Origin of the sequence: Jeotgalicoccus saudimassiliensis (genome assembly GCF_000756715.1) — a bacterium.
GTDB classification, from domain to species: Bacteria; Bacillota; Bacilli; order Staphylococcales; family Salinicoccaceae; genus Jeotgalicoccus; species Jeotgalicoccus saudimassiliensis.
This window is the reverse complement of the sequence record NZ_CCSE01000001.1, coordinates 922,747-1,267,500: the sequence shown is the minus strand read 5'-3', so window position 1 is coordinate 1,267,500 and position 344,754 is coordinate 922,747. Positions and strand designations below refer to the sequence as shown.

Below are 344,754 nucleotides of genomic sequence, written 5' to 3'. Positions count from 1 at the left end.
TTGGAGGACACCTGGAGAACTGAAACATCTTAGTATCCAGAGGAAGAGAAAGAAACATCGATTCCCTAAGTAGCGGCGAGCGAACGGGGAAGAGCCCAAACCAGCTTCGGCTGGGGTTGTAGGACATTCACAACGGATTTAAAGACTTAGACGAATGGTCTGGGAAGGCCAACCGCAGGGGGTAAGAGTCCCGTAGTTAAAAAGTTGATAAATTTAGAATGTATCCTGAGTACGACGGAACACGAGGAATTCCGTCGGAATCCGGGAGGACCATCTCCCAAGGCTAAATACTCCTTGCTGACCGATAGTGAACCAGTACCGTGAGGGAAAGGTGAAAAGCACCCCGGGAGGGGAGTGAAATAGAACCTGAAACCATGCGCTTACAAGTAGTCAGAGCCCGTTAATGGGTGATGGCGTGCCTTTTGTAGAATGAACCGGCGAGTTACGAATATATGCAAGGTTAAGCAGCGAATGTGGAGCCGCAGCGAAAGCGAGTCTGAATAGGGCGACTGAGTATATGTTTGTAGACGCGAAACCAGGTGATCTACCCATGACCAGGCTGAAGTTCAGGTAACACTGAATGGAGGGCCGAACCGACTTACGTTGAAAAGTGACCGGATGAGTTGTGGGTAGGGGTGAAATTCCAATCGAACCTGGAGATAGCTCGTTCTCTCCGAAATATATTTAGGTATAGCCTCATATTAGCATCGTGGAGGTAGAGCACTGTTTGGATGAGGGGCCCATCCCGGGTTACCGAGTTCAGACAAACTCCGAATGCCACAGATGTGATGTATGGGAGTCAGACAGTGGGTGATAAGGTCCATTGTCGAGAGGGAAACAGCCCAGACCACCAGTTAAGGTCCCCAAATATATGTTAAGTGGAAAAGGATGTGGCGTTGCACAGACAACTAGGATGTTGGCTTAGAAGCAGCCATCATTTAAAGAGTGCGTAATAGCTCACTAGTCGAGTGACGCTGCGCCGAAAATGTACCGGGGCTAAACATATTACCGAAACTGTGGATTAAAATTTATTTTAATGGTAGGAGAGCGTTCTAAGTGCGGCGAAGCATGATCGTAAGGACATGTGGAGCGCTTAGAAGTGAGAATGCCGGTGTGAGTAGCGAAAGACGGGTGAGAATCCCGTCCACCGAACGACTAAGGTTTCCAGAGGTAGGCTCGTCCGCTCTGGGTAAGTCGGGACCTAAGCCGAGGCGAAAAGCGTAGGCGATGGACAACAGGTAGAAATTCCTGTACCAGTAAGATTGCATTTGAGTGATGGAGTGACGCAGAAGGAAAAGATGAGCGCGCGGAAGGAAGAGCGCGTCCAAGCCATAAGGCTGCATGTTAGGCAAATCCGGCATGCATTAAAGCTGAGTGGTGATGGGGAGCCGAAAATAGTAGGCGAAGCATACGGACTCACACTGCCAAGAAAAGCTTCTAGCAAGTAATCCTACTGCCCGTACCGTAAACCGACACAGGTAGTTGGGAAGAGAATTCTAAGGTGAGCGAGCGAACTCTCGTTAAGGAACTCGGCAAAATGACCCCGTAACTTCGGGAGAAGGGGTGCTTATAGAAATATAAGCCGCAGTGAATAGGCCCAAGCGACTGTTTACCAAAAACACAGGTCTCTGCCAAACCGAAAGGTGAAGTATAGGGGCTGACGCCTGCCCGGTGCTGGAAGGTTAAGAGGAGTGCTTAGCGCAAGCGAAGGTACGAATTGAAGCCCCAGTAAACGGCGGCCGTAACTATAACGGTCCTAAGGTAGCGAAATTCCTTGTCAGGTAAGTTCTGACCCGCACGAAAGGCGTAACGATTTGGGCACTGTCTCAACGAGAGGCTCGGTGAAATCATAGTACCTGTGAAGATGCAGGTTACCCGCGACAGGACGGAAAGACCCCGTGGAGCTTTACTGTAATTTGATATTGAATCTTGACTCCACCTGTACAGGATAGGTGGGAGCCAATGAAGCATGGACGTCAGTCTATGTGGAGGCACTGGTGGGATACCACCCTGGTGTGGTTGAGATTCTAACCCGCAGCCGTGATCCGGCTGGGAGACAGTGTCAGATGGACAGTTTGACTGGGGCGGTCGCCTCCTAAAGAGTAACGGAGGCGCTCAAAGGTACCCTCAGAATGGTTGGAAATCATTCACAGAGTGTAAAGGCATAAGGGTGCTTGACTGCGAGACCTACAAGTCGAGCAGGGTCGAAAGACGGACTTAGTGATCCGGTGGTTCCGCATGGAAGGGCCATCGCTCAACGGATAAAAGCTACCCCGGGGATAACAGGCTTATCTCCCCCAAGAGTTCACATCGACGGGGAGGTTTGGCACCTCGATGTCGGCTCATCGCATCCTGGGGCTGTAGTCGGTCCCAAGGGTTGGGCTGTTCGCCCATTAAAGCGGTACGCGAGCTGGGTTCAGAACGTCGTGAGACAGTTCGGTCCCTATCCGTCGTGGGCGTAGGAAATTTGAGAGGCGCTGTCCTTAGTACGAGAGGACCGGGATGGACATACCACTGGTGTACCAGTTGTCGTGCCAACGGCATAGCTGGGTAGCTACGTATGGACGGGATAAATGCTGAAAGCATCTAAGCATGAAGCCCCCCTCAAGATGAGATTTCCCCAATAGATGCCTCAGAGACTATGAGGTTGATAGGTTTGGCGTGTAAGTGTGGTAACACATTCAGCGGACAAATACTAATCCATCGATGACTTATTCAAGTAAATAATGAACAATTTAAAGAGTGCGTTCACTCTTTTCGATACTTCTATCCGGTTTTGAATGTATATGACATTCAACCAAATAGTCTGGCGGCGATGGCGGAGAGGCCACACCTGTTCCCATGTCGAACACAGCAGTTAAGCTCTCCAGCGCCGATGGTAGTTGGACTGACGTCCCGCAAGAGTAGGACGCTGCCAGGCGAATATGACATTCAACCAAATAGTCTGGCGGCGATGGCGGAGAGGCCACACCTGTTCCCATGTCGAACACAGCAGTTAAGCTCTCCAGCGCCGATGGTAGTTGGACTGACGTCCCGCAAGAGTAGGACGCTGCCAGGCTGTTACATAATTTTTAAAAATAAATAAAATAATGATTGATTTATCGATCAATATATAAGATAATAGTATCTTACATGGAGAATTAGCTCAGCTGGGAGAGCATCTGCCTTACAAGCAGAGGGTCGGCGGTTCGAACCCGTCATTCTCCACCATGTAGCCGGCCTAGCTCAATTGGTAGAGCAACTGACTTGTAATCAGTAGGTTGGGGGTTCAAGTCCTCTGGCCGGCACCATCTCTTAACAGGAGCCATTAGCTCAGTTGGTAGAGCATCTGACTTTTAATCAGAGGGTCGCAGGTTCGAATCCTGCATGGCTCACATTCTAATATGCGGGTATGGCGGAACTGGCAGACGCACTAGACTTAGGATCTAGCGCTTCACGGCGTGGGGGTTCGACTCCCTTTACCCGCACCATTTTTAAAATAATGATTTACCAATAGTATAGTCAGCGGAAGTAGTTCAGTGGTAGAACATCACCTTGCCAAGGTGGGGGTCGCGGGTTCGAATCCCGTCTTCCGCTCCAGTTTTAAGCCGGGGTGGCGGAACTGGCAGACGCACAGGACTTAAAATCCTGCGATAAGTGATTATCGTACCGGTTCGATTCCGGTCCTCGGCACCATATTGAATTTTATATTGTAATGCGCCCATAGCTCAATTGGATAGAGCGTCTGACTACGGATCAGAAGGTTAGGGGTTCGACTCCTCTTGGGCGCGCTTATAGAAACGGGAAGTAGCTCAGCTTGGTAGAGCACTTGGTTTGGGACCAAGGGGTCGCAGGTTCGAATCCTGTCTTCCCGACTCTTTTAAAAATGTAATACCTATTAATTAATGGGGGCTTAGCTCAGCTGGGAGAGCGCCTGCCTTGCACGCAGGAGGTCAGCGGTTCGATCCCGCTAGTCTCCACCATTATTTTTTAAAAAGTCTTAGTTATAGTGATACTTAATTTAACTCGGCGGCGTAGCTCAGCTGGCTAGAGCGTACGGTTCATACCCGTGAGGTCGGGGGTTCGATCCCCTCTGCCGCCACCATAATTGGACCTTTAGCTCAGTTGGTCAGAGCAAACGGCTCATAACCGTTGGGTCGCAGGTTCGAGTCCTGCAAGGTCCACCATAGCTTAAACTTTATATCGCGGAGGAATACCCAAGTTCGGCTGAAGGGATCGGTCTTGAAAACCGACAGGGGCTTAACGGCTCGCGGGGGTTCGAATCCCTCTTCCTCCGCCATTTTTATTTTAATATTATTATCGCGGGATGGAGCAGTGGTAGCTCGTCGGGCTCATAACCCGGAGGTCGTAGGTTCGAATCCTTCTCCCGCAATTATTTTTATGTAAGAATATATTAAGGTCCCGTGGTGTAGCGGTTAACATGCCTGCCTGTCACGCAGGAGATCGCGGGTTCGATTCCCGTCGGGACCGCCATTTTTTTATTTTGAAAAATTCATGAAGTGGTTTAGTAGCTCAGTTGGTAGAGCATGTGATTGAAGCTCACAGTGTCGGCGGTTCGATTCCGTCCTGAACCACCATTTAAGCCGGCCTAGCTCAATTGGTAGAGCAACTGACTTGTAATCAGTAGGTTGGGGGTTCAAGTCCTCTGGCCGGCATTCTTTTACGGAAGGGTAGCGAAGTGGCTAAACGCGGCGGACTGTAAATCCGCTCCTTCGGGTTCGGCAGTTCGAATCTGCCCCCTTCCATTAGTATAGGGGTATCGTATAATGGTAATATAGAGGTCTCCAAAACCTTTGATGTGGGTTCGATTCCTACTACCCCTGCATATTTCTTAAAATGGCGGTTGTGGTGAAGTGGTTAACACACCGGATTGTGGTTCCGGCATGCGTGGGTTCGATCCCCATCAGCCGCCCCATTTTTGGGCTGTAGCCAAGCGGTAAGGCAACGGGTTTTGGTCTCGTGACGCGAAGGTTCGAATCCTTCCAGCCCAGTTTTTATTTCCTTTTGGCGCCATAGCCAAGTGGTAAGGCCGAGGACTGCAAATCCTCTATCACCGGTTCAAGTCCGGTTGGCGCCTTTATATTAATTTTATGCGGAAGTAGTTTAGTGTTTAGAACATGCTTCTTCCTGAAGCAAGACATAGGTTCAAATCCTATCTTCCGCTTTATTATTTAAACTAATTAGACAGCTAATTAGTCTTTTTTTTTACTTAGCCACCGTGGCGGAACAGGCAGACGCGTTGGACTCAAAATCCAATTCTCGTTAGAGAGTGTCGGTTCGATCCCGACCGGTGGTATACAGAAACACTGTGTTTAATTACACAGTGTTTTTTTGTTTGCCAATTTATGTTTACTTTCTTTGTTATTACAGGGTAATTAAGTGTATATTTAGAATAGAATGTTACTCTTATACCGTTTTAGTGAAAAAATTCTCATTATTTTATGTTATTTTGTTAATTATTCACAAAATAATCAGTGTTTTGTGTTAAAATAAGTTTTTATTGCTTAAATAGCTATTTATAGCAGTAAAAAGTAAGTCAGGAGGATAACAATGCATCCTAAAGAAAATGACGTTTTAAAATACATAAAAGATAACCCGTTTATTTCACAAACTGAGCTTGCGAGAAAAGTAGGACTGACGAGTTCAGCTGTAGCTGCGATAGTATCTGACCTTGTTAAGAAAGAGTTTATCCAGGGCCAGGCTTATGTACTGAACGCAGAGTATCCGATTGTCTGTGTAGGTGCTGCAAACGTGGACCGTAAGTTTTTCGTACATAATGAACTTATCCACGGTACATCAAACCCTATACAGTCTGCACATTCCGTCGGAGGTGTTGCGCGCAACATTGGTGAGAACCTGGGCAGGCTTGGTGAAAGTGTTGCGTTAATCACAACGCGAGGCGATGATGGTGAATGGAAGACCATAGAGGAACAGACATCTACTTTTATTAACCTTGATTTTGCAGAACATGTTGAAGGGCAGAGTACAGGATGCTATACAGCATTAATCAGTCACGAAGGCGAGATGGAATACGGCTTTGCAGATATGAATATATACGATTATCTGACGCCTGAAGTGTTGATTAAACAGACATATATATTAAAGCGTGCAAAATGTATCATCGCTGATTTAAACACGCCTAAAGTTTCACTGGACTTCTTGTGTGCCTATGCAGAGAAGCACGACATTAATCTTGTGCTTATTCCTGTATCAGGACCTAAGATGAACAGACTGCCGGAGAACCTTAATCCGGTCGATTGGCTGATTGTGAACAGAGATGAAACTGAAGCTCATTTTAATATTAAGATTAACAGCGACGAAGATCTGCTTAAAGCAGCTGAAATGTGGAATGAATCCGGTGTCAGTCACGTAATTGTTACGAACGGCGTCAAATCGATAGCTTACAGCGGTAAAGAGGACGGCAGTAAGATTTACAGCATTATACCATCAGAAAAAGTTGTAGACGTCACAGGTGCAGGAGATTCATTCTCAAGCGCAATTGTCTTCGGCTGGCTTAAAGGTTATCCTGTAGATGATATTGTGAGAATGGCGATGGTTAACAGCAGTAAAACTATAGAGACAGAATATACTGTCCGTCAGGACTTAACAGAAAAACAACTTATTAAAGACATGGAGGAAGTTAAATGAATCATTTAATCGAATTACACCCTGATGTAAAAGAAGCTTTAGAAAACAATAAACCGGTAATTGCTTTAGAATCAACTATTATTTCACACGGTATGCCTTATCCGCAAAACGTTGAGATGGCTAAAACTGTTGAGAGCATCGTTCGCGAAGGCGGAGCTGTTCCGGCAACAATTGCAATTATGGACGGTAAGATCAAAGTAGGTCTTGATGAAGCTTTACTTGAGAAGTTAGGAAACTCTGAAGGCGTAGCTAAAGTTTCACGCCGTGACCTTGCAGAAATTATTGCAACGAAACGTATCGGTGCAACGACTGTAGCATCTACGATGATTTGTGCAGAAATGGCCGGTATTAAGTTCTTTGTTACAGGCGGAATCGGCGGCGTTCACCGCGGTGTTGAAGAAACTATGGATATTTCAGCAGACCTTGACGAGTTAGGAAAAACTGATGTAGCTGTAATCTGTGCAGGTGCCAAATCAATTTTAGATCTTGATAAAACGATGGAATACCTGGAAACGAAAGGTGTACCGGTTATCGGTTACAAGACTGAAGTGCTTCCGGCGTTCTTCACACGCACAAGTGATATTAAATTAAACACTGTTGCAGAATCTACTGAAGATATCGCTGCAATTATTAAAGCGAAACATGACCTTGAGCTTGAAGGCGGAACAGTAATCGCAAACCCTATTTTAGAGAGCGATGAACTGCCTAAAGAATACATCGACAAGATCGTTGCTGAAGCAGTTAAAGAAGCTGAAGAAAACGGCATCGGCGGTAAAGATTCAACGCCGTTCCTTCTTGGCAAAATTGTAGAGAAAACTGAAGGCAAATCACTCGAAGCCAACATCAAGTTAGTATATAACAATGCTAAAGTCGGTACAGAAATCGCTGTAAACTACTTCAATATGCAATAATTATAAAAATGAGCCCTAATCCTTACAATTCAGTGAGCATTAGGGTATTTTTGTATATAAGGACAACATAATTTAAAGAGGGTGCCGAAGTGACGGAGTTTACAAAATATCTATCATTGAAAATGGATAAGAGCGAAGAGAATTTATACGTTATTTCTGATGAGACGGGAAAACGCGAACTGCACAGCTACAATATACAAAGTCAGCGTTATGTAAAAGTGTCTGATGAACAGGAAAATGTTAAGAATTACTGGTTTGCTGACGGCGGTCTGCTGCTTGCAACAGACTTAAATGGAAACGAACGCGAACAGCTGACATATTTCAAAGAAGAAGAAAAATATCAGCTGACAGCGGATGATAATTACTATCACCATTACGGTGTTTATATGAACAGCAGTTTTATCTATTTAAGACATCATAAGGACGGCAAGATATTTGAACTGATGGACCATTCTGATGGACATGAGACCGTGCTGAATTCATTTGAAGTGCCATCATCGATAATCGGTAAATTTGATGATAATCACATTCTGATGAGCCAGGCAGTGGATAATCTAGATAAGACAATACACCTGTATAATATTAAAACTGCTGAGCTGAAAGATACCGGACTTCCGGCCGGCCGTTTCGGCAACTACCATTCATTGAGTGATTCAGAAGCGTTGTTTACGAGTGATTATCTTGAAGGTAACCTGAATTTATATAAGCTGAATAAAAAGACATTTGAATTTAAGAAACTGACTTATTTTAAATGGGATATACAAAAAGTTAAAGTACTGGAAGATAAAAATACAGTGATATTTGAAGTGAATAAAAAAGGTTTTTCCAAACTGTTTAAATATGACGTGGAGAATGATTTTCTTGAAAAACTTAAGTATAAAAATAACGGGGTAGTGCATTCGCTGGTTCACTCGGCTGACAAACTGTATGTTCTGTATTCAGATATGACAACGCCTCACGCGGTGTACGAATATGATCTGGCTGACGGCAGCACAGAGAAGCTGTTTGGCAATGACGAAGCAGATACAGCTGTGGAAACGATGCATTCAACCTATCCGTCATTTGACGGGCTGGATGTCCCTTATTATCTGTATGTACAAAACAGCAGTAATGCGCCAACTGCGATACATGTACATGGTGGTCCGGAATCACAGGCACGTCCGGAGTTTAACGAACTGTATTATAAGCTGTACAAGGAAGGATATCAGATTGCTGTACCGAATATAAGAGGTTCGACGGGGTATTCGAAATTCTATATCGGTCTCGATAATAAAGAAAAACGCATGGATGCTGCAAAAGATGTTGTGGAGTTAAGAGAGCATCTGATTAACCATCATAGTGCAGACAAGAATAACATCTTTATTATGGGCCGGAGCTACGGTGGATTTATGACGCTTCTGTTAATCACACAGTTTCCGAAATTGTGGAAGGGGGCAGTGGATATCGTCGGCATTTCACACTTTACAACGCTGCTTTCAAACACGCCTGCATGGCGCCGTGAACAGCGATCGCACGAATACGGATTTATCGGTGAACACGATGAATTCATGCAGTGTATTGCACCGCTGAATAACAGTCAGCGCATACGCTGTCCATTAAGAATTTTCCATTCACATAACGATGTGAGAGTACCGTATTCCGAGTCTCTGCAGATGTATGAAAAAATGAAAGAGCAGGATAAAGATGTCGAACTGACTGCATATGAAAATGAAGGGCATCAGTATTTATATACTGACAATCAGGACGACATGAACACGAAATTAATTGCATTTTTTAACGACCAGACAGAAAAATAAAAAACAAGCCGTTTCACCGTGATTTCGGTGAAGCGGCTTGTTTTATTCCATTAAGCTGTTGAATTTTTTCATCAGACGGGTGAATTCTTCAATTTCTGCCTGATCCCATTCGTCGGTCATTTTAGAGAAGCGCTGCTGTCTGCTGTGTCTGATGTAAGTCATCATATCCAGCCCCTTATCGTTAATTGCATAAAGGTAAGAGCGTCCGTCAGTTTCCGAAGGCTTTTTATAAAGCATATCATCAGCAAGCAGGTCGGCAGCCTGTCTGCTGACAGTAGAAATATCGAGATGAAGTTTACCGGATATTTGTTTAACACTCATCGGGCCGTTTTTAGTAATAAGGAGAAGGATTAAATAACTGGCCCGTTTTAATTCCTGTTTTTTATCGAGCTCCACGCTTCTCGTTCTTAAAGCCCGTACCATCATCGCAAGTTCAAGTTCCAGTGTTTCCAGAGTTTCATCGTTCGTCATTTGTATACACAGCCTTTCAAATACAGTTCTTGACATCTTATATAGTTGTATCATACAATTAATTACTGTGAATGTCTACGAAAGAAGGAAAATTGATGTCTTTGGAAAATGAAAGCGGCGGTAAGCTCACCGCCGGGAATAGAACGATACTGATGGCAGTGCTCTTATCCGGAGCATTTGCAGCAATTTTAAACCAGACACTTCTTGCCACAGCGATACCTCATATAATGGAGGATTTGAAACTCGATGCCGATGTAGCACAATGGCTGCAGTCGATTTTTATGCTCGTGAACGGGATTATGATTCCCATTACAGCCTTTTTAATTAATAAATTCTCAACGAGAGCGTTATTCTTTACTGCATTATCATTATTCGGGCTGGGTACGCTGATCTGCGGTATTTCTCCGTCATTTTCAGTGCTGCTTGCCGGGCGGATTCTGCAGGCTGCAGGTGCAGGGATTATCATGCCCCTGATGCAGACGATTCTGTTCCTTGTATACCCGCGTACCGAACGCGGTAAAGCAATGGGAATATTTGGCCTTGTAATCAGCTTCGCACCGGCAATCGGTCCGACGCTGTCTGGATGGTTTATCGACATGTATCCGTGGCGCGGACTATTCTATATGCTGCTGCCAATCGTTGTGATTGACCTGATTATAGCGTTTTTTGTTTTAAGAAATGTTACAGAGAAAACAAATCCGAAAATGGATATTCTTTCTATTATATTATCCACATTTGGTTTTGGCGGACTCTTATACGGCTTCAGTGCTGCTGGAAGCAGCGGCTGGCTGAGTGTTACGGTACTCGTGCCGATTATCATCGGTGCGGTGACACTTGTACTGTTCATTAAGCGTCAGAACAGACTGGAAGAACCAATGCTTGAATTTGGTGTCTTTAACGACAAAATCTTTACACTGTCGACATCACTTGGCATGATTGTATTTATGTCAATGATTGGCGGGGCAGTGATACTGCCGATATTTATGCAGACGATGCTTGGATTCACAGCCATGGAGTCGGGGCTGATGCTGCTGCCGGGTGCATTGATTATGGGCTTTATGAGTCCTGTCACCGGCAGACTGTTTGACAGATACGGGGCAAAATGGCTTGCTGTAATCGGACTCGGTATGCTGACTGTGACGACGTTGATGTTTTCGAACCTGAATACAGAAACGACATTTACTTATCTTGCTGTCGTAAACAGTTTCCGGATGATCGGTGTGGCGATGGTTATGATGCCGGTCACAACTGAAGGATTAAACCAGCTGTCGAACAGACTGGTTCCTCATGGTACAGCGATGAACAATACGATGAGACAGGTGGCCGGTGCAGTAGGGACTGCACTGCTTGTATCCATTATGACGAATACAATGAGGCCGGACGAAGGAATTCCGGGAATGATTCACGGGGTGAATATGTCATTCCTGTTTGCGGGAATACTGGCCTTTATCGGATTTATACTGGCATTCAAATTAAGAAAAACGAATGAAATAGAGTAAATAAAAGCTTACTGTCAAAAATGACAGTAAGCTTTTTATGATTCGCCGGTACTTTTAGATCTTAAGTACTGGGCAATAATAATAATGATTAATCCGATGAACATAAAGTACTGGACGATGAATGACGATAACCCGTTAAGAACATCAAACGGATAAATCAATCGGCCCGCACTGTATATAAACAATACGATAAATATGATTCTGCCTGCCCATGAGTCAGTGCTGAACATAAAGTAAAGTGAAGCGGCTGCTGTCATAACAAAAAGAATGTAGAGCAGAATATCCGCAAGTGACGCATCGTAAGCGGCGACTTTTAAAGGGCTGAGTGTATTTGAATTCATAAAAAGAATTAACAGGTTGGCACCGGCAAACAGTACTAAAAATAAAATACCCGCAATCATCTGTTTGTTGCCGCGGCCAGATGACTGGTGTTTAATACCGTGATTCATAAAAGGAACCATAGCGAGTATTAAAATGACGACTGCCGGCAGGACGAGTGAAATAACGATTTCGCCAAAAAGAAAAATAGTAGCTGAAAACAGCAGGGCGAAATATACACCGAGAATTGCAGCATCCGACCAGTATTTACTGCGGTACTTTGGCAGTTTCTTTGAAGCAACACGGGCAACATCTTTTGTTTTGGCATTATAGTATTCTGTATAATTCTGTCCGGAATCTATCATGGAAACAGCCATAATATGCAGCTGTTCGTACTTCGCATCTTCAGTAACGAAGTGTTTATCAAATTCGCTGTCGAGTGAATTAAATGCAAGCTGATCATCTTCTGGTAACCGGCTGAAAACTTTTTTATATTCATTTTTATAATTCGTCATAGTAACATCCTTGTGTAGTTTGTATTACTCATTATTATATCAGACAACATGTTAAATGACGGTATTTTACCTGGGAGAACTTTCAGCCCGGAGATTCTTTGTAATATTTTCAACATCATCTCTGGAAGTTGCGATAACCTTTTGGTTCAGAAAGATAAGAGTGATAGTAATAAGTGCGATAAAGCTGACGGAATGTATAAGCCAAAACGGCATGTAGTCGTAGGCAAAGCCGTACAACAGAGTACCAATCGGGGCAATCGAGGAAGCAAAAAGACCGATTGCCGCAAATACTCTGCCTTTAATATGCTGAGGTACAATCAGCTGTACATAAGTAAAGAAAGGAACGTTGATGACCTGGAAATATGTGCTGGAACACTTTTCGTACAAAATGTATGAGCGTCCGCAGGCACAGCATCCGCTGGACAGAATCATGTTTGCGGTATTCAGCCTTGTGTATCCGTTGAGTCTGTTTGAAACAGGGAAAGTTGAAGCGGCAAAAAAAGCGTATTATATAATTGAAGAGACAGTCGATGATATTAAAGACTCGGTATATGCTAAAGAAATGCACATGATAAAAGATATTATATTTAAATAGGGAATGAGACGGGATATGCCGAGGTGTATCTCGTTTTTTGATTTGATTCGGGTGGTCCGGATGACAACGGCGCTTCCCCGTTGTAAACCGGCAGGCCTCGGATGACAACGGCGCTTCCCCGTTGTGAACCGGCAGTCCCTGGATGACAATGGCGCTCTCCCGTTGTAAACCGCCAGTCCCCGAATGACAACAGCGCTTCCTTGTTGTGAACCGGCGGTCCCCGAATGACAACGGCGTTTCCCCGTTGTGAACCGACAGGATCCGAATGACAACGGCGCTCTCCTGTTGTGAACCGACAGGCCCCGAATGACAACGGGGCTCTCCCGTTGTGAACCGGCAGTCCCCGAATGACAACGGGGCTCTCCCGTTGTGAACCGGCAGTCCTCGAATGACAACGGCGTTTCCCCGTTGTGAACCGACAGGATCCGAATGACAACGGGGCTCTCCCGTTGTGAACCGGCGGGCCCCGAATGACAACACCGCGCCGCCGTTGTAAACCGACGCACCACCACCATCCACCCATCAAAACACAAGAAAACAGGTGCAGCTAATGCTGCACCTGGACACATCTATCTATTCAACTTCTCTTTTAGAATATTTTCTCGGAAAACCGATCAGTATTGCAACAATGCCGCTCACAATTAACAGTATCGGATAAATTGAGTAGGGCATGATCTCAACTGGTGAGATTCCTGCTGCGAGTCCCGAAGCGGCAAGCATTTGACCGCCGTAAGGTATCAGACCCTGAAAACCTGCAGCGAATGTATCGAGTATACTTGCAGATTTTCTCGGATCCACTTCGTATTCCTCAGCAATGTTCTTCGCCAGCGGTCCTGTCATAATAATTGATATTGTATTGTTGGCAGTGGACATATCAGTCACACTGACCAGACTTGCGATACCAAGTTCTGCACCTTTTTTCGTTTTAATTCTGCTCATAATGGTTTCAAGCAGATACGTAATTCCTCCGTAATGACTGACAAGTCCAATCATCCCGGCAATCAGGATAGTGATAATTGCTATTTCCTGCATCCCGGCAATACCTTCGCCTGCTGCCGAAACCAGTGTCAGAACATCGAATGCGCCTGTAAACAATCCGAGTATCCCGGCAAATACTGCACCGCTAAGGAGGACGATAATTACATCGACCCCAAGAAGAGCTATAATCAGTACGGCAAGATAGGGCAGTACTTCTATAAAGCTGTAATCATAACTACCGGTTTCATTAAGAGATACATCCGCAGACAGCAGGTAGAGAATAATGATTGTCAGCAGCGCTCCCGGCAGTACAATCCAGAAGTTCACTTTAAACTTATCAATCATTTTTACACCCTGTGTGCGTGTAGCAACAATTGTAGTATCAGATATAAACGATAAATTGTCTCCGAACATTGAACCGCCGATTACTGTAGCAAGTGCCAGTGCAAGTCCGATATCCGTCTGGTCTGCAATACCGATTGCAATCGGAGCAATCGCAACTACAGTCCCCATACTTGTTCCCATCGATAATGAGACAAAGCAGCAGATGATAAAAATCCCGCTGAGTAACAGACTGCCGGGAAGCAGAGTCAGTCCCATGTTCACTGTAGAATCTACAGCACCCATTGCACCGGCAATACCAGAGAATGCACCTGACAGAAGGAAGATGACTACGATTAACATAATATTTTCCTGAGCTGCGCCTTTTAAGTATGCTGAGAGTTTATCTTTAAACGGCACTTTAAAATATAAAAAGAATGCAAAAACTGAAGCGATTAACGCCGCGACTGTTATCGGCATTGCATTGAAATCTCCCGCGATCAGTCCTGTCCCGATAAATAATGAGACGAATAAAATTAACGGCAGCAGTGATATAAAACTGCCTTTATGTTTAGACATATAATTCCTCCTATTGAAAAATCCCCATCCATTATCTGTAAAGATAAGAGATGGGGAAGTCCTCGGCTTATCTTCGAGCAGATACTGCTCCTGGAATTAGCACAGTACCTTACGGTCTGTTGCTGAGGTATCAACGGGCCAGTCCCTTCACCTCTCTGGATAAGAAATTATTTAATTATTGAGATTAAGGATACATGTTTAATAATTAAAGGTCAACAAATTAATTTTATATGATAATTAAGGTTTAATTTATTTGATAGAGGTAATTCTTTAACTATGATAATAAATAAATTGTATCAAAATTAATTTATTTAAGTTTGTTACTCGCTTTTAGTAACCAAGTATATTAATATAATTAATGTGATAGTTCGAAAGCGAATTATTGTACGACAAAACAAACTTTGGAGGATGAAATAATTATGGCTAAATTTGCATTAGACACAGCACACTCGGAACTTGAGTTTACGGTAAAACATATGATGGTAACTAAGGTTAAAGGGACATTCGGTGACTGGACAATTGACATCGATGTTGACGATATGGAAGATCTTTCAACAGCGAAAGTAACGGGAAGAGCAAGCACAGCGACAATCAACACTAAAGTTGCAGATCGTGATGCGCATTTAACATCAGCTGATTTCTTCGATTCGGAAAACTATTCGGATATTACATTTGAATCAACTAAAGTTGAAGGTTCAGGTTCAAGCTACGAAGTCACTGGTAACTTAACTATTAAAGATGTAACTAAAGAAATTACAATTCCTTTAGAATTCAACGGTAAAGCATTAAACCCGTGGGGCGTTGATGTTTACGGATTTGAATCAAACTTCTCAATCAACCGTGAAGAATTCGGATTAACTTGGAACCAGGCACTTGAAACAGGCGGCGTAATGGTTTCTAAAGATGTTAAAGTTAATCTTGAGCTGCAGTTCAATCCTGCAGAAGCAGAATAATAAACAATATAAACAGCTGAAAATGATTTTAATATAAATGGGTCAATACTCCGTGAAATTCTTAAATGAATCACACGGAGTATTTTTAATTTATAACAACGATATAAAAGACGGGAGCTATTGGAATTGTGTTTAGACAGTAAATGTAAACAGGACAACAGTGCAGAAATTATTGATATGTTATATAAAATACTGTGCTGTTTTGGTCAGTCTGCTTAAGGGTAAATACAAGAAATGAGAATCTTAAGTATGTACTTTATTTAAGGAGAGGCTGCAGTTGACACATTTTGATGTAATAATTATCGGTTTCGGTAAAGCGGGAAAGACACTGGCGGGTGACCTCGCTGAGCGCGGCTTTAAAACAGCATTAATCGAAAAAGATAAATCGATGTACGGCGGGACATGTATTAATATCGCATGTATTCCGACAAAAACTTTAATGCATGACGCATTAAACGGCTGGGAATACAGAGCAGCTGTACAACGTAAAAATGGTGTGATTACACGTCTCCGCGATAAGAATTATCACAGCATTCAGGATCTTAATAATGCCGCAGTATATGATGCGAAAGCGAAATTTATCAGTGACAGTGAAATTGAGATAGAAGCGGATGACGGCTCAAAAGAGGTGTTGAGTGCCGATAAAATATTCGTCAATACCGGCGCTGAAAACATTATTCCACCGATAGAGGGTGATATTAATTCGGACAAAGTGTATACGAGCACAACACTTATTGACGAAGAGATACTTCCTGAAAAGCTGACGATTGTCGGCGGGGGATACATCGGTCTTGAATTTGCGGTTATGTACAATGCATTTGGATCACAGGTGAGTGTTATCGTCCCCGACGATGAAATTCTGACAGACGAGGACCCTGAAATCAGAGATGAGATTACGAAGGACATGAAAGAGAGCGGTATTAACTTTATGTTCGGGGAGCGGGCAGAAAAAGTGACTGAAGAAGACAGCAGTAAAATTACTGTGACACTGTCAGGAGGCCGAGAACTCACTTCGAACGCTGTGCTGTTTGCGACAGGACGACAGGCAAAGACAGAAGGACTCGGGATTGAAAATACATCTGCCGGGCTGACAGAAAACGGTGAAATTGAAGTGAACAAACACCTGCAGACTAAAGCGGAGAATATTTATGCGATGGGTGATGTGAAAGGCGGAATGCAGTTTACCTACACGTCTCTAGATGATTACCGCATCGTGAAAAGCCATTTATTTGAGGATGGTTCATATACGTATGGCTCCCGTACGAATGTCCATTACACGATGTTTACAGACCCGCCATACTCACGTGCAGGTATGACACTCGATGAAGCGAAAGAAGCGGGATATCAGGCGGCCGAAAACAGCATGCCGATGTCAGAACATCCGAGATCACACGTCAACAACGAACTGCGCGGTTTATTTAAAGCGGTCGTTGATACCGAAACGAAAGAAATTTTAGGGGTACATTTATACGGAGTGAATTCAGAAGAACTGATTAACACTGTTAAACTTGCGATGGGTACCAGTATTCCTTACACGGTGCTCCGTGATCAGATGTACAATCATCCGGTAATGAGCGAAGCGTTTAACAATTTATTTGATATATAGAAAATCCCGCGGGTGTTATAGCCCGCGGGAAGTTTTTATAGATTATACTTTTTTAATGCTCTGTAGACTTTTGACAGGGGAAGACCCATCACTGTGTTGTAATCGCCTTTTATCTCTTTGACGAACACCGCACCGAAGCTCTGAATGCCGTAACCGCCGGCTTTGTCGTAAGGTTCGTCTGTGTGAATATATGCTTCGATTTCTTCATCGGACAGTTCGAAAAATGTGACTTCCGTGCGGTCCATAATAATTTCTTCAAAGTCTCTTGACTTTAATATGACACCGGAGTACACTTCATGAGTGCTTCCGGATAAAGTACGAATCATTTGACGTGCGTCATCAACTGTGTCCGGTTTTTCATAGATCACATTGTTGTGGCTGACTACTGTGTCGCAAGTTAAAAGAACAGCGTCATCATCAATTTTCAGAACAGAAGATTTTAATCTGGCAGTTTCAATTACTTTAGTTTCGGGATCGCTGCTCGTAATTTGTTTTTCATCAGCATCGGGAATTTGAATTTCATAATCAAGTCCTGCCTGTGAAAGCAAAGTACGGCGCCGCGGTGACTGGGAACCGAGTATTAGTTTCATTAAAGTTACCTCCGGTACATAAATTAAATAAAGACATTCATATAGATTGTCTTTGGCCGTAAAAGCGTTATAATGGCGTTAAAGCATTATGAACGGCCTGTAAATATAAAAACTGGTTAATATTATAATACATAGGTTAAACCTAAATAGATAGTCGTGATAAGAGGGGAGCAATCATGAGAGTAGAATTGACGAAGTACAGAGTTAAAGAAGGTAAAAGCGAACTGGTAGACGAGTGGGTAGAGTACATGCATAACCATATGGATGATGTTCTCATGAACCTCGAAGGCGAGAAAATGTTCGTTGAAACAATCTTCCGTGAAGCCTTCAATAATGTAGAGTACTTATACTGGTACAGTGTTCAGGATGACGTGGAGTCAGATGATGCAGTTTCCAAAACAGACCTGGATGAAAAACATCTGGAATATTGGGAAAAGTGTATTGATAAAACATTCAGACCTGAGGATATGAAAGCTGAAATTGTAATGATACCTGAACGTATCAAACGCGCTATGAATTACAGCAACGACTAAAAAGGCATCCCATAAATTGGGAAGCCTTTTTATTTTGGGGTTGGGTGACAACGGCGTTTCGCCGTTGTGAATCGAGTGGGGCCGGATGACAACGGCGGTTTCCTGTTGTGAACCGGGAGTGTCCGGATGACAACGGCGGTTTCCTGTTGTGAACCGGGAGTGTCCGGATGACAACGGCGTTCCCCCGTTGTGAATCAAGGGTGTCCGGATGACAACAGCGTTTCCCCGTTGTGAATCAAGCGTGTCCGGATGACAACGTCGTTTCCCCGTTGTGAACCGAAAGAGGCCGGATGACAACAGCGTTCCCCCGTTGTGAATCAAGCGTGTCCGGATGACAACGGCGGTTTCCTGTTGTGAATCGAAGGGTGCCGGATGACAACGGCGGTTTCCTGTTGTGAACCCGGAGTGTCCGGATGACAACGTCGTTCCCCCGTTGTGAATCAAGGGTGTCCGGATGACAACGTCGTTTCCCCGTTGTGAACCGAGGGCTGCCGGTTAACAACAACGCCACCCCGTTGTCATCCTATCTCCGATTCAACTCGTTTTTCTCTTTTATCAGCCGTTCAAACTCCGATTCAAGCTCAGGAGTCAATCCTTCGGCGAGTTCTCCGAGTACACGGATAATTTGAGTTTCAAGTACCATCAGTTCGTCCTTCGTCGTATTTCTCGGCGCAGGCTGATCGGGATGAATAAGACTGTAATCGTTAATGTCATAGGAAACCGGTGTGATGCTTTCCCAAAAACGTTTATCGTGTGAGACCAAAATAATCAGTCCCGGGTAATTTCTCAGCATCTCTTCCAGTGCTTCGATTGAGTGGACATCCAGAAAGTTTGTCGGCTCATCGAGTATCAGCACCTGGCTGTCTGCCATCAGCAGTTTGACGAGCTGGACTTTTACGCGTTCTCCGCCGCTTATAACAGACACTTTTTTGTGCACATCATCATCTTTAATATTCAGACGGGCGAGAGCAGTTCTGACTGTTGTTTCATCATATCGGCTCGTACTCATAATGTTGTCCAATATTGAAGAGTCCAAATCAAGGGATTCAAGCTGCTGATAAAAATATCCGACAGCAAGGTGTGAATCCTGATACTTTTCGTAAATATAATTCAGCAGTGTCGTTTTACCTGAACCGTTCCGCCCGGTAATGCTCACTTTATCTGTTGCTTTTAAATAGAGAGAAACGTTTTTAAGCAGTGTCCTGCCCTGTCTTGTAATATTTTCCCGTTCAAGACGGATTACAGTCTTGCCGCCGAGTTTCTCAATTTCCTGCGAGTAAAAAATAACCTGTTTGTCATCTTCCGGTTTTTCTTTTTCTTCAAGCTGATTCAGGCGGGATTCCATCGAAGTACGGACTTTGTCGAGTTTTTTCTGCATTTTATTGTAATAGGGTGTTTCCATAGTGACATACCGCTTTTTACCTTTATCATAAATGCGGTTCGATAATGCAGCCTGTTTCGACTTGTTTTCAACGGCCTTTTCCAAATGCTGCTTCTCACGTATATATTTTTCGTATTCATCCCGGGCGCGCTGACGGTTGTGCGTCTCAATTTTCTTATAGTGCGTGTAATTACCCGGGTATATAACAACTTTTGTATCTTCCACTGCCCAGATTTCATCGGCAATCTGGTCGAGAAAATCCCGGTCGTGTGATGCGATAATTTTAATTGCTTCCTTTTGTTTCAGTTCATCGAGAAGCCATACAGCATTCGTGTCGTCGAGGTGGGTGGTAGGTTCGTCCAGCAATATTACGCCGCCTGCATTATTCAGTTCCTGCTGCAGATAAAATTTAGTCGTTTCACCGCCGCTTTTTTCAATGTTATTTTCTTTCAGCTGCGGTATATAGGTAATCCTCTGGCTGGTATAGAGGGCGGCATTGTTAACGATATGCTCAAGCAGTGTCGTTTTACCTGAACCGTTCCGGCCGATCAGTCCGATTGTTTTTTGTTCCTGCACGGTAATGTTATCAATCGAGATAATTGTTTCACCATTAATGTCCAGAATAATGTTATTAAAGTTCATCATAAAAAAACCTCATTTCGTTGTCGAAATAAGGCCTCACCAAGTATAATACAGAATATACATTCAGTACTCCCGACAATTAAAAAGGGGAGTAGTGTTAAAGTATATATTTTTATATTATAAATGAACTGCAGAGATTACCCTATTTCGACATAATTTTTCGCATAATAAATAAGCTTGAATATGTCATAAGAAAAAGGATAATCTACTTCATTGTCCTGCAGTTCACCTCGCACGTGTATTTGTTAATTTCAATATAAAGCACATCAGAATATTTTGCAAATAAAGGATGGGGAAATATGGACCGTCATGAGTTTAAACGACGCGTAATTGAATATGCTGAAACAATCGGTATCGATGACATCGGATTTACGACGGCTGAACCGTTCACTGAGTTTAAAGCGAAGCTGATCGACTACTATAAAAATGGCTATGAATCCGGATTTGAAACTGGAACGATTGAAGAACGGACGAATCCAAAAGCAAGTCTGCCGAATGCACAGAGTATAATTTCGATTGCTGTCGGTTATCCAAACAAACTGCGTAATGCACCGAAATCGAAAAAGGGCGAACGCCGCGGAATTTTCGCGAGAGCATCATGGGGGACTGATTACCATACGCTGCTCCGAAAGAGACTGGAAAAACTCGAAGCTTTCATTAAAGAACTGGATCCGTCAGTGGACTGTAAATCGATGGTGGACACAGGTGTTTTAAGCGACAGGGAAGTGGCGAGACGAAGCGGTCTCGGTTTTACGGGCAAGAACGGTTTTGTGATTAATCCAAAGCTCGGGACTTATTCATACCTCGGTGAGATGATCGTATCCTATCCGTTTCCGGCCGATGAAGAACTGCTGGATTCATGCGGCGACTGCAACATTTGTGTGGACCGCTGTCCGACAGGTGCACTCGTCGGCAACGGCCAGGTGGACTCTCAGAAATGTATCTCTTTTTTGACACAGACAAAAGGGTTCATGCCTGTTGAGTACCGTTCAAAAATGGGGAACAGGCTGTACGGTTGTGATACGTGTCAGCAGGTCTGCCCGAGAAATAAAGGGATCAATACGGAACATCACGAAGATATCGTTCTTGAACCGGAAATTTTAAAACCGGAACTGACAGGGCTGCTGCAGATTTCCAATAAGGAGTTTAAAGAAACCTACGGACATCTTGCAGGTGTCTGGCGCGGTAAAAAACCGATTCAGCGCAATGCAATAATTGCACTTGCTCACTTTAAAGAAGAGGGAGCAGTTGATATACTTAAAACTGTTGCCGAGACGGATGTCCGTCCGGTTATTAAGGGGACCGCCTACTGGGCAATAGGACAGATTGCCGGTGACGGGGCGCTTGAATATATTTATGAACGTTACGGTATTGAAACAGATGCCGATGTAAAAAAAGAAATGCTTATGGGAATCCAGGAAGCTGGATAGGAAGAAGGAAAAAGTAATGAATCACGTTGTACTTTATCAGCCGGAAATACCGCAAAATACTGGAAATATCGCAAGAACATGTGTCGCAACAGGCACACCGCTGCACCTGATCAAACCTTACGGGTTCAGCCTGGAAGACAAGTACGTTAAACGTGCGGGTCTCGACTACTGGAAAGATCTTGAGCTTTACGAATACGATTCGATTGAAGATTTTTTCGAAAAGAACAAAGGCAGCTACTATATGATTTCAAAATTCGGTAAAAAGAACTTTACCGACATGGACTACAGCAAGACTGATGAAACACATTACTTCATATTCGGACGTGAAACGAAAGGGCTGCCGGACTGGCTTAAAGATGAATATGAAGAATCACTGATGAGAATTCCGATGACTGACAAGGTGCGTTCGCTGAACTTATCTAACACAGTCAGTATACTGGTATATGAAGCATTAAGACAGCAGGAGTATCCTGGACTGAAATAGGAGGATTTTTTGATGAATGATGTTGTTAAGTTATTAAATAATCACCGCTCTTTAAGAAAGTTTACCGATGAAAAATTATCTGATGAAATGATCAGAACACTGGTGGGTGCGGCGCAAAGTGCGAGCACATCAAGTTATGTACAGGCGTATTCAATTATGGGTGTTACAGATCCGGAAAAGAAAAAGGCGCTGCGTGAAATCAGTACGCAGAGTTATGTGGAGCATAACGGTCATCTGTTTGTATTTATCGTAGATTTTTATCGTCATAAAGAACTGGCAGAACAGGCCGGGGAAGAGATTTCATACGATAAAACAGAAAACCTGATTGTCGGCGTTGTGGATGCAAGTCTTGCTGCCCAGAACATGGCGGTTGCAGCTGAAAGCATGGGACTTGGAATATGTTATATAGGTTCTCTCCGCAATGATATTAAAAAAGCCGGAGAAATTCTCGGACTGCCTGAAGGGACATTCGCATTGTTCGGCATGGTGGCAGGATTTCCCGAAGATGAAGGCTCTCAAAAAGAACGTCTGCCGTTTGAAGCGGTGTACCACGAAAATACTTACCGGCGAATCGATGAAGTTCAAAGTGATATCGATGCGTATGACCAGCGTATCAGCGATTATTACAGCGAACGGACAGATGGTAAGCGTGCGGACAAGTGGAGCGAACAGATTATCGGCATGCTGGGCAAAAAACAGCGTCTCGATGTGGATGCAGTATTAAAAGAACAAGGCTATTTAGGCCAGTAAAAATAAAAGCACGCCCTGCAGAATAATTCTGCAGGGCGTTTTACAATCAGCCGGCAAATATTTTTTCTCTCTGGCTTTCGTGCTTGTCGAGCACAATCTGATGATTTGGAATACCGTTTCTTAACAGAACTTCGATATTTTGTTTTAAGAACTCATCGCTGCCGACAACGTAAAATAAGGCATCTTTGTCTGCGGTAAGCTTTTCAGCTTCACGGTAATATTCAGCGCGGCTGTCCGTGAAATGAGCCGTGAGGTTTTTCTCTTGTATAGTCTGGAATATATCCGTAAACAGGTAATCGCGGGTTGAGTCGATGTTCAGCGAGTGTATTTTAGTGACGTTCTCACTGTTATTCAGATAGTCGAGTGCCAGCGGTCTGAATGTCGCGAGGCCGACGCCTGAAGACAGCATGTAAATATTTTTACCGTCGCGTTTTAACGGTACGTTTGTATGTGTTTTGAAAATCGCAGCTTCGCTCCCGATCTCCATGCTATTTAAAATTTGTTTAAATTTCGACGGCTCTTTTCTGATGCGTGTCGTAATACCGATTTTCTTCTCATCCATTAAAGTGGAAATGGACATATGCCTGATCAGGCTGCGGTCCGGTTTTTCACCTGCATTAAAACCTTCGAATGCAAGGTGAATGTGGGAACCTTCCTCCCATGTATAACCTTCGGGACACTCAAAAACGAAAGTTTTCACTTCCGGTGACTCTGTAACTATATCTATTAATCTGCTCCAGTAAATCTGCATGTATGTATTCTCCTTAATAATGCTTAATATGTATGATTTACCTAGTATTATATAGTGATTGAGAATTGTTATCAATTATTCGGATTGTACCGGGAATTATATAAAATTAGAATGAAACAAAAAAACTGAACAACGCAATGCTGTCCAGTTTAAAAATTTATTGAATAAAACTATTCTCTAATTTTTGTCTCCCCGTCGTCTTTATATCCCCAGTCAGTTTCGCGACCCGCTGTAAGGATAGAAGTCAGGAAGGCTGCACAAACCATTAAAATAAGAAATGCTTTCATTATTGATTTGCCTCCAGTACTTATATTAATTACATTTATTATAAACCATAATGCTGAGATTAAAAAGGCTTTCCTGTAAAAAAAGTGTATTCTCATTATTAATTTGTATTTCATGAAGAGATTACGTTATTTTAACCGGCGTTTAGGGTAAGATAAATGTAATAATAAGATTAAACTACAATGCGACGATTATTGGAGGATAAAAATTATGGCAATGAATTTAAAAATATTTGAAACTAAAGAGCTCGCAGACATCTTTGTCGCGGATTTATTACGTAAGCAGATTCACAACAATCCGGAAAGTATTTTAGCGCTGGATGTTAATGAAGACCTGTCACAGGCTTATGAAAAATTTGTTGGTGAAGTAAAGAACCATCCGGCAGATTTATCTGAAGTGCAGGTATTTGCTGTAGGCAGAGGCAATCTCGATGTGTTCAAAAATCTTGATATTCCTTCATCACAACTGAACAGCGGCGGAACAGCCGATGATCTTGATGACAAAGGCAAAAAGAAAGTGAATGTTGCACTGCTGAATTTAAACCCGAATAAAAAAGTCGGTTTCAATAACGGTAACGATGAACTGTTTAAAGCAAAAGAACTCTTCATTTTTGCTTCCGGTGCAGATAAGAGCGAAGTCGTCAGAAATCTCTACGATGCAAATCTGACAGGTAACGGCTCACTGAGTGAAATTAAGAATCACAGAATGGTAACGGTAGTACTGGATAAAGCGGCAGCAGCTGATTTAGACCAGGATATTGTGGAATATTACACTTATAGGTTCGCATAATTGTTTTCTTAATGAATCCTTTCGCAATATAGTATAAACTATTAGGTGATTACTATATTTCGGGAGGATTTTTGTATGTCATTTAGAATTGAGCACGATACGATTGGTGAAATTGAAGTACCTGCAGATAAGTTTTGGGCTGCGCAAACAGAAAGAAGCCGTCAGAACTTTCCGGTAGGTAAGGAAAAGATGCCGATTGAAGTTATCGTGGCATTTGCTCACTTAAAGAAAGCAACTGCGATTGTTAATAACGATTTAGGGAAGCTTTCATCTGTGAAGAAAGATGCGATTGTATTTGCATGCGAAAAAATAATTGCACGTGAACTGGACGAGCATTTCCCGCTTGTTGTCTGGCAGACTGGAAGCGGTACGCAAAGTAATATGAACGTTAACGAAGTTGTAAGTTTCGTTGCAAACCAGTATTTAAAAGATCAGGGCAGTGATGAAGTCGTTCATCCAAACGACGATGTTAACAAGTCGCAAAGTTCAAACGATACTTATCCGACAGCAATGTACGTTGCATTAAACCAGGCGGTTAACCACCAGCTTATTCCTGCGCTTGAAAATCTGCACGGTACATTTAGCAAACAGGTGGAAGAGTACAAAGATATTATTAAAATCGGACGTACGCACCTGCAGGATGCAACACCTGTAACGCTTGGCCAGGAAATCAGCGGCTGGGCTTACATGCTTGAAAAATCCAAAGAGATGATTGAACAGTCCAAGAAACAGCTTGAAAACCTTGCTATCGGCGGAACTGCTGTAGGTACAGGATTAAATGCTCATCCTGAGTTTGGGGACAGAGTGGCAGCACAGATTTCAAAACAGACAGGTCTGAATTTTGTCTCATCACCTAACAAGTTCCACGCTTTATCTTCTTATGATGAAGTCGTGTACGTACATGGTGCATTAAAAGCATTGGCTGCAGACTTAATGAAGATTGCCAACGACGTGAGATGGCTTGCATCAGGTCCGCGTGCGGGTCTAGCAGAAATTGAAATACCATCAAACGAACCGGGTTCTTCAATCATGCCTGGTAAAGTTAACCCGACACAGTCGGAAATGCTGACGATGGTCGTTGCACAGGTATTCGGAAACGATACTGCTGTAAGCTTCGGTGCATCTCAGGGTAACTTCGAACTGAACGTATTCAAGCCGGTTATTTTATTTAACACGCTGCAGTCAATTTATCTGCTGTCTGACGGAATGAATACATTTAACGATAAGTGTGCTGTAGGAATTAAGCCGATTCACGAAAATATCGACAGATTCCTGAATAACTCGCTGATGCTCGTTACAGCATTAAATCCGCACATCGGATACGAAAATGCTGCGAAAATTGCGAAGAATGCACATGCTAAAGGAATCACGCTGAAAGAGTCTGCACTCGATTCGGGGTTACTGACAGAAGCTCAGTATGATGAATGGATCAGACCGGAGGACATGATTCACTCTAAAGAGTAGGAGTTTTTCGATGAAAAAAATAAGCTTGATTGACATCGGTTCGAATACGATCCGGCTGGTACTTTTTGAATACACTAAAGAACACGGCATTAAGGAAATTAGAAACATTAAAACACCTGCACGTTTAGCTCAGTACATCGATGATGACGGCTATATGTCTGAAGAAGGTATTTTAGCGTTATTAAAGGTCCTGAACAGTTTTAAACAGATTTCGGAAAAATATCATATAAATGAGATTTATCCGGTGGCCACTGCCGCAATCAGACAATCCAAAAACCGCGATGACATTATTGACCGTATTAAATCAGAGCTTGATCTGGATGCGGTAATTATCAGCGGCGAGGAAGAAGCAACGCTTGGGTTTGAAGCGGCTGTCCATACGATCAGTTACTATGATGCCGTGACAATCGACATCGGTGGCGGAAGTACAGAGCTTACTTTTTACGAAGATAAAGAAATTGTTTACCGTACGAGTTTATCGTTTGGTGTCGTAACGCTGAAAAAAATGTTTTTTGAAGGTAAAAAACATAATGATAAAGCCGCGATTAAACAGACGAAACAGTTTGTCGAAGAAGAGCTAAACAAAGTTAACTGGCTGCGGGACAGAAAAGTTCCGATACTTGCAATCGGCGGGAGTGCGCGTAACATTGCGCGCATTCATCAGTCGATGATCAGTTATCCCATCGCAGGAGTTCACGGCTATACGCTCATGAGTCATAATCTTCAGGATGTTTATAAACTGCTGAAGAGGACAGATACAGAAAATCTGGATGATATTGACGGTCTGAGTAAAGACCGTGCGGATATTATTCTGCCGAGCACCATCGTCTTCAGAACACTGCTTGATGTCGTTAATGCGAAAGAATTCAAGTTCAGCCGCAAAGGGCTCCGTGAAGGAATGGCGATGCGTATTTTCAGTCAGGAATACCCTGTGGCATTTAATAAGTACAGAGTATTTGAAGACTCGATTGAACAGCTGGCGAATGATTTTAATCTGGACCCGCTGGATACAGAGAAACGGACTGAAATTGTAGACCGCCTGTACCATGAACTGGAACGTCTCGATATCATTTCGCTGTCCCGGACAAATAAAATGATTATGAAACATGCAGCCGGGATATATTATTTAGGGGACTTTATCGACAGGGACGCGTCCAGTCAGCATACGTATTATTTAATATCGAACAGCAATATTAACGGCATCGGTCACCGGGACCGCGTCAGACTTGCTCTGATTGCCAGTTATAAAAATAAGACGCTGCTCGATTTTTATGCGAAGGAAACAGGCTGGTTTAACGATGAAGAGCTCGATGAGATTCAGTCTCTCGGCGCTCTCGTTAAATTCTCGAATGCGCTGAACATTTCCAATACGGAAATTGTCGATAACCTTGAGTTATCTAAAACAGGCGGGGACTTCAAACTGAATATCGAATACAACGGAGATCCTATCGCAGAAGAGTATCACTCGGTACGCCAGAAGAAACATATAGAGAAAATTCTCGGCGGAGATTTGTGGATAGAATTTACAGAATCTTAATATTCACACGCTATAATTGCAAGAGGCAGGAGGATTATAATGGCTTATAAATTAAATGATAAATCATATTACAACAACCGCGAATTGAGCTGGTTGAGATTTAATTACAGAGTATTAACAGAAGCAGGCGACACGCGTAATCCTCTTCTCGAGCGATTGAAATTTATAGCAATAGCAAGCTCAAACCTCGATGAGTTTTTCATGGTTAGAGTTGCCGGTTTAAAAGACCAGGTTAAAATGAACTACGCTGAGCCTGATACGAAAACAGGAATGACTCCGGAAGAACAGCTTCGCGGCATCGGGGAACTGAACCGTGAAAACTGCCGGATCCAGTACGATATGTATCATGAACTGATGGAGGAGCTGGAAAAGCTGAACGTCTTTTTAATGAGACCGCACCAGCTGGAACAGCCGCTGCAGGACAAACTTGAAACGCTTTTTGACGAAGAGATTCTGCCGTCATTAACGCCGCTCGGCATCGATGCATACCGCCCGTTTCCAAAACTGATGAATAAAAAAATAAATATATTCGTAGATTTATCCAATGAACTGGGCAGGCAGACGGCAATTGTGCAGCTGCCGACAGTAATCAAGCGGTTTTATGAACTGTCTCATGAAGGCAAAACATACTTTGTACTCGCAGAGGATATTATTGAAGAATATGTATATAAGCTGTTTAACGGTTATCAAATAGACAGAACATTCCCGTTCAGAATTACGAGAAATGCCGATTTAACGATACATGAAGAAGGCGCTGCCGATTTACTTATTGAAATCGAGCGTTTCTTAAAAGAACGTACGAAAGGTGCTGCGGTCCGCCTTGAAATAGACCGGAGCCGCGATATAACGATTAACGGCTCATTTCTTGAAGAACAGCTGTCGCTGCATCCGGAAGACGTTTATCGTTTTGACGGCCCGCTTGATCTGACGTTTCTGTTTGAAATGACGGATAAGTTAAAGCACAGATTTCCAAAGCTCGTTTTTAAGTCGTTTTTCCCGCAGCAGCCTAAGTTTCTCGGCAACCGCAATGTGTATGAAGCGGCACTTAAGGAAGATGTATTTTTCCATCATCCGTATGAGACATTCCAGCCGATTGTTGAGTTTGTCCAGCAGGCTGCTACGGACAACGATGTACTGGCAATTAAACAGACATTGTACCGTGTATCGAGCGACTCGCCAATTATTGAATCATTAAAACTGGCAGCGGAAAATGGCAAGCAGGTTACAGTACTTGTTGAGCTGAAAGCACGCTTTGATGAGGAGAATAACGTGCACTGGGCGAAAGAACTGGAAGACGCCGGCTGCCATGTTATATACGGAATGAACTACTTGAAGACACACAGTAAAATTACGCTCGTTGTTAAAAAGGTAAATAAAAAAATCGTTAAGTTTGTTCACCTGGGAACAGGGAATTATAACGACTCAACAGCGAAATTGTATACGGATATGGGGATTATTACGACGGATCCGCGTATAGGTGACGATGCTGTTAACTTCTTTAACTACTTAAGCGGCTATTCGCTTAAACCGGAGTATAAAGAACTGCATGTTGCACCATTTGAAATCCGGGATATGTTTGCAGAGCGGATCGATCTGGAAATTGAGAGTCATAAAAAACACGGCAACGGTTATATCTTTGCGAAGATGAACTCTTTAACTGACAAGAGAATTATCGATAAACTGCTGCAGGCGTCGCAGGAAGGCGTTAAAGTGGATCTTGTAATCCGCGGAATATGTTGTCTGAAACCGGGAATTGAAGACGTCAGTGATAATATCAGAGTTATCAGTGTAGTCGGGCGCTTCCTTGAACACACGAGAATTTATTATTTCTATCATAACGGCGACAAGAAAATGTTCTTATCATCGGCGGATATGATGACGAGAAATATGATTAAGCGTGTGGAAATATTATTCCCGATTAACGATCCTAAAATTGTCGAAGAACTGATTGAAGTTAATGAATTGTTCTTAAAAGACAATATAAAAGCCCGTATACAGCTGCCTGACGGCACGTACGAATATGTTAAAAATGATTTGCCGCCGTTAAGCGTACAGGATGAACTTATGAAGCGCGCAATTGAAAACGGTGAGCATAAGAAAACAGAATTACTGGAGGAACACAGCAACATACTTGAGCGGATTAAGAGCCGGTTCAGGAAGTAGTGTTCAAAAAAACTGCCATTCCCGACAGGGAATGGCAGTTTTTAATTTACACATCCAGTGTGACGCTTATTACTTCGTCTGTCACCGGGTGATTAAATGATACTTTATAGCCGTACAGGTGAAGATAGGGCGACGGCGGTCCGCCGTACAGTTTATCTCCGACAAGCGGAGCATTCAGGTGTTTCATGTGCGCACGAATCTGGTGCGTACGGCCGGTTTCCAGTTCGATTGTCAGTTCTTCGTATTTGTCCGTCACTTTTTTACCGATGATATGAGTCACAGCAGATTTACCTGTTCTCGTTACATGGAAAATATTCGTGTGAGGTTTTTTACCAAGAGGCGCGCTGACTCTCTGCGGAGTAATCTTACTGTTTTTCTTTACGTGCCCCATATAAATACGTTTAATATTATTTGCACTCAGCATATAGTCGAGCATTTTTTTCATATATGCGTTTTTCGCCATCAGCACAAGTCCTGTCGTATCGACATCAAGACGATGTACCGGCTCGATATATTTACTGTCGACGGTGTTGATTACATCGTTGACGAGAGTATTGTGTTCGCCGGGTTCGTTCGGATGAACTTTCTGGCCGGGCGGTTTCGATGCGACGAGCAGATTATCATCCTCAAAAAGTATCACTGCCGTTTTCGTGCTTTTTTTATAACTGCTTGCTTCGCTGAAGTCCGGGAGAGTAACGGCATCACCCGTTTTAAGTTCCGATTTCAGCGTTATTGTTTCTGCATTAGCAGTGATGTCTTTTGACATACGCAGCCAGTGCATTTCTTTTTTTGGAATATGAAGCGCAATCAGTATCGCTTCCAATGTCAGTCCGTGGAATTTCTCCGGTACGTTAAATTTCATCTTATTCACCTGCAGCTGCAGTCATGAATTGCTCGAAACCTTCAGCTGACCCCGGGTTGCCTTCCAGGCGCTCAACTTCTTTACCGTCTTCAAAGTAAACGAGTGTCGGTGTAGAATTAATATTCCAGTCAGCCCATGCATTTTCATATTCCAGCACGTTAAGCTGTGTAACTTCTTTGTCAATGTTGTCCAGTGCATCTGTCAGCATTGGTGTTGCTTCCTGACAGTGTACACATGTCGGACTCCAGAAATAAACGAATTCAGCTTCACCTGAATTTACAATCTCCTCAACTTCAGCAGGTGTTTTGTTGCTCTGGTAATTTTCGTTATCCAGCAGGTCAATTGTAGGACCGGTCAGCTCATCCGGCTCTTTATCCGTGTATGGATAGTAGCCCGATTCACTTAAGCTTTCCGGATCCGATGACTGGTTGTTCATAAAAATAAATACGCCGACGAATAGAACGACGATTAAACCGATAATGCCGTAAAAAACTTTGTTACCCATAATTATAATCTCCTGTTCTTTAATTTTTTTTAATTAAAAATGATAAAATGAAAATAATGATAAACGCCGTTAATGCAAGCAGTGGAATCGTTATAAATCCAGCCCAATTTATATATTGTACTGTACAGGATACACCCATACAAGCATTGGTGCTTTCACCGAGGGCAGGAATTTTCTGCAGCGCATAATGGTAAGTTGACACCAGCAGTCCGATACCGCTCATTACACGGATGTACAGTCTTGCATTAATGTCATATTTAACGAGCCCGATGAGTGACAGCAGAACGATAGGATACATTAAAATACGCTGATACCAGCACATCTCGCAGGGTTCATACAATCTGATTTCACTGAAGTACAGTGAACCGAGCATGGCAACCAGTGACACGATAAAAATCATTTGCATGTACAATTTGTTATTTTTCATATCAGTGCCTGACCTTTCATTTTAGTTTTGTAACTTACTTTTTTATTATAAGTGTTTACGTCTGACTTAAGTGTAACAAATTTCTTACAATTTATTTAATGAGGTGATAACCGTGAAGAGTAAATTACAGCTGTTAAAAGATATCGCTGAGTTTTTAAACACCGAAACACACCGTCAGTCAGTTATAGACGGTGCACTGAAGATGCTCATTGACCATACAAATTTTAAAACGGGATGGATTTTCTTCATCAAAGAAGACGGCAGGCATGAACTGAGTGCACATTATCAGCTGCCGCCGACACTGCAGCATGATAATCATACTTACTTATGCAATGACAAATGCTGGTGTGTCAATAAGTTTAATAAAGGGGAACTGTCCAACGCAACGAACATTGTTGCCTGTTCACGTCTTGAAAAAGCAGCGAGGGAAATGCCTAACGAAAATGATAATATTACCCATCATGCGACAGTACCGCTGATTTCAGGTGATGAATCATTCGGCATGCTGAACGTGGCAAGCCCGTACAGTACAGAATTTCAAAAAGATGAACTGGACCTGCTGGAATCTGTCGCATTTCAGCTCGGTTCTACTTTGAAGCGACTCGATTTAACAACCCGCGAAAAAGAAAATATGATTATAAAAGAACGCCAGCGTCTCGCCCGTGAACTGCATGACTCGGTTAACCAGATGCTGTTTTCAATAGGCATTACATCCCACGCGGCAAAAGCACTTAAAGACAATAATCAGAGCAGGATGGCGTTTGAGCGGATTGAGAACACTTCGAAATATGCGATGAAGGAAATGAAGGCGCTGATCTGGCAGCTAAAACCGATTGGGCTGGAAAATGGTATTATTGAAGCAGTAAAGCATTACGCGAAAATTCTTGATCTGAACCTCGAAATTTCGGTGAACGGCTTTTATAATATAGAAGATAAAATGGAAATTGAGCTTTACCGCGTAGTTCAGGAAGGGCTCAACAATATTAGAAAGCACGCTAGTACGAAAAATGCAGAAGTACTGTTTGAAATTACTGATGAAGAGCTGATGCTCGTTATAAGCGATAAGGGGACGGGTTTTATCCCTTCGGAAAAAACAGGTCTAAGCCACGGTCTGACAAACATGCATGAGCGTGTACAGAAAATGAACGGTGAGCTGACCATTCAGTCTGATAAAGGTCTTGGAACTACATTGATAACTCGTATAAAACTCGGGAGGGAACGAAATGTATAATATTATTTTGACTGATGATCACCATGTAGTCAGAGAAGGCATGAAATTTTTACTGTCGACAACGTCTGACATTAATGTAGTCAAAGATTTCGATAACGGTGCCGAAACGCTTGAATATCTGGAAAATAATCATAAGGATATTCATCTGATTCTGACCGATCTCGTTATGCCGGAAATGGACGGAATTGAGCTGACAAAGCTGCTGAAAGAAAAATATAAGCATATTAAAGTACTCGTACTGTCGAGTTACACGAGCGAAGAATATATCCGTCCGGTATTCCGTGCCGGGGCTGACGGGTATATTATTAAGGAGATGGAAGTCGATGAACTGATACAGTCGATTAAAAATGTTATAGAAGGGGACAGGGTCGTGCACCCGGAAATTTCAAAAGTCATCGATAAAACGGGAAATTTGCCTCATGAAAGAAATATATTGTCAAAACGTGAAACTGAAGTGCTTAAAGAAATAGTTAAAGGCCAGTCGAACAAAGAAATCAGTGAGGCGTTGTTTGTCAGTGAAAAAACAGTCAAAACACACGTCAGTCACATCCTGAATAAGCTGGAAGTATCCGACCGGACACAGGCAGTCATTTATGCAATAAAATTCAATATTATCGATTTTTAGTGTATAAGAGTAAAAATAGTTTTATCTTTGAAAACGCTTAACAGTGCGGTTTATAGCGGTTTAACGATAATTTAACATTAAATTTTATAGACAAATCTCCGACTGTCCAAGTATACTTGAATACACAATCATGATTTATTAGCTTAGGGGGATTAATATGAAAGTAGGAAACAAACTCACAATCTATATTGTAATCGCTTTAATAGCGGGTATTGCAGTGGGGTCAATATTTAATACAATGGCGGACGCTGCATGGGTCCAGTGGATTGATCAGTACATATTCAACGTTTTAGGACAAATATTCTTAAATCTTATATTTATGGTAGTTGTACCGGTAGTATTCATTTCTATTGTCCTTGGTGTCGTCAGTGTCGGTGACCCGAAACAGCTCGGACTTATCGGGATTAAAACAATGCTGTTTTATCTTGCAACAACAGCAATTGCTATTTCACTGGCAATTAGTGTAGCACTGGTACTGAAACCGGGTGATGGCCAGGCAGACTTACTGAATACAGAAGAAGTATCGGAATACCGTTCAACAGAACTTGAAGGCGGAGATACTGAACTGGCTATGCAGACAACATTTGACCAGACTTTAATCAATATCATTCCGGACAACTTATTTATGGCAATGGCAGATCAGAACATGCTTCAGATTATTGCTTTTGCAATCTTTATCGGTGTCGGATTAATTGCTGTTAAAGAAAAAGCGGAAGGCATTATAAAATTATTTGAACAGGCCAACGAAGTTATTATGTGGATCGTACTTGCAATCATGAAATACTTTGCAGCACTGGGTGCATTCGGGCTGGTTGCAACTGCATTTACACAGGCGGGATTCGGAGCAATCCAGCAGCTCGGCATGTACTTCATCTGTGTACTGCTTGCGCTGTTCATTCACTTCGCGGTTGTTTACGGTTCTGTAGTTCAGTTCCTTGGGAAGAAGAGCTTCGTATGGTTCATTAAAATGTTTGCACCTGCTATGTCAGTTGCATTCAGTACATCATCATCAAGTGCCGTATTACCGGTGTCACTCGAAACTGCTCAGAACAAACTTGGAATCCGTAAGAGTATTTCAAGTTTCGTACAGCCGTTAGGTGCCACGGTAAACATGGATGGTACTGCAATTATGCAGGGTGTTGCGACAGTATTTATCGCACAGCTTTCAGGTATTGATTTAACAATTGGCCAGATGGCAACAGTGGTTATCATTGCAACAATTGCAAGTATCGGTACTGCAGGTGTTCCGGGTGTCGGACTTGTAATGCTAGCGATGGTGCTTACAGCGATAGGGCTCGATCCGGCAGCGATCGGTATCATTATCGGTATTGACCGTCTGCTTGATATGACACGTACTGCTGTTAACATTTCAGGTGATGCATCAATCGCACTTGTTATTGACCACCAGCAGAATGTTAAAGAAGGTAAATTTATTAAAGGTAAAAGTAAATATGTTGACGGTAAAATTGTCAGCAAATAATTAACACTGCAGGAAGTATGAAAGGCATTTAAATGCTGTCCTTTCATACTTCTTTTTTGTTTTATAAAGTAGATTGAAATGTATTGTTCAATAGTGAATAATTAGTGAATTTTTTCATAATCTCTTTAATTTGTAATCATTATCATTTACAATAAGTAACAGGTAAATTGATATACAGGCATGATTAACTAAGATTTAATCGCGGTGCTGTGAAGGGACGATTTTAATGGATAAGCAGGAATTTACAGAGATTCTACAGTCTAAGTTCAAGATAGTTCGAACGGAGGCTGGATACACTCAGGATGCTATGAGCCACACCATTGGATTATCCAAAAAAACGCTGGTACAAATAGAAAAAGAGCGAATATTACCCAACTGGACAACATGTGTCTCGCTTTGTGCACTGTTTAGAGATAGTGAAGTACTGACGAATATTTTTGGTGGAGATCCACTGGAGCTTACACAGGTTTTATCAAGAGGCTCAGCAATATATCCCAATTACGAGAAAGAGAATATATATTGGGAAACGGTAGAATCAAACAATGGCTATAAATTGGAATTCAACAAAACGAATTCAATTTACAGAGTCCTAAATGCAGAGAACCAGCCGGTTCATGCATCATATATTGAACGTGAAATAAGAACTTACTTCGAGCGCAAAAGCAATCGATAAATTTAAGCACCCGTAAGGGTGCTTTTTTCTTTTATTTCTGTAAAAAGTAATATATAGTTATTAAGTTGAACGGGGAGTGAAATCATTATGAATCCAATAATCCAGGTACTTCTGATGGCATTGGTCGGAGCACTTATCGGCGGCATGACAAATACAATCGCCATTAAGATGCTGTTCAGACCGTATGAAGCTAAATATATTTTCGGCAAAAGACTGCCCTTTACACCGGGTGTTATACCACTGAGACGCGATGAAGCATCGACGAAGCTCGGTGAAATTATAACCGGACATCTGCTGACACCGGAAGTATTTGAAAATAAATTGAGAAGTCCGGAAACAGACAGATTGATTATGCACTTCATAGACAGACAGATAGAAACGATTGAGACTGAACGACTGACACCGTCGTATTTCCTCGAACGGCTGTCAGCCGGCCTGACAGATAAGATCGTTGATTCTTTTAATGATGAAATAAGAACGAAGGTCACAGAAGAAGGGCAGAAACTGTACGTCAGAACGATTGATGATATTATGCCTGACGATGCGCTGAACGCCGTGGATTATAAAGTCTCAAATCTCGCTTATGATATAAACGAAAAAATTATTCAGTACATTTCATCGGATAAAGGTTTCGGGGATATTTATACTATGGTCGACGAATTCACTGAAAACCGGGGGCGTCTTGCCCGCAGCCTGAAGTATGTCATGACGAAAGAATCTCTGACAGAACGTGTGCAGTCCGAGCTCTTAAAACTCATCAGGCAGGAGAAGATGATAGATATAGAGACGCGTGTAATTGAAGATGAGTATGGTAAGCTGAAAGAGAGTGCATTATCGGAACTTGTTACAGATTCAGATCTCGATAATATATTAAACAGTATTATAGAAGTAATGCAGCAGAAGATTGATATCAGAGAAATTTTAAACACACCGATTATCGATTTCAACAGGGAAATGTTTGACCGCTTTAAAGAAAAAGGCAAGTATACGCTTAAAGATAATTTTATCGAGTATTCAGGAAAGAATATGAGTAAAATCATGAATAAGCTGCAGCTCGCAGAAGTCATTAAAAAACAGATTGACAGTTTTGAAGTGAGCAAACTGGAAGAACTTGTGATGGATGTGGCAAACAAAGAGTTTAAAATGATTATGATGCTCGGCTATGTACTCGGTGGAATTGTCGGTACAGCCCAGGGAATATTAGTATTGTTTTTCTAAACAGTAAATTTGTGTTAATGTAACACTATCAAACTTAAAGGAGTTTTATATTAATGGTTAATGTATACGATCAGGCAAATGCACTTGAAAGTGCACTGCGCGAATCAGAAGAATTTCAGCAAATGAAGGAACTTTACAGCAAGGTAAACGACAACGCTGAATCTAAACAATTGTTTGATGATTTCAGAGACATTCAAATGACTTTACAGCAAAAACAAATGCAGGGTGAAGAACTTTTAGAAGAAGATATTCAAAAAGCTCAAAACTCAGCGCAGGAAATTGAAAATGATGAAAACATTAAAGGTCTAATGGAAGCTGAACAAAAAATGAGCCAGCTTATCCAGGACTTAAACCGTGTGATTATGAAGCCGATCGAAGAGCTTTATGAAATTAACAACCAATAATTAAAAATATCAGTTTGAGAGGCCATGCCGGCCTCTCTTTTTTGTTATAATGTTGAAGAATAGAGTTTTTGAGAAGGAATGGTGAACCCAATGGTTAAATTTATCCATGCGGCAGACCTGCACCTGGACAGTCCATTTAAATCCCGGTCCAAAATGCCAAACAATATACTCGAAATATTAATGACAAGTACATATAAAAGTGTGACGCGCATGGTCGACTTTGCGATTAAAGAAAATGTGGATTTTCTGCTGATTGCAGGGGATGTTTTCGATCAGGCAAACCGCTCTTTAAAATCTGAAATTTTTCTGAAGAAAGAGTTCAACAGATTAAAAGAGAAAGGTATTTTCGTCTATATGATTCACGGGAACCACGATCCGATTTCGACCGGATTTAAAACGACGTGGCCGGATAACGTTTCAGTGTTTAAGGAGAACGTTGAAACATATGAAATGCTGAGTTCAAAAGGTGAGCGTATTTACCTCCACGGTTTCAGTTATTTGCTGGATGAATCATACGAAAACAAACTGGATGAATATCCGACAAATACGGATAACCGGGGTATTCATATCGGTATGCTTCACGGTACGTATGCGAAGACTAAATTCGATGCGAAGCGATACACTGAATTTAATCTGGAAGCACTGAACAACAAGTTGTATCATTACTGGGCGCTTGGACATATTCACGTGCGCTCCCAGCTGTCGGATCTGCCGCAGATTCACTATTCAGGGAATATTCAGGGCCGTCATAAAAATGAAGCGGGAGAAAAAGGATTTTTGCTTGTTGAAGGAGATGACGTTTCTTTATCGGCAAACTTCGTACCGGTTCAGGAAGTAATCTTTGAGAACCTGGAACTCGATACCGATTCGCTGCGTAAAGAGACACTGTATCAGCAAATTGTTGAGTTTAAACAAAGTCTGCGTGAACAGAGCAAATACATCATTAACCTTCAGCTGAACTACGACGGGGAAGATGAAATTTCCCAGGGCGATTATATCGAACTGCTCGAACTGCTGCAGGAAGATGAAGTGAATATTACACAATTCGTCTGGATTGATAATATTAATGTCTCATATAATAATGAAGAGCAGATAGCATTGCTTAAAGATATTAAAACGAGCTACTCAGATAACGAAGAATTATTCAGAAATGCGGTTAACACGATGTATATGGACCCAAACATTAACCGTTATCTGCCGCCGATCGGTGAAGTATCACCGGGCGAACTTCTGAAAATGGGTGAGGATCGTCTAAAAATGTTGATGAGGAAGTAGTGAAATTATGAAAATCCTATCAGTAAATATATACGGCTACGGTAAAATTATTAAACAGGAATTTAATACGAATCAGGACTTCCTCCAGATATTCGGAGAAAACGAAGCCGGCAAGTCGACGATGATGTCCTTCATCCATTCAGTACTGTTCGGATTCCCGACTAAAAAAGAGCAGGAACCGAGACGCGAGCCCCGTATGCACAATCTATACGGCGGCAAGCTGACAGTACAGTTTAAAGATGAGCCGGAACCGGTGGAAATCGAAAGACTTAAAGGGAAAGTCCAGGGCGACCTGAAAGTGTACTTTAAAGACGGTACAACAAAAGGTGAGGAATGGCTCGCTAAAAAAATGAACTATATCGACAAGCGCACATACCGCTCGATATTTTCATTTGATGTGCTCGGCCTTCAGGACATTCATAAAAATATGACTGAAGACAAACTGCAGGAGTACCTGCTCCGCGCAGGCGCACTCGGTTCCCACGAATACGATGAAATGCTCAGTGCCATCGACAAGGAACTGAAAACACTGTATAAGAGAAACGGTATTAATCCGGTAATCAATACAGAGCTCCAGGATTTAAATGAGTTAAGTGACAAAATCCGCGGACTTGAAAAGCATGAAGACGACTATAAGACGCTGATCAACGATCAGGTTAAAACGCTTGAAAGCTTAAATGCCAAAAAGCATGCGATGCACCAGATGGAAATGATCCGCAAGCAGAAGATGAAAGAAGTTATGTATCATAAAGATATTAAGGACTGGAAACAGCTTGAGAGCAAGCTGAACATCGAACCGGTCACTTTCCCGGAACGTGGGATTGAGCGCTATGAGTCGCTGTATAACCACGTTAAACAGTCTGCAAGGGATATTGGTCTCCGCCAGGAGAAACTGAAGTCGCTGATTGCTGAAATCCAGCACGTTAAACTGCCGGATAAAGCGATGGTCAGCTATCTTGAAGCACTGCAGAAAGATGAGCCGGAAATTAAACAGCAGAACCTTGAAGTAGTGCGCTTAAAAAACTCCACGGCAAATCTCGAAAATGAGATTATGAATCTGCAGAAAGATATCGGCTGGCAGGAGGAGCATCCGGATGTTGATGATTCGAACATCGTCCGTGAATCGGTCCAGTCACTGCTGTCGAAATACGATGAGATAATGCTGGAAGAACAGTATTTAATCCGTGAAATCGACCATCTGAGAGCGGATATTAAACAACTCGATGCGGAAATCGAAGAGTCTGAGAAAAACCAGATCGATGATATCCGCATGAAGAAAAAACGCGAAGTGCTGGACCGCGAGTTTGAACTCGTCGAGAAAAAACGCATGTACCAGCTGATTGAAAAAGATTACGAACGCGAAAAACGCGAACGTGACAGAGTGAAAAACTGGCAGGCAGCACTGATTATAACAATCAGTGTAATTGCGATAGCAATCGGTGTGATGTTTATTATTAACAACAGCTATCTGTACGGCGGGCTCGGACTTGCTGTCGGAGCGGCTGCGCTCTTTATCCTTGTGATTACAAATAACAGGGAGCAGGACACGCTGAAGACCGATTATCAGCAGGAAGTCGAATCGCTGCAGAACGATATTAATACGCTTAAAGAAGAGTACAATATCGATTTCGACATCGACGATGCAAAAGACCTGCGACAGGAACTGAAGAGTCTGCGCGCGAAGCGCAACTCGTTTTCTGTTAAGCTTGATGACCTGAAAGAAACGCTGTCCGTTAACGAAGCGAATCAGGATCATTTGAATGTTCAGCTGGCAGAAGTGAAACAGAAATTAAAAGTAAATCCGGAGCTTGAAGATAAATATATTGTCGATGCGATTTACACAATCCGCCAGATTAAACAAAAGCGTCATCAAATTAACCGTGAACAGCAGGAACTCGATAATATTACACAGAGACTGAATGATTTTGATACACGTGTCAGCGAGGAAGTAAGCGCGTTCGGTATTCATTACAACAAGACGTCAATATTCCATGAAGCGGGGCAGCTGGCAGCTAAACTGCAAAAGGACGAGTCGATGTACTACCGTCTCCGCGAACAGGCTGACCTTCTGGAAAATGAAATTACCGTACTGGAAGAGCGCAATGCATCATCGCAGCGCGAACTGAATCAGCTGCTCGATTACGTCGATGCGGATGATGAAGAAGAATACTATTACTATGCACGGAAACACAGTGAATACACTGAGAACGTCAGCCGCTTTAAAGAGCTGAGCGATAAACTGGACGAGGAACATTTCGATTACGACATTAGAAATGAACTGTCCGGCCGTCTGCTTGCTGACTTAAAAACTGATGAAGAGAACATCAACGAGCAGATTGATAATCTGAACGGACAGATTCAGGGAGAACAGCAGGCACTTGTTGAAATCAACAATGAAATCAAGCTACTTGAAAGCGACGGCAAGCTCAGTGAGCTGAACCACCTTTACGGTATGCGTAAAGGCGTAGTGCAGAGTCTGGCGGAAGAATATATGTCATTAACATATATCCGCATCCTCATTGAAACGCATATTAAGGCGATTAAGGATGAACGTCTGCCGATAGTAATAGAAGAGGCGAGAGAAACGTTTGAATTTGTAACGAAGGGCCGTTATATTAATGTCATTTACAGTGACGAAGGTATTTTCGTTAAACATAAAAACGGGCAGGTCTTCCATCCTCTTGAACTGTCACAGTCGACGAAGGAAATGCTGTACATCAGCCTGCGTCTCAGCCTCATCAGGGCATTGAAAGGCTACTACCAGCTGCCGATTATTATCGACGATGCATTCGTCCATTTCGACAGCGAGCGTACGAGAACAATACTTGATTACTTCAGAAGTAAATCAGACGATCAGGTACTGTACTTCACATGTAATTTAAATACGAGTATTCCATCTGCCCAAACGATCAAACTAAAAGAAAAAACGAAGTAGGAGGGTTCGGTAGTGAATAATATTTCATCATTACAGCCTGGAGATTCAGTAGATACATTTTTCTTAATTAAACGCAGCCAGCAGGGCGTGACAACACAAGGTAAGCCGTACATGACAATTGTACTGCAGGACAGAACCGGTGAAGTCGAAGCGAAACACTGGAATGTGTCACCAAAAGATATCGAAGTACTCGTACCGGAAACACTTGTAAAAGTTAAGGGCGATATTATCGATTACCGCGGTAAAAAGCAGATGAAAATCGCAAACTTCCGTCTGGCAACACCGGAAGACGGACTTGCAGCAAAAGATTTCGTAGAGAAAGCACCGATTGACGGTGACGAACTCTACGATAAAATTCTGGACTACTGTCTGAAAATCGAGAACGGCAGCCTGCAGCGCATTACACGTCAGCTGCTGACAAAATTCCGTAAAGAATTTTCATACTATCCGGCTGCAATGACAAATCACCACGACTTCGTGTCGGGGCTCGCATACCATGTATATTACATGCTTCGTGTGGCGGACTCATTATGCGATATTTATCCGACGTTAAACAGAGGTCTTCTGTTCAGCGGAATTATTCTGCACGACATCGGTAAAGTAAAAGAGCTGAGCGGACCGATCGGGACAACGTACACAAACGAAGGAAATCTGATCGGGCACATCGTTATTGCAACAGAGGAAATTACGAAAGTGGCAGACCAGTTAAACATCGAAGGTGAAGAAGTGATGTTATTAAAACACTTGATTCTGAGCCATCACGGTAAACTGGAATATGGTTCACCGAAAGTGCCGATGATTAAAGAAGCGGAAATTCTCCACTTTATCGACAACATCGATGCACGTATTATGATGATGGATAAACACATTGATAAAGCGAATAAAGGTTCATTCACAGAAAGAATCTTCCCGCTTGAATCACGCAACTTCTATCGTCCGGAAAGTTTTTAATATGAATTGAATTTGTTCCCCGCACAGGAGATGTGCGGGGCTTTTTTGTTGGTGTTGGGTGGTGTTTGTGATTGGGTTTGGAGTGATCGGGTCGGATGAATGACAACGGTGCGGCGCCGTTGTGAACCGGGGTGGCTTGAATGACAACGGACATCCGCCGTTGTGAACCGGGGTGGCTTGAATGACAACGGGCGTCCGCCGTTGTGAACCGGGGTCGGTGGAATGACAACGGGCATCCGCCGTTGTGAACCGGGGAGGCTGGAATGACAACGGACAGTCACCGTTGTCATCCGAAACATCCACATTAACTACTACAAACAAAAAACGCAAAACCGCTCAGGGTTTTGCGTTTTCCGTAGTCATTACTTAGCGTCTTCTTCAGTGTCTGCTGATTCTTCTTCGCCTTCAGCAGCGGCATCTTCTTCGGCGTTTTCCTCTGTTGGAGCACCTTCTGATTCTTCTTCAGCTGCTGCGTCTTCCTGTTCCTGCTGTGCTTTTTCTAAAGCTTCGTCAGCGCTCAGGAATGTTTCTTCGATGTAGCTTTGAATTTCTTCGTTCTCGAATGAGACATTATATTCTTCTAAAAGATCGCGGTAGGCCTGCAGTGCCTGGCTTGGATCTTCTTTAATTTTTTCGTTTACAAGCGTAGATTTAATTTTATTTACTTCTTCTTTCGGTGTGTCTTCACCTGACATTTCTTCGTTCAGAATGATGTGGTAGCCGAATTGTGATTCTACCGGTTCTGAAATCTGACCGGGTTCAAGTTCGAACAGCGCTGTTTCGAATTCTTCAACCATTTGTCCTTTACTTACGTAGCCGAGTTCACCGTTGTTCTGTGCACTGCCTGTATCGTCAGAGTGCTCAGTGGCAAGTTCGCCGAAGTCAGCGCCGTCATCAAGCTGTGCTTTTAAGTCATCAGCGTGTGCTTTTGCTTCTTCTTTAGTCATTGCCGGTTCTTCTTCACCTTCGGCAGCTTCTTCTCCTTCTTCTCCTTCTTCAGCGAACGATACGAGAATATGAGATGATTTTCTCACGCTGTCGAGTGCTTCTTCGTCAGTGATTTCGAAGTAATCTGCAAAGTATAAGTCGTTTAATGTATTGGATACACGCTGTGATTTATATTTATCGACAGTCATTCCCGGCTGTGATTGCTGCAGCATCATTGCGAAGTTATCCTCGCCGCCGTACTGTTCGATTTCAGCTTCTATTTCTTTATTCAGTTCATCCATACTTAATTCTTCACTGTATTTATCAGTCAGAACTTTATCAAGTACTAATTGGAAAGTCTGGTTCGCGACCTGATTTGTTCCGATTTGATTCAGAACATCGTCCGCTGTAATATCTCCCGCGTCACTCGTTGCAAGAACGCTGCCGAATTCCACATCGCCTTCTTCATTGGAAGCAGATTCTGTGTTTTCTTCGCCCTCGTTACTGCACGCAGCGAGACTGACTAAACCTAACCCTAATATAAATGGTGCCAACTTCTTCTTCATTCTCAAACTTCTCCTCCCGGTTGCATATACAAGGCATAATATATCATATAAAAAGGACGGTGCACAAACTTAAACACACCGTCCTTTGTAAATATTCTGTTTTTTATGAACAGCGCTTAATTATCGCTGTCATCCTTCTTGTCATCGCCCTGTACTTCGGCCATCACAGTTTCTGCTTTGTTCGAGATATTCTCGATATTTCCCTGCAGCCTTTCGATATTTGGATTGATGTCCGCCTGGAAGTTTGAAATCATCGATTTCACTTCGTCGCCGAGAGTAGAGAAGACTTCGCTTGATTCATGTTTCGTTTTAAGGAAAGAGTTTTTAATGTCTTCACCTTCAATTTTCAGTTGATCCATTTGGGATTTTAAGTCATTTGAACCTGTTTTTAATGACTGCTGAAGTTCTTTACCTGATTTAGGTGCGTTTAAAAAGGATATGAGCATGCCTCCTGTAATTCCGACTGCGAATCCTACACCGATATTTTTAAGTTTCATAAATTCATTCACATCCTTATCTCAAATATAATATACCCTGATTGAATCCTAATTATTCATTTAATTTATTTTTAATTGCCGTTTCTACATCCGAACGGATTTCCGGCGTGTTGTTCTCATCTTCCACGCTGACCCATTTGTAGCCGAAGCCGTCATGTTCTTCTTTGTAACGCGGAATGATGTGGAAGTGAAGGTGGAATACCGACTGTGAAGCATAAGCGCCGTTATTCTGAACAACGTTTAAACCCGCAGGTTCGAATGCATCTCTGACTGCAGTTGAAACTTTAGTAATAACACTCATTACTTTTGCGCCTGTTTCTTCATCGAGGTCGAAAATATTTTCAATCGGCTGTTTAGGAACGACCAACGTATGACCTTTAACGATAGGGAACGCATCCATAAATGCAATGACGTAATCATCTTCGTACACAATGTTGGCAGGTATTTCTCTGTCGATAATTTTTTCGAAAATTGTCTTGTTCATCTCAATATCCTCCATTAAAAACTTATGATATAGTTTTACTTAAGTATCAGTATACAAATAATTAGAATTATTTAAAAGGAAGTCAGACGATGGTATTAGAAATTAATCAGCTAACAGGCGGGTATTCGAAAGAACCTGTCATTCACGATATCTCTTTCAATATAAAATCAGGTGAAATTATCGGATTGATCGGCTTAAACGGAGCGGGTAAAAGTACGACGATAAAACATATCCTCGGCCTGCTCAGACCGCATGCCGGTGAAATTAAAGTAATGGATAAAACAATTGAAGCGGATGTTGAAGCTTACCGCAGACACATGGGCTATATTCCAGAATCACCGATTCTTTACGAAGAGCTTACACTCCGCGAACATATTAATATGACAGCGATGGCATACGGCCTGACACCGGAAGAAGTAGAGGAACGTAAAGGTCCGCTGCTCAGACGTTTTCGTCTGGATGATAAGGAAGACACATTCCCGAGTCACTTCTCAAAAGGCATGAAGCAGAAAGTCATGCTGATCTGTGCATTTATCGTTGAACCGGAACTCTATATTATTGATGAACCATTCTTAGGGCTGGATCCTCTCGGTATCGAATCATTAATAGAACTGATGATTTCCGAACGCGATAAAAACCGGTCCATTTTAATGAGTACACATATTCTTGCTACGGCAGAACGTTACTGTGACCGGTATATCATCATCGACCAGGGACGCAAAATTGCAGACGGGACGCTTCCTGAGCTGAGAGAGCTTACAGGGCTTGCCGGCGGTACGCTTGACGATGTGTATATTAAACTGACTGGCGGGATCCGTCATGAGCAGTAAACTGTTTAACACACGCATGGAGGAAGACGTCAAAATACGAAGCTATTACGGCAAGTATATTTTTAACAGCCACTTCCTCGTATTCATGATGATTGCAGGCGGAGTGCTCTTATACACGCTGCTCGGGTTACGTGAAACACTCAGTCCGAGTGTATATATCGATGCACTGTGTGCGTTGCTGATGGCAGCAGTGCTGCTGCCGAAATACAGAACGCTGCTGAAAGAAGCGGACATGCTGTTTTTACCGCCGTATGAAAAGAAAATGACCGCTTACTTTAAACGGGCGGACATATACAGTCTGTCGCTCGGTCTCGCACTGCCTGCCACTGCAGCAGTTGCAGTACTGATTCTCTTATCAATCGGGCACGGTTTAACACCGATTGTAATATTCTTTTTGCTGGCAGTTCTGTTATATTTCAGCGCCTTTAATATCAGACGTCTGTCAGTCAATACGGAGTTTAATAAATGGACAGTCACAGCGGCTTTAATTGTTATTAATTTTGTATCGCTGATGCTTGTGCTAATCAATCCGGCACTTTTAGTCGCAGGATTATTATTCATTATTATATTTACAGTGGTAATGAAGAATAATTCGTTTAAAACACTGTCATGGCTGAATTACGTGCAGTATGAAAAAGAAGCGCTGCAGCAGTATTATCAGACTGTCAGCATGTTTACGAACGTGAAGCGGATCGATAAGGCATTTAAACGGAGACGCATTCTCGATGTACTGCTATGGGAACCGAAATCAGATAAATTTAATAAGAAGTATATGTACGAATATTTATTTTACCGTTCGTTTATGCGTGACCATGATCTGCCGATGATTGTGCTCCGCATCATAGTATTGTTCTTCATTATTATGTTCTGGATCGGCAACCTGTATGTTTCATTAATCTTCAGCCTGTTCGGTATTTATTTAATCGTGCTGCAGATGTCGCAGATTTATACAGCGCAGGCCTATCTGCTCTGGCCGAAAGTCTGGCCGGTCTCAAGAACGTATATACAGGACAGCTATATCAGATATTCCCATAAAATTGTGTTTGTCATTACGCTGCTGTTTGCAGTCATGTTTATTGTGACGCATCCCGCACAGTTTATCTATGCATTGGCATTTCCTCTGTGGGGCTACATGTTAAACAGAGTATTATCAAAATCAATCTATAAAAAAGAAAGAGAACTCAGCGATTAATCGCCGAGTTCTTCTTTTTCTTCATCAGTATATTCATTGTCTTCAATGTTGTAGTAAAGCTTAGATGATAAAAAATCGCCGAACAGTGACTCTTCGTTGCGGAAACTTTTCAATGATTCGGATGTTAAGTATTTTTCATAAACGTCAGTGTGTTTAAAGTCGTTGTAAATACTCATGTCTGCCCATTTAATCAGTACGAGATAATTTTCATCACGTGTGTTAATTCCGACTCTGTATGAGACAACACCGTTAACTGTTCTTAATTTTTCAGCAAGATCACTTAAATGGCCGCGTAAAGAATGCGTACCGTCTCCTGCAGCAGGAATATAATACATGGACAATGGCAGCTCTTCATCAAGTGAACCCTGCTCATTTAATACTTCATAAGTCATATTCGTTGAGAAGATTGATTTTTCATTATTATCCTCATAGTATAAAATAGCTTCCGGTCCTCTTGCACTGATGGATACATGAGGGTTTTTCTCCTGAAGGGACGTCATAAAATCAATCGTTCCCGTAGTTGCGTGTAAATACACTGTGCTTCACCTCTTGTTTTTAGTTATGTTAACCAGTATATACCTGAAATAATGCAATGTTAAACAAATCTCAAATAGAACGATTTTTTGACAACTTGCCCGTAATTAATAATTGTTCTAAAGAATGTGTTAAAATGTGTAACTGTATGAACATATAAATATTAGGGGGTACCACTGTGTTTAATGATACACTCATTCGAGCAGCACGCGGAGAAAAGACAGAACATACACCAGTTTGGTTTATGAGACAGGTTGGGCGTTCGCAGCCGGAATATAACAAAGTTAAAGAAAAGTATTCTTTAATTGAAATTACAAAACAACCTGAACTGACTGCTTATCTCACGGCTACACCTGTAGACAACTATAATGTCGATGCGGCAGTGCTATATAAAGATATAATCACACCGCTTGCACCAATCGGTATCGATGTCGAAATCAAGGCTGGAGTAGGGCCGGTAATACATAACCCTGTCCGTACCGAGCAAGATGTGGAAAAACTTGGAGAGCTTGATCCGTTTAAAGATCTTGATTATGTTTACAAAGCGATCCAGATTTTAACTCAGGAAAAATTAAATGTACCGCTGATCGGATTCTGCGGTGCGCCATTTACTGTGGCGAGTTACATGATCGAAGGCGGACCGTCTAAAAATTATCACCGTACGAAAACGATGATGTATTCGAACCCGAAACTGTGGTTTAAATTAATGGACAAGCTTGTTGAAACGAGTATTGCTTACCTGACTGCACAAATTAAAGCAGGTGCAAGCGTTATTCAGATCTTTGACTCATGGGGCGGTGCGCTTAACGAGGCGGACTACAACTTCTACCTTGCACCCGGCATGAAGAAAATTATTAACGCTGTAAAAGCACAGAACGTACCGGTTATCGTTTTCGGTATCGGAGCAAGCCACCTGGCAGCAGAGTGGGACAAGCTTGGCAGTGACGTACTTGGACTCGACTGGAGAATGTCGATTACACAGGCACGTGAACTTGGAATTACGAAAGCATTGCAGGGTAACCTTGACCCGGCATTGTTATTATCGGACTGGTCAGTAATCGAAGAGCGCGCGAAGAAAATTGTTGAAGAAGGAAACCGTACAGGTCACATCTTTAACCTTGGACACGGCGTCTTCCCTGAAGTAGATCCGGATGTCTTAAAACGACTGACAGAATTAGTACACACACACAGTAAAGGATTGTGATTTTAAAGATGGCTGAGAAAAAAGCATTATTAGTAATGGCTTACGGTACGCCGTACAAAGAATCGGATATAGAACCATACTACACACATATCAGACACGGCAGAAAGCCGAGTGAAGAAGCATTACAGGATTTAAAAGACCGTTACGAAGCAATCGGCGGTATTTCACCGCTTGCAGATACGACGGAACGTCAGGCAGAGGCGCTTATTGACGCTTTAAATGAACAAAGTGAAGATGAGTTCGAGCTGTTTATCGGCCTGAAGCATATCCACCCGTTCATCGAAGATTCTGTGAAAGCAATCAGTGAAGCGGGCATTAAAGAAATTTACAGTATAGTACTTGCACCGCACTTCTCGGAGTTTTCTGTCGGGTCATATAACAAACGTGCAGTGGAAGAAGCTGAAAAATACGGTATTACAGTTAAATCCGTAGACTCATTCTTTGAACAGAAGCCGTTTATCGACTTTTGGGTTGATGCACTTGAAACGACTTTAGAAAAAGACATTCCTGCTGATGAAGCAGACCAGACTGCGATTATCGTAAGTGCACACAGTCTTCCTGAAAAGATTAAAGAGCACAACGATCCGTACCCGGATCAGCTTGAAGCGACTAAAGACTTAATTAAAGCCCGTTTTGATAAAGGGAACTACTTTGTCGGCTGGCAGTCTGAAGGAAATACGCCGGATCCATGGCTTGGACCGGACGTGCAGGATTTAACACGCGACTTATATAACGAACACGGCTTTAAGCACTTCGTATATATTCCGCTTGGATTCGTGTGTGAGCACCTTGAAGTGCTATACGATAACGACTACGAGTGTAAAGTTGTAACGGATGAAATCGGTGCTGTATACCACAGACCGGCAATGCCGAACACGGATTCACGTTTCATTCAGGCAATGGTTAACGAATTAATTAAACTGTAATAAGCGAGGCGTTTAAGAGTGAAGAGAGTAGCGATAGTAGGTGCAGGAATAACAGGATTATCGGCGATGCATTATCTTCTTAAAGACGGTGCTGACCTGACGGTTGATTTATACGAAGCGTCGGACCGTGCCGGAGGCAAGGTCAATACTCATATCCGGGACGGTTATACGATCGAGCTCGGACCCGAGTCTTATTTAGCGCGTAAGGAAATCATGACAGAGCTCGCTCACGAAGTGGGGCTTGGTGATACACTGGTCCGCAACCAGACGGGACAGGCGTATATCTATGCAAAAAATAAGCTGTCACCGGTGCCTAAAGGCACGATGCTCGGTGTACCTATGGAGCTGTCTCCGCTCTTAACGACTGATTTAGTGTCATGGACAGGAAAACTGCGTGCGGGATTTGATTTTATCAAGCCTGCCATGCCGTTGTATAAAGATATTTCAGTCGGTGAATTTTTCCGTGCGCGTTTCGGCAACGATTTGCTGGAGCATATGATTGAACCGCTTTTAGCAGGTGTATACGGTACTGATATTGACAAGCTGAGCTTAATGTCGACGTATCCGAACTTCAAAGAGACGGAACAGGAGTATGGCAGTCTGATGAAAGGGCTGATGGCTTCTAAAAAAAATCAGCCGAAAGCACAGAAAACTAAAACCGGTGCGTTTTTGCAGTTCAAAGGCGGACTGCAGTCGTTTATCGACCGTCTGGTCAGTGAGAACGAAAAACGCGGCGGACAGATTCACTTTAATTTCGATGTTACTGCAATCGAAAAAACTGAAGACGGCTATCTGCTGACGGCAGACGGGGGTACGCATCATTATGATGAAGTAATCGTAACGACGCCTCATTTCCAGTACAAACGCTGGTTTAAAGATAAAGAATTTGAGTACTTCAAACATATGGAAGCAACGAGTGTTGCGACAGTTGTGATGGCATTTGATGCCGAACAGGTGAAAAATACGATTGAAGGTACAGGATTTGTTATCAGCCGTAACATGGATACATCGATTACGGCATGTACGTGGACGAACAAGAAATGGGAACACTCGACACCGGAAGGCAAGGCGCTTCTCCGCGCATACGTGGGCCGTCCCGGGGACTTTATCGTGCAGGAAAAGTCGGATGAAGATATCGTCCGTCTCGCACGCGAGGACCTTGATAAGATTATGGAACTCGACGGTGAACCTGAATTCACAATCGTTACGCGTATGATGAATGCCATGCCTAACTATTTTGTCGGACATAAATATATCATCGATGAAATTCAGGCATACGTTGAAAAAAACTATCCGGGACTGCATTTAATCGGTGCGTCACACTATGCAGTCGGGCTGCCTGACTGTGTACAGACTGCGAAAAATACTGCAGAGAAAATTTTAAATAAGTAAAATATGATTTTAAGACCTGTTTCTATTATAATTGAGACAGGTCTTTTATTATGTACCAGGGGGAAAAATCAATGAAGTTTATTTCAAACAATGACATCAAAGATCCGATGATTAATCTGGCGATGGAAGAATATATATTAAGAGAAATCCCGACGGACGACTCTTACTTTCTGTTCTATGTAAACCAGCCGTCAATCATTATCGGTAAAAACCAGAATACGATTGAAGAAATTAACGAGCCGTACATTAAAGAACACGGCATTAAAGTTGTGCGACGTGTATCAGGCGGGGGAGCGGTATACCACGATGAAGGTAACCTGAACTTCAGCTTCATTACCGAAGACGATGGAGACAGCTTCCACAACTTTAAAAAATTCACGCAGCCGATCGTTGAAGCATTGAAAGAAATGGGTGTTGATGCTGAACTGTCCGGACGAAACGACATCGAAATCGAAGGCGGCAAAAAAGTGTCGGGGAATGCAATGTTCACACAAAAGGGACGTATGTTCTCGCATGGTACTTTAATGCTTGAGAGCGATATTTCCGAAGTACAGAACGCGCTGAAAGTAAACCCGAAGAAAATCCAGTCAAAAGGTGTTAAATCTGTAAGTGCACGGGTCGGAAACATTAACGACTACCTGGATGAGAAAATTGATATCGAGGAATTTAAAGAGAGAATACTGGATAAAATATTCGGCGGGCTGGAAAACGTTGAAGAATACAAACTGACAGGCGATGACTGGGCGAAAATCAACCAGCTGTCTGAAGAAAAATACCAGACGTGGGAATGGAACTACGGCAGAAATCCTAAATACAACTACGACAACTCGCACAAATACCCGGCAGGACTGCTGGACGTGAGACTGGAAGTACGCGGGGGACGCATTGAACACGCGAAAATTTTCGGAGACTTCTTTGGAGTCGGTGAAGTAGTGGACGTTGAGAATCTGCTTATCGGAGTGGAACACAACCGTGACGCGATTGCAGAAGCAATCAAAGACGTGGATATCAGCCACTATTTAGGACGAATTACGAGAGAAGAATTTTTAGATTTAATTTCATAATTGGATTTTTTTGGACCGGTGCTTTGAAGTGCCGGTTTTTTTGTTTTTTTGGAATGAGTGTGTTGTCTGGTGTACTTCGCAGGATTGACGAGGTGCACCGGCGTTGTTTGGTGTACTTCGTGTGATTGACGAGGTGCACCGGCGTTGTTTGGTGTACTTCGCAGGATTGACGAGGTGCACCGGCGTTGTCTGGTGTACTTCGCAGGATTGACGAGGTGCACCGGTGTTGTTTGGTGTACTTCGTGTGATTAACGAGGTGCACCGGGATTGTCTGGTGTACTTCGTGGAATTGACGAGGTGCACCGGCGTTGTTTGGTGTACTTCGCAGGATTGACGAGGTGCACCGGTGTTGTTTGGTGTACTTCGTGTGATTAACGAGGTGCACCGGGATTGTCTGGTGTACTTCGTGGAATTGACGAGGTGCACCGGTGTTGTTTGGTGTACTTCGCGGAATCGACGAGGTGCACCGGCGTTGTTTGGTGTACTTCGCGGAATCGACGAGGTGCACCGGTGTTTTTTGGTGTACTTCGTGTGATTGACGAGGTGCACCGGCGTTGTCTGGTGTACTTCGCAGGATTGACGAGGTGCACCGGTCGCCAATATAAGTAAATTCGAACACAAAAACGCCCGGCCTGAATAGGGCCGGGCAATCTATATGTACATCTATTACAGTTCTTTTAGTAAATTAGTGTACTTCATGAATTTCTCTTCATCTTTTTCGATGAGTGATTCTTCTATTTTTTGGTTATAGTATTTTACATTAAAATGGTTCATTGATTCTTGCAAAACAAGATCTGCTGACAGGTCATTAATTGTGTTGATGAAGCCTCTTAATTGATTTGCAGGATAAACTGGTCTGCCCATAATGTATTACCCCTCTCAAAAATCTATCTTTACAAGAATTATATACCACATTCTCAATTAGGTCAATGATAATGAGAATCCCCTTTTTGTATATTCTGACAATTAACATTAAATCGTTTACATTAAACATTAAATAACATTTATAAATAATAGTTAACATTTTAAATATTCTGTGTTATATTGATTATAATAAAATAACAGGGGGGAAAATATGAGCCGACAGCATTATATTATTAATGATGAAACGATGTATATTATTGCAAAAACCAATGGGCGCTATACGGAAAGCACTGTAGGGGAATTATATGGAGAGCCGATATCTTGTCTTTCTATTCCGAATAAGATTTTAGAGCACAACTGTAAGTATCACTTCCAGACTTATGCTTCACGTAAAGATCTGACTAGAAGTTTATCGGGTATACGTTCTAAGCATCCTATCATTTTGGACTTATTCGGTTCATATGTTTATTTCTGCACGCATTCAGACCGTGTAATGGAGAACTCCTGGTTTAATTTAAGATACATTGACAGTTATTATGATTATAATGGGAATACAAAAGTTAAATTTGAGAACAATGAAGAGCTGGAAATTGATATTTCATACAGTTCATTTAACAATCAGTATTTAAATGCAGTGAAGCTGCACTATAAATTCAACCTGGCTAAAGAAAAAACATACCGTAAGGATGAATCTGCGAAGTTTTCGTATGAACACCAGCAGCAGGAAATGCAGTATATCAACGAAGCAGCACGTGAAACGTACTTAAAATACATGCGTGGAATCGACCAAATCAATAAAGTATAGCCGGTTTATACACAGAAAAGATTAATTATTTATCAATGTTGTAAATTTTACTTAACAAATATTAAAAAGACGGTTGCTTTAAATAATATTCGTTGCTATAATGAATCATGTTCGGTTGAAACATACATACTATTCCACAGTAGCTCAGTGGTAGAGCTATCGGCTGTTAACCGATCGGTCGTAGGTTCGAGTCCTACCTGTGGAGCCATATGGGGATGTACTCAAGTGGCTGAAGAGGTGCCCCTGCTAAGGGCATAGGTCGCATTGCGCGGCGCGAGAGTTCAAATCTCTCCATCTCCGTTAATATATTTGCTCAATCCTGAAAAGGATTGAGCTTTTTTATTGTTCTTTAAATAACTTCTTCTATTTGAAAGTTCTTTCCCAAATTCCAGTCCTCAGCTACATCTTTTTGATTGTGAATTTTTTAGAAATCTCAACTTTAATCTCCCGGAAGGTGATATGATAAATGTATCCAAAGAGGGGGAACCACGTGAATAATATTTTAGATTTAATTAATTCGAGATACTGGGTTGTCGTATCATCGACGGATGATGAGATTGTTTTTTCTACCGAGCGACATGAGTACACTATTTCTAAACGCCCGATTCTCGGTTACCGTTTAACTATCGCGTCTTTCAACAGCGTCGATCGCGATAAGACAATTTTTAAAGATGAAGAGGAACTGATTTCATTTATAAAATCCAATAAGCCGGTCTGGGAAGAGAAGGTTATCAATCCGCTCGTGTAGTTGGCAGATTCGGACTGAAATATAAAAAGCCGCCTTTCACAGGCGGCTTATTTTTTTTGATTTAAAGACACTTTTTTGCAGGATAAAAACCGGTAAATATTAAACTGATAGATTCACAGAATCCTCGTATTTTGTCTGAGTTATTCCATATTAACAAACGGTTTGTCGGAGTCCAGTTCACCTTTAATCTTCGTAATATTAATATTCTCTCCCTGCAGCCATTTATTAAAGTCAAAAATAACAGGTTTTCTGTCGAGACCGATTACAAACATTGCTTTTAATTCTTTCGGCAGATAAACCGATGTGTGCAATGTGCCTGCGGATGCCTCATATTTAGTTGATGCAATTCCTTCATCCAGGCTGTTCATAATTTTAAACGCTTCGTATGCGCTGCCTGAGGGCTGCTGTTTTCTAATGATATTCTGCTCCCTGATCCTCGTTTCTTCCTGTCTGTAGCGGTTTTCCTCATGCAGTAGATGGAAATGGTTCGTACAGACATTTGACTGTCTTGCGATGACTTTTCTTGGAGATGCTTCTACTACATATGGAATACCCCGTTTATCCTGCACGACATAGCTGAATGAATGTCGGTGTGGTATTTCTTTTAACATGGCGACAGCTTCGTCAGTGTCCGCACATGTTTCAAGTACCATTCTCGCAATCATGCTGCACATAAAACCGTCAGCTGATTTCTTCGTATGGGTAAAGTTATAGCCGATAACGAGTCCTTTTTCATTCATGCCGTCGATACGGCCGGTAATTTGCATCGTCGGGCCCATCAGAGCGTAGCCCCGGTCTGTCGGCTGATAAAATATATAACGGCCTTCATAACCCCGTGGATGGCTGTCGTAATTTCTGACAAAGAAATCATCGCCGGCAAATATAGAACAGCCGCTCAAGGTCAGCTCAAGGTAATAGCCGCCGAATTTTTTAAACGCTTCTGTCATATTCAGTTCCAGTGCATCGGCGAGTCCGCGTATTTCATCAACTATTTGAGGAGCGAGCTTTTTTAGCATCGCCATCGATGTTTCCGGATCAGTAATGAAATGCCGTTTTTCTCTCGGGCGCCACTGTTTTTCACGATTCGGTAAAATCGGTGAATGTATGAGCTTTTTACCCTGAAAATAACCGAAGTCATAATGACTGCCTCTGAACTGGAGCACATCGCTGTAGTATGGTTTCATATCTTTGCTGCTCCTTTCATCAGATTAATATCAGTGTAGTATGAAGTATTACATGCTGGAAATTTAATGCCTGTAATGTATAATCGGAGAGTAATTTTACTTATTTAGTAGAAAATAAATGGCACTTTTATAATCTTAAGGGCAAAAAGTGACAAGGTACGAGAATTGCCAAAATTAGATGGTAGTTTTATGTGTTTTTTCTGTTAGAATAGTAAAGGCTTAATTTTGATACATAAAGAGATATATCACTTAAATAAGTAAAAGAAAATTAATATAAATTTGGTGAAAAAAATGAACCACAGAAAAGGTGACGGTAAATTGATTACATTAGCAGGAACAATCGGAGCAGGTAAAACAGAGTGGGGTAAAGTCATTGCAAAACACTTTGATGTAGAATTACTCGAAGAAAAAGTGGACGGCAACCCGTTTTTGGCAAAATATTATGATGAGCCGGACAGATACAGCTTCCACCTTCAGGTATTCTTCCTGAACCACAGATTTAAGGCTATTAAAAAAGCGATGGCACACCCGAACTCGGTGCTTGACCGTTCAATTTATGAAGATGCAATGATCTTTGCAAGACTTCAGTACGAAAACGGTTCGATGGATGAAGCGGAGTACGAAACTTACCTGGATCTTCATGAGAACATGATGGAGGAACTGAACGATTTATATAAACAGCAGGTGCTGTTCAAAAAATCACCGGATCTGATGGTGATGGTTCACGGTTCATTTGAGGAAGTAATGAGAAGAATTAAACGCCGCGGCAGAGAATTCGAGCAGATTGAAGGCAATCCGGGATTATACAAATACTATCAGGATTTATACAATCTGTACGAGAATGAATTCATTGCAGAGTACAACAGCAAGAACATTTCTCCGGTATATGTTATCGACATCGACAAGATGGATTTATTTAATCCGGACGACGTTCAGACAGTGGTAAAAGGCATCGAAGAGACGCTGAAAAGCCACAGAGGCTTCGTGCATCCGGAAGAACTGGAGTAAGATTTGTATAAAAGATTGACTTTTACACAAAGACACTGTAATATATAAAGAGTAGTTTTTAAGTAAGAAATATTTTAATTGTTTCATTCGTTTGAAAAACTCTTAAAATTTTTACATTAATAATTGCAAATATTTAAGTGCAAAAGCACTAGGAGGTTTTTTCTATGAACGAAGGAACAGTAAAATGGTTTAACTCAGAAAAAGGATTTGGATTTATCGAGCAGGAAGCTGGAGACGACGTATTCGTACACTTCTCAGCAATCCAGGCTGATGGTTACAAATCATTAGAAGAAGGACAAAAAGTTAACTTTGAAATCGAAGAAGGACAACGTGGCCCACAAGCTACTAACGTTACTGCGATATAATATAGAACTTTCAGGAGACAGCCCCGGCTGTCTCTTTTTTTAACTCTTCGATAAATAACATTTTATTCTCCGGGGAGATTTTCAGACTGCCGGAGCCGATACTTCTCGAATGAATCCTGCTGCAGCTATCGCAGCAATTGAGAGAATCATCATAATGATAAAAGGCAGATCAATTTTTGATTTAAATGTCATGGGTTTAACTCACTTTTCAGCCGGTTATATTCATTGTAAACAAGTATACAAAAAAGCTATACCCTGGGTCTGGGTATAGCTTTATAAATGTGCGTACATTAGATTAAAGTAGCTGAAAATGATTTTTTTTATTAATAAGAGGGGGCCTATTAATTTCTAACTGATAATCATTTTCAATTACTAATATACAATCTCAATGAGAATGAGTCAACCCTAATTGAGAATCTATTTCAATTAATTGTGAATGTTTTGTGTCTGCATTCTGATGTGACTGCCTGACGGATCTTTTGTCAGTACATAGCCCGCGTGCTTTTCAACAGTGTATCCAAGTGCTGTAAGTCTTGATACTGCTTCATTCAGCGCATCATCCGACGGATAAATCAGAGTATAGTAATCCAGTCCTACGCTGCCTTTTTCAGGTGTCGGGGCTCCAAGGCCGTTCCATACATTCGCAGCGATATGGTGATGGTATTTCTCAGTTGCCATGAATAATGCCTGACCGCCGAAATTAAGAATTATTTCCATGCCAAGTCCTTCTGTGTAAAACTCACCATTTTTCTGAAGATCATTTACGTGAAGGTGAATGTGTCCCATTATAGTATCTTTCGGCAGGCCTTTAAAGTCTGACGGATCCGGTCTGTCTTTCAACAGATCTTCTGCATTTAGCGCTTCAGTAACCATGTGTACCTCGCCGTCATTCCAAATCCATTGTTCCGGATCTCTGTCTACATAAATCTCAATACCGTTGTCGTCCGGATCATTTAGATAAAGTGCCTCGCTGACGTGATGGTCTGCAGAACCTAAAGGTACTCTGTTTGCAGCCAGATGCATTGTGACTAATGCAAGATCATCTCTTGACGGAAGCAGAAGTGCAAAGTGATAAAGACCTGAAGCACGGCGGTGAGTACGCTCTTTATCGACCTGATTTAAAATAACCAGTACATTCTCGCCGTCTGCAGTAAGTTCAGCGCGGGTGTCATCCTGTCTTTTGACAGTCAGTCCGATCATTTTTGTATAGAAATCGATTGAACGATTTAAATCTTTAATATTCAGTGATACTGTTTCAACATATGTTGCGTTTTTACTATGGAATGCCATAATATTCCTCCTATATACTAACTTAATGTAACTAAGTATATAATATAAATTATATTATGGCAAGTAATGAGTTTTACTTTTAATAGATGTGATTTTGTGGTATTATATTTTAATAAGGAGTGATAGCCATGTTACAAAATGAAATTTGCCCACGCTTTGAAAAAGCGGTAAATATATTAAGTCAAAGATGGACGGCGCTGCTGATTTATCAGATGCTGGATGGCCATTCCAGATTCGGTGAAATACAGGCAGCGACCGGCGTCAGCGGGAAAGTATTATCAGACCGCCTGAAAAGCATGGAACAGGAAGGCCTCATCAAGCGTGATGTCATCCCGGAAACACCTGTAGTTATCAAATACACTTTAACAGATAAAGGCCATTCACTTGAGCCGGTGTTAAAAGATATTGAGAAATGGTCGCAGGACTGGATTGACTCGGACAACAAAGTTGAAGCTTAAACATAAAAACAGGGAATCCCAATCGGGATTCCCTGTTTTTATGTTACTCTGACCACATGCCGACACCTTCACTTTTAGCTTGGTCTTCTGCTTCTCTCAGCAGATCTTCGTATTTATCGTTCGGAGGATGAACATAATCCACTGAAGCGAGACCTTCTCTGACAAGTGTTTCATTCACCATTTCACCATCTGCATATACATAGGCTAAATAGCGGTCGTAATGGTCTGTTTCTTCTTCATCGAACTCTACTGTAATCGTATCAGCATTATCCAGCAGCTCCTGGGTACGTTCAAAAGCTTCCTGCGCGTATGGATCATCCTGTTCGCCGTCTCTGCCGATTTCAGGCGTATTAATAATTAAGTATCTGAAGCTTTCGGTACCGCCGTTGTAATTAAAACGCGTCGTATCCCCGTCGATATGCTGTTCGACAGTAACTTCATTCCCGGCAGCAGTTTCCTCGCTGCTGCTGGTGCTTTCACCGGCGAAATTATCATTGTATACTGTCACTCCGATAAATAGGAGCAGTATAACAATCATTCCCGGCAGGCCCAGTCGCTTCAAATGTCTGGGACGGATAAATTTATTATTTCTGTTATTTTGTGATGCCATTAAGAATCATCCCCGTAAAGTTAAATAGTAACTCTATCTTATAGTTTCTCACTGGTACTGACAATAAAAATAAAAGTATTTCATAATAATTGTTGACCTTAACGTAACGTTATAGTTTACACTCGGATTGAAGAGGTGAGGAAATGAAAATAAAAGAACTGGCTGACTTGTCAGGAGTGAGTATCAGAACGCTGCATCATTACGATGAAATCGGGCTGCTGACACCAAAAACGGATCCAGGGAACGGTTATCGGAATTATTCGGATGAAGATATTTCAAAACTGCAGCAGATACTTTTCTTCAGACAGCTGAATTTTAAACTGGGCCGGATTAAAGAAATGATGGACAGTCCGGATTACGATACGAAAGAAGCGCTTCAGATGCAGAAGGAAATTATTTTAAAGGAACAGTCGCGTCTGAATGATATTCTGCAGCTGATTGACAAAACGATTAAAAATAATGAAGGCGGAATTATTATGACAAATGAAGAAAAATTTGAAGGTGTGGACTTCTCACAAAATCCTTATGAAAAAGAAGCGAGAGAAAGATGGGAAGACCGGGCAGTTGATGAATCAACTAATAAAATTAAACGTATGGGTCAGAAAGAAGCAGAACACAGGTTTAATGAAATCTATAAAGAACTTGCAGACGTCAGACACTTATTACCGGACTCGGCAGCTGCACAGAACTGTATTCATGAGTGGTATGTATTCTTAAATGAAGTGGGGGAGTATACACCTGAAATGTTTAAAGGACTTGGGGATATGTACGTGGAAGACCGGAGATTCACTAAAAACATTGATAAATATGGTGAAGGACTTGCAAAATTCATGCAGCAGGCAATGACTGTATATTATGAAAGAAACCAAAAATAATCCCGTACCGGGATTATTTTCTGTTGCTACGGTTTTATAACAGCGGTGAAATTCAGCCGTTTATATGTAATAATTAAGAAAGTGTAAATTTGTCATATGAAAATAGTTAAAAAGGCTTGAAATATTCGTCAGAAAGCTATAGTATATATAACAGACATTAAATATATGTTAAATAATTATTGACGCGGGATGGAGCAGTGGTAGCTCGTCGGGCTCATAACCCGGAGGTCGTAGGTTCGAATCCTTCTCCCGCAATTACATAGAATTGGTCCCGTGGTGTAGCGGTTAACATGCCTGCCTGTCACGCAGGAGATCGCGGGTTCGAGTCCCGTCGGGACCGCCATTTTAAAAACAGAATACATATCAAGGTTCAGTAGCTCAGTTGGTAGAGCATGTGATTGAAGCTCACAGTGTCGGCGGTTCGATTCCGTCCTGAACCATATTTACTTAATTACCTTTGCGGGTATAGTTAAATGGTATAACCTCAGCCTTCCAAGCTGATGTTGTCGGTTCGATCCCGTCTACCCGCTCCATATTATTATTCCACAGTAGCTCAGTGGTAGAGCTATCGGCTGTTAACCGATCGGTCGTAGGTTCGAGTCCTACCTGTGGAGCCATGGCCCGTTGGTCAAGCGGTTAAGACACCGCCCTTTCACGGCGGTAACACGGGTTCGAGTCCCGTACGGGTCATACTCAGAAGTGTAATTGCACTTCTGTTTTTTTTCATTCTGGACAGTTGGCCGAGCGGCTGAAGGCGCACGCCTGGAACGCGTGTAAACGGCAACCCCGTTTCGAGGGTTCAAATCCCTCACTGTCCGTTACAACCCATTGATATATCAAGCATTAGAGCGGATACGTGCCCGACACGTGTCCGCTTTTTTGTTTTGTATAAATAATAGAATGAATTTTATGCAGGGAAGAGTTATTTTTATGTACAACTTATGATGACATATAAATCAGCGTGGACGGACCAATTTGGCCATTTTTCATCATGAAAGTCAAGTGAAAACATTTCATTATTAACAATAGAAAACCATATGATAAATAATTGTCGATGAACACCTATGAAGCTTACTGTATCAATGGTATCAGTGGTTATAGGTTAATTACTAGTAGTAACTCCTAATAGTAAGTATGAAATTATATAATAAAATTATTTATTAAAATATGAAATGAAACCGTTTACATTTAATAAACATGATGATACATTTGAAATAGTGAAGGGGATAAAAATTGAAAGGGTTATATGCTCAGGTTTTAACTGAATATAACAATGTCGGGAGAATAGAATATGGAGATTATTTCATATAACGATTTAAGAAATATTGTTAAAAGCGGCGATGTTATTTCAATAGCTGCGTTATCCACAGGTAATTTACCTATGGAAGTGCTGAAATATCTTGCCGAACAGTATGACGAAGACAGCAGAACTGACAATTTAACTTTTGTCGTGTCGAATGATATCAGCGATTTTGATGACGGGTTTGATCTCGACTCATTCGTATCGCGCGGCATGGTCAAAAGAATTATTGCAAGCCTCGTCATTGCTTCTCCTGTAACGGTTGAAGCAATTAAAAACAACGAAATTGAAGCTTACTTCCTGCCACAGGGTGTTATCGCAACTTCCTACCGCGAACAGGCGGCTTCTTCACCGGGAATGATAACTAAAATCGGTTTGAATACGGTTGTGGATCCAAGAATGTCCGGCGGCAAAGTCAATGATATTACCCGTGACGATTTAGTTTCTTTAATTGAAATTAATAACGAGGAATATCTGCATTACGATTTTCCGAAGATTGATGTATGTCTGTTAAGAGGCACATATGCCGATGTGAAAGGAAACATCTTTATGGATCACGAATCCCATCTCGGTGAAGGGTTCAGTGCAGCTTCTGCCGCGAGACAGAATGGCGGTAAGGTCATCGTTCAGGTAAAGGAAGTTATTGAGAACGGCAGTTTCAATCCGCGTGAAGTGTTTATACCTTCGGAGCTTGTAGATTACGTAGTAGTAAACAAAAATCCAAAATATCATAAGCAGGTGATACAGACATATTATGATCCCGCTTTATCCGGCCATCACAGAATTACACAGAGTAAGGAAAAGTTTTTAAAGTTTGATTCCAGAAAAATCATATTAAGGCGTTCTGCCCAGTTTTTAAAGCCCGGCCATGCTGTCAGCATCGGTTATGGCATTAACAACGAGCTGTCCAACGTACTTCGGGAGGAAAGGGCCGAAGATCTTGTTAAATTGAATATCGATACCGGTATATTTGGGGGAATGATCGGCAGCGGTAATCATTTTGGCATGAACTACAATCTCGACGCGAGATTACGCCACGACATGACTTGGGATTTTATCTTTAACGGGGGACTCGATATAGCATTTTTAAGTTTCGCTGAAATCGACAGCGAAGGCAACGTCAACGTTTCAAAATTTGGGAGAAGAATGAACGGCAGCGGGGGCTTTATCGATATCAGTCAGACAATCAAAACATTAATCTTTTCAGGAACGATGGTCGTGGGGAGCAAATCGCACTGTGAAGATGACGGGCTGGTTATCGATGAAGAAGGTCATTCCAAAAAGTTTGTCGACACCGTGCAAAGTATGGATTTTAACGCACGTTATTCAAGGGAACTTGGTCAGGATGTATATTACGTTACCGAGCGTGCGGTGTTCCAGCTGACGGATGAAGGCATGGAAATGATCGAAATTGCTCCGGGTCTGGATCTGGAGAGAGAGGTATTGTCACAGATGAACTTTAAGCCTTTAATTTCAAAGGATTTAAAGATCATCGACAATGAACTGTATAAAGAAACATGGGGGAAGTTAGCGCAATCTATTAAAAATAATCATTAACAAAGGGGAAGATGTAAATGAATTATGACTGGATTAAAACAAGAGCGGACTACGATGAAGTCAAGGCAGCGATTATTGACCCGGCGAAGGGGACGAAGTGGTCTTATCAGGACTTAAACGCACGTGCTGATAACTTAGCGCACTATTTACAGGATCAGGGAATTAAACGCGGGGATGTTGTCGGTATTTTTGCACCGAATGACGTGGCGATATTCGACCTGTTATTTGCTTCATTTAAGATGGGCGTTGTCTATCTTCCGATTAACTGGCGCTTAAAACCGAAAGAAATACAGAGCATTATTGAAGACTCGGGCGTTAAGATGATTTTCTACTCGCTTCGTCATAAGGAAAGTTTAACCGGGACGCCGGATGAACTGCTTCATATGGATATCGATTCACCGGAGTACGATGAAATCTGTAATCCAAAAAACCACAACCTGTTTAAAGCAGTGGATGTGGAAAGTGAAGATCTTGCTTCACTGATGTATACAAGCGGTACAACGGGGATGCCGAAAGGGGTAATGTTCACATACGAGTCTTTCGTATCGAATGTGATTAACGCAGCTCTGACATACAAGGTGACAGGTGATCAGACGACGATTATCTCGACACCGACATTCCATGTACTTGGTCTGAATGATACGGCACTGCCGTTAATTATGGCCGGCGGAACACTCGTATTACACCGCTACTTTGACGGTGCACAGCTTAATGATCTGATGAGCCAGTTCAAGCCGGACTACCTGATTATGATTCCAACGATGTACTACGGTATGCTCGTAGCGGATAACTTTGACATTAAAAACTTTGAAAATATTAAGTATCTGATTCAGGGCGGATCATCACCGCTGCCGGCTGTGCAGAAGAAATTTGAAAGCATGGGGCATACGCTGATTAACGGTTACGGTCTGACAGAAGCACCGCTTACAATGGTAAACACACCGCATAACTCTAAAGTTAAGCCGATGAGTATCGGTAAATCTATTATGTACGTAGAAAGCAAACTGCTGGATGATGACGGCAACGAAGTCGGCGTCGGAGAAATCGGGGAGCTTGCTGTTAAAGGGAAGAACGTTACACCTGGCTATTGGAATAAACCGGAAGAAACAGCCAAAGTATTTAAGAACGGTTATTTCCTGACGGGAGACCTTGCGAAAAAAGATGAAGACGGGGATATCTTTATCGTTAACCGTAAGAAAGAACTGATTATTACCGGCGGGGAAAACGTACTGCCTTCAGAAGTAGAAGCGGCACTGTCCGAACATCCGATTGTCCGTTCAGCGATTGTTGTCGGTTACGACAGTCCGGAGTATGGTGAATCGGTATCAGCAGCAATTGTTCTAGCAGAGGAAACAGAGAATTTCGAAGAAATACTCGACAAACATGTGAGAGAACGTATTGCGGGATACAAGATTCCGAGACTGTATCTTGAAATGAAGGATATTCCATTAAACTCGACAGCTAAACCTGACAGACTGGAAATTCAGCGTTTAATGAACGAGAAGGCTAAAGAAAACGGTGTGGCATAAATTTTTTAACTTAAATTGAAAGCGTTATCATATAAAGCGGAGGGAAAGACTATGACGGAAAAAGAACAGATACTGAAAGAATTATATCCTGAGGATATTTTAAATAATGCGAAAGAACTTACTGACGGGGAAGTTAAATTTTTAAAACAGCTCGATGACCTGCTTGAGTCCAAGTACCGTGATTCAATTAATGACCACTGGGCGAATGCAACAGTGCCGGAAGAATTTTTCGATGATATGGGTAAATTGAATTACTTCAGAAATCCGTTACTGTTTGAAGGGCGTGAAGGTGCCAAAACACCGAGCCAGCTGTTCCAGTTCTTTATGTCGTATACAATCGCGCGTTTTGACGTGTCGCTTGTAACATTACTGGGTGTACACCAGGGACTTGGCCACAATGCCTTTTTATTCGGCGGATCAAAAGAACAGATTGCGAAATATATTCCGAAACTGCAGTCGCATGAACTGAGAACATGTTTTGCACTGACTGAGCCGGATCACGGTTCAGACGTAGCGGGCGGCCTTGAAACGACAGCTAAATTCGACGGTGAAAACTGGATTATTAACGGTGCGAAAAAATGGATCGGCGGAGCCAATGTATCAGACGTTATTCCGCTGTTTGCAGTAGATGTGGATACAGGTAAACCGAAAGGGTTTATTATCCGTCCGGAACAGGACGGCGTCGATATCGATGTAATTGAGAATAAAATTGCACTGAGAATTATTCCGAATACTAATATCCGCCTTGATAATGTCATTGTGAAAGAAGAAGACCGGCTGCAGAATATTAACAGCTTTAAAGATATTGCTAAAATCCTTTACTCTACTCGTGCAGGTGTATCCTACATGGCAACCGGTGCCATGGCAGGTGCACTTCGTGCAACGCTGGATTATGTTACACAGCGTAAACAGTTTGGTAAGGAAATCAGCAAGTATCAGCTTATTCAGGAAAAACTGGCGATGATGCAGGGGAACCTGGCGCATGCGATTTCGATGTCGGCACAGCTGGCACGAATGCAGGAAAATGGCGAGTACGATGAAGTGGCAACTTCCACAGCCAAAATGATGAATGCATTAAGACTGCGCGAATCGGTGGCGATGGGACGCGGGATTACCGGCGGTAACGGAATTCTTGCCGAATATGATATCGCAAGATTCTTCTCCGATGCTGAAGCTGTATACACATACGAAGGCACACACGAAATAAATGCACTGGTAATCGGCAGAGCACTGACAGGCGATTCAGCATTTATTTAACGAAAGGTGTCCTGAAAGTATAAAGATAAAATAATTTGGAGGGTTCTTCATGACGATAAGAAAAGCAACCGTGCTTGGCGGGGGAGTAATGGGCAGCCAGATCGCTGCCCTCCTCGTTAACGCAGGCTTAAAAGTAAAAATACTCGATATAGTAATTGATGAAAAAGATCCGAACAAAATTTCGAGAAAATCATATGAGATGATTACCGATAAAAAACGTCCTCATCTGTTTGATTTGAATTTTGCTCCGAATTTAACATACGGCAACTTCGAAGAGGATCTGCAAGGTGAAAATGATTCTGATATTTTCATCGAAGCAGTTAAAGAAGAGCTCGATATTAAACATAATGTCTGGAACAAAGTAAAAGCTGTGGCAAAGGACAATGCACTGTTTGCAACGAACACTTCCGGTATTCCGATTGAGTATATTGCAAAAGTATTCGACGGGGAAGAGCGTAAGAGATTTTTCGGTATGCACTTCTTTAATCCGCCGCGTATTATGAAACTTGTTGAAATCATTCCGCTGAAAGATACAGCAGAAGAATCGGTAAAAGCAGCACAGACGTTTGCTGAAGAAAAACTCGGTAAAGGTGTTATTGTGGCGAACGATGTACCGGGGTTTGTAGCGAACCGTGTCGGAACACAGACGATGAACGATATTATGGCACGTGCAGAAGAACAGGGGATTTCGATTTCCGATACTGATGCACTGACAGGCAGAGCCATTGGCCGTCCGGGCACAGGAACTTACGGGTTGAGTGACCTCGTTGGAATCGATATCGCAGTAACTGTCACAAAAGGCATGCAGCAGGTGCCGGGAGAAGAGAAGTTTTTCAGCAGTACGAAAATTGCTGAAAAATTAGTCGAAGCAGGAGCGCTCGGCAGAAAAACCAAACAGGGCTTTTATAAAAAAGTGAAGAATAAAATTCTCGTATTCGATCCGAAAACTAATGATTATGTTGAACAGGAAAAACCGATGTATCCGGTTCTTGCGAAGTTCGGGAAAGACTTAAAAGCAAATATGGATGTTATTTTCAATGCTGACGATGAAGCGGGGCTGTTCATGTGGGAGACGATGCGCAACAATTTCTATTATTCAGCACTGAATGTCCCGAAAGCAGCCGCGGATTATAAAGATATCGACCGTGCGCTCGTATGGGGCTTTAACTGGAAGAAAGGGCCGTTCCAGCTCTGGGATATGATGGGCTTTGAACGTGTTAAAGACCGTATGAAAAAAGAACTTGGAGCGCTTCCGGAATGGATTGAAAACCGGACTGAAGGATTTTATGCAGAAGGGGAAACAATTGAACGTGTGACGCCGGTCAGCGAACTGATTGAAAGTGAAATCTGGGACCGCGAAGACTCAAGCCTGTCGGTAGTTCACTCGGATCAGCTGCTGCTGAAACTTCAGAGCGGCAATAATATTATTTCAGACGGCTTTGCGAAAGATTTAATCGAAGCAGTCGATTTACTTGAGGCAGAAGGCTTTTCAAGTATGGTGCTGTACGCAGACGGCAGAAATTTCAGTGTCGGTGCGAACCTTTACATGATGAAAAAAGCACATGAAATGAAAAAGGTCGATGAGTTGGTCGGGCCTGCAATTGATACACTGCATGAAAGTTTCAGCCGGATGAAATATTCACTGAAACCCATTGTTACCGCTGTGCAGGGCAGGGCACTCGGCGGCGGCTGTGAATTAGTACTACACTCACCATTTGTAGTCGCAGCGAGCGAAACATACATCGGTATGGTTGAAGCGGGTGTCGGACTTCTGCCAAGCGGCGGCGGACTCGCTGAAATGTCGGACCGCATATTAAGTACGAACCATAAACACGATGACAAGCAGCAGTCGATGACTGAAGTACTGACAAATATCGGTATGGCGAAAGTAACAACCAACGCATATGAAGCAAAACGCTACGGCTATTTAAGAGATACGGATTCGATTATCCTGAACGTTGAAAAACGTGTGGAAGCTGCTTTAAACAAAGCGCGTCTGGAATCCGAAATGAACTATATTCCTAAACCGAAAGGCAAATATATTGCTCTTGGTAAAGACTTTAAAGCTCTTGCAGAAGGAATGCTCGACGCGCAGCGTCTTGGAAACTTTATCAGTGATCACGATTACGAAATTACATTGAAAATTGCAGAAGTGTTATCGGGCGGAGATGTACCGCGTAATACGTATGTAAACCAGCGTTATTTACAGAAACTTGAAAGAGAAAGGTTCTTAGCGCTCTTAAACACAGAAAAAACATATGAACGCATCAGTCATATGCTTGAAACGGGCAAACCGCTCCGTAATTAGTCACACGTATGAACAGGGAAAGGATGAAGTTAAATGCAGGATGCATATATAGTAGCTTACGGACGTTCAGCTGCCGGGAGAGCAAAAGGCGGCGCAATGTTCCACGACAGACCGGATGAGGTGGCAGCACAGGTGCTTAAAGGTGTGCTGAAACGCGTAGATGGTAAATTCAGTCCGGATATGGTTCAGGATGTTATAGTCGGCAACTCATTCCCGGAGGGATTGCAGGGTCAGAATATAGCACGCTCAATCGCACTGCTTGCGGGTATGCCGAATGAAGTACCCGGACAGACGGTAAACCGTTACTGTTCATCAGGGCTTCAGACAATTGCTATCGCAGCGAATCAGATTATGGCAAAACAGGCCGATGTGTTAGTGGCAGGCGGCGTTGAACTGATGAGTGCCGTACCTATGGGCGGTAACGAACCAACGAACAGTCCGGTGCTTCAGGATGAGGACTCGGGCGTGTCTTATCCGATGGGTCTGACGGCAGAAATGGTCGCTGAAGAATTTAAAGTATCGAGAGAGGACCAGGATGCGTACGCAGTGCAAAGTCATCAGCGAGCGAAAGCAGCATTGGATGCAGGAAGATTTGAAGATGAAATCATTCCTGTTGAAGTGAACAAAGTGTCATATAACGAAGAAGGACCGGTTGTATCGAAAGATGAATTTAAAATTGATGAACATATCCGTCCGGACACGAATATGGAAGGACTGGCGAAGCTAAGAACTGTTTTTAAAGCAGACGGTACAGTTACAGCCGGGACATCGGCTCCGCTGACAGACGGCGCAGGGTTTGTTGTACTGATGTCAGGAGAAAAGGTGAAAGAACTTGGCGTGACGCCAATCGCGAGATTTGTCGGCTTTAAAGCAGTCGGTGTTGATCCGAAAATCATGGGGATCGGCCCGGCATATGCAATACCGGAAGTACTTGAACAGGCCGGCTTAACGGTGGACGATATGGACTTAATCGAACTGAACGAAGCATTCGCTTCCCAGACAGTCGCATCGATTAGAAAAGCGGGGCTTGATATCGAGAAAACGAATGTGAACGGCGGGGCAATCTCGCTCGGCCACCCGCTCGGTGCATCCGGTGCAATGCTGACCGCCAGACTGCTGTCAGAAATGAAACGCAGACCGGAATCGAAATACGGTATGGTAACAATGTGTATCGGCGTCGGCATGGGTGCAGCAGGAATATTTGAATACGTAAGATAAAAATAATCTCTCCGGTATAAACCGGGGAGGTTATTTTAGTTTGGTGAGAATTTCTTTTGGTGTACTGAACTGGATCTGATTGCGGCCGAGTTTCTTCGCAAAATACAGACGCTCATCAGAGGTATCATACAGGTTTTTAATCGAATCAGTTTCTTCCGGGTAACTTGAGATACCGATTGAAACCGTAACTTTTAAAGGATGATCGATTTCATCAATATTTATATTCAGTTCTTCTACTGAACGTCTGACATTTTCCGCAATAACTTTAGCTTCATTCATCGTACTCTTTCTTAAAATTACTGCAAACTCTTCACCGCCGGTTCTTGCAATGGAATGTTTATCTGTAATTTCTTTTTTCAAATCAGTGGCAACTGCCTGCAATACAGCATCACCGGCACTGTGACCGTATGTGTCATTAATATTTTTAAACTTATCAATATCCAGCATGAGCATTGAAACAGAATTTTCAGGCTTCAGTTCATTGATGCACAGATTGAAATGACGCCTGTTTAAAAGACCGGTCAGTGCATCATGCATGGATTCAAATTCCATCTGATCAAACATTTTTTTATAGTTCTGCATATAGGTGATTAATATTACGCCTGCAAAAACACCAATTGTGGCCAAAATAATATATAAAGACATCGATAATGCGGTGAAAGATATATCACGGCTCACCAGATAAATAAAAAATGCAGATAAACCTGCATACGTGATTACGGAAATTATCGCTTTAAAATAAACAGAGAGATATCTGATGGGATGATTGACTGAAACAAGCACCAGACCGATAATTAGGTACGACCAGAAATCCAGTGTAGGGGAGCCGTTTGGATTAAGAAAATACCAGAAACCATAAAGTACGTATCCGATAGTAAAAGTTAGTTGTCCGCTGTATATTAAGCCGATTATAAGACTTGTCACAGCCAGCCCGATCGATATGCCATATGAGAACTCAATTGCATAAAAGCTTAGTATTACAGCCATTAAAGCACTGAATACCCCGCTCAAAACTTTTTCATAAATATTGCTGGCCATTGCGAGTTTTAACCTGATTTTAATCTGATAATAAATTGCCTGAAGCGCCATCATTACGCAAACCAGTGTGAACACTTGTAAAATCACGGAAAAACCTCCAAATTGTAACATTTTTCAGGAAATGTAACTATACATTTTTTATTTAAAGTATAATATTGTAAATGATAGTTAGCAATAATTTTAAAGATAATACTTACTATGAGCGTTAATCTATACAAGAAGGATGATAATCATGACAGTTAATAATGTTGATATTTATATACTTGAGCCAGATGATTTATTCCGGAAAATTATATACCGGACGATTAAAGATATAAAAATGGATGCGCAAATTAATATATACACATATGCTGACGGTTATGAATTTATCAGGGATGTAAAGGGTGTTGATAATTTCGCTCTATATATAGTCAACGACATACTGCCGAAGAAAAATGGACTGGAAGTTGCAGGGCATATTCGTTCGTTTGATAATAAATCGATCATCTATTTTATGACACGTTCCGAAACAGAAGAAGATATGCTCTACGCCCTGAATCTCGGTGTCGATAATTACTTTGTGAAACCGTTGAATTTAAAGCTGTTTCAATCTATTATTAAAAACCGGATTATAAGAGGTGGACTGGCATGACAGGTATTACCCAGATTATTTTATCCATTTTAATTGTCCTTCTTATAATACTGGCGATTCTTGTTATTTACACAATTATACGGACATCCGGATTAAACAGAGACCGGGAAGAAATTGAAACATACATCAATGACCATATCGAACAATGGTATGACTATTTATATTACGGAAGTAAACAGCCCGAGACAAGACATCACAGCAGAAATCAGCAGCATGCCATCGAAAAAATATTTTCCACATTTTTAAGTAACGGAAAAACTACTGACGCTGAACGCAGAATTTCATCGTATGTAAGAGCCTATTTCTCTAATGAATACAGAAAAGAATTGAGATCACCTTTATGGGCGCATCGCGTTAACACATTAAATAAAATATCAGAATTTAAAGTTCCCGGGTTCGGTGATATATATTCGACAAGAGAAATTAATGCGATGGAAAATTTCGAATTCTATTTATTTTTAATCTATTTATCGATTTATGATTTTGAAAGATTTCGTCATATGTTCCTTAAAACGAGAGTGATGACTGAATATGAGAACAAAAAAATACTGAGTCGCTTGAATGATGAATCTGTGTTATCACTGATTCCTGCTTTCAATGAAATGTCTCATGCGAAGAAATATGCTTTTCTGCGCAGAATGGCGCAGGTTGGGGATCATCAGTCTGTTGAATGGCTGGAATCCTTGTTTGATGATGAAGATCGTGAGACAAGAATCAGAGCTTTAAAAACGATTCAGCTGATCGGTACCGTGTATAACCCTGAAAAGTATACAGGACACTTTGGTTCCATTGTGTGGGAAGAACGCATGATGGTTTCACGTCTGGCACCGGTAATCGGTGAAAGTACTGTTCCTTATTTAAAAGTATGCGCAAATGATAAAAACCGCCTGGTTCAAAACGCAGCACTGGACTCGCTGAGGTACTTTGAATTTAATGAACCCGGCTGGGCAGTAGAAACAGATTTGCATCAGGATGAAATGAAAGAGGTGTCCAATCTGAGATGGACTTAACTTATATCGGGAATATTGTCGGCATGCTCATCATACTTTATATGGCAGCTATCATAATTTTTTATTTACTTATGATGGCAGTTGCTTATAAGACTCTTGCGAAGAGAAAGCGGCTTGACCATGACTGGCTGGAAGAAGAATTTCAGATGAACGTATTTACCAAACCTGTTTCCATTCTGGTACCGGCATTTAATGAAGAGCTTGGGATTATTGAGTCACTGCATTCACTTATTACACTGAAGTATCCGGAAACTGAAATTATTGTGATTGATGATGGTTCAACGGATCAAACAGCGCAAATTGTTATTGAAACATTCGATATGGTAACGAGCACGAGAAGCCTTAACACAGATTTACCGACTGAAAAAATACTGTGTGTTTTTCAGTCGAAGCTGCACCCAAAAGTATTTTTAATTAGAAAAGAAAACGGCGGAAAGGCAGATGCACTAAATGCAGGTATAAATTTCTCACGTTATCCGTATTTTTGTTCAATCGACGGTGACTCTATACTGGATAGTAACTCACTGCTCCGGGTAATGCGCCCGATTATCGAATCTGACGGCAAAGTAGCTGTGGCGGGCGGCAACGTCCGCATTGCAAACGGCAATGATATTCATTTTGGTGCGATGGTACAGAAGGAGCTGGGGAACCATCCCCTTGTTCTGATGCAGATTATAGAATATCTTCGTGCATTTATGCTCGGCAGAATATTTTTTAGCCGCTTTAATATGGTCCTGATTGTATCAGGTGCGTTCAGTATTTTTAACAAAAGAATTGTAATAGAAGCCGGCGGCTATGCAAAAGATGTTATTGGTGAAGATATGGAGCTGGTAGTAAAGGTTCACGCTCATATAAGAAAAAATAAAATGGATAAGCAGATTGAGTTTGTACCTGATCCTGTCTGCTGGACGGAAGCACCGACAAGTTTCCCGGTGTTGCGAAGACAGCGGAGACGCTGGTCACAGGGACTGTTTGAAAGTCTGTGGAAACATAAATACATTACGATGAATCCTAAGTTCGGCAGACTCGGCTTTATTGCATTTCCTTACTTTTGGTTGTTTGAAGCGCTTGGGGCGCTCGTCGAACTTGCAGGATATATTTATATGATAATTGCATTCAGTACAGATCAGCTGAATACTGAATTTGCATTAATAATACTGCTTACTCTGGTTATATACGGCTCGTTATTTTCATCGCTGTCTCTCTTAATAGAATCATGGACGACGAATAGATATATCAATCCGAAGAGTATAATTAAACTGGTCTTAATCTCACTGACAGAAACATTTTGGTACAGACCGCTGACAATAATGTTCCGACTTGAAGGGATGATTCGTTTTATCTTTAAAAAGCAGGACTGGGGCAATATGGAAAGAAAAGGACTGGGGAGAGACAGGAATCAATGAAGAAACTATTAATTACTTCACTTTGTGCGGCAGCGGCTATCGCAGGAGTATTTGCACTGATGAATGTATTTGCCGACGACACGAAGGAGGCATATGAAATGCAGCCTGCCAGAATACATGACGGGAAAATCGAAATTAATTCTAAAGAAGGTTTCGAACCGATGATTGTTAAAGGTGTCAATATGGGTATGGCTAAACCTGGATATTTCCCCGGGGAAGCGGCAATTACCGAAGATGAATACTTCAGATGGTTTGAACATATCGGGAGAATGAATGCGAATACTGTACGAGTGTACACGCTCCATCCGCCGGGATTCTATTCGGCATTAAAAGATTATAACGAAAAACATCCGGCTAAACCGATATATATCATGCACGGTTTCTGGGTGGATGAAGTGAAAATGCATGAAGATCTCGATGCATATGAAAAGAAATTAAATAAAGAATTTGATGAAGATATAAAAAGTATTATTAATGCCGTGCATGGGAATGCAAATATTGCTGAAACATCCGGGAAAGCACATGGTAAGTATAAAGATGATGTTTCTGAATATGTTATCAGCTGGATTCTCGGTGTAGAATGGTATCCGCCGCTTGTTGTAAACACGAATGAAGTTCATCATGATGCAGGGCAGTTTGACGGGACATACTACAGTACTAAAGATGCTTCACCATTTGAACGGTGGCTGGCAGAGAAAATGGAATTTGCGACACGTTTAGAACATGAAAACTATGGGTCATTAAGACCGATGAGTTTTACAAACTGGGTAACGACGGATCTTTTGGAACACGAATCTGACTCATCTGATATGGAAGACATGGTGACAGTTAATCCAAATGTGATTTACACTGAAGGACCGATGACAGAGATCGGACAGTTTGCTTCATACCATATCTACCCGTACTATCCGGATTTCCTGAATTATGAAAAAGAGTATGTGGAGCATGTTGATCACCGGGGCGAAAAGAATAACTACGCAGGCTATTTAAAGAAACTGCATAAGGAACATACAATGCCTCTGCTTGTTGCTGAATTCGGTGTTCCGGCTTCCCGCGGAATGACACATAAAAATCCGTACGGATGGAATCAGGGATTCCTTTCTGAGAAAGAACAGGGAGAAATAGTGACACACCTTTTTGAAGATATCATGCATGAAGAAATGATGGGCGGTCTCGTATTTACTTGGCAGGACGAATGGTTCAAGCGTACATGGAATACGATGGATTACGATAATCCGGACCGCAGACCATACTGGTCGAATGCGCAGACCAATGAACAGCAGTTCGGGCTGCTGAGTTTTGACACACATAAAATCGGTGTGGATGGTAGTACAGACGACTGGCAAACAGATTTAATGTATGAAGGAAACGATGAACTTAAAAGTTTGTCGATGGATACTGATGAAAGGTATTTATATTTTAAAATAGAACACGAACCGGGATTTAACGGTGAAATTGATATTCCGCTCGACATTATTCCAGGGCAGGGGAATACTGCAGTTAACGGTGTGTATACAGAGAACGCGGTTGATTTTATTATCCAGCTCCGTGAGGATGAATCACGGGTAGTGGTTGATGACTACTATGACTTTTTTAACATTCAGTACGGTCATACACTCGGAATGATTAATCCCGGGAAGGAACTCGAGAAAAATTCCGGAAGATTCAATTCTATACGGTTCGCACTGAACAAGGAACTTTATCTTCCTGACCGTGATGAACTGATTCCTTTTGAATCATACGAAACAGGTCTGTTGAAAGAGGGGAACGGTAATCCGGAACATGAAGATTATAACTCATTAAATGATTATTATTGGGACAGGGAAAATGGAGTTATAGAAATTAGAATACCTTGGATGCTGATCAGTGCGAAAGACCCGTCCCAGCATGAATTTATAGGAAATATTGCAGAGAACGGACTGGAAGCCGAAATTACTCAGGATAGTATAAAAGCGGGGGTCATTATGAAAAACCGTGATGTCACAGTCGACAGCTTCCCACAGATTTTCGGCGGTAAGCTAAGTGAGATGAAAGAATTTACATGGGAGAAATGGGATTTACCGGCTTCTAAAGAGAGAGTTAAGAAGTCATATGATATCCTTAAGGAAACTTTCAGTAAATACTAAAAATTGTATTGGAATCACCTTTCAATAACAGCAGGTCGTATCATTTAAATATGTTAACTGGTATATGTTGAATGTTGTCACTAAATGAACTTAAAATATACAGTCATGTATAAATGCTTCTGATAAAATAAATCCATACATAATAACGGCGGAGGATTATTTTATGAGAAAACTTTTTATACTTTCGGGTCTGACATTAGCACTGGCAGCATGCAGTAACAGTTCTGAAGAAGCGCACAGCGATGAAACTCACGAACCGCATGATGAGAGTGCAGAACATCACCATGAACATGTGCTGGATATGAATCTAACAGTAGATAATGACTCAGATCCTGCAGTAATCAGTGTTGAACTTTTACAGGAAGACGAAGCTTATGAAGCGGACCGTGTACGTTTTGAAATTCAGGAACCTGAAACAGAAGAGATTACATGGCTGAATGCTGAACATCAGGGCGAGGGTGTTTACGCTGCGGAAGCATCAGAAATTGCAGCTGGAGAATACAGTATTACCGCGCACATTAACGGGCCGGATGAGCTGCACGAACATACAGATGATATGTTTGAAGTAGAATAATACAAAAGCACTCAATCCGCGGATTGAGTGCTTTTTACTTAATCAGTTTCGGTATCAGCTTAATGTAGAATAACTCACCGATGAGCTCGGTGATCGTCTGTGTTACGATAACTGCAGAAGCAATTACTGCCCATTCACCGGGGAGTGCAAGTGCGAGCGGCAGAACGACCAGAGAATTTCTCGTTCCTGCACTGAATGCGAGTGAACGTCCCGCTGCGGGTGTGAGTTTAAATGACGAAGCAGTGAATTTGGAAATAAACGGTGTAATTATCAGATAAAATATATAAACCGGTACGACACTTAATATAAGATTGAAATCATCATATACTTTACCAATCTGGGCTGCAACAACTGTAAACAGTACTGCCGCCATCAAGAATTCCGGCAGTTTTCCGGCTGTTTTAATCAGTAATTTACCTGCTTTTGTCTTTTTTGCAGCAAGCTGTGTAACGACCGCTGCAGCGAGCGGCAGAACAATCAGCAAAAGAAACGCCTCAACAAACGGGCCGATGCTGACCACATTTGTAATTTCCCGGCCGATAAAAATTGTCAGGTATACCGGGAGCAGCAGTATTTGTATAATAAACAGCAGCGGTGTTGACGCGAGTACGAGGTTTTCATCTCCCTTACCAAGCTTCGTAAACGGTATGACATAATCGATGCACGGGGTGAGCAGTACGAGGCACACACCTAACAGTATCGCCGCCGGCAGAGGAAATATTATTATTAGTATCCAGACGAGCAAAGGTACGAAGATAAAGTTTGTGACCAGCAGTGCCAAGATAAATTTTGTCTCGGATAATATATTACGTAATGTTAAAAATGGAATCTGTGTAAACATTACATAGAGAAGCATGGCGATTAGCGGGGAAATCAGCGGGCTCAGCAAATTGCTGATGTCAGTAATGAGTAAACCCGTAACACCACCGGCAACTATTGCGAATGCATATAAAAAGATTTGGTTATCTGTTATAAATTTCAATTTCGTCCTCACTTATTAAAATATTTTTGGAAAGAGTGTCAGCAATGAGAAACAGTCTGGTAATAATTATATTTGCAGCAGTTATATTTTATGTACTGTCAATGTTTTACGAATGGTTTCATTACGGATCGTTTATTTATACTGCCGCACCGATTGTCATCCTTCTGTTAATCAGCCTCATTTCTTTTATGGATGCTTTCAGAAAAGAAATTACGCCTGAGCAGCGCAGATTATTTATGGCGGGCGGGATTATTGCGATTATTCTGGGGATAATTCTCATAGTCATTTCATTTTAAAAATCATTTACTTTGATGGACGGCAAGCAGGATGGAAATGCCGATAATAACAAAAAGTATAAATGCAAGGCCGATGCCGCTGAGTATTTCAATCATAAAACCGACTCCTTATTTGTGTGCTCTCAATGTAACATAATTGTTTTTATCTTACATATAATGATAAAATTATAGAAATGAAAATAATCAGAGAGTTGGAAAATAAATGGATCCGTTATTAGTTTGGCTTAATGTAATTATTTTACTCGTGGCTTCTATTGCACTATTTGTTGGTCTCGGTATATATGTTTCCAGAAAACGGAGCGAGGTTATGGAAACGCAGCCCCTGTTAATGATTGACGAAGTGGGCTGGAGAGAAAACGAGCGAGGAGAATACAAGATGTTCCGTGTTGAGAACAAAAATAACAACCCGTTCCACATTGAGAAGGTTTATATTAAAGGATACGACTTCACGACCAAATATCACTATATCAAAGAAGAAGGCGAAAATGATGTAGTGATTCTGAAGTTCTACATGCAGCCGGATCAGACGATGAATTTCCGCATCCGCATTCTGTACCGTGACTTTAATAACAAACCGCATATCATGCAGTCTGTAAGAATGGATATGGAAGACGGAGAACTGACGTACGAAGCAGAAGGTACGAAGTTTATCCTGACGAAAACAAGATAAGTATACTTGGAACCGTCCTGTGTAGAGCAGGACGGTTTTTTTTGTTTGCGGGCGGTGTTGGTGTTTTATACGGAGGCGTTCTATGAAGAGCGCTCAAAGGAATCCGAGCGGTTTAGGCGTTCTTTGAAGAGCGCTCATAGGAATCCGAGCGGTATAGAAGTTCTATGAAGAGCGCTCAAAGGAATCCGGGCGGTATAGAAGTTCTATGAAGAGCGCTCAAAGGAATCCAAACGGTTTAGAAGTTCTATGAAGGGCGCTCAAAGGAATCCGAGCGGATTGGAAGTTCTATGAAGAGCGCTCATAGGAATCCGAGCGGTATAGAAGTTCTATGAAGAGCGCTCATAGGAATCCGGGCGGTATAGAAGTTCTATGAAGGGCGTTCATAGGAATCCGAGCGGTTTAGAAGTTCTATGAAGAGTGCTCATAGGAATCCGGGCGGTATAGAAGTTCTATGAAGGGCGTTCATAGGAATCCAAACGGTTTAGAAGTTCTATGAAGAGCGCTCATAGGAATCCGAGCGGTTTAGAAGTTCTATGAAGAGTGCTCATAGGAATCCAAACGGTTTAGAAGTTCTATGAAGAGCGCTCATAGGAATCCGAACGGATTGGAAGTTCTATGAAGAGCGCTCATAGAACGCCCCCCACCAAAACCCCATAAAAAAAGCAGCACCATCGTAAAATGGTGCTGCCAAAGCAACAAATTTATTCTTCTGATTCCTCTTCACCGTCTTCAGCGGGCTTCAAATCAAGTTCTAATTCATGATCCATTGATTCTGTTTCTTCAAGCGGATTTTCTCTCGCCTGCAGGTGTGTTGCAAGTTCGGGATCCAGCGGACCGTATGCAACTACAGCTGTTGCGCTTTCGCCCGGCTCAACGAGTTCTGTAGCAGCGGCTTTACCGTCTGCGAATTCTCCCTCATCTTCAAGGTCCATCGTATAGTTTTCTGTCGGTGCTTCACCATCTTCGCTGACTTGTCTTATCGCTAAATCAAGACTGAATGCTTCTGATGGTGTAGCCGTGCGGTCTGATGTGTTTTCAAATTCAAATTCTGCGGCAACTGCCTGAATTGTCGTGTCGTTGCCTTCAGCGTCCTGCGCCGGAATTTCCACCAGTGTAAAGTTTGTGAAGCTGTAATCACCGTTAATACCTGAATAAGATACGCCTTCTGATGATCCTTCATCTGTTGTTTCTTCAGCCGGTTGTTCTCCTTCAGCACTTTCTTCTTCGGTACTTTCCCCATTACATGCGGCGAGTAACAGCATACCTGCAAGACCACCCGCTAATAACATACGTTTTAACTGCATGATAAATCCCCCTAAAATTGTTTGTTTCATCTATCATTATATTCTTCAATAACATGAAATTCAATTTTATGGGATTTATTTTAAATACCTGTCACGCCGTACAAAATAAGTCCAATCGTTAAAAGCAGTCCCATAACGGTATTCAGTTTACCCATCGAAGCCATTGCCGGAATCAGTTCCACCGGTGTGTTGCCTTTACGCATCAGCATAATTGTCTTCATCATTAATGGAATCGACAGCAGCGGAATGAGCAGAAACAGCGAGCCCATCGGCGTAAAGAATGTAATATAGATTAAGAAGATGTAACTGAACACAAGCAGTGCCGCAGCTGTCATTACAGCGAACGGCTTGCCGACGAGAATGACATATGTTTTACGTCCGCTCTCTTTATCTTTTTTTCGGTCGCGTATATTATTTGCCATGTTCAGCAATCCGATCGTAATCGCCGGGGGAACTGACATTAACAGCGGGAAAATATGCAGCGTGCCGGTGTGGATGTAGAACGTAATCATAATAATTACAGTGCCCATAAACAGTCCTGCAAATATTTCTCCGAACGGTGTCCATGAAATCGGGAACGGGCCGCCTGTGTACAGGTAGCCGACTGCCATTGATACGGCCCCGATAACGAGTATCCACCAAGATGAGTTCACAGTGATGATAATACCGATTACTGCAGCAATTGCATAAAATATAAAAGCGATGGTCAGCACGAGGCGGGGACTCATCCCGTTACGGACGATCGCGCCTGCGATACCGACGGATTCATGTGAATCCAGACCGCGTTTGAAATCATAATATTCGTTAAACATATTGGTTGCCGACTGTATTAAAATCGTTGCGATGAGCATCAGGAAAAACATTCCCCAGCGTATATCGCCAAATAATAATACACTTGCTGTCCCGACAAAGACCGGTATAAAACTCGCAGTCAGTGTGTGCGGACGTGTCAGCATCAAATATTTTTTAAAACCTGTATGTACTTGTGCTTCCTGCATGACTTTCTCCTTTAAAACATGATGGCTATAATTTTATCATATTTAAGAGTTGTCCATACACACAGTAGTTAAAAAATGATAAAATAAAGCTAATTATGATGAAAGTAGTGTGACTCATGAAATTACAATCGTCTCGAACGTTTATAGAGAGTATCAGTCTGGATTCCGACAGGCAATATCTTACGCTGCATATTCCTATGGATGAGTATAATATTGACGAAGAAAAAATATTTACATATTTTAACGAATCAAAGGGCTCACGCTATTGGTTCAAGTCAAAAGACAATGCCTATAATGTAATCGGCATTCATTACATCGAAAGTATATGGCGGGACAAGTTCCAGCCGGATGCTGTTGCAGAAAGCAAGAGAGTGCTTTTTGAAAAAATCCAGCAGGAAAAGCTCGGTGAAGATTTAAAATCTAAACTGAGCTTATTTGGCGGGACTTTATTCGATGATAAAGATACGACGGATGAATGGAACGACTTTAAAATGGTCGAATTCCATCTGCCTGAATGGCAGTTTGATCTTAACAACCGTGAGCTGTTTTTAACGAGGGACAAATCTGAATTAAATATGGACGGACTGCTCGATGAAGTAGATGAAGTGCTGACGGCTATAGAAAATGCTGAAATCAGTGAGAAGGAAAAACCGGTTGTGAAAAGCAAGCGTGATATTTTCCCCAATGAATGGAAGCTGCTCGTTGAAGAAGCAGTAAATAATTTAAACGACGAATTTAAAAAAGTTGTTCTTGCACGCCAGAAACTGATTACGTTCGAATCGAAAGCGAAACGTCTGTATCTGATCAGGCGCCTGAAAGATGAAGCGGATACGTATACGATTTATTTTGAAAAAGGGAAGTCGACGTTCGTTTCGAAAACTCCTGAGAAGCTGTTTTCCATCAGCGGTGAAGAACTGACAACGAATGCTATTGCAGGTTCAATTCAGCGTGTTGAAGACAATCAGGAAAACACGGTGCAGAAAGATTTCCTGTTAAACGATGACAAAAATCTGTTTGAACACCGCGTGGTCAGAGAATCGATTGTCAGCGATCTCGCGCCGTTTTCAGAAGGGCTGAACTATAAAAAGAATCCGCTCCTTATGGAAAATAAATATATTTATCATTTATTTACGCCTATTCAGGCAATGCTGAAAAAAGATGCGGATGAGTTTAAAATTTTAAAACAGATTCACCCGACACCTGCAGTAGGCGGACTGCCGAAAAATCTGGCAAAAGATTATATTAAAGAACATGAATACGGTACAAGAGGACTGTACGCAGCGCCGCTTGGCGTGATTCATGAAGACAAGGATTGTGAATTTGCCGTCGGACTCCGTTCGATGCTGATTTCTGCACGAAGTGCAACACTGTTTGCCGGCTGCGGCATCGTTAAGGGATCGGATCCGGAAGCTGAATTTTTAGAAACGGAAGTCAAATTCACACCGATGTTGAACGTCTTGGAGGCGACTACTAATGAACTACACGGAAGCACTAACGGTACAAACGTTTAGTATTATAGATGCACTGTACGAGTACGGCATGAATGAACTGGTCATCAGTCCGGGATCACGCTCCACACCGCTTGCTATTGCGGCTGAGCTGCACGAGGGTATTAAGACTTACATTCATCCTGACGAACGCGGTGCCGGGTACTTTGCCGTCGGACTGACTAAAAAAAGACGTCAGCCGGTAGGCATATTATGTACATCGGGTACAGCAGCGGCGAACTATACGCCGGCAGTCAGTGAAGCGGGATTAAGTCATCTGCCGCTGATCGTTCTGACGTCGGACCGCCCGCACGAACTTAAAAATGTGGGTGCGCCGCAGGCGATTGAACAAAATAATATGTACAACAATTTCGTCCGCTATCAGACAGAACTGCCGATCGCGGATAATCACGACAGTGCGGAATCGTTAATCAACGATAAAGTGCTGCAGGCGAGCCAGTACTTCCACGGGGTTAATATGGGACCGGTGCATTTTAATATTCCGGTCCGTGAACCGATTATGCCGGATATTGACCGTCTGGATTTATTTAAGCGTACTCAGAAATCCATCGTTCCGGCATTAACAATTCCTGGGAACATAAAAAAATTAACAGGTACGGGGCTCGTAATTATCGGGGAGACAGCAGAAGACCTGTCACCGCTAAAACCGGTACTGGAGCAGGGGAATATTATTACAGTATGCGATCCGCGCCAGAACATCAGAACAGATGTTAAAGGTGCGATTGTGAACCACGATATGATGTTCTCGAATTTCAGTGACAGCCATTACGATTATATCGATGGAAATATCGATTATATTATCCGTATCGGTGAACCTGTGACATCCAAACAGACGAATGCGTTTTTAAAACGCACATCAGTGCCGCAGTACTTAATCAGTGAGTTTCAGGATATTAAACCGTTCCCGGTAACACCGGATGAGACGTATGCCGGAACGATTAACGAAATACTGCCACGACTTATAAGCGATTCGTTCGACAGCAGTGTAAAGACACGCTTTACTGCGTTATCACAGGACATTCACAATTATATCGATGAGCATATTGATCAGTACGATGACGAAGGCAGGTACGTTTACGATATTATTCAGGGTACCGGCGAAGCGCGTACGTTCTTCCTGTCGAGCAGTATGCCGATCAGAGATTTTGAACGTTACGATACCCGTGTCATTCATGATGTGTTTGCAAACCGCGGTGCCAACGGTATCGACGGTGTGATTTCAAGTGCACTTGGAATCGGCACGAAAGAACAGGTGACGATGCTGATCGGTGACGTGTCGATGAACCATGACATTAACAGTCTGCTGATGGCAAAGCTTGAAAACATCGACTTTACGATTATCGTATTCAATAACAACGGCGGCAACATTTTCAGTTATCTGCCGCAGTATGCACATAAAGCGCATTTCGAAAGACTGTTCGGCACACCGCTTGATCTGGATTTCGAACATGCTGCGAAATTATACGATTATGACTATGTTCATATCGACAGTGCAGAAAAACTGACGTCAGAAATGCTGAATCAACCGGGCCGTCAGATGATTGAAATTACGACGGACAGAGAACATAATCTGAACAGCCATAATGCACTGAAAAGTCAGCTGAAAAAGCTGGTGGACAATGCTGAATTTTAATTATGAGCTGATCGATAACAATCAGGACAGCACGATTATGCTGCTGCACGGGTTTTTATCGTCTAAAGAAAGCATGAGAGATATTGCAGCAGGTTTAAGCGATTTACGGAACATCATTTTGGTCGATCTGCCGGGATTCGGCGGAACGAACAGTACAGCACAGCAGTACGGCATGAAGGATGTTGCAGCAGGACTCGTATCTGTTGCAGACAGGCACGGTATCAAAACGTTTGATGTGCTCGGCTACTCGATGGGCGGACGTACAGCACTGGCGTTAACGGCTGAGTTTACGGAGCGTATCGGTAAATGTATTCTGGAGAGTGCGTCACCGGGTATCCCCGGTGAGCAAAAGCGTGCTGACAGGCTGACTGTCGACACAGAGCGGAGTGAATTCATCGTGAATGATTACGATAAATTTCTCGCATTCTGGCAGGACATGCCTTTGTTTCACACACAGCAGCGTCTGAGTCAGCCGGTGCTTGATGCCCAGAGAGCTGAACGGCTTCAGCAGATTCCTAAAGAAGCGGCGGACAGTCTTTTAAAATACGGTACCGGTGTTCAGCCGTCATACTGGGATGTTTTAAGCAGTCTTAATAATGATTTTTACCTGATTACCGGCAGTGTAGACAGTAAATTCATTGCCATTGCAGAATCCATGTCAGAACAGCTGAAAAGTGCTAAACTGGATATAGTTGAAAATTGTGGTCACAATATTCATCTTGAGAATTTTGAAGTGTACATAAACACAGTACGAAAGTACCTGGAGGAGGATAACTCATGACAAGAGTTTGGGAAACAATTAAAGAATACAAAGAGATTAAATATGAATTTTATAACGGTATCGCTAAAGTAACAATCAACCGTCCGGAAGTGCGCAACGCATTTACACCGGATACTGTTGCTGAAATGATCGATGCATTTTCACGCGCACGCGACGATCAGCGTGTATCAGTAATTATTTTAACTGGTGAAGGGGATCTTGCGTTCTGTTCTGGCGGAGACCAGAAGAAACGCGGTCACGGCGGATATATCGGTACAGATGAAGTACCGCGTCTTAACGTTCTTGATTTACAGCGCCTAATCCGTGTAATTCCTAAGCCGGTTATCGCAATGGTCGCAGGTTATGCTATCGGCGGCGGACACGTGCTTCACGTAGTATGTGACTTAACAATCGCTGCTGAAAATGCACGCTTCGGTCAGACTGGACCAAGAGTCGGTTCATTTGACGCAGGATACGGTTCAGGCTACCTGGCACGTATTATCGGTCATAAAAAAGCGCGTGAAATCTGGTACTTATGCCGTCAGTATGACGCACAGGAAGCGCTGGACATGGGTCTCGTAAACACGGTTGTACCTTTAGAACGTCTCGAAGACGAAACTGTTGAGTGGTGTGAGGATATTATGAAACACTCTCCAACTGCACTTCGTTTCCTTAAAGCATCAATGAATGCGGACACTGACGGATTAGCAGGACTTCAGCAGCTTGCAGGAGACGCTACATTACTTTATTACACGACGGACGAAGCGAAAGAAGGCCGTGATGCGTTTAAAGAAAAACGTGAGCCGAACTTCGATCAGTTCCCTAAATTCCCGTAAATTTCATATTTTTAAAATATAACACCCGTCTATGATGGGTGTTTTTGAGGTGAAGCGAATGTCTTACAAATGGCTTGAAACAGCAAGTTTCACTTATCCTGATAACATTGCTGTGAAGTATAATAATGAATCTCTGACGTATCAGATGCTTTACATGCATGCCCATTCACTCGGCACGCATTTGCAGGCGCTTAAATTAAAACGTGTCGGCCTGTATATCGACAACTCGATGGAATCGGTAAAACTGATCCACGGACTGATGATGCTGGGTGTGGAAATGGTTATGCTGAACACGCGTTTAACACCTGCTGAACTTGAGAGTCAGCTGGATGATGTGTCAGTATCGACGGTGATTGCGACACGACCGGTGGAAATCCCGGGTGTTGACGTGATTCAGTACGATGATTTATTTGAGCTTGAGACACAGACTTTTATCGTCAATCAGCCGCAGCCGGATGATATTTTATCGATTATGTTTACGTCCGGAACGACGGGGCGGGCAAAAGCCGTGCCTCAGACATATAAAAATCACTTTGCATCACATCACAACTGCCAAAAACATTTTGAGTACGACAGTGAGAGCACATGGCTGATGGTCAATCCGATTTTCCATATTTCCGGATTGTCGATATTGTTCAGAGCAGTCATCACTGGCTGTACACTGATAGTTGAAAATAAGTTCGACGAGAAACGTGTATGGGAAATACTGGACAGGGACAAAGTCAGTCACACGAGCATGGTCCCGGTAATGCTGAACCGTTTAATGAAAACAGCAGGCAGTCATCATCTGAAAGGGCTGCTGCTTGGCGGGGCGAGCACGACGCCGTCACTGTTAAAAAAAGCAATGGACAAAAATCTGCCGGTGTATAATTCATTCGGCATGACAGAAACGTGTTCACAGATCGTCCAGATTTCATATAAAGACGAGAAAATACTGACAGGTGCTGTCGGTAACGTAAACGGATATGACATTAAAATAGACGAAAGTTCGGATGAACTGCTGATCAGAGGCGACAGCGTGGTCAGTGATTATTTAAATGCCGATTTAAAACTTGAAGACGGATACTTTAATACCGGAGACGTTGCAGCTGTAGATGAAGACGGATATTTGTATATTTTAGACAGAAGGACAGATTTGATAATCAGCGGCGGTGAAAATATTTATCCGAAAGAGATTGAAGATGCGGTATATTCGCTGTGCGGAGTGGAGCGCTGCGTGGTAATTAAAAAAGACGATGATGAGTGGGGCAGTGTGCCGGTACTGCTGCTTGAAGAAGCAGTGGATGAGGCATTGCTGTTAAATCATTTGAGTGAAAAGCTGGCGAAATATAAACTGCCGAAAGAAATTCACTATGTCGATAAAATTATTATGACATCGACCGGGAAAATATCACGCAGCCGGAACAGAAAAATGTTTCTCGACCGCTAAATACAGGTATGGACAACTAAAGATATCATCAGCGGTGTTTCATTTGTTTCTTTTTGTTTACAGGAACCGGGTCAAAGCCGCCTTCGTGGAAGGGATGGCATTTTGAAATACGTTTTGCGGCCATAAAAGTGCCTTTGGCCGCCCCGTGTTCGGCAAGCGCTTCAAGCGCGTAATTGGAACATGTTGGGTAGAAACGGCATGTTGGCGGTGACATTGGCGAAATATATTTCTGATAGAAATGAACGGAGCCGATCAATATTTTTTTCATTGCAGCATCACCTTTTAAAATTTAATACAACTATTGTAAGCTGATATCCGAATGAGTGCAACCGGGAGGATTACTATGAAAACATTTACTGATTTTGAAGGCAGACGTGTCACATTGGAAAACAGTTACGTTGAGAATACGAAACATGTTCTGATTATACCTAAATTTAACGGGCAGTTTTTACTGACAAAACATAAAGAACGGGGTGTGGAATTTCCAGGAGGCAAAGTAGATGAGGGAGAATCACTTGTCGAAGGAGCACAACGGGAATTGTATGAAGAAACCGGCGGACTCGTCGGCAACCTGCATTTCGTCGGTACATATACCGTTCACGATGATGAAGAAACATTCAGTAAAGCAGCATTCTGCTGTAACATTGAAAGACTGGATGAGCTGAAGCACTATTACGAAACACATGGTCCGATGCTTGTCGATGATATAGATGACATTGCAGATGACGATAAGAGTCTGCTGCTGAAAGATGATTGTATTGTATATTTATATAATGAAGTAAGAGAGAATGGCTGTCAGTAGGTGGGAACTCCCCGGAACATACTTAATGTTCCGGGGAGTTGTATTTGTATTGATATCGTCACAACAAATCAAAAAGGTACCCCGGGATATTTAATATCCCGGGGTACCTTTTTACAGTTATTATTAGAATCCGCCTTTTTCAGCAATCTCCGCTGATTCCGGTCCAAATTTCTTGAAGTTTTCGATGAACTTATCTTTAAGTCCCTGTGCTTTTTCGTTATAAGCATCAGTTGATTCCCAAGTGTTAATCGGTGCAAGGATTTCTGAAGGAACGCCTGTTACCGATGTAGGGATTGACAGACCAAACATTTCATCCTTAACGAATTCACCTAATTCAAGGTCTCCGCTGATTGCACGACGTACCATTGAGCGTGTGTGTGCAAGGTTCATACGTTTACCAACACCGTATTCTCCGCCTGTCCATCCTGTATTTACAAGATAAACGTTAACGTCGTGCTTGTCGATTAAGTCACCAAGCATGTTAGCGTACACTGTAGCGTGTAACGGTAAGAATGGTGAACCGAAGCAAGTTGAGAATACAGGCTGTGGTGTAGTAACACCGCGCTCAGTTCCTGCAAGTTTCGAAGTGAAACCGCTCAGGAAATGATACATTGCCTGGTCTTTTGATAATTTAGCGATTGGAGGTAATACTCCAAATGCGTCTGCTGTTAGGAAGACGATTGTCTTCGGATGTCCTGCTACTGAAGGAATACGTGCGTTGTCGATGTGATCGAGCGGGTATGCAGCACGTGTGTTTTCAGTCAATGAACCATCGTCGTAGTCTGGATTTCCTTCTTCGTCGATAACAACGTTCTCAAGTACTGCACCGAACTTAATCGCTTCAAAGATTTCAGGTTCTTTTTCTTTTGATAAATTAATTGTCTTAGCGTAGCAGCCGCCTTCGATGTTGAATACACCGTCGTCGTTCCATCCGTGCTCATCGTCACCGATAAGATCGCGTTCAGGGTCTGCAGATAATGTCGTTTTACCAGTTCCTGATAAGCCGAAGAATAATGCAACGTCTTTGTTTTCACCGACGTTCGCACTGCAGTGCATGCTCATAACGCCCTGTTCAGGAAGCAGGTAGTTCATAATAGAGAAGATTGATTTCTTCATTTCTCCGCCGTACTCAGTACCGCCGATAAGGATGATTTTCTTTTCTAATGAAACGAGTACAAATACCTCTGAACCTGTACCGTCTACTTCAGGATCAGCTTTAAATGTAGGCGCTGATACGATTGTAAATTCAGGATCGATTCCTGCAGCTTCTTCTTTAGTTTCAGGACGGATGAACATTGTTTTTGCGAACATGTTGTGCCAGCTGAACTCATTGACAACCTGCAGCTGAAGCTGTGTATGCGGGTCTGCGCCTGCATAGCCGTTAAAGACAAATAATTCCTCTTTGTCATTTAAATATGTAGTAACTTTCTCAAATAAGTTATCGAAGATTTCCTGTGAAATAGGCTGGTTGACTTCGCCCCAGTCAATCTTGCTGTCGGATACGCTGTCTTTTACAATGAAACGGTCTTTCGGGCTGCGTCCGGTGTACTCGCCTGTCTGTGCGCGAAGTGCTCCTGTATTTGTAAGTACGGCCTCACCGCGACGGATTGATGCTTCCACCAGTTCTGCATTTGATAACTGTTTCTGTGTAGAAGGTTTGTTAACAAGACCTTCGATTAAACTCTTATGATTAACCATGATTCGCCTCCAAGATATTTGTCATTAACGAACTATTTAGAAATTAGTATAACACATTAGTTTTTAGGTTTACACAGATAAAGGGACAACATTCACACATTTTGCTTTAATTTTTGCAAATTATTAACATAAGATATGTTTATGGTGATTTATAATTATGGTAAGAATATATTTATTTTATGTGGTACTAAATGCCGTTATTTAATACAAAATATTACGCAGTTTAGACGAATTAAACTCTATATATTGTAGAAATTATCTCCATCTGTTCCAAACCGCAGCACAAACTCCCGGTTAATCTTGATTTGAATTTCACAATAATGTAAGATGTATATAAGTTATCTCTTATCAAGAGGTGGTGGAGGGATCCAAACCCTGTGAAGCCAGAGCAACCTCCTTTTCAAGAAAGGTGCTAAAGAATGCAGAGTAATTCTGACCGATAAGAGAAAAGGGCGAGCCTTTTTCTCTGTTTAATATGGAGAAAAAGGTTTTATTTTTTGCTTTTGAGAGATGGCTAAATGAGCTGTAAAAGGAGATTTTTATAAATGTCAGAACGTAAATTATTTACATCGGAGTCAGTCACAGAGGGACACCCGGATAAAATTGCAGACCAGATTTCGGATGCAATTCTCGATGCAATACTTGAAGGTGACCCGTACGCGCGTGTTGCCTGCGAAACTGTAGTAAACACAGGCCTTGCGATGATCGTCGGGGAAATCAGCACGGAGACTTACGTGGATATTCCGAAAACTGTCAGAGAAACAGTTAAGGAAATCGGCTATGTCGATGCGAAGTACGGTTACGATTTTAAAACAATGTCAGTATTAACAGGTATCGATGAGCAGTCGGAAGACATCGCTGTCGGTGTAAACAATGCATTTGAAACACGCGAATCACAAGGTGTCTCTACAGGTGCAGGTGACCAGGGCTTAATGTTCGGTTATGCAACAAACGAGACGAAGGAATTCATGCCGCTGCCGATTTCACTGGCACACAAAATCTCACGCCGCCTGACAGAAGTGCGAAAAGACAATACAATTTCATATCTGCGCCCGGACGGTAAATCACAGGTGACTGTTGAATACGGAGAAGACGGCAAACCGAAGAGAGTCGACACAATCGTTATCTCTACACAGCACCACGAAAACATTCCGGCAACACAAATTTATGATGATCTTCTGAAATACGTAGTACAGGAAGTTGTTCCTGCCGAACTGCTTGATGAAGAAACTAAATACTTCATCAATCCTACCGGCCGTTTCGTTATCGGCGGACCGCAGGGTGATGCGGGGCTTACGGGCCGTAAAATCATCGTTGATACGTACGGCGGATATGCCCGTCACGGCGGCGGTGCATTCAGCGGGAAGGACCCGACTAAAGTTGACCGTTCTGCAGCATACGCAGCACGCTACATTGCAAAAAACATCGTAGCGAGCGGTATCGCAGAAAAATGTGAAATTCAGCTGGCGTACGCAATCGGCGTATCACAGCCTGTATCTATCGCCGTTGATACTTTTGAAACAGGGAAATATGACGAAGCAAAAATTACAGAAGTCATCAGAGAACTGTTTAATTTATCACCAGATGGTATTATAGATATGCTAAACTTAAGAAGACCAATTTATAAACAGACTGCAAGTTATGGACATTTTGGTCGCACGGACATCGACCTGCCATGGGAAAGACTGGACAAAGTCGATGCACTGAAAGATCTTCTTAGAAATAGCTAATTCATGCAGTTGCGAAAGAGAGGAATAAAATGAATACTGATATTTTTACAGATCCGATATTTATCGCGGTCGCAGCAGTACTTCTTATCATTGTAATCTGGTTTTTAGTGTATTACTTTAAACACCGCAATGAAGTGAAGACTGTAGAACAAACATATTCGAAAGAAAAAGAGTCACTCGTTGAAAAATACGAGAGTGAACAAGAAGAAGAGCGTTTAGAGCACAAGAAAGAAATGTCTACTTTAAACGAAAAGTATCATAACGATACGACGCTTCTCGATAACAAACTTTCGAGCCTGCATCAGTTTACTGTAGATAAAGGCGAGTATTTGACTGACCTTTCTTTAATTCAGTTAAAAGACAAACTTGTTAAAGATGAAAAAATCCGTGAGACGGATATGATTATTCTGTCGAACATTTATTTACCATCAAGAAACTACACAAACACTCGTAAAATTGATCACCTTGTATTAACACGTACAGGTATTTACATGATTGATTCGAAATACTGGAGCGGTCATATTTTACACGGGATTAATGAAAACCAGTTTGAGTCGGTACCTTACGTAGAATCATTCTTCGATTTACTGGAGCTCGACAAACAGAAAGAACAGACATTAATCTTTGAAAAAGCAGATTCTGAAAATGTTTCGGTTAACCATTACAATGGTATTATCGACGAAACGAAAGTGACTGCTGAAAAACTTAAAAACAAATTTAAATTACAATACGACATCGTACCGATTATTTACTTTAATCCGAAAGACAACGGCAACTATTCAATTACCAACTATTCGGAAGATCCTTCGATCAGAGTGTTAGTCGGTCAGGAAGACCTGGAAGCATTCTTCCTGAAATATGTATTCCACGGCAGATTCCAGTACACGGTAAAAGACCTGGATGAAATTGCGAATGCATTAATCGATCAGAGCCTGTAATTTTGTAAATTGATATTAATCGTCCTATAATTATTTATAGGACGATTTTTTATATTTTGGAGGGGAATGGAATGTCAGAAGAAATTATCGTAATGAACCCGGCGACTCAGGAAGAAGCGGGACGTGTTAAGAAAGACAGCAAAGAAACTATTGAAGATAAAATTAATACCGCACACGAAAAATTTCAGAGCTTTAGAAAAATGAATGCACAGGACCGTTCAGATTTACTTTTCAAATGGGCAGAAAAAATCGAAGAGAATAAACAGGAAATCGCAGAACTTGTAACACTTGAAGGCGGCAAGCCGCTGGCTGAAGCAATGGGTGAAGTCGATTACGCCAACAGCTATATTAAATATTATGCAGAAGAAGCGAAACGTATATACGGACGCACTGTACCGGCGAATAATGATGAGACGAGAGTTGTTGTAACCAGACACCCGATTGGTGTTGTTGCGGCGATTACACCGTGGAATTTCCCGGTTGCCATGATGGCGCGTAAAGCAGCACCGGCTGTGGCAGCAGGGAACACATTTATCGTTAAACCGGCAAGTGCGACGCCGATGTCAGCGGCGAAGTTTATCGATTTGGCAGTGGAAGCAGGATTCGATGAAGGAATCATTCAGTACGTCAATGCATCGGGCCGTGAAGCCGGCGAAGTGTTTACACAGTCCGATAAAATTATGAAGCTGACATTTACCGGTTCAACGGAAGTCGGCAAGCAGCTGATGAGCGATGCAACGGTAACAGTTAAAAATGTCACGATGGAACTTGGCGGGCACGCACCGTTAATTGTTCACAGTGATGCGGATATCGATAAAGCTGTTGAAGGTGCGCTTGCATCGAAATTCAGAAACTCAGGACAGACATGTGTATGTGCGAACAGATTTTACGTGCATGAAGATGTGCTGGATGAGTTTACAGAGAAATTTACGGCTGAAGTTAAAAAGCTTAAAGTCGGCAACGGTATGGATGACGGTGTGAAAATCGGTCCGTTAATTGATGAAGATGGTTATGATAAAGTAATGAAACACATTGAAGATGCTGTTGAAAAAGGCGGTAAAATTACAACAGGTGGTGAAGGCGACAAATCAGACGGCTACTTTGTGGAACCGACGGTGATTACCGGCGTGACAGACGATATGATCTGTATGAGCGAAGAAACATTCGGTCCTCTTGCGCCGATTCAGAGCTATTCGAATCTCGATGAAGCAATTAAGAAAGCAAACGGTACAGAATACGGGCTTGCAGCTTATTACTTCACTGAAAGCTACAAGACAGGTATCAGATTAACAGAAGAACTGGACTTTGGAGTACTCGGCTGGAACAACGGTGCACCAAGTGCAGCAAATATTCCGTTCGGCGGCATGAAAGAAAGCGGCATCGGCCGCGAAGGTGCGCCGGAAGGACTGGAGCCGTATACTGAAACGAAAGTAACATCGATAAAAATATAAAGTGAAATCTAAAGGAGCGTAGCCGATTTGGCTACGCTCCTTTTCAATACCTATTTCTTTTTGCCCATAAACTCGTTTCTGCGTACTTCTTCCTCTTCTTTTTTAACATTGGATCTGACAGCCAGTGACAGAAAGGCAACAACTGCAGGCATAAACAGCGAGTTCAGAATGCTGACTTCATCAAGAAATGCATACTGCACACCGATTAGAATGGCGAACACAATTATGTACATATATATAAAGCGCATAATTTTCTCTTTTTTCATGAATGCTCCTTTGAAAGCGTATTCTTATATATCATTTTCTCAATAAAATGGAATAATATCAATCGGTAAATTATACAACGGCCTGAAATCTGTGATACTTTATATAATACAAACATTTTTACAAAGAGATACAAGGAGAAGATGAAATGAATGACACAGGACTTGTTCTCGAGGGCGGAGGCATGCGCGGTCTGTATACTGCGGGCGTTCTTGAGTATTTTGCACAACACGATATACATTTCCCTTATATTATCGGCGTATCTGCGGGTGCCTGTATGGCGGCATCCTACCTTTCGGAGCAGCAGGGAAGGAACCGTACGGTCAGTATTGATTTCGTGAATGATAAAAGATATTTATCATTCAGCAACTTTATACGAAAAGGAGAATTATTCGGCATGGATTTCATTTTTGATGAGATTCCAAATAATATAGTTCCGCTCGATGTTAAAAAGATTATTAACGGGCCGGATGAGTTCGTTGTCGTAACTACGAATTGCGAGACGGGTGAGCCGATGTATTTTTATAAAGAAGATTACGATGAAAAAACGCTCGGCAAATTGCTGCGTGCCTCAAGCTCAATTCCATTTTTTGCAGATGCTGTGGAACATGAAGGTCGCTATATGCTGGACGGCGGCATTGTGGATCCGCTGCCGATTATTAAAGCTGAAAGTGACGGCTATGCGAAAAATGTCGTCGTGCTGACGAAACCGAAAGGTTATTATAAAAAACAGAGCAGAATGTCGACAATGATTAACTATAAAAAGTATCCGAAAGTCGATGAACGCATGAAAGTAAGATATAAACATTATAACGAAAGACTGGATTATATTTTCGAGCAGGAGAAAACAGGCAATATTATTGTGATTGCGCCAAGTGAGGATTCAGGTGTCGGAAGAACGACGCGCAACAAGGAAAAGCTCGAAAATTTATATGAATTGGGCTACAAAGATGCAGCAGAAAAATTCGAAGCAGTAAAATCGTTAATGAATGTATAATCGTGGTAAGCTTTAGCAGGTGCTGAAGCTTATTTTTTATATTATTATAGAGATATGAATATCATTGGAGGTGTTGTGAGTGAAAGTTGAAAAACTTCATATCAACGATCATGAGGAACAGGTTAAAGATGTTGTCATGCTCGCAGCACGCATACTGCTTGAAGCGGGTGCTGAAGGAACGCGTACTGAAGACACGATGAATTACATAGCTTCACATTACGGTTTCATTCAAAATAACAGTTTTGTCACAAACACTGTGATTAACTTTATACTGCATGACCAGTCATATCCGAGAATATACCGGATTAAAGAAAGAAACACCAACTTAATCAAAATTTCCAAAGTGAACAGTGTGTCACGAAAACTGGTGCGGGATGAACTGACGCTGGAAGAAGCGTTTGGTCTGCTTGAAAAAATATATATCACCACAAAAGACCATCCGGTCTGGTTTAAAACGATAGCGGGTGCACTGATTGCGCTCAGCTTCCTGTATTTACAGGACGGTCTTCCGATAGATATTTTCACGACACTTGCCGGCGGGGCGCTTGGTATTTGTATCACGGAAATTATTAAAAGACGGACGCCAACCCAGTTTATACCGGAATTTTTCGGCGGACTTACCATCGCATTAACAGTCGTCACCGGACATTATTATATTCCCGGCGGGGATTTATCGACGATGCTGATTTCGTCGGTTATGCCGATTGTTCCTGGTGTGCTGATTACTAACGCAATTCAGGATTTATTTGGCGGACATATGATGATGTTTACAACTAAGTCATCGGAAGCACTGGTCACGTCATTTGCGATAGGTGCAGGCGTATCTTCCGTTCTAATATTCGTTTAAGGAGGAATAATGATGGATTGGATATTCAATTTACTGTTTAGTTTTACTGCGTCTTACTTTTTTGCGGTTGTATTCGATGCTCCGAAAAAATTATTTCTCCCTGCGGGTATTGTCGGAGCCGCCGGCTGGATGATGGGGCAGACGTTTGGAATTGTTTTTGATCTGCCGCTCGTTATGGTGAATTTCATCGGTGCATTTACACTCGGGATAATGAGTCATATAATGGCAAGGGTGTATAAAGAGCCGTCGACAATCTTTTTAACGCCGGGTATCATTCCGTTTGTCCCGGGAGGCATGGCATATGATGCAACAAGCAGCATTATTTTATCGGATTACTTTGGTGCGGTAAATATAATTATGGAAGTCATTATCAGTGCAGGTTCGATAGCAGTGGGAATACTGTTTGCCGAACAGTTTGCATCGCTGTTTATAGGAAAGAGAAGACTGTTATTCAATAAAAACAGATAACTGAAGGAGCTTATTATGGAAATTAGAAAGTATGAATCAACTGATGAAAAAGGATGGGTCAGATGCCGCGTATTATCCTTCCTGGATACTGCGTATTATGACGATGTTCACAGAGAGAAAGAAAGATTCGAGAATCCGAGTATTGAACTCGTTGCGATAGAAGAAGACCAGGTTGTCGGTCTGATCGATATCGAATACGATACAGAAGACGATAAAGTATGTTCCGAAGAAGGTGCGGGCGGGATGATATGGCATTTAGCGGTACATCCTGACTTTCAGGGACAGGGTATCGGTAAAGCATTGATGGAAAATGCTGTTGAAGAAGCAATTAAGCTGGACCTTGAGTTCCTCGAAGCATGGACACGTGACGCGGGCAATTCAGCTGAATGGTTTGAAAAGAATGCATACAGAAAAGTTGATGAATATTATCATCTTTACTTATCTGATGAAGATATGGCGCACAATGTGGAACCGGACGACAAAGCACTTCACCCGCTGTATATGTTCGCAGAGTATACAGGCAGTGACATCGAGCAGTTCGATGCGATTGAAAGAAAGTACAAGTGCATGTGCTACATTAGAAATCTGTAATTAAATGGGTTGTTTAACTTCCGGATATTGATGGTATTAATATATAGATTCTGGAGGTGTTCGAATGTTTACAATAGCAGAAGCACTTATATTACTCGGTACGGATGACGACAAAGGCACGGCAGTCTCCTCGGCATCATCATCGCTGAATTACGGGCTGGTCGGTTCGATATTATCCGAGCTCACAATGATGGGGCGCATCGAATTAAAAGAAGGCAAAGTTGTCATTGCCGATGATACATTAACCGAAGTTTCATACTTCAATACTGTAATTGATGAAATTAAAGAAGATCATAAAGAACGGACAGTCGAGCATTGGATTAATCACTTTGCAGGCAAGACGAAAGCGATTAATGATCCGGTGTATTTATCACTCGTGGATAAAGGGATTTTAAAAGAAGAAGATAAGACATACTTTTTCTTTTTCAATACGAATGTCTATCCGACAGTTGATGAACGTCCGGAACAGGAAATCCGCAAACACGTTAATGATGTGGTATTTAATAACGCTGAACCGGATCCTGAGATTGCGATGCTGCTCAGCTTAATAAAAACGTGTGATTTAACAGCCGAAGTATTCGGCAAAGAACGGAAAAAAGCAGCTGAGAAAAAACTGATTGAACTGATTGAGAACAATGAATACGGCAAAGCTGTCAGTAAAACTGTGGAAGACATGGAAGCGGCCATCCTGATGGCAACGACAACAGTAATTACAACGACAGTCATCATGAATAATAATTAAATTACAGTAAACCGGAGTATAATGCTCCGGTTTATTTTTATGTAAATTACCCGAGTTAAAATATTAATCAACCTTTACAATATATTAAACAAATATAAATATTCGTTCTGTAAGATTTGAAAGGCAGCAGCAAAGAGAGACAAAATTACAGGAGGTTTTTATTTATGAAAGACGAATTACAAAGCAGCAGGCCGCTGTTTACAAAACTGTCAGTTGGTTTAATGGCAGCAGCACTTGGAGTATCAGCAGTATTCAGCCCGGTTGCCGAAGGTGCAGGCGGGGGCAGTCCAAATGGAACGGAATCAAGTGCACCTGTGGAACAGACAGCGGAACAGGAAGAATTTTCTCCGGTACTTTCAGATGAGAAACCTGCTGTGGCGGCAGTGTCTGTAAACAACATGCCAAACCGTATTATCACGACAATAAACGGTAATACTCAAACGGAAATGGCTTTTAACTGGTATACAACTGATTTATTTGAAGATGCTAAAGTATGGGTTTCTAAATCAGGGAACTTCGATGATACTTTAGAATTTAAAGCGGAAGCGACAAAAGTCACTTCAAGTTACGGTGAACGTGACAAAACCGGAAATTACATATTTGCTGAAGTTAAAGAAAACTCGGAAGGGGAGCCGGTTGAAGACGAAAATGGTGAACCTGTACTCAATGGATACTATACTGACCGGCAGGCACACGGTGACGACTGGATGTCCGGAGATTACGGACATATCGAACTTACTGATGTAACGGAGTATTCATATAAAGCAAAAGCGACAGACCTTGAGCAGAATACGGATTATTATTACCAGGTCGGCAGTGAATCAGGTAAAGTCAGCGAAACAGGAACATTCAAAACATCAGGGAAAGCGGGAGATCCATTTAAATTCGTTCACTACACAGATACACAGAATGCTTTCTGGAACGAAAACGTACGGAATGAAGCAGCATTCGGTGCGAACACGTTAATGAATGCACTCGAAACTGCAGGCGATGCAGATTTCGTTTTGCACACAGGTGACGTAGTTGAAACAGCTGAAGTGGAAGATGAGTGGGTGGACTTATTCGGCCAGTCACAACCATACTTCATGCAGACGGCAATGGCAGTCGCATCAGGTAACCACGATGAATATGCTCTTGAATACGGCGACGACCCGCTGACAGAGAAATTCAACGAACACGTGAACGTACCGGCAGCAAACAATAAAATCGACGGCGGTTCTTACTACTCATTCGATTATAATGGCGTGCACTTTGTTACATTAAACACGAATGATAACAAAAAATCCGAAGATAATCCCGAAGGAAAAGCAATCGGTGAAGAGCAGATGGAGTGGATTCGTGAAGACGTTGAACAGGCACGTGCGAACGGTGCAGAGTGGATTGTTTTAAACTACCACAAACCATTGTATTCTAAATCGTATCACTCACTGCAGGATGAAGATGTCCAGAAAGTAAGAGAGGAACTGACTGCATTAATCGATGAACTGGATATCGACCTGGCACTGCAGGGGCATGACCATGTTATATCAAGAACACACTCATTAACGCATGTACCGACAGAAGAGAACTTCTCAAACGCTGAAGTTGAAGATGTTGAAACATTCGTCGGAGACAACGGAGTTGAGTATATGGAGGACCCGGACGGTACAGTTTATGTACTGCCGAACACAGGCGGTACTAAAGAGTATGACGATGTATACTCTAAAGGACTTGACCACCTTCACGAAGTGAGACCTGATCTTAACTGGATGACGCAGGAAAACATGGATCACTACAGCAGCTTATTCGGTTTTGGCGGCCAGCCGCAGGACACAGATGCATTTGATGATTCACACTCGAACAACCGTGATTCATCTACACAGAACTTCGCAATTTACGAAGTGGAAGACGATGAAATGATCGTCAGCATGTATCAGTTAAGCGGTGACTTTATGCTGGGTGAAGAAAGAACTGTAGAACTCGTAGACCAGTTCGGAATTCAAAACGGTGAAGATTAAAATTTAAATTAATATAAAAGGGTAGGACATGAGTCTTACCCTTTTGCTGTTTTCAACAGTCCTCTACTGTTGTATTATTAATAAGTTGTTAATAATACAAATACGGAAGGTGCGTTCATATGGAGTACGGTTTTTTATCGCTTTTACCACCGCTACTCGCAATTATTATTGCCATTCTGACCAAACAGACCGTCGCCGCACTATTTTTAGGTGTCTGGTTTGGTGCTACGGTAATGAACGGATGGAACCCTGCCTCAGGTTTTACATATACAGTTAATGAGATAATGGTTCCGTCGATTGCAGATCCGTGGAATGCATCATTAATACTGCTCGTTGTCTTTACGGGCGGATTCATTAACGTGCTCAGAACGACAGGAGCAGGCAGGGCATTCGGAGAATTTGCGACGCGTAAAGTCAATACACGCCAGAAAGGACAGAATTTTGTCTGGGGCAGTGCATTCTTATTCTCCTACACAGAGCCGGTGTTGATTTTAGGTACTGTAACGCGGCCGATTACGGATAAATTAAAAATTTCGCGTGTTAAACTTGCGTACATTGTCGATTCGATGGGCAGTCCTGTTGCCTCGATGTCGCCGATCAGTGTGTATGCACCGTTTATTACGGGACTCATTGCAACACAACTTGCTGCGCTGAGCCTGTCGGAAAACCCGTGGTCATTATTCATTCAGATGATTCCGTTCCACTTATACGGTATATTTGCGATTCTCGGTGTGCTGCTTGTCGTGAATATGAAAATCGATATCGGACCGATGTATAAAGCAGAGCAGCGTGCGATTAAAACCGGTAAACTATACGGTGAGCACGATAAACTGATGATTAACGAAAACGGTGAAGAAACTAATGTGGATGCGGATATTTTCAGCTTCCTGATTCCTCTCGGACTGCTGTTTACAGGAATATTCGGAGTGATATTCTGGACCGGTGATATTGCGTCAAACGGACTGGCAGGCGCATTTTTAAATGCCGATATCATCTTTGCGATTACGACGGGATTCTTCCTAGGTTCACTCGGTGGAATGCTGTATGCGAAACTGCGCTACAACCAGCCGCTCATAGATCTGTTAAACGGTTATGTAGACGGGATTATGCAGGTGATGATAGTACCGGTTATTTTAGTAATGGCATGGTCGATCGGAACTGTCGCTACCGAAATGGGACTTGGTGAAGTAATCGCTCACTATGCGGGTAGTTACCTGCCGGCATTTTTAGTACCGGTAATCATTTTCTTATTAGGCGGTTTAATTGCCTTTGCGTCGGGAAGTTCATGGGGCGTGTTCTCGATTATGATTCCAATCGCAATTCCGATGGGTGCTGCACTTGATCTGGAGCTTGCACTGGTTATCGGTGCAGCAATCAGCGGCGGTGTGTTTGGAGACCACTGTTCACCGATATCCGATACGAGTATTATGTCATCTACAGGATCTGCAGCAGACCATATGGAACATATTCGTACGCAGCTGCCGTATGCAATTATGATTGCACTGGCAGCGAGCACAGGATTCCTGATGACGGGGGTGACACAGAACTCAATCCTCGGAATTGTGACGACAGCAGTTGTACTGGTTGCAATTCTTCAGTTTGTTAAAAAACGAATGCAAAAGAAACATGCCGCTTTTGACGGATAAAGTAAAAGCACTGAATTCCTGTATCAGGATTCAGTGCTTTTTTGTGTTTTTCTAGTAGTAGGAGGTGAAGAATTCTCATTCTTAATGATTCTCATATTTCCTGTACCATTTTGGAACAGTCAGTTCAAAGTCGTCGTACCAATTTAGAAGTTCAGCATAAGAGCGTCTCATTGTCCGGATTTCTTTTTCACCGAAAGGAATTGCCCACGGCAGTGATGAGAGCATGTTCGTTGCAATATACAGCTGCAGCATCTCCCAGAATTCTTCAGGAACGTCATTGTTAAAGTAACCGTCAATTCTGCCGCTGGCAAACTCCGGACTGACTGAAGCACACCATGTAATCCGGTTAAATTCTTCGTAAGCTTCACCGGTATCGTGCCGGTCAAAGTCAATAATATGCAGCTTATGATTTGAATCAATCAGCATATTACCGATATGGAAATCACCGTGGTGCTGTACGTCGGTTTTATTTTTAATAAGCTGTCTGTATTTCGTAATTACGTCAAAAAGCAGTTCACCGTTTTGATATTTCAATTCACAGTTGTTGTACATTTCAATCTTACGGTCGATTTTACGATTATACCTTTTACTCCACGATTCCGGATTCTCAAATACCGGTGTGAAACTGTGAATATTTGACAGGATTTTCCCGGCAGTGACTCCGAAATCATACTGTTCTGATGAAGTGAAACCGGTCAGTACATCACCGGCATTATTACCTTCAATCCAGTTCAGGAGAATGTAGTAATGAGTCGCTGACAAACATTCTCCGTGGGCAGCCGGGTTGTGAGTCGGAATATTCATTTCCGCAGACTGCTGTAACAGAAGAACATGCTGCAGAAATCTGTCTTTGTTTTTAATGTTGCCGACTCTAAGCAGAAATTTACTGTTTTCGGCTGTAACGATAAATTTCCGGTCATCGGACCATCCCCGGTTAAACGGTGTAATAGATTGAATATCGTTAAGCGGCAGCTCGGACATTAATTCTTCAATCATCTTTAAACTCTGTTTCATCCAGACGTTTATTCTGAACAACATCAGACCGGTCGAGTACAGTGCCGACGAATTTCTCGATCTCGAGATCATTCATTCCATAAGTGCTTCCATTATTTTCCGTACCGCATAAGTCTTCAATTACTGTAACATCATAGCCTCTGTCGAAAGCAGCAACAGCAGTAAACAGTATGCAGAATTCCATATTAAATCCGACGATAAACAGCTCTTTAATTTTATGTTTCTTTAAATACCCGTCGAGCTCTGTATCTTTAAAAGCAACCGGTGTTTTTTTCTGAATAAAAATATCAGCAGTATCTGTTAAAATATCCGGAATGTTTGCGCCGTCGGTACCGAATTCAATCGGGCTGCCTTCATTCTCATCAATATGCTGAACCGCAACAACCTTATCATGATTTCTTAAGAAATGACGGGCAACGCCGGCAATGCGCTCCGGCAGTTCTTCATGGCCTTTTAGAAACCCTTTCTGCACATCGATAATAAGCAGTGCTTTTGTCATTAAAACCATCCCCTGAGTTAATAAGTTACTTTAAGTATAATATACTTGGAACAGTATCAATAATGATATACAGAATTGAGTGATATAAATGAAGTTTATCGGCATAGATCTTGCATGGACATATAAAAATGAAAGCGGTATTTGTGTTATAGACGAGAGTGGGGAAGTGCTGATGCTGGAGTCGGCAGTTTTCAGTGATGACGAGCTCGTCAATATTATTAAAAATTACAGCGGCGAAACGCTGCACATTGCTATTGACGCGCCGCTCGTTGTGAATAATGAGACAGGCTCACGCCAGGCGGAACGGGATCTGCAGCGGAGCAGAATTAACGGGCACCGTCTGTTTGCATTTCACTCGAACAGAACGTTTATGGTGAAAACGTATAAAGGCATCAGAGGTGAAATGCTGAGCAGCTTAATAATCAGGAACATTCCGGATATCAGCATCGGTATGCATGAACAGGGCTCAACAATCATCGAAACATTCCCGACAGGTATCGTGAGCGGTCTGTTTCCGGATATATTTCCGGTTAAATATAAACGTAAAAAAGGCATGACGTTCGAAGAAACAGTAGGTCAGATGAAACTGATGACCGAACGGATAGGGCTCTTTGAACAGCAGAATCTGATTTCAAAATTCAGTGAAAAACTGATTGTGGATCAAGAGACGATTACCCGCAAACATCATAAACATCTGGAAGACAAACTGGATGCAGTGCTGTGTGCGCTGGGATTATATTTAATACACAAAGATATTGCTGCATCGAGAAAATTCGGAACGGACGAAGATGGATTCATCCTGATACCGGAAGTTGTAAAATATTAATTTTTTTATTTGTTATAGTATTAGATAAGAATATTTTTAACTATTCATAAAGGACTGAAAGCTATGAACGAAATATCGTGGAACGTCTTAAACAATAATAATTTAACTGCTGCCGGCAGACTGTCGATGGCGCTGGATGAAGCGGATGCGGTATTAATCGGTGTCGGTGCAGGGATGGCAGCCGCTGATGGTTTTACATATGCAGGACCGAGGTTCACGGAGAGCTTTCCTGATTTTATAGAGAAATACTGCTGGCTTGATATGTTTCAGGCCAGTGTGTTTGATTTTGAAACTTTAAATGAAGAGTGGGCATTTTTCAGCCGATTTGTAGATTTAAATTATATGAGTCAGCCGCTTGGTGAATCCTATGTCCGGCTGAATGAATTGCTGGAAGGTAAAAATTATCACATTATTACTTCCAATGCGGATAATGCTTTTGAAATTGCAGGTTTTAATCCTGACAGAGTATTTGACGTGCAGGGGAAGTATAATCTGCTGCAGTGTTCACAAGGCTGTACTCAGAAAAGATATAATAATGAAGCGTTAATGAAAAAGATGATTGAACAGCAGAACAGTATGAGAGTTCCGGATGACTTGATACCATACTGTGGAGAATGCGGGGCGCCGATGGAGCTGAACAGGAGGAATCATACTGACTGGATGGTTGAAGATGAAAAGTTCTGTCTGGACCAAAAACTGTTTAATAATTTTCTTGATGAAAATATAAATAAGAAGATATTACTTCTGGAGCTCGGCTGCGGTTATATGGCACCGCAGGTTATTAAACATCCATTCCAAAAAATGACCGAAAATCGCAGTAATGCTTTATATATGACGGTGAACTTAAAAGATTACAGTATGCCGCATGAGATTAGAGACAGATTGGTATGGCTGCAAGAAGATATTAAAAAACTGTTGTCAGATGTCGAAAAAGAACAGCAGTTTACTAAAATGAAAACTTACGAAACGGAGCATTAGTTAATGTATCTTATAGAAGTTAAGCGCAATGGAAAATATATATATGACGGGGCACTTGCACTGGCGGTACAGGTTTACGCCCAGCAGAATTTGTTTCTCGGAGAAGACATGGTTTTTCCGTATATAACAGAACCGCTTGTTCAGGTGGGCCGTTATCAGAACGCACGTGAAGAAGCCAATCTTGAATATATGAAGGAGAATGGTATTAATCTCGTCAGAAGGGATACGGGCGGCGGAACGATTTATCTCGATATGGGCGGGGTAAATTTCTGTTTTGTCAGTGACAATACCGATTTAAGTGCCGATATAAACTTTGATCAGATGTATGAACCGGCTATTCAAATATTAAAAGAACTCGGCTTAAAAAATATTGAAAAAAGCGGGCGGAATGATCTGCATATCGACGGCAGAAAAGTTTCCGGGGGAGCGATGAGTGTAGTGAACGGCCGGACGTACAGCGGATATTCACTGCTCCTTGATATCGATGAAGAGAAGATGGAGAAATCGTTAAGGCCGAACAAAAAGAAAATGGAATCCAAAGGCATCAAGTCGGTCAGGAGCAGAGTGGTCTCTTTAAGAGATTATTTACCGGATGAGTACAGGCATCTGTCGAGCATTGAATTTTGTGAACTCATGATTTTAAAAATATTCAACGCTAGAGACAGAAGTGAAGTAAAAACTTATGAACTGACTGATGAAGACTGGAGAGCCATTGATAAGATGATGGAAGAGAAGTACAGAAACTGGGAATGGACATTCGGAAAATCACCAAGGTTTAAATATTCGAGAGACGGCAGATTTTCTATCGGAACACTTGATATTACTCTCGATGTAGATTCCGGTATTATACAGCACGCTAAAATTTACGGGGATTTTTTCGGCAGCCGTGAAATCAATGATGTTGAAAAAGTACTTACAGGAATAAAATTAAAAGAAGAAGATCTGACTGCAGCACTTGGTTCGATAGATTTACAAAAATATCTGGGCAGTATTACAAAAGAAGAAGTCGTACAGTTAATATTGGAGTAAATTCAACGGCTCAGGGTAAATATCAGTAAATGCATTTTTTTAAAAAAAGGGGCGCATCTAAAGTGGAACAATTAAAAATTAATGAAGACAGATTACTGAACAGAATTAATGAACTGGGAGAAGTCGGAAGAAACGACAAAGGTCAGCTGATCAGACTGGCACTTTCTGACGAAGATAAGCTTGGCAGAGATCTGCTGATCAGCTGGTTTGATGAACTGGGTTTAAAAGTTGAAGTCGACCGTTTTGGAAATGTTTTTGCGACATGGGAAGAAGAGCATAACAAAGGCCGGAAGCCGTTAATGCTCGGCTCGCATATTGACTCTGTAATCGATGCAGGGAAATATGACGGCAGTTACGGTGTACTGTCGGGCTTGGAAACTGTCCAGACGCTGAAAGAGAACAATGTTAAAACGAACAGACCGGTGACAATCGCAGCATTTACAAATGAAGAAGGCGTACGATTCCCGCCAAGTATGCTCGGTTCTCTTGTGTATTCCGGAGATCTGGATATAGACAAGGCACTCGATACTGTCGGTATCGACGGACTGCGTCTCGGGGATGAACTGGAACGTATCGGCTATGCCGGTCAAAATGAACCCGGGTTTATAGAGCCGGAAGCTTACATTGAACTTCATATCGAACAGGGACCGGTACTCGATACAGAAGAACTTGAAATTGGTGCAGTGCATAATCTGCAGGGGAACTCGAGACGTGAAATCATTTTTACCGGTGAAGCGAACCATGCAGGCTCAACGCCAAACTACTTACGTAAAGACCCGATGCAGGCAGTGACTTACTTTATGTCGACGCTGTATAACTATATAAATAAAAACGGACTGGATACTGTAGCGACACTCGGTTCCATTCAGCTGGAGCCGAATGCAGCGACGATTATTCCTTCAAAAGCCACATTTACGCTGGATATGAGAAGCCCGACAGAGAAAGGGTTCCATGAAGCACAGGAATTAGTCAGAAATACACTTAAGGAAATAGAAGAGGAAGGTAAAATCGGCGTGCAGGCAACAGAGTTTGCAATTTTTGAACCTGTCACTTTTGATAAGACAATCGTTGAAAATATCGTCGCAGCAGCAGGGGATTTAAAGTTAAGTTCCAAGCTTATGACGTCGGGGGCAGGGCATGATGCACAGATGATTAATAGAATTGCACCTTCGGCAATGATCTTCGTCCCGAGTAAAGACGGAGTCAGCCATAATCCGCTGGAATATACGTCGCCGGAGCAATTAGTTAATGGTGCGAACGTACTGTTACTAACATCAATGAGATTACTGAATACAAATAAATAAAACTGAAAGGCAGTGAGTAGATTTATGGAAGTTGGAAACATTCTGGAAGTTACATTGTTCGCTGAAATTCCAGTACCGGAAGATATAAAAGAAATGCTTGTAAATGGAGAAGAAGCGGTTGAATCGTATAAAACATTCCGCGACAGTGTTACATTTACGACTAAACGTATCATTGTGCGCGATTCACAGGGGATGACAGGAAAGAAAGTTGAAATATACTCCATACCATATAAAATCATTGATATATGGTCATCGGAAAATGCTAAGGGCATGTTTGATTTTAATTCTGAAATTGAGTTGTGGACAAGGACAGGTAATTTTAAAATCAAACTTGATAAAAAAATAGATATCCGTGAAATAGATATGCTGATTGCAAATGCAGTGCTGTAGTTGTTAGAACCTCTCTAAAGTGGGTATTAATAATTTAAGAGAAACCGAGGTGATAATGATGGCAAAGAGTGAGAAAAAGCTGATTAAAAAAGCATGGCAGGAAACGAAGAACTTAAAAGAAGGCGAAGTGTTTCTGCTGAAGGATCTTTTTAAAGGCTATAAGTGGAACCGTATTGAAACGGAAACGCGAAGCAGTTTAGGCCGTCTGTTTTTAGACAAAGTGGAGAAGAAAAAATCAGTCGAAGTGATTGAGAAAACATCCTCCAATCAGCAACAGTACAGAAAGCTGGGCTAAATTTACTTGTTCTCTACAAAGTTAATACTTACTTTACTTCGTCAGAGATGGCGCCAAGGTAAGATTGTAAGTATTAATGAGCTGGAGGATAAAGATGAATATTCTAAATAAGCAGTTAGGTAAAGATGTATTAATTCATGATAATACGAATGTTAAAAACTGTGAGTTCGGTGCTTATACTGAAGTGGGTATGTTTAACTTTTTAGAGAACAGTACGTTAGGAGATTATTCCTATACCGGGCAGTTCTGTTTTGTGCAGAACACTGTTATAGGTAAATTTTCAAATATCGCTGCAACGGTAAGAATTGGTCCGACGGACCATCCCTATGATAGACCGTCACTGCATCATTTCACGTACAGACAGAAAATGTACGGCTTCAGTGATTTTGATGACAGTGAATTTTTCAATCATAGACAAGGTCGTGTAACATCGATTGGTCATGACACATGGATTGGACACGGCGCGATTATCTCGCCAGAAGTTACAGTAGGGCATGGTGCAGTGATTGGTGCAGGTGCTGTAGTGACTAAAGATGTTGCGCCGTATGCAATTGTTGTGGGAGTTCCGGCAAAAGAAATTAAAAGAAGATTTAACGATGATGTGATAAGTGCACTGCTTGAAATAAAGTGGTGGGATTGGTCTCACGATAAAATCAAAGACCACATCCAGGATTTTCATTTGCCGATAGAAGAATTTGTGAATTTACATCATTAAAACTAGAGGAAACTCTGGTTTTTTTGTTATAAAATTATATGATGAATAAATTGAATATTTAAAATTAGCGTTTTAAATAATACTGTACTACACTTATAGTTATTCTATTTGAAATTGTATTACACATAAAGAGGTGGAAATTTTAGATATGGACCCCATGATATTAACGGAGTTTGATATCATCGCTAAATTTACTTTTTCTTTATTTAAAAAAGCTGAATGAACTGCTTATTGATTAACACCATTAAATGAGGAGAGATTTAGCTTTGAGTGTTTTGTCTATTATTATATTTTTAACAGTAATTATCGGCGTGGCACTATATGCATATTTCAGATCAAGAAGCGTAAATAAAAAGAGCGCATCCGGATATTTTATGGGCGGACACAGCCTGACCGGATTTGCGGTCGCATCAACTATAATTATGACCAACTTATCAACCGAACAGCTCGTCGGGCAGAACGGCCAGAGTTTTGTTGCAGGTATGGAAGTTATGGCATGGGAAGTCACAGCGGCAGTCGCAGTTGTACTGCTGTGCTGGGTATTCCTTCCTAAATATTTAAAATACGGAATCAGCACGATATCCGAGTTTATCGAAATGCGTTATGACGTATTTACGAAGAGACTGGTATCAATGCTATTTATTTTCACTTATGTAGTATCGTTTCTGCCTGTTGTTTTATATTCTGGTTCTCTCGTATTTAACCAGCTGTTTAATGTCAGCGGATTTCTGAATATCAGTGACGGTACAGCGGTGATTATTATCGCGGTGGTCATCGGAGCGGCGGGAATAATGTATTTATTTATCGGTGGTCTGTCGTTAAGTGCGTACAGTGATACATTGTACGGAATCGGTTTAATAGTCGGCGGACTGGCAGTAACAATAGTTGCGCTCAGATTTCTTGGGGACGGGAATTATCTTCAGGGCTTTGACCGGATTGTCAAAGATACTCCGGAAAAATTAAACGCGTGGGGTGCAGTAGACTCAGCTATTGTTCCGTGGCCGACACTGTTTTTCGGTATGCTGTTTAACAATCTGTTTTTCTGGTGTACGAATCAGATGATTGTACAGAAAGCACTGGCAGCAAAAAGCTTGAAAGAAGCACAGAAAGGTGCAATTTATTTAAGTATATTTAAAATATTCGGTGCATTGTTCTTAGTACTGCCTGGTATTATTGCATACAATATTTTTAACGGAAATATCGAGGGTACAGCAGATAACGCGTATCCGATGCTGATCAGCACGATATTGCCGGAATGGGCATACGGGCTGTTCGGTGCTATTATATTTGGTGCAATTATGAGCTCATTTGTAGGAGCACTGAACAGTACGGTGACATTATTCTCGCTGGACTTCTATAAATCATTTATTAACAAAAATGCATCGGATAGAAAGGTATCATATGTAGGAAGAATCACAACGATTGTAGCCGGGGTGATTGTAGTCATACTTGCACCGTTAATCGCACTGTTCCCGTCAGGATTGTATGCAGTCGTGCAGCAGTTTAACGGAATATACAGTCTGCCCGTATTAATACTAGTAATGGTAGGATTCTTTGCGAAAAAGACATCGAAGCTCGGTGCGAAAATTACATTTATAACTCATATAATTCTGTACACATCAGCAAGCCTGTTTTTATCGGATGTGCATTACTTATATATACTGAGCGTACTGTTCTTTATCGATCTGGCAGTGCTGCTTGTATTTAATAAGCTGTATCCATCGAATGAATTCGACCTGCAGTCAGACTTCTCAAAAGTGGACATGACACCGTGGAAATACAGATATGTCGCAGGCATTGCGGTACTGGCAATTGTTGTCGGCAGTTATATAATCTTTTCACCGCTTGGAGTTGCGGCGTAAATAAAAAAGTTACCATCTGTTTTTAACAGATGGTAACTTTTTGTTTTCACACAAACATACTCCCGGCAATTAAGCCGAATGCAACAGCAACCAGGGTAAAGAAAATGGTGCTTAGCGAGTATTTAAAAAATAATTTAGTTTTTTTCTCACGGAGCAGGTTAAACTGATCTAATGCAAATTGTGAATACGTCGTAAACCCGCCTGAAAATCCGGTAATGATAATTAGATAATACTGTGTGTTTGCCGTGACCAGCATAACGACGAATCCCATCAGGAATGCGCCCAGTATATTAACCGTCATCGTATTGTAAGGCATGTCTTTATCTTTAAAAACGGGCAGCTCGTTAATATACGCTCTCAGACAAGCACCGAGTGCGGCTGCAACCATCATCGTCAGTATATTAAGCATTTAATTTTTTACCTCCGAGCGTAAATCCAAGGAAGACAGCGATGATACCTGCGAACAGGTTGAGTCCGAGATAGATTATAAACATTACATAGTCTCCATATGACAGAAGCAGATAATGTTCATAGCTCAGCATCGAAAATGTCGTGAAACTCCCAAGGAATCCCGTTATTAAAAAACCGGAGTTTTTCGGTTTTAATTCTTTCGCGATACAAAAACCGATTAACAGTGCGCCGGCGATATTCACTAATAAAGTGCTGCTGTAAAACGGCAGCTGCAGCGTCAGTGCACCTATGGACAGTAAAAAGCGCAAGAGTGCACCGAGAGCTGCACCTGCGCCTATACTTAAATATTTATTCATATAAATTCCAATCTAAACTTAATTTTTAAACGCTTTACGTACAAGTGCAAGACCTGCGACTGCAGCAGCTATTGCCGCACCGGCTTTTACTTTTTTGCTCGAAGTCAGTGACTTCACAACAAGGTTAAGGTTTTGAGGTCTTTCCGCAAGTCGTCTCATGAAGTAAGCGTACCAGTCAGTACCATAAGGTACATACACACACATATTATAGCCGCGTGCGACTAAATCCTGCTGATAGTCTTTACGGAAACCGTACAGCATCTGGAATTCAAATTTGTCTTTTGAAATTTTTTGCGTTTCAATAAAACGGATTGTTTTCTCGATAATGTTGTGGTCATGTGTTGCGATGGATGTAAATCCGTCACCTTCAACTAAATGTGTTTTAATAATTTCGAAGTAGGACTGATCGATATCCTCCTTCGACTGGTATGCAATCGTATCCGGCTCTTTGTACGCACCTTTTACTAAACGTGTACGTATATTCTTGTACTTTCTGACTTCTTTTTTCGCATCGTAGAAATATGCCTGAATTACAGTGCCCACGTTGTCATATTCTTCAAGGAGCTTATCAAGAATTGTCAGTGACTGTTCTTTTGATAAGTAGTTCTCCATATCAAGGTTGACGAACATATTTGCCTCTTTGGCAGCTTCCATAATTTCTTTAATGTTGTTGTAGCAAAACGTTTCATCTATTCCTAATCCAATTTGTGAAAGCTTAACCGATGCATGCGCATCAAGTCCGGCTTTATGACTTTCCCGGATCATTTTAATAATGTTGTTTTTTTCTTTTTCAGCTTCGCTGCGGTCGGAAACGAATTCCCCGAGGTTATCAAACGTAACGCTCATTCCCTGATTATTAATGTCGGCAAGACGCTTGAGAGTGTCATTTACACCCGTTCCTCCGACAACTTTCTGTGCACCAAAACGAAGCCCTATTTGCTTTGATGCGTCATTCAAAATCTTGTTTTCTGATAAACCGATGAAAATATCCCTAACTACTCCCATTGCTAATCCTCCTGTAAATAAAGCGTTTTCTTTTTGTGCTCAATTTATTATATCGCCTTTTTATAGAAAAAGGGTGTAAAACTTTTTATTTATTTAATTTTTATAGTTCGGAATGTGACCAACATATGTCTCGTTGATACGTTTCATTTCCTCAAGGTCTTCTGCTGTCAGCTCTCTGACCACTTTTGCAGGACGTCCGAACGCCAGTGTGTTAGGCGGAATGACTGTTCCTCCTGTAACGAGTGAGCCGGCGCCTATAAATGCATTTTCCCCAATTACAGCATCGTCAAGCACGATTGAGTCCATTCCAATTAAAGCCCCGCTTTTAACCGTGCAGCTGTGGAGTGTCACTTTATGTCCGACAGTGACATTGTCTCCGAGAGTTAACGGCAGCCCCGGAGTCTGATGCAGTACCGACAGGTCCTGGATATTCGTGTTATTACCGATACGTACAGGTGCGATATCACCGCGTACGACCGAACCGAACAATACTGAAGAATTTTCCCCGATTTTAACATCTCCGATTACCGTTGCATTCGGCGCGATAAAAGCACTGTCATGAATCTCCGGTGTGTGATTTTTGTAATCTATTATCATTTTAAATATCCTTTCCCTTCTCAAATGTTATAATAAAACCATCATATCAAATTTGCATATTTTTGTAAGGAGAAAGCTTATGTGGAAGTGGGAGACAGAAAACGAACCAAAGGGTGTCGTGGTCATTGTTCATGATTTGCTGGAGCACCATGAGTACTACGATGAGCTGACGGTAAAACTGCGTCGTGACGGTTATCATGTCATTATCGGCGACCTGCCGGGGCACGGTCAGACTACACGTGTCAACAAGGGACATATCAACAGTTTTGATCAGTATGTGGAAAGAGTCGCAGAATGGCACGAACTTGCCGCGCGGTATGATCTGCCGACATTTATTCTTGGACAGGGTCTCGGTGCACTAATTGCACTGGAGGCGCACCGACAGAACAAAATCCAGTCCGACGGAATTGTTGCGTTGAATCCGCTCTTATCATTTAAACAGTCATTTATGAACCGCAAAAATACAATACTGACAAGCGTCCGTGTAACGAGTGACGAGGCGAGATTTAATCTCGGTATTAAGATGAGTTACTTCACGCAGGATAAACGGTTCCTCGCACGTTATGAACAGGATGAACTGATCGTCGATAAAGTCAGCTACCAGTGGTACAAAACAATTATCAACCAGATGAAACTGACATCCGAGAATATGGAAGAAGTCGCGGGTGTGCCGATACTGACAGTAATGAGCAATGATAACCAGATTATTAATCCGTACTTATCAGCGAAATATATTAAGCGGACATTATCCGATGATTTCAGATTTACGATGCTCGATTCAGAGGAGCACAGTATTTTCCAGAGAGAGAATATAGAGTACCCGTATTATTTAATGAAACAGTTCTTTAATGCGCAGCTGTTTTCGATAGGAGTCATAATGGAGTAAATTGAAGTAAGATATTTAAATATCTTACTTCAATTTTTCTATAACCAGTAAAAACGGAGCATTGTTTTTCTGATTGATGTACTGATAACGGAGCACCTGGGCTTTATCCTGCGGCCATGCCGACAGTGTTTCAAGCAGCGCATCACGCTCGACTTTACCGCTGTCGTGGCCGTGGTAAACAACGATAACAATACGGCCGCCCGGTGATAAAAGCTCAAACAGGCCGGTTACTGCAGCAATCGTCGTATCGTATGCTGTCGTAATCGATTTGTCGCCGCCCGGTAAATAGCCGAGGTTGAATATGCCTGCTCTGACAGGTGCTTTAACGTACTGCGAAATGTTTTCGTGACCGTCGTGCACGAAAGTAATGTTGTCACCGTTATACTTTTCACGTGCACTGTCTATCGCTTCAGCCTGCACATCGAAACTGTAGACGTGACCGTCCGGTACCAGTCCGGCAAGAAAACCGGTGTCGTGGCCGTTGCCGCATGTGGCATCGACCAGTGTATTTTCTGCAGTAACGATTTCCTTAATGAAATCCTTGCCGGCAGGAAGTATTCTTTGAAGCATAATATCAATCCTTTCAAATTCTATTTAATTTTATCATAAGAAGGTTGGGTCTTTAATGATTACTGTCAGTAATTTAACGAAAAACTACGGTTCAAAAGCAGCCGTTAAAAATATAAATCTCGCTGTGAAAAAAGGGGAACTGTTTGCCTATCTCGGACCGAACGGTTCAGGCAAGTCCACAACGATTAAAATGCTGATGGGGCTCCTGGAGCCGACAGAGGGCACGGTGGAAATATCAGGTGAACCGATGCATCTCAATAATACGGAACTCAAAAGGAAAATCAGTTTCGTTCCGGATACCCCGGATATTATCGGCAAACTGACCGGCAACGAGTATTTAAACTTCGTTGCCAGCATTTACAAAATGGATAAACAGATTTATAAAGAAAAACGGGATGAACTCGTGAAGATGTTTGAGCTGCAAAATGATCTTGGTACGCTCGTCGAAGAATACTCACACGGCATGCGTCAAAAGCTCGTTGTTATCGGTTCGCTGATGCATTCACCGGAAGTCATCTTTCTCGATGAACCAAACGTCGGCCTGGATCCGAAGAGTAACCGCAAACTGAAAGATTATTTAACAGAATATGTAAAAGAGGGAAACACGGTCTTTCTGACGACGCATACGCTGAGCCTCGCAGAAGACATCGCAGACCGCATCTGTATTATTTACCAGGGTGAAATTAAAGCGCTCGGGACATTACAGGAACTCCGTGAACAGGCGGGCAGCGGCAAAACACTCGAGGATATATTCCTTATGCTGACAGACGGGGAGGACGCGCATGTTCAAGAGCATACTGAAAGTTGAAGCGCAGTCCAGACTGAATTACTTTAAAGCGCTGAGTACAGGAAAGCTCATCGTCTATCTGTTCCTTGCGATGATCATTCTTGCGATGATTGTTCCTGCAGTCTGGATGGTTATCAATCTGTTTCTGATGAACGCAGAAGAAATAGTAATTGGCAAAGCACTTGTACTGCTGTCTATGTTTCTCGTCTTAATATTGTCCTTGTTTTTAGTGAACGGTATTATTAAAGAAATGTTTATGGATAAAAATATCGATTCCTATTTAGTGCTGCCGGTTACACCGAAGGCAGTATTCTCGGTAAAACTGTTTTACCAGATTACATTTAAAGTGCTGCCGGTTATTCTGTTTATAAGCATTGCAGCCGGGCTGACGCTCGCGGTGAGATACGAAGCGCCGATGCTCGTGTTAAGCAGTGCTGTGTACTTTCTGTTCATCGGCGCTGTGAGCGCTGCAGCGGCGTACGCGATTGTTTTTGCAGTAACGAAGATTTCGTCGGCACGCCGCGTCGGCGAGATACTGACATTGGCCGGCGGTATGGCGAGTGTGCTGCCTTACTTCGTCATCGTTGCAGGCGGACAGTACATCATGCCGGTAATTGAAATGATGCCCAAGGCCGATTTTATATTTGCAGGGTTTTTATATGACCCTTCCGCAGTGAAGTATATTATAATGCTCGCTGTATTTTCAGTGGCAGCCGTACTGCTCATTATGTTTGTGCTGAATTATGTGACGGCTGCATTCGTTAAAGGAACAGCGAATACGAGAACGTCTGAACGTAAAAAAGCTGTGTCAGTAAACACCGGTTCGCCGGTCCGTGCATTGTTAAAGAAAGATATTACGATGACACTGCGTGACTTTAAAGAATGGGCGGCTGTACTGCCGCAATATTTATTCCCGTTTGTCTTTTTATATTTACTGACATCCAATCCGATGATGTACGGCGGAGAATCGTCATCCGATGATCAGGTGATGATGACGATTGCATTTGCCGGTTCTATAATGATTTCACTGTTTGTCGGTGCGATGAATACAGCGCGGGATGCACGCACGTACGCATTTTTAAAAATGATGCCGGTCAGCGGACTTGATATCGCAAAAGCAAAATATTTATACAATTTTATAACTATTACACCGGTATATGTATTCATTACTGTTATTATTTACTTTATACTCGACGTGCCGTTTACGACACTTCTGTATGCAGTGCTCGCTTCTGTGCTGCTCGTCTTAATTACGGCACCGGTCGGAATGCTGCTCGGAACGATTAACCCGGTCGTGTCAAAAAAGAATCCGGCACAGAGACTCGATACTGCAGCGAACATTATTATTGCTGTTATGATTATGGTACTCATCTTTTTAATGGGATATTTAACGCAGTTTACGATCGGCTTTAACGGTGAATCATATTTCTTAAAGCATGATACTATGCTGATGGTACTTGGTGTATTAATCGTCTTGAGTATTTTATCTTATGTAATACTGCTCAGAAAAGCAGGCGCGCGTTACGACGAAGGATATAATATTACGTATAAGAACTGATGAAGATGACAGGGACTGTATATTATAAAAAGTTTGATATCGGCTGGCTCAGACTCGAATCGCTGGACGGTGCGATTATTAAAGTGGATTACGTGGATGAAGCGGGGGAGTCGGATGCGCCGGATAAAGTGATTGAGCAGTGCGTACGTGAACTGGAGGAGTATTTTAACGGCGGGCGTAAATCGTTTGATGTGAAAATCAATCCCGACGTGTCCGGGACACCGTTCCAGCAGTCGGTCTGGAAGCAGCTCCGTATGATTCCATACGGCGAAACGATCAGCTACAAAACGCTTGCCGAGCGGATCAGCGGCAGCAATTATTCCCGTGCCGTGGCGAATGCGAACGGTAAAAATCCCATTTCGATTATTATTCCGTGCCACAGGGTGATTGCGAGTAATAATCAGCTCGGCGGATATACCGGAGGGCTCGACAGAAAAAAACTGCTGTTATCTGTCGAAGGGCGCTCATAACCTTGCTATATTAATGAATTTCAGCTATATTATTAATATCAGAAGTAGTAGCAGAAACGTTTTTTTAAGCGAGCCGGTGGCTGGTGTGAACCGGTATTGACGTGAAGTGAACTTGTCTGTGTTAATTTCATATTTTTTAAAGTTGCACATTATGTGAATGCGGGTGGTACCGCGGTCTTATAGATCGTCCCATATCTTTTTTAGATATGGGATTTTTTTATTTAATAGGAGGAAAACCAATGACGTTTAAACACAGAGACATCGAAAAGAAATGGCAGCAGCACTGGGAAGAAAACAAAACTTTTAAAACTGAAGATGAAATCGGCAAAGAGAAATTCTACGCACTTGATATGTTCCCGTACCCGTCTGGTGCAGGACTTCACGTCGGCCATCCGGAAGGGTACACAGCGACGGATATCGTCAGCCGCATGAAACGTATGCAGGGCTACAACGTGCTTCACCCGATGGGCTGGGATGCATTCGGTCTGCCTGCAGAGCAGTATGCAATCGACACGGGTAATGATATTCATGAATTCAACGATAAAAATATCGATACGTTCCGCCGTCAGATTAAAGAGCTCGGCTTCAGCTACGACTGGGACAGAGAAATTAACACGACGGATCCTGAATACTACAAATGGACGCAGTGGATTTTTATACAGCTGTACAATAAAGGTCTGGCTTACGTTGACGAAGTGCCTGTGAACTGGTGTGAAGCACTCGGCACAGTACTTGCGAACGAAGAAGTGATCGACGGCAAGAGTGAGCGCGGGGGACATCCTGTAGTACGCAAGCCGATGAGACAGTGGATTCTTAAAATTACCGAGTATGCTGACCGTCTGCTTGAAGACCTTGATGACCTGGACTGGCCTGAATCGTTAAAAGATATGCAGCGCAACTGGATTGGTAAATCAGAAGGGGCTAACGTCACTTTTGAAATCGACGGCTTCGATGAGTCATTCTCTGCGTTTACGACGCGTCCGGATACGATCTACGGTGCGACGTATGCAGTACTTTCACCGGAACATAAATTAATCGATAAAATTACGTCTGACGAGCAGCGTGAAGCGATTAAAGCATATCAGGAAAAAGCAGCGCACAAGAGTGAGCTTGAGCGTACTGATTTAGCGAAAGAAAAAACCGGTGTATTTACAGGTGCGTATGCAGTGAACCCGTTAAGCGGTGAAAAGCTGCCAATCTGGATTGCAGACTATGTATTAGCTTCATATGGTACAGGTGCAATTATGGCTGTTCCGGCACACGATGAGCGTGACTACGAGTTCGCAAAACAGTTTGACCTGAAAATCATTCCGGTGCTTGAAGGCGGAAACATTGAAGAAGAAGCATTTACAGGTGAAGGTAAACACATTAACTCAGGCCCGCTTGACGGACTCGGACTCGAGGATGGAATTAAGCGAGCGATTGAACTGCTTGAGGAAAAAGGTGCGGGCGAAGCGAAAATCACTTACAGATTAAGAGACTGGTTATTCAGCCGTCAGCGTTACTGGGGCGAGCCAATTCCTGTTATTCATTGGGAAGACGGTACAATGTCGACAGTTCCGGAAGAAGAACTTCCTCTTGAACTGCCGGTGATGACTCAGATTAAACCATCCGGTACAGGTGAATCACCGCTTGCCAACAACACTGACTGGATCAATGTTGTCAGAGAAGACGGCGTTAAAGGCCGCCGTGAAACGAACACAATGCCGCAGTGGGCGGGCAGCAGCTGGTACTTCCTGCGCTTTATCGATCCGCACAATACAGAACAGCTTGCCAATCCGGAGAAACTTAAACACTGGCTGCCGGTCGACTTGTATATCGGTGGTGCTGAGCACGCAGTACTTCATCTTCTGTATGCACGATTCTGGCACAAGTTCCTTTATGACCTGGGTGTGGTACCTACAAAAGAGCCATTCCAGAAACTGTACAACCAGGGCATGATTCTCGGTGAAGGAAACGAGAAGATGAGTAAGTCGAAAGGGAACGTTGTAAACCCTGATGATATCGTTTATTCACACGGTGCAGATACACTGAGACTGTATGAAATGTTCATGGGGCCGCTCGATGCGTCAATCGCATGGAACGAAAACGGACTGGATGGTGCGAGAAGATTCCTCGACCGCGTATGGAGACTTCTTGTTAATGAAGAAACAGGAGAAGCGGCGGCGAAAATCGTTGATAAGGAAACTCCTGCACTCGATAAAGTGTATAACGAGACAGTGAAAAAAGTGACATCGGACTTTGAGTCGCTGTTATTCAACACAGGTATTTCACAGCTGATGGTATTTGTGAACGAAGCGTACAAAGCTGAAGAAGTAAACAAAACATATGTTGAAAACTTCGTTAAGCTTCTGTCGCCGGTAGCACCGCACATCGCTGAAGAGCTGTGGAGCATTCTGGGTAACACAGAAACACTCGCATACGCAGAGTGGCCGACATTCGACGAATCAAAACTTGTAGAAGACACAGTTGAGATCGTTGTACAGGTGAACGGCAAAGTGAAAAACAAGCTTGATATCGCAAGAGACCTTTCAAAAGAAGAAACAGAAGAACTTGCACTTGCTGATGAAACAATCAAACGAGAGCTTGAAGGTAAGACGGTACGTAAAGTCATCGTTGTACCTCAGAGACTCGTAAACATTGTCGCTAATTAATTTATATAGATAAAAAAACACCGCACCGGACTTGATTGATTGAAGTCTGATGCGGTGTTTTTTTGGTTTGTGGGTTGGTTCACAACGGCGGTCTCCCGTTGTGAACCGAGTTGTGCCGGATGACAACGGCGGTTTCCCGTTGTGAATCGAGTTGTGCCGGATGACAACGGCGGTCTCCCGTTGTGAATCGAGTTGTGTTGGATGACAACGGCGGTCTCCCGTTGTGAATCGAACAGCGCCGGATGACAACGGTGGTCTCCCGTTGTGAATCGAGCAGTCCTGGATGACAACGGCGATTTCCCGTTGTGAATCGAGTTGTGTTGGATGACAACGGCGGTCTCCCGTTGTGAATCGAACAGCGCCGGATGACAACGGCATTTCCCCGTTGTGAATCGAGTAGTCCCGGATGACAACAGCGTTTCCCCGTTGTAAATCGATCAGTCCCGGATGACAACGGCGATTTCCCGTTGTGAATCGAGTTGTGCCGGATGACAACGGCGTTTCCCCGTTGTGAACCGAACAGTCCCGAATGACAACGGCGATTTCCCGTTGTGAATCGATCAGTCCCGAATGACAACGGCGTTTCCCCGTTGTGAATCGATCAGTCCCGAATGACAACGGCGATTTCCCGTTGTGAATCGAACAACCCCGGATGACAACGGTGGTCTCCCGTTGTGAACCGAGCAGTCCTGGATGACAACGGTGGTCTCCCGTTGTGAACCGAGCGGCGTCGGATGACAACGGCATTTCCCCGTTGTGAATCGATCAGTCCCGGATGACAACAGCGTTTCCCCGTTGTAAACCAACCAACCAACCAACCAACCAACCATTCATCCAACCATTACCCGTTCGAACAGTGATATCCTGCCACATAACCGGTGACGAGTGCGCTCGTAATATTGTATCCGCCTGTGTAGCCGTGGATGTCGAGCACTTCACCTGCAAAGTGGAGGCCGTCAATCAGCTTGCTCGACATTGTGGACGGATTAATTTCTTTCAGATTGACACCGCCACCTGTGACGAATGCTTTTTCGATGGATTGTGTGCCGTTTACGTTGAACGTAAAGCGCTTGAAGAATTCAACAATCGCCTGTTTCTGCTGGTTGGATACGTGGTGGCCACTCGTGCTGCCGTCGATTTTTAAATATTCAAGAACGAATGCAACAAGGCGTTCCTGGTGAATGTTTTTTAAAATGTTCTTGAGACTTTTATCGATGTTATCTTTAATGGTTTTGTTAATGTATTCCTGCATGTCACCCATCGTGTACTGCGGGAAAAAATCGAGCTGCATTTTAATGTTCTCTTTTTTCTGTGACTGCTGTTCTTTGTAAACGAACTGGCTGCAGCGGAGCGCTGCCGGACCGCTCACTCCGAAGTGGGTGAAAATCATATCCATCTGGTGAGTAATTCTCGGTTTGCCGTTTTTCTTTAATACGGATAAAGCAACGTCGTCTAGGCTGATGCCTTTCAGCGTGCCGTCTGTAAAGAAACGCTGATTCGATGTAATCGGCACTTCTGTCGGGAAGAGTTCGGTTACTGTATGGCCGAGTGTTTTCGCAAACTTGTGGCCGTCTCCTGTTGAGCCTGTCTGCGGCACGCTTTTGCCGCCGGTTGTAATTATGACGTTGCGCGCGTTAAATGTCCTGCCGTCGGACGTTTTTACGCCGGTAATTTTACCGTCTTCATGGAGGACTGCCGCGACTTCCGTTGCAAACTCAATTTCAACTTTATTACGGTCAAGCTGTTCCAAAAAGACATTGAGCACGTCTTTAGCTTTGTTTGAGACGGGGAACATGCGCCCGTGGTCTTCTTCTTTTAATTTAACACCGTTGGATTCAACGAAATTAATAATCGATTCGTTGTCGAATACGGAGAACGGGCCGTACAGAAACTTACCGTTGCCGGGAATATGTTTAATAATTTCCTCATACGGCAGACGGTTCGTTACGTTGCAGCGGCCGCCGCCGGATATCAGCAGTTTTTTGCCGAGTTTCTTATTTTTTTCGATTAAAAGTACTTTATTATTGTTCAGACTCGCAGCATAGCCTGCCATAATTCCGCTGACGCCGCCGCCGATTACTATCGTATCGTACATGAGTTTGCTCCTTTTAGTTTTAAAGTATTCCCTAATCCATTATAATAATGGTTATGTTTATTATAGATAAGAAGGGTTAATATATGTCGGATCAGAAAAAAATGTTTCGCGGTACATTCCTTTTAACCGCAGCTACATTTACCACTCAGATTTTAGGAATGCTTTATTTAATTCCATTTTACAGCATTATGGGCGGGGAGGAAAACCTTGCTCTTTACGGTTACGCTTATACGCCGTACACGATTATGCTGTCGATTGCCGCAGCGGGTGTGCCCGGGGCGGTATCGAAATTCGTTGCGAAGTACAACGCGCTCGGTGCTTATGAAACCAGCGAGAAGCTTTATAAGTCAAGTCTTCTCGTGATGATGGCTTCAGGTATTCTTGCTTTTCTTGCTTTATATTTAATGGCGCCGGTTATCGCTGAAGCACAAAGTGCTGCAGGCGGCGGAGATCACCGCTGGAGCACTGAAGATATTACTGATATTATCCGCGTGATCAGTTTCGCAGTTATTATCGTACCATTTATGGCAACGTGGCGGGGAATATTCCAGGGTCATGAATCATTCGGCCCGACGAGCGCCTCATCGGTTGTTGAGCAGATTTTACGAATCGCAGTACTGTTATCGGGTGCGTTTATCGTAATTAATGTAATGGACGGTTCGATAAAGACCGCTAACGAAATTGCCGTGTTTGCTGCTTTCGTCGGTGCGGTCGGTGCAACGTTTACGCTGGCAATATTCTGGAGAAAACGAAAGCCGTTTTTAAAAGAACAGCAGAAACAGGATAAGAGCGGCATCAATTTATCGTACGGTGAAATGTATAAGGAAATTATCCGTTACGGTCTGCCGTTTATTATCGTCGGCATGAGTATTCCGGTCGTCTTATTCATCGACCAGATGACGCATAACAACGCACTGTCGCTTGCCGGTGTGCCGGGAAGCCTGCAGGACTCATGGTTCGGTATGCTGAACTTAACAACGCACAAACTCGTAATGATCCCAACGGCGTTCGCGTCGGCATTTGCGATTACAATACTGCCGTTCATTACGAAAAACTATCAGCAGAAACTGTTTGATAATGTACACCATCAGGTGAAATCGATGATTCTGATGCTGCTGTTCTTCGTCGTTCCGGCCGGCATGGGAATGATGATTTTATCAGCACCGGTTTATACTTCGTTTTACAGCTATAACGAAATCGGTATTATGATACTGACATTCTATGCGCCGGTCAGCATTATTATTTCGCTGTTCTCTGTGACGTGTTCAATCGTGCAGGGTATCGACAAGCAGAACCTGACATTTTACGTTGTTATCGTGATGCTTATTATTAAAGCGGCAATTAACATTCCGCTGATTATGAATTTCTATACAGTCGGTGCTGTGATGGGAACCGCAATTGCCCTCGGTGCCGGTGTGATTATGAACCTGATTATTATTAAAAAACACGGTAAAATCCGTTTCCGTGCATTTGTCGCACCGATATTCCAAATTATAGTATGTGCACTGGCGATGCTGCTTGCAGTGGAGATTGTATACTATCTGCTGCTGATGAATATCGATGAAATGACGACGCTGAACTCTGTACTGACACTCCTCGTTACAGTGCCGGCAGGAGTTATTGTCTACCTGTTTATTTCATTTAAAACAGGTCTTGCAGACGAAGTGCTCGGCGAACGTGCACAAAAAATACGCCGGAAAGTGAAGTTTTTATAATGAGACTGGATAAATATCTTGCGAATGCGAACCTAGGCAGCCGGAAGGAAGTAAACAAATTAATTAAAAAAGGCGAGATTACGGTCAACGGTAAAATCGTGAAGAGTCCGAAAACGGACGTGGGTTACGACGATGAGATTTTTTACATCGATGTTCCCATCATCCTTGAGGAATTTATCTACCTGATGATGAACAAACCGGACGGCGTCATCTCCTCAACAGAAGAGGGCCCGACGGAAACTGTAATCGATCTGATTGCTCATCCGCAGCAGGGGGAACTGTTCCCTGTCGGGAGACTCGATAAAGATACGGTGGGGCTGATGTTCATTACGAACGACGGCAAGCTTGCCCATCAGCTCCTCAGCCCGAAAAATGAGTACTGGAAAACGTATCATGTGACGCTTCGCGACGAAGTGACGAAAGCCGATATCGAAAGACTGGAAACGGGGATCGAGCTGAAGGACTTTACGACGAAACCTGCGAAGGCAAAACGTTTGAGCCCTCGTGAAGTGTCGCTGTCGATTACCGAAGGGAAGTTTCATCAGGTGAAGCGGATGTTTCTTGCCACCGGCAATGAAGTGGTCAAGCTGAAGCGGACGCACTTTGCAACGCTGACGCTTGATGAGACACTGGCGGAAGGCGGGTATCGCAGGCTGACCGAAAAAGAAATAAAAAATTTAAGCAATTAAGTTTATTAAATTGAAGTCAGGGTATATTTTATATTAAGTCCAATGTAAAACAATTTTATAATATGAGGTGTATCAAATGGGGAAACTATTTAATTTTGTATTTAGAGCGGGTGCATTACTCGGTATTGCATACGCTGCAAAAAAACTTGCAGACAATAAAGAATTAGTTAAAGAAGAATATGCGAAAGCGAAAGAAGATCCGAAAGCCTACGCACAGAACGTGCAGGAAAAAGCAACTGCAAAAGCGCAGGATGTTCAGGTGAGAGCTCAGGAGGAATATGCCAGAGCGAAAGAGGATCCGAAAGCATACGCACAAAATGTTCAGGATAAAGCGTCAGCCAAAGCTAAAGAAGTACAGGCTAAAGCAAATGAACAGATGGAAACTGCGAAATCAAAAGCTCAGGACGTACAGTCCAAAGCGAAAGATGAGTACGCGAGAGCAAAAGAAGACCCTGAAGCGTATAAGCAGGAATTAAAAGAAAAGGGTCAGAAAAAAGCTGACGAAGTGAAAAAGAAAGCAGAACAGACTAAGAACAAAGTGAAAAAAGAAGCGAAAGAAACTAAAAAAACAGTTAAAGGCGAAGAGGCCGGAGCGAAGCCGGATGCAGTCAACATGGACGATGTTGAGCAGAGAGAATCTGTACTTGCAGACGAAGGCGGGCTTTCTAAAAGCGAAGTCGAAAACTATGAAGAGGAACACAACGTTGATGTAGTCGATGAGGCCGGCGTTAGAGATGAAAATCATAACGTTCACGTCGTAACCGACAACAAAAAGAACAACAAATAACACTTTTTAAGAAGCCGCTGCTGCGGCTTCTTTTTTTATGAACAAACATAAAACTCACCGGTAATTTTTTCAGGTGTCTGCACGCTGAAATCTCCGGCTAAAAAGTATATAATAGAAGAAAATCTATTGCCGGAGCTGATAATTATGGATGCGAAACATTTAGTAAGTAAATATAAAGATGATTTAATCAATGATTTAATCGGTTTACTGTCGATCGACAGTGTTAAAGGGGAAGCCGTGAAAGATGCACCGGTCGGGGCAGGTCCGAAAAAAGCACTCGAGTTTATGATTGATCTTGGTGTGAAGGAAGGCCTGCCGGTGAAAACTGTCGATAATCTGGCCGGACATATCGAGTTTGGTGAAGGAAAAGATTTATTCGGTGTACTTGGTCACGTCGATGTAGTGCCTGCGGGTAAAGGATGGACGTCGGAACCGTTCGAACCTGTAATTAAAAACAATGAAATTATTGCACGTGGTGTACAGGATGACAAGGGGCCGACGATGGCTGCTTATTACGCACTGAAAATTTTACATAATGAGGGTTACAAATTTAACCAGCGCGTCCGTTTGATTGTCGGTACGGATGAAGAGTCTGACTGGCAGTGTACGGATGTATACTTCAAATCGGAAGAAATGCCGGGGGCCGGTTTTTCCCCGGATGCTGAATTCCCGGTCATTCACGGTGAAAAAGGGATTACGACGTTCAATATTGTCCAGTCGAATCTAGACGATGAGTACACTGACTCGGATATCGAACTGAAAGCATTTATTTCGGGAGAACGCTACAACATGGTGCCTGAATCTGCAGAAGCGAAACTGAAAGTACTGAGTCAGATGAGCTCGATTATTCAGGCGTACGAAGGGTTTATCCGTAAAACAGGACTTGATGGGAAGTATGAAATCGACGGCGGTTTCCTGAAACTTGAGCTGTCAGGTAAAAGTGCACACGGCTCGATGCCGGAAGAAGGTGTGAACGCAGGAACCGAACTGCTTAAATTCCTGTCAGAAGTCGAACTCGACAAAAATGGCAGTGAGTTCGTTAAATTTGCCGGAGAGTACATTACGGATAATTTAACAGGAGAAGAGTTTAACATGGCACACACTCATGAAGAGATGGGCAGTGTGAGTGTGAATACGGGAATGATTAACTATACTGAAGTCGACGGCGGAATTTTCGGTGTAAACTTAAGGTACCCGGAAGGACTTGATTTTGATGCGGGTATTAAGGCACTGGAAGAGGCTGTTAAAGAATCGGGCTTTACTATAGAAGACATCAGTAATCAGGTACCGCACTATGTCGATAAAAATAATCCGCTTGTGCTGAAACTGATTGACAGCTACCGTAAACATACGGACGATGACAGGGAAGCATTTACCATCGGCGGGGGAACTTATGCACGCACACTTGAAACGGGTGTTGCTTTCGGTGCGATGTTCAAAAATACAGTCGATACGATGCACCAGAAAGACGAGCGTATGAACATCGATGAACTGATGCTGGCAACAGCAATTTATCTCGAAGCGCTGTATGCGGTGTGTATAGAACAGTAGAAGAGGCCTGCTCCTGTCTGCACTTTTGAATAATATACAACGTTGTAACAATAGTTGTAATTATAACCGGATATCAGGGTACAGTGTATGATGAAGAATGAAATCGTCTATTCCCAGAAGGCGTAAAACCTGTTATACTAACATTTGCTTCTTTGCCCGGAGCAGCAGTTAAAACTGAGCGGCCGGGTGAGAAATGGGCGATGAAATACAGTACATCATTCAGTTAACTTTAAACAACATTTTGTTTAGTGTATAATAATTTATCTGAACAACATCACAGTAACTGTGTACTAACATTCAGTTGGCAAAAGTATTCCATCTTTTGTCCTTGAAATAAAACATTAAACCCGATAAAATTTTAAACACGAACTAAATTTGCGCTATCTAATTTATTTTATAGCGCAAATTTTTATTTGAACGATGAAACGAGGTGTAAGAATTGGATCATTTCTATCAACTCGGCTGGCAATTAGATCCTTTGGGAGGTCCATCGGGCGAAGCTTATAAAGCGGAGCAGGACGGACGTAAACTATTCCTTAAAAGAAATGCCAGCCCTTTCCTCGCGGCGTTATCAGCTGAAGGCATCGTCCCGAAACTCGTTTGGACAAAACGGATCGAGACGGGCGAAGTGGTAACTGCACAGCATTGGAAAAATGGCCGGGAGTTGACACGTGAAGATATGGGAGGGCTGCGCGTCGCAGCACTGATGAGTAAGATACACACATCAGAACCGTTGCTCACGATGTTAAAACGGCTGGGTATGAAACCTATGCTGCCGGAAGTTTTACTCAATAAAATACAGTCTTCATTATCTCCGAAAGTAAATGCCCATCACGTCGTTAGAAATGCTATCCAATACCTCGAAAACGCAGTGCCGGAAATTGAGGTTGCAGATTGCAGAGTATGTCACGGTGACGTCAATCATCACAACTGGCTTTTATCGGACACGGATGAATTATTCCTCGTGGACTGGGAAGGCGCAATGATCGCGGACCCTGCCATTGATTTAGGGATGATTTTATATCCATATGTCGATCACAGCGAGTGGGACAGCTGGCTTCAGAACTACGGGATTGAACTCGACAACGACCTTCGTTCCCGCATGAAGTGGTACACATTCGTACAGGCGATAACGATGATTCAGTGGTATGAAGACCGTAAACGTTTCACAGAGATGAACGAATGGATCTTATTCCTGTCTAAAGTAATGGATAAAGACCGTCTTATTTAATAATTGAGAGTAGTGAATATTTTTGAGAATGCGCAACAAACCGTGGGCAATTGATTACCTGCAATCAAATAACCACATTGTGGATGTCAACAGCACTTACAGTAAGAAAATCAAAGAGTTTTTCAGTACAGACCAGCCGCTGCACATTGAAGTGGGCACGGGTATGGGTACGTTTATTACAACGCTTGCACAGCGTAACCCGGACATTAACTATGTCGGTATTGAACTGGATAAAAACGTCTTGATCCGCGTAACGGAAAAAGTACTCGAACTTGGTCTTACCAACGTGAGACTGCTTTTACTCGATGCGAATACACTGATGGACTACTTCAACGAAGACGAAGTCGACAAAGTGTATTTAAACTTCTCCGATCCGTGGCCGAAAAACCGTCATGCTAAACGGAGACTGACTCACAGCAACTTTTTAACAAGCTATAAACAGCTGCTGAAACAAGACTCAATCGTTGAATTTAAAACGGACAACAGAGGACTATTCGAATTCAGCCTGATGTCGATGAACGCATTCGGCATGAAATTTGAAAATCTTGACCTCGATGTTCACGATGACGAGCACGAAGATAATATCCGTACCGAGTACGAGGAGAAATTCTCGCAGCGCGGACATAAAATATATTGGATTCAAGCATCTTTCTAATACGGAAGGTGCTTTTTTATATTCGTGTATTATCCATTAAAGAATGTTAAAATGTAAGGATAAAGAACATTTGGAGTGGAGGAATATAATGACACAGTTCGATTTCAACAAAACAACGTCAAGAGAAGGTACATACAGTGTTCAGTACGACGGCACCGAAGCGTTATTCGGAGCAAAAGGACTTGAACCTTTCTGGATTGCGGACATGGATATTGAAACACCTGAAGCGGTCAGGGATGCGATTAAAAATCGTCTCGACAACGGGATTTTCGGTTATACAATGTGGCAGAACGAGCGTTTTTACGAACCGGTTAAACACTGGTGGAAAACACGTTTTAATATTTCTTTAAACGACGAAGACATTCATTATGCAGCGTCGGTATTATATACTGTCGGCGAAGTGATGAGACAGAAGACAAACGAAGGAGACGGCGTGATTTTAACGACGCCTTCATACAACTCATTCCCGAACTTAATTAAAGGGAACGACCGTAAAAGAGTGGAGACGCCACTGCTTTACAATGAAGAAAAGAAAGAGTATTACCTGAATACAGAGGAATTCCGCAGTCTGTGCAGCCGTGAAGACGTTACATTATACATTCACTGTAATCCGCACAACCCGACAGGTAAAGTCTGGTCGAAAGAAGAACTGCTTGAAATTAAAAATATCTGTCAGGAGAACGGGGTTTATCTGATCAGCGATGAGATTCATATGGATTTCGTCCGTCCGAAAGAAGACTTTGTATCCATGGTTTCACTTCTTGAAGACGATGATCCGGTTCTTGTAACGACGGGCCTCGGAAAATCATTTAACCTGGCGAGTATTCCGCACTCTTATTACATTACGAAAGACAAAAAAATTACAGCAGACATCAATACTGCAATGGGGAGCAGATATAATGTCAACACAGCGTCGAGTCTGGCACTGGCTGCACTTGAAGCGGCATATACAGAATGCGGCGAATGGGTCGATCAGCTGAACGAACATATTGAAGGCAACTTTAAGTTAATCAGCGATTATATAGATGAACATCTGGCGGATTATTTATCATTTGATATTCCGAAGTCGACATATCTCGGATGGATCAGCTTTGAAAAGTCCGGCCTTGACGCACAGGAAGTTCATAAAGCGTTAGTGGAAGTCGGCGGCATCGCGGTATCACCGGGCAAGCTGTATCTGGATGATGAGAATAATCATTTCAGAATCAATGTTGCATCAGGCAGAACGCGTATCGAGGATGGCCTTGAACGAATCAGAAAAACATTTGAACATTTAAGCAAATAAAAAATCATGGGGATTACTGGACAGTAATCTCCATGATTTCAGCTGTGTAAGGATCTGCAAGGAAGTTATATTTCACCGTGTTTTCATCGTTGCCTACGTGCAGCACGCCGCTTACCGTATTAGTGTTTAAACCGAAACGGTTTTGGCCGTCTGCCTGATAGTCGAGCGAAATGAATGAAATATCTTCGAACTGAAGGTGCAGGTTATCGACAATTTTTTTCGTGTCGACTCTGCGGTGCATTAATAACCAGACAACAAGCGGAATAATCGTTACAGCTAATAATGTGGATATAATCAAATTACGCTTCATATGTACATCCTCCTTATGAAGTAGTTTAACATAGAATATTAACTAAATAACAATTAAAAGGGGTATTTTCATGGAACTGACGAAAAAAACAATGGAAAGAATGAAAGCACTGACAGAACTTCACGGGGCACCGGGATTTGAAGATAAAGTACGTGAATATATGAGAAAAGAACTGTCGGAGCACGCTGATGAAATTATTCAGGACGGGCTCGGCGGTATCTTTGCGGTGAAGAAGAGCAAAAAAGAAAATGCACCGAAAGTACTCGTGGCTGCACACATGGACGAAGTCGGCTTTATGGTGACGGAACTGACAGACAACGGATTTATTAAATTTACTCCGCTTGGCGGCTGGCCGACGGACGTGCTGTTAAGCCAGCGCTTCTCAGTGCGCACATCTTCAAATGAAGAAATTACGGGAGTAATCGGCAGCGTACCTGTTCACTTCAGAAGAGGCGACAACAAAGAAACAAAAATTTCTGATATGCTTCTTGATGTCGGTGCAGATTCAAAAGACGAGCTGCTGGAAATGGGCATTAATTTAGGCGATTCAATCGTTCCGAAAGTAGATTTCCAGATGCTTAAAAATGAGAAGAAATTACTCGCAAAAGCATGGGATAACCGTTACGGCTGCCTGATTGCAATCGAAGCACTCGAGTCGCTGAAAGATACGGACTTAGACTGCGACCTGTATATCGGTGCAAACGTGCAGGAGGAAGTCGGGCTCCGCGGTGCGAAGGCAAGTGCGAATATGATTCAGCCGGACCTTGCTTTTGTCGTTGACTGTTCACCAGCAAACGACATGATGGGCAAAAAAGAAGACCTTGGCAAACTGGGTGAGGGCACGCTGCTCCGTCTGTTTGACCGGACGATGATACTGGCGCCGAAAATGCGTCAGTTCCTGCTCGATACGGCGAAAGAATCGGATGTAAAATATCAGTACTACCATTCACCGGGCGGAACGGATGCGGGCAGCATTCACGTTTCAGGTAATGGTGTGCCGTCGGCAGTAGTCGGCATCTGTTCGCGTTACATCCACACAGCGAATTCTATTATAAATTATGAGGACTATTTCCATGCGCATAATTTATTAACGTCGCTGATTAAAAAAGTAAATAATGAAACCGTAGAAAACATCCGGGGGTAAGTAATGAAAAATTTACTTCACCGCTGGTTTATAGAAGCGATGAGCTTTATGGCGCTCGGTTTATTCGGAACATTAATTATCGGACTGATTATTAATACAGTCGCAGATTATGTTCCGCCGCTCGCCGGCTTATCTGTCATTGGGAATACAGCGCAGAGTTTAACAGGTGCTGCAATTGGTGTTGCGATTGCTTACGGCTTAAAATCACCGCCGCTCGTCATTTTTTCAGTGTTGGCTGTCAGTCAGCACGCATATGATCTCGGCGGGGCGGCTGCGAGTTATATCGTCAGCTTAATCATTATAGAAACAGCGAGACTGTATCAGAAGAAAACAAAACTGGATATTATCGTTACGCCGTTTCTCACTTTAATTATCGGTATGCTGCTCGCCGGACTGATCGGTGAAGCGGTCGGCGGTGTGATGACAGGACTCGGGGACTTTATCGTCTTCAGTACGGAACAGCGGCCGTTCGTTATGGGAATACTCGTCAGCGTTGTCTTCGGCATTACGCTGACTGCGCCGCTGTCCAGTGCAGCGCTGGCACTGATGCTTGATTTAAGCGGTATTGCAGCAGGTGCTGCGGTCATCGGCTGCTGCTGCCACATGGTGGGACTTGCTGCGATGAGCTACAGAGACAACGGCGTATCCGGCGTCATTTCGATCGGTGTCGGCACATCGATGCTGCAAGTGCCGAACGTTTTACGCAATCCGTTCGTTATCGCACCGCCGGTCATTGCGAGTGCAATAATTGCGCCGATTATGACAGTGTTTTTCCCGATGGAAAACAACGCTGCAGGTGCCGGAATGGGAACGAGCGGATTTGTCGGCCAGATTATGGCGATTGAAACGATGGGGCTGACAACGTCCACTGTAGTGCTGATTGCAGTGTTTCATATCGTTTTACCTCTAATTGTAACTCTGATATTCTATAAACTGTTTAGCTTTTACGGGTTTATTAAACAGGGCGATCAAATTATTAGTTTAGGTAAATAAAACAGGAGGTAAATCATGAATATATATAAAATGCGTGATCTTGTAATTGAAGGAATTACCAAAAAACGGGATGACGTGTCACATAAATTCGACCGCGAAAAAGAAGAACTTCGTGTAGAGCGCAAAGACAACGGTCAGGGAATTACAATTGCTTTGGCAAAAGCACTGAATAAAGCGAAGAATGATGATAAAATTATAGATGAACTTGTGTACTATATCGATGAATCATTAACGCGTATGGGCGCTGAAAATATCGATGCGGCAACTGCGACAATATATCCTGTTGTACGTGCAACGAGTTTCCCGGAAGAAACAAAAGGCGGGGAGAAGTTTATCATTACACCGCATACGAATGAAACGCGCATATATTACGCGGTAGATTTCGATAAAAGTTACCGCCTGATAGACGAGGCGCTGCTTGAATCACTCGGCATGTCGGAAGAAGACTTGAAAGTACTTGCGGATAACAATTTAAAGAACCTGCCTGTTGAAATTAAAAAACAGACGGTTCAGGAAAACGACTTTTACTTCATCAATCATAACGATGGTTACGATTCATCGCGTATTCTGAATACCGCATTCCTGCATGAGATGCTCGGTAAAACCGAAGGTGAAATGCTCGTCGGTCTGCCGCACCAGGACGTGCTGATTATCGCAGACTGTAAAAATAACGTGGGCTATGACATTATGGCCCAGATGATGATGCAGTACTTTACAGAAGGCCTGACGCCGATTACATCACTGTCGTTCTCATACGACGGTACGAAGCTGCAGCCTGTTTTTATTTTAGGGAAGCAGAGAAATTACAACAAAAAATCAAACAGTGAAGAAAGTAGTGAATAATGTGAGACTCACATATAACAAAAATATCGGTGATGTATTACTGGTAACATTAAGAAAAACAGAAGAAGTATCATATGAGCATAACGGTGACATTACGCTGATTAAAGACGGTGCTGAAGTAATCGGCCTGAACATCTTTAATGCTGACAGCAATCTTGCTCTTGAAGGCACTGATATTAACGACTATGAAACAATGGTGCCGCGTATCAATGAACTGCTGCAGAAAAACGGCATTGAGCCGCTTGAATTTGATCTGACGCCGAAGTTTATCGTCGGTAAGGTAATTGAAAAAGAATCACATCCAGATGCGGATAAATTAAATGTGACGAAAGTTGACGTCGGTACAGAAGTGCTGCAGATTGTCTGCGGTGCTCCGAACGTCGATGCCGAGCAGAAAGTTGTCGTTGCACGTGTCGGCGCCGTAATGCCGGGAGGATTATATATTAAACCGTCACAGCTGCGCGGAGTGGATTCAAACGGTATGATTTGTTCGAAAAAAGAGCTTAACTTAAAAGATGACGGGGTAAAAGGTATTTATGTTTTAGACGACAGCTATAGTGTCGGCGAACCATTCCCGGTCGGATAAAAGGTGAGATTAAATGACAAGAAGACGAAGACGAGAATTTGATAAGGAACGCCACGACAGAGACCAGAGCAGAGAAGCATTTAAATTTCCTCTCGATATCGACAGTGATGAGACAAGCACAAAATCGGTCACTCCGCTGGATTCACCGCCTGCTTATGTCAGACGCCCGCAGCGTGAAACGAAATATACTGCATCAAAACCTTCGGTTAAGCGCCCGACGAGAATGACAATATCTAAAGCGCGTCAGGTGCCGTCGTCAATTTACGGTATGAAGAAACCGGAACGCACCGAACGCGACGAGCGTGAAATTTATCTTGAGAAATTTAAGAATTATAATTCTGTCATTGTGGATAAAATTGTTCAGGAACGTACGCAGCGTGAAAAGCGCAAGGATAAACAGAAAATGCAGGAACAGCAGCGCCGTGCTGAACTCGCTGCGCTGAAAAAGAAACGCGATGCTCAAAAAGCGAACGGCGAACCCGTACGACAAAAGCAAAAACCGGCACCGCGGGACAAACAGCGTGATACACTGAGTGTCCTGGGTTCAAAGCAGGATAAACTGCGTGAAAAACAGCAGGCGGCATCCGGCAGACGCGTCGGCCCGAATGTTACCCAGCCCGGAATCAGTATGCTCGGCAGTTCCCAGGCAGCGGATTACAAAGAACCGGATAACGGCCTCTGGAAGAAAATTGACGCTGCATTTATTAACCTGAATGTTGAAGGACGTGTAATCAGCTACACTTCAAACGGCATAATCGGCCGCTATGAAGTCAAACTGAACAGAGCGTTCAGAGTCAGTAATATTCCGAGGCTTAATGCTGCATTAAAAGAAGAACTGAATCTCGATGAACTCCGCATTATGAGTCCGCTTATCGGGACATCAAATATCGGACTGGAAGTGCCGCTTGAAAATGCGCGTCCGATCACTTTCCGCACGCTGTTTGAATCGAGCAGCCTGAAACTGAGAAAGAGCGACTACAAGTTTGCGGTCGGTAAAACTGTGGATGATAAAATCTTCAGTTACGAACTGTCAAAAGCAGGCCATATTTTAATTCACGGCAATCAGCCGAATTACGACACTAACGTAACGGACAGTATTCTTCTGTCGCTCCTGATGAACCATAATTCAAGCGACCTGAAGATTGCTGTCGCAGCAGAAGACGACAAGTACGACGACTATTTGGATGTACCGCATTCATTCGGACCGAGACTTTCGCCGGCTGATCCTGAAACGCTGAAGCTGTTTCTGCATGAGCTGAACGAGCGCAGCGTGGCGTTCAGACGTGCACATGTCAGAAACATTCAGAGCTACAACAGCCGCGTAAAATTCGAATCGAAAAAAGCGACATTAGTTATTATCATCGATGATCTTGCAGCACTGCTTGAAAGTAAAAACCCGGACGCAGTACGCGCCCTGATACAAATATTAAAACAGGGGAAACCGCTTGGAATTCATGTAATCGCGAATTATATGAAGGCCGATGACGGAATCCGTTATGAACTTCTGCAGCTGCTGCAGACGAAAATTGCATTTTACGATGCAGGAAACAATGCAGTCAGCGGGACTGATGAACTGACACAGGGCAATGATGCACTTGCTGTCATTCCGACGTCGAACAAACCGAACCGTATTTCAATCGGCGCGGTCAGCAAAACAGTTAAACAAAGTGTGTTTGATCACATAAAACATAATAATCGATGAAAGATTGGTGTAATCGTGAAGAAATATCATTTTATCGGAATTAAGGGTGCGGGAATGAGCGCTCTTGCTCAGGTGCTCCATGACATAGGTCATGAAGTGCAGGGCTCTGATATTGAAAACGAAGTATTTACAGAAGGTCCGCTGCGTAATAAAGGGATAAAGATACTGCCTTTTACAGAAGACAATATCGTTGAAGGCATGACTTATATTGCCGGGAACGCATTTAAAGATGATCACCCGGAAATTAAAAAAGCAACAGAGATGGGTTATGAAGTCATCCGCTATCATGTATTTTTAGCCGACTTTATGAGCGAGTATATTTCAATTGCCGTTACCGGTTCACACGGTAAAACGTCGACGACGGGACTGTTGTCGCACGTAATGAACGGTGATGTGGAGACGACATACCTGATCGGTGACGGTACAGGATTCGGTCTGCCGGAAAGTAAATATTTTACGTTTGAATCATGTGAATACAAACGTCATTTTCTGAGCTACTATCCCGACTATGCAATCATTACAAATATTGACTTTGATCACCCTGACTACTTTAATGATATTTCAGATGTAGTGGATGCATTTAAGGAAATGGCTTCACAGGTGAAGAAATGTATTATTGCCTACGGTAACGATCCTCATATCGGGGAAATTAAAAATGAAGTGTCATCGATGCTCACTTACGGTATTGACAGTGACGATGATATCGTCGCAAAAAATATTAAGGTGACAGAAAACGGCACTGTATTTGACGTGACGATAAAAGGCGAGCACTTTGATACATTCAGAATTCCGATGTACGGGGACCACCTCGTATTAAACTCGCTTGCTGTTATCGGAGTGTGTTACTTAGAAAAACTGGATATTACACTGATCAAGGAATCGTTCTTTAACTATAAAGGTGTAAAACGCCGTTTCTCTGAAACGAAACTGCATAACATGGTCATCGTAGATGACTACGCACATCACCCGAAAGAAATCGATGCAACGCTTGAAACAGCACGTAAAAAATATCCTGACCGTGAAATTATTTCGGTGTTCCAGCCGCATACATTTTCCCGTACGGAGAAATTCCTGCAGGAGTTCGCAGATGTGCTGTCGACGTCCGACAAGGCATATATCGTAGATATATTCGGTTCGGCACGTGAAGCGAGCGGCAGTTTATCGAGTAAGGACCTGGTCGATTTAATACCCGGTGCAGAACTGCTGACTGAGGCGGATCTTGAACGTCTCGACAAACACGCAGACGGTGTAATTATATTCATGGGCGCAGGAGACATCCAGAAATATGAGAAACGTTTCACTGAACTGCTCTCTTAAAAATAACGGAAAGTTATATAAATTAAATGTTTATATCATTGTGAATTAGGTTATGATAATTAAGAATACAGAAAAGAAATATTGGAGGCGTTAGAATGGATTGGCAAATAGTATTATATATTGCCGCGGGTATTGCCGCGATTGCATTTTTAGTATTATGTATCGCAATTGCAGTTGTACTGTTCTCGGTTAAGAAAAACCTGGACCACGTAGCCAGCACATTAGATGGACTGGATGGACAGATTCAGGGGATTACAAGAGAGTCAACAGATCTTCTGCACAAATCAAATCGTTTAGTTGAAGATATTCAAGGTAAATCTGAAAAACTTAATGCTGTAGTTGATGCAGTACAGGGTGTTGGTTACTCGGTAACTAACTTAAACGACTCGGTCGACCGTGTAACGAATTCAATTACACATAACATTTCTCAAAATGAAGAGAAAATTTCACAGGTAGTACAGTGGTCAAATGTTGCAATGGAAATTGCAGACAAATGGCAGATCAGACAGCAGCAGCGCAACAGAGCTTATACTAAAGTGAATGTGGACGGACAGTCAGAGAATTTATAAGTCTCAGTGATTGATCCCGTGTTGGAGGTTAAATCATGGAAACGTATAATAGAGACAGACATGTCAAAGGCGTTGAGAGCTACGATGCTCAAATCGAAACATCTACCGGCCGTGACTTCACGATCGGCCTCGCTCTCGGCCTATTCGTCGGTGTTGTAGGCGGTCTGTTTATCGCTCCTAAATCAGGCGATGCTTTAAGAGATGATATTAAAAAAATCCAGGATTCTGTTGTGAATGAACAGAACGACGGACCTTCATTCACTGAAAAGCTCGATGAAAAGGTCAGCGAAGTCAAACAGGCTGTTAAGGACAAGAAAGCTGAAATGGATGAGAAGTCGAGAGTTAAAAAACTCGATGCTTCTGAAGTTCAGGTTCAGCAGCAGGCTATCAGGGAAGAAGCGGCAGACAGTAATCTGCAGCGTCCAAATGTAGTCGATATGTCTAAATACGCTGAAAAAAGCCAGAAAGAGCCTAAATAATTCAGTCACATTGCGTGACTGAATTTTTTTGTTATAAAATTGTTACATATACAGTACCATTCAGGCCGAGAATTTGGTATTATAGATTAAAACGTTTACATTTTCACATTAGACTCGGAGGGATAATATGACAGTTACTATATACGATGTGGCTAGAGAAGCAAAAGTCTCAATGGCAACAGTTTCTAGAGTCTTAAATGGTAATCCAAACGTCAAACCTGAAACAAGAAAGAAAGTTAAAGATGTTATAGATAGATTAAACTATCGCCCGAATGCGGTGGCAAGAGGACTTGCAAGCAAAAAAACGACAACAGTCGGCGTAATCATTCCGGACATTTCAGACCTTTACTATTCAGCGTTGGCGCGTGGACTGGAAGACATCGCAGAAATGTATAATTACCAGATTATCATTACAAATACGGACCAGGATCCGAAAAAAGAACGCAATGCTTTTTTAAACCTTGTCAGCAAACAGGTGGACGGCATTATTTTCCTTGGCGGAAAACTGAGCAGCGACGTGCTGCAGGACATTGAAACTTCAAAAGTACCTGTAGTGATTTGCGGTTCAGGAGAAGAAGCCAACGACATTCCAAGTGTCAACATCAATTATTATGAAGCGGCGAAAGAAGTCGCTGCAAAACTGATTGCTGATGATACTAAAAACATCTGCTTCGTTACAGCAGGATATTCACGTTACCAGGAATCACGTATGATTGAAGGAATGAAAGAGGCATACAGTGATGCAGGGTTAAACGGTGACGACTACTTATTGACAGAAGACGCTGAGGACTACGATAAAGGTAAGGAAATCTTCGGCAAACTGCTTGAAACTGAGCGCGACGCTGTTATCGTAATCAGTGATGAAACAGCAATTGGAATTCTGCATGGCGGACACGATCACGGTGTGGCAATGCCGCAGCGCCTGCAGATTGTCAGCTGTTCAAACACAAGACTCGTGACGATGGTTAGACCTAAGATTTCAAGCATTGCTGTCCCATTATATGACCTTGGTGCAGTAGGAATGAGACTTCTGACTAAACTGATGAACGAAGAATCAGTGGACTCCACATCAGTGGAACTCCCTTACAGCATCGACTACCGTACAACAACAAGATAATATATTATTTGAGAACCGGGCTGCCTGAAGAGGGTGGCCCGGTTTTTATTTTTTGTTTTTCGGAGCGGGTGTATTTTGGGGGTGTTGGGGTTGCGTTGGTTGAGTTGGTTGCGTTGGTGTTCTATGAGGGGCGTTCATAGGAATCCTGGGGGTTTGGAAGCTCTATGAGAAGGGTTCATAGGGATTTTTGGGGGTTAGAAGTTCTATGAGAAGCATTCATAGAAATCCGAACGCTCTAGAAGTTCTATGAGGGGTGTTCATAGGAATCCTGAGGGGTTAGAAGTTCTATGAGAGGAGCTCAAAGGAATCCTGGGGGTTTGGAAGTTCTATGAGAAGAGCTCATAGGAATCCTGGGGGTTTGGAAGTTCTATGAGAAGAGCTCATAGGAATCCTGGGGGTTTGGAAGCTCTATGAGAAGAGCTCATAGGAATCCTGGAGGTTTGGAAGCTCTATGAGAAGAGCTCATAGGAATCCTGGAGGTTTGGAAGTTCTATGAGAAGCGTTCATAGGAATCCTGGGGGTTTGGAAGCTCTATGAGAAGCGTTCATAGGAATCCTGGAGGTTTGGAAGCTCTATGAGATGCGTTCATAGGAATCCGAACGGTTTAGAAGCTCTATGAGACGACTTCATAGAACGCCAAACCCGCCATCAAAACGCATTCAAAAAAGCTGCACAGACAAAGTCCGCACAGCTTAAAATTTATCCGCTCTTACTGCTCCAGATACATCAGTACCCGGTCGAGTGTTGTTTTATTTTTCTCAGAAATTTCGACTCTTCTCGGTATATCGGTAAAGTCTTCAAGTGTATCTTCCCACAGTACGGGGAAGTCCACTTCACATTTCGTTTCATATTTCTCGATAAACACCTCGGGCAGCCTGCCTGAAGGTACATCGATATTTTTCATCGCAAGCCAGATCTGACTCCACATGCGAGGTACGACCTGCCATATGTTATATCCTCCGCCGCCGACCGCAATCCATTTGCCTCCGGTGTACTTATCCGCCATATCTCGGACAAAGCGGGGGATTTCCTCATATGATTTTGATGTCAGCGACAGATGGGTCATAGGATCCCGGAAGTGGGCGTCCACACCGTTCTGACTCAAAATAACATCCGGTTCGTAAGTCTGCACAACACGCTCGAGACTTTCTTTAAATACTTCGAGAAATGATGCGTCTTCTGTAAATGCGTCAATCGGCAGATTCACGGTGTAGCCGAAGCCTTCCTCAGTCCCGCGTTCTGTCGCACTGCCTGTTCCCGGAAACAGATAGCGTCCGGTTTCATGAATGGAGTAGGTGATGACATCTTTCCGGTTATAAAATGTCCACTGCACGCCGTCTCCGTGATGGGCATCAGTATCGATATACAGTACCTTTTTGCCGTATTTCTTAGCAATGTACTCGCAGGCGATTGCTGTATCGTTGTACACACAAAATCCGCTCGCTTTTCCGCTGAAACCGTGATGAAGTCCGCCGGCAAGACTCAGCGCCTTATCTGTCTGTCCGGTCATAACGAGATCAACAGCTGTCAGTGTTGCACCGACGAGTGCGGCACATTTCTCATGCATATTTTCAAAGCTCGGTGTATCTTCAGAATCCAGTCCGTATTTTGCGAGTTCTTCCGGGGACAGCTTCCCGTGACCTGCAGCACGTACAGCTTCAATGTAATCGGCAGTATGTACGAGCGCGAGTTCTTCGTCAGTAGCCATACGCGGTTTAATAACATCCTCATCATTTAAAAATCCGGCATCCGTTAATAAATCCGTCGTCAGCTTCAAGCGCATCTGATTAAAAGGATGAGTATCATTAAACCGGTATTTAAGCAGTTCATCATTGTAAACATACAGGGGTTTCATTATGACATCTCGCTCGGATCCAGCACGTTAAATCCGGATTCCTTTAATTTTTCTATAGCAATTAACGGATTCATTGCATCGATGCGCAGCACGATGATTTTATGATCTTTTTTAACGGCATTCGGATAAATTGAAATGCTGACAATTTTAATATTTAAATTTTTAAATACTTTGCCGATATCATAAATAACACCCATGCGGTCTTTTATATCGATTTCTATAATTGAGCCGGGCTCTTTAATTCCCGTCAGTTCAAGGAACGTATTCAGCATATCTTTCTGCGTGACAATACCGACTATTTTTTTGCCGCGCATTACGGGAATTGCCCCGATTGCAAAATGATAAAAATCTTTCGCAATTTCTTCTACAAAGTCGAGCGGATGGCACGTCGTCACCTGCTGACGCATAATTTTGCCGAGTTCAAGGTCGAGCGACAGATCAGTATCGCCGTTTGCGATGGACGGCAGCGCCAGGTTCACGTCCTTATCGGAAATAATACCTGCCAGATTATTCTCGTCATCCACGATCGGGATGTGACGGATGGACAGGCGGCTCATCATGTTCATCGCTTCATGAATCGTATCGTTGACGTGGAGTGTTTCCACGGGAGAAGTCATAATTCTTTCTACTAGCATTTACTATCGCGCCCCTCGTTAAATTAAAAATCGGTTTTTAAATCGTATCTCATCAAACTGCTGCATCTGTTTATCGTTAATATTTTTCCCGATACGCGCCATCAGCGTATTGGCAGGGTGGCCGGTAATTTCCGGATCGTTTGTCTGAAACACTTCGTAATCCGCACGCTTCATTAAACGGATCATCAGGTCTTTATATTCGTAGACATCGAGTCCTGAATTTTTCAAATCCCAATGCCAGTAATATTCCGTCGTGATGATAATATAGTTTTCGATAAAATCATCGTATGTCGAGAGTTCCAGCATTTTACCGCCGAGTCCGAAGCTGCGGTAGGGCAGAGCCACCTCCACGGCACCCAGTTCCATAATGAATGGATGGTTGCCGTCGGACCACCGTTCAAGCGGGTCCGGATGAAGAAAGGTAATGTATCCGATAATATGATTGTCTATATGACTGACAATTATGCGTCCTTCCGGCAGTTCAGCAATTTCAAGCAGTGCCTGAAATTGCTCGGAAGGCCGTCTGAATGCGGTTAAATTATCATCAAATGTATATGTTTTTAAAGTGTCACTGTCCAGAGGACCTTCGATAATGACAGTGTCCATGTCAGTTTTCGCTTCAATTTTAAAGTAATGCTTCTGATGCTTCAATGGAACACCCCTTTTTAAAGTAATCAAAGATTATCAAAAATTATATTCACAATCATTATATATTATTGATAAACTATACTAAAGTGAAAGCGTTTTTATTTCACTTAAAATAAAATTTTTTAAAAATTTAATCGTTTTCATAGAATTCTGAACTGTCTTTCAATATAATGGCTTTATGAAAGCGAAATCATAAATACAACCGAAGGGTGTCGTTAGGAATGAAAGTAGAACTTTACAAAGCAACAGATCAACACGCAAACATGCCGGATTACAAAACGGCAAAAGATAATTTCTCATGGGAAGAAATTGAGAAAGAATTTTCATGGTATGAATCAGGAAAAGTGAATATGGCTTATGAAGCTATTGATAAACACGTGGACGAAGGGCACGGCGATAAAATCGCACTGCACTATAAACTGGATGACGACATTCAGTCGTTTACATTTAAAGAGATGAAAGAGAACTCAAATAAAGCGGCCAACTTACTGAAAAATGCCGGTGTAAAAAAAGGGGACCGTGTATTTATCTTTATGGCGCGTTCACCGGAGTTATATTTTGCACTGCTTGGTGCACTGAAAATCGGTGCAATAGTCGGACCGTTATTTGAAGCGTTTATGGAAAAAGCAGTAAGGGACAGAATGGAAAACAGTGATGCTTCAACAATTGTGACTACACCGGAACTGCTGCCGAGAGTACCTGTAGATGAGCTGCCTCATCTTGAAAATGTTATCGTTTCAGGCGATGATGTGGATGAGAAATATATCAGTTATAAGAAAGAATTCGAGAAAGCTTCTACGGAATTTGACATCGAATGGCTGGATAAAGAAGACGGTTTAATTCTTCATTATACAAGCGGTTCAACAGGCCAGCCTAAAGGTGTGCTGCACGCTCAGTATGCGATGGTGCAGCAGTATATTTCAGGTAAGTATGTCCTCGATTTAAAAGAAGACGATGTTTACTGGTGTACAGCTGACCCGGGCTGGGTTACAGGAACTTCATACGGAATTTTCGCTCCGTGGCTGAACCGTGCAACAAACGTTATCGTCGGCGGAAGATTCTCTCCGGAATCTTGGTACGGTGCGCTCGAAGAGCTGAAAGTGACCGTCTGGTACAGTGCACCGACAGCGTTCAGAATGCTGATGGGCAGCAGCGACAATGTCGTTGAGAAATACGATTTATCTGCATTAAGACATGTGCTTTCAGTAGGGGAACCGTTAAACCCTGAAGTTGTTAAATGGGGGATGGAAGTATTCAACCTGCGCATTCACGATACGTGGTGGATGACTGAGACAGGAGCACACATGATCGTTAACTTCCCGTCCATGGACATTAAAGGCGGATCAATGGGTAAACCGCTGCCGGGTGTTGAAGCGACGATTATCGATGATCAGGGGAATGAACTGCCGCCAAACCGCATGGGCAACCTTGCTATGAAATCGGGCTGGCCGGCGATGATGCGTGAAATTTATAAAAACAAGCCGAAGTACGATTCATATTTCATCGGTGACTGGTACATTTCAGGTGACTCGGCATACATGGATGAAGATGGATATTTCTGGTTCCAGGGCCGTGTGGACGATGTCATCATGACAGCAGGAGAACGTGTCGGACCGTTTGAAATCGAGTCCAAACTCGTCGAACATGAAGCGGTTCAGGAAGCGGGGGTTATCGGTAAGCCGGACCCTGTGCGCGGAGAAATTGTTAAGGCGTTTATCGCGCTGAGAGACGGTTATGAGCCGACTGATGAGCTTAAAGAAGAAATCCGCGTCTTTGTTAAGAACGGACTTGCAGCGCATGCAGCGCCGCGGGAAATCGAATTTAAGGACAGCCTGCCTAAGACACGAAGCGGTAAAATCATGAGACGTGTGCTTAAAGCATGGGAACTTGACCTTCCTGCCGGTGACTTATCGTCGATGGATGACGACTAAAATTTACAATTTATAAGAAAAATTAATAAGATAACGAAATAGAATCGTAAATTATGGTTCTATTTCGTTTTTTATGTCATAATGAATATGAAGTTGTGAAATCGTTTTACAACTGCAAATTATATTTAGGAGCTGAGAAGATGGCACATTTGACTGACCAAGAGATTGCGTCAAAAGCCTCAATACAACCAATTCAGGACATTGCTAAGAAAGCAGGAATCCCTGAAGAAGCATTAGAAATGTATGGTAAATACAAGGCAAAAGTAGACATCAACCAACTTGAAGGAGACAAGGAAGATTCTAAAATCGTACTTGTATCTGCTATGAACCCGACACCTGCCGGTGAAGGTAAATCAACAGTAACTGTTGGCCTAAGTGATGCTTTCAATAAAATTGGTAAAAATGTAATGGTTGCTTTACGCGAACCTTCACTTGGACCTGTAATGGGTGTTAAAGGTGGAGCGACAGGCGGAGGCCACGCACAGGTATTACCAATGGAAGAAATCAACCTACACTTTAACGGTGACCTACACGCGATTACTGCAGCAAATAATGCACTGAGTGCTTTCATCGATAACCACATCCACCACGGCAACAAGTTAAACATTGACCCGCGCCGTGTTACTTGGAAACGCGTTATTGACATGAACGACCGTGCACTTCGTCAAGTAGTTGTCGGCCTGGGCGGACCTACAAGAGGTGTTCCTCGTGAAGATGGATTCGATATTACAGTTGCGAGTGAAATCATGGCTGTACTATGTCTGTCAAACGACATCATCGATCTTAAAGAAAAATTAGCTAAAATTGTATTCGGTTATACGTACGACAAGAAACCTGTAACAGTAGGCGAGCTTGAAGTTGAAGGTGCATTAGCACTTCTTCTTAAAGAAGCAATCAAACCTAACTTAGTACAGACTATGGAAGGTACACCTGCATTAATCCACGGTGGACCATTCGCTAACATTGCACACGGATGTAACTCAATCATTGCAACAAACACTGCAAGACAGCTTGCTGATATCGTTGTAACTGAGTGTGGATTCGGCTCTGACCTTGGCGGAGAGAAATTCATGGATATTAAAGCACGCATGGGCGGATTCAAGCCTGATGCTATCGTTTTAGTAGCAACAATCCGTGCGCTTAAGATGAACGGCGGAGTAGCTAAAGCTGACTTAGGCGAAGCTAACGTTGACGCACTAAAAGAAGGTGTTGTTAACTTAGGTAAACACATCGAAAACGCTCGTAAATTCGGCGTTGAGCCTGTAATCGCGTTAAACGACTTTGTAACTGACACTGACGAAGAAAGAGAATTCGTTCTTAACTGGTGTAAAGATCAGGGCGTACGCGTTGCATTAACACAGGTATGGGAGAAAGGCGGAGCAGGCGGCGTAGAACTGGCTGAGCAGGTATTAGAAGCTGTTGAAGCTGGTAACGACTTCCACCACCTTTATGAAGATGAACTGCCAATCGCTGACAAGATCGAGAAGATCGTTACAGAAGTATACGGCGGAGACGGCGTTATCTTAACAGACAAAGCTAAAAAACAAATCGCTGACATCGAAGCTAACGGCTGGGGCAACTTCCCGGTATGTATGGCTAAGACTCAGTACTCATTATCAGATGATCCTAAGAAACTTGGACGTCCTTCAGGCTTCAACGTAACAGTACGTGAAGTAATCGCTAAAGCAGGTGCAGGATTCGTTGTTGCACTTACTGGTGATATCATGACAATGCCTGGACTTCCTAAAGTTCCTTCAGCTAACAACATGGATGTAAATGCTGACGGTTCTTCAACTGGATTATTCTAGAACTTAAATAATGATAGTAAAAACCCGGAATCTTTGGATTCCGGGTTTTTTGTGTTTGGCTGGAGATGGGAAGGTGGGAAGAGAGGAGAAATGTCGTTAGAATCCGGAAACAGGTCGACATTGTCAGTTAAATCGTTTTGAGTGACAGTGTCGCGCCCACATTGTCTGACAAATGGATTTATCGGACAGTATCGCCGCCTACATCACTAACGACCAGCCAAACGACCACAAAAAACACCTCCACACTTAGTGGAGGTGTTCAACTTAGTCAATTAATAATTAATCGTCATCATCTTTATCCTTGTCTTTATCTTTAGATGAACTGCTTGATGATCTGCCGACTGTATATCTGTCGTCGTACGTACGTGTGACGCGTCCCCGTAAGTCGCTGTTTGAAAGTCCGCCGTCAATTGCAGAACCCATACGGGACTGGATTGCCGGGTCACTTAATGAGCCCTTGTTCGAGAATTGTGTATCTTCTGCGATTAAACCTTTAATTGACTTGTCCATGCTCTTGGAACAGTCGTCTTCCAGTTCCATAGTCAGTGCACAGAATTCTTCTGTTCTTACTGATGAAGGCTGCTGGAATTGTTCGTATGCACCAAGCTGCTCCGGAGCGGCGTTTGACAGTGCCTGTGCCATGTTTCTCCAGTTATACAGGTGATGGTACTGTTCGGCATCGGTGTCGTATACCTGAGGAATATTACGGTCGTAGCCCATCCATATACCTAATGTAACTTTCGGGTTAAAGCCGACCATCCATGAATCGACGAAGCGTTCTGATGTACCTGTCTTCGCTGACCAGTCATAAACACCCTGAACAGATGCATAGTAATCTTTAATGTGATAAACAGAACCTGTTACAAATGATTCTTTAAGCATATCGGCCATCAGGAATGATGTGGATTCTTTAAATACTTTTGTCGGATCTGCCTGATGTTCATAAATGACTTCACCGTTTGGATCAGTAATTGATTGAATCATATAGCTTTCCGTCATTTCACCCTGGTTACCGAATGTAGAGAATGCATCGACGTTGTCTACAACGGATACATCATTTGTACCAAGCGGCAGTGAAATTGTGCTGAGTAATTCGTCCGAAACATTCAGACCCATCTGCTCCAGGTACTGTCCCGGATTATGATTTCTGACTTCAGACCATAATCTTAATGTACTTAAGTTATATGAGTTGCTGAGTGCGTGCTTCGCAGAGACGAGGCCGTACTCTTCAGTAGAGTAGTTCTTTGGCGCGTAGCCGTTAAAGCTGAATTCTTCATCCAGCAGCACTGTATCCGGTACGATTAACCCGCGGTCTATTGCCGGTGCAAACGTCGTCAGCGGCTTCATCGTTGAACCTGCCTGACGTGTAGTCTGTGTTGCGTGGTTAACTTCCGATTCCTCGTAATCACGTCCGCCGACGAAACCGAGTATTTTACCTGTGGCATTGTCTTTTAGAACCATGCCGACTTCGTGGTTCAGAATATTTTCTTCTTCACCTTCTACTGCGTTCAGAGCATCAAGACTGCTGCGCTGCCCGTAGTAGCTGAAGTTATTATTTTTCGTATCCTGCATCGTATCGTAAATGTTCTTATCGATCGTCGTTTCAATCTGGTACCCTTCGTTACGCATTGCGTCATTCGCTTTTTGAGTGTACTCCTGATTGATTAACGGCGTTGAATTGACATCTTCACGGCTGATGCCGTCCTGTTCAGCGAGAATATATTTGATAATATCGACGCCGCGGCGTTCAATTTCATCTGTCAGGAACGGATAATTCTGGTTTGGAACGACTACGCTTGAAGCCATCGTTTCATAAATATTGTATTCCATTGCCTGATCGTATTCTTCCTGAGTAATGGCACCTTCAGTCAGCATTCTCGAAAGTACGAATTCCTGACGGTTTTTACCGGCGGCAAGGAATTCCTCTTCTTTCATTGAACCGTCCTGATTAAACGGAGTGTAAGCATACGGGTTTTGCGGCAGTCCTGCTAAAAATGCACTTTCGGCAATGTTCAGCTCGGCAGCGGGTTTGTTGAATACGCCCTGTGCCGCGGACTCAATTCCCGCGATATTCTGTCCGTTGGCATTACGGCCAAATGATACTGCGTTTAAGTATGCTTCAAGAATTTCTTCTTTCGATAAAATGTTTTCGACTCTGAAAGCGAGCAGAAGTTCTGTTGCTTTACGGTCGAATGTCGGATCGTTCGTCAGCATCTGGTTTTTTACAAGCTGCTGGGTAATGGTACTGCCGCCCGAACTTTCCTCACCGCCTGAAACCTGCTGCAGCGATGCTCGGAGGAATGCTTTTGGAACGACTCCGTTATGTTCATAGAAGTGTTCATCCTCAGTGGAAATCAGTGCTTTTGTGACGTTCTCCGAGATGTTTTCATAATCGACAGTTTCGCGGATCAGGTCGGACCTTAATGTTCCGAGTTCTTCACCGGAGCCGAATGTTACAGTCGTACTTTCAGTCATTTCGGTCAGACTGGTATGAATTTCTTCCTGTGCAAGCACATCCTCGTCAGAGACAAGTGCTGCGAAGTAGCCGAGACCGATGCTGAAAAGAAATATTCCGAGCAGGGTGAATGCTAATAGTAAGAATAAAACTACATTCCATATAGTGTCATATGCTGTAAAGAACGACACCCTGAGCGGAGACCCGGCTTTTTTAAAGCGGGCGACTGTATTATGATATTTGTCCTTCGCAGTTTTTCCGTGGACTTTATCTTTCTTTTTGTCCGGATCTTTACGGGAGAACATTTTTTTTATATTATCAATAAAGTCATTTTTCTTATCCATGTCTACCTCCTGTTAAAAAGATTATATCATATGTCCTTCTTACACTCATAGTGATAAAAGCCGGTGTAAGCGTATTGTAATCAACCCTGTTATCGTATATCAAAAACAGGGAAAGTCAAAGGAAAAAGCATGGGAGGGCGGCATGGAACTTGACTTTTTATCATGCTGATAATATACTTGGATAAAATTTAATGAATAATTTGAACGGTGAGAGAAGTAGTAATATAGTTTGATTCAGAGAGCCTGCGGACGGTGAGAGCAGGTGAGAATAATATTGCGAATACACTCATCAGAAAGTTCAGATCGTAATAGATGACGTATATTCTAATTTAGAGATAAATTGTTTGGTGGTACCGTGTCACGCACCCATACTGTATAAGTATGGGTGTTTTTTTATTCATTAAAATAATATTATTGGAGGAAACTATGACTACATTATTGGAAGACCTGCAATACCGCGGTATTGTATATCAGATGACTGACGAAGAAAAGATTAACGATATGCTCGAACAGGAGAAAATTTCGCTGTACTGCGGTGCCGATCCGACAGCAGACAGTCTTCACATCGGTCATTTAGTACCATTTTTAACACTGCGCCGTTTCCAGCAATACGGTCATCGTCCGGTAGTATTAATCGGCGGGGGTACTGGAATGATCGGGGACCCTTCATTTAAGGCGGACGAGCGTAAACTTCTGACGGAAGAGGAAGTGGATGCGAACGTTGAAGCAATTAAAGGCCAGATGGAAAGAATTTTTGATTTCAGCGATGACAACGCAGCTGTACTGGTTAACAACAAAGACTGGCTGAAAAATATCAGCTTAATTTCATTCCTGCGCGATTACGGTAAGCATGTGGGACTGAACTACATGCTGTCAAAAGACGCGATTCAGTCACGTCTTGAAACGGGGATTTCATACACGGAATTCACGTATACAATTTTACAGGCAATCGATTTCGGTCACTTAAATAAAGAATACGATGTCAGAATTCAAATCGGCGGATCTGACCAATGGGGCAACATTACGAGTGGTCTTGATCTGATGCGCAGAATGTACGGTACGACGAACTCTGAAGGCCTGACGATTCCGCTGATTACGAAAGCGGACGGCAAGAAATTCGGTAAAACTGAATCGGGCAACATCTGGCTCGATGCGAAACGCACGTCACCATACGAATTCTATCAGTTCTGGCTGAACCAGAGAGATGAAGATGTGATTAAGTTCCTTAAACTGTTTACGTTTGTTGAACGTGAAGAAATCGAAGCGCTTAAAGTATCGGTTGAAGAAGAGCCGCATTTAAGAAAAGCACAGAAGCGTCTTGCAGATGAAATTACTGAATTCATCCACGGTGCAGAAGGACTTGAGGAAGCGAAGAAAGTAACGGAAGCACTGTTCAGCGGAGATATTAAATCACTGGATGCGGCACAGATTAAAGATGCATTGAAAGATGCACCGTCCGCAGAAGTGGACGGGGAAGACAGCAGCCTTGTCAATACGCTTGTTAATGCAAAAGTATCACCGTCACGCCGCCAGGCTCGTGAAGATATTCAAAACGGTGCAATTTACATTAACGGTGAGAGAATGCAGGATGTAAACCACGAAATGACTGAAGATGATAAAATAAACGGCGAATTCACTGTATTCCGCCGCGGTAAGAAAAAATATACGATTGTCAGCTATAAATAAAAAAAAGGTCAGCATCCATCCGGATGCTGACCTTTTTGCCTTAGAAAATAAGTAATGCTGCAACGATAACGATTGGTAATGTGATAATTGTTCTGAGCAGGAAGATTACAAACAGTTTGCCGATTCCAAGCGGGATTTTCGAACCGAGAATCACGCCGCCGACTTCAGAGAGGTAAATGAGCTGTGTAATACTCATTGCACCAACGATGAAGCGGGTCATATCACTCTGTACGCTTTCAATCAGAATGGCCGGCAGGAACATATCGGTAAACCCGATAAAAATCGTTTCACTCATCGCCTGTGCTTCGGGAATTCCGATCATTTCAAGTAATGGAACGAACGGCATGCCGAGCCATGCAAAGATTGGTGTATATTCTGCAAGAATAGTACCGAGTGTACCAATCGCCATAACGACTGGAAGTACACCGAACCATGTATCAAATACAGTTTTAATTCCTTCTTTAATTAACGGCAGAATACCTGGAGATTTCTCCGCTTTGTCCATCGCCTGCTTGTAACCCCAGGAAATCGGGTTATAACCTTCAGGAATCGTTTCTTCAAGTACCGATTCACTGTTGTAATAGCTGTCTTCAATTTTAGATAATGGCGGGATACGCGGCATAATTAATGCTGCGGCAACACCTGCAACGATAATTGTTAAATAGAACTGGCCGAACATATGCATCAGGCCGATTAAATCGAGAATAACAATCGTAAACGTAATGGACACAACCGAGAATGTCGAAGCGATAACACTTGCCTCACGCTTAGTGTAGTAACCGTCTTCATATTGTTTGCTTGTTAAAATGACACCGACAGTACCGTCGCCGACCCATGAAGCCAGATTATCGACTGTCGAACGCCCCGGAAGTGTGAACAGCGGACGCATAATTTTTGAAAATACTGTACCGATAAACTCCAGCAGTCCGTAATTTAACAGAAGCGGCAGGAAGAATCCGGCAATGATGAATACAGTGAATAACGTTGGCTGCAGATCATGCAGGATCATCGCTCCGGTATTTTCGGAAGTAATCATCTCCGGACCAAACTGTGCATATGCAAGTACTGCAAATAACGCACCGATTGCTCTTAAAATAACCCAGAAGTTGGAAGTATTAAATACATCATGCATAAAACCGGAACCGGTTTTTATCATCCAGCTGTATATAATACTGAAAACTGCCGAAATAACAATAACTGCAACTGTCAGCAGTGTAATGGTTTCAATGGTGATAAAATCTATGATGGCACTCGCGAGAAAGGCAACGGGAACAGTCGTATCTCCATCGATCTTCAGCGGCACAAGGAACATGAACACACCGATGACAGAAGGGATAAAGAACTTTAAGAATGTAGAAAAACGTGACATAATATACCCTCTTTTTATTGTAAATTTAACTATTTAATATTTATGTACTAAATAATTATACAAGTTTATGAATAATAGTAAAGTAGAAAACGTTTTCATATACGCTGATTTCTATTATAATGGAATAATAGAGAAAAGGGGAGATATTTATGAATATTATTGATACACATTGCGATGCTTTATTGAAACTTCAAGGTGACGCCCGTGCAACGCACGGTTATTTTCAACAGGAGCGGCAGCTGAACTATTTAAACTCGGATGAACTTGATGTGAATATGGAACGCAGAATTAAAGGAAATGTGAAAGTACAGTTTTACGCAATATTCATTTCTCCCGGTATTCCGGATAACGAAAAATGGCAGCATGCGCTGGAACAGATCGATGCATTTTACGAAGAAGTGCTGACGATGGACAATATGGTGCATATTAAGAAGCTTTCGGACATTAAAAATTTAAAAGAACACGAGTACGGTGCTGTGCTGACACTGGAAGGATCGGATGCGTTCGGCAACGATTTAATGAAACTGCGAACACTGTTCAGACTGGGTGTGCTGTCACTTGGACTTGTCTGGAACAACGGCAACCTGGTTGCTGACGGTGTAGGAGAAAAACGCGGCACAGGGTTAAGTGAATTCGGTGTGCAGGTCGTTGAGGAATGTAACAAAAATGATGTACTGATAGACGTCAGTCATTTGAATGTCGAAGGGTTTAAAGATGTGATTGAGCACGGAAAGCATGTATTCGCCAGCCATTCCAATGTACGGGTTATTCACGATCATGCGAGAAACCTGCACGATGACCAGATTGAACAGCTTATTGAAAAAGGCGGCATGATAAATATCGTATTCTGTCCGCCATTTATCGGAGAAGGTAACGTGACGATTGATGACCTGGTAAAGCACGTCGATAAAATAATCGAACTCGGCGGAGAAAAGCATATCGGACTCGGTTCCGACTTCGACGGTATTGATGTATTTGTCGAAAATCTTGAAGACGCATCAAAATACGGTAATTTAATAGAAGCTTTACGTTCAAAATACGGTGAGGAATTCACCGAAGGCATTGCCTCGAAAAACTTTATAGAGCGATTTTGTTAAAAATACCCCGCAGATTATAAGATCTGCGGGGTGAATTTGTATGTGTGGTTTGGGGTTTGGGTGGGTCGGATGACAACGGCGGTGTGCCGTTGTCATCCGGGGTCTGTCGGTTCACAACGGTGATGTCCCGTTGTCATCCGGGGTCTGTCGGTTCACAACAGTGATGTCCCGTTGTCATTCGGGGTCTGCCGGTTCACAACAGTGATGTCCCGTTGTCATTCGGGGTCTGTCGGTTCACAACGGCGATGTCCCGTTGTCATTCGGGGTCTGCCGGTTCACAACGGTGATTGGCCGTTGTCATCCGGGTCTTATCGATTCACAACGGCGGCTGGCCGTTGTGAACCAACCCCATCCAACCCCAACCAACACACACCGGTTATTCTGCCTGATTGTCTCCAATCAGCTGATTGACTTTTTCTTTCGCTTCATGCATTTCTTTTTCCTGAGCGCTGATGTTGTCGAGCGCAGTGTTTAATCTTTCATCAATGGAATCATCACCGAGCGGATTAACGAAAAAGAAATCTTCATTAAGGTTACTGTACAGCACCATCAAGTCTTCTACCTGGTCGAGGTAATCAGTCATCGCATCCTGAACTTCCAGATGATTTTCATCTGTCAGCGTGTAATTATTAATGGTCTGGCGGAAATCGCCGATACTTGGAATAATATCGTCATTAATACTTTGAAGAGCTTTGTCCCGGTTGGACTCTTTACTTATGTTTTTCGCCGTTTCATCGAGTTTCGTATTCAGCTCACTGTCGTTTCGCTCGAAAGCACCGAGCATCTGCGTATAGTTTTCTTCGGATTCACTGCTGCACGCACCGAGGAATAATACGATAAACGGCACTAAAAACATTAATCTCCTCATATTTACACCTCATATATAAATTAGACACAAATTGTCATTTGAAACGTCTCTCTAATAATTGTATAATAATCAAGTTGCCTTTTAAAACTATATTAACTTAAATGTGAGGAATACATATGAATAAAAAACTGATCATTACCTTTACAGTAGGTATTTTCCTGCTTGGTATGATGGAATTAATCGTTTCCGGAATTCTGGAGCTGATGAGTGACGATCTCGGTATAAGTCATGCTCTGACCGGACAGCTGATTACTGTTTACGCAGTCAGCTTTGCTTTGTTTGGACCGATATTAATCCGTGCAGCTGAAAACATGCAGCCGAAACTGGTTGTATTGATTTCACTTGTTGTATTTATAATCGGTAACGTTGTATTTGGTCTCGCCAACTCGTTTATGATACTGTCACTCGGACGTGTAATCACAGCGATGGCTGCAGCGGTCTTTATCGTTAAAGTACTCGATATGACAGTAGTGCTGTCGGAACCGCATGTCCGCGGTAAAATGCTTGCACTTGTCTACATGGGCTTCAGTGCTGCAAACGTGTTCGGGATACCGATTGGTACAATTATCGGCGCGCAGTTCGGCTGGAGAATTATTTTCGGCCTCGTTATCATTCTTGCGATCCTGGTCGGACTCGGTGTGCTGATGTTCGTACGTTCGGAAGCACTTGTCGACAATACACCTGAAGGTGTGCAGAAGAGCAGAATTAAATCGAAGAAAAATGTGGCGCTCTACATCGCAGTTACGCTGTCGGTGCTCGTGGGTAACTACATTATCCTCGGTTACATTTCACCGTTAATGACATCACACGGCTTCACGCTTGAAAACGTGTCGTTCGCATTATTAATTACCGGTATCGGCGGTATGACAGGAACGTATCTCGGCGGTAACCTGATCGATAAAATCGGACCGAAAAAAACGGTTATGCTGATGATGGCGATGTTCCTTGTGAGTCTTGCAGTTATGCCGTTCCTGTATGGTACACCTGTACTGTTCTATATCAATATGTTTGTGTGGAGCTTATTCCAGTGGGCAACATCCCCTGCAGTGCAGGGCGGACTGGTTGAAAACGTCGAAGGCTCAAGCTCGAACGTATTCAGCTGGAACATGTCGGCGCTTAACCTTGGAATTGGTATCGGTGCGGTAATCGGCGGGCTGTTTATCAGCAATTTCGATATCAGCTACGGACCGTGGCTTGGATTTGTTATCGTGCTGTGCGGTCTGATTGCAGCAACACAAATTAAACCGCAGACGGTGTAAAATTTTGAATAATGCGGTGAATGAATTATAATTAAATGACGATAAAAGGAGCGGTTAATGTGTTAATGCGTTTAATAATGATAATTTTAGCCAGCGTCGCGTCAATATTTGTAATCAATTTCACCGGATTTTACATTCTGGATTACACATGGCAGAACATACTGTATGGCGGGCTGATTATTATCGCCATCATGATTTTATATAAAATTTTAACGAAGTTTTTGAAACTGTTTTTATTCGTCGTCATCGTTGTTCCTGTACTGGGTATTTGTTTTTACTACTTATATACTTACATTACAGGCGAACCGCCGTCGTTTATGCAGTTTTGATGCAGAAACCGGAAATCCCAAAGGGGGTTTCCGGTTTTTTTGTATGCGGCGGGCGGGTGTGTCCGTATACTCAATAAAGTTCCCGTGATCACCCGCCGCTGTCTTCAGTTTTAATTTTATTCGGATAGAAGTATACTTATCCTAAATGGAGGTAGAGTTATGGGAGAGAATAATCCGATAGAGTTTAACAAAAGAGTTTTTGAAATAGACGGCATCCGCGGATTTGCACTGCTCGGCATACTGATGATGAACATCATGTCATTTGCCGGTCCTGATCTCGATGACAGTTTCAGTGGCACGCGTACGGAAATTTATACCGGATTCTGGAATGAGCTGTCATTATTTTTTATCAATACATTTGTGACGACTAATTTTTATACGATGTTTTCATTTTTGTTCGGTCTCGGCTTCTTTATATTTTTATCGCGTGCGGAAAAGAAAACGCAGTCGGTGTCGGCACTGTTTTTAAGAAGGCTCGGACTGCTTCTCGTGTTCGGACTGATGCACGGAATTTTGTTATGGTACGGTGATATTTTATGGACGTACGCGGTTACCGGGATATTCCTTTTGTTATTTTACAAATTCAAACCGAAAGTCAATTTAATTATTGCGGTTATTCTGCTCATCGTGACATCGGTTATGGTCGTTTTAATGTCTGCAGCAACATTTATGATGGAAAAGTATACTGCAGGCATGGATCTTGAATCGCAGGGCTTTGTCTATACACTGAATATGACAGAGACTGTTTTAAACGGTTCGTATGCTGATATCGTCGGCATGAATGCAACGATTCTCGGGATTTCTGCATCAGGTGCTCTATTTGTTATACCGAATGTACTGGCGATGTTTTTAATCGGACTGTATGCGGGACAAAAAGGGTGGTTTACTAATTTGAGCAGCCACATTCCGCTGTTAAGAAAAGTCACGGTAATCGGTATCGGCATCGGGCTGCCGGTGAAAATCTTTACAGGCTATTTAACGACATATCAGTTTAACGACGTGGTTTACAGTTTGTTAGCCATGCTGTCAAGTACAGTAGGCGGGCCATTGATGTCGCTCGGATATGTCGCAGCGCTTGCCTTGATTTTCCTGAAGATTCCAAGTTTCGTAAGTTTGCTGCAGCCGGTCGGTCAGATGGCGCTGACGAATTACATCGGACAGACAGTGATTATGCTCGGTATTTTTTACATCGGCGGATTATTCGGCAGCATTAATGCGATATGGTTTGTACCGGTTGCACTCGGGGTGTTCATCTTACAGATTATACTGAGTACTGTATGGATGAAGTTTTTCGCGTACGGACCGCTCGAGTGGATATGGCGCTGTTTTACTTATTTAAATGTGATGCCAATCAGAAAACGTTAAGGGGTATTTAGATGAAACTGCTGATAATAGAAGACGATCCGGTGCTGCTGGATGAACTGGCAGCGCGGTTTAAAGAATGGAATATAATTGCGTCCGGTGTAACGGATTTTAACGATGTGATGAGCGACTTTATAAAGATTGACCCGGAGCTCGTGATCGTCGATATTACGCTGCCGAAATTCGACGGATTTTACTGGTGCCGCATGATTCGGAATGTATCCAGCGTGCCGATTATATTTCTGTCGTCGAGAGACCACCCGGCAGATATGGTGATGAGTATGCAGATGGGCGCGGATGATTACGTGCAGAAGCCGTTTAACTTTGAAGTGCTGAACGCGAAAGTACAGGCGCTGTTAAGGCGCACGTATGAGTATCAGCACACGGAAATTAATGTGCTGAAATTCAGGGAAGCGGTAGTCGATTTTAAAAAGCTGACGGTCACATTAAACGACAGCATTATCGAGCTGACGAAAAATGAATCCCATATTCTGTCGATACTGGCGCAGCACAGGGGAGAGACGGTCTCCCGGACAGAAATCATCGAAGCGCTGTGGGATGATTCGAAGTTTATCAGTGACAATACACTGACAGTTAACGTCAACAGACTGCGTAAAAAGCTTGAATCAATCGGTTTGAGTCACGCGATAGTGACGAAAACAGGCATCGGCTACATTTTAGAGGAGTAGATGAATATGTACGTTAAAGAGAATATTCCCGTCTTTCTGCTCTTTGCCGCTTTTAATGCGGTTATTCTGCTGATTGGTCTGATTGACAGCAGCATTCCGAATATCTCTGTGATTTATATTTCTCTTTTTAATCTGCTGATTTTTGTCGTCTATATTATTTGGGATGTCATTAGAAAAAGAAAGTTTAACAGCAGCTTTCAAAGTCTCGAATCGCTGGATGATGTCGTCGGCATGCCGGCCGGGGAGACACCGAATCAACGGATTATATATGAAAAACTCGATGAACTCCGGGTTAAGCACCAGGAGGAGCTCGATAAAGAATCGCAGCGGACAAGAGAAAACCTCGATGAACTGACGCGGTTTATACATGATATGAAAATGCCGGTGACGACGATGAAACTGATGATTGACGACCTTCACGGAGAAGAGGGCAGGAAAATCAGTGTGGAATGGACGCGCCTGAACAGTATGCTGAATGAAGTGCTGTATTTACAACGCATGCCGAACATTAAAAATGATTTATATATAGAAGAGATTAATCTCGCGGAGCTGTTAAACACTTCTGTTAAAAAACTGCGCGAAATCTGCATGCAGAAAAATATCGGCTTTGATATCAATCTGTCGGAACCAGTCGTTTATACGGACAGAAAATGGATGCAGTTCGTGCTGGATCAGATTATTACGAACAGCGTAAAGTACTCGGGAAATAATGATATTTTAATTAACGGGGAAGTTGTAAATGGACAGATGACTCTCACCATTACCGATTACGGGAGAGGCATAAAACAAAAAGACATCGGCCGGATATTCGACTCCGGTTTTACTTCGACGAGTGATCACGACGATGAGCAGTCGACAGGCATGGGTCTGTATTTAACTAAGGAAGTATGTGGTGTGCTTGGTGTGAATATCGGTGTTACGTCCCGTTACGGAGAGTATACGACGATAATGTTAACCTTCAGCCGGGCGAATAAATTTACGAAAATCACTGTGAAGTGACAGAAATGTCACTTTGCAGTGTTTTTTGTTCGCTGAATCAAACGATATCCCGTTCGGCAGAGTGTAAACTGTAGTTAATCAGAAAAACAGGAGGAATCATTTATGCTGCTAAAAGCGACCGGTATTAAGAAGACGTACGGCAATAAATTTAAACGCACCGAAGTGCTGAAAGGTATTGATATAAATTTAAATAAAGGTGAATTCGTATCTATTATGGGTGCATCGGGTTCAGGTAAAACGACACTGCTGAACGTACTGAGCTCGATAGACAATGTGACAGCCGGCCATATTTATATCGACGGCGTTGATTTTACGGCTTTAAAAGATAAAAAGCTCGCGGACTTCAGAAAGAACGATCTCGGTTTTATTTTTCAGGACTATAATCTGCTCGATACGCTTACGGTAAAAGAAAATATTATGCTGCCGCTGTCCATCCGTTCGATTTCAAAAAAAAATGCAGAGGCACAATTCGATAACGTGGCAGGACAGCTTGGCATCAGCGGGCTTGCAGATAAATACCCGGGACAGATTTCAGGCGGTCAGGCACAGCGGACAAGTGCAGCACGCGCGTTTATTCATCAGCCGAAAATTATTTTTGCAGATGAACCGACAGGTGCACTGGATTCAAAATCGGCAAGTGATTTACTTAAAAAACTGCAGGATTTAAATGAAACTTTAAATACGAGTATTTTAATGGTGACGCATGATGCGACCGCAGCAAGTTTCTCACACCGTGTAATATTTCTGAAAGATGGTCAGGTGTATACGAGCCTGACACGCGGTGAAATGTCACAGGATGCGTATTACAGAGAAATACTTGATACGCAGCGTGTGCTGGGCGGTGTCGTCAATGAAGCTCAATAATTTTATCATTAAAAACTTCTTACGTAACCTGAACAACTATACGCTGTATATTTTTGCGCTCGTATTCAGTGTCGCACTGTTTTTCTCACTCCTGACATTAACGCTCGATGAAGCGGCTATGAAGGAAATATCAAACAGCACGGCGATGAGTTCACTGTTTACAGTCGGTTCGGTCACTGTCGTCATTATTATAATTCTGTTTGTCATGTTTGCGAATTTAATCTTTATTAAACGCCGTCATAAAGAACTGGCATTGTTTCAGCTGATCGGGATGAACCGCAGCAAAGTGTTCAGAATACTGATCGTAGAAAATTTTATGATTTACTTCGGCAGCTTAATCGGCGGAATATTGCTCGGATTCTTTATTTCAAGACTGCTCTTAATGCTGCTGTTGAAAATTATGCGGGTTGATATGATGGTTGAAATGAACTTTTCGCCATTGGCCGTACTGATTACAGCATCGGTATTTGTCTTTATATTTATCGTGCTGATGATTCAGAACTACGTGTTTTTAAAACGTTCATCATTAATTAAACTGCTGAAGTTAAATAAAACATCGGAAAGTGCAGGGAAACCGGTCGGCATGCTGACAATTATTTTTGGCATTACCGGTATTCTGATGATTGCAGCCGGATATTACATGTCGCAGACGATGTTTGAACAAACGATGAAAAGCCCGTTTCTGCTTCCTGTTTTCATGGTATCGATACTCGTTCTCACGATACTCGGTACGTATTTCACATTTAAATATTCAGTTGCTTTCATTCTGAATATGTTCCGTAAAAGCAAAAACGGCCGTGTGAATGTGAGCGACGTTTTATCAGTAACAAGTGTAATGTTTAAAATGCGTTCCAACTCATTTCTGCTCACGATGATTACAGTTATTACTGCAATCAGTATTACGGCAATGTCGCTGTCTTATATTACTTATTATTCGACGGAAAAAATGCTCGACAGCAGATCGCCGTATGACTACACGGTCAACAGTACTGAAGATATCGATTTTTACGAAAAACTGCTGACGGAAAATGGCTATGAAATCGACAGAATGGAAAAAACATTCATGCATTACAACGTCATGGCGACAGAAGATAACACTGATGTTGAACTCAATGGCATGGAATCTGTTGGAATAGTGGTGGCGAGCGATACAGAATTTTCCGGTTTTGATGTTTCTGCAAACGAAACACACGTTACAGGGACGCTTGCTGTCCTCGATATGTTTATGTCATTTAAAGAAGGAGATCCGGTCACTTTCACTGACGGAGAAGGATATGAAAGAACAGTTGAAGTGACTGAAACGATGAGTGAAGGTGTTCTGCCTGCATACCTGTCATTCGGAATGCCCGTCCTGATTGTGGATGAGGCAGTGTATCAGGAACTCACGAAACATCAGCCGGAACCGGATACTGATTTTGAAATGCCGTCAGAACTGTATGCATTTAATATAGCGGGCGGGGATGAACAGGAAGTATACGATCTGATGAATGATGACGCACACCCGTCATTTGAATCTAAGCTGAAAGAGTACAATGAGATGGTCGAGTTATCCGGTATGATGACATTTATCATCGGGTTTTTAGGGTTCGCATTTCTGTTAACATCGGGATGCATCCTGTACTTTAAACAGATCGATGAATGTGAAGACGAGAAAGGCAGCTACAATGTGCTGCGTAAACTCGGCTTCTCAGAGGGAGAAATCTTAAAAGGACTTGCCTTGAAGATGATTATCTCATTCGGAATACCGTTAATTATCGGACTGCTGCACTCTCTGTTTGCAGTTAAATCCGGATGGTTTATTTTCGGAATTGAGATGTGGACGCCGACACTGATTGTCGTTGGTGTTTACACAATGCTTTATTCCATATTCGCACTGATGTCGCTTGGGTACTACAAAAAAGTCGTGCGGAAAAGTATATAGGATTAAACATAGGTATGAGCCCATACGTCTTTGGACGTATGGGCTTTTTATTTGTATTGGATGGGTGGCTGGTTTGTTGTCTGTTGTGCCGTTGTGGGATTGAGAATGGCGCGGTGGGTTCTTTAGTGTGCCATTGTGGGATTGAGAACGGCGCGGTGGGTTCTTTAGTGTGCCATTGTGGGATTGAGAACGGCACGGTGGGTTCTTTAGTGTGCCATTGTGGGATTGAGAATGGCACGGTGGGCTCTTTAGTGTGCCATTGTGGGATTGAGAATGGCACGGTGGGCTCTTTAGTGTGCCATTGTGGGAGTGAGAATGGCACGGTGGGCTCTTTAGTGTGCCATTGTGGGAGTGAGAATGGCGCGGTGGGCTCTTTAGTGTGCCATTGTGGAAATGAGAACGGCACGGTGGGCTCTTTAGTGTGCCATTGTGGAAATGAGAATGGCACAGTGGGCTCTTTAGTGTGCCGTTGTGGAGGTGAGAGTGGCACGGTAGCGCCTCCGGTGTGCCATTGTGGAAATGAGAATGGCACGGTAGCGCCTCCGGTGTGCCATTGTGGAATTGAGAATGGCACACCAGACCATCAATTCACTTTCTCTGTGACCTCCATCAGCATCGCGCGTTCTTTATCGAGTTGTTTGCGTGCAATACCGACGAGAAGATACACAATCGGGGTATCGAGGAGCACGATAATAATTTTCGCGATGTACTGCATAAAAATCATGCTGATCAGTATGTTCGGCGGTACTGTGCCGATAAATGCAATGACGATAAATATGCTCGTATCGGCAAATTGTGTAATGACTGCGGAAAAGTTATTGCGGAGCCACAAATGACGTCTGCCGTGGCGTTCTTTTAATTTATGAAATATCAATACATCAAGGTTCTGGCTGACCAAGTACGACACGAGGCTCGCAATTATAACCTGGAAACTGCCGCCTAAAATCATTTCGTATTCGGTCTGCATTTCAAAAAACGGGGCAGGGGGTACTTCAACTGCTATGTAAATGAAAAATAATACGATAAGCTGCGCGATAAAGCCTGCGCGTATGGCACGGGCTGCCATTTTCTTTCCGTATACTTCACCGATGACATCCGTTATTAAAAATGTTGCCATATAGACGATGACAGCTGCGGGTAAATCAAATCCCAGAACTGTAAATACTTTAACTGCCAGTATGTTTGATACGACGAGCAGTCCTGCAAATAATGCGGTCAAATAAAATATCAATGTATTCCCTCCAGTTTAAAATGGAAGAAATTCTTAGCCGTCCCACTTATCTGTTGTCTACAGTTTCCGGATACATGTCGTGATTCATCATGCGGTGGTCCGCCATCGTCTCGTATTTCGTACCCGGACGTCCGTAGTTTACGTAGGGGTCTATTGAAATGCCGCCGCGCGGTGTGAACTTACCCCATACTTCGATGTATTTCGGATCCATCAGTTCAACGAGATCATCGACAATCATGTTGATGCTGTTTTCGTGAAATCCGCCGTGGTTGCGGAAGCTGAATAAGTATAATTTCAATGCCTTGCTTTCAACCATCTTCACATCCGGAATGTAACTGATATAAATCGTTGCAAAATCCGGCTGGCCCGTCATCGGGCAGAGTGTTGTAAACTCCGGGCAGTTAAATTTCACAAAGTAGTCACGGCCGGGATGTCCGTTCTCAAATGTTTCCAGTATTTCTGGATTATAATCAAATTTATATTCCACGTTCTGATTTCCAAGCAGACTTAAATCTTTGGAATAATCTTCAGTCATTGTAAAGTTCCTCCTTTAATAAAAAAACACGCGCCAACGAAGGCACGTGTCAGTGTGTCTTAGTTTTTTTAAGAGGGTATGGCTAAGAACCTCTTCGTATTTTTATTTGCACAGCTCATTATACATATACCGTATACAAAGGTCCAGATTCTAATTTCTTCATATATGTACTGAATATTTGGTATTATTAAGGTAACAACAGTACGGAGGCAGAAGCGATGGAAATCAAAAAGTTTAAAGTGGGTAATTATCATGCAGAAGTCACAGCATTGCTCGGAGATTCCGGCGTAAAGTTTGAAGCGAAGCCGGCGGTCGTTATTTGTCCCGGCGGCAGCTACATGTACGTGTCAAAACGCGAAGCGGAGCCGATTGCGTATGACTTTCTGGCACAGGGCTATCAGGTGTTTATCCTGCGTTACTCGACAATCGGTTCGATGATTGAAGCAGAAGGCAGAACAGCGGAAAGAGACGAAATGTACAAAATTGCCTCTATGGTTGAGCCGGATAAAGTTCTCGGGTCCGAATTCCCGAATCCGTTAATCGAACTGGCATTAACTCTCGCACATATCAGAGAGAACATTCACGAGTATAATGTAGATTCTGATAATATCGGTGTATTGGGATTTTCAGCCGGCGGGCACCTTGCTGCAAGTCTCGGCGTCCACTGGAATCAGGAATGGCTCGGTGAACTGACCGGCAAAGAATCGAGATGGTACCGTCCGAACTTTCAGGTGCTCGGTTATCCGATTCTCGATTACGATATGAACAGAATTATTGCAGAGGAACGCGGTATCGGAGATCCGCAGTATATGTCTATGGCGAGCCGCATGGTATTCGGCGGAACGATCGAAGACGATATTCTCGATAAGGCAACCGTAAAAAACTACGTTTCAAAAAACACGCCGCCGACATTTTTATGGCATACGGGAGAAGACAGACTCGTATTTATTAAAAACTCGCTGGACTTTGCAGATGCACTGGAACAGCACAATGTGCCGTGGGAACTGCATACGTTCCATAAAGGCGATCACGGCTTAAGTGTCGCGACGAATATTACAGGAAAAGTCAATCCGCACGTCCAAAAATGGGTGCCGTTAATGTTCGAATGGCTGGATGAGATCACATAAAGAAAACAGCCGTTAATTAACGGCTGTAATCTAAAGTATATTCAAGATATAACTCAGTGTGTTCGGGGTAAATCAGCTCCACTAATAAATTATCCTCATCAAAGTCACCGGTTTTTCTCATGCAGGTATATATAAAGTTATCAACGGATGCTTTCTCGCGATCCCTGTCACTTATCAGTTTAAAGAATGTTTTATTATTGCTGGAGTTCTGACATTTTACTAATATGTTCATTTTGCACCAACTCCTCAATATAATAATAGCCGTACTACACATAAAATAAACATCAAATACACAATAGAAAGGGCGTCATTGCAATGAACTTTGTAAAACTTAACTTAAATAATATCGGGGAAATTATGGCGCTGCAGGATTCGGTTTACGAATTTCTTGAACAGAAGGAAGTACTTGAAAAACTAACACAGGAAGAATTTGAAAAATGCCTTGAGCAGGGGTACGTTGCAGGGGTGTATGCCGACGATGAACTGATTGCACTGCGTATGATGTATATTCCATCGCTGGATGAAGAAGAGCACCTGGCTGACGATGTCGGTGTGCCGAGAGAACGTTCAATTTACTCGGAAATTTCACTCGTGAAACCTGAACACCGTGGACAGAAGCTTCAGATGAGAATGGGCGAATATTTAATTGAACAGGTGCGTCAAAGCGGCGACTTCGATTATATATTTTCTACGGTTATGCCGGTCAATCTCGCAAGCTTAAAAGATAAATTTAAGCTCGGCTTTAAAATTATGAGAACGCGTCTGAAATACGGCGGCAAACGCCGTCATATTTTATATCTGCCTCTGAATGAAGAAGTGGAAATTAAAGGCGAAGTATTAAATGTAAAATACGATAACTACGACTGGATGATGAACGCCGGACAGAGCTATATCGGTGATTCGCTGCAGGATGATTTTATCGCTTATTACAAAAAATAAATCACAGTTAGAGACAATCAATTACGGGGTGGCTAATAATGGAAATCAGTAAAGATATTATTAATGATGCGGTTGAATTCAGAAGGGTGCTTCATCTCAATCCTGAGCTGAGCACAGAAGAATATGAAACTTCAAAACGCATTCAGGCAAAACTGGATGAATTTAATATTCCATATCAGACAGGTTTTGCAGGTACCGGAGTACTCGGCATTATTAAAGGTGAACAGCCGGGGAAAGTAATCGGCATAAGAGCGGATATTGATGCGCTGCCGATTACGGAAACTTCGGGAGAAGCATTCACATCTTTAAAAGATGGAGTAATGCACGCGTGCGGGCACGATGCGCACACTTCCATGCTGCTCCATGCCGGCAAAGTACTAAATGAGAACAAAGACAAAATTAAAGGAACGATACTGTTAATATTCCAGCCTGCGGAAGAACTGTCGCCGACCGGCGGAGCGAAACGCATGATGGAAGACGGCGTATTTAATGAATATAAACCGGATATGCTGCTTGCACAGCACGTCTGGCCGGACCTTGAAGTCGGTCAGTTCGGTGTGATGGCAGGTCCGATTATGGGGAATTCCGACAGATTTAAAATTAAAATTACCGGTTCCGGCGGACATGCATCAATGCCGCACAGTACGACGGATGCGATTATCGTCGGCAACCAGGTTGTCAGTGCACTGCAGACTATCGTCAGCAGAAATGCGGACCCGATGAAACCGGCAGTCGTTACTGTAGGCCGGTTCGATGCCGGAACTAAACATAACGTTATTGCTGAAACTGCGATACTGGAAGGAACGATCCGCACACAGTCGGATGATACGAAGGCACTCGCTAAAAAACGTTTCTTTGAAATCGTTGAACAGGTCACGTCAGCGATGGGAGCGAGTGCGGAAATTGAATTTTTCGACGGCTATCCGGCGACTGTAAATGATACAGAGTGGGCGGCACAGCTGAAGAAATCAATTAATAATCTGTACGGTGAAAAAGCAACACCGGCGGTTCTGCCGAGTCTCGCAGGTGAAGACTTCAGCAGATTCCTGCAGGAATATCCGGGAGTGTATTACTGGCTCGGAACATCTGTCGGTGAGGGACAGAAACCTCTCCATAATCCCGGATTCAAATTGAACGAAGATGCGTTTGAATACGGCATTACTGCTATGATCCACATGGCGCTGGATTCACTTGAGAAGCTGGCGGTGGAATAATATGACGACGATAAAAGAAAATTTAGTTGAGATGCGCCGCAGATTCCACCGTTTTCCGGAAGTCGGATTTACAGAGTTTATAACAACGTATGAAATATACAAAGTGCTGAAACAGATGGATTACACGCTTTATCTCGGCGATGATGTGCTGCTTAGAAGTGCACGGGTCGGTGTGCCGGGACCTGAGATGTTTACTAAAAGTGCTGAACGGGCAAAACAGTACGGCGTGCCGGAAGAATTTCTGGAACAAGTTAAAGAAGGCACGACCGGTGTAGTAGCGACACTCGATACGGGTGTGCCGGGACCGCATTTTGCAGCCCGTTTTGATATCGACGGACTGCCGATCACAGAATCGACGGATGAGAATCACGTTCCGGCCGGTGAGAAGTTTATCTCACTGCATGAAGGTGAAATGCACGCATGCGGTCATGACGGTCACATCACAACCGGGTTATTTTTAGCGGACTATATAAATGCCAACAAGGCATCCCTTAAAGGCAGGTTCACGATTATTTTCCAGCCGGCGGAAGAGAGTGTCCGCGGTGCGAAGTCTGTCGTTGAAAAAGGCTGGCTCGATGATGTGGATTACTTCTTCTCGGGACACCTCGGCATCAGAAATTTACCTGTCGGCACGGTCAGTGCCGGAACGACCGATTTTCTTGCAAGTTCAAAGTTCGATGTGAAGTTTACAGGGAAGTCCGCTCACGCAGGTGTTGAGCCGGATGCCGGCAACAACTCGCTGCTCGCAGCAGCGGCTGCAGCACTGAACCTGAATGCGATCGCACGTCACGGTGACGGTTCAACACGTATTAACGTAGGTACGATGCGGGCGGGAAGCGGCAGGAATGTCATTGCCGATTTTGCGCTTATGGAAATTGAAACCCGCGGTGAAACGACCGAATTGAATCATTATATGTATGAAAAAGCGAAAACGGTCATTCAGGCAGCGGCGGATATGTATGAAAATGACGTTGAAATTATCGGAATGGGTGAAGCGCCTGATGCAGCCTGTTCAGCTGAATTGATTACGGCTGTTAAAGAAGCTGTAAAAAACAACAGGCTGATAACAGATTTAAAAGACACGCTGCCGCTCGGTGCGTCGGAAGATGTCACGATGATGATGGAAAGAGTACTGGAGAAAAATGGAAAAGCGACGTATATGCTGTTTCCATTTGAACTGAAATACGGTCATCACCACCCGAAATTTGATTTGGATGAGAGCGTTTTACATGTTGCCATATCAGCATATATCGATATTGTGAATTCGCTCATGAAAAGGGACTAAATATTTAAAAAATTAAACAGATTTAGTTGGACAAATTAGTAAATAATGTTATCTTAAAAATGCGGAATAAATTTAATAAGTTTTATATATTATTAAAAAACAAAGGAGAATTTATTTTATGATACCGTACAAACACGAACCATTTTCAGATTTTTCGTTAGACGAGAACAAAAATGCGTTAAGCAAGGGGTTTGAAACAGTTAAGAAAGACTTCGGATCGGAATATCCGTTAATCATTAACGGTGAGCGTATCCTTACTGATAAAAAGCTCGAGTCATACAACCCGGCGAAGAAATCAGAAATCATCGGTGACATGTCTCAGGCTGGTGAAAAAGAAGCATTGCAGGCAATGGATGCTGCGAAAGAAACATTTAAAGAGTGGAGAAAATCATCATTTGAGTTCCGTTCAGATGTACTTTTCAAAGCTGCTGCAATCGTTCGTAAGAGAAAATTCGAATTTACGGCACTCCTTGTAAAAGAAGCAGGTAAACCTTGGAAAGAGGCGGATGCAGATACTGCTGAAGCAATCGACTTCCTTGAGTACTATGCAAGACAAAACCTTGAATTAAAAGACGGACGTAAAGTTGAATCACGTCCGGGCGAGTACAACAGATTCAATTATATTCCTTTAGGTGTCGGCCTTGTAATTTCCCCATGGAACTTCGCATTTGCGATCATGGCAGGAACGACAGCTGCTGCACTCGTAACAGGAAACACAGTATTATTAAAACCATCATCCAAAGCATCTGTAATTGCTTATAAATTTATGGAAGTTCTTGAAGAAGCAGGCATGCCAAACGGCGTTGTTAACTTCATCCCGGGCTCAAGCCGTGAAATCGGTGACCTGTTAGTTGAACACAAAGATACAGCATTCGTATCATTCACAGGTTCAAGAGACGTTGGTGTTAACATCTACGAGAAAGCTGCAATCGTTCAGGACGGCCAGGTTAACCTTAAACGTGTAATCGCTGAAATGGGCGGTAAAGATACAATCGTTGTCGACAGCAGTGCAGACCTTGAGCTTGCAGCAGGGGCGATCGTTAAATCAGCATTCGCATTCAGCGGACAAAAATGTTCGGCTTGTTCACGTGTAATCGCACTTGACGATATTCACGATGAACTACTTGAAAAAGTAGTTGAGAAAACTAAAGAATTAACTATCGGCGACCCTGAAGCGGATATCTATATGGGGCCGGTAATCGACGATGCTTCAGTTAAGAAAATTGAGAAGTATATCGAAATCGGTAAAGAAGAAGGTAAACTGGAAGTTGGCGGTACAATCGACAACGAAACAGGACACTTCGTTAACCCGACTGTATTCTCAGGACTTAAGCACGACGACCGCTTAATGCAGGAAGAAATCTTCGGACCTGTAGTAGGCTTTGCGAAAGCATCTAACTTCACAGAAGCGATTGAATTCGCTAATGATACAGACTACGGTCTGACAGGTGCTGTAATTACGAAAAACAGAGAGCACATTGAAGAAGCACGCCGTGACTTCATGGTAGGTAACTTATACTTCAACCGTGACTGTACCGGTGCAATCGTTGGATACCACCCATTCGGCGGATTCAAGATGTCGGGTACAGACTCTAAAGCAGGCGGACCGGATTACCTTCAGTTACACATGCAGGGTAAAACGACTTCAGAAATGCTTTAAGATTATAATTTCAAAGGATAATCAGTTCTTAAATGAACTGGTTATCCTTTTTTTGTTGTCTGAATTTATGTAAGACACAGTATCAAAACAGGGTTATTCAATAATTTTTTCTGACATCATAACTTTATTTAATAACTCAGATAAATCAAAAAACTTCAAGTCTTTAAATTAAAATTTTTCTATTTTATACTGAGATTTATTGAAAAATTTCCGGGGGAGGATTTTTTAATAAAATATTTTGTAAGCGGTTGCGAAAAAATATAAGCGCTGTATTTTATCGTCTGTATCCTCTGACACTTACATATAAATAGGGGGCCTTTGTTTTGCTCAGTATTATCGGTTTATTAGTTATTTTAACGATTGTTATTCTGTTGATTACACAGAAACTCAATCCGATTGTAGCACTTGTCGTTATACCGTTTATCGGTGCAGTAGTGGCCGGTTTCGGTGCGGGGGAAATTACTGAATTCTTTAATGATGGAATCAGTTCTGTTATCTCCGTTGTGATTATGTTTATCTTTGCGATTCTGTTTTTCGGAATTATGCAGGATACAGGAATGTTTAATCCTCTGATTACAAGAATGGTCAAGCTGTCAAAAGGTAATGTTATTCTTGTTGCAATGGCAACAGTTATTATTGGAGCAATTGCTCATCTGGACGGGTCGGGAGCCTCGACATTCCTGATTACGATTCCTGCATTGCTTCCGCTGTATAAAAAACTTAATATGAGCCCTTACATGCTCGTCATGCTGATCGGTATGAGTGCGAGCATTATGAACATGGTACCGTGGGGCGGACCGCTTGGCCGTACTGCAGCAGTACTGGGTGTGGATGCATCAGAATTATGGCAGCCGCTCATCCCGCTGCAGGGTGTACTGATTATTCTGCTCGTTGCGATGGCGGCATTTATCGGAAGTCTTGAGAAAAAGCGGCTGTTTAAAAAAGATATGCTGATTGAAGGTGTAAATTTCGACAACTTTAATCTGGATCATGAAATTGACGCCGAAACTGAATCATTAAAACGGCCGAAACTATTATGGTTTAACCTGCTGCTGACATTGTCGGTCGTTGGATTATTAATGTCGGGATTACTTCCGGCAGGATTAATATTTATGCTGGCTGTGAGTATCGCACTGCCGGTTAACTATAGAAATATGAACATGCAGATGGACAGAATTAAAGCGCATGCACCAAGTGCTTTAATGATGGCGGCAATTATACTTGCGGCCGGGTCATTTCTTGGAATACTTGAAAACACAGGAATGCTGAACTCGCTTGCAGAAGATATTGTAGTCATTCTGCCTGCATTCCTGGTGCCATTCCTGCACTATATAATTGGATTCTTTGGTGCACCGCTTGAACTTGTACTGAACACAGACGCATATTACTTTGCGCTGCTGCCGGTAGTGGAGCAGATTGTGTCTGCACACGGTGTGGAAAGTATTACTGCGGCTTACTCGCTTATGATCGGTAATGTTATCGGAACATTCATCAGTCCATTTTCACCGGCACTGTGGCTTGCTGTCGGTCTGGCAGGACTTGAGATGGGGAGATACATTAAATATGCAGTCCTCTGGGTATGGGGATTCAGCATACTCGCTTTGGCAGCTGCATTTATGATGGGAATAATTTAACAGGTGAAGTGAAACCGGTATTGGACAGAAAATGTCCAGTACCGGTTTTGTACTTAGTACCAACTTGGTCAAAGATTCCATTAATTGTTTATTCACAGATACTTTTTATAACGTATAATAAATAGACATGATTATTAATGGAGAGTCGGTTAAATGAGTATTATTTTTGGGTTTTTAATTTTTATCGCAACGATTGCCACTGCCATTTTATACGGTGTGGCAATGCACGGTCATTGGAATGATAAAGGTGACGGCAAGGCTTTATGGAAGCCGGTGTTTGTACTGCTCGCAGTTTCCGGAATTCTGATGATTAACCGTGCTTTAACTGTAGAAGGTGCAACGATTAATGAAGCATTTCTGATTTTGTGGGTCATGGTGTCAATCGGTATGTTTATCTCGATGGCATCCAGCCGTTTTTATAATTTGAAGTACAAGGAAAAGGGTAAATTCAGTAAAATTTCACGCACTGCATTTATTATCGGATTTATACTGTTTTTGTTATTCGCATTTACGATGCCGGGAACAAATGTTGAGGAGAACGCTGCTGCGAAAGTTGAATCGGCAGCAGAGGAAACTGCAAAGAACATAACAGAGGAAAATGATGAAGCGGAGCTCGCACTTGAAAAAAAGCAGTTAGCTGCTGAGAAAGAAAAAGAAGAGAAGGCAGCTGACAGGAAAGCTGAAGAAGAAAAAGCGCAGGCTGAAAAAGAGGCAGAGGAAAAAGCTGAGCGTGAAGCGGCAGAACAAAGAGAACAGGAAGAAAAACTTGCTGCAGAGAAAGCTGCAAAAGAGAAAGCAGAACGTGAACAGCTCGAAAAGGAACAGGCAGCTAAAGAGACAGCCGAAAAAGAACAGCGCGAAAAGGAAGAGAAAGAAGCGGAAGAAAAACTTGCTGCGAGAACGGAGAATCTGACAGCGGTAGAACTTTATCGTGTTGTGGATGGTGATACGGTTCATGTTATCGACAAAGATAATAACCTGCTGAAGCTGAGATTGTTACTGATCGATACGCCTGAAACGGTGCATCCTAATAAGCCGGTGGAACCGTTCGGTCCGGAAGCGTCTGCGAGAATGACAGAGCTGATGAGCAGTGCTGAGGTGTTACATATTGAGTACGATGAAGGTGCAGAGACCGACCATTACGACAGACATTTAGTTTATCTTTATGCAGACGGGGTGAGTGTGCATGAAGTGCTGCTCGCAGAAGGTTTGGCGAGAGTCGGATATATTTACGAGCAGCAGCGTTATCTTCTGGACTTCCGTGAAAAAGAACAATATGCGAAAGACAACAGGCTTGGGATATGGTCGATTCCGGGTTACGTAAATGAAGGCGGCGAAGGTTTTAACAGCGAAAAAGAAGAGGCTGCTGTTGAAACCATACCTGAAACGACTGTAGATCAAGGAAGCAGCGGTGAGGATTCAGCTGCTTCATACAACTTCGCAAACTGTAAGGAACTGCGCGCTGTATTTCCAGATGGTGTAGCCGGCGACCATCCTGCATACCAGCCGAAAATGGACCGGGATAAAGATAACTGGGCGTGTGAAAATTGAGAAAACTTAATAAAGAGGTTGGCTTATTGGTCTGACCATGGTATATTAAGAATGTAGTTTTTAAGTCAAAGTTTAAATAGTTTCTATTCATATTACTGAAAAAACTCTTTTAAATGTTTAAAACTGCAAAAAATAACACGTGCATGAGCACAAGGAGGTTTTTTCAATGAATGAAGGAACTGTAAAATGGTTTAACGCTGAAAAAGGTTTTGGTTTCATCGAGCAGGAAGCTGGAGACGACGTATTCGTACACTTCTCAGCAATCCAGGGTGAAGGATACAAAACTTTAGAAGAAGGTCAAAAAGTTACTTTCGAAATCGAAGAAGGACAACGCGGACCACAAGCTGTCAACGTTGCAACTGTTTAATAAATAGTTAAATTCTTAAGAGATACCTCCGGGTATCTCTTTTTTATTTTGTATGATTGAGGAGGACTGTGGGGAAGGTGAGCTGTCGGTTGACAACGGCGGTTCCCCGTTGTGAATCGATCGGCCCCGGTTGACAACGGCGGTTCCCCGTTGTGAATCGACGCACCCCGGATGACAACGGCGGTTCCCCGTTGTGAATCGATCGGCCCCGGTTGACAACGGCGGTTTCCCGTTGTGAACCGACGCACCCCGGATGACAACGGCGGTTCCCCGTTGTGAATCAAGCAGTCCCGGTTGACAACGGTGATTGCCCGTTGTGAATCGATCAGTCCCGGTTGACAACGGTGATTGCCCGTTGTGAATCGATCGGCCCCGGTTGACAACGGCGCTTCCCCGTTGTGAACCGACGCACCCCGGATGACAACGGCGGTTTCCCGTTGTGAATCGATCAGTCCCGGATGACAACGGCGGTTTCCCGTTGTGAATCGATCAGTCCCGATTAACAACACCAACCCGCCGTTGTCACCCAGCCACGCCCACAAAACCCAACAATCCCCAAACCCAACAAAAAAAGATCCGAAACCATTTAATAATGATTTCGGATCTTCCAAAGTTATTATCTTGAGTAGTACTCAACGATTAACTGTTCGTTAATGTCAGCGTTTAATTCGCTGCGTTCCGGCAGTCTGTCGAAAGTAACTTCTAAGTTATCTTTGTTGAATGTCAGGTACTCAGGAGTGAAGTTGCTTAATTCAACAGCTTCAGCAATGATATCAAGTTTACGTGATTTTTCACGAACTCCGATAACCTGTCCTGGTTTAACGATGAATGAAGGGATGTCTACACGTTTGCCATCCACAGTGATGTGACCGTGGTTAACTAGTTGACGTGCCTGACGCTGTGTGCGGGCAAGACCTGAAGCACGAACGATTGCGTCTAATCTAGTCGCAAGTAAGATCATGAAGTTCTCACCGTGAACACCTTTCATTTTACCTGAACGGTCGAATAAAGTGCGGAATTGACGTTCGTTAATTCCGTACATGTAACGGAGTTTTTGTTTCTCCTGTAACTGTAAACCGTACTCTGATAATTTAATTCTTTGTGTCGGACCGTGCTGACCTGGTGCATACGGACGACGTTCTAATTCTTTACCTGTGCCAGTTAGGGAAATTCCTAAGCGACGTGATTTTTTCCAGATTGAACCTGTAAAACGAGCCATTTTAGCTCCTCCTTATGTTTTAAATAATATGCAAAAAACATCATAAGGGAATAATCTCCTGCGAGGGTATACGATTTAAAGTGCCTTCGCCTCATAGCATTGGTTACGCAGCACACCAACCGCGGGGATCGCATACTGAAACGCAATGATTATCCGCTACTTATACTGTTCATTTACACAATAATTCATTTTACACCTTTGTTTATCCAAAGTCAATGTTAAATGTGATTAATTAACGTATCCGTGAATGCTTTCAGACCTTTGCGGTCTTCTTCAGTAAAACGTTCATAAACCGGTGCATCGATATCGAGCACTCCGATTCCTTTGCCGTCTTTATACAAAGGCAGCACAATTTCAGATTTACTTGCCGCATCACATGCGATGTGACCCGGGAATTCGTTCACGTCATCGACGATAAAAATATCGTTGCCGCGGAATGCTGTTCCGCAGACGCCTTTGCCGTTTTCAATGCGGACACATGCAGGGAGTCCCTGGAATGGTCCGAGTACCAGTTCGTTGCTCGTTTCTTCATATAAATAGAATCCGACCCAGTTAATGTCTTTTAAGAAAACATTTAACAGCGCCGATGCGTTTGATAAGTTTGCAATTCTGTCTGTTTCATCTTCGATAAGGCTCTTCAGCATTTTATTCAGTGTCTCGTAATCTTTAATTTCAGTATTAGTGAACATTTTATGCCTCCATGCTTTCTATGTATATTGTTGATTTTAAAGAATTATACATTTATATGTTTTGCAACGCAACGATTTGAGCTATAATTGAGTATATATCTAGGAGGTAAGTGTATGTGGGTGTATATATTAATCGCGATTATCATTTTGGTCATCGTGGCAGCAGCAGTACTGCTGTATTTAAGATCTGTAAAAACACAAATGATTGATACTCAATACAGTAAACTGCATGAAGTGAATCAGCTTCCATTTAAACTGGACCTGGTGAAACTGAAAAACTACAACCTGCACGGTGAAGCAAAGGGGCTCTACAACAACTGGCAGGATGAATGGAACGACACATTAAATACTCATAGTACACATGCAACGAATGCACTTGAACAGTCGAAGAAAGATGTTGAGCAATTTAAATTTTCACAGAGTACGAAAAATAATGAGCTCGCAGGGGAAAACATTGAGCTCATTCAAAAGAAGTACGATGAACTGACTGAAGAGATTGCAGGGTTTACGAAAGCTGTTGAAGAGGGGAAGCATCAGAACGTGGAAAGCGAGCGTTTATACCGTGAAGCGAAACGCGATGTGCTTGCGAATGGACACAAGTTCGGCGATGCTAAAAAACCGCTTGAAGAAGTAATCAAAGCATACGAACCGGAAGTTGCGAAGTACGAGAAGATGGTCAACGACGGAGACTACATCCGTGCCAATGAGTTTATTTTCAATACGTACAATGAACTGCTGAACTTAAAGGACAGCATGGATGAAATTCCGAAGCTGATTAAAGAAGTACAAAAAGAGCTGCCGCAGCAGTTCCAGGAACTGCGCTACGGCTGCAGGGACCTGCGTGCAAAAGGATATGATCTGGATCACATTAAAGTGGAAAACAGATTATCGACGCTGAAAAGCAATTTAAACAGAGTGGAGCCGCTTGTTGCGAAACTTGAACTTGAAGAAGCGGATTCGATTTTAGAAAACATTCACGATGAGCTGGATGACATGTACGAGCTTGTTGAGCATGAAGTGAATGCGAAGAACAAGTTTGACGGCGGTAAAGATGTCATTACTGATGAACTGTTTAACGCCAAAGCATTAAACTACACACTGCGTACTGAAATTGATTATATTCAGGAGCAGTACCATATCGATGAGTCGGATGTTCAGAAAGTCATGAACTACGAAAACGAAATTGAAAACCTGATTTCGATATACAGCGGCATGATTGAAGAAACTGAGAAGAACACGACGCGCTACAGTGCGATTGTCGATAATATCGATTACTTAAAAAACAATGCCCATACGATTCACGAAGAGCAGAACAGCATTCAGGAACACCTGGTGAACCTGCGTGAAGATGATGCGGAAGCACGTGAAAACCTCCGTTACGTCATCGACCGCAAGGAAAAAGTGTACCGTGAACTGATGTCTTCCAACTTAGTGACGCTGCCTGAGCAGTTTATCGTTATGAAGCATGAAATTGAAGTTGATGTTAAAGAGATTGAAAACTACTTTAACCGCAGACCGCTGAATGTTGAATATGTGAAGGCGAAAGTGAATGACACTGTGCTGATGATGAACAAATTCGAACAGGAAGCATACGCTGTAATGAGAGATTCACAGCTGACAGAGCTGATGATTCAGTACGGCAACAGATTCCGCAGTACGGATTCAGACTTAAACGCGCACTTAAATGAAGCGGAACGCTTATTTAAGGAAAACCGTTACAAGCGTGCACTTGATGTTGCAAAAGATGCGATTGAAAGTGTTGAGCCCGGCAGTGCAGCGAAAATCGAAAAACAGTTTGATAATAATTAACATAATGACTTAGGATATGTCATATCCTAAGTCATTTTATGTGAGAGGTGAATTTGGATGATATATTTTGATAATGCAGCGACGACAGCGCCTTATAAAGAAGCGCTTGAGACATATATGACAGTGAGTGAAAAATACTTTTTTAATACAGCGAGTATTCATCAGAGCGGTAAAGATGCAGCGAGACTGCTTGAAGCGGCGAGAAAACAAATGCTTGACCTGATGGAACTGAAAAATTATGATTTAGTATTTACAGCGAGTGCGACAGAAAGCAACAATATCGCAATTCAGAGTATGCTGAGAAGAAAGAAACAGTTCGGCAAGACGATTCTAACGAGTGAACTTGAACATCCGAGTATCGTTAACGTACTTGAGGAAATGAAGCAGGACGGCTTTAACGTGAAGTATATCGACACGAAACAAGATGGCACTGTGGATCTTGAGCATTTAAAAACACTGCTTGATTCAGATGTGGTGTTCGTTACCGTAATGGCGCTGAACAATATCGTCGGCAGTGTGCAGCCGGTCAGGGAAATTACGAAGATACTGAAAGATTACCCGAAAGTGCATTTCCACGTAGATGCGACACAGGCAGTCGGCAAGGCTGATATCGATTACAACGGAGTCGACACAATCAGTATTTCCGCGCATAAGTTTAACGGGGTTAAAGGTATCGGCGGTCTGTTTATAAGAGACCTTGCAACGATGAAACCCGTGTTATACGGCGGAGGACATGAGTATAATGTAAGAAGCGGCACGGTGAATCTGCCGGGCATAGCAGCGATGGCGAAAGCGCTCAGACTGACGCTTGGCGAGGCACGAGAAGTGAATAAACGTTTATCACAGTTTAATATGAAGATACGCGAATCTGTAGAGGAGATGGAGTTTATCCGCCTGCAGCCGAAAGCAGCACCATATATTGTTAATATGTCGTTTGTCGGCGCGAAAGGCGAAGTGGTTGTGAATGCATTGTCAAAACGCGGCATCGCAGTGTCGACGACGAGTGCATGCGCATCTAAACTTGCGACGTTGAACGAAACACTCCTTGCACTGGATAATGAAGATAATGTTATCGAAGGCAGTATCCGCATTTCGATGGGGCGAAGCACGACAGCAGACGACGTCAAACAGCTGATTACCGCGCTAAAAGAGGTTTATGAAGAATTAGGAGATGTACTGAAATGAAATTTGATCACATATTAATCCGTTACGGCGAACTGACGCTGAAAACGAAAAACAGAAGAATGTTCGTGCACGCACTGCGCGACCGCATGAATAAAGCGCTGAAGGATTTTAATGTAGAAGTTAAAGCCAACCGCGACCGTGCCTATATTGAAATCAACGAAGAGAATCCGCATGAGATTATCGACAAGCTGATGAACATCAGCGGTATTTTAAGCATGTCACCGGTGATTAAAATCGATAAAACGGATGAGGCAATGAAAGATACAGCCCTCCAGTTTGCCAATGAAATTGAGCCGGGACACACTTTTAAAATTGAAGTTAAGCGCGCAGACAAGCAGTATCACCTGGACACATACGGTGTGCAGCAGCTGCTTGGAAATCACATTTTTGACCACACGACGCATCTGATAGTAGATGTCAGAAAACCGGATTACAAAATACTGGCTGAAATCAGACCAGATGCGATTTACATGTATTACGAAACGATAAAAGGACTCGGCGGACTGCCGCTTGGTACCGGCGGTAAAGCATTATTGATGCTGTCTGGCGGGATAGACTCACCTGTGGCGGGCATCGATATTATGCGCAGAGGTGTGGAAATCGAAGCGATTCACTTCCACTCACCGCCGTACACGAGCCCGCAGGCAACGGACAAAGTTAAAGCCCTTGTCGACATTATGAGTGAGAGAACAGGTTACGATATTAAACTTCACATCGTGCCGTTCACTGAACTGCAGACAACGTTATACGACCGAATTCCGGATAACCTGTCGATGACATCCACACGACGTATTATGCTGAGAGTTGCTGAAAAACTGACGATGAAAATCGGCGGGGAAGCGGTAGTGAACGGTGAGAATCTGGGACAGGTCGCATCACAGACGTTAACAAGCATGTTCGCAATTAACGAAGTGACAACACTGCCGGTACTCCGTCCGTTATTGACACTTGAGAAAAATGACATTGTGAAAATGGCGAAGCAGATGGGCACTTACGAAACTTCCATTCTGCCGTTTGAAGACTGCTGCACGATATTCAAACCGAAAGCACCGAAAACAAAACCGTCACTTGAATCGGTTAAGAAATTCGAAAGCGCGGTGGACTTTGAACCGATGATCGATAAAGCGATGGAAAATATCGAAGTGTATATGCCGTCTAAAAAAGAAGAAACTAAAGATGAATTCAGCGATCTGCTGTAGGTGAGCGAAGAGACCGGAAGGTCTCTTTTTTTGTTTGGGATTGACTGGTTGTTGAGTTGGTTTACAACGGTGGTCCACCGTTGTGAACCGGGGATGCTGGAATGACAACGTGCGTTTGCTGTTGTGAACCGGGAGTGTTGGAATGACAACGTGCGTCCGCCGTTGTGAACCGGGGGTGTTGGAATGACAACGGTGATCCGCTGTTGTGAACCGGGGGTGTTGGAATGACAACGTGCGTCCGCTGTTGTAAACCGGGGGTGTTGGAATGACAACGTGCGTCTGCCGTTGTGAACCGGGAGTGCTGGAATGACATCGGTCGTCCGCCGTTGTGAACCGGGGGTGTTGGAATGACAACGTGCATCCACCGTTGTGAACCGGGGGTGCTGGAATGACAACGTGCATCCACCGTTGTGAACCGGGGGTGCTGGAATGACAACGTGCGTCCACCGTTGTAAACCGGGAGCGCTGGAATGACAACGGTGGTCCGCCGTTGTAAACCGGCCGGCACCATCACAAATAAAACCGGGTCTCTATTAATAAGAGCCCGGTTTTTATCGTGTAATTATTTAACTGCTGTAATTAATTTAATTTCGATCGGGGAGTTGTCCGGCAGCGATGAAACGCCGACTGCTGTACGTGTCCCAAGTCCATCCTCGCCGAATACTTTAAAGAGATAATCCGATGCGAAGTCTGCGATACGCGCGTGCTGCGTGAAGTCATCCGACGCATTGATGTATACTGTCATATCGACAACTTCAGTTACACTTTCGTGCAGTGTCAGCTCCTGATCTGTAACGTAAATCGCATTTTTGATTGTCTGTTCTGCTATTTCCTTATATTTGGAAATGTCATCGGCAGCACTGATTTTCCCTGTCATAATCAGTTCGCCGTCAATTTTCGGTGTAATACCCGACGTGTACACCACGTCGCCAATTCTTTTTGCCAGCTTATAACTTCCGTTAGGAACTACCATGTTATCCATTTTTGTAATTCTCCAATACTTTAATTATTCTCTTCACAGCATCGACGGCTTTACCGTGGTCCTGTGAAAAGTTGAGTCTGAAACTGTCCGTGCAGTATGGTGCGAACTCAGTTCCAGGTGTTACTGCAACGTTTGCCTGTTCTCTTAAAATTTTTGCGATCTGTACATCATCAATCGATAAATTTTGAGCCTGCGGGAAAACGTAACTGCCGGCTTCAGTCAGCCGGACTTTGTAGCCTGCGTCCCTAAAAAGTGTAACCAGATCATCGCGGATTGCCTGATGTGACTCGATGCGCTCTGCCATCCATCCTTCCGGTTCGCTGAACCACGATTTTAGTGCCGCCTGCGAATAACCGCTCGCACGGAGTGAAACGATAGCCTGAAGCTGTTCCATGCGGTCAATTATTTCAGACGAACCAAAACCGGCTCCAAGTCTGAAACCGCTCAGTGATTCAGTTTTCGACGGTCCGATAATTGTGATGATTTTATTTCTGTCCACCCCGGGGTGGGCAATGAGATGTGTATATTCTCTATTATCGAACAGCTGTCTCGAGTATAGCTCATCTGCGATGACAGTTACACCGTATTTTGAAACAAGTTCTGCAATTTGATTAATTTCTTCACTTGAGTAAATTGCACCGCTTGGATTATTGGGATTTGAGAACAGGAACACTTTTACACCGTTTTTGAATGCCTGCTCCAGTTCACTGAGGTCGATTCCTGCTTTGTCATCGTGATTTAAATAGTCCATCTGTACAGGTACGACTTCTCCGCGGAAAAAATGAACGAGTTTGCGGTTCGCAAAGTAGTCCGGTTCGACAATCGCAACTTTGTCACCGAATGTTACAGTTGCACCAAGTGCAAGAAAGAGAGCACCCTGGGTGCCCGGTGTAATAATGAGTTCATCCTCAGGTGAAATATGTGTGCCGGTGAAACTGCCGAGCTTTTCTGCAGTTTCTTTCAGCAGTTCTGCCTGGCCGCGGTATTCTGTGTATGCCTGACTGCCGCCGGTGTTGAAACCGTCTATGTAATGATCGAGTACACCCGGAATCGGTTTATGCGCATCCACATCACCGTGTGAAAAATCGACGTATTCCCCTTCGATTTTATCACCGATTAATTTTAATTCATTATTTTTCTGACGGGATTCCTGTCCGGGAGCGTTGTCTGCATTCAGTTTCATAAATAACTCTTCGATATTGCTATTTTTATCAGTCATAATATACCTCCGTAAGATAACTTCTATATCAATGCTAAATTAACATTCAATATACTATGGTGTAAAATACGATATATACACATTAAATATCGAGAATACTAATATTAGGAGCAGACGATGAACTATTCTGAAATTGAAGCATTTTTAACCGTAATCCGCTCGGGGAGTATTACCGGCGCGGCGGAGCGGTTGTTTATCTCACAGTCGACAATCAGCCAGCGCATCAAATCGCTTGAAAACAAGCTGGAAGTGAACCTGCTGACACGCGGGAAAGGAATAAAAAACGTTGAATTGACACAGTCGGGTGAAGAATTTTATGCACTGGCATTGAAAATGGAGTCTATAATCGGCGAGGCAAAAATGCTGAAGGAGAAACGGTATAAAAATGACCTGTCGATAGCAGCGATTGACAGCGTGCACAACTATATTATGCAGAATCTATACCGTTCGATTATGGCGAAAGATAATGAAGTCAATTATTTCTTCAGAACTCATCAGTCGCTGGAAATTTATACGCTTCTTGAAAATAATGAAATTGGAATTGGACTCGTGCAGCAGGAGAAATTTTCGAAATCGCTCATTAATGAAGTACTGTTTACGGAAGAACTCGTGCTGGTGATGAATCGCGAGATAGACATCCGGCTGCTGGAGTCTGTACGTGAGCTCGATCCGAAGAAGGAAATATATTTAAACTGGGGATACAACTTCAGAATATGGCATGAAAAAGAGTTCGGTTATGAAGGCACGCTCGGTGTACAGGTCGATACCGGTCTGCTGCTCGGTGAATTGCTGGAGGAACCTGGATTTTGGGGCATCGTTCCCGTGTCGATTGCAAAACAGTACGTGAAGGAACGGCATATTAAAGTTATCCGGTTTACTGGTAATACTCCGGAACGCACCTGTTTTGCTGTATACGATAAACACAACGAAAAAGTTAAGCCTGCGCTTGAAGTCATTTATGCTCATAAAGGTGAAATTATGGAGAAAATCCTGGCGGATGATGATTTGTTTGATGGTCGGTTGTGATTTTTGTGAGTTCGAATGACAACGGTGATTCGCCGTTGTAAACCGGGGGAGCTTGAATGACAACGGTGATCCGCCGTTGTGAACCGGGGGAGCTCGAATGACAACGGTGATCCGCCGTTGTGAACCAGGAGTGTCCGAATGACAACGGTGATTCGCCGTTGTGAACCGGGGGAGTTGGAATGACAACGGTGATCCGCCGTTGTGAACCGGGGGAGCTTGAATGACAACGGTGATCGGCCGTTGTGAACCGGGGGAGTTGGAATGACAACGGTGATTCGCCGTTGTGAACCGGGGGAGCTGGAATGACAACGGTGATTCGCCGTTGTAAACCGGGGGAGCTTGAATGACAACGGTGATCCGCCGTTGTAAATCGGGGGAGCTGGAATGACAAAGGTGATTCGCCGTTGTGAACCGGGACTCCCCCGATTACGCCAATCGACACCCAAAATCCAAAAAAAGTCAGACCCCATGCACATAAACGTACAGGTGGCCCGACTTTCGACTCTAAATGTTTACATGTCCCATCGCTCGGGGAGGAGTTCACGCAGCTTTACGACTCTTTCATCCGGCAGATGCACACAGCAGTCATAGTTTTTATTATGAATCTGCACGATAAATTCACGGCATCTCCCGCATGGAGGCAGCACGCGGCCGTCCCTGTGGACTGCAATGATTTCCGCTATACGTGTTTCGCCCGCAGTGACCATGGCGGCGATTGCGGAGTGTTCGGCACAAAAGCCCATCGAACAGGCGACGTCAATCGACACGCCGGTGTAAAGGTTGCCGTCTTTTGTTAACAGGGCAGCTGCCACGTAGCCTGCTTTGCCGTTTCGCGCAAGATTTCTCGGGCGCAGGGTACTTTTTGCTATCGTATGCAGATCGTATTTCATCGTCATATATACCGCCGCCTTTACAGGAAGTTTCTCTGCGTTTTATGCCAGAATGTATTGTTGTGAAGTCTGATGGTGTTGATCTTTTTATCGCTTAATTTAATGCGGACTGTTTCCGTGTTCTGGACGCTCAGCGCTTCGTTGTCCATGCTCATAATCGGATAATAGTCATCGGACTGGTCGATAACGAGCGTAAGCGGACGGGCTTTTGACAGCAGGAAACTCGTGCCGAGTGTTCGGTGATTATTATTGTTTACACTGCCGAGTTCCGTTACCTGCATCGCGCTGATTAACGGATCGACGACCGCACCGCCGAGTGATTTGTTATATCCGGTTGAGCCGGTCGGTGTCGAAATAACGATACCGTCTCCGTTGAAATGTTCAAACAGGAAGTCGTCTATGTAAATATCCATCATAATAGTCCGTACGAGACTCGTGCGGATTGTGAACTCATTCAGACAGTAGTTCGGCTGATTGTTATTAACTTTGACTTCAATCACCGGATAGCTGCGCGTCTCAAAGTTATTGGTTTTAAAAACCTGTCTGATTTCAGACAGATTATGGTAATTAAAGTCCACATACATATAGTTCTTCTCTTCAATTCCGATGCCGATGTACATACAGTCGCTGCGGAAATCATTCTTTCTGACCGCCTGCAAAAACGCACCGTCTCCGCCGATTGAAGCAACGATGTCCGCATCATTGCAGTTGTCGACAGTCGTAACGCCAAGCCCGCTAAACAGGTTGACGAGATCTTCAGTAATCTTTTTTGAATTCTTATTGTTGGGTTCGAAGAAAAAAATAGTGTTATTTGTCATATTTAACGTACTCCTATATTTAAATAATTCATTTATACATATAAATCTTCACACAATATTGGAAAAACCGGCCGTTACTGTCAGTATCAGTCATGCTGACATTCATTTAAAATCCTAATAATATAATTATTTCAAATTATATACCACTGAGGGTTTTTCTGCATGTATGCGGCTGAAAGAGGGTAAAATATACAAAAAAGGAGGGAGCTTTTGAAAAAGGAGATAAAAATCGCTGTCACAGTATTCCTGATTCTGTTCGCTGTTGTACTCGCCGGAGGGATTTTTTATTTTGTTTATACGGACTACGGTAAAACAGAAAATAATACACCGGCAGAATCAACCGTTGATCCGGACGGAGAAATACAGCGGCTTCTCGACACTGATGAAAATATCGAATTCAGTGATGAAGCTGGCAAAAACGGGGCGCAGTCTGAACAGAAGTTTGCAGATGATCTGCATAAAATGACACATCAGAAAGTTAAAGCCGAAGTGAAGTGGGGCAGTCTGGAAATTACGGACGAGCGCATTAATAATATGCTGAAAACCGCACAGGATTCAGATTATCAGTACAAGGATTTTTACATTGAATCACTGACTGCATGGCAGGAAGGGGATTTTTCGAACGCTGTGCAGGTGCATAATGTCATCTGGCGATCTCAGGACGGCAGCATCGGCATCGCAACGGACCTTTTATCAGAAGACGAAGAAATGGCATACAGGGCAAAGCACTTTGATTAGTGAAGACATCCGCCGGATGTCTTTTTCTTTTTTTAACAAGATAAAAATCCTCACGTAAATTTGAGAAGTGAATTCACGGTTACGGGGGGAAACACTTTCTGAAAAGTGTTATCATAAAATGGACTTTTAAAACAGGAGGGAATTTCATGAAAAGAATTATCGCTTTAGTTTCAGCAATAGCGCTGGTCGTCCTTGGTCTCGGCGCGTCATTTATGACATCGTTGTGGGCGAGTGACTGGGAAGATTTGTTTAATGAATTTTCAGGTGCGGACGCACCGGTGAGCCAGGTGCTTGAACAGGGGGATGCCGGCAATAAAATTGCGGTCGTGAACTTTGAAGGTGTTATTCAGGATACGGGTACGACTGGCAGCGGCATGTTCGGAGCAGAGGGCTATGACCACCAGATGACGATTCAGGCATTAAAAGATATCGCAGCGGATGATACATACAGCGCGGTACTGCTTAATGTGAACTCGCCGGGCGGCGGTGTCTTTGAAAGTGCGGAGATACATAAACATCTGATGGCTGTTAAGGAAAGCGGCAAGACAATTTACAGTTCAATGGGCAACATGGCAGCGTCAGGCGGCTATTACGTGTCGGCACCGGCTGATCAGATTTTTGCGACGTCGGAAACCATTACAGGTTCAATCGGTGTAATTATGCAGAGCATGAACTACACTGAGCTTGCTGAAAACGTCGGCATTTCTTTTGATGTGTACAAGAGCGGAAAAATGAAAGATATGATGTCCGCTTCACGCGAAGCAACCGATGAAGAACAGGAATATCTGCAGGAAATCGTCGATACGATGTTCCAGGACTTCGTTGATGTCGTTGCAGACGGACGAGGCATGAGTGAAAAAGAAGTGAGAAAACTTGCAGACGGCAGAATTTATCTCGGCGGTGAGGCAATCGAGAACGGTCTGGTGGACCAGGAAGGTTACTTTGACGATGCACTGGCTGCATTGAAAGAAGAAATCGGCGGTTCTCCGCAGGTCGTTGAATTCGGCGGTGTACCAACTGCAGCATTCCCGTTCGGTGTTAAAATCCAAAATGCACTTGAGAGCATTACAGGCGGCGGCGAAGTGAAGATGGTTCAGGAACTGATTAACAACCGTCAGGGCGCAGAGCCGATGTATCTATATGAATAAGGAGGGGTATCGATGGAAGAGAACAATGAAATTGTAAGAACAGATACCGATTATATCCAGCAGCTGGATTACATGACACATGCTTCCTTTTTCCCGAGATTTATCAGCTACATTATAGATATCGTCGTGCTGTGGGCTGTTGCACAGCTGACTATTATACCGGTCTTAACGGTGCTTGAAGTCAGGGATGTCTATTTCGGCATAGAAGCATTGTCACTTGAAAACATCGCAGTAACACTGCTGTACTTTATCTATTTCACTCTGATGACCTTCTTCTTTAAACAGACGCTCGGCAAAATGATTTTAGGCATCAGCGTCGTCTCTTCAAAAGAAGGCATGAAGCTGACGTTCGGTCAGGTGTTCTTCAGGGAAACAGTCGGCAGAGTGATTTCAAATGCGCTGCTCTATTTACCGTATCTTGCAGTATTATTCACCGATTCAAAAATTGGACTGCATGACTATATCGGTGATACGTATGCGGTGAATAACAAGTACAGAGCATACGGAGATGTTATTAAACACGAACTGCATCCGCACACTGAACGGAAACTGAGAGAAAAAGAAAACTTCAGACAGACATCGGACCGTACTTTCCAGTAAGAGCTGATGTTAAGTGTTTGAAGCGGCGGCAGTGATATAATATAATCATGTTAACTAGGACTATCCTATACGGATAGTCCATATTTTGTTTAAAGAGGGATATTTAATGGCGAAAACTACGATGGAACAAGTATATGAAGAACTGATCAAAAGAATAGATGAGATTGTTAAGAACGATGAAAAACCGAGACTGGAAGCTTTGGCGGAAAGTCTTCTGCAGGTCAATGCCGAAGGTTCAGTAAGCGAGCTGCGTAAAGCGTTCCAGTTTGCATATCTTTATCAGGTAAAAGAAGAGCCTGTACAGAGTAACCACCAGCTGACACCGGATGCGATCGGTTATCTGGTTGCGCACATCGTCGATCTGTTTACCGAGGGTAAGGAAAAAGAACTGCTTGATATCGGCAGCGGTACCGGGCACCTTGCGATGACGGTAAAGGAAATGGTGGACAACGTGAATCTGTCGGGTGTTGAAGTGGACCCGGCGCTTGCTGAAATCAACGCAAACCTGTGTGAGTTCCTGAAAGTGCCGATGTACATTCATCCGCAAAACGTCATTGAACCGAGCAGAATTCCAACGGCGGACGTTGCTGTCGGTGATCTGCCTGTCGGCTATTATCCGCTCCCTGCACAGAACTACAAAACAGCATTTGAAGAAGGGCAGAGCTACGCGCACCTCCTTATGCTTGAAGCGGGAATGAACCTGATTAAAGATGACGGTATCGGGGTGTTTATCGTACCGTCTAATATGCTTGAAGAGAATAATGAGACGATTAAAAAGTATATTTCAGAAGATGCGACGCTGCTGATGTTCATGAACCTGCCGGCGACAATCTTCAAAACTGAAAAACAGCGTAAATCGATTATCGTTCTGAAGAAGGGCTTCTCGCCGATCGTGAACAACGAAGTGTTAATCGGTGACGTGCCTGACTTTAAAAATGCACAGAAAATGCAGGAGTTTTTACGTCAGCTGAATGATTGGTATGAACAATACAGCAGAAAGCAGTGATTACAACATGACAAAAATTATTGCGATAAACGCCGGAAGCTCGTCGTTTAAATTTGAATTGTTTAAGATGCCGGAAGAAACGGAAATTGCACGTGGGCTGATCGAAAGAATCGGTCTCGGCAAAGGTAAGTTTACGCTCAGTCATAAAGGCGGACGCGAGACGATTGAACAGAATTTTAAGACGCATACAGATGCGGTTAACGTCATGCTTGAAGCACTGGTTGAGAAAAATATTATTCAGTCGATTAATGAAATCGAAGGCACGGGACACCGTGTCGTACACGGTGGTGAAACGTTCAGTGAGGCAGCGGTGATCGATGAAACGGTCGTCAGGGAAATCGCCGAACTGGCAGAATTTGCACCGCTTCATAACCCGGCAAACTTGATGGGAATACAGGCGATGATGGAACTGCTTCCGGACGTCACGCACGTTGCGGTGTTCGATACGTCGTTCCACCAGACGATGCCGGAAAGCTCGTACCTGTACAGTCTGCCTTACAAGTATTATAAAGACTACCGCATCCGTAAATTCGGCTTCCACGGAACGAGCCATAAATACGTGACGGGACGCGCGGCGGAACTGTTAAAGCGGCCGATCGAAGAGCTGAGACTCATCAGCTGCCATTTAGGCAACGGTGCGAGTATCGCTGCGGTTAAAGCAGGCGAGTCACTCGATACATCGATGGGCTTCACACCGCTTGCTGGTGTAACGATGGGAACACGTTCCGGGAACATTGACCCGTCGCTTATTCCGTACATCATGGAAAAAACGGATAAGAGTGCTGTTGAAGTACTGAACGTCCTGAATAAAGAATCCGGACTCCTCGGTGTCAGCGGATTTTCAAGCGACTTAAGAGACATTACCGACGAGGCGCGTAAAGGCAATAAGCGCGCAGAACTCGCACTCGAAGTGTTCAGCTCGAGCATTCACAAATACATGGGCTCATACGCTGCAAGAATGGGCGGCGTCGATGCAATTATCTTTACGGCGGGCGTCGGGGAGAACTCTGCACTGATCCGTGAAAAGGTATTGGACAGCCTGGAATTTATGGGTGTTTATCTGGATGAGAAAACAAACAACGAAACAATCGGCACCGAAGCGACGATCAGCCACTCGTATTCGCCGGTTAAAGTGCTTGTGATTCCGACGGACGAAGAAGTGATGATCGCGAGAGAAGTCATGCGGCTGGCGGAAGAGAAAAGCTCTCTTTAAGTCGCAGTTTATTATGAAAGAAGCGGCTTTGAAGCTGCAGCTTAATTCGATACGGCAACATTAAGCAGCTCATTAGGGCTGCTTTTTAATTTGGAAAAAAGGGTATAGACAATATGTAAATGAAATATATGTGACGGGATGTGTTGAAATGCTTGTTGTAATAGATGCCCAGAACGACACTTTCGATAAAAGAGGCACGAACTATGCGGAGTGGTCCGAAGTGATTGAAGAGGGGATTTCGAGACGAATCGATCAGGCGATCGACAATGATGAACCCATTATTTATACGAAAAACTTATACCCTGATTTTGAACACGGTGAACGTTCAGCGGAGTCGATCAGATTTGACGAAGCGGTATATCCGGTATTTTACGACCGGCTTGAAAAATACGGTGACGAATACACGAAAAACTTTTACGGCATTCCGCCGGAAGAAGCCCGTAAAATTTATGAAAACTATAAAGATAAAGTGAAGACCAATCAGATGATTGAATTTGTCGGCGTGGAAACCAACATCTGTGTGCTCGCAAATATTATGGTCATCCAGAATATATTCCCGGAAGCGATGATTACGGTGAACAAAAATCTCGTTGCAGCATCGAGCGACGACCTGCACGATAAAACACTCGAAATACTGGCGAACATGAACGTATTTATATCAGAATAAGGACCCGTGGCATGAAAATGCTGCGGGTTTTTGATTTGGCGGGAGAGCCCGGGTGTGGTTTGTCGGAGTTGGTGGGTTTTGTGTGGGGTTGTTGGGGGTTGTCGGGGGTTGGTGTACTTCGCGAAGTTGACGAGGTGCACCGGCTGGGTTTGGTGTACTTCGCGAAGTTGACGAGGTGCACCGGCTGAGTTTGGTGTACTTCGCGGAACTGACGAGGTGCACCGGCTGGGTTTGGTGTACTTCGCGAAGTTGACGAGGTGCACCGGCTGAGTTTGGTGTACTTCGCGAAATTGACGAGGTGCACCGGTGCGTTTTGGTGTACTTCGCGGAACTGACGAGGTGCACCGGCTGAGTTTGGTGTACTTCGCGGAACTGACGAGGTGCACCGGCTGGGTTTGGTGTACTTCGTGGAGTTGACGAGGTGCACCGGCTGAGTTTTCGGCACCCAGCTCACAAAAAAGAGGACGTCCACAGACACCCTCTTCAGGTGAAATTCTATTTATTTCTCTCTGCTTTAATTTTTGCAACGCCGTCACGGACCAGCGGGGCAACTTTTCCGCCGAACAGTTCGATTGTCCGGATGACCTGGTTGTGGGGCATTGTGCCGACGGGTGTCTGGAGCGTAAAGCGTTCTATTCCCATGTGTTCGTACAGTGAGATAATTTTCCGTGCGACTGTTTCCGGGCTGCCGACGTAAAGTGCGCCGTCCGGATCGCACATGTTATCGAATGCTTCTCTCGAATATTGTCCCCAGCCGCGTTCACGTCCAAGTTTCGTCATCGACGCCGAGATTGATGGGAAGAACAGATCCCGTGCTTCGCTGTCTGTGTCCCATATAAAACCGTGCGAGTTCGTTGCAACTTTCAGCTTCGATTCATCGTGTCCCGCAGCGCGCCCAATCTGCCGGTAAAAGTCTGCAATTCGTGCAAACTGGAACGGGCTTCCGCCTATAATTGCGAGTACCAGCGGCATGCCGAGTTCCGCTGCGCGTTTTGCCGACTGGGGTGTACCGCCGCTCGCAATCCAGATCGGGATTTCATCCTGCACAGGTTTCGGGAATATTTCTGCGTTTTCCAGCGCCGGGCGGTGGGTACCCGACCAGTTAATTTTCCCGCCTTTTTGCAGCGCGAGCAGCAAGTCGAGCTTCTCGTTAAAAAGTGTGTCGTAATCATTTAAGTCGTAACCGAACAGCGGAAACGATTCGATAAACGACCCGCGGCCGGCCATAATTTCAGCACGGCCGTTTGAAATGCCGTCCAGAGTAGAAAAGCGCTCGTAAACACGTACCGGGTCATCAGAAGATAATACTGTGACACCGCTCGTCAGGCGGATATTTTTAGTGACCGCAGCACCTGCTGCCAGCACAACATCCGGTGCACTGACTGCATAGTCGTCGCGGTGATGTTCCCCGACTGAAAAAATATCGAGGCCGGCACGATCAGCAGTTTCGATTTCGCGAACGAGTTCCTGCAGGCGTTCTGCGTGAGTAATTGTCTTACCTGTCTGAGGGTTTAAAACCGTATCTCCAAAAGTATTAATACCAAGTTCCATAAGTAACCTCCGTAAATGAATTCATTTCAGCACAGCCGGGGCGGGCTGTAAATAAAAAAGTAATGAGCCCGAAGAGCCCATTACTTTTAAAATTAAAACATTCTTTTAACCATTAGCGGTTTTGTTCCATAAAGTCTTCAGTCGCTACTAGCGGTTCAAAGTCCGAAGGTAATGTTTCAGTGCGGACGACTAATACGTCACATTTTGCGTTTCTGACAATCGCTTCTGAAACCGATCCGATGATGAAGCGTTCAACAGCATTCAGACCGGTAGAACCACAGACGATTACGTCCGCGCCAATTTTTTCCACAGCTTTTTTAGGAATAATTGATTTCGGTGAACCATAGTCGATGATTTTCTCTACATGTTCAACACCTTTGTCTAATGCGACTTTCTCATATCCGTCAAGGAGCTTCTGAGCAAATTCATTTGCACGTGCTGAAATTGAACGGTCGTACGCTTCAACAGACGCGAAAGAGCGAGTGTCAATAACGTTAATAATCGAAAGTTTCGCGTTGTTACGTTTCGCAGCTTCAACTGCTTTCTGGAATGCCCACTCCGCTTCGTGTGATCCGTCTACTGCAACTAAGATGTTTTGATATTGTAACATTAAGAATCAACTCCATTTCCTCTTCTTAGTTATATTATACCACATGTGTGCGCTTCCAAAACTTTTAATATTGAGATAATTATAGACAAAATTATGACTTATTGTGATACAATATATTTGTTTGAATAAAGGGGGATTTGGAAATGATTATTGGTATACCGAAAGAAGTAAAAAATAACGAAAACAGAGTAGGCCTGACACCGGGCGGCGTTTACGCATTTGTGCAGGCAGGCCATACTGTGCTCGTAGAAAAAAATGCAGGCAGCAAATCGTATTTTGAAGATTCAGCGTACATTGAAATGGGTGCGGAAATAGTCGATACGGCAGCACAAGCCTGGGATGCTGAAATGGTGGTTAAGGTAAAAGAACCGTTAGCGCAGGAATTTGATCTTATTAAGGAAGATTCAATTCTATTTACATATCTGCACCTTGCTCCTGAAGAAGCATTAACTCAAGTCTTAATCGATAAAAAAGTAACGGCAATCGCATATGAAACAATTCAGCTGCCGGACGGCTCACTGCCGCTTCTTGCACCGATGAGTGAAGTTGCGGGACGCATGTCGGTACAGGTCGGCGCTCAGCATTTGATGAGCATCAACGGCGGTAAAGGAATTCTCCTCAGCGGTGTGCCTGGGGTAGAAAAAGCTAAAGTAACTATCGTCGGTGGGGGAGCTGCAGGTACGAACGCTGCAAAAATGGCAATCGGCCTCGGCGCAGACGTAACAATCTTAGACTTAAACCCTAAACGTTTAAGAGAGCTGGATGATTTATTCGGCGCACGCGTGCAGACGTTAATGTCCACACCGTTAAACATTAAAATGGCTGTTGAAGCAAGTGATCTGGTTATCGGCGCAGTATTAATACCGGGAGCGAAAGCACCGAAATTAGTATCTGAAGAAATGATTAAAAACATGGCACCGGGATCAGTTATCGTTGACATTGCAATCGACCAGGGCGGTATTTTCGAAACGACTGACAAGATAACAACACACGACGACCCGACATATGAGAAACACGGCGTCATTCACTACGCAGTAGCAAACATGCCGGGAGCTGTACCGCGCACATCAACAAACGCACTGACTAACGCAACGCTTCAATACGGTTTATTAATTGCAAACAACGGCTACAAGGAAGCAGTTGTTAAAAATCCTGTCATCGCAGGCGGATTTAACACATTCCAGGGCCACGTAACTTACAAAGCAGTTGCAGAAGCTCAAAACAGAAAGTACACAGACATCCACGATTTATTAGGATAAATGATAGAAAAAGAGCAGCCGGAGCCGGCTGCTCTTTTGCATTAAATAAAAGTTTTTGAGGTGCTGTGTGTTTGGATCACGAGCTCACTTCGACACTGTCATTCAAACTGAGTTGACTGACAGTGTCGTTTCTACATAGTCATTCAAACTGAGTTGACTGACAGTGTCGTTTCTACATAGTCACTCAAACTGAGTTGACTGACAATGTCGACGTCCCCCGTCCCAAAACCCTCACAAAATCTACCCGTCGATCACTGCAACATCAAGCGGGATGCTTTTCTTTAAGTCTCCGAGCTGTTCCGGACGTACCAGCGGGATAATCTGCAGGCGCTTTTTAACGTGCATTTTCAGTTTCGCGAGCGGCTGCAGTTCTTTAAAGTTTCGGATATCGATGTCTCGCAGGTCGTACATTACGCCGGAGACGTCATGGTCGATAAATAACTCGGCAAGTCTGCTGTGCAGAAAATACGGGACTTTCGTAAATGAGGGCCCGACGATAAAATGGCGGTTGCGTATTTCATTCGACAGCGTTTCAAGTAGCACGGTATCGACGTCGTGAAAGTCGCGCGTAAATATCTGGTCGATAATAAAGCCGTCGGCTGTTTCTTCACGGCGTATCGTTTCAATAAGTGTGTTTTCGATCATAAAGTCGTTTGACTCAAAAAAATTATTGACTGTTATATATATTTCATTGTCCGGTGTCAGTGCGCGCTGCATTGCCGGCAGTGTTAAGTTTGGTGTGTTGAAGTCCGGATAGGAAAATAAAACGGCTTCCGGTTTCATGCTGAGTGCGTGTGTTAAATAAATGTGTTTCATCGGTTTATCTCCTTATATATAAATATCGTATTAATGATTATTAAAAAGTTTTTCAGGGAATAGACTATTATTAATAACTTAAACAGGAGTGGTAATTTTGACTGTAAAATATCATGGACATGCTGTACTATCGTTTAACAATAATGATACTGATGTTATCATTGATCCGTTTATTAACGGCAACGATTTAACTGACTTAACAGTGGATAACGTTAAAGCTGATTATATTATACTAACACACGGGCACAATGACCATGTGGGCGACACGGTTGAAATCGCAAAAAATAACAATGCAACGGTAATTGCACCTGTTGAGCTCGCGGCCTATATTGAAAGTCAGGGTGTTGAAAACACTGTCGGCATGAACGTCGGCGGGGAAGGCGAGTATGAATTCGGCAAAGTAAAATTCACACACGCGTTCCATACTTCAAGCTTTACGGACAATGACGGTACGGTGCACTATACAGGTGAGCCGATGGGCTTAATTTTAACGCTCGGTGAGAAAAAAGTTTACGTAACCGGTGATACCGGCCTGTTCGGTGATATGGAGCTGATTGCGAAACGTAACGGACCAATCGACATCTGCTTCATTCCGATCGGTGATCACTTTACGATGGGCATCGACGATGCGGCGTATGCGGTTAACGAATTAATTAAACCGACAGTCGTTGTGCCGGTACACTTCAATACGTTCCCGCCGATTAAACAGGACCCTGAAGAATTTAAAAACAAAGTCAATACAACGTGCCAGATTCTGAAGCCTGGCGAAGCGGCGGAATTATCATAATATTACGATGGAAACTCCTCACTCTGCGGAGTTTCCATTTTTCTTTTATAAACATCAATTATTCGTGCTATGATAAATTTAACTGGAAATATAGAAATTGGGTGAAGACATGTCGAAACACGAAGATATTTTAAAATACATAAGAGGTTTAAGAGAAGGCAGCAGTCTGTCCGTCAGACAGATTTCAGGATATATGGGTGTGTCACTCGGCACGAGTTACCGCGCAATTAAACAGGCGGAGCAGGACGGTCTCGTTAAGACGATTGAACGCGTCGGCACGTTCCGTATCGTGCAGCGCGAAGTAAAAAGCCACGGTAAAATAATGTTCAGAGAAGTAAACCGCGTCATTCAGGGGACTGTACTGGCAGGGGACAACTATCTCGATAAAGAAATCTCACGAATATTGATCGGGGCTATGCAGACGGACGATCTCGTGAAATATTTGGAGCCGAACGGCCTGTTAATCGTCGGTAACAGAGAAAAGTCACAGCGGAAGGCGCTGGAAAACGGTGTCGGCCTGCTTATTACCGGCGGATTCGGCACAGGTGAGGAAATTTTGAAACTCGCAAAAGAAAAGCAGCTGCCTGTCATTTCGACGACACACGATTCATTTACATGTGCATCGATTATTCACCGGGAAGTATACAGCCTGTCGCTGTCGCAAAATATTGTGACCGCGGGCAGCCTGATGGTGAAGCAGGAACAGTATACGATTGATATTAACGACCTAGGCACCGAAATTCATCCGGAAGATAAAAATATGATTCTGTTAAACGGCAACCGTTTCGTCGGGGCAATCCGCTCAAAGTATCTGGATGAAATGACAAAGGATAATTACACATCGTACCTGCTGCCGGATTACAGCGCAGAAGAAGATACGACGCTTCTGTCGCTCCGCCAGATAATGAGCTGGCACCAGCTTAATATTATTCCGGTTGTGGAATCCGGTGACTACCGCGGCATCGTTCACCGCAGGGAAGTATTTAAAAATATCTCTTCCAGAAACTTAAAGTCCGGCATGTCGACGGATCAGCTGATCGACCGTGAAATTAAAATCGACAGCAATAAGATTAATATAAGGGTAATGCCGTTTATGGCCGATGAATTCGGTTCATTATCACAGGCAAACTTTATGAGACTCGCCGAACGCCTGATTCTCGTCGTGCTGCAGGAAAACCACATTCACAGTTACCATATCGACACGTACAACATCATGAACTTTAAAATTGTGCAGCTCTATCAGGAAATTGAGCTGACAGGTGAAATCATCGACAGGGGCGAGCAGTTTATCCGCCTTGAAATTGTACTGAACGTACAGGGAACGGCGTACTCGAAAGCGACGTTTATGATTCAGCACTTCAACGAAAAGTAAAAAACCATCCTGCTGTATATTTACAGCAGGATGGTTTTCTTATGTAATGTCAGCGTGTTTTACGCTTGGATTTTTTCGCTTCGAATTCCTGCCATGCCTGTTCCTCAATCGGCAGATTGCCTTTGAAGTACTTTCTCGCTTTATTAAAGTGGTAAGTCTGATAGCCGCCGAGAAGGACGAACAGACCGCCGATAATATAAGCGACAAGAGTGTGGAACTGGATCATAGTGTTTAAACCGAAAGCGACGAGAAACAGACCGAGCCATATTCTCGCAATACTGTCATAATACGCAGCTCTGACATCGCGGACTGTGCGGATTTTTCTTACTTTGTAAACTACAAACAGCAGGAAAGTGACGAAAATTGCGGTGACAAGAAATGACACGGCAAACGTGTATAAGAATTCCATACGTTACAACTCCAATCTCTTATGTAGTATAATTGATTGAAGAATGTAAGTAAATTAATATTGAGGAGTTTCGCCATTGTTTAATAAATTAACCGGACATTTAAAAGACTTAAAGACATATGCCAGCGACGTACTTGAACTGATTGAATCTCACGAGGAGATCGTCATTTTAAGACACCAGAAACCGGATCCCGACGCATACGGGGCACAGCTTGGTCTCCGTGCGTATTTACGAAATAAGTATCCGGATAAAAAAATCGCGGCACTCGGTCACGAAGAACCGTCACTCAGCTTTTTAGGCGAAATGGACCGCGTGTCGACGATCGAGCGTCCGCTCGTAATCGTCGTGGATACAGGCAATCAGGAACGTATCGACGGCACGCTCGAGTACGCGGAGAAAGTCGTTAAAATCGACCATCACCCGAACGTGGAACAGTACGGTGACGTATCGATTGTTGAAACGGAAGTGTCGTCAGCGAGCGAGCTTATTTATCTGTTAATCGGCATGTGGGACAGCTCGGCGATGAACGACGAGGCCGCAGCGCTGTTTTATATGGGAATTGTCGGCGACACAGGGCGCTTCCTGTACAACAATACGAGTCAGCTGACACACGCGGTGGCATCGAAGTTGAAAGAATATCACTTCGATGCAGCGGACTTAAATAATCAGATGCATAAATCATCGAGAAATAAATTTAAATACAAAGGCTACTTAATTCATAACGCAGTCTTTACGGATTCAGGCATCGCATACGTATACGTGCCGAAATCGGTCATGGCGGATTATGAACTGAGCGTCAGCGAAGCGGGTCTTGACGTCAATATCTTCAGGGAAATTGAAGATGTGAAAGTGTGGTTTATCGCGCTGGAAGGCGACGGTGAAATCCGCGTCAGACTCCGTTCGAAAGAAGTGGTCATCAACGACGTTGCAGCGATGTTTGACGGCGGGGGCCATCCGCTCGCGTCCGGTGTCCGCGTAAAAGACATGGATATGCTTGATGAACTGATTGAAAAAATAGAAGAAAAACTGTAACGAGTAGGTGTATAAATGCTTAATTTAAATGTGCACAGCTCATTTGATTTTTTAAATTCAAATATTACGCTGGAACGGTTATGCGACAGGCTGAAAAGCGACGGCCAGAACGCCGTGGCAGTGACGGACTTAAACCGTATGCACGCCGTTTACCGTCTGATGGCACTGGCGCCGGAATACGGCATTAAACCGGTGCCGGGCATGGAAATTATTATCGAAGACGGCATGAACGGCGTGCCGCTCGTACTGCTTGCGAAAAATCATCAGGGCTACCTTGAACTCGTACGGACGAGCGCGATGCTGTCGTACAGAAGTCTGACGCGCACGCCGCTGAAATTCGTGCAGGATACAGTGAAAAACTGTATCGCCATCGGTAAAACGTCCGATGCTCCGGACATTCTTGCAGCGCTGAATATCCCTGAGGATGATAAATACCTGTCACATGACACGGACGGCGCATACGAAAAAGTATTTATAAAAGCCGCGCATTACGTAAATCCAGACGAGCGCGGTTCATTAAAGGTGCTCAATGCCATTCGCGATAATCAGAAACTCAGCATCGACAGTGTGCAGAATCTGCACGGCGATGCGTGTATTCAGACACGGAATATGGTGCCGGAATCGGCATTGGAATATCTGAGCAACAACGAAGTGGTTATTAATAAGTGCAGCGTGCCGGTTCCGTCGGTGCAGCACACGCTGCCGAAGTTTAAAAATCCGGAGAATATCAGTTCGAAGGACTACTTATGGCAGCTGTTAATGGAACGCATTGAAGCGCGTCAGTTTAATGCACCGGCTGATTATATGGAACGGCTGAAATTCGAATACGGCATTATTACGAACATGGGCTTTGAGGATTATTTCCTGATTGTTCAGGACCTCGTCAATTATGCCAAGTCCAGCGGCATATACGTCGGACCGGGCAGGGGATCGTCCAGTGCGAGTCTCGTATCGTACCTGTTGAATATTACGGAAGTCGATCCTCTCGAATATAATTTGCTGTTTGAGCGTTTCCTGAACCCGGAACGTATCAGCATGCCGGATATCGATATCGACTTTGAAGATTCAAGGCGCGACGAAGTTGTTGAGTATTTAATTAAACAGTACGGCGATATGCAGGTGGCGAACATTATTACATACGGAACGCTGAGCGCCAAAATGGCCGCGCGCGATGTGGGGCGGGTCTTCGGGTTTACAGACGACGAATTGAAGCTCCTGTCAAACCTCGTTCCGGATGAAGTCAATGCGACGCTGTCGGATGCATTTAATACGAAGCGCTTTAAGACGCTGCTTGAAGCCGACGACAAGTATAAAACGTTTATGGATATCACCTTGAAAATTGAAGGGCTGCCGCGCCATACGTCAACGCACGCGGCGGGACTTCTGTTAAGCAGCGAAACGCTTACGAACAGCGTGCCTGTTATTTTCTCAGAAGACCATGTGATGAGCCAGTGGCCGATGAAAGACGTTGAAGCGGCCGGGCTGTTAAAAATTGACCTGCTCGGGCTGAAAAACCTGTCGCTGATCCGCTACATGGTGCAGAGTATCAGACGGATAGACAAAAGCTTTTCACTCGAACGCATTACAGAAGATAAACGCGTCTATAAGATGCTGTCAAAAGGACTGACGCTCGGTATATTCCAGCTCGAGTCGGCAGGAATCAGACGTGTGATTGAGAAGTTTGAACCCGAAAGCCTGAAAGATCTGGCAGCGGTACTTGCGCTGTACCGTCCGGGACCGATGAAAGAAATCGACAACTTTATATACAGAAAAGAACATCCGGAAACGATTCGCTATCCGCATCCGGATCTCGAAGGAATATTAAAAGAAACATTCGGCGTTATCGTGTACCAGGAACAGATTATGCAGATTGCCGGTAAAATTGCCGGCTTCAGTTACGGTGAAGCGGACATTCTGCGCCGCGCCATGGGTAAAAAAGATCGTGCGGCACTGACGAACGAACGCCAGCACTTTATAGACGGCGCCGTAAAGAAAAATTATACGGCGGAGCTCGCTGAAAACATCTTCGACCTGATTATGGAATTCGCTGACTACGGTTTCGTTAAAAGTCACGCGGTGGCATACGGTAAAGTGGCTTACACGATGGCCTTTATGAAACTGCATTACCCCGCACATTTTTACGCGGTTATTTTAACGCATCACAGAAGTAACGATGAAAAAATCAGCCAGCTCCTGAGCGAGCTGAAGATGATGCGCATTCCGCTCCGTGCACCGGATATTAATACGTCGGTCTGGCAGAACTCACAGGATGAGGGCATCCGTCTCGGCTTCTCTATGGTAAACAATGTCTCAAAACCGCTGTACGATGCAATTATAGAGGCGCGTAAACTGGAAGGACCGTTTAAGGACATCTACGATCTCGTCTCCCGTACCGATTTTAAGTTCAACGAGAAGATTTTGCGCAGTCTGATTATTTCAGGTGCGCTCGACAGCTTTAAGGAAAACAGAAAAACGATGCTGCAGACCATTCCCGATATATTATCGACGGTGAGCGACGGTTATCAGCACGACTCGTTTTTAAGCTCCCTCGGTTTTAATCTTAAAAAGGAATACCGTCACGCCGATGAAATGGATGGCACCGACAGGATTGAAGGGGAGAAGGAGGCGCTCGGGTTTTATATTTCGACGCATCCCGTATTGTTAAAACATCAGGAACTCGAGTTCATTCCGTTTTCGCTCATTCATCATAAGCGGAAACACGGCACGTATCTGCTTCACATAGAAGATTTCCGCACGATTAAAGTGAAGAAGACCGGCCAGAACATGGCTTTTCTGACATTGAGTGACGGGCATTCCAATATCGACGGCGTGCTGTTCGCAAAAGAGTATTTTAAATATCACCCCATGTTAAAAGAATCGATTGTGGCAGCAGAAGCGACTTACGGCATGCGGGAAGGCAGGCCTCAGCTCGTTATCGACCGTCTGTACAAGCCGGAAGACTATGTCAGTGCGTACATTGAAAAGACACAGAAAATATATATCAGAGATGTGGACATCGATGAAATTTACGAACTCCTTTCAGACAGCGGCGTGCCGGTTCACGATTTCAACACGAAGCAGATCGCCGGTTTTATTAAAATCAGCGAAATCGGGACACTGATATCGAAAATCCATGTTGAAAATATCAGGTTAATTGTGTAAATCTGTTGTAAATTAAAAAATATAATGATAATATACCGTGGTATGACCACTAATAGGAGGAACTGATTTTGTCTTTAAAAAGCGATGCATTAGAACTGCACAAAGAAAACCAGGGAAAGCTTTCCGTAAATTCGAAAGTAGTATTAAAAGATAAAGAAGCGCTCAGCCTTGCATACTCTCCGGGAGTTGCTGAGCCGTGTAAAGAAATTTATGAGGACGAACGCAAAATATTTGATTATACAATTAAAGGCAATACTGTCGGTGTAGTGACTGATGGTTCGGCTGTACTCGGGCTCGGCAACATCGGTGCTGCAGCAAGTCTGCCGGTTATGGAAGGCAAGAGCGCACTGCTGAAAAGTTTCGCAGGCGTGGATTCATTCCCGATCGCTTTAAAAACAAATGATGTCGATGAAATCGTCAATACAGTTAAATTGATGACTCCTGTTTTCGGCGGAATTAATCTTGAGGATATTTCGGCGCCGAGATGTTTTGAAATTGAAGAAAGACTAAAAAAAGAAACCGACATTCCGGTCTTCCACGATGACCAGCACGGTACGGCTATCGTGACGCTTGCCGGTCTGATTAATGCAGTGAAATTAACGGGCAAAACTTTATCAGCTGTAAAAGTCGTACTGAACGGTGCGGGTGCAGCAGGTGTTGCAATCGTTAAACTGCTTCACAGCTTCGGCGTGAAAGATATGATTATGTGCGATTCGCGCGGTGCGATTTACGAAGGACGCGCGGCGGGCATGAACGCGATTAAGGAAGAAGTTGCCAAATTTACGAATATCGATAATAAGGCAGGCAGCCTGAAGGACGTTCTTGAAGGTGCCGATGTGTTTATCGGTGTATCGGTTGAAAATGCGGTGACTGAAGACATGGTCCGTTCGATGAATGAAGATCCGATCATTTTCGCGATGGCTAACCCGACGCCTGAAATTATGCCGGACACAGCAATCGCTGCCGGTGCGAAAGTTGTCGGCACGGGCCGCAGCGATTTCCCGAACCAGGTCAACAACGTACTTGCGTTCCCGGGGATTTTCAGAGGTGCGCTTGACGTTCAGTCGACACACATCAATGAAGAGATGAAAAAGGCGGCGGTACTCGCAATAGCTGAGATCGTTACACAAGATGAGCTCGATGCCGAATACGTTATTCCGGATGCGTTCCATCCGGAAGTGGCCCCGACTGTTGCAGAACGCGTTGCGGAAGCGGCGATGAGCACAGGTGTGGCACGCAGAAAGGTAGAGCCCGGATATGTATATGACAAAACTAAAAGACTAATAAGCGAATTGAACGGATAAGCCATGGAAAATAAAAAAGGTCTTCAAACGATACTTGAAGAAATTAATAAAATTATCCAGGACCAGAATATCGGTATCGGCGAAAAAATTCCGAGCGAACGCTACTTGAAAGAACGTCTTAATGTCAGCAGGCAGAGTGTGAGGGAAGCGCTCCGGGCGCTCGAACTCATCGGTGTGATATACGTCAAGCGCGGTGAAGGTACATACCTTGCGAACATTGACAGCCACCAGCTCTATACATTGATAGCAAAATACCTGCTCCGTACAGACAAACAATACGAAGAGTTAATTGAACTGATGCATATGATCGATTATTACTACGAGCATAAATTCGACGGAATGCAGACTGTCGAATCAGGTGATAACCAGGTCGTGCAGCGGATTTACAAACTGCTGAAAAAATATGCGGACGGATACGAACATTAACTTTTATGGGGTGTAAAAATGTTAAAAGATATATTTTTTAAGTTGAATAAAAAAGCAAGTGATGAAAAATCAGAGAGCGGGACTGAAAAACAGGAAACGATTATGACGAAGTGCCCGAGCTGTAAAAAGATACTTTACTCGAAAGATCTGCACAAACGTCTGAACGTCTGCTCAAACTGCGACCATCACATGCCGATTATAAGCACGGACCGCATGGATGCACTGCTCGATATCGACAGCGGCACGGAACTGTTTACAAGTGTGACATCTGTAAACCCGCTGAACTTCCCGAACTACGAAGAGAAGCTTAAATCCGATAAGGAAAAGACGGGCCTTGAAGAGGCGCTGATTGTCTCACATGGTAAAATAATGGGCAATGAAGCAGTCGTTGCAATTATGGACCCGAGATTCCGTATGGGAAGCATGGGTTCGGCACTGGGTGAAAAACTCGCACGTACGTTCCAGTATGCGACAGAACACCGTCTGCCGGTTATCGTCTTCACAGCAAGCGGCGGTGCCCGCATGCAGGAAGGGATTTTATCGTTAATGCAGATGGCAAAAGTCAGCGTGGCAATCGAAAGACACAGCAAAGCGGGATTATTATATATCGCGTACATGACAAACCCGACGACAGGCGGGGTATCCGCATCATTCGCCTCTGTCGGTGATATTAACCTGGCTGAAACAGGCGCGTTAATCGGGTTTGCCGGACGCCGCGTCATCGAAGAAACAATTAAGGAAAAACTGCCGGATGATTTCCAGACGGCGGAATTTTTACTCAAGCACGGGCAGCTTGATGATGTCGTCAACAGAGTGAACATGAAACGCTATTTAGGCACGATTTTAAAGATGCATAAAGAGGTTGTGTAATTATGGTATTTGAATTTGAAAAACCGGTTACTGAACTGGAAAATAAAATTAAAGAGCTTGAAAAATATGCCCATAAAAACAAGCTGGATCTGACGACTGAAATCAGCTTTCTGGAGAGAAAAGTGAAGGATAAAAAAGAAGAAGTATACTCACAACTGACACCGTGGCAGCGTGTGGAAATTGCACGCTACATAAAACGCCCGACTTCAAAAGAATATATCGCAGCTTTATTCGATGAGTTTATCGAGTTTAAAGGCGACCGTGCATACTCGGACGATAATGCAATTATCGGCGGCATCGCGATGTTCCGCGGCCGTCCGGTGACTGTTATCGGCAACCAGCGCGGGATGGATACGAAAGACAACATCGCGCGCAACTTCGGTATGGCGCACCCTGACGGCTACAGAAAAGCACTGCGTCTGATGAAACAGGCGGAAAAATTCAACCGTCCGGTAATATGCTTTATCGATACGAAAGGTGCATACCCCGGTAAAGCGGCGGAAGAACGCGGTCAGAGTGAATCGATCGCCCGCAACCTTGTTGAAATGGCAGGGCTCACTGTGCCTGTAATCAGCATCGTTATCGGTGAAGGCGGTTCAGGCGGCGCGCTCGCACTCGGCGTATGCAACAAACTTTATATGCTTGAAAACGCAACTTACTCGGTCATTTCACCGGAAGGCGCGGCAAGTATACTGTTTAAAGATGCTTCGCTGAAAGAAATTGCAGCGGAATCGCTGAAAATTACGGCGGCGGACCTGCTGGAACTCGGTGTGAGCGACGGCACAATCGTTGAGCCGGCCGGAGGCGCACACCACGATAAGACATTCGTCTTTAACGAAACCGATAAAGTGCTTCAGGACGCACTGGCGGAACTCGTGCCGATGGACGGCGACGCACTTGTCGATCAGCGTTATGACAAATACATGGCGATCGGCCAGTTTAGTGAATAATCGTATTATGAAACGCACCGGCCCGTATGGAGGCGGGTGCGTTTTTTGGGTTTTGGTTTAGTTTTTTGGTTTAGTAAGCATGGTGTGTCTGTGAGCGTGGTTCATTGTCACAGTAGAGGCGTTAGTGTGCCAAAGAGCGTGGTTCATTGTCACAGTAGAGGCGTTAGTGTGCCAAAGAGCGCGGTTCATTGTCACAGTAGAGGCGTTAGTGTGGCAAAGAGCGCGGTTCATTGTCACAGTAGAGGCGTTAGTGTGCCAAAGAGCGCGGTTCATTGTCACAGTAGAGGCGTTAGTGTGGCAAAGAGAGAATTCCATGTACCCGCGAGCCCGTTTATCAATCTTAATTTCTCACCGTACAGCCGCATGCAGAATTAGTCATTTTTCCCCGTCAAATAGATAGACCGTCAAACCATTATTATGCTATGTTTAAATGGACTAATAGGTGGGTGATGGACATGAGGAAAATAGCGGTTTTAACCAGCGGCGGTGATGCGCCCGGAATGAATGCTGCGGTGCGTGCGGTTGTGCGTAAAGCGATTCATGACGGCATGGAAGTGTACGGCGTAAGCCACGGCTACAATGGTTTAATTAATAACGACATTAAAAAGATGGATCTTGGCGATGTCGGTGATATGATCCACCGCGGCGGAACGTTTCTGTATTCCGCGCGCTGTGAAGAGTTCAGAACAGAGGAAGGCCGTCAGCGCGCGGCTGACAATTTAAAGGCGCTCGGCATTGAGGGTCTCGTCGTTATTGGCGGTGACGGCACGTATATGGGCGCCGGCGAGCTCAGCAGACTCGGTGTGAAAACTGTCGGTGTGCCGGCGACGATAGACAACGATATTGTCGGCACCGATGTTACGATCGGCTACGATACTGCGCTCAACACAATCGTCGATATGATCGACCGCATCCGCGACACGGCAACGAGTCACGAGCGGACGTTTATCATCGAAGTGATGGGCCGGGATTCAGGCGAACTTGCACTGAATGCAGGACTCGCTGCCGGTGCGGAAACTATTTTTATTCCTGAACGGAATACGAAGATGGAAGATGTTGCCGAACGTATTCAGGCGGGGCTTGACCGGGGCAAGAAGCATTCCCTTATTGTGGTGGCCGAAGGGGTTATGTCTGCAGAATACTGTAGCAATGAACTGGCAAAGTATATTAATATAGAGACAAGAATCAGTGTTCTTGGTCATATTCAGCGCGGCGGCAAACCGAGCGCTTCTGACAGAGTGCTCGGCTCGAGGCTCGGTGCGTATGCAGTGAATCTGCTGCAGGACGGCCGTTCGGGTGTCGGTGCCGGTATTTCCAAGAATGAATTAACAGCTACAGACTTTACGTACGTACGTGTACACGATAAACAATATGACAACAGTATTTACCTGCTTTCAAAAGAGCTTTCAATTTAGGAGGAACAGAAGAATGAGAAATACAAAGATTGTATGTACAATAGGACCGGCTTCAGAATCGGAAGAGATACTGGAAAAACTGATGATGGCGGGCATGAACGTTGCGCGTTTAAACTTTTCACACGGTGACCACGCGGAACATCAGGCGCGTATCGACGCAATCAGAAAAGTTTCGGAGCGTTTAGGCAAAACAGTTGGTATTCTGCTGGATACAAAAGGGCCTGAAATCAGAACCCACTCTATGGAAGACGGTCAGGTTGAACTTGTCCGCGGCCAGCAGATTGAAGTGTCGATGACTGAAGTGCTTGGTAACAAAGACCGCTTTTCGGTGTCTTATACGGGGCTGATCGACGACGTTGAGCCGGGAGACTTTATTCTTCTGGATGATGGTCTTGTGGAACTGGAAATCGATGAACTGAACAAGGACACGGGCATCATTACGACGACGGTGAAAAACAACGGTCTTCTGAAGAATAAAAAAGGCGTAAACGTGCCGGGTGTCAGCGTTAAGCTTCCAGGTTTAACTGATAAAGATAAAGATGACGTCAGGTTCGGTATCGAGCAGGGTGTGGACTTTATCGCGGCAAGTTTCGTGAGACGTGCCGAGGATGTTCTTGAAATCAGGGAACTGCTCGAAGCACACGAAGGCGAATATATTAAAATCATTCCTAAAATTGAAAACCAGGAAGGTATCGACAACATCGATGATATCCTGAAAATTTCCGACGGCCTGATGGTTGCCCGCGGGGACCTTGGTGTGGAAGTGGCACCGGAAACAGTGCCGATGATGCAGAAAGAATTAATCAGAAAATGTAACCTGCTTGGTAAACCGGTTATTACTGCAACGCAGATGCTGGATTCCATGCAGACGAACCCGAGATGTACGCGTGCCGAAGCGAGTGACGTGGCGAACGCAATCTACGACGGTACCGACGCGGTTATGCTGAGCGGTGAAACTGCTGCGGGAGCATATCCGGTTGAAGCGGTTCAGACGATGGCGAAAATCGCAGTGTCGGCTGAAGAAGCCCAGGACTACAAGAAATTATTATCGGACAGAACGAAATCGACACAGACGAATATGGTAACTGCAATCGGTGTATCTGTGGCACATACTGCGCTGAACCTACAGTGTAAAGCAATCGTTGCAGCTACAGAAAGCGGACATACTGCGAGAATGATCGCGAAATACCGTCCGCACGCAAATATCGTAGCGGTAACGCCTTACGGTCACGTTGCACGTCAGCTTAACCTTGTCTGGGGCGTGAATCCAATCGTCAAGGCAGCAGAGAGAGATACGGATGAGCTGTTAAATACTTCGGTTATGGCGACGCTTGAAAAAGGGTATGCCAATGAAGGTGACTTGATTATTATAACTGCAGGTGTACCGGCGGGCCGCGCAGGTACGACGAACTTAATGAAGCTGCACGTTGTCGGGGATACTTTAATTAAAGCACAGGGTATCGGCAGCAAAACTGCGGTAGGCGAAGTCGTGACTGCTAAAAACTATGAAGAACTTCAGGGCAAAGATACGACGGATAAAATCGTCGTTGTCCAGTCAGTTGACGCACTGATGACACCGCTGTTAATTAAAGCAGCAGGACTGATCACTGTAGAAGGCGGACTGACAAGCCAGGGTGCAATCGTCGGATTAAACCTGGAACTCCCGACAATCGTCGGTGCACAAGAAGCGCTTGAAGTGCTGAAAGACAACATGCTCATCACAATCGACAGTGAGCAGAGCGTCGTATACAGCGGACATGCGCACGTGCTATAAAGATTTGAGGTGTGTTGGATGAAAAAAACGCTCGCTGCATTATTCGGAAGTATATTAATTTTATCAGCATGCTCCGACAGTTCTGAAGAACCCGCATCGGAAGAAAACGGGACAGAAGAAGCGGCTGAAGAAAATACGGCAGAAACCGCAGGTGAAAACCAGGGCGGCAACAGCGACATAGCGTCATCGGAATTAATCGACAATGCTGTCGCGAACAGTGAAGGTATTTCGAATTACGTCGCCCAGCAGTCGTTAAATATAACAGGTGCGGATGACGAAAGTACGATTCGTACAATTATGACATTCGGCGGACAGAACGAATTTAAACTGTCCGTCAACGACAATGGCAACATTGTCACTCACTATATCGTTGAAGGCGGTCACTTTATGTACGCCGATAACGAGATTGTTGAGACCGAAGAAACAGTGGATATCAAAGGCAGCGACTACGAGACGATCGTGGCTTCACTTGAAAACTATCCTGAAGGCGAAGTCAGCGAACTCGAAGAAGGCTATGCCATAACGATAAACGTTAAAGACACGTCAGCGTTAAGCGGACTTGCAGATGAGGAAACGCTCAAACAGCTCGAAGCGGCCGACAGTGTCAACGGTACAATTCAGCTTTATTTCGATGCGGAATATACATTTACCGGATCCGAACTGACAGCAGACGTTGACAGCGGTGGTGAGCAGCTTGCGATCCACTCGACAGTCGACTACACAAACATCGATGATGTTGAAATGATTGAAAAGCCGCGCGATATGCCGGAAGAATAAAATAATAATATTAGTGCGGATGAACTCCCCCGGGACTGCTTTAATGCGGTTTTGGGGGGAGTTTTTTTGTTTGTGGACCGGATTGTGGACTGGTTTGTGCTGGTCGGGATGTATGTGTTGGGGCGGGTGGAGGTTTGGTTTACAACGGTCGTCCACCGTTGTGAACCGGTGGTGCTCGAATGACAACGTGCGTCCGCCGTTGTAAACCGGTGGTGTTTGAATGACAACGGTCGTCCACCGTTGTGAACCGGTGGTGCTGGAATGACAACGGTGGTTCGCCGTTGTGAACCGGTGGTGTTCGAATGACAACGTGCGTCCGCCGTTGTGAACCGGGAGGGCTCGAATGACAACGTGCGTCCGCCGTTGTAAACCGGACACACTCGAATGACAACACCAATCCGCCGTTGTAATCCAACCCCTCCCATACAATTAACTTTAACTTATGTTATGATATAAGATAATTAACTGATTCTTATTATGCGCGTGAAATCCAGTTAATTCATACCAGAATACAGCAGTATCAAAGGTTGGGCTTACATTATGTATTCTTATTCACAAAGAACGCGCTCACGTAAGGGTAAACATATTTGTGACAATTTTGTTATACTTGGTTTAAAGATTCTGATACATAACTAGGAGGGGGATTTATGACTGGAAACAGCGGTTTAGAAGGTGTAGTAATTGGGGAATCAAGAATCAGCTCAATTATTGGCACACAGCTGACTTATTGCGGTTATGAAATTGACGATTTAGCGGAAAACGCTGAATTCGAAGAAGTTGTATTTTTATTATGGCACGACCATCTGCCAAATAAAGAGGAGTTAAAAGCATTTAAACAGGAGCTTTATGATCACGCGTTCCTGACTGATGATGCTAAAAATTTCTACAAAACTTTTGTGGACAAATCAGTTCATCCGATGAGCGCACTGCGTACTGCGGTGTCACTGCTTGCACATACGGATGACACGGCTGAAGAGCAGTCTGAGGAAGCGACACTGCGTAAAGCAATCCGCATTCAGGCGAAGATTCCTTCAATCGTAGCGGCAATCGCACGTACCCGTCAGGGCAAAGAAGTAATCGACCCGAATCCGGAGTTCGGTTACGCTAAAAACTTCCTTTACATGATGAATGGTGAAGAGCCGACGGACGTTCAGGTTGAAGCGATGAACACGGCGCTTGTTTTACATGCCGACCACGAAATCAACGCATCAACATTTGCTGCACGTGTTATCGTAGCGACTTTATCTGATGTATATTCGGGAGTTACCGGTGCGATCGGTGCGCTTAAGGGGCCGTTACACGGCGGAGCGAACGAGAAGGTTATGGCAATGCTTGAGGAAATCGGTTCTCTTGAGAATGTCGACAGCTACATGCAGAAAAAATTCGACAACAAAGAAAAAATTATGGGAATCGGGCACAGAGTTTATAAAGAAGGGGACCCGCGCGCGAAGTATCTTGAAGATATGGCACGCCGCCTGACTGAGGAAAACGGTCAGCCTGAACTTTATGAAATGTCAGTGAAAATTGCACAGATTGTAGAAGAAGAGAAAGGCTTACTGCCTAACGTTGACTTCTTCAGTGCTTCGGTTTACCATTCACTTGGAATCGAGCATGAATTATTCACGCCGATCTTCGCAGTCAGCAGAACATCGGGCTGGATTGCACACATCTTTGAGCAGTTTGAAAATAACAGACTGATCAGACCGCGTGCGGAGTACAACGGCCACACGAACATGAAATACGAACCAATCGAAAACAGATAATTTTTTAAAATATTCAACGGGGGTTTTTACAAATGGCAGGAGAAAAAATTCAAACTAAAGACGGCGTACTGAACGTACCCAACAATCCGGTTATTCCTTTTATCGAAGGTGACGGAATTGGTCCGGATATCTGGGCAGCAGCGAGCAGAGTTATCGATGCAGCTGTAGAGAAAGCTTACAACGGCGAAAAGAAAATCGACTGGCTTGAAGTATACGCGGGTCAGAAAGCATTCGACAAAACAGGCGAATGGCTTCCGCAGGATACGCTTGATAAAATCGAAGAGTATTTAATCGCTATTAAAGGTCCTTTAACTACGCCGATCGGCGGCGGTTTCCGTTCATTAAACGTTACACTGCGCCAGGAATTAGACCTTTTCGCGTGCTTACGTCCTGTAAGACACTACGCAGGTGTACCTTCACCGGTTAAACACCCTGAGCACTGTGACATGCAGATTTTCAGAGAGAACACTGAGGATATCTACGCGGGTATCGAATTTAACGAAGGCACGCCTGAAGTTAAAAAAGTTGTAGATTTCCTGCAGGATGAAATGGGCGTTAAAAACATCCGTTTCCCTGAGTCATCTTCAATCGCTATCAAACCTGTATCTAAAGAAGGTACTGAGCGTTTAGTGCGTTCAGCGATCAACTATGCGATCGAGCACAACAAAGCGTCAGTGACTTTAGTACACAAAGGTAACATTATGAAATTCACAGAAGGCGGCTTCAAGAAGTGGGGCTATGAATTAGCGCGCAACGAATTCGCTGACAAGACTTTCACATGGGCTGAATACGATGAAATCGTTGAAAAAGACGGTAAAGAGAAAGCTGATGCAGCACAGGATAAAGCTGTAGCTGACGGCAAGATCATCATCAAAGACTCTATTGCGGACATCTTCCTGCAGCAGATTCTTACACGTCCGAAAGAGTTCGACGTTGTTGCAACGATGAACTTAAACGGTGACTACATCAGTGATGCTTTAGCAGCACAGGTTGGCGGAATCGGTATTGCACCGGGTGCGAACATCAACTACGAAACAGGTCACGCTATCTTTGAAGCAACTCACGGTACTGCACCGAAGTATGCCGGACAGGATAAAGTTAACCCTTCATCTGTATTACTTTCAGGCGTATTAATGCTTGAACACCTTGGATGGCAGGAAGCTGCCGACCTTGTGAACGGCGCAATTGAAAACACAATATCGAAAAAAGTCGTAACATATGACTTCGCACGTCTGATGGACGGTGCTACAGAAGTTAAATGTTCTGAGTTTGGTGACGCATTAATCGAAAATATGCAATAATTCAGATTGTAATCTGATTAATTAAATATTATAATAGAAAAAGTCGCTCAAATTGAGCGGCTTTTAATTTTGTACATATTGTTGGAGGTATAAGCTGTGGACGAGAGTAAAAAGAAACATGGATTGTTTCAGAGATTTTTAGACTTTGTAGAATGGCTGGGTAACAAACTGCCGCACCCGGTTACGCTTTTTGCAATTCTGGCGGTACTTACTTTAGTTTTTTCATCAATTTTCGGAATACTTGGAATAACGGTAACGCATCCAGGTGAAGGAAATGAAGAAGTTGCAGTTAAAAACTTATTAAATGCCGAAGGTATTAGTTATATATTTGAAAGTATGACGGATAACTTCATCAACTTCGCACCGTTAGGCGTTGTACTGTTAACGATGCTCGGTATCGGGGTTGCGGAGCGTTCCGGTTTAATCGGCGCTGCTTTGAAAGCGTTTGTACTGGCAATTCCTAAAAACCTGATCACTGCAGGTCTTGTATTTGCAGGGATTATGTCATCAGTGGCATCTGATGCCGGCTATGTAGTATTACCGCCGCTTGGTGCACTGTTATACCTGGCACTTGGCAGACACCCGCTTGCGGGTCTTGCTGCAGCATTCGCAGGTGTATCTGCAGGATTCTCAGCGAACCTGCTCTTAAGCGGAACAGATGTAATGCTTGCTGAACTTACAGCAGCAGGTGCGACGTTAATCGACCCTGCATATGCAGAATCAATTAACGTGGCAATGAACTGGTACTTTATCGCGGTAAGTGTATTCTTACTGACGTTTGTCGGCTGGTTCGTTTCTGCTAAAATCGTTGAACCGCGTTTAGGTTCATTTACGATGTCGAAAGAACAGGAAGAAGACTTATCAGGTGAAGATGTTGAAGGCATTCAAACACTTCAGCCGGTTGAGAAAAAAGGTCTTATTCTGGCATTTATTTCAGTAATTGTCGGCTTAATACTTGCAGCACTGTTAGTCGTACTGCCGAACTCGCCGATGCGCGGATCTGACGAACTCGGTTCATACATGGACACGATTGTTCAGTCGCCGTTCATGAGTTCATTAGTACCGATTATTGCAATTCTGTTCTTTATCCCGGGTGTAGTTTACGGTATCGTAACGAAATCCATTAAAAATGATAAAGACGTTGCAGGACAGATGTCTGACACGATGGCTTCAATGGGAATGTTTATCGTTCTGGCATTCGCAGCAGGTCAGTTCGTTGCGTACTTCACTGAATCAAACCTTGGTCTTGTAATCGGGGTTTACGGTGCACAGCTGCTTGACAGCATGAGCTTAACGGGCGTACCGCTCTTAATCGGCTTTATGCTTGTGACGGCACTGATTAACCTGTTCATCGGAAGTGCGAGTGCGAAGTGGGCATTAATGGCTCCGATTTTCGTACCGATTCTGATGCAGCTTGGTTACTCACCGGAGCTGACGACAATGGCTTACCGTGTCGCGGATTCAAGTACGAACATCATTACACCGTTAATGACTTACTTTGCAATCATCATTGCATTTGCGCAGAAATACGATAAAAACATCGGTATCGGTACACTGATTTCAGTAATGCTGCCGTACTCGATCTGTTTCTTTTTCTTCTGGGCTGTAATGCTGATTATCTGGAGCCTGCTCGGATTACCGTTAGGTCCGGATTCACCGGTACATTACTAAAATACAAAAACATATTTGGACACCTGACTTCAAACGAAGTCAGGTGTCTTTTTTGCGGATGATCGGCACCGGTGACAGTAGTTTTTTAATTGGCTAATATACGCATGAACTGTATAATTTAAAGTAAGTATGAACACTTAAGGAGATTGTTATGGCTAAGTTAATTCTCATGGATGGAAACAGTATCGCATTCCGCGCGTTTTACGGACTGCCGCTGTTAACAAATCAGAGCGGGCTGCATACGAATGCGATTTTCGGATACGCACGCCTGTTGGAAAAAGTAATTAAAGAAGAACAGCCCGATTATTTTTTAGTGGCGTTTGACGCGGGTAAATCGACGTTCAGACATAAGCAGTACACAGAATATAAAGGCGGCAGACAGAAAACTCCGCCGGAGCTCGGGGAGCAGTTCGCACCGATCAGAAAGCTGATCGATGCATACGGCATTAAACGTTTCGAGCACGAAGACTACGAGGCCGATGACATTATCGGCACATGGACGAAACTTGCCGATGAAGAGAAGTTCGAAACGATCGTTATTACAGGCGACAAGGACTTAACGCAGCTGGCAAGTGAACATACGAAAGTCTACATTACGAAAAAAGGTGTCACGGATATTGAAGTGTTTACACCTGAACATGTGGCGGAAGTTTACGACGGTCTCGTTCCGAACCAGATTATCGACTTAAAAGGTCTGATGGGCGACAAATCGGATAACATTCCGGGTGTGCCCGGTGTCGGCGAGAAAACGGCGGTTAAATTATTAAAAGAATACGGCAGTGTCGAGAACGTGCTCGGCAGTCTCGATAAGATTACCGCGAAAAAATTAAACGAGAACTTAACGAACAATCAGGAGATTGCGTTGATGAGTAAAGATCTCGCAACAATTTACCGGGATATGACGTTTGATTTTAAACTGGAAGAGCTGAAATTTAACAACGAAGATTCAGAAGAGAAGTACGAGCTGTTTAAAGAGCTTGAGTTCAATTCGCTGCTCGACAATATGGAAGCGGCGGAAGTTGACGAAGTCGCTTCGTTTACAGCGGAGCGTACGGACACCCTGAACGACTTAGGGGACGATATCAGCATATATCTGGAAGTGCACGATGACAACTACTTAAAAGCGAAGCCGGAGTTTATCGGTATTGCAGATAAAGATTTTGTGCTGGTAAAAGAAGCAGCGGAATTTGATGCAGACGAACTCAGCCAGTTTTTAAACACGCGCGGCAACGTAACGACGTACGATCTGAAGCGCCAGGTGGCATTGTTAAACCATCTGAACGTCGAGTTCGACGGCTTTAATGAAGACATTATGCTCGGCAGTTTCCTGTTAAACCCGTCTAAGAAAATTATCGATGTGGCGGAAACCGCAGCCGACTTTAACGTGTCTATCAACAGTGATGATTTCCATTACGGCAAAGGGCGTAACAGGAAAGATCCTTCAGCTGACGAGACGAAAGACTTCGTAGCCGATAAAGTCCAGGCGATTGAAAAAGTCGCCGGACCTGTGGCGGACAAACTGCGCGCGGATGAAATGTACGATTTATGGCATGACCTGGAAATTCCATTATCGAAAGTGCTCGTCCAGATGGAACTTAAAGGCATTAAAATTAAAACAGAGCGTCTGAAAGAGATGGAAGAGGAATTGAGCGGACGCCTAACAGAAATCGAAGAGAAGATTTACGGCATGGCCGGTGAAGAATTCAATATCAATTCACCGAAGCAGCTCGGTGTCATTTTATTTGAAAAGCTTGAACTGCCCGTCATTAAAAAGACGAAGACAGGGTACTCCACAGCGGTCGATGTGCTCGAACAGCTGGAAGACAAGCACGAGATTATAGAACACATTTTAACGTACCGTACAATCAGCAAACTGCAGTCGACGTATGTCATCGGCCTGCAGGGTGAAGTGACTGAAGATTCGCGTATTCATACGCGCTTTAACCAGACACTCGCTCAGACGGGACGTTTATCAAGTGTGGAACCGAATCTGCAGAACATCCCGATTCGCCTTGAAGAAGGGCGTAAAATCCGTCAGGCGTTCGTGCCGTCAAAAGAAGGAAATGTGCTGCTCGGACTGGATTATTCGCAAATTGAACTGCGCGTACTCGCAGCGATTACGAAAGATGAATCGATGCTCGAAGCGTTTACGAACGATATCGACATTCACACGAAGACGGCGATGGAAGTGTACGGTGTTGCACTCGATGAGGTGACGCCGTTAATGCGTCGTAACGCCAAGGCGGTTAACTTCGGAATCGTTTACGGCATCAGTGATTACGGACTCAGCCAAAACCTCGGCATTACGCGTAAGGAAGCCGGTCAGTTTATCGACACGTATCTCGAATCATTTAAAGAAGTGAAACAGTTTATGCATGATATCGTGCAGGATGCGAAACGCGACGGTTATGTGACGACACTGCTGCACCGCCGCCGTTACGTGCCGGACGTAAACAGCAGAAACTTTAACGCGCGTTCGTTCGCGGAACGCACAGCGATGAACTCGCCGATTCAGGGGAGTGCTGCTGATATAATCAAACTCGCGATGGTCAAATACGCGAACAGCGAAGAAGCACAGAAATTCAATGCAGAATTATTATTACAGATCCACGATGAGCTCATCTTTGATATTCCGGAAAGTGAAGTGGAAGCATTCATTCCGGTTATTAAAGATATTATGGAAAACGCCATAGACATCGACGTACCGCTGAAAGTAGACGCAGGGTACGGTACGGACTGGTATGAAGTGAAGTAGGTGGAATAAATGCCGGAACTGCCGGAGGTAGAACTCGTTAAGCGCGAACTCACGCCCGTAATCAATTTAAAGATTACGGACGTCGAGCTGTCGCAGCACATATATAACGGGCATAAAACAAATAAACGAACAATTGTAAAAGACGATCTCGACGCATTTAAGGAGATCGTAACCGGCAAGACGATTACACATATCGGACGCCGCGGGAAGTATTTATATTTCCTGATCAACGATGAATATAAAACGACGCATCTCGTCAGCCATCTCGGCATGTCGGGGGCGTACTTTATCGTGAATAATTTCGATGATATTAAAGAGCATAACTTCAGAAAACACTGGCAGGTGATTTTCTCATTCGATAACGGGCAGAAACTCGTCTATTCGGATATCCGACGGTTCGGTGAAATGCATACGCATGAAAGCCTGCATGATTTCCCGCCGTTTGCGCGTATGGCGCCGGAGTATACGGATGAGCTGAGCTTCGCTCATTACATGAAGATGCTCCGGACGAAAAAGTACGAAGAGAAAGCAGTTAAAGTCGCGATTATGGACGGGGAGGTCATTCCGGGCGTCGGTAATATTTACGCTGTGGAAGCACTGTACCTTGCACATATTCTGCCGGCGAGAAAAGTTAAAAACGTGTCTGATAAACGTCTCCGTGAACTGTTCGACCGGATTACGGAAGTGTTCGAACTGTCGTTATCACACGGCGGCTCGACAATTTCCGACTACCGGAGCGTCACGGGCGGCAAGGGCGAAATGCAGAACAGCTTTAACGTGTACCAGCGGAAGGAATGTCCGCTCGGGCACGAGCTGAAAACGAAAGTAATCAGTACGCGCAATACATTTTATTGCACAACATGCCAGAGGTGATGTCCATGTATAAAGTGATCGGTTTGACAGGCGGTATCGCGAGCGGTAAAACGACGGTAAGCGATTATTTAAAAGAGCACGGCTACACGGTGCTCGATGCGGATGCCTATTCGAGAAAAACGACCGCAAAAGGCGGTCCGGCGATACCTGCAATTATCGAAGCATTCGGTGAAGATATCGTTGATGCGGACGGTGAACTCGACCGTAAAAAACTCGGGAGTATTATTTTTAACGATGCCGGTAAACGCCGGGAGCTGAACGCAATCGTCCACCCGCTGATCAGGGATATGATGAATGCGGATGAAGCGGAGTTTATCAAAAAAGGCCATGTGTTTCTGGATATTCCGCTCCTGTTTGAAAACGGGCTGAACGAACGGTGCGACCTGGTCGTCACCGTATTCGTCGACCGCGATACGCAGATCAGACGCCTGACTGCAAGAAATGACCTGACGATTGAAGAGGCAGAGGCGCGCATTAACAGCCAGATGCCTTTAACTGAAAAGGTGGAGAGAAGTGAATACCGTCTTGATAACAACGGTTCTGTAGAGAAATTATATGAACAGATTGATAAATTTACAGAAGAGTTGGAAAGTCTGTGAAAACGTGTACAAACGTAAGCCTTAATGTGTTACACTATTAAATGAAAAAAGAACTTTCAAAGGAGCTCTAGTCATGAAAAAAGTTGCTATTAATGGTTTAGGTAGAATTGGAAGAATGGTGTTTCGTATCGTCAACGAATCAAAAGACCTTGAACTCGTTGCAGTTAACGTAACATCACCTGCGGAAACAATCGCACACTTAATTAACCACGATACTACTCACGGTACGTGGGATAAAAAAGTTGAGGTTAAAGGGGACAACCTTGTTGTCGACGGTAAAGAAATTACTGTAACAAGCGACCGCAACCCTGCAAACTTACCATGGGCTGACCTTGGCGTCGATATCGTTATCGAAGCAACAGGGGTATTCAACCACGGAGACAAAGCACAGGCTCACATCGATGCCGGTGCGAAGAAAGTATTATTAACAGGACCATCGGGCGGCGGCAATGTACAGACACTTGTACGCGGCGTGAACTGTGCAACACTCGACACGTCATCATACGATGTATTCTCTAATGCATCATGTACGACAAACTGTCTGGCACCTGTAGCTAAAGTATTAAACGATGAGTTCGGCATTAAAAACGGTCTTGTGACGACAGTACACGCGTACACTAACGACCAGCTGAACATCGACAACCCGCACAAAGACTTACGCCGTGCGCGTTCAGCTGCAGAAAACATTATCCCGACTTCAACAGGTGCTGCAAAAGCAACAGCTTTAGTGCTTCCTGAGCTTGAAGGTAAATTAGACGGTATGGCACTGCGCGTACCGGTATCAAACGTTTCGCTGGTTGACCTTGTAGTGGACCTTGAAAAAGAAGTGACTAAAGAAGAGGTTAACGAAGCGTTTAAGAAATTTGAAAGCGACGCAATGAAAGGTATTTTAGGCGTGAGCGATGCACCGTTGGTATCAAGCGACTACAATACTGATCCGCGCAGCTCGATCGTAGATTCAGACCTTACAATGATTATGGGTGACAACAAAGTTAAAGTACTTTCATGGTACGACAACGAGTGGGGTTACTCTACAAGATGTGTTGAATTAGCTGAAATGATCGCACGCGATATTTAATAATTTAACAATACAGTCACAAGGGGACAGTTCATGCTGTCCTCTTTTTTGTTACAATAAAACTGACAATACGAACGAAGGAGTGCTGACATGAAATTAGTAAACAAAGAAGGACAAAACACAGAACTGATTATCGAAGGCAACACAGCAGCGTATAAAGGAGAAAACTGGGACATCCTTATCCACGACGGGGACGTATCAGCTGCCGGCCACGTTGCGACGAACAACTTCATCGTAAAAGAAGAATACATTCCGGAAATGATCGAACGATTTAAATCCCGTAAAGGCAACGTCGACCGGTACGACGGCTTCGCCGGGTTTATGCTCGTTCAAAACGGCAGCAAAATGTCCGTCCTGACAGGCTGGGCAACAACAGAAGACTTCACAGCATGGGTGGAATCAGAAGCATTCCAAAACTCCCACGTAAAAAAAGAACAACGTGTAAAATCACAGGGCAGCAACTACCTGGAAGCAATGCCGGTACGTGAAAACTACAGCGTTGAAGGATAAAAATCCGGATTAACCGGGACCCCGCCGCCTCCGTTGTGAGGTGGCGGGGTTTGTTGTGGTTGCTGGGGGTTGTTTTGGTTGTTTTGGTTGCTGCGTCTCCACCGTGCCCTTGTGGTTTCGACAATGGCGCAGCAGGACCTCCATCGTGCCATTGTGACTTCGACAATGGCGCAGCGGGGCCTCCACCGTGCCACTGTAGTTTCGACAATGGCACAGCAGCACGCCCATTCAACCGGCACCGCGATTTTTATCTCCCTCAAACCACACCAAACCGCACCAAATCCCGCCAATCGTCTTTCTTTTTTTATGTTTAGTGGTTTCGATGTTATAATAATTGCAACTAATCTATTACTAAATGAGGTGAACATCACATGAGATGTCCAAAGTGTCAGCATACGAATTCGAGGGTTATCGATTCGCGTCATGCAGATGAGATGAATGCGATCCGCAGACGCCGTGAGTGCGACGATTGTCAGACGCGTTTTACGACGTTCGAGCGTATTGAACTATCACCCCTTGTCGTTATAAAAAAAGACGGGACACGTGAAGTGTTCGACAGGTCGAAAGTGCTGGACGGTCTGTTAAAAGCGTGTGAGAAACGGGCGATTCCCTATGATGAAATTGAAAAGCGCGCGGATAAGATTGAAGCGGCGCTCCGCAATTTAAACAAGGCGGAAATTTCATCCAATGATATCGGCGAATGTGTCATGAATGAATTAATTACTCTCGATCAGGTGGCATACGTGCGTTTTGCATCGGTGTACAGAGAGTTTAAAGATATCGATCAGCTGATGGATATTATGAAAAAACTGGAAAAGGGTAAGGCTTAAGATGAAATTTAACGAACGTTTAAAACCGAATACGGAGTTTATCGTGTACCAGCCGGGGACGCTGTCGAACGATAATTACGAGATTCTGAATGCGTTGTATTTACCGGTAATCGGCACAGAGGCCTTCGGTATTTACCTGTATCTGGCAGAATCGACGAAGGTGCACGATAAGCTTGCTGTCCGCTTCCACCGGGAACTGATGGACGAGCTCGCGCTGAATTTATCTGATTATCAGCAGTCGCTCGACAAACTCGAGGCAATCGGGCTCGTGCGCACGTACGTATCCAATAAAGAACACGATGATCTGTTCGTCTACAGATTGCTGCAGCCGTTGACGGCAGAAATGTATTTCAAGGATCCGATGCTGTCGATGTATTTATACTCGCAGGTCGGCTCTCAGAAGTTTAACGATAAAAAAGACCGGCTCATTTACCCGGAGCTCCCGGAAGATATTACCGAAGTGACGAAGAAGTTCACCGAGGTCTTTTATCATTCGAGAGACGAGTCATTCCGCACACCGAATGACAACTTTAAGCAGAACGATGTGTCGCGCGGCCCGTCGATCGACCTCGACGACTTCGATTTTGAAGTGCTGTTCACCCATTTAAAAGGTACGAGAATCGACCGGCAGTTTTTTACGAAGGAAGTGAAAGTGCTGGTCGTGCAGCTGAGCCAGCTGTTTAAACTGAACGCGTACGACATAAAGCAGATTCTGCTCCAGTCGACGAGTCCGCAGTTTGGAATCGATAAAGACCGGCTGAAGACTGAAGCGCGCAAGTATTATCAAAAGGAATACGGCGAAGTGGTGCCGAGTTTCACGACGGCCGAAGAAGCGGTGAAGCCGGCGGGGGACGAGTCGTACCTCGACAGCCTGGACAAGGTCAGCCCGCTCGACAGAATTAACGATCTCAGAAGCTACAAACCGTCGGAGAACGACTTAAAAGTTGTCACGGAGTTAATCGTTAAAACCGGTCTCGAAAACGGGGTCATCAACGTGCTGTTGGAATACGCAATACAGATGAAAGACGGCGAACTGCCGCTCCGCTATGCGATGACGATTGCGGAAAACTGGGAGAAGGAAGGCTACCGTACTGCCGCAGAAGCGTATCAGTCCATTATGGAATTCCGCGAAGCTCAGGAAGAAAAACGCCGGAAACGCCAGTTTAAATACGCAGGACCGGGCGAGGAGCAGCCGGCATGGCTGAAAGAAAAAACGGCTGAAAATTCGCCGCAGCAAAAACGGACGGCACAAACGAAGCCGAAACAGAAAAACAAAGAACCGATGAAGACGCTGAAAGACGATGAAGATTTCAGCGAACTGATTAATAAATTTAGAGAAAATTAGGTGAGGCGATGGAACCGATAAGCAGTTTCGTTAAAAATAACGAACGAATCAGGGAAAACAACGAACGTATTTATAACGAGATTATCAGTCATCCGAAGATGAAAGCGTTTATGGAAGCGCACGAAGGTGAAGTTACCCGCTCGATGATTCAAAACGATCTGATGATTTTAAAACATTATATCAACCAGCCGGCGGAATGCGAATCGGCGGGCGAGGGCAAATGCCTGAGCCATCCGGACGGTTTCATAATTAATATTGAAATCCGCCAGGGACGCTTTAACATGATCTATTCGAAATGTCCGATTAAAGCAAAACATGAAGAATTCCTAAAACGCGAAAGCCTCATTCAGAGCTTCCACATTCCGCGCGACGTGCGCGAGGCGACGTTCGACACGATTTTCCTGAACGAAGACAGAAGGGACATTTTAAAAAATGCCATTCAGAAAGCCGGTAAAATTGCGCGCGGGGAAGACTTCCGCGGGCTGTATATTTACGGTGAATTCGGAATCGGTAAATCGTATATTCTCGGCTGTATTGCCAACGAATTAAAAGAGAAGTCAATTTCATCGATGATGATCTACGTGCCCGAAATATTCCGCGACTTAAAATCCGGATTTAACGACGGCACGACGAACGAGCGCTACGATGCAATCCGGAACGCGGAAGTGCTGATTCTCGACGACCTCGGTGCCGAGGACGTCACCGCGTGGAGCAGGGACGAAGTCATTACGAGTATTCTAAACTACCGTATGGTCGAGCAGCTGCCGACGTTTATCAGTTCAAACTTTGCAATTAACGAACTGAAGGGCCGATACAGTTATACGAAAACGAACGGCAAAGAGGAAACGAAAGCACTCCGTATGATCGAAAGAATCCGTGCGTTGTGCGAAGAAGTGCAGCTGACAGGCGACAATCTCAGGAATTCATAACTTGATTTTGTGTAAATGTTCGTGTACTATAAAGCTATATTTCATTAATAATCCAATGGACAAGACAATTTCTAAAAGTTTATTTAAGAGAGTGCATGATTTGCTGAGACATGCATATAAACCGCGGATTGTTACTACCTGATGACGGATGCTTTCCTAATCGAAAGCCGGATGGACCGATATCTCCAAACTTGAGACACGGAACATTTCTGTGTAAATCAGGGTGGTACCGCGGTAAAGTCGCCCCTATTTTAATTAATAGGGACGGCTTTTTATTTTTATTTATTGTTACAAAATATTGGAAACTGAGAGGATGTTCAGCATGGTTGAAAAAATCGAAGTAAGATTCCCGGACGGGAACGTAAAAGAATTTGATTTCGGTGTAACGCCGGAAGAAATCGCAGGCTCAATCAGCCCGGGACTTAAAAAAGCATCACTTGCTGCAAAAGTGGACGGGGAGTACTACGACCTGACACGTCCGCTTGAAACTGACAGCGAAGTGGAATTAATTACAAATAAAAGCGAAGAAGCGATCGAAATTCTGCGCCACTCGACAGCACACTTAATGGCCCAGGCGTTAAAACGTCTGTACGGCAAAGTGCACTTCGGTGTCGGTCCGGTAATCGAAGAAGGATTCTACTACGACTTTGATATGGACGAGAGCATCTCTTCTGAAGATTTCGCTAAAATAGAAAAAGAAATGAAACGCATCGTCGATGAGAACGTTGCGATCGAGCGCCGCGTCCTGTCACGCGATGAAGCGAAGGAATTATTCGCAGACGACCCGTACAAACAGGAATTAATCGATGCGATTCCGGCAGACGAGCAGGTGACTGTTTATTCGCAGGGTGAATTTACAGACCTGTGCCGCGGTGTCCACGTGCCGAGAACTTCGAAGATTAAAGTTTTCAAACTGTTATCAACAGCAGGCGCATACTGGCGCGGTAACTCTGACAACAAGATGCTTCAGCGTATTTACGGTACTGCATTCTTCGATAAAAAAGAGCTTGCTGCCCACATGCAGCTCCTTGAAGAGCGCCGCGAACGCGACCACCGCAAGATCGGTAAAGAGATGAAACTCTTTGAAAACAACCAGCTGATCGGTGCAGGTCTGCCGTTGTGGCTGCCGAACGGTGCGACAATCCGCCGCGAAATCGAACGTTATATAGTAGATAAAGAAATTTCACTCGGATACGACCACGTGTATACGCCGATTATGGCCAACACGAACCTGTACAAAACAAGCGGCCACTGGGAACACTATCAGGACGACATGTTCCCGCCGATGGAAATGGGTAATGAGGAATTAGTGCTTCGCCCGATGAACTGCCCGCACCATATGATGATCTACAAAAACGAACGCCACTCATACCGTGAGCTACCGATCCGTATCGCGGAACTCGGCACGATGCACCGTTACGAGGCGAGCGGTGCCGTGAGCGGCCTGCAGCGCGTACGCGGCATGGTGTTAAACGATGCACACGTATTCGTGCGTCCGGATCAGATTAAAGAGGAGTTTATCCGCGTAGTGGAACTGATCCAGGAAGTGTATAAAGACTTCGGACTCGAAGACTACTCATTCCGTTTAAGCTACCGCGATCCGGAAGACAAAGAGAAGTATTTCGATGACGATGAAATGTGGCAGCGCGCTGAAAACATGCTGAAAGAAGCCGTTGATGAAATGGGCCTTGAGTATGTTGAAGAAGAAGGCGAAGCGGCATTCTACGGACCGAAACTGGACGTCCAGGTGAAAACTGCACTTGGTAAAGAAGAAACTTTATCGACAGTACAGCTCGACTTCCTGTTACCTGAACGCTTCGACTTAACTTACATCGGTAAAGACGGCGAAGAACACCGTCCGGTTGTTATTCACCGCGGTGTCGTGTCGACGATGGAACGCTTTGTTGCATTCCTGACTGAAGAATACAAAGGCAACTTCCCGTTATGGCTTGCACCGAATCAGGTGGAAATTATTCCGGTAAATCTTGACCTGCACTACGATTACGCGCGTGAAATTCACGACGAAATGAAGAGCCAGGGCATCCGCGTTCATATCGATGACCGCAACGAGAAGATGGGCTACAAGATCCGCGAAGCTCAAATGAAGAAAATACCGTATCAGATCGTTGTCGGCGATAAAGAAAAAGACGAATCGCTCGTTAACGTCCGCAAGTACGGCGAAGAAAAACAGGAGAGCTTCGACAAGGAAGACTTCCTGTACCAGTTAATCGACGAAATAAGATTAAAGAAATAAGTTTGACAAATGATATTTAGTGCTGTATAGTATTAAGAGTTGAAAGAAACGGACAAGTTGAAGCTCCCGCTTCACGCCCGCAAACGCTTTTAGTGGTGACCGGGTAAATTGGGAAATGCAGGCTCAGTAACTATTGGGCCTGCAACTTCTAAGGCGGGTGCAGTAATGCTCCCGCCTTTTTTGTTCGTTAAATATTTCTGGAGGTGCTAAACATAGCTAAAGATCAGACATTGATCAATAATCGTATTCGCGCAAAAGAAGTTCGTTTAATCGGAGAAGATGGTTCACAGCTGGGTATTAAAGCAACTAGAGAAGCAATCGAGATGGCTGAAAACGCCAACCTGGATGTTGTACTTGTTGCACCAAACGCTAAACCGCCTGTTGCACGTATTATGGATTACGGTAAGTTTAAGTACGAGCAGCAGAAGAAAGACAAAGAGGCTCGTAAGAAACAAAAGGTTATTAACCTTAAAGAGATTCGTTTGTCACCGACAATCGAAGAGCATGACTTTAACACTAAGTTAGGTCACGCAAAAAAATTCCTTGCTAAAGAAGACAAGGTAAAAGTTTCCATTCGATTCAAAGGCCGTGCAATCACGCACAAAGATATCGGACGTAAAGTACTTGAGCGTTTCGCTGAAGCACTTAAGGAAGATGGCCAGATCGAACAGAGACCGAAGATGGAAGGACGTTCCATGTTCTTAGTCGTTGCACCATTTGCAGAGAAAAAATAATTAATTAATCGGAGGAATTAATCATGCCAAAAATGAAGACGCATAAAGGTTATGCTAAACGTGTTAAAAAAACTGGTACAGGCAAATTCAAACGCTCACAAGCGTTCACAAGCCACTTATTCGCTAACAAAACAACTAAACAGAAACGTCAGTTAAGAGGATCTGCTTTAGTTGCCAAATCAGATGCAAAAAGATTAGTTCACTTATTAGCTAAAGCTGCTAAATAATATAAAAGGAGGAGTTAGAAATGGCTCGCGTAAAAAATGGATTAACATCTCGTAAGAGACGTAAAAAAGTATTAAAACAGGCAAAAGGTTATTTTGGTGCGAAGAGCACTTTATATAGAACAGCTAAACAGGCTGTAATGAAATCAGGTCAGTACGCATACCGTGACCGCAAACAGAAGAAACGTGAATTCCGTAAATTATGGATCTCACGTATCAACGCTGCTGCACGTCAGCACGACATCAGCTACAGCCGTCTGATGAACGGACTTAAAGTTGCAGGAATCGATATCAACAGAAAAATGCTTTCTGAAATTGCTATCGCTGACGACGCTGCTTTCGGTCAAATCGTAGACCAGGCTAAAAAAGCTTTAGACAAATAAGAAGTACTTAAAAGGGCACCCATAGAGTTGGGTGCCTTTTTTGTTTTTTGGGGGGTTCGGGAAATTTTTCCATTTATTTTCGTTTTGTTAAATAATTAAATTAACCTGTACGATAAAAAAATAAAACGCCGTTTTTCCCTATATATAGGTAAAGAGCTATTTTAGGGAGGATGAAATTCATGATACTGAATGAAAGATTTATTGGCGGAGAATTAGCGTATTACCGTGCGTTGAAGAAACGGATTGTTCTATCTGGACAGGACGCGAAAAGTCTGACTGTCCAGGAGAAAGGATTTGCAGGGGAGTGCGAATACGACCGGGTGTTTGACGAAGCAGGCCACAGTTCGGTGTTCGTATTCCGCGATATTTATCTGCGGATTGACGGGAAGACTGTACAATACGATTGTTTAATTGTCAACGATGACGGGATTGTCGTTAACGAGATTAAAAACTACTCCGGGCTTTACCGGTACGAAGCAGGCAAATGGTTTATAGGAAAATCCGAAGTCTCCGAAGACGCGCTGTCCCAATTGCGCCGGGCCATCGGCAGGCTGGTCAAGATGCGCTACGAGGTGAGGGGCGCGTTCGATATTTCCGGGAAGATCATATTTCCAAATATCGAGTTCCGTTTGCAAAGTTCGGACGAAGAGCTCTGGAACAATATCGTCATGCGGGCCGGCTTGCGCAATTACCTCATGCAATTCAAAAATATGTATGCCGGCCGCGTCGCAGAAAACATTGCTGAAGTAATCCGCCAGCACATCATTCCCAATCCATTTCTCGACAAATCCGCCGATTTTGATTCGCTGCGAAAAGGACTGTACTGCGGCGGCTGCGGGAGATTTGAATTGGAAACGAATCACTTTTATATGACATGTCAAAAATGCGGGAAGACCGAGAAGAAAGAAACGCATGTACTTAGAGCGATTAGTGATTATAAATCACTGTTTTTAAATGATAAATTAACGAAGCAGCGGTTTATGGAGTTTATCGATTACAAAGTCAGTGAACGGACTGTGTTCCGATTATTAAATAAATACTGTAATCAGATTACTAAAGGCAAATGGACATACTATGAATTTCGATATCGTGATTTTGACGAAGCGTATCAGGTTCATGAGATATTAAACAGGTATAAGGATAAAATTACTAACAGCAACTAGCAGATTATATGCTCATCTGCCCGTGACAACGTCTTACTGGCAATTGAAGTAGACTCATCTGCCCGTGACAACGTCTTACAAGCAGAAGAAGTATACTCATTGACCTGTAAGACCATCTTGCAAGCAGAAGAAACAGGTTCATCGTCCTGTGACAACGTCTTACTGGCAGATGAGTTTTTCGTTTGCTAATAGCACCATTGCCCCGCTCCCAATTTACCGATACAATATTAACAAAAAGGACGTGTAAACTATGATTTCACAGTCGGAAATTATAATTATGGCAGTAACGGGCATCGCAGCGGTGCTGCTGCCGTTTATTTTTATATTGATATTAAGACGTAAATTCAAAATCAGATGGCTACCGCTGCTACTGGGAATCGCGGTGTTTATCCTGTTCGCGCTGGTACTTGAACAGATTATGCATGTTTTAGTGCTGCAGCCGGAACCGGACGGTACAATTGCATTGATCAGCCAATCACCGTGGCTCTACGTACTGTACGGCATATTTGCCGCCGGGATTTTTGAAGAGACCGGCCGCCTGCTTGCCTTCCTCCTCACGAAAAGGCGTTACAAGGATATCGACAGCGCCGTATCATACGGCATCGGCCACGGCGGCATCGAAGCGTTTGCAGTCGTCGGTCTCGGCATGTTAAATGGAATCATCCTGTCAATCCTCATAAATTCAGGATCGGACGCACTCAGCTCGCTCCCCGTCGCACAGGAGGACATAATCGCGAGCCAGCCCTGGTACATGTACGCAATCGCAATCGCTGAACGGATTCTCGCAATCAGTCTGCACATCGGACTGTCAATTATCGTGTTCGCATCCGTAATGATGAAAGGCAGATGGTGGCTTTTCCCGGCAGCGATTCTTCTGCACGCGCTCGCAAATACGACGGCGGCGATGATGCAGGCAGGTCTCCTCACGAATATGTACTTAATGTATTCAGGTTTTATCGTGATGAGTGCAGTAATAATTTCGATAGCAGTGCGCCTCGTCAAGTACTACAGAAAAAGTGTTTATTCACTGTAGAGTATATTGACACAAAAGTTCACTAAATCACACACTCAAATAAATATACTGATAATTCAGCCTTATCCATTAACTGGATAAGGTGTTTTTAATTCCCTGAGCCTTTACACCCCAACGGTTATAGCCGATAAAGCTGATACGGCGGTTTTGTAAGCGTTAACATATTTACAAAAAAGTATGGACAAGGATATATAAATAGACTATATTTGAGTGGTAATTTCTTATTATATAAAGAAAACAAAGGGGAATCATTTAATGGAGACAGTTGTAACGTTTTTTAACGACATCGTCTGGAGTGCGGCACTCGTCATACTTCTCGTTGTCACAGGGTTGTACTTCTCAATTCGCATGAGATTGTTTCAGGTGCGATACATAGTCGACATGGTCCGTTTAATGTTTAAAGGCGGGAAATCAGCTGATGGAATTTCAAGTTTCCAGGCAATTGCTGTATCATTGGCAGGGCGTGTTGGAACAGGTAACATCGTCGGTGTTTCTACGGCAATCTTTATCGGGGGTCCAGGTGCAGTATTCTGGATGTGGCTCATCGCCTTCCTTGGTGCAGGCAGTGCATTCGTAGAGTCGACACTGGCACAGATTTACAAACAGAAAGAGGATGGACAGTACCGCGGGGGGCCGGCGTACTACATCGAAAAGGGGATCGGTGGAACGTTTGGTAAGTACTACGCTTTGCTTTTCGCAGTAGTAACAGTACTTGCGTGCGGTCTGTTACTTCCAGGTATTCAGTCCAACTCAATTTCAAGTGCAGCAACAAACGCACTGCCGATGCTTGATGGCTGGATGATTGGTGTATTCTTAATCGTCATTCTGGCAGTAGTTATTTTCGGCGGTATCCGTTCAATTGCAAACGTTGCGACAGCAGCAGTGCCGTTTATGGCAATTGCATATATCATCGTGGCGGTAACAATCGTAATTATGAACATTTCAGAAGTACCGGCTTTATTCGGTTTAATCTTCAGAAGTGCATTCGGTCTTGAACAGCAGTTCGCAGGTACAGTTGGTGCCATGATTATGATCGGTGTCAAACGCGGATTGTACTCAAACGAAGCAGGTCAGGGTACAGGCGCTCACGCAGCAGGTGCTGCTGAAGTATCTCACCCGGCGAAACAGGGTCTTGTTCAGTCATTCTCTGTATACGTCGATACTTTATTCGTATGTACAGCAACAGCACTGATGATTTTAATGACAGGTATGTATAACGTGTCTGACGGCGACGGCGGACTCATTATAGATAACGGTGTGTATCAGACGAACGCTGAAGGCGAGAAAGATGTTTCCGGTACGGTTACATTTACTCAAGCTGGTATCGACAGCGCGTTCCACGGCATGGATAACTTCCAGGAAGGCTTTATTGGATTCGGTTCATACTTCATCGCATTCGCGCTTCTGTTCTTCTGTTATACGACGATGCTCGCGTATTACTATATAGCAGAGACGAATCTGGTATATATGCTTAAAGGCAGAATGCCGTGGCTGAAAATTGTACTTGGGATTGTATTAATCGGTTCAGCGTTCTACGGTACGGTTTCAACAGCAGACCTCGCATGGCAGATGGGTGACCTCGGTGTAGGACTGATGGCGTGGATTAACGTTATCGCGATACTCATCCTGCAAAAACCGGCACTCAAAGCATTCAGAGATTACGAGCGTCAGTATAAACTGCAGAAGCAGGGCAAAATTGACGAGATTGTCTTTGAGCCGACTCGCGATGAATTTAAAGATCACAACTTCTGGGTGGATGAATATCCAAGAAGAAATGAAGAAGGCTATGACTATCCGGACAGAAATTAATTTAACTGCAGCACTCTCTTAATAGAGGGTGCTTTCTTTCGCAGTATTATTATTTCGAAACCTGAAATACTATATGGTAAAATAATTTTAACATCAATTTTTAAAGGGGAATTTTAAATGGATAAACAGCTTGAAATGCTAAAAGATTTAACAGACGTGAACGGCATCGCAGGATTTGAAAGCGAAGTAAAACAGAAGATGAAAAACTACCTCGAGCCGGTGAGCAATGAAATTATAGAAGATAACCTTGGCGGCGTGTACGGCAAAAAGAATGCGAAGAACGGCAGCAAAACGATTCTCGTTGCGGGTCACCTCGATGAAATCGGCTTTATGGTTACTGAAATCGACAAAAACGGCTTCCTGAAATTTACGCCGGTCGGCGGCTGGTGGAACCAGGTCATGCTGTCACAGCGCATGCACATTACGACGGGTGAAGGTAAAATAATTACCGGTGTAATCGGTTCTAAACCGCCGCACGTACTGTCGGCATCCGAGCGCAAGAAGCCGGTTGAAATTAAAGATATGTTTATCGATATCGGTGTCGCTTCAAAAGAGGAAGTGGAGGAAGCGGGTATTATGCCTGGAGACATGGTCACGCCGGCATCTGAGTTTGAAGAAATGACAAACAAAAACTACCTGCTCGCTAAAGCGTGGGATAACCGTTACGGTGTGGCGCTGTCAATTGACGTAATGAAAAACCTTGAAAAAGAAAATATCGACATTAACTTTGTCGGCGGTGCAACAGTGCAGGAGGAAGTCGGTTTACGCGGAGCAAAAGTCGGTGCGAATAAAGTAAATCCGGATCTTGCAATCGCGGTGGACGTCGGTCTCGCGATGGATACACCTGGAATGAAATCATCAAACGGTACAGGCGATCTCGGCAAAGGGCCGCTGGTATTATTAATGGACGGTTCGATGATCGGACATGTTCCTTTCAGAAAACACGTTATGGCAGTTGCCAAAGACAAAGATATCCCTGTACAATTACAGGTGATAACGGGCGGAGGTACTGACGCCGGTTCATTCCACGTATCACATGACGGCATTCCGTCGGTTGTCATTGGTGTTCCGGTACGCTACATGCATTCAAACGTATCAATTATGCATAAAGAAGACTACAACAACGCGGTTAAACTCGTAACTGAAGTAGTCAAATCATTAAACGACGATAAGGTGGACGAAATCATTTGGTAAAAGAAGTAATTTCTTCAAAAGATAACACGCGCATTAAAAATTACCGTAAGCTGCACACGGCAAAAGGACGCAAAAAGTCAGAACAGTTTTTAATCGAAGGTGTTCATTTAGTTGAAGAAGCGGTTAATTATAACCAGCCGGTCGATGTGATTATTATCGAAGACGGATTTAATCACGAATTAAATATCGATAAATTTAAAGTGCTCTACGTGTCCCGTGACGTCATGAAAACTTTATCGACACTGGACACGCCGCCGGGAATTGCTGCTGTTGTGAATCAGCAGAAACCGGGCAAAGTGGACTACAACAGAGTGCTGCTGCTTGAAGATATACAGGATCCGGGGAACCTCGGCACACTGATCCGGACAGCTGACGCATTCGGTTTTAAAACAGTACTGGTTACGCCGAAAAGTGCAGACCCGTACAATCCGAAAGTACTGCGCGGTGCGCAGGGGAGTCATTTCCACCTGAATATTTTACAGCGTGAAGCAGCGGAAGCAGCCGAAGCATTTAAAGGTATTAAAATCGGCACGTCGCTGAACGATGCTGTGTACATCGACGACTTCAACAAGCCGGACGGTGATATTATGCTCGTACTCGGCAATGAAGGCCAGGGCCTGTCAGATGAAACACTCGGTATGATGGATATCAACGCGAAGATTAATATGCCCGGTTCAAGCGAGAGCTTAAACGTCGCAATTGCCGGTGCTATCATGATGCATCATTTTAAATCTTGATTTTAAGCGGATTTCAGCTATAATGAATGTAACAATATTATAAATCTGCTTCGGTTGAAGTTAGGAATAAATGATTATCGAGACCAGTCACAGAGAACATTAATATCAGCTGAAAATTAATGTCTGGTTTTAATCAGTGTTCACCTGATTGATGAAGTATACGGGATATGCGTCACCATATAGACGCAGTAAGTGTCTGCATATGCAGAAAATTAGGTGGTACCACGGAACTCCGTCCTTTTATTGAGGACGGGGTTTTTTGTTTTTTAAATATTAAACTTTTAACATATGAGGAGTGACGGGCATGACACAGGTGATGGAAACAATGCAGCTTGAATTCAGCGAAAAATTAAGCGCAATTGATAACAGTAAAGCATTGAACGAACTGCGTGTTGAATATTTAGGTAAAAAAGGTAAAGTAACAGGGTTAATGAAAGAGATGAAAAATCTCTCAAACGAAGAACGTCCGGCATACGGTCAAAAGGTCAACGAACTTCGTAACACAATCGAAGGACAGATCGCTGAACTTGAAGCGGAACTGTCTAAAAAAGCACTTGAAGAAAAACTTGCTGCTGAAACAATCGACGTTACATTACCGGGACGCACGCTTGAAATCGGCGGCTCAAACCCGATTGACCGCATCGTTGAGGATATTGAAGATTTCTTTATCGGCTTAGGTTATGAAATTAAAGAAGGTTATGAGGTCGAGCAGGATTACTACAACTTCGAGGCGCTGAATCTGCCGAAATCACACCCGGCGCGCGACATGCAGGACAGTTTCTACATTTCTGAAGATATTCTCCTGCGTACGCACACATCTCCGGTGCAGGCGCGTACGCTTGAAGCGCAAAAAGGTGAAGGGCCGGTTAAAATTATCTGCCCCGGTAAAGTGTACCGCCGCGACAGCGATGACGCGACGCATTCACACCAGTTCACACAGATTGAAGGGCTTGTAGTCGATAAAAACATCCGCCTCAGCGATTTAAAAGGAACGCTTGAATTATTCGCGAAAGAAATTTTCGGCAGCGAAAGAGAAGTTCGTCTTCGTCCAAGTTATTTCCCGTTCACAGAGCCGAGTGTTGAAGTCGATATTTCATGTTTCAAATGTAAAGGTTCCGGCTGTAACGTGTGTAAGCAGACGGGCTGGATTGAAATTTTAGGTGCCGGCATGGTGCACCCGAACGTACTTGAAATGGCAGGATTCGACTCGAAAGAGTATTCCGGATTTGCATTCGGAATGGGACCTGACCGCGTGGCAATGCTGAAATACGGTATCGAAGATATCCGTCATTTATATACGAACGATTTACGATTCATTGATCAATTTATTCCGACAGAAGATGGAGGCGAACAGTAATGAGAGTATCTAGAGAGTGGCTTGAGACGTTTATCGATATTAACGTGCCGACGAACGAACTTGCTGAAAGCATTACGCGCGGCGGGATTGAAGTCGACGATATTATCGATTACACAGCAGATATTAAAAAACTTGTTGTCGGCTATGTGAAGTCGGTTAAACCGCACCCGGAAGCGGACCGTTTAAACTTATGCGAAGTCGATACAGGCGAAGAAACGACGCAGATTGTCTGCGGTGCGCCAAACGTTAAAGCCGACAGCTACGTCATCGTGTCAAAAGTCGGCGGCAGACTGCCGGGCGGCATTAAAATTAAACGCGCGAAACTCCGCGGTGAAGTGTCAGAAGGCATGATCTGTTCACTGGAAGAAATCGGTGTGAAAGAAGAATACGTACCGGCTGAATACCAGGGCGGCATTTTCATGTTCAACGGTGAACCGGCACCTGGTACCGAAGCACTTGAAGCGCTGTATTTGGACGACCAGGTGCTCGAGTTCGACTTAACGCCAAACCGTAAAGATGCGCTGTCGATGATCGGTGCAGCTTACGAAACACGTGCATTATTCGGCGGGGAAGTGGAAGTACCTGAAACGGCAGTTTCGGAAATCGATGATGTCGTCACTGTTGCTATTGAAAACGAAGACGCTGAAGCCGTACCGTTTTATGCGGCACGTGAAGTGCGCGGCGTTGAAATTAAACCTGCGCCGTTATGGATGCAGATCCGTTTAATCAAAGCGGGCATCCGTCCGATTAACAACGTCGTTGATATTTCAAACTACGTGTTAATGGAATACGGTCAGCCGCTTCATATGTTCGACCGCGATCAGATTGGTTCTGACAAAATTGTTACGCGTAAAGCGCGTGAAGACGAGAAGTTCACGACGCTCGACGGTAAGGAACGCACGCTGACAGCTGAAGATATCGTAATCACAAACGGCGACGCGACGATTGCACTTGCAGGTGTTATGGGCGGTCTCGATTCGGAAGTAACGGATAACACAGTGAACGTTGTAATTGAGTCTGCATTATTCGAACCCGTTAAAATCCGTAAGACGAGCAGCCGTCTGAACTTACGCAGTGAAGCATCACAGCGTTTTGAAAAAGGCGTGTCACACGAATTTATTTTACCGGCGGTAAACCGCGCGGCGTATTTACTTGAAAAATATGCAGGCGGTAAGACGCTTAAAGGCATCGCATCAGACGGTGAACTGAACCTTGAGCCGGGTGTCATCCGGACATCTGCGGACTTTATCAATAACCGCCTCGGTACTGAACTGACAGTGGCTGAAATTCTCGGCACACTGCAGAAACTTGGATTGGGTGCCGAGGAAGAGAACGGCGCAATCGACGTGATTATTCCGTCACGCCGCGACGATTTGAAAATTCCGGAAGACATTTCTGAAGAGGTGGCGCGTATTTTCGGTTACGACAACATTCCGTCAACGCTCCCAGAATACTCGACGATTACACCGGGCCGTTTATCGGATGAGCAGCACGAAGTCCGCGTCATTAAACGCCAGCTGAACGCACAGGGATTCTCTCAGGCGATAAACTACGCGTTAACGAGCAAAAAGCGCATCGGTGAATTCTCGCCGCTGACGGAGTCTCTTCAATTATTAATGCCGATGAGTGAAGACCGCGCAGTACTCCGCACGTCGCTTGTGCCGCACCTTGTGGACAACGCGACGTACAACGTGAACCGCCAGCAGAAAAATGTATCGCTGTTTGAAATCGGCAAAATTTTCGATACGAACGGCCAGGATCAGCTGCCGGACGAAATCGAAATGCTCGCGGGAATTGTGACCGGCGAACAGCACAAAACTGCATGGACGAACACGTCGGTGCCGTCTGATTTCTACACTGTGAAAGGTGTGCTGGAATCATTGTTTGAAAAACTCGGTCTCGTGGACCGCGTGACTTACAAACAGTCGGCGGCACACGATGAACTGCATCCGGGACGTACGGCAGACGTACTCTTAGATGATAAAGTGATCGGTTTCGCAGGTGAACTGCACCCGCAGTACGCTGAAGACCATGACCTTGGACAGACAGCAGTATTCGAAATTAATCTTGCGGAAGTACTGAAAGTCAAGACGGGCAGCATTCTTTACGACATCCTGCCTAAATATCCGTCAGTATCACGCGACGTGGCGCTTGAAGTTTCGAGCGACGTGAACGTATCTGAAATTATTTCGGAGATCCGTGCAGCTGCGCCGAAATATCTCGAAGACGTTTATCCGTTTGATATTTACGACGGCGAGCACATGGCAGACGGTAAGAAATCCGTTGCGCTGCACTTAACATATTTAAACAGAGAAAAAACGCTGACAGATAAAGACATCGAAGCCCTTCACACTCCGGTGGAAGACGCATTGAAAGCAGCGGGCTATATTTTAAGAGGATAGATTTATTGAGATTGTTGAAGTTGGCAGAGGCGCCTGAGGGTGTCTCTGCTTTTTTTGTGTTTGTTTTTGGTGATAAGTGTCCTGTAATCTGCTGGCATATCACCTGAAGTGCCCCGGATGGTGATAAGTGTCCTGGAATCTGCTGACATATCATCAAGACGCCTTCAAACGGTGATAAGTCCCTCAAAATTCCCCGACATATCATCAAAACGCCTTCAACCGGTGATAAGTCCCTCAAAATTCTCCGACATATCACCAAAACTGCCTCAAACGGTGATAAGTCCCACAAACTCCCCCGACATATCACCAAAACACCTTCAAACGGTGATAAGTCCCTCAAAATTCTCCGACATATCACCAAAACTGCCCGAAACGGTGATAAGTCCCTCAAAATTCTCCGACATATCACCAAAACTGCCCGAAACGGTGATAAGTCCCTCAAAATTCTCCGACATATCACCAAAACGCTCCCAACCGGTGATAAGTCCCTCAAACTCCCCCGACATATCACCAAAAGCACCCCAACCGGTGATAAGTCCCACAAACTCCCAGAACTTATCACCACTCGCCAACCACCCGCTCCCCACAACACACAAACCCGGCATGCAAACATCTCAAAAACACGCCGAAACCCCAATAACCGCACCATTTTAATTGCTTGTATTAACATTCCATGATAAGTATAATAAACTAATGAAATAGATAAATGTGTGAGAAATTTTATTGACATGGGGGCAATGTAATATGGGCGAGAGAAAAACACGCATTGCTGTAAAAATATATAACGAATATTATACGCTGGTCGGCACAGACAGTGAGGAGCACCTCAGGAAGGTTGCGGAGGAAGTCGACAGCAATATTACAGCGATTGCTTCAAACAGTCCGGGGCTCGACACGACGAGAAAAGCGGTGCTTACGGCTTGTAATATTATGGATGATTATATAAAGTTAAAAGAAAAATACGAGGCGCTGGAAAAAGAACACAGTGCGCTTAAAAAAGGAAACTAGTTTATGACTTTGATACTTCTAATTATACTTATAATCGGGCTGATTGCCGGTTACCGCCGCGGTGCAGTGCTGCAGTTTATGCACTTTATCGGGACGATTTCCGCGATCATCATTGCTTCATTAAATTATGAAGCGCTCGGCAGCAGGTTTTATTTAGTGATGCCGTACCCGTCGACAGCACAGGGGAATATTATGCTGTCAGACGTGAGCAATTCTGAATATGCTTATTATTATATGTTTGCATTCTTTCTAATTTTTATCGTCAGTAAAATTATTATTCAGATTATCGTCAGCGGATTTGATTACCTGCAGCAGATTACTTCTGCAGGACTCATTCCAGGCATAATCGGTACTGTGCTCGGCTTAATCGAAGTCGTGTACGTCCTCGTTGTCATTTTGTTTTTCGTCGCAACGATTCCATACATGCCGGTTCAGGAAGCGCTGGCGGAGTCGGGCATTGCGTCATTTATCGTTGAACACACATTTATAGTATCGGACAAATTAATAGAATGGATACAAGTAGAGTCATAGAGATATGGCTCTTTTTTCGGAGGTAGGACATGAATAAAAAAGATGTTATCAGACTGCTAGAGAAAATCGCAGTATATATGGAATTAAATCTGGAGAATCCTTTCAAGGTTTCTGCATACCGGAAAGCGGCGGCGTCACTTGAAACTGACGGCAGAACTCTCGATGAGATTGAGGACTTCAGTGCACTGAAAGGTATCGGTAAAGGGACGAACGAAGTCATTACCGAATTTGTCCGGACAGGCGAATCACCGGTATTAAAAGAATTGGAAGATAAAGTTCCGTCGGGCCTCGTCCGCATGCTGAAGCTGCCGACGCTCGGACCGAAGAAAATCGCGAAAATTCACGATGCACTCGGCATCAGCACACTGGAAGATTTAAAAACAGCATGTGAAAATCAGGAAGTCAGCGCGTTGCCGGGCTTTGGCAAAAAGACCGAAGAGAACATTTTAAAATCGATTGAAACGGTATTAAACAGACCGGAACGCTATCCGATCGCACGCGTCCTGAAATTCCAAAAAGTCATAACGGACGTTATCGAGACGATTCCGGGCGTGGAGCGTTACGACATGACAGGGAGCGGACGCCGGACGAAGGAAACGTCGCGGGATCTGGATTTTATCGTCAAAGTGGAAGACTATGAAATGTTTACGGAAACGATGGTCAGCCAGCCGTTTGTAAAACACGTCGTTGCACAGGGGGATAAAAAGCTCTCGGTTGAAATTGAACATGACTTCGATGAAATTAACGTCGACTTCAGATTTGTAAACGGCGATGAGTATATTTCAACGCTGCAGCACTTTACAGGTTCAAAGGACCACAACGTGAAAATGCGTCAGATCGCTAAAGCGCGTGGAGAGAAAATAAGCGAGTACGGTGTGGAAACGCATGACGGCGTCAAGACGTTCAGCTCGGAAGAAGAGTTTTACAACTACTTTGAGCTGCCGTACATTCCGCCGGCAATGCGTGAAACGGGGCAGGAAACCGATATCGACGTGACGGAAATTATTAAGCACAGTGATATCAAAGGGGACCTGCACATGCACACGGTCTACAGTGACGGTGCGTACAGTGTGCGCGACATGGTGGAAGCGGCGCGTCGGAAAGGCTACAGCTACATCGTCATTACCGACCACTCGAAAAGTCTGCGCGTGGCCAACGGCCTAAGCGACGAACGTCTGCTTGAGCAGCTCGCGGAAATCCGTGCCATCGACAAGGAGTACGACGACATCGATGTGTACAGCGGCACGGAAATGGACATACTCGCAGACGGCACGCTCGACTATCCGGACGATATACTCAGTCAGCTCGACTACGTAATCGCAGCGATTCATTCGAGTTTTCAGCAGTCGGAAGAAGATATTATGAAACGTCTGAAAGCGGCGATGGACAATCCGTACGTGCGGCACATTGCGCACCCGACGGGACGCCTTATCGGTGTCCGCGACGGCTATCCGGTAAACATGGATGAACTGTTCGATTACGCGAAACAGACCAATACGGTACTTGAAATCAACGCCAACCCGCAGCGCCTCGACTTATCGAGCGATGTGATCGCAAACCGCGACGTCATGTTTACAGTAAACACGGACGCGCACCATACCGACCATCTCGACTTTATGAAGTATGGCGTCGACACGCTGCAAAAAGCATTTGTGAAAAAATCTCAGGTGCTGAACGCAATGACGAGAGAAGAATTTAAAGCATTTATTAATAAAAGTAAGCAGAGTGATATAAATGAATGATAAGACATTCACGAAACTGGAATTCGATAAAATTCTCGAATCGGTAAAAGCATTCGCGGTCAGTGATAAGACGAAGGCGGAGTTAAATTTCTCCATCGTCGAAACCGACCCCGGTACAATCGTTAAGAACATAGAGGAAGTCGACGACGCGTCTTCAATGCTCCGATACCGCCATGTGGAACTCGGCGGCATCAGCGACATTAAGCCGTTCGTCAAAAGAGCTGAAATCGGCAGTATTTTAGGCGTCAGCGACTTCAATAAAATTAAATCGATATTAAACAGAAAACAGATGCTTCATACGCTGATCAATGCGTTTGAAGAAGATGAAGTATTTCTTTCGAATATTAAGCCGTACATTACAGAACTTGAAGACATTCATTTTCTGTACAAACGCATTACGGAAACAGTCGATGAAGTAACTGTGCTCGACCATGCGTCGCCGGAACTCCTCCGCATCCGCCGTAAAATCGGCTCTGAGGAACAGAAAATCCGCGAACGTTTAAACGATATCGTCAGAAAAAATCAGCGCAAGCTGTCAGACAGTATCATTACGATGCGTAACGGCCGCTACGTGATTCCGGTTAACGTGGATTACCGCAGCGAGTTTAAAGGGATTATTCACGATTCATCACAAAGCGGTCAGACGATTTATGTCGAACCGTCAGCGATCGTCGATATGACCAACAACATTACGCGCTTAAAAGAGCAGGAAGAAGCGGAAATCACGCGCATCCTGAGCGAACTGACAGAAAGAGTCAACGAAGTCGCGCATGATTTATATGAATACAATACTAACCTGCACCACATCGATTTCGTCTTTGCAAAAGCGAAGTACGGTGCACACATTAAAGGAACGAAGCCGTTAATTTCAGAAGACGATTCCATCCGTTTAATCGGTGCGTACCATCCGTTAATCGACAGCGAAACGGTCGTGAAAAACGACATCGTCGTTGAACCGGAAACGAAAGCGGTCATTATAACAGGACCGAACACCGGCGGTAAGACAGTGACGATTAAAACGGTCGGTCTGTCGGTCTTAATGGCGCAGGCGGGAATTCCGATCCCGGCACGCGACGGTTCATCCATCGCGGTCTTTAAAAATGTGTACGCTGATATCGGTGACGAGCAGTCGATCGAACAGTCGCTGTCGACGTTCTCGAGCCACATGACAAATATTGCCGACATACTGAAGCGTGTCGACGATGAATCACTTGTCATTCTCGATGAGCTCGGCGCGGGGACGGACCCTGAAGAAGGGGCGGCACTCGCAATCAGTATTATCGAGTATCTGCTCGATAAAGATGCGAAGATTATTTCAACGACGCACTACCCGCAGCTGAAGTCGTTCAGTTATACGCGTGACGACGTTATTAACGCGAGTGTGGAGTTTGACGTGAGCACTTTATCGCCGACGTACAGATTATTAATGGGCATACCGGGTAAATCGAATGCCTTTGAAATTTCCAATAAGCTCGGCCTCGACCACGGCGTCATCGACCGCGCGCGCAGCTTAACGGGCCGCGACAATATGGAAGTCAATGACATGATTACTGCGCTCGAACGCCATACGACACTCGCGCGCGAACACGAACAGGACACACACGAGCTGATGCGTGAGGCGGAAGCACTGCAAAAAGAGCTGAAAGAATCGAACGAGCAGTTTACGAAATTTAAAGATAAGCTGATCCAAAACGCGGAAGACGAAGCGAACCGCATCGTCAAACAGCGCGAACTGGAAGCGGCTGAAATTATAAAAGAACTTGAAATGATGAAGGAACTGGGTGCCGACAGCATTCAGGAACACGAAATCATCAAAGCGAAAAAAGAACTGTCGGACAGCTATTACCAGCGCGACATTAAAAAAGATGTGCGGAACGAAAAAGTTGAGACACTGAATGTCGGCGATGAGGTCGACGTGCTGACGTACGGTCAGAAGGGTGAGATTATCGGTCTGAACGGTGACGAAGTGACTGTGCAGATGGGCATTATTAAAATGAAGCTTGACAAGTCCGAAGTGAAGAAACGTAAGGCGTCGAAACCGCAAAAGCCGGTAACGATACGCCAGAACAAAACACATGTCAGCCGTTCGCTCGATTTACGGGGCGAACGTTACGAAGATGCGCTGATCCGTCTCGAGCATTACCTCGACCAGGTGCTCCTGTCGAACTACTCGGATGTCGAGATTATTCACGGTAAAGGCACCGGCGCACTGCAAAAAGGCGTGCAGCAGTATTTAAAACGCCACCCGAAAGTATCATCATTCCGCGGCGGTATGCCGAGTGAAGGCGGCTTCGGTGTGACGATAGTTGAAATGAAGTAGGTGAATCCCGGTGGATAACTTTGATATGTATAAACTCGCGAAGGTGCTTATCGTGATCAGCGTGATAATGTTTTTAAGCGGCATTGTCTACCTGATGTTTATCGCTTAAGCAATACCGTTGAGTGACAAAATGAATTGTTGTATAATAAACACAACACAAATATGGAGGTAGTTTTATATGGCATTATATGATGTGAACGATGCAGGATTTAAAGAAGAAATTGGTAGTGGACTTACATTAGTAGACTTCTGGGCACCTTGGTGCGGGCCTTGTAAAATGATTGCTCCAATTCTTGAAGAATTAGCGCCTGAAGTTGAAGGTAAAGCAAACATTGCTAAATTAAATGTTGATGAAAACCAGGCAACAGCAAGCGAGTACGAAGTAATGAGTATTCCGACTCTTATTCTTTTCAAAGACGGCGAACCTGTTGATAAAGTAGTTGGATTCCAGCCTAAAGAGCAGCTTGCTGCATTAATAGAAAAACATGCATAATTGAAATTTTTAAAGCCGCCATTTTTGGGCGGCTTTTTTTATAGAAGAAGGGATATATATGTCTGAACTGAAATTGAAATTGTCAGTGCTGCCGGTGGAACCCGGCTGTTATCTGATGAAAAATAAAGACGGGGAAATTATATACGTCGGGAAGGCGAAAAACCTCCGGAGCAGGGTGCGGTCGTACTTTACCGGTGCGCACGATGAAAAGACGATGCGCCTCGTTGCCGATATTACCGAGTTCGACTTTATCGTCACGGGTTCGGAAATCGAATCGCTGCTGCTCGAGAACACATTAATTAAAAAACACCTTCCGAGATATAATATTTTACTGAAAGACGACAAGAGCTATCCCTTCATTAAAATTACGAAGGAGAAGCACCCGAAACTCGTCGTTACGCGGACGGTTAAGCCGAAGTCGGGCAAATATTTCGGGCCGTACCCGAATGCGTACAGTGCGCACGAAACAAAAAAGCTGCTGGACCGTATTTATCCGCTGAGAAAATGCAACACGATGCCGGACAAACTGTGTCTGTATTACCATATCGGACAGTGTCTCGGCCCGTGCGTATTTAACGTGACAGAAGAACAAAACCAGAAGATGATTGACGGCATCACGGACTTTCTAAACGGCGAAACCGATGAAGTCATGAAAGAACTGGAAGAAAAAATGCACGCTGCAGCCGAAGAACTCGAGTTCGAAAAGGCGAAGGAGTACCGCGATTTAATGGGCCATATAGAGAACACGATGCTGAAGCAGAACGTGCTGACGTCGGATATGACTGCCCGCGACTGTTTCGGCTACGCGGTGGATAACGGCTGGATGTCGGTGTCCGTGCTCTTTATCAGAAGCGGTAAACTGATCGAAAAGAAAGCGGAAATGTTTCCGATGAACGACTCGGCGGAAGAGGAGTTCTTCAGATTCATCGTGCACTTTTACGATCTCAGCTCGAACTTAATGCCGAAAGAAGTGCACATTCCAAAAGAATTTAACGCAGCACTTCTCGACGAGGCACTGCCGGCAGCAGTGAAAGCGCCGCTCCGGGGCGGCAAACGCGAAATGGTGGAGCTCGCGACAAAAAATGCCGGCATTGCGATCGAAAATAAATTTGAAATTATCGCCCGCGATGAAGCGCGTACGATTAAAGCGATTGAAACGCTCGGTGACGTCATGAACATCGAAACGCCCCGCCGCATCGAGGCGTTCGACAACTCGAACATTCAGGGTGTGGACCCGGTCAGTGTAATGGTGTCGTTTATCGACGGCAAACCGTCCAAAAAGGATTACCGCAAATATAAAATTAAAACGGTGACAGGGCCGGATGACTATGCGTCTATGGCTGAAGCGGTCAGACGCCGCTATACGCGCGTGTTAAAAGAAGGGCTGCCGCTCCCTGATTTAATTATCGTAGACGGGGCAGTCGGACATATGAATACGGTGAAAAGCGTATTATTAAACGAACTGTCACTCGATATTCCGGTCGCGGGACTCGCAAAAGATGACAAACACTCGACGGCGGAGCTGCTGTACGGCGATCCGGCGGAAATCGTGCCGATGAAAAAGAACTCGCAGAGTTTTTATTTACTCCAGCGGATTCAGGACGAAGTACACAGATTCGCAATTTCATTTCACCGCAATACACGCCGCAAAACGTCTGTCGTCTCGCAGCTCGATAATATCGAAGGTGTCGGGCCGGCGAGGAAGCGAAAATTACTTTCAAAATTCGGCTCAGTCAAACGGATGAAAGAAAAGAATGTGACCGATTTCACAGAGATTGGCATTCCGAAAAATGTCGCGGAAAACATAGTTAGAAAACTAAGCGAACAGCAGTAGGGCGGCGAATGTATAAGAAAAGTGTAAAAGATTAAACGCTGTCTTGATTTGTAAAATTATTACGGGTAAAATAAGAGTTAAAGTTTGTTGACAAATAGTTAGGGGGGTCTTTTGTGTCGAATCAAGATTCAGGTTTTTACATTCGCAGATTACATTCATTGCTCGGAGTTTTACCGCTGGGGGTCTTTTTAATCCAGCACTTGCTTGTTAACTTTACGGCTACATACAGTGAGGAAGCATTTAACTTCGCTGCAGGTATTATGGGTAACCTGCCGTTCGTTATTCTGCTTGAGATTTTCATCATTTACTTACCAATTCTGTTCCACGGTATTTACGGTGTTTACATCGCATTTACTGCTAAAAACAACGTGGGCAGATACGCAACTTACCGCAACTGGATGTTCGTTCTCCAAAGAATTACAGGTGTGATTGCATTTATATTCATCGCAGTTCACGTCTACCAGACGCGCTTCCAGGTGTTCCTTGGCGCTGAAGTAAACTTCCAGATGGTTGAGCAGATCGTTGCCAATCCGTTCTGGCTTGTATTTTGGGTTGTCGGTGTCTTAGCGACAGTTTTCCACTTTGCAAACGGTTTATGGACGTTCATGATTACATGGGGTATTACACAGTCACCGAAATCGCAGCAGATTATGAGTTACGTGGCAATTTTTATTTTCTTAGCAGTTTCTACTATCGGACTAATGGCAATTTTTGCGTTTGTATAAAAGGAGTGTAAATAATGGCGGATAATAAAGTAATCGTTGTCGGCGGGGGCCTTGCAGGACTCATGGCAACGATCAAAGCAGCAGAATCTGGTGCTAACATAGATTTATTTTCAATCGTTCCGGTTAAGCGTTCACACTCGGTGTGTGCACAGGGCGGAATCAACGGTGCAGTAAACACAAAAGGTGAGGGAGACTCACCATTAATTCACTTTGACGATACAGTATACGGCGGAGACTTCTTAGCGAACCAGCCGCCTGTAAAGGCAATGACTGAAGCAGCACCGAAGATCATCCACCTGCTTGACCGTATGGGAGTAATGTTCAACAGAACACCTGAAGGTCTTTTAGACTTCCGCCGTTTCGGCGGAACGCTTCACCACCGTACAGCATACGCAGGTGCTACGACAGGCCAGCAGTTACTGTACGCTCTTGATGAGCAGGTAAGAAGCTTTGAAGTTAAAGGTCAGGTTGACAAGTACGAAGGATGGGAATTCCTAGGCGTTGTCGTAGACGACGAAGGACGCGCACGCGGAATTACAGCACAGGAAATCACAAGCGGAGAAATTAAAACATTCAAAGCTGACGCTGTAATTATGGCGACGGGCGGCCCTGGTATTATCTTCGGTAAATCGACGAACTCGATGATCAACACAGGATCAGCGGCATCGATCGTTTATCAGCAGGGTGCAGTTTACGCTAACGGTGAATTTATCCAAATCCACCCGACAGCAATTCCGGGAGACGATAAACTCCGTCTCATGAGTGAATCTGCACGCGGGGAAGGCGGACGCGTCTGGACTTATAAAGACGGTAAACCGTGGTACTTCCTTGAAGAAAAATATCCGGACTACGGTAACCTCGTACCCCGCGATATCGCAACACGTGAAATCTTTGACGTGTGTGTAAACCAGAAACTCGGTATTAACGGAGAAAACATGGTTTACCTTGATTTATCTCATAAAGATGCAAAAGAACTTGATATTAAACTCGGCGGAATCATTGAAATCTACGAGAAATTCACAGGAGACGACCCGCGTAAAGTACCGATGAAGATTTTCCCTGCGGTACACTACTCAATGGGCGGACTGTATGTGGACTACGACCAGATGACATCAATTCCGGGACTGTTCGCTGCAGGTGAGTGTGATTACTCACAGCACGGCGGTAACCGTTTAGGTGCCAACTCATTACTGTCGGCAATTTACGGCGGTATGGTTGCAGGACCGAAAGCGATCGACTACGTGAAAACACTTGAAACTTCATACGAAGATCTTGACGAAGCACTGTACGAAAGACATACACAGGCTGAGCAGGAGAAATTCGATAACATCCTTGCGATGGACGGTACGGAAAACGCATATGTTATCCATAAAGAACTCGGTGAAATTATGACGGCTAACGTAACAGTAGTACGTCACAACGATAAACTTTTAGAAACTGACAAGAAAATCTTGGAGTTAATGGAACGCTATAAAAAAATCAACATTAACGATACTAAGAAGTGGAGTAACCAGGCGGCATTCTTTACACGCCAGTTATGGAACATGCTTGTCCTTGCACGCGTAATTACAATCGGTGCATACAACAGAAACGAATCACGCGGTGCGCACTACAAACCGGACTTCCCGGAACGTAACGACGAAGAATGGCTGAAAACTACTAAAGCATACTTTGAAGGCGCACTTGAAGCACCGAGATTCGAATACGAAGACGTTGACGTGAGCTTAATTCCGCCGCGTGTTCGTGACTACTCAGCTAAACATTAGTAGAAGGGGATGGCTAAATATAAATGAGTACTACAGCAACTGAAACAAAAACTATAAAGCTAAGTATCAGACGCCAGGAAAATCCGGAAGCTAGCAGCTATTGGGAAGACTTCGAAATTCCATACCGCCCGAACATGAACATCATCAGTGCGCTTATGGAAATCCAGAGAAACCCGGTAAATGCAAAAGGACAGAAAACAACTGCAGTAACATGGGACGCAAGCTGTCTTGAGGAAGTCTGCGGTGCCTGTTCAATGGTAATTAACGGCAACGCGCGCCAGTCATGTACTGCGCTTGTTGACCAGTACCAGCAGCCGATCAAATTAGAACCGATGAGCACTTTCCCTGTAGTCAGAGACTTACAGGTAGACCGTTCATTCATGTTCGACAACTTAAAACGCGTACAGGCCTGGGTACCGATCGACGGTACATACGACCTTGGTCCCGGACCGAGAATGCCTGAGAAAAAACGTCAGATCGCTTATGAATTATCTAAATGTATGTCATGCGGCGTATGTTTGGAAGTTTGTCCGAACGTTAACGACAAATCTAAATTCATGGGTGCTGCACCAATTTCACAGGTACGCCTTTTCAACCTTCACCCGACAGGCAGCATGACAAAGAACGAACGTCTTGACGCTCTAATGGGTACAGGCGGAATCGCAGAATGCGGAATGGCACAAAACTGTGTCGAAGCATGTCCAAAAGGAATTCCTTTAACGACATCAATCGCATCAATGCAGCGCGAAACAACATTCCACATGTTCAAATCATTCTTCGGAAGCGACCACGAAGTTAACTAATTGAATGATAGATAGATCGAAAGGCCCCGCTTACGAGCGGGGCTTTTTTGTGTTGGGTGTTTGCAGGACGTCATGCCGCGTTTTTGGTGATAAGTCTCGTTATTTTTTCTGACATATCACCGATTTGCTCCTTTTTGGTGATAAGTCTTGTTATTTCTGCTGACATATCACCGTTTTGCTCTCTTTTGGTGATAAGTCCCGCGATTTCTGCTGACATATCACCGATTTGCTCCTTTTTGGTGATAAGTCCCGCGATTTCTGCTGACATATCACCGTTTTGCTCTCTTTTGGTGATAATTCCCGCGATTTCTGCTGACATATCACCGTTTTGCTCCTTTTTGGTGATAAGTCTTGTTATTTCTGCTGACATATCACCGATTTGCTCCTTTTTGGTGATAAGTCCCGCGATTTCTGCTGACATATCACCGATTTGCTCTCTTTTGGTGATAAGTCCCAAAGTTTCCGCCAACATATCACCGTTTTGATCCTTTTCGGTGATAAGTGGTGAGATTTCCCCCGACTTATCACCAAATCCGGCTGCCAACTTAAGTCCCGCTCACGTTCAGCCGCTCAATCACCGGCGCGCAGCATTTTATCATCATAATATTAACAATTATTGTCGGACTTCCCGCGTTTCAGATGATAAAACCCCGCCAAACAATGCAACTGGAGATTTCACGATTAACGCACAGACCAAAAGTCTGTGTGCTTCAATGTTTCATCTTCCTATTTTTTTTTTCAAATTTACGTTATTATATTTATAAAGGATTTTTAAGGGGACTGGCTACTATGTATGATGAGCATGAGACTAAATCAATTGAAAAATCATTGCGCTACATCGCGTCGCACGTCAGGGTGAACGGCAGGGAGATTTTAAAGCATCATGATATTTCCCCGCTGCAGTTTGTTGCGCTGCAATGGGTGGGCGACAAGGACGGCATTACGATCGGCGAGCTTGCGAACAGGTTATACCTCGCGCATTCGACGACGACGGATATTGTCGACAAGCTCGAGTCCGGCAATTACGTGAGGCGCGACCGTTCAGACAAGGATAAGCGCCTCGTGCTTGTCAGCATGGAGGACAAGGGCAAAGAGGTGATTCAGCAGGTTATCGATAAACGTATCGATTACATTGCGAAAATTACTAAAAATCTGGGAGAAGACGAGCGAAAAATTCTTCCGGCGGCACTTGAACATGTTTTAGAGGAAAGTGAGCGACTGACATATGAATAGACCGATCGGTATTATGGACTCGGGCGTCGGCGGGCTGACGGTGATGAAGGAAATTACTCACGCGCTGCCTTCCGAGGAAGTGTATTATTTCGCGGACAGTATGCGCTGTCCGTACGGACCGAAAAGTCAGGAAGACGTTAAACAATACACGAAAGAGGCTGTGCAGTTTTTAATCGATAAAGGCGTCAAAGCTGTGATTATCGCATGCAATACGGCTACGGCGGCAGTGATGCCGGCACTTCGTGACGAAATCGATATTCCTGTTTACGGTGTTATTAACCCGGGATCACTCGGTGCGCTGCGTAAAAGCGACAACAACGAAATGCTGCTGCTTGCGACAGAAGGAACGATTAAATCGGGAGCATACGAGCGGGGAATTCTGAGCTTTGACTCAGACGTTAAAATCCATAATTTACCATGCCCGGAGTTTGTAGACTTAATCGAAAGCCTTGATTTTGAAAATTCGGATATTACGAGAAAAGCGGTCGCAGACAAACTTGCACCCTACAAAAATACGGCAGCTGATACGGTGATTCTCGGCTGTACGCATTTTCCCATTATCGAGCCGTTTATCGACGAGTTCTTCAACGGCAGGAAACATATTATTGATGCGGGCTTTGAAGCGGTTTCGGTGGCACTGGTGCAGTTACATAAAAAGCAGCTGCTTAGTGCACACGATAAAACGCCCGCACACCGTATTTTTATCCACGGAGATAATAACAGGTTTGAAAAAGTGTTAAACAGCTGGATTCCGGATATAGATTATAAAATAGAGAATATTTATTTACAGGAGAGTTACTAATGACAAAAATTGTAATAGCAAGCGGCAATAAGGGAAAAATCAACGACTTTAAAGCGATTTTCTCAGACTTTGAAGTGGTCGGCATTAAAGACATTCTGCCGGAATTCGACGTGGAGGAAACAGGGGCGACATTCAGGGAAAATGCGATTCTGAAATCAGAAGCGGCGGCTGAAGCGTTAAATTTACCGGTAATCAGCGATGATTCGGGACTGTCGGTGGAAGCGCTGGAAGGCAGACCGGGCGTATATTCGGCACGTTATTCGGGTGAAAATGCGACGGATGAATCGAACAACGCGAAACTGCTTGAAGAATTAAAAGGGATTGAAAACCGTGCGGCGTACTTCACATGTGTGCTGGCTTTATCGATTCCGGGTGAGGAAACGCTCACTTACGAAGGCACTTTAGCAGGTGAAATTTTAACAGAATCACATGGTGCAGGCGGCTTCGGCTACGATCCTCTGTTTAAGACGCTTAAAGGAATTTACCTCGGTGAGATTACTTCTGATGAAAAAGGGAAAATCAGTCACAGAGGGAAAGCGCTGGAAAAACTAATGAATGATACTGAAGTATTCAGTAAGCTGAAAAAATAGGGGGATTCAAAGATGAAAGTTTTAGTTATCAGCGACAATCACAGTGAGAGAAACATTTTAACTGAAGTGTACGACACGGTAAAACCGGACGCGGCGATTCATCTCGGCGACAGCGAATTTCCGTATGATGATCCGGAAATGGAGAAATTTCTGCGCGTGACGGGCAATACGGACCGCGACAGCAACTATCCTGAAACGGGACTTCATGAAGAAACGGGCATGTTCTATACACACGGCCATCTGTTCGGCATCAAGTCAGACCGCAATACGCTTGCTGAAAAAGCGGCTGAAACAGGTGCGAAATATGCATTATACGGTCATTCACACGTCGCTAAAATCGAAAAGATCCAGGGCGTTTACGCGATAAACCCCGGCAGTATTACATCATCACGCAATGAATATCCGGAAAGTTATTTAGTAATCGATACGGATACGAAAATCGCATCTTATTACAACCGTAAGCACAAGCTGATGGATGAATTCAATCTCGGCAGCTGATTAAAAACAGGGGAGCTGTGCATCATGACTATCAAAATTGACGATACGCTGGAATTAAAACAGGTTCAGACTGACGAATATGAGGCGCTGTACAAGCTGGTTGACAGCAACAGAACACAGCTCCGCGAATGGCTGCCGTGGGTGGACTATATGTCGTCACCCGGGCAGTACGTGCCGATAATTAAAGACTGGATTGAAATGAACGATGCACATGAATCGAAGACACTCGGCGTGTATTACAACGGGGAACTCGCAGGTATGTGCGGTTTCAACAGAATTGTCGGACTCAGCAGAAGAGCGGAAATCGGCTACTGGCTGGCGGAGGCGTATACCGGTAAAGGAATAATGAACCGGGCGGTTACGGGACTGATTGATTACGGTTTTGATAAAATGGGACTGCACCGGATTGAAATTGTTGCGGGTGTGGAGAATAAAAAGAGCAGAAAAATTCCGGAACGGCTGAAATTTAAGCAGGAAGCTGTTATGAAAGATTATGAATTTTTATACGACCATTACCATGACTGCGCACTTTATCGTATGCTAAAACCGGAGTGGTTAACGTTAAATTAACATTTTATTAAAAAAACCGAAAAATGCATTGACTTTATATATGCATCCTGGTTATAATAACTATTGTGTTAATTAAGACGTGTCCTGGTAGCTCAGCTGGATAGAGCAATGCCCTTCTAAGGCATCGGTCGGGGGTTCGAATCCCTCCCAGGACGTTAATGTTTAATAAGCTCTTCTACTTTGAAAAAGGTGGGAGAGCTTATTTTTTTATGTGAATGTTAAAATTGTAAATATTCACCGCTGTTTATAATGGTGTATATTTTATGATTACAGGGATTTTCTTGCATAATAGAAATTACACAAAATGGATAGAAAAATTAGAAATAAAAATGAACCGGGAAAGTCAGGACGGCTGCTTACAAAATAAATTGCGCATGGCTTAGTAATCTGAGGTGTTTCATGACTAATAATGTAAATGTCCGATAATATCCCTAGTGTTGTATAATAAAATATATACATTATAAAAATTAGGAGGGGTCATGGTGAAAACTGCAAAGCTGTCAGATATACGTAAAAGAAATGCAGAACGAAGAGAGCGTGGTCTTCGAGCAGCCAGACGTGTTAATCCTGATTTTGTACCGGGTATGCGCACATTCGAAAAACCGCGTGAAAATCCTGATAAAGAGAAAATTCTAAAAGAGATGCGGAATCGAGAATTTAAATTAGAACATAAATGATGATAAAGGTAATCTAGGTAATAAAATAAATACTGAATATTTGAAAGCTCTCATGCCTCAACGGGTTTGAGAGCTTTTTATCGATAACAGGTAAAAAAATTTATTAAAATTCAGTAAATTCCAACATTTTTGTGAAAAGTTTAGTACGATAGGTAAGAATACACTTTTATGGAGGTCAAAAAATGAAGTATAAGAATCGTTTAATTGTACCGACACTCGTTTCGACGAGTCTGATTGCCTCAGCAATGGTGGCAAATGCAGAAGAAGTAGATCAGGATACACAGTATTCAAATCCGGAGACAGCAGAATACGCGACTAGTGAAGAAACGTCAGAAACAGAACTGGACATGGTTGAATCCGAGGAAGTATCGGGAGAGAGCAGTGAAGAAGCTTCAGATGAAACTGATGCAGAAACTGCTGAAGAAGAAGTTACAGAAGAGACTGAAACAGCGCAGGCTGAAGAAGTCGTTGAAAATGAATTAGATGAAAGTAATGTTGAAGAAGTCACTGAAGAACCGACGGAGCCTGTAGAGGAATCCGCAGAAGCTCCTGTTGAAGAAACTCAAACAGAGGAAGCTGCAGCAACAGAAACAGCAGAACCTGTTGAGGAAGTTACGGAAGAACCAGCCGTTACTGAAGTGGTTGAAGAACAGGCGGAAACACCGGTTGAAGAAATTGAAACAGAAGAAACTGCAGTAAAAGAGGAACCTGTTGAGGAAACACAAACAACAGAGGCAGTCGCTGAAGAGCCGGCTGGTGAAACAACAGAACAGGAAGTTGTCGAAGAGCCTGTTGAAGTTGAGGAAGCACCGGTTGAGCCTGAAGAAGCACCACAAGTGGAAACTGTTGAAGAAGAACCTGCAGTCGAAGAAGAAGTTGCAGAACCTGAAGTGCAATCAACAGGGGGTGAACAGGAATCAGAAGCTGTAGAAACAGAAACAACGGCAGTGGATACTGAAGAAGTCACTGAAGAGCCTGCTTCAACTGAAACAGAGTCAGCTCAGGAAGAACCAGCTGACGCAGAAGAACCTGAAGTAGAAGAAACTGAACCACAAGAAACCACACAAACTCAAGAATCAACTGAACAAGAACCTGCAGCTGAAACACAAACAGAATCACCTCAATCAGAAGAACCTGTTACATACAAATATAATTCTGATAATCTGGATGAGGAACTTGCTGATTTATCTGCTGAAGAACAGGCTGCTTTCTTAGAAGAGAATGCTGACAATATTGAAGCGGATGAAGAGTTGTTAACTGAGTTAACTCACTCACTTGCTGCAGAGAATGAAGAGATAAATGCTGATGAGATCTTTACTGCAAGCACGATGAGCACAATGTCGTTATCTCAGGCAATTACAGACGTTAATCAGTATATTGCTGATAATAATTTCGAAGTTGCAGACATTCAATATGATTATATTCAGGATCTGCCTAAATTGGCGTACGGCTCTGATTACGGCTGGGAGCCTGAAAATGGTGAAGTCGGTAAACCTTCAGGTGTCGTACTTCACGATGTTGGTAACGAGAACTCAACTATTTACGGTGAAATTGAATACATGACCCGTAACTGGGAGAATGCATTTGTTCACGCGTTCGTAGATGCGGATAACATCATTCAGGTAGCGGATACGGACTACCTTGCATACGGTGCGGGGCCTGTATCAAATGATATGCATATGCATGTTGAATTAATGCGTTACGATAATAAGCATGATTTTGCCAAATCAATTAATAACTACGCGGATTACATTGCGAACCTGTTATACAAATATAAACTGCCTGTAGTGAGTGCTGAAGAAACTGGCGAAGGGACGTTGTACTCTCACGTTGCAGTTTCAAACCACCTTGGCGGAACGGCTTCGCCTGACCCGTACGAATACTTTGCGCGTTACGATTATGAGTACAACGATGTAATCAGCCTAATCGGTCAGCGCTACAATGATATGTACAATAAGGTCACGACGCCGCAGATTTCAATGCCAATTAATGAGGGCGAGACGAATCTTGTTGCTGAGGTAAATGAAAATAACCTCGGTTTATATGAGAGTGTTACCGATGTCAGAACGAAAAATGCCGACAGTCTGCTGGGCCAACAGTTCCGCGTGGTGAGAACAGCGACTTACAACTACGATCAGTATTACCTGCTTGAAGACGAGAACGGCGTTGCACTCGGCTGGATGTATGCGGGTGACTTAACGACAGCGGAATATGTTCCGGAAGATACGGATAAGGAAACTGAAACGCCGCAGGAGCCTGAAGAAGATACGTCAGATGATAATGAACCAACGCCTGAACAGGATGAATCAGTAGATGATACTGAAGAACAGGAAGAAACACCTGAACAGGACACTGACGACGACACAGAAGAAGTTTCAGACGATGAAAACCTGGAGCAGGATGAACCTGCAGAACCTGAAACTCCGGAGGAACCGGCGGAATCTGACGCGGACGACACAGAAGAAACTGACAGTGATGATAACGATGAGTCAACAACACCTGAAGAGGATGACGACTCCGAAGATACTTCAACTGAAGCTGTAGACGCTGACGCTGATGACGACGCAGAGGAAAGCAGCGACAGTGAATCAGATGATGCTGACGACAACGCTGACGAACCTGAACAGGAAGCATCAGATGACAACAGCGAGGACACTGAAACTGAATCAGATGACAACGAAGAACCTGCAGAAGCGGACGTTGATACGGATGGAGAAGTTTCATCTTCTGTTGAAGATGCGGCGACAGGCATCCGCGTGGTAAGTGAGTCGGGTGAGCTTGATGGCAAGTCTTTAGCTGTGACGACATTGAATCCTTCAAATGCAATCGGTGCAGCGCATGATCTGTACGATATCCATGTGCTTGATGAGAACGGTTCATTGTACAACCTGCAGGGTGAGGTCACTGTGTACCTGCCGGCCAACGGCTACGTATCGAATGTTTACTATTTAGGAGACATCGGTGAGACGCTTGAAGCGGTGGACTTCAGAGTTGAAGACGGCTATGTCGTATTTAACGTAAACAGCTTCAGTCAGTATGCAGTCGTGTACGGCGTGCAGAACGAAGACAATACAACACTGCCTGTACTGACGGCTGACAGTGGCAACGGCAGTGACGGCGGTGATAGTTCGGCTGATAAAACAAACGAACATCAGAAGGTATACACTGAGCAGGATGTTGATACAGCTGAAACAGCAGAACAACCGGAATCATCAGCTTCAACAGAAACAGCTCCGGCAGCATCAAACGACAATGTTCAAAACACTGCTGATGAAGTAGAGGAGCAGGAAGTACTCCCTGATACGGGAACACCTGCACAAAATACAACAATCTTTGCTGCGATCTTAGCGGCACTTGGATTAGGCTTCCTGGTTAAAAGAAGAAAAACAACTGAAAAATAAGTGACAGCTCAGCTCTCATTCCTTAGCAGGGAATGGGGGCTTTTAATATTTCTCGGATTATATTACACCGGATGTAATATAATCGAACAGGCAGAAATCTAAATATTCTAAAAGATTGTAATTATCCACCCTTGAAAACGCCCTTATTTTTGTGTAAACTTCCATGAGTGAATAACTATTATGGAATTTGAAAGTTTAAATATTATAGTAGTTGAAAAGAACGATGGCGGATATTAATTAAAACGGCTTTAAGTGAGAGCTTTTCTAATTATTAAATATAGATAAATTTCAGCCTGCGAGGAGATTAATCATGAGTAAATTTGATGAACAGATTTTAGTTGTAAATCGCGAGACGTTATTCAACAGCGAGGAGAATGCGTTTAACGGTTTTATTTCCAAAGACGATAACCGCTACAAGGAGATTGTGAAATCATTCGGCGATTTCGAGGTGAAGCGCCGCGGTGATATGGAAGAGGATCCAGGCTTCAAGCAATTGATCAGCTACTGCATCATTACGAACGAAGACGAGACGCTTGTTTACAAACGCCTTGAAGGCGGCGGTGAGGCCCGTCTGCACGGCCTGTTATCAATCGGTGTCGGCGGTCATATGAATGACGTTGAAGATGAAGCGGATATCGACGGCAAGCTGCGTGTGAATGCTGCGCGTGAGCTTGAAGAGGAAGTGGGCCTGAAAGACGACGACGTTAAGAATATCGAAATCCACGGCCTGATTAACGACGACGGCAACGATGTCGGCAAAGTCCACATCGGTCTCGTGCTTAAAATCGATGTTGAAAAAGATAAAATTATTAACAACGAAGCGGACACGATTGCTCTTGAGTGGGTCAAGAACGATGTTCTTGAAACGATGTCTCCTTATGAATCGTGGAGCGAATTAATTATCCGGGATGCTTATGGACAGTAAAGTCACAACGCATCACCGTTTTATTAAGAAGTTCGAGCGTGATTTAAAAGCGCATTACGATGCAGGGGATAACGCGCGTTTTTTAAAAACGTTCAACAGATATACCGGACTCACAAAACCGTCCGAACATGCAGAAGAGCTGCTGTATGAAACGCTGCTTCGTGCAGGGCGTCCGGCAGAACTCGTCGATTACTCGCTCGAACAGATGAACAACGGCGACGGAGATTACGAAACGCATATGGTCTATATGTTGCAGGCACTGTCCGATATGGGCAACTACGAAGAAGTGCTCGAGTTCTCAGGTCATCTGCTCGATGAACCCATTCCGCAGGGGTTCCGCGTCGACATTTTAAGCTTAAGGCAGAATGCGGCGAACAAACTCCGCGGCATGTTTAAAGAACAGGAGCCGGCCATCGGTAAAGATGAGTTCGATAGAATGAATCTCTTTCAGCAGCTGGAATTCGTTCAGAAGATTACCGAGACGAACGATATTACGTATATGAACATGATATTGGAATCGTTTCTTGAAACTGAACGGAATGAATTGCAGACTGCGATGCTTTTATATTTGCGAAGCGTGCGCGCTAATGGTACGCTAACCATTGAGAAATGCGGCGTGGAGTTGACGGTCAGGCCGTCTGAACTCGACAATCTGGAACAGTATTTTATCGTTAAGGATGTACTGCCGAAAGTGACGGAGGAAGTTGAACAGTTCAACCCGTCATTTAAAGAAGCGGCTACAGAGCTCATTATGGGACACGCGATATATATGTATCCGGTGCAGCCCGGTTTTACTGCGGATGCGGTGATTAAGGCTTATGCTGAACGCATTGAAGAAATGCTCGGTATGCCCGCGTCATACGATGCGGATCCGGAAGTTAAACACTGGCTGAACGAAATCGAGCTTGATATTGCCCGTAACTCGCTGTAAATCAATCATTTGAATCAATATTTGTATGTGTTATAATATACAGGTTAATTGAAAAAACGACTTAATGGAGGAAAATGTATTATGTCTCAAACATGGGAAAAACAAGAAGGTAACGAAGGAATTTTAACAATCACAATTCCTGCTGAAGAATTAAACACTGCTTTAGATGAAGCATTTAAAAAAGTTTCCAAGGATATCAACATGCCTGGATTCAGAAAAGGTAAAGTACCCCGTCAAATGTTCGAAAAACGTTTCGGCGTAGAATCACTTTATCAGGATGCATTAGACATTCTTTTACCTGTACACTACTCAAAAGCTGTTGACGAAGCTGGTATTACGCCGGTAGCTCAGCCTGACGTGGATGTTGAACAAATCGAAAAAGGTAAAGATGTTATTCTTAAAGCAACTGTTACAGTTGAGCCTGAAGTTAAACTCGGCGAATACAAAAACCTTGAAGGTGAAGAAATCGACACAGAAGTGACTGACGAAGAAGTTGATCACCAGATCGATCACATCCTTACAGAGTACTCTGACTTAGTTGTTAAAGAAGAAGGCGCTGTAGAAGAAGGCGACGTTGCGACGATCGACTTCCACGGATTCGTTGACGGCGAAGCTTTCGAAGGCGGACACGCTCACGACTACGAAATCGAAGTAGGATCGAACTCATTCATCCCAGGTTTCGAAGAGCAGATGGTCGGCATGGCAATCGGCGAAGAGAAAGACGTTAACGTTACTTTCCCTGAAGAATACCACGCTGAGGAATTAGCTGGTAAAGAAGCAGTATTCCAGGTTAAAGTGAACGCACTTAAAGTTAAAGAAACACCTGAATTAACTGACGAGTTCGTTGCTGACCTTGAAGGCCGCGAAGCGAACACTGTAGACGAGCTTAAAGCTGAACTTACAGAGCAGGTTAAAGCACAGAAAGAAAACGACTACGAAGTAACGCTTAAAGAGAGCTTAGTTGCTAGAGCAGCTGACAACGCTGACATCGACGTTCCGGATGCAATGGTGGACACTGAAACTTCACGCATGCTTCAGGAATTCGAACAGAACTTATCACAGCAGGGCTTAAACCTTGAACTTTACACACAGCTGTCAGGTCAGGACGAAAACGCACTGCGTGAACAAATGAAAGAAGATGCGCTTAAACGTGTCCGCACGAACTTAACATTAAGACAAATCGCTGAAGAAGAAAACATCGAAGTGACTGACGAAGATGTAGACGCAGAAATCAACCGTCTGGCTGAACAGTTCGGCATGCCTGTTGAAGATGTGAAAAAAGCACTTGGCGATGCAACGATGATTAAAGAAGATGTTAAAATCCAAAAAGCTTTAAACGTACTGGTAGACAACCGTAAAAAAGCTGAGTAATCAATAAAGTGAACCTCATACATGAAAAGCTCTGCACGTTTGTGTAGAGCTTTTCATCAATATGCAGCTCAATTGATTTCAGGCACGGTTTCTAGTATATTTTATTGGAAGTAAATAATGAGGTGTATATAAATGTTTAAATTTAACGAAGACGATACTGATTTAACCTGCTCTTTCTGCGGTAAAGATCAGGAACAGGTCAAAAAACTTATTGCCGGCAGCGGTGTGTACATTTGTAACGAATGTATCGAGCTCTGCTATGAAATTATAGAAGAAGAACTTAAGATGGATCATACTGCAGTATTCGATTATATTCCGAAGCCTCAGGAAATCCTCGAATCGCTTGATGAGTATGTAATCGGACAGCTTAATGCGAAACGTGCATTAAGTGTAGCTGTTTACAACCACTACAAGCGCATTAACAACATCAATGAAGATGAAGTTGAAATCGCGAAGAGTAACATCGCGCTGATCGGACCGACAGGAAGCGGTAAAACACTGCTTGCGCAAACACTTGCACGCTCTCTGAACGTGCCGTTTGCAATCGCGGATGCGACGAGTCTGACAGAGGCAGGTTACGTGGGTGACGACGTGGAGAACATTCTGCTCCGTTTAATCCAGGCAGCGGACTTCGATGTTGAACGTGCCGAACAGGGCATCATTTACGTCGACGAAATCGATAAAATCGCACGTAAGAGCGAAAACACATCGATTACACGTGACGTATCAGGTGAAGGGGTGCAGCAGGCACTTCTTAAAATCCTTGAAGGAACAACAGCAAGCGTACCGCCGCAGGGCGGACGCAAGCACCCGAACCAGGAATCGATTCAGATTGATACGACGAACATTCTGTTTATTTTAGGCGGAGCGTTCGACGGCATGGAAGACATCATTAAACGCCGTTTAGGCGATAAAGTGATCGGTTTCGGCGGTGCGACAGAAGACTTCTCGGATAAAGACGCGCTGATGGCGAAAGTCCGTCCGGATGACCTTCAGAGCTACGGTCTGATTCCTGAATTCATCGGTCGTGTGCCAATTATCAGCTATCTGGAAGAGCTTGATGTTGACGCCCTGAAATCTATTTTAACGGAGCCGAAAAACGCGCTCGTTAAACAGTACACGAGAATGATGGAAATCGACGACGTTGAACTTGTGTTCGAAGAAGACGCACTCGATGCAATCAGTGAACTTGCAATCGAACGTAAAACAGGCGCCCGCGGACTGCGTTCTATTATTGAAGAACGCATGGTGGACATCATGTTCAAAGTGCCGTCAAACGATGACATTAAGAAAGTGGTCATTACACGCGAAACAATCGTCGACGAAAAAGATCCGCTGATTTACGATGCGGAAGGCAATGAAATTAACGAAGACAAGAAAAGTGCATAAAAAATAGAGGCTGTCATTGCGACAGCCTTTTTTAAAGGAAGTGACCAGAATGAAAATTAATCCAGGTAACGTGGATATTATTACATCTGCAGTAAAACCGGAGCATTATCCGGAAACAGGTTTAAAGGAAATCGCATTAAGCGGACGTTCAAACGTCGGAAAATCATCATTTATTAATGCAATGTGCGGCCGTAAAGGTGTGGCGCGTACGTCATCGAAACCAGGTAAAACAATTACGCTGAACTTTTACAACGCGGACAACAAGTTCGTCTTTGTCGACGTTCCGGGATACGGCTACGCCAAACAGTCGAAATCCGAACGCGAAAAGTGGGGCGCCATGATCGAGGGCTACCTGACAAAACGCGAAACACTGACATGTGTCGTGCAGCTTGTGGATCTGCGCCATCCGCCGACAGCAGACGATATTTCAATGTACGATTTCCTGAAATATTACGAAATGCCGGTTATTGTCGTGGCGACAAAAGCGGACAAGATTGCCCGCGGTAAAATACAAAAACATATCAGCGTCATTAAAAAAGAACTTGAAATGGAACCGGAAGACCAGATTTTCGCGTTTTCTTCACTGGACAAGCGTAATCTGCCTGAAATTATGACAGCTTTACAAAAGTTTGTGTAGAACGCTTGATATATCCCTAATTTATAATTAGTATAAATAGGGAATAGTTAAATTCGCATATTGTGAACGTTTATGTGCGGCTAAAGTTTTGAGGGGGCATTATAGTGCATATCATTGCATTAAGTCTAAATTATAAAAAAATCGGCGTGGAAGAACGCGAACAGGTCACATTCCAGGATGATGAAGTCGTAGAGGCGCTTCATAAATTACGCGAACAGAAAAGTATACTGGAAGCGACACTGTTATCGACATGTAACCGTACTGAGCTGTACGTCGTGAGTGATCAGGAACATACGGGTGCGTATTATTCGCGTAAGTTTCTTGCTGACTGGTTCGACGTGGAATACGAAAAAATTAAAGATATGACGGATATGAAAATTGCCGACGACGCGATTTCACATCTGTTTAAAGTGACTGCCGGTCTCGATTCAATGGTGCTCGGCGAAACGCAGATTCTCGGACAGATCAGAGACGCGTTTTTAACGGCACAGGAAGAACATACGACAGGGACGATCTTTAACAAGCTGTTTAAAGAGGCGATTACTGTCGCGAAACGCGGGCATAACGAAACGGATATTTCAAAAAACGCAGTATCTATTTCATATGCTGCGGTTGAACTCGCGAAACGTATATTTGCGAACGTTAAAAAGAGCAGAGTACTCGTTATCGGTGCAGGTGAAATGGCCGAAGAATCGCTGTTAAACTTAACATCAAACGGCATCGAAGATGTTGTCGTGTTAAACCGTTCAATTGAAAAGGCCGAAGCACTGGCAGAGCGTTTTAACGGACGTGCTGCAAACCTTCATGCACTCGAGTCCGAAATGAAAGAAGCTGACATTGTTATTTCAAGCACATCGTCACCGGACTATGTCATTAAAAAAGACATGATCGATGCGGTGAACAAAACGCGCGGCGGGTCTCCGCTAATCCTGATCGATATCGCGCTGCCGAGAGACATCGATCCTGCAATCGATACGGACGGCAATGTATATATGTACAACGTCGACGATCTGCAGGGGCTCGTTGACTCGAACCTCGCTTCACGCGAACAGGAAGCAGAGAAAATTATGGCGATGATCGACGGCACGACTGCGGAGTTTGAAGACTGGCTCCGGGTGCAGGGTGTCGTGCCTGTCATTCAGGCGATGCGCACGAACGCACTGAAAATTCACGACGAAACGTTTGACTCGCTGGAGCGTAAGCTGCCGGACATGTCCGAGCGTGAGCGTACGGTCATTTCAAAACATATGAAGAGTATTATTAACCAGATGCTGCGCGACCCGATTATCTTCACGAAAGAAATCGCAGGCGATAAAAAGCGCGATGAAAAACTCGAAGATATTATGAAGATGTTCCACATCGAAGAAGAAGTGGAAGCAGCAAAAGAAGTATCCAGTTCCAAAACTAGAGAGAAACTGCAGGCGCGTAAAGAACAGCTTAACCTTAATTAGCAGGGTGGATATCTTATGGATATGATGTTCCGCATTCAAGAAATTATATTACTTTTATATTTTATCAGCCTTTCTGCACTGTCATATGATTTGTTTTTAAGAAATCGACAAGTCAGAAAGGTTTCTCTGTATGTGCTCACACCGGCAGTAGTGCTGCACTTTTTGTCAGTCGTGCAGCTCGGTGTCCAGCTTGGCCGGATTCCGATTCTGACACTCGCTGAGAGCATATTCAGTCTGAGTTTCGTATTCATACTGCTCGGCATTATTCACTTTATGAAGACGAAGTCCGAGTTTATATTATTGTTTTACTTAATCATTACGATATTTTTAATGACCGTCTATACATTTTCTTCATTGAACTTCAGTTCAACAGCGCTGACGCTTGAAATAGTGAACGAGCTCTTAATCGTCCACGTGGGCAGTGCGCTCGCAGCGTATGTAACGTTCTTTATCGGCATGCTGAACGCGGTCATCTACCTCGTGCAGCGCCGGAATTTAAAACAGAAGAAGTTCAACAGAAGTTTCTTTTCGCTTTTCAGTATCGGCACCGCTGAAAAAGTTATGCTCAGGCTGACCTTTATCGGTGTGATTTTGATGAGTATAAGTATTATAATAGGAATCGTGTGGGGGCTTCAGATTATCGGTCCGAATGTCCTCTTTGATCCGAAAGTTATCGGCACAGTATGTGTCATTATTTTGTACAGTTTTATTCTGGCCGGTGTTAAATTAAAGCAGGAGACGACGAAGTTTGCCGTGTACAGCATCGCAATTTTTGTCCTCGTTATGCTGAATTATTTAATCCTGTCCGAAATATCGAATTTTCATTTTTGGTCACTTTAAGGAGAGTATAAATCATGAGAAAAATTATCGTAGGTTCACGGAGAAGCGGGCTTGCCTTAACACAGTCTAAACAGTTTATTAAGAAGCTTGAGGCACAGTTCCCGGAAGCGGAAATTGAAATAAAGGAAATCGTCACTAAAGGTGACCGCATCGTCGATGTACAGTTATCGAAAGTCGGCGGTAAGGGGCTTTTCGTGAAAGAAATCGAAGAAGCGCTCAGAAATAAGGAAATCGACATGGCGATTCACAGCTTAAAGGACGTTCCGAGCGAACTGCCTGAAGGGTTCACTATCGCATGTGTACCTGAACGTGAAGATATGCGCGATGCGTTTTTATCGAACAACAAAGTATTGTTTAAAGATCTCCCAAAAGGCAGCATCGTCGGCACGTCAAGCTTACGCCGCGGCGCACAGCTGTTATCGATGCGCGACGACATTACAGTAAACTGGGTTCGCGGTAACATCGACACGCGTATTAAGAAGATGGAATCCGGCGAATACGATGCAATTTTACTTGCAGCGGCCGGCCTGAAACGCATGGGCTGGAGCGACAATGTCGTGACTGAATACTTCGACCCCGAAGAGTTCATCCCGGCAATCGCACAGGGTGCCCTCGGTATCGAAGTGCGCGATGACGACCACGAATTAATCGAAATGCTGCAGACTGTCCATTCAACAGATGATGCGACATGTACGACAGCGGAACGCACATTCTTAAAACGTATGGACGGCAGCTGTCAGGTGCCGATCGGCGGTTATGCGACGCTTGAAGACGGAGAACTGTATTTAACAGGATTAATTATGTCAGAAGACGGCAACGAACGCTATGTCGTTAAAAAATCACACCCGGATCCGGTACAGCTTGGTAACCTCGTTGCAGACGAGATGGAAAAAATCGGTGCAAAAGATATTATCGACATGATTAACGAGAATAATGCCGGCAAGTAAACCGGTGGTTTACGTTACGCAGTCGACGTTCGGGCTGGGTGAGGATGAGGATTTAACACTCGTCCACGCACCGCTCATTACGACCGAAATACTGCCGTTTGATGAGAGTCTGCTCGAAGAGCATTATACGTGGCTCGTCATGACGAGCAAAAATACGGTGAAACATTTTCTGCCGTTTTTTGAGCGCGTGAAGACAGAGCACATTTCGAGCATCGGCGTGAAGACGACCGAGGCGCTGAATGCCCACGGCATCGATGTGGACTTTGAACCGTCGACGTATACGCAGGAAGGGTTTATCGAGGAGTGTACCATTCATCCCGGCGATAAAATACTCTATCCCGCAAGCAGTAAAAAGCGTCCGTTAATGCGCGACTATATGCGTAAGTGCGGAGGAGAAGTGACGGAAATCGAACTGTATTACCCGAAAGTTCACGAAGGCTCTATTCAGAAAATCCGTGAGAATCTGGATGACATCGATTATTTAACGCTGTCATCACCGTCAGCGGTCGACAGCTTAATGGGACACTTTACACCGGACGAGTTACAGAGTATTCATTTTATAGCGATCGGTCACGTGACCGAGTCGAGATTAAATCAATACGGACTGACGGCATCAAAGCCGGAGCATGAAACGCTCGGACACATGATTAATTTTATTAAGGAGAGTATGGAATAATGAATTTTGACAGACATCGCCGTTTAAGACAAAGCGGTTTTATGCGCGACATGGTGCGCGAAACGAAACTATCAAAAGATGATTTAATCTATCCGATTTTTGTCGTTGAAAAACCGGACGTAAAACAGGAAGTGTCATCGATGAAAGGTGTATACCAGATTTCATTAAACCTGCTTAAAGAAGAGCTGGATGAAGTCGTTGCACTCGGCATTAAAAGTGTTATTTTCTTCGGTATTCCGAATGACAAAGACGCTGAGGGCACAGGTGCCTACCACGATCACGGTATCGTGCAGGAAGCATGCCGCCTGTCGAAAGAACATTATCCAGAACTGCTCGTTATACTGGACACGTGCCTGTGTGAATACACAGACCACGGCCACTGCGGCTTAATTGACCCGGTCACAAAAGATGTCGACAACGATTCAACATTGCCGCTCTTAGTACAGACTGCAGTATCTCAGGCGAAAGCGGGCGCAGATATTATTGCGCCGAGCAACATGATGGACGGTTTCGTGACAGAAATCCGTCGGGGTCTGGATAGTGCAGGCTATGCACATATTCCAATTATGAGCTACGGCATTAAGTATGCGTCGAAGTTCTACGGTCCGTTCAGGGATGCAGCGGAATCGACACCGTCATTCGGAGACCGCCGCACGTATCAGATGGATCCGGCGAACCGTCTTGAAGCACTCCGCGAACTGGAAAGCGACACGCTTGAAGGTGCGGACATGATGATCGTTAAACCGGCGTTATCGTACCTCGATATTATCCGCGACGTGCGCAACAACTCGAACATGCCGATCGTCGCTTACAACGTGAGCGGTGAGTACGCAATGACACGCAACGCAATCGATCAGGGTCTTGTAGATGAAGAAGTGATTGCCGAGCAGATGATTTCAATGAAGCGCGCAGGCGCAGACATGATTATTACTTATTTCGCGAAAGATCTTGCGGAAAAAATTAATAAGGGAGAAATTTAACTATGTATAACAAGTCAAAAGAACTTTATGCTGACGCGGTTAAAGTCATGCCGGGCGGAGTCAACTCTCCGGCACGTGCGTTTAAATCAGTAGGGGACCATCCGTTATTTATCGACCACGCCAAAGGCGCGCGTTTATACGACGTGGACGGCAACTCGTACATCGACTATTCATTAAGTTTCGGTCCGTTAATTCTCGGCCACGCTGACGATGAAGTTGTAAAAAGCGTACAGGACGCTGCAGTTAAGGGCACATCATTCGGTGCACCGACAGAACTTGAAACTACGATGGCTGAACTTGTTATGGAACGCGTACCGTCAATCGAAATGGTGCGTATGGTTTCTTCAGGTACTGAAGCAACGCTTGCGGCACTCCGTCTCGCACGCGGTTACACAGGAAAGAGCAAAATTCTTAAATTTGAAGGATGCTACCACGGCCACAGTGACTCATTATTAATTAAAGCGGGTTCAGGTGTTGCGACACTTGGTCTTCCGGACTCTCCGGGCGTACCCGAAGGCACTGCGAAAAACACAATCACTGTCCCGTACAACGACGAAGAAAGTCTTAAAGAAGCATTCGATAAATTCGGCGACGACATCGCTGCAGTCATCATGGAACCCGTTGCAGGGAACATGGGTGTAGTGCCTCCCGTTGAAGGTTATCTGCAGTTCGTGCGCGACATTACAGAACAAAACGACACGCTGTTAATCTTCGATGAAGTGATGACAGGATTCCGCGTCGGCTACAACTGTGCACAGGGCCACTTCGGTATTAAGCCGGACTTAACGTGTCTCGGTAAAGTAATCGGCGGCGGACTGCCGGTCGGCGCTTACGGCGGTAAAAAAGAAATTATGGAACGCATCGCACCGGCAGGAGATATTTATCAGGCCGGAACGCTGTCAGGCAACCCGCTCGCGATGAGTGCAGGCCTTGCGACGTTAAGCCAGCTGTCACCTGAAAGCTACGAGTACTTCGGTAAACTCGCAGACATGCTTGAAGAAGGGCTGACAGAAGTATTCGAAAAACACGATACGCCGATCACGATTAACCGTGCAGGCTCAATGATCGGATTCTTCTTAACAGAAGGACCGGTAACGGATTTCGACAGTGCAAACACAAGTGACCTGGAGCTGTTCAGAGCAATGTACCAGGCATTACTGGCAGAAGGAGTCTACCTGCCGCCGTCACAATTTGAAGGCATGTTCCTGTCAACTAAACATACAGAAGACGATATCCAGACGACAATTAATGCGTTTGATAATGCATTAAGTAAAGTTACGGGTAAATAATTTAAATTTTGTACTTCATGAGTTATAGAATATGTGTATAATAGTGAGTGATAGTTTAAATGGGGGGTAGACATAATGAGTGATAATAAAAAACGTTCACGCGGAGTAAAAGTAGATGGCCAGCCTCGCTACATCGAAAGAAATCCGGAACCGAACTCTAAAGGCACTAAGCACATTTACTGGTTAATTCCTGTACTTGTTGTGTTCCTAATCGTTCCTTTACTTATTTTCCACTTAGGCAGCGGCGGCGGAAGCGACACTGCTGAAGAAGAAACTGCAACAGAAGAAACAGCAGATTCTGGAGAAGAATCAGGTGAAGAAGGCGGCGGCGAAGAAACAGCTTCAAGCGGCGACGTTGATGCTGAAGGTATCGCACGCGACAACTGTGCATCATGTCACGGTCAGGATTTCTCAGGAGCTATGGGTCCGGCTTTAGCAGGTACAAGTCTTGCTGAAGACGAGTTCACTTCAATCGTTCGTGACGGTCAGGGATCTATGCCTGCATTCAGTGCAGACCAGATTGCTGATGAAGAACTGACTGCTTTATACCAGTTCTTTACTGAATAATTTATAGTTGAGATAAAAAGACAAACTCGCATCGCATGAGTTTGTCTTTTTCTATATAACCAAGGGGATTGGGAGACGAATTATTATGAACAGAAAAAAAGACAGGGGAAGCACGTCCAGCCGCAATCTCGTCATTGCGATATTAATCGTCGGTGCATTTGTGTCGATATTAAACCAGACACTGCTCGTGACCGCAGTGCCGGTCATTATGGCGGATCTCGATATTCCGTTCAGTACAGCGCAGTGGCTGACGACCGGATTCTTTTTAGTGAACGGAATTATGATTCCGATATCCGCATTTTTAATCAATAAATTTACGACTCGGAAATTATACATGACCGCGATGATTCTGTTTGCAGCAGGGACCGTTGTCGCTGCACTGTCCACAGAATTTCCGGTGCTTTTAGCCGGGCGCATACTCCAGGCATCCGGTGCCGGTATTATGATGCCGCTGTCGCAGGTCATCTTAATGCAGATGTTCTCTGTTGAAAACCGCGGTAAAGCGATGGGACTGTTCGGCTTAATTATCGGGTTTGCACCGGCAATCGGGCCGACATTGTCAGGGTACATAGTGGAATTCTGGCCGTGGCGCACGCTGTTTATCATCATCGCACCGCTCGCCGGACTGAACATTTTATTCGCATATTTCTTTATGCGGAACGTCACCGAACAGACGAACCCGAAAGTCGATATATTATCCATTGTCATGTCGACACTCGGGTTCGGCGGACTGCTGTACGGATTTTCCGTTGCCGGTGTGACGGGGTGGGGAAGTATGGAAGTCATCCTGCCGATTGCTGCCGGTCTCGTTATCGTCGGATTTTTTGTGCGGAGACAATTTAAACTCGTGCAGCCGATATTGGAAATCCGGGTGCTCGGAAACCGTTACTTCCTGATGGCCACACTGATCGGAATCATCGTCTTCGTATCGATGGTCAGCGCGAACAACATCGTGCCTGTATTAATGCAGGACATGTTAGGATTTACCGCATTCCAGTCGGGACTCGCACTACTGCCCGGCGCGATTGTGATGGGCGTCATGTCGCTCGTCGCCGGCTGGTTGTTTGACAAATACGGCATCCGGATCCTTACATTTACCAGCCTGATACTGATTTTGATCACCTCCGTTCTGATGTCGTTTTTAAGCACAGAAACAACATTTACGTATATCGTTATCGTTTACACCGTGCGCTTTTTAGGCGTCGGACTGTCGATGATGGCACTCACCACGTATGCGATGAACGCGCTCGAAAATCATATGATAGCCCACGGCACATCGCTGAACAATACGATGCGCCAGATCGGCGGGTCGCTCTTCACCGCGCTGCTGATCACAATTATGACGGGGGTCGCGTTCAACATTTCCGGCGGTTCGCCGACACCATCCGACGAAATCACCGGCGTCAACGCAACCTTTATCGCGTCGTCCGTACTGGCTGTCGTCGGCCTCGTGTTCGCGCTGTTCCTGAAAGAACAGGAACGCGTAATCAGTGAAAAGCCCGACAATCAGTAAGATAAAAACCGGTGGCTGGATGAGGTTTGGAGCCCGGTTTGAGAGTTAGAGCTCAGTTTGTGTTTGCCCCGCTGTTATCCAGGAAATTTTGGATGGCAGCGGGGTTTGTTGTGAACGTGGGGCGGGTCGGGGTCGGATGACAACGGTGGTTTCCCGTTGTGAACCGACGCACCCCGAATGACAACGGCGGTTTCCCGTTGTGAACCGACCCATCCCGAATGACAACGGCGCGCCCCCGTTGTGAACCGACGCACCCCGAATGACAACGGCGCGCCCCCGTTGTGAACCGACCCATCCCGGATGACAACGGCGATTCCCCGTTGTGAACCGACCCATCCCGGATGACAACGGCGCGCCCCCGTTGTGAACCGACGCGCCCCGAATGACAACGGTGCGCCCCCGTTGTAAACCGACCCGTCCCGAATGACAACGGCGCGCCCCCGTTGTGAACCGCCACGCCCCGAATGACAACGGCGATTCCCCGTTGTGAACCGACCCATCCCGGATGACAACGGCGCGCCCCCGTTGTGAACCGACCCGTCCCGAATGACAACGGCGCGCCCCCGTTGTGAATCGACGCACCCCGAATGACAACGGCGCGCCCCCGTTGTAAACCGACCCGCCCCGAATGACAACGGCGGCCCCGGTTGTGAACAGGCAGAACCGACGCAACCGGCGCCCCCGGTTGTATATCACCACCACCAATTTTCTGAATAAAGTGTAAAATGCAACTTACTTTATATCATTACCAGAATAAGTTATTATTATAAATGACACTTGAATAGATAAGGTGATTTTATGAAAGTACTTCGTTTTCTGCTGCTCGTCGCTCTGGCCGCGTTAATTTCAAGCGGGCTGTCTGCAATTGGCATGATTCTGCCGTGGCTCTTTGGTGCGATGATTGCGACGATTCTCTACCTCAGACTGATTAAGCGTGAATTGTTTTTTCCGCGCTGGCTCGGTAATCTCGGTGTTGCCATTATGGCCATCGAAATCGGCTCCACTCTGACGCTCGACGCATTACTGGATATGCGGGCTGACTTATTTAACATTTTTCTTATGACCATTCTTGTTCTTATACTCAGTCTTATTCTCTCCCGGTTTTTTATATATTTAACCGGCAGCACACCGGAAACGGCAATTCTTGCTTCGGTACCGGGTGCATTATCCCAAATGCTGATTATGGCGGAGGAGGAGAAGCGCGCTGATATTTTACTCGTCACGCTGACACAGATGTCGCGCATTATTCTCATCGTCCTGATCGTGCCGTTCGTCGCGCGCATCTTCACGCCGCCGGCGGATATCACAGCCGAACCTGTCGCCGTCAATTATCTGTCGGCAATCTTCACACCGGAAATGCTGATTATTCCCATCGCCGCATTCGCACTTATATACATTCTTAACAAGATAAAATTCCCGGCGAGCTTAATGCTCGGTCCGATTATCGTGCTCATCATATGGAATTTAACGACGGGCATTGAATTTTCACTGGATCTCGTGTTTATTAACATCGCTCAGATTTTATTCGGTATAAGAATCGGGCTGCAGATTGCATCGTTAATGACGCAGCTGAACAGACGTCTGATTCTGGCAATTCTGTTTCAGAACCTGCTGCTCATTTTCGGGACGATGTTTATCGTGTTTATATTCCAGCTGTTTACAACGCATCAGTTTAACGACCTGTTTCTGAGTGCCGCACCGGGCGGGCTCGGCCAGATTATCGTTATCGCGATTGAGACCGGCGGTAATATTGCGATGATTTCGAGTTATCACATCTTCAGAATTTTCTTCATTATAATCGTCGTCGTGCCGATCGTCGGCTACTATTTAAAATATCTCAGCAGCATACGGAGAAAACAGGGCAGACAGTAGGCCACTTCAATCTTGACAGTTATTTAAAAGTCGCATAATATTAAGCTATATAAATAACAAGAGACGTAGAAGAGTAGCTGCGGGCAGGCGCAAAAGAGAGTAAACGGCTGGTGGAAGTTTACCGGTGCCTGCAGTGAAAGTAACTATGATAAGTTTTGTGTGAACGTTCGCGGAACACCGAAGTCAAACCCGGTCCGTATGAACAAGTAATCCAATACGTGCGGTGAGCGTTAATCACCAAGTTGAGATGCAGGCAGACAGTATGCCTGAATTTAGGTGGCACCGCGGAACTCCCGTCCTATTTATGGACTGGAGTTTTTTTGTTTTTAAAATTAAGAGGAGTGATCGATATGGAAATGCCGAAAAAGTATAATCCGGCTGAAGTTGAACAGGGTAAATACGACAAGTGGGTGGAACAGGGTTTATTTAAATCCGACGTAAACAGCGACAAAGAACCGTTTTCTATCGTTATTCCGCCGCCGAACGTGACGGGTAAACTGCACCTTGGCCACGCATGGGACACGACGCTGCAGGATATTATTACACGCATGAAGCGTATGCAGGGCTACGATGTACTGTACCTGCCGGGCATGGACCACGCGGGTATCGCAACGCAGGCGAAAGTGGATGCGCGTCTCCGCGAAGCGGGCATTAAAACTTCGGAACTTGGCCGCGAGAAGTTTTTAGAGCATGCGTGGAACTGGAAAGAGGAATACGCATCGCACATCCGCGAACAGTGGGCGAAGATGGGGCTCGGTCTCGATTACGATAAAGAGCGCTTTACACTGGACGAAGGCTTATCTAAAGCGGTTCGTAAAGTATTCGTTGATATGTACAACAAGAATTTAATTTACCGCGGTGAATATATTATTAACTGGGATCCGCAAACTCAGACTGCACTGAGCGACATCGAAGTAATTCATAAAGATATCGAAGGCAGCTTTTACCACGTGAAGTATCCGTTAACTGACGGTTCAGGGTTTTTAGAAATCGCAACGACGCGTCCTGAGACGATGCTCGGAGATACAGCGGTTGTTGTTCACCCGGATGACGAACGCTACCAGGACTTTATCGGCAAAACAGTAACACTACCGATCGTCGGCCGCGAACTGCCGATCATCGCAGATTCATACGTTGAGAAAGATTTCGGTTCAGGTGCGATGAAAGTCACGCCGGCACACGACCCGAACGACTTTGAAATTGGTAACCGTCACGACCTTGAGCGCATTAACGTGATGCACCCGGACGGCACGATTAACGAGCTCGGCGGACAGTACGAAGGCATGGACCGTTTCGACTGCCGCAAACAGCTGGTTAAAGACCTTGAAGCACAAGGGTTTATGATTAAAATCGAATCTCACGTGCACTCTGTCGGCCACTCCGAGCGTTCAAACGCAATTGTTGAGCCGTACTTATCGACACAGTGGTTCGTGAGCATGAAGCCGCTCGCTGAGAAGAGTCTGGAAAATCAGAACACAGATAACCGTATCGATTTCGTGCCGAACCGTTTTGAACACACGTTCAACGGCTGGATGGAAAACATCCGCGACTGGGTCATTTCACGCCAGCTATGGTGGGGACACCAGATTCCGGCATGGTATCGCAATGAAACAGGCGAACTGTACGTAGGCGAAGAAGCACCTGCAGACATTGAAAACTGGACGCAGGACGAAGATGTGCTGGACACATGGTTCTCAAGTGCATTATGGCCGTTTTCGACGATGGGCTGGCCGGACGAAACGCCGGACCTTGCCAAGTACTTCCCGACGAATGTCCTGGTTACAGGTTACGACATTATCTTCTTCTGGGTCGCGCGTATGATCTTCTCATCTTTAGAGCAGACAGGCGAGAAACCATTTGATGATGTGTTATTACATGGTCTTGTACGCGATGAGCAGAACCGCAAGATGTCGAAATCTCTCGGCAACGGCGTAGACCCGATGGATGTTATTGATAAATACGGTGCGGATGCACTGCGTTACTTCCTGTCTACAGGTTCAACGCCGGGTCAGGATCTCCGCTACAGTGATGAAAAAGTAGAGAGCGTATGGAACTTTATTAACAAAATCTGGAACGCTTCACGTTTCGCATTAATGAACATCGGTGAAGACTTTACGCTGGAAGATATCGATTTAACAGGCGATAAATCACTCGCTGACAAGTGGATTTTGACACGTTTAAACGAGACAATCGCAGATGTAACCCGTCTGTCGGAAGACTACGAGTTCGGTGAAGTCGGCCGCGCTTTATACAACTTTATCTGGGATGATTTCTGTGACTGGTATATCGAAATGGCGAAAGTGCCGATGACTCACGGTACAGATGAAGAGAAACAGATGACACGTTCGGTGCTGCTTTATACGCTGGATAAGATTCTGAAGATGCTTCACCCGTTTATGCCGTTTGTGACGGATGAAATTTACCAGACAATCAATAAAGAAACATCAATCGTTGTCAGCGAATGGCCGGTCGTAGATGAGTCACTTAACTTTGACGACGCTTCAGCTGAAATGGAGCTCTTAGTAAATATTATTAAATCGGTGAGAACGACGCGTAATGAAGTCAATACGCCGTTATCCAAACCAATCGATATTAAACTTGAAGTCAAAGATGACAACCGCCGTGCTGCAGTAGAGCGCAACAAGCATTATATCGAGCGCTTTACGAATCCAGAAAACTTAACGATTGCTGCATCAATCGATAAAGGTGACGACGATAAGACAGATGTCGTTAAAGGGGCAACAGTCGTACTGCCGCTTGCAGGATTAATTAATAAAGAAGAAGAAATCGCGCGTCTTGAAAAAGAACTGGAACGTCTAAATGGCGAACTTAAACGTGTATCAGGAAAACTTAACAATGAGAAATTTGTGAGCAACGCTCCGGAAAAAATCGTTGAAGAAGAACGTAAAAAACAAGCGGGCTACCAGACGCAGTATGAAGAAGTTGAGACGCGCCTGAAAAGCATGAGAGGTGTGGAATAGCCGATGAATTATCAGGAGAGCCTGCAGTGGATACACGAACGGACGAAATTTGGTATTAAACCCGGTGTAAAACGCATGGAATGGATGTTAGAGAAACTCGACCATCCGGAGAAAAAAATAACAGGGGTGCATATTGTCGGCACGAACGGTAAAGGCTCAACGTTATCGTATATGCGGAATGCACTGAATGAGAACGGCTATACAGTGGGGACGTTTACGTCCCCGTATATTGAAGTGTTCAACGAGCGTATCTCGGTGAACGGCACGCCGATTCCCGATGAGGATATCGCGATGCTTGCGAACATCGTGCGCCCGGTGAGCGAGCGCCTCGTTGAGGAGACCGATTTAGGCAACTCGACGGAATTTGAAATCATTACGACGATGATGTTCGTGTACTTCGGCAATGTAAACCCGGTGGATTATGTGCTGGTTGAAGCGGGTCTCGGTGCCACGCATGACTCGACGAATGTCTTCAGACCGGTGATGACTTTACTGACAAGTATCGGTATGGACCATATCGATATTCTCGGTGATACGCTGCTCGATATTACGAAAGATAAATCGGGTGTAATCAAAGAAGGGATTCCGCTAGTCTTTAACGTAAAAGACGATACGTGCCGCGACTATATCTATAAGGTGCTTGATGAGAAAAATGCGAAAGGCATTGAACTTGAACGCGATGTGATTTTAGTCACTGACGGTGAGGAATTCAGCTTTAAATACGGCAAATATGACTTTGACGATATTCGCCTTGAAATGCTCGGCCGCCACCAGCAGGAGAATGCATCAATCGCAATCGCAGCACTCCTTGAAATGATGGAACGCGACCTCGTTAAGCTTGACGTGAACAAAATGATCCAGGGCGTTGAAAAAACCTTCTGGACCGGACGTATTGAACGAATCAGCGAAGATCCGATTATCATATTGGACGGAGCGCATAACAATGAAGCGGTGGATGCGCTTGTGGATACGATGCGTGAAAATTATCCGGATAAAAAGATCACAGTGCTGTTCTCTGCAGTAAAAGGCAAGCCGCTGGACACGATGGTGTATAAAATCGGCATGCTGGCGGACACCTTCAATGTGACGGAATTCGACTTCTTTAAAGCAGAAGACGGGGAAGTGCTGTTTAATTCAATAGATCATCCGAATAAGCATTTTGTCAAAGATTATGTGGACTATGTGAAGCACTTCGATGGAGAGCTGCTGCTTGTTACAGGCAGTCTGTACTTCATCAGCGAAGTGAAACAGGGTTTAAGAGATAAATAGATTAGTATTGAAGCAGCAGGGGAGAAATCCTCTGCTGCTATTTTGCGTTCATTGGGACGAATACATCTCATTGGCTCAATGAGACGGGGACATTGAGACGATAAAGAACTATTAACCCAATGAGAACCGCACAATGAGACGAATAATACTAATCATCCCATTGAGAGATTAACGATGGAACGAATAACTGTATTCGTCCCAATGAAGTTTCGATAGAGAGTTGAAAACTGCCGCGCTCCGCCTGGCTGCCTCCCCAAAGGACGTAAGATTAAAATTTTATGTCCTTTGGGGAGGTTTATGTATACATGAGACACCGTTGCAGTAAATAAGCAATCATAATCTTCCAAAATACACAAAAAAAGAGAGCACTCAATGTGCCCTCCCAAAAAAATAAATAAAAATTATAAACCAGTACCATCTTTTTTGCTGTCTTCAAGACCTTTTAATGAGTCTCTCATTTCGCGTAAAAGAACAAGCTGCTCGTCTTCTGCTTCTTCTTCAACAAATTTGTTTCTCGTTAACTTGTTAACGACTTTAACGAAGACGAATACTGCTGCACCGATAATGATAAAGTCGATAATTGCCTGAATGAACACACCGTAAGTAATACCCATGTATACCCAGTCTGATGCGAAATCAGTATCGCCGAAAATTAAAGCGATCAAAGGCATAATGATGTTTTCAACAAGCGCCTGAACGATTTTACCAAACGCTGCACCAATAACTACTGCAACTGCAAGGTCGAGAACATTGCCGCGAAGCATAAAGTCTTTAAATTCCTGCCACATAAATATGACCTCCTGTGTTTTAGTTAGTAACATTTTATAATAATACATGAAAAAAACACAAGCACAAGTATCAATTTACATATAAATGATATTTAAACATTTTTTCTGTGAGCATATCTCTCATAATCTTTAGTTATGAATGTTATACTTTAAGATAAGTAAAGGTTAATCTAAGTGTAAGGTTTTCATATCACAAGTTTTCGTGAAAGCATTTACTTTACGTCAGGAGTAAGTATACAATTAAGATGACTAAATTTAGAGGGGGCTTTTAATGATGTCAAAGAACGTTAAAGACAATTCACGTCAGACATTATCAGTGAATGGTAAAGATTATACTTATTACAGCCTGCAATCATTAGCAGATTCAGGTATGAGCAAGTCTGAAAACTTGCCGTATTCAATCCGTGTATTACTGGAATCGGTTTTAAGACAGTATGACGGCAGTGTTATCGATGATAAACACATTGAAGCATTGGCTAACTGGGATAAAGGGGACATTAAAGGGAAAGAAGTTCCATTTAAACCTTCCCGCGTTATTCTGCAGGATTTCACAGGGGTACCTGCAGTAGTTGACCTTGCATCACTTCGTACAGCAATGGACGCAGTGGGCGGAGACGTTCAGAAGATCAACCCTGAAGTGCCGGTTGACTTAGTTATTGACCACTCTGTACAGGTTGATGAGTACGGCAGCATGAATGCACTTCAAAAGAACATGGATTTAGAGTTCGAGCGTAACATGGAGCGTTATGAGTTCCTTCGCTGGGCGACTAAAGCGTTCGATAACTACCAGGCTGTACCGCCTGCGACAGGTATCGTTCACCAGGTTAACCTTGAGTACTTAGCTAACGTCGTTCATGAAAGAGAAGAAAACGGCGAGCCGGTTCTTTTCCCTGACACATTAGTAGGTACTGACTCTCATACGACGATGATCAACGGTCTCGGCGTTCTTGGATGGGGTGTCGGCGGTATCGAAGCTGAAGCAAGTATGCTTGGACAGCCTTCATACTTCCCGGTTCCTGAAGTTATCGGTGTGAAGATGATCAATGCATTACCTGAAGGTACAACTGCAACTGACCTTGCTCTAAGAGTCACTGAAGAGCTTCGTAAAAAAGGTGTTGTCGGTAAATTTGTTGAGTTCTTCGGACAAGGGGTAACAGAATTACCGCTTGCTGACCGCGCAACAATCGCAAACATGGCGCCTGAATACGGTGCAACTTGCGGTTTCTTCGCAGTTGATGAAGAAACACTTGATTACTTAACACTTACAGGCCGCGACCCTGAGCACGTTGAAGTGGTTCGTGAATACCTGAAAGCAAATAATTTATTCTTCGACGCGGCAGTAGAACCGACTTACACTGACGTTGTAGAACTTGATCTGTCTACAGTTGAATCATCTCTTGCAGGTCCTAAGCGTCCGCAGGATTTAATCAACCTTTCAGACATGAAAGAAGAATACAAAAAATCAGTGACAGCTCCGAGCGGCAACCACGGCCACGGCTTGACTGAAGAAGAATTCGATAAAACCGGTACTGTGAAGTACAACGACGGCGAAGAGCAGGAACTGAAAACTGGTGACCTTGTAATCGCTGCAATCACTTCATGTACAAACACATCCAACCCGTACGTTATGCTGGGTGCAGGTTTAATCGCGAAAAAAGCAGTTGAAAAAGGACTGACAGTGCCGAAGTACGTTAAGACGTCATTAGCACCGGGCTCTAAAGTGGTTACAGGCTACCTTGAAGATGCAGGTCTTCAGCCGTACCTTGACCAGCTTGGATTCAACTTAGTTGGTTACGGCTGTACAACATGTATCGGTAACTCAGGACCGCTACGTCCTGAAGTAACGAAAACAATCGTTGATAACGACATGCTAGTATCATCTGTATTATCAGGTAACCGTAACTTCGAAGGACGTATCCACCCGTTAGTTAAAGCGAACTACTTAGCTTCGCCTCAGCTTGTTGTGGCATACGCACTTGCAGGTACTGTTGATATCGATCTTCGTACTGAGCCGTTAGGTAAGGACAAAGACGGCAACGACGTTTACATGAAAGACATCTGGCCTTCAATTAAAGAGGTTAGAGACACTGTAATGTCTACAGTGACACCTGAACTATTCAGAAAAGAATACGAAACAGTATTCGATTCAAACGAAACATGGAACAACATTGACGTGACTGATGCGCCGTTATACGACTTCGGTGACGAATCAACATATATCCAAAACCCGTCATTCTTCCAGAACCTATCTAAAGAAGCAGGTACAATCGAGCCGTTAAACGGTCTCAGAGTACTTGGTAAATTTGGAGATTCTGTAACGACTGACCACATTTCACCGGCAGGTGCGATCGGTAAAGATACGCCGGCAGGTAAATGGTTAATCGAACAGGGTGTGTCACCGCGTGACTTTAACTCTTACGGTTCGCGCCGCGGTAACCACGAAGTCATGGTTCGCGGAACGTTCGCAAACATCCGTATCCGTAACCAGATTGCTCCGGGTACAGAGGGCGGATACACAACTTACTGGCCGACAGGTGAAGTAACGAGCATTTACGATGCATCGATGAAATACCAGGAAGAAGGCACAGGCCTGATGGTCATTGCCGGAGACGACTACGGTATGGGATCAAGCCGTGACTGGGCAGCTAAAGGTACGAACCTGTTAGGTGTTAAAGCAGTACTTGCAGCAAGCTACGAGCGTATCCACCGTTCAAACCTGGTAATGATGGGTGTGCTGCCGTTACAGTTTGTTAACGGCGAAAACGCTGAAGACCACGGTCTTGACGGTTCTGAAAGCTTCGACATTCAGATCGATGAAAGTGTTACAGCTGGAGAAATTATCGATGTCGTTGCAACGAAAAAAAACGGCGACAAAGTTAATCTGAAAGCTAAAGTTCGTTTCGACTCAGACGTTGAAGCAGACTACTACAGACACGGCGGTATTTTACAGCTTGTACTTCGTAAGAAGATTGCATCAGCTTAATACAGCGGTATACAACAAATCCATCAAAGCAGCGCTTTGATGGATTTGTTCTTTAAGCGGGCGGGGGATAAGCGATGAGCGCCGCCAATACACAATAAAAACAGGCAACAAAAAAACGGCCTGAAAGTCCGTACAGACTTCAGGCCGTTCTCTTATTTGTCATTTACATGAACGTAATTTTAGGTTCAGTGCCTTCCTTAATGCGTTTCATATTGGAAATATGTTTTACAATGACGATAATTCCAAGTATAATTCCAAAGCCGATCATAAACGGATCGCTGGTAAACATTACACTGATCAACAGGGCAATTGCTGCAAAAACACTGCCGAGTGAGACGTACTTCGATACTTTTAAAGTAATCAGAAACGTGGTAACGAGTATCAGGAAGATAATCGGATTTGCTGCGAGTATCGCACCGCCGCCTGTTGCGACTGCTTTGCCGCCTTTGAATTTTAAAAATATCGAATAGACGTGTCCGATTGCTGCGACAACACCGAAGATAATGACCGGGAAGTCGATATCAGTACTGACAAGCATAGCGACCCATACAGGGATTGCACCTTTCATCATGTCGAGGATGAGTACAACAATACCCGCTTTTTTGCCGAGTATTCTGAATGTGTTTGTCGTGCCGACGTTTCCGCTGCCGTGTTCGCGTAAATCAATTTTATAAAATGATTTACTGATCAAAAGGCTGAATGGAATAGAACCGAAAAGGTAGCTGAATATTAATAATAAAATAACTGTATACACTAAATAATCCCCTTTTGCTATCAGGTACTAATAGTTTACCATAAAATATTATTTTCGCACATAAAATTATAAAGTGGTTCATAACATTATTATGTAAACTTACTGGAATGTGTTGCAAAAATGCACGTTTTATATAAAAATAGATAAGTAGATTAATTTAACGAACATACGTTTGTATTGTTTGTAGGAGGATACAGACTTGGCTAAAAAAACTGGATATACTGATGAGTCCATTCAAATATTAGAAGGCCTGGATGCGGTCAGGAAGCGTCCGGGAATGTATATCGGTTCTACAGATACGAGAGGTCTGCATCATCTCGTATATGAAATTACCGACAATGCGGTCGATGAGATTATTAACGGCCACGGCAACGAAATCAATATAACGATTAATACAGATGAAAGTATTACGATCCGCGATAACGGACGCGGTCTGCCGACAGGGATGCACCCGTCAGGCCGCCCGACGCCTGAAGTCATCTTTACCGTACTGCACGCCGGCGGCAAGTTCGACTCGGATAACTACAAATCCGCAGGGGGACTGCACGGTGTCGGTTCATCTGTCGTTAACGCATTAAGTGAATCATTGAAATTACGCGTCTATCGGGACGGTAAAATTCACGAGATATCATTTAAAGACGGCGGCAAGCCGGATTCAAAAATGAAGGCAGTCGGCAAAACGAAAGAGACGGGCACTGAAGTAACATTTAAAGCAGATCCCGAAATCTTTAAACAGACGATTGCATTTAACTTTGAAACAATCGCTGAACGCATGCGCGAGTCTGCTTTTTTAACTAAAGGATTAAAGATTACGATTAATGATAAGCGTACCGATGAAGAGGAAATATTCCAGTTCGACGACGGACTGAAGTCATTCATCGAGTTTTTAAATGAAGGCAAGGACGATATCGGCAATATCGTGATGTTCGAAGGGACATATAATGAAATGATTGCCGAAGTGGCGTTCCAGTTTAACGATCAGTACTCGGAAACGATTATTTCATTCGTAAACAACGTCCGCACGAAAGACGGCGGGACGCACGAAGTCGGCTTTAAAACCGGATTTACACGTGCATTTAATGAGTACGCACGTAAAATCGGGGAACTGAAAGCTAAAGATAAAAACTTGGAGGGCAGTGACATCCGTGAAGGACTGACTGCGGTGATTTCCGTTAAGCTCCCCGAACACCTGCTCCAGTTTGAAGGACAGACGAAAGGGAAGCTCGGCACGAGTGAAGCCCGTGCATTAATGGAACAGCTGATCACTGAACAGCTGCCGTATTATTTAGAAGAAAACGGTGCGTTATCCACGCAGCTCGTTAAAAAAGCAATTAAAGCACGCCAGGTGCGTGAAGCGGCACGTAAAGCACGTGAAGAAGCGCGGAGCGGCAAAAAGAACAAATCGAGAGATACGCTCCTGTCCGGTAAATTGACACCGGCACAGAGTAAAAACGCGAAGAAAAACGAACTGTTCTTAGTAGAGGGGGACTCTGCCGGCGGTTCGGCGAAACAGGGACGCGACAGACGCTTCCAGGCGATACTGCCGCTGCGCGGTAAAGTTATCAATACGGAAAAAGCGAAGTTCGAAGATATTTTTAAAAACGAAGAAATCAATACGATCATTCATACGATCGGTGCCGGTGTCGGTACGGACTTTAAAGTGGATGATACGAACTACGACAAAATTATTATTATGACCGATGCGGATACGGACGGTGCGCACATTCAGGTGCTCTTATTGACGTTCTTCTTTAACTATATGCGCCCGCTGTTTGAAGCAGGCAAGATTTACATTGCACTGCCGCCGCTGTTTAAGCTCGAGAAAAAAGGCAAAAAGAAAGAAGTCAGATACGTCTGGACTGAAGACGAGCTCGTTGAAGCACAGGAAGAAATGGGCAATGCGGAACTGCAGCGCTACAAAGGTCTCGGTGAGATGATGGCCGAACAGCTGTGGGAGACGACGATGGACCCCGAGTCGCGTACGTTAATCCAGGTCCGTATCGAAGACGAAGCATTATCGCTGAAACGTGTTACTACGCTGATGGGTGACAACGTTGAAATCAGACGTAAATGGATCGATTCAAACGTGTCATTTACGCTTGAGGAAGGCAACAGCATTCTTGATAATCAGGATGTAGAAAAATTAGCAGAGAGTGATGAAGATTATGGCCGAGCATAACCCCTTGCAGCAATTAAAATTAGAAGATGTAATCGGAGACCGCTTTGGGAGATACAGTAAGTACGTCATTCAGGACCGTGCAATACCGGACGTCCGTGACGGACTGAAGCCCGTACAGCGCCGTATTTTATATGCGATGTACAAAGAGGGCAATACGTTCGATAAAAACTACCGTAAAAGTGCGAAAACAGTCGGTAACGTGATCGGCAACTATCACCCTCACGGTGAGAGCAGTATATACGATGCGATGGTCCGTCTGGGCCAGGACTGGAAAATGCGTGAAGAGCTTATTTTAATTCACGGTAACAAAGGTAGTGTCGACGGCGACCCGGCAGCGGCAATGCGTTATACGGAAGCAAAACTTGCTGAAATTTCAAATGAGCTGTTAAGAGATCTAAACAAAAATACAGTGCCGTTTATCGATAACTTTGATGATACGGAGAAAGAGCCGTCTGTACTGCCGGCGAAGTATCCGAACCTGCTTGTGAACGGTGCCACAGGTATTTCAGCGGGTTATGCGACGGACATTCCGCCGCATAACTTAGGTGAAGTGATCGATGCGACATTAAAAGTCATCGACAAGCCGTCGGTATCCATCGACGAGCTGCTTGAGATCGTTAAAGGCCCGGATTTCCCGACAGGGGCAATTATCCAGGGTAAAAACGAGCTGAAAAAAGCGTATACGACAGGCAAGGGCCGCGTCGTAGTCCGCAGTCTGGTGACGAAAGAAGAAACGCGCGGCAACAAAGTGAATATCGTCATTACTGAAATTCCATACGAAGTCAACAAAGCGAACATGGTTAAGAAGATGGATGAAATCCGTGCAGACCGTCAGGTGGACGGCATTATCGAAGTCCGTGATGAAACGGACCGCGAAGGGATGCGCATCGTCATAGAGGCGCGTAAAGACGCGAATATCGATGCGATTATTAACTACCTGTACAAGAAGACGGACCTTCAGGTATCGTACAACTTCAACATGGTGGCAATCAGCGACCGTGCACCGAAGCAGATGGGCTTAAAGGACATTCTGGAAGCGTATATTAAACACCAGAAAATCGTCGTGACGAATCGTTCGAAATACGACCTTGAACATGCCGAAAAACGCATGCATATTATCGAAGGTCTGATTAAGGCATTATCAATTCTCGATGAAGTGATCCGTACGATCAGGGAATCTGAAAACAAACGGAACGCCAAGGAAAATCTCGTTGAACGATACGACTTTACAGAGCGTCAGGCTGAAGCGATTGTTATGCTCCAGCTGTATCGTTTAACGAATACGGATATTGCAGAGCTTGAAACAGAACAGAGCGAACTGGAATTCCAGATCAATCAGCTGACAGAAATATTAAACGACGAAAAAAAACTTAAAAAAATAATTAAATCCGAACTCAGAGACATTAAGAAAAGATATGCTTCGGAACGCTTAACGTCTGTAGAAGAAAAAATCGAAACGATTGAAATTTCCAAAGAACAGTTAATTGCCAAAGAAGATACGGTCGTATCTCTGACTAAAGAAGGTTACGTTAAACGTACGAGTCTCCGCAGCTACAATGCATCGAAACCTGAAGAACTGGGTATGCGTGAAGGAGACAGGATACTGTTTACAAGTATGTCGAATACATTGGAACAGCTGCTCGTGTTTACGAACTACGGCAACTATATGATTATTCCGGTTCACGGACTCCAGGATACTAAATGGAAAGATATGGGGCAGCATCTGTCGTCCCGTTTCAATTTAAAACATGGAGAAGAACCGATTTTTGCAAGGACAATATCTAAATTTGATGAAAATATCAGTGTCGTGATGGCATCTAAACGCGGCCAGGTGAAACAGACACTGTTAAGTGAATTTGAAGCCACGCGTATTTCACGTCCGATTGTCAATATGAAGCTTAAAAAAGATGATGAAGTCATCGGCATCTCAATGACTGAACTTGGAAAAGAATCATTATTGTTTGTTACAGAGAAAGGCTTAACATTGAAATATCCGCTTGCTGAAGTATCAGCAACAGGCTTAAAATCGCAAGGCGTTAAAGCAATGAACGTTAAAGCGGATGATAATCTTGTGTTCGGTGAACTGATTCCTGAAGAAGGCAACTTAGTAACAGTATCGAGCAGAGGCGCGGTCAAACGTACAAGTCTGGATACGTTTGATGCAGGTGCCAGAGCACAAGTCGGTTCAATGCTGTATAAGGATATTAAATCAAAACCGCACAGAGTGGTTGCAGCATCAGTTACAGATGCAGGCAAAGATCAGACAATCGAATTAATCTCAGAAACAAACGTTCACACACTGCGTGCCAATGAAGTACGTCTCAGCGGGAAGTATTCGAACGGCTCGTTTGTCGTTGAAGAAGACGCTTTCGGCATCGTTGCACATGCACACTTCAGCGCGTTATAAATATAAAGAAATGCAGGATGGGTGAATCTAGATGGAACAAGCATTTAATATGTTTGAACAGGCGGTAAACTTCGCCAATGACTTACTGTGGCAGGAAATATTAATCGGGCTGTTAATTATTGCTGGATTATATTTCTCTGTCACTTCGAAATTCGTTCAATTCCGGTGGCTGAAAATCATGTTTTCTTCTCTCGGGGAAAAACGGGCGAAAATGCCGGATGGTTCGAAAGGAATTTCATCTTTTCAGGCGTTTACAATCAGTGCCGCCCAGCGTATCGGTACTGCGAATATCGCCGGAGTCGCAACAGCAATTGTTGTCGGCGGGCCCGGTGCGGTATTCTGGATGTGGGTTGTTGCACTCTTGGGTGCAGGCACCGCATTCTTTGAAGCAACATTGGCGCAGGTGTATAAAGTACGCGATAAGGAATCGGGCTTCCGCGGAGGACCCGCTTACTATATGACTAAAGGTTTAAACCAAAAAGGTATCGGTTATATATTTGCGGTACTGATGACAATTACTTTTGGTATTGTCTTTGTAATGCTGCAGTCGAATACAATTGCCAATGCCTATGATGAAGCATTTGGTGTCAATACGGCAGTCAGCGGAATTGTTGTCGCTATAGTCGTGGCAATAGTCATATTCGGCGGTGCGAAATCAATCGCTAATGTCGCAACAGCAATTGTTCCGGTTATGGCGGCATTGTACTTAATATTGGTTACAGTAATACTTGTAATGAACTACGACATGATTTTTCCGATGCTGCAGAAGATTGTAGTCAATGCATTCGGTATTGAAGAAGTCTTCGGCGGAGCAGTAGGTGCTGCGATTATTAACGGTTTTCAGCGTGGATTACTATCAAACGAAGCGGGTATGGGATCAGCGCCAAACGCTGCGGCATCAGCTGCAGTCCGTCACCCGGTTCAGCAAGGACTGATTCAGTCGCTTGGTGTATACTTTGATACGACTATCGTCTGTACAGCAACGGCGATTGTGATACTGATGTATACAGACTTAAGCTTCGGTGCGGATGCGCCGCAGGGCATTGCAGTCACCCAGGCAGCTATGGATCAGCAGTTCTTCGGCTTCGGCGGAACGATTATTGCAGTCTTTATATTGCTGTTTGCCTTTTCAACAATACTCGGCAACTATTTCTATGCCCAGAGTAACTTAAGTTTTATCGTGGATAACAAAACAGTCACCTTTGTCTTCAGAGCAATTGTCGTTATTATGACAGCAGTCGGCGCGGTACTTGGCGTACAGCTGGTATGGACACTGGCCGATCTGTTTATGGCTTTCCTGGCCATCATTAACTTAATGATGGTTGTGGCACTCAGTCCACTTGTATTTGAACTGATGCGGGATTACAAAGAACAGAAAGACAGAGGAGAATCTCCGATATTCTTTGCTAAAAACATCAGTTACAAGTTGCCGGATGATAACGAGTGGGGTGATGACGACTACCGTATGGACGATCCTGAAGACTATAATAAGTAAACCCAGGACATAAATCCTGACTGTAAATAAAAGACTGTTCCGGGCGCACTAGTGCATCCGGGACAGTCTTTTATATTATTATTTAACTTTTAGGCTTAATCATCTTACTCTCAAATCTGTTCAGATTTTTAATTTTACCAATTATGACGAGAACATCGTTCTCCAGAATGTTCATCTGGGGATCCGGCGGTACGATGACTTCTTTATTACGTTTAATCGCAATAACATTTAAGCCGAATTTTTCACGTATACCAATATTAATCAATGCAGAGTTAATAAATCGTTCATTGGCATCATATTCCACTATGGCAGTATCATCTGATATTTCCATATAGTCGACAAGAGACATATTAACCAGCTGATTTGCGAGACGTATGCCCATTTCTGTTTCCGGGTGCAGGACATTGTCTGCGCCGACTTTTTTCAGCATCTTGCCGTGGTGATTACTTTGAGCTTTGGCAGTAATGCTTTCGACACCTAATTCTTTTAAAATCAAAGTACAAAGAATGCTGGTTTGTATATCTTCGCCAATCGCAATAATCACTTCATCGTAATGTTCGATACCGATAGTTTTAAGCATTTTCTCATCAGTGGCGCTGCCGACGATACATTCAACAGCGTAGTCTTCATAGTACTTGACCTTACTTTCGGATATATCTATTACCGTGACATCTGCTGAGAGCTTATGTAATTGTTTTACTGCACTGCCTCCAAATTGCCCGAGACCAATGACTGCAATTTCTTTAGTCATACTGTTCACCTGATCATCTTAAGATTTGTAGTATCATTTTTGATTCTTCTATATTATCCAGTATAACTTTTTCTTCATAAAGAATGAAATGTTCCGGATAGTAGAAGCACACCTGCTTGATGTGTCAGAGAGATAAATAGTACTTTAATGTTATTGCCGTCAATTTTATTGCGGTGTAAAATTGAATTGTGATAAGGTATCTATTATGTCTAAACACCAGAAGGATGCACATATGGAACTTTGGGATTTATATGATAAGAATAGAAAACTGACAGAACACACAATGGTCAGAGGAGACGAGATGCAGCCTGATACATATCATCTTGTGATTCATGTGGCTATTTTCAACAGTAATAATCAGATGCTGATTCAAAAACGCCGGCATGATAAAATCGGCGCACCGAATATGTGGGATATTTCAGCAGGCGGCAGTGTGACTGCAGGTGAAACGAGTCAAGCCGGTGCCATGCGTGAAACGAAAGAGGAGCTGGGATTAGATATTGATTTACATAATCAGCTGCCGCACCTCTCAATTACGTTTGCACGAGGATATGATGATATATACATTGTGAACCGTGAAGCGGATATAAATGAACTGGCAGTGCCGAACGACGAAGTATCGGATGCAAGATGGGCGGATATTGATGAGATATTCAACATGATTAATGAAGGTACATTTATAAATTACCGTCAGAGTTTAATTCAGCTGCTGTTTGATCTGAGATATCAGTACGGTGCGGTAAAAACAGATTACGAGTAACTTAAGAGTAATAAACACCCCCAGTAAATCATTGACGTATTGTAAAAAATGATTAGAATATTTCTGAATAGAAATCATTTAGAAATATTCTAAAAACATTGCTATAATACTTTGGTAGAGATTAATGTAACAAAATAACTGTAGGTGGAGAATTTATTGAAAAAACGATTAGAATTGATTCAAGCGTCAAGAGCTATTGTACCTCTGTTGGTTGCTATTGTTCATTTAGCAGGTACTATGCAAGTAAAGTATAATCATAATTTTTTAGGAATATCTGATTTACCTAAATCAGGAGGAGTAGACTACTTCTTCGTTCTAACAGGATTTATGATGTACTATGTTTATGGTGGTAAGATAGGTAATAAGGAATACTATAAAACATTTTTATACAATAGATTTATAAGGTTGTACCCATTTTATTGGGTATTGGCTATACCGGTAATCCCATTATTATTATTTGTCCCTGGTCTAGGTAGTGATAATTTAGATTTATTTACTATAATTAAGTCGTTATTGCTATGGCCACAAGAACACGGTCCTTACATTTTTGTTGCATGGTCATTATCTTATAACGTTTTCTTTTACATAGTATTTGCATTGATTCTGGGATATAGTAAAAAAATATTCTTATATGTCATAGGAATTTGGAGCATAAGTATAGGAATTTTTTCATTATTACCTGAAAGTATATTCATATTTGAATTCATATTTAGCCCTTATTTTATTAATTTTATTATTGGATCAATTATAGCTTCGCTGATTGTAAAATTTAAATATCATAATTTTTATATAATACTTTTAATATTGGGACTTTCTATTTTTGTATTTAACTGGTTAAATATTATATTTATAGATATCGATATTAATGCAGATTTCCTTTATTTAATTTTTGCTTCATTAGTAATTACTGGATTGTCGGGAATAGATTTGGGTGTGAGTGTACGTGTTAACAAATTCTTTAACTATTTAGGTGATGCATCGTTTGCAATTTTTCTTTCACATACGTTAACTATTTCAGTTTTAACAAAAACGATGGATATTCTAGGTCTTACGAACAAACTTAATCTTACTTTTCTGGGATTGATTATTTTTGTTGGTACTATTATCATCGGTTGCCTATTGTATCAATTAATTGAAAAACCACTACATTCAAAATTGAAAAGAAGAAGTAACATTAAATCAGATGGGAAGAAAGCGATGGCATCTTCCCTAAGGTAGTTAACTAATTATCTTAGGCAATTAAGATAAAAGGAGAGATTACATGACCAAATGTGCAAGCTGCAACAAGCAGTGGACCGGCATCTTATTATTTAAAGCGCATTTTGCTTCAGAAAGAGGAGTAGAGTGTGATTATTGTCATGAGAAACAGTATGTATCTGAGAAATCAAAGAGACGTATGCTGATTCCAATGCTCTTAGTTACAGCAATGCTGTTAATTGGCTTATTTGCACCGCCGTCGGTTACACAGTATTTCTGGGTGTATATTACCATTACAGCGGTAACGATTATATTTATGTATGTGAGTCTGGAACTGACGAATGTACCGCCTGAAAACCAGAGAAATTAAATGTACATTAATAACAGAGACAATATTAAATTGTCTCTGTTATTTTTCTGAATTTTTGATATACTTCTGTAATACATAAAAAGAAGAAGGTTATTATATGTCCAATCAACTGCGTATCGGCTCAAGTATTTACATTAATTACATACTGCTCGGCATGATCAACTTAATTATCGCATTACATATGGGCTTTCTGACTGAACAGCTCAACACAGATGCAGCAGCAATCTCGGCTTTAATCTCGGCTATCGGTATCGGTAAGCTGATTGCCTTATCTTTTGCAGGTAAGTTATCAGATAATCTTGGAAGAAGACCAATGCTGATTACAGCATGTTTCCTGTACGTGGTGTTTCTTGTGGCCATACCATTCGCGCCGACATATACAGTTGCATTTATGTTTGCACTGCTGGCAGGAATGGGGAATTCTATTCTCGATACGAGTTCGTATCCGGCACTGATTGAAGTGTTCAGAAAACGTTCGAGTTCGGCAACGGTGCTCGTTAAAGCATTTATGTCTGTCGGTTCAACAATTCTGCCGTTAATGATTACGTTCTTTATGGCACGTGATATGTTCTACGGCTACACGTTCTTTATAATGGCGGCTATATTCTTATTTAACGCAATACACTTATTTACTTTGAAGTTCCCGGAAGCGAACGTGCTTGAGGAAGTACCGCAAACGGAAGAAGAGAAAGAGAAGAATATTAAACCGGTTAAAGCTGCATTGATCTTCAAAGAGAAACCGAAGTTTATGCGTGAGGGGATTACGGTGATCGCAATTGGCTTTACGTCAGTAGGATTGTTCCTTATTATCCAGACGTGGCTGGCAACTTATGCGCAGGAAGTCATCGGACTGCCGGAAGCTCAGGCAATTAACCTGCTAAGTATTTACAGCTTCGGCGGGTTCGTAACTGTGATTATCCTTGCAACTCTGCTGGATAAACTGTTTAAACCGATTACGGCACTGATTATCTATCCGATGGTGGCAATTATTGCATTGGTATCATTATTGTTCGTAGAGAGTTATGCAATACTGGTTGTGCTTGCGTTCATTCTCGGTATGGCAACGTCAGGACTTTTCCAGCTGGCGGTAACTTTAATGGCGCAGTTCTTCCCGGAGAAGAAAGGGACGAGCACAGCTTTTGTCACACTGTCATCGAGTATCGCATTTATTACACTGCCTTACTTAACGGGACTGATTAACCGTCATATCGGTGTATCGTATGTCTTTATGTTCGAGATTGTTATTGCAGTAATCGCAGTAGTGCTTGCAGCATTTATATCTTACAGATACCGGAAAGTGTTTGATCTTAAAAGTAAAAACAAAATATTGTGGAGAAACCCATAAGAAAGACGGCAGTCAAGGAGGATATGATGGCAAAGATATTTAATATCGTTTTAATTATTCTGGGGATTTCATCTTTGATAAATGGATTTTCGTACCTGTCTTCGAATATGTTGCTTGCTGCAGTGAATCTGCTGGCTGCGGTAATCCTTTTATATGTAGGAGTGAAGATGCTTAAGAACAGCAAAGAGAATGTGCCTCATGAAGCAGGGAAAAGAAAATAATTCATATAAAAAAACTTGATACATTGTTTGACATGCTCCCTTGAAGCAGACGCTTAGCAGATAAGCTGATTTAAAGGGAGTTTTTTTAACAACTAATCTTAAGTATGTATAGACAAAATGTAAGTACATATATAATTGGTATATGGGGTGGTTTAATATGAACACTGAACTGAAGATTTTTAAAAGCGGCAACAGTCAGGCTATATCAATTAAGAAAAAAACGATGGAAGAAATGGGTTTAAAAATCGGCGACAGATTGAACATCGAAAAAATAAATGATGAAATGATTTTGACAAAAAAAGAAGGTAAAAGTTTTAAAGAAGAATGGACATTCTTATAATAATCTTGAAGAAGCGGACTGGGGTCAAGATCAGGGCAGAGAGAGATGGTAAATCAATATGATGTGATAAAGGTTAATTTAAACCCGGTTAAAGGAAATGAAAAAGGGAAATACAGGCCTTGTGTAGTTGTAAGTGATACTGACTTCAATAATAAAGTTAATATTGTCTGGGTACTGCCTGTAACGAGCAGAGAAAAACGCTATCCAACAGATGTTATTATTGAAACAATGGACAATAATATTCATGGTGTAGTGGATTGTTCACAAATGAGGGCTTTAGATCTTGGGAGCCATTCTTATAAATTAGAAGACAAATTGCAGCAGTCATGTAAAACTAAAGTGATTGAAAGAATTAAAGCGATATTGAGTATATAATATAATAGGGCCGGAGTCTTTGTGTGCAAAGACTCCGGCCCTATTTCTATTTAAAATAATCCTTTAAAGAATTCTACTATACGTTCCCAAAAGCTTCTGAGTGAGTCCATAAATGAACTTGCTTCTTCCGAGTTAACAATGTCTTTACCTAGTTCTGTTGCTTTGTCTTTAGCATCCTGGAAGCTGTCGCTCGATGTGATTCTGTCAAGCAGGTCTTTTGAACTGTCCACCAGTCTGTCTGCTTCTTCACCTGTAAAAAGGCCAGAATCTTTAATGTTCATAATAATGACGATGATACGATCGATCTGCTGCTGGCTGAGCATGCCGTCGAGACCATTCTCGGCTAATTTCTCATCAACAATAGTACGGACCTGTTCTTCAGTGACATCACCGTTAAAGTTATTTACAATTTCAACTTTAACTTCAGTGATTACTTTGTTCAGTTGTACTTGTGAGAAACCTTCAACGTTTGAGTTTTCTTCTGAAATATCTGTGATTGTTTCTAGTTCATCTTGAGCGTTTTGTGTTTTTTTAGGGTCAATTGCTTCGCCTTGAGCTTCAAATGCTTTGTATACACCGGCTAATGCACTTTCACCTGTAACATCCTGTGCTGCTGCAATAGTAACGTCAGCGTCTGTAATGCCTGAAGTGAGCAGTGCGTTCTGGTATGTTTCTTCAGAGATTAACAGTATCTGTCCCATATCTTCATTAATATCAATGTTTAATCCGCTGCCTTCAGCAGTCTGGATAATACGGATACTGGATTTCAGTACGCTGTTGTCATAGCTCTTGTTGATGTATTGATTAACGTCTTCTGAGTAAACGTAATCGGTAATGTCAGTGTCCTCAACACCGAGTAAGTTTGCTGTTTCATTTTGTAAATTTGAATCCTGTTCCAATGCTGCACCGTAGACGGTTACCGCATTATCCCATTCACTTGCTGCGTTGGCATTTTGGGCGCCGAAGGGAATCATTGCAGCGACTAATGCGATTGCAAGTATTTTTCTAATCATAATTTTAACCCCTAACTGATTTTTTCTTAGAATACTACAGATATAGTATTATCTCTATTTTATATAATATTTATTAAAGGATGATGAAAGATACATATAAATATCTGTATATATAAATGAGAGTCACTCCGTGCAGAATGACTTTGGTTTTTATTTATTCTGTCTGTGCGATAAAATCCGGGTTCTCAATAATATTTTCTTCTGTTTCAATATAAAGGAGTTCCTGATTAATTTTCTGCTGCAGTTTTTCTTTCTTTTCTTCGCTTAACTCCGGTTTGTTCATTTTCTGTTCGTACTTCCATATTTTCTCCTTGGAGTTTTCTATATTTTTTTCGTGTGCATCGATGCGTTTCTGCTCTTTCTTGTCAAGGTTAGCCATGTTTAACATCTCCTAACTGATACTTTCAATATATCAATAACAGGGTCTTTAAAACAAACTTAACGGTAAAGAGTATTACATTAAATGTGAATCGAATACCTTCTTTCTACTATAGATAGGTTTTGACTTTATAAAAAATTTAAGAAAGCGTACAATGAGTTCTTAAGAAAAATTTAGGGGCATTGCAATGGACAGAGAGACAATGAGAAGGACAGATAAAGAAGAGTATCATACCGTTAAGAAAACACGGGTTAGAAAAAGAGGATTTATAGTTTTAGGTATCATTGCATTTATAAGCATTTTAATACTATATATAATTTTCAGTTACAGATCAGGATTGAATATCGCAGCTGAAAATGGTGTGGAACCGACAGGTGAGGAGTTTAATCCTGTAGACAATCATGATGGTAAGAAGACGATGATGATTATTGGTAAAGACCGGATGGACGAAGGTGCAGAACGTACTGACGTCATTATGATTGGCCAGTATGATTATATGCAGAAAGAAATGAAACTGGTATCGGTCATGCGAGATATTTACGTAGAGATACCTGGTTATCAGAGTTATAAAATTAATGCGGTGTATTCACTAGGCGGGGTAGAACTGCTGCGTGAAGTCATGGCGCATAATTTTGATATTAATATAGAAGAGTATGTCACAGTGGATTACGATGCCTTTATAGAAACAGTGAATGTTATCAATCCGGATGGTATTACAATAGATGTAGAAAAAGATATGTCAGAGAAAATTGATACAGTCTTAAAACAAGGTGTACAGCAGCTGAACGGTAAAGATCTGCTCGCTTATGCACGTTTCCGTAATGATGAAGAAGGTGACTTCGGCCGTGTGCGCCGTCAGCAGCAAGTGCTTTCAGCAATACAGGATGAAGTTATCAGTATCGGTGGTATTGTGAAGCTGCCTAAGATACTGGGTACTGGTATGGGATATGTGGATACTTCAATGCCGAATAAAGAAATGTACCGTATGATTATGAGTTTTATGATCAGAGGAGATAAAGATATCGCAACGATGACACTGCCGCTGGAGAATACGTATCAGTTTATGGATACGAGTCATACAGGGAATGTGATTGATATGGACTTCGAAGCGAATAATGCTGCTTTAAAAGAATTTTTAAACAGCAGCGGCATAGACACAGATGAGAGTGAAGCGGACACGACAGCAGAATAAGTAAAGCAGGCAATCGTAATGAATTTTCATTAGGATTGCTTTTTTAATATGAGAATAAAGAGAGAATACTGCGCGTTTTGTAAAATTTTCGTTAAAGGTTACATGAAAATGAGAAATGTTGTTCCTTTTTACTCATTTTAGCTATATACTTAGTTCATATTCTAATTAATTATATATAATAAAGAATCACTTATTTTAGTCTTTTTTGTTTTAAAAGTGCTTTAAGAAAAGAAAGTAGAAATGTTGGAGGCTGTTATGGAAGAAACATTGAATTTGGAAGATATTTTAGACGTCATTAAAAAGAATTTTTTAATGATTGCAATTATGACACTGTTGTTTGGCTGTATCGCAGCTTACGGAACGATTTTTCTAATGACACCGCAGTACGAGGCTAAAACTCAGATTTTAGTCAGTCAGGCGCAGGATACTGAAATGGTCAATAACCAGGACATTCAGGCGAGTCTGCAATTAATTAATACATACAGGGACATTATAAAAAGTCCGACAGTGCTGGATGATGTAGTAAGTAATTTAGACTTAGATGAAACATCAGCAGCGATTTCAAATAAAATTGAAGTGACTAACCAAGATCAGTCACAAGTGCTGACAGTCACAGTCACAGATCCATCTGCACAAAATGCTCAGAACATTGCCAATGAAGTGGCTTCAGTATTCCAAAGTACTGTGCCTGAAGTAATGAATGTGGATAACGTATCGGTACTTGCAGCTGCTGATGTTGGAAACAACCCATCACCGGTATCACCGCAGCCGGTGATTAATATCGCAATTGGTTTAATTTTAGGACTGCTTGTTGGTTTAGGCATTGCCTTCCTGAGAGCGTTTATGGATAAGCGTGTAACAACAGAAGAAGATGTACAAAAATATCTGGACTTGCCTGTACTTGGTACAGTAGCGAAGTTTAAAAAGTAGGGAGGATTTAATATGTTTGGTAAAAAGAATCATAGGAAATTCCAATCAGGACCGAGGGAACTTGTCGTTGACAGAAAACCGAAATCGCCGGTCAGTGAGCATTTTAGAACCATCAGAACAAATATTACATATTCTAACATTGATAATCCTGTAAAATCCGTGCTTTTTACATCAGCAACACCAAATGCCGGTAAATCAACTGTTGCAGCAAACGTGGCTGTCGCTTATGCACAGGCAGGTAAGAATACATTGCTGATTGACGGCGATTTAAGACGGCCGACAACACACTACACGTTTGAAATGCAAAATGTTCGCGGACTATCGACAGCAATCATTAACGAACTGCCATTAAATGAAGTAACGAGAGAGTCAGGAATTGAAAATCTTGATGTTATCACATCGGGACCAATCCCGCCGAACCCTTCAGAATTATTGTCATCAAAGAAGATGAATCTGTTTATGAAGATGGTCACTGATCACTATGACATGGTCATTATAGACTCACCGCCGGCACTTGCTGTAACAGACTCGCAAGTATTGAGTCAGCTGACGGATGCGACAATTCTTGTAACCAATGTAGATGATAATAACAGGGACAGTATCCTACAGGCAAAAGAACTAATGGAAAAAGCGGATGCGAATATTATTGGAGTTGTATTAAACAATAAGAAAATGGATAACAAAAAAGACAGTTATTACTATTACTACGGGAGTGAGTAGTGAATGATTGATATCCATAATCACTTGCTGGTCGGAGCAGATGACGGTCCCGCAACAAAACAGGATGCATTAGATTTGCTTCATCAGGCACAAGAAAATGGAATTACAGACATCATCGTAACGCCACATCATTATAGTGGGGATTTCGTTAATCCTAAAAGTAAGATTTTAACTGATATGGAAGAATTAAAAAGTATTATTAGTCAAAATGATATTAATATTAATGTCTATCCGGGTCAGGAAATCAGAATTAACGGCGATCTTGTTGAAGAGCTTGAAGCGGGATTGAATCTTTCATTGAATCATTCTTCTTATGTATTGGTTGAATTCCCGTTTACAGAAGTGCCGGCTTATGCAGAAAAACTATTCTTTGAATTGCAGATGAAAGGTTATGCACCGGTGATTGCTCATCCTGAAAGGTGTAGACCATTAAAAGATAATCTTGAAAAATTATATGACTTCATTGAAAAAGGTGCGATTGCACAAGTCACTGCAACTTCTGTAGCCGGAAAACTTGGTGAAGGACTTCAGCGAGCAAGCCTGAAAATGATTGAGAATAATTTAATCCATATTGTCGGCAGTGATGCGCATCATGCTGAAAATCGGCCGTTTCTGCTGAAAGAAGCATACGAAATAATTGAAGAAGAGTTAGGTGCATCGTATGTGAAATATTTGAAATATAATGCAGAAGCGATACTTCATAATAAGGAAGTTAAAGTGAAGGCACCGGTTCAGTATAAATCAGATAGTAAGAAAGTTAAAAAGAGAAAGAAATTTTTAGGTCTATTTTAGGAAAAGGTGTGTTGGAATGGGAGCAAAAGAAAGGTACTTCTTACTCTTGTTAGTGGATTCAATCATAGTTACGTTTTCGGTGTTTGCAGGATATTATATTCTGGCGCCGTTTTTTTTGGCATACACGTTGCCTGAACTGGCAGTGACTTCAATAGTACTACTAATTAGTCATCATGTATTTGCTTACATATTTAATTTATATCATCGTGCCTGGGAATATGCGAGTGTACGTGAACTCATTTCTATTACTCAGGCAGTCTCTGCTTCAATAGTCACTACATATATATTAAATATACTGATATTCCAAACAAGCTTTACAAGATTAATGGTTATTACCTGGATGATGCATTTAATTCTTATTGGAGGCTCGAGACTTTCCTGGAGAGTCTGGCGTAAATATTTTGTTGGTAAAAGTTCCAAGGAAAGTAAACTTGTACGTACTTTAATCGTAGGTGCAGGTAAAGGTGGTTCGATGTTAGTTAGACAAATGCTTGATACACCTTCGATGGGAATGAATCCAGTTGTAGCTGTAGATGATGATTCATCTAAACAACGAATGGAACTGAACGGCGGAGTAAAAGTAGAAGGAAAACGTGAAGATATTCAACAGCTGATTAAAAAATATGATATTCAAAAAGTGGTTATAGCGATACCTTCATTATCAAAATCAGAACTTAAAGAGATTCATAGCCTTGCAAGTGCAGACAATGTTGAAGTGATGATTATGCCAAATATAGACGATATTATGTCTGGTCGTATAGAAGTTAATGCTCTTAAAAAAGTAGAAGTTGAGGATCTTTTGGGGAGAGAGCCAGTAGAACTTGACTCAGAAGAAATTGAGGAACAAGTTAGAGATAAGATAATACTTGTTACTGGTGCAGGCGGGAGTATAGGATCTGAAATTGTAAGGCAAATAACAAGATTTCAACCACGTAAAATAATATTACTTGGACACGGAGAGAATAGTATATATTCTATTTTAGAAGAAGTCACTAATTTAAATAAAAATATTGATTATATCCCTATAATTGCTGATATACAAGACAGAGATAGGATCTTTAAGATCTTTGAAGAATACCAACCAAATATTGTATATCATGCTGCCGCGCATAAACATGTACCTTTGATGGAATATAATCCTGGCGAGGCAGTTAAGAATAATATTATTGGTACAAAAAATATAGCTGAAGCTGCTTGCACTAATGGGGTATACAAATTTGTTATGATATCCACTGATAAAGCTGTTAATCCTCCAAACGTTATGGGAGCAAGTAAAAGAGTTGCTGAAATGATTATACAAGCCTTAAACGAAAAATATGAAAATACAACTTTGGTTGCAGTCAGGTTTGGGAATGTTTTAGGTAGTCGAGGATCTGTCATCCCTAAGTTCAGAAAACAAATTGAAATGGGAGGACCGATAACAATAACTGATGAACGCATGACACGCTATTTTATGACTATCCCTGAAGCATCAAGACTAGTAATACAAGCAGGTGCACTGGCAAAAGGTGGCGAAATATTCGTGTTAGATATGGGAGAACCAGTGAAAATAGTGGATCTCGCAAAGAACATGATTAAGTTAAGTGGATATGATGAAGATGAAATTTTGATTGAGTTTAGTGGTATTCGTCCAGGAGAAAAACTATTTGAAGAGTTATTAAATGAAAATGAAATAAATTCAGAACAAGTATATGAAAAAATATATGTTGGAAAATCCAATTATATTGATTTAAATACAATTGAAGAATTTATATCAACATATAAAAATCATCATAATTTAAAAAATGAGTTACTAGAATTAATTAAATTAGATAATGGAGAAAAAAATGAAATATAAAAATTACAAAAGAAAGTTAGATATACTCATTTCTTTAATTGGTTTAATATTTTTAATGCCTTTATTTATAATTGTAAGTATAGCTATTAAAGTAGAATCTAAAGGACCAATTATATTTAAACAAAAACGACTAGGTGAAAATGGAAGAATCTTCAATATATATAAGTTTAGATCTATGGTAGTTGGAGCTGAGAAATCTGGTGTTTATGAATTAGAGGGAGATTCTAGAGTAACAAAGGTAGGTAAATTTATTAGGAAAACTAGTATCGATGAACTTCCACAATTTTTAAATATTTTAAAAGGTGACATGTCTATAATCGGTCCCCGTCCGACTTTAACTTATCATCCTTGGACTTATGAAAAATATGATGATTTTCAATTACAGAGGTTTTTAGTTAAACCTGGAGTAAGTGGTTGGGCTCAAGTTAACGGAAGGAAAGAGCTCTCATGGGAAGAAAGAATAAAATTCGATGTATATTATGTTGAAAATTATTCATTTCTTTTTGATTTGAAGATAATAGTTCTTACACTAATTAAAGTATTAAGAATGGAAAGCAATTTAAATATTAATGAAACAACTAATAACAAAGATGTGAACAGGAATGATTAAATGAGTATGAAGCTTATGTATATCACTAATAATCCATATAAGGCTAAAGTAGCAGAGAAAGCTGGTATTGATTGGATATTTATTGATTTAGAAAAAATTGGCAAAGATGAACGACAAAAAAATTTAGACACTGTGAAATCTAAACACTCAATTGAAGATATATCAAAGATTAAAAAAAATATTATAAGTTCTGAGTTACTTGTGAGAATTAATCCAATACACAATAATACAGAGAATGAAATAAATGAAGTGATTTCTGCTGGAGCAGAAATTATTATGTTGCCATATTTTAAGACTAAAGAAGAAGTAGATTATTTTATCTCTAAGGTGAATGGTAGGGTAAAAACATGTTTACTTTTAGAAACTAGTGAAGCGGTAGAAAATTTAGACTCTATATTAGAATTGAAGAATATTGACTATATTCATATAGGGCTTAACGACTTACACTTAAGTTATAAATTAAATTTTATGTTTGAGCCAGTTTCCAATGGCACTGTCGAGCGTATAATAGAGAAAATTAAACAAAAGAATATCAAGTATGGATTTGGTGGAATAGCGAAAATTGGAGAAGGAACTTTACCAGCAGAAAGAATTTTAGCTGAACATTATAGGTTAGGTTCACAGATGGTGATAATATCACGAAGCTTTACAAGCAAAGAGGATTCTAATTCGAGATATGAAGAAGATTTTATACAAGGAATCCAGAATTTAAGGAATTATGAAAATGTTTTAACTACAAAAGATAATAAATATTTTGAAAAAAATAAACAAAAAGTAAAGAATATTGTTAATGAAATAATTACAACTAAATGATGCTAACTATTGTTTAATTGTGATTTAAATTGGTGAAAGTAGGTAGTTCATTTGAAAGTATTAATAACAGGTGCGCTTTCCCTTGAAAATGATGATTATATTAAAATTGAAAAAGAAGGATTTGAAATAATATTTTTGCAATTTGAGAATCAAGAATTACATTTTGATCCTTCTAGTATCGATATCATTATATGTAATAATTTATTTCAATATCATAATTTAAATAAGTTTAAAAATCTTAAAATGATTCAATTAACTAGCGCTGGATATGATCGTGTTCCATTAAAAGAAATTAAAAACCGAAATATAAAGATTTACAATGCTAAGAATGTATATTCTATACCTATAGCTGAATGGGTTATATTAAAAATTTTAGAAATATATAAAGATACATACAGTTTTTTTGAAAAACAAAGGAATCACCAATGGGTAAAAAATAGAAATCTCTTGACCCTTCAAAACAAAAATGTAGCTTTGGTGGGATATGGCGCTATTGGAAAGGAAATCGCCAAAAGATTGAAGCCATTTGGGGTGAATATTTTAGCAGTAAATACCATAAAAAAGCAACTTGATAATAATATAGAAGCTTTTGGAGTGAATCAACTTGAAAGTGTACTAAAAGTCAGTGATATTGTAATTATACTATTACCCAAGAATTCACAAACAAGTAATTTAATTGATAAAAATTTACTTAAAGTAATGAAGAAAAATTCGATACTAATAAATGTTTCTAGGGGTGAAGTAGTTAATCAAGAAGATCTTATTGACGTACTTCATCAGGGGAAATTTCTAGGGGTAGCACTTGATGTTTTTAAAACTGAACCTTTGCCCAAAGAAAGTGAATTGTGGGATATGAAAAGGTTATATATTACTCCACACAATTCCTTTGTCTCAGAATTAAATAATCAAGAGCTATTAAAATTGATAAATTCTAACTTATTAAATTTTAGGAACGAAATTATAAAAGAGGACTGATAGTTCGTGAAAGTATTAATGTTAAGACCCAGCTACGAACCTGAAATTTCAGGAGGAAATCATTTAGCAATTGATTTGATTGAAGATTTAATTAAAGAGAATCACGAAGTAGAGTTAGTAGTGCCCAGCCCTACACGAGTAAATAAAGATATATTAAATAAATATAAATCACTAAAATATGAAGAGAAATACAGAGGGAAATTAAAAATTCATCGTATAAGTGTTAGTGTTGGAGAGAATAATATTTTTCTTCGTGCGATAAGAATGTTGTTGATCTCGTTAAAAATGTTTTGGAAAACCCTGACTATAAAGAATGTAAGTATTATCATGAGTCATTCTATGCCTCCCTTTATAGGACCATTAAGTGTTCTTACCTCTAAATTCAAAAAAATTCCATTAGTATACTGGGAGCAAGATATTTTATCAGAATCATTAATCAGTACAGGTGTAGCAACAAAAGGAATAAAAAAATCTGCGCTCTTTTCTTTAGCACGATTAATCGAAAGAATATCTTCAAATGGAAGTAATCATATTATTACAATTTCTGAAAAATTTAAGAAAAGACAACTTAAGATAGGAAAAAAAGAATCAGAATGTGATGTAGTATACAACTGGATAGATGTTAATAATTTCAAACCAGTATCAAGGAAGGAAAATCATCTTTTTAATGAATTTAAATTAAATCCTAAAAATTTTTATATTACTTACTGTGGTAACTTAGGTTTGCCTCAAAATGTAGAAATATTAATTGACGCTGCTAAAAAACTAGAGAAATATAAGGATATTAAATTTTTAATTTTAGGTAATGGAGTACGAAAACAAAAGATTAAAGAATATATATTGAATAGTAAAGTGAGTAATGTCGAACTTTACCCCCTAGTTCCACTAGAAGAAGCAGCATATGCATACAGCATAGGAGATGTAGGGATTGTGTTAGGTCGAAAAGGAACATCGAATAATGGTTTTCCAAGCAAAACTTGGAGTATTATGGCAGCAGGACAGGCAATAGTCTCATGTTTCGATATGGATAGTGAGCTTAGTGAATTTGTTAACTCTGGAAATTGTGGAATTGCTTTACCCCCAGATAATCCTCAGTTACTGGCAGAAGCGATAGAGAAACTGTATCATAATCGGGATTTGACTTCTCAATACCAGTTGAACAGTAGAGAATTTGTAACTAATAATTTCTCTAGAGAACCTGCTACATCAAATATAATTAAGATTTTACAACGAAATATGATTAGAAATGGGTAGTGATTATATGTTTAATAATAAAGTTTTATTAATTACAGGTGGAACAGGTTCGTTTGGTAATGCAGTTCTAGATAGATTTTTGGAAACTGATATAAAAGAAATCAGGATATTCTCAAGGGATGAAAAAAAGCAGGATGATATGAGAAAAAAGTATAAAAATAAAAAAATATCCTTTTATTTAGGTGATGTAAGAGAGAAAGAGAGTATCAAGAATGCACTCTTCAATGTGGACTATGTTTTCCATGCTGCAGCCTATAAACAAGTACCTAGTTGTGAATTTTTCCCTATGGAAGCAGTAAAAACAAATGTGATAGGGACTGAGAATGTATTAGCTGCCTCTACTGAGAGTAGAGTTAAAAAGGTGATTTGCTTATCTACAGATAAAGCAGCATATCCAATAAATGCTATGGGTATTTCTAAAGCTATGATGGAAAAAGTGTTTGTTGCAAAATCAAGAACAGTGCCCGTAGAAAACACATTAATTTGTGGTACTCGTTACGGTAACGTGATGGCTTCTCGAGGATCAGTCATTCCTTTATTTATTGAACAAATTAAAAATGGTGAGCCATTAACTGTTACAGATCCTGATATGACTCGATTCCTTATGAGTCTGGAAGATGCAGTAGAACTAGTCGTTTTTGCCTTTAATAATGCTAACGCAGGAGATATTATGGTTCAAAAATCACCTGCATCTACTATTAGAGATTTAGCGATAGCTGTAAAAGAGTTATTTAATGCTGAAAATGAAATTAAAATTATTGGAACACGTCACGGTGAGAAACTATATGAAACCCTCTTAACCAGAGAAGAACATTTAGTTGCTGAAGATAAAGGTGACTTCTATAGAGTACCTGCTGATACAAGGGATTTAAATTATGAGAAATTCTTTGACGAAGGTGACAAAGAATTATCCACCCAGGACGAGTACAACTCGCATAATACTAAGCGATTAAGTGTTGATGAGATTAAAGAGAAACTCATGGAATTAGAATATGTTCGTGAGGAGTTGAAGCAATGGAAAAACAAATAAATGTTGTTATAACCGGAACTAATGGGTTCATTGGAAAAAACTTGGCTGCAGAATTTGAACAACTGGAAAATATTAATCTTGAAAAAGTAGTAAGAAGTACTTCAAGAGGATCTCTGGAGAAATTTCTAAATAAAGCAGATATTGTATTTCATCTAGCTGGTGTAAACAGACCACAAGATGAAAGTGAGTTTATGGAAGGTAACAGAGATTTTACTAATGAAATTATAGAAATCATTAAAGCACAGAGTTCAAAACCTGCTATTGTCTTGTCTTCGTCTATACAGGCAACTAGTGAGAATGCCTATGGCCGCAGTAAAAAAGCAGGAGAACAATTGATCCAAAAATTCTCTGAAGAGAGTGATTCACCAGTATTTATTTACAGATTGCCAAATGTCTTTGGTAAATGGTGTAAACCAAATTATAACAGTGTGGTAGCTACTTTCTGTCATAATATCTCTCATAATTTAGAAATAAAAGTTAATGATGAAAATCATAATCTTAACTTAGTTTATATTGATGACATCATTAGTGAATTTAAATCTCTAGTTACAGACTGTAGAGAGATAAAGACAGGCTATAAAGAAATCAACCCTGTTTATGAAATATCTTTAGGAGACCTGGTTGATAAGTTAGAATCTTTTAAGTTAAGCAGAGAAAACAAGATGGTACCTAATTTAAGTACAGAGTTATCTAAAAAACTATACAGCACATATTTAAGTTACTTACCTATAGATAACTTCTCATATGATTTAAAAATGAATGTCGATAACCGTGGATCATTCACAGAGTTCTTGAAAACAAAGGATAGCGGACAGGTTTCTATCAATATTTCAAAGCCTGGAATAGTTAAAGGGAATCACTGGCATCATACGAAGAATGAGAAGTTTTTAGTGGTTTCTGGAGAAGGCATTATCAGATTTAGGAAGTATGGTACAAAAAAGGTTATTGAATATCATGTTACTGGAGAGAAGCTTGAAGTTGTTGATATCCCCACCGGATATACACACAATATAGAGAATCTCGGTAATTCAGATATGGTGACAGTAATGTGGGCTAACGAATTATTTGACCCAAACAATCCAGACACTTACTTTGAGGAGGTATAATAATGAAAAAATTAAAAGTTATGACAGTAGTAGGTACAAGACCTGAAATTATTAGACTATCTGCAGTAATTAATAAATTGGAAGAGTCTGATGCAATAGAGCATATTCTTGTGCATACAGGGCAGAACTATGACTATGAATTAAATGAAGTATTCTTTAATGACTTTAATTTAAGAAAGCCAGACTATTTCCTAAACTCAGCAACAGGAACTGCTGTAGAGACTATTGGCAATATATTAATTGCAATTGATCCTGTACTTGATGAGGTAAAGCCAGATGCATTCTTAGTATTAGGAGATACTAACAGCTGCTTATGTGCTATTGCTGCTAAGAGGAAAAAAGTGCCGATCTTCCATATGGAAGCAGGAAACAGATGTTTCGATCAAAGGGTACCAGAAGAAACAAATAGAAAAATTGTTGATCATATCTCAGATATGAACTTGACATATAGTGCTATTGCACGAGAGTATTTATTGCGTGAAGGATTACCAGCCGATCGTGTAATAAAAACAGGAAGTCCGATGAAAGAAGTAATAACTTCAAGATTAGAAAGTATTGAGAAATCTAGTGTCGTTAAAGACCTTGGTTTAGAGAAGGATAACTACTTCGTAGTATCGGCTCATAGAGAAGAAAATATCAGTTCAGATAAGAACTTTAGCAATTTAGTTGAAAGCTTAAATGCTGTAGCTGATGAATACGACATGCCAATTATCGTAAGTACGCATCCCAGAACTCAAAAGAGAATTGATGAATTAAAAATTAGATTCAATAGTCATATTAAAACACTTAAACCTTTAGGCTTTAATGACTATATTAAATTACAGAAGAGTGCTAAAGCTATATTAAGCGACAGTGGAACAATTAGTGAAGAAACAGCTTTATTAGGTTTGAAATCGTTAAATATCAGAGAAGCGCATGAGAGACCAGAAGCAATGGAGGAAGCTACAGTTATGATGGTGGGTCTAGAGAAGGAAAGGGTACTACAAGGCTTAAATATACTGGAACAAGATATCACTGTTAATCAGTCAGTAAAAGACTATGATACTGATAATGTCTCTGATAAGGTTTTAAAAATAATCCTTTCTTATACGGATTATATAAATAAAAATATTTGGAGAAAGGAATATTAGAATTTATATAATATTAATAGAAATACTTTAGATCGCACGAGAGATATCACCTTTTTCTATACAAATTATACTTGAAGATATTTCAATGATGAAGAAAATTAGAAGAAAAGTTTCTTTGTAATCACTTATGTCTGAAGCAATTAGTATTTTCAGAGTTAAAATCGATGAAGTGAAGTATTGAATTTTTTAGACTTGAATACTAAGTGATTTATCTTGTTATTTGTAAATATAGAAGAAAATATGGATGAAGTGAACAGTTTCAATACTTTAATGAGTTCTATAAACAGAAAAAAGTAGTCATTATAATGTTCATGTGATTTATTGCATACATGTGATGAGTAAAATGAGTATTTTTATTTTATAAAAATAGTGAAGCCACTACTTTTAAATTTTTCTGAATATAATATATTTAAAAATACATTTTATCTTTTAAGGTTTTTATTTATCTATGTTTCAATAAGAATTGTACAGAAAAAACGGAAGTATTTGACAAAGATAATATCGTTCTAGGAAGTATTAAAACTGAACAAGTACTCCAAACCACAAATTATCAATATACCTGTCAAAAAATCAATATCGTGGTCAAGTATCTGTTTACATGGAGAATAATATAAGCACTTTTTTTCAGTTAATGAAGAACTACAGCTATAACGTTAATAAAACGATTTGGAAAAAAAGAAATTCACAACTATAATAACTCTAAATTTATAATAAGAAAAATTTTAGGTGACTTACCATCGTGTTCTACCAAACGATATATTAATATTATATTGATAATTTTTAATAAAAAGATTAACAACTGTAATATTCCCTTAGGACACAAATATGAGATTATTTTGTCTTGTGGGTGTATTTAAAAATATGAGGTAATCTATATTGAATAATAATAGGAAAATAGAAAATTATATATATGTAATACTCCTTTTGATGATTATATTTGTACCGTTTAATACACATCTAACATTAAATATAATAACTTTTATTGTAATATCGGGATATTTATTATTTAAGGCACAAGAGGGATTAAAAATATCCAGTTCAATTATTCCGCTGGTAATATTTATATTCCTTTTACTCATTCAAATATTAATTTCACCTTCTGATTATTTTTCTACTACCAATGCGATAGAAGAAATTAGCAGGATTATTTTATATATTTTCATAATTATTACTGTATTTAACTTAAGAGTTGATGAAAAGATCTTTTTAAAATCTTGGATAATAGTTTTTAGTTTTATTTCTATAATTGCTATTTTTCAATATTTTAAATTCATAAACATTAATGAAGTCCTTGCATTAGTTTACGGATCTTCAATCCAACTTGTTGTATCAGAAAAGTATGAAAGTCTAAATTTATTCAGAGCCGGCTCAGTATTCTTGAATCCTAATTCTTTTGCAAAATTCATACTATTATTTATATCAATCTATATTTGTTTTATATTTAAAAGTAGTGTAATAAGTAAATTATTGAAATTACTATCATTTGCTTTAATTATTTCATCCTTAATCTTGACAGGTTCCAGAACTGGCTTAATAATCTTGATAGGGATTCTAACAATCTATGCATTGTATAGTTTTGGGAAAAAAAGGGTTGAATTTTCAAAAAAAAGAATATTGCTTACTAATGTTATAATTATTGTTCTAACCTTTATATCTATATTCATGATAAATCGTATTGATTTAAATACAATAAGATTCTTAAGTTTTAGTGAAAACTATGAAGGCTCATTAGATTATAAGTTTGAATCATTTATGGTTATGTTGAATCAATTTGATTGGTTTAATGTACTAATAGGAGTAGGACCTTTTGAAAGTGATATTCGATACCTAACCTTAATTGATTGGGACATAGGTTACTTGATCATATTCTATGGTGTTATTGGTATTTTAATTTACTTGCTATTTTTATTCTTGATATTCAAAAGTAATTATTTTTATAGAACTAATAAAATATTTATTATATTGATTTTTACTGTATTGATACTTTTTAGCTTTACAGGTGGAACATTTTTTAATATCAGGTTTTTCCCTCTATTCCTACTATTGATATTTACTAACTTTGAAAGGGAAAATTATGAAGAATAAAATCAAAAAATACTTAATTTATGTATCAAATATTACTAAAATAAAAAAAGAACATATCTTTATTTAATATCATGAGATAATTGAAAGTGAGGGAGATGGCTATCAAAAAATTAATAAGGATTCATTCATTGAACAAATGAAATATTTAAATAAGAACGACTATACAATAATTCGTCTAGACGAGATAGGAATAGAAGAAAGAAAAAGAAGGGATTTTACAAGGATTGAATATACTTGACCAAGAACTTATAGAAAATTACATAGTTACAGCTTATGACGTAGATAATGTTCCAAATAAAGTGTTGAAAATTATTATATCCTATACTGACTACATTAATAATAAAGTATGTATGAAATAATTTATAGTTTATAATTCTAGTAGTAACATTTATATTGAAAGGAAATTCTATGAAAAAACACATAAAAAAAATCTTAATATTTATTTCAAGTATCACTGCAATTAAAAAAAATAATAGTATGATTTACTATCATGAAGTTACAAATGGTCCTGGTTATAGCTTTCAGAAAATTAATTTCGAAATATTTAAAGATCAAATGAAGTATTTGAAAGATATGGGATACAAGACAGTATTACTTAATGAATTAGAAAAAGAAAATTATAACGACAAAGAAGTATGTATTATGTTTGATGATGGCTATAAGGATAATTATGAAATAGTCTATCCTTTTATGAAAGAAATGAATATGAAATTTAATATTTTTTTAGAAACTAATGCTGTTACGAATGACGATGCATACATCTCTTGGACAAATGTAGATGAAATGTATAAAAGTAATTTAGTTGATTTTGGTATGCATACTCACACGCATATTGACGCTAGATTCATAAATGAATCTAATTATCAAGAGGAAATACTGTATCCCAATAGCTTATATGAAAAATATCTGGACAAAAAACCTGTTGATTTTTGTTTTCCTTTCGGGGCATATAATAAAAAAGCAATTAATTACTTTTTAAATTACACACCATATATAAGGTTATTTAGATCAGATGGTAATTTGAAAAAAATGAAGAATAAGAAGTTGGTAATGGGAAGGGTAGGAATCGAAAATGAGGATAGTTTAAGTGTTTTCCGAAGAAAATTGAATGGAGGTTACGACAATTATTTATATTTAAATTATCTGTTTAAAAGAATATTAAAAAGAAGTGAAAAAAATGAATATAGAAAATATAGCTGATAAAATTGATTATAAGGTCATTAAAACTAAGTGTATGGACTCAGAATCTATTACAGACTTTTTAAAAATACAGAATAATGTTTTTAATGAAAATTTCACTTTAGAAAAATTCTCATTAAAGTATTTAGAGAATCCATTCGGCAGTTCATTTATTGTGCTATGTTATTACAAAAATGAGTGTATTGCTAGTAGAGCTTTTTGGAGAAATGATTTGTATATAGATAATGAGTACGTGGAATCATATCAGCCATGTGATACTGCCGTCATGGAGAGTTACAGAGGGAAAAGTTTATTCTCAAAGATGACGAAGATAGTAATGAAAAAACTAGATGCTAAAGCTAAAATTTATAGTTTTCCTAATGATTATTCTCTGAGAGCATATAACAAAATGAACTGGAGACTCATTGCTAGTAAAAGATACTTATTATTTAATCAAAAAAATCATTCTAAACAGATTAATCTAATAGAAGATATCTACTTTGAGTGGATATCTAAGTTAGTAAATTCTAAAAAAAATAAAAAACTCTATTATACTAAAAAGAAAAATGAGTTTTATCTTTTAAAAAAACACACATACAATTTATACGTTGTTATTGGAAAAATATCTAGTATAGAAAATATAAATATACCTAAGGCAATTTTACCAATATGTTTAACGCTCGATAGTGAAGGGAATTTTGGACGGGGATTAAGAGTAGTAAGTTATAATGTTTTAGATGATAACAATATTCCACTATATAAACTAGATACTATTTTCTAGAACTAGTACTCAATCATTTAGTTTCAATTTTATATTTAAAATTAGAAATAGAAGGTAATGAATATGAAGAAAATAGCTATCTTAGTAATATTTTTAACATTAATAGCCAAGTTTTTTGGATTCGCTCGAGATCTTACACTTTCTTATTTTTATGGTACATCCTATATAAGTGATGCGTATATAATATCATTAACAATTTGCGTGTCGATTTTTGGAATTATCGGGAAATCAGTGAAATCTAGTTTTATTCCTCTTTATAAAGAAATAGAAATAAAAAGCAATTTAAAAAATGAAAATATATTTTTAAATAGTGTTCTAAATATAATGCTTGTATTTGTACTCTTATTGTCTGTAGTTTGTATTATTTTTATGGAAGAAGTTGTATTTATTTTTGCCTCTGGGTTCAAAGGTGAAGTTCTTGACATGACAATCCTATTTACTAGAATCGCTATTATTGGGATGTCCTTAACTGTACTCATGAATATCTTAAGTGGTTTTTTCCAAATTAAAGGCAATCATACTTTACCAGCTCTGATATCATTACCTCTAAATATTCTGATAGTTATAATGATTGTTCTAAGTAGTAAATATAGTTTAATTTTCTTGCCAGTGGGATTACTTTTAGGCGGTACTGTACAATTCCTTATATTATTTTTTTATTCTAAAAAATATAGCTTTCATTATAAACCGTATATTAATTTCAAAAATAAATCTATCAGAAAGTTATTTAGAAATGCCCTATCTGTGTTTATAGGAACTTCTTCTCATCAAATTAACTTGATTGTTGATCGTACTTTAGCGTCTCAAATCATAGAAGGTGGTATATCTGCACTAAGCTATGCTAATAGGTTAAATAGTTTCGTACAATCAATTTTTGTTCTATCTATATCAACAGTCATGTATCCATTACTGTCTCAAGCTGCTGTTGAAAACAACAGAAAGCAATTTAATCATACATTGGAATATGCTTTAAGTGCAATTGCCATTATGATTATACCTGTTTCAGTTTTTACTATGATATTCTCAGAAGAAATAATCACTTTGCTTTTTGGTCGGGGTGATTTCGATGATCGTTCAATTTACCTTACTGCAGGTCCACTATTTTACTATTCTCTTGGCATGCTTGCCCTTGCCTATAAAGAGGTGTTAAACCAGGCTTTTTATGCGTATAATAATACAAGAACTCCAATGTATAACTCATTATTAGGAGTGAGTATAAATATCCCATTAAACTTTATACTCTCTAGTATAATGGGAATTAATGGTTTGGCGTTAGCTACTAGTATATCCGCAGTTATTACTACTATTTTATTTATAATAAGTTATAAAAAGAAGAATAAAAACTTCAGTTTTAAAAACAATATAATTATAATCCTTAAAACCTTAGTAGCATCTATATTAATGGGTATAATAGTTTATTATTCTCATGTTATATTTATTGACTTATTTACTTCTTGGTTTTCATTTATCTTAATTTTAATAATTGGAATAATTACATATATTGGATGCTTAGTTCTGTTAAAAGTAAGAGAACTAAATTCTTTATTCAATATTTTCTTGAGCAAATTTAAATAGAAGGTGTTAACATGGTCAACTTATATGTCTTTGATAATTTAAGAAGTGGTGGAGGTAAATCAGTTGGCTTAAATTATCTTAAAAAAATTATAGTAGAAGATACTTCAGCCTTCTTTATGTTACCAAATGATGAAGATTATCTTGAAATTGCAAAATCTCATTCATCAGCTAAAAAATTTATAATTATAGACAATCCTAGAAAATATAGAGTAAATATTTTTAAAATATTAGAGATTAGTAAATTTATTAAACAAAACAAAATAAAAAAGATTGTCAACTTTACAAATATGCCTTTAATTATACCAAGAGTGTATCAAATTTTAATGATTCATAAGGCGCAATTGTTATTACCAATTAAAAATGATTATATTCAGTATAATTTTTTTGAGAAACTTAAAATGAGCTTAGATAAATTCTTTTTAAGTTTATGTTTAAATACTAAAATCGTAAAACATATTATAGTGCAGACAAACTTTATGAAAAACGAATTGTTAAAGAGTTATGATTTCAAAGGTGACATAAGTATTATACCTTCAGGTTATGACTCAATAGATACAAACAAAATTATTTTTGAAAATCCTTATAATTTAAGTAGTAATTTTAAATTTTTTGTACCGACTAGTGATGCGAAACATAAGAATATAGAATATATTATAGAAGTTACGAAAAAAGCGAAAAAAGAAAATATGAAAATAGAATTTCATGTAACCTTATCAGAAGATAGCGAATTTGGTGCCACTGTTAAACAGGAGAAACTAACAGATTACATTATTTTTTATAATCAAATAGACTACTTTAAGATACATAACTATTATAAATCATCCGATGGAGTATTTCTCCCTACCTTTCTTGAGAGCTTTTGTTTACCTTATGTGGAAGGCATTTCAACGAAAAAAAACATACTTACTTCTGATAGACCTTTTGCGAGAGAAATCTGTAAAGAAGCCGGATGGTATTTTGATCCACTAGATGCTAAATCCGGTATTAAAGTGATTAAGGAGTATATAGAATTTATTAAAAAAACTCCTAATCAAAGTAATATGCCTAAAATATATAGTTGGAAAGAATCTTATGAAATGTTGCGTTGGATAATAAATAAGTATTAATAACCTTTATTATTCTAATATTAGAGAAAGAAGAATTATTCACGAAACTAGATATAATAAGTATCACTTCCAAGCATAAAAAAGATATACTCTGATTAACTGACAAGTATATCTTTTAAAAAAATCTATCCCTATGTTAATTGACAGGATAGTTAAACCTATCCGAGTTATTGGTATTGTTCATGGAATTGGAGGAGTAAGGAATGAGTCTAATCTGAGCGCCGAAGAACATATTAAAATCAAGGAAGTTCAGTCATTTATTGAACAGAATAGTAAGAGGTTTTTGATATTGGTGTAAGTTTGGTAGCACTTATTGCAATCATTCCTAAAAAGACCTGGAAAATAAAGTACCAGATGATTTTGTATTCAAAACTGCATCTAGTCACAATCCTAAAGTAACTAGCATGGGTGCTTTTATAAGAAAATACTCTATTGAGGAATTACCTTAATTAATAAATGTCTTAAAGGACAAAATGAGTGTTGTAGGACCCAGGCCTGAAATTATTGATATATCCAAGTATTATGATTCACACCAGTTACGCAGACTTAAAGTTAAACCGGGAATGACTGGATAAGCTCAGGTGAACGGCCGAAGTGATATGAATCACGGTAAGAAGATAGAGTATGATATTTATTATGTGGATAATAGCAGTTTTATACTGGGTATAAAAATACTCTGGATGACCTTCTTACAAGTTATAAAAGGGTTGAGGTCAATTTAATAATTACTAAGTTTAAAGTGGCTCTACGTCAAATAGGGTTGATGAACAATTAGATCTGAGCGCCTAACTTGCGATAAGCAAGTTAGGCGCTTTTGCTTTTGGTTGGTACAGTCGTGTCATCAATAATATATGGACCTATGTCAAGATTTCGGACACGGTAAATTAAGTATCTATAAATTTGTACAATTTTGATCCTGGTATATTTATTATTTGCTTTTAAATATGCCAGGAACTCCCTGTTACGCGTACATTTTTTCGAATGCCATCGGGGATAAGTAATTCAAGTAGCCATGAATTCTTTCATAATTATAAAAACTCACGATGTACTCAAGAATGCTCATCGTCGCCTCAGACCGAGTTGGTATGTCAACAGAATATTAGACAGTTTTTATAGAAGTTTTCTTTATACTCCTTTGGCGTGAGATAATTCAATGCACCATGGGGTCTAATATTGTTATACCAGTTTACATAGTCGAATAGTTCAATGTTTAACTGTTTTAATGATATAAAAGCATATTGTTTAATAAATTGTAATTGCTAAACTAGACTCAACAGTTTTCTACAATTAAGACTCAACAGCTCTCTCCAAATAAGACACAACAGTTTACAAACTAGAAATCACTTTTCGGTATACTGAGACAGAGTATATTGAGAGGGAGAGAACATGGAGTGGAAAAATGGATGATTTATCAAGAGATACACCGATTAAAAAATATGGGGTTTTCAAATAGTAAAATCTCAAAGTGCTGACGGCGCTCTAATGTTACCACTGCGTCGCAGTGTTTGATCCCACTGAAATCGCACCTTTCATTACCACCTACATCGGATAATACAGACGCACCTAATCCTCTATTAGAGGATTATTTTTTATGCTTAACTTTTCACTCTAAATTAGTGCTATAAATATTTTATGCCGCTGTTGTGCGACATAAAATATTTATGGAGGTGGCAGTTAATGCCCAATTATTTAGAAATTGTCCGATTGAATGAATTATCATTCAGTCAAAGAAAAATTAGTGACATGGTCGGATCCGGTCGGCGCGTCATTAAACGTACCATCGATACCGCGAGTCAGCACAAACTGACCTACAAAGAATTAAGTGGCTGGGATGCCGACCGGATGGATACATTGTTTGGCCCCAAGCAGTCTAAACCGACGCAACGGGACATGCATTACACCCTGCCGGATTACGCATCGTTATCCAAGTCGCTCGCTCAGCCGGGTGTGACGATGCAGTTATTATGGGAAGAGTATGTCGATATGTGCCGGCATAATGGTCAACCGTACTATCGTTTAACGCAATTTAAAAAGTATTTTAATGATTATCTGAGTCAGAAGTCATTTACGCATGTCATGAAACATAAAGCAGGTGAACGTGTGGAAGTAGATTGGGCCGGCACAAAAATACGCTGGATTGATTCAGATACCGGTGAAGTGATAAATGGGTACTTGTTTGTCGCTGTGTTGCCCTTTAGTGGATATGGATTTGCGATGGGCTGTCATGATATGAAGCAACCCAGCTGGATTAATGCACATCTTCAGATGTTTGAATATTTTCAGGGCGTGCCGACTGTCCTGGTTCCCGATAATTTGAAAACAGGCGTAACGAAGCATACCCGGACGACACTTAAAATAAATGAAACATACGAATCGATGGCGAATCATTATCATACGATCATTCTGCCGACCCGTGTCCGCAAGCCAAAAGATAAGGCTTCCGTTGAAAATACGGTCAAGTCATTAACGACTCACATTATTGCTCGCATGCGGAATTATCAATGTTTTGGCTTGGATGATTACAATGATTACTTAAGAAAAGAACTGAATCGTTTTAATCAAAAACCGTTTCAAAAGAAACCAGGATCTCGATTCTCTATGTTTAACGATATGGAGCGTACGACCCTTCAATGTTTGCCAACTGTCCCGTTTGGATACTGTGAATATAAAACAGTGAAGGTTTATAATAATTCCCATATTAGTTATCAGAAACACCAGTATTCTGTGCCGTATCAATATATTGGCCAGAGTCTCAGACTTAAAATTTATGGGGAAAAGATTCAAGCGTGGCATCAAGACCGTATGTTGTGTGAGCACGAGACATTGAATAAAATACCGGGCGGCTACACGACAGTCATTGAACACTTACCTAAAAATAGTGCGACACACGGCGAGTGGAATAGTCAGCGTTATTTAAAATGGGCACGACATATTGGTCCCAATGTCCATTTAGTCGTTGAAAATATGTTTTCGGATGGCTCGGAACAAAAACACTACAAACGGGTCCACGCACTATTGAAATTGGCAGACATCCATTCAGATTCCGCCCTGAATGCTGCCTGCCATCATGCATTAGAACGTACATCTCATCCAGGTTATCGCTTAATCACGCAATTACTGAACACTGGCACGTCCCACTTAAAGTCTAGCACCCTGGAAAGTCCGGAACAATCCTTTTTGAGAGGGGCTGATTATTATGAGCAATAATCAACAGCGCTTACAAATGATTATCAGTCAGTTACGTGAGATGCGACTGACGACAATGGCGGACCAACTTCATAGTCTGTACTTGTCGGAGCAGAATCATGCGATGACGCCACTAGATTATTTAGAAGTCATCGTCAATGAAGAGTATCAAATCAGACAAGATAACCGCATTGAACGATATCGGAAACAAGCGACACTGTCACACAAAGAAGCAAAGATCTCAGACATTCGTTATGAATCCAGAAGAGGCTTGCGTAAAGAAAGTATTGAACAACTGTCAACCAACCATTATATTCAACATCATCGCAATGTCATTGTTCAAGGGGCCACAGGCACCGGTAAAAGTTATCTGGCCAATGCTTTGGTCAATCATGCGATTGAATCTGGATTTACAGGGAAGTATTATCGGATGACTGAGTTATTGAATGATATTGATTTGGCTGAATTTCATGGCACGTTAGATAAATTGTTGAAGAAACTCATGAAAGTAGATGTGCTTGTGATTGATGATTTCCTCCTAACATCGACTAAAGAACAGGAACAAAAATATCTTATGGAAGTATTTGAATTACGCAGTCGTGAGAAATCTTTAATTCTGTGTTCACAAATGTCCGCCGCAGAATGGCACAAGAAATTAGGTGGGGGTGCGATTGCGGACGCTATTTTAGATCGTGCGTGTTCAAAATCATATAAACTCATTTTAAGTGGTGAATCATTACGTCAATTTGATGGTATCGATACACCGATTTAGGTGGTAATGACAAACGCGATTTAGGTGGTATCGTAAATCGCGTTTTTATGGTAACTTAGCAGCGCCGTAAGCAACTGAGTAAATCCTGAAGTATTCTCTCCAGAGCGGTTTGAAGGATGGCAGCAGACACCGTTTATCTCTATTACTCAGGGAGGTGGCAGTTATGGTTTCGGTCACCGCTGTTCAGTGAGACTTATCACTATAGTTGTCATGCGCACGACACTCGACTTCCTGGTCAATCATTTAGAGTTCATTCAGTGCCACCGCGTATGATTCATATTTAAAATAAAGAATGATTGCTCTTAGTTTTTCATCATAAGTATACATGGACTACCTCCTAAGACCTTTTGGTCTAAGATTTTGTCCGCACCCCCAAGTGTTGAATTCTACTTGACGGTTACAATTACGCTCTTCTTTTGGCTTTCTATCCCCCAAAGAGTTTGAAACTCTAAATAATCAGGATTAACTTACAAAAGTCTCTTAACCTAGTGTTTAGGTTTTCTTGACAAGTCCAATTATTTTGTTTTTTACCTGTCGATTTGACAGGGGAGTTCATATTTCATGTAGGTGTCTTTCTATGCATTTAAATTCATTATTAACGATTAGTAAGGGATTATTAGTTTTTATTATGACTCTATCTGTCTAATAAATAAATAGCAACTTTCAATGCAGATGAGACAGTATGTGCAAGCTCAAGGTTTTCATTACCTATTCGGAGATTATTATGACTATTTAAGTTTTTAAGGCTGGAAAAGTTCATTAATTTAATTTCAGTAATATGCAGTTCCTTCTTATTTTTCCTTTTTTTAGTCAATTTCTGTTTATAAGTATCAAATGTACTATAGATTTTATCAGACGATAGGTTAATACTGCATTTTAACAAAAAATGTGGTTTTCCGCCTTCAAACATTTCTCTGTAAACACAGATTAGATCACGTTCTAAATTAAAATCTATGTATTTAGAGTTTATCCCAAGTGTATTCTCTAAATTTACTTTTACAGATTTCTCAATTCCTGCTATTTTCAGTTCTCTATTATCGTTTAATGCATTATCTAATTTTAGTGATCCAGATCCTCCGAAACTCCATTTACCTTTAGCAGTTGTCACACTTTTTGCTCTTTTTGTCAGTATGACATTGTCTTCATTATCAAAAACCATAATATTAAATCCTAAATGATTTGAAAGTGTAGACGTTTTTAAATCATTAATATACGGGCCGGGTTCAAGAACATCACGAATAGTTAATCTATTAGCCAGTGTATAATCAATTGCTCTATTGGTTAATAATGTATCTAAATAAGTAGTTCTGGACGTGAATAATTCTACACCTTTATCTGTTTTACGAACATCATCCAATCTCACCATTTTTTTATGATTAATTTTACTTGCTTTGTGCGCATTTAATATTTTATCAACATAATTAGTAATGATATTAGGAAGAACATATTGTTTGTCTGAATCGCTTATATGTATTTCTTTATTAGGTTCATGAGTATAGAGAACAATTATCGGACAAAGCTCTCCTCTATTTTTGAAGAAACTACCTTCCTCAATTTCAGCTGGATATCTTTTCATTAATTTGTCAGCATTATAATTCACTTTAATCTCGTCTTCTACATGAACTCTCAATTTATCGATACTTTTGTTGAATAAGACGGAAACAAAGAATGTAATTAAAAATGTAGATATAATAGTAACATCTACTAGTGTAAGCACATCATTTTGAGTATAAATAAAAAGCAAGAAGATGAATAAAAATAATAATGTAATTATAAAGATTTGCAGTATTTGTGAATCAGACCATACAACTATCTTTTTTATCAGTCTTCTAATAGTAATAACCTCCCCATATAATATTCTACTATATTTAATGTATAGCATACATTTCAATGTAGAGCTACAGACTTTTTATATAGAATGGTATTAAATATGTCCCATTCTACGGGTTTTGATTTTTGTTTTTTAAATCTTTGAATCTTAACTTTATTACATAACACATTAATATATTTTTTCTATATGCAGGGTAAAGCTATGTAATATATATTAGGTGAAACTACTACTAAAATACATAGAAGATTTTTTTTGAGATATGTCATATTTTTTAAAGAAATTTGATAATTGTTAACATAATGCAAATGATGAAATTATCCCAATACAAAAATTAAAGTTATAGCAGAATGTAGTAGCATAGATTAATTATCAATCAGCTTAAAGGAGCATATAAATGCATAATGAAAATATTCGAGTACTTGTTGTAGGTCTTGATAAGTATCCGAGAAATAAAAGGTATGGACCATTGAGTTTAAAAGGATATGATTTTTGCACGGTAGCTTTTATTCCGAAATTAAACAATGAAAAGAAACATAAAGACTCAGACTGTGAGAGATTATATAAAATAACTTCTTATAGAAGAGTGATGAGTTTTTTAGCAGGTAAACCATTAAAAATGACTGAATTCAGTAAGTATACTAATGTTGAAAAAGTAGTTCATGAGTTTAAAGAGAAAGGAATTTATTTTGTCAATATAAAAGAGCTAGAAATAAATGAAATAAAGCATAGATTCGATGAAAACACCCTTATTATTCTATTTGGAGTAGCCACTGAAAGAGCATGGAAAGCACAAACAAAAAATTTAGAAGATGAACTAAATGTTAAAGAGCTATTTTTCCATCATCCTTCTCCTCAAGTACATCATGATGATTGGAAATATTACGATCATGAAATGAAAAATAGGGAGAGCCTTAAAGTTAATACAGAATATATTAATAAGACTATGCCGAAAGTTTATGATCTAGTAAATAATATGGATATTTAAGGGGGAGCAGGATTTTTTCAAAATTATAATTATTAAAGATATGTATGACTCCCTATGCGTGTCTTTTTGTCTTTCTTCAGTTAATTGGTTTTTATCTTGTAATTTTCCAAATATAAATTGAGATTTTTTTCACAGATAAGTGTAACAAATCTACATCTAGGTAAAACTAATTAAAGTATATTAATTAGGAGTGGTTAAATGAATTCAAATATGCCAAAAGACTCTGGCTTTGACAAGACTTTAAGTATTCTGAAAGAGGGTTACGAGTTCGTCATGTATCGTGACAGTGAGTTAGACACAAAAATTTTCGAAACCCGCATCCTCGGTGAAAAGACCATCTGTCTTACAGGCAGTGAACTTGCTGAACTCTTTTACGACAACACCCGCTTCAGGCGCAGTGATGCGGCACCCGCCAGAGTGAAAAAGACGCTGTTCGGTCAGGGGGGTGTCCAGGGTCTCGACGGTGAGGCGCACCAGCACCGTAAAGCCATGTTCATGTCTTTAATGGATCAGAATGCCATGGACGAGATTGAAAGCTTAACTCAAAAATACTGGCACGAATTTTTTAGAGAAAAGACGTCGGATGATACTGTCGAGTTATACGGCACCAACCGTCATCCTGACGACTGGGTTCAACCGGAGGTCTTTATGCCTGAAAGATTCGAAGGCTGGCAGCAGACTCCCTTTAACTTTATTCCGCAGGGCGGCGGATCTTATGACTTCGGCCACCGTTGTGCAGGGGAGTTCATCACTATAGCTATGATGCGTAAGACACTCGACTTCCTGGTTAACCATCTGGAATTCGATTTCCCCGAACAGGATTTCAACTTTGAATTCAACGATATTCCTGCTGTACCTAATGACAAAGTAAAAATAAATCCGGTCACTTTAAAATAACTCACCCGATTCTCATGTGTTTTTTCTTTCAATTTAAAGCGTGTGTGCTATGATAATCATTTATAAAGTACAGAGAAAACACGCAGGAGAAAAACATGAAAATAAGAATAGCAGTCATTATTTTTTGTATTGCTTTAATGCTGGTGGTGACATCAGTGATAGACAGCTTTAACCATAGTGACACAGATACACCGGAAAAAGCCGATGTGATTATTATGCTCGGCGGGGGAGATGCCGGCCGTATGGAGAAAGCTGCAGAATTGTACCACGCAGGCTACGCGGATTACGTCATGATTACACCAGAGCGTGAAGATATTTACGCACAGAGTAGGGAATTCGCCCTGGAACTCGGTATAGCAGAAGATGCCATTATAGAAGAGTATAAGGCAACGAGCACCTATACCAATGCGGTTGAGTCTCTGAAGATAATGGATGACTACAGTTTTGACAGTGCCCTGGTCGTAACGAGTGACTATCACCTGAAGCGGTCCAAGATGATTTACGACAGAGTCAGTGATGGTGATTACGATTTGAAATATATCGCAGCACTCGGTGCGGACGGGCAGGCGTGGAACGACAGAGCTGACTGGGACAGAGCCTGGTTCAGTGAATTTTATAAACTGTGGGGCTACAGACTCGGCTTATATAACTTTATAGATGAACCGGATGAGGGATGATAATTTTGTCAGACAAAGACACACAGATAAAAATATTACTTGAAGGCAGGGGACGTGCTTACGACTATGCCTGTCAGACACTCGGTGTCAAAAACATGATGCATCACAGTTATCGTGATGTGTTTACGGTGAGTGAAGCGGATGTCCATGACTATATACTGAAGAACGGTCTGCCTGAGAGCGAAGATACAAGCAAAGAGTCATTAAAAGAAGGCTTTCACTATTATAAAGAAGACGGCAGATGGCATACCTTCTTCAGAGAAAGAAACTATATATTTGATGAAAGAAGTTTTGACACCGATAATGATGCCAAAAAATATATTGCCGGCAGACTGATCAGGCTGTCGGGAACAGGGCTGTATTGAAGATAGAATATTTTTTTACACTTATCATGATTCATAGGTGTATTTTTTACCGCTCAATACCACCCAAATCGAATAAGACATAAAAATGACTCCACATTAAGGTATAAATCTTAATGTGGAGTCATTTGATTTTATGCGGGACTCTTGTCCCAATTTATTCTTATTAACATACAGAGTCATTCGATTTTGGTACGGATAACCCGAACAGGGGTCTTAAGTAAAGTGCAAGGAATGTACCACCGATGGCCACGATACCCCAAATATAGCCGTGCAGGCTGAATGACGCAATGCCGCCGAAGTAAGCACCGATGTTACAGCCGAATGCGAGGCGTGCACCGTAGCCCATTAACAGACCACCGATGACCGAGGCCATAACATTACCTTTGGTGATTTTAGTGAACTTAAACAAACCGCCTGCTGCTGATGCTATAAATGCACCCAGGATGACCCCGAAGTTCAGTACAGTCGTAGAGTCGGCAAATATTGATGAGTTTAAAGCAGTTGCCGCTTCTCCCTGCCAGTAACCCCAGCTCGCAACGTCAAACCCGATGAATTCTGCGACTTTAGATCCCCACAGCGCAAATGCTGAAGTAATTCCCCACGGTTCACCGCGCGTCATCAGCGTTAAGGCATTTAACACTGCCAGTGCGACTGCTGCCACCATTAACGGCCAGGATCCTCTGAAAATTCTTTTCCAGCCGCGTGCACTTGGCAGCGGTGCCACTTTAGGAGCGTTTCTCTTTTTCTCAACGACTTTACTGATAAAGGCGATTAAGCCGAATATCAATAACGAGACGACCAAAGCGCCGCCGTAGCCGAGATTAGTCGAAGTAGCGAGTGAAAATGTGCCCATCGAAGGCAGGTCTTCCGTCCAAAATGGCAAATGTGCGGCACCGATTGTCGTACCGATGATGAAGAAAATCAGAGTGATGAACATTACAGAACGGCCGCCGCCGATTGAATACAGCGTACCGGATGCACAACCGCCGCCGAGCTGCATGCCGATACCAAAGATAAATGCACCGACAATCAGACTGACACCGATGGGTGAGACATAACCAGTGACTTCGGCACCAAAAAATGAAATGCCGAGCGCTAAAATCGGTGCGAATAATACAGTTGCTGTACCAAGCATGACCATATGCGCCCGTATTGCTTCACCGTTGCCGACAGACATCAGCCGTCTGAAAGCGGAAGTGAAACCGAAGCGGGCATGAAATAACGTATACCCGAGCAGTAAACCAAGCACCATAAGCACCGGCTGCATGATCGATTGGGTGATTGCTAAATATATAAATAAGACTAAACTGACTATAATGCCACCGCCGATAAGCAATTTTTGAGGATCTTTCAGTGTATCTGCATGACGATGGACGGGGTCCATTGCTTTACTCACGGTATTTATATGACTGACCAATTGAATTCTCCTATTCCTGAGTGCTTTAGTATGATTTAGTCAGTATAAGAGGACAGCGGACATATGTCAAAGAAAAATTATTATGCGGGTTACTGACAGCTAAATAAAATATCAATTATCATTCTCTTTTAAATTGTAGTAATATTATGACAACTGACAAAGTAATTCGTAAAGGGGAACAGATATGACACTTGAAGAGATGGATTCGGTTTTACTGAAACACAAAGATATGTATATGGGTCAGCTGTTTAACTTTCTTAAAATTAAGAGTATCAGCACCGATACAGGGGCAATCAGACAATGTGCCGGCGTACTGAAAGACGACATGGAAGCGCTAGGAATTCGCACCCGAATGATGGAAACCGACGGCAACCCCGTCGTTTACGGCGAGCTGATGAACGAAAATAACCGCTTCACCTTATTAATCTACGGCCACTACGACGTTCAGGCTGTTGAACCGCTGGAACTGTGGGAATCAGATCCATTTGAACCCGAGATAAGAAACGGGAGAATCTACGCCAGGGGTGCAGGTGATAACAAAGGACAATTAATGGCACAGCTGCTTGGTATTAAGACGTATCAGAAACTCTACGGTGAGCTGCCGATTAATATTAAGTTTGTATTTGAAGGAGAAGAAGAACTTGGCAGTGTGCACCTGCCCGAATTTGTGGATAAGAACAAAGCGCTGCTTGAAGCGGATCTGGTCTACACAGCCGACGGCTCCTCCCACAACAGCGGCAATCCGTTAATACTCTTAGGCGTCAGGGGCATACTCAACTTTGAAATGACCATCAAAACTGCGGACTTCGATAACCACTCCGGCAACACCGGGAACATTGTACCCAATCCAGTGTGGAAAACGATAGAGCTCTTAAACACGATGCGTGATGAGAACGGTAATGTATTAGTGGAAGGATTCTACGATAACATCCGTGAACCTTCACAGACAGACATGAGACTTTTATCGTCATTACCATACGACCAGAAAGACATCAAAGAGAAAATCGGCTTTACAGACTTAAACATGGACGGGGAGACGTACTATCGTAAGCTCACGATGGAACCGACGTTTAATATTGCGGGGATGGAAAGCGGCTATACGGGGGACAATGCGAAAACAATCATTCCGTCGACGGCAACAGTGAGTATCGATATGAGACTCGTCGCCGACCAGGACCCGGCAGATATATTCCGGAAGATTGAGGCACACGTCGAGGAGTTCGATCCGGACATTAAAGTGACATACAGAGGCGCAATGCATCCGTCGAGAACACCATCGGATCTCGAAATCGTACAGGTGGTGACAGACGCTGTGGGGGAGGCATACAAGAAGATACCGTTAGTGCAGCCGAGCATGCCGGGATCATTGCCTGACTATGTATGGACCGATTACCTGGGCACACCATCGATCATCATGCCGTACGCCAACTTCGACCAGCACAACCATTCACCCAACGAGAACCTGAAAGTGGAGAACTTTTTCGGCGGGATTAAATGTACGTGTAATCTGGTGAAGGCGCTCGGGGAGTACAGTAAAGACTCATAACCAAGTCCGAGGGATACCTTAATTCTGGAATATAAAAAAGGAAGCGGGATTCTTATCTCGCTTCCTTTTTTGAAGTTTACTGCTTCTGTTTGACGTAAGCAGTGACCGCTTTACTGATATACTCTGCAGTGCCTGCACCAAACTGATCGATATTCTTTTTGAACCGTTCATCCTGAACATAACCCAGTCCGATGCTCTCGAATACTTCCAGCGAACAGTCGAATGAATACTCGCGTATATGCTGGTGCAGTGATTTCGCAAGTTCAATGTTCTGTGCATCTGACGGTGACATACCAGCCGAGTGATTATTCGCAAAAGCAAAGAACAACTCGTTAAAACCATCGGTCATTTCCTGTTCTTTACCCTGATGTTTCTTAGCAGCTGTATCAATCACTTCTTTACCGTATTTTTCAGCCGCTTCTTCTTTGTACTCCTCGTTATCATCATAATTTAATCCTTTAAAACGTTCCTGACTTGTCATACTAATCCCTCTTTCCTTCGCCAGAATCGTAGACTCCAGCGTATTAATGATTGTCAGTATTCTCCGGTTTTCGTCATGCATCAGTTGCAGCTGTCTTCTTAAATGAGTCAGCTGATTATCTTTACTGTCTGCAAACATCTCTTTAATTTCCTGGAGTTCAAATCCCAAATGCTTATAAGCCAGAATGATTTGAAGTTTATCGAGATCTTTATCAGTATAGTAACGATAACCATTGTCGCTCCTGTTAGCCGGTAAAAGACCAATGGAATCATAATGATGCAGCGTGCGCACGGAAACACCAGTCCATTCACTGAGTTCTTTAACATAATACATTTTTAAACCTCCTGACAAATTAAGAATAGAGTATGACGTTATGTAAGGGTCAACCGGTATTTTAATATTTTTTTGGAATGAGTCTTTAATATGTACTATAACGTGACAGAATGAATAATTCTATACATTGATTTGGTGCAGGGGCAAAGGAGTATGAAGCGGCCACTTGGGGTATAAGTAAAAGCAAAGTGTAAATTATAGAATCTGTCATCGAACGTATAAAAATGTGACGGATAACTGGGGGATATATTATGAATGCAGCATTGATGAACCAGCTTAAAGCAGTCATTGCCAGTGAGCAATTTAAAGAAATCGTTAAAGAAACAAGTATGGTTGTAGGCAGGGAAGTCATGAAGAATGCTGGTGAAAAGCTGAAAGCATATGCACAGCAAAGAACAGAAAATATGGAAGACGGTATGAACAGTGATCAGTCATTTAACCGTGAGTTAAGTCAATTTGATAATCTGGAAGAAGTATATACAGAAGGACTGGATTTATTTAATAATACTTTTTCACAGCTGGAAGATCATTTTGACTTAGCTGATAACGAGCTGTATTCAGGGTTTAAAGAATATAAAGCATATCTTGAAGGCAATATGACCGATGAAGAGGAAACGACACTGATTAATAAATTGTATCTTTTAGCAGATGAACTGCTCGACAGCCGTGATCTTGACAAAAATATCGGTGAAGATAATTACAAGATGCTGCTTACTATGATGATTAAACATAGTATGAGTGTTTCACATGCAGTGTACGAACATGGGCAGAATAAGCTCACTGAACTCCAGCTGAAAGAGAAGATGAAGCAGCTGTATGAAAATTACATTATTGCCATCATGGACTTCGTCAAGCATAATCCGCTTGTCAGAGAACACGGGCTGACTATTTTAATGCTGGCGTTTGGACCGAAATCAGCACTGATTCAAGGTGTTGTACTGGCAGTCGCTGTGACGGCATTGGACAAAGAGAAGCGTGAAGAGATGATTGATGCTCTGAATACGGTCAAGTCAAAAGTAGTTGTGAGAAACAGTGATAGAGAACGTCAACAGACAAGCAAAAATAAGGAGCCGGATTATGAGAACTTTGAGTCCTAAAATTGCATTCAGAAACAATTTAATACATGATACAGCGGGTTTAATTAAATACAGAAATAAACTGGAGCTGTATGAAAAATTTAAATCGGATGATTTAAAGATATGGGCTGCTAATCACTTAGCTGTGGAAGCGGCGGATATAGACAACGGTGATAATAGTATTGAAGCGTACTATCAGTTTATTACCATGCTGGACAGCAGTATGTCTTATACTTCGGAAAAAGAGACATTTCAGCAGCTGCTGTATACACTGATGGATGGAAAGAATGACGATTTTGAATCTGTTTTAACACATATAAAAAAGATTATTTTAGATTATGAGTTATTTTATTCTGAGCTTCCGGAATTTGAGAAATCAGCACTAATTAACAGCAGTTTAAATATTTTTCTCGGATTCTCTATTATTATCGATCAGTGTTCTGAAGAGATTTCCGAGCAGTTTATCGATAATATTAAAGGATTCTTGTCAGAAGGGTACTGGGGTGACGATGAGACAACAGATTTCACCGTACTTCGTGCGGATGATTTTACACAGATTACAGAGCTGAAAACTAAATTTATAATAACAGACTGCAAAGGTCCGTTAACGCTGGAGAATCTTAGTCCGGCATACAAAAGTTCTAAAAGTGCGAAATCCTTTGTTGATATTTATAACAAAAGAAGCGAGCAGCAGGTGGTCAACAGAATTTATGCACCTGGAGCGAAAATAGATTTAAAAGACTCAAGTGCTTATGCAGAATATATAGAGGTGAAATATGATGAATAATAATAAGGCATTAGAATTTGAAATCACTAAATTTGTTCAATCCAATATTCCTCTTATATTTCTGCAGAAATTCAGTCTTGATGAAGTCGAAAAGACAATGAGAAGCTTTAAGAACAAGAATTCTGTTGAAAATGTATTTTACTTTAATGTAACGCAGGGGTTTGGTGAACAGCCCGGAGTTGAGCTGAGCGATTACGACGTACTGCTGAATGGATTAACTGAATTACTGAAGACTGACAGCGAGCAGATTGTTTTGATTCACGGCGCAGAGTCACTATTCAACGGGAACCGGACTGATGAGTCAGGCAAATTGATGGAAATCCTAAGTGTTTTTGTACATAGAGTGCAGACGAATAAACATTATAATACAACGATTATTTTTAACGGCAGCCATTATGATATTCCGCCAGAGTTAAGAGACGGTGCAATGATTATTGAAAATACTCTGCCGGATGAAAATGATATTTACAACATTATTGAGGATTTTATCAGAACGAATCATCTTGAAGCATACACCGATGCCGGTAATACTGACCCGAACTTAATCGAAAATCTTAAAGGATTATCTTATTATGAAATTACGCAGGCACTGTCATTTATATTTTATGAATTTGGCATTAAAGTATTCAACAGTCAAATAGACAGCAGTATATCGAGAGAAATATATACGATTAAAGAACAGATGCTTAAAAAGATGGGAACATTATCGATCGTTGAAACAACAGAGAATGTTGATGATATTATCGGTCTGGATCATTTAAAAGCATATATCAAAGAAGAACGGGCCGCATTTTCGAATATGAATCTGCTGGCGAAGAATGGGGTGGAGTTACCGAAAGGTATTCTTATTCTTGGTGAACCTGGTACAGGTAAAAGTATGACGGCAAAAGCAGCCGCGAATGCTTTAGGACTAAAACTGATTAAATTCGATATCAGCAAAATAATGGGTAAATATGTGGGTGACAGTGAAAAGAACATTATGGAAACATTGAAAGTTATTGAGCATATGAGTCCCTGTGTACTGTGGATTGATGAAATAGAGAAAGCATTCTCCGGCGTTAATGATAACGATAACCAGGTGTTAAGACGGGTGTTCGGCATTCTGCTGAGCTGGATGAGCGATGATAACAAAGGTGCCTTTGTTGTCGGGACTGCGAATAATATTGATGGTGTGCTGCCGCCTGAATTTTTACGGAAAGGGCGGTTTGATGAAATCTTCTATGTCAGTAAACCGGATGAAGATGCGAGATTGCTGCTGTTTGAGGATAAATTCAAGAAACGGGCAATCCCGTTAAAGCTGCATGATGATGAATTGGAACAGCTGGCAGGGCAATCAGCCGGATTTACCGGTGCGGATATAGAGTATATATGTAACCGGACAGCCAGGAAGTTTCATTTATCCAAAGCAGAAATTGGAACGAACAGATACAGAGAGACAATCAGGGTACTGCTTTTTAAAGAAGTACAGTTTGTGCGGGATAACAGAGAAGCGGAACTGACTGCTGAGAATTACAATGAACTGGATGCTTATTATAAAGAGATGTATGGGGAAGAACTGGAATACCTCAATAATAATGTGAAGAATAAGAATCCTTTGGAAAGTAAAATATCTGAAGTGCTTGATAGTAAAATTTCAGAAAAAATCAATCAGGATATTGAAAAAATGCTGAACAGAAAACGAAACCGCAGAAAATACCGGAATGCGGATGGATAGAACGGAGGGTGTTTATGAGTGACAACAACATCAGTAATATCAAAGTATTCATCAATCAGGTGGATGAATTTAACGAACTGAATAGTGCTGATCAGATTATTGCGGAACAAAACCTCCGTAATCTGCTTGGAGAATTTAATCTGATTATCGATCGTGAGCTGACACAGTCAGATGACTTTCTAGGGACGTTTTTCTCTGAGCTGCTTGGAATTGATCATGCTGAAGCGCGTAATCTCTCTGAATCAGTTAAAAGTAAAGATGCACTTCATTTTATAAATTACCGAAGCGGTATTAAGGGCACGCAGTATTTAAATTATCATAATTTTATACAGCCGGTTAATATTCTGGTTATCGATTTTAAGGAGCTGTTAAACAGCCAGGAAATCTATGCAGAACAGCCGGTAAGTACTCATAGTGAATCAATAGATAAAACATTGGTTTTGCTTGCGGATTCAACTGAAACACAAAATATTTATGACAACTGTATACTCCCTGGCTACGGAGAAGACGTATATGTTATTGTCGTCGACAAGTTCAGTTTGCCCAGTGCTGTTAAAACAATTAACAATCAAAGAAGCAGCGTGCTGATTCACGACTTTGACAGTTCATCTGTTTCCCCGGTGATTGAATACGGAAAGCTTACTGATAAATATGACTCAATTTATAAAACAATTAATGAAGATATTAAAGAGAAATCAGCAAATACAAAAACGTTCAATGAACGGCTGACAGATTTTGAGAAGCATATATCAGGCATTCGTGAGAAAAAAGCAATGCTGAAAAATCTGGCAGCAGAAAATAAACAGTCGATTGATCAGTTAATAAACCAGCAGCTGGATGATGATCTAACAGTGGAGAAGTTACTGGAACAGATTGAAACTCAGGGAATTAAAATGAAGAAAAAGGAACAGAAAGCATTTACGGAACATGTGCTGATGGAGAAAGTGGAAATTATCAATGCTGAAGTCCGCGGTAAAATAGAACACTTCAATGAGAAAACAGACGAAGCGATTGACAATATAGAACATGAATTTATCAAAGTATCCGGACTTAAGTTCGGTAATAATTCAAAAAACTGGTTTGTCACCGGACTGGCAGGACTCGGCTCATCGGGAGCACTCGCTTTATATATGTCCTCATTCGGAAAACTTGGAAGCTCTGCACTGCTGACTAAAGCATCCGGCTTACTTGCGAGCTTCGGCATGTTAAAAGCCGGTGCAGCTGCAGCCTTTCTCGCAAGCCCATTAGGTCTGACCCTCAGTGCTACGATTGGTGCCGGCATGGTATTTAAATCCATTACAGGATGGAAAAAAGGACTCGCCAAACATATAAGAAAGACCGCAGCGAAAAAAGTTATCCCTGACTTTAAAAACTACAACCATCAGTTATGGGACGAAACAGAAGCAGCAGTTGCTGCCGGATTTAATACAATGATTGCAGAAAGCCGTGAGCACTTTATCGAACAAAACAAAGCACTGATAGACAAAGGCAGAATGGGAGAAATAGATGGGATTACGAGTGTGTAAGCAGGTTCTGTCATAATAACAATGATTTTATATTAAATGAAGAATGAACAGCTGAAATTTTGAAGCGGAGAATTCCTGATTTACGAGAGTGGGTTGGGGCTTTTTATATTGTAAAAGAAAAAAATGCTTTTAATCTTCGATATTATATTGAAGAGATTTTAAGATGAAGAGAGATGTATATTAGAAAAGATATTGAGTGGCAAGAGAAAGAAGAGTACTTATACGAGTAAAATTAGATTAACCATAACTGTGATAGATAATCTAAATAGTTTTAAAAGATATATTTTCTATAATCATCCGAGTAATCTTAATAAGTCATAGTTAACGTAAACCTTATTTTTAGTTTTAGCTTTATCGGTATCTAATAGTTTCAAATCAACTAATTTACTTTTTGCTTTGACTGATGATATAATCAAATTACAAAAAGGAAATCCATTGCAACACCGAACCCCCAATCTATGACCGTAGATTGGGGGTTTTTTGGTGTGGTTTTCGCCTATCACTCATCGCGGTTGTCCAACCAGTAGACAAAGTACGCAATCAGGCACTCAGTGATTACGGGTGCTAAAATTTCTGCAAAAAGAAAATCCATTGCCTCCACCTCCTCCCGGTCAATATTTCGCCCGGGATGGATAGGCGATATTTCAATTATACCAAAAATAGAACACTCGTTCGATTTATTTAGAAATTTTAAAATATAACTCCGCTATTTTTCGCACTTATATGCTAATATAGAACATATGTTCTATATAGGGGTGATATTCATGTATGACTACAGTGTTTGTCCGCACTACGATATTCTGTGCATTGATTTAAAGAGTTTCTTTGCCAGTGTGTCATGCAGGCTGAAGGGGCTGGATCCAAAGACAACCAAGCTCGCTGTGGTAGGGGACACAAAGAGTATCGGTTCCGTCGTGCTGGCAGCAACGCCCGAGTTAAAAAAGCTCGGTATTAAAACAGGGTCGCGGCTGTTTGAGATTCCTGCGCGCAGCGATATTTACATTATCAATCCTTCCATGAAAATCTATTTGGATTACTCCATGCGTATTACGGAAATTGCACTCAAATACGTCGCACCTGAAGATTTCCATCAGTATTCCGTCGATGAGTTCTTTATGGATGTCACACACAGCTACAAACTGTTTGCCGCTTCACCGAGAGAGCTTGCCAAAAAGATAAAGGACGAAATCTATGAAACGACCTTAATCGAATCCGCAGTCGGAATTGGTGACAATCTGCTGCTCAGCAAGGTTGCACTGGATCTTGAAGCGAAGCACATGCCTGACGGGATTACCGAATGGCGCTACAAAGATGTAGTCGAGAAGATGTGGCACATTAAACCGTTAAGCAAATTCTGGGGTATTAATAAGAAAAGTGAAAAGAAACTGAACCAAAGGGGAATTTTTAATATCGGGGATCTTGCCAACTATCCACACGAGTACCTGAAGCGGGACTTCGGCATTATCGGAGTCGACTGGCACCTGCATGCCAACGGTATTGATTTCAGCAAAATCAGCGAGAAGCATAAAGTCCATTCGCCTTCGATTGCAAAGAGCCAGATTCTCATGCGCGACTATAAATTCAGTGAAACGTATGTCGTGCTGTTTGAACATGTCGATGAGGTGACGCACCGGCTGCGCCTCATGAAGCAGCTGGTGCGCACCGTCCAGTTTTCCGTCGGCACAAAAGACGGTCATATTTATCGCAAGCAGTTTACGATTAAAGAAGGCACGAACAGCGAAGACGTTATTATTAAACAGCTCTGGCAGCATTTAAAACAAATCGCAGACCCGTACGCGCTGTACCGGACCATCAGTGTAACGCTGACGAACTTTATCCCCGACAGCCAGAAACAGGTTTCACTGTTCCAGGACGTCGACCAGGTGCTGAAGGAAGAAGCGCTGATGAAGACGATAGACGCGCTGAAAGTGAAATACGGACAGCTCAGTGTTATGCGGGCAATCAGCTGCACGGAAGCCTCTACACTGAAGCTCCGGGAAGGTTTAATTGCGGGACATAAAAGGTAGATTACAGGTGAGGAGTGATACGATGCGGATTTTGGTGCTTATTTTATCAATACTGAACTTAATCTATCTGATTACGACCATCGCCGCCAATGAAGCGGACAATATTTACCTGTCGCCGATCGGCCTGCCATATTATATAGCCATCGGTCTCGCGATATTAAGTGTCGTTATACTCTTAATCACGCAAACCGGAGAAGGTAGAGCCAAGAAACTCAGCCTGTCGGCAATACTGGTCAACGTTGCAGGAATATTTTTAGTCAGCATATTGTTTATGTAGAGCTGCAGTCTCACACTAATGCCATTAAAATATATTTATTTAGATAAAAATCGCTGTCAGGTATAATTTGACAGCGACTTTTGTGTTTGAAGTACTATTAGATTACATCATCTTTTATCTGTCGTCGATTAGTCTGCCGTACTATACAAATTCTTATTCAAAGTAATAATATTTTGTAACTGTGATTATAAATTTAAACTTATGTTTCCTTAGACCTCTTACATAATATTTAAAAAGTGATACAATTATCTATTACAGTATATATTTGTAAAACTAATTTTATAAAAGAAATATGACGGGCTGGAAGTTGAAACAGTTCCCCGGGACATCAGCATTTCTATTTAGATATCATTGATAATGATGAATCTCATGATATTGAACCAATACCTGAGTTAGTTTCATAGTTTGAGAATTTAGGAGGATAATGAAATGGTAAAAGAATTGGAGAAAGTCGATGTTGTTACTGTCGGTGCCGGCTGGACAGGCGGTATCGTTGCTGCAGAAACAGCTAAAGAAGGATTAAGAGTGAAGAGTTTAGAGCGTGGAGGGTACCGTGATACCACTGACTATCAGCATATACATGATGAATTGAAGTACGCTCAGCGTTATGAACTGATGCAGGACACTTCAGTTGAAACTTTAACATTTAGAAATAACCGGGACGAACGTGCACTCCCTGTTCGCCGTTTAGGTTCATTTTTACCAGGCAGCGGACGAGGCGGAGCTGGTACACATTGGAATGGACAAACTGATCGTTACATGCCATATGATTTTGAAATTAAGTCAATGACAGAAGAAAAATACGGTGAAGAAAAACTCGGAGAAGATTCCGGTCTTCGCTATCGTGACTGGGGTGTCACATTTGATGAGATGGAAAAATATTATGATAAATTTGAAAAAACTGCCGGAGTCAGCGGTGAAGAAAACCCGCTTGGTGAGGAGCGCTCCAGTCCTTATCCAAACCCGCCAATGCTTAAAACTAAATCTTTAAGACTGTTTGAAAAAGCGGCGAAAGAACTGAATCTGCATCCCATTATGATGCCGTCTGCCAACATGTCACAGAGTTATGAGAACCCTGATGGCGAGGTTTTAAACCAATGTCAATACTGTGCATTCTGTGAACGCTTTGCATGTGAGTATGATGCAAAAGCAACACCTGATGTGACAGTATTAAAAACAGCGGAAAAAACCGGAAACTATGATATACGTTATCATTCAAACGTTACTGAAATTGTTACTGATAAAAATGATGATAAAAAAGTAACCGGTGTAAAGTTCATCGACACTGTAACGGGAGAGGAATTTTTCCAGCCGGCGGATGTTGTTGTACTGACGAGTTTCTTATTTAATAACTATAAGCTGCTCAGAGTTTCAGATATTGGGGAACAATATGATCCGGAAACAGAAAAAGGCACACTCGGAAGTAATTACTGTTACCAGACTGGTTCAGGTGCTACCGGTTTCTTTGACGAACAGTTCAACACATTTATGGGTGCAGGTGCACTCGGTATGATTCTGGATGATTTTAACGGTGATAATTTTGATCATGAGGATCTTGATTTTATTCACGGAGGATCAATCCACTTTACTCAAACAGGCGCTCGTCCTATCTTATCGAACACAATTCGTAAAGATACGCCTGAATGGGGAGAAGAATTCAAAGAAGAATCCATTAAGAACTTTACAAGAACATTAGAAGTTTATTCGATGGCGCATACCGGCCCGCATAAAGATCATTACCTGGACTTAGATGATACATACAAGGATAAATTTGGAAATTCACAAGTCATGCTCACATATAATTGGACAGAGCAGGACAATGAAAGAAATAAATATCTGGCAGAGAGATGTAAAGAAATTGTAGAGAAGATGGGTGCGAAACATATAGACGTAGATAATGATGATATTGGCGCATATGATATTGTGCCTTACCAGTCAACAAATATTTCCGGTGGTACACCAATGGGTACAGACCCTGAGAATAGTGTAGTGAATACCTGGTTACAACACTGGGACCGTGACAATTTGTTTGTTGCAGGTTCGAGTACATTTGTACACAACTCAGGGAATAACCCGACAGGAACAGTCGGTGCCATAGCGTATCGTTGTGCTGAAGGAATAATTAAATATCATAAAGACGAACAGAGATTAGAGGATTAAAAATAAAGTCTCCTTGTCAAAGCAATTTGCTCTGGCAGGGTGCAGCTTTAAAATAAAATTCGATTAAAATGACAATGTCATTAACTTAAGAATATTGATAGATAAAGGGTTCAGTGTTTGAGATGATCATCTCGAACACTGAACCCTTTTTCAATAATCTAGCAACTTTAATAACGGTTTTTTCAGAGGTTATACTCTTTAATGAGACGCAGAAGCAGTTATTTACTCTCCTTACGTGTATTGCGCCAATAACGGTAGGATATCCAGGTGGATAGGAGCACCGTCATCCAGGCAGTCACCAGGATGATGCCGTTAAAGAGAGACTGATTGACTGCGAAGGCACCAAGGGCGACAAGTGAAATTTGTCCCGGGATGGAAGCAATAAAAGTTGCTGATAAAAAAGCATACTGACTGACACCTAAGGCACCTGCACCGTAATTGACCGGCCAATATGGCAAACCGGGCATCAGTCTTGCTGTACACATGGCTAAGAAACCTGCGTTACCCAAATACTTTTTAACCGTGGGTCCATGTCGGCCAAGGAGTTTGAATGTCAGCTCCTGACCGGTAAGTCTGGCTAGCCAGTAGCCAATCCAGGAGCCAATCAATATGCCTGTAAAGGAAAATAAGCTGCCGGCTATGACACCGTATAGAGAACCTGCTACCAGGGCCGGGATGGTGACAGGAATCGGAGTAATAGCAACCAGGGCTGTGATGCCGATAAAAACCAGCCAGCCTGCCCAGCCATAGCTTTGAATCATCTCTCTTAGCACTTCAGGCTCGGGGATATTGACATTGAAACTCAACCATATCAATATGCCTATGAATACTACTAAAGTTAACAGAGAAATTATCGAACGCAGAGAGAAAGCATCTGCAAAATCTTTTTCTGAACGCATTATGTTTCCTCTTTTCTGGACACTTTATTAAAAAACAAATTTTTTCGGATGATACACTTACTTTAACCGGGGTATCAATAAAAAGAAATAGATTTTATTTCGTAAATTTAAAACTATGGGAGGCAGCGATTCTATGCGTATTTATACTGCAGGTCATTATGATTACTCACTCGATAAATTTTTGGAAATGCTGCAAAAAGCAGATGTCACACTGGTGACTGATGTGCGGGCATTTCCTAACAGTAAAAGTCATCCGCAATATAATCAAGAATCATTTCAAAAGTGGTTAGAAGATAAGAAGATAAAATACTCTCATAATAAGTTGCTCGGTGGACGAAGGAAACGGTCAGGTACTGTAGGCGAAAATTTAAATGAAGGCTGGAGAAATCAATCATTTCATAATTACGCAGATTATACGCTCACTGATGAGTTCAAACAGGGAATTAACTCGCTGATTGAAGATTCAAAAGAAAATACAGTTGTTATTTTATGTGCTGAACGCCATCCCTCCAGATGTCATCGTTTGCTTATTAGTAACTGGTTAGCTGCACACAATATAAATGTAGATCATATAATAGTGAATAATAAAGATGAAATAGAAATAGTACCGCATCAGTTGGGGCAATGGGGTGCCATGCCGATTATAGAAGACGATGGAGAAATCGTTTATCCTAAAAAAACAACAAATAATACTGATCAGTAATATATTGAAATTAAAGTGGTGTGTTTAAAAACAGCATGGTTTACTCCGGCAGATGCTGAGTCGTATTTCCCAGTGTGCCGGTAAAGAATTTAAAGTGAATATTGTATAGAAAAAGTCGCTGCCGGATTATCCTGACAGCGACTTTTTTATATTTTACGTTCTATTAAATTTCATCAATCTCAGATTTCAAGAGAAAGCTCCCCTTAAAGTAGTTTGTTTTAGGGGAGCTTATCACAGGGCGTTTTTTCTTCTTACTGTTCGCTGAAGTAAGTGTGAAGTGCAGAAAGCTCTTCATCGTTGATTTGATCTTCGCTGAAAGCAGGCATCTGTCCTTGACCGTTTCTCACGATTTCACTGAACTCATCCTCACTGAGACTCATACCCGCAAGTGCCGGACCCATACCGCCTGAGAAGTCTGAACCGTGACATGATGCACACGAGCTCTGTGCGATGCCTTCAGCATCGACATCACCACTTGAAGCGCTGCTGCCTTCTTCTGTTGCAGTTTCATCCGAACCATCTTCTCCGCCGTTGCCGCAGGCACCGAGAATAAGTACCATGGAAAGACCGCCGGCCATTAACAATTTCTTTAAACTCATTAAAAGTCCCCCTTAATTTTTTTTAATACTTACTATATACCCAATACAACACAAGGTTAATGAATAATAAAAATATTTGTAATCAATTTCATAGAAAGACACTGCCGGATTTTTCTGACAGCGTCTTTTTTGTTTATAATCTATTCAATTTCTTCGTCTTTCACTTTCATCAGTCTCAGACTGTTCAATGCTACTAATATCGTTGCGCCCATATCGGATAATATCGCAATCCACAGTGTCAGCCATCCCGGGATAACTAAGAAGAGGGCAAGAACTTTAATCGCAATGGCGAACGTAATATTCGCTTTAATAATATTGAGTGTCTTCCTGCTCAGCTTCACAGTGAAAGGCAGCTTACGCAAATCGTCTCCCATTAAAGCAACATCTGCGGTTTCCAGAGCAGTATCTGTACCGGCACCGCCCATCGCAATACCAACCGTTGAAGCGGCTAAAGCAGGCGCATCGTTCACACCGTCGCCAACCATACCCACATGTTTATACTGTTTTTTAAGTTTATTAATGACATTCAATTTATCTTCCGGCATAAGCTCTGACTGAACATCCGTTACACCTACATGCTCTGATATTGCTTTCGCTGTACTGTAGTTATCACCCGTCAGCATGACAGTCTTATCGATGCCTGCTTCATGCAGTTTCTGAATCACCCGTTTACTCGTCGCGCGAACTTCATCCGCCACTGCAATCAGTGCGAGTACTTTACTGTTTGTACCTGCAAGCATGACCGTTTTACCCTGTTCCTGAAGTGCTGTTACTTTGTCCTGAACGTCTGTCGTGAAGTTCGCTGTATTTAATTTCGTAAATAAAGCCGGGCTGCCGATGTAATATGTTTCGTTATTAATATCACCCTGAATGCCTCGTCCTGTAATGGAAGAGAAGTTATGGATTACTATATTAGTATAATCCGCATTCATGTGGTCGGCTTTCTTTATAATTGCTGAAGCAAGGGGATGCTGCGAACGGTTTTCCAGTGCGCCGATGATTGACATCAGTTCAGTTTTGTTTGTTTCGCTGTTTAAGATTTCGTAGTCCGTTAATACAGGGACTCCCTTAGTCAGCGTACCTGTCTTATCAAATGCGATGGCTTTTAAGCTGCCCATTTCTTCAAGATGAATACCGCCTTTAATTAAAACCCCGTGTTTTGCCGCATTACCAATCGCCGAGACAATGGATATCGGTGTGGAAATTACTAATGCACATGGACAGCCGACAACAAGTACCGCCAGTCCCTGATACACCCAGGTCGACCATTCTGCATTAAAGAACAGCGGGGGAACAATCGCAACCAATAGTGCAATGACCATTATAGCCGGTGTATAGTACTTCGCGAACTTATCGACAAAGGCCTGAGCCGGTGCGCGTTCTCCCTGTGCTTCTTCCACCAGATGGATGATTTTTGAAATCGTCGTGTCTTCGATGAGTTTCGTAATTTTAACCTCAAGAAAACCTTCTTCGTTTAGTGTTCCTGCGAACACTTCATCGTTATTCGATTTTTCTACAGGCAGTGATTCACCTGTAATGGCGGCCTGATTTACTGAAGAGTGCCCGGATGTAATGATTCCGTCCATCGCAATCTTCTGACCCGGTTTTACAATCATAATGTCATTAACCTGGATGTCGTCGACATGAATTAATTGCTCAAAGCCGTTTCTTCTGATCAGTGCTTCTTTCGGCACAATATCCATTAATGAACTGATGGATTTTCTGGCACGTTCCATCGAAAAACGTTCGAGTGCTTCACTGATAGCGAATAACACGACAACAATCGCAACTTCCGCCCATTCGCCGATTAAGACACCACCGATAACCGCAACAGTCATCAGCGTTCTCATATCAAAATCCAGTTTCGTTAAATTGATTAATCCTGTTTTCAGCATATTGCTGCCGCCGATCAGCATGGACGCGATAAACAACAGCGGCGTTAAAATATTATCGCTGCCATTGACAGCTATGGATGTAAAACCGAAGGCAATTAAAAGAATGGAGTAGAGGAGTGTGCTGTGTTTTTTGAAGAACGGGTCTTCATCTTTTTTATCCTCTGTGTTTTGACTTGTGCCGCCGATTTTCGTTTCCGGTGTGACTTTAAGGTTTTCAAACGCACCTGCCTGCTCCAGTTCGTCTATAGTTGCTGTACCGTATACCGAAATCTTTGATGCACCGAAGTTTACTTTAGCGTCGTGAACTGCGGGGAGTTTCTGGACATTACTTTCAAACTTGCCCGCACAGTTGGCACAGGAGAATCCCTGGACACGGTAGACTGTTTTATCCGCTTCAGACATTGGCAGTCACTCTTTCCTGATGAGCCAGTGCAAATGTTATCAGCTGTTTAATATTCGGATCTTTCAATGAATAGAACACCAGCTTGCCTTCTTTTCGCGAAGTCACGATACCTTCTTTATATAAGGTGCGCAGGTGATGGGATGTATTTGGAATCGTAATGCCGAGAATCAGTGCGATATCACATACGCATAACTCATCATCCTGACAGAGTATATATGTAATCTTCGCTCTGTTCTTATCCGCAATGGCTTTCAGCATTTGAGACATTCCTGTGATGTCGACTGTTTCTATATCTTTCTGCAGTCTCTCTACCTTATCTTCGTCGTAGCAGAACACTTCACATACGTTTTTATTAGTCATGGTCCACCTCTATATTCAAGTATTTACTTTATTGTAATTGTAGAGGGTTTCTAGTTATTATTCAAGTGGACACTATAATAAGTTTTCAAAAAAAGAGATAAGCGATTAATCATCACTTATCTCTTTTAGTTCAGTTCGTACTGTTCGCTGACGTAATCGATAATTTCCGTCAGCTGTTTGACACGGGAAGCATGGACATGTTTCGAAATGGTCGACACAGATCGTTTTGTCAGTTTTGCGATTTCTTTCTGAGTAATACCTGTTAAATAGTACTGCATGACTTCCTGCTGCAGCGGGGTCACGGTTCTAAAAATATCAGTTGCATACATTAACGCAATTTCGATGCCCTTCGGCATATCCGGACTTGAAAAATCCTGTACTTTCGATTTTTTAATCGTTTGAAGCGATTCTCTTACTGCTTTTATGGAAGGATGATCCCAGCGGTCCGGATTGTATTCAGGGTAAGAGTCATCCACAGTATGGAAGCTGCATTTTAACGGGAAGTCCGAAGCAGGCCATAATGATTTCGCATAAAACGCTAACAGAATAGTATAATGCGGCTGTGATGATAAAATAAACAGCTCTTCGCCCATACGGTAATTCATATATAATTTATTCTCATCTGAGTTTAAATCCCGCAGCTTACGTTCTATATGAGAGAGATGGTTGTATATCTCAGGCGGTGCCTTAGTACTGTTCGACACATCCAAAATCAGCATGGATATTATGAGAATCAGCTCCTTTAATATAATAGCTATATTGTATAATAATTCGCTTTAAAAGGCGAATTGAATAAATTGATTCGCCTATATAGGCGAATTTTATGGATATGAAAGTGATATAATAGAGAGACCGGGAGGCGGCCTATATGACAACTATTGAATCTAAAATCCATAAACAAGTCGTTAAGAATTTAGAGTTCGAAGGTATAAAGCTCTAAAAAGAACAGCAAAATTAATACTTGATGTGATTAACTCCAATAAGGAGATTACTAACGAACGCATTCGACAAATAGCATTTAACGATAATCGCGGCTAATTTATTTTGGCTGCGATTTTTATAACCAGATCTCAGTAAAATGATGATTTCGAGTACAACGACAAAGCTGTGTCGTACTTTAAAGGTCCTTCGCATACTACAGGGATTGGCCGTCGTCCTCCAGCGCGGGCGAAGTCCAATCCCGCACCAGGCATCCCCGCGCCGGTGATGAGAATTTTATCTTTTAAAAGAATTTAGTTTGAATTGGTGCCGATACGTCTATGTAATTAGATGAAACACACGCTGAAATCTGTTACTATGTTAGAGATTGAGAATTGATGAACGGGAGTGCCATTATGCAATTTACAGAGTTAACACTGGAAGAATTTAATGACTATACAGGGAAACATTTCAGTCATTTTACCCAGACCGAACAAAACTACAAGTTAAAAACAGACAGCGGGATTGAGACTTATTTAGTCGGTGTCAAAGACGGGGAAATCGTGAAGGCGGCGTGCCTGATTACGCTGACGCCTGTCATGAAAGTATTTAAATATGCATATACGAACAGGGGACCGGTGCTCGATTACAGCGATGAGGCAGTATTCAAAGCGTTCTTTGACGGTTTGACGAAGTTCTTGAAACCGAAGAAAGTCATGTATCTGCGTGTTGACCCGTACGAAGTGCTTAATAAGCGCAACCACGAAGGTGAAGTCATCGAGAGTATGGAGAACGATTATATTTTCGATAACTTTAAGTCGCTCGGCTACCACCATGACGGATTTAAAAACGGCTTTGATCCGATTGTTCAGGTCCGCTGGCATTCGGTACTGGATCTTGAAGGAAAAGATAAGAAGTCGGTATTGAATGATATGGATACGCTCCGTAAGCGTAATATTAAAAAAGCGGAGAAGCACGGCCTGCATATTAAGTACCTTGATGTGGACAATATCGAGATTTTCCGTAAGTTTATGAAGGATACGTCGGAAATGAAGTCGTTCTACGACAGAGACGACAGTTTCTACATCGACCGCAAGCGCTACTTTAAAGATCAGGTCATGATTCCGATGGTGTACGTGGACCTCGAGGATTACACAGAGTCCATTGCACAGGATAAAAAGAAAATGGCCAAAAATCTCGATAAAGCGGAACGTGCATTGGAACGCGATCCGGATAACGAGAAGAACAAAAACAAAGTGGTGAACCTGACAGAACAGGTCGAAAATATCGATGCGAAGCTGCAGGAAGGCAAACAGCTGCTGGAATCACACGGCAAGGAGTTACCTCTGTCGAGTGCGTACTTTATCGTCACGCCGCATGAAGTGACTTACCTGTCCGGGGGAACGGATAACGATTTCCGTCATTTTGCAGGCAGTTATTTAATCCAGTGGACAATGATTCAGTATGCGCTGGAGCAGGGTATAGACCAGTATAACTTCTACGGAATCAGCGGAGACTTTACTGAAAACGCTGAGGACTACGGTGTTATTCAGTTTAAAAAAGGGTTTAATGCGGTGGTTAACGAGTATATCGGGGACTTTATCAAACCGGTTAACGGCCCGGCATATAAGATCTACAACACATTAAATAATCTGCGTAATAAATAAGAGAGAGTGAATCGCATGAAGTTTTTAGAATTAACGGATGAAGAATATGCGTCGTTTATAGAGGAAGGCCATGAAGCTGCCTTCTTCCAGATGATTGAAAATAAAACGAACCGTGAATTAAACGGTGAAACGGTAAAACTGCTCGGCGTGAAAGATGATGCGGGCACAGTAGTGGCTGCCAGTCTGTTTACGCTGCAGCCGACAGTCATGGGCAAGTATTTCTATTACTCTAACCGCGGCCCGGTGCTCGATTATCACAATCTCGAGCTGGTGCGTTTTTACTTTGAAGGGCTGACGGAATACCTGAAGAGGCACAACTGTTCATACGTGAAAGTGGATCCGAACTGGATTTACAAAAAATACGACAAGGATGTTGTGGAGAAAGAAGAGTATCCGGCACAGGATGCGCTCATTGAACTGCTCGAGTCGCTCGGCTACGGTCATGAAGGATTTACACGCGGCTACTCTAAGACGTCACAGGCACGCTGGATGAGCGTTCTGGATATGACGCCGTTTGAGGGGGAGAAAGATTTAGTGAAGTCGTTTGACTCCCAGCGTAAGCGCAACATCAAGAAAGCTCAGAAATACGGCGTGGAGCTCCGTTTCCTCGAAGTGGATGAAATCGATAAGTTCGTGAAGCTGTATGCAGATACGTCGGAGCGCCAGGGCTTCTTTACGCACCCGGATCCAAAAGGCTATTTCTCAAACTTTAAGAAAGCCTACGGGGATAAAGTGCTCATTCCTTACGCGTATATCGAACTCGATAAGTACGTCGCGAACCTGACGAAAGAGCTTCAGGATGTAACGAAACGCCTTGAGACGATGCAGGCGAAAGAGAACAAAAACGATAAGACGCTAAACAAGATCAAAGAGATGGAAAAACAGGTGTCGAACTTAACGGGAGATCTTGAAGAGGCGCGCATTATTCATGAGAAAGAAGGCAACGTGCTGGATCTTGCTGCCGGCATCTACTTCGAAACGCCGTATGAGCTCGTGTATAACTCAGGTGCGAGTACGTCTGAGTACCCGCAGTTTGTCGGACCGTATATGATGCACCTTGAGATGATGAAGTACTGTATCGAAAACAACATTTCACGCTATAACTTCTACGGCGTCAGCGGAGACTTTTCAGAAGACGGGGAAGACTACGGTGTTTATCGATTCAAACGCGGATTCAATGCGGAAATTGAAGAGCTGGTCGGGGACTTCGTTAAAGTCATTGCACCGCTCCAGCACAACGTATATAAAGTGAAAGCAAAACTTGGACTGAATAAGTAAAAGACAGAAAGGTTTGACCCAGCGATGGAAGTAAAACCAATTACAGAAGAAGCATTTAAATTATTTGTACAGACCTATGACGGGCACATGCACTATTTCCATGATGAACTGTTCTACGATTACATTTCGGGCGTGAACGAAACGCATCTCCTCGGATTGTATGACGGCGAAGTTTTGGGCGGTGTCTCTATACTGAGTGCGACGTCGGTGCTGAAGAAATTCAGACTGTTTACGTCACATACAGGACCGCTGCTCAGTGAGTTTACGAATGAGCGCCTGAAGTTCTTTTTGGAAGAAATCGATAAGTACGCGAAGAAACACGGCGCGCTGCAGATGATTCATTCGCCGTATACGGTGTATCAGATGCGCGATCACGACGGAAATGTCATTGAAGCGGATGAACGTAACAACCGGGAGATTATTTCGTTATATGAAAACCTCGGCTATAACCATCACGGCTTTACGAAAGAACTCATTACAGAAGAACTTCTCCGTTACCAGGCAGTAATCGATGTCGATAAACCCCTCGATGCCATTTTAAAGCAGATGGACGTGACGACGCGATACAATACGCGTCAGACGGAGACGATGCCGCTGGAACTGAAGCTGCTGGATGAAGATGAATACGATAAGTTTATCGATATATATAAAGAAACAGAAGAACGCATCGGCTTTGACCCGGTGCCGGCAGAGAAAATTAAAAATCTGCTGCATACGCTCAAAGACCGCATGTTCCTGGTGCTGACACATGTGAATGTGGATAAATATCTGACTCAGCTGCACGAAGAACGTGAAGCGGAACTGGAAAATATTGCAGAGATCGAAGAGAAAACTGCGAACGGCACAGCGACAAAACGCGAGAAAAAACGCATTAACGAACATAAAGAACAGCTCGCGAGTAAGGATAAGCGCATCGCGAAGATGGAAGAATTCAAAGCCGAATTCGGTACGGAACTCGATTTATCCGCGGGTATGTACTACTACAACAACCATGAAATGGTTTACCTGTTCAGCGGAAGCTATCCGGAACTCTCGTTCTTTAAAGGCACGAACTTTGCCACGTGGGAAATGATCAAGAAAGCGCAGGAATTAGGCATTGGACGATTCAACTTCTTCGGCCTGACAGGTGACTTCACCGAAGCGGCCCAGGACTACGGTGTCTACCGTTTCAAACGCGGATTCACACCGTATATCGAAGAACTGCCCGGCACGTTCGACAAAGTATTCAACAAACCGGTCTACACGATCGCGAAAAAACTCGGGAAAATTTAGGTGGAGGATATTTTTCGGGATTTCCGGTGAATAATGGAACCGGCACATCATGATGTGCCGGTTTTTTTGTGGTTTCGTGGGTTGTGTGGGCAGGATTGGCTGTGTTTTCGGGCGGGATTTGTGATTTTGGGGGTATCAGGTCGTGGTAGAGGCCGCGGTGCGCCATTGTGGATACGAAAATGCTCCGGGCACAGCGCACAGCGTTTCCGTTTTCCTATATTGCGATAATTTGAATATGTGATTTAAAAAAGGGTATAGTGAAAAGGATGCATAAAGGAGGCGCTGCAGATGAATATCAGAGAGTCGCTTAAGGTTGATATTTCGGAGTTTCTGGGGAATCCGGAAAATACTTTTGAGACAGCTGAAAAGAATAAAAGTGTTATTCACGTAGTGGATGAAGACGGTGTTGCGGGTGTCCTGATGAGTAAAGAACAGTATGAATTTGCGCGTGATGAAATTGAATCGTTGTATGAAGTCATCGAAGAATTGACGTTGTAGTGTATGTGATATGGGAACTATATAGAAATTATTAGAGGATAAAACTTAATTTAAGTTCACAATAATTAAGTTATGTAAACTAATGAAAGATGTTATTATTTAGAGGCCGGTACTCCGGACGCTGCCTCACTGATATAGCAAGGTTTACCGCGTGTCAGATGAACAAACACGTGTGTCGATTGTTTCATTTTACAACACAGACATTGGATGATATAATGTATTTATCAATTAAAGTGCTGAACATGAATCACCGAACGCCCAATCTACTGCAATAGATTGGGCGTTTTTTTGTGGCGTATTGGCGGTTATCCGGTTACTTGTCGTCCTTATTCAGCCAATAACTGAACAGGGCGATCGTTGAACCGACTGCAATCGGCGCAATTAACAACTCAAAAAAAGTGCTGAACATGATGTCACCTCCTTCCATGCTATACGCACGGAAGTAAACCGGACAACCTCTATAATTTTACCATAAATCACACCTGTTACAGATGGAAATTTTTCGGCACAAATTTTTATTAGGTGAGTACGATAAAATGATTAAAACCATAAATAACAAGAGACACCTTTCTGGAGCAGGCTTCCAAAAGGTGTCTTAATTTTTGTTTAAAATTTTATTTGACCGCACTGGTCAATCGTGTTATATTTTGGGTGACCAGGGTGGTCAATAAGGGCGTAACCGGGAGGAGGAAGTGGCATCAACCCTTCATTTTATAACTTAAAGCAGGATAAGCAGGAGCGTATCATTAACGCGGGCATTAAAGAGTTTGTCAAAAATGGATTTGATAAATCTTCGACTAACGCAATTGTCGAAAGTGCCGGTATTTCCAAAGGGTCACTGTTCAACTATTTCAATAATAAAAAAGATCTTTATTTATTTTTAATCGATTACAGCCTGCAGGTTGTGGACAAAATTATAGATGAAATCGACCTTAATAACGGCGATTTATTCGACAGGATTTATAATGTCGGACTGAAGAAATTATATGTACAGATGGAATTTCCCCATCTGTTTGATTTGATGACAGCTGCAGTTGCGGAGGATTCAGAAGCCGTGAGAGACAGTATTGCGATGAAACTCGGCCCGGTCTACAGCGAAAGTCAGAAAAAGCTCTATGAAAATATTGATTACTCACTGTTTCGTGAAGATGTTGACGTTGAAAAGGCGATTGAAATTTTGAGCTGGACGATGAACGGCTATGCCGACAAGGCGATTGAACAGCTCACGAGTTTTGAGGATCTGAGTGATTTTGGCAAAAAATATTTGGAAGAATGGGAACGTTACAGCGAAATATTGAAATACAGTTTTTATAAATAACAAAAAAGGTTAAGCGGGGTGGATTGTTATGACAGAAGTGGTAAAAATGGAAGGTGTGCAAAAATCATTCGGTAAGACAAAGGCGCTGAGTGATGTCTCCTTCACAGTTGAATCAGGGGAAGTTGTTGGTTTTATCGGTCCGAACGGTTCCGGTAAATCGACAACGATTCGTATTCTGCTCGGAATCATCAGACGAAACGGCGGAAATGCTGAAATTTTCGGCATGGATGTCTGGAAAAACAGTCTTGAGATTCATAAGCGTATTTCCTATGTTCCGGGCGATGTAAATTTATGGGGCAGCCTGACAGGCGGAGAGATTATAGATTTATTTATGAAATTGCATGGCGGCGGTGACAAAGAACGACGTGATTACCTGATAAAACGCTTTGAACTGGATACGAAGAAGAAAGCAAAAAACTATTCAAAAGGGAATCGTCAAAAGGTTGGCCTGATTGCCGCCTTATCCGTCCAATCGGATTTATATATATTTGATGAACCGACCTCCGGTCTGGATCCTCTGATGGAGTCCATCTTCCAGGAGGAAATTGAGAAACTGAAAAATGCAGGGAAATCAATTCTTTTATCGTCTCATATTTTAAGTGAAGTGGAACGGCTGGCAGACAAAGTGGTCATCGTCCGGAAGGGCGAGATTGTTGAAACCGGCACGCTTGATGAACTGCGCTATCTGACGCGGTCAACTGTTGAGATGGAAACTAAAGGAGACATCGGAGTGATGGCAGATGTTGCCGGTGTGTTTGATTTCGAACAGGACGGCAATAAGGCGACATTCTCTGCTGAACAGGAGCATCTAAATGAAATATTACTGGCGGCAGGAAAATTGGATGTCATAAAGTTTGATTCATCACCGCCGACACTCGAAGACTTATTCATGCGTCACTATGAGGGCTGAGTGTGAAAGGGGATAATGATAATGAAAGAAAAATTTGCACGCTGGGATATACTTTTCCTGCAGTATTTAAAGCGTGACTGGAAAAAAATCATCATTTGGATTATAGGTATCGGTTTATTCTCGGCCGGTTTTATCCCGGCCTTTAAAGAGATTGCAAAAGGACAGGGACTCATCGGCATGTATGAAACAATGCAGAACCCTGCAATGACTTCTATGGTGGGACCGACACCGGTTGACTCTGCAGAAAATTATACGCTCGGCGCAATGTACGCCCACGAAATGTTATTATTCTGCGGTCTGTTGACGATGATTGTGTCGCTCCTTCATGTGATCGGTCATACGCGTAAAGAAGAAGATCTCGGCCTGACAGAACTGGTCAGATCATTTCAGATCGGCCGTCAGGCAAACTCTTTGGCAACTGCAGCAGAAACGGTGTTTATCAATGTGCTGCTCGCCGCAGTTATCGGCGCGGTGATGATCAGTTTCGGTGCGGATACGATTACGGTGGAAGGCTCATTGCTATATGGTGCATCCATCGGTGCTGCAGGGATTATCGGTGCCGTACTCGGCTTAATATTTGCACAGCTGATGCCGAATTCCTCCGGTGCAACAGGGATTGGACTCGGATTTATCGGTTTACTGTATATGGTGCGGGCAGGAACGGATGTGTCAAATCCCGACTGGTCGATGATTAATCCGATGGGATGGACTTATTTAACTTATCCGTTTACTGACAATAACTGGATGCCGCTCGTTTTTGTATTTATCTTCAGTGTGATTGTCACGACTGCTGCATTTTTCCTTGAAGGCAACCGTGACATGGGCGCAGGTTACATCCCCGAGCGGGAAGGCCGGGCGCATGCCAAAAATTCCCTGTTATCTGTTCGGGGCTTGTTCATGCGGTTGAACAGAGGTGCAATTATCAGCTGGTTCATCGGTTTCCTTGTAATGGGAGCCGCCTACGGTTCGATATACGGAGACATGCAGACGTTCCTTCAAAGTAATGAAATCATGCAGCAGATGTTCACAGAAGCAGGCGTATCACTCGAAGAATCCTTCACCTCTACAATTATAATGGTGATGATCATACTTGTTTCAATTTTACCAATTGTCATTATAAACAAGTTGTTTG

The 344,754-nt window shown here is 42.6% G+C and carries 309 protein-coding genes, 33 tRNA genes, 3 rRNA genes, 3 pseudogenes and 3 riboswitches (2 of these 351 cut by a window edge); of the genes and pseudogenes, 277 read left to right on the top strand and 71 right to left on the bottom strand.

The genetic code is table 11. The annotated features are described in order from the left end of the window. The 29 genes from RZ44_RS06180 to RZ44_RS11030 form a co-directional block, all read left to right on the top strand. Positions 1 to 2,719: ribosomal RNA gene (locus RZ44_RS06180) — 23S ribosomal RNA — on the top strand (it extends 170 nt beyond the left edge of the window). 86 nt (positions 2,720 to 2,805) lie between these two features. Next, positions 2,806 to 2,920: ribosomal RNA gene (gene rrf, locus RZ44_RS06175) — 5S ribosomal RNA — on the top strand. Positions 2,921 to 2,943: 23 nt separating this feature from the next. Continuing rightward, positions 2,944 to 3,058, top strand: a 5S ribosomal RNA gene (gene rrf / locus RZ44_RS06170). Between the two features lie 76 nt (positions 3,059 to 3,134). Next, a tRNA-Val gene (locus RZ44_RS06165) sits at positions 3,135 to 3,210 on the top strand. A 4-nt stretch (positions 3,211 to 3,214) separates the two neighbouring features. Continuing rightward, positions 3,215 to 3,290: transfer RNA gene (locus RZ44_RS06160), tRNA-Thr, on the top strand. A gap of 11 nt (positions 3,291 to 3,301) precedes the next feature. Then, a tRNA-Lys gene (locus RZ44_RS06155) sits at positions 3,302 to 3,374 on the top strand. A gap of 11 nt (positions 3,375 to 3,385) precedes the next feature. Next, positions 3,386 to 3,470 (top strand) — tRNA-Leu (locus RZ44_RS06150). A 34-nt stretch (positions 3,471 to 3,504) separates the two neighbouring features. Then, positions 3,505 to 3,579: transfer RNA gene (locus tag RZ44_RS06145), tRNA-Gly, on the top strand. Positions 3,580 to 3,586: 7 nt separating this feature from the next. Beyond that, positions 3,587 to 3,675: transfer RNA gene (locus tag RZ44_RS06140), tRNA-Leu, on the top strand. 21 nt (positions 3,676 to 3,696) lie between these two features. Beyond that, positions 3,697 to 3,770: transfer RNA gene (locus RZ44_RS06135), tRNA-Arg, on the top strand. Between the two features lie 10 nt (positions 3,771 to 3,780). Beyond that, positions 3,781 to 3,854: transfer RNA gene (locus RZ44_RS06130), tRNA-Pro, on the top strand. A gap of 32 nt (positions 3,855 to 3,886) precedes the next feature. Next, positions 3,887 to 3,962 (top strand) — tRNA-Ala (locus RZ44_RS06125). Positions 3,963 to 4,007: 45 nt separating this feature from the next. Continuing rightward, positions 4,008 to 4,084, top strand: a tRNA-Met gene (locus RZ44_RS06120). A gap of 5 nt (positions 4,085 to 4,089) precedes the next feature. Further along, positions 4,090 to 4,166: transfer RNA gene (locus tag RZ44_RS06115), tRNA-Ile, on the top strand. A 20-nt stretch (positions 4,167 to 4,186) separates the two neighbouring features. After that, a tRNA-Ser gene (locus tag RZ44_RS06110) sits at positions 4,187 to 4,279 on the top strand. 21 nt (positions 4,280 to 4,300) lie between these two features. Then, positions 4,301 to 4,372, top strand: a tRNA-Met gene (locus RZ44_RS06105). A 25-nt stretch (positions 4,373 to 4,397) separates the two neighbouring features. Beyond that, positions 4,398 to 4,473 (top strand) — tRNA-Asp (locus tag RZ44_RS06100). Between the two features lie 28 nt (positions 4,474 to 4,501). After that, positions 4,502 to 4,577, top strand: a tRNA-Phe gene (locus tag RZ44_RS06095). Between the two features lie 5 nt (positions 4,578 to 4,582). Continuing rightward, positions 4,583 to 4,655 (top strand) — tRNA-Thr (locus RZ44_RS06090). 9 nt (positions 4,656 to 4,664) lie between these two features. Then, positions 4,665 to 4,745, top strand: a tRNA-Tyr gene (locus tag RZ44_RS06085). Between the two features lie 7 nt (positions 4,746 to 4,752). Then, positions 4,753 to 4,823, top strand: a tRNA-Trp gene (locus RZ44_RS06080). A gap of 16 nt (positions 4,824 to 4,839) precedes the next feature. Beyond that, positions 4,840 to 4,915, top strand: a tRNA-His gene (locus RZ44_RS06075). Positions 4,916 to 4,919: 4 nt separating this feature from the next. Then, positions 4,920 to 4,991 (top strand) — tRNA-Gln (locus RZ44_RS06070). Between the two features lie 15 nt (positions 4,992 to 5,006). Next, a tRNA-Cys gene (locus RZ44_RS06065) sits at positions 5,007 to 5,077 on the top strand. 15 nt (positions 5,078 to 5,092) lie between these two features. Beyond that, positions 5,093 to 5,164, top strand: a tRNA-OTHER gene (locus RZ44_RS06060). Between the two features lie 48 nt (positions 5,165 to 5,212). After that, positions 5,213 to 5,296, top strand: a tRNA-Leu gene (locus tag RZ44_RS06055). Between the two features lie 254 nt (positions 5,297 to 5,550). Continuing rightward, on the top strand, positions 5,551 to 6,648 hold the full coding sequence (locus tag RZ44_RS06050; RefSeq protein WP_035809568.1) for a carbohydrate kinase: 1,098 nt from the start codon (positions 5,551 to 5,553) through the stop codon (positions 6,646 to 6,648). Next, positions 6,645 to 7,559 carry a pseudouridine-5'-phosphate glycosidase gene (locus tag RZ44_RS06045; protein WP_035809566.1) on the top strand — a complete coding sequence of 305 codons (915 nt, stop codon included), beginning with the start codon at positions 6,645 to 6,647 and terminating at the stop codon, positions 7,557 to 7,559. Before RZ44_RS06050 ends, RZ44_RS06045 begins: the two co-directional genes overlap by 4 nt. An 89-nt stretch (positions 7,560 to 7,648) precedes the next feature. Continuing rightward, positions 7,649 to 9,355, top strand: a complete 1,707-nt coding sequence (locus RZ44_RS11030) for an alpha/beta hydrolase family protein (RefSeq protein ID WP_052108857.1) — start codon at positions 7,649 to 7,651, stop codon at positions 9,353 to 9,355. A gap of 42 nt (positions 9,356 to 9,397) precedes the next feature. Here RZ44_RS11030 and RZ44_RS11025 read toward each other — a convergent pair whose 3' ends face one another. Next, positions 9,398 to 9,826 (bottom strand): MarR family winged helix-turn-helix transcriptional regulator, encoded by a 429-nt coding sequence (locus tag RZ44_RS11025; protein ID WP_052108852.1) that lies wholly within the window; start codon positions 9,824 to 9,826, stop codon positions 9,398 to 9,400. A gap of 95 nt (positions 9,827 to 9,921) precedes the next feature. Between RZ44_RS11025 and RZ44_RS06030 the strand changes: the two genes are divergently transcribed. After that, positions 9,922 to 11,325, top strand: a complete 1,404-nt coding sequence (locus tag RZ44_RS06030; protein WP_035809564.1) for a DHA2 family efflux MFS transporter permease subunit — start codon at positions 9,922 to 9,924, stop codon at positions 11,323 to 11,325. A 35-nt stretch (positions 11,326 to 11,360) separates the two neighbouring features. On the opposite strand, the gene RZ44_RS06025 is transcribed toward RZ44_RS06030, so the two are convergent. Continuing rightward, positions 11,361 to 12,158, bottom strand: coding sequence for a hypothetical protein (locus RZ44_RS06025; protein ID WP_035809562.1), 798 nt, complete (start codon positions 12,156 to 12,158; stop codon positions 11,361 to 11,363). Positions 12,159 to 12,507: 349 nt separating this feature from the next. On the opposite strand from RZ44_RS06025, the gene RZ44_RS06020 reads away from it, so the two are divergent. After that, positions 12,508 to 12,753 carry a hypothetical protein gene (locus RZ44_RS06020; protein ID WP_035809560.1) on the top strand — a complete coding sequence of 82 codons (246 nt, stop codon included), beginning with the start codon at positions 12,508 to 12,510 and terminating at the stop codon, positions 12,751 to 12,753. Between the two features lie 573 nt (positions 12,754 to 13,326). On the opposite strand, the gene RZ44_RS06015 is transcribed toward RZ44_RS06020, so the two are convergent. Further along, positions 13,327 to 14,631 carry a Na+/H+ antiporter NhaC family protein gene (locus tag RZ44_RS06015; RefSeq protein ID WP_035809558.1) on the bottom strand — a complete coding sequence of 435 codons (1,305 nt, stop codon included), beginning with the start codon at positions 14,629 to 14,631 and terminating at the stop codon, positions 13,327 to 13,329. 64 nt (positions 14,632 to 14,695) lie between these two features. Then, positions 14,696 to 14,797: riboswitch (SAM riboswitch) on the bottom strand. Between the two features lie 253 nt (positions 14,798 to 15,050). On the opposite strand from RZ44_RS06015, the gene RZ44_RS06010 reads away from it, so the two are divergent. Together RZ44_RS06010 and RZ44_RS06005 are read left to right on the top strand one after the other, a co-directional pair. Continuing rightward, entirely contained in the window at positions 15,051 to 15,584 is a 534-nt protein-coding gene (locus RZ44_RS06010) for a YceI family protein (protein ID WP_035809556.1), read from the top strand. Between the two features lie 277 nt (positions 15,585 to 15,861). Next, on the top strand, positions 15,862 to 17,190 hold the full coding sequence (locus tag RZ44_RS06005; RefSeq protein ID WP_035809553.1) for an FAD-dependent oxidoreductase: 1,329 nt from the start codon (positions 15,862 to 15,864) through the stop codon (positions 17,188 to 17,190). A gap of 35 nt (positions 17,191 to 17,225) precedes the next feature. On the opposite strand, the gene RZ44_RS06000 is transcribed toward RZ44_RS06005, so the two are convergent. Beyond that, positions 17,226 to 17,780 (bottom strand): Maf family protein, encoded by a 555-nt coding sequence (locus RZ44_RS06000; protein WP_035809551.1) that lies wholly within the window; start codon positions 17,778 to 17,780, stop codon positions 17,226 to 17,228. A gap of 176 nt (positions 17,781 to 17,956) precedes the next feature. Between RZ44_RS06000 and RZ44_RS05995 the strand changes: the two genes are divergently transcribed. Continuing rightward, on the top strand, positions 17,957 to 18,313 hold the full coding sequence (locus tag RZ44_RS05995; protein WP_035809549.1) for a DUF6176 family protein: 357 nt from the start codon (positions 17,957 to 17,959) through the stop codon (positions 18,311 to 18,313). Between the two features lie 523 nt (positions 18,314 to 18,836). On the opposite strand, the gene abc-f is transcribed toward RZ44_RS05995, so the two are convergent. Next, on the bottom strand, positions 18,837 to 20,339 hold the full coding sequence (abc-f, locus tag RZ44_RS05990) for a ribosomal protection-like ABC-F family protein (RefSeq protein ID WP_035809547.1): 1,503 nt from the start codon (positions 20,337 to 20,339) through the stop codon (positions 18,837 to 18,839). 296 nt (positions 20,340 to 20,635) lie between these two features. On the opposite strand from abc-f, the gene queG reads away from it, so the two are divergent. From queG to nfsA, 3 genes are read left to right on the top strand one after another with little or no spacing between them, the layout of a single operon-like run. Next, positions 20,636 to 21,766, top strand: a complete 1,131-nt coding sequence (gene queG, locus RZ44_RS05985; protein ID WP_035809544.1) for a tRNA epoxyqueuosine(34) reductase QueG — start codon at positions 20,636 to 20,638, stop codon at positions 21,764 to 21,766. A 16-nt stretch (positions 21,767 to 21,782) separates the two neighbouring features. Next, positions 21,783 to 22,250 (top strand): tRNA (uridine(34)/cytosine(34)/5-carboxymethylaminomethyluridine(34)-2'-O)-methyltransferase TrmL, encoded by a 468-nt coding sequence (trmL, locus tag RZ44_RS05980; RefSeq protein ID WP_035809542.1) that lies wholly within the window; start codon positions 21,783 to 21,785, stop codon positions 22,248 to 22,250. Positions 22,251 to 22,262: 12 nt separating this feature from the next. Then, positions 22,263 to 23,000 carry an oxygen-insensitive NADPH nitroreductase gene (gene nfsA, locus RZ44_RS05975; RefSeq protein WP_035809540.1) on the top strand — a complete coding sequence of 246 codons (738 nt, stop codon included), beginning with the start codon at positions 22,263 to 22,265 and terminating at the stop codon, positions 22,998 to 23,000. A 46-nt stretch (positions 23,001 to 23,046) separates the two neighbouring features. Here nfsA and RZ44_RS05970 read toward each other — a convergent pair whose 3' ends face one another. Then, positions 23,047 to 23,751, bottom strand: a complete 705-nt coding sequence (locus RZ44_RS05970; RefSeq protein WP_035809537.1) for a ferredoxin reductase domain-containing protein — start codon at positions 23,749 to 23,751, stop codon at positions 23,047 to 23,049. A 495-nt stretch (positions 23,752 to 24,246) separates the two neighbouring features. Here RZ44_RS05970 and RZ44_RS05965 point away from each other — a divergent pair, with 495 nt between their 5' ends. The 4 genes from RZ44_RS05965 (at position 24,247) to RZ44_RS05950 (ending at position 29,989) form a co-directional block, all read left to right on the top strand. Then, positions 24,247 to 24,825 carry a sugar phosphate isomerase family gene (locus RZ44_RS05965; RefSeq protein ID WP_035809534.1) on the top strand — a complete coding sequence of 193 codons (579 nt, stop codon included), beginning with the start codon at positions 24,247 to 24,249 and terminating at the stop codon, positions 24,823 to 24,825. Positions 24,826 to 24,900: 75 nt separating this feature from the next. Beyond that, the gene (gene fumC, locus RZ44_RS05960) at positions 24,901 to 26,289 is read left to right on the top strand and encodes a class II fumarate hydratase (protein WP_035809527.1); all 1,389 of its coding nucleotides are present in this window, start codon (positions 24,901 to 24,903) and stop codon (positions 26,287 to 26,289) included. 10 nt (positions 26,290 to 26,299) lie between these two features. Next, positions 26,300 to 27,826, top strand: coding sequence for a Ppx/GppA family phosphatase (locus RZ44_RS05955; RefSeq protein ID WP_035809525.1), 1,527 nt, complete (start codon positions 26,300 to 26,302; stop codon positions 27,824 to 27,826). Between the two features lie 39 nt (positions 27,827 to 27,865). Then, positions 27,866 to 29,989: an RNA degradosome polyphosphate kinase gene (locus tag RZ44_RS05950; protein WP_035809523.1), complete on the top strand. Its 2,124-nt coding sequence runs from the start codon at positions 27,866 to 27,868 to the stop codon at positions 29,987 to 29,989. Between the two features lie 46 nt (positions 29,990 to 30,035). Here the strand turns inward: RZ44_RS05950 and RZ44_RS05945 are convergent, their stop codons facing one another. Genes RZ44_RS05945 through RZ44_RS05935 form a run of 3 tightly spaced genes read right to left on the bottom strand, consistent with a single transcriptional unit; the run spans position 30,036 to position 31,783 of the window. Then, positions 30,036 to 30,851, bottom strand: a complete 816-nt coding sequence (locus RZ44_RS05945) for an RluA family pseudouridine synthase (protein ID WP_035809516.1) — start codon at positions 30,849 to 30,851, stop codon at positions 30,036 to 30,038. A 1-nt stretch (position 30,852) separates the two neighbouring features. Continuing rightward, complete coding sequence (locus tag RZ44_RS05940; RefSeq protein ID WP_035809514.1) at positions 30,853 to 31,356, bottom strand: thioredoxin family protein; 504 nt, start codon at positions 31,354 to 31,356, stop codon at positions 30,853 to 30,855. A 19-nt stretch (positions 31,357 to 31,375) separates the two neighbouring features. After that, positions 31,376 to 31,783, bottom strand: a complete 408-nt coding sequence (locus RZ44_RS05935) for a disulfide oxidoreductase (RefSeq protein WP_035809506.1) — start codon at positions 31,781 to 31,783, stop codon at positions 31,376 to 31,378. Between the two features lie 112 nt (positions 31,784 to 31,895). Between RZ44_RS05935 and RZ44_RS05930 the strand changes: the two genes are divergently transcribed. The 9 genes from RZ44_RS05930 (at position 31,896) to yhaM (ending at position 42,575) form a co-directional block, all read left to right on the top strand. Next, a complete protein-coding gene (locus RZ44_RS05930) occupies positions 31,896 to 33,014 on the top strand; it encodes a GAF domain-containing sensor histidine kinase (RefSeq protein ID WP_035809504.1) in 1,119 nt (372 codons plus the stop codon). Further along, the gene (locus tag RZ44_RS05925) at positions 33,007 to 33,639 is read left to right on the top strand and encodes a response regulator (protein WP_035809502.1); all 633 of its coding nucleotides are present in this window, start codon (positions 33,007 to 33,009) and stop codon (positions 33,637 to 33,639) included. Before RZ44_RS05930 ends, RZ44_RS05925 begins: the two co-directional genes overlap by 8 nt. Positions 33,640 to 33,796: 157 nt before the next feature. Next, a complete protein-coding gene (locus RZ44_RS05920) occupies positions 33,797 to 35,119 on the top strand; it encodes a dicarboxylate/amino acid:cation symporter (protein ID WP_035809499.1) in 1,323 nt (440 codons plus the stop codon). A gap of 226 nt (positions 35,120 to 35,345) precedes the next feature. Continuing rightward, positions 35,346 to 35,792 (top strand): XRE family transcriptional regulator XdrA, encoded by a 447-nt coding sequence (xdrA, locus tag RZ44_RS05915; protein ID WP_035809497.1) that lies wholly within the window; start codon positions 35,346 to 35,348, stop codon positions 35,790 to 35,792. Between the two features lie 87 nt (positions 35,793 to 35,879). Next, positions 35,880 to 37,010: a DUF445 domain-containing protein gene (locus RZ44_RS05910; protein WP_035809495.1), complete on the top strand. Its 1,131-nt coding sequence runs from the start codon at positions 35,880 to 35,882 to the stop codon at positions 37,008 to 37,010. Between the two features lie 53 nt (positions 37,011 to 37,063). Then, complete coding sequence (locus RZ44_RS05905) at positions 37,064 to 37,414, top strand: YlbF/YmcA family competence regulator (protein ID WP_035809493.1); 351 nt, start codon at positions 37,064 to 37,066, stop codon at positions 37,412 to 37,414. A 90-nt stretch (positions 37,415 to 37,504) separates the two neighbouring features. After that, a complete protein-coding gene (locus RZ44_RS05900) occupies positions 37,505 to 38,689 on the top strand; it encodes a metallophosphoesterase family protein (protein WP_035809491.1) in 1,185 nt (394 codons plus the stop codon). Between the two features lie 7 nt (positions 38,690 to 38,696). Further along, on the top strand, positions 38,697 to 41,624 hold the full coding sequence (locus RZ44_RS05895) for an ATP-binding protein (protein WP_035809489.1): 2,928 nt from the start codon (positions 38,697 to 38,699) through the stop codon (positions 41,622 to 41,624). Between the two features lie 12 nt (positions 41,625 to 41,636). Next, positions 41,637 to 42,575 carry a 3'-5' exoribonuclease YhaM gene (gene yhaM / locus RZ44_RS05890; protein ID WP_035809487.1) on the top strand — a complete coding sequence of 313 codons (939 nt, stop codon included), beginning with the start codon at positions 41,637 to 41,639 and terminating at the stop codon, positions 42,573 to 42,575. 362 nt (positions 42,576 to 42,937) lie between these two features. Here the strand turns inward: yhaM and RZ44_RS05885 are convergent, their stop codons facing one another. The 3 genes from RZ44_RS05885 to RZ44_RS05875 all read right to left on the bottom strand — a co-directional run bounded on the left by RZ44_RS05885 (position 42,938) and on the right by RZ44_RS05875 (position 45,049). Further along, positions 42,938 to 44,068, bottom strand: a complete 1,131-nt coding sequence (locus RZ44_RS05885; protein WP_052108848.1) for a foldase protein PrsA — start codon at positions 44,066 to 44,068, stop codon at positions 42,938 to 42,940. A gap of 116 nt (positions 44,069 to 44,184) precedes the next feature. Beyond that, positions 44,185 to 44,565 carry a YtxH domain-containing protein gene (locus RZ44_RS05880; RefSeq protein ID WP_035809484.1) on the bottom strand — a complete coding sequence of 127 codons (381 nt, stop codon included), beginning with the start codon at positions 44,563 to 44,565 and terminating at the stop codon, positions 44,185 to 44,187. A 52-nt stretch (positions 44,566 to 44,617) separates the two neighbouring features. After that, on the bottom strand, positions 44,618 to 45,049 hold the full coding sequence (locus RZ44_RS05875) for an HIT family protein (protein ID WP_035809482.1): 432 nt from the start codon (positions 45,047 to 45,049) through the stop codon (positions 44,618 to 44,620). Between the two features lie 89 nt (positions 45,050 to 45,138). On the opposite strand from RZ44_RS05875, the gene RZ44_RS05870 reads away from it, so the two are divergent. Both RZ44_RS05870 and RZ44_RS05865 read left to right on the top strand, forming a co-directional pair. After that, the gene (locus RZ44_RS05870) at positions 45,139 to 45,879 is read left to right on the top strand and encodes an ABC transporter ATP-binding protein (protein ID WP_035809479.1); all 741 of its coding nucleotides are present in this window, start codon (positions 45,139 to 45,141) and stop codon (positions 45,877 to 45,879) included. Beyond that, complete coding sequence (locus tag RZ44_RS05865; protein WP_035809477.1) at positions 45,869 to 47,071, top strand: ABC transporter permease; 1,203 nt, start codon at positions 45,869 to 45,871, stop codon at positions 47,069 to 47,071. The genes RZ44_RS05870 and RZ44_RS05865 overlap by 11 nt, the downstream gene beginning before the upstream one ends. On the opposite strand, the gene RZ44_RS05860 is transcribed toward RZ44_RS05865, so the two are convergent. Beyond that, entirely contained in the window at positions 47,068 to 47,607 is a 540-nt protein-coding gene (locus RZ44_RS05860; protein ID WP_035809475.1) for a hypothetical protein, read from the bottom strand. The two genes, RZ44_RS05865 and RZ44_RS05860, sit on opposite strands and share 4 nt — an antisense overlap. Positions 47,608 to 47,783: 176 nt before the next feature. Between RZ44_RS05860 and hemE the strand changes: the two genes are divergently transcribed. From hemE to RZ44_RS05840, 4 genes are all read left to right on the top strand, one after another. Beyond that, complete coding sequence (gene hemE, locus RZ44_RS05855; protein WP_035809473.1) at positions 47,784 to 48,809, top strand: uroporphyrinogen decarboxylase; 1,026 nt, start codon at positions 47,784 to 47,786, stop codon at positions 48,807 to 48,809. An 8-nt stretch (positions 48,810 to 48,817) separates the two neighbouring features. Next, on the top strand, positions 48,818 to 49,735 hold the full coding sequence (gene hemH, locus RZ44_RS05850) for a ferrochelatase (RefSeq protein WP_035809471.1): 918 nt from the start codon (positions 48,818 to 48,820) through the stop codon (positions 49,733 to 49,735). An 18-nt stretch (positions 49,736 to 49,753) separates the two neighbouring features. Continuing rightward, the gene (hemY, locus tag RZ44_RS05845) at positions 49,754 to 51,127 is read left to right on the top strand and encodes a protoporphyrinogen oxidase (RefSeq protein WP_035809462.1); all 1,374 of its coding nucleotides are present in this window, start codon (positions 49,754 to 49,756) and stop codon (positions 51,125 to 51,127) included. A gap of 71 nt (positions 51,128 to 51,198) precedes the next feature. Continuing rightward, positions 51,199 to 52,191: a lipoate--protein ligase gene (locus RZ44_RS05840; protein ID WP_035809457.1), complete on the top strand. Its 993-nt coding sequence runs from the start codon at positions 51,199 to 51,201 to the stop codon at positions 52,189 to 52,191. A 666-nt stretch (positions 52,192 to 52,857) separates the two neighbouring features. On the opposite strand, the gene RZ44_RS05835 is transcribed toward RZ44_RS05840, so the two are convergent. Beyond that, entirely contained in the window at positions 52,858 to 53,055 is a 198-nt protein-coding gene (locus tag RZ44_RS05835) for an IDEAL domain-containing protein (protein WP_035809455.1), read from the bottom strand. 211 nt (positions 53,056 to 53,266) lie between these two features. Between RZ44_RS05835 and RZ44_RS05830 the strand changes: the two genes are divergently transcribed. From RZ44_RS05830 to RZ44_RS05815, 4 genes are all read left to right on the top strand, one after another. Beyond that, positions 53,267 to 53,860 carry a competence protein ComK gene (locus RZ44_RS05830; RefSeq protein WP_035809453.1) on the top strand — a complete coding sequence of 198 codons (594 nt, stop codon included), beginning with the start codon at positions 53,267 to 53,269 and terminating at the stop codon, positions 53,858 to 53,860. A 133-nt stretch (positions 53,861 to 53,993) separates the two neighbouring features. Next, positions 53,994 to 54,068, top strand: a tRNA-Asn gene (locus RZ44_RS05825). 3 nt (positions 54,069 to 54,071) lie between these two features. Further along, positions 54,072 to 54,160, top strand: a tRNA-Ser gene (locus RZ44_RS05820). A gap of 190 nt (positions 54,161 to 54,350) precedes the next feature. Continuing rightward, positions 54,351 to 54,608 carry a hypothetical protein gene (locus RZ44_RS05815; protein ID WP_035809451.1) on the top strand — a complete coding sequence of 86 codons (258 nt, stop codon included), beginning with the start codon at positions 54,351 to 54,353 and terminating at the stop codon, positions 54,606 to 54,608. A 140-nt stretch (positions 54,609 to 54,748) separates the two neighbouring features. Here the strand turns inward: RZ44_RS05815 and RZ44_RS05810 are convergent, their stop codons facing one another. Continuing rightward, a complete protein-coding gene (locus RZ44_RS05810; protein ID WP_035809450.1) occupies positions 54,749 to 55,792 on the bottom strand; it encodes a C45 family autoproteolytic acyltransferase/hydrolase in 1,044 nt (347 codons plus the stop codon). A 291-nt stretch (positions 55,793 to 56,083) separates the two neighbouring features. On the opposite strand from RZ44_RS05810, the gene RZ44_RS05805 reads away from it, so the two are divergent. Both RZ44_RS05805 and RZ44_RS05800 read left to right on the top strand, forming a co-directional pair. Continuing rightward, positions 56,084 to 56,800: a deoxynucleoside kinase gene (locus RZ44_RS05805; protein WP_035809448.1), complete on the top strand. Its 717-nt coding sequence runs from the start codon at positions 56,084 to 56,086 to the stop codon at positions 56,798 to 56,800. Positions 56,801 to 56,964: 164 nt separating this feature from the next. Beyond that, on the top strand, positions 56,965 to 57,165 hold the full coding sequence (locus RZ44_RS05800; RefSeq protein WP_035809446.1) for a cold-shock protein: 201 nt from the start codon (positions 56,965 to 56,967) through the stop codon (positions 57,163 to 57,165). A gap of 426 nt (positions 57,166 to 57,591) precedes the next feature. On the opposite strand, the gene RZ44_RS05795 is transcribed toward RZ44_RS05800, so the two are convergent. Next, on the bottom strand, positions 57,592 to 58,455 hold the full coding sequence (locus RZ44_RS05795; RefSeq protein ID WP_035809444.1) for a VOC family protein: 864 nt from the start codon (positions 58,453 to 58,455) through the stop codon (positions 57,592 to 57,594). Positions 58,456 to 58,583: 128 nt separating this feature from the next. On the opposite strand from RZ44_RS05795, the gene RZ44_RS05790 reads away from it, so the two are divergent. Next, complete coding sequence (locus tag RZ44_RS05790) at positions 58,584 to 58,913, top strand: winged helix-turn-helix transcriptional regulator (protein WP_035809442.1); 330 nt, start codon at positions 58,584 to 58,586, stop codon at positions 58,911 to 58,913. Positions 58,914 to 58,956: 43 nt separating this feature from the next. Here RZ44_RS05790 and RZ44_RS05785 read toward each other — a convergent pair whose 3' ends face one another. Continuing rightward, a complete protein-coding gene (locus RZ44_RS05785; protein WP_052108841.1) occupies positions 58,957 to 59,523 on the bottom strand; it encodes a thermonuclease family protein in 567 nt (188 codons plus the stop codon). A gap of 143 nt (positions 59,524 to 59,666) precedes the next feature. On the opposite strand from RZ44_RS05785, the gene RZ44_RS05780 reads away from it, so the two are divergent. From RZ44_RS05780 to RZ44_RS05720, 13 genes are all read left to right on the top strand, one after another. Then, entirely contained in the window at positions 59,667 to 60,398 is a 732-nt protein-coding gene (locus RZ44_RS05780) for a MerR family transcriptional regulator (RefSeq protein WP_035809440.1), read from the top strand. Positions 60,399 to 60,581: 183 nt separating this feature from the next. Continuing rightward, positions 60,582 to 60,653 (top strand) — tRNA-Met (locus RZ44_RS05775). 12 nt (positions 60,654 to 60,665) lie between these two features. After that, positions 60,666 to 60,741 (top strand) — tRNA-Asp (locus tag RZ44_RS05770). A gap of 24 nt (positions 60,742 to 60,765) precedes the next feature. Beyond that, positions 60,766 to 60,838: transfer RNA gene (locus tag RZ44_RS05765), tRNA-Phe, on the top strand. A gap of 19 nt (positions 60,839 to 60,857) precedes the next feature. Next, a tRNA-Gly gene (locus tag RZ44_RS05760) sits at positions 60,858 to 60,931 on the top strand. 9 nt (positions 60,932 to 60,940) lie between these two features. Beyond that, positions 60,941 to 61,015: transfer RNA gene (locus RZ44_RS05755), tRNA-Asn, on the top strand. 1 nt (position 61,016) lies between these two features. Next, positions 61,017 to 61,088 (top strand) — tRNA-Glu (locus RZ44_RS05750). Positions 61,089 to 61,128: 40 nt separating this feature from the next. Beyond that, positions 61,129 to 61,216: transfer RNA gene (locus RZ44_RS05745), tRNA-Ser, on the top strand. A 473-nt stretch (positions 61,217 to 61,689) separates the two neighbouring features. Then, positions 61,690 to 63,255, top strand: a complete 1,566-nt coding sequence (gene fadX / locus RZ44_RS05740; protein ID WP_035809433.1) for a fatty acid degradation protein FadX — start codon at positions 61,690 to 61,692, stop codon at positions 63,253 to 63,255. Positions 63,256 to 63,272: 17 nt separating this feature from the next. Further along, positions 63,273 to 64,784: a long-chain-fatty-acid--CoA ligase FadD gene (gene fadD / locus RZ44_RS05735; RefSeq protein ID WP_035809431.1), complete on the top strand. Its 1,512-nt coding sequence runs from the start codon at positions 63,273 to 63,275 to the stop codon at positions 64,782 to 64,784. A 51-nt stretch (positions 64,785 to 64,835) separates the two neighbouring features. Beyond that, the gene (gene fadE, locus RZ44_RS05730) at positions 64,836 to 66,041 is read left to right on the top strand and encodes an acyl-CoA dehydrogenase FadE (protein ID WP_035809429.1); all 1,206 of its coding nucleotides are present in this window, start codon (positions 64,836 to 64,838) and stop codon (positions 66,039 to 66,041) included. 49 nt (positions 66,042 to 66,090) lie between these two features. Beyond that, on the top strand, positions 66,091 to 68,349 hold the full coding sequence (gene fadB / locus RZ44_RS05725; RefSeq protein ID WP_035809427.1) for a 3-hydroxyacyl-CoA dehydrogenase/crotonase FadB: 2,259 nt from the start codon (positions 66,091 to 66,093) through the stop codon (positions 68,347 to 68,349). A gap of 33 nt (positions 68,350 to 68,382) precedes the next feature. Next, complete coding sequence (locus tag RZ44_RS05720) at positions 68,383 to 69,567, top strand: thiolase family protein (RefSeq protein ID WP_035809425.1); 1,185 nt, start codon at positions 68,383 to 68,385, stop codon at positions 69,565 to 69,567. A gap of 30 nt (positions 69,568 to 69,597) precedes the next feature. On the opposite strand, the gene RZ44_RS11020 is transcribed toward RZ44_RS05720, so the two are convergent. Further along, positions 69,598 to 70,692, bottom strand: a complete 1,095-nt coding sequence (locus RZ44_RS11020) for a GGDEF domain-containing protein (protein ID WP_052108838.1) — start codon at positions 70,690 to 70,692, stop codon at positions 69,598 to 69,600. Between the two features lie 145 nt (positions 70,693 to 70,837). Here RZ44_RS11020 and RZ44_RS05710 point away from each other — a divergent pair, with 145 nt between their 5' ends. From RZ44_RS05710 to RZ44_RS05690, 5 genes are all read left to right on the top strand, one after another. After that, a complete protein-coding gene (locus tag RZ44_RS05710) occupies positions 70,838 to 71,236 on the top strand; it encodes a response regulator (RefSeq protein ID WP_035809423.1) in 399 nt (132 codons plus the stop codon). Then, positions 71,233 to 72,246: a HEAT repeat domain-containing protein gene (locus RZ44_RS05705; RefSeq protein WP_035809421.1), complete on the top strand. Its 1,014-nt coding sequence runs from the start codon at positions 71,233 to 71,235 to the stop codon at positions 72,244 to 72,246. Before RZ44_RS05710 ends, RZ44_RS05705 begins: the two co-directional genes overlap by 4 nt. Then, on the top strand, positions 72,237 to 73,652 hold the full coding sequence (locus RZ44_RS05700; protein WP_035809420.1) for a glycosyltransferase family 2 protein: 1,416 nt from the start codon (positions 72,237 to 72,239) through the stop codon (positions 73,650 to 73,652). The genes RZ44_RS05705 and RZ44_RS05700 overlap by 10 nt, the downstream gene beginning before the upstream one ends. Then, positions 73,649 to 75,778, top strand: coding sequence for a hypothetical protein (locus RZ44_RS05695; protein ID WP_052108836.1), 2,130 nt, complete (start codon positions 73,649 to 73,651; stop codon positions 75,776 to 75,778). Before RZ44_RS05700 ends, RZ44_RS05695 begins: the two co-directional genes overlap by 4 nt. Before the next feature lie 163 nt (positions 75,779 to 75,941). Then, positions 75,942 to 76,352: a hypothetical protein gene (locus RZ44_RS05690; protein ID WP_035809418.1), complete on the top strand. Its 411-nt coding sequence runs from the start codon at positions 75,942 to 75,944 to the stop codon at positions 76,350 to 76,352. Between the two features lie 34 nt (positions 76,353 to 76,386). Here the strand turns inward: RZ44_RS05690 and RZ44_RS05685 are convergent, their stop codons facing one another. Continuing rightward, complete coding sequence (locus tag RZ44_RS05685; RefSeq protein WP_231856255.1) at positions 76,387 to 77,334, bottom strand: arsenic resistance protein; 948 nt, start codon at positions 77,332 to 77,334, stop codon at positions 76,387 to 76,389. A 44-nt stretch (positions 77,335 to 77,378) separates the two neighbouring features. Between RZ44_RS05685 and RZ44_RS05680 the strand changes: the two genes are divergently transcribed. Together RZ44_RS05680 and RZ44_RS05675 are read left to right on the top strand one after the other, a co-directional pair. After that, positions 77,379 to 77,630, top strand: a complete 252-nt coding sequence (locus RZ44_RS05680; RefSeq protein WP_035809409.1) for a hypothetical protein — start codon at positions 77,379 to 77,381, stop codon at positions 77,628 to 77,630. Positions 77,631 to 77,832: 202 nt separating this feature from the next. Beyond that, positions 77,833 to 78,300 (top strand): hypothetical protein, encoded by a 468-nt coding sequence (locus RZ44_RS05675; protein WP_035809406.1) that lies wholly within the window; start codon positions 77,833 to 77,835, stop codon positions 78,298 to 78,300. A gap of 701 nt (positions 78,301 to 79,001) precedes the next feature. Here the strand turns inward: RZ44_RS05675 and RZ44_RS05670 are convergent. Together RZ44_RS05670 and RZ44_RS05665 are read right to left on the bottom strand one after the other, a co-directional pair. Beyond that, a complete protein-coding gene (locus tag RZ44_RS05670; protein ID WP_035809404.1) occupies positions 79,002 to 79,604 on the bottom strand; it encodes a DUF4352 domain-containing protein in 603 nt (200 codons plus the stop codon). An 80-nt stretch (positions 79,605 to 79,684) separates the two neighbouring features. Continuing rightward, the gene (locus tag RZ44_RS05665) at positions 79,685 to 80,602 is read right to left on the bottom strand and encodes a 1,4-dihydroxy-2-naphthoate polyprenyltransferase (protein WP_035809402.1); all 918 of its coding nucleotides are present in this window, start codon (positions 80,600 to 80,602) and stop codon (positions 79,685 to 79,687) included. Between the two features lie 116 nt (positions 80,603 to 80,718). Between RZ44_RS05665 and RZ44_RS05660 the strand changes: the two genes are divergently transcribed. The 5 genes from RZ44_RS05660 to menE are packed head-to-tail and all read left to right on the top strand — an operon-like array spanning position 80,719 to position 86,768. After that, positions 80,719 to 82,113: an isochorismate synthase gene (locus RZ44_RS05660; RefSeq protein WP_035809400.1), complete on the top strand. Its 1,395-nt coding sequence runs from the start codon at positions 80,719 to 80,721 to the stop codon at positions 82,111 to 82,113. Continuing rightward, positions 82,076 to 83,743 carry a 2-succinyl-5-enolpyruvyl-6-hydroxy-3-cyclohexene-1-carboxylic-acid synthase gene (menD, locus tag RZ44_RS05655; protein ID WP_035809393.1) on the top strand — a complete coding sequence of 556 codons (1,668 nt, stop codon included), beginning with the start codon at positions 82,076 to 82,078 and terminating at the stop codon, positions 83,741 to 83,743. Before RZ44_RS05660 ends, menD begins: the two co-directional genes overlap by 38 nt. Continuing rightward, a complete protein-coding gene (gene menH / locus RZ44_RS05650; protein WP_052108834.1) occupies positions 83,730 to 84,524 on the top strand; it encodes a 2-succinyl-6-hydroxy-2,4-cyclohexadiene-1-carboxylate synthase in 795 nt (264 codons plus the stop codon). The genes menD and menH overlap by 14 nt, the downstream gene beginning before the upstream one ends. Further along, a complete protein-coding gene (menB, locus tag RZ44_RS05645) occupies positions 84,521 to 85,339 on the top strand; it encodes a 1,4-dihydroxy-2-naphthoyl-CoA synthase (protein ID WP_035809390.1) in 819 nt (272 codons plus the stop codon). Before menH ends, menB begins: the two co-directional genes overlap by 4 nt. A 58-nt stretch (positions 85,340 to 85,397) precedes the next feature. After that, a complete protein-coding gene (gene menE, locus RZ44_RS05640) occupies positions 85,398 to 86,768 on the top strand; it encodes an o-succinylbenzoate--CoA ligase (RefSeq protein WP_035809388.1) in 1,371 nt (456 codons plus the stop codon). A 28-nt stretch (positions 86,769 to 86,796) separates the two neighbouring features. Here the strand turns inward: menE and yidD are convergent, their stop codons facing one another. Further along, a complete protein-coding gene (yidD, locus tag RZ44_RS05635; protein WP_035809386.1) occupies positions 86,797 to 87,036 on the bottom strand; it encodes a membrane protein insertion efficiency factor YidD in 240 nt (79 codons plus the stop codon). A 75-nt stretch (positions 87,037 to 87,111) separates the two neighbouring features. Here yidD and ytkD point away from each other — a divergent pair, with 75 nt between their 5' ends. Continuing rightward, a complete protein-coding gene (gene ytkD, locus RZ44_RS05630) occupies positions 87,112 to 87,570 on the top strand; it encodes an RNA deprotection pyrophosphohydrolase (protein WP_035809384.1) in 459 nt (152 codons plus the stop codon). A gap of 123 nt (positions 87,571 to 87,693) precedes the next feature. Here the strand turns inward: ytkD and pckA are convergent, their stop codons facing one another. Then, complete coding sequence (gene pckA, locus RZ44_RS05625) at positions 87,694 to 89,268, bottom strand: phosphoenolpyruvate carboxykinase (ATP) (protein ID WP_035809382.1); 1,575 nt, start codon at positions 89,266 to 89,268, stop codon at positions 87,694 to 87,696. A gap of 342 nt (positions 89,269 to 89,610) precedes the next feature. Next, positions 89,611 to 89,714: riboswitch (SAM riboswitch) on the top strand. A gap of 99 nt (positions 89,715 to 89,813) precedes the next feature. Between pckA and metK the strand changes: the two genes are divergently transcribed. The 3 genes from metK (at position 89,814) to RZ44_RS05610 (ending at position 93,387) form a co-directional block, all read left to right on the top strand. Continuing rightward, the gene (metK, locus tag RZ44_RS05620; RefSeq protein ID WP_035809379.1) at positions 89,814 to 90,998 is read left to right on the top strand and encodes a methionine adenosyltransferase; all 1,185 of its coding nucleotides are present in this window, start codon (positions 89,814 to 89,816) and stop codon (positions 90,996 to 90,998) included. 29 nt (positions 90,999 to 91,027) lie between these two features. After that, on the top strand, positions 91,028 to 91,936 hold the full coding sequence (locus RZ44_RS05615) for a nuclease-related domain-containing protein (protein WP_035809378.1): 909 nt from the start codon (positions 91,028 to 91,030) through the stop codon (positions 91,934 to 91,936). Positions 91,937 to 92,007: 71 nt separating this feature from the next. Then, on the top strand, positions 92,008 to 93,387 hold the full coding sequence (locus tag RZ44_RS05610; protein WP_035809377.1) for an NAD-dependent succinate-semialdehyde dehydrogenase: 1,380 nt from the start codon (positions 92,008 to 92,010) through the stop codon (positions 93,385 to 93,387). A 50-nt stretch (positions 93,388 to 93,437) separates the two neighbouring features. Here RZ44_RS05610 and RZ44_RS05605 read toward each other — a convergent pair whose 3' ends face one another. Beyond that, positions 93,438 to 93,653 (bottom strand): hypothetical protein, encoded by a 216-nt coding sequence (locus tag RZ44_RS05605; RefSeq protein WP_035809376.1) that lies wholly within the window; start codon positions 93,651 to 93,653, stop codon positions 93,438 to 93,440. A gap of 146 nt (positions 93,654 to 93,799) precedes the next feature. Here RZ44_RS05605 and RZ44_RS05600 point away from each other — a divergent pair, with 146 nt between their 5' ends. The 7 genes from RZ44_RS05600 (at position 93,800) to RZ44_RS05570 (ending at position 100,939) form a co-directional block, all read left to right on the top strand. Beyond that, positions 93,800 to 94,648 (top strand): patatin-like phospholipase family protein, encoded by an 849-nt coding sequence (locus RZ44_RS05600; protein ID WP_035809374.1) that lies wholly within the window; start codon positions 93,800 to 93,802, stop codon positions 94,646 to 94,648. 136 nt (positions 94,649 to 94,784) lie between these two features. After that, on the top strand, positions 94,785 to 95,495 hold the full coding sequence (locus tag RZ44_RS05595; protein WP_052109033.1) for a threonine/serine exporter family protein: 711 nt from the start codon (positions 94,785 to 94,787) through the stop codon (positions 95,493 to 95,495). A gap of 12 nt (positions 95,496 to 95,507) precedes the next feature. Then, the gene (locus RZ44_RS05590) at positions 95,508 to 95,963 is read left to right on the top strand and encodes a threonine/serine exporter family protein (protein ID WP_035809372.1); all 456 of its coding nucleotides are present in this window, start codon (positions 95,508 to 95,510) and stop codon (positions 95,961 to 95,963) included. Between the two features lie 15 nt (positions 95,964 to 95,978). Beyond that, on the top strand, positions 95,979 to 96,554 hold the full coding sequence (locus RZ44_RS05585) for a GNAT family N-acetyltransferase (protein ID WP_035809371.1): 576 nt from the start codon (positions 95,979 to 95,981) through the stop codon (positions 96,552 to 96,554). A gap of 64 nt (positions 96,555 to 96,618) precedes the next feature. After that, positions 96,619 to 97,296 (top strand): GOLPH3/VPS74 family protein, encoded by a 678-nt coding sequence (locus RZ44_RS05580; RefSeq protein WP_035809369.1) that lies wholly within the window; start codon positions 96,619 to 96,621, stop codon positions 97,294 to 97,296. Positions 97,297 to 97,460: 164 nt separating this feature from the next. Continuing rightward, on the top strand, positions 97,461 to 99,293 hold the full coding sequence (locus tag RZ44_RS05575; protein ID WP_035809367.1) for a purple acid phosphatase family protein: 1,833 nt from the start codon (positions 97,461 to 97,463) through the stop codon (positions 99,291 to 99,293). Positions 99,294 to 99,412: 119 nt separating this feature from the next. After that, a complete protein-coding gene (locus RZ44_RS05570) occupies positions 99,413 to 100,939 on the top strand; it encodes a Na+/H+ antiporter NhaC family protein (RefSeq protein ID WP_035809365.1) in 1,527 nt (508 codons plus the stop codon). 81 nt (positions 100,940 to 101,020) lie between these two features. Here the strand turns inward: RZ44_RS05570 and RZ44_RS05565 are convergent, their stop codons facing one another. Beyond that, complete coding sequence (locus tag RZ44_RS05565) at positions 101,021 to 101,935, bottom strand: aminoglycoside phosphotransferase family protein (protein ID WP_171816114.1); 915 nt, start codon at positions 101,933 to 101,935, stop codon at positions 101,021 to 101,023. Beyond that, entirely contained in the window at positions 101,928 to 102,452 is a 525-nt protein-coding gene (locus RZ44_RS05560) for an isochorismatase family protein (protein WP_035809362.1), read from the bottom strand. Before RZ44_RS05560 ends, RZ44_RS05565 begins: the two co-directional genes overlap by 8 nt. Positions 102,453 to 102,540: 88 nt before the next feature. Here RZ44_RS05560 and RZ44_RS05555 point away from each other — a divergent pair, with 88 nt between their 5' ends. The 8 genes from RZ44_RS05555 to RZ44_RS05520 all read left to right on the top strand — a co-directional run bounded on the left by RZ44_RS05555 (position 102,541) and on the right by RZ44_RS05520 (position 109,851). Then, entirely contained in the window at positions 102,541 to 103,278 is a 738-nt protein-coding gene (locus RZ44_RS05555; protein ID WP_035809360.1) for a DUF429 domain-containing protein, read from the top strand. A 63-nt stretch (positions 103,279 to 103,341) separates the two neighbouring features. Further along, complete coding sequence (locus RZ44_RS05550) at positions 103,342 to 104,256, top strand: SIR2 family NAD-dependent protein deacylase (RefSeq protein WP_052108832.1); 915 nt, start codon at positions 103,342 to 103,344, stop codon at positions 104,254 to 104,256. A gap of 3 nt (positions 104,257 to 104,259) precedes the next feature. Beyond that, complete coding sequence (locus RZ44_RS05545) at positions 104,260 to 105,285, top strand: lipoate--protein ligase (protein ID WP_035809359.1); 1,026 nt, start codon at positions 104,260 to 104,262, stop codon at positions 105,283 to 105,285. 62 nt (positions 105,286 to 105,347) lie between these two features. Further along, a complete protein-coding gene (locus RZ44_RS05540; RefSeq protein ID WP_035809356.1) occupies positions 105,348 to 106,589 on the top strand; it encodes a M20 family metallo-hydrolase in 1,242 nt (413 codons plus the stop codon). Between the two features lie 24 nt (positions 106,590 to 106,613). Further along, positions 106,614 to 106,979, top strand: a complete 366-nt coding sequence (locus RZ44_RS05535; RefSeq protein ID WP_035809354.1) for a PH domain-containing protein — start codon at positions 106,614 to 106,616, stop codon at positions 106,977 to 106,979. A 58-nt stretch (positions 106,980 to 107,037) separates the two neighbouring features. Further along, positions 107,038 to 107,274, top strand: coding sequence for a single-stranded DNA-binding protein (locus RZ44_RS05530; protein ID WP_407927284.1), 237 nt, complete (start codon positions 107,038 to 107,040; stop codon positions 107,272 to 107,274). Positions 107,275 to 107,368: 94 nt separating this feature from the next. After that, positions 107,369 to 107,989 carry an LbetaH domain-containing protein gene (locus RZ44_RS05525; protein ID WP_035809352.1) on the top strand — a complete coding sequence of 207 codons (621 nt, stop codon included), beginning with the start codon at positions 107,369 to 107,371 and terminating at the stop codon, positions 107,987 to 107,989. 266 nt (positions 107,990 to 108,255) lie between these two features. Next, a complete protein-coding gene (locus RZ44_RS05520; RefSeq protein WP_035809349.1) occupies positions 108,256 to 109,851 on the top strand; it encodes a solute:sodium symporter family transporter in 1,596 nt (531 codons plus the stop codon). Positions 109,852 to 109,897: 46 nt separating this feature from the next. On the opposite strand, the gene RZ44_RS05515 is transcribed toward RZ44_RS05520, so the two are convergent. From RZ44_RS05515 to RZ44_RS05500, 4 genes are all read right to left on the bottom strand, one after another. Beyond that, positions 109,898 to 110,260, bottom strand: a complete 363-nt coding sequence (locus tag RZ44_RS05515; protein ID WP_035809346.1) for a fluoride efflux transporter FluC — start codon at positions 110,258 to 110,260, stop codon at positions 109,898 to 109,900. Next, positions 110,253 to 110,618 carry a fluoride efflux transporter FluC gene (locus RZ44_RS05510; protein WP_035809344.1) on the bottom strand — a complete coding sequence of 122 codons (366 nt, stop codon included), beginning with the start codon at positions 110,616 to 110,618 and terminating at the stop codon, positions 110,253 to 110,255. Before RZ44_RS05510 ends, RZ44_RS05515 begins: the two co-directional genes overlap by 8 nt. An 18-nt stretch (positions 110,619 to 110,636) precedes the next feature. After that, positions 110,637 to 111,623 (bottom strand): proline dehydrogenase family protein, encoded by a 987-nt coding sequence (locus tag RZ44_RS05505; protein WP_035809343.1) that lies wholly within the window; start codon positions 111,621 to 111,623, stop codon positions 110,637 to 110,639. A 93-nt stretch (positions 111,624 to 111,716) separates the two neighbouring features. Then, positions 111,717 to 112,220 carry a gamma carbonic anhydrase gene (locus RZ44_RS05500; RefSeq protein ID WP_035809341.1) on the bottom strand — a complete coding sequence of 168 codons (504 nt, stop codon included), beginning with the start codon at positions 112,218 to 112,220 and terminating at the stop codon, positions 111,717 to 111,719. 79 nt (positions 112,221 to 112,299) lie between these two features. Here RZ44_RS05500 and RZ44_RS05495 point away from each other — a divergent pair, with 79 nt between their 5' ends. Next, a complete protein-coding gene (locus RZ44_RS05495) occupies positions 112,300 to 113,106 on the top strand; it encodes an alpha/beta fold hydrolase (RefSeq protein WP_035809339.1) in 807 nt (268 codons plus the stop codon). A gap of 24 nt (positions 113,107 to 113,130) precedes the next feature. Here RZ44_RS05495 and RZ44_RS05490 read toward each other — a convergent pair whose 3' ends face one another. Continuing rightward, positions 113,131 to 113,679 (bottom strand): tRNA 5-(aminomethyl)-2-thiouridylate-methyltransferase MnmM, encoded by a 549-nt coding sequence (locus tag RZ44_RS05490; protein WP_035809338.1) that lies wholly within the window; start codon positions 113,677 to 113,679, stop codon positions 113,131 to 113,133. 52 nt (positions 113,680 to 113,731) lie between these two features. On the opposite strand from RZ44_RS05490, the gene RZ44_RS05485 reads away from it, so the two are divergent. The 4 genes from RZ44_RS05485 (at position 113,732) to leuS (ending at position 119,145) form a co-directional block, all read left to right on the top strand. After that, complete coding sequence (locus RZ44_RS05485) at positions 113,732 to 114,484, top strand: ABC transporter ATP-binding protein (RefSeq protein ID WP_035809336.1); 753 nt, start codon at positions 113,732 to 113,734, stop codon at positions 114,482 to 114,484. Then, on the top strand, positions 114,459 to 116,021 hold the full coding sequence (locus tag RZ44_RS05480; protein WP_035809334.1) for an ABC transporter permease: 1,563 nt from the start codon (positions 114,459 to 114,461) through the stop codon (positions 116,019 to 116,021). The genes RZ44_RS05485 and RZ44_RS05480 overlap by 26 nt, the downstream gene beginning before the upstream one ends. A gap of 5 nt (positions 116,022 to 116,026) precedes the next feature. Beyond that, positions 116,027 to 116,491: a methylated-DNA--[protein]-cysteine S-methyltransferase gene (locus RZ44_RS05475; RefSeq protein ID WP_052109028.1), complete on the top strand. Its 465-nt coding sequence runs from the start codon at positions 116,027 to 116,029 to the stop codon at positions 116,489 to 116,491. A 239-nt stretch (positions 116,492 to 116,730) separates the two neighbouring features. Further along, positions 116,731 to 119,145 carry a leucine--tRNA ligase gene (gene leuS, locus RZ44_RS05470; protein WP_035809330.1) on the top strand — a complete coding sequence of 805 codons (2,415 nt, stop codon included), beginning with the start codon at positions 116,731 to 116,733 and terminating at the stop codon, positions 119,143 to 119,145. Positions 119,146 to 119,986: 841 nt separating this feature from the next. On the opposite strand, the gene RZ44_RS05465 is transcribed toward leuS, so the two are convergent. Next, a complete protein-coding gene (locus tag RZ44_RS05465) occupies positions 119,987 to 121,240 on the bottom strand; it encodes a BaiN/RdsA family NAD(P)/FAD-dependent oxidoreductase (protein ID WP_035809329.1) in 1,254 nt (417 codons plus the stop codon). 83 nt (positions 121,241 to 121,323) lie between these two features. Here RZ44_RS05465 and RZ44_RS05460 point away from each other — a divergent pair, with 83 nt between their 5' ends. The 7 genes from RZ44_RS05460 to RZ44_RS05430 all read left to right on the top strand — a co-directional run bounded on the left by RZ44_RS05460 (position 121,324) and on the right by RZ44_RS05430 (position 129,153). After that, positions 121,324 to 122,955 carry a putative polysaccharide biosynthesis protein gene (locus RZ44_RS05460; RefSeq protein WP_035809328.1) on the top strand — a complete coding sequence of 544 codons (1,632 nt, stop codon included), beginning with the start codon at positions 121,324 to 121,326 and terminating at the stop codon, positions 122,953 to 122,955. After that, a complete protein-coding gene (locus tag RZ44_RS05455) occupies positions 122,955 to 123,644 on the top strand; it encodes a pseudouridine synthase (RefSeq protein ID WP_035809327.1) in 690 nt (229 codons plus the stop codon). The genes RZ44_RS05460 and RZ44_RS05455 overlap by 1 nt, the downstream gene beginning before the upstream one ends. Before the next feature lie 76 nt (positions 123,645 to 123,720). Further along, positions 123,721 to 124,431, top strand: coding sequence for a hypothetical protein (locus RZ44_RS11015; protein ID WP_052108831.1), 711 nt, complete (start codon positions 123,721 to 123,723; stop codon positions 124,429 to 124,431). A 144-nt stretch (positions 124,432 to 124,575) separates the two neighbouring features. Continuing rightward, positions 124,576 to 125,982, top strand: coding sequence for a dipeptidase PepV (gene pepV / locus RZ44_RS05445; protein ID WP_035811589.1), 1,407 nt, complete (start codon positions 124,576 to 124,578; stop codon positions 125,980 to 125,982). Between the two features lie 439 nt (positions 125,983 to 126,421). After that, positions 126,422 to 127,213 carry a phosphotransferase family protein gene (locus RZ44_RS05440; RefSeq protein WP_035809325.1) on the top strand — a complete coding sequence of 264 codons (792 nt, stop codon included), beginning with the start codon at positions 126,422 to 126,424 and terminating at the stop codon, positions 127,211 to 127,213. Between the two features lie 22 nt (positions 127,214 to 127,235). Then, entirely contained in the window at positions 127,236 to 127,868 is a 633-nt protein-coding gene (trmB, locus tag RZ44_RS05435) for a tRNA (guanosine(46)-N7)-methyltransferase TrmB (protein ID WP_035809323.1), read from the top strand. Positions 127,869 to 127,956: 88 nt separating this feature from the next. After that, on the top strand, positions 127,957 to 129,153 hold the full coding sequence (locus RZ44_RS05430) for a MalY/PatB family protein (RefSeq protein WP_035809321.1): 1,197 nt from the start codon (positions 127,957 to 127,959) through the stop codon (positions 129,151 to 129,153). Positions 129,154 to 129,166: 13 nt separating this feature from the next. On the opposite strand, the gene RZ44_RS05425 is transcribed toward RZ44_RS05430, so the two are convergent. Then, positions 129,167 to 129,463: a hypothetical protein gene (locus RZ44_RS05425; RefSeq protein WP_035809320.1), complete on the bottom strand. Its 297-nt coding sequence runs from the start codon at positions 129,461 to 129,463 to the stop codon at positions 129,167 to 129,169. A gap of 70 nt (positions 129,464 to 129,533) precedes the next feature. Between RZ44_RS05425 and RZ44_RS05420 the strand changes: the two genes are divergently transcribed. From RZ44_RS05420 to ccpA, 9 genes are all read left to right on the top strand, one after another. Beyond that, positions 129,534 to 130,607 (top strand): M42 family metallopeptidase, encoded by a 1,074-nt coding sequence (locus tag RZ44_RS05420; protein ID WP_035809318.1) that lies wholly within the window; start codon positions 129,534 to 129,536, stop codon positions 130,605 to 130,607. Between the two features lie 3 nt (positions 130,608 to 130,610). After that, entirely contained in the window at positions 130,611 to 131,600 is a 990-nt protein-coding gene (locus tag RZ44_RS05415) for a PTS sugar transporter subunit IIC (RefSeq protein WP_035809317.1), read from the top strand. A gap of 15 nt (positions 131,601 to 131,615) precedes the next feature. Further along, entirely contained in the window at positions 131,616 to 132,443 is an 828-nt protein-coding gene (locus RZ44_RS05410) for a DUF1444 family protein (RefSeq protein ID WP_035809310.1), read from the top strand. A 1-nt stretch (position 132,444) separates the two neighbouring features. After that, a complete protein-coding gene (ytpR, locus tag RZ44_RS05405) occupies positions 132,445 to 133,029 on the top strand; it encodes a YtpR family tRNA-binding protein (RefSeq protein WP_035811586.1) in 585 nt (194 codons plus the stop codon). A 13-nt stretch (positions 133,030 to 133,042) separates the two neighbouring features. Next, on the top strand, positions 133,043 to 134,731 hold the full coding sequence (locus RZ44_RS05400; RefSeq protein ID WP_052108830.1) for a DNA translocase FtsK: 1,689 nt from the start codon (positions 133,043 to 133,045) through the stop codon (positions 134,729 to 134,731). A gap of 15 nt (positions 134,732 to 134,746) precedes the next feature. Beyond that, positions 134,747 to 136,048: a UDP-N-acetylmuramate--L-alanine ligase gene (gene murC / locus RZ44_RS05395; RefSeq protein WP_035809309.1), complete on the top strand. Its 1,302-nt coding sequence runs from the start codon at positions 134,747 to 134,749 to the stop codon at positions 136,046 to 136,048. A 95-nt stretch (positions 136,049 to 136,143) separates the two neighbouring features. Next, the gene (locus RZ44_RS05390) at positions 136,144 to 136,617 is read left to right on the top strand and encodes a DUF948 domain-containing protein (RefSeq protein ID WP_035809303.1); all 474 of its coding nucleotides are present in this window, start codon (positions 136,144 to 136,146) and stop codon (positions 136,615 to 136,617) included. Positions 136,618 to 136,652: 35 nt separating this feature from the next. Then, positions 136,653 to 137,096 (top strand): YtxH domain-containing protein, encoded by a 444-nt coding sequence (locus RZ44_RS05385; RefSeq protein ID WP_035809301.1) that lies wholly within the window; start codon positions 136,653 to 136,655, stop codon positions 137,094 to 137,096. A gap of 127 nt (positions 137,097 to 137,223) precedes the next feature. Beyond that, a complete protein-coding gene (gene ccpA, locus RZ44_RS05380) occupies positions 137,224 to 138,213 on the top strand; it encodes a catabolite control protein A (RefSeq protein ID WP_035809299.1) in 990 nt (329 codons plus the stop codon). A 709-nt stretch (positions 138,214 to 138,922) separates the two neighbouring features. Here the strand turns inward: ccpA and RZ44_RS05375 are convergent. Genes RZ44_RS05375 through RZ44_RS05365 form a run of 3 tightly spaced genes read right to left on the bottom strand, consistent with a single transcriptional unit; the run spans position 138,923 to position 141,354 of the window. Then, a complete protein-coding gene (locus RZ44_RS05375) occupies positions 138,923 to 140,068 on the bottom strand; it encodes an acetoin utilization protein AcuC (RefSeq protein ID WP_035809296.1) in 1,146 nt (381 codons plus the stop codon). Beyond that, positions 140,068 to 140,703 carry a CBS and ACT domain-containing protein gene (locus RZ44_RS05370; protein WP_035809293.1) on the bottom strand — a complete coding sequence of 212 codons (636 nt, stop codon included), beginning with the start codon at positions 140,701 to 140,703 and terminating at the stop codon, positions 140,068 to 140,070. The genes RZ44_RS05375 and RZ44_RS05370 overlap by 1 nt, the downstream gene beginning before the upstream one ends. Positions 140,704 to 140,721: 18 nt before the next feature. After that, complete coding sequence (locus tag RZ44_RS05365; RefSeq protein ID WP_035809290.1) at positions 140,722 to 141,354, bottom strand: hypothetical protein; 633 nt, start codon at positions 141,352 to 141,354, stop codon at positions 140,722 to 140,724. 218 nt (positions 141,355 to 141,572) lie between these two features. On the opposite strand from RZ44_RS05365, the gene acsA reads away from it, so the two are divergent. After that, positions 141,573 to 143,282, top strand: coding sequence for an acetate--CoA ligase (gene acsA, locus RZ44_RS05360; RefSeq protein WP_035809288.1), 1,710 nt, complete (start codon positions 141,573 to 141,575; stop codon positions 143,280 to 143,282). Positions 143,283 to 143,422: 140 nt separating this feature from the next. Continuing rightward, positions 143,423 to 145,090, top strand: coding sequence for a formate--tetrahydrofolate ligase (locus RZ44_RS05355; RefSeq protein WP_035809286.1), 1,668 nt, complete (start codon positions 143,423 to 143,425; stop codon positions 145,088 to 145,090). A gap of 279 nt (positions 145,091 to 145,369) precedes the next feature. Here the strand turns inward: RZ44_RS05355 and RZ44_RS05350 are convergent, their stop codons facing one another. Then, entirely contained in the window at positions 145,370 to 147,889 is a 2,520-nt protein-coding gene (locus RZ44_RS05350; RefSeq protein ID WP_035809284.1) for a transglycosylase domain-containing protein, read from the bottom strand. A gap of 426 nt (positions 147,890 to 148,315) precedes the next feature. Here RZ44_RS05350 and tyrS point away from each other — a divergent pair, with 426 nt between their 5' ends. After that, a complete protein-coding gene (gene tyrS / locus RZ44_RS05345; RefSeq protein ID WP_035809282.1) occupies positions 148,316 to 149,575 on the top strand; it encodes a tyrosine--tRNA ligase in 1,260 nt (419 codons plus the stop codon). A gap of 40 nt (positions 149,576 to 149,615) precedes the next feature. On the opposite strand, the gene RZ44_RS05340 is transcribed toward tyrS, so the two are convergent. Then, complete coding sequence (locus RZ44_RS05340; protein ID WP_035809279.1) at positions 149,616 to 150,944, bottom strand: YjiH family protein; 1,329 nt, start codon at positions 150,942 to 150,944, stop codon at positions 149,616 to 149,618. A 149-nt stretch (positions 150,945 to 151,093) separates the two neighbouring features. On the opposite strand from RZ44_RS05340, the gene RZ44_RS05335 reads away from it, so the two are divergent. Next, positions 151,094 to 152,041, top strand: coding sequence for a dipeptidase (locus RZ44_RS05335; RefSeq protein WP_035809277.1), 948 nt, complete (start codon positions 151,094 to 151,096; stop codon positions 152,039 to 152,041). A gap of 376 nt (positions 152,042 to 152,417) precedes the next feature. On the opposite strand, the gene RZ44_RS05330 is transcribed toward RZ44_RS05335, so the two are convergent. Next, entirely contained in the window at positions 152,418 to 152,909 is a 492-nt protein-coding gene (locus RZ44_RS05330) for a hypothetical protein (RefSeq protein ID WP_141638992.1), read from the bottom strand. Between the two features lie 116 nt (positions 152,910 to 153,025). Here RZ44_RS05330 and RZ44_RS05325 point away from each other — a divergent pair, with 116 nt between their 5' ends. The 7 genes from RZ44_RS05325 to RZ44_RS05295 all read left to right on the top strand — a co-directional run bounded on the left by RZ44_RS05325 (position 153,026) and on the right by RZ44_RS05295 (position 160,332). Continuing rightward, positions 153,026 to 154,168: an MFS transporter gene (locus RZ44_RS05325; RefSeq protein WP_035809272.1), complete on the top strand. Its 1,143-nt coding sequence runs from the start codon at positions 153,026 to 153,028 to the stop codon at positions 154,166 to 154,168. Positions 154,169 to 154,227: 59 nt separating this feature from the next. After that, the gene (locus RZ44_RS05320; protein WP_035809270.1) at positions 154,228 to 154,497 is read left to right on the top strand and encodes a hypothetical protein; all 270 of its coding nucleotides are present in this window, start codon (positions 154,228 to 154,230) and stop codon (positions 154,495 to 154,497) included. Positions 154,498 to 154,656: 159 nt separating this feature from the next. Further along, positions 154,657 to 155,862, top strand: coding sequence for a DUF418 domain-containing protein (locus RZ44_RS05315; protein ID WP_035809268.1), 1,206 nt, complete (start codon positions 154,657 to 154,659; stop codon positions 155,860 to 155,862). Between the two features lie 11 nt (positions 155,863 to 155,873). Then, a complete protein-coding gene (locus RZ44_RS05310; RefSeq protein ID WP_035809264.1) occupies positions 155,874 to 156,548 on the top strand; it encodes a response regulator transcription factor in 675 nt (224 codons plus the stop codon). Positions 156,549 to 156,554: 6 nt separating this feature from the next. Continuing rightward, positions 156,555 to 157,547, top strand: coding sequence for a sensor histidine kinase (locus tag RZ44_RS05305; protein WP_035809261.1), 993 nt, complete (start codon positions 156,555 to 156,557; stop codon positions 157,545 to 157,547). A 102-nt stretch (positions 157,548 to 157,649) separates the two neighbouring features. Further along, positions 157,650 to 158,411, top strand: a complete 762-nt coding sequence (locus tag RZ44_RS05300; protein WP_035809259.1) for an ABC transporter ATP-binding protein — start codon at positions 157,650 to 157,652, stop codon at positions 158,409 to 158,411. Further along, positions 158,398 to 160,332 (top strand): ABC transporter permease, encoded by a 1,935-nt coding sequence (locus RZ44_RS05295; RefSeq protein ID WP_035809258.1) that lies wholly within the window; start codon positions 158,398 to 158,400, stop codon positions 160,330 to 160,332. Before RZ44_RS05300 ends, RZ44_RS05295 begins: the two co-directional genes overlap by 14 nt. Positions 160,333 to 160,915: 583 nt before the next feature. Here RZ44_RS05295 and RZ44_RS05290 read toward each other — a convergent pair. Then, positions 160,916 to 161,563: a queuosine precursor transporter gene (locus RZ44_RS05290; RefSeq protein ID WP_035809256.1), complete on the bottom strand. Its 648-nt coding sequence runs from the start codon at positions 161,561 to 161,563 to the stop codon at positions 160,916 to 160,918. A gap of 46 nt (positions 161,564 to 161,609) precedes the next feature. After that, complete coding sequence (gene queF, locus RZ44_RS05285; protein ID WP_035809254.1) at positions 161,610 to 162,098, bottom strand: preQ(1) synthase; 489 nt, start codon at positions 162,096 to 162,098, stop codon at positions 161,610 to 161,612. Between the two features lie 53 nt (positions 162,099 to 162,151). Then, positions 162,152 to 162,197, bottom strand: a riboswitch (PreQ1 riboswitch). Positions 162,198 to 162,316: 119 nt separating this feature from the next. On the opposite strand from queF, the gene RZ44_RS05280 reads away from it, so the two are divergent. Beyond that, the gene (locus tag RZ44_RS05280; protein ID WP_035809252.1) at positions 162,317 to 163,225 is read left to right on the top strand and encodes an alpha/beta hydrolase; all 909 of its coding nucleotides are present in this window, start codon (positions 162,317 to 162,319) and stop codon (positions 163,223 to 163,225) included. A gap of 16 nt (positions 163,226 to 163,241) precedes the next feature. Here the strand turns inward: RZ44_RS05280 and RZ44_RS05275 are convergent, their stop codons facing one another. Beyond that, complete coding sequence (locus tag RZ44_RS05275; protein WP_035809250.1) at positions 163,242 to 163,457, bottom strand: hypothetical protein; 216 nt, start codon at positions 163,455 to 163,457, stop codon at positions 163,242 to 163,244. Between the two features lie 83 nt (positions 163,458 to 163,540). Here RZ44_RS05275 and RZ44_RS05270 point away from each other — a divergent pair, with 83 nt between their 5' ends. The 7 genes from RZ44_RS05270 to RZ44_RS05240 all read left to right on the top strand — a co-directional run bounded on the left by RZ44_RS05270 (position 163,541) and on the right by RZ44_RS05240 (position 171,875). Next, a complete protein-coding gene (locus tag RZ44_RS05270; protein WP_035809249.1) occupies positions 163,541 to 164,164 on the top strand; it encodes a GNAT family N-acetyltransferase in 624 nt (207 codons plus the stop codon). A 38-nt stretch (positions 164,165 to 164,202) separates the two neighbouring features. After that, positions 164,203 to 165,378: a M20 metallopeptidase family protein gene (locus tag RZ44_RS05265; protein ID WP_035809248.1), complete on the top strand. Its 1,176-nt coding sequence runs from the start codon at positions 164,203 to 164,205 to the stop codon at positions 165,376 to 165,378. A gap of 1 nt (position 165,379) precedes the next feature. Continuing rightward, positions 165,380 to 166,663, top strand: coding sequence for an amidohydrolase (locus RZ44_RS05260; protein WP_035809246.1), 1,284 nt, complete (start codon positions 165,380 to 165,382; stop codon positions 166,661 to 166,663). Positions 166,664 to 166,781: 118 nt separating this feature from the next. Continuing rightward, positions 166,782 to 168,323, top strand: a complete 1,542-nt coding sequence (pruA, locus tag RZ44_RS05255; protein WP_035809243.1) for an L-glutamate gamma-semialdehyde dehydrogenase — start codon at positions 166,782 to 166,784, stop codon at positions 168,321 to 168,323. Positions 168,324 to 168,646: 323 nt separating this feature from the next. Further along, the gene (locus RZ44_RS05250; protein ID WP_035809241.1) at positions 168,647 to 169,957 is read left to right on the top strand and encodes a CitMHS family transporter; all 1,311 of its coding nucleotides are present in this window, start codon (positions 168,647 to 168,649) and stop codon (positions 169,955 to 169,957) included. 153 nt (positions 169,958 to 170,110) lie between these two features. Then, a complete protein-coding gene (locus tag RZ44_RS11205; protein WP_052108827.1) occupies positions 170,111 to 171,508 on the top strand; it encodes a thermonuclease family protein in 1,398 nt (465 codons plus the stop codon). 166 nt (positions 171,509 to 171,674) lie between these two features. Continuing rightward, on the top strand, positions 171,675 to 171,875 hold the full coding sequence (locus tag RZ44_RS05240; protein WP_035809239.1) for a cold-shock protein: 201 nt from the start codon (positions 171,675 to 171,677) through the stop codon (positions 171,873 to 171,875). 616 nt (positions 171,876 to 172,491) lie between these two features. Here RZ44_RS05240 and rpsD read toward each other — a convergent pair. Both rpsD and RZ44_RS05230 read right to left on the bottom strand, forming a co-directional pair. Continuing rightward, complete coding sequence (gene rpsD, locus RZ44_RS05235) at positions 172,492 to 173,094, bottom strand: 30S ribosomal protein S4 (RefSeq protein ID WP_035809237.1); 603 nt, start codon at positions 173,092 to 173,094, stop codon at positions 172,492 to 172,494. 218 nt (positions 173,095 to 173,312) lie between these two features. Next, positions 173,313 to 173,783 (bottom strand): GAF domain-containing protein, encoded by a 471-nt coding sequence (locus RZ44_RS05230; protein WP_035809235.1) that lies wholly within the window; start codon positions 173,781 to 173,783, stop codon positions 173,313 to 173,315. Positions 173,784 to 173,897: 114 nt separating this feature from the next. On the opposite strand from RZ44_RS05230, the gene RZ44_RS05225 reads away from it, so the two are divergent. Genes RZ44_RS05225 through thiI form a run of 3 tightly spaced genes read left to right on the top strand, consistent with a single transcriptional unit; the run spans position 173,898 to position 177,976 of the window. After that, positions 173,898 to 175,592 carry a septation ring formation regulator EzrA gene (locus RZ44_RS05225; protein WP_035809233.1) on the top strand — a complete coding sequence of 565 codons (1,695 nt, stop codon included), beginning with the start codon at positions 173,898 to 173,900 and terminating at the stop codon, positions 175,590 to 175,592. Between the two features lie 57 nt (positions 175,593 to 175,649). Then, positions 175,650 to 176,777 (top strand): cysteine desulfurase family protein, encoded by a 1,128-nt coding sequence (locus tag RZ44_RS05220; RefSeq protein WP_035809229.1) that lies wholly within the window; start codon positions 175,650 to 175,652, stop codon positions 176,775 to 176,777. After that, positions 176,774 to 177,976 (top strand): tRNA uracil 4-sulfurtransferase ThiI, encoded by a 1,203-nt coding sequence (gene thiI, locus RZ44_RS05215; RefSeq protein WP_035809227.1) that lies wholly within the window; start codon positions 176,774 to 176,776, stop codon positions 177,974 to 177,976. The genes RZ44_RS05220 and thiI overlap by 4 nt, the downstream gene beginning before the upstream one ends. A gap of 562 nt (positions 177,977 to 178,538) precedes the next feature. On the opposite strand, the gene RZ44_RS05210 is transcribed toward thiI, so the two are convergent. Both RZ44_RS05210 and RZ44_RS05205 read right to left on the bottom strand, forming a co-directional pair. Continuing rightward, the gene (locus RZ44_RS05210; protein WP_035809226.1) at positions 178,539 to 178,958 is read right to left on the bottom strand and encodes a RidA family protein; all 420 of its coding nucleotides are present in this window, start codon (positions 178,956 to 178,958) and stop codon (positions 178,539 to 178,541) included. Next, positions 178,951 to 180,177: a pyridoxal phosphate-dependent aminotransferase gene (locus tag RZ44_RS05205; protein ID WP_035809224.1), complete on the bottom strand. Its 1,227-nt coding sequence runs from the start codon at positions 180,175 to 180,177 to the stop codon at positions 178,951 to 178,953. Before RZ44_RS05205 ends, RZ44_RS05210 begins: the two co-directional genes overlap by 8 nt. Positions 180,178 to 180,294: 117 nt before the next feature. Between RZ44_RS05205 and RZ44_RS05200 the strand changes: the two genes are divergently transcribed. Further along, positions 180,295 to 181,203 (top strand): LysR family transcriptional regulator, encoded by a 909-nt coding sequence (locus tag RZ44_RS05200; RefSeq protein ID WP_052108825.1) that lies wholly within the window; start codon positions 180,295 to 180,297, stop codon positions 181,201 to 181,203. Positions 181,204 to 181,715: 512 nt separating this feature from the next. Here RZ44_RS05200 and RZ44_RS05195 read toward each other — a convergent pair. Together RZ44_RS05195 and RZ44_RS05190 are read right to left on the bottom strand one after the other, a co-directional pair. After that, positions 181,716 to 182,099 (bottom strand): cytidine deaminase family protein, encoded by a 384-nt coding sequence (locus RZ44_RS05195; RefSeq protein WP_407927283.1) that lies wholly within the window; start codon positions 182,097 to 182,099, stop codon positions 181,716 to 181,718. A 14-nt stretch (positions 182,100 to 182,113) separates the two neighbouring features. Further along, positions 182,114 to 182,911 carry an NAD kinase gene (locus RZ44_RS05190; RefSeq protein ID WP_035809221.1) on the bottom strand — a complete coding sequence of 266 codons (798 nt, stop codon included), beginning with the start codon at positions 182,909 to 182,911 and terminating at the stop codon, positions 182,114 to 182,116. Between the two features lie 210 nt (positions 182,912 to 183,121). On the opposite strand from RZ44_RS05190, the gene RZ44_RS11005 reads away from it, so the two are divergent. The 6 genes from RZ44_RS11005 to RZ44_RS05160 all read left to right on the top strand — a co-directional run bounded on the left by RZ44_RS11005 (position 183,122) and on the right by RZ44_RS05160 (position 188,283). After that, positions 183,122 to 183,649, top strand: coding sequence for a DUF6241 domain-containing protein (locus RZ44_RS11005; RefSeq protein WP_052108823.1), 528 nt, complete (start codon positions 183,122 to 183,124; stop codon positions 183,647 to 183,649). A 146-nt stretch (positions 183,650 to 183,795) separates the two neighbouring features. Then, entirely contained in the window at positions 183,796 to 184,797 is a 1,002-nt protein-coding gene (gene sppA, locus RZ44_RS05180; RefSeq protein ID WP_035809219.1) for a signal peptide peptidase SppA, read from the top strand. Positions 184,798 to 184,809: 12 nt separating this feature from the next. Continuing rightward, positions 184,810 to 185,397, top strand: a complete 588-nt coding sequence (locus tag RZ44_RS05175) for an RDD family protein (RefSeq protein WP_052108821.1) — start codon at positions 184,810 to 184,812, stop codon at positions 185,395 to 185,397. Positions 185,398 to 185,503: 106 nt separating this feature from the next. Continuing rightward, on the top strand, positions 185,504 to 186,403 hold the full coding sequence (locus RZ44_RS05170) for a class I SAM-dependent methyltransferase (RefSeq protein ID WP_035809217.1): 900 nt from the start codon (positions 185,504 to 185,506) through the stop codon (positions 186,401 to 186,403). 7 nt (positions 186,404 to 186,410) lie between these two features. Further along, complete coding sequence (locus tag RZ44_RS05165) at positions 186,411 to 187,616, top strand: acetate kinase (RefSeq protein WP_035811575.1); 1,206 nt, start codon at positions 186,411 to 186,413, stop codon at positions 187,614 to 187,616. Between the two features lie 148 nt (positions 187,617 to 187,764). Beyond that, positions 187,765 to 188,283: a cysteine hydrolase family protein gene (locus RZ44_RS05160; RefSeq protein ID WP_035809214.1), complete on the top strand. Its 519-nt coding sequence runs from the start codon at positions 187,765 to 187,767 to the stop codon at positions 188,281 to 188,283. Between the two features lie 495 nt (positions 188,284 to 188,778). Here the strand turns inward: RZ44_RS05160 and RZ44_RS05155 are convergent, their stop codons facing one another. Continuing rightward, positions 188,779 to 189,834: an LLM class flavin-dependent oxidoreductase gene (locus RZ44_RS05155; RefSeq protein ID WP_035809212.1), complete on the bottom strand. Its 1,056-nt coding sequence runs from the start codon at positions 189,832 to 189,834 to the stop codon at positions 188,779 to 188,781. A gap of 112 nt (positions 189,835 to 189,946) precedes the next feature. Then, complete coding sequence (locus tag RZ44_RS05150; protein WP_026859692.1) at positions 189,947 to 190,444, bottom strand: universal stress protein; 498 nt, start codon at positions 190,442 to 190,444, stop codon at positions 189,947 to 189,949. A gap of 143 nt (positions 190,445 to 190,587) precedes the next feature. Here RZ44_RS05150 and ald point away from each other — a divergent pair, with 143 nt between their 5' ends. Beyond that, positions 190,588 to 191,703: an alanine dehydrogenase gene (ald, locus tag RZ44_RS05145; protein ID WP_035809210.1), complete on the top strand. Its 1,116-nt coding sequence runs from the start codon at positions 190,588 to 190,590 to the stop codon at positions 191,701 to 191,703. A 240-nt stretch (positions 191,704 to 191,943) separates the two neighbouring features. Here the strand turns inward: ald and RZ44_RS05140 are convergent, their stop codons facing one another. Further along, positions 191,944 to 192,519 (bottom strand): hypothetical protein, encoded by a 576-nt coding sequence (locus tag RZ44_RS05140; protein WP_035809207.1) that lies wholly within the window; start codon positions 192,517 to 192,519, stop codon positions 191,944 to 191,946. 97 nt (positions 192,520 to 192,616) lie between these two features. Here RZ44_RS05140 and RZ44_RS05135 point away from each other — a divergent pair, with 97 nt between their 5' ends. Next, positions 192,617 to 193,306 carry a metal-dependent hydrolase gene (locus tag RZ44_RS05135; RefSeq protein WP_035809206.1) on the top strand — a complete coding sequence of 230 codons (690 nt, stop codon included), beginning with the start codon at positions 192,617 to 192,619 and terminating at the stop codon, positions 193,304 to 193,306. Positions 193,307 to 193,415: 109 nt separating this feature from the next. Then, positions 193,416 to 194,678 carry a DRTGG domain-containing protein gene (locus RZ44_RS05130; protein ID WP_035811574.1) on the top strand — a complete coding sequence of 421 codons (1,263 nt, stop codon included), beginning with the start codon at positions 193,416 to 193,418 and terminating at the stop codon, positions 194,676 to 194,678. Positions 194,679 to 194,727: 49 nt separating this feature from the next. Here the strand turns inward: RZ44_RS05130 and RZ44_RS05125 are convergent, their stop codons facing one another. Then, complete coding sequence (locus RZ44_RS05125) at positions 194,728 to 195,087, bottom strand: YtpI family protein (RefSeq protein WP_035809205.1); 360 nt, start codon at positions 195,085 to 195,087, stop codon at positions 194,728 to 194,730. 76 nt (positions 195,088 to 195,163) lie between these two features. Between RZ44_RS05125 and RZ44_RS05120 the strand changes: the two genes are divergently transcribed. The 32 genes from RZ44_RS05120 (at position 195,164) to pheT (ending at position 233,742) form a co-directional block, all read left to right on the top strand. Further along, positions 195,164 to 196,120 (top strand): DHH family phosphoesterase, encoded by a 957-nt coding sequence (locus tag RZ44_RS05120; RefSeq protein ID WP_035809204.1) that lies wholly within the window; start codon positions 195,164 to 195,166, stop codon positions 196,118 to 196,120. 15 nt (positions 196,121 to 196,135) lie between these two features. Continuing rightward, positions 196,136 to 199,282 (top strand): DNA polymerase III subunit alpha, encoded by a 3,147-nt coding sequence (locus RZ44_RS05115; RefSeq protein WP_035809202.1) that lies wholly within the window; start codon positions 196,136 to 196,138, stop codon positions 199,280 to 199,282. Positions 199,283 to 199,347: 65 nt separating this feature from the next. Further along, a complete protein-coding gene (locus RZ44_RS05110) occupies positions 199,348 to 200,586 on the top strand; it encodes an NADP-dependent malic enzyme (protein ID WP_269448299.1) in 1,239 nt (412 codons plus the stop codon). 3 nt (positions 200,587 to 200,589) lie between these two features. After that, entirely contained in the window at positions 200,590 to 201,012 is a 423-nt protein-coding gene (locus RZ44_RS05105; protein WP_035809199.1) for a FadR/GntR family transcriptional regulator, read from the top strand. An 18-nt stretch (positions 201,013 to 201,030) separates the two neighbouring features. Then, positions 201,031 to 201,882 (top strand): acetyl-CoA carboxylase, carboxyltransferase subunit beta, encoded by an 852-nt coding sequence (accD, locus tag RZ44_RS05100; RefSeq protein ID WP_035809198.1) that lies wholly within the window; start codon positions 201,031 to 201,033, stop codon positions 201,880 to 201,882. A gap of 2 nt (positions 201,883 to 201,884) precedes the next feature. Next, complete coding sequence (locus RZ44_RS05095; RefSeq protein ID WP_035809197.1) at positions 201,885 to 202,832, top strand: acetyl-CoA carboxylase carboxyltransferase subunit alpha; 948 nt, start codon at positions 201,885 to 201,887, stop codon at positions 202,830 to 202,832. 455 nt (positions 202,833 to 203,287) lie between these two features. Further along, the gene (gene pfkA, locus RZ44_RS05090) at positions 203,288 to 204,247 is read left to right on the top strand and encodes a 6-phosphofructokinase (RefSeq protein ID WP_035809194.1); all 960 of its coding nucleotides are present in this window, start codon (positions 203,288 to 203,290) and stop codon (positions 204,245 to 204,247) included. Between the two features lie 13 nt (positions 204,248 to 204,260). Then, positions 204,261 to 206,021: a pyruvate kinase gene (gene pyk / locus RZ44_RS05085; protein WP_035809192.1), complete on the top strand. Its 1,761-nt coding sequence runs from the start codon at positions 204,261 to 204,263 to the stop codon at positions 206,019 to 206,021. Positions 206,022 to 206,039: 18 nt separating this feature from the next. Then, on the top strand, positions 206,040 to 206,798 hold the full coding sequence (locus tag RZ44_RS05080; protein WP_035809191.1) for a hypothetical protein: 759 nt from the start codon (positions 206,040 to 206,042) through the stop codon (positions 206,796 to 206,798). Positions 206,799 to 207,445: 647 nt separating this feature from the next. Then, positions 207,446 to 208,561, top strand: coding sequence for a citrate synthase (locus tag RZ44_RS05075; RefSeq protein ID WP_035809190.1), 1,116 nt, complete (start codon positions 207,446 to 207,448; stop codon positions 208,559 to 208,561). A gap of 32 nt (positions 208,562 to 208,593) precedes the next feature. After that, positions 208,594 to 209,862 (top strand): NADP-dependent isocitrate dehydrogenase, encoded by a 1,269-nt coding sequence (gene icd, locus RZ44_RS05070; protein WP_035809189.1) that lies wholly within the window; start codon positions 208,594 to 208,596, stop codon positions 209,860 to 209,862. A gap of 96 nt (positions 209,863 to 209,958) precedes the next feature. Continuing rightward, on the top strand, positions 209,959 to 211,533 hold the full coding sequence (locus RZ44_RS05065; protein ID WP_035809188.1) for an AbgT family transporter: 1,575 nt from the start codon (positions 209,959 to 209,961) through the stop codon (positions 211,531 to 211,533). Positions 211,534 to 211,684: 151 nt separating this feature from the next. Beyond that, complete coding sequence (gene polA / locus RZ44_RS05060; protein WP_035809187.1) at positions 211,685 to 214,288, top strand: DNA polymerase I; 2,604 nt, start codon at positions 211,685 to 211,687, stop codon at positions 214,286 to 214,288. Between the two features lie 9 nt (positions 214,289 to 214,297). Beyond that, complete coding sequence (gene mutM / locus RZ44_RS05055; RefSeq protein ID WP_035809186.1) at positions 214,298 to 215,161, top strand: bifunctional DNA-formamidopyrimidine glycosylase/DNA-(apurinic or apyrimidinic site) lyase; 864 nt, start codon at positions 214,298 to 214,300, stop codon at positions 215,159 to 215,161. Between the two features lie 5 nt (positions 215,162 to 215,166). Next, complete coding sequence (gene coaE / locus RZ44_RS05050) at positions 215,167 to 215,760, top strand: dephospho-CoA kinase (protein ID WP_035809185.1); 594 nt, start codon at positions 215,167 to 215,169, stop codon at positions 215,758 to 215,760. Between the two features lie 73 nt (positions 215,761 to 215,833). Continuing rightward, a complete protein-coding gene (gap, locus tag RZ44_RS05045; protein ID WP_035809184.1) occupies positions 215,834 to 216,838 on the top strand; it encodes a type I glyceraldehyde-3-phosphate dehydrogenase in 1,005 nt (334 codons plus the stop codon). A gap of 90 nt (positions 216,839 to 216,928) precedes the next feature. Further along, positions 216,929 to 217,348, top strand: a complete 420-nt coding sequence (locus RZ44_RS11000; protein WP_052108818.1) for an antibiotic biosynthesis monooxygenase family protein — start codon at positions 216,929 to 216,931, stop codon at positions 217,346 to 217,348. 78 nt (positions 217,349 to 217,426) lie between these two features. Continuing rightward, positions 217,427 to 217,723: a hypothetical protein gene (locus RZ44_RS05035; RefSeq protein WP_035809183.1), complete on the top strand. Its 297-nt coding sequence runs from the start codon at positions 217,427 to 217,429 to the stop codon at positions 217,721 to 217,723. Then, entirely contained in the window at positions 217,720 to 218,178 is a 459-nt protein-coding gene (gene nrdR / locus RZ44_RS05030; RefSeq protein ID WP_035809182.1) for a transcriptional regulator NrdR, read from the top strand. Before RZ44_RS05035 ends, nrdR begins: the two co-directional genes overlap by 4 nt. Before the next feature lies 1 nt (position 218,179). Continuing rightward, on the top strand, positions 218,180 to 219,523 hold the full coding sequence (locus tag RZ44_RS05025; RefSeq protein ID WP_035809181.1) for a replication initiation and membrane attachment family protein: 1,344 nt from the start codon (positions 218,180 to 218,182) through the stop codon (positions 219,521 to 219,523). 8 nt (positions 219,524 to 219,531) lie between these two features. Continuing rightward, positions 219,532 to 220,452 (top strand): primosomal protein DnaI, encoded by a 921-nt coding sequence (dnaI, locus tag RZ44_RS05020; protein ID WP_035809180.1) that lies wholly within the window; start codon positions 219,532 to 219,534, stop codon positions 220,450 to 220,452. Between the two features lie 322 nt (positions 220,453 to 220,774). Further along, positions 220,775 to 222,706, top strand: a complete 1,932-nt coding sequence (thrS, locus tag RZ44_RS05015) for a threonine--tRNA ligase (RefSeq protein WP_035809177.1) — start codon at positions 220,775 to 220,777, stop codon at positions 222,704 to 222,706. Positions 222,707 to 222,909: 203 nt separating this feature from the next. Next, positions 222,910 to 223,440 carry a translation initiation factor IF-3 gene (gene infC, locus RZ44_RS05010; protein ID WP_171816113.1) on the top strand — a complete coding sequence of 177 codons (531 nt, stop codon included), beginning with the start codon at positions 222,910 to 222,912 and terminating at the stop codon, positions 223,438 to 223,440. Between the two features lie 23 nt (positions 223,441 to 223,463). Next, complete coding sequence (gene rpmI, locus RZ44_RS05005; RefSeq protein ID WP_035809175.1) at positions 223,464 to 223,667, top strand: 50S ribosomal protein L35; 204 nt, start codon at positions 223,464 to 223,466, stop codon at positions 223,665 to 223,667. A gap of 20 nt (positions 223,668 to 223,687) precedes the next feature. After that, a complete protein-coding gene (gene rplT / locus RZ44_RS05000; RefSeq protein ID WP_035809172.1) occupies positions 223,688 to 224,047 on the top strand; it encodes a 50S ribosomal protein L20 in 360 nt (119 codons plus the stop codon). A gap of 179 nt (positions 224,048 to 224,226) precedes the next feature. Then, positions 224,227 to 225,210, top strand: a complete 984-nt coding sequence (locus tag RZ44_RS04995) for a nuclease-related domain-containing protein (protein WP_052108817.1) — start codon at positions 224,227 to 224,229, stop codon at positions 225,208 to 225,210. Between the two features lie 250 nt (positions 225,211 to 225,460). Continuing rightward, positions 225,461 to 226,243, top strand: a complete 783-nt coding sequence (locus RZ44_RS04990; protein WP_052108815.1) for a YhfC family intramembrane metalloprotease — start codon at positions 225,461 to 225,463, stop codon at positions 226,241 to 226,243. Positions 226,244 to 226,498: 255 nt separating this feature from the next. After that, entirely contained in the window at positions 226,499 to 228,052 is a 1,554-nt protein-coding gene (locus tag RZ44_RS04985; RefSeq protein WP_035809169.1) for an alanine/glycine:cation symporter family protein, read from the top strand. Between the two features lie 117 nt (positions 228,053 to 228,169). Next, complete coding sequence (locus RZ44_RS04980) at positions 228,170 to 229,246, top strand: M42 family metallopeptidase (protein ID WP_035809167.1); 1,077 nt, start codon at positions 228,170 to 228,172, stop codon at positions 229,244 to 229,246. After that, on the top strand, positions 229,240 to 229,983 hold the full coding sequence (locus RZ44_RS04975; protein WP_035809164.1) for a TrmH family RNA methyltransferase: 744 nt from the start codon (positions 229,240 to 229,242) through the stop codon (positions 229,981 to 229,983). The genes RZ44_RS04980 and RZ44_RS04975 overlap by 7 nt, the downstream gene beginning before the upstream one ends. Positions 229,984 to 230,299: 316 nt before the next feature. Next, positions 230,300 to 231,340 (top strand): phenylalanine--tRNA ligase subunit alpha, encoded by a 1,041-nt coding sequence (pheS, locus tag RZ44_RS04970; protein WP_407927289.1) that lies wholly within the window; start codon positions 230,300 to 230,302, stop codon positions 231,338 to 231,340. Then, positions 231,340 to 233,742 (top strand): phenylalanine--tRNA ligase subunit beta, encoded by a 2,403-nt coding sequence (gene pheT / locus RZ44_RS04965; RefSeq protein ID WP_035809160.1) that lies wholly within the window; start codon positions 231,340 to 231,342, stop codon positions 233,740 to 233,742. Before pheS ends, pheT begins: the two co-directional genes overlap by 1 nt. A gap of 317 nt (positions 233,743 to 234,059) precedes the next feature. Here pheT and RZ44_RS04960 read toward each other — a convergent pair whose 3' ends face one another. After that, positions 234,060 to 234,314, bottom strand: coding sequence for a hypothetical protein (locus tag RZ44_RS04960; protein ID WP_141638991.1), 255 nt, complete (start codon positions 234,312 to 234,314; stop codon positions 234,060 to 234,062). A 172-nt stretch (positions 234,315 to 234,486) separates the two neighbouring features. Between RZ44_RS04960 and zapA the strand changes: the two genes are divergently transcribed. The 9 genes from zapA to sdhB all read left to right on the top strand — a co-directional run bounded on the left by zapA (position 234,487) and on the right by sdhB (position 244,964). Beyond that, complete coding sequence (gene zapA / locus RZ44_RS04955; protein WP_035809157.1) at positions 234,487 to 234,750, top strand: cell division protein ZapA; 264 nt, start codon at positions 234,487 to 234,489, stop codon at positions 234,748 to 234,750. A 3-nt stretch (positions 234,751 to 234,753) separates the two neighbouring features. Continuing rightward, positions 234,754 to 235,281, top strand: coding sequence for a CvpA family protein (locus RZ44_RS04950; protein WP_035809154.1), 528 nt, complete (start codon positions 234,754 to 234,756; stop codon positions 235,279 to 235,281). Positions 235,282 to 235,310: 29 nt separating this feature from the next. Next, complete coding sequence (gene polX / locus RZ44_RS04945; protein WP_035809151.1) at positions 235,311 to 237,023, top strand: DNA polymerase/3'-5' exonuclease PolX; 1,713 nt, start codon at positions 235,311 to 235,313, stop codon at positions 237,021 to 237,023. Then, positions 237,016 to 239,343, top strand: a complete 2,328-nt coding sequence (locus RZ44_RS04940; RefSeq protein WP_035809147.1) for an endonuclease MutS2 — start codon at positions 237,016 to 237,018, stop codon at positions 239,341 to 239,343. The genes polX and RZ44_RS04940 overlap by 8 nt, the downstream gene beginning before the upstream one ends. Positions 239,344 to 239,521: 178 nt before the next feature. Then, positions 239,522 to 239,836: a thioredoxin gene (gene trxA / locus RZ44_RS04935; protein ID WP_035809144.1), complete on the top strand. Its 315-nt coding sequence runs from the start codon at positions 239,522 to 239,524 to the stop codon at positions 239,834 to 239,836. A gap of 58 nt (positions 239,837 to 239,894) precedes the next feature. After that, positions 239,895 to 241,670 carry an excinuclease ABC subunit UvrC gene (gene uvrC / locus RZ44_RS04930; protein WP_141638990.1) on the top strand — a complete coding sequence of 592 codons (1,776 nt, stop codon included), beginning with the start codon at positions 239,895 to 239,897 and terminating at the stop codon, positions 241,668 to 241,670. Positions 241,671 to 241,783: 113 nt separating this feature from the next. Further along, complete coding sequence (locus tag RZ44_RS04925; RefSeq protein WP_035809138.1) at positions 241,784 to 242,395, top strand: succinate dehydrogenase cytochrome b558 subunit; 612 nt, start codon at positions 241,784 to 241,786, stop codon at positions 242,393 to 242,395. Positions 242,396 to 242,409: 14 nt separating this feature from the next. Continuing rightward, positions 242,410 to 244,161, top strand: a complete 1,752-nt coding sequence (gene sdhA / locus RZ44_RS04920; protein ID WP_035809134.1) for a succinate dehydrogenase flavoprotein subunit — start codon at positions 242,410 to 242,412, stop codon at positions 244,159 to 244,161. Positions 244,162 to 244,184: 23 nt separating this feature from the next. Next, positions 244,185 to 244,964: a succinate dehydrogenase iron-sulfur subunit gene (sdhB, locus tag RZ44_RS04915; protein ID WP_035809131.1), complete on the top strand. Its 780-nt coding sequence runs from the start codon at positions 244,185 to 244,187 to the stop codon at positions 244,962 to 244,964. Positions 244,965 to 245,034: 70 nt separating this feature from the next. Here the strand turns inward: sdhB and RZ44_RS04910 are convergent, their stop codons facing one another. Then, the gene (locus RZ44_RS04910) at positions 245,035 to 245,508 is read right to left on the bottom strand and encodes a hypothetical protein (protein WP_035809129.1); all 474 of its coding nucleotides are present in this window, start codon (positions 245,506 to 245,508) and stop codon (positions 245,035 to 245,037) included. Positions 245,509 to 245,753: 245 nt separating this feature from the next. Here RZ44_RS04910 and RZ44_RS04905 point away from each other — a divergent pair, with 245 nt between their 5' ends. The 24 genes from RZ44_RS04905 to RZ44_RS04790 all read left to right on the top strand — a co-directional run bounded on the left by RZ44_RS04905 (position 245,754) and on the right by RZ44_RS04790 (position 272,373). Then, entirely contained in the window at positions 245,754 to 246,197 is a 444-nt protein-coding gene (locus RZ44_RS04905) for a MarR family winged helix-turn-helix transcriptional regulator (RefSeq protein ID WP_035809128.1), read from the top strand. After that, the gene (gene murI / locus RZ44_RS04900) at positions 246,190 to 246,999 is read left to right on the top strand and encodes a glutamate racemase (RefSeq protein WP_035809126.1); all 810 of its coding nucleotides are present in this window, start codon (positions 246,190 to 246,192) and stop codon (positions 246,997 to 246,999) included. The genes RZ44_RS04905 and murI overlap by 8 nt, the downstream gene beginning before the upstream one ends. After that, positions 246,999 to 247,589, top strand: a complete 591-nt coding sequence (locus RZ44_RS04895; protein ID WP_035809123.1) for an XTP/dITP diphosphatase — start codon at positions 246,999 to 247,001, stop codon at positions 247,587 to 247,589. Before murI ends, RZ44_RS04895 begins: the two co-directional genes overlap by 1 nt. A gap of 12 nt (positions 247,590 to 247,601) precedes the next feature. Continuing rightward, positions 247,602 to 248,087 (top strand): metallophosphoesterase family protein, encoded by a 486-nt coding sequence (locus RZ44_RS04890; RefSeq protein ID WP_035809120.1) that lies wholly within the window; start codon positions 247,602 to 247,604, stop codon positions 248,085 to 248,087. A gap of 24 nt (positions 248,088 to 248,111) precedes the next feature. Continuing rightward, positions 248,112 to 248,657, top strand: a complete 546-nt coding sequence (locus tag RZ44_RS04885; protein WP_052108812.1) for a GNAT family N-acetyltransferase — start codon at positions 248,112 to 248,114, stop codon at positions 248,655 to 248,657. A gap of 81 nt (positions 248,658 to 248,738) precedes the next feature. Beyond that, a tRNA-Arg gene (locus RZ44_RS04880) sits at positions 248,739 to 248,812 on the top strand. A 327-nt stretch (positions 248,813 to 249,139) separates the two neighbouring features. Further along, positions 249,140 to 249,334, top strand: a complete 195-nt coding sequence (locus RZ44_RS04875; RefSeq protein WP_141638989.1) for a hypothetical protein — start codon at positions 249,140 to 249,142, stop codon at positions 249,332 to 249,334. Positions 249,335 to 249,516: 182 nt separating this feature from the next. Further along, on the top strand, positions 249,517 to 252,735 hold the full coding sequence (locus RZ44_RS04870; RefSeq protein ID WP_035809110.1) for an N-acetylmuramoyl-L-alanine amidase: 3,219 nt from the start codon (positions 249,517 to 249,519) through the stop codon (positions 252,733 to 252,735). Positions 252,736 to 253,045: 310 nt separating this feature from the next. After that, the gene (locus RZ44_RS04865) at positions 253,046 to 253,660 is read left to right on the top strand and encodes an NUDIX domain-containing protein (protein ID WP_035809108.1); all 615 of its coding nucleotides are present in this window, start codon (positions 253,046 to 253,048) and stop codon (positions 253,658 to 253,660) included. Next, positions 253,650 to 254,591 carry a hypothetical protein gene (locus RZ44_RS04860; protein ID WP_141638988.1) on the top strand — a complete coding sequence of 314 codons (942 nt, stop codon included), beginning with the start codon at positions 253,650 to 253,652 and terminating at the stop codon, positions 254,589 to 254,591. Before RZ44_RS04865 ends, RZ44_RS04860 begins: the two co-directional genes overlap by 11 nt. 81 nt (positions 254,592 to 254,672) lie before the next feature. Beyond that, entirely contained in the window at positions 254,673 to 255,962 is a 1,290-nt protein-coding gene (gene tig / locus RZ44_RS04855) for a trigger factor (RefSeq protein WP_035809104.1), read from the top strand. A gap of 132 nt (positions 255,963 to 256,094) precedes the next feature. Next, positions 256,095 to 257,351, top strand: coding sequence for an ATP-dependent Clp protease ATP-binding subunit ClpX (clpX, locus tag RZ44_RS04850; protein ID WP_035809103.1), 1,257 nt, complete (start codon positions 256,095 to 256,097; stop codon positions 257,349 to 257,351). Between the two features lie 49 nt (positions 257,352 to 257,400). Then, positions 257,401 to 257,988: a ribosome biogenesis GTP-binding protein YihA/YsxC gene (yihA, locus tag RZ44_RS04845; RefSeq protein WP_035809101.1), complete on the top strand. Its 588-nt coding sequence runs from the start codon at positions 257,401 to 257,403 to the stop codon at positions 257,986 to 257,988. A 104-nt stretch (positions 257,989 to 258,092) separates the two neighbouring features. Beyond that, a complete protein-coding gene (hemA, locus tag RZ44_RS04840) occupies positions 258,093 to 259,439 on the top strand; it encodes a glutamyl-tRNA reductase (protein WP_035809098.1) in 1,347 nt (448 codons plus the stop codon). 15 nt (positions 259,440 to 259,454) lie between these two features. Further along, on the top strand, positions 259,455 to 260,279 hold the full coding sequence (gene ccsA, locus RZ44_RS04835; RefSeq protein WP_035809097.1) for a cytochrome c biogenesis protein CcsA: 825 nt from the start codon (positions 259,455 to 259,457) through the stop codon (positions 260,277 to 260,279). Positions 260,280 to 260,293: 14 nt separating this feature from the next. Further along, positions 260,294 to 261,226 (top strand): hydroxymethylbilane synthase, encoded by a 933-nt coding sequence (gene hemC / locus RZ44_RS04830; RefSeq protein WP_035809095.1) that lies wholly within the window; start codon positions 260,294 to 260,296, stop codon positions 261,224 to 261,226. After that, positions 261,213 to 261,902: a uroporphyrinogen-III synthase gene (locus RZ44_RS04825; RefSeq protein ID WP_052108811.1), complete on the top strand. Its 690-nt coding sequence runs from the start codon at positions 261,213 to 261,215 to the stop codon at positions 261,900 to 261,902. Before hemC ends, RZ44_RS04825 begins: the two co-directional genes overlap by 14 nt. Continuing rightward, positions 261,902 to 262,882 (top strand): porphobilinogen synthase, encoded by a 981-nt coding sequence (hemB, locus tag RZ44_RS04820; RefSeq protein WP_035809093.1) that lies wholly within the window; start codon positions 261,902 to 261,904, stop codon positions 262,880 to 262,882. Before RZ44_RS04825 ends, hemB begins: the two co-directional genes overlap by 1 nt. A gap of 2 nt (positions 262,883 to 262,884) precedes the next feature. Continuing rightward, a complete protein-coding gene (hemL, locus tag RZ44_RS04815) occupies positions 262,885 to 264,171 on the top strand; it encodes a glutamate-1-semialdehyde 2,1-aminomutase (RefSeq protein WP_035809091.1) in 1,287 nt (428 codons plus the stop codon). Positions 264,172 to 264,246: 75 nt separating this feature from the next. Then, on the top strand, positions 264,247 to 264,738 hold the full coding sequence (locus RZ44_RS04810) for a c-type cytochrome (RefSeq protein ID WP_081962355.1): 492 nt from the start codon (positions 264,247 to 264,249) through the stop codon (positions 264,736 to 264,738). 85 nt (positions 264,739 to 264,823) lie between these two features. Continuing rightward, positions 264,824 to 266,251, top strand: a complete 1,428-nt coding sequence (locus RZ44_RS04805; protein WP_035809089.1) for an MDR family MFS transporter — start codon at positions 264,824 to 264,826, stop codon at positions 266,249 to 266,251. Between the two features lie 798 nt (positions 266,252 to 267,049). Beyond that, positions 267,050 to 268,123 (top strand): AbrB family transcriptional regulator, encoded by a 1,074-nt coding sequence (locus tag RZ44_RS04800; RefSeq protein WP_035809087.1) that lies wholly within the window; start codon positions 267,050 to 267,052, stop codon positions 268,121 to 268,123. Between the two features lie 350 nt (positions 268,124 to 268,473). Further along, complete coding sequence (locus RZ44_RS04795) at positions 268,474 to 271,104, top strand: valine--tRNA ligase (protein ID WP_035809086.1); 2,631 nt, start codon at positions 268,474 to 268,476, stop codon at positions 271,102 to 271,104. A gap of 3 nt (positions 271,105 to 271,107) precedes the next feature. Continuing rightward, entirely contained in the window at positions 271,108 to 272,373 is a 1,266-nt protein-coding gene (locus RZ44_RS04790) for a bifunctional folylpolyglutamate synthase/dihydrofolate synthase (RefSeq protein ID WP_035809083.1), read from the top strand. 401 nt (positions 272,374 to 272,774) lie between these two features. Here RZ44_RS04790 and mscL read toward each other — a convergent pair whose 3' ends face one another. Further along, positions 272,775 to 273,161, bottom strand: a complete 387-nt coding sequence (gene mscL / locus RZ44_RS04785) for a large conductance mechanosensitive channel protein MscL (RefSeq protein WP_035809081.1) — start codon at positions 273,159 to 273,161, stop codon at positions 272,775 to 272,777. 274 nt (positions 273,162 to 273,435) lie between these two features. On the opposite strand from mscL, the gene acnA reads away from it, so the two are divergent. Beyond that, positions 273,436 to 276,144, top strand: coding sequence for an aconitate hydratase AcnA (gene acnA, locus RZ44_RS04780; RefSeq protein ID WP_035811564.1), 2,709 nt, complete (start codon positions 273,436 to 273,438; stop codon positions 276,142 to 276,144). A 163-nt stretch (positions 276,145 to 276,307) separates the two neighbouring features. On the opposite strand, the gene plsY is transcribed toward acnA, so the two are convergent. Further along, on the bottom strand, positions 276,308 to 276,898 hold the full coding sequence (gene plsY / locus RZ44_RS04775; protein ID WP_035809078.1) for a glycerol-3-phosphate 1-O-acyltransferase PlsY: 591 nt from the start codon (positions 276,896 to 276,898) through the stop codon (positions 276,308 to 276,310). Positions 276,899 to 277,097: 199 nt separating this feature from the next. On the opposite strand from plsY, the gene parE reads away from it, so the two are divergent. From parE to RZ44_RS04760, 3 genes are read left to right on the top strand one after another with little or no spacing between them, the layout of a single operon-like run. Continuing rightward, positions 277,098 to 279,077, top strand: coding sequence for a DNA topoisomerase IV subunit B (parE, locus tag RZ44_RS04770; RefSeq protein ID WP_035809075.1), 1,980 nt, complete (start codon positions 277,098 to 277,100; stop codon positions 279,075 to 279,077). Further along, a complete protein-coding gene (gene parC / locus RZ44_RS04765) occupies positions 279,064 to 281,484 on the top strand; it encodes a DNA topoisomerase IV subunit A (protein ID WP_035811563.1) in 2,421 nt (806 codons plus the stop codon). The genes parE and parC overlap by 14 nt, the downstream gene beginning before the upstream one ends. A gap of 31 nt (positions 281,485 to 281,515) precedes the next feature. Continuing rightward, positions 281,516 to 282,979, top strand: a complete 1,464-nt coding sequence (locus RZ44_RS04760) for an alanine/glycine:cation symporter family protein (RefSeq protein ID WP_035809073.1) — start codon at positions 281,516 to 281,518, stop codon at positions 282,977 to 282,979. 82 nt (positions 282,980 to 283,061) lie between these two features. Here RZ44_RS04760 and RZ44_RS04755 read toward each other — a convergent pair whose 3' ends face one another. Then, the gene (locus RZ44_RS04755; RefSeq protein WP_035809070.1) at positions 283,062 to 283,730 is read right to left on the bottom strand and encodes a potassium channel family protein; all 669 of its coding nucleotides are present in this window, start codon (positions 283,728 to 283,730) and stop codon (positions 283,062 to 283,064) included. A gap of 232 nt (positions 283,731 to 283,962) precedes the next feature. Between RZ44_RS04755 and RZ44_RS04750 the strand changes: the two genes are divergently transcribed. The 7 genes from RZ44_RS04750 to RZ44_RS04720 all read left to right on the top strand — a co-directional run bounded on the left by RZ44_RS04750 (position 283,963) and on the right by RZ44_RS04720 (position 288,338). Further along, on the top strand, positions 283,963 to 284,490 hold the full coding sequence (locus tag RZ44_RS04750; protein WP_035809067.1) for an NUDIX hydrolase: 528 nt from the start codon (positions 283,963 to 283,965) through the stop codon (positions 284,488 to 284,490). A gap of 156 nt (positions 284,491 to 284,646) precedes the next feature. Beyond that, on the top strand, positions 284,647 to 285,708 hold the full coding sequence (locus RZ44_RS04745; RefSeq protein ID WP_035809064.1) for an acyltransferase family protein: 1,062 nt from the start codon (positions 284,647 to 284,649) through the stop codon (positions 285,706 to 285,708). 43 nt (positions 285,709 to 285,751) lie between these two features. Then, positions 285,752 to 286,057 carry a TIGR04104 family putative zinc finger protein gene (locus RZ44_RS04740; protein ID WP_035809062.1) on the top strand — a complete coding sequence of 102 codons (306 nt, stop codon included), beginning with the start codon at positions 285,752 to 285,754 and terminating at the stop codon, positions 286,055 to 286,057. 97 nt (positions 286,058 to 286,154) lie between these two features. After that, complete coding sequence (locus tag RZ44_RS04735; protein WP_035809061.1) at positions 286,155 to 287,402, top strand: MFS transporter; 1,248 nt, start codon at positions 286,155 to 286,157, stop codon at positions 287,400 to 287,402. A 26-nt stretch (positions 287,403 to 287,428) separates the two neighbouring features. Continuing rightward, positions 287,429 to 287,623, top strand: a complete 195-nt coding sequence (locus RZ44_RS04730) for a hypothetical protein (RefSeq protein ID WP_035809059.1) — start codon at positions 287,429 to 287,431, stop codon at positions 287,621 to 287,623. 157 nt (positions 287,624 to 287,780) lie between these two features. Beyond that, complete coding sequence (locus RZ44_RS04725) at positions 287,781 to 287,963, top strand: AbrB/MazE/SpoVT family DNA-binding domain-containing protein (RefSeq protein ID WP_035809057.1); 183 nt, start codon at positions 287,781 to 287,783, stop codon at positions 287,961 to 287,963. A 45-nt stretch (positions 287,964 to 288,008) separates the two neighbouring features. After that, positions 288,009 to 288,338 (top strand): type II toxin-antitoxin system PemK/MazF family toxin, encoded by a 330-nt coding sequence (locus tag RZ44_RS04720; protein WP_035809056.1) that lies wholly within the window; start codon positions 288,009 to 288,011, stop codon positions 288,336 to 288,338. A gap of 50 nt (positions 288,339 to 288,388) precedes the next feature. Here RZ44_RS04720 and RZ44_RS04715 read toward each other — a convergent pair whose 3' ends face one another. Further along, positions 288,389 to 289,351 (bottom strand): DUF1002 domain-containing protein, encoded by a 963-nt coding sequence (locus tag RZ44_RS04715; protein ID WP_052108809.1) that lies wholly within the window; start codon positions 289,349 to 289,351, stop codon positions 288,389 to 288,391. 154 nt (positions 289,352 to 289,505) lie between these two features. After that, complete coding sequence (locus RZ44_RS04710; protein ID WP_035809054.1) at positions 289,506 to 289,730, bottom strand: hypothetical protein; 225 nt, start codon at positions 289,728 to 289,730, stop codon at positions 289,506 to 289,508. Between the two features lie 187 nt (positions 289,731 to 289,917). Here RZ44_RS04710 and RZ44_RS04705 point away from each other — a divergent pair, with 187 nt between their 5' ends. The 18 genes and pseudogenes from RZ44_RS04705 to RZ44_RS11540 all read left to right on the top strand — a co-directional run bounded on the left by RZ44_RS04705 (position 289,918) and on the right by RZ44_RS11540 (position 309,567). Then, positions 289,918 to 290,922 (top strand): LCP family protein, encoded by a 1,005-nt coding sequence (locus RZ44_RS04705; protein WP_052108807.1) that lies wholly within the window; start codon positions 289,918 to 289,920, stop codon positions 290,920 to 290,922. A 255-nt stretch (positions 290,923 to 291,177) separates the two neighbouring features. Then, on the top strand, positions 291,178 to 291,852 hold the full coding sequence (locus tag RZ44_RS04700; RefSeq protein ID WP_035809052.1) for a YveK family protein: 675 nt from the start codon (positions 291,178 to 291,180) through the stop codon (positions 291,850 to 291,852). Positions 291,853 to 291,864: 12 nt separating this feature from the next. Continuing rightward, complete coding sequence (locus RZ44_RS04695) at positions 291,865 to 292,572, top strand: CpsD/CapB family tyrosine-protein kinase (RefSeq protein ID WP_035809050.1); 708 nt, start codon at positions 291,865 to 291,867, stop codon at positions 292,570 to 292,572. Positions 292,573 to 292,575: 3 nt separating this feature from the next. Then, the gene (locus RZ44_RS04690; RefSeq protein WP_035809047.1) at positions 292,576 to 293,364 is read left to right on the top strand and encodes a tyrosine-protein phosphatase; all 789 of its coding nucleotides are present in this window, start codon (positions 292,576 to 292,578) and stop codon (positions 293,362 to 293,364) included. A 16-nt stretch (positions 293,365 to 293,380) separates the two neighbouring features. Continuing rightward, positions 293,381 to 295,201: a polysaccharide biosynthesis protein gene (locus RZ44_RS04685; RefSeq protein ID WP_035809044.1), complete on the top strand. Its 1,821-nt coding sequence runs from the start codon at positions 293,381 to 293,383 to the stop codon at positions 295,199 to 295,201. After that, positions 295,191 to 295,811, top strand: coding sequence for a sugar transferase (locus RZ44_RS04680; RefSeq protein ID WP_197693000.1), 621 nt, complete (start codon positions 295,191 to 295,193; stop codon positions 295,809 to 295,811). The genes RZ44_RS04685 and RZ44_RS04680 overlap by 11 nt, the downstream gene beginning before the upstream one ends. Continuing rightward, positions 295,812 to 296,624 (top strand): aldolase/citrate lyase family protein, encoded by an 813-nt coding sequence (locus RZ44_RS04675; RefSeq protein ID WP_035809040.1) that lies wholly within the window; start codon positions 295,812 to 295,814, stop codon positions 296,622 to 296,624. A gap of 51 nt (positions 296,625 to 296,675) precedes the next feature. Beyond that, positions 296,676 to 297,599 carry an NAD(P)-dependent oxidoreductase gene (locus tag RZ44_RS04670; RefSeq protein ID WP_052108805.1) on the top strand — a complete coding sequence of 308 codons (924 nt, stop codon included), beginning with the start codon at positions 296,676 to 296,678 and terminating at the stop codon, positions 297,597 to 297,599. 6 nt (positions 297,600 to 297,605) lie between these two features. Then, complete coding sequence (locus tag RZ44_RS04665; protein ID WP_035809037.1) at positions 297,606 to 298,853, top strand: glycosyltransferase family 4 protein; 1,248 nt, start codon at positions 297,606 to 297,608, stop codon at positions 298,851 to 298,853. A 7-nt stretch (positions 298,854 to 298,860) separates the two neighbouring features. Then, positions 298,861 to 299,883: a polysaccharide biosynthesis protein gene (locus tag RZ44_RS04660; protein WP_035809034.1), complete on the top strand. Its 1,023-nt coding sequence runs from the start codon at positions 298,861 to 298,863 to the stop codon at positions 299,881 to 299,883. After that, positions 299,880 to 300,989, top strand: a complete 1,110-nt coding sequence (locus RZ44_RS04655) for a polysaccharide biosynthesis C-terminal domain-containing protein (protein ID WP_035811557.1) — start codon at positions 299,880 to 299,882, stop codon at positions 300,987 to 300,989. The genes RZ44_RS04660 and RZ44_RS04655 overlap by 4 nt, the downstream gene beginning before the upstream one ends. Positions 300,990 to 300,991: 2 nt before the next feature. Next, positions 300,992 to 302,119: a non-hydrolyzing UDP-N-acetylglucosamine 2-epimerase gene (gene wecB / locus RZ44_RS04650; protein ID WP_035809032.1), complete on the top strand. Its 1,128-nt coding sequence runs from the start codon at positions 300,992 to 300,994 to the stop codon at positions 302,117 to 302,119. Between the two features lie 876 nt (positions 302,120 to 302,995). Then, positions 302,996 to 304,204 carry an O-antigen ligase family protein gene (locus tag RZ44_RS04645; RefSeq protein ID WP_035809031.1) on the top strand — a complete coding sequence of 403 codons (1,209 nt, stop codon included), beginning with the start codon at positions 302,996 to 302,998 and terminating at the stop codon, positions 304,202 to 304,204. 408 nt (positions 304,205 to 304,612) lie between these two features. Further along, entirely contained in the window at positions 304,613 to 305,404 is a 792-nt protein-coding gene (locus RZ44_RS04640) for a polysaccharide deacetylase family protein (protein WP_035809029.1), read from the top strand. Further along, positions 305,382 to 306,164 carry a GNAT family N-acetyltransferase gene (locus tag RZ44_RS04635; RefSeq protein WP_035809028.1) on the top strand — a complete coding sequence of 261 codons (783 nt, stop codon included), beginning with the start codon at positions 305,382 to 305,384 and terminating at the stop codon, positions 306,162 to 306,164. The genes RZ44_RS04640 and RZ44_RS04635 overlap by 23 nt, the downstream gene beginning before the upstream one ends. Before the next feature lie 63 nt (positions 306,165 to 306,227). Beyond that, positions 306,228 to 307,739 (top strand): murein biosynthesis integral membrane protein MurJ, encoded by a 1,512-nt coding sequence (murJ, locus tag RZ44_RS04630; RefSeq protein ID WP_035809026.1) that lies wholly within the window; start codon positions 306,228 to 306,230, stop codon positions 307,737 to 307,739. A gap of 11 nt (positions 307,740 to 307,750) precedes the next feature. Next, positions 307,751 to 308,845, top strand: coding sequence for a glycosyltransferase (locus tag RZ44_RS04625; protein ID WP_035809024.1), 1,095 nt, complete (start codon positions 307,751 to 307,753; stop codon positions 308,843 to 308,845). A gap of 452 nt (positions 308,846 to 309,297) precedes the next feature. Next, a pseudogene (locus RZ44_RS11540) lies at positions 309,298 to 309,567 on the top strand (sugar transferase). Positions 309,568 to 309,806: 239 nt separating this feature from the next. Here the strand turns inward: RZ44_RS11540 and RZ44_RS11535 are convergent. Continuing rightward, positions 309,807 to 309,926 (bottom strand): annotated as a pseudogene (locus RZ44_RS11535) (IS3 family transposase); the annotation flags it as partial. Positions 309,927 to 309,933: 7 nt separating this feature from the next. Then, a complete protein-coding gene (locus RZ44_RS11145; RefSeq protein ID WP_081962412.1) occupies positions 309,934 to 310,092 on the bottom strand; it encodes an IS3 family transposase in 159 nt (52 codons plus the stop codon). 430 nt (positions 310,093 to 310,522) lie between these two features. Here RZ44_RS11145 and istA point away from each other — a divergent pair, with 430 nt between their 5' ends. Then, a complete protein-coding gene (gene istA, locus RZ44_RS04620) occupies positions 310,523 to 312,052 on the top strand; it encodes an IS21 family transposase (RefSeq protein WP_035809021.1) in 1,530 nt (509 codons plus the stop codon). Beyond that, positions 312,042 to 312,803, top strand: coding sequence for an ATP-binding protein (locus tag RZ44_RS04615; RefSeq protein ID WP_052108803.1), 762 nt, complete (start codon positions 312,042 to 312,044; stop codon positions 312,801 to 312,803). Before istA ends, RZ44_RS04615 begins: the two co-directional genes overlap by 11 nt. 634 nt (positions 312,804 to 313,437) lie before the next feature. Here RZ44_RS04615 and RZ44_RS04610 read toward each other — a convergent pair. Continuing rightward, complete coding sequence (locus tag RZ44_RS04610; RefSeq protein WP_141638985.1) at positions 313,438 to 314,433, bottom strand: hypothetical protein; 996 nt, start codon at positions 314,431 to 314,433, stop codon at positions 313,438 to 313,440. Between the two features lie 595 nt (positions 314,434 to 315,028). Between RZ44_RS04610 and RZ44_RS04605 the strand changes: the two genes are divergently transcribed. From RZ44_RS04605 to RZ44_RS04590, 4 genes are all read left to right on the top strand, one after another. Then, positions 315,029 to 315,619, top strand: a complete 591-nt coding sequence (locus RZ44_RS04605; protein ID WP_035809017.1) for a hypothetical protein — start codon at positions 315,029 to 315,031, stop codon at positions 315,617 to 315,619. A 198-nt stretch (positions 315,620 to 315,817) separates the two neighbouring features. Beyond that, positions 315,818 to 316,516: a cytochrome P450 gene (locus RZ44_RS04600; RefSeq protein ID WP_035809015.1), complete on the top strand. Its 699-nt coding sequence runs from the start codon at positions 315,818 to 315,820 to the stop codon at positions 316,514 to 316,516. A 95-nt stretch (positions 316,517 to 316,611) separates the two neighbouring features. Continuing rightward, positions 316,612 to 317,193, top strand: coding sequence for a YdcF family protein (locus RZ44_RS04595; protein ID WP_035809013.1), 582 nt, complete (start codon positions 316,612 to 316,614; stop codon positions 317,191 to 317,193). A gap of 5 nt (positions 317,194 to 317,198) precedes the next feature. Then, positions 317,199 to 317,558, top strand: coding sequence for a hypothetical protein (locus RZ44_RS04590; RefSeq protein WP_141638984.1), 360 nt, complete (start codon positions 317,199 to 317,201; stop codon positions 317,556 to 317,558). A gap of 163 nt (positions 317,559 to 317,721) precedes the next feature. Here the strand turns inward: RZ44_RS04590 and RZ44_RS04585 are convergent, their stop codons facing one another. Next, positions 317,722 to 318,942: a YeeE/YedE family protein gene (locus RZ44_RS04585; protein ID WP_052109027.1), complete on the bottom strand. Its 1,221-nt coding sequence runs from the start codon at positions 318,940 to 318,942 to the stop codon at positions 317,722 to 317,724. A gap of 217 nt (positions 318,943 to 319,159) precedes the next feature. On the opposite strand from RZ44_RS04585, the gene RZ44_RS04580 reads away from it, so the two are divergent. Then, entirely contained in the window at positions 319,160 to 320,521 is a 1,362-nt protein-coding gene (locus RZ44_RS04580) for a M20/M25/M40 family metallo-hydrolase (RefSeq protein ID WP_035809006.1), read from the top strand. A 76-nt stretch (positions 320,522 to 320,597) separates the two neighbouring features. On the opposite strand, the gene RZ44_RS04575 is transcribed toward RZ44_RS04580, so the two are convergent. After that, a complete protein-coding gene (locus tag RZ44_RS04575; protein WP_035809004.1) occupies positions 320,598 to 321,335 on the bottom strand; it encodes a MerR family transcriptional regulator in 738 nt (245 codons plus the stop codon). Positions 321,336 to 321,586: 251 nt separating this feature from the next. Between RZ44_RS04575 and RZ44_RS04570 the strand changes: the two genes are divergently transcribed. Genes RZ44_RS04570 through RZ44_RS04555 form a run of 4 tightly spaced genes read left to right on the top strand, consistent with a single transcriptional unit; the run spans position 321,587 to position 326,438 of the window. Further along, the gene (locus RZ44_RS04570) at positions 321,587 to 322,432 is read left to right on the top strand and encodes a hypothetical protein (RefSeq protein WP_035808997.1); all 846 of its coding nucleotides are present in this window, start codon (positions 321,587 to 321,589) and stop codon (positions 322,430 to 322,432) included. Then, a complete protein-coding gene (locus RZ44_RS04565) occupies positions 322,413 to 323,198 on the top strand; it encodes a hypothetical protein (protein ID WP_035808995.1) in 786 nt (261 codons plus the stop codon). Before RZ44_RS04570 ends, RZ44_RS04565 begins: the two co-directional genes overlap by 20 nt. Continuing rightward, a complete protein-coding gene (locus RZ44_RS10995; protein WP_171816112.1) occupies positions 323,191 to 324,912 on the top strand; it encodes an ATP-binding protein in 1,722 nt (573 codons plus the stop codon). Before RZ44_RS04565 ends, RZ44_RS10995 begins: the two co-directional genes overlap by 8 nt. 14 nt (positions 324,913 to 324,926) lie before the next feature. Then, complete coding sequence (locus RZ44_RS04555; RefSeq protein ID WP_035808988.1) at positions 324,927 to 326,438, top strand: hypothetical protein; 1,512 nt, start codon at positions 324,927 to 324,929, stop codon at positions 326,436 to 326,438. A 499-nt stretch (positions 326,439 to 326,937) separates the two neighbouring features. Here the strand turns inward: RZ44_RS04555 and RZ44_RS11245 are convergent, their stop codons facing one another. Then, positions 326,938 to 327,030: a type I toxin-antitoxin system Fst family toxin gene (locus RZ44_RS11245; protein ID WP_141638982.1), complete on the bottom strand. Its 93-nt coding sequence runs from the start codon at positions 327,028 to 327,030 to the stop codon at positions 326,938 to 326,940. A gap of 172 nt (positions 327,031 to 327,202) precedes the next feature. On the opposite strand from RZ44_RS11245, the gene RZ44_RS04550 reads away from it, so the two are divergent. The 3 genes from RZ44_RS04550 (at position 327,203) to RZ44_RS04540 (ending at position 330,902) form a co-directional block, all read left to right on the top strand. Continuing rightward, positions 327,203 to 328,465 (top strand): Y-family DNA polymerase, encoded by a 1,263-nt coding sequence (locus tag RZ44_RS04550; protein WP_035808986.1) that lies wholly within the window; start codon positions 327,203 to 327,205, stop codon positions 328,463 to 328,465. A 22-nt stretch (positions 328,466 to 328,487) separates the two neighbouring features. Then, the gene (locus RZ44_RS04545) at positions 328,488 to 328,742 is read left to right on the top strand and encodes a hypothetical protein (protein ID WP_035808984.1); all 255 of its coding nucleotides are present in this window, start codon (positions 328,488 to 328,490) and stop codon (positions 328,740 to 328,742) included. 429 nt (positions 328,743 to 329,171) lie between these two features. Further along, entirely contained in the window at positions 329,172 to 330,902 is a 1,731-nt protein-coding gene (locus RZ44_RS04540) for a GMC family oxidoreductase (RefSeq protein WP_035808982.1), read from the top strand. A 218-nt stretch (positions 330,903 to 331,120) separates the two neighbouring features. Here the strand turns inward: RZ44_RS04540 and RZ44_RS04535 are convergent, their stop codons facing one another. Then, entirely contained in the window at positions 331,121 to 331,801 is a 681-nt protein-coding gene (locus tag RZ44_RS04535; RefSeq protein WP_035808979.1) for a TVP38/TMEM64 family protein, read from the bottom strand. A 133-nt stretch (positions 331,802 to 331,934) separates the two neighbouring features. On the opposite strand from RZ44_RS04535, the gene RZ44_RS04530 reads away from it, so the two are divergent. Next, positions 331,935 to 332,504: a DUF488 domain-containing protein gene (locus RZ44_RS04530; RefSeq protein ID WP_035808977.1), complete on the top strand. Its 570-nt coding sequence runs from the start codon at positions 331,935 to 331,937 to the stop codon at positions 332,502 to 332,504. Positions 332,505 to 332,755: 251 nt separating this feature from the next. Here the strand turns inward: RZ44_RS04530 and RZ44_RS04525 are convergent, their stop codons facing one another. From RZ44_RS04525 to RZ44_RS04510, 4 genes are all read right to left on the bottom strand, one after another. Further along, positions 332,756 to 333,103 (bottom strand): c-type cytochrome, encoded by a 348-nt coding sequence (locus tag RZ44_RS04525; RefSeq protein ID WP_035808974.1) that lies wholly within the window; start codon positions 333,101 to 333,103, stop codon positions 332,756 to 332,758. A gap of 140 nt (positions 333,104 to 333,243) precedes the next feature. After that, complete coding sequence (locus tag RZ44_RS04520) at positions 333,244 to 335,400, bottom strand: heavy metal translocating P-type ATPase (protein ID WP_035808971.1); 2,157 nt, start codon at positions 335,398 to 335,400, stop codon at positions 333,244 to 333,246. Beyond that, positions 335,393 to 335,761 carry an ArsR/SmtB family transcription factor gene (locus RZ44_RS04515; protein WP_035808969.1) on the bottom strand — a complete coding sequence of 123 codons (369 nt, stop codon included), beginning with the start codon at positions 335,759 to 335,761 and terminating at the stop codon, positions 335,393 to 335,395. Before RZ44_RS04515 ends, RZ44_RS04520 begins: the two co-directional genes overlap by 8 nt. Before the next feature lie 125 nt (positions 335,762 to 335,886). Next, on the bottom strand, positions 335,887 to 336,366 hold the full coding sequence (locus RZ44_RS04510) for a helix-turn-helix transcriptional regulator (protein WP_141638981.1): 480 nt from the start codon (positions 336,364 to 336,366) through the stop codon (positions 335,887 to 335,889). A 729-nt stretch (positions 336,367 to 337,095) separates the two neighbouring features. Between RZ44_RS04510 and RZ44_RS04505 the strand changes: the two genes are divergently transcribed. The 4 genes from RZ44_RS04505 to RZ44_RS04490 all read left to right on the top strand — a co-directional run bounded on the left by RZ44_RS04505 (position 337,096) and on the right by RZ44_RS04490 (position 341,394). Beyond that, entirely contained in the window at positions 337,096 to 338,346 is a 1,251-nt protein-coding gene (locus RZ44_RS04505; protein ID WP_035808968.1) for an aminoacyltransferase, read from the top strand. A 15-nt stretch (positions 338,347 to 338,361) separates the two neighbouring features. Beyond that, positions 338,362 to 339,624 carry an aminoacyltransferase gene (locus RZ44_RS04500; protein WP_035808966.1) on the top strand — a complete coding sequence of 421 codons (1,263 nt, stop codon included), beginning with the start codon at positions 338,362 to 338,364 and terminating at the stop codon, positions 339,622 to 339,624. A gap of 24 nt (positions 339,625 to 339,648) precedes the next feature. Then, entirely contained in the window at positions 339,649 to 340,896 is a 1,248-nt protein-coding gene (locus RZ44_RS04495) for a peptidoglycan bridge formation glycyltransferase FemA/FemB family protein (RefSeq protein ID WP_035808963.1), read from the top strand. 288 nt (positions 340,897 to 341,184) lie between these two features. After that, the gene (locus RZ44_RS04490) at positions 341,185 to 341,394 is read left to right on the top strand and encodes a hypothetical protein (RefSeq protein WP_035808961.1); all 210 of its coding nucleotides are present in this window, start codon (positions 341,185 to 341,187) and stop codon (positions 341,392 to 341,394) included. Between the two features lie 313 nt (positions 341,395 to 341,707). Here RZ44_RS04490 and RZ44_RS11240 read toward each other — a convergent pair whose 3' ends face one another. Then, positions 341,708 to 341,803, bottom strand: coding sequence for a type I toxin-antitoxin system Fst family toxin (locus RZ44_RS11240; RefSeq protein ID WP_141638980.1), 96 nt, complete (start codon positions 341,801 to 341,803; stop codon positions 341,708 to 341,710). Between the two features lie 288 nt (positions 341,804 to 342,091). Between RZ44_RS11240 and RZ44_RS11460 the strand changes: the two are divergent. The 4 genes and pseudogenes from RZ44_RS11460 to RZ44_RS04475 form a co-directional block, all read left to right on the top strand. Beyond that, a pseudogene (locus tag RZ44_RS11460) lies at positions 342,092 to 342,256 on the top strand (TetR/AcrR family transcriptional regulator); the annotation flags it as partial. Between the two features lie 42 nt (positions 342,257 to 342,298). Continuing rightward, the gene (locus RZ44_RS04485; protein ID WP_231856254.1) at positions 342,299 to 342,712 is read left to right on the top strand and encodes a hypothetical protein; all 414 of its coding nucleotides are present in this window, start codon (positions 342,299 to 342,301) and stop codon (positions 342,710 to 342,712) included. A gap of 28 nt (positions 342,713 to 342,740) precedes the next feature. Further along, a complete protein-coding gene (locus RZ44_RS04480) occupies positions 342,741 to 343,622 on the top strand; it encodes an ABC transporter ATP-binding protein (protein WP_035808957.1) in 882 nt (293 codons plus the stop codon). 21 nt (positions 343,623 to 343,643) lie between these two features. Continuing rightward, positions 343,644 to 344,754, top strand: the 5' portion of a protein-coding gene (locus RZ44_RS04475) for an ABC transporter permease (RefSeq protein ID WP_035808955.1). It continues 503 nt past the right edge of the window; 1,111 of the gene's 1,614 nt are visible here — the first part of the coding sequence; it begins with the start codon at positions 343,644 to 343,646; its stop codon lies beyond the right edge, outside the window.

Excerpts from the sequence above, each read along its gene's own strand:
- RZ44_RS06050 (WP_035809568.1), top strand. The coding sequence starts at position 5,551 with ATGCATCCTAAAGAAAATGACGTTTTAAAATACATAAAAGATAACCCG.
- RZ44_RS06045 (WP_035809566.1), top strand. The coding sequence starts at position 6,645 with ATGAATCATTTAATCGAATTACACCCTGATGTAAAAGAAGCTTTAGAA.
- RZ44_RS11025 (WP_052108852.1), bottom strand. The coding sequence starts at position 9,826 with ATGACGAACGATGAAACTCTGGAAACACTGGAACTTGAACTTGCGATG.
- RZ44_RS06030 (WP_035809564.1), top strand. The coding sequence starts at position 9,922 with ATGTCTTTGGAAAATGAAAGCGGCGGTAAGCTCACCGCCGGGAATAGA.
- RZ44_RS06025 (WP_035809562.1), bottom strand. The coding sequence starts at position 12,158 with ATGACGAATTATAAAAATGAATATAAAAAAGTTTTCAGCCGGTTACCA.
- RZ44_RS06020 (WP_035809560.1), top strand. The coding sequence starts at position 12,508 with ATGACCTGGAAATATGTGCTGGAACACTTTTCGTACAAAATGTATGAG.
- RZ44_RS06015 (WP_035809558.1), bottom strand. The coding sequence starts at position 14,631 with ATGTCTAAACATAAAGGCAGTTTTATATCACTGCTGCCGTTAATTTTA.
- RZ44_RS06010 (WP_035809556.1), top strand. The coding sequence starts at position 15,051 with ATGGCTAAATTTGCATTAGACACAGCACACTCGGAACTTGAGTTTACG.
- RZ44_RS06000 (WP_035809551.1), bottom strand. The coding sequence starts at position 17,780 with ATGAAACTAATACTCGGTTCCCAGTCACCGCGGCGCCGTACTTTGCTT.
- RZ44_RS05995 (WP_035809549.1), top strand. The coding sequence starts at position 17,957 with ATGAGAGTAGAATTGACGAAGTACAGAGTTAAAGAAGGTAAAAGCGAA.
- abc-f (WP_035809547.1), bottom strand. The coding sequence starts at position 20,339 with ATGATGAACTTTAATAACATTATTCTGGACATTAATGGTGAAACAATT.
- queG (WP_035809544.1), top strand. The coding sequence starts at position 20,636 with ATGGACCGTCATGAGTTTAAACGACGCGTAATTGAATATGCTGAAACA.
- trmL (WP_035809542.1), top strand. The coding sequence starts at position 21,783 with ATGAATCACGTTGTACTTTATCAGCCGGAAATACCGCAAAATACTGGA.
- nfsA (WP_035809540.1), top strand. The coding sequence starts at position 22,263 with ATGAATGATGTTGTTAAGTTATTAAATAATCACCGCTCTTTAAGAAAG.
- RZ44_RS05970 (WP_035809537.1), bottom strand. The coding sequence starts at position 23,751 with ATGCAGATTTACTGGAGCAGATTAATAGATATAGTTACAGAGTCACCG.
- RZ44_RS05965 (WP_035809534.1), top strand. The coding sequence starts at position 24,247 with ATGGCAATGAATTTAAAAATATTTGAAACTAAAGAGCTCGCAGACATC.
- fumC (WP_035809527.1), top strand. The coding sequence starts at position 24,901 with ATGTCATTTAGAATTGAGCACGATACGATTGGTGAAATTGAAGTACCT.
- RZ44_RS05955 (WP_035809525.1), top strand. The coding sequence starts at position 26,300 with ATGAAAAAAATAAGCTTGATTGACATCGGTTCGAATACGATCCGGCTG.
- RZ44_RS05950 (WP_035809523.1), top strand. The coding sequence starts at position 27,866 with ATGGCTTATAAATTAAATGATAAATCATATTACAACAACCGCGAATTG.
- RZ44_RS05945 (WP_035809516.1), bottom strand. The coding sequence starts at position 30,851 with ATGAAATTTAACGTACCGGAGAAATTCCACGGACTGACATTGGAAGCG.
- RZ44_RS05940 (WP_035809514.1), bottom strand. The coding sequence starts at position 31,356 with ATGGGTAACAAAGTTTTTTACGGCATTATCGGTTTAATCGTCGTTCTA.
- RZ44_RS05935 (WP_035809506.1), bottom strand. The coding sequence starts at position 31,783 with ATGAAAAATAACAAATTGTACATGCAAATGATTTTTATCGTGTCACTG.
- RZ44_RS05925 (WP_035809502.1), top strand. The coding sequence starts at position 33,007 with ATGTATAATATTATTTTGACTGATGATCACCATGTAGTCAGAGAAGGC.
- RZ44_RS05920 (WP_035809499.1), top strand. The coding sequence starts at position 33,797 with ATGAAAGTAGGAAACAAACTCACAATCTATATTGTAATCGCTTTAATA.
- xdrA (WP_035809497.1), top strand. The coding sequence starts at position 35,346 with ATGGATAAGCAGGAATTTACAGAGATTCTACAGTCTAAGTTCAAGATA.
- RZ44_RS05910 (WP_035809495.1), top strand. The coding sequence starts at position 35,880 with ATGAATCCAATAATCCAGGTACTTCTGATGGCATTGGTCGGAGCACTT.
- RZ44_RS05905 (WP_035809493.1), top strand. The coding sequence starts at position 37,064 with ATGGTTAATGTATACGATCAGGCAAATGCACTTGAAAGTGCACTGCGC.
- RZ44_RS05900 (WP_035809491.1), top strand. The coding sequence starts at position 37,505 with ATGGTTAAATTTATCCATGCGGCAGACCTGCACCTGGACAGTCCATTT.
- RZ44_RS05895 (WP_035809489.1), top strand. The coding sequence starts at position 38,697 with ATGAAAATCCTATCAGTAAATATATACGGCTACGGTAAAATTATTAAA.
- RZ44_RS05885 (WP_052108848.1), bottom strand. The coding sequence starts at position 44,068 with ATGAAGAAGAAGTTGGCACCATTTATATTAGGGTTAGGTTTAGTCAGT.
- RZ44_RS05880 (WP_035809484.1), bottom strand. The coding sequence starts at position 44,565 with ATGAAACTTAAAAATATCGGTGTAGGATTCGCAGTCGGAATTACAGGA.
- RZ44_RS05875 (WP_035809482.1), bottom strand. The coding sequence starts at position 45,049 with ATGAACAAGACAATTTTCGAAAAAATTATCGACAGAGAAATACCTGCC.
- RZ44_RS05870 (WP_035809479.1), top strand. The coding sequence starts at position 45,139 with ATGGTATTAGAAATTAATCAGCTAACAGGCGGGTATTCGAAAGAACCT.
- RZ44_RS05865 (WP_035809477.1), top strand. The coding sequence starts at position 45,869 with ATGAGCAGTAAACTGTTTAACACACGCATGGAGGAAGACGTCAAAATA.
- hemH (WP_035809471.1), top strand. The coding sequence starts at position 48,818 with ATGGCTGAGAAAAAAGCATTATTAGTAATGGCTTACGGTACGCCGTAC.
- RZ44_RS05840 (WP_035809457.1), top strand. The coding sequence starts at position 51,199 with ATGAAGTTTATTTCAAACAATGACATCAAAGATCCGATGATTAATCTG.
- RZ44_RS05835 (WP_035809455.1), bottom strand. The coding sequence starts at position 53,055 with ATGGGCAGACCAGTTTATCCTGCAAATCAATTAAGAGGCTTCATCAAC.
- RZ44_RS05830 (WP_035809453.1), top strand. The coding sequence starts at position 53,267 with ATGAGCCGACAGCATTATATTATTAATGATGAAACGATGTATATTATT.
- RZ44_RS05810 (WP_035809450.1), bottom strand. The coding sequence starts at position 55,792 with ATGAAACCATACTACAGCGATGTGCTCCAGTTCAGAGGCAGTCATTAT.
- RZ44_RS05805 (WP_035809448.1), top strand. The coding sequence starts at position 56,084 with ATGAACCACAGAAAAGGTGACGGTAAATTGATTACATTAGCAGGAACA.
- RZ44_RS05800 (WP_035809446.1), top strand. The coding sequence starts at position 56,965 with ATGAACGAAGGAACAGTAAAATGGTTTAACTCAGAAAAAGGATTTGGA.
- RZ44_RS05795 (WP_035809444.1), bottom strand. The coding sequence starts at position 58,455 with ATGGCATTCCATAGTAAAAACGCAACATATGTTGAAACAGTATCACTG.
- RZ44_RS05790 (WP_035809442.1), top strand. The coding sequence starts at position 58,584 with ATGTTACAAAATGAAATTTGCCCACGCTTTGAAAAAGCGGTAAATATA.
- RZ44_RS05785 (WP_052108841.1), bottom strand. The coding sequence starts at position 59,523 with ATGGCATCACAAAATAACAGAAATAATAAATTTATCCGTCCCAGACAT.
- RZ44_RS05780 (WP_035809440.1), top strand. The coding sequence starts at position 59,667 with ATGAAAATAAAAGAACTGGCTGACTTGTCAGGAGTGAGTATCAGAACG.
- fadX (WP_035809433.1), top strand. The coding sequence starts at position 61,690 with ATGGAGATTATTTCATATAACGATTTAAGAAATATTGTTAAAAGCGGC.
- fadD (WP_035809431.1), top strand. The coding sequence starts at position 63,273 with ATGAATTATGACTGGATTAAAACAAGAGCGGACTACGATGAAGTCAAG.
- fadE (WP_035809429.1), top strand. The coding sequence starts at position 64,836 with ATGACGGAAAAAGAACAGATACTGAAAGAATTATATCCTGAGGATATT.
- fadB (WP_035809427.1), top strand. The coding sequence starts at position 66,091 with ATGACGATAAGAAAAGCAACCGTGCTTGGCGGGGGAGTAATGGGCAGC.
- RZ44_RS05720 (WP_035809425.1), top strand. The coding sequence starts at position 68,383 with ATGCAGGATGCATATATAGTAGCTTACGGACGTTCAGCTGCCGGGAGA.
- RZ44_RS05710 (WP_035809423.1), top strand. The coding sequence starts at position 70,838 with ATGACAGTTAATAATGTTGATATTTATATACTTGAGCCAGATGATTTA.
- RZ44_RS05705 (WP_035809421.1), top strand. The coding sequence starts at position 71,233 with ATGACAGGTATTACCCAGATTATTTTATCCATTTTAATTGTCCTTCTT.
- RZ44_RS05700 (WP_035809420.1), top strand. The coding sequence starts at position 72,237 with ATGGACTTAACTTATATCGGGAATATTGTCGGCATGCTCATCATACTT.
- RZ44_RS05695 (WP_052108836.1), top strand. The coding sequence starts at position 73,649 with ATGAAGAAACTATTAATTACTTCACTTTGTGCGGCAGCGGCTATCGCA.
- RZ44_RS05690 (WP_035809418.1), top strand. The coding sequence starts at position 75,942 with ATGAGAAAACTTTTTATACTTTCGGGTCTGACATTAGCACTGGCAGCA.
- RZ44_RS05680 (WP_035809409.1), top strand. The coding sequence starts at position 77,379 with ATGAGAAACAGTCTGGTAATAATTATATTTGCAGCAGTTATATTTTAT.
- RZ44_RS05675 (WP_035809406.1), top strand. The coding sequence starts at position 77,833 with ATGGATCCGTTATTAGTTTGGCTTAATGTAATTATTTTACTCGTGGCT.
- RZ44_RS05670 (WP_035809404.1), bottom strand. The coding sequence starts at position 79,604 with ATGCAGTTAAAACGTATGTTATTAGCGGGTGGTCTTGCAGGTATGCTG.
- RZ44_RS05665 (WP_035809402.1), bottom strand. The coding sequence starts at position 80,602 with ATGCAGGAAGCACAAGTACATACAGGTTTTAAAAAATATTTGATGCTG.
- RZ44_RS05660 (WP_035809400.1), top strand. The coding sequence starts at position 80,719 with ATGAAATTACAATCGTCTCGAACGTTTATAGAGAGTATCAGTCTGGAT.
- menD (WP_035809393.1), top strand. The coding sequence starts at position 82,076 with ATGAACTACACGGAAGCACTAACGGTACAAACGTTTAGTATTATAGAT.
- menH (WP_052108834.1), top strand. The coding sequence starts at position 83,730 with ATGCTGAATTTTAATTATGAGCTGATCGATAACAATCAGGACAGCACG.
- menB (WP_035809390.1), top strand. The coding sequence starts at position 84,521 with ATGACAAGAGTTTGGGAAACAATTAAAGAATACAAAGAGATTAAATAT.
- menE (WP_035809388.1), top strand. The coding sequence starts at position 85,398 with ATGTCTTACAAATGGCTTGAAACAGCAAGTTTCACTTATCCTGATAAC.
- yidD (WP_035809386.1), bottom strand. The coding sequence starts at position 87,036 with ATGAAAAAAATATTGATCGGCTCCGTTCATTTCTATCAGAAATATATT.
- ytkD (WP_035809384.1), top strand. The coding sequence starts at position 87,112 with ATGAAAACATTTACTGATTTTGAAGGCAGACGTGTCACATTGGAAAAC.
- pckA (WP_035809382.1), bottom strand. The coding sequence starts at position 89,268 with ATGGTTAATCATAAGAGTTTAATCGAAGGTCTTGTTAACAAACCTTCT.
- metK (WP_035809379.1), top strand. The coding sequence starts at position 89,814 with ATGTCAGAACGTAAATTATTTACATCGGAGTCAGTCACAGAGGGACAC.
- RZ44_RS05615 (WP_035809378.1), top strand. The coding sequence starts at position 91,028 with ATGAATACTGATATTTTTACAGATCCGATATTTATCGCGGTCGCAGCA.
- RZ44_RS05610 (WP_035809377.1), top strand. The coding sequence starts at position 92,008 with ATGTCAGAAGAAATTATCGTAATGAACCCGGCGACTCAGGAAGAAGCG.
- RZ44_RS05605 (WP_035809376.1), bottom strand. The coding sequence starts at position 93,653 with ATGAAAAAAGAGAAAATTATGCGCTTTATATATATGTACATAATTGTG.
- RZ44_RS05600 (WP_035809374.1), top strand. The coding sequence starts at position 93,800 with ATGAATGACACAGGACTTGTTCTCGAGGGCGGAGGCATGCGCGGTCTG.
- RZ44_RS05595 (WP_052109033.1), top strand. The coding sequence starts at position 94,785 with ATGCTCGCAGCACGCATACTGCTTGAAGCGGGTGCTGAAGGAACGCGT.
- RZ44_RS05590 (WP_035809372.1), top strand. The coding sequence starts at position 95,508 with ATGGATTGGATATTCAATTTACTGTTTAGTTTTACTGCGTCTTACTTT.
- RZ44_RS05585 (WP_035809371.1), top strand. The coding sequence starts at position 95,979 with ATGGAAATTAGAAAGTATGAATCAACTGATGAAAAAGGATGGGTCAGA.
- RZ44_RS05580 (WP_035809369.1), top strand. The coding sequence starts at position 96,619 with ATGTTTACAATAGCAGAAGCACTTATATTACTCGGTACGGATGACGAC.
- RZ44_RS05575 (WP_035809367.1), top strand. The coding sequence starts at position 97,461 with ATGAAAGACGAATTACAAAGCAGCAGGCCGCTGTTTACAAAACTGTCA.
- RZ44_RS05570 (WP_035809365.1), top strand. The coding sequence starts at position 99,413 with ATGGAGTACGGTTTTTTATCGCTTTTACCACCGCTACTCGCAATTATT.
- RZ44_RS05565 (WP_171816114.1), bottom strand. The coding sequence starts at position 101,935 with ATGATTGAAGAATTAATGTCCGAGCTGCCGCTTAACGATATTCAATCT.
- RZ44_RS05560 (WP_035809362.1), bottom strand. The coding sequence starts at position 102,452 with ATGACAAAAGCACTGCTTATTATCGATGTGCAGAAAGGGTTTCTAAAA.
- RZ44_RS05555 (WP_035809360.1), top strand. The coding sequence starts at position 102,541 with ATGAAGTTTATCGGCATAGATCTTGCATGGACATATAAAAATGAAAGC.
- RZ44_RS05550 (WP_052108832.1), top strand. The coding sequence starts at position 103,342 with ATGAACGAAATATCGTGGAACGTCTTAAACAATAATAATTTAACTGCT.
- RZ44_RS05545 (WP_035809359.1), top strand. The coding sequence starts at position 104,260 with ATGTATCTTATAGAAGTTAAGCGCAATGGAAAATATATATATGACGGG.
- RZ44_RS05535 (WP_035809354.1), top strand. The coding sequence starts at position 106,614 with ATGGAAGTTGGAAACATTCTGGAAGTTACATTGTTCGCTGAAATTCCA.
- RZ44_RS05530 (WP_407927284.1), top strand. The coding sequence starts at position 107,038 with ATGGCAAAGAGTGAGAAAAAGCTGATTAAAAAAGCATGGCAGGAAACG.
- RZ44_RS05525 (WP_035809352.1), top strand. The coding sequence starts at position 107,369 with ATGAATATTCTAAATAAGCAGTTAGGTAAAGATGTATTAATTCATGAT.
- RZ44_RS05515 (WP_035809346.1), bottom strand. The coding sequence starts at position 110,260 with ATGCTTAATATACTGACGATGATGGTTGCAGCCGCACTCGGTGCTTGT.
- RZ44_RS05510 (WP_035809344.1), bottom strand. The coding sequence starts at position 110,618 with ATGAATAAATATTTAAGTATAGGCGCAGGTGCAGCTCTCGGTGCACTC.
- RZ44_RS05505 (WP_035809343.1), bottom strand. The coding sequence starts at position 111,623 with ATGGGAGTAGTTAGGGATATTTTCATCGGTTTATCAGAAAACAAGATT.
- RZ44_RS05500 (WP_035809341.1), bottom strand. The coding sequence starts at position 112,220 with ATGATAATAGATTACAAAAATCACACACCGGAGATTCATGACAGTGCT.
- RZ44_RS05495 (WP_035809339.1), top strand. The coding sequence starts at position 112,300 with ATGTGGAAGTGGGAGACAGAAAACGAACCAAAGGGTGTCGTGGTCATT.
- RZ44_RS05485 (WP_035809336.1), top strand. The coding sequence starts at position 113,732 with ATGATTACTGTCAGTAATTTAACGAAAAACTACGGTTCAAAAGCAGCC.
- RZ44_RS05480 (WP_035809334.1), top strand. The coding sequence starts at position 114,459 with ATGTTCAAGAGCATACTGAAAGTTGAAGCGCAGTCCAGACTGAATTAC.
- RZ44_RS05475 (WP_052109028.1), top strand. The coding sequence starts at position 116,027 with ATGACAGGGACTGTATATTATAAAAAGTTTGATATCGGCTGGCTCAGA.
- leuS (WP_035809330.1), top strand. The coding sequence starts at position 116,731 with ATGACGTTTAAACACAGAGACATCGAAAAGAAATGGCAGCAGCACTGG.
- RZ44_RS05465 (WP_035809329.1), bottom strand. The coding sequence starts at position 121,240 with ATGTACGATACGATAGTAATCGGCGGCGGCGTCAGCGGAATTATGGCA.
- RZ44_RS05460 (WP_035809328.1), top strand. The coding sequence starts at position 121,324 with ATGTCGGATCAGAAAAAAATGTTTCGCGGTACATTCCTTTTAACCGCA.
- RZ44_RS05455 (WP_035809327.1), top strand. The coding sequence starts at position 122,955 with ATGAGACTGGATAAATATCTTGCGAATGCGAACCTAGGCAGCCGGAAG.
- RZ44_RS11015 (WP_052108831.1), top strand. The coding sequence starts at position 123,721 with ATGGGGAAACTATTTAATTTTGTATTTAGAGCGGGTGCATTACTCGGT.
- pepV (WP_035811589.1), top strand. The coding sequence starts at position 124,576 with ATGGATGCGAAACATTTAGTAAGTAAATATAAAGATGATTTAATCAAT.
- RZ44_RS05430 (WP_035809321.1), top strand. The coding sequence starts at position 127,957 with ATGACACAGTTCGATTTCAACAAAACAACGTCAAGAGAAGGTACATAC.
- RZ44_RS05425 (WP_035809320.1), bottom strand. The coding sequence starts at position 129,463 with ATGAAGCGTAATTTGATTATATCCACATTATTAGCTGTAACGATTATT.
- RZ44_RS05420 (WP_035809318.1), top strand. The coding sequence starts at position 129,534 with ATGGAACTGACGAAAAAAACAATGGAAAGAATGAAAGCACTGACAGAA.
- RZ44_RS05415 (WP_035809317.1), top strand. The coding sequence starts at position 130,611 with ATGAAAAATTTACTTCACCGCTGGTTTATAGAAGCGATGAGCTTTATG.
- RZ44_RS05410 (WP_035809310.1), top strand. The coding sequence starts at position 131,616 with ATGAATATATATAAAATGCGTGATCTTGTAATTGAAGGAATTACCAAA.
- RZ44_RS05400 (WP_052108830.1), top strand. The coding sequence starts at position 133,043 with ATGACAAGAAGACGAAGACGAGAATTTGATAAGGAACGCCACGACAGA.
- RZ44_RS05390 (WP_035809303.1), top strand. The coding sequence starts at position 136,144 with ATGGATTGGCAAATAGTATTATATATTGCCGCGGGTATTGCCGCGATT.
- RZ44_RS05385 (WP_035809301.1), top strand. The coding sequence starts at position 136,653 with ATGGAAACGTATAATAGAGACAGACATGTCAAAGGCGTTGAGAGCTAC.
- ccpA (WP_035809299.1), top strand. The coding sequence starts at position 137,224 with ATGACAGTTACTATATACGATGTGGCTAGAGAAGCAAAAGTCTCAATG.
- RZ44_RS05375 (WP_035809296.1), bottom strand. The coding sequence starts at position 140,068 with ATGAAACCCCTGTATGTTTACAATGATGAACTGCTTAAATACCGGTTT.
- RZ44_RS05370 (WP_035809293.1), bottom strand. The coding sequence starts at position 140,703 with ATGCTAGTAGAAAGAATTATGACTTCTCCCGTGGAAACACTCCACGTC.
- acsA (WP_035809288.1), top strand. The coding sequence starts at position 141,573 with ATGAAAGTAGAACTTTACAAAGCAACAGATCAACACGCAAACATGCCG.
- RZ44_RS05355 (WP_035809286.1), top strand. The coding sequence starts at position 143,423 with ATGGCACATTTGACTGACCAAGAGATTGCGTCAAAAGCCTCAATACAA.
- RZ44_RS05350 (WP_035809284.1), bottom strand. The coding sequence starts at position 147,889 with ATGGATAAGAAAAATGACTTTATTGATAATATAAAAAAAATGTTCTCC.
- tyrS (WP_035809282.1), top strand. The coding sequence starts at position 148,316 with ATGACTACATTATTGGAAGACCTGCAATACCGCGGTATTGTATATCAG.
- RZ44_RS05340 (WP_035809279.1), bottom strand. The coding sequence starts at position 150,944 with ATGTCACGTTTTTCTACATTCTTAAAGTTCTTTATCCCTTCTGTCATC.
- RZ44_RS05335 (WP_035809277.1), top strand. The coding sequence starts at position 151,094 with ATGAATATTATTGATACACATTGCGATGCTTTATTGAAACTTCAAGGT.
- RZ44_RS05330 (WP_141638992.1), bottom strand. The coding sequence starts at position 152,909 with ATGAGGAGATTAATGTTTTTAGTGCCGTTTATCGTATTATTCCTCGGT.
- RZ44_RS05325 (WP_035809272.1), top strand. The coding sequence starts at position 153,026 with ATGAATAAAAAACTGATCATTACCTTTACAGTAGGTATTTTCCTGCTT.
- RZ44_RS05315 (WP_035809268.1), top strand. The coding sequence starts at position 154,657 with ATGGGAGAGAATAATCCGATAGAGTTTAACAAAAGAGTTTTTGAAATA.
- RZ44_RS05310 (WP_035809264.1), top strand. The coding sequence starts at position 155,874 with ATGAAACTGCTGATAATAGAAGACGATCCGGTGCTGCTGGATGAACTG.
- RZ44_RS05305 (WP_035809261.1), top strand. The coding sequence starts at position 156,555 with ATGTACGTTAAAGAGAATATTCCCGTCTTTCTGCTCTTTGCCGCTTTT.
- RZ44_RS05300 (WP_035809259.1), top strand. The coding sequence starts at position 157,650 with ATGCTGCTAAAAGCGACCGGTATTAAGAAGACGTACGGCAATAAATTT.
- RZ44_RS05295 (WP_035809258.1), top strand. The coding sequence starts at position 158,398 with ATGAAGCTCAATAATTTTATCATTAAAAACTTCTTACGTAACCTGAAC.
- queF (WP_035809254.1), bottom strand. The coding sequence starts at position 162,098 with ATGACTGAAGATTATTCCAAAGATTTAAGTCTGCTTGGAAATCAGAAC.
- RZ44_RS05280 (WP_035809252.1), top strand. The coding sequence starts at position 162,317 with ATGGAAATCAAAAAGTTTAAAGTGGGTAATTATCATGCAGAAGTCACA.
- RZ44_RS05275 (WP_035809250.1), bottom strand. The coding sequence starts at position 163,457 with ATGAACATATTAGTAAAATGTCAGAACTCCAGCAATAATAAAACATTC.
- RZ44_RS05270 (WP_035809249.1), top strand. The coding sequence starts at position 163,541 with ATGAACTTTGTAAAACTTAACTTAAATAATATCGGGGAAATTATGGCG.
- RZ44_RS05265 (WP_035809248.1), top strand. The coding sequence starts at position 164,203 with ATGGAAATCAGTAAAGATATTATTAATGATGCGGTTGAATTCAGAAGG.
- RZ44_RS05260 (WP_035809246.1), top strand. The coding sequence starts at position 165,380 with ATGACGACGATAAAAGAAAATTTAGTTGAGATGCGCCGCAGATTCCAC.
- pruA (WP_035809243.1), top strand. The coding sequence starts at position 166,782 with ATGATACCGTACAAACACGAACCATTTTCAGATTTTTCGTTAGACGAG.
- RZ44_RS11205 (WP_052108827.1), top strand. The coding sequence starts at position 170,111 with ATGAGTATTATTTTTGGGTTTTTAATTTTTATCGCAACGATTGCCACT.
- RZ44_RS05240 (WP_035809239.1), top strand. The coding sequence starts at position 171,675 with ATGAATGAAGGAACTGTAAAATGGTTTAACGCTGAAAAAGGTTTTGGT.
- rpsD (WP_035809237.1), bottom strand. The coding sequence starts at position 173,094 with ATGGCTCGTTTTACAGGTTCAATCTGGAAAAAATCACGTCGCTTAGGA.
- RZ44_RS05230 (WP_035809235.1), bottom strand. The coding sequence starts at position 173,783 with ATGTTCACTAATACTGAAATTAAAGATTACGAGACACTGAATAAAATG.
- RZ44_RS05225 (WP_035809233.1), top strand. The coding sequence starts at position 173,898 with ATGTGGGTGTATATATTAATCGCGATTATCATTTTGGTCATCGTGGCA.
- RZ44_RS05220 (WP_035809229.1), top strand. The coding sequence starts at position 175,650 with ATGATATATTTTGATAATGCAGCGACGACAGCGCCTTATAAAGAAGCG.
- thiI (WP_035809227.1), top strand. The coding sequence starts at position 176,774 with ATGAAATTTGATCACATATTAATCCGTTACGGCGAACTGACGCTGAAA.
- RZ44_RS05210 (WP_035809226.1), bottom strand. The coding sequence starts at position 178,958 with ATGGATAACATGGTAGTTCCTAACGGAAGTTATAAGCTGGCAAAAAGA.
- RZ44_RS05205 (WP_035809224.1), bottom strand. The coding sequence starts at position 180,177 with ATGACTGATAAAAATAGCAATATCGAAGAGTTATTTATGAAACTGAAT.
- RZ44_RS05200 (WP_052108825.1), top strand. The coding sequence starts at position 180,295 with ATGAACTATTCTGAAATTGAAGCATTTTTAACCGTAATCCGCTCGGGG.
- RZ44_RS05195 (WP_407927283.1), bottom strand. The coding sequence starts at position 182,099 with ATGACGATGAAATACGATCTGCATACGATAGCAAAAAGTACCCTGCGC.
- RZ44_RS05190 (WP_035809221.1), bottom strand. The coding sequence starts at position 182,911 with ATGACAAATAACACTATTTTTTTCTTCGAACCCAACAATAAGAATTCA.
- sppA (WP_035809219.1), top strand. The coding sequence starts at position 183,796 with ATGAAAAGAATTATCGCTTTAGTTTCAGCAATAGCGCTGGTCGTCCTT.
- RZ44_RS05175 (WP_052108821.1), top strand. The coding sequence starts at position 184,810 with ATGGAAGAGAACAATGAAATTGTAAGAACAGATACCGATTATATCCAG.
- RZ44_RS05170 (WP_035809217.1), top strand. The coding sequence starts at position 185,504 with ATGGCGAAAACTACGATGGAACAAGTATATGAAGAACTGATCAAAAGA.
- RZ44_RS05165 (WP_035811575.1), top strand. The coding sequence starts at position 186,411 with ATGACAAAAATTATTGCGATAAACGCCGGAAGCTCGTCGTTTAAATTT.
- RZ44_RS05160 (WP_035809214.1), top strand. The coding sequence starts at position 187,765 with ATGCTTGTTGTAATAGATGCCCAGAACGACACTTTCGATAAAAGAGGC.
- RZ44_RS05155 (WP_035809212.1), bottom strand. The coding sequence starts at position 189,834 with ATGGAACTTGGTATTAATACTTTTGGAGATACGGTTTTAAACCCTCAG.
- RZ44_RS05150 (WP_026859692.1), bottom strand. The coding sequence starts at position 190,444 with ATGTTACAATATCAAAACATCTTAGTTGCAGTAGACGGATCACACGAA.
- ald (WP_035809210.1), top strand. The coding sequence starts at position 190,588 with ATGATTATTGGTATACCGAAAGAAGTAAAAAATAACGAAAACAGAGTA.
- RZ44_RS05140 (WP_035809207.1), bottom strand. The coding sequence starts at position 192,519 with ATGAAACACATTTATTTAACACACGCACTCAGCATGAAACCGGAAGCC.
- RZ44_RS05130 (WP_035811574.1), top strand. The coding sequence starts at position 193,416 with ATGTCGAAACACGAAGATATTTTAAAATACATAAGAGGTTTAAGAGAA.
- RZ44_RS05125 (WP_035809205.1), bottom strand. The coding sequence starts at position 195,087 with ATGGAATTCTTATACACGTTTGCCGTGTCATTTCTTGTCACCGCAATT.
- RZ44_RS05115 (WP_035809202.1), top strand. The coding sequence starts at position 196,136 with ATGCTTAATTTAAATGTGCACAGCTCATTTGATTTTTTAAATTCAAAT.
- RZ44_RS05105 (WP_035809199.1), top strand. The coding sequence starts at position 200,590 with ATGGAAAATAAAAAAGGTCTTCAAACGATACTTGAAGAAATTAATAAA.
- accD (WP_035809198.1), top strand. The coding sequence starts at position 201,031 with ATGTTAAAAGATATATTTTTTAAGTTGAATAAAAAAGCAAGTGATGAA.
- RZ44_RS05095 (WP_035809197.1), top strand. The coding sequence starts at position 201,885 with ATGGTATTTGAATTTGAAAAACCGGTTACTGAACTGGAAAATAAAATT.
- pfkA (WP_035809194.1), top strand. The coding sequence starts at position 203,288 with ATGAGGAAAATAGCGGTTTTAACCAGCGGCGGTGATGCGCCCGGAATG.
- pyk (WP_035809192.1), top strand. The coding sequence starts at position 204,261 with ATGAGAAATACAAAGATTGTATGTACAATAGGACCGGCTTCAGAATCG.
- RZ44_RS05080 (WP_035809191.1), top strand. The coding sequence starts at position 206,040 with ATGAAAAAAACGCTCGCTGCATTATTCGGAAGTATATTAATTTTATCA.
- RZ44_RS05075 (WP_035809190.1), top strand. The coding sequence starts at position 207,446 with ATGACTGGAAACAGCGGTTTAGAAGGTGTAGTAATTGGGGAATCAAGA.
- icd (WP_035809189.1), top strand. The coding sequence starts at position 208,594 with ATGGCAGGAGAAAAAATTCAAACTAAAGACGGCGTACTGAACGTACCC.
- polA (WP_035809187.1), top strand. The coding sequence starts at position 211,685 with ATGGCTAAGTTAATTCTCATGGATGGAAACAGTATCGCATTCCGCGCG.
- mutM (WP_035809186.1), top strand. The coding sequence starts at position 214,298 with ATGCCGGAACTGCCGGAGGTAGAACTCGTTAAGCGCGAACTCACGCCC.
- coaE (WP_035809185.1), top strand. The coding sequence starts at position 215,167 with ATGTATAAAGTGATCGGTTTGACAGGCGGTATCGCGAGCGGTAAAACG.
- gap (WP_035809184.1), top strand. The coding sequence starts at position 215,834 with ATGAAAAAAGTTGCTATTAATGGTTTAGGTAGAATTGGAAGAATGGTG.
- RZ44_RS11000 (WP_052108818.1), top strand. The coding sequence starts at position 216,929 with ATGAAATTAGTAAACAAAGAAGGACAAAACACAGAACTGATTATCGAA.
- nrdR (WP_035809182.1), top strand. The coding sequence starts at position 217,720 with ATGAGATGTCCAAAGTGTCAGCATACGAATTCGAGGGTTATCGATTCG.
- RZ44_RS05025 (WP_035809181.1), top strand. The coding sequence starts at position 218,180 with ATGAAATTTAACGAACGTTTAAAACCGAATACGGAGTTTATCGTGTAC.
- dnaI (WP_035809180.1), top strand. The coding sequence starts at position 219,532 with ATGGAACCGATAAGCAGTTTCGTTAAAAATAACGAACGAATCAGGGAA.
- thrS (WP_035809177.1), top strand. The coding sequence starts at position 220,775 with ATGGTTGAAAAAATCGAAGTAAGATTCCCGGACGGGAACGTAAAAGAA.
- rpmI (WP_035809175.1), top strand. The coding sequence starts at position 223,464 with ATGCCAAAAATGAAGACGCATAAAGGTTATGCTAAACGTGTTAAAAAA.
- rplT (WP_035809172.1), top strand. The coding sequence starts at position 223,688 with ATGGCTCGCGTAAAAAATGGATTAACATCTCGTAAGAGACGTAAAAAA.
- RZ44_RS04995 (WP_052108817.1), top strand. The coding sequence starts at position 224,227 with ATGATACTGAATGAAAGATTTATTGGCGGAGAATTAGCGTATTACCGT.
- RZ44_RS04990 (WP_052108815.1), top strand. The coding sequence starts at position 225,461 with ATGATTTCACAGTCGGAAATTATAATTATGGCAGTAACGGGCATCGCA.
- RZ44_RS04985 (WP_035809169.1), top strand. The coding sequence starts at position 226,499 with ATGGAGACAGTTGTAACGTTTTTTAACGACATCGTCTGGAGTGCGGCA.
- RZ44_RS04980 (WP_035809167.1), top strand. The coding sequence starts at position 228,170 with ATGGATAAACAGCTTGAAATGCTAAAAGATTTAACAGACGTGAACGGC.
- pheS (WP_407927289.1), top strand. The coding sequence starts at position 230,300 with ATGGAAACAATGCAGCTTGAATTCAGCGAAAAATTAAGCGCAATTGAT.
- pheT (WP_035809160.1), top strand. The coding sequence starts at position 231,340 with ATGAGAGTATCTAGAGAGTGGCTTGAGACGTTTATCGATATTAACGTG.
- zapA (WP_035809157.1), top strand. The coding sequence starts at position 234,487 with ATGGGCGAGAGAAAAACACGCATTGCTGTAAAAATATATAACGAATAT.
- RZ44_RS04950 (WP_035809154.1), top strand. The coding sequence starts at position 234,754 with ATGACTTTGATACTTCTAATTATACTTATAATCGGGCTGATTGCCGGT.
- polX (WP_035809151.1), top strand. The coding sequence starts at position 235,311 with ATGAATAAAAAAGATGTTATCAGACTGCTAGAGAAAATCGCAGTATAT.
- RZ44_RS04940 (WP_035809147.1), top strand. The coding sequence starts at position 237,016 with ATGAATGATAAGACATTCACGAAACTGGAATTCGATAAAATTCTCGAA.
- trxA (WP_035809144.1), top strand. The coding sequence starts at position 239,522 with ATGGCATTATATGATGTGAACGATGCAGGATTTAAAGAAGAAATTGGT.
- uvrC (WP_141638990.1), top strand. The coding sequence starts at position 239,895 with ATGTCTGAACTGAAATTGAAATTGTCAGTGCTGCCGGTGGAACCCGGC.
- sdhA (WP_035809134.1), top strand. The coding sequence starts at position 242,410 with ATGGCGGATAATAAAGTAATCGTTGTCGGCGGGGGCCTTGCAGGACTC.
- sdhB (WP_035809131.1), top strand. The coding sequence starts at position 244,185 with ATGAGTACTACAGCAACTGAAACAAAAACTATAAAGCTAAGTATCAGA.
- RZ44_RS04905 (WP_035809128.1), top strand. The coding sequence starts at position 245,754 with ATGTATGATGAGCATGAGACTAAATCAATTGAAAAATCATTGCGCTAC.
- murI (WP_035809126.1), top strand. The coding sequence starts at position 246,190 with ATGAATAGACCGATCGGTATTATGGACTCGGGCGTCGGCGGGCTGACG.
- RZ44_RS04895 (WP_035809123.1), top strand. The coding sequence starts at position 246,999 with ATGACAAAAATTGTAATAGCAAGCGGCAATAAGGGAAAAATCAACGAC.
- RZ44_RS04890 (WP_035809120.1), top strand. The coding sequence starts at position 247,602 with ATGAAAGTTTTAGTTATCAGCGACAATCACAGTGAGAGAAACATTTTA.
- RZ44_RS04885 (WP_052108812.1), top strand. The coding sequence starts at position 248,112 with ATGACTATCAAAATTGACGATACGCTGGAATTAAAACAGGTTCAGACT.
- RZ44_RS04870 (WP_035809110.1), top strand. The coding sequence starts at position 249,517 with ATGAAGTATAAGAATCGTTTAATTGTACCGACACTCGTTTCGACGAGT.
- RZ44_RS04865 (WP_035809108.1), top strand. The coding sequence starts at position 253,046 with ATGAGTAAATTTGATGAACAGATTTTAGTTGTAAATCGCGAGACGTTA.
- RZ44_RS04860 (WP_141638988.1), top strand. The coding sequence starts at position 253,650 with ATGGACAGTAAAGTCACAACGCATCACCGTTTTATTAAGAAGTTCGAG.
- tig (WP_035809104.1), top strand. The coding sequence starts at position 254,673 with ATGTCTCAAACATGGGAAAAACAAGAAGGTAACGAAGGAATTTTAACA.
- clpX (WP_035809103.1), top strand. The coding sequence starts at position 256,095 with ATGTTTAAATTTAACGAAGACGATACTGATTTAACCTGCTCTTTCTGC.
- yihA (WP_035809101.1), top strand. The coding sequence starts at position 257,401 with ATGAAAATTAATCCAGGTAACGTGGATATTATTACATCTGCAGTAAAA.
- ccsA (WP_035809097.1), top strand. The coding sequence starts at position 259,455 with ATGGATATGATGTTCCGCATTCAAGAAATTATATTACTTTTATATTTT.
- hemC (WP_035809095.1), top strand. The coding sequence starts at position 260,294 with ATGAGAAAAATTATCGTAGGTTCACGGAGAAGCGGGCTTGCCTTAACA.
- RZ44_RS04825 (WP_052108811.1), top strand. The coding sequence starts at position 261,213 with ATGCCGGCAAGTAAACCGGTGGTTTACGTTACGCAGTCGACGTTCGGG.
- hemB (WP_035809093.1), top strand. The coding sequence starts at position 261,902 with ATGAATTTTGACAGACATCGCCGTTTAAGACAAAGCGGTTTTATGCGC.
- hemL (WP_035809091.1), top strand. The coding sequence starts at position 262,885 with ATGTATAACAAGTCAAAAGAACTTTATGCTGACGCGGTTAAAGTCATG.
- RZ44_RS04810 (WP_081962355.1), top strand. The coding sequence starts at position 264,247 with ATGAGTGATAATAAAAAACGTTCACGCGGAGTAAAAGTAGATGGCCAG.
- RZ44_RS04805 (WP_035809089.1), top strand. The coding sequence starts at position 264,824 with ATGAACAGAAAAAAAGACAGGGGAAGCACGTCCAGCCGCAATCTCGTC.
- RZ44_RS04800 (WP_035809087.1), top strand. The coding sequence starts at position 267,050 with ATGAAAGTACTTCGTTTTCTGCTGCTCGTCGCTCTGGCCGCGTTAATT.
- RZ44_RS04795 (WP_035809086.1), top strand. The coding sequence starts at position 268,474 with ATGGAAATGCCGAAAAAGTATAATCCGGCTGAAGTTGAACAGGGTAAA.
- RZ44_RS04790 (WP_035809083.1), top strand. The coding sequence starts at position 271,108 with ATGAATTATCAGGAGAGCCTGCAGTGGATACACGAACGGACGAAATTT.
- mscL (WP_035809081.1), bottom strand. The coding sequence starts at position 273,161 with ATGTGGCAGGAATTTAAAGACTTTATGCTTCGCGGCAATGTTCTCGAC.
- acnA (WP_035811564.1), top strand. The coding sequence starts at position 273,436 with ATGTCAAAGAACGTTAAAGACAATTCACGTCAGACATTATCAGTGAAT.
- parC (WP_035811563.1), top strand. The coding sequence starts at position 279,064 with ATGGCCGAGCATAACCCCTTGCAGCAATTAAAATTAGAAGATGTAATC.
- RZ44_RS04760 (WP_035809073.1), top strand. The coding sequence starts at position 281,516 with ATGGAACAAGCATTTAATATGTTTGAACAGGCGGTAAACTTCGCCAAT.
- RZ44_RS04755 (WP_035809070.1), bottom strand. The coding sequence starts at position 283,730 with ATGACTAAAGAAATTGCAGTCATTGGTCTCGGGCAATTTGGAGGCAGT.
- RZ44_RS04750 (WP_035809067.1), top strand. The coding sequence starts at position 283,963 with ATGGAACTTTGGGATTTATATGATAAGAATAGAAAACTGACAGAACAC.
- RZ44_RS04740 (WP_035809062.1), top strand. The coding sequence starts at position 285,752 with ATGACCAAATGTGCAAGCTGCAACAAGCAGTGGACCGGCATCTTATTA.
- RZ44_RS04735 (WP_035809061.1), top strand. The coding sequence starts at position 286,155 with ATGTCCAATCAACTGCGTATCGGCTCAAGTATTTACATTAATTACATA.
- RZ44_RS04730 (WP_035809059.1), top strand. The coding sequence starts at position 287,429 with ATGGCAAAGATATTTAATATCGTTTTAATTATTCTGGGGATTTCATCT.
- RZ44_RS04725 (WP_035809057.1), top strand. The coding sequence starts at position 287,781 with ATGAACACTGAACTGAAGATTTTTAAAAGCGGCAACAGTCAGGCTATA.
- RZ44_RS04720 (WP_035809056.1), top strand. The coding sequence starts at position 288,009 with ATGGTAAATCAATATGATGTGATAAAGGTTAATTTAAACCCGGTTAAA.
- RZ44_RS04715 (WP_052108809.1), bottom strand. The coding sequence starts at position 289,351 with ATGATTAGAAAAATACTTGCAATCGCATTAGTCGCTGCAATGATTCCC.
- RZ44_RS04710 (WP_035809054.1), bottom strand. The coding sequence starts at position 289,730 with ATGGCTAACCTTGACAAGAAAGAGCAGAAACGCATCGATGCACACGAA.
- RZ44_RS04705 (WP_052108807.1), top strand. The coding sequence starts at position 289,918 with ATGGACAGAGAGACAATGAGAAGGACAGATAAAGAAGAGTATCATACC.
- RZ44_RS04700 (WP_035809052.1), top strand. The coding sequence starts at position 291,178 with ATGGAAGAAACATTGAATTTGGAAGATATTTTAGACGTCATTAAAAAG.
- RZ44_RS04695 (WP_035809050.1), top strand. The coding sequence starts at position 291,865 with ATGTTTGGTAAAAAGAATCATAGGAAATTCCAATCAGGACCGAGGGAA.
- RZ44_RS04690 (WP_035809047.1), top strand. The coding sequence starts at position 292,576 with ATGATTGATATCCATAATCACTTGCTGGTCGGAGCAGATGACGGTCCC.
- RZ44_RS04685 (WP_035809044.1), top strand. The coding sequence starts at position 293,381 with ATGGGAGCAAAAGAAAGGTACTTCTTACTCTTGTTAGTGGATTCAATC.
- RZ44_RS04680 (WP_197693000.1), top strand. The coding sequence starts at position 295,191 with ATGAAATATAAAAATTACAAAAGAAAGTTAGATATACTCATTTCTTTA.
- RZ44_RS04675 (WP_035809040.1), top strand. The coding sequence starts at position 295,812 with ATGAGTATGAAGCTTATGTATATCACTAATAATCCATATAAGGCTAAA.
- RZ44_RS04660 (WP_035809034.1), top strand. The coding sequence starts at position 298,861 with ATGTTTAATAATAAAGTTTTATTAATTACAGGTGGAACAGGTTCGTTT.
- wecB (WP_035809032.1), top strand. The coding sequence starts at position 300,992 with ATGAAAAAATTAAAAGTTATGACAGTAGTAGGTACAAGACCTGAAATT.
- RZ44_RS04640 (WP_035809029.1), top strand. The coding sequence starts at position 304,613 with ATGAAAAAACACATAAAAAAAATCTTAATATTTATTTCAAGTATCACT.
- RZ44_RS04635 (WP_035809028.1), top strand. The coding sequence starts at position 305,382 with ATGAATATAGAAAATATAGCTGATAAAATTGATTATAAGGTCATTAAA.
- murJ (WP_035809026.1), top strand. The coding sequence starts at position 306,228 with ATGAAGAAAATAGCTATCTTAGTAATATTTTTAACATTAATAGCCAAG.
- RZ44_RS04625 (WP_035809024.1), top strand. The coding sequence starts at position 307,751 with ATGGTCAACTTATATGTCTTTGATAATTTAAGAAGTGGTGGAGGTAAA.
- istA (WP_035809021.1), top strand. The coding sequence starts at position 310,523 with ATGCCCAATTATTTAGAAATTGTCCGATTGAATGAATTATCATTCAGT.
- RZ44_RS04615 (WP_052108803.1), top strand. The coding sequence starts at position 312,042 with ATGAGCAATAATCAACAGCGCTTACAAATGATTATCAGTCAGTTACGT.
- RZ44_RS04605 (WP_035809017.1), top strand. The coding sequence starts at position 315,029 with ATGCATAATGAAAATATTCGAGTACTTGTTGTAGGTCTTGATAAGTAT.
- RZ44_RS04600 (WP_035809015.1), top strand. The coding sequence starts at position 315,818 with ATGAATTCAAATATGCCAAAAGACTCTGGCTTTGACAAGACTTTAAGT.
- RZ44_RS04595 (WP_035809013.1), top strand. The coding sequence starts at position 316,612 with ATGAAAATAAGAATAGCAGTCATTATTTTTTGTATTGCTTTAATGCTG.
- RZ44_RS04585 (WP_052109027.1), bottom strand. The coding sequence starts at position 318,942 with ATGGACCCCGTCCATCGTCATGCAGATACACTGAAAGATCCTCAAAAA.
- RZ44_RS04580 (WP_035809006.1), top strand. The coding sequence starts at position 319,160 with ATGACACTTGAAGAGATGGATTCGGTTTTACTGAAACACAAAGATATG.
- RZ44_RS04575 (WP_035809004.1), bottom strand. The coding sequence starts at position 321,335 with ATGTATTATGTTAAAGAACTCAGTGAATGGACTGGTGTTTCCGTGCGC.
- RZ44_RS04570 (WP_035808997.1), top strand. The coding sequence starts at position 321,587 with ATGAATGCAGCATTGATGAACCAGCTTAAAGCAGTCATTGCCAGTGAG.
- RZ44_RS04565 (WP_035808995.1), top strand. The coding sequence starts at position 322,413 with ATGAGAACTTTGAGTCCTAAAATTGCATTCAGAAACAATTTAATACAT.
- RZ44_RS10995 (WP_171816112.1), top strand. The coding sequence starts at position 323,191 with ATGAATAATAATAAGGCATTAGAATTTGAAATCACTAAATTTGTTCAA.
- RZ44_RS04555 (WP_035808988.1), top strand. The coding sequence starts at position 324,927 with ATGAGTGACAACAACATCAGTAATATCAAAGTATTCATCAATCAGGTG.
- RZ44_RS11245 (WP_141638982.1), bottom strand. The coding sequence starts at position 327,030 with ATGGATTTTCTTTTTGCAGAAATTTTAGCACCCGTAATCACTGAGTGC.
- RZ44_RS04550 (WP_035808986.1), top strand. The coding sequence starts at position 327,203 with ATGTATGACTACAGTGTTTGTCCGCACTACGATATTCTGTGCATTGAT.
- RZ44_RS04545 (WP_035808984.1), top strand. The coding sequence starts at position 328,488 with ATGCGGATTTTGGTGCTTATTTTATCAATACTGAACTTAATCTATCTG.
- RZ44_RS04540 (WP_035808982.1), top strand. The coding sequence starts at position 329,172 with ATGGTAAAAGAATTGGAGAAAGTCGATGTTGTTACTGTCGGTGCCGGC.
- RZ44_RS04535 (WP_035808979.1), bottom strand. The coding sequence starts at position 331,801 with ATGCGTTCAGAAAAAGATTTTGCAGATGCTTTCTCTCTGCGTTCGATA.
- RZ44_RS04530 (WP_035808977.1), top strand. The coding sequence starts at position 331,935 with ATGCGTATTTATACTGCAGGTCATTATGATTACTCACTCGATAAATTT.
- RZ44_RS04525 (WP_035808974.1), bottom strand. The coding sequence starts at position 333,103 with ATGAGTTTAAAGAAATTGTTAATGGCCGGCGGTCTTTCCATGGTACTT.
- RZ44_RS04520 (WP_035808971.1), bottom strand. The coding sequence starts at position 335,400 with ATGTCTGAAGCGGATAAAACAGTCTACCGTGTCCAGGGATTCTCCTGT.
- RZ44_RS04515 (WP_035808969.1), bottom strand. The coding sequence starts at position 335,761 with ATGACTAATAAAAACGTATGTGAAGTGTTCTGCTACGACGAAGATAAG.
- RZ44_RS04510 (WP_141638981.1), bottom strand. The coding sequence starts at position 336,366 with ATGAATTACCGTATGGGCGAAGAGCTGTTTATTTTATCATCACAGCCG.
- RZ44_RS04505 (WP_035808968.1), top strand. The coding sequence starts at position 337,096 with ATGCAATTTACAGAGTTAACACTGGAAGAATTTAATGACTATACAGGG.
- RZ44_RS04500 (WP_035808966.1), top strand. The coding sequence starts at position 338,362 with ATGAAGTTTTTAGAATTAACGGATGAAGAATATGCGTCGTTTATAGAG.
- RZ44_RS04495 (WP_035808963.1), top strand. The coding sequence starts at position 339,649 with ATGGAAGTAAAACCAATTACAGAAGAAGCATTTAAATTATTTGTACAG.
- RZ44_RS04490 (WP_035808961.1), top strand. The coding sequence starts at position 341,185 with ATGAATATCAGAGAGTCGCTTAAGGTTGATATTTCGGAGTTTCTGGGG.
- RZ44_RS11240 (WP_141638980.1), bottom strand. The coding sequence starts at position 341,803 with ATGTTCAGCACTTTTTTTGAGTTGTTAATTGCGCCGATTGCAGTCGGT.
- RZ44_RS04480 (WP_035808957.1), top strand. The coding sequence starts at position 342,741 with ATGACAGAAGTGGTAAAAATGGAAGGTGTGCAAAAATCATTCGGTAAG.